Below are 454544 nucleotides of genomic sequence, written 5' to 3' on the forward strand. Positions count from 1 at the left end.
GATCAGCAGGTCCAGGCGGCCCAGGTCGCGGATGATGTCGTTGACGACCCACACGTCCACATGGGCCGGTCGGGCGTGCCGGGCGTCGCGCCCGCGCATCACCACGTAGTGCACTGCCGCCCGCACCCGGGCGCGGTCCACCGCGCTGGCGCGTACCGTCTCGCGGATCAGCTGGCGCAGGTGCGCCGCGATGCGCTCGAAGAGGGCGATCTCGTGGCTGGACTGGGGCTCTCCGGCCTGCAGCCGGGCCAGGTGACCGTCGAGCTGCCGCAGCAGCACGTCCGATTCGTGGCGGAAGCTCCGTCGCTCAACCATTGCGTCCTACCTCTCGCGACGTATTCGTTGCGCTACTTACCGTGAGCAAGACGGTACGTGATTCGGACTACTCCGGGCAACCCCGGCAAGCCCTCTGTCCCACTCGACAGGAGCTACCCGTTAGAACCTAGCCGTACACCTGAATCTTCCATCGTCCGTTCGGCCGATGTCGGCGGTTGTCGTACCTGGCGGGCAGGATGGTCGGTGATGAAGCAGCAGCCCGGCGGCCCGGTGGGCGCCGCACTCGATCCGAACTTCGGCCCCGCGACGCGGGCCTGGTTCGACGCGGCCTTCGCGGCGCCGACCGCTGCCCAGGCGGGCGCCTGGCGCTCGATCAGTGCCGGAGATCACACCCTGGTGGTGGCTCCGACCGGCTCCGGCAAGACCCTGGCCGCGTTCCTCTGGGCGCTCGACCGGCTGGCGCACGAGACGGTGCCCGAGGATCCGGCCAAGCGCTGCCGGGTGCTGTACATCAGCCCGCTGAAGGCCCTGGCCGTGGACGTGGAGCGCAACCTGCGCACGCCGCTGACCGGCATCAGGCACGCCGCCGACCGGCTGGGGCTGGCCGAGCCGGAGATCACGGTCGGCATGCGTACCGGCGACACGCCCGCCGAGGAGCGCCGCGCCTTCGCCCGGCGCCCGCCGGACATCCTGATCACCACGCCGGAGTCGCTGTTCCTGCTGCTCACCTCCGCCGCCCGGGAGTCGCTGCGCGGCATCGAGACAGTGATCATCGACGAGGTGCACGCGGTCACCGGGACGAAGCGGGGCGCGCATCTGGCCCTGTCGCTGGAGCGGCTGGACGCGCTGCTGCCCCGGCCCGCGCAGCGCATCGGGCTGTCGGCGACCGTGGAGCCGGTCGAGTCGGCGGCCCGGTTCCTGGGCGGGGCCGCGCCGGTGCACGTGGTGCAGCCGCGCACCGAGAAGACGATCGAGGTCACCGTCGAGGTGCCGGTCGAGGACATGACCGCGCTGGACGAGGGCGAGCCCGACGACGAGGGCCCGCGCCGGTCCTCGATCTGGCCCGCCGTCGAGGAGCGGGTGTTCGAGCTGATCCGGGCGCACCGCTCCACCATCGTCTTCACCAACTCGCGCCGCGGCGCGGAGCGCCTCTGCGCGCGGCTCAACGAGCTGGCGGCCGAGTCGGTGGTCCAGCCGGCCGCCCCGCCCGCGCAGATCATGGCCCAGTCCGGCACCGGGTACGGTGCCGCGCCGCTGCTCGCCCGCGCCCACCACGGATCGGTGTCCAAGGAGGAGCGCAAGCAGATCGAGGACGAGCTGAAGTCGGGCCGGCTGCCCGCGGTGGTCGCCACGTCCAGTCTGGAGCTGGGCATCGACATGGGCGCCGTCGACCTGGTGGTGCAGGTCGGCGCCCCGCCGAGCGTGGCGGCCGGGCTGCAGCGGGTGGGCCGGGCCGGGCACCAGGTCGGCGCGGTGTCGCGCGGCGTGGTGTTCCCGGTGCACCGCGGCGACCTGCTGTCCTGCGCCGTGGTGTCGCTGCGGATGGCGGCCGGGCGGCTGGAGCCGCTGGACTTCCCGCACAGCCCGCTGGACGTGCTGGCCCAGCACGTGGTGGCGATGACGGCGCTGGACGACTGGACCGTGGCCGACCTGGCCATGCTGGTGCGCCGGGCCGCGCCGTTCGCGGCGCTCCCCGAATCGGCGCTGCACGCGGTGCTGGACATGCTCGCCGGGCGCTACCCGTCGACGGCCTTCGCCGAGCTGCGCCCGCGCATCGTCTGGGACCGGGCCGCCGACCGGCTCACCGGCCGCCCCGGCAACCAGCGCCTGGCCGTCACCTCCGGCGGCACCATCCCCGACCGGGGCCTGTTCGGCGTGTTCCTGGCCGGCTCGGAGAAGGCCAGCCGGGTCGGCGAGCTGGACGAGGAGATGGTGTACGAGTCGCGCGTCGGCGACGTCTTCGCGCTGGGCACGAGTTCGTGGCGGATCGAGGACATCACGCCCGACCGGGTGCTGGTCTCCCCCGCCCCGGGCCAGCCCGCCCGGCTGCCGTTCTGGAAGGGCGACCAGGCCGGGCGCCCGGTGGCGCTGGGCCGCGCGCTCGGGGCGTACCTGCGCAAGCAGTCCGAGTCAGACGTCCTCGACCCGGCCGCGCGGCGCAACCTCGCGGCGTACCTGGACGAGCAGCGGCAGGCGACGCGGCACCTGCCGGACGACCGGACGGTGCTGGTCGAGCGGTTCCGCGACGAGCTCGGCGACTGGCGGATCGTGCTGCACTGCGTCCTCGGCGCCCCGGTCAACGCCCCGTGGGCCCTGGCGATCGGCCAGCGCCTGCGCGAGCGGTACGGCGTGGACGCGCAGGTGCACGCGGCCGACGACGGCATCGTGATCCGGCTGCCGGAGACGGCCGAGGAGCCGCCCGGCGCGGACGCCTTCGCCTTCGACCCGGACGAGATCGAGCCGATGGTCGCCGACGCGGTCGGCACGTCGGCGCTGTTCGCGTCGCGGTTCCGCGAGTGCGCCGCCCGGTCGCTGCTGCTGCCGCGCCGCGATCCGGGCCGCCGGCAGCCGCTGTGGCAGCAGCGGCAGCGGGCCGCGCAGCTGCTGGACGTGGCTCGGGAGTATCCGGACTTCCCGGTGACGCTGGAGGCGGCGCGCGAGTGCCTGCGCGACGTGTTCGACCTGCCCTCGCTGACGGGGCTGATGCGCGAGATCGCCGGGCGGAAGATCCGCATGGTCGAGGTGGCCACCCCGCAGCCGTCACCGTTCGCCCGCTCGCTGCTGTTCGGCTACGTCGGCGCCTTCCTGTACGGCGAGGACGCGCCACTGGCCGAGCGCCGCGCCGCCGCGCTGGCCCTGGACCCGACGCTGCTCAGCGAGCTGCTGGGCCGCGTCGAGCTGCGCGAGCTGCTGGACCCGGCCGTCATCGAGGCGACCGCCGCGCACCTGCGCTGGGCCGACCGGCGCGTGCGCGACGCCGAGGACACCGTCGAGATGCTGCGCCGCCTGGGCGACCTGAGCCTGGACGAGCTGGTCGAGCGCGGCGTGGATCCGGACTGGCTGACCGGGCTGGCCCGCGCGGTGCGGGTGCTGGCGGTCCGGGTGGCCGGGCAGGAGCGCTGGATCGTCGCCGAGGACGCCGGGCGCTACCGTGACGCGCTCGGGGTGGCGCTGCCGCCGGGGCTGCCCGCGGCGTACACCGCGCAGGTCGCCGATCCGCTGCCGGACCTGATCGGACGGTTCGCCCGCACCAGCGGGCCGTTCCGCGCCGACGACTGCGCGCGCCGGTTCGGGCTGGGCGTGGCGGTGGTCGAGCACACGCTGCGCCGCCTGTCCGCCTCCGGCCGCGTCGTGTCCGGGGAGTTCACCGCCGCCTCCGACGGCGGGTTCGTGGAGTGGTGCGACGCGGAGGTGCTGCGTACGCTGCGGCGCCGCAGCCTGGCCGCGCTACGCAAGGAGATCGAGCCGGTCCCGCCCGCGGTCCTGGGACGGTTCCTGCCGGTATGGCAGCAGATCGGTCGCCGGTCCACCGGCATCGACGCCGTCGCCGCCGCGATCGACCAGATCCAGGGTGTGCCCGTCCCCGCCTCGGCGCTGGAGCGCCTGGTGCTGCCGCAGCGGGTCAGCGACTACACCCCGGCCTACCTCGACGAGCTGTGCGCGACCGGCGAGGTGGTCTGGGCGGGCGCGGGTGCCATCGGCGGTGGCGACGGCTGGGTCACGCTGGCCTTCGCCGACGCGGCGCCGCTGCTGCTCCCGCCACCGCTGGACATCGCCCGCACCGAGCTGCACGAGTCGGTGCTGGCCGCGCTCGGCGAGGGCGCCCTGTTCTTCCGGCAGCTGGCCGACCGGGTCGACGGCGCCGACCCGGACGAGCTGCTCCCGGCCCTGTGGGACCTGGTCTGGGCGGGGCTGGTCGGCAACGACACCCTGGCCCCGGTGCGGGCCCTGGTCGGCGGCGGCCACGGCGCGCACCGGGCGAAACCGGCGCCCGCACGGGCCCGCTACCGGCGGCCGAGCCTCACCGGCGGCCGGTCGCCGGCCTCGACCCGCGCGACGTCGCCCACCGCCGCCGGACGCTGGCACGCGCTGCCCGCGCGCGAGACCGACGCCACCGCCTGCGCGGCCGCGCTGGCCGACGTGCTGCTGGAGCGGCACGGGGTGGTGACCCGGGGCGCGGTCGCCGCCGAGGGGCGTCCGGGCGGCTTCGCGGCGGTGTACCCGGTGCTGGCGGCGCTGGAGGAGCGCGGCGCGGCCCGGCGCGGGTACTTCGTGGAGGGGCTGGGGGCGGCGCAGTTCGCGCTGCCGGGGGCGGTGGACCGGCTGCGGTCGTACACGGAGGAGGAGAGCTCGCGGGCCCTGGTGCTGGCCTCGACCGACCCGGCCAACCCCTACGGCGCCGCGCTGCCCTGGCCCGCCGCGGGCGAGGGCCACCGGCCCGGCCGCAAGGCCGGGGCGCTGGTCGTCCTCGTCTCCGGCGAGCTCGTCCTGTACGTCGAACGCGGCGGCCGCACCCTGCTCACCTTCGGCGGCGACGACACCGCCCGCGGCCTGGCCGCCACCGCCCTGGCCGAGGCGGTCGGGGCGGGTGCGCTGGGCCCGCTCACGGTGGAGCGCGCCGACGGCGAGTCGATCACCGACAGCCCGCTCGGGGCGGCCCTGGAGGCGGCCGGATTCCGGATGACGCCCCGCGGCCTCCGCATGCGCGGCTGACTCCGGCAACCGACGACTCAGGGAACAATCCGGGGAACAACGGTCGGATTACGGCTGGCGGGCCGGGTGGCACGGTGGCATGCTGCGGTTCATGACCAGCGCAACACCCGCCCGCCGGGACACCTATGTGGACTTCCTCCGGGCGTTGAGCCTGATCGTGGTCGTGGTGTGGCACTGGGCCTTCACCATCCTCGACTGGCGCGCGGACGGCCCGCACGCCACCAGCCCGCTCGGCTTCACCCGGGGGCTGTGGCTGGCCACGTGGCTGTTCCAGGTCATGCCGCTGTTCTTCTTCATCGGCGGCTACGTGCACCTGCGCAGCTGGGAACGGGCCCAGGTCCGCGGCGTCACCATGGGCTCCTTCGTGTGGCGGCGGGTGCGGCAGCTCACCATCCCGGCCGGGATCGTGCTGCTGGTATGGATCGCGCTCGGCTCCCTCATCGGCACGTACTTCAACCTCACCGGCGTCGGCCGGGCGGTGAAACTCGTGGTCAGCCCGCTGTGGTTCCTGGCGGTGTACCTGATGCTGATCGCGCTGCTGCCGATCGGCCTGTGGCTGCACCGCAAGGCGGGCCTGCTCGCCCTGGTCTGGCTGGCCGGGGCGGCGATGGTCGTGGACGTGCTGCGCTTCGACCGGGGCTGGGAGGACATCGGCTGGCTCAACATGGTGCTGGTCTGGGGCCTGTGCCACCAGGCGGGATTCTTCTACCAGAACGTGGTCGACTCGCCCCGCCGCAACGACTGGGCCCTGCTGTGGCTGGGCCTGTTCGGCCTCACCGGCCTGGTCGGCTCCGGCCTGTACCCGGGCTCGATGGTCGGCGTGCCCGGTGAGCGCTTCTCGAACATGGCCCCGCCGACCTTCGTCATCGTGGCCCTGCTCATCTTCCAGATCGGAGTCGTCGAACTCCTGCGCCCCCGCATGCAGATCCTGCTGCGGCGCCCCCGCTGGAAGCGCGCCAACGAGCTGATCAACGAATTCTCGCTGCCGCTGTACCTGGTGCACACCACCGGGATGGCGCTGTTCCTGTTCCTGACCTGGCTGCTGTTCCAGTTCGACATGGACAAGCCGGCCGATGTGGACGCGGGCTGGTGGCTGACCCGGCCGCTGGCCATCATCGGCCCACTGATCTGCACCGTGCCGGTGCTGCTGCTCTTCCGCCGCCTGCAGCGCCGCCGCCCGAAGCCATCGACGCAGGTCACCGTGCCAGCGCAGGGCGGACCGGCCTCGATCGACACTCCGCAGGAGCTCGGCACGCCCGGAAAGCCGTGACAGCGCCGCTAAATTGATGCGTATGGCCGGATACGACTGGATCTCGTTCACCACCGACTACGGGCTGTCGGACGGGTTCGTGGCGTCCTGCCACGGCATGATCGCCCGCACCGCGCCGCAGCTGCGCGTCATCGACGTCAGCCACCAGATCCCACCGGGCGACATCACCCGGGGCGCGGCCGTGCTCGCCCAGACCGTGCCCTACCTGCCTCCGTCGGTGCACCTGGCCGTCGTCGACCCCGGCGTCGGCACGGTGCGCCGCGCCGTCGTGCTGCAGACCCCGAACGGGCTGCTCGTCGGCCCTGACAACGGGCTGCTCGTCTGGGCCGCGCAGGCCCTGGGCGGCATCGAGCGGGCGGTCGAACTGTCCAGCACCGACTGGTTCGCCCCCACCGTCTCGCGCACCTTCCACGGCCGCGACGTGTTCGCCCCCGCCACCGCGCGGCTCGCGCTCGGCGCGGACCTGGGCGAGGCCGGGCCCGACCTGGCCGCCGACAGCCTGGTGCGGCTGCCCGATCCGGTGGTCGCGCTGGGCGACGGCTGGCTGGAGGCGGAGGTGCTGACCGTGGACCGGTTCGGCAACGTGCAGCTCGCGGCGCCCGGCGAGGCGTTGGCGGCGCTGCCGGACCGGCTGACCGTGGGCGGCTGCCGCGCCGTCCGCGGCACCACCTTCGCCGACGTACCCTCCGGCGGCCTGGTCGTCTTCTCCGACTCCGCCCACCGCGTCGCCATCGCCGTCAACGGCGGCCGCGCAGCCGTGATGCTCGCGGTGAACCCAGGCGACATCGTCCGCATCTCCTGACGCCGCGCCGTCGTCAGGCGACAGTTTCGGGGAAACTGCGCGAATCTCGGCCCGGATTCCGGCACCTTCCCCGAAAGTGCTGCTCCGCCGGGTCGCGCGGCGACGCGTCGGGCGGGTGGCGATCGTTCAAGTTGCCGGGCAATCGGGGGAAAGAGGGCCCAAGATACGCCCGATTGCCCGGCAACTCCGGACCATGATCGTGAAAGGTCGGAGGGCGGGATCGGTCGGTGGGGGAAGGGGGCGCCCGGCCGCAGGTGGGCCGGGCGGTGGGCAGGGTCGGGCCAGTGAAGGTGCCCGGCCCAGGTCAGACGCCTACGACCTCGCGGCCGCGGGTGCTGCCGGGGTTGGTGGGTCGGGTGTTGCGGGTCGTCCGCAGCGTGGTCCGCAGCGGGTTTTCGCGGCGTACCGTGACCGAGACCTGGCCATCGGTGGCCACCTCGGTACGCGGTCGAGCCGAGATCGGCTCCAACGGCTTGTCCTGACCACCGCGCGGCAGCGGGGGCGTGAGCACGCCCTCGACCTGCTCGGCGACGGCCATGGTGTCACTGACCTCGCGCAGCACCTCGGACAGCCGAGCACCGAGCGCGTCGCAGATCGACGTCAGCAGCTCGCTGGACGCCTCCTTCTGACCACGCTCGATCTCCGAGAGGTAACCGAGGCTGACGTTGGCAGCCGTGGAGACCTCGCGCAGGGTTCGATGCTGTCCCTGCCGACGGGCACGGAGGGCATCACCGATCACTCGACGCAAAAGCACCATGTCGCACCCCCTGCTCTCGTTCCCCGTTACCAACAGCTGATATGCCGTCAGCCGCCGGTTGTCACCGACGGCTGAGATGAACCGTACTCTCTCCGTGCCAGATCGACACCCCGCCCCGCCGATGCGGGTGCCCGACTCTTCCAGCGCCTCCCGCCATAGTGGCACAGATCACCGGGGCCCGCGCCACCCTTTCCGAACCGCGGAATCAGGCCGTCGCCCGCCACAGGAGATCGAGTGCGGCATCGACGCTGGTCGCTCGCACGGCGGCCCGGTCGCCGCGCACGGACAACTCGACGACATCGGTCGACCCGCCCGGCCCGGCGAGGCCCACGAACACCGTTCCGGCCGGAATGCCGTCCTGCGGACCGGGTCCGGCGACCCCGGTGGTCGACAGACCCCAGTCGGCGCCGCAGCGCTCGCGCGCGCCCCGGGCCAGGGCCACCGCCACGTCGGCGTCCACCGGACCGCGCTCGGCCAGCAGGGACTCGTCGACCCCGGCCAGGGCGTGCTTGAGGTCGGTGGCGTAGACGACCAGCCCGCCGCGCAGCACCCGGCTCACGCCCGGCACCGTCACCAGCGTCGCGGTCAGCAGCCCGCCGGTGAGCGACTCCGCCGCCGCCACCGTCTCACCCCGCTCGGCCAGCCGCGCCACCAGCTCATCCACCCGGCCGGCACCGGTGGCGACGGTGTGCAGGCGACGGCGGTCGAGCTCCGTCATCGCCGCGTCGTCGTCGATGCCGTCGGTGCTCACGCGGCACCGCCGGCCGCCGGGAACCGGCCACCCGGTTCGGTGCCGGTCCAGGCCGCGACACGGTCGGACGGGGTGCGGCGACGGGTCACGCCGCGCGCTCGGTCCGCTTGGCGGCCCAGGTGTCGTGGGCGGTGCGCACGCTCGGCCAGAGCCGGTCCAGGCCGTCGTCGATCAGGCCGAACAGGTCGGCCAGGGCCTGGCGCCACTCGTCGCGGCTGAGCAGCTCCTGCTCCTCGCGGCCGTAGTCGTCGAACGTGGTCAGCACGCAGCCGCGCAGGATCTGCACCTCCCGGCCGGTACGCCGCATGGCGCAGAAGGTCTGCGTGAACGGCGACTTCGGGGAGGTCGACAGGTGCGTGTGCGCGCCGCCGAAGTCGTCGATCTCGGCCGGCGCGGCGATGATGTCGCAGGCCAGGAAGGACCCGGTCGGGTCGTGGTGCAACCGCCAGCCGGGCTCGTCGCGCGGCGAGTCGGCCAGCGCGTAACCGAACGGGCCCTGGCGGTGGGGGCCGTGGCGCAGCGGCAGCGGGTCGGAGAAGGCGTCGCCGAGGCCGGTGTCGGCGAACCAGACCCCGTCCGGGTGGGCCTCGTCGGGCAGGTCGTGCACCAGCAGGGCGAGGTGGTTGAGGTCGGCCGCGACCTGGGTGAGGTCGCTGACGACGTACCCCCGGTGCATGGTGACCGTGAAGCCCAGCTCGCGCAGCAGCACGGCGAAGGCGCCGTTGAGCTGGAAGCAGTAGCCGCCCCGGCGGCGCACCACCCGGTCGACCGACTCGGCCTGGTCGACCGTGCCCGGCCGACCGAGCATGATCTCCATGTTGGTGTACGGCACCCGGTGCACATGGGCGCGGTGCAGCTCCTGCAGGAACTGCGGCGACGGCGGTTTGCGGCTGACCCCGAGCAGCCGGAGGTAGGCGTCGATCACGAGTCGAGCTCGGGCTTGCGCCGCCGCAGCCGCATCGCGGCCAGGACGTAGTCGATGCCGGTGACCACGGTCACCACCAGGGCCGCACCCATCAGCCAGGGCCCGACCGCGGCCCACGGCTGCGGGAACGGCCACAGGTACCAGGTGATCGCGGCGATCTGCAGCACGGTCTTGAGCTTGCCGCCGCGGCTGGCCGCGATCACGCCGCCGCCGTACCGGATCACCAGGAAGCGCAGCAGCGTCACGCCCCACTCCCGGACCAGGATCACGATGGTGACCCACCAGGGCAGTGCGTCGTACACGCTGAGCAGGATCAGCGCCGAGCCGGTCAGGGCCTTGTCGGCGATCGGGTCGGCCACCTTGCCGAACGAGGTGACCAGCTCGAACCGGCGGGCGATCCAGCCGTCGACGTAGTCGGTCGCCGAGGCCACACCGAACGCGACCGCGGCGGCGATGCGCCACTTCGTGTCGGTCATGCCGGAAACGATCACCAACATCACGAAGACCGGGACCAGGATGATCCGAACCACGGTGAGGATGTTGGCGGCATTGAGCACCGGTGGCACCCGGCGTGAACGTTCCTGCACGACCGACACGTTAGCCAGCCACGGCCAGCAACGGCGAGCGATCGCGTGGCGCGGCGTCGAGCATCAGCGTCGGAACCGCGACCAGGTCGACGCCCTCGGTGCCGGTGACCCGCGCCCGGACCAGGTCGCCTGGGCGCAGCGCGGCCAGGTCGACGCCCTCGTCCCCGGCGACCAGCGTGGTCGAGCCGTCGACCTCGGGCGCCTGGTGCGCGCCCCGCCCCTCGACCGCGCCGCCGTCCACGGTGTCGACCAGCACGTCCACGAACGTGCCCAGACGCTCCTCGGCCCGCTGGCCGCACAGCTCCTCGACCAGGGTGAGCATCTTGTCGTACCGCCGCTTGATCGTCGCGGAGCCGATCTTGCCGTCGAGCCCGGCCGCCTCGGTGCCGTCCTCGTCCGAGTAGTCGAAGACGCCGATCGCGTCCAGCCTGGCCTCGCTGACGAACCGCACCAGCTCCTCGAAGTCGGCCCGGGACTCGCCCGGGAAGCCGACGATGAAGTTGCTGCGCGCGCCCGCCTCCGGCGCCAGGTCGCGGGCCGAGGCCAACAGCTCCAGGAACCGCTCGGTCGAACCGAACCGGCGCATGCGCCGTAGCACCGGCTCGGCCGAGTGCTGGAACGACAGGTCGAAGTACGGCGCCACGCCCGGCGTCGTCGCGATCGCCTCGACCAGGCCGGGCCGCGTCTCGGCGGGCTGCAGGTAGCTCACCCGCACCCGCACGATGCCCCCGATCGCGGCCAGCTGCGGCAACAGCTTCTCCAGCGCGCGCGGGTCGCCCAGGTCCTTGCCGTATGACGTCGAGTTCTCGCTGACCAGCACCAGCTCCCGCACACCCGTGCGGGCCAGCCACTCCGCCTCGGCGAGCAGCTCATCCGGCGTACGGCTCACGAACGAGCCCCGGAACGCCGGGATCGCGCAGAACGAGCAGCGCCGGTCGCAGCCGCTGGCCAGCTTCAGCGAGGCCACGGGGCTGGAGTCCAGCCGGTGCCGCAGCACCGGGCGCAGGTGCGCCGGAGTGTGCTCGTCGTTGGTGAACGCGGCGTGCCCCGGCACGATCACGCCCGTGTCGCGCCGCTTGGCGGGCGCCACCGGCAGCAGCTCGCGCCGGTCGCGCGGGGTGTGCGAGTCGACCTGCTCGCCGCGCAGGACCGCGTCGAGGGTGTCCGCGATGGTCGGGTAGTGGTCGAAGCCCAGCACGGCGGCGGCCTCGGGCAGGCTGCCGGCCAGGTCCTTGCCGTATCGCTCGGCCATGCAGCCGGCGGCCACGACCTTGGCGCCGGTGTCGGCGGCGGCCAGCAGCGTGTCGATCGAGTCCTGCTTGGCCTTCTCGACGAAGCCGCAGGTGTTGACGAGGACCACGTCGGCGCCCTCGCCGTCGGTGCTGACCTGCCAACCGTCGGCGGTCAGGCGCGCGGCCAGCTCCTCGGAGTCGACCTCGTTACGGGCGCAGCCCAGGGTCAGCAGAGCGACCCGGCGCGCGGGCTGTTCGGTGGGTGACGGGGAGGTTGCAGGCACCCTGCAAGGCTACCGGGCGCACCCGACACACCCGCCCCAACCTCCACCCCCGTGTATGTAACCCACAGCACTCCCCCGCCCCCGATGAAAGGAAGGGGCCCTTCTTATCGCCTTCCGTAGCAAAAGGGCCCCTTCTTAACGGCTGCGGCCTGCGCTAGCCTTGCGGCGGCGGTGCCCGGACCGGCGCCGTTCCGGACGAGAGCTCGCCGTACCCGGTGCGACAAGACGGCGCGCAGAACGCACGATCATGAACCATGACGTCCTGCAGATCGCCGGTGCGCTGACCGTCCTCGGCGGCTACGTGGCCGCCCAGCTGGGCCGCACCACCACCCGCTCGATCGGCTACCTCATCGCCAACACCGTCGGCGCGGGGCTGCTCGCCTGGCTGGCGTGGCTCGGCCGCGACTGGGGCTTCCTGCTCCTGGAGGGCACCTGGGCGGCGGTATCGGCCGTGTCCCTGGGCCTGGCGCTGCGCCGCACCCCCGCCCGCACCCGCACCCACGCTCATGCTCACGACGAACCCGCAACCCTCCAGCCTGACCGCTGACCGCTGACCGCTGACCGCTGACCGCTGGCGGCTGGCGGCGGCTGGCCAAGATCGCCGCCTGCGGTCACGATCTCGGCCATCCCGGTCGTTGATCGCCGTCGGCGGTCGAAACCTCGGCTAGAAAGCCATGATCTGACCGCAGGCAGTGATCAAGGACCGTGACGAGCCCGAAGATCACCGCCAGCGGTCAGAACACTGCCCCGCCGGCGAGCCTCAGTGCACTGGGGCCGCCGGGGCGGCGGTGGAGGCCGGGTCGGGACTCGGTGTGCGGTGGGCTTCAACCGTGATGACCGCGACGAGCAGGAGCGCGACGGCGCCCAGCTGCGCGACCGTGCTGGCCAGCCCGATCGGAACCGTGGCGAGCACCGCGAAGGCGCCGATGAGCCGGTACCGGCGGCTGCCGATGCACAGGAAGTAGCGGAACAGCACGTCGCCGAGCAGGAAGATCGCCACCCCACCCGCCAGCAGCAGCGCGTACGCCGGGTACAGGTGCCCCCCGGCGTACACCACCGCCTTCTTCACCCCGGCCGCGAACACGACCACGCCCAGCAGCAGCGGCACGTGCGCCCAGCCGAACGCGTGCAGCGCGGTGCGCCCGCGTCGGGCTGACGGCACCGAATCCAGGGCGTGCTCGGCCTTGACGTCGTCGCCGCCGAAGTACAGCCACCAGAGCAGGAACGACAGCACCAGGCCGAGCCCGGCGACGCCCAGCCGCGCCGGGGTGAGCTCCAGCCCGGCCGCCCCGGCCCCGATCGCGACGACGGACTCCCCCAGCGCGATGATCACGATCAGGCCGTGCCGCTCGACGAAGTGCGCCGAGGAGATGCTCCACTCCGACAGCGGATGCAGGTACGGCGAGACGGCCATGACCGCGATCGCGGCCACCCACAGCCCCACCCGCCACGGGCCGGTCACGATGCCGCCCGCGAGCACCAGGCCCGCGCTGAGCAGGTTCAGCGGGGCGAGTTGGCGCATCGCCGTGGGCGAGGCCCGCAGCAGCAGCCCGCTGTGGATGGCGTTGACTAGGAAGTAGCCGACGCCGAAGACCCAGCCGCTGCCCGAGTACGCCCCGGGGACGGCCAGCGCGATCATCAGGAAGCCGAACATGCCGAGCAGCAGCAGCCCGCGCCGGACCTGGTCGGTGGGGGCCACGGTGTTGGTGAGCCAGGCGTACCCGTCGTACATCCACCAGATCATGAGCAGCAGCACCACGACGCGCCCGGCGGTGGACCAGTCAGGGTGACCGGCCAGGACCGCGGTCAGCTGGGTGACGGTGAAGACGAAGACCAGGTCGAAGAAGAGTTCCAGAGTGGACACGCGGACGACCGGCTCGCGGTCGACTCCCGTGGAGAGGTCGGTCACCGCGCCATCCTAAGAGCTCACTCGTCCACGCCGAGGTCGGCCAGCACCTCCGCCAACTCGTCCGGCTTGATCAGCACCTCGCGGGCCTTGGAGCCCTCCGACGGTCCGACGATGCCGCGGGTCTCCATCAGATCCATCAGCCGCCCCGCCTTGGCGAAGCCGACCCGCAGCTTGCGCTGCAGCATGCTGGTCGAGCCGAGCTGCGACACCACCACCAGCTCGACCGCCTGGATCAGCAGCTGCAGGTCGTCGCCGATCTCCTCGTCGACCTTCTTCTTGCCCTCGGTCGGCACGGCCAGCACCTCGGGCTTGAACTCCGGCTGGCGCTGCTGCTTGCAGAACGCGACGATGTCGTTGATCTCGTTCTCGGCGACCCACGAGCCCTGGATGCGCTGGGGCTTGCTGGCCCCCATCGGCAGGAACAGCGCGTCGCCGCGGCCGATCAGCTTCTCCGCGCCGGGCTGGTCCAGGATGACCCGCGAGTCGGCCAGCGAGCTGGTCGCGAACGCCAGCCGCGACGGCACGTTCGCCTTGATCAGACCGGTGACCACGTCGACCGAGGGCCGCTGCGTGGCCAGCACCAGGTGGATGCCGGCGGCGCGGGCCAGCTGGGTGATCCGCACGATCGAGTCCTCGACGTCGCGGGGGGCGACCATCATCAGGTCGGCCAGCTCGTCGACCACGACCAGCAGATAGGGGTACGGCGTGAGCACGCGCTCCGAGCCCGGCGGCGGCTTGATCTGCCCCGCCCGCAGCTTGCGGTTGTAGTCGTCGATGTGGCGCACCCCGGCCGCGGCCAGGTCGTCGTAGCGCATGTCCATCTCGCGCACGACCCACTCGAGGGCGTCGGCCGCCTTCTTCGGGTTGGTGACGATCGGGGTGACCAGGTGCGGGATGCCCTCGTACGAGGTGAGCTCGACCCGCTTCGGGTCGACCAGCAGCAGCCGCACCTGGTCGGGCGTGGCCCGCACCAGGATCGACACCAGCAGCGAGTTGAGGCAGCTGCTCTTGCCGGCGCCGGTCGCGCCCGCGATGAGGATGTGCGGCATCTTCGCCAGGTTCGCCACCACGTAGCCGCCCTCGATGTCCTTGCCCAGGGCCACCACCATCGGATGCGTCTCGCTGGTCGCGATCCGCGAGCGCAGCACGTCGCCCAGGGCGACGTCCTCGCGGTCGGTGTTGGGGATCTCCACGCCGACCGCGCTCTTGCCCGGGATCGGGCTGAGGATGCGCACGTCAGGGCTTTTCACCGCGTACGCGATGTTGCGGGACAGGGCGGTGATCCGCTCCACCTTCACCCCGAGCCCGAGCTCCACCTCGTACCGGGTGACCGTCGGGCCGCGGGTGAAGCCGGTGACGGCGGCGTCGACGTCGAACTGGTCGAACACGTGCGCCAGCGCCGCGATGACCTCGTCGTTGGCCTTGGACCGGCTCTTGGCGGCCTCGCCGACCTTGAGCAGGTTCGGCGGCGGCAGCTGGTAGTCGCCGCCGAGGCTGGGCAGCAGCAGCTGCTCGGTCTTGGTCGGCGGCGGGGTGTGCTGCGGCGGCTCGGGGCGCTTGCGCGGCGGCTTGGGCAGCCGGTCGATCGCGACGGTCTCGTGCTCCAGCAGTTCGGGGTCGAAGTCGTCGTCACCCGGCTCCGGCGGTGGGCTGAACGCCGCCGGCGCGGTGAGGCGCTTGCGGCGCGGCGCCGGGATCTCCTGCTGCTCGTCCTCGTCCGGCGGCGGCGCGCCGGTGCCCAGCATCAGGTCGCGGGCTGCGGCCAGCCGCTCCGGGATCTTGTTCACCGGCGTGGCCGTGACCACGAGCAGCCCGAACCCGAGCAGGATCAGCAGCAGCGGGATGGCCACCCAGCCCGTCACGGCGCTGTCGAGGCCGCCGCCCACCAGCTTGCCGAGCAGGCCCCCGGCGTACTCCATCTGGATCGGGTCGACCGGGTGCTGCGCGATGTGCAGGATGCCGGTGCTGGACACCGCCAGCGCGGTCCAGCCGACGACGCCGCGGCCGCGCTGGGACGGGTCGGGCTCGGCGCGCATCGCCCGGATCGCCGACACCGCCAGCAGCAGCGGCAGCGCGGCGGCGGTCGCGCCGATGAAGAACCGGATCGTGGTGGCCAGCCAGGCGCCGAACGGTCCGGCACCCCCGCCCCAGATGGCGACCCCGAGCAGGATCGCGCCGCCCAGCATGAGCAGGCCCACGCCGTCGCGGCGGTGCTCGGGATCGAGGTCGCGCGCCTTGGCCGCCTGGCTGCCGACCCCGCGGGCCATCCAGCCGACGCCGTGCGCCGCGGCCATCCATACCGCGCCCAGGCCGCGGCCGAGCAGGGCGACCGGGTTCACGGTCAGCCGCGGCCGCCGCGCGCGCGACCGGGCCGCGGGGCGCCGCGCCGGGGTGCTGCGGCCCGGCTGTCGGGTACGCGCAGCCGTCGCCTTCGTCGGCGTGGCAGCTCGACGACGGCTTGAGGAGGAGGTACTACGGCCCGCCATGCCTCACACGGTAGTGGAGATCATCGACAACTCCTCGCTTTTGGAGTCGTGTCTCCGGGTCCAACTCGGACCCCACCCGCCCGTGCCGCACGGGCGCCCGGCCGGATGGGGCGGGCGCCCGGGTCGGGAGGCGGTCAGACCTCCAGGACGGTGGGGACGATCATCGGGCGGCGGCGGTAGGCCTCGTTGACCCAGCGGCCGACCACGCGCCGGACGATCTGCTGGAGCTGGTGTGAATCGGTGACGCCCTCCAGGGCGGCCTTGTCCAGCGCGTCGGTGACCAGCGGCAGGGCCGGGTCGAACGCGGCCGGGTCCTCGGAGAAGCCCTTGGCCGACAGCATCGGCCCGCCGACGACCTTGCCGGTGACCGAGTCGACGACCACGGTGACGGCGATGAAGCCGCCGTCACCGAGCACGCGGCGCTCGGTGAGCAGGCTCTCGCCGACGTCGCCGATGGCCAGGCCGTCGACGTAGACGTACCGGCTCTTCACGTGGCCGACGAGCTTGGCGTGGCCCTCGACCAGGTCGACGACGTCACCGTCCTCGCACAGCACCACCCGGTCGGCCTGCACGCCCGACTCGACGCCGAGGCGGGCGTGGGCGCGCAGGTGGCGCCACTCGCCGTGCACCGGCATCAGGTTGCTGGGCTTGACCACGTTCAGCAGGTACAGCAGCTCCCCCGCCGGGGCGTGCCCGCTGACGTGCACCTTCGCCACGTCCTTGTGGATCACGGTGGCGCCGGCGCGGGCGAGTTGGTTGATCACCCGGTACACGCTGGTCTCGTTGCCGGGCACCAGCGAACTGGCCAGCACCACGGTGTCGCCGGGGGCGATCGTGATGTGGCGGTGGTCGCCGGTGGCCATCCGGCCCAGGGCGCTCATCGGCTCGCCCTGCGACCCGGTCGACATCAGCACGATCTCGTCCGGCGGCAGGTTGGCCGCGTCCTCCAGGTTGACCACCTGGTGCGCCTTGACCCGCAGCAGGCCGAGGTCGCGGGCGATGCCCATGTTGCGGACCATGCTGCGGCCGATGAGGGCGACCTTGCGGCCGTTCTCCTCGGCGGCGTCGAGCACCTGCTGCACCCGGTGCACGTGCGAGGCGAACGAGGCCACGATGATGCGGCCCTTCGCCTTGTGGAAGATCGAGCCCAGCACCGGGCCGATCTCCTTCTCCGGGGTGACGAAGCCGGGGATCTCGGCGTTGGTCGAGTCCGACAGCAGCAGGTCGACGCCCTCGGCGCCCAGCCGCGCGAACCCGGCCAGGTCGGTGATGCGCCCGTCCAGCGGCAGCTGGTCCATCTTGAAGTCGCCGGTGTGCAGCACCAGCCCCGCCTCGGTGCGGATGGCCACGGCCAGCGCGTCCGGGATGGAGTGGTTCACCGCGAAGAACTCCAGCTCGAACGGGCCGAGCCGCTCGCGCTGGCCCTCGGCCACGGTCAGCGTGTACGGCGTGATGCGCCGCTCGGCCAGCTTCGCCTCGATCAGCGCCAGCGTGAACTGCGAGCCCACCAGCGGGATGTCGCTCTTGTGGGCGAGCAGGTACGGCACCGCGCCGATGTGGTCCTCGTGGCCGTGCGTGAGCACGATCGCCTGCACGTCCTCCAGGCGGTCCAGGATCGGGGCGAAGTCGGGCAGGATCAGGTCCACGCCCGGCTGGTCGGCGGTGTCGGGGAACAGGACCCCGCAGTCGACGACGAGCAGCTTGCCCCCGAACTCGAACACGGTCATGTTCCGGCCGATGGCGCCCAACCCGCCCAGCGGGATGATGCGCAGGCCGCCCTCAGGCAGCGGCGGCGGTGTGCCCAGATTGGCGCCACGCACCGCGTCGAAATTCGCTGCGGTCAATTATCTCTCCTTCGGGCTTGGCGACCTCGATATGCCGCCAATTCGTCGGCACGCGGGGCGTGCCGTCCTGCTGGCGGCTCGGCGCCGCCGGTACGTCTAGAACGCCGCGCCCGCCGCCGCGCAGTCGGTGCGCAGCTGGGCCAGCTCGGCCTCGACCGCGTCCACCAGGGGCGAGCGCACCGGTCCCGCCGGCAGCCCCTTGGCGTTCAGCGCGGCCTTGGTCAGGATCGTCCCCGCGGTCCGGAAGATGCCGGTGAACAGCGGCAGCAGCTGCCGGTGCAGGCGCAGCGCGGTGGCGGTGTCGCCCCGCTCGTACGCCTCGATCATCTCCTTGGTGGCGGGCCCGATCAGGTGGGTCGAGGTGCCGACCACGCCCACCGCGCCGACCGACAGCAGCGGCAGCGTGTTGGCGTCGTCGCCGGAGTAGAAGGCCAGCCCGGTGTCGCGCATGACCCAGGAGGCCGCGGTCAGGTCGCCCTTGGCGTCCTTCACCGCCACGATGCGCTCGTGCTGCGCCACCCGCCGGAACGTGTCCGTGGTGATCGCCGTGCCGGTGCGGTGCGGGATGTCGTACAGCATGATCGGCAGTTCGGTGGCGTCGGCCACCGCCAGGAAGTGCCGCTCGACGCCGGCCTGCGGCGGCCGGGAGTAGTACGGCGTGACGAGCAGCAGGCCGTGCGCGCCGGCCCGCTCCGCACCGCGGGCCAGCTCGATCGTGTGGTGCGTGTCGAAGGTGCCGACCCCGGCCAGGACCCGCACCCGGTCGCCGACGGCCTCGACCACGGCGCGCACGAGAGTCTCCTTCTCGGCGTCGGTGGTGGTCGGCGACTCACCGGCGGTGCCGTTGATGACCAACGCGTCGTTGCGCTGCTCGTCCACGAGGTACGCGGCAAGCTTGGCGGCTCCGTCGACGTCGAGGGAGCCGTCCTGGCGGAACGGGGTGACCATCGCGGTGATCAGGCGGCCGAAGGGCCGGTGAGCGTCGTACGTCATGCACACAACCTAGCGGAATACCGTACGCGGCATCCCTGGCCTCAGGACTCCCAGGTGAAGGCACTGGAGGCGATCTCCGTGCCGTCCGGCAGCGCGCCGATGGTGAAATCGCCGAACACGTTCGGCGCGAGCTGCTGCAGGTGGCGCAGCGTCGCCACGGCCAGCTCGCGGATCTCGACGTCGGCGTGCTCGGTGGCGCGCATGGCGATGAAGTGGCGCCAGGCGCGGTAGTTGCCGGTGACCACGATCCGGGTCTCGGTGGCGTTGGGCAGCACCGAGCGGGCCGCCTGCCGGGCCTGCTTGCGCCGCAGGGTCGCGTTGGGCACGTCGGCGAAGGTCGCCTCCAGCCCCTCCAGCAGCTCGTTGTACGCCCGCACGGCGGCCTCGCTGGCCTCGACGAACTTCTTGTGCAGCTCCGGGTTGGCCGCGATCACCTCGGGCTCGACCATGGCCGCGTCACGCTCGGGCACGTAGCGCTGCGAGAGCTGGGAGTACGAGAAGTGCCGGTGCCGGATCAGCTCGTGCGTGAATGAACGTGACACCCCGGTGAAGTAGAACGTCGCCGTGCCGTGCTCCAGCACCGACAGGTGCCCCACCTCGAGGATGTGCTTCAGGTAGCCCGCGTTGGTGGCGGTGACCGGGTTCGGCTTGGTCCAGGACTGGTAGCAGGCCCGGCCGGCGAACTCCGCCAGCGCCTGGCCGCCGTCGGCGTCGGTGTCCCACTCCACGTCGGCCGGGGCCTGGAAGTTCGTCCACGCGATCAACTGCACCGAAGGCTTCACCATCTCAGTCACAACGGCTGATCCTAGTGGATCGTCGGCTTCTGGCTGCTCGGGGGGCATGAGCGTCACTCGCGCGAGGATGACGCCACCTTTGACGTCACTGCCGTCGCTATGACGTCATAACTGACACTTGCGCGACGTCACTCATGACGTCATAGTGGTGTCATGGACCTGTCCCCGTACCTCGACTCGCTCCGGCGGGATCTGGCCGCGACCGCCGCGCCCGGCGGCGAGCAAGCCGCCCGCGTGGCCGACCTGCTCGCCACCGCCCTGGACGCCTCGGCCCGGCTGTGCCTGATCGAGGTGCTCGCCGACGCCACCGCGGAGATCACCACCAAGCTCGACGGCGCCACCGTCGAGGTCCGCCTGCGCGGCCGCGAGGCCGACCTGGTCGTCACCACGACCGCACCCCTGGCCGAGGCGCCCGAGCCCGCACCGGCCGCACCCATCGCCGACGGCGGCGACCTCACCCGGCTCACCCTGCGCCTGCCCGAGGGGCTCAAGGAGGGCGTCGAGCGGGCGGCGGCCGCCGAGGGCGTCTCCGTCAACGCCTGGCTCGTCCGGGCCACCGCCAACGCGCTGCGCGGGCCGGTGCCCGCACCCCCGACCACCCACCACGGGCGCCGGATCACCGGCTTCGCCCAGGCCTGACCGGCAAGGAGCCGACGATGAACCGCGAGTTCCCCTGCAACGGCACCATCCGCGCCGACCTGAAGATGGCCGCCGGCCGCCTCGAGGTCGTGGCCGCCGACCGCCAGACCGCCACCGTCAGCATCACCCCGCTCGACAGCAGCGAGGCCAGCGCCCAGGCCGTCGAGGAGTGCCGGGTGGAGATGGTCGACGGCCGGCGCCTGCTGGTCAACGCCCCCGAGCACGGCGGCTGGCGCCTGTTCCGCCGCGCGAAGCTGCTGGTCCGCGTCGAGATGCCGGCCGACAGCGCGCTGAGCGTCCACGTCGCCTCGGCCGACGCGACCATCACCGGCCGGTTCCACGACGTCGTGGTGAACACCGCCAGCGGCGACGTCGAGGTGGAGCGCGTCACCGGCGACACCAGCGTCAACACCGCCAGCGGCGACGTCCGGCTGGGCGAGGTCGGCGGCGCGCTGCGGGTCAAGAGCGCCTCCGGCGACGTCCGTGCCGGGCACGTCGGCGGCGAGATCACGGTGCACACGGCCAGCGGCGACGTCGAGATCGGCGGCGCGGCCCGGGACGCCAAGGTCAGCACCGCCTCCGGCGACGTCTCGTTCGGGATCACCCGGCAGGGCGAGATCCGCGTCAACACCGCGAGCGGCGACGTCGCGATCGGCGTCGCGGCCGGCACGGGGGTATGGCTCGACGTGAACACCGCCTCCGGGCGCACCGCCAGCGACCTGTCCATGCCCGGTACGCCCGGGGCGGCGGGCCACAGCCTCACCATCAAGACCCGTACCGCCAGCGGCGACGTCACCCTGCGCCGCGTCGACGCCTGACCCGCGACGCCGGGAGCGGCCGCCTCCTCCCGCCCCGGCGACCGCACCCCCCGGCCCCGGCTGGCCCAGCCGCCGACCACCCCGCTTTGAATCGACGCTGGCCTATCTAGAAGACGATTCCGTCGAGTTCGTCTTCTAGATAGGCCAGCGTCAATGCCAAGGCGGGCGGGAGCAGGGGCGCTCCGTCGCCGCGGGGCCAGGGCCGGTTACACGAAGAAGTACGTGAACGGGGGCCAGGGCAGGTTGCGCAGCACCATGAACAGCCCCCACGCCCCCAGGAACCACGCCACCAGCTTCGGCGTGATCTGCAGCTGCGGCAGCTTCCACCGGAACGTGGTGTTGCCCGCCCAGGCGACGTACATGTAGATCAAAAACGGCACCGCGAACGTGAACAGCAGGTGGTGCCGGGCCGCCGCGGGCAGGTCGCCGTGCATCAGGTACCAGGCCGCGCGCGTACCCCCGCACCCCGGGCAGTCGAACCCGGTGAGCAGCTTGACCAGGCACGTCGGCGTGGCCTCCGCACTGCTGTTGGCCGGGTCCATCAGCAGCGTGTAGCCGAGCGCCCCGCCGATGCACCCCAGCGCCGCCAGCGGCGCCGCCCAGCGGGGCGTGTGCGCGCGCAGCCACTCGACGAACCGGTTGGCCCGGTCGGCGGGCGGCGGGGCGAAGTGCCCGGCGTCAGGGTAGTGCCCGGCGTCAGGGTACGCGGGAGCCTCAGTCACACCACTGAACTTACACTGCCCCGCACACCCGCATCGGCCAGCGCCGAGGCCAGGTCCCCGCGCTCGGGCGCGGCCACCTCGGCCAGCCCCAGCCAGCCGGCCAGGCGGCGCAGCTCCACCGCGAGCGCCTCGGCGGTGGCGTGCGGGTCGGTGCCGGGCTCGGCCCAGGCGGCGGGCACCCGCAGCACCCCGGCGCGCCGGTCGGCCTTGAGGTCCACCCGCGCGGCGAACCGGTCGCCGTGCAGGAACGGCAGCACGTAGTACCCGTGCACCCGCTGCTCCTGCGGCACGTAGATCTCGATGCGGTAGCGCAGGTCGAACAGCCGCTCGGTGCGGCCGCGCTCCCAGATCAGCGGATCGAACGGGCTGACCAGCGTCGACACCGCCACCCGGCGCGGCATGGCGGCGTCGCGGTGCCGCCAGGCCCGATGCTTCCAGCCGCGCACCTCCACCGGCACGAGCACGCCCTCCTCGACCAGGTCGGCGATGGCGGCGCGGGTCCCGTCCAGCGGCAGCCGGAAGTAGTCGCGCAGCTCCGGCTCGGCGGCCACGCCCAGGCCGCGGGCGGCCAGCTCGACGAGCCGCCGGTACGCCTCAGCCGGCTCCGGCGTCGGCGTGTGCACCACGGCGGCGGGCAGGACCCGGTCGGTCAGGTCGTATAGCCGGGCGAACTGGCTGGTGCGGCCGGCGGAGGTGATGTCGCCGGAGTAGAACAGCCACTCCAGCGCCTTCTTCACGTCGGACCAGTTCCAGCCCCAGTGGTCCTTGGGCTTCGGCACGTCCTGCTCGATCTGCGCGGCCGTCACCGGACCGCGCTCGCCCACCTCTTTCAGCACCCAGGCGACCAGGTCGGGGCGCTGCACCGCGATGCTGCGCGGCCCGCCCCAGGCGCCCTCGGCGCGCGCCATCCGCCACCGCAGCAGCGGCTGAAGCTCGACCGGGAGCAGCGACGCCTCGTGGCCCCAGTACTCGAAGAGCCAGCGCGGGCGCCGGGCGCTGGCGGAGTCCAGCACCGCGGGGTCGTACGCGCCGAGTCTGCTGTACACCGGCAGGTAGTGCGCCCGTTGGAGCACGTTGACGGAGTCGATCTGCAGCAGGCCGGTGCGGCCGACCACCACCTTGCGCAGGTGTCGCGCGCCGATCTCGCCCTTGGGCGCCCGGTCGGTGAACCCCTGGGCCGCCAGCGCCATCCGGCGCGCCTGCGCGATCGTCATCGACTCCACGCCGCCCGACGCTACCCGCACCCCCCGACACCCGCCCCGCCCCGCCCCACCGCACCGCCCGCGCACCGCGCCGCGAGCGAAGGAAGGGACCCTTCTTATCGCATTGCGAGGTAGCGGGGCCCCTTCCTAACATCCGCAGCATGGGTGATGGCGAGATGATCACAGTCAGGGCGGAGACGGTCGCGGACTGCGCGGCGGTCGCGGCGCTGCACATCGAGTCGTGGCGGGCGGCGTACGCCGGGATCGTCCCTGACCAGGTGCTCGCCGCCCTCGACGTGGAGCAGCGCACCAGGGAGCGCGCCGAGCGCCTCGGCAACCCCGACAGCCCGTTCACGAACCTGATCGCGCTCGACGCCGGCGAGCCCGTCGGCTGGGTCTGCTTCGGGCCGTACCGGGAAGAGGGCCGGCGCCTGGACGGCAAGCTGGCGCACCAGGTCGGCGAGATCCTGGCACTGTACGTGCGGTCAGACCGCTGGGGCACCGGCGTCGCCGACCGGCTCGTCGAGGCGGCACTGGCCGGCCTGCCGCAGCCGGAGGTGCGGCTGTGGGCGCTCACCGAGAACGTCCGGGCGCTGCGGTTCTACGCCCGGCACGGGCTACACCCGGACGGCACGCACTCGACGTTTCGGCCGCGCGGCAGCGACGTCGACATCCCCGAGCTGCGCTGCGCCCTCGTCCGGGAAGTCCGGTAGTCCGGGCAGGTCCGGGGCGGGCCGAGCCGTGATCGGGGTCAGCAGGAGCAGGGCCAGGCAGATCCAGACGTACGCGTTGGCGCCGAAGAACACCGCCCAGCCGCCGACCCGGTCCTCCCACAGCCACACCACCCGGCTGGTCAGGATGGCGTACGACGCGGCCGCCAGCCCCAGCAGCGCCCAGCGCCGACGCCCCGGCGCGGCCGTTCCGTGCTGGACCAGCAGCACCAGCGCCGGGATCAGCCAGACCAGGTGGTGCACCCACGTCACCGGGCTGATCAGTACGCCCACGATGCCGGTGTACGCCAGCCCCGCCACCTCGTCGCCCTGCGCGGCCGCGCGGCGGCAGCGCACGGACCAGACCGCCAGGACACCCAGGACGAGCAGCGCCCACACGGCCTTCCCGCCGGGGAGGTCCCCGATGCGGGCGAGCATGCCCTGCAGGGACTGGTTGGAGATGAACGACAGCACGCCGACCCGGTCGGTGTCCCACAGCGCGCTGGTCCAGAACTCGCGCGACGCGTCGGGGGCGATCGCGGCCGCGGCCAGGGTCGCCCCGGCGGCGGTGCCCGCGGCCGTGAGCGCGGCCCGCCAGCGGCCGGTGATCAGCAGGTAGACGATGAAGATGCCCGGCGTCAGCTTGATCGCGGTGGCCAGGCCGATGCCGACGCCGGTCCAGCGGCTGCCGCGCGCGGCGAGCACCAGCAGGTCGACCGCGACCAGCCCCAGCAGCAGCATGTTCACCTGGCCGAACAGGAAGGTCTCGCGCATCGGCTCGTACACGGTGACCAGGCACAGGGCCAGGGCGACCACGAACCAGCGGTCCCAGCCGCGCGCCCGCGCCAGCGGAGTGAGCAGGCGGCGCAGCAGCCACCAGGTCACCAGCGCGGTCGCGGCGCAGCTGAGCACGATCGCCACCGGCCAGGCGAGCACCGCCATCGGCAGCATGGCCAGCGCCGCGAACGGCGGATAGGTGAACCCGTACGTGCTGCGCGGGCGGACGAAGTCGTAGATCTCGCCGCCGGACACCCAGTACCGGACGGCGCCGTAGTACACGTTGAGGTCGAAGAAGCCGTGCCGCTGCGCGAACAGCGCCACGAACACCAGTGCCGCGGCGGCCGCCGCCGCCACGATGGTGATCTGCCTGGCCCGACTCAAACCCCATACCTCCTGATCAGTACGCCCGACCGGTCGGTACGCTTTCGGCGTGGCAGTCGGGTTCGTCCGGCCGGCGCGTCTGAGCGACGCCGGCGAGATCGCGCGTATTCAGTTGACGACCTGGCAGGTCGCCTACAGACGCCTGCTCCCCCGGCACGTGCTCGAACAACTCGACGAGTCGTTCCTGCGCGAGCGGTGGGCTGAGGCCGTCTCCGCCCCGCCCAGCCCCCAGCACCGGGTGCTGGTCGCGGTCGAGCAGAACGCGGTCGATCAGGCGGTCCAAGAATACGTGGTGGGCTTCGCGGCGTCCGGCCCGTTCGACGAGGCGGCGCTGGCCCCGGGTGAGGATCACATCGGCGATGCCGTGGGCGCCGTCACAGACCTGCTGGTGGAGCCGCGCTGGGGCCGCCGTGGGCACGGCAGCCGGCTGCTGGCGGCCAGCGTCGACCTGTGGCGCGAGGACGGGTACGCCTCTGCGGTGTGCTGGGCGTTCGACCGCGACGCGGCCACCCGGAAGTTCCTCACCTCGGCCGGCTGGGCCCCCGACGGCGCCACCCGCGCCCTCGACGTGGACGACATGCTCGTCCCCCAACTCCGCCTTCATACCCTCCTGTAACCCCGCCAGCACCACCCGAACAGGCCCCGGTCCGCAGGTCACGAGCCACGGGTCACGAGCCACGGGTCATGGGCCGCGAGCCGCGGGTCATGGGCCGCGAGCCGCGGGTCATGGGCCGCGGGCCAGGGTCCCCGGGTCACCGACCGTGCGTTGCGGGCCGTGGGTCGCGGGCCGAAGGTGTCGGTGAGCGCTGACGGTCGGTGATCGCCGCGTGCGGTGGGAACCTGCGGCCGGAAGCGAGGTTTTCACCACAGACGACGATCACCGACCGAAACAGGCTGGAAGATCACGGTCAGCGGCCACAACACGGGCCGTCCCGGCCCCTCCCGCCCCGACCCTACATAGACGTTGGCCTATTACAAAGACTCCGCGTTGATCGAAGTCCTCGTAATAGGCCAACGTCGATGGAAGGCGGGGCGCGCCGGGGGCGGTGAAAGCCAGGCGCGGGCTCAGGTTGTCAGAGCAGGGCGTCCAGGCCCACGGTGAGGCCGGGGCGCTTGACGACCTCGCGGATGGCCAGCAGCACGCCGGGCATGAACGACACCCGGTCGAACGAGTCGTGCCGGATGGTCAGCGTCTCCCCGGTGGCGCCGAACACCACCTCCTGGTGCGCGACCAGCCCGGACGCGCGAACGCTGTGGATCTTCACGCCGGCGACCTCGGTCCCCCGCGCTCCGGCCATCTCGTCCGCGGTCGCGTCGGGCATCGGGCCCATCCCGGCCGCCGTGCGCGCCTGGCCGATGAGCCGGGCCGTGTGCAGGGCCGTCCCGCTGGGCGCGTCGAGCTTGCGCGGGTGGTGCTGCTCGATGATCTCCACGGACTCGAAGAACTTCGCGGCGCGGGCGGCGAACTCCATCATCAGCACCGCGCCGATGCCGAAGTTCGGCGCGATGACCACGCCCACCTCGGGCTTGTCGGCCAGCCAGCCGCGTACCTGCTCGATGCGCTCGTCGGTGAAGCCGCTGGTGCCGACCACGACGCTGATGCCCTGGTCGATGCACCACTGCAGGTTCTCCAGCACGGCGTCGGGGTTGGTGAAGTCGACGACGACCTGCGCCCCCGCGTCGGAGGCGTTGTTCAGCCAGTCGCCCTGGTCGATCATCGCGACGAGGTCGAGGTCCTCGGCTCCGTCGACGGCACGGCAGACCTCGACACCCATCCGGCCGCGTGCGCCCAGTACGCCGACCCGGATCGGCTCCACTGCATCAGTCACGCGCCCAACCTAGCCGATACGCCGAGCCGGGCTACGCAGGACGCCACATACCGGAACGAGCTGACGGGTCAGGACAGGTCGCCGTCGTCGAACGGGCCGACCACGGCCAGCGACATCGGCACGGTCAGCACCTGCGCCGCGATCGCGTCGGCGTCGTCGAGGGTGACCCCGTCGATGCGGGCCAGCAGCTCGTCGACGTCCATCAGGTCGCCGTACAGCAGCTCGCCCTTGCCCAGGCGGCTCATCCGCGAGCCGGTGTCCTCCAGCCCCAGCACCAGCGAGCCCTTGAGCATGCCCTTGCCGCGGCGCAGCTCCTCGGCGGTGATGCCGTTCGCGGCCACCTCGGCGAGCCCGGCCCGGACCAGGTCGAGCACCTCCTGCGCCTTGGCGGGCGCGCAGCCGGCGTAGACGGCGAACGAGCCGGTCTCGGCGTACTGCGAGGTGTAGGAGTAGACCGAGTAGGCCAGGCCGCGGACCTCGCGGATCTGCTGGAACAGGCGGCTGGACATGCCGCCGCCGAGCACGTTGTTCAGCACGCCCAGGGCGAAGCGCCGCTCGTCGTGGCGGTGCAGCGCGGGGCCGCCGAGCACCAGGTGCGCCTGCTCGGTGTCGTCGGCGCGCAGCAGGGTGGCGGGCGGCAGCGTGCGGACCGCGGCCAGGGCCGAGCGGGTCGGCTCGGGCGCGGCGTCGGGGGCGTCGCCGAGCGGCGTACCCGCGAAGGCCTTCTTGACCAGCGTGACCACGGTGCTGTGATCCAGGTTGCCCGCGGCCGCGACCACGATCACCGGCGGGGTGTACCGCTGCCGGTAGAAGTCGTGGATCTGCGCGCGGGTCATCGGGGTGATCGTCTCGGCGGTGCCGGAGATCAGCCGTCCGAGCGGGCCGTCGCCGTACAGCACCTCGGCGTGCAGGTCGTGCACCTCGTCGCCGGGCTCGTCGGCGTGCATCGCGATCTCTTCGAGGATCACGCCGCGCTCGGTCTCCACGTCGGCCTCGGCCAGCACCGAGTCGGCGACCGCGTCGCACATGACGTCGATGGCCAGCTCCAGGTCCGCGTCGAGGACCCGGGCGTAGAAGCAGGTGTACTCCTTGGCCGTGTACGCGTTGGTCTCGCCGCCGACCGCCTCGATCGCCGCGGAGATGTCCAGGGCCGAGCGCTTGCGCGTGCCCTTGAACAGCAGGTGCTCCAGGAAGTGCGAGGCGCCGCCGAGCCCCGGCTCCTCGTCGCGCGAGCCGACGCCGACCCAGATGCCGAAGCTGACGCTGCGCATCGCGGGCACGGCCTCGGTCAGGATGCGCATGCCGTTGGGCAGCACCGTACGCCGGACCGTGCCGCCGAGCGGGTCGCTGATGTCCACGCGGGTTTCCGCCTTGACCTGGTCGAAGGTACGGGCAACGGGCACAGCCCGCACAGACTCGGAGGTCTGCGCGGGCTGTGCGCTGTCTTGCGGTCGGGTCACCGACGCTCAGTCGCGACGGGTACGACGACGGCGCTCGCTGTCGTCACCGCCGCTGCGCGGACGGTCGCCGCCACGGTCGCCGCTGCGCGGCCGGTCGCCACCCTCGCGCGGCGGACGGTCGCCGCCCTCGCGGGGCGCCTTGTCGCTCACGATCGGGTTGCCGTCGGGGCCGATCTTGTCCAGGTAGATCTTGCCGCGGGCGTCCACGTCCGCGATGATCACCTCGACCTTGTCGCCGACGTTGAGGAAGTCCTCGACCTTGTCGACCCGCTTGCCGTCGCCCACCTTGGAGATGTGCAGCAGGCCGTCGCGGCCCGGCGTCAGCGAGACGAACGCGCCGAACGCCGCGGTCTTGACCACGGTGCCCAGGAAGCGGTCGCCGACCTTCGGCAGGGTCGGGTTGGCGATGGCGTTGATCCGCTCCACCGCGGCCTGGGCCGAGGGGCCGTCGGTCGCGCCGACGTAGATCGTGCCGTCGTCCTCGATGGAGATCTCGGCGCCGGTCTCGTCCTGGATCGCGTTGATGGTCTGGCCCTTGGGCCCGATCACCATGCCGATCTTGTCGACCGGGATCTTGACGGTGGTGACGCGCGGCGCGTAGTCGCTCATCTCCCCCGGCGAGGCGATGGCCGCCTCCATCACGGAGAGGATGGTGCCGCGCGCCTCGTGCGCCTGCTGCAGGGCGCCGGCCAGCACGTCCGACGGGATGCCGTCGAGCTTGGTGTCCAGCTGCAGCGCGGTCACGTACTCCGGCGTGCCGGCGACCTTGAAGTCCATGTCGCCGAACGCGTCCTCGGCCCCGAGGATGTCGGTCAGCGTCACGTACTTGGTCTTGCCGTCGACGTCGTCGGAGATGAGGCCCATGGCGATGCCCGCGACCGGCGCCTTCAGCGGCACGCCGGCGGCCAGCAGCGACATCGTGGACGCGCAGACCGAGCCCATCGAGGTCGAGCCGTTGGAGCCCAGCGCCTCCGACACCTGCCGGATCGCGTACGGGAACTCCTCGCGCGAGGGCAGCACGGGCACCAGGGCCCGCTCGGCCAGCGCGCCGTGGCCGATCTCGCGGCGCTTGGGCGAGCCCACCCGGCCGGTCTCACCGGTCGAGTACGGCGGGAAGTTGTAGTTGTGCATGTAGCGCTTGGTCTTCGCCGGCGACAGCGTGTCCAGCGCCTGCTCCATGCGCAGCATGTTCAGCGTGGTGACGCCCAGGATCTGGGTCTCGCCGCGCTCGAACAGCGCCGAGCCGTGCACCCGCGGCAGCACGCCGATCTCGGCGGTCAGCGGACGGATGTCGCGCAGGCCGCGGCCGTCGATCCGGACGCCGTCGCGCAGCACGCGCTGGCGCACCTCGGACTTGGTCAGCGAGCGGAACGCCGCCGACAGCTCCTTCTCGCGCCCCTCGAACTGGGGCGCGACCGAGGTCAGGACCTTCTCCTTGACCAGGTCGAGAGCTTCCTCGCGGTCGGCCTTGCCGACGATCTTCAGCGCCTCGGCCACCTCGGTGCCCGCCGCGGCCTTGACCGCCGCGTACACGTCGTCCTGGTAGTCCAGGAAGACCGGGAACTCGCCGACCGGCTTCGCGGCGACCGCCGCGAGCTCGCTCTGCGCCCGGCACAGCTCGCGGATCGCGGCCTTCGCCGCCTCCAGGCCGCCCGCCACGACCTCCTCGGTCGGGGCGGTCGCGCCGCCGGCGACCAGCTTGGCGGTGTGCTCGGTGGCCTCCGCCTCGACCATCATGACCGCGACGTCGCCGTCCTCCAGCGTCCGGCCGGCGACCACCATGTCGAAGGTGGCCCGCTCCAGCTCGGCGTGGGTCGGGAAGGCGACCCACTGGCCGTCGATGTGCGCCACCCGGGTCGCGCCGATCGGGCCGCTGAACGGCAGGCCGGCGAGCTTGGTGGACATGCTGGCCGCGTTGATGGCGACCACGTCGTACGGGTGGGCCGGGTCGAGCGACAGGATCGTCTCGACGACCTGGACCTCGTTGCGCAGGCCCTTCACGAACGACGGGCGCAGCGGCCGGTCGATCAGGCGGCAGGTGAGGATGGCGTCCTCGCTGGGACGGCCCTCGCGGCGGAAGAACGAGCCCGGGATGCGACCCGCGGCGTACATCCGCTCCTCGACGTCGACCGTCAGCGGGAAGAAGTCGAACTGGTCCTTCGGGGTCTTGCTCGCGGTGGTCGCGGAGAGGACCACCGTGTCGCCCAGCTGGGCGATGGCCGAACCAGCGGCCTGACGGGCCAGGCGGCCCGTGGAGAAAGTGATCTCACGCGTACCGAACGCGCCGTTGTCGATCACTGCCTTGCTGTGCTGCTCGCCGAGTGTGCTCTCGGTCATGAAGCTGTGTGCTCCTTCTGTCTGCGGCACGCCGCCGCCCACTACCCGGGTTGACAGCCGGTCTTCGATCGAAGCGCCCGGAATGTGACTCCGGACACCACTACCGAGGACCGACCCGGTTCACCCGACGAGCGGGTGACGTGCCTTCTTCTGGGTTAAGCATCGGGGGAGCGACTGGCGCCGCTCCCCCGGTTCGAGTCTATCGACGCAGGCCGAGGCGCTCGATGAGCGCACGGTAGCGGGCGATGTCCGACTTCGAGAGGTACGCCAGCAGCCGCTTGCGGCGGCCGACCAGCAGCAGCAGACCACGACGGCTGTGGTGGTCGTGCTTGTGCGTCTTCAGGTGCTCGGTCAGATCCTGGATCCGCTTGGTCAGCACGGCCACCTGGACCTCCGGCGAACCGGTGTCGCCCTCGGTGGTCGCGTAGTCCGCCATGATCTGGGTCTTGACAGCAGCGTCGAGCGCCATGTTCTCCCTAACTGTGGGTTTCCTAGCCACCCTGGCAGCCCGCGGCGTCGAGCAGGCAGACCTGGGCCCACGCCGGTGACCCGGCGTTGGTTCTACGTTACCAGTTGGTGGGAGGACACCCCGCCGGTATACGGAATGCGCGTTTCACGCCCCAAGATCCGTGCAGTTTCGGGGAAAGTGCAGGAATCTCGGGCTCCTTTCGTGCAGTTTCCCCGAAACTGCAGTGATCAAGGAAGGGCGAGGACGGCTCGGGTGCGGGTGACGTCGTCCTCGATGGCGGCGACCAGGGATTCGATGCCGTCGAACTTGAGGGTCGGGCGCAGGTGCGCGACGAAGTCCAGGGCCAGGCGCTCGCCGTACAGGTCGCCGGAGAAGTCGAGCACGTACGCCTCGACCCGCCGGTCCTGGCCGGAGAACGTCGGGTTGGTGCCGATGGAGACCGCGGCGGGCAGCCGCTCGTTGCCGCGCACCAGCCAGCACGCGTAAACCCCGTCGGCGGGCACCGCCGCGTACTTGGCCGTGAACAGGTTCGCCGTCGGGAAGCCGATCTCGCGGCCGCGCTGGTCCCCGCGTACGACGACGCCCTCCAGCCGGTGCGGCCGCCCCAGCACCGCCGCGGCGGCCGCGACGTCGCCCGCGTCCACGCAGGCCCGCACGTACGTCGACGAGAACACCGTGCCGTCGCCGGTCACCAGCGGCGCGGGCTCGACGCCGAACCCGAACGTAAGGCCCAGCTTGCTCAGCAGCTCCACGTCACCGGCGGCCTTGTGTCCGAACCGGAAGTTCTCGCCGACCACCACCAGCGCGGTGTGCAGGTGCTCGACCAGCATGTCGTGCACGAACCGGTCGGCGGGCAGCTTGGAGAACTCCAGCGTGAACGGCTGCACGCACAGCACGTCCACGCCCAGGCCCTCGATCAGCTCGGCCTTGCGCAGCGGCGGCGTCAGCACGGCCGGGTGCGAGCCGGGCCGCACCACCTCCGACGGGTGCGGGTCGAAGGTCACCACGACCGCGGGCAGGCCGAGGTCGCGGGCGCGCTTGACCGCGTGGCCGATGGTCTGCTGATGCCCCGAGTGCACGCCGTCGAAGACGCCGATGGTCACCACCGAGCGGCCCCAGCCGCCGGGCGCCGCGTCGAACCCACGCCACCGCTGCATCACTGCTCGCCTCCCACCAGGACGATCTCAGCCCGCGCCTTGCCGTTGCGCTCGGACATCACCGCGAGCGCGGCGCCGTCCGGACCCACCACACCGTACGGCCCGGTCTGGCCGGTCGCGGGCAGCGGTCCGCCGTGGGACACGGTCCTGGCGGCGTCGGCGTCGACGGTCCGCACCGGCATGGCGCGGGTCAGGGCCTGCGCCAGCGGCAGCGCCACCGGGTCGGCCAGCTCCGCGAGCTGCTCCAGGGTGTACGACTCGTCGAGGGTGAACCCGCCGACGGCGCTGCGCCGCAGCGCGGTCAGGTGCCCGCCGACGCCCAGCGCCGCCCCGAGGTCGCGCGCGATGGCCCGGATGTAGGTGCCCGACGAGCAGGCCACCTCCACCTCGACGTCGACCACGTCATCGAGCTTCGTGACGTTCAGCACGTCGATGCGCGAGATGGTCACCCGCCGGGCGGGCAGCTCGAACTGCTCGCCCTGCCGCACCCGGTGGTACGACCGCACCCCGTTGACCTTGATCGCGCTCACCGCCGACGGCACCTGGTCGACCTCGCCGGTCTGCGCGGCCAGCCCCGCCCGGATCTGCTCCTCGGTCACCTGCCCGGCGGGCGCCGAGGCCGTCACGTCGCCCTCGGCGTCGTCGGTGACCGTGCTCTGCCCGAGCCGGACCGTGCCCCGGTAGACCTTGTCCGTGCCGACCACGTACGTCAGCAGCCGGGTGGCCCGGCCCACGCCCAGCACCAGCACCCCGGTGGCCATCGGGTCCAGGGTGCCGCCGTGGCCGACCTTGCGGGTGCCCGCGATCCGGCGCACCTTGGCCACCACGTCGTGCGAGGTCATGCCCGGGGACTTGTCCACCACGATGAGGCCGTCGGTCACCGGCCGGGTGTTCTTCGCGCTGCTCACAGCCGACCAGCCTACGGCTGGGGAAGCGGGGTGACCGGGCTGGGCACGGCCCAGCGTCCGGTGCGCATCCGCAGCAGCAGCATGACCAGGCGGACCACCATGAACAGGGTCAGCCCCGCCCACACCCCGGTCAGCCCGAGGTCGAAGACGTACGCCGCCCAGGTCATCGGGAGGAAGCCGGCCAGGGCCGCGACGATGGTGAGGTTCCGCAGGTACGCGACGTCGCCCGCCCCGATCATCACCCCGTCGAGGGCGAACACGATCCCGCCCATCGGCAGCAGCAGGGCGAACCAGGGCCAGATGAGGGCGGACTGCGTCCATACCGCAGGATCGTCGGTGAACAGCGCGGGCAGCACCGCCACGCCCGCCCCGAGCACGACGGCGAACGCGGCCCCGCACCACCAGCCCAGCCAGGTGATCCGGCGGGCGGTCCGCTTCGCGCCCGCCGCGTCGCCCGCGCCGAGCTCGGCGCCGACCAGCGACTGGGCCGCGATCGCCACCGAGTCGAGCACCAGCGCGGTGAAGAACCACAGCTGCAGCGCCACCTGGTGGGCGGCCAGCGCGGCGGCGCCGAACCGGGCCGCCACGGCGGCCGCGGACAGGAAGCACGCCTGGAACGCCGCACCGCGCACGATCAGGTCGCGGCTGACCGACAGCTGGTGGCGCAGCAGCTCCGGCCGCGGTGCCAGCGGCACCCGCTCGGCGACCAGCGCGCGTACGAACAGCAGGCCGGAGACCGTCTGCGCGGTGACGTTCGCCGCGGCCGAGCCGACCAGGCCCCAGCCGAGGCCGTACACCAGCAGCGGGCACAGGGCGGCCGAGGCCAGGTTGGCGCCGAGCACGTAGTACAGCGGGCGGCGGGTGTCCTGCACGCCGCGCATCCAGCCGTTGCCGGCCAGCGCGAGCAGGATGAACGGGGCGCCGAGCACCGCCACCCGCAGCCACAGCTCCGCCTCTCGCGCCACCTCGGCCGCGTCCGGACCGCCACCGGCCAGCGCGCGGGCCAGCGGACCGGCCGCCAGCTGAGTGACCACGAGCAGCGCCAGGCCGGTCAGCACGGCCAGCCAGGAGGCCTGCACGCCCTCGGCCACCGCGCCGGGGCGGTCACCGGCGCCGAAGCGGCGGGCCGAGCGGCCCGTGGTGCCGTACGCGAGCACGTTGCCGAGCCAGACCGCCAGGCCGAGCAGGGTGCCCGCGAGGCCGAGCGCGGCCAGCGGCACCTTCCCGAGATGACCGACGACCGCCGTGTCCACCAGTACATACAGTGGCTCCGCCGCGAGCACCACGAGCGCCGGCAGCGCCAGCGAAGCGATCCTGCGGTACCCGCCCCCGGCCGTCGAGCCGTCGTCCACGGCCACCGCGCTGTCGTTCACGGCTTACCGCCTGCCGCTCTGCCGCTCATGCCGGGGAAGGGTACGCCGCCAGACGCCTGGCCAGCTCAGCCGAGGTGCCGATGGCGGTGCGGTCGTGCGGCACGGTCCGATAGTGCTCGATGAGGTACGCCAGGAACCCCGGCTCGACCTCCAGCGGGTCCACCCGCACCCGCAGCACCTCCTCCCGGCGACCGGGGCGGCTCAGGGCCAGGTGCAGCTCACGCGGCGCAGTGGGCGTCCACACCACCCCCGTCAACGACGGCCAGGCGATGTCCACCCGGCGCAGGCGGCGCACGCTCACCTTGTCGTGGTGCAGGGTGACCCGGCGCGGCCGGAGGACGATCAGGGCGGCCAGCACGGCCATCGCCACGCCGACCCCGTACTCGGCCGGGTCGTCGACCGTCCCCGCCAGGCACAGCAGCAGCACCGCCCCGGCGTAGAGCGTGGGCCGGTCGGCGGCGCTGAAGCCGGGCGGGCTGCCGTGCAGGCTCAGCCCCGCCGGCATCCGCACCTGCCGCACCCGGGCCGCCGTGATCAGGAAGGCGGTCAGGAGCAGCAGGGCGATCAGGGCGATGCCGGCGTCGGCGACCCATCCGGTCCGGGCGGGGGCCGAGCGCAGCCACAGGGCGGTGGCGACCAGGCCAGCCAGGCCGTACAGCCAGGCGAAGCGGCCGAGCGCCCGTTCCTGCAGGCGCAACCGCGAGATCAGGGTCGCGGCAGCGGGTTCGTCGATCGAGATCGGCACGCCGACAGCGTAGACGGCCGGGGTGCCGACGGTGGGGACGATCGCCTACTGGCGGGTGTCCATCGAGGTCTGCAGGGCGCGGCGGGCCTGCTCGCGGTCGTCCTCGGTGGGCTGCGGCTGGGGCTTCTTCGACGTGGGCATGAGAGCGGTCCTTTGCGAGATAACGGGTCAGCTTGGGTGATCGGCCAGGTGCGTGCCGGGTGCACGCCGTGGTCCGTCCTTTAGCCGCCGCCGTCCTCGGGATCGCCGAGCCGTGCCGGTGGTGACTGCCTCGCGTCGGGCCGGTTGTGGTGAACCGGAGGTGACGCTCAGACAAAACTATCGTTCAGTTCCACATCCTGCACGTACGTTCCCACATCACGGAATCGTGTTCTGGACTCTGCGCACTTCAGGAGTGGCTGAACGGGCAATCAGTCGGAAATGTCTGTTCCGCAATCCGTCACACCAGCGCACTGGGCGGCTGGCGGCTGACGGCTGACGGCTGACGGCTGACGGCTGACGGCTGACGGCTGACGGCTGACGGCTGACGGCTGACGGCTGACGGCTGACGGCTGACGGCTGACGGCTGACGGCTGACGGCTGACGGCTGACGGCTGGGTCAACGGTGATCGTCGCCTGCGGTCACCGTCTGGGTTCGCGAGCTTGGTGATCGCCATTTGCGGCCGGAATATCCATTACAGGGCTGGGTTCGGACACCAGGCCGCGATCATCGGCTGGAACAGCGCGAAGATCACCAGTTCCGGTCACAACACCGCGCGACTCGCTGTCCGAGGCCCCGGCTTTGAGCCGCCGAGGCCAGAGCTGGCCTCACATTCCGACCGGAGACGATGATCGATGACTCTGCCGGGGCCGATGATCGCTGTCTGCGGTCGGAGGCTCGGCTGGAGGACGACGTCCTGACCGCAAACGGTGAAGACGAGCCTGAAGCAAGCTCAAGGTCGCAACTTCCGGCCAGAACACCGCCCAACCGCACCTACGACTCCCCACCAAGTCAGCGATGTTCAGCAGCGCGGCCATCCAAGATCGCAGTCCCCGGTCACGGCCTCCGCTTCTCGCCGCCTTTCTGACACCGGACAGCGATCACCGAAGGCGGGAAGCGGTGCTGAGGCGGAAGGGGCCGAACGAGGGGGAGGGTGCCCGGGGCAGGTGCCGAGGGGAGGGCGCCGAGGGGAGAGCGCCCGCGCGAAGGCACGGGGGCACGGGGGCACGGGGGCACGGGGGCACGGGGGCACGGGGGCACGGGGGCACGGGGGCACGGGGGCACGGGGGCACGGGGGAAGGTCGGGTGTGGGAGGGGGTCAGCGGGCTAGGAAGTGCCAGCCGAGCCAGAACCAGAAGAGGAGGATGGCCAGTCGGCCGATCGGGAGGCCGCCGAGGTCGTACCGCATGACCAGGGCGACCACGTCACCCAGCGTCGGGATCCGGGAGCCGGGGCGGCGCGCCGCCCACTCCACCGCCGCCAGCGCCAGCCCGGACAGCAGGAACCCGGCGATGATCAGGGAGCGGCTGACGCTCATCGCCGCACCAGGGCCCAGAAGGCGCACAGCCAGCCGAAGTAGGCCAGCGCGCGGGCCGCGTACCCGTCGAGGACGGGATCGGCCAGCAGGGAGAGGGTCGGGTAGGCGGTGGTGGAGCCCATGCCGAAGGTGAACACCTCGACCACGACGAAGATGGCGATCGGGAGCAGCCACCAGGCCACCCCGGGCAGGAGGCGGGTCGGCGCGGCGCGTCGCGGCAGGCGGGAGGACATCCCGGCGATGACCATGCCGCCGCCCAGCGCGAGCACGTACAGGTTGGCGGCCAGGGAGAAGGACGGCAGGAGGCCGCCGATGAGGGACAGCGGGATGAAGACGGGCAGCATGACCTGTGCCCGCGCCCAGGGGCGCGTCGTCTGGTCGACGGCTGCCTCGGGCGGAGTGTCCATGCTCCCGATTGTGCCCCTATGCCCGGTGTGCGGGGGAGGCTTTTCGCCCGAGTTGTGAGCCTGTCAGTCCTGCTCGGCCAGGCACTCCCGGACCGCCGCAATGACGTCGGCGGCCGTGCCGTGCCCGGTGAACCCGGCCGCGAGCCGGTGCCCGCCGCCGCCGAGCGCGACGGCGATCAGGCTGACGTCGGCACCGCCCTTGCTGCGCATCGACACCGCCCATTCGGCGGGCGCGACCTGCTTGAGCAGCAGCGCCACGTCCGCCTCGGCGGTGCAGCGGACCGAGTCGATCAGCGCCTCCAGCACGTACGGCGGCTGGTCGTGCTTGGCCAGGTCGTCGAGGGTGGCCACGGCGATGACCAGGCCGCGTCCGCCGGCGGCGGCCGGGTCGAGCTCGGCGCGGCCGAGCACCTCTCCGAACAGGCGGATGGCCCCGAACGGGCGGGTGTCGAAGATGCGGCGGGAGACCTCGCCGACGCCGATGCCGGTGGCGACCAGGCGGGCCGCGAGTTCGTGCACCTCGGGCGTGGTCAGGTCGAACTTGAACGAGCCGGTGTCGGTGACCAGCGCGATGTACAGGCACTCGGCGATACCCCGGTCGAGCACCACGCCGAGGCGCCGGAGCAGCTCCGCCGCGACCACGGAGGTGGCCGCCGCGAACGGGTCGACCAGCGACACCTTGCCGAAGCCGGTGTTGGAGGCGTGGTGGTCGAGCACGACGCTCGCCGCGGCCGTCTCCAGCCGGTCGACGAGTGAGCCGAGGCGGCCCTCGCTGGCGGCGTCGAAGGTGACCAGCAGGTCGGGGGCCGGATCGGCCTCGGACTCGGGGACGAGCAGATCCATCGCGGGCATGTGCAGCGGCGCGGGCACGGTCAGCGGCCCGGGGAACGTGCACTGCAGGGACTCGACGCCGAGCTGCCGCAGCCCCTGGGCGAAGCCGAGCATGCTGCCCAGCGCGTCGCCGTCGGGGTTGACGTGGCAGACGAGCAGGACCCGGGCACCGGGCCGCAGCCCGGTGCGGACGGCCGCGACGGCGGCCGCCCAGTCCTGCTCCGAGGGCCGGCGCGACATCGCCGCGCCGGCCGGGTCCGTACCGGTCACCGCTGGGCCGCTGCGCGCAGCGCAGGCTCCTCCTCGTCGTCGGGCGACTCGTCGTCGGAGTCCTCCTCGTCGACCCGGTAGGGCTGCGCCTCGCCCGCGTACTCCGCGCCTGCGGCCAGCTGCTGCACCTGGGCGTCGCGCTGCTTCGCCTCGGCCAGCAGGTCGTCGATGTGCTTGACGTGCTCCTGGACGTCGTCGGAGACGAACGCCAGCGACGGCGAGTGGCGCAGGCCCAGGGCCCGCCCGACGACGCCGCGCAGCATGCCCTTGGCGCTCTCCAGCGCGGCGGCGGTGCCCGCCTGGGCTTCGGCGTCACCGAGCACGGTGTAGAAGACGGTCGCCTCCCGCAGATCGTTGGTGATCCGGGCGTCGGTGATCGTGATCATGCCGAGCCTGGGGTCCTTGATCTGGGTGCGTACCGCGGAAGCCACCAGCTCCCGCACTCGTTCGGCGTGCTTGCGCACCTTTGCCGGATCACCCATCACGTCACCTCCGCGACCGACGACCGCCACCCGGGAACTCCGCGTCGGCCCACTTGCCGCCCACGAGCCCCGAGCAGGGTCGAAACCAACACCATGACACTACCTGCCGTACCCGAACCCCCGCTCGGTCGCACATGGGCGACCTAGTCGTCGTCGCCGTACCAGCGCCGCTTGACCGAGATGACCTCGACCTCGGGGCGGTTGGCCACGAGGCGCTCGCAGCGGTCGAGGATCTCGGTGACGTGCGCGTGGTCGGCCGCTACGACAGCCACCCCGATCTCGGTGCGGCCATGCAGGTCGAGCGCGCCGACCTCGGCGACCGCGACCTCGAACTTCTTCAGCGCCGCGATGATCGGGCGCACGTACGAGCGCTTCTCCTTCAGCGACCGGGAGTCACCCGGCAGCAGCAGGTCGAAGACAGCGGTTCCGGTATGCACGAGGCGGAAGCGTACGCGAGATCACACCTTGCGGGCCACCAGAATGTCACGGTTGATGCCCTGGTCGACCCGGTGCTCGAAGCCCTCGTAGTCGACGGCCTCCAGCCCGTTCTCCTCCAGCAGGTCCAGCGCGTCCTCGCGCGGCGCGACGTGGGTGTTCCACGACATGCCCAGCGCGCCGCCGGGGCGCAGCAGCGCCACCCAGCCGGGCAGCGACTCCTCCAGCAGCTCCTGCGGGCTGCGCGCCAACCCCTTGCCGGTACGGCTGCCGTGCACCACCCCGTACGGCAGGTCGGCCACGATGACATCGGCGGAGTTGCCCTTGAGCAGGCCCTTGGTGGACGTGGTGTCGGCTTCCAGCAGCGCCACGTGCTGCGGCTGCTCGCGCACGTCGCCGATGCGCGCGTCGAAGCGCCGCCCGAGCCGCTTGCCCTCGCGGCGCAGCGGCGTGGTCTCGGCGGTGTGCTTGATCCGCTTGCGCTTGAGCCAGGTCTTCAGGAACGCCGAGTACGCCTCGACGTCCTTGCCGTCCAGTTCGATGCCGACGGCGTCCCAGCCGTACATCAGGGCCTGGTTGAGGGTGGTGCCCCGGCCGGCCACCGGGTCGAGCACGGTGAAGCGGCGGGTCAGCAGCTGGTCGGCCCAGCTGGTCGCCAGCACGGTCACGTTGAGCAGCAGCTTGGTGAAGTGCTCGTTGGTCTTGCCGGCGTACTTCTGGATGGTGATCAGGTCGTCGTCGAACCGGTCCAGGCCGGGCCGCCCGACCGGGCGGAACAGGTCGTCCCCGGTGACCTCGAACAGGGCGTAGCCGGAGGACAGGTTCGCCAGGATCCGCAGGTCGTCGTCGGACAGCGGCCCGCCCTCGGTCTCGAAGACCAGGTACGGCAGCCCGGCGAACTCGACCGTCTCGGCCGGCTCCAGCCGCCCGTCCAGTGCCCGCTGACCGAACACCGACAGCTCGGCGGCGACCAGGTCGGGTGCGGACTGCGTGTAGACGCGGTTCGACGACGGCGCCGTCAGCAGCGCGTACTTGGCCATGTGCCCTCCTTGAACCCAGTATCAGGGCAGCATGCCCCAGACATGGCCAGGCGGCCGGTGCTGACGCACCGGCCGCCTGGTTCGAACCTCAGGCGCGGGGCTTCTCCCGCATCTCGAAGGTCTCGATGATGTCGCCGACCTGCAGGTTGCCGTAGCCGCCCAGGGTCAGACCGCACTCGAAGCCCTCGCGGACCTCGGTCGCGTCGTCCTTGAACCGCTTGAGCGAGCTGATCGACGCGTGCTCCGCCACGACGGTGCCGTCGCGGACCACCCGGGCCTTGGCGTTGCGCCGCAGCAGACCCGACCGCACGAGACAGCCGGCGATGAGACCCACCTTGGACGAGCGGAAGACCTCGCGGACCTCCGCCGAACCCAGGGCGACCTCCTCGAACTCCGGCTTGAGCATGCCCTTGAGGGCCGCCTCGATCTCGTCGATGGCCTGGTAGATGACCGTGTAGTAACGGATCTCCACGCCGACGCGGTCGGCCAGTTCGCGGGCCTGGTCCATCGGGCGCACGTTGAAGCCGATGATGATCGCGGTCGAGTTCGCCGAGGCGGACGCCAGGTTGACGTCGTTCTCGGTGATCGCGCCGACGCCGCGGTGGATGATCCGAAGCTGGATCTCCTCCGGGATCGGCAGCTTGACCAGCGCGTCCTCGAGGGCTTCCACGGAGCCGGAGACATCGCCCTTGATGATGAGGTCGAGCGAGGTGCGCTCGCCCTCCTTGATCTTCTCGAGCAGGTTCTCCAGCGACACCCGGCCGCGCAGGCTCGCCTGCTCGGCCGCCCGCTTGCGGGCCTGCCGCTGCTCGGCGATCTGGCGCACGGTCCGGTCGTCGTCGGCGGCCAGGAAGGTGTCACCCGCACCCGGCACCGCGGTCAGACCGAGCACCATCACCGGACGGGCCGGGCCCGCGAAGGCGAGCGGGTGGCCGTTCTCGTCCAGCATCGCCCGGACGCGGCCGTAGGCGTTGCCCGCCACGATCGAGTCGCCGACGTTGAGCGTGCCCTTCTGCACCAGGACCGTCGCCACCGGACCGCGGCCCTTGTCGAGCCGGGCCTCGATGGCCAGACCCTGGGCGTGGCCGTCGATCGGAGCGGTGAGCTCCAGCGACGCGTCCGCGGTGAGCAGGACCGCCTCCAGGAGGCCGTCGATGTTGAGACGGCTCTTGGCGGAGATGTCGACGAACATGGTCTCGCCGCCGTACTCCTCGGCGACCAGGCCGTACTCGGTGAGCTGCTGACGCACCTTGCCGGGGTTGGCCTCGGGCTTGTCGATCTTGTTGACCGCGACCACGATCGGCACGTCGGCCGCCTTGGCGTGGTTGAGCGCCTCGATCGTCTGCGGCATGACGCCGTCATCGGCCGCGACGACCAGCACCACGATGTCGGTGGCCTGGGCACCACGGGCACGCATGGCGGTGAACGCCTCGTGACCCGGGGTGTCGATGAACGTGATCGCGCGGTCTTCACCCTCGTGCTCGACGTGCACCTGGTACGCGCCGATGTGCTGGGTGATACCGCCGGCCTCGCCCTCGACCACGTTCGCCGACCGGATCGCGTCCAGCAGCTTCGTCTTACCGTGGTCGACGTGACCCATGACGGTCACCACCGGCGGACGGCTGACCAGCCGCTCGTCGTCGACGTCGGCGTCGAGGTCGATGTTGAACCGGGCCAGCAGCTCGCGGTCCTCGTCCTCGGGGCTGACGATCTGCACCTCGAAGCCGAGGTGCTCGCCGAGCAGCATCAGGTCGTCGTCGGTGCACGACTGGGTCGCCGTCACCATGATGTTCAGGTTGAACATCTCCTGGACCAGCGAGCCCGGGTTGGCGTTGATCCGGTCCGCGAAGTCCGACAGCGAGGCACCGCGCGGCAGCCGGAGCGCCTGCCCCTGGCCACGCGGCGCGCCCGAGCTCATCGTGGGCGCGGACAGGTTGTCGAACTCTTGACGCCGCTGCTTCTTGGACTTGCGGCCGCGCGACTTGCCGCCGCCACGACCGAAGGCACCCGCGGCGCCGCCGCCACGACCGCGACCACCCGCGCCGCCGCCACCGGGACGGCCCGCGCCGCCCGCCGGCGGACCACCGGTGCCGCCACCGGGACCACCACGGAAGCCGCCGCCGGCGCCAGGAGCACCGCCGCCGGGCCGGAAGCCGGTGCCGGCACCGCCGCCACCAGGACCGCCGCGGAAGCCACCGCCACCGCCGCCGCCACCGGGGCCGCCGCGGAAGCCGCCGCCGCCACCACCGGGACGACCCGCGCCGCCACCGGGCCGACCCGCGCCGCCGCCGGGGCCACCCGGACGGGCCGGGCGCTGGCTGGGCATGGAGGCCGGGTTCGGCCGCGGGGGCATCGAGGCAGGGCTCGGCCGGGGCGGCATGGACGCCGGGTTCGGCCGGGGCATGCCGGCCGGGGACGGGCGCGACGGAGCCGCGCCGCCCGACGAGATGCCGAACGGGTTGTTGCCGCCGCTGCGCGGCGGACGGTTGCCACCGGGAGCGCCGGGACGGCCCTCACGGTTGCCGCCCTCGCCGCGCGGACCGGCCGGACGGTCACCGCGATCGCGGTCACGGTCACGACCGCCCTCGGGGCGCGGGCCGCCGGGGCCGGCGGGACGCCCGTCCCGACGGTCGCCACCGGGCGCGCCGGGACGCCCGGCCGGGGCTCCCGGACGGGCTGCGCCGGCCGCGGACGAGCCGGGTCGGGGCGGCATGAAGCTGGGCTTGGGGCCGTCGCCGCGAGGAGCGTCCTCGCGCTGGCTGCGAGCAGCCTGCTGGGCCGCGCGCGCGGCCTCCTGCTCGGCCTTGAGCGCCGAGGCACGCGCCTCGGCTGCCGCGACCTCGATGTCGTGGGCGCTGGCCGGCTTCGCGACCGGCGTCGGCGGCACCATCGACACGGGCGGCTTCGGCTTCATCACCGAAGGCGCCGCCGCGGGCTTCTTGGGGGGTGCCGGCCTGGCCGTCACCCGGGGTTCGTTCGCGGTCTCCGCTGTGGTCGCCGCCGGGGCCGGTGCCGGACGCGACGAGCTCGGGGAACCCCCGGAGCCGGCCGCGAAGGCGTTCTTCAGCCGTCGGGCGACGGGAGCTTCCACGGTGCTCGACGCGGTCTTGACGAACTCGCCCATCTCCTTGAGTTTGGCGAGAACGTCCTTACTCTCGACGCCGAGCTCCTTCGCAAGCTCGTGTACGCGGGCCTTGCCTGCCACTGCACTCCTCACTCCGAGGCCGCGCGGGCACTGACCCGCCACGACCTCACTTGTGCACTTGAAGCCTGGTCATTTCAGCGACTTCATCGTGTGCCCATGTCGATTTTCCTACCTTGCTCTGATCCTCAGACGCTGCACAGGAGCGCTGCGCCTACGGTGGTCCGCCAGTGATGGTGGCGGCGATCCTTCGGATCGGATCGTGATCCAGCAGGCCTCACGGCCCGTGGATCGCCTCGGTCAGCTCACCGGCGTCCAGGACGCCTGTGATCCGCAGCGCGCGCCCGAAGGCGCGGCGCCGCAGCGCCGACTCGAGACAGGCCGCAGTCGGGTGTATGTGAGCCCCACGGCCGGTCATCGCACGCCGCTGATCGGGCCGGAGACTGAACTGGTCAGCTTCCGACTCCACCGCGACGACACGTAGTAAATCGATAGCAGACGCGCGTTGCCGACACCCGACGCATGTGCGCACCGGAGGTGCCACAAGCGGAACGGATGAGGCCGCTGCCTGCGATGTCGCCAGAGATTCCGCCGACGGTGCGAGCCGCGCGCGTCGTACCACCGAGCAAGTCTACCCCTATGCGGAGATCGGGGTGCCGCCCGGCTCCGTCTCGTGATCAGCACCGCTGCGGGGCGGGCGCGCCGCGCCGCCGGGCGCGTCGGCCGCGTCCGACCGGATGTCGATCCGCCAACCGGTCAACCGGGCCGCCAGCCTGGCATTCTGCCCTTCCCGGCCGATCGCCAGGGACAGCTGGTAGTCGGGCACGGTGACCCGCGCCGCACGCGCGGCCAGATCCACCACCTCGACCTTGAGCGCCTTGGCGGGCGAGAGCGCGTTGCCGACGAACTCGGCCGGATCGTCCGACCAGTCGATGATGTCGATCTTCTCACCGTGCAGTTCACTCATGACGGCGCGCACACGCTGGCCCATCGGGCCGATGCAGGCGCCCTTCGGGTTGACGCCGGCCACGGTCGAGCGCACCGCGATCTTGGTGCGGTGACCTGCCTCACGCGCGATCGCGGCGATCTCCACGGTGCCGTCGGCGATCTCCGGCACCTCCAGCGCGAACAGCTTCTTCACCAGCGCCGGGTGCGAGCGCGACAGCGTCACCTGCGGGCCGCGGAAACTCTTCGCGACGTGTACGACCACGCACCGGATCCGCTGCCCGTGCGGGTACGTCTCCCCCGGCACCTGCTCCGACTGCGGCAGCACCGCCTCGACCTTGCCCAGGTCCACCGAGACGATGCCCTTCTCGGTCCGCGTCTCGTGCGCCTGGATGACCCCGGTGACCAGGTCGCCGTCGCGGTTGACGTACTCGCCGAAGTGCACCTCGTCGGTGGCCTCGCGCAGGCGCTGCAGGATGACCTGCTTGGCGGTCATCGCCGCGATGCGGCCGAAGTCGTGCGGGGTGTCGTCCCACTCGCGCACCATGTCGCCGCTCTCGGCGTCGTACTCCTGCGCGAACACGACGGCCGCGCCGGAGTGCCGGTTGATCTCGACGCGGGCGTGCGACTGCGCGCCCTCGGTGTGCCGGTATGCGGTGAGCAGCGCCGATTCGATCGCCTGGAGGATCGTCTCCTCCGAGATCTCCTTGTCACGTGCCAGCGCCCGCAGCGCCGCAAGATCGATGTTCACCGCTCTTCTCCTTCGTCATCCGGCCCGTCCTCGTCGTCGGCGTCGTCGTCGAGGTCGTCCGACTCGTCGTCGTCCTCGTCGTCACCGAACTCGGCGAGCTCCTCATCGGAGATCTCGTTCATCCGCTTGAATTCGACCTGGACCCGGCCGGGACCCAGCGCGTCGTACGCGACCTCGGTCACCTTGCCGTCCACGTCGAGCACGACCCCGCCCGCACCGGCCTCGGTGATCCGGCCCGTCAGCGTCTTGTCGCCCACCTTCACCTTGACCAGGCGTCCGGTGTTGCGCGCCCAGTGCCGGGGCAGCGTGAGCGGCCGGTCGACCCCGGGCGAGGAGACCTCCAACTGGTACTCGCCCCGGATCAGGTCGGCCCCGGCCTCCTCGGCCTCGTCCAGCGCCCGGGAAACCGCGCGCGACACCTCGGCGATCGCGTCCAGGCCCACCCCGCCGTCGCCGTCGACGACCACCTGCACCAGGTGCCGCCGACCGACCTGCTTGAGCGTCAGGTCATCCAGGTCGTAGCCGGTCGCGGCCACCACCGGTTCGATCACCTCGCGCAGCCGGGCCCGCCGTGCGGCCAGCTCGGTCGCGGGAGTGCGCGGCGGGGGCGCGGCGGCTGGCCGACCGGCCGGTCGGCCCGTCTGACGACCTGCGGCACGGCCACGCTGAGCCATCTGCGGGCACCCCTCTCGGTGATACGTCGACTGCGCAGAGCGTAACCCGCGAGGCTGTGCTGCCTCGGCATCGGCTCTGCGGCCTTAATCGGTGTCATCCTGTGCTGCCTCGGCATCGGCTCTGCGGCCTTAATCGGTGCCATCCTCCGCGTTCGCTCCGGATGACACCGAGCGGCCTGCAACCGCCGATGCCTGGAGAAGCGCCGAGCGGCGCCATTAGGCAAAGGATGCCGCCATCAGGGAGACTGGCGCGGTGCGGATACGGGCAGATGATCGTAGCGGGCGGGGCGGGCCGGGCACCAATCGGCGCGAGCTGCTCCGGCGGAGCGCGCTGGCGGGTGCGGTGGCGGGTGGAGTGCTCGTCACGGCTTCGGGCTGCGATCTGTTCGACGGCGGGCCGGACACCCCGCCCGCGCCGGACCAGCTGACCGGCCTGCTGGCGGGCACCTGGACGCTGATCGCCGCGTACGACTCCGCGCTGACGGCACTGCCCGAGCTGGGACCGCTGCTGGGGCCGCTGCGCGAGACGCACCGCCAGCACGCCGACGCGATCACCGCGATCATGGACCCGCGCCCGTCGGCGCAGGCGTTCGGCCCGAGCAGCCTCGCCCCGGCCGCCGGGGACCGCAAAGCCGTGCTCACCTCGCTGCGCACCGCCGAGCAGAACGGCAGCCGCCAGGCCGCCGAGGTCTGCCTGGCCACCACCCCGGCCCGCGCCACGCTCGTCGGCGAGATCGCGGTCGCCCGCGCCACCCACCTGGAGGTGCTGGTCCCATGAGTGCCGAACTCGGGCAGCGGCTCGGTGCCGCCCTGGCGGCGGAGTACGCCGCGATCTTCGCGTACGGCCGGCTGGGCGTGCTGCTGGACAAGGCCGGGCGGGACCTCGCCCGCGGCGTCCAGGAGGTGCACCGGGTGCGCCGGGACGCCCTGCTGGTGCACCTGGCCGCCCTGAAGGTCGACCCGCCCGAGGCCGAGGCGGGCTACGCGATGCCGTTCCCGGTGACCGACAAGCCGTCGGCGCTGAAGCTCGCCGCCTACGTCGAGGACGGGGTGGCGGCGACGTGGCGGGCCGCGCTGGCGGTCACCGAGGGCGAGCTGCGCAAGCAGGTGCTCGCGGGCTACACCGACGCGGCGGTACGCGCGGCGCACTGGCGCCGCCTGGCCGGCGTCACCCCTCTGACCGTCACCTTCCCCGGCCGCCCCGCCAAGCGCTGACCCCACCCCACCCCGCCCCGCCCCCGGCCCCTGGCCCCCGCCCGCCGGCCAGCGGCCAGCGGCGATCCGCCCAGCGGCCCAGCGGCCGGATGATCGCCACCGGTGGTCGCGACCTCGGTTACCGGGCTGGTGATCGCTGCGAGCGGTCAGCACGGCGGCCGTAGACGCCGGTTCCGACCATCGGCGGCGATCATCAGCACAACCGTCCCCAAGCTCGCCGCCTGCGGGCGCAACTCCGCGCAGCCGAGGGCCTCGATCTTCGCCACCCGGCCGCAAGCCGCCGACCAGAATCGATCAGCGGCGCGGCCTCGCCAGTTGCGTCGACTATACCGGGTATGCATACTCAGTAGTCATGTCAATCAGGCACGGCCTGCTCGCTCTGCTCGAACGCGGCCCCCGGTACGGATACCAGCTCAGGGCCGAGTTCGAGGACTCCACCGGCGCCACCTGGCCGCTGAACATCGGCCAGGTCTACACCACCCTCAACCGGCTCGAACGTGACGGCCTGGTGCATCCGCTGCCCGAAAACGACGGGGGGCAGCGGCCGTACGAGATCACCGACACCGGGCGCACGGAGCTCGCGCTCTGGTTCGCCACCCCCATCGCCCGCGCCGACCGCCCCCGCGACGAGCTGGCGATCAAGCTGGCCCTGGCGCTGACCACCCCCGGGGTGGACGTCGCGGCCGTCGTGCAGACCCAGCGCACCGCCACCATGCGCGCGCTGCAGGAGTACACCCGGCTCAAGCGCGCCGACGCCGACCTGCCCTGGCGGCTCGTGCTCGACGCGATGATCTTCCAGTCCGAGGCCGAGCTGCGCTGGCTGGACCACTGCGAGACCGCGCTGGTGCGGTTTCGCCCGGCCCCGCCCGCGCCGCTACCGGTCCGCGACGAAACCCCCTCGACGACACGGGAGACCCAGGGATGACCGCGATCCTGGAACTACGTGAGGTGCACCGCACCCACGGCAAGGGCGAGGCCGCCGTGCACGCGCTGCGCGGCGTCACCATCGACGTGCAGGCGGGCGAGCTCGTGGCCGTGATGGGCCCGTCCGGCTCCGGCAAGTCCACCCTGCTCAACCTGGCCGGCGGCCTCGACTCCCCCGACTCCGGCGAGGTGCTGGTGGAGGGCAGGCCGCTGTCCTCGCTCAGCCGCAAGGAGCTGGCCGGGCTGCGCCGCCACAGCGTCGGGTACGTCTTCCAGGCCCTGAACCTGGTGCCCAGCCTCACCGCCGCCGAGAACGTGGCCCTGCCGCTGGAGCTGGACGGCGTCTCGGCCCGCAAGGCCCGCCCGCTGGCCGAGGCCGCGCTGGCCGAGGTGGAGCTGTCCGGGTACGCCGACCGCTTCCCCGACGAGATGTCCGGCGGCCAGCAGCAGCGCGTCGCCATCGCCCGCGCCCTGGTCGGGCAGCGGCGGCTGGTGCTGGCCGACGAGCCGACCGGTGCGCTGGACTCGCAGACCGGCGAGGCGGTGCTGCGGCTGCTGCGCGCCCGCGTCGACGCCGGTGCCGCCGCGGTGCTGGTCACCCACGAGGCGCGGCACGCGGGCTGGGCCGACCGGGTGATCTTCCTGCGCGACGGCGTCATCGTGGACACCTCGGGCCCGCTGGCGCGGCCCGAGCAGCTGCTGGAGGCGACCGCGTGAAGTCGTGGATCCCCGCGCTGCGGGTCGCCCGGCGCGAGGCGAGGCGGTCCAAGGGCCGCTCACTGCTGGTCATCGCCCTGATCGGGCTGCCGGTGCTGCTGCTGTCGTTCTTCGTGGCGACGTACGACATGCACGAGCTGACCCCCGCGGAGCGGCTGGACCGCACCATCGGCCAGGCCGACGCGCGGATCGCCAAGTACGTCGACGGGCCGCTCGAACAGGACCCGGTGAGCGAGGGCTGGTCGGCCGTGGACGGCCGGCTGACCCGGGCGGCGACCGCCGAGGACCTGCTCGCGGCGCTGCCGCCGGGGTCGCGGCTGACCCGGGTGGGCGGCGGGCCGGTCGACATGCACGCGCCGTACGGCATCGGCACCACCAACGGGCACTCGATGGACCTGGCCGACCCCATGGTGCGCGGCATCGTGAACCTGGTCTCCGGCACCCTGCCGCAGCGCGACGACGAGGTCGCGATCAACGACGCGGTGGCCGACTGGCTGAAGGTCGGCATCGGCGACACCGTGCGCACCGTCTCCCCGGAGCGGACCTTCACCGTCACCGCGTTCGTGGAGTTCCCGGACTCGCTGCACGGCAACATCGTGTTCCGGCCCGGCCAGGTGTTCACCGACGGCCAGTGGCTCGCCGACTCCCCGTCCCCGCTGACCTGGCCGGACGTGCAGAACCTGAACAGGCACGGCATCGTGGCGCTGAGCCGGGCCGTGGTGCTCGACCCGCCCCCCGTGCAGTGGGCGTACGGCCGCGACGAGGGTCCGCAGGTCGAGGAGATCGCGCTGAGCGTCGTGGTCGTCGGGCTGATCGTGCTGGAGGTGGTGCTGCTGGCCGGTCCGGCGTTCGCGGTCGGTGCCCGCCGCCGCAGCCGCGACCTGGCGCTCGTCGCCGCCGCCGGCGGCACCCCGAAGCAGCTGCGCCGCATCGTGCTCGCCGACGGGGTCGTGCTCGGCGCGATCGCCGCCGTGGGCGGAGTGCTCGGCGGCATGCTGCTGGCGGCCCTGCTGCGGCCGGTGGTGGAGCAGTACCTCATCGGCGCCCGCGCCGGCGGGCTGCGCTTCTACCTGCCCGCGCAGGCGGCGATCATCGCGCTGTCGATCGGCACCGGCCTGCTCGCCGCGCTGGTGCCCGCCTTCACCGCCGCCCGGCAGGACGTGGTGGCGGTGCTGGCCGGACGGCGCGGAATCACCCGCTCCCGCAAGCGCTGGATCGTGTTCGGACTGGTCATGGCGGCCGCGGGGGCCGCCACCGCGATGCTGGGCGCCGCCGCCGGCCGGAGCTCGAGCGTGGTCCTCACCGGCGTGATCGTCGGAGAACTGGGGCTGGTGCTGCTGACCCCGGCCCTGGTCGGCCTCATCTCCCGACTGGGCCGCCTGCTGCCGCTGGCACCCCGGATCGCGCTGCGCGACACCGCCCGCAACCGCGGTTCGGCCGCCCCCGCCATCTCGGCGGTGATGGCGGCGGTCGCGGGTGCGGTCTCGATCGGGGCGTTCGTCGGCAGCGAGCAGCAGTACTCGATCGACAACTACCGACCGGTGCTGCCGGTGGGCAACTTCGGGGTCCGGTACGTCGGCGGGGAGACCGGTACGCCGCCCGACTGGGCCAAGGTGCACGACGCGGTCCAGCGCATCGTGCCGCAGGCGCGGCTGCAGCCGTACCAGGGAGTCACCTGCGCCTGGCAGACGGCGCCCCAGCCGGCCCAGCCGGCGGCCGGTCCGACGCCCGCGCCGGCCTCGCCGGCGCCGACCGGGACGCCGGTGCCCACACCCCCGGTGGACACGACCGACCCGGTGAACGAGGTCGACCGCTGCACCATCGACATGTTCATCCCGCCCGTGAACCAGTGCCCGTACTGGCAGTACCAGCCTGACGGCGCCGAACCCGACTGGGACGCGATCAGGGCGGACGCACGCTGCAACGACCAGGGCTACAACGTCCTCCAGTTCATGATCGTCGACGATGGCGACACGCTGGGGGCGCTGACCGACGCGGGCCCCGAGGCGATCTCGGCCGCCAAGCGGACCCTCGCGGCGGGCGGCGTCGTGGTCACCAACCCGCTGTACCTGGTCGACGGCAAGGTCGAGCTGACCCCGCTCAACGGCCGCATCGTCGGCGACATGGAGGACGAGCCGAAGGTCGGCGTACCCGGCACCTACCTCGCCGGGGTCGCCGGGTTCACGCTGATGGTGCCCCCGGCGCTCGCCGAGGAGCTCGGGTTCGGCCTCCGCCAGGACGGGATCGTCGGCGACGGCCACACCCCCGACGCCAACGAGTCCCAGGCGCTCGAGGGCGCCCTGCACGACCTGGCCGCCGCCGAGACCACGAACCTCTTCATCGAGACGGGCGCGCAGTACCGGCCGGAGCCGATCATCTGGATCCTCGGCGTCATCGCGGCGCTGATCGCGCTCGGGGCGGCCGGGGTCGCCACCGGCCTGGCCGGCGCGGAGAGCCGCGCCGACCTGGTCACCCTGGCCGCGGTCGGGGCCAGTCCGGGGGTACGCCGCAGGCTGTCGCTGAGCCAGTCCGGGGTCATCTCCGGCCTGGGGGCGCTGCTCGGGGTGCTCGCGGGACTGGGCACGGCGTACGCGCTGATCCTGGCCCTGAACACGACCAGCGCGTACGGCGGCAGCTTCCCCCTGCGCCTGGTGCTGCCGTGGAGCAGCCTGGCCATCGTGGCGGCCGTGCCGCTGATCGCGATGGCCGGCGCGGGCCTGCTGACCCGCTCCCGCCTGCCGGTCGAACGCCGCCTCTAGCCCTCACCCGCTCCGCGAGCGCTCCGCGAGCGCTCCGCGAGCGCTCCGCGAGGAAAGGAAGGGCCCCTTCTTATCGCTTTGCGATGTAGAAGGGGCCCTTCCCAACGTCGTCCGGTCAGCGGGGGGTGAGGGTGAAGACGCGTAGTTCGCGGTCGCCGGCGCGCTCGCCGTAGGTCCGGTAGGCCGGCCACACCGCCAGCAGCAGGCCGAACAGCCGCTCGCGTTCGGCGCCCCGGGCCAGCACGCCGCGCACGGGCACCTGGCGCCCGTCGAGGGTGATCGTCGCGTCGGGGTTGGCGAGCAGGTTGCCCGACCAGGCCGGGTGGCTGGTCTGGCCCCAGTTCGAGCCGATGACCACGTAGTTCCCGCCGTCGCGCACGTACACCAGCGGCTGGTTGCGGGCCTGGCCGGACTTGCGCCCGGTGGTGGTGAGCACCAGCGTCGGCATGATGCCGAGGGCGATCACCCGCCCCTTGGTGAGCTTGGCGACGGCGCGGTCGAGCGGCACGATCGCCTTGCCCATGCGGGCGAACCAGCGGCGATGTCCGAGGGTACGGGCGAGACGGCTCAGCACGCCGACAGTCTGCACTACGTGAAGAAGTCTCGTAACCCACCCGGCGGGTTAAGAAGGGACCCTTCTACCACGCAAAGCGATAAGAAGGGGCCCTTCCTTACCGGCGGGACCGCCGCTGGCGGGTCAGGTGGTGGAGACGCCGATGGCGGCGCCGATGAGGTACGTGGCGCCCGCGGCGGCGGCGCCGAGCAGGAGCTGGCGCAGGCCGGTGGCCCACCAGCGGCGGCGGGTGAACCGGGCGGTGAGCGCGCCCACGACGAACAGTCCGAGGCCGCCCACGGACAGCGCCAGCCACAGCGAGTCGCTGCCGAGCAGGTAGCTGAGCAGCGGGATCAGCGCCCCGATCGAGAAGCAGACGAACGACGAGATCGCCGCCGTCCACGGGCTCGGCTTGCTGTCGGGGTCGATGCCCAGCTCCTCGCGTACGTGCATGCGCAGCGCCTCGTCGGGCTGCTCGGACAGCTCGTGGGCGAGCTGCCGGGCCAGGTCGGGTGCGATGCCCCGGTCGATCCAGCGCTGGGCCAGCTCGTCGGCCTCGGCGAGCGGGTTGCGGCGCAGTTCGCGCCGCTCCTTGGCGATCTCGGCCTCGATCTGCTCGTTGGCGGTGCGCACGCTGGCGTACTCGCCCAGGCCCATCGAGATGGCGCCCGCGACCAGGCCCGCGACGCCGGTCAGCGCGATGGTGCCCGCGGCCACGCCGGCACCGCCCACTCCGGCGATCAGGCCGATGTTGGTGACCAGCCCGTCCATCGCGCCGAACACGGCGGCACGCAGCCAGCCGCCGGAGACGTCGGCGTGCTCGTGGTCGATCGGCGGGAGCTCCTGTGCCTGCGTGGCCGACGAGGGGTGGTCGGCGCTCATGGCAGGGTCAGGATGTCCGCGCCGTCCTCGGTGACGACCAGCGTGTGCTCGAACTGGGCGGTCCAGCGGCGGTCCTTGGTGACCACGGTCCAGCCGTCGCGCCAGGTCTCGTACGAGATGCCGCCGAGGGTGATCATCGGCTCGATGGTGAACGTCATCCCCGGCTCCATGATCGTGTCGGCGGCGGGGTTGTCGTAGTGCGGGATGAACAGTCCGCTGTGGAAGGACTGGCCGATGCCGTGCCCGCCGAAGTCGCGCACCACGCCGTAGCCGAAACGCTTGGCGTACGACTCGATCACCCGGCCGATGACGTTGATCGGGCGGCCCGGCGCGACCGCCTTGATGCCCCGCATCATCGCCTCGTGCGTCCGCTCGACCAGCAGCCGGGCCTGCTCGTCCACCTCGCCCACGCAGAACGTCGCGTCGGTGTCGCCGTGCACGCCGTCCTTGAACGCGGTCACGTCCACGTTGATGATGTCGCCGTCCTCGATCACCGTCGAGTCGGGGATGCCGTGGCAGATGACCTCGTTGAGGCTGGTGCAGCAGGACTTCGGGAAGCCCTTGTAGCCCAGCGTCGACGGGTAGGCGTCGTGGTCGCACAGGAACTCGTGCACCAGGCGGTCGATCTCGTCGGTGGTCACCCCGGGCTTGCAGTGCTCGCCCGCTAGCTGCGTCGCCTGGGCGGCGATCCGGCCCGCGACCCGCATCTTCTCGATCGACTCGGCGTCCTGGGTGAGTGGGCCGTCCCAGCGCTTGGGCTGCTTGCGGCCGACATACTCGGGACGCGGGATGTGGGCGGGGACGTCCCGCCACGGGGACTGCTTGCCTGGAGTGAGCGTCGCACGGCCGTTCATGCCATGAACTCTAGCGCCGCCACCCGCCCCCGCGCCCCGCGCCGGGGGTGGCGGCCCCGGATCCCCGCCCCAGCCATTGACACTGGCCTATCCAGAGGACGGTTTTCCGGAAATCGTCCTCTGGATAGGCCACCGTCAATGGCGGGCGGGTGGGGTGAGCAGCCCAGACGCAGGTCAGGCTCGGTCAGACGGTGGCGAAGAACTCGGTGCGGGCAGCGGTACGGGCCGAGTGGGTGCTCGCCGAGGCCGACACCAGCGCCAGGAACAGGTCCGGAGCGGCCATGTCCTCCGGGTGCCACTGCACGCCGACCGCGAACGGGTGATCCGGGTGCTCGACCGCCTCGATCAGGTTGTCGCTGACGCACCACGCCGTCGGCACCAGCCGACCCGGGTCCTTCACCGCCTGGTGGTGGAACGAGTTGACCACCGCCTCGGGGCCGAACAGCTCCCGGCAGCGCGAGCCCGTGGCGAAGCGCACCGCGTGGTGCGCGTACACCTTCGTCGGGCCGATCGGCCGGTGCCCGTCGTGGCCGACGGTCTCGGGCACGTGCTGGTGCAGCCGCCCCCCGGCCGCGACCGCCATCAGCTGCATGCCCCGGCAGATGCCGAGCAGCGGCAGCCCGGTCTTGAACGCGACCCGGACCAGCGGCAGCTCGCCGCAGTCGCGCAGTTCGTCGAGGTACACGCTGGGGTGCGGGGCCTCGTCGTAGCGCGCCGGGTCGACGTCGGCGCCGCCGCAGACGACCAGGCCGTCCAGGCCGTCGAGGACCTCGACACCGCCGTCGACCTGCGGCGGGATCAGCACGGGGCGCCCACCGGCGCGGCTCACCTGGTCCACATAGGCCCAGGGCACCACGGCGGCCTTGGTGTCGTGTACGGAAAAACGGGCATGCTCCACGAAAGTGGTGATGCCGATCAACGGTCTGGTCACATCGCTCACAACGGTGTCACGTAGGCGCCGGTAATGCCTCCGTCCACGATGAACTGCGAGGCGGTGACGAACGAGGAGTCGTCACTGGCGAGAAAGGCTACCGCCGCCGCGATCTCCTCGGGCTCGGCGAACCGGCCCATCGGTACATGGACAAGTCGGCGAGCCGCCCGCTCCGGATCCTTCGCGAACAGCTCCATCAGTAGCGGCGTCGCCACCGGTCCGGGGCACAGCGCGTTGACGCGCACCCCCTGCCGGGCGAACTGCACGCCCAGCTCCCGGCTCATCGACAGTACCCCGCCCTTGCTGGCGGTGTAAGCGATCTGACTGGTCGCGGCACCCATCAGGGCGACGAAGCTGGCCGTGTTGATGATCGAGCCCTTGCCCGCCGCGAGCATGTGCGGCAGCGCGTACTTGCAGCACAGGTAGACGCTGGTGGTGTTGACCCGGATCACCCGCTCCCAGGCGTCCAGCCCGGTGTCGAGGATCGAGTCGTCGTCGGGCGGGGAGATGCCCGCGTTGTTGAAGGCGATGTCCAGGCGGCCCCGCCGGGCGGCGACGCCGTCGAACAGCTCGCGCACCTGCGCCTCGTCGCTGACGTCGCACTGCACGAACTCGCCGCCGACCTCCTCGGCGATCTGCTTGCCCGCCTCCTCGGCGAGGTCGACGCAGACGACGTACGCCCCCTCGGCGGCGAACCGCCGCGCCGTGGCCGCGCCGATGCCGCTGGCCGCACCGCTGATGACCGCCACCCGGTCCTGAAGTCGCTGCACTGGTTCCCTCAACTCGTAGCGATGAACACGTTCTTGGTCTCGGTGAACGCCAGCGGGGCGTCCGGGCCCAGCTCGCGGCCCATCCCCGACTGCTTGACCCCGCCGAACGGGGTCCAGTAGCGCACCGAGGAGTGGGAGTTGACGCTGAGCACCCCGGCCTCGACCGCGCGGGCCAGCCGCAGCGCCCGGCTCACGTCCCGGGTCCAGATCGAGCCGGACAGCCCGTACGGCGTGTCGTTGGCCAGCCGGACCGCCTCAGCCTCGTCGTCGAACGGCAGCACCGACAGCACCGGTCCGAAGATCTCCTGCTGCCAGTGCGCCTCGTCGGGGGCGCCCGCCGCCAGCACCGTGGCCGGATGCCACCAGCCGGGGCCGGGCGGCGCCTCGCCGCGCATCAGCACGTTCGCGTCGCCGACCCCGGCGCGGACCCGCTCGCGGTGCTCGCTGGTGATCAGCGGACCCATGCCGGTGGCCGGGTCGCGCGGGTCGCCGCAGCGCCAGGCGGCCACGGCGGGCTCCAGCAGGGCCAGGAACTCGTCGTACACCGGGCGCTGGACGAGCAGGCGGGAGCGGGCGCAGCAGTCCTGTCCGGCGTTGTCGAAGACCGCCCCTGGCAGCGCGGCGGCGGCCGCCTCCAGGTCCGCGTCGGCGAACAGCAGGGTGCTGCTCTTGCCGCCCAGCTCCAGGGTCACCCGGGTCAGGTCGGCGGCGCAGGCGGCCATGATCTGGCGGCCGACCTCCAGCGAGCCGGTGAAGCAGATCTTGCGTACGCCCGGATGGGTCACCAGCGCGTGCCCGGTCACCTCGCCGTGCCCCGGCAGCACCTGCAGCACGCCCTCGGGCAGTCCGGCCTCCAGCGCCAGCTCGGCCAGGCGCAGCGCGGTCAGCGGGGTCGCCTCGGCCGGTTTGAGGATCACGGTGTTGCCCGCCGCGAGCGCGGGCGCGAAGCCCCAGGCCGCGATCGGCATCGGGAAGTTCCACGGCACGATCACGCCGACGACGCCCAGCGGCTCGTGGAACGTCACGTCCCAGCCGCCCGCGACCGGGATCTGCCGCCCGCACAGCCGCTCCGGCGCGCCCGCGTAGTACTCCAGCAGGTCGCGTACGTTGCCCGCCTCCCAGCGGGCGTTGCCCACGGTGTGCCCGGCGTTGTCGATCTCGAGCTGGGCCAGCTCCTCGACGTGGGCGTCGACCACGGCGGCGAAGCGGCGCAGCAGCCGGGCCCGGTCGCCCGGGGACACGTGCCGCCAGCTCTCGAACGCCTTCGCCGCGCGGCGCACGGCCGCGTCCACGCCCGCCGGGTCGACCGGCTCCACCGAGGTGATCGGCTCCTCGGTGACCGGATTGATGATCTTCACAGCCGCTCGAACCCCCGTACCAGTTCCCAGTCCGTCACGGCCGCGTCGAAGGCGGCCAGCTCGACCTTGGCGGCGTGGCCGTAGTGCTCGACCACCTCGTCGCCGAACGCGTCCCGGGCCACCGCCGAGGACTCCCAGCGCAGCAGCGCGTCGCGCAGCGTGGCGGGCATCCGCGGCGCGGCCGGGTCGGCGTAGGCGTTGCCCCGGAACTCCGGCTCCAGCTCCAGCTCGTGGTCGATGCCGTGCAGGGCGCCCGCGACCAGCGCGGCGATCGCCAGGTACGGGTTCACGTCGCCGCCGGGCGAGCGGTGCTCCACCCGCAGCGACTGGTCGTGCCCGACCAGGCGCAGCGCGCAGGTGCGGTTGTCGCGGCCCCAGCGCAGCGCCGTCGGCGCGAACGAACCGGCCTGGTACCGCTTGTACGAGTTGATGTTCGGCGCGTACAGCACGCTCAGCTCGGACGTGGTGGCCAGCAGCCCCGCCAGCACCCGCTCCCCCAGCCCGCTCAGCGCGTGCCCGTCGGCCATCACCGGCCGCCCGTCGGCGTCGCGCAGCGAGAAGTGGATGTGGCAGGAGTTGCCCTCGCGCTGGTTCGGCTTGGCCATGAACGTCAGCGACATGCCCTGCGCGGCGGCGATCTCCTTGGCCCCATGCTTGTAGATCGAGTGCTGGTCGGCGGTCTTCAGCGCCTCGGCGTACCGGAACGCGATCTCGTGCTGGCCCAGGTTGCACTCGCCCTTGGCGCTCTCCGGGGACAGCCCCGCCCCGGCCATCGCCAGCCGGATCCCGCGCAGCAGCGGCTCCACCTTCGTGGTCCCCAGCAGCGAGTAGTCCACGTTGTACCCGTTGGCCGGCGTCAGCCCCTGGTAGCGCTTCGCGGCCGCCTGCTCGTACGTGTCCGCGTAGACGACGAACTCCAGCTCCGTCCCCACGTACGCGGTGAGGCCGCGCTCGGCCAGGCGGTCCAGCTGGCGGCGCAGGATCTGCCGCGGCGACTGCACCACCGGGCTGCCGTCGTGCCAGAGCACGTCCGCGAGCACCAGCGCGGTGCCGGGCAGCCAGGGCAGCGGGCGCAGGGTGCCGAAGTCTGGGGCGAGCACGAAGTCGCCGTACCCCTGCGACCAGCCGGAGACGGCGTAGCCGTCGACCGGGGTCATCTCGACGTCGACGGCGAGCAGGTAGTTGCACGCCTCGCTGCCGTGCGCCACCACCTCGTCCAGGAAGTAGGACGCGTGCAGGCGCTTGCCCTGCAGGCGGCCCTGCATGTCGGTCAGGGCGAGCAGCACCGTGTCGATCTCGCCCGCCTCGACCAGCGCGCGCAGGCGCTCCACCGACCACATGTCCCAAGGTCTACCGGCACGCCCGACCGCCGTCAACCACTTGCATGATTCGTTCTCCGCGCCGTCACCGCCGACTCCCACTCGGTGCAAAATCGTGACCGAGCCCTTCCGTTATCCGGGCCGATCGATTACCACTGACCGAATGGGAGCGAGTGCACCAGCGGTGATCATCGGGGGCGGCGTGATCGGCTGCTCGCTGGCCTACCATCTCGGCCGGGCCGGTTGGCGCGACACGGTGCTGCTGGAGCAGCACGAACTGACCGAGGGCACGACCTGGCACACCGCCGGGTTCGTCACCTCGATGCGCGGCCCGGACGGCCCCGGCTGGCACGCCCGGCTGGCCGGCTACCTGCCCGCGCTGGCCGCGATGCTGCGCGCCGAGACGGGGCTCGACCCCGGCTGGCGCCCGGTCGGCGGGCTGCGCCTCGCGCTGTCCCATACCCACGTCGACGAACTGCGGCGGCTGGCCCGCCGCGCCGACGAGCTGGGCGTGCCGCTGGAGCTGCGCGGCGCCTCGGCCACCATGAACCTCGCCCCGCGCCTGGACCTCACCGACGTGCAGGCCGCCGCGTGGCTGCCGGGTGAGGGCTTCGTGCGCCCCAAGGACTTCGTGGGCGCGCTGGTCGCGGGCGCGCGGACGCACGGCGCCGACATCCGCACGGGGGTACGGGTCACCGGCATCGACGCCACCGGCGGGGCCGTCCGCGCCGTCCACACCAGCGACGGCGTGATCGAGACACCGGTCGTCGTCAACGCGGCCGGGGCCGCCGCCGGGGCCGTCGGCGCACTGGCCGGGGTCGGCGTGCCCGTCGTCCCGGTGCTGCACCAGTACGGCGTCACCGACGTACTGCAGCCCGCGCTCGACCCCGACACCACCCCCACCTGCCGCGTACCCGAGCAGCAGTTCTACCTGCGCGGCGCCAACGGCGCCGTGATCATCGGCGGTAGCCGCCCCGACCCGGTGGCCGCCTGGCCCGCCGGGGACGCCGAGCCGCTGGCCAAAGCCCGCGACCTGGCCGAACCGGACGACGCCGCGTTCGCGCGGCTGTGGCAGCTGGCCCGCGCCCGCATGCCGGAGCTGGCGCAGGCGAAACTCGCCAAGATCATGCACGGCGTGGAGGCGTACACCCCCGACGGCGCCCCGCTCGCGGGCCCGACCACCCTGCCCGGCCTCTGGATCGCCGCAGGCGGCGGCCTGCACGGCATGGCCCTGGCCGGCGGCCTCGGCCGCCACCTCGCCGAATGGATCACCACCGGCTCGTCCACCTGGGACCTGACCGCCCTGCTCCCCGACCGCTTCGGCCCCTCCGCCACCAACCGCGACTGGCTCACCACCCGAGCCCTCGCCACCCTCGCCCGCACCTGACCCCGCCCCGCACCACCAACCCGCGCCGCCGCCCCGCCACGTTGATCATGAACTTATGGACGTGTTCGACGGCGTGTCCCCACCCCGTCACCGTGATCACCCGCGCGGCGCGCGGCGGGCGCGGCGGTCAGTCGGCGGCGGGTTTGGGGGCGGCAGCGGGGCCGGTTGTCTCGACGGTGCTGGCGAGCTGGGACCAGATCATGCCGGTCTGGTGCGCGAGCGCGCCGACCACGGCGGGCACCACCGGCAGCAGCCAGTCGGCCAGCCAGCCGGTATGCGGCAGGTTGAGCACCACGATCGCCGCGACCGCCCCGCCCAGCCCGTGTACGCTCGCCCGCCACGCCGCCCGCCCGGTGTGCGCGACCGCCGCCCGCCGGGCCGCCTTGTCGTTGAGGTCGGGGAACCCGCCCAGGGCCTTGGCGTCGCGCCGGCCGAAGTTGAAACCGGCCACGGCCAGGCACACCGAGCAGCCGACGGTGACGGCGACCAGGCTGTCGCGGGTCAGCAGCATCATGAGGGCGCCCGCGGCGCCACCGCTGCCGATGGCGATGACGGCGCGGATCCACTCCTGCTTCTCTCCGGGGTACCAGTAGTACTTCGTGGTGGTTTCAGAGAGCTGTTTTACGATCCGCCCCATCGGGGAAGTCACCTCGCCGGCCGTCACATGTGGTCAGCACCAATCGTTACCTAAAGTAGTTACGAAAGTGCTCAAAGTCACGATAGCCGGATCGTGGCTGCGGCGTGGCGCGCGTGGAAGTTCCAGCGATGCGACGAACCCGTCGGTGCGGCGTCAGAACAGGACGGTGGCGAAGGCGCCGACCTGGCGGAACCCGAGGCGGTCGTAGACGCGCCGGGCCGGGGTGTTGAAGTCGTTGACGTACAGGCTGACCGACGGGGACACCCGGCGCAGCGCGTCGCGCACCACCGCGGCCATCCCGGCGGTGGCGTAGCCGTGGCCGCGGTACGCGGGCTCGACCCATACCCCCTGGATCTGGGCGGTGTGCCGGGTGACGACGGCGAGTTCGGCCTTGAACACCACCTGGCCGTCGACGATCCGGGCGTACGACCGTCCGGCGCGCACCAGCTCCGCGACCCGCCCCCGGTAGCCGCGCCCGCCGTCCTCGCCCAGCGGCGAAACCCCGACCTCCTCGGTGTACATCGCCACCGAGGCCGGGAAGACCAGGTCCACCTCGTCCGGCCGCACCTGGCGGACCAGCGGGTCGGGCTTGACCGACGACAGCGCGTCCAGCACCAGCAGCGGCTGGCACGCCCGCACCGTACGCTCCGGGCCCCAGCTCGGGCGCAGCTTGTCCCACAGGCTCAGCACCGCTTCGGCCTCGCCGACCAGCGACGCGCAGACCCGGGGCTGACCGCTGATCATCTCGGCGAACGCGTCCACCGCGGCGGCGTTGGCGCCGACCGGGGACACCTGCCCGCCGGACCAGAGCACCGCCTCGGGCTGCCGCCTGCCGCCGTACCCGTACAGCCGCCCGTCGGCGCGCCAGCCCAGGCCGCGCACCGCCACCCGCTCCGCCACCTGCGCCGCCGCGACCGGATGTGCGGCCAGGAGACGTTCCACTGCGGCACGGTCGGCCTCGGCCAACTGCCGCACCGGGAGGGTGAGCATGACCACAGCCTAGTGAGATCTTCGCGTCATGCCAGTGGTATCCCCGAGCCGGTTGCGTCTCGACACGTTGCCGATATATCGTTAACGTATCGACGACAGATCAGCGATAGGAGCATGACATGCTGCGACACCACCACGAGCGCCGGATGCGCCACCACGACCGCCATGGACACGGCCACGAGGACCACCACGGAGACCACGACCCGCGCCGGTTCGCCTTCGGGCCGATGCGCCCGCCGTTCGGCGGCTTCGGCCCCGGGTTCGGACCCGGCGGGCGCGGCGGCGGACACGGCCGGGGCGGCGGCCGGGGCAGGCGGGGCAACGTCCGCGCCGCGGTGCTCGGCCTGCTCAAGGAACGACCCATGCACGGGTACGAAATGATCTCCGAGCTGGAGGCCCGCACCGGCGGCGTATGGCGCCCCAGCCCCGGCTCGATCTACCCCACGCTCCAGCTGCTGGAGGACGAGGGGCTGATCGTCAGCGAGGAGAGCGGCGGCCGCAAGCGGTTCTCGCTCACCGAGGCCGGCCAGGCGGAGGCGGCCCGGACCACCGACAACGGCGGCCGGCCGCCGTGGCAGCAGTTCGACGCGGAGCACATCGCCGAGGCGCAGGAGTTCCGCCAGGCTGGCGTGGCGCTGATGGAGGCGCTGCGGCAGATCGGCATCAGCGGCACCGAGGCGCAGCGCCAGGCGGCCCTGGAGGTCCTGGTCGACGCCCGCCGCCGCCTGTACACCATCCTCGCCGAGTGACCCCGCAGGCGGCAGACCCGCCGCCCGCCCCGCCCGCCCAGAAATCGACGCTGGCCTATCTAGAGCACAACTTTCCGAGTTTCGTCCTCCAGATCGGCCAGTGTCGATGCCAAGTCGGCGCGCGCGAGGTGGCCGAGCCGGAAACGGCCCGAGGCCACCGGATCTCAGGGATCCGGTGGCCTCGGCCGTACGCGTTGAACGGGTCAGTGCACGGTGACCAGCGGGGCGGCCGGTTCGCCGTCGCCCAGCGGGTCGATGCCCAGCGCCTCGGCGATCTTCATCGCCTCCTCGACCAGGGTCTCCACGATCATCGACTCGGGCACGGTCTTGATGACCTGGCCCTTGACGAAGATCTGGCCCTTGCCGTTGCCGGACGCGACGCCGAGGTCGGCCTCGCGCGCCTCGCCCGGGCCGTTGACGACGCAGCCCATGACCGCCACCCGCAGCGGGGCCGGGAAGCCCTCCAGCGCCGCGGTGACCTGCTCGGCCAGCGTGTACACGTCGACCTGGGCGCGGCCGCAGGACGGGCAGGAGACGATCTCCAGGCCGCGCTCCTTGAGGCCGAGCGCCTCCAGGATCGCGGTGCCGACCTTGATCTCCTCGACCGGCGGGGCCGACAGCGACACCCGGATGGTGTCGCCGATGCCGTCGGCCAGCAGCGAGCCGAACGCCACCGACGACTTGATCGTGCCCTGGAACGCCGGGCCCGCCTCGGTCACGCCGAGGTGCAGCGGGTAGTCGCACTTCTGCGCCAGCAGCCGGTACGCCTTGACCATCACGACCGGGTCGTTGTGCTTCACGCTGATCTTGATGTCGCGGAACCCGTGCTCCTCGAACAGCGAGCACTCCCACAGCGCGGACTCGACCAGCGCCTCCGGCGTGGCCTTGCCGTACTTCTCCAGCAGGCGCTTGTCCAGCGAGCCGGCGTTGACGCCGATGCGGATCGGCACCCCGGCGGCCGAGGCGGCCGCCGCGATCTCCTTGACCTTGTCGTCGAACTGCCGGATGTTGCCCGGGTTCACCCGGACCGCCGCGCAGCCCGCGTCGATGGCCGCGAAGACGTACTTCGGCTGGAAGTGGATGTCGGCGATGACCGGGATCGGCGACTTGCGCGCGATCGCGGGCAGCGCCTCGACGTCGTCCTGGGACGGCACCGCGACCCGCACGATCTGGCAGCCGGACGCGGTCAGCTCCGCGATCTGCTGCAGCGTCGCGTTGACATCCGAGGTCAGCGTGGTCGTCATCGACTGCACGCTGATCGGGGCGCCGCCGCCGACCGGAACCGAGCCGACCATGATCTGCCGGCTCTGGCGCCGGGGCGTGATCGGTGCGGGGGGAGCTGCCGGCATGCCAAGGTTGATCGCTGTCACAGTTCTCTCACTTGATCGTGATGGGGTTGACGATGTCCGCGGTCACGGTCAGCAACGTGAACGCGCCGAAGACCAGGATGACGGTATAGGTCAGCGGCATGAGCTTGAAGTAGTCGACCCGGCCCGGGTCGGGCTTGCGCAACCGAGCGTAGACCCATGACCTGATTCTCTCGAACCAGGCGATCGCGATATGTCCCCCGTCAAGGGGAAGCAGCGGCAGCAGGTTGAACACGCCGACGAACAGGTTCAGCGTGATGAACAGCATCCAGAACATGTTCCAGAGGCCGTTCTCGACCGCCTCGCCGCCCAGGCGGCTCGCGCCGACGACGCTGATCGGGGTGTTCGGGTCGCGCTCCTCGCCCGCGATGGCCGAGAACAGGTTCGGGATCCGCTGCGGGAACTGCTTCATCGCCTCGAAGGTGCCCCTGGCCAGCACCCCGGCGTAGTCCGCCGAGGCGCCGAACGCCTCACCGGCCGAGTACTTGACCATGAACGGGATCTGCGGGTTCAGACCCACGCCGATCGCCGACACCTTCTTGGTGCTGCCGTCGGTCAGCTGCCGTTCGACGGCGGCCGGGGTGATCGTCACCTGCTGCTGGACGCCGTCACGCAGCACTGTCAGCGTCGTCGGCTTGCCCGCCTCGAGCGGCCGGATCTTGTCGATCGCCTCGCCCCACGTGCTCACCGCAGCGCCGTTGACCGCCGTGAGGCGGTCTCCGTTGCGCAGGCCTGCCGCGATCGCGGGGCTCTGCGGGTCACCGGCGGCGCAGTCGCGCAGGGGCAGCGTCGGCACGACACACGGCTGCACGTCGAGCACGGCCGGCTGGGCCGTGAACTCCTGGCCGCGCGGCAGCGCCGGGTTGGGCAGGCCGAAGGAGATCGCCACCAGGAACAGCGCGACCGCGGCGAGGATGAAGTGCACCGCGGAACCGGCCGACATCACGATCGTCCGCTTCCACACCGGGTACCGCCACATGGCGCGCTCGTCGTCGGCGTCCTCGTCCTGCGGGGTCATGCCCGTGATCTTCACGAAGCCGCCCAGGGGGATGCCCTTGACGCCGTACTCGGTCTCGCCTCGCTTGAAGGACCACAGCGTCGGCCCGAAGCCGACGAAGTAGCGGGTGACCTTCATGCCGAACGCTTTCGCGGTGCTCATGTGCCCGGCTTCGTGCAGGCTGACCGAGATCAGGATCGCCAGCGCGAACAGGATCAACCCGATGATGTACGCCATCAGGCACCTTTCTCCTTGATCAGTTCATGAGCCCGGGTGCGCGCCCAGTGCTCGGCGCCGAGCACATCATCGACCGTACCCGGTTCGTCGAAGTCCGGCGCACCGGAGAGGATCTCCGCCACGGTGTCCACGATCGCCAGGAACGGCAGCCGCCCCGCTGTGAAAGCCGCCACACACTCCTCGTTGGCCGCGTTGTAGATGGCCGGCCGGCACCGCCCGGCCCGGCCCGCCGCCTTGGCCAGTTCCACCGCCGGGAACGCCTCGGTGTCCAGCGGCCGCAGCTCCCAGTTGTGGGCCAGCGTCCAGTCGACCGGCGCGGCCGCGTACGGCACCCGGTCCGGCCAGCCGAGCCCCAGCGCGATCGGCAGCCGCATGTCCGGGGGGCTCGCCTGCGCCAGCGTCGACCCGTCGGTGAACTCGACGAGCGAGTGCAGCACCGACTGCGGGTGCACCATCACCTCGATGTCGTCGTACGAGATCCCGAACAGCTCGTGCGCCTCGATCACCTCGAGGCCCTTGTTCACCAGCGTCGCCGAGTTGATCGTCACCACCGGGCCCATGTCCCAGGTCGGGTGCTTGAGCGCCTCCTCGACCGTGACCCCGGTCAGCTCCTCGCGCCGCCGCCCCCGGAACGCGCCCCCGGACGCGGTCAGGATCAGCCGCCGCACCTCGGCACGCGAGCCGCCGCGCAGGCACTGCGCCAGCGCCGAGTGCTCGCTGTCCACCGGGATGATCTGCCCCGGCGCGGCCGCCGCCCGCACCAGCGGACCACCCGCGACCAGCGACTCCTTGTTCGCCAGGGCGAGCAGCCGACCCGCCTTCAGCGCGGCCAGCGTCGGCGCCAGACCGAGCGAGCCGACCACGCCGTTGAGCACCAGATCGGCGGGCCACTGGGCGAGTTCGGTCATCGCCTGCGGCCCGGCCAGAATCTTCGGCAGTTTGAAGTCCCCGGACGACCAGCCGCGCCGCTGCGCCTCGGCGTAGAACGCCAGCTGCAGGTCCTGCGCCGCGGTCGCCTTGGCCACGCCGACCGCCTCGACGCCCAGCTCCAGCGCCTGCGCGGCGAGCAGCTCCACGTTGCCGCCGCCGGCGCCCAGGGCGACCACGCGGAACCGGTCCGGGTTGCGGCGCACGATGTCGATCGCCTGCGTGCCGATCGACCCGGTCGAGCCGAGCAGCACAATCTCGCGGGGGTTCATCAGCCCATTCTCGCCGAACCGCGCACCGGCCGCCCTCCCGGGCTACTCGTCGAGCAGCACCGCCGGGTCGACCGGGTGGGGGGCTGCAGTTTCGGGGAAAGTGCGGGAATCTTGGGCCGGGTTCGTGCAGTTTCCCCGAAACTGCAGCCGATCATGGCGGCGCGCGGCGCCCGGGGGCGCGGCGGGGGTCAGGGGTGGGCGACGTAGTGCTCGGCGGGCATGGCGTACCAGCGGGAGGTGCGGCCGAGGCGGGTCATGCCGAGGCGGCGCATCACGGCCAGCGACGGGGCGTTGTCGGGCTTGGCGATCGCGTGCACCTCGGGTAGGGCGAGCTGCGCGAAGGCGTACTCGAGTAGGACCCTTGCCGCCTCGGTGGCGTAGCCGTGTCCCCACGAGTCGGGGTGGAGGTGCCAGGCGATCTCGACCTCTCCGGCGCCGGGGACGCCGTCGTCGGGCTCGGGCAGCGGTTTGAGCGCGACAGACCCGGCGACCAGCCCGGTGTCGCGCACCTGCACCGCCCAGAGGCCGTAGCCGGGCTGTGCCGCGTACCCCTCGATGCGCCGCAGGACCGCGGCCCGCGCCTGCTCGCGGGTGGTCAGCGGCACCGGCATGCCCAGCCAGCGGGTGACCTCGTCGCGCCGGTAGATGTCGAAGGTCCGGTCGACGTCGGCGGCCGTGTCCGCCCACTCCCGGATGACCAGCCGCCCGGTCTCGCGGATGACCCCGCCGCGACCGCTCACGTCCTCGTACCGCATCCGGGCAGTATCGCGGCGCCGCCGCATCCTGCCAATGCGCACCCGCCTCCTGCCGACAGCCAGGTGCCCCACGGGGTCGTCCCGCCAGCGCAGTTGTTCGAGGTGCCGCTGAGGATTTGCGTTCCACGGTGATACGTCCATGGGAGTCGATGGACTAAGGGCTGCGAGCACGCTAGAAGCCCCAGCCATCGACCAACCCGTGGTCCGATGAACGCGACGGTTCCGGTCGTCGACCGGTTGCCTATGCGACCTGCTGACGGTATGCCAGCTCGTACCGGTGGCCGCCCTTGATCAGGACGCTCGCCTCGATCGGCCGACGGCCCGCCGCGTAGACGGTCCGGGCCGTACGCAGCACCGGTACGTCGTCAGGCAGATCCAGCAGGACCATCTCCTCCGGTGTCGCCAGCCGCGCCGAGACCTGGTCGGTCCACTCCACCGGCGCGAACCCCAGCTCCGCGAGCAGACGCGGGATGCCGCCCTTGATGAGCTTCCGTTCCCGCAGCGCGGTGCCGTGCGCGAGATCCAGCGGGAAGTACAGCGACGCGAACTCCACCGGCACGTCGTCGAGGTCCAGCACCTGCTTGCGCAGCAGCACCGGCTCACCGGCGGACAACCCGAGCGCCGCCCCCACCGCCGTCGGTGGCGCCACCTCCGCCACCTCCAGCAGCCGCGACCGGCCGCGCCCCGACCGGCGTGCCGCCTCGCTCGGCCAGCGTGCGGCCTGGCCCGGCTCGGCGGGCGGCATGTACGCGGCTGGTTCGACGACCAGCGGCGACAAGTCCCGCACGTACACGCCGAGCCCTGTCCGGCCCACGATGAAGCCCTCGCCCTTGAGTACGGCCAGCGCTCGCTGGACCGTCTGGCCGGTCACCCCGAACCGCTCGATGAGCTGCTGCGTCGACTCCAACCGCGCGCCGGGCGCGAGGTCGCCCGACATGATCAGTGCGCGCAGCACCGCCGCGATCTGCTGATGCCGGGGACGGCCGTCGGCGTCACGCACTCTCGGCTCCCATCGCCATCCGATAGCGGAACACGCGGCCCTCCGGCCGCATGACCATGACTGCCACCTCGTACGGCCGCCCGCCCGCATCCCGGGTCGCCCGCACCAACTCCACCACCGCCGAACCAGCGCCGACGCCGAGCAGGTGTGCCTCGGCAGCCCCCGCGGGACGGACGGTGAGCTCCTCGACGAGCTCGGCCGGCGCACAACCCAGGCTGGCGAGCAGCGTCGGGGCACCACCACGGATCTTCAACGGCTCCGCGAGCGCCGTTCCGACGGCGAGTTCGCACGGGTAATACGAATCCGCGATCTCCACCGGCGCACCGTCCAGCAGGATGAGCCGCCGACGCAACACCGATCTCGCCCCGAGCAGCGGCTCCACCGCCGGTGGGCTGTCGACCTCGCCGACCCGCAACAACTGCTGCGATCCCGTCCTGCCGAGCTGCCGCGCCTCGGCCGTCCAGGCGTCGGGTGCCCCATCCGGCTGCGGGTGTACGTACGAGATCGAGTCGGCGGTCCACCCGCCCTCAGGTCGCATGCGCGCACTCTACCGCGCGGACCACCTTGATGACTTAAGTAGTAAGGCATTAAGGTCGGCAACGACTCTCATCACTGTTCGAAGTGGAGCATCACCATGACCGAACGAGTGCTTGCCGACGTGTCCGCACTGCCGTACGGCGAACTCGCCGTCGCGCTCTGCCACTCCCCCATGCCCGACAGCGGACTACGGGTGCACGACATCTCGGCGCAGCAGATCGCCCAGTGGGCGATGCAGGGCGTCGCCCGACTCGGCGGGGTGAAGCCGGTCGAGACCCTCGCCCAACGCTCACGGGAACTGGGCATTCGGCGTGCCCGCCGCCTGGCCGACGCCGATGAGCTGCGCGAGTATGCCGCCATGTGGCCGTCCAGCCGCCGCACGAACATGGCGTGCGGCCTGGCGTACCACCTGGTCCGCCTCCGCCTGGGGTGATGGGCGACCCAGCCGCTGGTGCAGTTTCGGGGAAAGTGCAGGAATCTTGGGGCGGATTCCTGCACTTTCCCCGAAACTGCACGCACGCCCCGCGCCCCGCGGCGCGGCGGTCAGGCCTCCTTGAGGCCGTAGCGGCGGTAGACGAGGTTCAGGCGGCCCGGGGCCCACCAGTTCCAGCGGCCCAGCAGGCGCATCGTCGCGGGCACCAGCACCGCCCGTACCAGGGCCGCGTCGATGGCTACGGCCACCACCATGCCCACCCCGAGCACCTTGATCGTGGTCGTACCCCCGGTGGCGAACCCGCCGAGCACCACCATCAGCAGCAGTGCCGCGGCCGTGATGATCCCGCCGGTACGCTGCAGCCCCGACGCCACCGCCTGCGTGTTGTCCCCGGTGGCGTCCCACTCCTCGCGCACCCGCGACAGCAGGAACACCTCGTAGTCGGTGGCCAGCCCGAACAGCACCGCGAGCATCAGCACCATGTTGCCGGGCTCCAGGAACCCGGTGACGGTGAAGCCGAGCCACTCGGACAGGTGACCGTCCTGGAAGATCCACACGACCACGCCGAACGACGCCCCGATCGAGATCGCGTTCATCACGATCGCCTTCAGCGGCAGCACCACCGATCCGAAGGCCAGGAACAGCAGCAGGAACGTGCTGAGCGCGACCATGCCGAGCATCCACGGCAGCCGCTGCCCGATGGTGTCGAGCTGGTCGAGGTCGGCCGCGGGCCGCCCGCCGACCATGACCGTGGCGCCGGCCGGGGCGGGCAGGTCGCGGATGGCCCGGACCACGTCGCGGGCGTGCGGCGAGGCGGCCTCACCGGGGTAGGCGACCGAGATCAGGGTGCTGTCGCCGCGCTGGGCGGTGATCCGGGCGTCGGTGACGTCGGGCAGCGTCTTGATCACTGCCGCGAGGCCGTCGGCGCCGGGGCCGGTGACCAGCACGCTGATCGGGGCGGCGCTGCCACCGGGGAACTCGTCGGCGAGCCGGGCGGTGACGGTGCGCGACTCGGTGCCCTCGGGCAGCACCCGCTCGTCGAACCCGCCGAACTGGGCGCGCAGGAACGGGGTGGCGGTGAGCAGCAGGATCGCGGCGACGCCGAGCGCGTACAGCACCGGGCGGCCCATGACGCTGCGGGCGATCCGGGCCCAGCCGCCCTCGGCCCGCGGCCGGGCGCGGAACAGTCGCGGCAGCGGTACGCGCAGGGCGTTGATCTTCGGGCCGAGCACCGCGAGCAGGGCGGGCAGCGCGGTGAGGGCGGCGAGCATCGCCACCAGCACGGCCGCCATGCCGCCCCAGGCCATGGACTTGAGGAAGGCCATCGGGAAGATCAGCAGGCTGGCCAGCGCGAGCGCGACGGTGAGTCCGGAGACCGCGACGGTACGCCCGGCGGTGGTCAGCGTCGCGGCCACGGCCTCGGCGGGGGTACGCCCCGCCGCCAGCTCCTCCCGGAAGCGGTTCACCACGAACAGGGCGTAGTCGATCGCCATGCCCAGCCCCAGCATCGTGATGATGTTGACGGCGAACACGGACACCTCGGTGACCTGCGCGATCAGCCGTACCGCGGTGAAGGCGCCGAGCACCGCGAGGATGCCGACGAACAGCGGCGTCGCGGCGGCGACCAGGCCCCGGAAGATGAAGACGAGCAGCACCAGCAGGATCGGCATGCTGATCAGCTCGGCCATCGTGATGTCCTCGCTGATCTGGTCGTTGGCGTCGTCGAGGAACGGGATCAGCCCGCCGACCTCGGTCTTGAGCCCGCCCCCGGCCCGCAGCGCCGTCTCGATCGCCGCCAGGTCGGCGAGCTTGTGGTTCTCGTCGCCGTCGCGCAGCTGGATCGCGACGTACGTGGCGTGCCGGTCGGCGGAGAAGAACACCGGCGGGGCGCCCTGGGCGTAGCCGGTGGCGACGCTGGTGACCTCGGTCCGGCCGGACAGGCCGGTGGCGACGGCGCCGACAGCCTGCTGGAACGCGGGGTCGTCGACGGCGAGGCGGTCGGAGCTGTACAGCGCGAGAACGTCGATGTTCTGCCGCCCGAGCGAGGCTGTGATCTGCGCCTGGGCCTTGCTGGACGGGCTGCCCGGGTCGTCGAAGCCGCCGCTGGTCAGGTCGTTGAACACGGCCCCGCCCCAGGTCCCGCCGATGACCACCACGGCCGCCGCCGCGATCAGCACCCACCAGCGCAGCCGTACGACGGCGCGCCCCCACCACGCGAACATCGGTTCCTCCATTAGTTCGCTATGCTGTTTACGCCACTCAGCTGAGTGAACGGTGTTTACTTTCGCGGACGATGTTCACGGCAGTCAAGGGAGCTTCATGTCGGACACCTCACACCGCCGCGAGCGCCTACGCGAACGCACCGTCACCGAGATCAAGGAGCTGGCGCGGGCCCAGCTGGTCGCGGCCGGTCCGGCGAGCATCTCGCTGCGGGCCATCGCCCGCGACATGGGCATGACCGCAGCCGCGCTCTACCGCTACTTCCCCGCCCTGGACGCCCTGGTCATCGACCTGTGCACCGACCTCTACGGCGAGCTGCGCCAGGCCTGCGAGGCCGCCCGCGACGCGCTCGGCCCCGGCGCCGACGCGGTCCCGCGCCTGGTCGCCATGGCCCGCGAGCTGCGCCGGTGGGCGCTGGACCACCGCGCCGAGGCGACCCTGATCTTCGGGCCGCCGCTGCCCGGCGTCGAGCAGTTCCACGAGCTGTGCGTCGACCTGGAGCACGCGGGCGCCCGGTTCGGCGTGATCTTCATCGAGCCGATGACGGAGCTGTGGCGCGACGGCCGCCTGCCGGCCCTGGGCCACGTCGACCTCGCCCACCTGGACCGGGCCCTGCCCAACCTGCCCGACCTCCCGGTCGAGGTGGCCGCGGTCTTCCTGACCTCCTGGACCCGCCTGTACGGCGTGCTCGCGGCCGAGCTGTTCGATCAGCTCAGCTGGACCGGAGTGGACACCGAGCCGCTATTCGAAGCGGAGATCGCGTTCTTCTCGGCGCAGGTCAAACCCCCGTCCGTGGCCCGTTAACTGATTGACGGCTCAGGAAGGTAGGCTCGCCCGCTATGACGAGCAACACACTCGCCCCGAACCTGCCCGACCGCGCCCGCGTGGTGGTCGTGGGCGGCGGGGTCATCGGCACCTCGGTCGCGTACCACCTGGCGCACATGGGCTGCAAGGACGTCGTGCTGCTCGAACGCGACCGGCTGACCTCCGGCACCACCTGGCACGCGGCCGGGCTCATGGTCACCTTCGGCTCGCTGTCGGAGACGTCGACCGAGATGCGCAAGTACACCCGCGACCTGTACAGCCGGCTGGAGGCCGAGACCGGCCTGGCCACCGGCCTCAAGCAGTGCGGTTTCGTGCAGGTCGCCACCGACCGCGACCGGCTGGAGGAGTACCGGCGCGTGTCCGCGTTCAACCGGCACTGCGGCGTGGACGTGCGGGAGATCTCGCCCGGCGAGGTGAAGGGCCTGTTCCCGCTCGCGAAGACCGACGACGTGCTGGCCGGGTTCTACGTGGCCGAGGACGGGCGGGCCAACCCGGTCGACGTCACCATGTCGCTGGCCAAGGGCGCCCGCCAGCAGGGCGTACGGATCATCGAGGGGGTCAGCGCCACCGGGTTCACCACCAAGGGGGGCGCCGTCACCGGCGTGCGCACGCCGTACGGGGACATCGAGGCCGAGTTCGTGGTCAACTGCGCGGGCATGTGGGCCCGGCAGCTCGGCGAGAAGGCCGGGGTCAGCATCCCGCTCCAGGCCGCCGAGCACTACTACCTGATCACCGAACCGATCGACGGCATGCACGGCGACCTGCCGGTGCTGGAGGACCCCTCGTCGTACGGCTACTTCCGCGAGGAGGGCGCCGGGCTGATGATCGGCCTGTTCGAGACGCTGTGCGCGCCCTGGAAGGTCGAGGGCGTGCCCGACTCGTTCTCCTTCGGCGAGCTGCCCCCGGACTGGGACCGGATGGCGCCGTACCTGGAGAAGGCGATGGCCCGCATCCCGATCTCGGCGGAGGTCGGCGTACGCAAGTTCTTCTGCGGCCCGGAGAGCTTCACCCCGGACCTCGCCCCCGTGTTCGGCGAGGCGCCCGAGCTGAAGAACTACTTCGTCGCCGCCGGGCTGAACTCGATCGGCATCCTCACCGGCGGCGGCATCGGCCGCGCGCTGGCGCACTGGATCCTCAACGGCCGCCCCGACATCGACGTGACCGGCATGAACATCGACCGGCTGCACGCGTACCAGAGCAATCCGGAGTACCGGGCCACCCGCACCGTCGAGTCGCTGGGCCTGGTCTACGAGCCGCACTACCCCGGCCGGGCCATGCAGACCGCGCGCGGGGCGAAGCTGTCGCCGATCCACGCCCGGCTGGCCGGCCAGCGCGCCTACTTCAAGGACGTCAGCGGCTGGGAGAGCCCCGACTGGTACGCCACCGCCGGCATGCAGCCGAGGATCGAGAAGCTGTCCTGGGGGCGGCAGAACTGGTTCGCGACCTGGGCCGAGGAGCACCGCGCCGCCCGCGAGAACGTGATCCTGATGGACATGTCGTTCATGGCGAAGTTCCTGGTGCAGGGGCGCGACGCCGGGGCGGCGCTGGAGCGGCTGTCGGCCAACCGGGTGGACGGGGAGCCCGGCACGATCACGTACACCCAGTGGCTGAACTCCGGCGGGCTGCTGGAGGCGGACCTCACCGTCACCAAGCTCGACGACGAGAAGTTCTGGGTGGTCGCCTCCGACACCGCGCACCGGCACGTCGAGACGCGGATGCGCCGGCACTTCGCCGAGACCGGGGCGCACGCGTTCGCGACCGACGTGACCGGGGCGTACGCCCAAATCAACATCCAGGGGCCCCGCTCGCGCGAGCTGCTCGCGGCCGTGACCACGGCGGACATGGGCAACGAGGCGTTCCCGTTCCGGCACGCCCGCGAGATCGACCTCGGCTTCGCCCGCGCCCTGTGCATCCGCATCACCTACCTGGGCGAGCTCGGCTACGAGCTCTACATCCCGGCCGAGCAGGCCGTGTACGTGTATGACCGGCTGACCGCCGCCGGTGCCCCGCTCGGGCTGCGGCACGCCGGGCTCAAGGCGCTGTCCAGCCTGCGGATGGAGAAGGGGTACCGCGACTACGGCCACGACATCGACAACACCGACTCGGTGCTGGAGGCGGGGCTGGGGTTCGCGGTCGCGCTGGACAAGCCGGGCGGGTTCATCGGGCGCGAGGCGGTGCTGGCGAGGAAGGCCGCGGGGCCGCTGACCCGGCGCCTGCTCCAGATCCTGGTCACCGACCCGGAGCCGCTGCTGTACCACGCCGAGGTGGTGCGTCGTGACGGCGTGGAGGTGGGTTACATCCGCGCGGCGTCGTACGGGCACACGCTCGGCGGGGCGGTCGGACTCGCGATGATCGAGGCGGGGCAGCCGCTGGACCAGGCGTGGATCGACTCGGGGACGTGGACGGTCGAGGTGGCCGACCGCCTGTGGCCCGCGACCGCCAGCCTCCGCCCCCTGTACGACCCGAAGAACGACCGCATCAAGCTCTGACCCGCCCCGGGGCAGCCCGCCGACCCTCGCCCCAGCATTGACGTTGGCCTATCCAGAGGACACTTTTCGGAGATTCGTGCTCTAGATAGGCCAGCGTCAATGGCAACACGGGCGTGACGAGCACCGCCGCAGGATGGTCAGAAGTTGGCGGTGTAGAGGAGGCGGTTCGGGGAGCCGCTGCCCGGGGAGCCGACCACACCCGTGGTCGCGTTGGCGATCAGCGCCTGCTGCACCTGGGCCGGCGTGGCGGTCGGGTTGCTCTGCAGGTACAGGGCTGCGGCGCCGGTGACGTGCGGGGTGGCCATCGACGTACCGCTGATCGTGTTGGTGGCCGTGTCGCCGCCGAACCACGACGACGTGATGTCCACGCCCGGCGCGAAGATGTCGACGCAGGTGCCCCGGTTGGCCCAGCTCGGCTTGGCGTCGTTGCCCTGCGTCGCCGACACCGTGATCGCCTCGGGCACCCGGGCGGGCGAGTAGTTGCACGCGTTGGCCGCGAAGATGCCCAGGATGCCGTTGCCCGCCGCGATGGCGTACGTGACCCCGTCGGCGATCGACGCCTTGACCGCGTTGTCCAGCACCGTGTCGGCGCTGCCGCCGAGGCTCATGTTCGCGACCGCGGGCTCGCCCGGGTCGTGGTCGGCGGTGACCCAGTCGATCCCGGCGACGACCTGCTCGGTGGTGCCGCTGCCCTCGGCGTCGAGCACCCGTACCCCGACCAGGGTCACCTCCTTGGCCACGACGTAGGTGGCGCCGCCGACGGTGCCCGCGACGTGGGTGCCGTGCCCGTTGGCGTCGTCGGCGCTGCCGCCGTCGACGGCGTCGAAGCCGGAGACGGCCCGGCCGCCGAACTCGCCGTGTGAGAACCGGATGCCGGTGTCGATGATGTACGCCCGTACCGACGAGGCCGTGGTGTTGTAGGCGTAGGAGTTGCTCAGCGGCAGGTTCCGCTGGTCGATGCGGTCGATGCCCCAGGTGGCGGGCGACTGGGTGGCCGAGATCCGGTGGATGAGGTTCGGCTGGACGTACGCCACGCTCGGCTCCGCGGCGATGCGCCGGGCGGCCCGCTCGCTGCCCTGGATCGAGAAGCCCCGCAGCCCGGCCGCGAAGCTGCGGCGCACCGCGGCGCCGTGGCGCTCGGCCAGCGCGGCGGCGTCCGCCTTACTGCCGTCCTTGAAGACGACGATGTAGCTGCCGGGTACGGCCTCGCCGCCGACGGCGAGCAGCGGCGCCTCCGGTGGCGCGGCGGCGGCCGCGGCGGGCACGGCCGTGACGCCGGTGACGGCGAGCGCGGCGGCCAGCACGAGCATCCTGGTACGACTCATCGGTTCCTCCCCTGCCGGACCGGTCGGCCGGGTGGCTGACGACCACCGCCCCGACCGGCTACTGGTGTGAGGAGGAACGTATACAACGCCCATAAATATAGGAAGACATGAGTGTTTCGATGCACCCGGATTCACCCGAAAAGGTAGAGCCGCCCCGCCTCGGCCCTCAGTGAATCCTCAAACCAGCCTTGACCTGCGCCGCCGCGCCGACGCCCAGCCCAGTTCGAATCCGGCGGCACACCCCCGCCAGGTCCCCGAACCCCACGTTCCGACCCAGAAACGCCGATCTCCTTTCGAAGATCGGCGTTCAGTGTCGTTTGCTGTGGTTCGAGACCACAATCCGACCCACAACAGCGATCATTCCCACACCACCCGCAGCCCGGACCGAAAGCCGCAGCGGCGGGCGGCGGATCAGGCGGCGGCCTGCTAGGCGGCGGACTGGCCGGCGGGCTCGGAGCGGATCTCGTGGCCCACGCTGGTGAGGCAGCGGCCGCTCTTGAGGTCCCACTTCCAGCCGTGCAGCTGGCAGGTGAGCTGGTCGCCCTCGACGATGCCGAAGCGGGTGAGGTCGGCCTTGAGGTGCGGGCACCGCCGCTGGAAGGACCAGTCACCGACGGTGATGTCCTCCGCGTCGGGCCGCTGCGACTCGTACCAGCCCTCGGCGTACTGCAGGCGCTCCTCGGACAGGCACTTGAAGAACGCGTACACGAACTCGTTGTACTGCCCGATCCGCGCGGCCGAGAACCGGCAGGACAGGAACAGCGAGTTGACCCAGTCGCCCTCGTCGATGTGCAGCAGGTGCTCCACCAGCCGCCGCTCGGTACGGAACCGGTAGCGCACCTTCTCCGGCGCCCCGTCGACCAGCTCCGGCCGCCGGACCACCTTGTTCGGGAAGTCGATCATGATGGACTCGACCACCTCGGGCACGTCCTGGCCCTGGACCGGCCCGGTCAGGTCGAACCGCACCGGCCCGCCCACGCCCTGCGCCAACCGCACCGACTCCTCCAGCAGCGGCTCGATGCGCGCCCGCATCCCGGCCAGCACGTCGATCTCCGGGTGCGACCAGGACGCCTTCTCCCGCTCGATCACCACGCGCTGCCGCTCCCGGTACGCCTTGAGGTGCTCCTCCTTGGCCGCGAAGAACTCGCCCAGGTCCGGCACCGGGTGCGACGTCTCACAGCCGCCCGCGGTGATCTCGGAGACCGACCCGGGCAGCAGCACCACGCCGTTGACCCCGCCGACCTTGGCGTACTCGGCGACGAAGTCCCACTGGTCGGGGAAGATGTTGCCCTCGTCGCCGTGGATGTCGTTGAACTGCCACAGCTCGTCGTCGAGGAAGCAGGGCGGGCCCGCGATCGGGAAGACGAAGTCGGCCTTCAGGTCGTCGATGTAGCGCCAGGTGCGGTCGTACTGCCGCTCGCGCTTCTGCTTGCCGAAGGCGGTCTTGGCGGCCTGGGGCAGCTCGTAGACCATCGGATACCAGATGGCGCCGGAGAACTGCAGCATGTGCGCGTGCACGTGGCCGAGCTCGGTGAAGCGGACCAGGTCGGTGGGGCGGGCGTCGTTCTGGTTCAGCACCCGCACGCCGTCGTGCTCCACCCACAGCGACGAGTCGCCGATCGGGCCGTCGGTCGGCGAGATCAGCGCCTGGATCATGACCTTCAGGCCGCCGTCAAGCTCGTGCACCTCATCCGAGACGGTCTTGAAGAACTTCGTGAAGCCGAGCGCGCGCAGCTCGTCCTCCAGCTGCGACGTCGGGTACTCCGGCAGCAGCACGGTCGCCTTCTTCGACACGAAGCGCTTGAGGTGCGCGGCGTCGAAGTGGTCGCGGTGCAGGTGGGAGACGTAGAGGTAGTCGACGTCGCCGAGGGTGTCCCAGTCCAGCCGGGAGTTGTCCGGGAACGGGAACCACGAGGCGAAGTACGCCGGGTTCACCCACGGGTCGCACAGGATGGAGCCCGCCGCCGTGTCGATGCGCATGCTGGCGTGGCCCGTACCGGTGATCCGCACTGCTCGTTCCCCTCTCACCCGCTGGTCGTGCAGCCTTAGACGCTACCCGAGCCGGATCCGCCCCGACGCGACCGCCCAGCACCCCGTCATGCCAGACTGTGCTTGTCGCCGCCGTGGCACGCGCACGGCGAGGACGCGGACCGAGAGACAAGGAAGCAGACCGTGGCCGCACAAGAGCCGGTAACCTCACCTGACCAGCACGCGAAGACCCCGGTCAAGGCCGCCCGGATCGCGGGCGTGGTCGTGATCGTGATGCTGCTGCTGATGCTCGCCGGTAACCACCGGGGCAACGTGGAGAACATCTGGCTGATCCTCGTCGCCGGCATCCTCGCCGCCATCATGATCATCGACGCGGTGCTGCGCCGCAACGGCCTGCGCGACGAGTGAGCTGACGCGAAGAACGGCCCCGGCCGCTGACCTGGTCAGCGAACCGGGGCCGTCGTGTCTTCCGGGTCAGCGGCGGCCGACGACGATCTCGCGCACCTCGCGCAGCGCCTGCTCGACCTCGGCCTCGTAGTAGCCGCCGGGCACCAGGGCCAGCCGCGACGGGTCCAGCTCGCCCTCGTTGACCGGGCCGCCGGAGCGGCCGGACAGCGAGCCGAGCAGCCCCTCGAACAGCCGGTCCACCTGCTGCGGGTCGTAGCCGCTGCCGAAGCGGCGCAGCTGGAACGTCCGCCGGAGCTGGTCCACCCGCTGCAGCTCACCGGTGTAGGCCGGGCCCGCCGGGGCGGGCGGAGGCGGAGGCGGAGGCGTGGTGAACCCGCCGCCGCCGTACGACGAGACCGCCGGCGCCGGGGGCACCGCCCCGAACGTGCCGGTCGCCTCGCTGTCGTAGCCGCCGCGCGGGGCGCTGAACGTGCCCGTGGCGTCGTTGTCGAACCCGCCGCGCGGCGCGCTGAACGTGCCGGTGGCGTCGTTGTCGTAGCCGCCGCGCGGGGCGCCGAAGGTGCCGGTCGACTCGCTGTCGAACCCGCCGCGCTGCGGCAGGCCGCCGCCGTAGACGGGCTGCTGCCCGGTCTGCGAGCTGAACCCGGCACTCGGCCCGTACGGGTCGACGCGCGGGGGCTCGTTGCGGGGCGGCTCCGGCATCCGGGGCGGCTGCGGCCGCTCCATCCGGATCTCGCTGGTCATGTCGGCCCGGCCGTGGCCGCCGTTGAAGCCGTCGAACGCGCCGTTCTGCGGGCCGGGGGGCGGCCCCGCGAACTGCGGCTGGGGCTGCGGCACCGGCTCGTCGAAGCGCTGGTCGTAGCGCGGCATCCCGCCACCCGCGCCCACGCCCGCCGGCGAGTTGGCGTTGGGCGTGCGGGTCGGCAGCGGCGGCGGCGCGTTCATCGGCGGCGGCGGGCCCTGCGGGGCCGCCACCGGCGGCGGGGTCGGGCTCATCGCCGCGCGCAGCTCGGCACCCCGGCCGGGGCCCGACGCGCGCTCCTCGATCTCGGCGAGCTGCCGCTCGACGCGGTCCAGGTGCAGGTCGACCTGCCACTCGTCGTAACCGCCGAAGCGGACCCGGAAGACGACGTCGCGCACCTCGTGCGAGCGCACGTCCGCACCGTTCGAGGCGCCGTTGAGCGTCGCCTCGACCCGGTCCAGGAAGACGTCGACCTCGTCGACCTTGTATCCGCGGCGCACCGCGCGACGGCGGAACCGCTGACCATGAGAGCTCATGCCGATTCCCCGCTTCGCGTGGAACCGGCATGAGGCACCGTCGACTCTGCGCTCATGATTCGCTCGCTACGCTCGCTCATGCCCGGGACCTCACTCATACCGTGCTCCGTGCTCATGCCTCAACCTCGCTCGCAGCCAACTGCCCACATGCGCCGTCGATCTCACGACCACGGGTGTCACGCACCGTAGTCGGCACTCCGGCGGCGCGCAACCGCCGGACGAACTCCCGCTCCACCGGCTTGGGACTGGCGTCCCACTTGCTACCCGGTGTCGGATTGAGCGGGATGAGATTGACGTGTGCCAGCCGCCCCGACAGCAGGCGACCCAGCAGGTCGGCCCGCCACGGCTGATCGTTCACATCCCTGATCATGGCGTACTCGATGCTCACCCGGCGGCCCGTGCGGTCGGCGTAGGCCCAGGCCGCGTCGAGCACCTCGGCCACCTTCCAGCGCTGGTTCACCGGCACCAGTTCATCGCGAAGGTCATCATCAGGCGCGTGCAGCGAGAGCGCAAGGGTAACGGAGAGATCCTCATCCGCCAGCTTGCGCATCGCGGGAACCAGGCCCACGGTCGACACCGTGACGTGGCGCTGGGACAGGCCCAGGCCCTCCGGCGCGGGGCTGGTGAGCCGGCGCACCGCCGCGATGACGCGGCTGTAGTTGGCCAGCGGCTCGCCCATGCCCATGAAGACGACGTTGCTCAGGCGGCGCGGCGTCCCGTGCATCACGCCCGAGGCGGCCACGCCCGCCAGGTAGACGACCTGGTCCACGATCTCGGCGGTGGACAGGTTGCGGGTCAGGCCCGCCTGCCCGGTGGCGCAGAACGGGCAGGCCATGCCGCACCCGGCCTGGCTGGAGATGCAGACGGTCACCCGGTCGCCATACCCCATCAGCACGCTCTCGACCAGCGAGCCGTCGTGCAGCCGCCACAGCGCCTTGCGGGTGTCGCCGTCGTCGCAGGTCAACTCGCGGACGGGAGTGAGCAGTCGGGGCATCAGGTCCCCGGCCAGGCGCTCGCGCGCGGCGGCCGGGATGTCGGTCATCTTCGCCGGATCACGCTCCAGCCGCCCGAAGTAGTGCGTCGACAGCTGGCCGGCGCGGAACGGCTGCTCGCCCAGCTCGGCGACGGCGGTCCGTCGTTCGGACAGGTCGAGGTCGGCCAGGTGGCGCGGCGGCATGGACGCACGGCGCGGGTTGGCGCCGTCACCATCGGTAACTGAGATCAAGGGCAGGCTCGTCATGACCGGTCCAGTGTCCCACGTCCGTACCCGCCCGACAGCCCCCGAGGGTGCCAACCGTGCTGCTGACGGCGTTCAGCAGGCGTTCCCTGTGGCCGACCTCACCTCTGTCGGGCTTCCGTCTGTTCCGGCTCAGGCCGTCGGGACGAGCACGGACAGCAACAGGTACGCCGTCGGCACCGCGAACACGATCGAGTCCAGCCGGTCCATGATCCCGCCGTGGCCCGGCAGGATGTTGCTCATGTCCTTGATGCCGAGGTCCCGCTTCAGCAGCGACTCGGCCAGGTCGCCCAGGACCGCCGCGATCGAGACGAGCACCCCGAACAGCGCACCCCACCAGGGCGCCAGGTCCAGCAGCGCCCACAGGATCGCGGCGCTGCCCGCCGCGGTGGCCACGATGGAGCCCGCGAAGCCCTCCCAGGACTTCTTCGGGCTGATCGTCGGCGCCATCGGGTGCTTGCCGAACAGCACGCCCGCCACGAACCCGCCGGTGTCGGAGAGCACCACCGCCGCCAGCGTGGCCAGGATGCGCCACTTGCCGTCGTCGGGGGTGGTCAGCGGGGCGGCGAAGGAGAGCAGGAACGGGACGTACACGATGATCAGCGCCGCGGCGCCGATGTCGCGCTGGTAGCCCGCCGGGCCGTCGCCCATCCGCCAGACCATCGTGGCCAGCACCGTGACCAGCAGGCCGATGCTGAGCGCCTCGACCCCGGAGAACCAGGCCAGGCAAATCATCGCGGTACCGCCCGCGAGCAGCGGGATCAGCGGCGGCTTCGCCCCGGACGTGGCCAGGGCCCGGGTCATCTCCCAGACGCCCAGACCCGCCGCGGCGACCAGGATCACCAGGAAGAGCGGCTTGGCGAAGAACAGCGGGGCCAGGATGACCACGAGCAGGCCGACGGCGACGGCGATGGAGACGGGCACGTTGCGCCCGGCCCGGCCGTAGTCGCGCTTGGCCTCCTCGGCCGGCGCGGGCGCCGCCACGGGCTCCTCCCGGCGGTACCGCCGGCCGGTGGACTCGTCACCGCGGCCGGTGTCGTACCCGCGATCGGTCTCGTAGCCGCGATCGGCGTGACCGTACTCCCGGTCCGCCGCCCGGTAGCCCTGATCCGGACGCGCGCGATCGCGGTCGTCGGATCCGTGGTCGCGATCCCGCGAGTCGTAGCCGCGGTCACCGGAGCGGTAGTCCCGGCCCTCGGCGTCGTAGCCGCGGTCCCGACCCTCGGCGCGGCCGTAGCCGCGATCGGAAGGGTCGCGGTCGGCGGGGCCGTAGCCGTCGGAGGACGCGGAATACGCGTCGGGCGCGGCATCGTAGGGGTGCCGCGCCCGGGTGGCGTCGGACCGGCGAGGGTCCGGGTCGTAGGAGTGGCTCATCAGACTTCGAGCAGCTCGGCTTCCTTGTGCTTGATGAGCTCGTCGATGTGCGCGACGTACTTGCCGGTCAGATCGTCGAGCTCCTTCTCCGCGCGGCGCCCGTCGTCCTCGCCGGCCTCACCGTCCTTGACGATGCGGTCGAGCTCCTCCTTGGCCTTGCGGCGCACGTTGCGCACCGCGACCTTGGCGTCCTCGCCCTTGGCCCGCGCGATCTTGGTCATGTCGCGGCGGCGCTCCTCGGTCATCGGCGGGACCATGATGCGCAGCTGGGTACCCTCGTTGCCCGGGTTGACACCCAGGTCGGAGTCGCGGATCGCCCGCTCCATGGCGCCGATCTGCGAGGTGTCGTACGGCTTGATGATCACCATGCGGGGCTCCGGCACGCCGATCGACGCCATCTGCGGCAGCGGCGTGGGCGTGCCGTAGTAGTCGATCACGATCTTGGAGAACATCGCCGCGTTGGCCCGGCCGGTCCGGATCGCCGCGAACTCCTCCTTCGCGTGCTCGACCGCCCGGTCCATCTTCTCCTCGGCCTCGAGGAGCGTGTCGTCGATCACGGGCTTCTCCGTCTCGTCTCGGTGCTCTGTCTTCGATCATCCGCCTGCCGGCGGCGTAACGTACATCCAGCGGCGCAACCCGCCGTTACCGGGCACGTCGCCGCGCGGCCATAGGGTACCGCCCGAGCCCTGAGGGCTCGCGGAAGGTCGGCCCCGGGGGCGGGGCCGCCGGACCCTAGTCCGCCGTGATCAGGGTACCGATCTTGTCGCCGGCGACCGCGCGCACGATCGTGTCGTCGCCCTCCGCACCGAAGACCAGCATCGGCAGGCCGTTGTCGTGGCACAGGCTGAACGCGGCGGCGTCGGCCACCCGCAGGTTCTGGCGCAGCACCTCGCCGAAGGTGACCGTGTCGAGCTTCACCGCGTCGGGGTTGGTGCGCGGGTCGGCGGTGTACACGCCGTCCACGCCGTTCTTGCTCAGCAGCACCACGTCGGACCGGATCTCCAGCGCGCGCTGCGCCGAAACCGTGTCGGTGGTGAAGTACGGCATGCCGGCGCCCGCGCCGAAGATGACCACGCGGCCCTTCTCCAGGTGCCGGATCGCCCGCAGCGGGATGTACTGCTCGGCCACCTGCGCCATGGTGATGGCGGTCTGGACCCGGGTCTCGATGCCTTCCTTCTCCAGGAAGTCCTGCAGCGCCAGGCAGTTCATGACCGTGCCCAGCATGCCCATGTAGTCGGCGCGGGCCCGGTCCATGCCGCGCCGCTGCAGTTCGGCGCCGCGGAAGAAGTTGCCGCCGCCGACGACCACGGCGACCTGGATGCCGCGGCGGACCACCACCGCGATCTGGCGGGCGATCCCGGCCACGACGTCAGGATCGACGCCGACCTCGCCTCCGCCGAAGACCTCGCCCGAAAGCTTCAGCACCACCCGGTTGAACTGGTGACCCGACATCAGCGCCCCTTCTGCTGCGGTCCGCCTGCCCTCTCCCGGCAGACGATATGGCACGGGGAGGTCGTGGCGGACACCAGCAACCTCCCCGTGTTCGTGCGTATCACCCCAGGCGGGCACGAGGCCCGCCGCGGCGAGATCAGGCCTGGCCGACCTCGAACCGCTCGAAGCGGGTGACCTCGATACCGGCCTCGGCCAGCACCTGCTTGACGGTCTTCTTCTGGTCGGTGACCGACGCCTGCTCGACCAGGACGAAGTCCTTGAAGAACGAGTTCACCCGGCCCTCGATGATCTTGGGCAGGGCGGCCGCCGGCTTGCCCTCCTCGATCGCGGTCTGCTCGGCGATGCGACGCTCCGACTCGACGACCTCCGCGGGCACCTGCTCGCGGGTGACGTACTTGGGCCGCATGGCCGCGATCTGCATCGCGACGGCGCGGGCGTCGTCGGCGGCAGCCTCGTCGTTCTTGCCGCTGAACTCCACCGCGACGCCCACCTGCGGGGGCAGGTCGGCGCTCTTGCGGTGCAGGTAGACGGCGATGTCGCCATCGAGCACGGCGAAGCGGCCGACGGCCAGCTTCTCACCGATCTTGGCGGACTGGTCCTGGATCAGGTCGGCCACCGTCTGGTTGTCGATCTTGGTCGCGAAGAGCGCGTCCAGGTCGGCCGGCTTGGTGGCGGCGATGTGCGCCACCAGCTGCTCGGCCAGCGCGATGAACGCGTCGTTCTTGGCCACGAAGTCGGTCTCGCAGTTGAGCTCGAGCAGCGCGTTGCCCGAGTGGGCGACCAGACCGTTGGCGGTGGAGCGGCCGGCACGCTTGCCGACATCCTTCGCGCCCTTGACGCGGAGGATCTCCACAGCCTTGTCGAAGTCGCCCTCGGCCTCCTCGAGCGCCTTCTTGCAGTCCATCATGCCGGAGCCGGTCAGCTCACGGAGCCGCTTGACGTCTGCGGCGGAGATAGTGGACATCAGTTCCCTCTTTGGTAGAAGACTTCGCAAGTCGTACCACACGGTGCGGGCTGTTCACCCGCACCGTGTGACAGCGGGTCACTCAGCGGCGGCGGGCGCAGCCTCGGCGGCGGGGGCGGCCTCGGCCGGCTTGTCACCGGTCAGCAGCTCCTGCTCCCACTCCGCCAGCGGCTCGTCGGCCGCGACGGTGCCGGGCTCCGGCTTGACGTCGCCGCCACGGGACGCCTTGCCCGAGCGGGCGATCAGGCCGTCGGCGACCGCGGTCGCGATGACCTTGGTCAGCAGCTCGGCCGAGCGGATCGCGTCGTCGTTGCCCGGGATCGGGAAGTCGACCTCGTCCGGGTCGCAGTTGGTGTCCAGGATCGCGATCACCGGGATGCCCAGCTTGCGGGCCTCGTCGACGGCGATGTGCTCCTTCTTGGTGTCCACGATCCAGACCGCGGACGGCAGCTTCTGCATGTCCCGCAGACCACCGAGGGTCTTGGTGAGCTTGGTCTTCTCCCGCGACAGCTGCAGGGTCTCCTTCTTGGTGTACCCCGCGGCGGTGCCGGTCAGGTCGATCGACTCCAGCTCCTTCATCCGCTGCAGCCGCTTGTAGACCGTCTGGAAGTTGGTGAGCATGCCGCCCAGCCAGCGGTGGTTCACGTACGGCATGCCCACGCGCGCGGCCTGCTCGGCCACAGCCTCCTGGGCCTGCTTCTTCGTGCCGACGAACAGCACGCTGCCGCCCTCGGCGACGGTGTTGCGGACGAAGCTGTACGCCTTCTCGATGTAGTCGAGGGTCTGGCGCAGGTCGATGATGTAGATGCCGTTGCGCTCGGTGAAGATGAAGCGCTTCATCTTCGGGTTCCAACGACGGGTCTGGTGCCCGAAGTGAACGCCGCTTTCGAGCAGCTGGCGCATGCTGACAACAGCCATGTGTCTGCCTGTCTCTCGGCACGGGCGAAGGCCCGTGCGCTCCCTGGTTGTGCCGACGGCCGGCGGCCGCCGCCTGGCGCCCGGTCGTCGGCCAGGATGGGACCCACCACGGGGACCAGGGAGGCCGACGCCCAACCTGTGACAGGTGGGAGGGCGCGCGAAGTCGACCACCTAGGTGGTCGCGTTCATCCAGTGTACGCGGTGCCCCGGGTCACTCTCCCCCGGGACACCGCCCTGGCTATGCCGCCGACGCGGCGGCCAGCATGAGGGCCGCGCCGACGACCAGGTAGACCAGCGGCGTGCGCAGCCAGACCCGGGGGCCCTGGAACTGCACCGCGGTCGCCGCACCGGTGGTCAGCGCGTACAGGCCGAGGCCCAGCAGCGGGAACGCCACCAGCGCCAGCAGCGGCGCGAGCGCCCGGCCCGGCTCGACGTGGCTCAGCCCGGTGAGCAGCGAGCGCAGCATCAGCAGCCCGCCCAGACCGGCGAAGACGCCGAACGCGACGGCCAGTGCGGGGCGCTTGCTGCGGTACACGCCGTCGGACTCGGCCACCGAACGCCGCACGGCGGCGGCGTCCACGGTCTCCGTGCGCTGGCGCAGCGGCTCCGGGTCGGGGTAGGTCTGCCCGCCCATGGGCGAACCCGGCATCGGGCCGCCCATCGGCGCACCCATCGGCGCGGCCGGCATGGGCCCGGGCGGCGGGGGCAGCGGCTCGCCCGAGCGCGCCCCGCGCGGGGCGAAGTCGGGGTCCACCGGCACCGGGAAGCGGTCCCCGCCCCGGTCCCACTCGCGCTCGCGGTCCCGGCCGCGCGGGCGCTCGGCACCCCGCTCCGGGGCCCGGTCGGCGCCGCGCTCGGTACCGCGTTCAGCGCCGCGCTCGCTCAGTTCGGCCAGCGAGGCGTAGCGCGCGTCGCCCGAGCGGGGCGCGGGCACGCGGGCCTCGCCCTCGAGGTCGAAGTCGTAGCCGTACTGGTCCGAGCCCCGCCGCTCGTCGCGGCTCCCGCGGTCGTCCCGGCCGCCACGCGGCTCTCGGTAGGAACTCCAGTCGGCGAAATCGTCACGTCCGTCCACGGGCGCAAACCGTAGAGGAGAACTCGCGCCGGCGCCAACGGCCGTGAAACATCAATCACACCGTCAGGCAGAGTTCCCGCCCACCCTGCCCTCTCCCCCGCCCCCGCCCCCGCCACGTTCGTTGGTGCAGTTTCGGGGAAAGTGCAGGAATCTTGGCCGCGATTCCTGCACTTTCCCCGAAACTGCACCCTCCACCGGCGCAGGGGCGCGCGCGGCGCGTTAGCAGATGGCGGGCTTGATCGGGTGGTCGTCCCCAAGCGGGGCGGTGTCCACAGGCGAGCCGCGGCACGGCGTGCGGTGGGGGCCGTCCCGGACGCAGGGTCTGCGGCATGACGAAGGTGAGGCAGGCACTCGGGGCCTGGGGCGAACGGCTGGCGGCCGCGCACCTGGTGGCGGCGGGCATGGTGGTGCTCGACCGCAACTGGCGCGGCGCGGGCGGCGAGATCGACATCATCGCCCGCGACGGGAACGCACTGGTGTTCTGCGAGGTCAAGACCAGACGCGGCACCGTGTACGGCACACCCGCCGAGGCCGTCGGCTGGGCGAAGGTCCGCAAACTGCGACACCTGGCCACCCAGTGGCTCGCCGTCAGCGGCATCCGCCCGTCGGAGGTGCGCTTCGACGTGGTCAGCGTGCGCGCCCAGCGCGACACCGAGCCCGTCGTCGACCACATCCGCGGCGCGTTCTGAGATGAGCTACGCACGGGTGCTCTGCGCCGGGCTCGACGGCGTCACCGGCGAGCTGGTGGAGGTCGAGGCGATGCTCGCCGACGGCCTGCCTGGCGTCACCGTCACCGGGCTGCCCGACTCGGCCCTGAACGAGGCCCGCGAACGGGTCCGCGCCGCGATCACCAACTCCGGCGAGACCTGGCCGATGCGCCGGATCATCATCAACCTGTACCCGGCCGACCTGCGGAAACGAGGCTCCGGCTTCGATTTGAGCATGGCCCTGGCTGTGCTCGGCGGCACCGGCACGCTGCCGCTGGCGGCCCTGGACGGCGTGCTCGTGCTGGGCGAACTGGGGCTGGACGGCGAGGTCCGGCCGGTGCGCGGGGTGCTGCCGATGGTCGCGGCCGCCGCCCGGGCCGGCGCGGTCGAGGCGGTGGTGCCCACGGCCAACGCCGCCGAGGCCGCGCTGGTCCCCGGCGTACGGGTGTACGCCGCCGACAGCCTCGCGGCCGTCACCGCCCACATCCGGGGCATCACCGCGCTGCCCGATCCACCGCCCGTGGCCGGCCCGCCCGCCGCCGCCGAACTCGACCTGGCCGATGTGGCCGGGCAGGACATGGGGCGGCTCGCGGTCGAGGTGGCCGCCGCGGGCGGGCACCACCTGGCGCTGTTCGGGGCGCCGGGCGCGGGCAAGACGATGCTGGCGCAGCGGCTGCCGTCGCTGCTGCCGCGGCTGGACGACGGGGCGGCGCTGGAGGTGACCGCGCTGCACTCGATCGCCGGGGTGCTCGCCCCGGGGGCACCGCTGGTGCGGCGGCCGCCGTACCAGGCGCCGCACCATACCGCCTCGGTGGCGGCCCTGGTCGGCGGCGGCAGCGGGGTGCCCCGGCCGGGCGCGCTGTCGCTGGCCCACCGGGGGGTGCTGTTCCTGGACGAGGCGCCGGAGTTCACCCGGCACGCGCTGGACTCGCTGCGCCAGCCCCTGGAGGACGGGATCATCACGCTCGGGCGCTCGCGCGGCGTGGTGGCGTACCCGGCCCGGGTGCAGCTGGTGCTGGCCGCGAACCCCTGCCCCTGCGCCCGGCCCGCCGGGGACGTCGCCTGCGGCTGCACCGCGCACACCAAGCGCCGCTACCGGGGCCGGGTCTCCGGGCCGCTGCTGGACCGCATCGACATCCAGCTCGAACTGCCGCCGCTGAAGGCGGCCCACCTGTTCACCGAGTCGGCGCCGCGCGAACCGTCGCGAACCGTCGCCGCGCGGGTGGCCGACGCCCGCGCGGCGGCGGTCGCGCGCTGGGCCGCCGAGCTGGAGGTGCGTACCAACGCCGAGGTGCCCGGCACGGTGCTGCGGCGGCGGCGCTGGAAGCTGCCCGAGCCGGTCACCTGGGAGCTGCGCAAGCGCCTGGACCAGGGCGTGCTGTCGGCGCGCGGCTTCGACCGCGTGCTCCGGGTCGCCTGGACCTTGGGCGATCTGGCCGGGCTGGACCGACCCGGCAAAGAGGAGATCAACATCGCGCTGGAACTACGCAGAGGGAGCTGGCAATGACGAGCGCAGACGACCGCCTGGGCAGCGACGAGCGGCAGGTCCGCGACGCGCGGCTGGTGCTGGGCGCACTGGTCGAACCCGGTGGCAGGCAGCTGTACGAGCTGGTCCGGGCGCACGGCCCGGTGGAGGCGCTGGCCCGGCTGGCCGGCGGGGCGGTCACCGGGCCGCTGGCCGAGGCGGCGGCGGTCCGGCTCAACGGGCGCGACCCGGCCGCGATCGCGGCGGCGCTGGCCGAACGCGGTGCCCGGCTGGGCGTGCGCATCGTGACGCCGGAGTCGGCGCAGTGGCCCGCGCAGCTCGACGATCTGCGGCACATCAGCGTCGAGGGGCGCGACACGATCGACCGCGACACCTACCCGCCGCAGTGCCTGTGGGTACGCGGCCCGCACGAGCTGCACGAGGTGGCGGCCCGCTCGGTGGCCCTGGTCGGCTCGCGCGCCAACACCGTGTACGGCGCGCACGTGGCCGCGGAGTTCGGCTACGGGCTGGCCGATCGGGGTTGGACGGTGATCTCCGGCGGCGCCTACGGCATCGACGCGGTGGCGCACCGGGCGGCGCTGGCCGCGGGCGGGCTCACCGTGTCGGTGCTGGCCTGCGGGGTGGACCGGCCGTACCCGACGAGCAACAGCGCGCTGTTCGAGCAGATCGCCGAGCAGGGGCTGCTGATCAGCGAGTGGCCGCCGGGCACCGCCCCGTTCAAGGTGCGGTTCCTGGTGCGCAACCGGGTCATCGCGGCGTTGGCGCGCGGGACGGTGCTGGTCGAGGCGGCCGCGCGCAGCGGAGCCCGGCAGACGCTGCGCCGGGCGCGCCAGCTCAATCGCGCCGCGATGGCCGTGCCCGGCCCGGTGACCTCGGAGAACTCGGTCGGCTGCCACGAGGAGCTGCGCCGCGACCCGCACGAGTCGGTGCGCGCGGTCGCCTCGGTCGAGCACGTGCTGGAGGAGGTGGGCGGGGTCGGCGAGCTGGCCCCGGTGCCGCGCGGCCGGGAGCAGTCGCTGGACGCGCTCGACCCGGTGGAGCGGCAGCTGGTGGACGCGGCACCGCGCCGGGGCGCCGCCGCGGCGAGCCAGCTCGCGTACGAGGCGGGCGTGCCGCTGCGCGAGGCGCTGGCGAAGCTGCCGTCGCTGGCGCTGCGCGGGCACCTGCGCGAGCAGGCGGGCGGCTTCGCCCGGGCGTGAGGCACGAGCCGATTCGTGCGGGCGTACGGCGGGGGCGGAGCCGTAGACTCCGGGTACATGATCGACGCTTCGACCCCTCCGGAGCCGCTGCCCGGAGCACGCGAGCTGTTCGCACTGGACCCGGCGTACGCCCACTTCAACCACGGTTCGTTCGGGGCGGTGCCGCTGGCGGTAGCCCGCGCCCGGCGGGCCGTCCAGGAGGAGCACGACGCCAACCCGACCCTCTTCATCAACAAGGTGCTGCTGGACCGCGTGGACCAGGCACGCGCGCCGCTGGCGGAGTTCTGCGGCGCCGACCCCGGTCGCAGCGCGCTGGTGCCCAACGCCACCGCGGGCGCCGCGCTGGCGCTGGCCGCGCTCGACCTGGGCCCCGACGACGAGATCGTGGCCACCGACCACGGGTACAACGCGGTGAGCCTGTCCCTGGCGGAGCAGCGGCGCCGCCGGGGCGTACGGATCGTCACGGCGCCGATCGAGCTCGGGGCGTCCGACGAGGAGGCGGTCGAGGCGGTGCTGTCCCGGGTCGGGCCGCGCACCCGGCTGGTGATCGTCGACCAGATCTCCTCGGCGACCGCGCAGCTGCACCCGGTCGCCGAGATCGCGGCGCGACTGCGCGAACGCGGGGTGCCGCTGCTGGTCGACGCCGCGCACGCGCCCGGCATGCTGGACCGCCCCGCCGCCTGCGACGCCGACTTCTGGGTCGGCAACATGCACAAGTGGGCGTTCGCGCCCGGCGGCACCGCGGTGCTGCAGGTCGCCGAGCAGTGGCGGGACCGGATGGTGCCGCTGGTGGTGTCGCACGGGCAGCCCGACGGATTCCCGGCCTGCATCGAGCAGCAGGGCACCCTCGACTACAGCACCTGGCTGGCCGCCCCCGTCGGCCTGGAGGTGTTCGACCGCTACGGCGCCGACACGATCCGCCGCCACAACGCCCGGCTCGCCGCGTACGGCCAGTACGTCGTCGGACGGGCGCTGGGGCTGGACCCGGCCGGGTTCGCCGACCCGGGTCCGGGCATCAGCATGCGGGTCCTGCCGGTGCCCGCGCACGTGGCCTCCGGGCACGCCGAAGGGTCCCGCCTGCGCGCCCGCATCAGCGACGAGCTGCACGCCGAGGTGAACGTGACGTCCTGGCGCGACCGCCTCTTCGTCCGCCTCAGCGCCCAGATCTACAACCACGCCGCCGAGTACGACCGCCTCGCCGAAACCCTCCCCGCCCTCCTCCGCTGACCCACCCCACCCGCCGCGCGGAGGCGCGGAGGCGCGGAGGCGCGGAGGCGCGGCTGCAGTTTCGGGGAAAGTGCACGAATCAAGGCGCCCTTTCCAGCACTTTCCCCGAAACTGCACCGCCCGCACCGCCGGCACCGCTCGCACCGCCCGCAGCGCCCGTGGCGCCGGGCCGACCCGGCGACCCGCCCAGCGACCCGGCGGCCCAGCGATCCGGTCCGTCAGCGGGTGGGCAGGAGGCGGACGCGGGCCACGCCGAGGACGGCGAGAGGGTCCAGGTAGGCGGCGCCCCGGCGCAGGCCCCAGTGGAGGCAGGCGGCGGCCGCGCAGCCGGGGTGGCCCGGTGAGAGCGTGCCGAGCACGGCTCCGGGGCCGACCGGCTCTCCTGCCCAGACCGAGGGCTGCACGGGCTCGTACGTCGTGATGAGGCCGTCGGGATGGGTCACGCTGACGACGCCCCGCCCGGCTAGCGTGCCCGCGTAGCGGACCACTCCGGCACCGGCGGCGCGGACCGGGTCTCCCGGCTGGGCGGCGAGGTCCACTCCTCGGTGGCCGGGCAGCCACGGCTGCGGCGGCGGGTCGAACCCGCGCACCGGCCGCGGTGTGCCGTCCACCGGCCAGCGCCAGGTGCCCAGGCGGGCCACGGCGGCACGCGCGGCCGCCGGCACCGCGGACCGGAAGGTGAGAGCCTGCGGCGCGACCTCGACCGCGACGTGCGCGACGGCGGGAAGCCATCCGCTCGGTGTGGCGACCGAGGCTGGCACGGCGGCCAGAGGCGACCCAGCCGAGGCGGCGACGGAGACGGTCGCGGCAGCCATAGGCGACCGGGCTGAGGCGGCGACGGAGACGGTGGCGGCGGTCCCAGGCGACCCGGCCGAGACGGATGCGGCGGCCGGAGGCGACCCGGCGGAGGCGGCGGCCCCGGCGGAGGCGGCGGGCGCGAGTGGCAGGAGGGTGAGCAGCAGGGCGGCGGTCCGGCCCCGGCGGAGCCGGACCGTTTCGTTCGATGTCATGCAGCCGAGGCTGCTGCCTCGGGGTGCCGGGGCGCGACGGGCCGGCCCGGCCTCCTGTGGACGGCGCCCGCCTTGGGGACAGCCGCCCGATCATGCCCGCGGTGTGCTAGCCCGCCTCAGAAACCGCCCTCGGCCGGGACCGAGATGTCGGGCTTCTCCAGCTCCTCGACGTTCACGTCCTTGAACGTCATCACCCGGACGTTCTTCACGAACCGCGCGGGACGGTACATGTCCCACACCCACGCGTCGTGCATCTCGACCTCGAAGTAGACCTCTCCGTCGGAGTTGCGCACGTGCAGGTCCACCTGGTTGGCCAGGTAGAACCGGCGCTCGGTCTCCACCACGTAGGAGAATTGGCGCACGATGTCGCGATACTCCCGGTAGAGCTGCAGCTCCATGTCGGTCTCGTACTTCTCGAGATCCTCTGCGCTCATCGTTCGCCCTCCTGCGGCCACATCCTGCCGAGAAACCGTACCCCGCCGCGGCACGGCACGCGCGTTAGCCACGGACGGCGGCCGTGGGACGTCAGCCGGGTCACACCGGCACGACCGGACCGCCCGCGGCGCGCCCCCGTGGGGTAACGCCCGAACCGTCACGATCCATCGCCCGTGCGACGTTCTGGTACGAGTGCCGGTGCACCGGGCTGGGCCCGAACCGCTCCAGCGCGGCCGTGTGCTCAGCCGTGCTGTACCCCTTGTGCACCGCGAAGCCGTACTGGGGGTACACCATATCGAGCTGCGTCATGATCCGGTCACGGGACACCTTGGCGAGCACGCTCGCCGCCGCCACGCACGCCGCGACCTGGTCGCCCTTCCACACCGCCAGCCCCGGCACGCCGACCCCGTCGACGGGGAAGCCGTCGGACAGCACGTACGACGGGCGCACGGTCAGCGCGGCCAGCGCCCGGCGCATCGCGGCGAGGTTGCACACGTGCAGGCCCCGGGCGTCGATCTCGGGCGCCTCGATCACGATCACCGCGTACGCCGAGGCCACCGCGACCACCCGGTCGAAGATCCGGTCCCGGGCTGCCGCGGTGAGCAGCTTCGAGTCGGTCAGCCCCTCGATCTCGCCCCGCCGGCCCGGCGGCAGGACCGCCGCGGCGGCTACCAGCGGCCCCGCGCAGGCGCCCCGGCCCGCCTCGTCGGCGCCCGCGACGACGGCGAAGCCGCGCCGCTGCAGCGCCCGCTCCAGGGCGTAGAGGCCGCTCTCGGAGCGGAGCACCGGCCGCGTGGGGGTCAGCACCCGGCCACTCCCTGCGCGGTCAGCACCGACGGCAGCTCGACGGGGTAGTACATCTCGTCGGTCTGGCTCAGTTCGGGCACGCTCCACCAGCGGTGGCCGTCAACCGCCGCCTGCTCCACCTCGTCGAACCCGCTGGTGTCCACGCTCCAACTGTCCACCCGTACCAGGAAGAAGTCTTGTTCCTGCTGGTAGGCGACGCCGGCGAAGGTGAAGTGCGCGGTCTGCGAGTGCACGACCGGGCCCAGCCCGTCGACGGGCACAGCCAGCCCCGTCTCCTCGAACAGCTCCCGGGCCGCCGCCTGGGCCGTGGTCTCGCCGACGTCGAGCCCGCCGCCGGGGGTGAACCAGTACGACTCGTGGGGCCGGTGCGGGTCGGTGCCGTGGAACAGCAGCACCCGCTCGCGCGCGTCGACCAGCAGCACCCGTCCGGCACGCCGGAGGCGGGGCTGCTGCTGCGGCTGGGTGGACATGGTCTGCAGCCTAGTTCGTCGGCGGCGCGGCGGCGTGCCGCGCCCACGCTCAGCCGCCGGGCGTCGGCGCCGGAACGTCCTTGAACGTGTCCGGAACGGTCAGCCAGGTGCCCCGGTCGAACGGCCAGAACAGCACGAACGCCCGCCCGATCACCGAGTCCATCGGGATGGTCGCCTGCATGATGTCCTGGTTGGAGTTGTTGTAGTTGGCCAGCGAGTCGCCGGACGCCTCGCGGTGGTCGCCCATGACCCAGAGGCGCCCCTCGGGCACCACGATGTCGAACTTCTGCGGCGCCATCTTGTTGCCGGGGTACACGTACGGCTCGTCCAGCGGGTGGCCGTTGACCTGGATGCGGCCCTGCGGGTCGCAGCAGACCACGCGGTCGCCCGGGGTGCCGATGACGCGCTTGATGTAGTCCTCGTGATCGGGCGTGCTGCGCCAGCTGTCCGGCGAGACGAAGACGATGATCTCGCCCTTCTCCGGGTCGCGGAAGTCGTAGACGAGTTTGTTGACCAGCACCCGGTCGTCGACGAGCAGCGTCTGTTCCATCGAACCGGACGGGATGAAGAAGGTCTGCACCACGAACTGGCGCACCAGGAACGCCACGATGATGGCAACGCCCAGCAAGATCGGCAGTTCGCGCCAGAACGAACCCTTGCTGCTTTTGGTCTGCTCGTCAATCACGCACGGAGCCTACGCGGCGAAACTGAAAACGACGATCACCGGTGGTGTGTCCCCGGTACGGCGCACCGGCCCCGAACGGTCACGGCGCGTGCCAGGCCTGGCACGCGCCGATAATCCGCCGTAAAGGTGACAGCGCGGCGTCACGCCCCCGGCTGACGCCGGTACCGCCGGCGCAGCAGGGAGAGGCCCAGCAGGAGCGGCGCCACGACGGCCAGTTCGGTGGTCGGCACCGGGTCCGCACCCGGCGCGCCCAGCGCGGTGGTCCCCGGGGCCGGCACCTTGTCGAAGACCTCCTGGTGGGCCACGGAGCCCCAGCGGTCGAACGGAAGCGCCACCACCATCGCCTTGCCGATGACGTTGTCGATCGGCACCTGTCCCTGGCAGCGGGAGTCCTGCGAGACCAGCCGGTGGTCACCCATCACGAACAGCATCCCGGGCTCCACCGTGATCTCGTCGAACTTGCGCGAGATGCACGACTTGGCCTCGCCGCCGGACTCCAGCGGGGAGTTGCGGATGACGTACGGCTCCTCGACCGGCACCCCGTTGATGTAGATCCAGCCCTCGACGCTGCAGCAGGAGACCCGGTCGCCGGGGACGCCGATGACGCGCTTGATGAAGTCCTTCTCGCCCGGCTGGCTGATGCCGACCAGGTCGCCGACGGTGCGGCCGAGTTTGGAGAAGAAGCCCGCGTCCGGGTCGGTACGGTTCTCCGGCGCCCAGTTGTCCGGGCCGCGGAAGACGATGACCTCGCCCCGCTCGGGGTCGCGGAAGTCGTAGACCACCTTGTTCACCAGCACCCGGTCGCCGACCAGCAGCGTGTCCTCCATCGATCCCGAGGGGATGTAGAAGGCCTGCATCAGGAAGGTGCGGATGAGCACGGCCAGGCAGAACGCGACCACGAGCAGCAGCGGGAGCTCCTGCCACAGGGGCATGCCCTTGCGCCGCCCGCGACGGCGGCGCTTCGGCCATTCCTCGCCCGTGAACTCGTCTTTAGCTGCCCTGCCGGTAGGAATGAGTGCCACCACTGCCGCCGCTCGGAAGTCGACCCGCCAATGTCAGGGCGTCAGCCTAAGAGACGAGAAGCTTTTTCGGGAGACCCGATCTGGTGGATGGGCGGTAACCCGCCAAAACGTAACAAGCCGGTGACATCCGTGGATGTCACCGGCTTGCCGAAGGCTTCCGACTCAGGCGGTCTTGGCCTCGCGCAGCTCCTTGATCTTCGCCTTCTTGCCGCGAAGGTCGCGCAGGTAGTAGAGCTTGGCGCGGCGCACGTCACCGCGGCTGACCAGCTCGATCCGGTCGATCGCGGGACCGTGGATCGGGTAGGTGCGCTCCACCCCGACGCCGAAGCTCAGCTTGCGGACCGTGAAGGTCTCGCGCAGGCCCGAGCCCTGGCGGCGGATCACGACGCCCTGGAAGACCTGGATACGCGAGCGGTTGCCCTCGACGACGCGGACGTGCACCTTGAGGGTGTCACCGGCGCGGAAGGAGGGAACGTCGGCTCGCAGAGAGGCGGCGTCAAGTACGTCCAGCGTGTTCATCGCTGCATCCTTGATTCTCAGCGCACCGGTGCCGGTGCGCGTGCGGGCGGTTCTGACCCGCGCGCGACCGCGCCACGGAGGCGGATCGGCTGGGGTCCTCGTCGTCGGCCACGGCGTGACCGGCAGACGGCAGAGTCACCACCCTGAGGCGGCAACCCCTCTACTCTGCCACACCGGCCGGGCGGGCGGGAAATCCGGCCCCGTCCAGTAGAGCGAGGTCACGTTTGTCCAGCGTGGCCGGGTCGAGCGCGGCCAGCAGGTCCGGCCGCCGGGTGGCGGTGCGCAGCAGCGCCTGGTCGCGCCGCCAGCGGGCGATCCGGCCGTGGTCACCCGAGCGCAGGATCTCCGGCACGTCGTGGCCGCGCCAGCTCGCCGGCTTGGTGTAGACCGGCGTCTCCAGCAGCCCGTGCGCGTGCGACTCGTCGGCCAGCGACTCGGCGTTGCCGAGCACGCCCGGGATCAGCCGGGTCATCGCCTCCAGCATCACCAGCACCGCGACCTCGCCGCCGAACAGCACGTAGTCGCCTAGGGACACCTCGCTGACCGGCATCCGGGTGGCGGCGTGGTCGAGCACCCGCTGGTCGATGCCCTCGTACCGGCCGCAGGCGAAGACCAGGTGCGGTTCGTGGGCCAGCTCGTAAGCGGTGGCCTGGGTGAACGGGGTGCCGGCCGGGGTCGGCACCACCAGGCGCGCCCGGGTGCCCTCCGGGACCAGCTCGTCCAGCGCCTGGCCCCACGGCTCGGGCCGCATGACCATGCCCGGGCCGCCGCCGTAAGGGGTGTCGTCCACGGTGCGGTGCACGTCGTGGGTCCACCGGCGCAGATCGTGCAGGCCGAGTTCGAGCGTGCCCTGGCCGCGCGCCTTGCCGATGAGCGACAGCTCCAGCGGCGCGAAGTACTCGGGAAAGATGGTGACGACGTCGACGCGCATACCGCCGCCCCTAGAGGTCGAAGAGGCCCGCGGGCGGGTCCACCACGATGCGGCCCCCGGCCAGGTCGACCTCGGGCACGATCGCGCTCACGAACGGGATCAGCCCGGTGCGGCCGTCGGCCATTCGGACCACCAGCAGGTCCGACGCCGGGGCGTGGTCGATGCGGGTCACCTTGCCCAGCGGCTCACCGCCGACGGTGACCACGGACAGCCCGACCAGCTGGTGGTCGAGGAACTCGTCCGGGTCCTCAGGCGCGGGCACATTGGCGGAGTCGACGTTGAGCAGGGCGCTCTTGGCCAGCTCCGCCGTATCGCGGTCCGGAATCTCCGGACAGACGATGATCAGGCGTCCCTGGTGGGTGCGCACCGACTCCACGGTGAGCGTGCCCGGCAGCCCCGCCACGGCGGGCTCGACGATCAACGTCGAGCCCACCGCGAAGCGCTGCGCGGGCTCGTCGGTGCGCGGCTGGACCAGGATCTCGCCCCGGATGCCGTGCGCGCGCACGACGTGTCCGACGATCAGAAGCATCTGCTACCGGTCGCCGTCAGAACGTGTCGACGATGTCGACGCGGATGCCCTTGCCGCCGACCGAGCCGACCACCTGGCGCAGGGCACGCGCCGTCCGGCCGCCCCGACCGATGACCGTGCCGAGGTCCTCGGGGTGCACCCGAACCTCGAGCCGCGGTCCGCGGCGGTTGTCGACCAGACGCACCCGGACGTCGTCCGGGTGGTCCACGATGCCCTTGACGAGGTGCTCCAGCGCGGGCCGGAGCGCCGAGTCAGCCCTGCTGGTCGTCGCCGGCCGCAACGGCCTGCTCCTCAGCCTTGGCCTCGGTGGCCTCGACCGGCTTGTCGGCGGCCTTGGCCGCCTTCTTCGCCGGAGCGGCCTTGGCGGGCTCGAGGCCCGCGGCGGCCTGCGCGGCGGCCTCGTAGGTCGCCTTGCGGTCGGCCTTCGGCTTCGCCACCAGCAGCGGCGGCGGGGCCGGCAGGCCCTTGAACTTCTGCCAGTCGCCGGTCTTGGACAGGATGGCGATCACGGACTCGCTCGGCTGGGCGCCGACCGACAGCCAGTGCTGCACGCGGTCAGACTTGACCTCGATCACCGAAGGGTCTTCCTTCGGCTGGTAGATGCCGATGTACTCGATCGCCTTGCCGTCGCGCTTGGTGCGCGAGTCGGCGACGACGATGCGGTACTGCGGGTTGCGGATCTTGCCCATCCGCAGAAGCCGGATACGAACGGCCACGGTTTTACTCCTGTGGGATTGAGGTGAGCGCCATCGCCCCGCGTGGGGTTGCCGGGCTCCGTTGCTCGAGACATCGAAGCGCCCCGGTAGTTAGAGGGCAGCCGGAAACGCAACGAATATCAGCTGACCATTGTGCCAGACCTCCCGGCCGCCACCGCGCCCGGGCAGGCCGCGCGGCGGCGTAAGCCGCACCACACGACGAGCCGGCGCCAGGTGGCAATTGTCACGATCTTCAGACATGCCGATGCACCGATGGGGTGGAGGTCGTCGCACTCGCCCCGGCGCGGTGACGGCGATTTGCCGCAGCGCCCCCACCTGCCGATATGTCGCCTGGCCGACACCCGCCCATGGCCAGGCGGCGGCGTCCACAGACGAATCGGTCGGCCGCATTCGCTCTACACCTGAACTACCAGCAACAACCCTCGTCCGATTGGCTGATTTTGCTGTGAATTAGCTGTACGTAGGGTGCCGGAGGTCACAACGGGGATCAACAACACGGAGGACCTGCAATGGCTGGCAAGATCATCGGCAACAAGTACGGCCTGCTCATTCTCGGCCTGCTCGCCCTGGGCTTCGGCATCTGGCAGCTCAACCAGACCGAGGTCACCTGCGACGGTCAGACCATGTCCGAGGGCGACATCTGCGTCCACACCAAGCGGGGCCGCACCACCGCCGAGAACACCTTCGCCGAGGAGCGCGAGAGCCAGCAGCTCACCGGCCAGATCGCCACCGGCGTCGGGGGCCTGATGGCCCTGGGCGGCGCCGGCTGGATCGTGGCGGGCATCGTGCGCGGCAAGCGCGAGGACGAGACCCCGGCGACCGACCCGGTCGCGGCGGCCTGAGCCCACGCTCACTGAGCTTCGACGGCCGGGGTGCCCGCGCGCCCCGGCCGTCACCATGTCCGCCTCAGCGCTCGCGCGGCCGGTCCCAGCCCGAGGGCACCGCGTCCGGCACCGTCCAGGCAGGGTCGGGCTCGAACTCGCACCAGGTGCCGTCGAACGGGAACGAGCCCGCCTCGATCAGCTTCACCACCCGCTCGCCCTCGGCCCGCACCGCCGCCTCGTCGGCCACCCAGTAGTCGCCCGGGTAGGCCAGCCGCTCGACGAACTCCTCCTCGTCCTTCCACCGCCAGGACAGGTCCGGCGCCACCACGATGTCGAGGTCCTGGTCGACGATGTCGACGCCGGCGACGTGGCCGTCGTCCCAGCGCACCCCGGTCTCCTCCAGGTTGACGTACCACCGGGCGAAGCGCCCCTGCTCGTCGCGGAACCACCAGACCGAGTGGTCCGCGCCCCGGGGCAGCCACTTGAGCAGGCTCGGGCCGCTCCAGACGACCTCCCACAGCTTCGTGTCGGCGACCAGCCACTCCGAGAACGGCATCGCGCGCAGACCCCGGTCGTCGACGGTCTTGCGGTCGAGCATGGGTGCGCCGCGGGGCACCCACAGCAGCAGGCCCCGCTCGTCGTCGGAGACCACGACGGCGGTCTTGAGCAGGCCGATCCGGTGGCCGTGGAAGTGCCGGTGCAGGATCACCCGGCCGGGTTCGAAACGCATGTGCCAACCTTACGAGACGGCTTGATTGATTAAGTCGCTGACATTAGAGTCGCTCTGTCACAGGCAAGAAGTGGCCTTTCCCGGCTCGCCGGTGTCCGCGCCGACGATCCCGGCGCGGGTGCCATGGCGGGAATGGCTGGTCCTCGTCCGGGCGACCGGGCCGGATGCGACGAGCTGACCAGACCTGAGTAACGACCCTGTTCACCCGACTCAGGAGGCCGGAGGGATGTCCATGCCCTTCAACCCGGGCCGCATGCCCAAGATCGACGAAGACCTTACCGCGCTGACGACCTACGTCGGCCAGATCGCCCAGACCCAGCTCAAGCACACCGCGATGCTGGAGCGGCACACGGTCTACCACCAGGAGCACCGCACCGAACTGGCTGCCGTGCGCACCGAGCTCGCCGATTTCAGGTACACGGTCGAGAATCGTTTCCTCACCCTGGAAGACGACGTCACCGGGCTCAAGACCGACGTGTCCACGCTCAAGACCGACGTGTCCACGCTCAAGACCGACGTGTCCACGCTCAAGACCGACGTGTCCACGCTCAAGACCGACGTGTCCACGCTCAAGACCGACGTGTCCACGCTCAAGACCGACATGATCGAGGTGAAGCAGACGCTGGCCGTGATCCTGTCGCGGCTGCCGGAGCAGCGGACCGCCTGAGCATGTGGTGAAGGGCGGTCACCGGAGGATTCCGGTGACCGCCCTTCACCGTGAGGTCAGTAGGACCGGGCCAGGATGGCGGTGAGGTCGGGCTCGTCCTGGGAGGCGGGCACCGAGCCGTCGGCGCGGAACAGGCAGCGTACGGTGATCGACTGCTCGTTCGCCTTGGCCTCGCCCTCGACGCCGACCTTCGACCACGGCACCCGCGCCCAGCCGGTCGCGCTCGCGGCCAGCGCGTCGTCGAGGGTGCTGACCTCGACGGTGTTGGCCTCGCGACGGGCCAGCGCCTCGTCGTACAGCGCCTTCTGGTCGGCCTCCAGCGCGGCGGTGACCGCGCCGACCGCCTCGCCCAGCGCCAGCGGGGTCTTCGACCCGTCGATGCGGCGCGCCAGCACGACCCGGCCCTCGGCGAGGTCGCGCGGGCCGACCTCGACCCGGACGGGGTACCCCTTGAGCTCGGCGTCGACCGCGCGGCGGCCGAAGGGGGTGTCCACGCGGTCGTCGAGCTTGACCCGTACCCCCGCCGCGACGAGGTCGTCGGCGAGCGCCTGCGCGGCGGCGGTGACCGAGCCGTCGGTCTCCTTGACCACGGTGACCAGGGCCTGGATCGGGGCGAGCGCGGGCGGGATGCGCAGGCCGTTGTCGTCGCCGTGGCACATGATCAGGCCGCCGAGCATGCGGGTCGAGGTGCCCCACGAGGTGGTCCACGCGTACTCGCGTGCGTTGGTGACGCCGGAGAAGGCGATGTCGAACGCCTTGGCGAAGTTCTGGCCGAGCTCGTGCGAGGTGCCCATCTGCAGCGCCTTGCCGTCACCCATCATCGCCTCCAGCGTGTACGTGCTGGTGGCGCCCGCGAAGCGCTCGCGGTTGGTCTTGCGGCCGAGCACCACCGGGATGGCGAGCAGCTCGCGCATGTGGCGCTCGTACACCTCGTGGTGGATCTTCAGGGTGTACGCCTTGGCGTCGGCCTCGGTGGCGTGAGCGGTGTGCCCCTCCTGCCACAGGAACTCCGAGGTGCGCAGGAACACCCGGGGGCGCATCTCCCAGCGGACCACGTTGGCCCACTGGTTGAGCAGCAGCGGCAGGTCGCGGTACGAGTCGACCCACTTGGCCATGAACTCGCCGATGACGGTCTCGCTGGTGGGGCGCACCACGACCGGCTCGGCCAGCTGCTTGCCGCCGCCGTGGGTGACCACGGCCAGCTCGGGCGAGAAGCCCTCGACGTGCTCGGCCTCGCGCTTGAGGTAGCTCTCCGGGATGAACAGCGGGAAGTACGCGTTCTGCGCCCCGGCCGCCTTGATCCGGGTGTCCATGTCGGCCTGCATCCGTTCCCAGATGGCATAGGCCGTCGGTCGGATCACCATGGTGCCGCGGACCGGCCCGTTGTCGGCCAGTTCGGCCTTGGAGATCAGATCCTGGTACCAGCGGGGGAAGTCTTCCGCCCGGGGAGTGAGCACGCGCGCCATAGCGGGCAATCCTACCGGCCGGGCTAAACGATCACCCGGCCGCGTAGCACGATCCGGCGCGGTGCGAGCAGTGCCCGCAGGTCCCGGCGCGGATCCTCGGCGTACACGACCAGGTCGGCCCAGCCGCCCTCGACCAGTCCGGGGAAGCCGAGCCAGTCCCGGGCCCGCCACGACCCCGCCGCCAGCACGTCGGACGCGCTCATGCCGGCCGCGTGCAGCCGCAGCATCTCCTGCGCGGCCAGCCCGTGCGAGATGCCGCCGCCGGCGTCGGAGCCGACGAAGACCGGCACCCCCGCCTCGTACGCGGCGCGCACGACGTCGGGGAAACGGTCCCGCAGCGCCAGCATGTGCTTGGCGTAGCCGGGGAACTTCGCCTCGGCCCGCGCCGCGATGTGCCCGAACGTCTCAATGTTGATCATCGTGGGCACCAGGGCGGTCCCCCGCCGCGCCATCTCGTCGACCAGGTCGGTCGACAGGCCGGTGCCGTGCTCCACGCAGTCGATCCCGGCCCGGACCAGCGTCGCCACGCTGGACTCCTCGAAGCAGTGCGCGGTGATCCGCGCCCCGGCCGCGTGCGCCGCCGCGACCGCCGCGGTGAGAGTGGCCTCGTCCCAGGCGGGCGCGAGGTCGCCCCGGTCGCGGTCGATCCAGTCGCCGACCAGCTTCACCCAGCCGGTGCCCGCGGCCGCCTGCCGGGTCACCTCGGCGACCACCTGGTCGGCGGGCACCTCGACCCCGATCTCGGGCAGGTAGCGGCGCGGCGGGGCGACGTGCCGCCCGGCGCGGGCCAGGCGCGGCACCTCCGGGTCGCCGTCCAGCACCGCGTACGGCATGGGCGAGCCCGCGTCCCGCAGCGCCAGCACTCCGGCGTCGCGGTCGATCAGGGCCAGCGCCTTGGCCTGGGGCACGCTGGCCACCGGGGTGCCACCGGGCGCGATGCCGATGTGGCAGTGCGCGTCGACCAGCCCCGGCAGCACGAACCCGCCTTCGCTGATCGTCTCCGCCCCGGCAACCGGGGTCAGCGACACCCGGTCACCGACCAGCCAGAGGTCCCGCACCTCGTCCTCGGGGAGCACCACTCCCCGTACGTGCAGCGCCGTCGCCATGATCTGCACTGTCCCACACGCCTCGCCGACCGCCGCTACCCTGTCCGCCATGTCGCCGCTACCGCTGTCCCCACCCAGGTTGTCGCTGTCCCGGCTGCGCTGGGCGGCCACGGGCCTGGCCGGGGCGGCCCTGCTGCTGCGTATCGGGCACGCGGTGTGGTGGGCGCCGCGTCTGCGCGGCCACTCGATGATCATTCAGGCGCTGCCGTCGGTCGGCATCGCCATGCTGGTGTTCGGGGTCGCGATGCTGCTGCTCTGGCCGTACCGCCGCCCGCCGCGCGGTTTCACCGCCACCGGCCTGGCCTTCGTCGGGCCCGCCTCGCCCGCCGCCGGCACGGCGGGGATTCTGGCGGCGTACCTCGCGGGCAACTTCAGCGACGGGCTGGCGGACGTCGACGGCGGACTCACCGCCGACCCCGGGATGTGGATCGCCGCCGGGCTGCTCATGACCCCCTTCCTCGCCGTCGGCGCCCTGCTGGTCTGGCGCGGGCCGAGAGTGGTCCTGGACCGCGAGGGGATCACCGTCCGCAGGCTGCGCAACCGGCGCATCCCGTGGGCGGCCCTGGCCCCGGGCGGGCCGGACCTGCCGCGCGGGTCGGAGCGTGAGCTGTGGCTGTCCGTCCTGACGGGCGCCGGCGGGCACCGGCTGGTGCCGGTCACGCTGAACCGGCTCCACGTGGACGGCGCGTTCCTGGCCCAGACGATCCGCCACTACGCCGAGCACCCGGAGCACCGGGCCGCCATCGGCACCGCCGCGGAGCTCGACCGGCTGACCGCCGCGTGCCCGGACTCGCCTACCGCGGACACCGCCGCCGGACTCCGCGACCTCGGTCTGCGGGGCTGAGCCTGCGATGCCTCGCCGCTGTCCCGGCGAGTGGGTTCCTCGCGCGGTCACACCTCATATGGTGTAGCCACAACCCGTGAGGTGTGACCGCTGAACTCATACTGTTTCGCGGTGCAGCCAGGGCAGCAGGTCGGGGGCGCCGTACGCGGCGGCCAGGTCGGCGGCGCGAGCCTGGTAGCGAGCCAGTTCGGCGGGGTCGAGCAGTTCCCGGCCGGCACCGGAGCCGCCCCGGCGGAAGAAGGCGGACCGGCTCTTGAGTACGCCCAGACTGTCCGGGACCAACCGGTCGGCGCCCGCCCGCATCCGTTCGAACGTGGCCGCCTCCACCAGGATCGGCCAGGTGTGCTCGGGCACCGCGATGCCCAGCCGGGCCGCGAGCGCCCGCATCTGCCCGTCCAGGTCGGCCAGCAGGTCGTCGTAGTGCACCAGCACGACGTTGGGCTGCTCGCGGCGGCGCCAGGCGTCGGCGAGATGCCAGATCACGCCGGGCAGCGAGTCCATCTCCTCGCGGGGATCGGCCTCGCGGGCGGCCCAGCGAAGCAGGGCCTCGTGCTCGGTGCGCTGCGGCCGGGGCGGCTCGGCCGGGTCGGGCGCGGGCTGGCCGGTGAGTTCGCGCAGGCGGGCCCGGTCGAGGTTGTTGCTCTGGTGGTGCAGCGACACGGCCATGTCCAGCGGATGCCGCGCGACCACCACGTAGACGCACTCGTCGTGCAGCGGGACCCCGTCCAGCGGGGTGTGCGTCTTGAGGAAGCGGCGGTGCGGCTGCGCGGCGAGCTGCGCGTACACCTCGTCGGCGGGGGTGACCAGCCAGTCCAGCCAGGGCGACAGCTCGTTCAGCGGCGCGGGCAGGTGGGGGGTCTGGAAGACCAGCAGGGCGCAGATCATCTGCATCCAGGTGGTGCCGCTCTTGGAGCGGGTACTGATCACGATGTCGCCGGCGCGGGGCGGGAAGGCGAGCCAGCGGGCACTGTCCTCGTCGGACGACCGGTAGCGGACGGGTTGATCAGGCATGACGCCGAGGGTAGACGATCATTCACGGTTCACTCGAACGAGAAGACCTTGCCTTGTTCGAACACCTGTTCGATAATGGATGCATGGCGGGGCGCCGGGGCAGCTGGGTGATGGCAGTCAGCTTCTGCCCCGACGCCTCACCGTTGGCGACGTGAGGCATCGCCGACGACCTGCATCGATCCAATGCAGACGAAGACCGCCGTCCCCCGGCGCGCACCGCGCGCACAAGCCCTCGGGGGACGGCGGTCTTCGTCACGTCCCTACTTGTCCTTGTCGCCCTTCATCAGCTTGCCGAAGTCGAGCTTCGGGGCCTTGAACGCGCCGCCGCTCTGACCGCCGAGCTGCTGCTCCAGTGCGGCCGGGTCCATGCCCGGGGGCAACTGCGGCATGCCCGCGGGCATCCCGCCGGGCAGGCCCGCGAAGCCGCCCCGGCCGCCGCCACCGCCGCCGCCCTTGGTGCCCTTGCGCTTGTTCTTCGGCGACTTGGTCGCCTTGCGGCGGGCACCGGGCAGGCCCATCATGCCGCCCATCTGCTTCATCATCTTCTGCGCCTGCTCGAAGCGGTTGAGCAGCTGGTTGACGTCCATCACGGTGACACCCGAACCGCGGGCGATGCGGGCCCGGCGCGAGCCGTTGATGATCTTCGGCGTGGTCCGCTCGGCCGGGGTCATCGAGCGGATGATCGCGGTGACCCGGTCGAAGTGACTGTCGTCGAGCTCCGCGAGCTGGTCCTTCATCTGCCCCATGCCGGGCATCATGCCGAGCAGGTTCGCGATCGGACCCATCCGCCGTACGGCGACGAGCTGGTCGAGGAAGTCCTCCAGGGTGAACTGCTCGCCACCGAGCAGCTTCGACGCCATCTTCTCCTTCTGATCGGCGTCGAAGGCCTGCTCGGCCTGCTCGATCAGGGTGAGCACGTCGCCCATGCCGAGGATGCGGCTGGCCATCCGGTCGGGGTGGAAGACGTCGAAGTCCTCCAGCTTCTCGCCGGTGGACGCGAACAGGATCGGCTGGCCGGTGACCTCGCGCACCGACAGCGCCGCGCCGCCGCGGGCGTCGCCGTCGAGCTTCGACAGGACCACACCGGTGATGCCCACGCCGTCGCGGAACGCCTCGGCGGTGGCCACCGCGTCCTGGCCGACCATGGCGTCGATGACGAAGATGACCTCGTCGGGGTTGACCGCGTCGCGGATCGCGGCGGCCTGGTTCATCATCTCGACGTCGATACCGAGGCGGCCGGCGGTGTCGACGATCACGATGTCGCGCATGGCGCGCTTGGCGTGCTCGATCGAGTCCTTGGCGACCTGGACCGGGTCGCCGACGCCGTTGCCCGGCTCCGGCGCGTACACCTCGACACCGGCGCGCTGGCCGAGCACCTGGAGCTGGTTGACCGCGTTGGGGCGCTGGAGGTCGCACGCGACCAGCAGCGGCTGGTTGCCCTGGGCCTTGAGCCAGCGGGCCAGCTTGCCCGCGAGCGTGGTCTTACCGGAACCCTGCAGACCGGCCAGCATGATCACGGTCGGCGGCTGCTTGGCGAACTGCAGGCGCCGCGCCTGCCCGCCGAGGATCGCGATCAGCTCCTCGTGGACGATCTTGATGATCTGCTGGGCGGGGTTCAGCGCCTGCGACACCTGCGCGCCGCGCGCCCGCTCCTTGAGCTTGAAGATGAAGGCCTTGACCACCGGCAGCGCGACGTCGGCCTCCAGCAGCGCCAGTCGGATCTCACGCGCGGTGGCGTCGATGTCGGCGTCGGTGAGCCGGCCCTTGCCCCGCAGCTTCGTGAAGATGCCGGAGAGCCGGTCGCTCAGGGTGTCAAACACAGCGCAACATCCCAAATCGTCGAGTTCTACTGGGTACAGGCAGAAGCAGCCTTGGTAAGGGTAGCCCGTGCCCACCCGCCCCACCGCGCCCGCGCGCCCTGTCCCGTCTCTTCCCCGCCCCGCAGCGCGTCATGCGTTCGTACGGTTTCGGGGAAAGTGCAGGAAAGACGGCCATGATTCGTGCAGTCTCCCCGAAACCGCACGAACCATCCGGCGCGGGTCAGGCGGCGGCCAGGACCGCCGCCTCGACCTCGGCGCGATCGAAGTCGCCTACCAGGTAGAAGGCGTCGACGACGTCGGCACCCAGGGTCGACACCCGGGCCGTGCGGACGTCGACGCCCAGCTCGGCCAGGGCCGACGTGACCCGGTAGAGCAGGCCGGGGGCGTCGGTCGCGCGCAGCTCCAGGACCTGCGCGTCGGTCGCCTCGGCCCAGATCACCCGGGGTGCCGCCGCCGAGCCGCGCCCGTTTCCGGCGGCGGCCAGTCGCCGGGGCGCGGGCAGCTGGTCCAGGCCCACGCGGCGCAGGTCGGCCGCGAGCAGCTCCCGGTCCGGCGCCGTGCCGTAGCGGGCGTTGACCGCGCATTCGAAGATCGCCCGGTCGCCGATGGTCGACGAGTTGACCGCGACGATCTCCAGGCGGTGGGTGGCCAGGCAGCCCGCGACGGCGGCGAGCAGGCCGCGCCGGTCCTGGGCGGCCAGCGCGACCCAGTCGTCGGCGACCTGGACCACCGGCATCGGCCCGGCGGCCAGCGCCGGGTCGGGGGCTGCGGGCGCGGGCGGCTCGGCACCGCCGAGGACCGCGCGTACCCGGTTGACCAGGTCGTCGATGAGTTTGGACTTCCAGGCCGACCAGGCCGCCGGGCCGGTGGCGGCGGCGTCGGAGCGGGCCAGCATGTGCAGCAGCTCCAGCGTGGTGACGTCGCCGACGGCCTTGACGACCTGCGCGATCGTCGCCGGATCATCGAGGTCGCGGCGGGTGGCCACGTCCGGCAGCAGCAGGTGGTGGCGGACCAGGTTCGAGATCGTGGTGACGTCGGCGGTGGGCAGGCCCATCGCCGTACCGATGTCCAGGACCAGGTCGGCGCCGATCTCGCTGTGGTCGCCGGGCAGGCCCTTGCCGACGTCGTGCAGCAGCGCGCCGAGCACCAGCAGGTCGGGCCGGGACACCTCGCGGGACCAGGTCGCGGCGTTGGCCGCGGCCTGCACCAGGTGCCGGTCGAGGGTGTACCGGTGCACCGGGTGGTGCTGCGGCGTGCCACGCAGCCGGGTCCACTGCGGCAGCCAGTGCGAGGTCAGCCCGAACCGGTCGCACGCCTCCCAGGCGGGCACCAGCCCGGTGCCCGCGCCGAGCAGCGTCAGGAACGCGGAACGCGCCGAGGACGGCCACGGGGTCGGCAGCGGCGGGCAGAACCGGGCCAGCCACTCCAGCGTGGCCCGCGCGATGGGCATGTGGTGCTGCGCGGCGGCGGCGGCCACCCGCAGCGACAGCGACGGGTCGGGGTGCGGCCCGACGGCCGCGCGGGCCAGCACGATCTCGCCGTTGACGGCGACCACGTCCCGGGCGACCGGCCGGCGGACCGAGGCCGCCTCGGCGGCGCGCGGGTCGACGCCCCGGCCGGTCGGCCCGTGCCAGCGCTGCACCGAGCGCCAGGCGTCGGTCAAGGACCAGGAGACGGTACGCGCGTCGAGCCCGATCCGGCGCAGCAGCGCGTCCCCGTCGGCCAGCCCGAGCAGCTCAGCCACCTGCAGCCGCTCCTGCGCCCGCAGCCGGTCGTTGCGCCGCCCGACGCTGACGTGCAGCGCGTCGCGTACGTCCAGCAGCCGCGTCGCGGCCGCGCGCACCTGCGGCGGCAGCGCGTCGGCGACCCCGGCCACGCCGATGCCGCGCAGCACCCCCACGTCGCGCAGCCCTCCGGCGGCCTCCTTGAGATCGCCCTCCAGCAGGTACGCCAGTTCGCCGTGGGCGGCGTGGCGCTCCTCGCACAGCTCCCGCAGCCGCAGCAGCTGGCGGCGGCCGGTGCGCCGCCACTGGTCGACCGCGGCGCGCGACAGCTGGGCGGTCAGCGCCGGATCACCGGCCACATGCCGGGCGTCGAGCAGGCCGAGCGCGACCTTGACGTCGTCGTGCGCGGCGTCCAGCGACTCGGCGACGGTACGGGTCGAGTGGTCCAGCCCCAGCCGGGCGTCCCAGATCGGGTACCACAGCGAGGCGGCCAGCTCGTCGATGCCCGGCACGCCGGTGTGCAGCAGGATCAGGTCGAGGTCGCCGTGCGGCGTGCACTCGCGGCGGCCCAGCCCGCCGACGGCCACCAGGGCCAGCCCGGTGGACCGCTCGGTGAAGGCGGGCGGCACCAGGCGGCGCAGCCAGTCGTCGAGCGCGTCGGCCCGGGCGGCCCGGGCGTCGGCACCGATGGCGGACGGATCGCGCTGCGCGAGCCGGGTATAGGCGGGCCCGGGGCCCACCGCCCCGTCCGTGCTGGAAGGTGCGGTGTTCCCCGGGCCCATGGTCCCTCTTTCAGGTTGTTCGTGCGGAGATCAGAGCGCGTCGAGGCCGCGCTCGCCGGTGCGCACCCGGACCACGTCGGAGACCTCGGTGACCCAGACCTTCCCGTCACCGATCTTGCCGGTGCGGGCGGCGGTGACGATGGAGTCGACGACCTTCTCCACGTCCAGCTCGTCCGTCACGACCTCGATCCGGATCTTCGGCAGGAACTCCACCGTGTACTCGGCACCCCGGTACACCTCGGTGTGGCCCTTCTGCCGGCCGTAACCCTGGACCTCGCTGACGGTCAGCCCGGCCACGCCCATGGCGTGCAGAGCGTCCTTCACCGCGTCCAGCTGGTACGGCTTGATGACGGCGGTAACCAGCTTCATGCTCAACCCCTCCATCCAGGGACCTTAACCGGACACCTTCTCGGTGACCGGAGCCGACTCCTCGACCTCGGCCACGGGGGCCTTCGGCGTGCTGATACCCGCGAGGGCGAAGGCGCCGGTGCCGCCGCCACCACTGGCCGGAGAGAAGTCGTAAGCGCTCTCGGCGTGCTCGCTGATGTCGATGCCCTCGATCTCGGCCTCCTTGGAGACCCGCAGCCCGGCGACCTTGCTCACCACGAAGGCGATGATGCCGGCGACCGCGAAGGAGTACACCGAGACGATGCCGCTGGCCAGCGCCTGCCGACCCAGCTGGGTCGCGCCGCCGCCGTAGAACAGGCCCTCGCTGGCGCCGAGGATCTTCGGGTCGGTGATCCAGGAGTTGACCGCCGCGTTGGCGAACAGGCCGATCGCCAGCGAGCCGATCCAGCCGCCGACGAAGTGCACGCCGACCACGTCGAGCGAGTCGTCGTAGCCGAGCTTGTACTTCAGGCTCACCGCCAGGGCGCAGACCGCACCCGCGACCAGGCCCAGCACGACCGCGGCCCAGGGCGAGATGAAACCGCAGGCGGGGGTGATCGCGACCAGACCGGCCACGGCACCGGACGAGGCACCGACCAGGGTCGGCTTGCCGTCGCGGATCCACTCGACCAGCAGCCAGCCCAGCAGGGCGGCGGCGGTGGCGACCTGGGTGTTGACGAACGCGATCGCGGCGGTGCTGTCGACGGTCAGCTCGGAGCCGGCGTTGAAGCCGAACCAGCCGAACCACAGCAGACCGGCGCCCAGGGCGACGAACGGCACGTTGTGCGGCTTGAAGGTGTCCCGGGGCCAGCCCACGCGCTTGCCGATGACCAGCGCCGCGGCCAGGGCCGCCGCACCGGCGTTGATGTGCACCGCGGTACCGCCGGCGAAGTCCAGCGCGTGGATCTTGGCGCCGATGAAGCCGCCGCCCCACACCCAGTGCGCGACCGGCACGTAGACCAGGGTGAACCAGCCGGCGGCGAACAGCAGCCAGCCGAAGAACTTGGTGCGGTCCGACAGCGAGCCGCTGATCAGGGCGACCGTGATGATGGCGAACATCATCTGGAAGACCATGAACACGTAGGTCGGGATGCCGGTGGACGAGCCGCCCGCGAACCAGAACTCGGCGTTCGTGGTGCCCGTGGTGCCCTTGGCGAACCCGAGGTACTGCGTGAAGCTGCCGATGAAGTCGTTGTTGCTCTCGTTGACGCCGAAGCTCAGCGAGAAGCCGTACAGCAGCCAGAGCACCGAGATGAGCCCGATGGACGAGAAGCTCATCATCATCATGTTCAGGACGCTCTTGGACCGGTTCAGGCCACCGTAGAAGAAGGCCAGGCCGGGCGTCATGAGCAGAACCAGCGCGGAGGAGACCAGCAACCAGGTGGTGTTGCCGGTGTCGACCGTGAGTACTTCCTCAGCGAGCAGCACGCTGCCCTCCTTTGGGTGAGATCCTCCCTCCCAGCCCCCGGAGGCGTCCCGTACGGCTCGCCGCCGCTGAAACCGGCGAGCCTCTCGGCCCGTCGCCTCCGCCCACCGGCTTCAGTGCCGTTGGTGCTGGTTGGGGGGCAGCATTGCCGTCCCCTGTTTCACGCAACGACGCTGGTCGGTTTCCAGCACGTCACGATCTGTTTCGTACGTGTGAAGAAATGTTCACACGTGAGAGGACGATTCACCTGGTGAATCAGCGCAGCGCGTGCTCCAGCGTGTAACGCTCGTAGTCAATCAGCCGAAGGTCGCGCAGCGGCCGCCGAAGGTGTCCCTTCTGCACGATCCGCACGAACGCGGGCTCGCCCGCGGTGGCCAGTCGGCGGATGCCCTCGACATGGTCCACGATCCGCTTGCGGATGGTGCGCACCAGGCGGTGCCGGTCGCGCGGGATCAGCCCGTACGCGTCGGCGAACAGGCGCAGGCGGCGCGGGCGGTCCGGCCGGTGCCAGCCCAGCGTGATCGAGTCGCGGTCGCTGAAGATCGGCACCCAGGTCCACGCGGCGTACGCCACGTCGTAGATGCGCGAGCCCGGCGAGGCCAGGTCGAAGTCGATCATCGCGAGGGTGCCGTCGGGGCGCCAGATCACGTTGTGCGGCGCCGCGTCGTGGTGGCAGATGATCTCCGCGTCGGGCGGCGGCGGCCCGAACGAGCGCCACACCCCGCCCGGCGGCGTACGGAAGCCCGCCTGGGCGTCGTGGAACATCCGCAGCATCGTCGCGACGGTGACCAGGGCCTCGTCGGTGACCCAGTGCGGGGCCAGCGGGTACTCGCCGCACTCGCCGGGCAGGTAGGACAGGACCTCGCGGTTGTGCTCGTCCATGCCCAGGGCGCGCGGGGAGCCGGTGAAGCCCGCGTACTCCAGGTGGCGCAGCAGGGCGTGCACGGTCGGCGTCCAGGGCCCGGCGTTGCGCCGGACCGTCTCGCCGACCCGCACCACCGTGCTGACGTTGCCGCCCCGCAGCGGGATCTCGGTCGGGTCCAGATAAGGAGCTGTCACGATCGCTGGTCAGCCGTTCGTCACTCGTCGCCCAGCAGCGCGGTAACGAACGCGGCGGGATCGAAGGGGGCAAGGTCGTCGGGGCCCTCGCCGAGACCGACGAGCTTGACGGGGATTCCCAGCGCCCGCTGCACCGCGATCACGATACCGCCCTTCGCCGTCCCGTCCAGTTTCGTGAGCACGACGCCGGTGACGTCGGCGACCTCGGTGAAGACCCGGGCCTGGCTCAACCCATTCTGACCCGCGGTCGCGTCGAGCACCAGCAACGTCTCCGATACCGGACCGTGCTTCTCCACCACGCGCTTGATCTTGCCGAGCTCGTCCATCAGGCCGACCTTGTTCTGCAGGCGGCCCGCCGTGTCGATGAGCACGGTGTCGACCCCGGCCTCGATGCCCTTCTTGACCGCGTCGAACGCGACCGCGGCCGGGTCGCCGCCCTCGGGACCGCGCACGACCTGGGCGCCGACCCGCCCGGCCCAGGTGGCCAGCTGGTCGGCGGCGGCCGCGCGGAACGTGTCGGCGGCGCCCAGCACCACGGTGTGGCCGTCGGCGACGAGCACCCGGGCGATCTTGCCGCAGCTGGTGGTCTTGCCCGCGCCGTTGACGCCGACGACGAGCACCACCGACGGCTTGCCGTCGACGATGCCGGTGTGCACCGACCGGTCCATCTTCGGATCCAGCGCCGCGGTCAGCTCCTCGGTCAGCAGCGCGCGCAGCTCCTTGGTGGTGCGCGTGCCGAGCACCTTGGTCCGCTCGCGCAGCTTGGCGACGATCTCGCCGGTGGCCGCCACGCCGACGTCGGCGCTGATCAGGCTCTCCTCGATCTCGTCCCAGGCCTCGTCGTCGAGGTGGTCGCGCGACAGCAGGCCCAGCAGGCCCTTGCCGAAGACGTTCTGCGAGCGGGCCAGGCGGGCGCGCAGCCGCACCAGGCGGCCCGCGGTCGGCTCGGGCTCCTCGATCTCCGGCTCGGCCGGGGCGGGCACCTCCACCGGCGGCGCGGCCTGCGTCGGCACCTCGGGCGCGGCGGGCTTCTCCGGCGCCGCCGGCTTCTCGGGCGCGGCGGGCCGCTCGATCACCTTCTGGTCGGCGGGCGCCTCGATCACGCTCGGCGGGATCTTCGGCCCCTGCTCCACCTGCGGCGGCTCGGTCGGCGCCGGGGGCGCGGGCGGCAGGGCGGTGCCCTTGCCGGGACGGCGCACCAGGTACAGCGCCAGGCCGCCGAGCAGCAGCACAGCGAGGACCACGAGTACGACGACGAGCACGTCTTGCGAAGGCATGTCCGGCATCCTCTCAAACACATCGTCACGGGGCGTACACCGGAGCCCGCCGCGCCGTCGCCGCTGGCCTCCGCAGCGCGGATCCCCGACGATATCGGCGTGGCAAACCTCCTTCTCGGCCCCCTGCTGCGCCGCGTCGACGGTGATCAGGCCGTCATCTGGGTGCAGACCGACCGGCCCGCCCAGGTCACGGTAACCGCCGGGGACGCGTCCGTGACCTCGGACACGTTCACCGCGTTCGACGTGCACCTGGGCGCGATCACGCTCGCGGGCCTGCCGGTCGGCGCCACGCCGTACCAGGTGGCGGTGGACGGGCGGCAGGTGTGGCCGCTGCCGGACCAGCAGCCGTCGGTGGTGACCGTCCGTGACCCGGCGGCCGGGGACGCCGAGATCGTCTTCGGCTCCTGCCGCGAGGCCACCGGGCGCACCCACGGCGAGCGGGGCCACGACCCCGACGCGCTGGAGGCGCTGGCCGCGCGGCTGCTGGGCCGGGCGCGGGCCGAGGGGGCCGGGGCCGGGCTGCCGGACCTGCTGGCGCTGATCGGCGACCAGATCTACGCCGACGAGCTGTCCGCGCCGACGGTGGCGTGGCTGGCCGGGCGGCCGCGCCAGCCGCAGGCGCCGCCCCGGCAGGTGGTCGGCTTCGCCGAGTACGTGCACCTCTACCACGAGTCGTGGGGCGACCCCGAGGTGCGCTGGCTGCTGTCGACCGTACCCACTGTGATGATCTTCGACGACCACGAGGTCATCGACGACTGGAACTCCTCGGCCGGGTGGCTGGAGCAGGCGCGGCGGCAGCCGTGGTGGCACGAGCGGATCACGGCCGGGCTCGCGTCGTACTGGCTGTTCCAGCACCTGGGCAACCTGTCCGCCGCGCAGCTGGACCGCGACCCGGTGTGGCGGCGGATCCGGGCGGGCGAGGACGCCACGGCAGTGCTGACGGAGTTCGCGCGGCGGGTGGCGACCCCGGCCGGGGTCGACCCGTACCCGTGGGGCTACACCGTCGACGTGGGGCGGACCCGGCTGATCATGATGGACTGCCGGGGCAACCGGGTGCTGGACCGGGCGCACCGGCGGATGTGGCCGCAGGCGCACTGGGACACCCTCGCCGCCGAAGCCGCCGCCGACTGCGACCACCTCGTGCTGGCCTGTTCACTGCCGTGGCTGCTCGCCCCCGCCATCCACCACGGCGAGGCCGTGATCGAGGTGCTGGCGGCGCGGCACGACGGCGCCGAGAAGCTCCGGCAGAAGTACGACCTGGAGCACTGGGCCGCCGTCGGCCACTCCTTCGACGAGCTGACCGCGCTGATCGCGGGCGTACGCGGACCGGCCACGGTCAGCGTGCTCGGCGGCGACGGGCACCACTCGTACGTCGCCCGCGCCGACATCCCCGGCGCCACCGCCGCCGTCCACCAGATCGTCTGCTCGCCACTGCACCAGAGCGTGCGCGGCATCATGCGCACGCTGCTGCGCCTGGGCTGGTGGCGGGCCCTGTCCGGCCCCGCCTGGCTGGTCGCCCGGCTGTTCGGGGTGCCCCGCCCGCGCGTGCGCTGGCGCTCCGACCAGCCCCCGTTCTTCGGCACCGCCGTGGCGACCCTGACCCACCACGGCCGCACCGCCGACGTCCTCATCGAGGGCGCCGAACCCGGCGGCACCCTGACCCCGTTCCTGCGGCGACGACTCGCACCCTGACCCGTCCCACGATCCGTTCGAGTGGATCTTGGCGGTCAGCTCGTCGGCACCTCGACCACCGTCGAGTGGTCGTCGGTGAGCAGCGTGACCTTGCCGTTGGCGTGCTCGACGGAGAGCAGCGTGCCGGGCGGCAGGATGTCGAGCACGTCCGGCGGGAGCTGGACCGTGCCGTCGCCCGCGATGACCGCGAACTCGCGCCCGTCGCGCCCCTCCGAGCCGACCCGGCCGTCGCGGATGGTCACCGCGCGGCCCAGCCGCTCGCCGACCTCCGGGTCGTGGGTGACCGCGACGATGGTCGTACCGCGTTCGGTGTTGATGGTCTCCAGCGCCGACAGCACCTCATCGCGCGCGCCCCGGTCGAGCTGGCTGGTCGGCTCGTCGACCAGCAGCAGGCCGGGCGAGGACGCCATGCCGACCGCGATCGCGGCCCGCTGCGCCGCACCGGGCTGCAGGTCCTCCACCTTGCGGTGGCCCTGGCCGGTCAGGCCGAGCAGGGCCAGGATGCGCTCCGGCGGCTCCAGATCGCCGGGGCGCACCTTCGCGGCCCGCCGCTGGGCCAGCCACACGTTGCTCAGCACCGTCGCGTACGGCAGCAGGTTGCGCCGCGCCCCCTGCAGCACCACGCCCAGGTCTGTACCGCGCAGCCGGGCCAGTTCCGCCTCGCTGATGCGCCCGATGTCGACCAGGCCGATCTGCACCCGGCCCGCGCTCGGCCGCATCAGCCCCGCGAGCAGCGAGATCAGCGTCGACTTGCCCGAGCCGGACGGCCCGACCAGCGCCACCCGCTCGCCGGGCGCGATGTCGAGGTCGACGCCCGCCAGCGCCACCACGTCCCCGCCGTCGGAGCGGTAGATGTGGACCACGCGGCGGCAGACCACGGCCAGGCCGGTCAGGCTCTGGTGCTTCGGTGCGTTCTGGGTCTTCTTCATGGTCACGCCACCTTCCTGTCCGCGCCCGCCGCCACCTTCGTGGCCACGACGCAGGTCGTCAACAGCACCAGCAGGGCCACCGCCACCGGTACGAGCACCGGCACCGCATCCGGCAGCGACGCGGTCGGTATGGTCGCCGCCCCGTCGCTGAAGACCGGCACCACCCGGCTCGCCAGCAGCCACGACCCGGCCGCCGCGAGCAGCCCGACCAGGCTGCCCGCCCCGACCAGGGCCCAGCGGCCGCCCAGCGACGCGCCGCGCACCACCCCAGCGGGCAGGCCCTGCCCGCGCAGCACGGCCAGCCCGTTGTCGGTGCGGCCGCGCTCCAGCACCGCCGTCACCAGCAGCCCGCCCGCGGCGAAGACGATGCCGGTGAACGCGGCGGCGGCCAGGAACCACAGCGCCAGCGCCGGGGCCTGCTGGCCGTAGAGGCGGCGCTGGTCGGCGACGGTGCGCTCACCGACGATCACCAGCCCGTTGGCGCCGAGCTTCTCGATCACCGAGGCGGGCGTGCCGGCGGCCAGCCACACCTCCGGGTCGGTCGCGTCGGAGTCCTGGCCGAGGCGCATGTCGACGTACTCCAGGTCGACCAGCACCCCGTGCACGCCGTAGCGCGGCACCTGGTTCAGCGTCCCGGTCCGGGTCACCGGCACCCGCACCGTCCCCGCGTACGCCGACAGCTCGTCGGGCAGGTCGCCCGAGGCGACCACGGGCAGCGGGGCGGGGGCGGAGTCGGCGTACACCCGGATGTCGGGCGTCAGCACCGAGTTCAGGGTCAGCCGCATGCCCTGGTCGGACAGTGCCATCTCGGGCACCGGCCGGGCCGCGGTCTCGGCGGGCAGGCGCCACTGGTGCCCGGCCAGCTGCGCGGCGGTGAGCAGCGGCTTGCCGTCGCCGTCGGCGATGCCGCCCACGGTCACGTCGAGCCGGTAGCGCCCCCGCGTGAACAGGTCCACCTGCACCTGCTTGAGCAGGCACGGCGCGTCCGCGCAGTACGGCGTCTCGATCCGGTAGGTGCCCGTGCCCGGCCGCAGCTTGTCCACCCGGGCCAGCGCGAGGCTGCCCTTGGTGCTGGTCAGGCGTAGGGTGACGGCCGCCTGGCCGCCCTCGGTGAGGTCGGCCAGGGTCACCGTCACCTGCAGCGCCTTGGCCTGCAGCAGCAGCGGCTGCACCGGCCGCGGCCGCAGCAGCTTCCCGGCGTCGGCACCGGACATCGCGCCGTACGACGCGGGCCACAGTGCCGCCGCGCCCAGCCGCGCGCTGTCCACCGCCAGCACCTTGGTGTCCTCGGCGATGTTGACCCGGGCGGCCGCCATCGCGTACCGGCCCTCCGGGTCGGCGGTGCGCACCGCGTGCAGCAGCGCGGGCACGGGCAGCGGCGTCACCGACAGCACCCGGGCCGCACCGCCCTCGACCAGCGCCCGGTCCTGCCAGGCCCGGTCGGCCACGTCGCGCGCGGTCACCGCGAAGCCGAGCAGGCCGAACACGACGGTCAGCAGCATCACGATCCAGTGCGTCCCTGACCCCCGGGCCAGGCTCAGCGCGGCCAGGCCGGTCCGTAGCCGCCCCTTGCGCAGCGCGCGGCGGCCGTACCGCTCGGCGGGCACGCCCACCGCGCGCGCCGCGATCAGGCCCAGGCCCAGCGACACGCACAGCGGGGCCAGCAGCCCGACCCCGCCGGAGCCCGCGCCACCGGCGGCGACCTGGTATCCGGCCACCAGCGCCAGCGCGCCCACGGCCACCTCGACCCCGCCGACCAGCCCGCCCCGGCGGCGCACCCGGGCCCGGCGCAGCAGCCCGAGCACCGGCGTGGTCAGCGCGCGCACCTGCGCCAGCAGGCCCGCCGCGAGCGCCCCGAACACCGCGACCGCCGCGTACGCCATCGACGTCCAGCCCGGCTCCACCGGCGGCGAGCCGGGCAGCACGAACCGGGCCAGCAGCGCGGTCACCGCGTAACCGAGCAGGTAGCCGGGGATCAGCGCGAGCAGCACCGGCGCCGCCGTCTCGGCGCTGGCCAGCAGCCAGCGGGTGCGGCCGGGCACGCCGCGCAGCGCGGTCAGCCCCAGCTCGCCCCGGCGCTGCTCGACCCCGCCCGCGACGGTGATGAACAGGACCAGCCAGCACAGCAGCACCAGCGGCACGACCGCGAGCAGCAGGCTCGCCGCGAGCTGCGCCTCCCCCGCGTCGACCCGGGCGATCAGGTCGGGCAGGTCGCTGTCGGTGCCGTAGCCGGCGGCCTCCAGCTGCGCGTTGGCGTCCTCGAGGTCGTCGCGCAGCGTGTCCAGGTCCCGGAACGCGTCGGCGGAGACCAGCAGGTCGACCGTGTGCACCGGGTCGGGTGCGGCCGCGCTGACGGTGCGCTCGCTGGTGAACACGGCCGTGCCGTCCAGGCCCAGCAGCGCCGGGCGGCCGACCCAGAACGGGTCGCTCACGGCCGGGCGGGCGTACAGGCCGACCACCGTCAGCGGCTGCGGCGCGACGCGGTCCCGGCCGCCCATCGAGGCCGGCGGGGTGAAGGTGAAGTCGCCGCCGGCGCTCGCCCCGATCCGGGCGGCGACGTCCTCGCGCAGCACCACCTCCCGCTCGCCCGCGACGCACCGGCCCTTGACGATCTTGAGGTGCTCGCACGCGCCCGCGCGCCAGACCAGGAACATCGGGGTGTCGCCGGTGGCGGCCACGCCGGTGCCCTCGATCATCGAGCCGCCGATGGTGGTGAACCCGGGCACGTACGGCAGTGTCGGGGTGTCGTCGGACTGCGGCCCGAAGCCGCGCGAGTCGCCCGCCGAGAGCCCCACCAGCGCCTGCTCGGAGATCCCGGCGGCGCGCACCTCGACCCCGCGCAGCGACACGGTGGCCGCCGCCTGGTAGATCGGGCCCGCCGCCGCGGCGGCCGCGGCCATCGCGGTCAGCACCAGCGTGATGGCGGCCAGTCCCCGGCGCGCCTTCATCATCGACCACAGCAGCGCCGTCATCGCCGCACCCCCGCCGCGTTCTCGTCGCCACGAACCGTGGCCCGGTTGAGGGACCGCCCGGCCAGCAGCGCCGCCAGCAGGAGCACCAGCGTCGCCGCGACCACCGCCGGGACGACGACCCGAAGATCCGGATCGGGTATGGGCAGCGCGTCGGCCGCCGAGGTGAGCACCGCCCGCGCGGGGGCGCTCAGCGTCCACGACGCCCACGCCGTCAGCGCGCCCACCGGCGCGGCGATGGCGATCATGGCGAGGTTGCCCAGCCGGGCCGCGCGGGCCGCCGCCGCGCCGGGCAGGCCCTGCACCCGCAGCGCCGCCAGTTCCGCCGCGCGGCCGCGCCGGTCGGTCGCGGCGAGCACCAGCATGGCCAGCCCCACCAGCAGCACGCTCAGCACGGCGGCGGCCAGGTGCAGCCGCAGCGCCAGCCCGGCGCCCTGCTCCTGGTACCGCGCCAGCCGCGCCGCCACGGTCTCGTCGCCGACCGGCACCAGCCCGGCCGCGCGCAGCCGGTCGACAGCGTCGGCCGGGGCCCGGTCGTTGAGCCAGACCTGCAGCGTGACCATGTTGTCGCGGGTGTCGGCGAGCCGGTCGGCCAGCTCCAGGTCGAACAGCACGCCGTCGGCGGCCGCCCCGGGCAGCACCGCCGACACCTGCCGTACGTCGGCCGGGCGCGACAGCGCCTGCAACGGCGTGATCTTCGACAGTTCCCGGGTGTGCGCCAGCCGCCGGGGACCGGCCGCCACCACCGGCAGCGGCACCGGCCCGTCGGCCACGGTCAGCCGGATGTCGCTGCTGATGTGGCGTGGATCGGCGGGCACGTAGTACAGCGAGATGTAGTCCTTCGCCCCCGGCTGCGGCGCCTGCTCGCCCTCGAGCGCCGCGGCGGCGCGGGACTGGGCCCCGTTGAACAGCGTCACCTCGGCCTCGGCGCCGAACTGCGGGCGCCAGCGCGACGCCGCGCTGATCGCGGCCGCCGACAGCAGCGGGCGGTCCGGTCCGAACTGGTCCAGGCCCGTCAGCTGCAGCTCGTGCGGCGAGCGCGGGAAGCTCAGCCAGGCCAGGCGGCAGCCGGGCGCCTGCGCGCACTGCGGCACCGCCATCCGGTACGACGCCGGGCCGACCTGCTTGGCCACGTCGACCGCGCCGGTCACCGGCTCGCCCTTCGGCCCGATCAGCACCGCGGTGACGTGCATCTCGCCCCCGAGGTCATGGATCACGTGCACGGAGAGCCCGAGTTCGCCACCGGTCACCGTGACCGGGTCCGCCGTCTTCGGTCGCAGCGCCGCCGCCACCTGCTCGGCGGTGAGCCCGGCCTGCTCCGGCCACGTCGCCACGGCCGCCAGCCGCGAGCTGTCCACGCCGAGCAGCAGGTCGCCGCCCTCAGGCTGGCGCGTCACCGCCATCGCCCACTCGCCCGCCGGGTCGGCGGTGCGTACGGCCGACAGCAGCGCGGGCCGGGAGGCGGCGTACACGGTGAGCACCCGGGCGGCGCCCAGCTCCAGTTCGGCCCGCTCGCGGGCGGCGGCGTCGGCCACGTCCCAGGCGCTGAAGGTCTGGCCGACCAGGGCCACCGCCACGACGGTGAGCGCCACCAGCCGGTCCGCGCCGGGGCGCCGCGCCACCTGCAGCGCCGCCAGCCCGGCGGCCAGGCGCCCCCGGTGCAGCCGCGCCGCGCCGTACGCGGTGGCGGCCGGGCGGATCAGCCGCGCCGTGAGCAACCCCGCGACCAGAGCCAGCAGCAGCGGCACCAGCAGGGCCAGCCCGCCGTCGTCCGTGGACGAGGCGTAGCTCTGCCCGACCGCCGCCAGCGCGATCACGATCACGGCGGGCTCCAGCAGCCCGAAGCGGCGTCCCCGCCGCGCGGGCACCTGGCGCAGCGCGTCCATCAGCGAACCGCCGTGCGCCCGCCGCTCGGCGACCGCCGCACTGGCCATGACCAGCAGCAGCGTGCCCGCCGCGGTCAGCAGGGCGGTGCGGTCCAGCGGCACCGGCGCCTGCCCGGCGAACGTCGCCCAGGTCAGCAGGCGCACCAGCAGCCAGCCCAGCACCACCCCGAACGGGGCGGCCAGCACCAGCACCAGGGCCGTCGGCCCGAGCGCCAGCACCGTCCGGTGCCGGCCCGGCGCGCCCCGCAGCAGCCCCAGCGCCAACTCGGTACGCCGCCCGGCCGCCGTGTAGGCCACCGCCATCAGCAGCACGAACCAGCAGACGACCAGCAGCTGCACCGCGCCCAGCGGCGCGGCCAGGCCCAGCACGTCGCGGGTGTCCTGGATGCGCTTGAGCAGCTGCGGCAGCCCGTTGGCGACCTTGATGCCGGGCATGCCCAGCTCCACCTTGAGCGAGGCGGCCACGTCGGCGGCGTTGTCGGCGGTCAGCGCGCCGTCGCCCGCGTACAGGTCGAGCATGGCGACCACGGTGTCGGCGCGCAGCGAGTCGACGGTCGACTCGTCGACGAAGATCGGGTTGGTGGCGCGCAGCGGCTGCGGCGTCAGCTCGGTCCGCCCGGCCCAGTACGGGTCGGCGTCGCGCAGCGCGGCGGCCGGGTCGTACACCCCGGCGACCCGCAGCGTCACCGGCTGCTCCGCCCGGTCGGGCCGGAACGTGAACTCGTCCCCGACGGTCACGCCGAGCGCCTTGGCGGTCGGGTCGCTGAGCACCGCGCCGCCGGCACCGGCCGGGCAGTCGCCCGACAGCAGCGGCAGGTGCGCGCAGACGCCGTCGCGCGCTGCGACCGGCGCCGACACCGCGGCCGGCGTGCCGAAGCCCGCGCTGCCGGACAGCAGCACCCCGGCGGCCTGGGTCAGCGTGTTCTCGCCGGTCAGCGCCAGCGCCTGCCCGCGCAGGTCGGTCAGCGAGGACTCGTGGCCGTCCACGGCGGACACCTCGGCGGTGAAGGTGATCGCGCGTTCGGCGGGGGTGGCGGTGCGCAGTTCGGCGGCGACGACGGCCCGGTCTGCGGCGGTGGCGTAGAGCGGTGCGGCGGTTCCGGCGGCGACCGACAGGACCGCGAGCACGGCCAGGGTCACGGCCTGGGCGCGCCGGCTGCGCAGCACGCCGAGCACCAAGCGGAGCATGAACAACCTCTTCGGATGATCAGATCGCCGGTGACGCGCGAGCGGAGCGCTCTCAGGGGCGGTCAAGGGGTGGAACCGATGGGTGTACGGGGCGGAGTCAGCCCCGGACCAGCTCGGCGGTGCCGTCGAGCAGATGCAGTTCGGCGTCGCACGCGGCGGCGGCCTCCAGGTCGTGGGTGGCCAGCACGACGGTGGCCCCCCGGTCCGCCTCGGCGCGCAGCAGGTCCAGCACGCGGCTGCGGTTGGCGGCGTCGAGCTCGCTGGTGACCTCGTCGGCCAGCAGCACCCGGCCGGACAGGGCCAGCCCGCGTGCGATCGCCGTACGCTGCTGCTGGCCGCCGGACAGCTCCTCGACGAGCTGCCCCGCCTGCGCGGACAGCCCGACCAGCTCCAGCGACTCGGCGGTGGCGCGGCGCGCGTGCTCCGGGGTGAACCCGTTGGCCACCAGCACGACCTGAACGTTCTCGCCCGCGGTGAGGATGGTGGCCAGCCCGTTATCCTGCGGGATCAGCACCACCTTGCGGGCGACGGCGTCGTCGCGGTCGCGCAGCGCGCTGCCGTCGACCTCGACGGTGCCGGCGACCGGCCGCAGCACCCCGGCCATGGCCCGCAGCAGGGTCGTCTTGCCCGCGCCCGACGGTCCGGTCACCGCCAGCATGCGGCCGGGCTGGGCCGTCACGGTCACCTCGCGCAGCACGGGCGCGCCCGCCGCGTACTCCACGGTCACACGGTCAACCACCAGAGCAGACGACATCGCCGCTCTCCTCTCGCCTTGCCGAACCCGGCGCCAACGGAAGTGATCTCCCGTTTCCGCAGTAGTCACGCGCAATCTAGCGAGCAGGTTGTCAGAACACGAAATCTGTTTCACCAGGCGGGCACGTTAAGAACAGCTCAACGCAAGCTGTGTGCACGTGTTGCGCGAATGTTGCACGCATATGCGGTAGAGCGCTCTCTCATGTCCGCGATCGCCCCGGTCGCGAAGATCGAACGTGCGGTTTCGGGGAATGTGCATGAATCTTGGCCCGGATTCCAGCACTTCCCCGAAACCGCGAGATCCCAAGGCGGCGCGCGTCAGAGGGCGAGGGCGGCGCGGAGGTACGGCAGGTCGGCGGGCCCGGACCAGCGCATCGCCGACAGCCCGGCGACGCGGGCGCCCCGGATGTGGCGGTCGGTGTCGTCGACCAGCAGGCAGCGGTCCGGCGGGGTCTGCACCGCCTGGCAGGCCGCGGCGAAGAACTCCTTCGTCGGCTTGTGGGTCCGCAGCTCCGCCGACGAGATCACCGCGTCGAACTCGGCCTCCAGCCCGAACCGGGCCAGGTCGTCCCGCAGGTCGTCGGTGGCGTTGCTGACCAGGGCGACCTTGCGCCCGGCCGCCCGCGCGGCGCGTACGAACTCCAGCACCTGCCCGTCGATGCGCCCCCGGTAGGCGTTCCACTCGGTCAGCGCCTCGGCCGAGGCGCCGGTGTCGGCGGCGATCTCGTCCAGCCACTGCTGCCGGGTCCAGTAGCCGGTGATGGCGGGCAGCAGTCGGCCCCAGGTCAGACCCGAGTCGAGCAGCGCCGTGGGCGCGATGCCGTGGCGCTGCTCGAAGCCGGGGTACGCGTCCGCGTCGTGCTGCCGCAGCACCCCGTCGAAGTCGATCAGCAGGGCCTCGGCCGGTCGACGCCTCACTCGCTCTCACCCTTCAACCGCTGGCTGATCACCTCGGTCACACCGTTGCGCATGGTCACGCCGTACAGGGCGTCGGCGACCTCCATGGTGCGCTTCTGGTGCGTGATGATGATCAGCTGGCTGCGCGAGCGCAGCTCCTGGAACAGCGTGATCAGGCGGCCGAGGTTGACGTCGTCCAGGGCCGCCTCCACCTCGTCCATGATGTAGAAGGGGCTGGGGCGGGCGCGGAAGATCGCGCAGAGCATCGCCACGGCGGTGAGCGAGCGCTCGCCACCGGACAGCAGCGACAGCCGCTTGATCTTCTTGCCCGGCGGCCGCGCCTCGACCTCGACGCCGGTGGTCAGCATGTTGTCCGGGTCGGTCAGCACCAGCCGGCCGTCGCCGCCCGGGAACAGGATCGGGAAGACGACCTCGAACTCGCGGGCGGTGTCGGCGAACGCGGTGGTGAACACCTCCAGGATGCGGTCGTCCACGTCCTTGACCACGGTCAGCAGGTCGCGGCGGGTCGCCTTGAGGTCCTCGAGCTGGTCGGAGAGGAACTTGTACCGCTCCTCCAGCGCCGCGAACTCCTCCAGCGCCAGCGGGTTGACCTTGCCGAGCAGGTTCAGGTCACGCTCGGCCCTGGCGGCGCGCTTCTCCTGGATGGCCCGGTCGTACGGCTCCGGCTCGGCCAGGTCGGCGGAGCCCAGCACGATCACCGGCACCGGCACGCTCGGACCGTACTCGCCGAGCAGGGTCTCCACGTCGAGCGAGAACTCCTCGGCGGCGCGGGTCTCCAGCTGCTCGATGCGCATGCGCTGCTCGGCGCGCGCGACCTCGTCGCGGTGCACCTCGGAGGTGAGCCGGTTCAGGTCGTCGCCGAGGCGCTTGGCCTGGCCGCGTACCTGAGCCAGCTCGGCCTCGCGGGCGGTGCGGGCGGTGGCGATCTCGTCGCGGCGGGCCGCGGCCTCCTCCAGCGCCGCCGACAGGCGGGTGAGCAGCTCGCGGGTGCCCGACTCGACCGCCTTGGCGATCGTGGCGCCCCGCTCCCGGGCGGCGCGGCGGGCGGCGGCGCGCTCACGGGCGGCGCGCTCGGCACCGGCCTGGCGCAGCAGCGAGTCGGCCCGGCCGGCGATCTGCGACACCCGCTCCTCGGCGGTGCGCACGGCCAGCCGTACCTCGACCTCGTTCTGCCGGGACTGCGGCACCATCGCGGCGAGCTGGTCGCGCTCGGTGGTGGACGGGTCCTCGTCGACCGGCAGCGACTCGGCGGCGGCCAGCCGCTCCTCCAGCTCGGCCAGCCGGGCCAGGTCCTCCTCGCGGGCGGCGGCGGCCTTGTCGCGCGAGGCGCCCAGGCGCTGCGCCTCGGCCTGCGCCGACCGGGCGGCCGCGCTGACCTCGGCGAGCTTGCGGGCGGCGGCGTTGCGCTCGCCCTCGGCGGCGCGCTTGGCCGCGGCGGCGGAGTCCATGGCCGCCTTGCGCTCCGACACGACCTCGCGCGCCTCAGCGATCTGCTCGCGCAGGACGGCGACGCTCTCCTCGGCCGCGTTCTTCTTGGCCCGCGCCTCGTCGACGGCCGCCTGCACCTCGATGTAGCTGGGCGCCTTGGCCGAGCCGCCCGCACCGGCGAAGGCGCCGACGACGTCGCCCTCGGCGGTCACCGCGCGCAGCGACGGCTGGGCGGCGACCAGGGCGGTGGCCGAGGGCAGATCCGGCACGAGTACGACGTCGCGCAGCGCGTGCGCGACGGCGGGGCGGATGGAGTCGGCGCAGCGCACCACGTCGATCGCCCAGCGGGCGCCCGGCGGCAGCGCCACGTCGGGGCGCGGCTGCGGGCGCGAGGCCGCGATGAGCAGCGCGGCCCGGCCCGCGTCCTGGATCTTGAGCAGGCGCATCGCCTCGGTGGCCTCGTCGACCCCGGCCACGGCCACGGCGTCGGCGAGCGTGCCCAACGCGGCGGCCAGTGCGGCCTCACAGCCCGGTTCGACGCTGAGCAGCGACGCGACGCTGCCCAGCAGGCCGGGCACCTCGGCGGCGCGGGCCAGCAGCGCACCGGCGCCGTCCTTGCGGTTGAGGCCGAGCGCGAGCGCCTCCTCGCGCGCCTTCCAGCCGGTGGCGTCCTTCTCCGCGGCCCGCTCGGCCTCGTTGAGGCGGCGCACGGCGGCGGTCGCGTCCTCGTGCGCGGCCACCGCGGCGGCGTGCCGGGTGTCCAGGTCGGCGTTGTCGCGGTCGGCGTCGGAGGTCAGCTCGGCGACCGCGTCCACCTGCTCCTGCGCCGCCTCGGCCCGCATCGCGGCATCGCCGTACGCGGTGGCCAGGCGCTCGATCTCCTCGGCGGCGGTGGCGGTACGCGCCCGGGACGCGTTGACCTGGCCGGTCAGCTTGGCCATGCCCTCACGGCGGTCGGCGATCGCCTTCATGGCCACGACCAGGGCCCGCTCGGCGGCGGCCAGCTGGCGCTCCAGCTCCTGGCGGCGCTCGACCGCCTCGGCCAAACGCACCTGGTCCTCGGCCAGCGCCTCGCGCAGGGTCTCCTCCTGCTCGCGGACCGCCTCGGCCTCGGCCTCCAGCTGCTCCGGGTCCCGGCCCGGCCGCTCGGCCTCGACCGGGGCGGACAGGTGGCGGTGCCGCTCGGAGGCGAGCTGGGCGGTGGAGCGGAAGCGCTCCTGCAGCGCGGACAGCTGGTACCAGACGTCCTGGGCCTGGGTCAGCCGCGGCGCGTCGACGGCGTGCGCCGCGTCCAGCTCGGTCAGCCGCTCCTGGACCTGCTCGTACTCCGCCTCGACCAGCTCCCGCCGGGTGCGCAGGGCCGCCTCGTCGGCGATCTCCTTGTCCAGCGTCGTACGCAGGGTGAACAGGTCGTCGGCGAGCAGCCGCAGGCGGGCGTCGCGCAGGTCGGCCTGGATCACCGCGGCGCGCCGGGCCACCTCGGCCTGCCGCCCGAGCGGCTTGAGCTGGCGGCGCAGCTCGTCGGTGAGGTCGGTGACGCGGTTCAGGTTGGCCTGCATCGCGTCGAGCTTCCGCAGCGCCTTCTCCTTGCGCTTGCGGTGCTTGAGGACGCCCGCGGCCTCCTCGATGAACGCGCGGCGGTCCTCGGGCTTGGCGTGCAGCACCGCGTCGAGCCGGCCCTGGCCGACGATGACGTGCATCTCCCGGCCGATGCCGGAGTCGCTCAGCAGCTCCTGGATGTCGAGCAGGCGGCAGGCGTCGCCGTTGATCTCGTACTCGCTCTCGCCGGAGCGGAACATCCGGCGGGTGATCGACACCTCGGTGTAGTCGATGGGCAGCGCGCCGTCGGTGTTGTCGATGGTCAGCGTGACCTCGGCGCGGCCCAGCGGCTGGCGGCCGGACGTGCCGGCGAAGATGACGTCTTCCATCTTGCCGCCGCGCAGCGCCTTGGCTCCCTGCTCGCCGAGCACCCAGGCGATCGCGTCGACCACGTTGGATTTGCCCGAGCCGTTGGGACCCACCACGCAGGTGATCCCCGGTTCGAGCTTCAACGTCGTCGCGGAGGCGAAGGATTTGAAGCCCTTCACCGTCAGGCTCTTGAGGTGCACGACACTCCGGAATCGATCATCTTGGCGCCCCGTGCGGGGCGTGGGTGGCACATGCTACCGGTCAAAGCGCAGGGTACCCGGTCGGCCGAGAGGCCCTTCCGACACGCCAGGTCGCCGGGTCCGCAGTCGTATGCCCGGACGCCACGCTACCGAACCATCGGAGGATGCCGAGTTTCGCCGTGATCCGCACCGGGAACGCAGTACACCGACGCGCGGGCGGCCGACCGGCCGCCGGATGGCGAAAAGGAAAGCGCGCCGCCACAAGAGGGTGGAGGCGCGCAAAAGGTCTGGTGCCGCGGCAGCTCGCTCGCCAGAGCAGCTGTCCGGTCCCGCTGACGCGGGGAAGGATCAGGTCAGAGCCGGTTCGGCAATGCGGAAGAACTCGTCGGCCTCAGCGGCAGCCGCCGCCAGTCGATCGTTCTCCGCCCGAAGTCGGGTTACCTCGAACTCCAGTGCCCGCACCGTGGCACGCAAGCGGGTGACCTCGTCCAGCATGCGCCGGTCGGGCGCTGCCGTGACGTGGCCATAGAGGGCCTTCGCCATATCGTCTCCTTGTGAAGCGCTGCCGGTTCGCCGGCCAAACGCGCGCCCAGTTATATTCGCGGCTCCCGGCCCGGCTATCCGGAATGTAACTCCAGATAAAGCTGACGAGCGCGGTAGGGCGCGACTGGCGACACCTCCATAGTCCGCCGATACCCCCGTGACGTCAAGTTGCCGTGCGCCACACCCCGCCACTGGTGTCGTAAGGCGGCAAAACCACCCGAACTGCTAGCGTCGATTCGTGGCAATCCGCGGTCGGCACCGTACGCCCCTGCAGCTCACGCCGGCCCTCGCGGCCCGAGCCGCGATCCTCGCCGTGGCCGCCAGCGCCGCACTGGTCGCCGCGGGCGCGACCACGGCGCTGCGACACGGCACCGTCCCGGTTGACCGGGGCGCCTCCAGCACCGCGGCCCCGTCCCGCGCCGCCGATCCGCCCGCGCCCGCGGCACTGCGGACCGCCGGGCCGCGCCGCAGCCCCAAGCCCCGCCGCACCGAGGCGGTGACCCCCGCGACCGACCTGATCACGTGGATGGAGGACCAGGTGACGGTGCTGGTCAACCGCGAGCGCGGCCGGGCCGGCTGCGACCGCCTGCGCACCGACGAGCGCATCCGCACCGCCGCCCGGCGCCACAGCGCCGACATGGCCGGGCACGACTTCTTCAGCCACACCGGCCGCGACGGCAGCGACTTCACCGACCGGCTCGCCGCCGCGGGCTACCCGCGCCGCGAGGCCGCGGGCGAGAACATCGCCTACGGCTACCCGAACCCCCAGTCCGTGGTCGCGGCCTGGATGGGCAGCTCCGGGCACCGGGCGAACATCCTCAACTGCGCCGCCAAGGCGATGGCCAACGGACTGGCCTACCGGGGGCGCGCCCCGTACTGGACCCAGGACTTCGGCTACCGCTGAACCCGGGCCCGCAAGCCGCGGGTCAGCCTGTCGAGGAGTTCGGTCGGCAAGCCGACATACCCCGGCGGGCAGTCGCGGGCGGCGCGCGCCGATCGTTGAACGGGGCGTGACCCCCCTGCTGCCGCTCCCCGCACACCCGCACCTGTACCCCGAGATGTGGGCGACGATCGAGGCCGCCGGCGTCGGCGCCACCGTCCTGCTCAACATCGACGCCGGGCCGGGCTCCGGCCTCGACCCGACCTGGACCGCCGCGACCACCCGGCTGGTACGCGCCGGAGCCAGCCTGCTCGGCTACGTCGACCTCGCCTACGGCGCCCGGCCGACCGAGCACGTCCGCGCCGAGCTCGGCCGCTGGGCCGGCTATCCGGTCCGGGGCATCTTCTTCGACCAGGCGCCGACCAGCCCGTACTCGATCGGGCCGGTGGCGGTGGCGGTGCGCGCCGCCCGGCGCATCGGCTTCGACACGCTGCTGGTCAACCCCGGCCGCCCCACCGACTCGCTCTACCGCGGCCTCGGCGCCGTGCTGTGCACCTTCGAGGGCGCCTGGGAGCAGTACCGCGTCGGCACCGAGGACGGCGTGCGCTCCGGCGACGCCCACCTGGTGCACTCGGTGCCGCTGGACCAGATCGAGGCCTGCCACGAGCTGATGCGCGCCCGCGGCGCCCGGTTCGGCCTGGCCACCAGCGAGGCGTCCGTGCACGGCGCGCCGGTGCTGCCGGTCGGGGTGTGAGGGTCCCGGCCACGGCGGCGGTCGTGCTGGCCTGCCTGGCCTGCGCGGCACCGCCCCGGGCCACCGACTGGTACGACCCGCCGCCGCCACCGCCGACCGACCCCGACCGGCTGCACTGGGTGTGGTCGCTGGACCGGCCGGACCCCGACCCCGACGCCGCCGACGTGTTCGTGCTCGACGGCTTCACCACCGACGCCGCCGCGGTGCAGGACCTGCACCGGCGGCGCCGGCACGTGGTCTGCTACCTGGAGCTGGGCGCGGTCGGCGGCCAGCCCGACGCGGGGCGCTTCCCGCACGGGCTGACCGCCGACCGGCTGATCCGCTGGGACGCCCCGGCGCGGGCCCTGCGCGACACGGTCGCGCCGATCCTGGCCGACCGGCTGCGCGTGTGCCGGGACAAGGGCTTCGACGCCGCCGCACTGGATCGGCTCGCCGGTGCGCCCGACGACGTGCTGGTGCGGGTGCTCGACGCGGCGCGCGAGCTGCGGCTGCCGGTCGGGCTGGTGGACCGCCCCGACGCGCGGGCCGACCTCAGGCTGCCGCCTTCGCGCGGGGGCGCGGCTGGCACTTCGGGCACGAGTACGAAGAGCGGTTCATGAACTGCTCGCGGCGGATCGCCGACCCGCACCGCCCGCAGGGCTCGCCCTCGCGGCCGTACGCGTTGAGCGAGCGGTCGAAGTAGCCGGACTCCCCGTTGACGTTGACGTAGAGCGCGTCGAACGTGGTGCCGCCGACCTTGATCGCCTCGCCGAGCACCTCCCGCACGTGCTGGAGCAGCCTCGTCGCGGCCTGGGCCGACAGCTCGTCGCAGGGCCGCTCGCCGTGCAGCTTCGCCCGCCACAGCGCCTCGTCGGCGTAGATGTTGCCGACCCCGGAGATGAGCGACTGGTCCAGCAGCGCCCGCTTCACGCCGGTGCGCCGCCGGCGCAGCGCACCGAGGAAGTCGGCCGGTCTGAACTCGGCGTCCATCGGGTCCCGGGCGATGTGCGCGATCTCGGCGGGCAGCTGCGCGCCGCCCGGGGAGACGGCCAGGCCGCCGAAGGTGCGCTGGTCGACGAAGCGCAGCTGCGGACCGCCGTCGGTGAAGTCGAACCGGATGTGCAGGTGCTTCTCCTCCGGCGCGGCAGCGGGCTGCACCAGCATCTGGCCCGACATGCCCAGGTGGCCGACGATCGCGTCGCCGCTGTCCAGCGGCAGCCACAGGTACTTGCCGCGGCGGCAGGCCGCGGTGACGGTCCGGCCGGTCAGCACGGCGACGAAGTCGGCGGCCCCGGCGGCGTGGCGGCGGATCGCGCGGGCGTGGCGGACCTCGACCGCGTCGATGGTCCGGCCGACCACCCACTGCGCCAGCCCGCTGCGCACGGTCTCGACCTCAGGCAACTCCGGCATGCTCCACCCTCTCCTCGGTCAACCCGTCAATTCTGCTACCGCCCCCCGACATGGGCGGCGGCGCGGGCGCCGGGCGGCGGTCACGCCTCCCGGGCCTCCGGGTGGTCCAGGTCGACGGCCCGGTTCGACAGCACCTGCCAGGCGTCCTCGGCCGCGCGCTGCTCCGCCTCCTTCTTGGTGCGGCCGGTCACGCCGCCGAAGCGCTCGGCGCTGACCACCGCCCAGGCGGTGAAGGTCTTGGCGTGGTCGGGACCCTGCTCCTCGATCACGTACTCGGGCACGCCCCAGCCGTGCTCGGAGGTCAGCTCCTGCAGGCTGGTCTTCCAGTCCAGCGAGGCGCCGCGCCGGGCCGACTCGGCCATCAGCGGGTCGAACAGGGTGCGGATGACCTCGCTGGCCCGGGGCATGCCGTGCTGCAGGTAGATCGCACCGAGCAGCGCCTCCAGCGTGTCGGCGAGGATCGACTCCTTGTCCCGCCCGCCGGTGGCCTCCTCGCCCTTGCCCAGCAGCAGGTGCGTGCCGATGCCCAGGGTGCGGGCCACCCCGGCCAGGGCGCGCGAGTTGACCACGCTGGCCCGCAGCTTGGCCAGCCGGCCCTCGGCCAGGTCGGGGTGGGCGTGGTACAGCGAGGCGGTGATCACCACGCCGAGCACCGAGTCCCCGAGGAACTCCAGGCGCTCGTTGGTGGGCAGCCCGCCGTGCTCGTAGGCGTACGACCGGTGGGTCAGCGCGCGTTCGAGCAGCTCGGGCTCGAACGGCACGCCGAACGCGGCGGACAGCTGGGCCGGATCCGGCGCCTCGGCCGGTTTCGGGTCATGCGATTTCGCTGCCATCAGCGACACCCTCTCGGCGGCCGCGGGACGGCGCAGACATGGCGACGTCGCCGACCGGCTGAACCGGTCGGCGACGCGACGAGTTGAACAACCCCGGCGGCACCGGGTCGACTCGGGATTAGACCTCGAGCACCTGGCGGCCGTTGTACGTGCCGCAGACGGTGCAGGCGCTGTGCGGCAGCTTGGCCGACTTGCACTGCGGGCAGGCAACGGTCGCGACCGCGCTGACCTTCCACTGCGCCCGGCGGTGACGGGTGTTGCTGCGCGACATCTTGCGCTTCGGGACTGCCACTGTATTACTCCTCAGTAGTAGTCGGCGGGTGCCGACCTTCTCTCGTTCGGCCGGCGGCCGACTGTCGTCTGACTCCGCTGGGCCGGTCAGGCTTGCGGATCTGCGGGCTGCTCCGGCTCCAGGCCGGTGAGCCCGCGCAACGCCGCCCAGCGTGCGTCGACCACCTCGTGCTTGTGGTCGTCGGGCAGCTCGTCCCAGCGGACCCCGCACTCGGGGCACAACCCTGGGCAGTCCTCCCGGCACAGCGGATTGACCGGCAGTGACAGCACCACCGCATCCCGCACGGCCGGTTCGAGGTCGACCAGGTCGTCGTGGATCCGACCGATCTCGTCCTCGTCGGTGGTCTCGTCCGTGGCGCTGTCCGGATACACGAACAGCTCCTGGACCCGGACGTCCACCTCGTCGTCGATCTCGACCAGGCAGCGGCCGCACTCGCCCACCAGTGGACCGGTCACGCTCCCGGAGACGAGCACACCCTCCGACACCGACTCCATCCGCAGGTCGAGGACGAGGTCGGCGCCCTCCGGCACCGAGATCATCTCTACGCCCAGGTCCGCCGGGGCCGGGACCACCCGCTTGAGGGTACGCATCGCACCCGCGCCGCGCGGCAGGTCCCGGATGTCCAGGACGAGAGGCGCTCGCGGATCGAGGTGCTGCTTCATCGAGTGATCAGGCATGACTTTTCACAAAGAGGTGAGAGTTCACCGGGACAGCGGACGGTCGGCCGAGTTGTCGCAGGCCGACGTAGAAGGTTACCTGAACCGGCCCGACGCCGTCGAACGGGCCGGTTCACCCGCGCGCCGAGGTCGGGCCGACCCGGTCAGAACGGAAGCGGACGATCGTCGTCGCCGGGGACGAACGAGCCGATCTCCCGCAGGGCGTGCATCTTGTCGCGGCCGCGCTCGATCGAGGCCAGCGCCCGGGTCAGGAACTGCTCGAAGTTGCCCAGCGCCGTGTCGACGTACTCGTCGACCTCGTCGCGCAGCCGCTGCGCCTCGGCGCGGGCCTCGGCGACGATGCGCGCGCCCTCGTGCTCGGCCGAGACTGTGATCTCGTTCACCGAGACCAGGCGGGCGTGTTCCTGCTCACCCTCGTGGATGATCCGGTCCGCCTCGCGCCGGCCGGCGTCGAGGATCTTGTCGCGCTCCTCCAGCAGAGCGGCAGACCGGCGCAGCTCGCCGGGCAGCTCTGCCCGCAGCTGGTCCAGCGTGCCGATCAGCTCACCGCGGTCGACCATGCAGTTGCGCGACATCGGCACCGATCGCGCGGCTTCCACCAGGGCGATGATGTCGTCGATACGGTCGAGTGGGTCCACCGACGGTCACTCCTCAAACACGGTTGTTGTCCACACCATGATGCGTCCCGGCGCTACCCCTTGCGCAGACCGGTCCCGCTGCGGCGAGTCGCCGCAGGTAGTGCCTTTGTCAGGCCGCGCGGGCCGGCCGCAGCCGCTCCGCGAGCCTACGCTCGACCAGCTCCGGCACGTACGGCGAAACGTCGCCGCCCCACTTGGCGACCTCCTTGACGAGACTGGAGGCGATGAATGAATACAGCGGGTTCGTCGGCATGAAGAGCGTCTCCACCCCGGCCAGACCCACGTTCATCTGCGCCATCTGCAGCTCGTAGTCGAAGTCGCTGACCGCCCGCAGCCCCTTGACCAGTACCTGCGCCTGCCGGTCGCGGCAGAAGTCGACCAGCAGACCCTGGAACGACTCGACCCGGACGTTGGCGTAGTCCTTGGTCACCTCGCGCAGGATCTCCAGGCGCTCCTCGACCGTGAACAGGCCCTGCTTCGACTGATTGATCAGCACCGCGACGATGACCTCGTCGAACAGCCGCGCCGATCGATCGATGATGTCCAGATGCCCCCGGGTGACCGGGTCGAAGGACCCGGGACAGACCGCACGCCTCACTAGCTGCTCACCCTTCCGGTTCACTCGCTCCGCGACTCTGCGCAACGGCGCGACCGTACCAAAGGGTCGACTCCCCGTAGCGGCGGCCGCGATCGCCAGTGACGCCTTCCACCCAGGACGGCTCGGGCGAGCGGGTGGCCCGCTCCACCACCAGCACCGCGTCGGGCGCGAGCCAGCCGTGCCCGACCAGCGCGGCCAGCGCCGCGGTCAGCTCCGGCTCGGTCAGCGGGTACGGCGGGTCGGCGAAGACGACGTCGTACGGACCGCCCTGGGGCCCCGCGGCGAGCACCGTGCCGACCCGGCCCGCCGCCACCGCCGCCCCGGCCGCGCCCAGCGTCGCGATGTTCTCCCTGATCACCCGGACCGCCTTGGCGTCGGACTCGACCAGCAGCGCGTGCGCGGCCCCGCGCGACAGCGCCTCCAGCCCGACCGCGCCGGAGCCGGCGAACAGGTCGAGCACGCGGGCGCCGTCGAGGTCGGTCATGGACTCCAGCGCCGAGAACAGCGCCTCGCGGACCCGGTCGGAGGTGGGCCGGGTGTCGCGGCCGTCCGGGGTGCGCAGCCGCCGCCCGCCGTACCTGCCCGCCACGATCCTCGTCACGCCCTCACGCTACGGGATCGACGCACGCTTACCCCCCGCGCGTGAGCGATCACCAGGCAGCGAGCGTCACCGGTATGCGATAACGATTCGGCAACGGTTCATTCACCTGCCACCCGTAGCGTTTCCGTGCGACCGCGCGCCTTCACTAGGGTCAGTCGGTCTCAGACTTTCACTTTCGTCACATCCATCCCCCTGGAGCACGTGTGAATCGTCAGTTCACCCGACGCCTGCTCGCCTACGCGGGCAGCGCGCTGCTCGGCCTCGCGGGCGCGTTCGTACTGGCCAGCCCCGCCCAGGCCCACCACACGGTGATCACGGCCAAGGCCAAGTGCACCCCCAACGAGTGGGTCATCTCCTGGACCGTCGAGAACTGGGACACCGACATGTCGGCGACCCTCGATGTCACGGCCACTCCGGACACCCCGATCACCAACATCGTCGACGGGGCGACCCTGCCGGGCAAAACCAAGAACAACAAGGGCGGCAAGCTGTACGGCGACCAGACCGTCCCGCTGGGCACCGCCTCGGCCGACCTGAGCATCAAGGGCACCTGGACCAACGGCCGCTCGGCCACCAACACCGGGCACATCGACCTCGACCGCACCAACTGCGGCAGGTACAAGGCCGACGTGACCGGCTCGGCCCGCTGCGACGCCGACACCGGCACCTGGCAGGTCACCTGGGCCGTCGTGAACAAGCACTACACCGACGCCGCCGTGGCGAAGATCGTGAACAACCCGGCCGACCTCAAGTTCACCGGCACGCTCACCGACGGCACCTGGACCCCGCTGGCCGACAAGACCCAGGTCGTGGGTCTGACCGACGGCCAGAGCGTCCCCGGTGGCGCGACGGTCAACGCCACCCAGAGCGTGCCCGGCACCGCCACGGGCGCGCGCCTGAAGGTCAAGCTGAACTGGAACGGCAGCCCGGGCGACGCCACCCCGCAGCCCGGCGCGGCCGAGGACACCGACTCCAGCGAGCTCGCGTTCGAGGGCGCCTGTGTCAAGAACACCCCGAAGCCGTCGGTGACCTTCGCGGCCGACTGCACCGGCGTCGTCACCGTCACCCTGATCAACGCCCAGGGCGCGACCAAGGCCGCGACCTTCGAGGTCACCGGCACCGACGGCTGGACCAGCGGTCCCATCGTGGTGCAGGCCGGCGAGAACGCGCTGCCGGTGACGGTGCCCGCCAAGAACGCCAAGAAGATCTCGGTCACCGAGGGCGGCGTGCTGCTGCCCGGCGGCGAGTACACCCCCGAGGTGCAGGAGTGCGAGGAGCCGTCGCCGTCCCCGTCGACGTCGCCGCGCCCCGAGCTGCCCACCACCGGCGCGAACACCATGCTGGCCGTGTTCTCGGGCCTGGCCCTGATCGCGGTCGGTGCCCTGGTCTTCCTGCTCGCCCGTCGCCGGCGGCTGAACCTGACCGACGTGTGATCGTGAGCTGATCCACCGCACGAAGAAGGGCGGGCCCCCGCGGGGGTCCGCCCTTTCGCTTCGGCTCAGCCCTTCTGCAGGTACTCCGCGCGGTCGGCGTCGACCAGGCGCGCCACCTGCGCCGCCAGCAGCGGGTGCGCCGTCAGCTCCGGGTCCTCGGCCAGCAGCCGGTCGGCCTCGGCGCGCGCTTCTCCGATCAGGTCCCGATCGCGCAGCAGCGACAGCAGCCGCAGGTGCGAGCGCCGCCCCGACTGCGCCGCCCCGAGCACGTCGCCCTCGCGCCGCTGCTCCAGGTCCAGCTCGGCCAGGCGGAAGCCGTCCAGCGTCGAGGCGACCGCGTCCAGGCGCTCGCGCGCCGGCGTGCCCTCCAGCGCCTCGGTGACCAGCAGGCACAGGCCCGCCGCCGAGCCCCGGCCCACCCGGCCGCGCAGCTGATGCAGCTGCGACACCCCGAACCGGTCGGCGTCGAGGATCACCATCGCGGTCGCGTTCGGGACGTCCACGCCCACCTCGATCACGGTCGTGGCGACCAGCACGTCGAGCTGCCCGGCCGCGTACGTCCGCATCACCGCGTCCTTCTCCTCGGCGGGCAGGCGGCCGTGCAGCACCCCGATGCGCAGGCCGCGCAGCGGCCCCTCGGCCAGCAGCGGGGCCACGTCCAGCACCGCCACCGGCGGGCGCTTCTCGTCCTCCTCGGCGCCCTCGACCGGCTCGACCTCGTCCTCGGTGCCGTTGTCACCGATGCGCGGGCACACGACGTACGCCTGGTGGCCCTGCTGGACCTCCTCGACCACGCGGCGCCAGGCCCGGTCCAGGAACGCGGGCTTCTCGGCCACCGGCACGACGTGCGAGGCGATCGGCGAGCGGCCGCCCGGCAGCTGCGACAGGCTGGACACCTCCAGGTCGCCGTACACGGTCATGGCGACCGTGCGCGGGATCGGCGTCGCGGTCATGACCAGCACGTGCGGCGGCTGCTCGGCCTTGGCCCGCAGCGCGTCGCGCTGCTCGACGCCGAACCGGTGCTGCTCGTCGACGACGACCAGGCCCAGGTCGGCGAAGTCGACGCCCTCGTACAGCAGCGCGTGGGTGCCGACGACCAGCCCGGCCGAACCGTCGGCGAGCTTGGCCAGCGCCTTTCGCCGCGCCGCGGCCCCCTGCGAGCCGGTGACCAGCACCACCTGGGTGCCGTCCGGGTCGCCGTCGAGCTCGTCGGCGCGGCCCTTCGGCCCGAGCAGCCTGCTGATGCCCCGCTGGTGCTGCGCGGCGAGCACCTCCGTCGGCGCGAGCAGCGCCGCCTGCCCGCCCGCGTCCACGACCTGCAGCATCGCCCGCAGTGCGACCAGCGTCTTGCCCGCGCCGACCTCGCCCTGCAGCAGCCGGTGCATCGGGTGCGGCCGGGCCAGGTCCTGCGCGATCTCCTCGCCGACGGCCAGCTGACCGTCGGTGAGCGTGAACGGCAGCGACCCGTCGAACCCGGCCAGCAGCCCGCCCTCGCGGCGCGGCCGCGGCTTCGCGGGCCACGCCGCCGCCTCCTGCTTGCGCCGCACCAGCGTCAGCTGTACGGCGAACGCCTCGTCCCAGGCCAGCCGCCGCCGCGCTAGGTACAGCAGCTCCTTGGCGCTCGGGCGGTGGATCTCGCGCAGCGCGGTGGCCAGGTCCAGCAGCTTGCGCCCGGCGCGCAGCTCCGACGGCAGCGGATCGGCGGGCAGGTCCACCGTGTCGAGCACCACCCGCACGCAGCGGGCCAGCACCCAGGTCGGCACCGCCGCGGCGGCCGGATACACCGGGATCAGCGCCCCGGCGAACTCCTCCACCTCGGCGGCCACCTCGCCGTCGGCCGCGCCCGCGTCGAGCAGCACGTACTCGGGGCCGTTCAGCTGGCGGCGGCCGCGGAAGTCGCCGACCTTGCCCGCGAACAGGCCCCAGACGCCCGCGCGCAGCTCCCGCTCGCGCCACGCCTGCTGGAAGAACGTCAGGATGAGCTGGCCGCCGGAACCGTCGCCGACGACGACCTCGAGCATGCTGCCGCGCCGCTGGCGCATCGGGCGGGTGGTGGTGCGCAGCACCTGCGCCAGCACGGTCACCTGCTCGCCGATCTCCAGCGAGCGCATGTCGGTGTGCTCGCCGCGCTCGTCGTACCGGCGGGGGAAGTGGAACAGCAGGTCACCGGCGGTGTACAGGTCGAGGTGGGTAGCCAGGGCCTTGGCGGTCTTCTCCCCGACCAGCTTCTTCAGCGGGGTCTCGACGTCGGCGTCGCCCACGGTCACTCCACCCCCACCAGCAGCGGATAGTGCGGCTGGCCCCCGTCGTACACGTGGATCTCCACGAACGGCCAGCGGGCCGCGACGTGCGCGTTCAGCGCGGGCACCAGCTCCTGCGGCGCCTGCGCCCCGACGATCAGCGTGACCAGCTCGCCGCCGCTGGCCAGCATCCGGTCCAGCAGCTGCACGCAGACGGTGCGCAGGTCGTCGCCGATCAGGTTGACCTCGCCCTCGATCAGCGCGATCACGTCACCGGGGCGGCAGCGCCCGGCCACGGTCAGCGCCTCGCGGCTGGCCCAGGTCACCTCGGCCGACCGGCACGCACCGGCCGCCTCGGCCATCGCGATCACGTCGTCCTCGAACCGGCGCGAGGAGTCGCGCACCGCCAGCGCGGCCAGCGCCTGCACCGGCGAGCGCGTCGGGATGATCCGGACCTTGACCCCCTCGCCGAACGCCTCGTCGGCGGCGGCCTGCGCCACCGCGCGCAGATTGCCGTCGGTCGGCACCACCGCGACCCGGCCCGCACCCGTGGCCAGGATCGCGTCGAGCACCTCCGCCGTCGACGGGTTCGCTGGGACCGCGACCGCGCCCTCGGCCGTCAGCAGCTCCTCGATGCCCTCGCCCGCCGCGGTGACGACCACCGCGCGGGCCGTCGGGTCGGGCCGCCGCGGCGCGTGCTCGGCGGTCGGGCTGGTCAGGTGGGTGATCTGGATCTGGTACGGCCGCCCGGCCGCCAGCCCCGCCTCCACCGCCGCCCCGGCGTCGTCGACGTGCACGTGCACCCGCCAGGTCACCGGGCCGCCCACGACCACCAGCGAATCCCCGAGCCGGTCCAGCGCCCCGCGCAGCGTGGCGATCTCGCCCGCCCCGGTGTCGATCAGGAACTGCACCTCGTACGCCGGACCGCGGTACGCCGGGCGCACGTGCGCGTGGTCGTGCCCGCTGTGTTCCTCATCATCGGTGACGACGGCCACGGCACCCGGCGCCTGACTCTCGTCATGCTCGCCGGTCAGCGCCTCCAGCAGCGCCTCCAGCAGCAGCACCAGCCCGTGCCCGCCCGCGTCGACCACCCCGGCCGTCGCCAGCACCGGCAACTGCTCCGGCGTACGCGCCAGCGCCCGCCGCGCCTCCAGCACCGCCTCGCGCACCGCCGCCACGCAGTCCTCGGTCCGGCAGCCCGCGGCCGCCTTCGCCGCGTCCCGCGCCACGGTGAGGATGGTGCCCTCCACCGGCCGCGCCACCGCCGCGTACGCCGACGTGGCCGCCGCGTCCAGCGCCGGCACCAGCCCGTCGGCGTCCACGCTGTCGGCCAGGCCGGACAGCCACTGCGCGGTGATGACCCCGGAGTTGCCGCGCGCGCCCAGCAGCGCGCCGCGCGCCATCGCGCGCAGCACCGAGCCCGCCGACGGGTCGTCGGACAGCACGTCGACCTGCGCGTGGTGCGCGGCGGTCAGCGTCAGCAGCAGGTTGGTGCCGGTGTCGCCGTCGGGCACGGGATAGACGTTGAGCTGGTTGAGCGCGTGTTCCTGCCGGCCGACGACGGCCACGGCGAGCGAACTCCAGCGCCGCACCGCGGCGGTGTCGAGGACCTCCAGCACGGGGCCAGCCTAACGGTGACGCACCCTGTTCTCACGCTCGGCGCCGCGGACGGTAGAGTGATGTACAGCCCGATCGTGCGCCCTCACCTCGAGGACCGGCATCGCGGGCTCGTTCCCCGATTGGGCATCCGCGGAGCCGGTCAGCTACCCTGGTCAGGTTCCCGGCACAGTGACGCTACGGTCGGGTCAGTGATCTAGACGAACTCAGGAGATTCCCGTGGCTAGCGTGTGCGACGTCTGTGGCAAGGGGCCGGGTTTCGGCCACAACGTTTCCCACTCGCACCGGCGGACCAACCGTCGCTGGAACCCGAACATCCAGTCGGTGCGCACCCCCGCCGGTGGCGGCAACACCCGTAAGGTGCAGGTCTGCACCTCGTGCCTGAAGGCCGGCAAGGTCACCCGCGCCTGACGCGAGACTTCCAAGGCCGCCGCGCTCCGGCGCGGCGGCCTTTTGCCGTACCCCCGAACACGCCAAGCCACCCTCCCGCCGCACCGACCCCCGCCCTTACATAAACGCTGGCCTATCTAGAGGACGAATTTCGGAAAGTCGTCCTCTAGATAGGCCAGCGTCGATGCTAGGCGGGCGGTGACCCGGGGGTCGTCGCCGACCGGCAGGTCGGCGGTGCCGGTTGCCCCGACGGGCCGGACCGGTCAGAGGTCGCGGCCGAAGCTGCGGCAGCCGGGCTCGTCGCGGTAGTGGCCGAAGTTCTCGATCAACTCCCAGCCGACCGCGTGGTACATCGCGATCGCCTCCGGCTGGGCGGTGCCGGTCTCCAGCACCGCGCGCTTGCGCCCGTGCGCCTTCGCGTCAGCCTCCAGCGCCGCCATGATCCGTCGACCGAGACCCCTGCCGCGCGCCGCAGGCGCGGTGTAGACCCGCTTGATCTCCGCGACATCCTCGGTCTCGCTCCAGCTGCGCCATCCGCCGCAGGCCACGGGCGCCCCGTCGAGGTACGCGACGAAGAAGCCGCCGTCCGGCGGGTCGAACTCGACAGCCTCGATCGGGGTGGCGTCGCCGCCGCCGTACCGCTCGGTGAGGTCAGCCATCAGTTCGGCGATCAGCTTGCGCGCGACCGGCGCACCGTAGCGCGTCGGCCGGATCTCGATCTCGGTCACGCGCCAGAGAATACGGACTTCCACGCATTGGCACCACTTGTCCATTACGTAACCAGCCCACTACTCGCCGGTACCTTACCGCGCACCCGTCGATCATGAAGTTATGGCCGCGACACACCGTCGAACCCGCCCATAAGTTCATGATCAACGGGAAGGGGGCGGTGGGGTGGGTCAGGCGCGGAAGTGGTCCCAGCCTTTGGGGCCGTACCAGGGGCGGGAGTCGACGGTGACGGTGGTGCCGTGGACGACGTCGCCGATGGGGTGCCAGCCGTCGGGCAGCGGGGTGCCGGGCGGGAAGGTGGCGACCAGGGCGTGGTCGTCGCCGCCCGCGAGCAGCCACTGGTACGGGTCGACGCCCAGCGCCAGCGCCGCGTCGCGCATCTGCTCCGGCACCGCGAACGTGTGCCGGTGCAGGTTGACGCCGACCTTGCTGGCCTGCGCGATGTGCCCCAGATCGGCGATCAGCCCGTCCGACACGTCGATCATCGAGGTGGCCCCGGCCCGTCCTGCCGCCGGGCCCGCCGCGTACGGCACGATGGGTCGCCGATACGCCTCCACCAGCACCTTCGGCGTACGGAAGCCGCGCGACAGCACCGTGTAACCGGCTGCGGCGTACCCGACCCGGCCCGCCAGCGCCACCACGTCGCCCTCGCGCGCCCCCGACCGCAGCACCGGCGACAGCCCGTGCAGGTCCCCCAGCGCCGTCACCGCGATGGTCAGCGTCGGGCTGGCGGTCATGTCCCCGCCGACGACGCTCGCGCCGACCAGCGCCGCCTCGGCGGCCAGGCCGTCGGCCAGCTGCTCGGCCCAGGCGACGTCCAGATCGGGCGGTGCGCACAGGCCCACCAGCAGCGCGGTCGCGGTGGCGCCCATCGCCGCGATGTCGGCCAGGTTGGCCGCCGCCGCCCGGCGGCCGATGTCCTCGGCATCGGCCCAGTCGCGCCGGAAGTGGCGCCCCTCGACCAGCACGTCGGTCGAGGCCACGACGCGCCCGTCCGAGGCGATCACGAGCGCGGCGTCGTCGCCCGGACCGAGCAGGGTGGCCGGGCCCGTGCCGAGCCGGGCCACCACCCGCTCGATCAGCCCGAACTCACCCGTACGCGCGACGCTCATAGCACCTCTTTTCGCTTGTGGCGCGCCTCCTGCCGCTGCCCGCAGCCCACCCGTGAGGTAGTTTCACAGCGGTACGTACAAAGGAGTCGTCCGTGGTTCACGCTTATATCCTGATCCAGACGTCGGTCGGCAAGTCGGTCGACGTCTCTGCTGCCATCGGCGACATCCAGGGTGTCACCCGGGTCGACGCGGTCACCGGGCCCTACGACGTGGTCGCCATGGTGCAGGCGCACACCGTCGACGAACTCGGCAAACTCGTCCTGTCACAGATCCAGTTGATCCCGAACATCACCCGTACGCTGACATGCCCGATCATCCACATATGAGTAACGACCAGGCGGCCCGTCCGGCCGACCGCTCCGCCAAGCTCATCGCCGCCGCGATCGCGCTGCCCGTCGCCGCCCTCGCCGGCTGGGGATTCTTCCAGGTCATGCGCCCCGCTGAGGCGCCCGCCGCGGCCCCCAAGCCCAGCACCAGCGCCGCCGCCAGCCCCCAGGTCATGCCGACCGCACCGGTGCAGATGGCCGCTCCCGCCCTCGGCGAGCGCCAGGCCACCGTGTGCCGCGCCCTGCTGTCGCAGCTGCCCGAGCAGGTCCGCGGCCTGCCCCGGCGCGAGGTCTCCGGCGGGTTCGAGCAGAACGCCGCCTGGGGCGACCCCGCCCTCACCCTGACCTGCGGCGTGACGAGCCCCACCTTCCCGCCCACCGACGACGTGTACAAGCTGAACGGCGTCTGCTGGCACGTGTCCACCGGCACCTGGACCACGGTCGACCGCGAGGTCCCCGTCTCCGTCACCGTCCCGGCCGGCCTGGACGGCCCCGGCGAGTGGGTCAGCGAGTTCTCCAAGACCTTCATCGAGACCGTCCCCTCCGCCGAAACCATGCCCACGGGTTGCCGTTGAGCAACCCCCGGGGGTTCGCGTGCCCGCGGCGGTGTCTGGACTGAGGAGCGTGACCGGGCCAAAGGCCCGGCAGCGACGAGGGAAGACACCGCCTGCGAGCGGGCACGCCGCGCCCGCGAAGGCGGGCGCCAGCAACTCAGCCTGCGAGCGGGCACGCCGCGCCCGCGAAGGCGGGCGCCAGCAACTCAGTGCAGGCCGGTGCCGCGGTGGAGGGCGGTGCGGATGAGGCGGGAGACGAGTTTCGGGTACTCCAGGCCGCTGGCGGCCCACATACGCGGGAACATGCTGGTCGAGGTGAAACCGGGCATGGTGTTGATCTCGTTGAGGTAGACCTCGCCGTCGTCGGTCACGAAGAAGTCGACCCGGCCCAGCCCGGCGCAGTCCAGCGCGGTGAAGGTGCGCACGGCCAGGTCCCGCACCCGGGCGGTCAGCTCCGGGGACAGGTTCGCGGGCAGGTCGTACTCGCAGTCGTCGCCGAGGTACTTGGCCTCGAAGTCGTAGAACTCGTGGCCGCCCGCGACCACCCGGATCTCGGCGAGCACCGACGCCTCGGGCTGGCCCCCGGCCTCGCCCTCCAGCACGCCGCACTCCACCTCACGGCCCACGATCCCGGCCTCGACCAGCACCTTCGGGTCGATCGCGCGCGCCTTGGCCAGCGCCGCGTCGAAGTCGTCCCAGTCGCTGACCTTGCTGATGCCGAACGACGAGCCGGCCCGCGACGGCTTCACGAACACCGGCAGGCCGAGGCGGTCGCGGTCGGCCTGGGTGAGCTCCTGGCCGTTGCGCAGCACCACGTACGGCCCGACCGGGATGCCCTCGGCGGCCGCCAGCTTCTTGGTGAACTCCTTGTCCATGGCGGCCGCGGAGGCGAACACGTTCGCCCCGACGTACGGGATGCCCGCCATCTCCAGCAGCCCCTGGATCGTCCCGTCCTCGCCGTACGCCCCGTGCAGGGCGGGGAAGACGACGTCGACCTCGGCCAGCGCCGCGGCCGCACCCTCGGCGGGCTCCAGCACCACCAGGTCGTGGCTGGTCGGGTCGGCGGGCAGGACCACCGCCTGCCCCGAGGCTGCGGTGATCTCCGGCATGGCGCCGCCCTCGATCGCCAGCGGGGACTCGCCCGAGGCGAGCACCCAGCGCCCCTCGCGGGTGATGCCGACCGGCACCGCCTCGTACTCGTCGGGGTCGAGCGCGCCCAGGATGCTGCCGGCGCTCACGCAGGAGACGCCGTGCTCGGTGCTGCGCCCGCCGAAGACGACGGCGACGCGGATCTTGCGCTGGCTGCTTTCACTCACGCGGCTGACCCTACCGTGCCCTGTGATGAACCGGTGAAGAGCACGTCGTACGGAACCCGAGGTGGCGATAGGGTCTCGCACCGTGACCCCGCACGCGCGCCTGCGGCGCATCCGTATCTGGCTCGTCCTGTTCATCATCTGCCTCATCCTCAGCGGCGTGACGGCTTTTCCACTGCTCACCGAGGTCCGCTGGGTCGACGGGCTGCTGCGCGAGGCCTGGTCGCCCGCGCCCCAGGCGCTGGTCGACTTCATCGGCGAGGTCCGGCGCGGGCTGGAGGCCGCGAACCAGGACTACCCCTTCCTCGCGTACGGCACGGACTGGCTGGCCTTCGCGCACCTGGTCATCGCGGCCGCCTACTGGGGGCCGCTGCGCGACCCGGTCCGCAACCTCTGGGTGATCCACTGGGGCATGTTCTGCTGCGTGGCGGTGATCCCGCTGGCGCTGATCGCGGCACCGACCAGGGGGCTGCCGTGGTGGTGGATCCCGATCGACTGCTCGTTCGGGGTGGTGGGCATCATCCCGCTGCTGGTCGTACGCCGCCATACCCTGGCCCTGGCCGCCACCGTCACCGACCCCGCCCCGGCACCCGTACCCGCCCCGGCCGCAGCCCCGACCGCCGGGTAGCCCGCTTCGGCCCGGCAAGATCGCCATCCCGGGTCGGAACAGGGGGTTCAGCAGCCTGTTCTGACCGCAGGCAGCGATCATCGAGCCCGATCGAGCGAAAGATCGCCGTCCCCGGCCAGAACCTCCACTCCCCCGGCCTCCGCTGACCGGAGAGTGACCGCCAGCAGCGATCTTCGCCCCGTCTTTCATAAACGCTGGCCTATCTAGAGCAGTTTTTTGAGATCATCTTCCTCTGGATAGGCCAACGTCTATGACAGGGCGTGGGGTGGCTCGCCCCGCCACGGGTCAGGCGGTGATCATGGGTCAGGCGGTGGTGGACAGGGCGGTGCTCAGGTCCGTCAGCAGGTCTTCGGTGTCCTCGACACCGCAGGACAGCCGTACGAAGCCCGGCGCCACGCTGTCCCCCCACTGGTGCCGCCGGTCCGCGCTCGTGTGCAGCCCGCCGAAGCTCGTCGCCGCGGCCACCAGCTTCGACGCCCGCAGGAACGCCGCCACCTGCTCCGCCGACCCCAGCTCGAACGACACCAACCCGGGCACGATCTTCATCTGCCGCGCGGCCAGCGCCGAGTCCCCGGCCCAGCGCACCCCCGACACCGCCGGGTGCGTACGCAGGAACTCCGCCACCGCGGCCCCGTTGGCCGACTGCTGCCGCAGCCGCAGCGCCATCGTGCCCATGGACCGCCGGGCCAGCCAGCAGTCGAACGCCGACGGGATCGCGCCGGTGAGCGCCCGCCACTGCCGCATGCCGTCGAGCAGTTCGGGCGAGCGGGTGGCGACGTACCCGAGCAGCAGGTCGGAGTGGCCGGACAGGGCCTTGGTGCCGGACGCGACGACCACGTCGGCGCCGAGGTCCAGGGGGCGCTGCGACAGCGGAGTGGCGGTGGTGTTGTCGACGGCGACCAGGGCGCCCGCGGCGTGCGCGGCCTCGGCCACGGCGGCGATGTCGACCAGGTCGAGGCCGGGGTTGGCCGGGGTCTCCAGTAGCACCAGCCGTACGCCCTCGAAGGACGGGTACGGGCCGGCGGTGGGCACCTCGACGGTCTTGATGCCGAGGCCGGCGAGCGTACCGGCGGCCAGCGCGCGGACCTGGTAGTAGCCGTCGGCGGGGATCATGAGGGTGTCGCCGGTGCGCAGCACGGTCAGCAGCAGCGCGGTGATGGCCGCCTGGCCGCTGCCGAAGGCGAGGCAGTCGCCGCCCTCCAGCCCGCCGATGGCCGCCTCCAGCAGTCGCCGGGTCGGGTTGTCGCCGCGCCCGTAGCCGTCGAGGTCGGGGCGGTAGCCCTCGGGCGGCAGGTGGTAGGGGGCGGCCAGCACGGGTCCGGGGAGCAGCGGTGCTCCGGGGACGGGCTCGGGCATGCCGACGTGGACCGACAGGGTGCTGTCGCCGTACTGCGTTGTCATGAACGAACCGTAACCGGCCCGCCTGGTGGGATCACTCGGGCTTGGTCGACCGTGACATGAGCGTGCTGAGCGCGACGCGAGGGTTGACGCCCTCGTGGCAGACCCGCTCGACCTGCTCGGTGATCGGCATCTCGACCCCGTGCGAGTGGGCCAGGTCCCGGATCGCCAGGCAGCTCTTGACGCCCTCGGCGGTGTACCGGGTGGCGGCCTGCGCCTGCTCCAGGGTCTTGCCCCGGCCCAGGTGCTCGCCGAAGGTGCGGTTGCGCGACAGCGGCGAGCTGCACGTGCCGATGAGGTCCCCCATCCCGGCCAGGCCGGAGAAGGTGAGCGGGTCGGCGCCCAGCGCCACGCCGAGCCGGGCGGTCTCGGCCAGGCCGCGGGTGACCAGCATCGCCTTGGTGTTGTCGCCCAGGCCCATCGCGTGCGCGATGCCGAACGCGAGCGCGATCGCGTTCTTGACGGCGCCGCCGAGCTCGCACCCGATGACGTCGTCGTTGGTGTACGGCCGGAAGTACGGCGTGGTGGTGGCCCGCTGCACGGTGGTGGCCCGGTCGATGTCGGTGCACGCCACGACGGTGGCGGCGGGCTGCTCCAGCGCGATCTCTGGGGCCAGGTTGGGGCCGCTGACGACCGCGACGCGGTCCGGGGACACCCCGGCGGCCTCGGTGATGACCTGGCTCATCCGCTGGGTGGTGCCCAGCTCGATGCCCTTCATCAGCGACACCAGGGTCGCGTCGGGGTGCACGGTGGCGGCCCAGTCGGCGAGGTTGGGGCGCAGCGTCTGCGACGGCACGGCGAGCACCACGATCTCGGCGCCGTCGATCGCCTCGTACGCCGAGGCGGTCGGGGTGATCCGCGCGCCGACGTACATGTCCTCCAGGTACTCCGGGTTGCGCCCGGTGCGGCGGATCGCGTCGACGATCTCGGGGCGGCGCGCCCACAGCATCACGTCGTTGCCGGCATCGCCGAGGATCTTGGCGAACGCGGTTCCCCAGGAACCGGCGCCGAGCACTGCGACCTTCATCGGCCTGCTCCTTCAGCGGGGCGAGCGGCGGGTGTCCAGATCGGCGGCGGGGACGGGTCGTGCCGGATCTCGGCGAGCATGTCGCGCAGGCGCAGCATCACCGCGTCGGTCATCTCGTTGAGCACCGCCGCGGTCGGCTCGGCGCCCTCCCAGCGGGACAGGTCGACGGGCTCGCCCGCCCAGACCGACACCGGGATCTTCGGGATGAGCCGGACCTTCTTGGTACGCGGGTCGAAGATGCGCTCCGGACCCCAGGTGACCACCGGGATCACCGGCGCGCCGGTGAGCAGCGCCAACCGGGCGGTGCCGGTCTTGCCGCGCATCGGCCACAGGTCGGGCTCCTTGGTGGTGGTGCCCTCGGGGTAGATCACCACGCAGCCGCCCTGCTCGACCGCCTCGACGGCGGCGTCGAGGGCCTTGACCGCGTCGGCGGTGCCGCGGTGCACCGGGATCTGCTTGCACCAGTGCAGGATCTTTCCGGCGAGCGGGATGCGGAAGACGCTCTCCTTGCCCAGGAACTGCGGCCAGCGGCCGGAGTCGTACACGTAGTGGGCGGTGGTGAACGGGTCGGCGTGCGACACGTGGTTGACGGCCAGGATCACGCCGCCCTCGGCCGGGATGTGCTCGAAACCGCGCCAGTCCCGCCGGGTCAGCAGGATCATCGGCGGCTTCACCAGCGACACCGCGAACCGCTGCCAGAAGCCCAGCCTGCGCCGCGCCAACGTAGCCTCCTTCAACACGCCCGCCGCCCCGGCGGACGCCACCGCCGTCGTGGCGCACCAGGGTACGTCACGACCACGTGAGCGCATCATGTCACGTCCCGGCATACCCGGAACCCGCCCGCCGGTACCGCGACCGGTGCGCCGGGGCGCCAGAATGGCATGGTGCCCGCCCTGCCCGTGACCGTCCTGGTTCCGCTGAAGCCGCTGGCCGAGGCGAAGACCCGGCTGCGCGGCGCCGAGGCCGACCACGAGGGCCTCGTCCTGGACCTGGCCCGCCGTACGGTCCGCGCCGCCCGCGCCGCCGCCGGGGTGGCCCGGGTGTACGTGGTCACCCGCGACCGCACCGCCGCCCGCGAGCTGCGCGGCTGCGGCGCCGAGATCGTCGGCGACACCGGGCGCGACCTGAACCAGGCCCTGAGCCGGGCCGCCGCCCTGCTGGCCGGGGCCGGGCGGCTGGCGGCGCTGCCGGCCGACCTGCCCGCGCTGCGCCCCGACGAGTTGGCGCAGGCGCTGGCGCAGGCGGGGCCGGACCGGGCGTTCGTGCCCGACGCGGCCGGGGTCGGCACGGTGCTGCTGGTCAGCGCGGTCGGCGGCCGCCTGGATCCGAGGTTCGGGCTGGGCTCGGCGGCCGCGCACGAGCTGTCGGGGGCGCGGCGGCTGACCGGGGCGTGGCCGACGCTGCGCCGCGACGTGGACACGGCCGAGGACCTGGCGGCGGTTCGGGCCTGGGGCCTGCCGTACGCGCGCCCGGCGGCGTAGGTTGGCATCCATGCAGGGCACTGTCGCGACCTTCGACCCAGATACCCGTTCCGGCACGCTGCTGCTCGACGACGGGACGCCGGTGGCGTTCGACCGGGCCGCGTTCGACGCGTCCGGCCTGCGGCTGCTGCGGCTGGGTCAGCGGGTCCGGCTGGAGTGGGACGGCGAGCGGCTGCACCGGGTCGCCATACCCACGATGCCGTGACCGACGCCACGGGTTAGGCGGCCCGCGCGACGGCCGTACGCTGCCATGAGTTCACCCCTCGTTCATGTCGGTCGGGACAGAATTACAGAGTGAGCCAGACTCCGCCCCGCCGCCCGCGAAAGACCTCGGCGTCCGATTCCGTGCCCGCCCAGACCGGGCCGACCATCGCCGAGACGACGACGCCGGACCTGATCGCGCAGGCACAGGCGCCTGCGGATCCGGCCGCGGTCGCACTGCCCGAGGACCGGTACTTCAACCGCGAGGTCTCCTGGCTCGACTTCAACGCCCGGGTGCTGGCCCTGGCCGAGGACGCCCGGCAGCCGCTGCTGGAGCGCCTCAAGTTCATGGCGATCTTCGCGAGCAATCTGGACGAGTTCTACATGGTCCGGATCGCGGGGCTGCGCCGCCGCCTGGAGACCGGCCTGCCGACCCGCGGCGCCGACCAGGTGCCGACCCGGCTGCAGCTGGAGATGGTCGCCGAGCGCAGCTCCGAGCTGGTCGGCGAGCACGCGACCGAGTTCGCCAAGGTGCTGCGCCCGGCGCTGGCCAAGGCGGGCGTGAGCATCGTCGGCTGGTCTGATCTGGACCGGGGCGAGCGCGAGCAGCTGCGCTCGTACTTCCGCGAGCACATCTTCCCGGTGCTGACGCCGCTGGCGTTCGACCCGGCGCACCCGTTCCCGTACATCTCGGGGCTGTCGCTGAACGTGGCGGCGGTGGTGCGCGACCCGGACACGAACGAGCAGCTGTTCGCCCGGGTCAAGGTGCCCAACAACGTGCCCCGGTTCGTGCAGGTCGACAGCGGTGCCGGCCGGGTGCTGACGGCCGAGGGCAAGACGGCGTACCGGTTCCTGCCGGTGGAGGAGCTGATCGCGGGCGAGCTGGGGCAGCTGTTCTCCGGCATGGAGGTGGTGGAGCAGCACCTGTTCCGGGTGACCCGCAACGCCGACGTCGAGATCGACGAGGACCGCGACGAGGACCTGCTGCAGGCGATGGAGCGGGAGCTGGCGCGGCGGCGGTTCGGGCCGCCGGTGCGGCTGGAGGTGTCGGCGGAGATCTCCGACCACCTGCTGGCCACGCTGGTCACCGAGCTGGAGGTGGACTCACGGGACGTGCTGCGGGTGCCGGGCCTGCTGGACCTGTCGGGGCTGTGGCAGCTCTACGACGTGGACCGGCCCGACCTCAAGGAGGCGCCGTTCGTCCCGGCCACGCACCCGCGGCTGCGCGACGGCGAGTCGACCCGCAGCGTCTTCAACATCCTGCGCGACGGCGACATCCTGCTGCACCACCCGTACCACTCGTTCTCCACCAGCGTGCAGCGCTTCATCGAGCAGGCGGCGGTCGACCCGCACGTGCTGGCCATCAAGCAGACGCTGTACCGCACCTCCGGCGACTCCCCCGTCGTGGACGCGCTGATCACCGCCGCCGAGGCGGGCAAGCAGGTGGTGGTGCTGGTCGAGGTGAAGGCGCGCTTCGACGAGCGGGCCAACATCGGCTGGGCCCGGATGCTGGAGCGGGCGGGCTGCCACGTGGTCTACGGCCTGGTGGGCCTGAAGACGCACTGCAAGACGGCGCTGGTGGTGCGCGAGGAGGCCGGCCAGCTGCGCCGCTACTGCCACATCGGCACCGGCAACTACCACCCCAAGACCGCCCGCATGTACGAGGACTTCGGCCTGCTCACCGCCGATCCGGAGGTCGGCGCCGACCTGACCGACCTGTTCAACACCCTCACCGGGTACAGCCGCCAGACGTCGTACCGGCGGCTGATGGTGGCGCCCAACGGGGTCCGGTCGGGCATCATCGAGCGCATCGAGCGCGAGGCGGAGCTGGCCCGGCAGGGCAAGCCCGCGCTGGTCCAGATCAAGGTGAACTCGCTCGTCGACGAGCAGGTCATCGACGCGCTCTACCGGGCGTCGCAGGCCGGGGTGCGGGTGGACCTGTTCATCCGGGGCATGGTCGCGCTCAAGCCGGGGGTGCCGGGCCTGTCGGACAACATCCGGGTGCGCTCGGTGCTGGGCCGGTTCCTGGAGCACTCGCGGCTGTTCCGGTTCGGCGCGGGCGACCCGCGTACCGGCCGGGGCCGCGCGGAGTTCTGGATCGGCTCGGCCGACATCATGCACCGCAACCTGGACCGCCGGGTGGAGGCGCTGATCCAGGTCACCGACAGCGCGGCCCGCAACGAGCTGGCCGACCTGATGGACGCCGCGATGTCCGACGGCACGGAGACGTTCGAGCTGGCGCCCGACGGCGCCTGGACCCGCCACATCTCCACTTCGGAACACCCCCGCGTAGACCTCCAGCTGGCCCTCCTCAACCGCGTCCTCAAGCGCTGAAGCGCCGGGTCGACTTGCCGGGCAATCGGGCGTAACCGGCCCCAAGATTCGCCCGACTGCCCGGCAACTTCGGCGGCGCGGGGGCACCGGGCTCACGGGCTAGGCTTGGCGCATGGCCGGTGAGGCCGCAGCGGGGCTGGTCACGGCGGCCGTGCGCAGGTCCGTGGCGCAGATCCTGACCCACGAGCCGCTGGTACGGCTGGACGCGCCGCTGCCCGGCGGGGACTCCCCGGTGCACCGGATGCGGGTCGGCTGCCGTCGGCTGCGCTCGGATCTGCGTACCTTCGCACCGCTGCTGGACCAGCGCTGGTCCAGCCCGCTGCGCGCCGAACTGCGCTGGCTGGCCGGGCTGCTCGGCGGTGCCCGCGACGCCGAGGTGCAGCGGGCCCGGCTCTGGTCGACCGCGGCCGCCGATCCGGCGCACCCGCTGGACCCGGCCGACGTGGCGGCCCTGGACAGGCTGCTGGCGGCCCGGCGGGCGGCCGCCTACGACGAGGTGCTGGCCGGGCTGGACACCGCCCGGTACGCGGCGCTGGCCGAGCGGCTGGCCGCCGCGAGCGCGCACGTCCCGCTGTCCGACGCCGCGTTCGTGCCGGTCAGCCCGGCGAAGTCGGTCCGGCGCCCGCTGCGCCACCTGCGCCGCGGCCGCCACGGTGCCCCCGCCGCCCGGGACCTGACCGCCTCCTCGCCCGATGTGGACTGGCACGGCGTACGCATCAGCGCCAAGCGCGCCCGCTACGCCGCGGAGGCCGCCGGACTCCGCCGCCGCGCCAGGGTGCTCGCCGAGCTGCAGGACCTGCTCGGCGAGCACCAGGACGCCGTCGTCGCCGCGGCACTGTGGCAGCGGCTGGGGCGCGAGCATGGCGCGCTGGCGGTGGCGTGCGGGCGCCTCGCGGAGCGCGAGTTCGCCGCCGCCCGCGCCGTCCGCACCCGCTACCTGCGTAAGGAAGGGACCCTTCTTATCGCTTTCCGTAGGTGAAGGGACCCTTCCTAACCGCCGGAGGCGGGCGTGGCCGCAGCCGTCAGAAGCGGCCGACGGCGACGAAGACGGCCAGCGCGGCCAGCACGATGTTGAACACGATGGCCGGGTACTCCTTGCGGCGCAGGTGCGCCAGGGCGGCGCCGACCATCACGGCGGCCAGGGCGACGGCGGCGATGGGGGTCAGCACCGGCGCGATCCCGGTGGCCCACGGCGCGATCAGGCCGATGCCGCCGAGTATCTCGCTGACGCCGATGAGCTTGACCATGCCGGCCGAGTAGTCGTCGACCCAGTTGAGGTTCTTGGCGCGCAGCGCCTCCTTGGGCTGGGTGGCCTTCAGCAGGCCGGCGGCCAGGAAGGCCAGGCCGAGCAGGATCTGCACGATCCAAAGGGCGATGTTCACAGGGGCTCTCCTAAACGGTGGATCTCCTCCACTTACTGCTCCGGGACGGTAGCACCAACCGGAGGCCGGCCTCCAGTCCTGTACCCTGGTGATCATGGAGAGCAATCCGCTGCGCGCCGACGCCGCCCGCAACCGCGAGCGCATCGTCACCGCCGCCTGCGAGCTGTTCGCCGAGCGGGGGCTGGACGTGCCGCTGGAGGAGGTCGCGGGGCGGGCCGGGGTCGGCATCGCCACGCTGTACCGCCGCTTCCCCACCCGCGACGAGCTGACGGCCGCCGCGGCGAGCACGAAGATCGAGCAGTACGAGCAGGCGCTGCGCGAGGCCCGGACCGCCCCCGACGCCTGGACCGGCTTCAGCGCGTACGTCACCGCGGTCTGCGCCATGCAGGCGGCCGACGGCGGACTGGCCGATGTGCTCACCATGAGCTTCCCCGGTGCGCGGGAGTTCGAGCAGCGCCGGATCGCGCTGCACCGCGGCTTCACCGAACTCGTGGCGGCCGCCAAGGCCGAGGGCACCCTGCGCGAGGACTACGTGGCCGAGGATCTGCCGCTGCTGCTGATGGCCAACGCCGGGGTGCTGCGCGGCACCGCCGGGGCCGCCCCGAAGGCGTGGCAGCGACTGGTGGCCTACCTGCTGCAGGCGTTCCGGGCCGGGGACCGGGTCGATCCCCTGCCCGCGCCGCCGACCCCGCGCCAGACGTACCGCGCCATGCTGCGCATCTCCGGCTGCCAGGGCAGATCCCAGCCGCCGCGGTAGCGGCACGGAAAGGCGAGCGCCCACCCGGGGGTCCGGGCGGGCGCTCGCCTGTGGTCGTACGCGTCGGGTCAGCTCTTCTTGGCGGCCTTCTTGGCCGGCGCCTTCTTCGCGGTCGCCTTGGCGGTCACGGTCTTCTTCGCCGCCGCCGTGGTCTTCGCCGCCGCCGCCGTCTTGGCCGGGGCCTTCTTGGCCGTGGTCGCCTTCGCGGCGGCGGTCGCCTTGGTCGCCGTGCTCTTGGTCGCCGCCTTCTTGGCCGGAGCGGTCTTCGCGGCGGCGGTGGCCTTGCTGGCCGGGCGGGTCGCGGCGGCGGTGGTCTTCTTCGCCGCGGCCTTGGCCGCCGTCTTCTTGGCCGGAGCGGCGACCTTGCCGACCGCCACGGTGTCCTTGAAGCCCGCGCCGGGACGGAATGCCGGGACCGACGTCTTCTTCACCTTGACGGCCTCGCCGGTACGCGGGTTGCGCGCCATCCGCGCGGCACGGGCCCGCTTCTCGAAGACACCGAAGCCGGTCAGCGAGACCTTGTCGCCCTTGGTGACCGCGTTCTGGATCTCGGTGAGCGTGGCCTCCAGCACGGCCGCGGCGGTCCGCTTGTCGGTGACGTTCGGGTGAGCGGCGATCGCGTCGATCAGCTCTGTCTTGTTCACGGATTCCTCCCGTATAGGTACTACTGGACTTATAACAGTCATTCTGTGCGCACAGTAGGCCCAACGTCAGCAATATGCCAACAGGAGGGTGAAAAACCACCTATGTGTCGCAACGCAGAAATGCCCCCGACCGTGTAACCGGTCGGGGGCATTTCCCGTTGCTGTCACTCTTCATCACCCGGGTACGACCCGGAAAACGCCCTGATTAAGGGCCTATGGCCTCAGCCGACCAGCACTCCGAAAGAGGGACGCCGGGTCTCGAACTCGGCGATCGCATCCTCGTGCCGCAGCGTGAGTCCGATGTCGTCCAAGCCTTCCAGCAGGCGCCAGCGGCTGAAGTCGTCCAGCGCGAACGCCCACGAGTGGCCGCCCGCCCGGACCTCCCGCGCCTCCAGATCCACCTCGATCTGGACCGCCGGGTCGGCCTCGACCAGGGCCCACAGCGCCTCCACCGCCTCCTGCGGCAGCTCCACCGTCAGCAGGCCCTGCTTGAGGGAGTTGCCGCGGAAGATGTCGCCGTAGCGCGGGGAGATGACGACCCGGAAGCCGTAGTCGTTCAGGGCCCAGACCGCGTGCTCGCGCGACGACCCGGTGCCGAACTCCGGCCCGGCCACCAGGATCGAGGCCCCGGTGTAGACCGGGTTGTTGAGCACGAACGACGGGTCCTCGCGCCAGGCGCTGAACAGGCCGTCCTCGAAGCCGGTCCGGGTGACCCGCTTCAGGTACACCGCCGGGATGATCTGGTCGGTGTCCACGTTGGACCGCCGCAGCGGCACCGCGGTGCCGGTGTGCACGGTGAACTTCTCCATGGTCAGCCTCTCGGATCAGGCCGCGGCGGGCGCGAGGTCGGCGGGCGCGGACAGGTGGCCGGTCACGGCGGTCGCCGCGGCCACGGCCGGGGACACCAGGTGGGTACGGCCGCCCTTGCCCTGCCGCCCCTCGAAGTTGCGGTTCGAGGTGGACGCCGACCGCTGCCCCGGGGACAGGGTGTCGGGGTTCATGCCCAGGCACATCGAGCACCCGGCGAAGCGCCACTCCGCTCCCGCGGCGGTGAACACCTCGTGCAGGCCCTCCTGCTCGGCCTGCTCGCGCACGGCCGCCGAACCGGGCACCACCAGCATCCGTACGCCGTCGGCGACGTGGCGGCCGCGCAGCACCTCGGCGGCGGTGCGCAGGTCCTCCAGGCGGCCGTTGGTGCACGAGCCCACGAACACGACGTCGACGTTCACGTCGCGCAGGGCCTGGCCCGGCTGCAGGTCCATGTACTCCAGGGCCCGGCGGGCCGCGGCGCGCTCGGACTCGCTGCCGAACGACTCCGGGTCCGGCACGCTGCTGTCCAGCGAGGCGCCCTGGCCGGGGTTGGTGCCCCAGGTCACGAACGGCGTCAGCGACGAGGCGTCGAGGAAGACCTCCTTGTCGAAGACCGCGTCCGGGTCGGTCGCCAGCGTGCGCCAGTAGGCCACCGCGTCGTCCCAGGCCTGGCCCTTCGGCGCGAAGGTGCGCCCCTCCAGCCAGGCGAACGTGGTCTCGTCCGGCGCGATCAGGCCGGCCTTGGCGCCCCACTCGATGGACATGTTGGAGACGGTCATCCGCCCCTCCATGCTCAGCTTCTCGATGGCCGGGCCGCGGTACTCCACCACGTAGCCGCGGCCGCCGCCGGTGCCCTCCTGGGTGATCAGGGCCAGGATCAGGTCCTTGGCCGAGACGCCCTCGGGCAGCTCGCCGGTGACGGTGACCGCCATCTGCTTGGGCGTGGACTGCGGCAGCGTCTGGGTGGCCAGCACGTGCTCCACCTCGGAGGTGCCGATGCCGAACGCCAGCGCGCCGAAGGCGCCGTGGGTCGAGGTGTGCGAGTCGCCGCAGACGATGGTCATGCCCGGCTGGGTCAGGCCCTGCTGCGGTCCCATCACGTGGACGACGCCCTGCTGCGGGTCGCCGAGCGGGTGCAGTTTCACGCCGAATTCGGCGCAGTTACGGCGCAGGGTCTCGATCTGCGTACGCGACACCGGGTCGCTGATGGTCAGCAGATTGTCGGTCGGCGTGTTGTGGTCCTCGGTCGCGATCGTCAAATCGGGCCGGCGCACCGCACGTCCGGCCAGCCTGAGGCCGTCGAAGGCCTGCGGGCTGGTCACCTCATGCAGCAGATGAAGATCGATATAGAGGAGGTCCGGCTCGCCACTGGCTTGGCGTACCACGTGTGCGTCCCAGACCTTCTGGGCAAGGGTCCTGCTCACTGGGTGTCTCCCACCATCTGGACATCCCGCATCTTGGGAGGTATGTTTCGGTCTGTGGGACACAGTATGTCTGGCGTGGGCGTCCTTGACAAGGCGGTAGTGATCCTCGCTGCCTGTGTCGACGGCGCGAGCCTCGCGGAACTCGTCGATCGCACCAAGCTGCCGAGAGCAACGGCGCACCGGCTGGCGCAAGCGCTGGAGATTCATCGGATGCTGGTACGGGACACGCAGGGCCGCTGGCGCCCGGGTCCCCGATTGGGCGAGCTCGCCAACGCCGCCCCCGACGTCCTGCTGACAGCGGCAGAGCCGCTGCTGTCCGCATTGCGGGACGCCACTGGCGAGAGCGCGCAGCTGTACCTGCGCCGGGCCGACGAGCGCATCTGCGTCGGCGCGGCGGAGCGGGCCAGCGGGCTGCGCGACACCGTGCCGGTCGGCGCGATACTGCCGATGACGGCAGGCTCGGCCGCGCAGATCCTGCTCGCGTGGGAACCCCCGGAGGCGGTCATGCCCCTGCTGCCTCGCTGCAAGTTCACCGGCCGCACGCTGGCCGAGGTACGGCGGCGCGGCTGGGCCCAGTCGGTGGCCGAGCGGGAGGCGGGCGTGGCCTCGGTCAGCGCCCCCGTCCGCGACCGCACCGGCCGGGTCATCGCGGCGATCAGCGTGTCGGGCCCGATAGAGCGCCTGGGCCGCCGCCCCGGCGACCGCCACGCGATGGCGGTAGTACGCGCCGGCCAGCGCCTGTCCGGCCTCTGACGACCTAGACCCCCGGCGCCTTTTCGTGCAGTTTCGGGGAGAGTGCAGCAATCCGGCCCAGGATTCCCGCACTCTCCCCGAAACTGCCGAGTGGGCGGCGGCCCTGTGACGCGCGGCGCAGGGTTCGGGGCAGCGCGGGTTGCTCGTCGTACCTACGATGAGCAGCCTTGACTCCCCTCGAAAGGGAACGACTCCCATGTCTGACCCAGCGGCGCCGACGGACCCCACGTCCGCCGGCGCTCCCGCTGAGCCGGTGGACACCGGCTCCCCCGCCCCGGCCCCGGCCGAGCCCGGCGCGGTGATCACCCTCGACGCGACCGGCGCCGAGACCCCGGCCCCGACCCGCCCCCGCCGTACGCCGGTGCTCATCGCGGCCGTGGCCGCCGTGGTGCTGCTGCTCGGCGTCGGGGCGTACGCCGTCTACCGGTTCGCGTTCGGCGACGGGCGGCGCGTCGAGGAGGCCATGCCCGGCACCGCCGCGCTGTTCGCCTCGATCGACCTCGACACCGGGCTGGAGCAGCAGATCCGCCTGCTCCAGCTGGCCCGGGACCTGCCCGGGTCCACCAAGGGCGACGCCGACGCCGACCAGCGCGACGAACTGCTGACCCAGGTGCTCAAGGGCATGGGACTGCCGGGCGTCGACCTCGAACGCGACCTGCTCAGCTGGGCCGGCCGCCGCGCGGGCCTGAGCCTTTGGCAGGACGGCGGCAAGACGTACGCCCTCATCGCGGTGGCCAGCACCGACAGCGACGCCGCCACGGCCGGACTGGGCCGGATGCGCGAAGCCGCCCGCAAGGACGACGGCGACCTCGGCTTCGTCGTCCGCGACGGCATCGCCCTCATCGCGCTCGGCTCCGACGGCACGCAGGCGGCCGCCGAGAAGGCGTTCGCCGAATCCCAGCGGGCACCGCTGTCGGCCGCGGGCGACTTCTCATCCGACCGTGCCTGGCTCGAAGGCGACCAGCTCGTCGTGGTCTGGGCCGACATGGGCCGGGTCAGCAAGCTGATGAGCGAGTTGATGATGGGCGCGCTCAGCGCCGACCCGGAACTGCGGTCCGGCCTGCCCGACACCCCGCAGCAGCAGGGCCGGATGATCCTCGGCGTACGGGCCACCGACAGCGGCCTGGAGGCGCGCTACCGCCAGACCGGTGCCGCGAAGGCCGCCCCGGCCCGCACCGACGCCCTGGCCCGCCTCGGCGCACTACCCGACAACTCGCTGCTCGGGGCCGTGGTGCAGCTGCCCGCCGACACCATCGACGGCTCGTCCGCCCTGCCCCTCGGCATGTCCGGCCTGTCCGGTCTCAGCACGTTCCTCTTCGGCCTGCCCGGCCTGACCGGCGGGATGGGGCTCGACCCCGACGAACCGCACCCCGTCTCCGTCGTGCCGAGCACCGAACCGGGCGTCGAGGTACCTGAGCTCACCGCAGCCGAGCTCAAGGAGCTCGACAAGCTGATGGCCAAGGACTTCGACAAGCTCACCGACGCCGAGCGCAAGCGGGTCGCCGAACTGCTCGGCATGCCCGCCGGCGCGATGGGCGAGCCGGGCGGCCTCGGCAGCCTGGGCGGCCCCGGCTCCTTCGGGCCCGACCTCGACCAGTTGGCCGGGCTCAACGGGGCCCAGATCACCGTCAGCCTCAACAAGACCGAGCCCAAGGCCGAGCTGCGCGTCGACGTGGCGGCGACCACCCCGGCCGCCGCCGACGGCCTGGTCAACCTGCTGGAGTCGCTCGGCGCGTGGTTCAACGCCACCGCCGACGGCAGCTCGGTGACCGCCATCACCCCCGGGTACGTGGCGTCGGCCAGCCCGCTGTCGGCACAGCCGGCGTTCCAGTCCGCCACCGCCGGATTGCCCGCCAACGCCGACACCGCCCTCTACCTGGACCTGGCCGCGCTCGGCGCCTCAGCGGACCTGCCGCTGCGCACCGTCGTCCTGGCCCAGTCCACCGAGAACGGCGCCCAGACCGGCACCCTCCGCCTGCTGTTCCGCTGACACCCCACCCGCCCGGGGCGGTGGGCCGATCCCTCGGGACGGCCCGCCGCCCCGGCGGGTTTTCCGTGCAGTTTCGGGGAAAGTGCAGCATTCGACGCCAAGATTCCTGCACTTTCCCCGAAACTGCACGCCCCTCGCACAGGTCCCAGGGGGCGTATGGGTGAACGAAAGCGGCTCACCGGCGAATGCCGGTGAGCCGCTTTCGTTGTTGTAGCCCCGAAGGGATTCGAACCCTCGCTACCGCCTTGAGAGGGCGGCGTCCTAGGCCGCTAGACGACGGGGCCAGGACTTTCCGTTTTCATTTTTCGACCGCCTCTGCTGATTTCTCAGCTCGGCGGCCTGCCGAAACTCTAACAGTTCCAGCTCCCCCGCGCTAATCGGGCTCTCGCTCGATCAGGCTTGGAAGCTGGGGTACCAGGACTCGAACCTAGACTAACTGAACCAGAATCAGTTGGGCTGCCAATTACCCCATACCCCATCGGCACCGTTACCGCTGCCGGGAGTGAACTTTACCTGACACCCCCGGCACCGCCAAATCGATACCCGCCCGCGCGTCGCGGACGCTGGTCACACCACCGGTTTGACCGGGTTGCGCAGCTCGCCGAGCCCGGCGATCCGCACCTTCACCACGTCCTCGGCCGTGATCGGCGAGACCCCGGCCGGGGTGCCGGTCAGGATGACGTCGCCGGGCAGCAGCGTCATCACGTGGGAGATGTACGAGATCAGCGTCGGCACGTCGAACACCATGTCGGAGGTCCGCCCCAGCTGCCGTACCTCGCCGTTGACCTCGCACCGGACCTCGAGGTCGCTGACGTCGGCCCCGGTGGTGATCCACGGCCCGAGCGGGCAGAACGAGTCGAAGCCCTTGGCGCGGGTCCACTGGTCGTCGGAGCGCTGCAGGTCGCGGGCGGTCACGTCGTCGGCTACGGCGTACCCGAAGATGGCCTTCTCGGCCCCGGCCCGGTCGACGCGGCGGGCGCCCGTGGCACCGATCACCACGGCGAGTTCTGCCTCGTGCTCGACCTGCCGGGACTGCTCGGGCAGCCGGATCACGTCGTACGGCCCGATCACCGAAGTGGACGGCTTGAGGAACAGCAGCGGCTCCTTGGGCACCTCGACGCCGTGCTCGGCGGCGTGGTCGGCGTAGTTGCGCCCGACCCCGATCACCTTGCTGGGCAGGATCGGCGACAGCAGCCGGACGTCGTCGACGGCGTACCGCTGGTCGGTGAGGTCCAGCTCACCGAAGGGGTGGCCGTTGATGACGCGTACGGTGAGGCCCTTCGATCCCGCGTCCGGGTCGCCCTCCACGACCCCGAACGACATGCCTCCCGGATGAACAAAGCGTGCGATCCGCACCACAGCCCCCAGCTGTCGACACAACGTTTTCTCGTGCCCAACCTAACGCGGGCGCTCAGGGCACGAAGCGGAGGTGGTGACGGCGGCGCAGCCGCACCGCCGAGCTGGCTAACCTTGGCCGGTGACCACCGCGACCGCCACCCGACTGAGCGAGCCGGTCTGGCGTGCCCGCCGCGCGGCCCACGAGCAGCGCGTCGACGGCTGGATCGAGCACCACCTGCACCGCCGCCGCAGCGGCGTGAAGCACCCGGTGCACGACTTCCTGTTCACGTACTACTCGCACCGGCCCGCCCAGCTGCGCACCTGGCACCCGGGCGCGGGCGTGCTGCTGGACGGCGGCGAACCAGCCCGCGACTACGTGCCGGCTGACGGCGGCACGATCCTCGACCCGGGCCTGCCGGCCAAGCGGACCGACTCGGTGCGCTGGATCCGCGACCTGCTGGCTGCCACCGCGTCCCGGCCGCCGCAGTTCGGCTGCTTCGGGATGCACGAGTGGGCCATGGTCTACCGGCAGACGCAGGCCGAGGTGCGGCACAACTCCTGGCCGCTGCGGCTGTCACCGTCCGCGACGGCCGAGGTCGTGCAGGACCGGGGGGTACGCTGCACGCACTTCGACGCGTTCCGCTTCTTCACCGCCCCGGCCCGGCCGCTGAACGTGCACCAGCCGACGCGCGAGTCCCAGCAGGCGCTGGAGCAGCCGGGCTGCTTGCATGGAAACATGGATCTGTATAAGTGGTCGTACAAGCTGTCGCCGCTGGTCCCCAGCGAGCTGGTGGGCGACTGCTTCGCGCTGTCCCGCGAGATCCGGGAACTGGACATGCGCGCGAGCCCGTACGACCTGGCCGACCTGGGCTTCCCGCCGGTGCTGATCGAGACGCCCGAGGGCCGCGCCCAGTACGCCGCCGAGCAGCGCGCCTTCGCCGACCGCGCCGCCCCGCTCCGCGCCGCCCTGATCACCGCCTGCGACGCGCTGCTCGCGAACACCGCCAGCGTCCCCGATCGGGGCTCACCCCGCCCCCCTTAGCATCGACGCTGGCCTATCCAGAGGACGGATCTCGAAGAATCGTCTTCTGGATAGGCCAGCGTCAATAAAAGGCGGGGCGGGCGGGTGGGAGACGGTGTGCGAGTGGCCGGTCAGAGGGCGCCGAGGTAGCGGCGGCGCTCGAAGGGGGTCACCTCGCGGCGGTACTCCTCCCACTCCGCGCGCTTGTTGCGCAGGAAGAAGTCGAACACGTGCTCACCGAGCACATCCGCCACCAACTCCGACCCGGCCATCACGTCGATCGCCTCGGACAGGTTCTCCGGCAGGGCCGAGTAGCCCATCGCGCGCCGCTCCGCGTTCGACAGCGACCACACGTCGTCCTCGGCGCCCGGAGGCAGCTCGTACCCCTCCTCGATGCCGCGCAGACCGGCCCCGAGCAGCACCGCGAACGCCAGGTACGGGTTGCAGGCGGAGTCCATCGAGCGCACCTCGACCCGGGCCGAGTTCGGCTTGCCGTACGCGGGGACGCGGACCAGGGCGGAGCGGTTCAGATGGCCCCAGCAGACGTACGCGGGCGCCTCGGAGATGCGGTCCGGGATCATCTGCGGGAACAGCCGCTTGTACGAGTTCACCCACTGGTTGGTGACCGCGGTGAACTCCCGCGCGTGGGTGAGGATGCCGGCGATGAACGCCTTGGCCGTCTTCGACAGCTTGTGCGGGTCGGCCGGGTCGTGGAACGCGTTGCGCTCGCCCTCGAACAGCGACAGGTGGGTGTGCATGCCGCTGCCGGGCTGGTCGGTGAACGGCTTGGGCATGAACGTCGCCTGCACCCCGTGCGACAGCGCGACCTCGCGCATCACGTGGCGGAACGTCATGATGTTGTCGGCCGTGGTCAGCGCGTCGGCGTAGCGCAGGTCGATCTCCTGCTGGCCGGGCGCGACCTCGTGGTGGCTGAACTCCACCGAGATGCCGATGCGCTCCAGGGCCAGCACCGCCTGGCGGCGGAAGTCGCGCGCGATGGCGTGCGTGGTGTGGTCGAAGTAGCCGCCGGAGTCGACCGGCGTCGGCAGCCCGCCGTCGGCCGGGGCGTCGGCGAGCAGGAAGAACTCGACCTCGGGGTGGGTGTAGAAGGTGAAGCCCTTGTCGGCGGCCTTGGACAGGGCGCGGCGCAGCACGTGGCGCGGGTCGGCCCAGCTCGGGGTGCCGTCGGGCATGAGGATGTCGCAGAACATGCGGGCGCTCTCGCCGGAGCCGCCGCCCTCGAACGGGAAGACCTGGAACGTCGTCGGGTCGGGCATGGCGATCATGTCCGACTCGTACACCCGGGCGAAGCCTTCGATGGCGGAGCCGTCGAAGCCGATGCCCTCCTCGAACGCCGCCTCGAGTTCGGCGGGCGCCACGCTGACCGACTTCAGGGTGCCGAGCACGTCGGTGAACCAGAGGCGCACGAACCGGATGTCGCGCTCCTCAAGCGTACGCAGCACGAACTCCTGCTGACGATCCACGGCGGGCCTCTCTCGACTCTGATCTCCGGCCAGTCTGGCGCGGCCTCATTACGCGCACGTTACGCCATCCTCAAGCAGTACGCCCCGTGACGGTGATCCCGCAACCGGAACCCTTCTTACCCGTTTTAACGGTCAGTACGAAGGAGCGCCCATGACCCGCCTGGACACCCTGTTTCCGGTGCGCCACCGCACCATCGCCGGCGGCATCGCCCTCGGCGGCCTGCTCATCGCCGCGCTGATCATCGCCGGGGTGATGGGTGCCCAGCACACCCCCCGAACCCACGCGGCGCCACCGCGGGAGACCGACACCATCACCGCCTCGCAGCCCGAGCTGCAGGCGGCGCTGCTGGCCCCGGCCGACCTGTCCCCCAGCTACGCGCCCGCGCCCGCGACCAGGGCGCCGGACGTGCCGCGCGCCGAGCGCTGCGCCAGCCTGCTCGGCGCCCCGGACGAGCTGATCCGGCACACCGCCGCCACGCTCGCCCCGCACCCCAAGGCCGTGGTCCGTCCCAGCGCCCAGGCCGTGTCCCGCCAGTACGGGCCGACGCTGATCACCCAGGTGCTCACCACGTTCAGCGGGAACGGGGCGGCGAACACGCTGGACGAGCTGCGCCGGGTCGGGCAGCGCTGCCGCGCCTTCGACGCGGTGCTCGAGGACGGCACGGCGGTCCGGGTCCGGGTCGACGACGTACCCCGCGACCACCTGCCCGCCGACCTGCTGAAACTGGAGGGCGACGCGTTCGCGCTGCGGTTCACCCTCACCGGGACGCGCAAGACGATGACCGGCTACCTTGCCCTGGGCCGGGTGGGCCGGGTGCTGTCGGTGCTGCGCGAGATGGAGTCGACCCAGCAGCACGGGGCCGTGGCCGACCTGGCCCACTTCACCGAGGTGCTGGGCCAGGCCGCACGGAAGCTGCTGCCGATCACGCTGGGCAGACTCGGCGCCAGCCCGGCCCCGCAGAGCTGAGCCCGCGCCCGGCCGGGTGACTCGCGCGGCGGATGTGGCCGGGCACACGGGTGCCGGGACGGGCCCCGGCTGGGGCGATGCGCGAAGATGAGGGCATGACCGCCACGCTGCGTCTCGCTCTCGCCCAGGTCAACCCCACGGTCGGCGATATCGCCGGCAACGCCGCGCTGGTGCGCGAGTGGTCCGCCCGCGCCGCCGAGGCCGGTGCCCACCTGGTCGCGTTCCCCGAGATGATGCTGACCGGCTACCCGGTCGAGGACCTGGTGTTCCGCCAGTCGTTCGTGGACGCCTCCCGGGAGGCGCTGGACCGCCTGGCCGCCGACCTGGCCGCCGACGGCCTCGGCGAGCTGGCCGTGGTCGTGGGCTACCTCGACGCCGACGGCCCGGCCCGCCTCGGTGCCGACAGCACGTCGGCCACCGGCCCGCGCGACTCGCTGGCGCTGCTGCACCGGGGTACGGTCGCGGCCCGCTACGACAAGCACCACCTGCCCAATTACGGCGTCTTCGACGAGGACCGCTACTTCGTGCCCGGCGACACCCTCACCGTGGTGCGGCTGGAGTGGGCCGACGGCAGCCAGGCCGACGTCGCGCTGACCATCTGCGAGGACATCTGGCAGGCGGGCGGGCCGTTCGCGGTCGCCGCCGCCGCCCGGGTCGGGCTGGTCGTCAACATCAACGGCTCGCCGTACGAGCTGAACAAGGACGACGTGCGGCTGCCGCTGGTGGCGCGGCGGGCCGCGGAGGCCAACGCGCCGGTGGCGTACGTCAACATGATCGGCGGGCAGGACGAGCTGGTCTTCGACGGCGACTCCATGATCGTGGCCGCGGACGGGACGCTGCTGGCCCGCGGGGCGCAGTTCGACCCGGCACTGCTCGTACACGACCTGCAGCTGCCCGAGGCGGACCCGGACGCGCCCACCGGCGACCTGGGCGCGATGAAGGCCGCGCGGCACCTGGTGCGCACGAACTGGGGCGCCCCGGTCGGCCCGCCCGCCGACGCCGGCATCGCCGACCGCCTCGCCGACGAGGCCGAGGTGTGGCAGGCCCTCGTCCTCGGCCTGCGCGACTACGTACGCAAGAACGGCGCCAAGTCGATCCTGCTCGGCCTGTCCGGCGGCATCGACTCCTCGGTGGTGGCCGCGATCGCGGTCGACGCCCTCGGCGCCGAGCACGTCGTCGGCGTCTCCATGCCCAGCGGCCACTCCTCGCAGCACTCGCGCGACGACGCCGCCGAGATGGCGCAGCTGACCGGCCTGGACTACCGGGTCGAGCCGATCCAGCACATGGTCGACTCGTTCCTGTCCAACCTGAACCTGTCCGGCCTGGCCGTGGAGAACCTGCAGGCCCGGGTGCGCGCGGTCATCCTGATGGCGCTGTCCAACCAGGAGGGCCACCTGGTCCTCACCACCGGCAACAAGAGCGAGCTGGCCGTCGGCTACTCCACCCTGTACGGCGACTCGGTCGGCGCCTTCAACCCGCTCAAGGACGTGCCGAAGACGCTGGTCTGGAAGCTGGCCCGGTGGCGCAACACCGTCTCCCCCGTGATCCCGGTCAGCTCGATCGAGAAGCCGCCCAGCGCCGAGCTGCGGCCCGGCCAGCTAGACACCGACTCGCTGCCGCCGTACGAGCAGCTCGACGCGATCGTGGCGGGGTACGTCGACGGCGACCAGGGGCGTGACGAGCTGCTGGCCGCTGGGCACGACCAGGCGCTGGTGGACCGGATCCTGCGGCTGATCGACGGGGCGGAGTACAAGCGGCGGCAGTCGGCGCCTGGCACCAAGATCTCGTTCAAGTCGTTCGGGCGCGATCGGCGCCTGCCCATCACCAACCGCTGGCGCGAGTCGCGCTGAGCGCGGTAAGGAAGGGACCCTTCTTATCGCTTTACATAGAGGAAGGGCCCCTTCTTCACTCCTGCCGCAGTGAAATTCTGCACTGAACCCTGACATCGGCCGTTCAACAGGTGGAAACATCCTCCTCAGAGACCCGGGGACCGCGAGCGCGGCCTCGAGGTGAGAGGAGACAGTGATGTCCGACAGCGTGGCGTCCCTCTACGGGGCGAAGGCCGGCAGCCGGGTACGCGCCCGGCACCTGCTGCTGGCCAAGGAGCGCGGCGAGAAGTGGGCCATGCTCACCTCGTACGACCAGTACACCGCGCAGATCTTCGACGAGGCCGGTATTCCGGTGCTGCTCGTCGGCGACTCCGCGGCCAACAACGTCTACGGCTACCCGACGACTGTGCAGGTCACTGTGGAGGAGATGATCCCGCTGGCCCGCGCCGTGGTCGGGGCGACCCGGCGGGCGCTGGTCGTGGCGGACCTGCCGTTCGGCTCGTACGAGGAGGGCCCGGCGCAGGCGCTGCGCACCGCCGTCCGGTTCATGAAGGAGACCGGCTGCCACGCGATCAAGCTGGAGGGCTTCCGGCCCGAGCAGATCGCGGCGATCACCGGGGCGGGGATTCCCGTCATGGCGCACCTGGGGTTCACCCCGCAGTCGGAGCACCAGCTCGGCGGGTACCGGGTGCAGGGGCGCGGCGACGACGCGGCCGCGGCGCTGGTGGCGCAGGCGCGGGCGGTCGCCGAGGCGGGGGCGTTCTCGGTGGTGCTGGAGATGGTGCCGGGGGAGGTCGCGAAGCGGGTGACGGCGGAGGTGCCGATCCCGACCGTGGGCATCGGGGCAGGGGCGGACACCGACGCACAGGTGCTGGTGTGGCAGGACATGGCCGGGATGCGACCGGCGTCGGCCGGTCCGACGCCGCGGTTCGTGAAGAAGTACGCCGATCTGCACAGCGTGCTGAGCGAGGCGGCGGCGGCGTTCGCGGCCGACGTACGCGACGGCGCCTTCCCGACAGCCGAGCACACGTTCTGACCCGTCCAGCCCCGGCGGGTGCCGCCCGGGCCTTTAATTGACGCTGGCCTATCCAGAGGACAGTTTCACGGAATCCGTCTTCTAGATAGGCCAACGTCGATGCTAGGTGCGCGGGTGGGCGGCGCCGGGCAGGGTGAGCGGTCAGAGGTCGGTTACGCGGACGCCGGCGTGGACCTTGTAGCGCTTGTTGATGGCGATCAGGTTCGCGGTGAACGCCTCGATCTGGCCCGCGTTGCGCAGCCGGCCCGCGTGCACCCCGCGCATCCCCGCGATCCGCCCCGCCAACGCCTGCACCACCGCGACGGCCTCGCGGTCGTCCCCGAGCACCAGCACGTCCAGCTCCACCGACTGCACCGACGGATCCGCCAGCAGCTCCGCGCTGACATGGTGGAACGCCGCCGTCACCCGCGAGTTCGGCAGCAGCTTCTCCGCCTGCTGCGCGGCGCTGCCCTCCGCGACCGCCAGCGCGTACGGCCCCTGCTTGTCGAAGCCGAGCGGGTTCACGCAGTCCACGATGATCTTGTCGGCGAGCAGCGGCGCCAGCTCGGTCAGCAGCTCGGCGTGCCCCGCGTACGGCACCGCCACGATCACCACGTCCGACCAGCCCGCGATCTCCGCGTTCGATCCGCCCTCGACCCGTCCGGCCGACGCCAGCTCACCCGCGGCCGCCGCGGCGCGCTCGGCGCTGCGCGAGCCGATGAGCACGTGCTGCCCGGCCAGCGCCAGCCGGTACGCCAGGCCGCGGCCCTGATCGCCGGTGCCGCCGAGGATGCCGACGGTCAGCGCGGTCACGTCGGGAAGGGAAGCCAGATCCAGTGCCATGCGCCCGATCCTCGCACCTCGGACACCGTTCGCGCCCTGTGACATGACTCCCAACGATCGTTAAGGCCCCGCGCCGCCCCCTCCCGCCCCGTCCCGTGTCGGGTCCGTGGCGCAGTTTCGGGGAAAGTGCTGGAATCTTGGCCCCTATTCGTGCACTTTCCCCGAAACTGCACCACCCCGCCGGGCGCGCGAGCGCGGTGGGCGGGGCGCGCGGCGGCGGGGGGCTGGTCAGGTGAGGGCGCGGATGAGGAGGAGGGCGGAGAGGGTGATGCCGAAGGCGACGACGACGCGGCGCAGGGTGCGCGCGGGCAGGCGGCGACCGAGGCGGGCGCCGGCGTACCCGCCGAGCAGGGTCGTCGGGATGAGGATCGCGACGGCCGGCCAGTAGGCGGGGCCGAAGAGGGCGTACACGGTGGTGGTGACCGCGCCGACCGCGAGCTGGAGCACGTTCTTCACCGCCACCAGGCGGTTCAAGGTCTCGGCGAGCATCAGTCCGAGCACCGCCAGCAGGATCACGCCGAGGACCGAACCGAAGTAGCCGCCGTACACGCCGACGGCGAACAGGAGCAGCGCTCGCAGCCATACCGGATGATCACCGCCCAGGCGGACCGACAGCCGCCCCTGGAAGGCCAGGAGCAGCGAGGCCGCGAGGACCAGAAACGGCATGATCACCGCGTACGCGGTGGGCGGGGTACGCAGCAGCAGCACGCAACCGGTCAACGCCCCCGCGGCCGTCAGCGGCACCAGCGAGCGCAGCCGCGCCGACCGTCCCCGCAGGTCCGGCCACGTCCCGACCACGCTCGCCGAGTACCCGCCGATCACCGACATCACCGTCGTCACGCTCGCGCCGACCGGCGGCACGCCCGCCGCCAGCAGCGCGGGCAGCACCAGCAGCGAGCCGCCCCCGGCGACCGCGTTCACGGCCCCGGCGAGCACCCCGGCCGCGGCGAGCGCGGGCAGCAGCACGTCCATCGATGCTGACCGTAACGGGTACGGCACGGTGATCATGCCGGTTGTGCCACGTATCATGGGTAGCGCGACGGACGAGTCGACCGGGCGGTCGCGTCACCGCTGCGGCCTCGGCCCCGGCGGTGCCGAGGAACGTCCGGACTCCACAGGGCAGGGTGGTTGCTAACGGCAACCCGGGGCGACCCGCGGGAAAGTGCCACAGAAAGCAGACCGCCCGCACTCCTCGGAGGAGCGGGTAAGGGTGAAACGGTGAGGTAAGAGCTCACCAGCACCCCGGGTGACCGGGGTGGCTCGGTAAACCCCACCCGGAGCAAGACCAAGACTGGCCGCCGTGAGCCCTCGGGCGGGCGGTGGTCGCGCGGACGTTCGAGGGCTGCCCGCCCGATGTCCGCGGGTAGGTTGCTAGAGCCTGTCGGCGACGGCAGGCGTAGATGGATGGCCGCCACCGGCGCGCGAGCACCGGTACAAAATCCGGCGTACAGGTCGACTCGTCCGTCGCCCTCATGGTCACGCCACCCGCCGCACCCTCTGAACTGCTGCTTCGCTCGGCCTTGTCGGGCAACGTTGGTGGTTGCTGGTCGCCGCTAGACGGCCTGGAGACGGCCTGGCGCTGAGGCTCCCGGGACGCGTCCGATGGGCCGCCGACCCGGTGATGGCGGCGACCCCTGGCGGCTACTTCGCGTCAAGCGCTGCCACCTTGGCGTACTCGGTCAGCTCCCAGTACTCGCGCGCCTCGCTGGGGATGCGGGCGACGAACTCGGCTCGCTCGTCGGTGGGCCACTCAGCGACCTCGTCGGCCGTGGCGGTCAGGAAGGTCAGACGCAGTCCGGTCCTGGACCTACGGTTCGCAGTAGCAACGACTTCGGCCCACTCGTGGCATTAGCCACAACGCGGATGGCACTCCATCGTTCTACATGACGTCGGACACCGACGGCATGGTGGCGTAATTGGGGTCCATATGAAACGAAGAATCGGAATGGCCATCCTGGCGGGAGCGGCTGTAAGCACGGTGGTTACGGGCGCGACACCCGCCGCTGCCCAGGACAGCCTCTTGTCGCTGTCCGACCTTCTGGATCTTTCAAATCTGATCACCGTCAGCCCTTCCGTATTGACGTCCTGCTATCAACTTGGCCAGGGCAAGGACGACTATCTTTCGGGAACCCAAACGATCACCTGCAACCAGAGTGCGACGTCCTCCTCGCCCACACCGCCATCGCCACCGACCGGTGGTGGCATAACCGGGTACGAAGTAGTGCAGGGCAATCTGGTGACACTAGCCCCCAATGGGGCAGGGTTTTCGACGGCCAACTGTCCGGCAGGAAAGAAAGCAGTCGGGGGAGGCTTTAGCGCTTCTCAAGATATTGACGTCGTGAACAGCAATCCGCTACCCGATGGCAGTGCCTGGCAGGTATTCTTCACCAACCGCACGAACACGGACAAAGATGGGTTTGCTTTTGCGGTGTGTATCAATGCCGCGAGCTAACCAGCACCGCCCCAATAGGTGACGCATGCCCTAGTGTCGGAGGTTGCGGTGGGTATGCGGTACCCGCTTACTGATCTCAACGATCGCCTGGACGCGATCGACAGCCGCCTTGAGCAGATGGGCCAAGCTGCCGAGTGCGATCGGCGATCTGGCTGTGGGGCAGGGTGAACTGCGGTTAGACCTTCGAGAGATGCGCCAGGAGCAGACCAGGCAAGGCGCGCTCCTGGCCGCCATCGCACGGAAGCTCGGCGTCGAGGACCAGGGCAACGCGCAGCGCTGAGTCCACGCAGCATGAAGGCGCCGACTGTACGAAGTCGGCGCCTTCCGTGTGTCCGCTGTCAGCCAGCGCTGAAAGCGTCCAGCGCGATGCGGGGCGATACGACGGGGACCGTCACCCGCGGCGGCAGGATCGGGTTGAGCGGAGATCCTCCTAGACGCCTAGGCTCATTCGCGCGACTGCCACGAGTCTCCAGAGCGCAAGACCCAGGGCTCCACCAGCCACAGCCGCGAATACGACATGACCCATCATCATTCGAAGACCGAGCCGCCGCACCAGATACCCCAGCGCCAGCGCCGAGAGCGTGATCGTCAATATCGCGGACAGCAGAAGTCGCGCACTGAACTCGTCAGGGATCGGCCAGGGCGTCAGGAAGAGCAGTGTGTACCAACCCTGCCCGGAGAGTAGGCCTGCTGTCCCACCCGCCAGGACGGCGCTCTCCCGGTTGCCGCCTGTCGTCATTCGCCAGGCCACCACGCCGAGAACAGGACCGACGCCTAGCGATGCGACCACCCAGAATGTTGCCGAGAGGCCGACGGAGTACAGGCCCAGCCTGTCGGCCGCTTCGCCGCTGTCGAGAAAGCCGCCGCGCCACCGCTGGCTCACTTCGATGATCAGCAGGTAGTACACCGCCGTAGCACCGAGGAGCAGCGCCGTGCTCGCGACCGCGGCGCGTGCAGACGACCGCTGCCCAAGGCCGACGAGTAGTGCCGCGAAACACCAGGACAGGCCGGTGCTGAAGACCGCGATCATTGCGGTGCCCCACCTGCCCGGTGCGGCATCGCCCAGGAAGGCCGCAGTGCCCAGCGCTGTGGCGGACAGCAGAATCGTTACTCCGGTGCGTCGGACCGAAGTCTTAGCGACGCCCGGACCACGTAGCCCGCCTATCCTCATACCCACCTCTTACCGGTTCCGTCCACTGGCGCCGCTAATCGCTTTCGCTCGGGCAGTTCAAGTCGATGACTACCCTCAACTGCTTGAGGTCGCCGGACTCGGCGAGCGCCAGCACCTTGTCGCGTGCGCTCTGATCCTCCGGCAACAGTCCGTAGCGGTAGAACGCCGACCCCCTGAGCCGGAGAACCTCCTTCAGCGCGGTGTCCCGCTCTTGAAGCGTCTCGGCCGCGAAGTACGTCCTAGCCCATGAGCAGTGCCAATACCACGAAGCGTCGACTCTACCGGTGTTGACACCGTAGTTGATCTTTTTTCCATCCGCCGCTCTAGGTTCGTACACGGGAGTCTCGGGCCACCGCCAGCCCGGTGCGAGTTCCAGGCTTTCGGCCTCGTCCACGTACTCTGCCGCAGCCTGGTCTGCGGAGATCCATTCTGATTCACCAGGTGGCGGACTGCTGCCGCAACCTGCCGCCGTCACCAGAACGAGAAGGAAGGCGACATGCGAGTTGCGGCGACGATTGGCCCTTGCCGGACGGTTGGCTGTCATGTGGTCTTACCGCCTCCGAGCTCACGAAAGCCCCACGGATCAGCCGCGATCCGCAGGGCTTCCGCAGTCGCGACTAGTAGTTCTGCGTACCGGCGAAGTGATGGTTGCAGCCCGGGTTAGTGCAGGTGGTCGTACGCGCGAACGAGTTTCTGAACTGGAAGCCGTTGGAGAGGTACCAGTGCGTGTACCACGTGTTCAGCGAGTACATGGAGAACTCGCTGCCGCCTACGACACTGCCGTTATTTGCGATATAACGCCATTTGATTCCATCGACGGGTCGCGAACTGCCATCGAGAAGGGGCAGCTCACTGAATTTGATCTTCGCGTTCCCGTCACCCGACTTAGTCCGGTAAGTTGTTGATATGTACCACTCGGACGACCAGCTCCACGTGTCGCCCGAAACGGCATGGTCCGAGGCCGCATGTGCGACACCAGGCAGAGCGATGACCATGATCATCGCGATCGCGGATGTGACGGCAGGCACCAACCGCCGCATCACCCCGCGCGCTGCGGTTCTCTCCACTTTGTGCACCCTTCTGAAGGTGGCCGAGCCGGCCCGAGCGGGACGGCGGGCATGGATCAGAGCGACGCGCAGATGCATCCATATACTCAGGACTTCTGGCGCATCCCCCGACGATCGCAAGAACCCGGGAGGAACGGCCCCTCGTTCGGTGCCGACAACACGGCAAGCCAGGGCACAGTAAGGCCACACAGCGACGATCGTCCCACCGTAACCCTCCACAGGTCCGCGATCATGCAGCCAGAACCCTACGGTTGACGCACATACATGTCAATGGAGGGATGCGATCGCCCTCTCAGGACCCCGCAGCCCAGACACCTGCGAGACCCGTGTTCGAACGGCTCCATCCGAACCACTTCGTCCGAGTCGGGAGTTCGCGCTCGATGGGGTCCGAAGTAGCCGTCCTCCGCATCGAGGCAGCGCTCCGGGATCCCCAGCGGTTGTTGCCGGTCGCGGGGCAGCGCACCGAAAGGGTCATGTCGACCGTTCAGTGGGAACCACTTCGCCCCCGGCAGGTCGCTGCACTGGGAGATGCACCTGCGGTTCGCCAAGACCAACGTCAGCGCCTCGAGTGGAATGAGCCTGCTCGTCTCCGATCGCAGCGAAGACACCAACATGACCAACAGCTTCTTCGGCTTCGACGTCCGTCCGCGTGGCGTCGGCGCCGCCCCGTCCACCGGGCCGGACTCCGCGACCGCCCCCGCACCCACCTCGCTCGCGGGCTCGCCTTCCGCGTCGGTCCGGTCGTCAGCAACTCCGGCATCGCCGACCCCGGCACAGTCGGAGTCGGCGCAGCCGGAAGCCACCCCGGGCGAGCCGGTCAACGCGGCCGTGTCGGAGTCGGGTTCCGGCTCGGCCGTACTTGTCCTGCTCGCAATCCTGCTGGTGCTGACCCTGGGCGCCTCGCTCGGTCTGTGGCGGCGTGCGCGGCGGACGCGCACGTAGGCTGCCCCGTCTGCCGAGTGAGCAGACGAGCCACCGTCCGTCGCCGCGTCGCAAAGAGCGGCGCCTGTCGCGCTGCTCACCTCGCTCCGCACCAGCTACGACGCCGCCGTGCTCCTGTGGAACACTGTGGCCTCTTCGCAGCTCAGCAAGGCAGGACGATGATCACCCGCACCTCGCGCACCCTCGGCTACGCCGTCCTCGCCGCACTCGCGGCTCTGCAGGCCGCCGGGTGCGGCGACTCGTCAGAATCCGCACCCGGTACCGCCCCGGCAGCCAGCTCGCAGCAGCCCGCCGCAGTGGTCCAGCCCGCCGTCGACACCGCGGTACGCCAGGTCGTCACGGCCTACCTCAATGCGGTCCAGGACGGTGATTTCGCGGAAGGGCACCTGCTGGTCTGCGCGGATGTGCGCGAGCAGTACGACGCGGTCGCCCAGACCGACGCCGGAACCTTCGGCCCGCGCTTCAAAGTGACCTCCTACACGATCACCGAGACCCGGTCCGAGGGGTCGGCAGTCGAGGTCCGCGCGGCCCAGAAGGTCACCGTCGCAGGCCGGTCGGAGCCGATGGAGCTGACCGTGGTCTACACGATGGCCCAGGCGGCCGACGGCTGGTGCATCGCCCGGGAACTGCCCGCTCTCTGACCAGCGCGGCCCCACTGGCAGGGGCACGCCTCATGATTCGCCGCCTCCCCCACCATGCTGGCCACGGCCGGTCCAGGGCGAGGCCGGATGGGCAGGCAGATACCCGCCCCGTCCGATTCACGGCCTGCTACAGCCGAACGCAGGCGGACGAGGTGGCCACCGCCAGGCGGCCAGCCCGAGCACGAAGTCCCTGGCTGCGCCACAGTAAGAAGCTGGAGCTAGCCTTCACCGAAGTGGTCGGCCAGCTTCGTGAGCCTGGTGACGTACGCCGGCCAGTCGTAGCCGTCAGGGATGTTGGAGTTCTCCCGGCCCAGGCCGACCGCCGCGTCGTGCTGCTCGCGCAGGATGTCCGCGTGACCGGCGTGTCGAGCGAGGTCGCAGGTCACGTGGATGATGACCCGGTGCAGTGTCACGGCCTGGTTCTCCGGCCGCCACCACGGCACCAGCCCCGGCGCGCCGAGCGGCAGCCGCTCGATCGTCTCATCCGCGAACGCTGCGACCCGGCGGTACAGGTCGATCAACCCGTCCTTCGTCTCGTCCTCGCGCGCGTACCAGTCCGCCTGCGGGTCCTGTTCGAACGCCTCCGTCGGGACCAGTTCCCCGGGCGTCGGGAACTCGCGCCCGAATGTGGGTCCGAAGTAGCCGGCTTCCACGTTGAGGCAGTGCTTCAGGATCCCCAACAGGTTGGTGCCGGTCTCGGTGCGGGGCAGTCTCGCTTCGCGTTCGCTGAGCCCGTCGAGCTTCCAGATCAGGCCTTCGCGAGCCTCCCGGAGGTAGTTGTGCAGCGCGGCCTTCGCATCGTCCAAGTCAGCCATGCCGCCTAGTCTTCCTCACGGGCCCAGCCAGCATGTGCCCAGCCGACGCGTGGTCAGATGACGGGCTGCGGCGTACCGCGGATACCGCTTCGAGCTGATGCTGACCGCCGACCATCGGATGCGGCACCCACCGGCGGCATCCGACCCGTGGGTGCCGCGAGGTTGGTACGCGTGGCGCGACGTACGTCGGAGTTACCGGTCCGCTGATCCGTCGAAGTGCGCCGGATCGTACGGCCGCTCGCCCACCCGGCAGTGGTAGCAGTGCTCGACGACACCGTCGCCGGCGTACCAGTCGTGATCGCCGCAGTCCCGGCGCCCCTTGTCGGCGAAACCGAGATTGATCAGGAACCACGGCAGTCTGGTGCGTATCCGCGTCCGGAGCCGGTACCGCCCGCGCTGCTCAGCCACGGCCGCAGCATATGGCCATCAGCTTCGCCACCGCTGCCCCGCGACGGGACATGCCCCTGCGCGGCTTCACACCTCATAGGGTGTACGTACAACCTGTGAGGTGTGAGCCGCCGCAGCACATCCATACCCGCGGCGCACGAATCGGCTGGCCGCGAGCACGGCCAGGGTGCGCCGTGGTTCGGTTACAGGCCGTAGAGCCTGCGGGCGTTCGCGGAGCCGAGCTGGTCGGCGATCCGGAGCGCGTCGGTGGCGGGCAGGGCGCCGTCCGCGACGAAGCCGCCCAGGACCTGGCCGAGGCTGTGGCGGAACTGGGCGGCACCGATCAGGTACAGCTCGGGCAGGCCGAACGCGTCCGAGGAGTACAGCAGCTTGCCGAACGGGGCCAGTTCCAGGAACTCGGCGAGCACGGCCGTGAAACGGGCGCCCAGGTGCGCGACGGTGAGGCCGACGTCGGCGTAGACGTGCGGGTACACCTGGGCCAGCCACCCGGCCTGGCGGTGGTACGGGTAGCAGTGCAGCAGGACCAGCCGGGCCCCGGTGCGCAGCGTCGCCTCGCAGAACGGCTGCAGCAGCGCGGGGTCGGTGCGGGCCAGCAGCGCGTCGCGGTCGCCGAAGCCGGTGTGCAGCTGGATCGGCAGGCCCGTGTCGACCGCGCACCACAGCAGGTGGCGCAGCAGCACCGGATCGGTGAGGCGGCCGCCGTCGCGCAGCCAGCGCGCCGCCGCGACCCGCACCTCCTGCGGCTGCGGGCGGGTCGGGTCGAGGCCGAGCCCGTGCCGGTACGCGGCGATCGACTTGGTGGCGACCGCGCCGGGCAGGGCGGCGCGCAGCGCGTCGGCGAACGCGTCGGCGAACGCGTCCGGCCCGCTGACGGGCGCGACCGACTCGGCCAGCTGCTCCAGCCGTACCACCGCATGGGTCGGTGCCGCGGCCAGCGCGCCCACCGCGGGCGCGGGCAGCAGGCCGCTCACGGCCGGGCCGGTGTCGACGAGCAGCGCGGACAGGCATGCGGCGCGCAGCAGCCGCCCGGCGGCCTCCTCGGGGCCCAGCCGCCGCCGCTGCCACAGGTAGTCCTCGACGCCCGCCCCGGCGTCCAGGCCGAGCAGTGGCGCGCACCAGCGGCGCAGCGCCAGGCCGACCTGGCTGTCCAGGTACGGGGCGCCGACCGGTGCCGGTTCGTCGGCCTCGGTGCACCACAGCTCGAACGCGGCGTCGTCCAGCGGCGTGGTGGTGATGCCGTGGCAGTGCCCGTCGACCAGGTCGAGCCCGCTGAGGTCGAGCATGTTCAGTACCGCCACCGGACGGCCTCCACCAGCTCGGCCTCGGGCAGCCTGCCCAGCGTGTCCGCCTCGGCCCGGTGCACCGCGTCGAACGCGTCCAGCAGCGGCGCCCCGAGCACGGCGCACAGCTCGCGGTCGGCGTGCAGGGCGGCGAGCGCGGCGGCGGGCGTGTCGGGCAGTCGCGGCGGCGGCGAGGCCAGCGTGTACGGGTCCACCCGCACCTCCTCCGGCAGCCGCAGCCCCGCGTCGACCGCGTCGGCGACCAGCGCGCACACCGCCCCGACCACCAGGTACGGGTTCGCCGCCGCGTCCACGCACTTGACCTCGGCGTTGGCCGCGCCGCTGCCGTTGCCGACGACGCCGGTGACGAAGCGCAGCCCCGCCTCCCGGTTCTCCCGCCCCCAGCACCGGTACGCCCCCGCCCAGCGCTGCGGCGCCTGGCGCAGCGCGCTCGCGGGGCTGGGCACGCCGAGCCCGGCCAGGGCGGGCAGCCGCGACAGCACCCCGGCCAGGGCGGATTCGCCACGGGCGGTCATGCCGTACGGGCCGTCGCCGTCGGCGAGCAGGTTGGCGCCGTCGGCCCATACCGAGAAGTGCAGGTGCATGCCGTTGCCGACCTGCCGGGCGACGGCGACGGGCGCGAACGAGGCGCGCAGCCCGTGCCGCAGCGCGGTGGCGCGGACGGTCTCGCGGGCGAGCACGACCCGGTCGGCGGCGTGCACGGGCTCGGCGTGGCCGACGGACAGTTCCAGCTGGCCGGTGCCGTACTCGGGGTGGAACTGCTCGACGGCGACGTCCTGCGCGGCCAGCGCGGCGAGCAGGTCGCGGCCGAAGTCGGACAGCTCGACCAGCCGGGTCATGCCGTAGGCGGGGCCGTCGGAGGCCGGGCCGCCGTCCGGGCGGGCCAGGTAGAACTCCAGCTCGAAGGCCATCCGCAGGGTGACTCCGGCGGCCGCGGCGCGGGCGGTCATGCGGCGGGCGAACAGGCGCTGGTCCGCCGGGTACGGCTGCCCGTCCTGGGTCCACCGGTCGACCGGCGCCCAGGCCCAGCCGGGCTGGGCGGCGAGCACGGTGAGCCGGTCCAGGTCGGGGTGCAGCCGCAGGTCGCCGACGGGGCCGCCGATGAGCCGCCCGGCGGTGATGGTGTCGTCGACGCAGAACACGTCGTGCACGGTGGACATGCCGACGCCCCACGCGGCCGCGCCGGGCAGCCGCGCCGTGGGCACGGCCTTCACCCTGGTCACGCCCGCGTTGTCGACCCAGGTCAGGGCGGTGCCGTGCACGCCTGACGCGGCGAGCTTGGCGGCGGCGTCGCGACCGGCGGCGGCCAGGGCGGTCCGGTCCAGCGCCGGGGTGGTCACCGGCCGGTTCCGGCGGGTACGGCCGGTGCGGTCTCCCGGGCCGCCTGGGCGGGTGCGGCCGCCGAGCCGGGACGCTGGTGCTGCTGCAGGTGGTGGGCGATCGCGTACACGAACAGGGTCGCGCCGGTCATCTCCAGCAGCTCCTCGAAGGAGGCCGACAGCACGTAGCGCATGCTGGCCCAGCCGGGGGTGAAGCCGATGTTCTCGCGGCCGGAGAACGCCCCGACGACCTCCATGCCCGCCGCGCCGCTGAGGAACAGCGCCGCCCCGACGAGCACGAACAGGCGCACCCGTCCCGGCAGCGCGAGCAGGAACCGCGTGTACGACACGGCCAGCACCAGCACGAACGGCGCGGCGAGGACCAGCCAGGACAGGTACGACGCCTGGCCCAGGTGCACCACGGCGACGGTGGCGCCGATCTCGTGGATCTGGGCGTACTCGTCGATCGACAGCAGCGCGAAGACGAAGCTGAGGATGCGCCAGTGCCGGGCGAAGCGGGCCCCGGACGCCTTGGCGCGGCTCGCCACCTGCCACAGCAGCAGCGCGGCCAGCAGCAGCACCCCGGAGGAGTACCACGTCGGCAGGTTGTCCTCCTTGTCGACGTAGAAGAACTTGACCAGGCGCCCGAAGTACGGGAACGGCGCGTACACGCCGAGCCCGTGGTAGACCAGGCAGAAGCCGAGGCTGAGCGCGTGCAGGGCGGCGATGCAGCACAGCAGGGTGCGCAGCAGGCGACCGGCGGAAATGTCGAGCTTCACCAGGTCTACAACGATGGGTCCGGCCGATCTGACACGAGCCCCGGCCGGGTGGCCGCGACGTCGCCGAGTTTCCCGGCGGCGGCAGCTGTGCCATAGTCACCGCTGTGTCCGATCCGATCGCGCGGTTGGCCGCGCTCGCCGCCGCCGTGGTGGCGCTGGCGGCCCTCGTCGTGGCCGTGCTGGCGTACCGGCGGGGCGGGGCGCGCCCCAGCGCCCGGCTGTACCACATGAACAACTTCGGGCCCGGTGACGCCAAGGAGTTCCTGATCGCCACCACGGTCACCAACGGCGCGCTCGGCGCGGTGCAGGTGGTGACCGTCGAGCTGGAGGTGCAGGGCGTGCGCGGGCGGCACATGCTGGGCGGGCAGGGCCGGCGCGGGCCGGAGCTGCCGTTCCGGCTGGAGGGCCAGCAGAGCGCCACCTGGACCGTCCCGGCCGCCGACGTGGCCGAGCTGCTCCGGGTGTACGACAAGAACCCCGCCCGCATCCGCGCCGTGCTCGCCCTGGGCACCGGCCGTACGGTCAAGGGCGGCTGGTTCCGGTTCGACCTGGACAAGTGGGCCGCCGGAGTGATCCCCGCCCCGCGTACCGGCGGATCGAAGCAGGCGGCGGCGCCCGCCAAGGCGAAGGGCTGAGCCGTGACCGGTGTGGACATGTACTGGCACCGCGTGCCCGCGACCGCGCTGAAGGCGTCGCCGCGCGAGCTGTGGGAGTCGGTGCCGACCTTCGGTGACGACGGCTACCCGCTGGCGGTCGCCGAGGGCGTGGTGCTGGCCGTGGCCGAGGACTACCTGCTGCTGGAGGTGCTGTTCGCGGGCAGCACCGGGATGGCCGCCGACCCGGCCGGGCTGGTGGTGTCCGGAGGCGACTGGCGGGTGATCGGCGACTCCGACGACGAGGTCGGCGTGCTGACCCCGCAGCAGGTCGAGGCGGTCTCGGCGTACCTGTCCGACGCGGATCCGCTGGAGTGGATCGGGCGGCGGTCGACGGAGCTGGCGGCGGTGCTGCGCGGCTACTCGCCGAACCCGTGGTCCGAGCAGCGCGCGAGCCACCTGGCCCAGGACGCGGTCGAGCTGGTCGACTTCTACCACCGCGCCGCCGAGGCGGGCGAGGCGGTCGTGAAGATCCTGGTCGCCTAGCGCGGGTACGACCCCTGCCAGGCCAGCCGCTCGTCCGCCCCGGTGGCGAGCCGCTCCAGCACCGTGTCCACCAGCAGGAACGCCTCCCAGTGGTCGGTCCCGGCGGCGGTGACCCGGTCGGCGAGCAGCTGCTCCAGCTCGGCGACCCGCTTGCCCTTCCACACCTTGTCCGCGACGGTGACCAGCAGGTCCTCGGTGCCGCTGCCCCGGTCCCACTGCGCGTGGCCGGCGGCGAAGCGGGCCAGCTCCGGGTCGATGCCGTGCGCCCGCAGCAGCCGGGCCCCGGCCTGCTCGTGCTCGTGCCCAGGGCCCGCCAGTTCGCCGGGGTGGAGCGTCTTGCCGATGTCGTGGGTGGCGGCGCCGAACAGGACGGCGTCGCGGTCGTACGCCAGCGCGGGGCAGCGCTCCGCCAGTTCGGCGGTCAGTCGCCAGGCGACGTCGTGCACCAGGCGCAGGTGGGCGGCCAGGCGCGGCGGCGCGGACAGGGTGCGCAGCAGGTCGGCGGCGGTGTCGGGCAGGGGCCGCAGCGGCGGGTCGGTCAGGGCACGCTCAAGGGCCGAGGGCATCGGTTCAGTATAGGTCGACTGTTCAGCTGATGCTGAAGTCAGCTTCGGCTGTAGAATCGAGGGCATGCTCGGTGCCGTTACTGACGTGGAAGTGCTGGCCAGGTTCGGCCAGGCGCTGTCCGACCCCACCCGCATCCGGCTGCTGCTGGCCCTGCGGGAGGGCCCGGCCTACCCGACGGAGCTGGCCGACCGACTCGGCGTGACCCGCACCAACCTCTCCAACCACCTGGCCTGCCTGCGCGGCTGCGGCCTGGTAGTGGCCAGCCCGCAGGGCCGCCGCAGCCGGTACGAGCTGAGCGACGCCCGCCTGGCCCACGCCCTGGACGACCTGCTCGGCCTGGTCCTCGCCATCGACCCGGCGGTCTGCGCCAGCGAGGTGGGCTGACATGGGACACGACCACGCCGAGCACGCCCACGGGCACGGCGGCCACGCGCACGGCGTGTCGGCCGACGCCGACCGGCGCTGGCTGAGCATCGCGCTCGCCCTGATCCTCGGGTTCATGGCCGTCGAGGTCGTCGTCGGCCTGCTCGCCGACTCGCTCGCCCTGCTGTCCGACGCCGCGCACATGCTCACCGACGCCGCCGCGATCGTGCTGGCCCTGGTGGCGATGCGCCTGGCCGCCCGCCCGCCCCGCGGCGGCTACACGTACGGGCTCAAGCGCGCCGAGATCCTGTCCGCCCAGGCCAACGGCATCACCCTGCTGCTGCTGGCCGCCTGGCTGGCGTACGAGGCGATCGGGCGGCTCATCGACCCGCCGGCCGTGCGCGGCGGGGCGGTGCTGGTCACCGCCATCGCGGGCATCGGCGTGAACCTGGTCGCCGCCTGGTGCCTGTCCCGGGCCAACCGGGCCAGCCTCAACATCGAGGGCGCGTTCCAGCACATCCTGAACGACCTGTTCGCCTTCATCGCCACCGCGGTCGCGGGCCTCGTCGTGCTCACCACCGGCTTCAACCGGGCCGACGGCATAGCCTCGCTGGCCGTCGTCGTGCTGATGGTCAAGGCGGGCCTGGAGCTGCTCGCCGCCTCCGGCCGCATCCTGCTCGAAGCCGCCCCGGCCGGGCTCAGCCCCGACGCGCTCGGCGCGGAACTGGCCGGCGTCGACGGCGTGGTCGAGGTGCACGACCTGCACGTCTGGCAGGTGACCTCGGGCTACCCGGCCCTGTCGGCGCACATCCTGGTCCGGCCGCACGGCGACTGCCACGCCGTGCGCCGCGAGGTGGAGGGGCTGCTGCGCGGGCGGCACCACATCGCGCACACCACGCTGCAGGTCGACCACGCCGACGACCACGACACCCCGGCCGCGATCGCGGCCGCCCACTGCGCCGACCCGCACGGCGCCGTCTACCGCCCGCCGAACGCATAATCAGCGGCATGCCGCACAGTGACCCGCACGTCGTGCACGACAAGCCGGGCCGCATCGCGATGATGCCCCGCCCGGCCCGCAACGTGAGGCTCGACGACGACCTGGCCCGGCTGCGCTCGGTCCACGGGGTCGACGTCCTGGTCTGCGCGCTGCCCGACGACGAGCTGGAGCTGCTGGGCATACCCGACGAGGGGGACGCGGTCCGCCGGGCCGGAATCCGGTTCGAGCACTTCCCCATCGGCGACCACGACGTCCCGGAGTTCTGGTCCTACCACGCCCTCACCGCCCGCCTGGCCGCCGACGTCACCGCCGGGGCGTACGTGGTGGCGCACTGCTGGGCCGGGATCGGGCGGTCGGCGCTCATCGCGGGCGGCATCCTCATTCAGCTGGGCATGCCCGCGCAGCAGGCGGTAGACCAGCTGGTGGAGGGGCGGGGGCTGCCCTGCCCGGAGACGCCGGCGCAGCACCGGATCCTCCTGCGGCTGGCCGAAACGCTCGCCGCCGCCCGCTGACCCCCGAAAGGAAGGGACCCTTCTTATCGCTTTCCGTAGCAGAAGGGCCCCTTCTTAACCTGCGGGTGGCCGTGGCCGGTCGGCGCCGCGGAAAGCCGATGCGGCAGGCGATGGCGCGATAGGTGCACTGTGGAGTGCTTGCGCGACTGCGGATCGCTTTCGCTATTTTATGGATTTCGCTCACACATGGGCTTTTTGCGGCGCACAGTGATGTCTGGAGCAGCAGTGCGCGGGATTCGCACCGGTGAACCACGTTCGCCGGGCAGGCCGGACACCGCTGTTCGCGGTTCCACCGGAGGCATGTCCGGTAGGACACACCCGTGAGGAGGAGCGATGGCCGTAGCCAAGGCCGCAGCGAAGAAGGCCCCTGCTAAGAAGGCCGCTGCCACGAAGGCGGCCGCCAAGAAGGCGCCGAGTCGGCCGGTTGCGGCGAAGAAGACCGCGACCGCCAAGAAGACGTCTCCGGCGAAGAAGACCGCCACCGCGAAGAAGACCAGCGCGGCCAAGAAGACCACCGCGGCGAAGGCCACCGCGGCGAAGAAGACCTCGGCGGCGGCGAAGAAGACCACCGCGAAGAAGTTGACTGCGGCCGTGAAGAAGACCGCACCGGCGAAGAAGGCGACGGCGAAGAAGGCCATGGCTACCAGGAGCACGACGGCTCGCAAGACCACGGCGGCTCGCAAGACCACGGCGAAGAAGACCACCGCCGCCAAGAAGACGACGCCGATGAAGAAGGCCGCCGTCGCGAAGAAGACGTCGCCGGCCAAGAAGACCACCGCGGCCAGGAAGACGACCACGGCGAAGAAGACGTCCCCGGCCAAGAAGACCACGGCCCGCAAGACGACCGCCGCGAGGAAGACCACCGCCGTCAGGAAGACCACTGCCGCGAAGAAGACCACGGCGGCGGCCAAGAAGACCACGGCGGCCCGCAAGACGACCTCGGCGGCGCGCAAGGCCGCCCCGGCCAGGGGAATCACCTCGGCGGTCAGGAAGACGGCGGCGAAGAAGGCCACCACCGCGAAGAAGACGACCGCGGCCGCGCGCAAGACCACGCCTATGAAGAAGGCGGCCACCGCCCGCAAGACCACTCCGGCCAGGAAGACCGCCACCGCGGCGAAGAAGACCGCGCCCGCTCGCAAGACGGCGGTACGCAAGACGACCGTGCGCAAGACCGCGATGAAGTCCGCGGCCGCCAAGGCGACGACCCGCCGCGCGCCTGCCCGCAAGAGCATGCGCTGACCGGGTGACCAGCCGGACGGTGCCGCCGGAGGTCGGCTGCTGATAAGAATGACCAATGGCACACCGCCGCCTGACCACCCAGGCCATCGACTTCACTCCCCTGCGCCGTGAGCTGGACCTGCCCGACGGGTTCCCGCCCGCGGCGCAGGCGCAGGCCGAGCAGGCCGCGCGGGAGGTGAGGCTGCCCGACACCGACCTCACCGACATCCCGTTCGTGACCGTCGACCCGGCCTCGTCGCGCGACCTGGACCAGGCCCTGTGCCTGCTGCGGCGCGACGGCGGCGGCTACCGGGTGCACTACGCCATCGCCGACGTCGCGGCGTACGTCACGCCGGGCAGCGCCCTGGAGGCCGAGACCTGGCAGCGCGGGCAGACGGTGTACCTGCCCGACGGCAAGGTGCCGCTGCACCCCGCGGTGCTCAGCGAGGGTGCGGTGAGCCTGCTGCCCGAGGTGGAGCGGGCCGCGGTGGTGTGGACCGTCGACGTCAGCGCCGACGGCGACACCGAAGCCGTGACGCTGCGGCGGGCCCGGGTCCGCAGCCGGGCCAAGCTCGCCTACGAGGGCGTGCAGTCCGATGCCGACAGCGGCAAGCTGGCCGAACCGATCGCGCTGCTACCGGAGCTGGGCAAACTGCTGATCGCGCGGGCGCTCGAACGCGGCGCCATCAACCTGCCCATGCCGGAGCAGGAGATCGAGCCCGACGGCAAGGGCTGGCGGCTCAGCCTGCGCGCACCGCTGCCCAGCGAGGAGTGGAACGCGCAGATCTCGCTGCTCACCGGCCGGGCCGCCGCCGAGATCATGCTCAAGGGCCGGATCGGCCTGCTGCGCACCATGCCCGCGCCCGACCCGCACGCCGTGGCGCGGCTGCGCCTGGCCGGGCAGGGCCTGGGCATCGACTGGCCCGACGGGATGACGGTGGGCCAGGTCATCGCCCGGCTCGACTGCGCCGACCCGAAGGCCGCCGCGTTCGTCGACGAGGCCGCCGAGCTGCTGCGCGGCGCCGGATACACCCCGTTCGCCGGCGAGGTGCCGGCCGAGCCCGCCCACGCCGCGGTGGCTTCGACGTACGCGCACGTCACCGCCCCGCTGCGGCGACTCGCCGACCGGTACGCCACCGAGGTGTGCCTGGCCCTGCATGAGGGCCGGGACGTGCCCGCCTGGGCCGCCGAGGCGCTGCCGCAGCTGCCCGGCATCATGACCGGCACCGGCACGGTGGCCTCGGCCGCCGAGCGCGGCGCGATCGACCTGGTCGAGGCCGTCGTGCTCGCCGACCGGATCGGCGAGACGTTCCCGGCCGCCGTGCTGGACACCAACCACGGCAAGCCCGGCGGCACGGTGGCCCTGGACGAGCCCGCCGTCCGCGCCCGCTGCGACGGCGACCTGACCGCCGGGGACCGCGTCACCGTGCGGCTGACCACCGCCGACCCGGCCAAGCGCCTGGTCCGCTTCGCGCTGGCCTAGCCGCCTCCATCGCCTCGCGCCCGCTTCGCCCTCGCCCGGCCACCGCTGCGCGCCGCTACGCGAGGTTAAGAAGGGGCCCTTCTACATCGGATAGCGATAAGAAGGGTCCCTTCCTTACCTGCGGAGCGCGGCGGCGCGGGCGGGCAGGTGGGGGTTGTTCACAGGTCGTCGAGGTGGGCGGTGTCGTTGACGACGCGCACCGACACGCCGCCGTCAGGCCAGGTGTCCACGATGGACACCCCCGCCGGGTCGAGCAGCAGCCGGTGCAGGAACGCGTCCGAGGCGGCCAGGGCGTCGCGCAGGATCAGCTTGATCGGTGAGACGTGCGAGACCACGGCCAGCGTGCCGCCCTCGTACTGCGTCTGCAGCCGGCCGACGACGCCCCGGACCCGCTTGGCCACCTTCTGGAACGACTCGCCGCCGGGCGGGGCGACCGATGTGGACGCCAGCCAGGCCGACAGCTCGGCGGCGTACTGCTCGCGCACCTCGCCGAAGGTCAGGCCCTCCCACGCCCCGAAGTCGCACTCGATCAGCTCGGGCTCGAGTTCGACCGGCACCCCGCCCGCCGCCTTGGCGATGGCGCGGGCCGTCGCCTTGCAGCGCTTCAGCGGCGAGCAGACGACCCGGTCCGGCTTCAGCCCGGCGACGCGGCGCGCGGTCGCGGCCGCCTGCTGCTCGCCGCGCTCGGACAGCGGCACGTCGCCCCGGCCGGAGTAGCGCTTCTGCGCGGTCAGCGGGGTCTCGCCGTGGCGGACCAGGATCAGCCTGGTCGCGGGGGCGGTGCGCGGCGCCCAGTCCTGCTTCGGCTCGGTCACCGCGACGGCCGTGGCGACCGCCGCGTCGTGCTCGATGACGGCGCCGCCGGCCGCTGCGGCGTCCATGGCCGCGTTCGCCAGGGCGTCGGCGGCACGGTTGCGCTCGCGCGGGATCCAGCCGTAGGTGACCTGGTCGAACCTGCGTACCAGCGTCGCCGCCTGGGCCGCCAGCGGCCGCAGGCCCTGGTGCTTGATCTGCCAGCGGCCCGACATCTGCTCGACCACCAGCTTGGAGTCCATCCGCACCTCGACCAGGGTCGCGCCGAGTTCGGCGGCGGCCTCCAGCCCGGCGATGAGCCCCCGGTACTCGGCGACGTTGTTGGTGGCGACGCCGATCGCGGCGGCCCGCTCGGCCAGCACCTGGCCGCTGGCCGCGTCCCGGACCACCGCGCCGTATCCGGCCGGGCCGGGGTTGCCGCGGGCGCCCCCGTCCGCCTCCACCACGACCCGCATGGTCACAGGCCCGATTCGTGGGTGCGCACCATGATCCGGCGGCACTCCTCGCAGCGGACGACCTCGTCGGGCGCGGCCGTCTTGACCCGGTTGCGGTCGGCGCCGAACAGCTCCAGGCGGCAGCCGCCGCAGCGGCCGTGCTGCACCAGGGCGGCACCGAGCCCGCCGGACTGCTCCCGGATCTTGTCGTACAGCTGGACCAGCTCAGCCGGGAGGTCGGCGGCGAGCGGACCGCGGGCGGTCTGCTTCCACTGCGCCTCCTTGTCGATCTCGGCGACGGTCTTGTCCCGGCGCTGCTCGGTGGCGATGCGGGTGTCGCGGGCGACGCCGATGCGCTCGTCCACCCCGTCGAGCACCGACTGCGCCGACTCGCGCTTCTCCATCAGCTCCAGCTCGGCGTCCTCGAGCTCGGACTGGCGCCGGGTCAGCGAGGCGATCTCGTGCTCAAGCGCGCTCAGCTCACGGGCGGGCAGCCGGCCGTCGTCGAGGCGCTGCTGGTCCTTGGCCCGGCGCTGGCGGACGGTGTCGACCTCGCGCTCCAGCTTGGTGATGTCGCGGTCCAGGTCGTCGACGTCGACCTCGGCGCGGACCCGCTCGTCCTCCAGCCGGCTGACGACCTTGGTAAGCGCGTCCAGCTCGGCGAGCTCGGGCAGCGTCCGGCGGCGGTGCGCCAGCTGCTGCAGCGTGGTGTCGATCGCCTGCAGGTCGAGCAGCCGCTGCTGGTCCTTCGGGTCGGCCTTCATAGGGCACTCCTTCTCTTGATCAGCGCTCTGCCGGGCAAGCACCGTGCTCACGTGGCAGGGTCAAGTGTCGCGCAGGCGTGGAACCGGAACGGATCGGTGTTCGCGTCGGAGACGATGATCTCAAGTCCGGTCCGGCTGCGCAGCCAGGCGGCCAGTGGTGTCAGCCAGGGCGCCTCGGTGGCGTAGTGACCGGCGTCCACCAGCGCGGGACCACCCTCGGCCAGGTGCTCGGAGACGCGGTGGTGCTTGAGGTCGGCGGTGAGGTAGACGTCGACGCCCGCGGCGACCGCGTCGGGGATGAAGCTGTCGCCCGAACCGCCGCAGACGGCGACGGTCCGCACGATCCGCGCGGGGTCGCCGCTGACCCGGACGCCCCAGCTCGCCACGGGCAGCGCGGTTGCGGCGAGGTGGGCGAACTCGCCCAGCGTCATCGGGTTGATCCGGCCGATCCGCCCGGCGCCCCGGCCGTCCTCGGTCGGGCGCAGCGGGCGCAGGTCGGTCAGGCCGAGCCGGGTCGCGAGCGCGTCGCTGACCCCGGGGTTGGCCACGTCGGCGTTGGTGTGCGCGACGAACAGGCCGACCCTGTTCTCGATCAGGTCGTGCAGGATGCGGCCCTGGTAGTCGACGGCGGCCACCGAGGAGACGCCCGACAGCAGCAGCGGGTGGTGCGCGATGATCATGTCGGCGCCCAGGTCCAGGGCCTGCGCGACGGTCTCGGGCAGCACGTCGACCACGGTCAGCACTCGGGTGACGGGGTGCTCGGGCCGGCCGGCCACGAGGCCCACCCGGTCCCACGGCTCGGCCCAGCCGGGCGGGAACTCTTCATCGAGCAATCGCACGAACGAGGCGACAGTCCAGCTCACCCGGACAGCCTAGGGGGTCACCCGCCCGCCCGGCGCGGCGGTCGCGGACAGCGCCTCGTCGACGGCGCGCAGGGCCAGCTCCCACGGGAACTCGTGGCGCATCGCGTCGCCGTTGCCCGGCTCCGGCAGGGCCAGCACCTCGTCGCCGTAGAGCACGCGCACGCCCCAGCTCCGCAGGCGGGACAGGTTCTCCTGGAACATCGGGTGCCGGGCCATCGCCCCGTTGGTGTAGGGGAAGGCGACGATGGGCAGGCCCTTGCCGTACCCCTCGATGAGCAGGCCGAGCGGGAGCGTGTCGGCGATGCCCGCGGCCCACTTGTTCACGGTGTTGACCGTCGCCGGGGCCACCACCAGCGCGTCCGCCGGCGGCAGCACGTCGGGGTCGCCGGGGTTCTTGAAACCGGTGCGCACCGGGTGGCCCGTCTGGGCGGCCAGCGCCGGGATGTCGAGGAACTTGCGCCCGTCAGGGGTGGCCACCACGCACACGTCGTAGCCGCGCCGCTGGGCCAGGTCCACGAGCCGGCCGACGTCGCGGGCCACCGGCGAGCCGCAGACCAGCACGTACAGCACCGGCCGCGGCCGGTCGTCGGCCGACGCCGCCTCGCTCATCTAGACCCCCACCCCCATCTGCTCGGCCAGCTCCGCCAGCGCCGCCGTCGGGGTGCCCCGGGTCCGGCGCAGCACGTCGCTGAGCACCTCGTGCGCGATCGGACGGCAGCGTATCTCGGCCGGGGCGAGCAGGTCGCCCTCCAGCAGCATCTCGCCCGCCTTCTCCACGTCGCCGATCTGGGTGTAGCCGCGGGCCATGTCCAGGTAGTGGTGGGCGCGGCGCTCGGGCAGCATCGCGTTGAACGCCGCCGGGTCCAGCGCGGAGTGGATGGCCACCGCCATGCCGCCCTCGCCCAGCTCGACCGCGGCCGCGGCCCGGTGCACCTGCACGTTGGTGGGGCCGAAGCTGGTCCAGTAGTGGTTGCGGTCGCCGCCCAGCGCCGTCGCCGCGTCCTGGGCGCCGGTGAGCAGGTCGCGCATGGTGGCGCTGTCGCCGATGCAGGAGGCGGCCATGGCGCCCTGCAGCAGCAGGAAGCCGTACACGGACAGGCGGTCGTCGGCGGTGCCGTCGCCGCTCGGGCACAGCCGGTTGGCGATGTTGACGTTGACCTCCAGCGCGGACCGGTGGCGGCCCAGCGCCCGCAGCGCGTTGGCGACCCGGGTGGTGGCCACCCCGGCCAGCAGCTGGTCGCCCGCCCGCTGGGACACCGCGATGGACCGGTCGGCGGCCAGCCAGGCCAGGTCGAGTTCGCCGAGCTTGCGCAGCACCGACGAGGCGATCTGGTACACCTGCCCGAGCAGGTGCGCGGCGTCGCGGGTGTCGTCGGTGCCCGCGTACGCCGTGTCGGCGGCCTGGGCGTCGCGCAGCAGCTTCGGCAGCGCGCGGGCCAGCACGCCGTAGCGGCCGTGCTCCCAGGTCTGCCACGCGTGCTGGGTGGCCTTGCGCATCTCGGCGATGGGCGGCGGCTCCGGCGGGGCGTAGAAGAACGCGCTGATCTGGTCGTAGCGCTCCAGGGCGGACCGGATCTCGGCGACCTCGATCTGGTCGATGCAGTTCAGGCTGTCGGGGCGCCGCTCCGGGTCCTTACCGAGCAGCAGCGCCACGTCCAGCTGGAGCACGTCGGCTATCTCGTACACGACGGAGAACTTGTCGAGCCGGCGCACGCCGCGCTCGACCTTGTCCACCCAGCTCTTCGACTTGCCCAGCCGGTCGGCGAAGACCTGCTGGGACATCTTGCGGCGGTTGCGCCAGTACGACACCCGCCGGCCTATGGGCAGCTCGTCCATGTCACAACCCTCCCCTCATCGGGTCTGGGAAACGAGTCGCACAGGCTGTGCGCCCTCATCCGGTCCGTCACTCGTATCTTCTGTTGCAAGTTGCAGTTAGAAAATGCATCGAGACGTTTGCTTGCTGGACTGTTGTCGATGTAACGAGTGCATGCGACCACAGATACGGTTAAGAGCGATGTCGATCTCTTTCCCGTCACGGCCGTACCCGGAAGAGGAGGTCGGACACCATGCGGTGGCGACACGGACCGTTCGCCCGGAACCTGCTCCGACACCGGATGCGACGCGCGGCACTGCGCTTCGCCGCCCACGGCTGGGCGGTCACCCCCGGCGGGTACTTCAACGGCCGGCGCATGGCCTGCGACCGGGCCACCTGCCTGGCCACCAGCTGCCACCCGGTGCTCACCGACTGGGAGACGCAGTCCAGCACGTTCACCGCGCAGCTCGACGAGTGGTGGGCCCAGCACCCGCACGCGGTGCTGCTGCCCACCGGGCACACCTTCGACGTGCTGGAGGTCCCGGCACTGCTGGGCACCGCCGCCGTCTGCGGCCCACCGCTGGGCAACGCCCGCCGCGTACGCGGACCCGTCGCGGTCACCGCCACCGGCCGGTGGATGTTCCTCATGCGGCCCGGCGCGGCGCTCGCACCCGAACTCGACCACCGGGTCGACGTGCTGCGCCACAGCCACGGCTCGTGGATACCCGCCCCGCCGACCGTGCTGCCGGAGGGGCCCGTGCGCTGGCAGGTGTCACCCGCACAGGTGAACTGGCACCTACCCGACGCCGAGGAACTGCAGCAGGCGCTCGTCCGCTCGTTGGTCAGTCTGGACGCGTCGTTCCTGGATCTGCCCCTCACCGCGCGGCGGCGGCTCGCCCCGCCCCCGCGCATCGGTCGCCCGCCGACCATGCAGGCCGCGCTGCGACGCGCCGGCTGAACGTCCACACCGGAGCCATCCCTCGCCACCACCCCGTGACAGGCAGCACCGATCGACCGCCCAGCAGCGCGGTCGACGGTCGGGGTATCGAGGAGGTCCGACATGGCAACTGACAACGTAGAACGGGCCCTGGCACACGTCGAGTCCCAATTCGGGGTCATACGATCGTCATCGGCCCGATGGGCGGGCACACGGCCGTACGGCGCCCGCCCCGGCGGGTCCCGCCCGAGCGGCACCCGCCCAGCCAGCACCCACCGCCCGGTGCGGTAGCGCGCGCCTCGCACTGCGCTCCGCGCCGCGGGGGAAGGAAGGGACCCTTCTTATCGCTTTGCGTAGCAGAAGGGCCCCTTCTTAACTCCGCATCTCCGGCGGCGGGCGCGTCAGGGCAGGACGCGTACGTCGACTTCGACGCCGGCACGGCGTGCCGCAGCCTCGGTGACGATCCGCCGAACCTCGTCCGGCCTACGCTCCACGAACGAGGGCACGAAGTGCAGCACCTGCACACCGACCCGGCCGAGGATGTTGTGGCGTTCCAGCGTCCGTGCCCAATCCTGCTGGTTGAAGTGGAACTCGCGCGAATCCACCTCGATCGCGAGTGCCGCCTCCGGCAGGTAGCCGTCCGGCGTCGGCAACGGCGTACCGTCGAGCCGAGCCAGGCGCGGGTTCCACAGCAGGCGACCGGCCAACGCCGGAACCGCCTCCAGCACCTCGCGGGTCAGCGCCTCGGGCGCCGACCGGGCCCCGCCGACAATCTCCGCCAGCACTCGTCGGACCAGCGCCGTGCGGCTGCGCGCCGCCCGCCGCACCTGCGCGTCGAGCGCGCCGGGCGACACCTCGAACCGCTGCACAGCCTCTGCCATGACCGCCCGGACCGTACGAAGTTCGCGCAGGTCGCGGCAGGCGTCCACGACCGCGCGGGCTGGTGAGCACACCCGGTAGAGCTCCGTATGGCGAGCGGACTCGTCGAGTTCCAACGCCCGCCGCACCGCCACGAAGCCGTGCGAGCGCCGGCGTTCCTCGTGCCGCACGAGCACGTGCACCTGCTCCGAGGAGGGGACCGCGCGGAAGCCGTACCAACTCAGCGCGCTCGTCCCCGTGAGCTGAGCGTTCGGTCCGGCGTAGAGCGCGGCCGCGATGCGGCGCTGCTCCTCGGTCAGGACCCCGCTGGTCACGCAGTAGATGCCGTTGAGCACGCGCTGCCAGGCGCCACTACGGATGCGGCGGTAGACGTACATGTCGCTGTGCCCGGCCGCGAGCACCTGCTCCCTGGTCAGCAACTGCCGTTGGCGTACCGCGACGGCGTCGAGCGTCGCGTCGAGTGCTCGTGTCATGCCCGGCACGATCGCCGCGCGCCCCAGGCTCCGCCAGCCGCCGCCGACCCCGTCGGTGGACAGCCGGTGGCTTGGGGACGACGCCCGCCCCCGGTTCTTGATCTGGTATGGCCACAGCCGAGTCCCCCGCCCACCGCCCCAAGCGCCGGACGTGAAGAAGGGTCCCTTCTATATCGGAAAGCGATAAGAAGGGACCCTTCCTTACCTCAGGATCAGATGGTGGTGGTCCAGCCGTGGGGGTCGGGGCGGCGGCCGTACTGGATGTCGACGAGGTGGGCGCGGAGGGCCGTGGCGACCTGGCCGGCGGTGCCGTCGCCCATCTGGAAGTCGCCCTCGGTGCCGCGGACGGTGCCGATGGGGGTCAGGACGGCGGCGGTGCCGCAGGCGAACGCCTCGACGATGTCGCCGGCGCGGGCACCGTCGCGCCACTCGTCGATCGAGACCGGGCGCTCCTCGACCGCGTAGCCCTGCTCCTTGGCCAGGGTGATGACCGAGTCGCGGGTGATGCCGGGCAGGATCGCGCCGTTCAGCGGCGGTGTGATCATGGTGCCGTCCCGGCGCACCAGGAACACGTTCATGCCGCCGAGCTCGTCGATGTACTTGCGCTCCGCCGCGTCGAGGTAGACCACCTGGTCGCAGCCGTGCTCGGCCGCCTCGGCCTGGGCGGCCAGACCGGCGGCGTAGTTGCCGCCGCACTTGGCCGCGCCGGTGCCGCCGGGCGCGGCCCGGGTGTAGTCGTTGGACACCCAGATCGTGACCGGCTTGACCCCGCCGGCGAAGTACGGCCCGACCGGCGAGGCGATGAGCACGTACAGGTACTCGCGGGCCGGGCGCACGCCGAGGAACACCTCGCTGGCGTACTGGAACGGGCGCAGGTAGAGGCTGCCCTCGGTGCTGGTCGGCACCCAGGCGCGGTCGATGTCGACCAGCTGCCTGATCGAGCCGAGGAACAGCTCGGGCGGCAGCGGCGCCATCGCCATCCGGTTCGCCGACTCGACGAACCGGGCCGCGTTGGCCTCGGGGCGGAACAGGCCGACCTTCCCGTCGGCCCGCTGGTACGCCTTCAGCCCCTCGAATATCTCCTGGGCATAGTGCAGCACGGCGGTCGCCGGGTCCATCGGGATCGGGGCGCGTGCCTCGACCCGGGCGTCGTACCAGCCTTTGCCCTCGGCGTACCGAATGGTGACCATGTGGTCGGTGAAGATCCGGCCGAAACCGGGGTTGGCCAGGAGCGCCTCGCGCTCAGTGGCCGATACCGGTTGCGAACTCGGACGGATCTCGAAGTCGATCGTGCCACCGCCGCTCATGCGCGCTGCCCTCCATCGTCAGGGGTCCGGGGAAAACTTACCTCTAACGTTCGTTAAACCCCAGCCCGTACGGTGTCCCAGGCAGAAAGCACGTCGCCCGGCCACCTCACGGACCGGGCGAACGTGTCATTCTCGCGGCCGTGCGGTCATGCTACGAGTACGGATACTCGGTCGCCGACCTCGGCCGTGCGGATCGCCTGTCCGGGCGTACGGCCGGACAGTTCGGTCGAAACCGCCTCTTCGATCTTGCGGGCCTCGTCCGCGTAGCCCAGGTGGTCCAGGCACAGCGCCACCGACAGGATCGCCGCCACGGGGTCGGCCTTGCCCTGGCCCGCGATGTCCGGCGCCGAGCCGTGCACCGGCTCGAACATGGACGGGAAGGCGCGGGTCGGGTTGATGCAGCCGCTCGCGGCCAGGCCGATGCCGCCGGTCACGGCCGCCGCGATGTCGGTGAGGATGTCGCCGAACAGGTTGTCGGTGACGACCACGTCGTAGCGCTGCGGGTTCGTGACCATGAACATGGCGGCCGCGTCGACGTGCTGGTACTCGGTGGCGATGTCCGGGAACTCGGTCGCCACCTGCGCGAACGTGCGCGCCCACAGGCCGCCCGCGTGGGTCAGCACGTTGGTCTTGTGCACCATGGTGACCTTGCGGCGGGGGCGCTTGCCCGCGCGCTCGAACGCGTCGCGGATGACCCGCTCCACGCCGTGGCGGGTGTTCAGGCTCTCCTCGGTGGCGATCTCGTGCGGGGTGCCGCGGTGCATGCCGCCGCCCGCGCCCGCGTACAGGCCCTCGGTGCCCTCGCGGACCACCACGAAGTCGATCTCGCCGGGCTTGACCCCGGCCAGCGGGCCGCTGGTGTTGGGCCACAGGCGCGACGGGCGCAGGTTCACGTACTGGTCGAAGTCGAAGCGCAGCTTCAGCAGCAGGCCCCGCTCCAGCACGCCCGGCGGCACGCTCGGGTCGCCGACGGCGCCGAGCAGGATCGCGTCATGCTGGGCCAGCTCGTCGCGCACCGAGTCGGGGAACACCTCACCCGTGCGGTGGTAGCGCGCCGCGCCGAGGTCGTAGGCGGTGGTCTCCACGCCCGGGAGCACCGCGTCGAGCACCTTCAGGCCCTCGGCGACCACCTCGGTGCCGATCCCGTCTCCGGCCACGACCGCAATGCGCATTCCCGCTCGCCTCTCACCCTGGCCGGCACCCTTGCAGACCTCTGCCGACTGTTCTACCGAACGTTAAGCCAGTTTCCCACTTCACGGTACACCCGTACCAACATCCGGACACCCCACCCGCCCACCAGCCCCGCCGCCTGCACCCCGACCTCCACGTTGATCACGGCGCCAAGGTGGAGACACGCCATCGAACCCGCCTGTAAGTTCATGATCAACGGGGTTCCGGCGGTGGCGGCGGGTCAGCCGGCGGGGCGGTGGTCGCCGACGAGGCGGCCGCTGCGGATGAGGTGGCGCTTGGAGGCGCCGGGGATGTTGCGGGCGGGTTCGGCGTCGGGCTGGCTGCTGCGTACGAACAGGGTGACCGTGACGGCGGGCGTGAAGCCGTTGCGGGACATCAGGGTGGCGGAGGCGCTGTTGGAGCTCTCGACGTCGGTCACGACGCGGCTGGCGCCGCCCTCGAACAGGGCCTCGCAGCAGGCGTCCACGAGACGTCCGGCGATGCCCCGGCCCTGGTACGCCGGGTCCACCGCGATCCACTCCAGGTAGCCCCAGTCGTCGCGCAGCTCGAACGTCTGCGAGCCGAGCACGAAACCGACCACGGTCTCGCCGTCCAGGGCCACCCAGCAGGCGCTGTCGCCGCTGTCCAGGTGCTCGGCGACGGCGGTCAGGGACCACGAGGTGTACGGCTTCACCGAAGTGTCGAACACCCGGTAGCCCAGGTCCAGCACCTGCCGCAGGTGCTCCAGCCCGACGGGGGCGATGACGATCTCCGCCGGAGACGATTCACTCATCCCAGCAGACTGCCACGGATCAGCGCGGCGGCAGCGGATTCGGCAGGACGAGCCGGACTCCTCCGGAGGGCCCGGAGATGCCCGGGAGCCGTCCCACGGACGTACCCGCCGAGCGCCGCCCACGGCGGCCCTCCGCCACACGCCGCCGAGCGCGGTCCGCAGCGGGCCTCCGCCACACGCCAACCGAGCACCATCCGCAGCAGGCCTCCGCCACACGCCAACCGAGCGCCGTCCGCAGCAGGCCTCCGCCACACGCCAACCGAGCGCCGTCCGGGGCGGGCCTCCGCCACACGCCCGTTGACCGCCGCCCGCGGCCAGAAGCTCAGCCACAGGCGCGATGATCGCTGATCGTGGGCAGATAATCGGTCACTGGCCGACATATCGACCGCACTCTGCGATCATGGTCCGAAACAGGCTTGAAGATCGCGACCTGCGGTCACAAAACCGCATAGGCTGCCGGCCAGACCGAGGTTCCGACCAGAGCCAGCGCTCTTCAGCGGGTCCGCCGTCCAAGATCGCCGTTTCGGGTGGCGTATCCGCCAACGACCCTCATTCCGGCCCAGCCGACAACCGTGGCGGCGAGAGCGGCAAGCCTCCGCCGCCACGTTACGGGCGGCCGGGGGTCGGGTCAGAAGACCCAGCCGGTCAGTTCGGCGCGCTGGACGGGTTCGGCGCCGTCGGCGTCGGTGTCGGCCCAGGTCTCGCGGTGGTACGCGCGGGCGGCGGCCAGGGCCGCGTCGACCGGTTCGGCCAACCAGAACTCGTCGATCATGAGGTTGCGGTCGCCGCCGCGCAGGGTCCACAGGGCGTAGCGGCGGCGCAGGCCGCGGTACGCGCTGCGGGCCACGATCGCCTCCGGGTCGGCGACCTCGACCAGCAGCCCGGTCTCCGGCCGGTCGTCCAGGCGCAGGCCGATGCTGACGATCTCGGTCCACGGCACGGTGACCCGCATCGCGCGCAGCCAGATGCCGCCCGCGTCGACCCGCGCCAGCACCCGGCCGCTGCCGGGCTGGTAGCGCCGGTACACCAGAAGCAGGATCACGGCCGGGACGAGCAGGATCAGCCCGAACAGCAGCGCCCAGGCGAGCAGGTCCCGCCAGCCGACGCGGTCGCCGGGCAGCACCGTGTCGAGGTGGGCCTGCTCGACCCGCAGCCGCCAGATCAGCGTGCCGACGTACACCAGGGGCAGGAAGAAGCCGATCATGGCACGGGGCGAGCGCCACGGCAGGGCGCGCAGCTCCGCCGGGACCGGCTCACCGGCGGCGGCCAGTTCCAACCGCTGCGGTACGAGGTCGCGGCGCAGCCGGAAGTCCGCGCCGTTGGACACGAGGAACGCGGCGAACGCGGCCAGCACCACCACCAGGCCGCCGGCGACCGCCGCCCCGAAGGTCCAGGTCGGCTGCCCGGCCACCAGCATCGCGAACACGAGGACCGCCGCGAGCAGCAGCAGCAGGCAGATGTCGACGCCGCGGCGCGAGTCGGCCAGCCGCCGCTGCAGCGCTACCTGCGCGGGCGAGGGGCGCGCCGGTTCGGCGCGGATCGGGGCGCCCCGCCCCGATCCGGATCCCGTCGCGGCGTCGCCGTCCAGGTCCGCGCGCACCGTGGTGTCGCGGCCAGGCTCAGCCGCGGAATCGGCACGGTCCGGGTCGTCCGAGCCCACGTCGATCTGGGAGTGCATTTCGTCATCATGTCGCATTCGCGGCCCGCGCGAGGCGGCATCGCGACAAGCGACCGACCAGCGCGACGCGGCATCGCGACAAGCGACCAGCCCACCGCGCGAGGCGGCATCGCGACAAGCGACCGGCCACGTGAAGCGGCATCGCGACAAGCGACCGGCCCGCGCGAAGCGGCATCGCGACAAGCGACCGGCCCGCGCGAAGCGCGGGAAACAAGCGACCGGCCCGGTCGGGACTGCGGCAAACAGTCCTGACCGGGCCGGTCGTTGATTGCTGTGATGCGTCGCGTCCGTACGGACCGGATCACCCGAAGATCCGTCCATCCGTGCCCGCGCCGCGCGCGTCCGTAGTGGACCCCGCAAGGCTACCGAGCAGATGCAACGCTATGCAAGCGGTCGCTTACTCCTCGGTGAGGTCCACGGCGCTGACCGAGGCCGCGCCGATGTTCTCCGCCGCTCGCTGCAGCAGGTCAGCGGGGACCGGCGAGTCGACGGTCAGCGTCATCAGCGCCTCGCCGCCGGCCTCGCGCCGGGCCACCTGCATCGCCGCGATGTTCACGCCGACGGCGCCCAGCACGGTGCCGACCGCGCCGACCACGCCGGGGCGGTCCGCGTAGCGGAAGAACAGCAGGTTGCCGTCGGCGTCCAGCTCCAGGTCGAAGCCGTCCAGCTCGGTGAGCTTGATCTGCTCGCGCAGGCCGTGGGTGACGACCGCGCCCGCGACGCTGACGGTACGGCCGTCGGTGAGCGCGCCGCGTACCGTGACCAGGTTCTTGTGCTCGTTGACCTCGGGGTTGGTGGCCAGGTTGATCTCCACGCCCCGGTCGGCCGCGATCAGCGGCGCGTTGACGTAGGTCACCTGCTCCTCGACGACCGAGCTGAACAGGCCCTTGCTGGCGGCCAGCTTCAGCACCGACACGTCGTGCTGCTCGACGATCTCGCCGCGCACCTCGACGGTGATGCTGGCGGCCACGCCGCCCGCGATCGCGGTGAAGACCTTGCCTAGCTTCTCCGCCAGCGGCAGCAGCGGCCGGACCTCCTCGGCCACGACGCCACCGGCCTGCACGTTGACGGCGTCCGGCACGAACTCGCCCTGCAGCGCCAGCTTCACGCTCTTGGCCACGGCCAGACCGGCCTTGTCCTGCGCCTCGTGAGTCGAGGCGCCCAGGTGCGGGGTGGCCACCACGTTGTCGAACGCGAACAGCGGCGAGGTGGTGCACGGCTCCTTGAGGTACACGTCGATGCCGGCGCCGGCGACGCGGCCCTCGGCCAGCGCCTCGGCCAGCGCCTCCTCGTCGATCAGGCCACCGCGCGCGGCGTTGATGATGCGCACCTCGGGCTTGACGAGCTGAAGCTCCTTGGCGCCGATCAGGCCCACGGTCTCCGGGGTCTTCGGCAGGTGGATCGAGATGAAGTCGCTCTCACGCAGCAGCTCCTCCAGCCCCACCAGGCGTACGCCGAGCTGGGCGGCGCGGGCGGGCTGCACGTACGGGTCGTACGCGATGAGGCGGGTGCCGAAGGCGGCGATGCGCTGGGCGAACAGCACGCCGATGCGGCCGAGGCCGACCACGCCGACGGTCTTGCCCTGCAGCTCGACGCCGGTGTACTTCGAGCGCTTCCACTCGCCGTTCTTCAGGGCCGACGAGGCCGACGCGGTGTTGCGGGCCACGGCCAGCAGCAGCGCCAGGGCCTGCTCGGCGGCGGAGACGATGTTCGAGGTCGGCGCGTTCACGACCATGACACCGCGCGCGGTGGCGGCGGGCACCTCGACGTTGTCCAGGCCGACACCGGCCCGGGCGACGACCTTCAGCTTCGGCGCGGCGGCGATCGCCTCTGCGTCGATCTTGGTGGCGCTCCGCACGATCACGGCGTCGGCTTCGGCCAGCGCGGCAAGCAGTGCCGCCCGGTCCGTGCCGTCGACGTGGCGGACGTCGAAGTCGTACGCCAGCACGTCGAGCGCGGCGGGAGCGAGTTCTTCGGCAATGAGAACGACGGGAGTCACAGCTTGCCTCACGACTGAGAGTTGGATGACTGATGCCCGGAACCGCCGCATTGCGTTCGGGGCCTACCCCGGCGATGTTACGGGCTTGACACGGGTTCGCACGCCGAAGGCCGCCCGTGACCGTCCTCACGTTTGTCCTGCTCAGTCCGGATCACGCCCGGACGCGAAAGTAGCCGGGCCGCGCCGAGGGATCGCCTCGGGCGCGGCCCGGTATGGCCCGACCGCCGTTGTCCGCGGTCCGGCTGCTCTATGGGGAGGAAGTATCAGGCGGTCTCGGTGAGCGGCCGGTCGACCCAGCTCATCATGGCCCGCAGCTTGGCACCGGTCTCCTCGATCGGGTGCACCGCGCCCTGCTCCTGGAGCTTGGTGAAGTTGTGGCGGCCGTTGTCGTCCTCGGCGACCCACTCGCGGGCGAACTCGCCGTTCTGGATCTCGCCCAGGATGCGCTTCATCTCCTCCTTGACCCGGCTGTCGATGACGCGCGGGCCGCGGGTGACGTCGCCGTACTCGGCGGTGTCGGAGACGCTGTAGCGCATGCGGGCGATGCCGCCCTCGTACATGAGGTCGACGATCAGCTTCAGCTCGTGCAGGCACTCGAAGTAGGCCACCTCGGGGGCGTAGCCCGCCTCGGTCAGCACCTCGAACCCGGCCTGGACCAGCGCGGAGGCGCCACCGCAGAGCACGGCCTGCTCACCGAACAGGTCGGTCTCGGTCTCCTCCTTGAACGAGGTCTTGATGACGCCGGCCCGCGAGCCGCCGATCGCCTTGGCGTACGACAGCGCCAGCGCCTGCGCGCCGCCGGTGGCGTCCTGCTCGACGGCGATGAGGCAGGGCACGCCCTTGCCGTCGACGTACTGGCGGCGGACCAGGTGGCCGGGGCCCTTCGGGGCCACCATCGCCACGTCCACGTCCGACGGCGGGGTGATCAGGCCGTAGCGGATGTTGAAGCCGTGGCCGAAGAAGAGCGCCTTGCCGGCGGTCAGGTTCGGGGCGATCGACTCGGCGTAGATGAACCGCTGCGCGGTGTCCGGCGCGAGGATCATGATCACGTCGGCCTCGGCGGCCGCCTCGGCGGGAGTCACCACGCGCAGGCCCTGCTCCTCGGCCTTGGCGCGGCTCTTGGAGCCCTCCTTCAGGCCGACGCGCACGTCGACGCCCGAGTCCCGCAGCGACAGCGCGTGGGCGTGGCCCTGGCTGCCGTACCCGATGACGGCGACCTTGCGTCCCTGGATGATCGACAGGTCCGCGTCGTCGTCGTAGAAGATCTCAACCATTCTCGTTCCCTCTCAAGCTATCGCCGCGCGACAGGCATCTTCGCCCGCCCGACGGCGCTGCGGTGACACGACCCGGGCCGCGTCTCACCAGGTGATCGTTCTGGGTGGTCAGGCGGCCAAACGAAGCGACGGGTTCGCGGTGATGCTGCGCGAGCCGCGGCCGATGGCGACCAGGCCGGACTGCACCATCTCCTTGATGCCGTACGGCTCCAGGTCGCGCAGCAGCGCGTCCAGCTTCTCGGCGGTGCCGGTGGCCTCGATGGTCAGCGCGTCGGGCGCGACGTCGACGACCTTCGCGCGGAACAGCTCCACCGTCTCCAGCACCTGCGAGCGCACCGGCCGGTCCGCACGCACCTTGACCAGCAGCAGTTCGCGCTGCACCGCGGTGCTGGGTTCCAGCTCCACGATCTTCAGCACGTTGACCAGCTTGTTGAGCTGCTTGGTGACCTGCTCCAGCGGCTGCTCGTCGGCGTTGACCACGACGGTGATGCGGGAGACCTCGGGGTGCTCGGTCTCCCCCACCGCCAGCGAGTCGATGTTGAACCCGCGCCGCGAGAACAGCCCCGCGACCCGGGCCAGCACACCCGGTTTGTTCTCGACCAGCACAGAAAGCGTGTGCTTACTCATCAGATGTCGTCCTCGTCGAAGGTGGGGCGGACGCCGCGGGCGAACATGATCTCGTCGTTGCTGGTGCCGGCGGCCACCATCGGCCACACCATGGCGTCCTTGCCGACCACGAAGTCGATCACGACCGGAGCGTCGTTGATCGCCATCGCCGCCTCGATCGTCTTGTCGACGTCCTCGGCGGACTCGCAGCGCATGCCGATGCAGCCCAGCGCCTCGGCCAGCTTCACGAAGTCGGGGATGCGGTGCTTGTGCGTGCCCAGGTCGGTGTTGGAGTAGCGCTCGTTGTAGAACAGCGTCTGCCACTGGCGCACCATGCCCAGGTTGCCGTTGTTGATCACGGCGACCTTGATCGGGATGCCCTCCAGCGCGCAGGTGGCCAGCTCCTGGTTGGTCATCTGGAAGCAGCCGTCGCCGTCGATCGCCCACACCACCGCGTCCGGCTTGCCGGTCTTGGCGCCCATGGCGGCGGGGACGGCGTAGCCCATGGTGCCCAGGCCGCCGGAGTTGAGCCAGGTCGCCGGCTTCTCGTACGAGATGAACTGGCTGGCCCACATCTGGTGCTGGCCCACGCCGGCGCAGTAGATCGCGTCCGGCCCGGCGATCTCGCCCAGCCGCTTGATCACGTACTGCGGGGCCAGGGTGCCGTCCTCCGGCTCCTCCCAGCCCAGCGGGTAGCGGGTGCGCAGGTCGTTGAGCTGCTTCCACCAGTCCGCGCGGGGCGGGTGGGTCTCGCCCTTCAGCGCCGTGATCAGCTCTTCGATCACGTGCTTCACGTCACCCACGATGGGCACGTCCGCGTGGCGGTTCTTGCCGATCTCGGCCGGGTCGATGTCGGCGTGGATGACCTGCGCGTCGGGGGCGAAGCTGTCCAGCTTGCCGGTGACCCGGTCGTCGAAGCGGGCGCCCAGGGTGATCAGCAGGTCGCTGCGCTGCAGCGCGTACACCGCTGAGACGGTGCCGTGCATGCCGGGCATGCCCATGTGCTGCGGGTGCGAGTCGGGGAACGCCCCGCGCGCCATCAGCGTGGTGATCACCGGGATGCCGGTCAGCTCGGCCAGCTCCTTGAGCACCTCGGTGGCGTGGGCCTTGAGCACGCCGCCGCCGACGTACAGCACCGGGCGCTTGGCCGCGGTGATCAGCCGGGCCGCCTCGCGGATCTGCTTGCCGTGCGGGTGCAGCGTGGGCCGGTAGCCGGGCAGGTCCAGCGTCGGCGGCCAGCTGAACGTGGTCGCCGCCTGCAGCACGTCCTTGGGGATGTCCACCAGCACCGGGCCGGGGCGGCCGGTCGCGGCCAGGTGGAACGCCTCGGCCAGCACCCGGGGCAGGTCCTCGCCGGACTGCACCAGGAAGTTGTGCTTGGTGATCGGCAGGGTGATGCCCTGGATGTCGGCCTCCTGGAAGGCGTCGGTGCCGATCGCGGGCCGGGCCACCTGGCCGGTGATCGCCACCAGCGGCACCGAGTCCATGTACGCGTCGGCGATCGGCGTCACCAGGTTCGTCGCGCCGGGGCCGGAGGTGGCCATGCACACGCCGACCTTGCCGGTGGCCTGGGCGTACCCGGTGGCCGCGTGGCCGCCGCCCTGCTCGTGCCGGACCAGGATGTGGCGCACCTTCGAGTCGAACAGCGGGTCGTACGCGGGCAGGATCGCGCCGCCGGGAATGCCGAACACCACCTCTACCCCGAGCGCCTCCAGTGACTTGACGAGGCTCTGTGCGCCGGTGCACGGAACAGGTGCGATCTGGGCGCCGGGCGCCGCGGGCGGCGCCGACCGCTGCGCCGCGGCCCGCTGGGCCAGGGACTCAGGGCTTGGTCTAGTCATTTCCGATCACCTTTGACTCTGAAGGTCACGTCGTTGAAGCCCGGCCAACAAAAAAGCCCTCGTGCAGGAAACGCACGGGGGCCAGCGCACTCTCATCAGGTGAGAGTGCGCTCAGGTAAGTACTCGGGCAGACGGCCGAGAGGTCGACATGGGCCCAGCTTGACGCATCTCAGCCGCTGAGTCAACTGCTCCCGGATGTTGGGACGGCAGTGTCGTGACGTTCGGTTCCGTTGCCGACCAGCCCGTGGATACCCATCGTCTTGCCGCCGTTTCCGGCCGGTTTCGGCAGCCCGGTGGCGCGCGGCTGACCGCTCTGCCCGGCCTGCCCGCGGGTGGAGGAGGCGACCAGCATCGCCTCCAGGTGCTCGGCGGGCACCCCCATGCCGAACAGCTGGCCCTGCCCGTACGGGCAGCCGGTCGCCTCGACGAGTTTGCGGTGCTGCGGCTCGCTCATGCCCTCGGCGATGACCTGCAGGCCCAGCCGCTGCCCCAGGCGCACCACCACGTCCACCAGCGGCGCGCCCGGCCCCTGGTCGGTCGGGGCGTCGATGACCAGGCTCCGGTCGATCTTGAGGATGTCCACCGGCATGCTGCGCAGCTGCCCGAGTGACGAATATCCCGCCCCGAAGTCGTCCAGCGCGATCCGCACGCCCAGCGCCCGCAGCGCCGACAGGGTCCGGCGGAACTCGTCGATGTCGGTGGCGACCGCGTGCTCGGTGACCTCCAGCACCAGCCGCGACGGGGCTACCCCGTGCGTGCGCAGCACCTCCTTGACCGCGGTGGCGTACCGGGTGGAGTGCAGCTCGCGGGGCGAGATGTTGACCGAGACCCAGACGTCGTAGCCGTCGGCGACCCAGCGCGACAGCTGGCGGCAGGCGGTGTTGAGCACCCAGGCGCCGACCGCCTCGATCTGGCCGGTCTCCTCCGCGATCGGGATGAAGTCCAGCGGGCTGACCTGGCCGAGCTCCGGGTGGTTCCAGCGGATCAGCGCCTCGGCGCCGACCATGCCGTACTTCGGCAGGGCCACCACGGGCTGGTAGACCAGGGTGAACTCGTTGCGGTCGACGGCGGTGCGCAGCGCGTGCTCGATCGCGGTGCGGCGGCGCAGCTGGCGGTCGTACACCTCGTCGTAGAGCTCGACCCGGTTCTTGCCGCGCTGCTTGGCCGAGCGCAGTGCCAGGTCGGCGTTGCGCAGCAGCGTCGGCACGGTGTCCGCCTCGGCGCACCCGGCCAGGCCGATGCTGGCCGAGAGGAAGATGTCGGCCGCGCCGTGCTGGTACGGCCGGGCCAGCACCGTGAGCAGCCGCTGCGCGACCTTGGCCGCCTCCGCCTGCTTGGCCCACATCAGCACCGCGAACTCGTCGCCGCCCAGCCGCGCCGCCAGGTCGCCCGGGCGCAGGTTGAGCCGCAGCCGCTGGCCGACCTCGATCAGCACCGCGTCGCCGACGTCGTGGCCGCGCATGTCGTTGACGTTCTTGAACCCGTCCAGATCCAGCGTGAGCAGCACGCACGGCGGCCCGTTCACCGCGTCGAGGTACAGCGTGCGCAGCAGGCCGCGGCGGTTGGCCAGCCCGGTCAGCGGGTCGGTGTGGGCCAGCTCGCGGAAGTGCGACTCGCTGTCGGCCAGCCGCTGGTTGGCCCGGCGCACGTCGAGGATGGCCAGGTACTGCCGCCCGGCCATGAAGAAGCCGTTGGAGATGCCGACCAGCGCGGTCACCATCTCGATGCCCTGGCTCTGGCTGTAGCCGTGCACCGCCACGAACGAGATCGCCAGCACCGGGACGAGGCCGGTGGCCAGGCCCGAGCTGGGCGAGCCCGCCTCGGTGTCGTGCGTGCGCGCCTGCGGGGCCGGGCCGACGAACCACAGCGCCGCGCCCGCCGGGATCGCCAGGCCGCCGAGCAGCACCACCGGGCCCCAGCCCGCGCACGCGCCCAGCGCGACGGCGGTCATACCCACCGAGGCCAGTGCGGCGCCCGCGCTGTGCCGCAGCAGCGGCCCGCGGCGCAGCTGCGCCCGCACCACCAGCACCACGCTCAACCCCACCACCACGCAGGTCAGCACGGTCGCCATCAGCACCGGCATGCACGTCCGGGGCACCGCGGCGCTCATCCCGTGCCCGTTCGCGTGGGTGCTCAGCAGCACCGTCCACAGGACGATGAACAGGGCCGAGGCGCCCATCAGCGATTCGAGCATCAGCCGCAGCCGCGCCCCGTCGCCGATCACCTGGTCGATGATCTCCAGCAGCGCCGCGAGCAGCAGCAGCGCCGCCACCGAGGCGGGCAGGCCGAGCAGGCCGCCGAGCATGATGCGGCTGCCGATCCGGTCGTCCCAGCCGTCGTCCCAGCGCATGGTGTGCACCCAGGCGATCGGGGCCGCCACCGCATACAGAACCAGCGCGCCGGCGCACAGCCGGTTCGCGCGGACGACCAGGCCCTGCTGGTCGGCCAGCCGATTGGTCGCCATCGCCCAGACTGCGGGCACAGCGGTCACCACGCTCGCCAGAACGGCTATCGCGAGCCCCGGGGGGAGGTCCACGGATCCACTCTGCCCGAGCATTGCGCACAAAGCGAGACACGGTGTGCGACATTCCCCCGGGCGACCGTCCCGAGAGTTGGACACGTGAGTGCTGAGCTGGGCGCGCTCCCGTCCGAGTGACACACTTGCGACATGCCCGAGTTGCGTTCCCGTACCTCCACCCACGGTCGCACGATGGCCGGCGCCCGAGCCCTGTGGCGCGCCACCGGCATGACCGACGACGATTTCGGCAAGCCGATCGTCGCGATCGCGAACAGCTTCACCCAGTTCGTGCCGGGGCACGTACACCTCAAGGACCTCGGCGGCCTGGTCGCCGACGCGGTGTTCGAGGCCGGTGGCGTCGGGCGCGAGTTCAACACCATCGCCGTGGACGACGGCATCGCCATGGGCCACGGCGGCATGCTCTACTCGCTGCCCAGCCGCGAGCTGATCGCCGACGCGGTCGAGTACATGGTGAACGCGCACTGCGCCGACGCGCTGGTCTGCATCTCGAACTGCGACAAGATCACCCCCGGCATGCTGCTGGCCGCGCTGCGCCTCAACATCCCGACCGTGTTCGTCTCCGGCGGCCCGATGGAGGCCGGCAAGACCGTCGCGGTGGAGGGCGTGGTGCACACCAAGCTCGACCTGATCGACGCCATGGTCGCCGCCTCCGACGACAAGGTCAGCGACGAGCAGCTCGGCCGGATCGAGCGCTCCGCCTGCCCGACCTGCGGCTCCTGCTCCGGCATGTTCACCGCCAACTCGATGAACTGCCTCACCGAGGCGATCGGCCTGGCCCTGCCCGGCAACGGCTCGACCCTGGCCACGCACGCCGCCCGCAAGGCGCTGTTCGAGCGGGCCGGTTCGCTGATCGTCGACCTGTGCAAGCGGTACTACGACGGCGACGACGCCTCGGTGCTGCCGCGCGCCATCGCCTCGCGCGAGGCGTTCGAGAACGCGGTCGCGCTCGACGTGGCCATGGGCGGCTCGACCAACACCGTGCTGCACCTGCTGGCCGCCGCGCGCGAGGCCGAGCTGGACTTCGGCGTGGCCGAGATCGACGCGATCTCGCGCCGGGTGCCGTGCCTGGCCAAGGTCGCGCCCAACAGCCAGCAGTACCACATGGAGGACGTGCACCGCGCCGGCGGCATCCCCGCCCTGATGGGCGAGCTGCACCGGGGCGGGAAGCTGCACACCAACGTCCACTCGGTGCACTCACCGGACCTGGACAGCTGGCTGACCGACTGGGACATCCGCAGCGGCAGCACGCTGCCCGAGGCGGAGAAGCTGTTCCACGCCGCGCCGGGCGGGGTGCGCACCACGCAGCCGTTCAGCACCGAGAACGTGTGGTCCACGCTGGACACCGACGCCGCGGGCGGCTGCATCCGGTCGGTCGAGCACGCGTACACCGTCGACGGCGGGCTGGCGATCCTGCACGGGAACCTCGCCCCGGACGGCGCGGTGGTCAAGACCGCGGGCGTCGGCGAGGAGAGCCTGCGCTTCCGCGGCCCCGCCAAGGTGTACGAGTCGCAGGACGACGCCGTCACCGCGATCCTCGCCAACGAGATCGTCGCCGGCGACGTCGTGGTGATCCGCTACGAGGGACCGCGCGGCGGCCCCGGCATGCAGGAGATGCTCTACCCGACCTCGTTCCTCAAGGGCCGGGGCCTGGGCAAGGCCTGCGCGCTGATCACCGACGGCCGGTTCTCCGGCGGCACCAGCGGCCTGTCCATCGGCCACATCTCGCCGGAGGCGGCGGGCGGCGGCCTGATCGCGCTGGTCGAGAACGGCGACATCATCGCGATCGACATCCCGGCCCGCACGCTGGAGCTGGACGTCCCCGAGGACGTGCTGGCCGAACGCCGCCTCCACCAGGACAAGCGCGAGAAGCCGTACACCCCGGTGAACCGCGACCGCCCGGTCTCCGCCGCCCTGCGCGCGTACGCCTCCATGGCCACCAGCGCCTCCGACGGCGCCTACCGCCGCGTCCCGTGACGTGCGCCCCGGCTCCGCCGGGGCGCACGTTCGTCGATCATGAACTTATGGGCAGGTTCGACGGCGTGTCATGGGCACAACTTCATGATCGACGAACAGAGGCGCCGCCACCGGTGAACCGGGGCGGCGCCTCTGTCGTGGGCGGGCGGGTCAGGAGGGGTCGTTCTCCGGGCGCCACTTGATGGAGCAGCCGCTGCTGGGGTGGTGCGGCTCGGGGACCGCGGAGCCGGCCAGGACGTAGTCGATGGCGGCGGCCAGGTCGGCGCCGGTCACCGGGGTGTCGTTGCGGGGGCGGGAGTCGTCGAACTGGCCGCGGTAGGCGAGCTTGCGCTCGGCGTCGTACAGGAACAGGTCGGGTGTGCAGGCGGCGCGGTAGGCCAGGGCCACCTGCTGATCGGCGTCGTACAGGTACGGGAACGCGAACCCGGCCCGGTGCGCCTGCTCGGCCAGCCGCTCCGGCGCGTCATCGGGGTAGTTCTCCACCTCGTTGGCGCTGATCCCGACGACGGCCAGCCCCTTCGTCGCGTATGACGCGGCGAGCTCGCCGAACACCTTCTCCACGTGCTTGACGTACGGGCAGTGATTGGACAGGAACGCCACCAGCAGCGCGGGCGAGTCCGCGAAGTCCTTGAGCGCCACCGGATCCCCGGTGATCGCCGAGGGCAGCGAGAAGTCCGGCGCGGGCGTCCCGAGGTCCACCATGAACGAGTTGACAGCCATGCCGACCATTCTCTCCCGCCCCGCCGCTCTCATCACGAAACGATCAGGAAGCTGTGCCCACGACACGCCGTCGAACCTGCCCATAAGTTCATGATCAACCCGACAGAGGGGGCGGCGGGAGGGCCAGGGGGCGGGGATAGGGTGGGGTGTGAGCTGGGGAGAGGGAGTGGGCATGCACGAGCCGGGGTTGCGGCATCTGGCGGCGGCGGATCCGACGCTGGCGGCGCTGGTCGAGGGTGAGGCGCAGCGGCAGCACGACAAGCTGCGGATGATCGCCTCGGAGAACTACGTGTCGACCGCGGTGCTGGAGGCCTGCGGGACGGTGCTGAACAACAAGTACTCTGAGGGGTACCCGGGCAAGCGCTACTACGAGGGCCAGCAGTTCTGCGACCAGATCGAGACGCTGGCGATCGAGCGGGCCAGGGCGCTGTTCGGCACCGAGCACGCCAACGTGCAGACGTACTCCGGCTCGCCCGCGAACCTGGCCGTCTACCTGGCGTTCATGGACCCGGGCGACAAGTTCCTGTCGCTGGAGCTGTCCCAGGGCGGCCACCTCACGCACGGCTCGCCGGTGTCGGCGACGGGCAAGTGGTTCCGCCCGGTGCACTACACGGTCGGCCGCGAGTCCGGCCGCATCGACCTGGACCAGGTGCGCGACATCGCCCGCAACGAGCGGCCGAAAATGATCTTCTGCGGGGGTACGGCGATTCCCCGCACCATCGACTTCCCGGCGTTCGCGGCCATCGCGCAGGAGGTCGGGGCGATCCTGGTCGCCGACATCGCGCACATCGCGGGCCTGATCGCGGGCGGCGCCCACCCGTCGCCGGTCGGCTACGCCGACGTGATCACCACGACCACGCACAAGACCCTGCGCGGCCCGCGCGGCGCCATGATCATGGCGAAGGCGGAGCACGCCGCCGCCATCGACAAGGCCGTCTTCCCCGGCCTGCAGGGCGGCCCGCACAACCACACCACGGCGGGCATCGCGGTGGCGCTGCACGAGGCGGCGCAGCCGACCTTCAAGGCGTACGCGCACCAGGTCATAGTCAACGCGAAGGCGCTGGCCGCCGCCCTGACCGGGCACGGCTTCGACCTGGTCTCCGGCGGCACCGACAACCACCTGCTGCTGATCGACCTCACCGGCAAGGGCGTCGAGGGCAAGCCCGCCGCCAAGGCGCTGGACGCCGCCGGGATCGAGCTCAACTTCAACACCGTGCCGTACGACCCGCGCAAGCCGTGGAGCCCGTCCGGCATCCGCCTGGGCACCGCCGCGCTCACCACCCGGGGCCTGACCGAGCAGCACATGCCGCAGGTGGCGGCGTGGATGGCGGAGGCGGTCGGCGCGGTCGCCGACACCGCGACCCTGGACCGGATCGCGGGCGAGGTGCGCGACCTGCTCAAGGGCTTCCCGATGCCCGGCTACACCGGCTGAGCAGGCCGCCAGCGTCACGCCGACGGCGCGGAACCGTGGGACCGTCCGGCCCGCGGTCCCGCGCCGTCGCCCGTCGGTCATAGGCTGGCCGTCACACACCACCCCGGGAGCCACATGAAGCGCGTCACCATCGCCGACATCGCCAGGGCCGCGGGCGTGTCCAAGGGCGCGGTCTCGTACGCGCTCAACGGCCGCCCCGGGGTCTCGGAGGAGACCCGCCGCCGCATCCTGGCCGTCGCCGAGCAGTTCGGCTGGCACCCGAGCAGCGCCGCGCGGGCCCTGTCGGACGGCCGCACCGGCGTGCTCGGCATGATCATCGACCGACCCGCCCGCACCCTGGGCATCGAGTCGTTCTTCATGCAGCTCATCTCGGGCATCGAGGCCACCCTGTCCGAGCACGACGTCAGCCTGCTGCTTCAGGTCACCGAGGATCCCGAGCGCGAGATCGCCACGTACCGCCGCTGGTGGGCGCAGCGCCGCGTGGACGGGGTGATCCTGGTCGACCTGCGCCGCGACGACCCGCGCGTGCCGGTGCTGGAGGAGCTCGACCTGCCCTGCGTGGTCATCGGCGGCCCCAACGGCCTCGGCAGCCTCCCCGGCGTATGGGCCGACGACGTCGCCGTCACCACCTCCGTGGTCGAGTACCTGGCCGCGCTGGGCCACCAGCGGATCGCCCGCGTCGCCGGGCTGGCCGACCTGTGGCACACCGCGCTGCGCGGGCAGGCCGTCTCCGCCGCCGCCGACCGGGTCGGCCTCACCGACGTGACCACGGTCTACACCGACTACACCGGCGAGGAGGGCGCCCGCGCGACGCGCACCCTCCTGTCGCGGCGCCCGTCGCCGACCGCGATCATCTACGACAACGACACCATGGCGGTGGCCGGCCTGAGCGTGGCGCACGAGATGGGCATCGGCATCCCGAGCCAGCTGTCCATCGTGGCCTGGGACGACTCGCCGCTGTGCCAGCTGGTGCACCCGCAGCTGTCGGCGGTCAGCCGCGACATCGCCGCGTACGGCGCGCACGCCGCGGCGCAGCTGCTGAAGATCATCGACGGTATGGAGCTGCGCAGCTTCCAGGACACCACGCCCCAGCTCGTGCCGCGCGGAAGCACGGCACCCCCGGCGGCGTGAGCTTTATGCTCGCCCCATGACGCTGACGGCCGCCCTGGCCCGGGACCTGCTCGCGGCGCTGCCCGGGCGGGTCGGTCCGCCGCTGGGCGAGGGCGAGCTGGCGTATGCCGAGCGCTCGTACGGCATCAGGTTCAACCCCGACCACCGCACCCTGCTCACCGCCGGTCTGCCCCTCGGCGAGCGCTGGCCCGACTGGCGCGACGGCGACCCGGACCGGCTGCGCGACGCGCTCGACGCCCCGGTCGACGGGGTGCTGTTCGACGTGCAGGAGAACGGCTTCTGGCTCGACTCGTGGGGCGACCGCCCGCGACGCCTCACCCTGGCCCTGTCCGTGGCGCGGCGCAGGCTGGCCGATGCCCCGCGCCTGATCCCCGTGTACGGCCACCGCTACGCCCCCGGCCTGCCCGAATCCGGCCTGCCGGTGTTCTCGGTGGTCCAGACCGACGTCATCGTCTACGGCGCCGACCTCGCCGACTACCTCCGCCGCGAGTTCGACCTGCCCACCGACGCCCCCGCCCCGTCCGACGCCTCCGGCTCCCCCGTGCGCCCGCCCAGCCCCGTCCCCTTCTGGTCCGACCTCCTCTGACCTCCACCCGAGCTCGCCAACTGCCCGGATTCGCCAGCCAGGTACCGCGACCACGCCGCCTGACCGCCGACGGTGATCTCGCCGCGAAGATCAGCGTTCGAGGTCAGAGGACCGCGCACTAGCTGCGCATCTGACCGCAGACGGCGATCTTCACCTGGTGATCGCCAGCTGCGGCCGAAACCGGCGGCGGTGTCCGGCGGCTGCGGCGGCGGCATCGGGCTGGACGGCCTGGCGCTGCGCGGGCCGGGCGCCCAGGGACCGACCGCAGGCGCCGATCTTCAGGTGAAGATCAGCGTCTGGGGTCGGAGGGTCGGCTGCGAGCTGCCGTTCAGACCGCGAACGGCGATCTTCGCGGGAAGATCGCCGTTTTGGGCCGGGTGGCCGGCGGAACCGCCGGATCGGCGCGGGCAGGCGGCCGCGCTGGCGGACGCGGGCAGGCGGCCGCGCTGGCGGACGCGAGCAGGCGGCCGCGCTGGCGGACGCGAGCAGCCGGCCGCGCTGGGTCAGAGGAGGGCGTAGACGGTGGTGGCGTGGGCTACCAGGGTGCCTTTGGCGGTCATGGTGATGTCGGCGAAGGCCATGGTGCGGCCGAGCTTGGTCAGCCGGGCGGTGACCAGGACGTCGCTGCCGAGCACCGGCCGCTGGAACGTCGTGGACAGCTGCACCGTGGTCATCGGCACGAAGCCGCCCCGGGCCGCGCTGACCGCGATCACCGTGGCCGTGTCCGCAGCGGCCATCAGTGCCTGCCCGCTGAGCGCGCCGCCCTCCCGGGCCAGCCGGTCCGACCAGGGCAGCCGCAGCGTGGCCCAGTCCGGGCCGGTCTCGGCCACCGACAGGCCCAGCTCCAGCACCCAGGGCGCGAAGTTCTCGGCGAGCACGCGGTCGCCGTCGAACACCTCGGCCGCCGCCGCCGGCGCGCTGCCGCCCGCGACACTGGGCAGCACCTGGACCTCCGCGCCGGACGGGACCGGCGTCTCCTGGCCGTCGAGCATGCGGCAGTCCTCTCCGTCGACGTACACGTTCACATAGCGGCGCAGCTCGCCGCGTTCGTCGCGCAGGCGCCTGCCCAGCCTGGGCCAGCGCCGCGACACCTCGTCGAGCACCGCGCGCAGCGTACCGCCGGAGTCGACCTCCAGCCGCGACGCGCCGCCGGACTCGGTCCGCAGCGGGCCCGGCACCAGGACCGTCACCATCAGAGCCGCACCGCCCGTACGCACAGCACGTCGGGCAGGTGCGCGGCGGCCAGCGCCCAGCTGTCGCCCTCGTCGGCGCTGGCGTACACCTCGCCGGTGCGGGTGCCGAAGTAGACCCCGGCCGGGTCGCCGTCGTCGACGCACATCGCGTCGCGCAGCACCGACGGGTAGAACGGGGCCGCGGGCAGGCCGTACGCCTGGGGCGCCCAGGTCGAGCCCGCGTCGGTGCTGCGGAACACCCGGCACTTGAAGTCGACCGGGAACCGCTGCGCGTCGGCGGTGAGCGGGAAGTTCCACACCGTCCCGCCCCGGCGCGGATGCGCCACGATCGGGAAGCCGAAGTCGCTGGGCAGCGAGTCGGCGATCGACGTCCAGCTGCGACCGTCGTCGTCGGACCGGTAGACGCCGTGGTGGTTCTGCAGGTACAGCCGCTCCGGGTCCCCGGCGTCGCGGGCGACCTTGTGCACGCACTGGCCGAACTCGGGGAACCGGTCGGGCTCGGGCAGGAACACCGCCTGGATGCCGGTGTTGGACGCCTGCCAGCTCTCGCCGCCGTCCTCGGTGCGGTAGACGCCGCCGGTGGAGATCGCGACCAGCACCCGGCGCGGGTCGGTCGGGTGCGGCAGGATCGTGTGGAACGCCTGCCCGCCGAACCCCTCGCCCCAGCGCGGCCGGTGCGGGTGCTCCCACAGGCCGCGGACCAGGTCGTACGTCGTGCCGCCGTTGGTGGAGCGGAACACGGCCCCCGGCTCGGTGCCCGCCCAGACGAGGTCCGGCTCGGCGGCGGGCCCCGGGGCGATCGCCCAGACCCGGCGCAGCGCCGTGTCGGTGTCGGCGGGGAAGGCCAGCGGGGCGTGGTCGGGCTCGCGCCAGCAGCCGCCCAGGTCGTCGCTGACGGCGACGCTGGGCCCGAAGTGCGAGCTGTCGACTCCCGCGAGCAGCCGGGGCGTGGACCGCCGGGTGTCGACGCCCACGGCGTACACCGAGGTCATCGGGAACTGGGGCACGGACACGTCCCAGGCGTCACCGACCCGGTCTCGCCGGGCCAGGAACAGCCCCTTCGCGGTGCCTATCAGCAGCAGTACGGTCATCGTCGACCTCGCTCCACCTGTGCCTTGCCGAATGCGGGCCAGTATGCCCGTGACGTCCGACACAACACACTACGTGGAACAATCGGCCCGTGACCCGCTTCCGCCTGCCCGCGCCCATCACCGTCGCCGCCGCCGTCACCGCGATCGGAGCGCTGCCGATCGCCGCCCTCGGCGGCCTGTACCTGCTGGTGCTGCTGGTGCCGCTGGTGATCGCGGTGTGGGCGTGGCGCGCCGGAACCGACGCCGACGCCGACGGCCTGCACGTACGCGCGCTGCTGGCGACCCGCGACATCGCCTGGGCGCAGGTCGACGAGCTCCGGGTGGACGGCCCGCGCCGCGTGGTCGCGGCGCTGCTGGACGGCACGGTGATCCCCCTGACCGCCGTCCGCCCCACCGACCTCCCCCGACTCGCGGCCACCGCCAACCACGCCTGACGCCGCCATCGCCACGCGGGCGCCGCGGGCGCCGCGATGCGGGTGCAGTTTCGGGGAAACTGCAGGAATCTTGGGCCGCATTCGCGCACTTTCCCTGAAACTGCACCCGCGCCGCGCCGCGCCGCGCCGCGCCGCGGGGGCGAAGGCGGGGCGGGCGCGCGGTCAGTAGCCGTCGTGGACCTGGTTGGTGAGGGGGGTGCCGGCGGCATGGCGGCGGAGCTGGTCGCCGACGAGGCGGTACGCCTTGGGCAGCAGGCCGCGCACCGTTCCGGCCACATGCGGGGTGAGCAGCAGGTTCGGCGCGTCCCACAGCGGGTGGTCCGGCGGTAGCGGCTCGGGGTCGGTGACGTCGACCGCCGCCCACAGCCGTCCCGTGTTCAGCTCCTTCACCAGCGCGCCCGTGTCGACCACCGGCCCGCGCGCGGCGTTCACCAGCAGCGACCCGTCCGGCATCGCGGCCAGGAACGCCGCGTCGACCATCCCGCGCGTCTGCGGGGTCAGCGGCACGAGCAGCACCACGACGTCGGCGTACGGCAGCAGCTCGGGCAGCTCGTCCACCCCGTGCACGCCCGGCCGGGCGGTGCGCGCCGCGTACGTCAGCTCCACCTCGAACGGGGCCAGCCGCGCCGCCGTGGCCGCCCCGATCGACCCGGCGCCCACGATCAGCACCCGCTTGCCCTCGACCACGTCCGTCGGCGTGACCTCGGCGTACGACCAGCGGTGGTCCGCCTGCGCCCGCGCGTAGTGGTCGAAGCGCCGCAGCGAGGACAGGATCGCCGCGACCACCCACTCGGCGGTGTGCCCGTCGTGTACTCCGCGCGCGTCGCACAGCAGCACCCCGTCGGCCAGCCGTCCCGCCCAGGCGTCCGCGCCCGCCGAGAGCAGCTGCACCACCTTCAGGTTCGGCATGGAGGCGGCCAGCCCGACCGCGTCGCCGGTGCTCAGGAACGGCGGCACCCAGAACTCGACCCGGGCCGGGTCGCCGGGCGGCGGTGCGTCCGCGCGGGCCAGTACCTCCACCACGGCACCGGCGGGCAGCGGCCCCATCAGGTCGCGACCGGCCTCGTGCGGGATCCAGATCTCCACGCCGCCACGCTAACCCACCCGCCCCGCCCTGCCGCGCGGGAACCCGGCGGGCGTTAAGAAGGGCCCCTTCTTCTACGTGAAGCGATAAGAAGGGGCCCTTCCTTACACCGGGTCAGGACCAGTCGGCGCCGATGCGGGGGGCGGGTGTGGGGTCGGTGTTGGGGATGGCGGGCAGGGGGCCGGTGCCGGTGGCGACCACGTCGCCTGCGGCGTCGAGGGCGCGCAGGCGCAGGGTCGCGCCGCGGGTGTAGACGAGGCCGCCGACGCCGCCGGTCAGGGCGGATGTGCTGACGACGCCGCCTTCGTCGTCGACCACCTGCAGCTTGACCGCGTCGGGTGGAGCGAGCACCAGTAGTCGGCCGGATCCGGTGCTGCTGCCCGGGCGCGGGGTGGTCGAGGGCTCGGTGCCCGGATACTGCCAGTGCTCGACCGCGGTGATCTCGTCCTCGCGCTGCTGCATGGCCTTGGTGACGGTGAAGGTGTAGTCGTTCTCCTCCTGCACCGAGATCCGCCACCCGGCGCGGGTCTGCACCTTGGTCACCGCGAAGACGGGCTCGTCGGCGGGTCCGCCGGGGGTACGGCCGACGTACAGCAGCCGCGCCGGTGCGACCGCATCGGTCAGGTCGGCCCGCCGTACCGCGTCCAGACCCCGCGAGCCGGTCTCGCCGCGGGCACCGACGATCGCGGCGTCCATTTCGGCCTGGGTGTACTGCCGGCCCATCTCGGTCGTGCCGTGGAGCTCCGCCGGGCCCTGGTAGCGCACCTGCCCGTCGCAGGTGACCCGGTACCACAGGCCGGTCCGCTCGGTGGCGGCCCAGTCGCCGGTGGGCTCGTCGCGCCACCGCAGGACCGGATCCGCCGAGTCGGCCGAGGCCACCTGGCATCCGGCCGGCGCCAGGCTGAGGTTGAAGTACGGCGCGTCCAGCCGGTTGAAGTCGTGCTCCGACACGGTGAAGTACGGCGACAGCACCCGGATGGCGGTCCAGCCGCCGTCCAGCTCGAACTCGTGCGGATCAGGGCGCTCCTCGACCCTGGCCGTGAACCGGGTGCTGCGCACCATGGCCACCTGCTGATGGTCGTCGTAGCGGACCGCGATCACCACCCGGTGGAAGCCGAAGTCCCCGGCGAACAGCACCTTGACCTGCCCGTCGAAGTCGAACCGCTCCTGGCGCAGCTGCTCGGTCAGCTGCGCCAGGTATGCCTGGTCGACCGCGAGCGAACCGCGCACCGGCGACTCGATCAGTCGCCGTACCCAGGGCGTGATCTCCTTGGTGCCGGTGTGCAGCGCGGTCGCGTCGCCGTCCGAGGGTGCCGGAGAGGGTGCCGCGCCGGGCTGCGCCAGTGGGCTCAGCAACGCCGCGACCAGGGCCGCGACCAGGGCGGAGCCGAGGCCCGCCAGCCGGTACCGGCGGGCGCGGCGGCGCCGCATCAGCCGGCCGTACGGGTCGTCGGCGGGCACCACCGGCGCCGCCAGCCACGCGAACGACTCCCTGAGCCGCTGCTCGGTCATGCGGTCACCTCGACCATCCGCGCCGCCGCGCCCCCGTCGTGCCCCAATACCGTCCGCAGCCGGTCCAGCCCTCGGCTGGCCTGCGACTTCACCGAACCGACCGAGCAGCCGAGCAGCCGCGCGGTCTCCACTTCGGACTGGTCCTCCCAGTAGCGCAGCACCAGCACCGCGCGCATCCGCACCGGCAGCGTCGCCAGCGCCCGCAGCAGCTCGTCCCGCTCGGCGTGCACACCCGCGCCGTCGGGGCGCCCGCGCTCCGGCAGGCTGCCGGTGAGCAGTTCCCGTGAGCCGATCCGCCGCCACACGCTGATGCGCTGGTTCACCAGGGCCCGGCGCAGGTACGGCATCGGCTCGTCCAGCCGGTTCCACCGCTGGTACGCCTTGAGCAGCACCGACTGCACCAGGTCCTCGGCCGCGTGCAGCGACCCCGTCAGCAGGTACGCGGTCCGCAGCAGCTCGCCGTAGCGCGACCTGACGAACTCGCGGAACTCGTCCTCGGCCATACGGCTCCTCCTTCCGTCAACCCTCTGCACGCGGTCCGCGCGGCGCAGGTTGAGAGGAACGGAGCATTAGTTGAGCACGTGTCGCCGCAGTAGGCTCGATCTCATGTCTTGGCACCGCACCCCGCTCGCGCTCGGCGTCGCCGCCGCGCTCGCCCTGGTGGCGGGCTGCACGGACCGCGCCCCGGACATCGTGGCCTCGCAGGCGCCGACGCTGCCGGCGCCCTCGGCGTCCGCCCCGGCGGCGGGCCCGCAGGTGTCCGCCGTGGACACCGTCGCGACCGGCCTGCGGGTGCCGTGGGGGGTGGCGTTCCTGCCCGACGGGTCGGCGCTGGTCACCGAGCGCGACTCGCGCCGGGTGCTGCGGGTCGAGCCGGGCGGCGGCAAGCCCCCCGCCGAGGTGGGCCGGATCACCGAGGCGGACCCGACCGGCGAGGGCGGCCTGCTCGGCATCGCCGTGTCGCCGCGGTACGCGCAGGACCAGACGGTGTTCCTGTACTACACGACCCGGGAGGACAACCGGGTCGTGCGCTGGAAGCTCGGCGGGCGGCCGGAGCCGATCGTCACCGGCATCCCGATCTCGGGCATCCACAACGGCGGCCGGCTGGCGTTCGGGCCGGACGGCTACCTGTACGCGACCACCGGCGACGCCTCCGAGCGCGGCAACTCGCAGAACCTGGACAGCCTCGGCGGCAAGATCCTGCGGATGACGCCGGACGGCGAGGCCGCGCCGGGCAACCCGTTCGGGACGCTGATCTGGTCGTACGGCCACCGCAACGTGCAGGGCATCGCCTGGGACTCCGGCGGCCACCTGTGGGCCACCGAGTTCGGCCAGAACACGTGGGACGAGGTCAACCGGATCGAGCCGGGGAAGAACTACGGCTGGCCGACCGTCGAGGGCGCCGCCGGGGACAAGCGCTTCACCGACCCGGTCGTGGCCTGGCACACCGATGAGGCGTCCTGCTCCGGCGCGGGCATCGTCCGGGACGCGCTGGTCGCGGCGTGCCTGAAGGGTGAGCGGCTGTGGCTGCTGCCCGTCGGCCCGGACGGCAGGCTGCACGGCAAGCCGGTCGCCGCGATGGTCGGCGAGGCCGGTCGGCTGCGCGACGCCCACCCGGCCCCGGACGGCTCGCTGTGGGTGCTCACCAGCAACCACGACGGGCGGGGCGACCCCGAGCCGCACGACGATCGGATTCTGCGCATAACCCTCGGCGGGGTGTGAGCGGCGGGCATGATGGTCCGATGAGCGCGCGACCGTGGCCGGGGCGAGCATGGCTGCGCCGCATCCCGGTCCGCCGCATCGGTGCCTGCCTGGGCCTGCTCGCCGTGGCCCTGTCCGGGCTGGCACTGGGCCTGTTCCTGTTCGCGGCGACCAGTGTGGACGTCGGCCCGTTCCGGTCCACCCTCACCGTCAGCCCGTCGCTGAACGGCGACACCGAGGTCGACCTGCCGCCGCTGGGCTCGCTGTGGCTGGACAGCCACGACGGCCCGGCGCATCTCAACGTACGGCTCGACTCGCTGGACCGGGCCCGTACCGAAGCCCTGATCACGGACCCGGCCGGGATCACCGTGGCCAGCCGGACCGCCGTGGACGACGTCCGCGCGGGCGTCACCCGGCTGCTGCTGCGAGCCACGGCGGTGGCGGTGCTGGGCGCGATGCTGCTCACGGCGCTGATCTACCGGCGCATGCGCCAGGTCGCCTGGGCGGGCGGGCTGGCCCTGGCCGTGATGGCGGGCAGCTTCGGCGCCGCGTTCGGCACCTTCAACCCGGCCGCCCTCAAGGAGCCCCGGTACGAGGGCCTGCTGGCCAACGCCCCGTCGGTGGTCGGCGACGCCCAGCGCATCGCCGACCGCTACGACGAGTACGCCGCGCAGCTGCAGAAGCTGGTCGAGAACGTCGGCAAGCTCTACGCCACGGTGCAGAACCTGCCGGTGTACGCCCCCGACGACGGCACGCTGCGCGTGCTGCACGTCTCCGACCTGCACCTGAACCCGGCGGCCTGGTCGGTGATCCGCACCGTGGTGGACAACTTCCACATCGACGTGGTGGTCGACACCGGCGACATCACCGACTGGGGCAGCGAGCCGGAGCGGGCGTTCGTGGCCTCGATCTCGTTGCTGAAGGTGCCGTACGTGTTCGTACGCGGCAATCACGACTCGGCCGTGACGCAGGCCGCCGTCGCCCGCCAGCCGAACGCGATCGTGCTCGACGACAAGGTCGTCACCGTCGCGGGGCTGCGCATCGCGGGCATCGGCGACCCGCGCTTCACCCCCGACAAGGAGCAGGAGCCTACCGGGTCCGGGGTCTCCAAGCAGACGCTGGAGCGCATCATCGAGGTCGGCGACACGCTCGCGAACACCATCGGCGAGCAGCCGGACCAGCGGGTCGACCTCGCGATGGTGCACGACCCGATGTCGGCGGGGCCGCTGGCCGGGTACGCGCCCGTGGTGCTGGCCGGGCACCGGCACGTACGCGAGGTGACCCGGCTCGGTGACGGCGAGACGCTGCTGATGGTCGAGGGTTCGACCGGCGGCGCCGGGCTGCGCGGCCTCGAGGGCGACAAGCCGACCCCGCTGGCCCTGTCGGTCCTCTACTACGACAAGGACCACAAGCTCATGGCGTACGACGACATCACGGTCGGCGGGGCCGGCCTGGCCGAGGTGGCCCTCTCCCGCCACGTCATCGACGACGCCACCGCCGCCCCCTCAGCCGCCGGCGTCACCCCCACCCCCCGCTGACCCATCCGCTTTAAATTGACGCTGGCCTATCCAGAAGACGGATCTCGTGAAACCGTCTTCTGGATAGGCCAGCGTCGATAAAAGGCGGGGCGGGAGACCGGGTCAGCCGGCCAGGCGGGCAAGGACGAGTTCGCGGACCGTCTTGGCGTCGGCGGCGCCCTTGGTGGTCTTCATGACGGCGCCGATGAGCACGCCCGCCGCGGCCTGGTTGCCGCCGCGGATCTTCTCGGCCACGTCCGGGTGGGCCGCGATGGCCTCGTCGATCGCCGCGGTCAGCGCGCCGGTGTCGGAGACGACCTCCAGCCCGCGCGCCGCCATGATCGCCTCCGGGTCGCCCTCGCCCGCGAGCACGCCCTCCAGCACCTGCCGGGCCAGCTTGTCGGTGAGCTTGCCGCCGTCGACCAGCGTCTGCAGCTGCGCGACCTGCGCCGGGGTGGCGCCGACCGACTCCAACTCGACACCCTCGGCGTTGGCACGGCGCGACAGCTCGCCCAGCCACCACTTGCGGGCGGCCTCGGGGCTGGCCCCGGCGGCGACGGTCTGCTCGATCAGCTCGACCGCACCGGCGTTGAGGATGGACTGCATGTCCAGCTCGGACAGGTTCCACTCGGTGCGCAGCCGGGCGCGGTGCACCCGGGGCAGCTCCGGCAGGGCCGCCTTGAGCCGCTCCACCCACTGCGGGTCCGGCGCGAGCGGGGCCAGGTCGGGCTCCGGGAAGTACCGGTAGTCGGTCGCGGTCTCCTTGGACCGGCCGGACGTGGTGTCGCCGGTGTCCTCGTGGAAGTGCCGCGTCTCCTGGGTGATGGTGCCGCCCGCGTCGAGCACCGACGCCTGGCGCAGCATCTCCGACCGCACCGCGCGCTCGACGCTGCGCAGCGAGTTGACGTTCTTGGTCTCGGTGCGGGTGCCCCACTCCTCGCCCGGCCTGTTCAGCGAGGTGTTCACGTCGCAGCGCATCGAGCCCTGCTCCATGCGCACGTCGGAGACGCCGAGGGTGCGGATGACGTCGCGCAGCTCGGCGACGTACGCCTTGGCGACCTCGGGGGCCATCGCGCCGATGCCGGGCACCGGCTTGGTGACGATCTCGACCAGCGGGATGCCAGCCCGGTTGTAGTCGACCAGCGACTCGGTGGCGCCGTGGATGCGGCCGGTGGCGCCGCCGACGTGCAGCGTCTTGCCGGTGTCCTCCTCCAGGTGCACCCGCTCGATGCCGATGCGCACGGTCTCGCCGTTGACCTCGACGTCGAGGTAGCCGTCGGTGCACAGGGGCTCGTCGTACTGGCTGATCTGGAAGTTCTTCGGCATGTCCGGGTAGAAGTAGTTCTTCCGCGCGAACCGGCACCAGGTGGCGATGCTGCAGTTCAGCGCGAGCCCGATCCGGATGGTCGCCTCGATCGCGGCCTTGTTGGCGACCGGCAGGCTGCCGGGCAGGCCGAGGCAGACCGGGCACACCTGGGTGTTCGGTTCGGCGCCGAAGACGGTCGGGCAGCCGCAGAACATCTTGGTGGCGGTGCCCAGCTCGACGTGGGTCTCCAGGCCGATGACCGGCTCGTAACGCGAGATGACCTCGTCGTAGGTGGGCAGCACGCTGGTGCTCATCGTCGGCTCCAGGCTCTCGGGGCGAACGTATCGCCGGACATAACAGGCACCAGCCTAGTAGTCCGCGAGTCGGCCCCCGCACCGGGTTGTCGCCTCCCGGAGCACCCGCCCCGACCACCCGTGCGTGACGTGGATCACAAGATGAGCTGATCTATCGAGGGGGCATTCATTCATTCGACGTATGTGCGCCGACGGGCGGCCGCGCATCCTGTGCTCACCCCCGTGAACACGGCGGGCGACCGGCCGGTCACCCCTACCCGGCCTGCCGATCCGGCCCACCGCGTTCTCCCCCTCATCGATGCACAGGGAGGTGCACTGATGGGTTCGGCAACACCGTCCCGTCTGACCGCGGAGCTGCTCGGCACCGCGGTTCTGGTGTTCTTCGGCGTAGGCGCCCTGGTCACCGGCGGTTCACTGCTCGCGGCGGCGATCGGGCTGATGCTCGCCGCGGCCGCCGCCGCCTGGATCTTCGGCGGCCACTTCAACCCCTGGCTGACGCTGGCCTCGGCCGTACGCGGCAGCACCGACTGGCTCGGCGCGGTCGCCATGATCGTGGCGCAGCTCGTCGGCGGCGTCGTCGGCGCCCTGCTCATGTGGCTGGCGTACGGCGACAGCGGCGTGCAGGCGGGCCTGGGCGCCAACCGGCTGGCCGAGGCGGCGAGCTCCGGCAAGGGCCTGGTCGCCGCGATCGCGGCCGAGGCGCTGGCCGTGTTCGTGCTGGCCTGCGCGATGTTCGCCCTCGGCGACAGCGAGCGGGCCGGGTTCGGCCTCGGCGCCGTCTACGCGGTCGGCACGCTGGCCATCGCCGCGGTGACCACCGCGTCGCTCAACCTGGCCCGCACCATCGGCCCCGAGCTGACGCTCACCCTCGCGGGCGGCAAGGCCGACTGGTCAGGCCTGTGGGTCTACGCCGCCTCGGGCGCGATCGGCGCGGTCCTGGCCGGCCTGCTCTACCCCCGCCTGCGGCCCGGCGCCAGGTAGCGGGCGACAGGAAGGCGCCCCCCACACTGCCCCAGCGGCGTGGAGGGCGCCTCGATCATTCTGCCCTCAGAGGGCGGGCGGCGTGAAGGTCCCCACCACCGACTCCACCGCGGCGGCGATCCGGTACATCCGGTCGTCGGCCATCGTCGGGGCCATGACCTGCAGTCCGACCGGCAGGCCCTCGGACAGGCCGATCGGCACGGAGATCGCCGGTCCCCCGTACAGGTTCGTCGGAATGGTGTAGAGATCCGCCAGGTACATCTGGTACGGGTCGGACGTACGCGCGCCCAGCTCGAACGCCGTGAACGGGGTGGTCGCCGACACGAGCACGTCCACCTGCTCGAAGGCCGAGGTGAAGTCGCGCGAGATCAGCGTGCGCACCTTCTGCGCCTGCCCGTAGTAGGCGTCGTAGTAGCCGCTGGACAGCGCGTACGTGCCGATGATGATGCGGCGCTTGACCTCGTCGCCGAAGCCCGCCTCCCGGGTCAGCGACATGACCTCCTCCAGCGACCGGTTGCCGTCGTCGCCGACGCGCAGGCCGAAGCGCACGCTGTCGAAGCGGGCCAGGTTCGAGGAGCACTCACTCGGCGCGATCAGGTAGTACGCGGGCAGCGCGTACTGGAAGTGGGGGCAGGAGACCTCGACGACCTCGGCGCCCAGCTTGGTCAGGGTCTCCACCGCGTCGCGGAAGGCGGCGGTGACGCCCGGCTCGACGCCGTCGGTGCCGAACTCCTTGACCACGCCGACCCGCACCCCGGTCAGGTCGCCGGAGGCGCCCAGCCGCGCGGCGGCCACCACGTCCGGCGCGGGCTGCGCGATGGAGGTGGAGTCGCGCGGGTCGTGCCCGGCGATGACCTCGTGCAGCAGTGCCGCGTCCAGCACGGTGCGCGCGCACGGGCCGGGGGTGTCCAGCGAGGACGAGAACGCGACCAGGCCGTAGCGCGAGGTGCCGCCGTAGGTCGGCTTCGCGCCGACGGTGCCGGTGACCGCGCCGGGCTGGCGGATCGAGCCGCCGGTGTCGGTGCCGATGGCCAGCGGGGCCTCGTACGCCGCGAGCGCGGCGGCGGAGCCGCCGCCGGAGCCGCCGGGGATGCGGGACAGGTCCCACGGGTTGTAGGTCGGGCCGTAGGCCGAGTACTCCGTCGACGAGCCCATGGCGAACTCGTCCATGTTCGTCTTGCCCAGCATGACCAGGCCCGCCTCGCGGATCCGGGTCATGATCGTCGCGTCGTACGGCGGGCGCCAGCCTTCGAGGATCTTCGAGGCGCAGGTGGTCGGCACGCCCTTGGTCGCGATGACATCCTTGATCGCGATCGGGACGCCGGCCAGCGGACCCAGCTTCTCCCCCGCCGCCCGGCGGCTGTCGATCTCACGCGCGGCGGACAGGGCGCCCTCGGTGTCGACGTGCAGGAACGCGTGCACGCGCCCGTCGACCTCGCCGATGCGGTCCAGGTGGACGCGGGTGACCTCCTCGGCGGAGACCTCCTTCGCGGCCAGCTTCTCGCCCAGCGCCACCGCGGACAGCTTGATCAGGTCACTCATCGGGGTCACTCCTCATCCGCGAGGATCTGCGGGACACGGAACCGGTCCTCGGCTGAGTCCGGCGCGCCGGACAGGGCCTCGTCCCGGGTCAGGCCGGGCACGATCACGTCCTCGCGCAGCACGTTCACCAGCGGCACCGAGTGCGAGGTGGGCGGAATGTCATCCGCGGCGACCTCGCCGACCCGCGCCACCGACTGCAGGATCACGTCCAGCTGGCCCGCGAAGCGGTCCAGCTCCTGATCGGTGACGGCGAGCCGCGACAGGCGCGCGAGGTGCGCGACCTCCTCGCGGGAGATGGCGGCCATGACTGCCCCCTACAAGTGGCGTGGACTCGGGTCAGGGCGCGCGACGGCACAGCCCGCACGCCCGTAGCGAGTCTATTTGTCGGGCTCGCACGCCCCGCACGCGCCCTGCGCTACACCTGGGACCAGGTGCGGGTGGCCGAGGGTGCGGGCAGGCGGGTGGGCGCGGGCATGGCGGTGCGGGCCAGCCAGTCGGCCAGCTCGTCGGGGGGCAGCGGGCGGGCGAAGAACCAGCCCTGGCCGACCTCGCAGCCCGCGGCGTGCAGCAGCCGCCAGGCCCGGTCGTCCTCGACCCCCTCGGCCACCACGCGCAGCCCGAGCGCCCCGGCCAGCTCGATGATCGACCGTACGATCACCAGGTCGTCGCCGTCGTCGGCCATCGCCAGCACGAACGACCGGTCGATCTTCACCTCCGACAGCGGCAGCCGCCGCAGGTGCTGCAGCGACGAGTAGCCGGTGCCGAAGTCGTCCAGCGCGATGCCCACCCCGAGCAGCTGCAGCCGGGTCAGCGTGGCCAGCACCCGGTGCGGGTCGGCCATCAGCGCGCTCTCGGTGATCTCCAACTGCAACTGCTCCGGCTGTACGTCGTACCGGCTGAGCAGCTCTTCGATCTGGTCCACGATGGCGCTGGTGTGCAGGTCGCGCACGCTGACGTTGACCGCCATCCGCAGCTGGAGCCCGGCCGCCGACCACTTGGCGAGCTGGATCACCGCCTCCTCGACCACCCAGCGGGTGAGCAGCCGCATCACCGAGCTCGGCTCGGCCACCCGGATCAGCTCGTCCGGGCTGACCGGGCCGCGCGTCGGGTGCTGCCAGCGCAGCAGCGCCTCCACGCCGATCACGTCCCCGGTCGCGATCTCCACCTGCGGCTGGTAGAACAGCCGCAGGCCGCCCCGGTCGGGTTTGCCGAGCATGGTGCGCAGGTCGCCGAGCAGGGCGAGCCGCTGCGGGGTGTTGTGGTCGGTGTCGGGGCTGTACACGGCGGTGCCGTCGCCGCCGTTCTTGGCCGCGTACATGGCGACCTCGGCGTGGCGCATCAGGATGGCGAAGTTGGTGCCGTGCTCGGGGTAGAGCGCGATGCCGATCGAGCCGCCGACGTCGAGCGGCAGGCCGTCGAGCACCACCGGCGCCGACAGCGCAGCCTCGACCCGTTCGGCCAGCTCGCGGGCTTCGTCGGCACCGGTGAGCCGCTTGGCGACCAGGGCGAACTCGTCCCCGCCCAGCCGGGCCACCAGGTCGCCCTCGCGGGCGGCCTCGGCGAGCCGGTCGCCGACCGCGATGAGCAGCCGGTCGCCGACCTCGTGCCCGAGCGCGTCGTTGACGTGCTTGAACCGGTCGACGTCCAGCAGCAGCAGGCCGAACCGGCTGCGCGGGTCGCCCTGCACCGAGCGCTGGGCGTGCCCGGCCACCGCCGCGGCGACCTCGGCCATCAGCGCCTTGCGGTTGGCCAGGCCGGTCAGGGTGTCCAGGTTGGCCAGGTGCCGCTGCTCGGCCGTGATGATCGACAGGCGGCGCACCGCGAGCAGCGGGAGGATCAGCGCGAGCACGAGTTCCGGCTGGTGCCGGGCCAGGAAGGCGATGACCGGGCCGAGCATGAGCAGCGCGCCGGTGCTCAGCGCCTCGTTGCCCAGCGGCCCCATGATGATCGGCAGCAGCGCGCCGCCGTCGCGCAGCCACAGCGCCACCGCCGTGGTCAGGTACTTGGAGACGAACCAGGCGACGGCGGCGCCGACGGCGGCGGACAGGCCGACGTCGCCGACGACCCCGCCCAGCAGGTGCAGCACGCCGAACGCGATGCCGAAGGCCAGGGCGTACTGCCCGAGGTTGAACACGGCGCGCCACAGCGCGTGGCGCAGCCGCAGCGAGGCGACCGCGACGGCGAGGCTCTGCACCAGCACCGCCGCGGCCAGCCCGTAGTCGATCATGATGGCGAAGGTGAAGCAGATCGACGGGTAGATCGCCGAGGTGTTCCACCGGCCCGGCAGCGTCACCGGCAGGGCGTCACCGGCCAGCGCCAGCGCCGCCATCAGCCAGAAGCCGAACGTCGCGTGCCGCACCACGTCGGGCACGGCGGCCAGGTCCCGCAGGGCCAGGGCCCCGGCGGCGCCGGTCACCGCCAGCACGTACAGGCCGAAGGTCCGCCGCCGCTCCGCCGGGATGCGGTTGCGGTGCGTCTGCTGCGCAAGGGGCGTGGCCGCCATGGACACCCTCCCGACGGGATCTGCGCCGAACCGCCGCACCGTCGGGCGCGCCGGGTCACTTCACTCTAAGCCCGAAAACGCCCTGAACCACGCTCCGCGTTCGCGTGTGACGAAGATGCGATTGTTTGACCCATTCGGCGCTTACCCTGCGTCGATTCCCTGCGACATTGCGTAAATGTGAACTGGTTCGCGACCTACTGGAGCACCACCCGGATGGCGGTGTTGCGGTAGCCCGCCCGCGCGAACGCGGCCGCCATCGGCCGGTTGCCCAGGTCCGTGTCGGCGCCGACCTGGTCCGCGCCGTGCTCGACCAGCAGCGCCGTCGTCTCGGCCAGCAGATCGTCCACGTACCCCCGGCCCCGCTGCTCGGGCACCACGGCGATGTAGCCGACCACCGCCCGCGAGTGGTTGCGGGCCGGCACGATCAGGCCCACCCGCGCACCCTCGGGCGTACGCGCCACCCGCCACCACTCCCGCGGCGACGGGAACTCGGCCAGGTCCGCCATCATCACCCGGGCCGCCTCCGCCGAGCCGTGCCGGGCCACATCCCGGTTGGTGTACCCGTCCAGGGTGCCGTCGATCGCCGCCAGGCAGATCTCGGTCGCCTCGACGTCGTCGACCGGCTCGAACACCAGCCGGCCCGAGCGCGCCGGCGCCGGATCGCCGTCCACGGCCCAGGTGTAGTTGAACCGCTCGATGAACGGCTCATACCCGGCCAGCGCCGCCGCCTCCAGCCGGTCGTGGGCCGCCCGCGCCGTCACCGCGTCCTCACGCCAGCCCGGCGGCAGGAACAGGTGGTACTCCGGGCGGCCGCCCTCGGGAGTGGTCAGCTCGGCCAGGGCCGCGCGCAGCAGCCGGGCCGCGATCTCGATCCGGTCCGGCTCCTGGCCGGGCTCCAGCCAGTCGAGGCTGTACGGGTGCGCCCCCTCGGGCACGCCCCAGAAGGCGCACCGGGCCACCACCGCGCCGTCGCGCAGCGCCACCCAGGTCCACTCGGGACGGTACTGGCCCTCTTCGGCCAGCTCCGCGTACGACCGGCGGGACTCCACCCCGACGCCGGGCACCGGCTCGTGCGGATAGGAAAGGAAAAGGTCCGTCTCGCCGGCGCGCAGCGCACGGATCTCCAGGTCGCTCATGTGTTTCTCCCCGTGGTCAGAGGTTCCGGACAGCCCCGGGCGCAGGGCGGCCCACTGGTCCAGGTGCACGGCGCCGGGCGCCAGCGCCGCGGCGAGCCCGGCCGGCGACGCAGCCGGTGCCCAGGATGTCGACGTACCAGTCGATCGGGGGTGAAAGGGTCATCGCGGATGACCCTAGATCATCCGTCTAGGCGTTTTCGCGGGAGGCCTCCGCATAGGCGCGAGCCGCCTCCGCACCCTGCGTGAGCAGCACCTCGAAGCCCGCCTCGTCCAGGGTCGGCACGCCCAGCGCCAGCGCCTTGTCCAGCTTGGAGCCCGCGTCCTCGCCCACCACCACGAAGCTGGTCTTCTTCGACACCGACCCGGCGACCTTCGCCCCGATCGCCACCAGCGCGTCCGAGGCCGTGTCGCGGCTGTAGTTCTGCAGCGTCCCGGTGACCACGACGCTCATGCCGTCCAGCGGCTTGGGCCCGGTGTCGGCGACCGGCTCCTGCTCCATCCGCACCCCGGCGGCAGCCCACTTGTCGACGACCTCGCGGTGCCAGTCCACCGCGAACCACTCGCGCACCGCCTCGGCGATGGTCCCGCCGACGTCCTCGACCACCGACATCTGTTCCAGCGACGCCCCCGCGATCGCCGGGACGGAGTTGAAGTGGTTGGCCAGCGCCCGCGCGGCGGTCGGGCCGACGTGCCGGATGGACAGCGAGGTCAGCACCCGGAACAGGTCCTTGGCCCGGGCCTCGGCGAGGTTGTTGAGCAGCTTGCCCGCGTTGCTGGACAGCTCGCCGTTCTTCTTGAGGAAGAACGGGGACCCGGCCAGCTTCTTCTCGTCCAGGCTGAACAGCTCGCCCTCGTCGGCGAGGATCTCGTCGAAGACCAGCGCCCGGGCGACCTTCTCGCCCATGCCCTCGATGTCGAAGCCGTCCCGGCTGCCGACGTACTTGATCCGCTCGACCAGCTGCGCCTTGCAGGAGCGGGTGTTCGGGCAGCGCAGGTCGACGTCGGCCTCCTTGCTCGGGGCCAGCTTGGTGCCGCAGGACGGGCAGGCCTCGGGCATGGTCCACACGGTCTGGGTGCCGTCGCGCAGCGCCTCGACCGGGCCCAGCACCTCGGGGATCACGTCACCCGCGCGCCGGATCACCACCGTGTCGCCGATGAGCACGCCCTTGCGCACGACCTCCTGCTGGTTGTGCAGGGTGGCGCTGGCGACGGTGACGCCGCCGACGTAGACCGGCTCGAGCACCGCGTACGGCGTGACGCGGCCGGTGCGGCCCACGTTCACCTCGATCGCCAGGAGCTTGGTGTTCACCTCCTCCGGCGGGTACTTGTACGCGATGGCCCAGCGCGGCGCGCGGCTGGTCGCACCCAGCTTCTCCTGCACCGCGGTGTCGTCGATCTTGACGACCACGCCGTCGATGTCATGCTCCAGGTCATGCCGGTGCTCGGCGTAGAACGCGATGAACTCGCGCACCTCGTCCAGCGAGTCGACCACCTTCCAGCGCTCGCTGGTCGGCAGGCCCCACGCCTTGAGCTGCTCGTAGGCGTCCGACTGGTGGCCGGGCTCGAAGCCGGTGCGCGCGCCGATGCCGTGCACGATCAGCTTGAGCGCCCGGCGGCCGGTGACCGCCGCGTCCTTCTGCCGCAGCGAGCCGGAGGCCGCGTTGCGCGGGTTGACGTACGTCCGGTCACCGGCTTCGAGCTGCGCCTCGTTGAGCGCCTTGAACGCCTCGGCCGGAAAGTAGATCTCGCCCCGGACCTCCACCAGGTCCGGCGGGTTGTCCCCGGCGAGCTGGTGCGGGATGCCCTTGATCCGGCGCACGTTGGGCGTGACGTCCTCGCCGGTGCGCCCGTCGCCCCGGGTGGCGCCGCGGGTCAGCCGCCCCTTCTCGTACGTGAGGTTGACCGCCAGACCGTCGATCTTCAGCTCGCACAGGTAGCGGACGGGCACCCCGGCGTCGCGCTCGGCCCGGGTCGCCCAGGCCGCGAGCTGCTCGTCGTTGAACGCGTTGTCGAGGCTGAGCATCCGCTCGGCGTGGTCGACGCTGGGGAAGCCCAGCCACTGACCGGCCCCGACCCGCTGCGTCGGCGAGTCCTGCGACACCAGCTCCGGCAGCTCCGCCTCGAGCGCCTCCAGCTCGTGCATGAGCTTGTCGTAGGCCGCGTCCGACAGCGTCGGCGCGTCGTCGACGTAGTAGCGGTGCTGCGCGTCGTTGATCTGCGCCACGAGCTCGGCGTAGCGCGTCTTCACCTGGTCGGTCACCTCACTGGTCACCCGAGCACGGTAACCGCCCACCCCGACAGGATCACCGGTAGGCCCGCCCACCGGCCCGGATGCCCCGGTCCTCAGTCCCAGGCGGTGCCGAGCAGGTCGAGCTGGTCGGCGTACTCGATGCGCTCGGCCCAGGCCGCGGGCCAGATCGACATGCCCCCGGCCGCGCCCAGGAACGCCCCGGCCAGGCATGCGATCGAGTCCGAGTCGCCATTGGTGGCCGCGGCCCGGCCCAGCGCCGCCACCGGGTCGTCGGGGTGCCGCAGCGCCGCCAGCAGCGCGGTGGCCAGGGCCTCCTCGGCCACCCAGCCCTCGCCGGTGAGCGCGGACACGTCGCCGCCGTCGTCGCGGCGCCCCGCGTGCCGGATCAGCGTGTCCAGCGCCGCCGCGCACTCGTCCCAGCCGCGCGCCGCGAAGTCCTCCGGGGTGGTCGCCCCGGGCCGCTCCCACAGGTCGCCCAGCCAGTCCCACCGGTACTCGGTGCGCTGGTCGGCGCAGTGGTCGCGCAGCGCCTCCGGCACGTCGGCCAGCGGCGTGCCGTCGCGCAGCAGGCGCACGGCCAGCGCGGTCAGCTCGGCGGCGGCCAGGCCGGTCGGATGGCCGTGCGTCAGCCCGGCCTGCAGCTGGGCGACCCCGCCGAGCGTGTCCAGGTCGTACGACGCGATCAGGCCGACCGGGGTCACCCGCATGTTCGCCCCGCAGCCCTTGGATCCGGCCACGGTCGCCCGCTGCCACGGACCGCCCTCGGACAGGTTCGCGCAGGCGGTGAGGCAGGTCATGCCGGGCGCGCGGTTGTTGTCCGGGCTCTCGGCCCAGGTCAGGAAGCGCGCGCGCAGCAGCGGCTCCAGTTCCTCGGGGCTGGGCTCGGCCGCGTCGTGCAGCGCCCAGGCCACCGCCAGGGCCATCTGCGTGTCGTCGGTGACCAGGGCCGGGTCGGGCAGCCGGGTCGGGCCGCCGGGGCCGTGGTCCCGCACGATCTGGGGGTACGTGCGGAACTCGGTGGGCTTGCCCAGCGCGTCCCCGTACGCCAATCCGAACAATGACCCGCTCGCCGCTCGCACCTGTCCCACGCGGGCATCCTTCCACTGATCCGCCACCGCGCCCAGCCCACCGGACCGCCCCGCTCCGGTGCGCGAGCGAGGCGGTCGTCCAGACCCCGGTCAGCCCCGGCCGGCGTACAGGTCGCGCAGGTCGCCGGCGAGTCCGGCCTTGACCTGGCGGCTGAGGTCGTCGCCCAGCACCTCCGGCTCGCCCGCCTCGACGGCGTCGAGCACCTGTGCGGCCAGCCTGTCCGGGGAGGTCTTCGGGCCGTCGACGTGGGCGGCCATCTCGGTGTCGAGATAGCCGACATGCACCCCGACCACGTGCGTTCCCTGCCCGGCCAGCTCGACGCGCTGCGCGTTGGTGGCGGCCCACGCGGCGGCCTTGGCGGCGGAGTAGCCGCCGGTCGACGGCAGCGACAACCAGGACAGCACGGACAGCACGTTGACCACCGCACCGCCGCCGTTGGCGGCGAGGACGGGGGCGAAGGCGCGGGTCACCCGTACCGGACCGAAGAAGTTGGTCTCCAGTTCGCGCCGCAGGTCGTTCTCATCGCCGAGCACGCTGGCGCCGGTGGCGATGCCCGCGTTGTTCACGACCAGGTCCGCGTCGGCGGCGGCGCGGGCGGCCGCGGCGACCGACGCGGGCTCGGTGATGTCCAGCTCCAGCGGGGTCACCCGCGGGTCGGTGATGGTGCTGACGTCGCGGGCGGTGGCGTACACCTTCGCCGCGCCGCGCGCGAGCAGCTCCTCGACGAACGCCTTGCCGAGCCCGCGGTTGGCTCCGGTCACCAGTGCCGTCGCGCCTTCGATCCTCATGTCTGCCTCCTGGGTGCGTCCCTTACGCCCGGGGCAACGGTATACATAACGTATAGCTTCCCCGCTGAGATACGAGTCATATAGCGGCTACCACACGACGGGTAGGGTCGACCCATGGCGAAGCGTCTCTACGGGCAGCTCTGCCCGGTCGCGCGCTCGCTCGACCTGCTCGGCGAGCGGTGGACTCTCCTCATCGTGCGCGAACTGCTGCTCGGCCCGAAGCGATTCAAGGAACTGCTCGCCGTGCTGCCCGCGATGGGCACCAACCGGCTCGCGGAGCGCCTGCAGGCGCTGGAGCAGGCCGCAGTGGTCGTCCGGCGGCCGCTGCCGGGCGCGGCCGAGCTGCGGGCGTACGAGCTGACGCCCGTCGGCGAAGGCCTGCGCCCGATCCTGATCCAGCTCGCCGCCTGGGGCAGCAGCCTGCCGGCGGACGCCGACCTCGACCCCGGCTCGGCCCGCGCCGACCTCATCGCGCTCTACCGCGCCGAAACCCGCCCCGCCGGGCCGGTCGGCGCACCCGCCACCGCCCAGTTCCACGTCGGCGACCAGCTCTTCCACCTCCGCGCCGAAGGCACCAGCCTGCGCGTACGCTCCGGACCCGCGCCCACCGCCGACATCCGGGTGGAGACCGATCTGGACACCTTCCAGCAGCTGGTCACCGCCGAGCTGACCCCGGCCGAGGCGGCCGAACGCGGCTCAGCACACCTGCACGGAGATCCCGAGACGCTGACCCGCCTGCTCACCCTGCTGCGCGGAGCCCCTTGACGTGACCACCGCGCCGCCGCCGCCAGCGGCGCGCTCGCGTGGCCGCAGTTTCGGGGAAAGTGCAGGAAATCGGGCCAGGATTCGTGCACTTTCCCGGAAACTGCACGCACGAATGGCGCCCCGACGCGTCGGGTCACTGCTCGGTCAGGCGGCGGGACGCTTCGTGGCAGGCCTTGAGGAGGGACTGGGCGTAGGCGGGGGTGGCCCCGGCCAGGCCGCAGGTCGGGGTGACCACGACCCGGGAGGCGAGCTGCTCCTCGGCGAACCCCAGGTCACGCCACAGCCGCCGCAGCCGGTCGGCCAGCGCGGCGGCGTCGGGACGGCGCCCGCCCGCCGGGGCGGTGGTGCGGGCGACGCCCGCGAACAGGCCCAGTCCGGCGTCGATCGCCTCGCCCAGCGAGTCCAGCTTCGAGCGGTCCGTGCCGAGCAGGTCCAGGTCGAGGGCGAGGGCGGCGGCACCCGCCTCGCGCAGCAGGTCCAGCGGCGCCTCCGGGGCGCAGCAGTGCACGATCACCGGCGCGCCGACCGTCGAGATCACCGACGCGAGCGTCTCCCGGATCACCGAACGCGGCACCGACCGGTACGTGTGCAGCGTGCTCGCGGTCCGCACCCGACCCGCCATCGCGGCGGGCAGCGACGGCTCGTCGAGCTGGAGCAGCACCGTGGCCCCGGGCACGCGGCGCCGGACGTCGGCGACGTGCGACTTCAGCCCTTCGGCCAGCGACTCCGCCAGGTCGCGAGCCGCGCCGTGGTCGGACAGCATCGCCTCGCCGAGCGGCAGCTCGATGTTCGACGCCAGCGTCCACGGCCCGACCGCCTGGATCTTCAACGCCCCGGTGTACCCGTCCGCCTGCTCGGTGAGCTGGTCGAGGTCGCGGTCCAGGAAGTCGTACGCCCGGCGCAGCTCCCGGCCGGCGCTCGCCGCGACCCGCCACCGGCCGGTGTAGAGCTCGATCGGCAGGCCCACCAGGAACGCGGCGCCGCGCCCGATCATGTCGGCTCCGGGACCCCGCCCGGGCAGCTCCGGCAGGTACGGCAGCTCCGGCAGCTCACCGAGGGTGAACTTCACCGCCTCGGCGATGTCGGTGCCGGGCAGCGAACCGATCCCCGTGGCCGATCCCGCGGGCCACAACGGCTTGCCGGCCTCGGTCATCACGCCGCGCCGGTGATGGTCGCGCTGCCGAGCACGATGTCCCCGCCCGCGTCCGGCCGGTACGCCACCACGGCCTGACCGGCCGCGATGCCGCGCTCGGGGCGCCGCAGCCGCACGCTCATCGCGCCGCCGTCGACCTCCACCACCGCCGGAGCGGGGCGCCCGTGCGCCCGCAGCTGCACCTCGCACTCGATCGGCCCGACCGGTACCTGCCCGGCGGTCCAGACCGTACGCGCGCCGTCCACCTGCGACACCTCCAGCGCCTCAGCCGGCCCGACGGTGACGGTGTTGGTGACCGGGGTGATCGACAGCACGTAGCGTGGCTTGCCGTCGGCGGCGGGACGGCCCAGGGCCAGCCCCTTGCGCTGCCCGACCGTGTACGCGTAAGCCCCGTCGTGGCGCCCCAGCACCTCGCCGCTGCCCGCGTCCACGATGTCGCCCGGCTCGCTGCCCAGGTGCTTGCGCAGGAAGCCCTGGGTGTCGCCGTCGGCGATGAAGCAGATGTCGTGCGAGTCCGGCTTGTCCGCCACGGCCAGCCCGCGCGCGTGCGCCTCGGCCCGGACCTGCTCCTTGGTCGAGTCGCCCAACGGGAAGATCGAGTGGTCGAGCTGCTCCCGGTTGAGCACCGCCAGCACGTACGACTGGTCCTTGGCCAGGTCGACGCTGCGGCGCAGCAGCCCGTCGCCGCCCAGCCGGGCGTGGTGCCCGGTGACCACCGCGTCGAACCCCAGGGCCAGCGCCCGGTCCAGCACCGCCGCAAACTTGATCTTCTCGTTGCAGCGCAGGCACGGATTGGGCGTACGGCCCGCCGCGTACTCCGCGACGAAGTCCTCGACCACGTCCTCGTGGAACCGCTCGGCCATGTCCCACACGTAGAACGGAATGCCGATCACGTCGGCCGCACGGCGCGCGTCGCGGGAATCCTCCAGCGTGCAGCAGCCGCGCGCGCCCGTCCGGTGCGTCGCGGCGTTCTTCGACAGCGCCAGGTGCACCCCGGTCACGTCATAGCCGGCCGCCACCGCCCGGGCAGCCGCCACCGCCGAATCCACCCCACCCGACATAGCCGCCAACACCCGCACGCCGCACAGCCTACCCGCCCACCCGAACCCCTTTTCGGTTGATCATGAACTTATGGACGTGCTCGGCGGCGTGTCCCCACCCTGCCACCGTGATCGACTCTCTCCTGGCAGCGGCACCCCTCGGGTGATCGTGCAGTTTCAGGGAAAGTGCAGGAATCATGGCGCGCTTTCGTGCACTTTCCCTGAAACTGCACGACCCCTCGCCGCCAGGCGCACGGACCCGTAATCGATCACGGCGCTAGGGGCATGACACGCCGTCGAGCACGTCCATAAAGTTCATGATCAACGCGGCGCGGCGCATGCGGGCCCGGGTCGGGGTGGGCGGGCCGGGCGGGGGTGGGTCAGCGGGAGGGGGCGGCTCGGCGGGCGCGGTCGACGGCGGCGGGGAGGGCGGCGATGAGCTGGTCGATGTCGGCGCCGGTGCTGGTGTGGCCGAGGGTGAAGCGCAGCGAGGAGCGGGCCGCCAGAGGGTCGGCGCCCATGGCCAGCAGCACGTGGGACGGCTGGGCCACGCCGGCCGAGCAGGCCGAGCCGGTGGAGACCGCGATGTCCTGGGCGTCGAGCAGCAGCAGCAGGGCGTCGCCCTCGCAGCCGGGGAAGCCGAAGTGGGCGTTGCCGGGCAGCCGGGCCGGGGCGTCGGGGTCGCCGGGGCGCGGGCCGTTGAGCACCGCGTCGGGCACGACCGCCAGCACCCGCTCCACCAGCTCGTCGCGCAGCGCCGAGAGCCGGTGCGCCTCCTGCTCCTGGCCTTTGACGGCGTGCTCGACCGCGACCGCGAACGACACGATCGCGGGCACGTCGAGGGTGCCGGAGCGTACGTCGCGCTCCTGCCCGCCGCCGTGCATCAGCGGCGTGCACGGCACGTCGCGGCCGAGCAGCAGCGCGCCGACGCCCTGCGGCCCGCCGAGCTTGTGGCCGGTGACGGTGAGCGAGGCGGCGCCGCTGGCGGCGAAGTCGACGGGTACGTGCCCGACGGCCTGGATCGCGTCGGTGTGCAGCGGCACCCCGCGCGCGGCGGCGAGTGCGGCCAGCTCCGCGACGGGCTGCACGGTGCCGACCTCGTTGTTGGCCCACATCACGGTGACCAGTGCGACCGCGTCGTCCAGCGCCGCGGCGGCAGCCTCGGGCCGGACCCGGCCCGTGGCGTCGACCGGAAGCCAGACGACCTCGGCGCCCTCGTGGTCGGCCAGCCACTGCACGGTGTCGAGCACGGCGTGGTGCTCGACGGCGCCGGCCAGCACGCGGTTGCGGCCGCCGTCGCGGCGGGCCCAGTACATCCCCTTGACGGCGAGGTTGTCGCTCTCGGTGCCGCCACTGGTGAAGATCACTTCGGACGGCCGGGCGCCCAGCATGGCGGCGATGCGCTCGCGCGACTCCTCCACCCGGCGGCGGGCATGGCGACCAGGGCCGTGCAACGACGACGCGTTGCCGACCTCGCGTGCCGTGGCTACATAGGCGTCGAGCGCCTCGGGCAGCATCGGCGTCGTGGCTGCATGATCAAGGTAGGCCATCTCGCCGCCAAGCCTAGCCGTACCGGGCGGCGGGCGTACTCCTGGAGTGTGCTCCGTCGCGGGGTGGGACGAGCGCGGGCCCGGTCGCCGAGGTGCGGCGGCCGGGCCCGGAGCGGGGTCACGTTCAGCGACGCTTGCGGATCTCCTCCGACGCCTGCGGCACGACCTGGTTCAGGTCGCCCACGACGCCGAAGTCGGCCAGCTCGAAGATGGGCGCCTCGGTGTCCTTGTTGACCGCGACGATGGTCTTCGAGGTCTGCATGCCGGCCCGGTGCTGGATGGCGCCGGAGATGCCGACCGCGACGTAGAGCTGCGGCGACACCGTCTTGCCGGTCTGCCCGACCTGGAACGCGTGCGGGTAGAAGCCGGAGTCGGTGGCGGCGCGGGAGGCGCCGACGGCCGCGCCGAGCAGGTCGGCCAGCTCCTCAATGATCTTGAAGTTCTCCGCCGAGGCGACACCGCGCCCGCCGGAGACCACGATCGACGCCTCGGTAAGCTCGGGGCGCGCGCCCTTGGCCTCGGCGACGCGCTTGACCACGCTGGCCAGCTTGTCCGCATCGGACAGCGTGACCTCGACCGCCTCGACGGCCGGGGTCGCGGCCGCCGGGGTCGGCGTCAGCGAGTTCGGGCGTACGGTGACCAGCGGCAGCCCGCGCGTCACCTTGGACTTCACGATGGTCGACCCGGCGAACACCACCTGGGTCGCGGTGCCGTCGGCGGTCAGCTCCACCACGTCGGTGAGCAGGCCGTTGTCGAGCTTGACCGCGAGCCGGCCGGCGATCTCCTTGCCCTCCTGGGTGGAGCCGATCAGCACGGCGGCCGGGGTGGCCCGCTGCACCAGCTGCGCCAGCGCGGTGGCCTTCGGGGCCACCAGGTGCCCGTCGATCTCCTCGCTCTCCGCGGCGTAGATCTTCGTCGCGCCGTACTCGCCGAGCTTGTCGGCCAGCGCGGCGGCCGTGCCGGGGGCGCCCAGCACCACCGCGGCGGGCTCGCCCAGCGAGCGCGCCAGGGTCAGCATCTCCAGCGTGACCTTCTTGACCGCCCCAGCGGCGGACTCGACGACTACCAGTACCTCAGCCATGTCGGGCACGCCTCTCAGACGAACTTCTCGGACGACAGGTAATCGACCAGCGCGACGCCGCCCTCACCGCTGTCGGTGACCTTGACACCGGCGCTGCGGGCCGGGCGCTTGCTGTGCGACAGCACGGTGGTGGCCGAGCCGCCCCAGCCCACCTGGTCGGCGGAGACGCCGAGGTCGGCCAGCGACTTGGTGTCGACCGGCTTCTTCTTGGCCGCCATGATCCCCTTGAACGAGGGGTAGCGCGGCTCGTTGATGGTGTCCCACACGCTGACCACGGCGGGGGTGGCGGCGGTGACCACCTCGTACCCCTCCTCGGTCTGGCGCTCGACGGTCAGCTGCGCGCCCTCGACGGTCAGCTTGCGCGCGCCGGTCAGCGCGGCGAAGCCCAGCCGCTCGGCGAGCATGTGCGCCATGACCTGGCCGCGCGCGTCGGTCGCCTCCGCGCCGCAGATGACCAGGTCGGGCGAGAGGGTGCCGATCGCGGCGGCCAGCACCCGGCTGGTGCCGAGGTAGTCGGTGCCCGGCAGGGCGTCGTCGAGCACGTGTACGGCACCGTCGGGGCCCATGGACAGCGCCTTGCGGATGGACTCGGTGGCCCGGTCCGGACCCATGGTCAGCACGGTCACCTCGCCGCCGTGCGCCTCCTGCAGCCGCAGCGCCTCCTCGATGGCGTACTCGTCCATCTCGTTGATGACGTTGTTGGCCGAGGCGCGGTCGACGCTGTTGTCGTCCGCGCGCAGGTTGCGCTCGGCGCCGGAGTCCGGCACCTGCTTCACAAGTACGACGATCTTCATCGCGCTCTGACGACCCTCCTGAGTTGAACGGACGTTCATGCCCTCGCCGCAGCCTGTCTGCTCCAGAGCCGACGGTCAAGCTCGACCGGCTGTGACATTTTTGCGGGCCAGACAAGGTTACCAGTGAGTAAGTTAGTGATTTCCACCCCGTGGACCCAGCAAACGCTCACCTATAGTGACCGACTTCACCCTGCCATACCGACAATCCCGTACAGTCGGGGTGAGCAGGAGGTGTCAGACATGGCCCTACAGACCACACCTCTATCGGGCAACGTACCCGCCGACGCGTGCGACGCCACCCCGACCGCCGCCGCAGAGCACCACCGCCGACCAGCTCCCGACGACCATCTCTGCACGTGCGGCCACCTGCGCGACGACTGCGTCCGCGACACGATCCGCGCCCTCTGGGACCTGCCCGCGCGTGCGCGGTGAGTTGCGGTTTCGGGGAAAGTGCACGAATCCAGTCCAGGATTCCGGCACTTTCCCCGAAACTGCACCCTGCCTACCGGGGTGACCAGACGTAGGGGGTGGTGGTGGTTACGGAGAGCAGGCCCAGGCGGTTCAGGATGGGACGGCTGTCGGAGGACGCGTCCACCTGGAGGTAGGTGTAGCCGCGGGCGATCGCGCACTGGGCGCGGTACGCCACCAGCGCCTTGTAGATGCCGCGGCCGCGCCACTGCGCCAGCGTCGAACCGCCCCACAGGCCCGCGAACTCCGTGCCGGGCACGTACCGGATCCAGCCCGCGCTGACGACCTCGCCGTCCGCCTCGGCCACCAGCACGGTCAGCGAGTCCGGGTCGGCGGCGAGCTCCTTCTCCAGGCCGTCGGCCAGCCACTGCCGGTCCTCGTTCCAGACCGCCTCCTCCATCGCCGCGATGCGGTCGATGTCGGCGCGGGAGGTCACCTCGCGCAGGGTCACGCCCTCGGGCAGGACCGGCGTCCGGGCCAGCGGCTCGGCCGGGCCGATCACCACGGTCTCCGGCTCCTCCGGCTCGAACCCGGCCGCGATGAGCCGTTCGGGCAGGTCGGCGGGCAGGTCGTGGCCGTGCAGCTTCCATTCGAACCGCTCGCCGCGGGCGGCGAAGTAGTCGCGCTGGCGGGCGATGAGCGCGTCGAGCTCGGCGCTGCCGAGGCCGGACACGTCGCGGTAGGTCACGAAGCCGCCGTGGTCGAAGCCGACCATGCGGAGCAGCGGACCGTCGTGCTCGACGGTCACTCCGGCGGGCAGGATGGGGGGCACGTGGGCGCGCAGCTGCGCGTCGTACGCCACGAGCAGGGCGTCTGGGTCAAGTTGTGGAGTCATCGCCCGCGATACTAGGAAGGTGCTGGCTAGGGTACGCAACTGGTTTGATCCGCGCGAAGTACGCGAAGTGGGTACCACACCCGATTATCGCTTCTCCCTCGCCAACGAGCGGACCTTCCTGGCCTGGATCCGTACCGGGCTGGCCCTGATCGGCGGCGGCCTGGCCGTGGCCCAGTTCCTGCCCCCGCTGGCCGTGCCGCACATGACGAAGGTGCTCGGCGTCGCGATGATCGTCATCGGCGCGGGCTGCGCCCTGCGCGCGATCGACCACTGGATCCGCTGCGAGGTGGCGATGCGCACCGGCCGGCCGCTGCCGCCCTCGCGCTTCCCGGCGGTCCTGGCCGTCCTGGTGGCGCTGGGTTCGCTGGCGCTGCTGGCCGAGGTGCTGATCGACGTCGTCTTCAAGCGCGGATGAGCGGCCTCGGGCGGTCTGGCCCGCGCCCCCGGCAGCACGTGGATGACGAGCGACACCGGGGCGCCGGCCGACCCGGGAACGCCGCGTGAGCGCCGCACCGGGCGACCCCGGCGCCCAGGCCGAACGCACGCGGCTGGCGTGGCGGCGAACGGTTCTTGCGGCAACGGTGTGCGCGCTCCTGCTGGTACGGCTGAGCGCGCTGCGAGGGCTGGACGTCGCGGGCGCGGTGGGCCTGTCACTGACCGCGCTGGTCTGGCTGGCGATGCTCTGGGTGGCGCAGCGGCGCATCCGGGCGATGGAGGTGGCGGACCCGGGCGGGGTCGGCCGGGCGCTCACCGCGGTCGCGCTGTCGTGTGTCGGATTGGGTCTGCTCGGGGTACTGCTCATCCTCGCGTGAGGCTCTAATCTCTACGCCGTGACGCGTATTTGGCTCTTCATCTTCCTCGCCGAGATCGCGCTGACGGTGGCGGCGCTGATCAGCTGCCTGTCCGCCGAGGAGGGCCAGATCAGGGCCCTGTCGCGCGGCATCTGGATCGTCATCATCCTGCTGTTCTCGCCCATCGGCGCGATCGCCTGGTTCGTCGCCGGGCGCGAGCAGCGGCCCCGGCCGGGCGTGTGGCGGCCCGGTGCGGGCTTCCCCGAGGCGGAGCGGCCGCGCCAGGTGGCGCCCGACGACGACCCGGAGTTCCTGCGCCGCCTGGCCAAGGAGCAGAAGCAGACCGCCGACGCCGACCGCGAGCTGCTCAGCAAGTGGGAGATGGACCTGCGCCGCCGCGAGGACGAACTCCGCAAGCGCGAGAACCCCGAGGGTTGACCCCCGGAGGGGTGACGGGAGCCGTCAGGCTCCCAGCACCCGGTCCAGGTAGTCGTTGGCGAAGACCCGCTGGGGGTCGAGCTTGTCGCGGACGGCCCGGAAGTCGGCGAAGCGGGGGTACGAGGCAGCCAGGCTCTCCGCGTGCTGGGTGTGCATCTTGCCCCAGTGCGGCCGCCCGCCGTGCGCCCGGAAGATCTGCTCGGCGTAGGTGAAGTACAGGCCGGGGTCCTCTTTGTAGTACCGGTGGATCGCCACGTAGCCGGTGTCGCGGCCGTGCGCGGTGGACAGCCACAGGTCGTCCGGCGCCGCCGCGCGCACCTCGACCGGGAACGAGATCTTCCAGTTGTTCTGGTTGATCAGCCGGTCCAGCGCCCGCAGCACGTCGGGCACCTCCTCGCGGGGCAGCGCGTACTCCATCTCGCGGAAGCGCACGTCGCGCTTGGTGGTGAAGACCGAGGTGGAGACGTCGGTGAACTCGCGGTTGTTGGTGAGCTTCTGCGCCAGCCGGTTGATCGGCGGGATCAGCCCCGGCACGGCCTTGCCCAGGCCGCAGACGGCCGAGAACAGGCTGTTGGACATGAAGTCGTCGTCGAGCCAGCGCTTGAACGAGCCCAGCGGCGCGCTCGGGGCGTCCATCGGCAGCCGGGTGTTGGTCTTGGTCAGCGCCGTGGTGGTGTGCGGGAACCAGTAGAACTCGAAGTGGTCGGGGCCGGTGGCCCGCTCCTCCCACGCGTTCAGCACCGCCGCCAGCGGCTCCGGCTTCTCCACCGCGTGCAGCTTGAACGCGGGCACGCACTGCACAGTCACGTCGACCAGCACGCCGAGCGCGCCCAGGCCCAGCCGGGCGGCGTCGAGCAGGTCGGCGTTGTCCTCCTCGTCGACGACGAGCAGGCTGCCGTCGGCGGTGGCCAGGGTGACGCCGGTGATCTGGGTGGCCAGGCCGCCGAAGGCGGCGCCGGTGCCGTGGGTGCCGGTCGAGGTGGCGCCCGCGATCGTCTGGGCGTCGATGTCACCCATGTTCTGCAGCGCCAGGCCGTACGGGGCGAGCAGCTCGGGCAGGCGGTAGAGGTGCGTGCCGGCGGCCAGGGTGACGCGGTTGCGTGCCTGGTCGACGCGGACCACACCCTGCAGGTTGCGCAGGTCGAGCTGTACGCCCGGCGCGATCGCGATGCCGGTGAAGCTGTGCCCGGCGCCGATCGGCTTGACCCGCAGCCCGTCGGCGCGCGCGGCGGCGATCTCCCGCACGACCTCGTCCGGGCTGCCCGGATACGCCACCCGCGCCGGGGTCACGCTCTCGATCCGGCTCCAGTTGCGCCAGACCCTGCCGCTCACAGTGCCGCCTGGGTTCGCACCTGCGGGGCTCGCAAGCTCACTCCTCGTGCTCACAGAAACGCCTTCCCCTCACCACGGTACGTGGCCACCGAACCGGCGACCCGCTCCCCGTCCACCACGTACAGCTCGTTGACGTGCTCGCTCAGCTCGCCCGCCTTGGTGTGGCGCAGCCACACCCGGTCCCCCAACTCCAGTCGCCGGGCTGCCTCGCCGGTGACCGGGGTCTGCACCTCGCCCGCCATCTCGCGGGCGACCATGCGCAGCCCGGCGGGCCACACCGGCTGCGGCAGCCGGTCGGGCGCGGGCGGGCCGGAGGCGATCCAGCCGCCGCCGAGCAGGGTCACCCGGTCGGGCGCGGGGCGCCGTACGACCGGGAGCGCGAACGCGGCGGCGGGCGCGGGCGAGAAGTGGGCGTAGTTGTCGAACAGGTGCGGGCCGAACAGGCCGGATCCGGCCGCGACCTCGGTGACCGAGGCGTCGGCGCCGCTGGACTCCAGGCTGCCGGTGCCGCCCGCGTTGACGAACTCCAAGTCGGCCAGCTCCCGCACCGCGGCGACCGCCTCGCCGCGGCGGCGGTGCAGTTCGGCCGTGGACGAGCGCTGGATCGCGCGGACCAGGGCGCCGCGCAGGGGCTGCCCGACGGGCTTGTTGCCCAGGCCCGCGATCTGCGCCTCGTACCCCATCATGCCCACGAGCTGGAAGCCGGGCCGCTTGACGACCTGCTCGGCCAGCTCGCGCGCGTCGGCGGCGCGGTGCACCGGGGAGCGCCAGACGCCGATGTGGCCCAGCAGCGGGCTCTTCCACGAGGCGTCGAGTTCGAGGCAGACCCGGATCGGGGCGCGGCGGTCCGGCGCGACCACGGAGTCGATCAGGTCCAGGTGCGCGACGGAGTCGACCATGACGGTGACCCGGCGCGCGAGCCGCTCGTCGGCGGCCAGCGCGGCGTACGCGGCCCGGTCGGCGCTGGGGTAGCCGACCACGACGTCGTCGATGGTCTCGGCCAGCCACAACCCCTCGGCCAGCGTGTACGCGAGCACGCCGTGGTAACCGGGCAGCGCCAGCACCGCGTCGAGCACGGCCCGTACCCGTACCGACTTGGAGGCGACCCGGATCGGCACCCCGGCGGCCCGGCGGGCCAGGTCGTGGGCGTTGTGCGACAGCGCGGCCAGGTTCAGCGCGCCGAAGACCGGGTCGAGGTGCGCGGTGGCCGCGTCCATTCCCGCCCAGTACGCGTCCCGGTCCTGCCAGGGCTGCCGGTCCGTGGGCGGGTGCAGGGTCAACGCGGTCAACGCACACTCCTCACCGGCAGCACGGCGAGCGCGCCGAGCACCGAGACGACTCCGGACACGAGGTACAGCACCCCGAATCCACCGAGATAGGCAACGACGGCCGCACCCAGCAGCGGCGCGACGGCCTGCGGGACGGCGGTGGCGATGTTCATGATGCCGAGGTCCTTGCCGCGCGCGGCCGGGTCGGGCAGCACCTGGGTGGCCAGCGCCTGATCCACCGACAGGAAGCAGCCGTAGCCCAGGCCGAGCAGGCCCGCGCCGACGGTGGCCACGGTCAGGTTCGGGAACAGCGCCAGCAGCAGCGCGGCGATGCCCTGCAGCGCCGAGGAGATCAGCACGAACAGCTTGCGCCGCCCGATGCGGTCCGACAGCCGCCCCAGGAACAGCGAGGCGAGCACCACGAACAGCATGTAGATCAGGGTCAGCACCAGCAGCGAGTCCTCGGCGTTCGCCACCTTGACGTGGTACTGGAGGAAGTACAGCAGCAGCGTGGTGCCCAGGGCGTTGCCGATGTTGACCAGGATCCGGCTGAGCAGGGTCCAGCCGAAGTCGGGGAATCGCTTCGGGCTGATCCAGAAGCCGCTGAGCAGCTCGCCGAAGGTCAGCTTCGGGCGCTGCTCGCGGGTGAGCACCGCGTCCTCGGTGAACAGGAACGGGATCACCAGCACGACCAGGAACGCGGCCATCGTCGCGTACCCGGTGAACTGGCCCAGGAAGACGGTGGTGACTGCGACGATGCCGGCGATGGTGCCGACGGCCTGCGGCGCCGAGATCCACCCGGAGACGAAGCCGCGCTGGCCCACCGGCACCTGGTCCGAGATGGTCGCCGTCAGCGCGGCGGTGAGCACGCAGAATCCGACGATAGCGGCGGTCCACCAGGCTCCGATGGCGACGATGCCGTCCTGGCGGCCCAGCATGATGAGCGAGCCGGCGAACAGCAGCGCGCCCGCGGCGATCCACGGGCGGCGGCGGCCGAAGCGGGACACGGTGCGGTCGGACAGGGCGCCGGTCAGCGGGTACGCCAGCAGCGCGAAGAAGCCCGCGATGCCCGACACGACACCGAAAGCCACCACGTTGTCGACCCAGTCGGCGGCCTTGAGCTGTGCCTCGACCTGCACCGGCAGCAGCAGTTGCACCGGGGTCAGCTGGGCCATCCAGATGCCCAGCCAGGCCAGCGCGAACAGGGTGATCCACCGGCCGGTCACCGGCACGGTCGGCTCGGCGAACGGGGCGGGGCGCGCGCCCTCGGGCGCGGTGTTCTCGCTGCTCGCGCTCGCGAGGATGGCCGGTTCGGTCATGGGGGGTCCCTCGGCTGGGGCGGACGTCACGGCGGGGTGCGAGCGGAGCTTAGAGAACTTTTCATGTTTTGGCCAGAGAGCCGCGCCGTGTCGCCTGGACACCCCGACCGGGTGACCGGCGCAAGCCCGACCCCTGGCGCGAATGTGAAACCTTCTCTAGGCTCCGCCGCCATGAAGGCACTCACCCGACTGCTGAGCGTTACTATATTGACGGCCATCGCCGCCCTCGGCGCCCAGTCCGCGGCGTCGGCCCACGAGGAACGACCCACGCGGCCACTCGCCGGTACGGGCACCGTCCCGACCTACCGGACCTCGGGCCCGACCCTGCTGGTGTGCAAGACCGACCCGGCCGACTTCGCCACCCGCATCGCGGGCTTCCCCGTCGAGCTCAAGGCCGCCAACGAGGCCCTGTGGCAGCAGTGCCAGACCGACGGCTACCGGCACCTGCAGGCGGCCGTCGACGCCGCCCAGCTGCCCGGCACCATCATCAAGATGCTGCCCGGCCTGTACCTGGAGGAGCCGAGCCTGGCCCCCGCCACCGGCGAGTGCAAGGCCGTCGAGGACAACGCCACCCGCGGCAAGGTGTACGGCTACCCCGTGCTCACCTGGGACCAGCAGCTGGCCTGCCCGCACCTGGGCAACCTGGTGGCCATCCTGGGCAAGCGGAACCTGCAGATCGAGGGCACCGGCGCGAACCCGCTCGACGTGCTCGTCGACGCGCAGTACCAGAAGCTCAACGCGATCCGGGCCGACAACGCCGACGGGATCTACTTCCGCAACCTGTCCGCCCAGCGCAGCCAGTTCAACGCGTTCTACGTGATGGAGACCGACGGCTTCGTCCTCGACCACACGCTCGGCCGCTGGAACGACGAGTACGCCTTCCTCACCTTCGCCGTCGACCACGGGCTCTACACCGACTGCGAGGGCTACGGCAACGGCGACTCGGCGATCTACCCCGGCGCCGCCTCGAACATCAACAAGGACCGGGGCCACGACGTGCCCCGCTACGCCGTCGAGATCCAGCGCTGCTACGGCCACCACAACACGCTCGGCTACTCCGGCACCGCCGGCGACTCGGTCTGGGTGCACGACAGCGTCTTCACCGAGAACACCGCGGGCATCGCCACCGACAGCGCCTTCCCCGACCACCCCGGCATGCCGCAGAACCACTCGAAGTTCGAGCGCAACGTCATCGCGCACAACAATGTGGACTACTACGGCCACATCGTCGACGGCACCTGCAAGAAACCCTTCGAGCAGCGGGGGTACGAGCAGGGCGTGGTGTGCCCGGCGGTCGGCCTGCCGGTCGGCACCGGCGTGGTCAACCCCGGCGGCAACTACAACATCTGGCGCGAGAACTGGATCTACGACAACCACTACTCCGGGTTCGTCACCAGCTTCGTGCCGGGCTTCGTGCGCAACGACACCAGCTTCGCCGCCCAGTTCGACACCTCGCACCACAACCGCTACCTGGACAACCGGATGGGCGTCAGCGAGAAGGGCGAGTCGCAGCCCAACGGGCTGAACTTCTGGTGGGACGGGCAGGGTGTCGGCAGCTGCTGGACGCAGATGTCCGACACCAACATCCGTACCCTGCCCGCCTGCGGCGACGACGACCTGCCCGCCATCGGCGCGCACCGCTACCTCGGCGAGCCCGGCAACACCCTCAAGATGTACGCCTGCGCCGCGTACGACCAGGGCAGGCAGCACCTGCCGGTCGACTGCGACTGGTTCGGCGCGTACGCGGCCGCGGGCCTGGGCCGGATCGAGGTCAAGTGGGCGCTCGGCGGCGCGCTCGTGCTCGGCCTGCTCGCGATCGGCCTGTACTACCGCCGCCTGCGCGCCTCCCGCCGCGCCCTGCTCGGGCTGCTGCTCGCCGTGGCGGGGCTGACTGTCGGCGTCTTCGGCACCATCGACACCGGCAGCGTCCTGCACCCCATCGGCCTCGCCCTGTACGGCGCGGGCTTCGCGCTGCTGGGCCTGGCCCTGCGCGCCACGGGCACCCGCAGACTGGGCACCACCACGCTGATCGTGGCGGCGCTCGCCCTGCTGGGCGCGATCGACCACGGCCTGATCATGATCCCGTACCTGCCGGTCTCCCCCGCCCTCCTCCGCGTCCTCACCGAGTTCGCCTGGATCCCGTGGGCCCTCGGCGCGGTCGTCATCGGCCGCCGCGCGACCGTCACCAGCCCCACCCCCGAACCGACCCCGACCACCACCTGACCAAGCCCCGTGCCCGCCCCCGCGGCTGTGAGCAGCGGAAGGCACGGCCTGAAATCGACGCTGGCCTATCTAGAGGACGATTCGACGAAATCGGTCTTCTAGATAGGCCAGCGTCAATGCTAAGTGCACCGGGTCGACCACCTCGCCCACACCCAACCGCCCCGACCCGCACCCGCACCCGCACCCGCGCTGACACGCCGTGCGGCGGTGCAGTTTCGGGGAAAGTGCTGGAATCCTGGCCCGGAATCGTGCACTTTCCCCGAAACTGCGCGAAAGGCAGCGCGCCCGGGTCGGGCGCCGCCGCGCGGGGCGTCAGGCGAGGTTCGCCGAGCGGGGGTAGGCGTCGTCGGGGTCGGTGATGACGTTGACCAGGTACGGCACCCCGGCGGCGAAGGCGCGGGTGAACGCCGCGCCGAGCTGGTCGGCGTCCCGCACGGTCTCGCCCGCCCCGCCCATCGCCCGCACCACCTCGTCGTAGCGCAGCGCGGGCTGCAGGTCGGCCGCGACGTCGTAGCCGTACATGGCGCGCATCGGGTGCTTCTCCAGCCCCCAGATGCCGTTGTTGCCGACGACCATGACGACGGGCAGGTTCTGCCGCACCAGCGACTCGACGTCCATCAGCGAGAACCCGGCGGCCCCGTCGCCCATCAGCACACAGATCTGCCGGTCCGGGTAGGTGACGCGGGCGCCCATGGCGTAGCCCATGCCGGTGCCGAGGCAGCCGTACGGGCCGGGGTCGAGCCAGCTGCCGGGTACGGACGGCTCCAGGTAGCGGCCCGCGTACGAGACGAAGTCGCCGCCGTCGCCGATGGTCACCGCGTCGGCGTCGAGCACCTTGCGCAGCTCGCCGTAGACCCGGCTGGGCTTGATCAGCTCGCCGCCCGCCTGCATCTCCAGTTCGTGCTTGGCGGCGGCGGACTGCTCGGCCTGGCGCAGCACGGCGACCCAGTCGGCGTGGTCGGTGCGGTCGCCGGTCCAGTCGGCCAGTCCGGTGAGGATGGCGCGCAGGTCGCCGGCGGGCGACACCGCCACCTGCACGTGCGCGGCCCGCTGGCTCGGCGCGTCGACGATGTGGATGACCTCGGCGGCGCCGAAGTCGCCGAAGCCGAGGCGGAAGTCGAGCGGGGTGCCGATGACGACGACCACGTCGGCGCCGTCGAGGGCCTTGCGGCGGGACTTGGCGAAGGCCAGCGGGTGGCTGGGCGGCAGTGCGCCGCGGCCCATGCCGTTGGCGAAGACCGGCACGGTGAGGGCTTCGGCGGCGGCCCGCAGCGCCTCGACCGCGTCGCCGCCGTACACGTCGGAGCCGGCGATGATGACCGGCCGCTGCGCCGCCGCGATCCGCCGGGCGGCCGCCTCGACCAGGTCGGGGTCGGGGTCGAGCACCGCGACCTGCGGTGCGGCCACCTTGGCGTCGCCGGTGCTGAAGACGACCTCCAGCGGCAGGTCCAGGAAGGACGGGCCGCGGTGCGGGGTGAGCGCGTGCTCCAGGGCGGCGGTGACGGCCCCGGCGATGTCGTCGGTGGCGCCGACGGTGGCCGCGTGCTTGGTCACCGACCGCACGATCGGCAGGTGGTCGATCTCCTGCAGCGAGCCGGACCCCCAGCGGAACTGCGGGGCCCGGCCGCCGAGCACCAGCACCGGCGCGGCGTTGAAGAACGCGCTGGTCAGGCCGGAGACGCCGTTGGTCACGCCGGGGCCGGCGGTGAGCACCGCGACCCCGGGGCGCCGCCGCAGCTTCGCCACGGCCTCGGCGGCGAACACCGCGGTCTGCTCGTGGCGTACGTCGTAGAGCGGGAAGCCGCTGGTGTGCGCGGCGTCGTAGAGCGGGAACACGTGGCCGCCGGAGAGGGTGAACAGCTCACCCACTCCCGCCGCGCGCAGCGCGGCCAGCGCGAGCTGCCCGCCGTGCCCCGAGACCTCGATGCCCGCACCGTCCATCGCAGCCGTCATCACGGCCTCCCTTCGATTGCCGGGAGCCTAACCGGCGCACCGGGAAAGATGAAGAGTTCTCACTTGCCGATGAACTTGGGCGGGCGCCGCTCCACGAACGCGGTCATGCCCTCGCGCCGGTCCTCGGTGGCGAACAGGGCCGCGAACAGCTGCGACTCCCACGCCAGCCCGGCGGCCAGGTCGCGGTCGAGCCCGCCGTCGATGGCGGCCTTGGCGGCGCGCAGCGCCTGGGCGGGGCCGTTCACGTAACCCGCGACCAGCGCCTTGGCCTGGTCGTACACCATCTCGGCGGCGCAGACCCGGTCGGCCAGGCCGATCGCCAGCGCCTCGGCGGCGTCGACCATCCGGCCGGAGAAGATGATGTCCTTGGCCTTGGCCGGGCCGACCAGCCGGGCCAGTCGCTGGGTGCCGCCCGCACCGGGGATGATGCCCAGCTTGATCTCGGGCTGGCCGAGCTTGGCGTCCTCGGCCACCACCCGCCAGTCGCAGGCCAGCGCCAGCTCGCAGCCGCCGCCGAGGGCGTAGCCGGTGATCGCCGCGACCACGGGCTTGGGAATCCGGGCCACCGCGTCGAACGCGCTGCTCAGCGCACCGGCTCGGGCCGACATGTCTACATAGGACATGTCGGCCATCTCCTTGATGTCGGCGCCCGCGGCGAAGACCTTCGGTCCGCCGTAGACCACGACCGCGGCGATCCGGCCGTCCTCGGTGGCCGCCTGCGCGGCGGCGCGCAGCTCCTCCTGCACCTGCACGTTGAGCGCGTTCATCGGCGGGCGTTCCAGCCGGATGGTGCCGATGCCGCCGTCGATCTCCAGGTTGACGAACTCGCCCACCGCGCTGCCTCCTCGTCGAGTGCCGTATGCCGCTTCGAGCCTAACGGTCGCTAAGGCGTCACCGAAGCACCACCGGCGGGCGAGGTCAGGCGCGGGCCACGATCTCGCGCCCCAGCGGCCACAGCGCCGCCGGTACGAGCTTGAAGTTGGCGATGCCGAACGGGATCCCGATGAGCGTGATGCACAGCGCCACCCCGGCGGTGATGTGCATCAGCGCCAGCCACCAGCCCGCCACGACCAGCCACACGATGTTGGCCAGGGTCGAGGCCAGCCCGGCGCTGGGCCGCTCCACGATGTCGTACCCGAACGGCCAGAACGAGTACCGGGCCAGCCGGAACGAGGCCACCCCGAACGGGATGGTGACGATGAAGACGAAGCAGAGGATGCCCGCCAGCCCGTACGCCAGGCCCAGCAGGAAACCGCTGCCGAAGATGAACCAGAGGATGTTCAGGAGCGTCCGCATACCCTTGATGCTGACGCCTCAGGGCAAGGTCGGCGCGAGTTCGTCCCATCCCGCGGGCAGCTGCCGCGGCAGCCAGTGCGGATCGGGCCGCCAGTCGGCCCAGGAGTCGCTCCACCAGCGCTCACCGGCGTCGAGCAGGCGGGCGACCCGGTCACCCTCGGCCTGGATCGCCTCCATCCGCCCCGGGTAGCGCACCGGCCCGGTCGCGGCGAACTCAGCGACGTCCTTCCACTCCCAGCGCGGCGCGCCCGGCGCCCAGTGCAGGTCGAGCTCGTGGTCGAGGGTGTCGAAGCCGATCGCCGTACGCCGGGGGGCGTCCTGGAGGTTGAAGTACCACCCGTTCCAGGTGCGCTGCGGGCCCTTCCAGAACACGAAGACGGCGTGCTCGATGCCCGGGAAGTGCACCGCCAGCATGCCGTGGCCGTGCCACTCCCGCCGCCCCGCCACCTGGTACGGATGCCGCCCGGCCGGGAACACCCCGTGGCGCGGGTACCCGAACCGGGTCCCGCCCGGCAGGTACGTCACCAGCAGGTCGTCGTCGTCCTGCACGCAGATTCCGGCGTACCCGAACCAGACCTCGCCGTGCATGATCTCCCGGCGCACGATCGTGTCGCCGGGCGCGAACCGCCGCATCAGGCCGCGCGCGCGGCGAACCGGCCGCCGGACGAGGTGACCGTCAGCGGCAGCCCGAACGTCTCCGACAGGTGCTCCGACGTGATCACGTCCGGCACCGGGCCCGCCGCGACGATGCCGCCCTCGCGCAGCAGCAGCGCGTGGGTGAAGCTCGGCGGAATCTCCTCGACGTGGTGGGTGACCAGCACGATCGCGGGCGCGTCCGGGTCGGCCGCCAGCTCCGACAGCCGGGCCACCAGGTCCTCACGGCCGCCCAGGTCCAGCCCGGCCGCAGGCTCGTCCAGCAGCAGCAGCTCCGGATCGGTCATCAGGGCGCGGGCGATCTGGGTGCGCTTGCGCTCGCCCTCGGACAGGGTGCCGTACTCCCGCTCGGCGAAGCCGGCCATGCCCCACTCGCCGAGCAGCTGCTCGGCGCGGGCCAGGTCCGTCGGGTCGTACGCCTCGCGGAACCGGCCGACCACCGCCCACGACGCGGTCACCACCACGTCGCGGACCAGCTCGCCGCCGGGGATGCGCTCGGCCAGCCCGGCCGTGGACAGGCCGATGCGGGTGCGCAGCTCGTTCATGTCGACCCGGCCGATGCGCTCGCCCAGCACGTACACGGCGCCCTTGGTGGGGTGCGAGCGCCCGGCGGCCAGGTGCAGCAGCGTGGTCTTGCCGGCGCCGTTGGGGCCGAGCACGACCCAGCGCTCGTCCAGCTCGACCCGCCACGAGATCTCCCGCAGCAGGTGCTTGCCCTGGCGGACGACGTCGACCTGGTCCGCGGCGATCACCAGATCGGGGTCGTCGGCGGCGACTTCGGGTGCGGCGGCAAAGGCGCGGTGCTGTCCTGACACAGCCGTTATCCAATCACGCCCGGCACTGCGCGCGTGCGACCCTGCCAGCCAGATCACACTCGGCGCTGTCGTGGTCCCGTACCGTCACGTGCCCCCACGGATCGACGCGCAGCACGTACCGTGTGCCGATCCCCTCACTACTAGGAGGCGCGTTGACCGCCGTCATCGAGATCAGCGGCCTGCGCAAGACGTTCAGCAGCGTGCGGCGCGGTCGGCAGACCGCCCTCGACGGGTTCGACATGGAGGTGCGCGCCGGCCAGATCCACGGCTTTCTCGGGCCGAACGGCTCCGGCAAGACCACCACCCTGCGAACGCTGCTGGGCCTGATGCGGGCCGACTCCGGCACCATGCGCATCCTCGGCGCGCCGAGCGAGCAGTACGCCACCGTGGCGCACCGGGTGGGCGCGATCGTGGAGAGCCCGGCGTTCTTCCCCGGCTTCAGCGGCCGCAAGACGCTGCAGATCCTGGCCACGGCGGGCGGCGTGCCCGCCGCCCGGGTCGACGAGGTGCTCACCACCGTCGGCCTGCGCGACCGCGCCGAGGACCTGGTCAAAGGCTATTCCCTGGGTATGCGGCAGCGCCTGGCCGTCGCCTCGGCCCTGCTGAAGCAGCCCGAGCTGCTGATCCTGGACGAACCCGCCAACGGCCTCGACCCGTCGGGCATCCACGCGATGCGCACCCTGATGAGCGACCTGGCCGCCAGCGGCGTCACGGTGCTGGTCTCCAGCCACCTGCTGGCCGAGATCGAGCAGGTCTGCGACTCGGTCACCATCATCTCGCGCGGCCGCCGGATCACCCACGGTCCGGTGGCGCAGGTGCTGGCCGGGCATGCCACGGGCGAGTTCCGCCTCCAGGTCGCCGACTCCTCGGCGGCGGTGCGGCTGCTGCGCGACGCGGGCCGCACGGCCCGGGTCGACGGCGGCTTCGTGGTGGTGGGCGGGGTCGACGACCCGGCCTGGATCACGCAGAAGCTGGGCGAGGCCGGGCTGTGGCTGTCCGAGCTCGTCGCGATCGCCCCGGACCTGGAGAGCGTCTTCCTCGACCTCACCGAGACCCGGCCCCGGCCGGGCGAGCCGCCGCAGGTGGAGGACGTGGACACGACCGACGAACCCGCCGCCGAACCGGCTCCGCCGCCGGTCGCCGACTCCCCCGTCATCGACCTCGATTCGAAGGAGCCCGCGTGAACCTCGCGAAGGCCGAGCTGAACCGGCTGCTCTCGCGCCGGTTCGCCAAGCTGATGATGGTGGTGCTGTTCGCGGTCTTCGGGCTGACCGTGGCCGTCATGATGATCGAGAGCAGCCGCCCCTCCGACGAGGCGTGGGCCGAGGCGCGCCAGACGGCCACGGAGGTGCGCACCCAGAACGTACGCGACCACCAGCAGTGCGTGGAGGCGCAGCTGCCGGACAGCGAAGCGTCGCCGGAGCTGCAGGACAAGTTCCGCGACGTCGACTGCGGCGTGTTCGACGCGTCCCGGGTGAAGGACGAGCAGTTCCTGTCGGGCGTGTTCGTGTTCAGCGACGAGATCCCGGGCCTGGTGTACATGCTCGCGGCGTACCTCGCGTTCTTCGGGTTCCTCATCTCCGCCTCGTTCATCGGCGCCGAGATGAGCAGCGGAGGGCTGATCAACCTGCTGCTCTGGCGGCCCCAGCGCGGCACGGTGTACGTCACCAAGCTGGGTGTGCTGCTCGGCGCGCTGGCCGTGTTCAACGTCGGCTTCTCGGCGCTCTACATCGGCGTGTTCTGGATCCTCGCCGCGACCACCGGCTGGGCGGGCAACCTCGGCGGGGAGTTCTGGCCTGAGCTGATCGACCTGACCCTGCGCGGGCTGCTGCTGGCGCTGATCACTTCGGCCTGCGCGTACGCCATCGCCACCATCGGGCGGCACACCGCCGCGGCGCTGGGCGTCTTCGTCGGCTACCTGATCGGCTGGGAGCTGGGCGCCCGGCTCGTCTTCGAGCTGATCAACCTGGACCTCAACGAGCCGCTGTTCCTGACCAGCTACGTGGTCGCCTGGGTGAACGACGGCTTCCGCTACTGGGACGGCTTCGACGGCGACCTGGTCATCAGCGGCGGCACCGGCGCCGCCGTCCTGCTCGGCCTGGCCGCCCTGCTCGTGGCCGGAGGCTACTTCAGCTTCCACCGCCGCGACCTGACCTGACGGGTCCGCGGATACGTAGCGAGGCTGCAGTTTCGGGGAAACTGCAGCCTCGCTCGCGTTGATTCCGGCACTTTCCCCGAAACTGCACCCACGCGCGGGGCGCGGGGCGCGGCCGGTCAGTCGACGGTCGAGCCGAAGACCTCGTCGCGGACGGTGTCCAGGGCGGTCAGCAGGGCGCCGCGCAGGACCGGCTCGTCGGAGACGCCCGTGACGACGACTCGCGGCGCGACCGGGCTGATCGCCGCCACCTCGTGCTGCACCCGCTCGGCCAGCGGGGTGCCGCCCGCGGCGCCGACCTCGCCGGTGAGCACCACCAGCGGCGGGTCGAGCACCAGGCAGGAGGCGGCGACGCCGAGGGCGAGCCGCCGGGCCAGCTCGTCGAGGACCGGGCCGCCCTTGGTGCCGGCCGCGATGGCGGCCTTGACCGCGTCGGCGGCGCTGGGGGCACGGAACCCGTGCTCGCGGGCGACGGCGCGGACCGCGTCCGCGCCGGCGACCATCTGGAACGCGCCCTTGCCGACGCGGCGGCTGACGTCGCGCGGGATCTCGGCGCCGGGCACGGGCAGGTAGCCGATCTCACCGGCGGCGCCGGAGAAGCCGCGGTGCAGGCGACCGCCGAGCATGACCGCCAGACCGATGCCGGAGCCGACCCAGACCAGCAGGAAGTCGCCGACCTCGCGCGCGGCGCCCAGGTGCGACTCGGCCACGGCGGCCAGGTTCACGTCGTTCTCGAACAGGATGGTGGTGTGCAGGTCGTCGCGCAGCGCGGCGGCCAGGCCCCGCTGCCAGCGCGGCAGGTTGAACGCGAAGACGATGTCGCCGCTGTTCGGGTCGACCAGGCCGGGCGTGCCCAGCACTATCCGGCGTACGGCGCTCAGCGGGGCGCCGGCCTGGGCCGCGGCGGTGACCACGGCGTCGTGGACCAGCCGCACCGGGTCGTCGACCCCGCCGCCGCTGTTCTCGGTCTGCATGGAGACCTCGACCCGGCCCACCACCGCGCCGGTGATGTCGGCGCAGGCGGCGATGACCTGCTCGGCCCCCACCTCCACGCCCACCACGTACGCGCTGCCGGGGCTGACGCTGTAGAGCTGCGCGTTGGGTCCGCGGCCGCCCGCCTGCTCACCGACGCGCCGGACCAGGCCGCGCTCCTCCAGGCGTTCGACCAGCTGGGAGGCGGTCACCTTGGACAGGCCGGTCAGCTCGCCGAGCTGCGAACGGGTGAGTGGACCACGCGCCAGCAGCAGCTCCAGCGCGGCTCGGTCGTTGAGCGCGCGGAGAAGTCGGGGGGTGCCTGGTTGTGAAACTGCGGCCATGGTCGATCATCCTAGGTGCTCGGCCGGGTGCGGGCGCGCATACGCCGACACTAGCTTTTAGTTAAGTTTCTTATTAGATTAGGTACCCTTAACCGTGTACGGCCGTAGCCTACGGCTTCGACACGCAAACCCACTATGGATGGCAAGACCCGACACACTGGCCAAAAGGCCAACATCGTGTTCGGGCGACGGAGCGGAGGATCACCGTGACCATCGACCCCGGGCTGCGCCGCCTGGCCCTGCGTACGCTGCTGGCCGCATTCCCCGGCCACACCGCTCCCGAATGGGCCCCTGACCTGCTCACCCAGGGCCTGGCCGGCTACACGCTGTTCGGCTACAACATCGCCGACGCCGACCAGCTCGCCACCCTCACCGCCCAGCTGCGCGCCGCGCGGCCGGACGCGCTGCTCGCCATCGACGAGGAGGGCGGCGACGTCACCCGGCTGGCGCACCGCACCGGCAGCCCGTACCCGGGCAACGCCGCCCTGGGTGCGATCGGCGACCTCGACCTGACCCGGCGGGTGTACCACGCCATCGGCACGGAGCTGACCGCCGCGGGCATCAACCTCAACCTGGCGCCCACGGTGGACGTCAACACCGCCACCGACAACCCGATCATCGGCACCCGCTCGTTCGGCGCCGACCCGGTGCTCGTCGCGGCGCACGCGGCCGCCGCGGTGGTCGGGCTGCAGCAGGCCGGCGTGGCCGCCTGCGCCAAGCACTTCCCCGGCCACGGCGCCACCGTGACCGACTCGCACCACGACCTGCCCACGGTCGACGTGACCGAGCAGCTGCTGCGCGACCGCGAGCTGCCCCCGTTCGCGGCCATCGTGGCGGCGGGCGCCAAGGCCGTGATGACAGCGCACATCCGGGTGCCGGTGCTCACCGGCGACGACCCGGCCACGTTCAGCCGGGCGGTGCTCACCGACCTGCTGCGGGGCGAGTTCGGCTTCGACGGCGTGATCGTCACCGACGCGCTGGAGATGCAGGGCGCGCAGCGGATCGCGGGCGGCATCGGGCCGGCCGCCATCCGCGCGCTGGACGCCGGAGCGGACCTGCTCTGCCTCGGCGCCGACATCGACCTGGACATCGTGGAGCAGGTCGCCGCCGACATCGTCGCCGCGATCCAGGACGGCCGGCTCGACCTGGCCCGGGTCGAGCAGGCCGCCGCGCGCAACGACGCGCTCGCCGCGTGGACCGCGGGCAGCATCGAGGTCGAGGCCAGCCCGCGGCTGGGCTACGACGCCGCGCGCCGGGCGGTCAGCATCGAGGGCAGCCTGGCCGGGTTCGAGCACCCGTTCGTGGTGCAGCTGCGGGCCGGGCACACCATCGCCGAGGGCGCGGTGCCGTGGGGCCTGACCATGCACCTGGCCGACACCCCGCAGCTGGCCGTGGCCGCCGACGAGACCAGCGTGGACGCGCTGCTCAGCGCGGCGGCCGGGCGGCCGATCGTGCTGGTCGGGCGGCACACCCACCGCAACCCGGCGGCCCGCTCGCTGGCCGAGCAGCTCGCCGCGGTGCACCCGCTGGCAGTGGTGGAGATGGGCTGGCCCGCGGGCTGGCGGCCGCACGGGGCGCAGGCCTTCATCACCACGTACGGCGCGAGCCACGCCAACGGCCGCGCGGCCGCCGAGGTGCTCGGACTGGCCGGGTAGCGGCTCGCAGCGCTGGCTGGCGCTGGCGGGCTGCGGCTGGCGCTGGCGGCCACTTGATCGCCGTCAGCGGTCAGTTTCTCGCCCACCCCGTCGTTGATCAGCGTCGGCGGTCACAACCTCCGCTGTAGGCGCAGGTTGTGACCGCTGGCAGCGATCAACGATCGGAACAGGCCCGAAGATCGCCACCACCGGTCAAAACACTGCACGACGAAAAGCCGGAAACCCAGCTTCCGCCCACAGACGGCGATCACTGGCGAGACCAGACACCGAAGATCGCCGCCAGCGGTCAGAACACTGCGCCGCCCGGCGCCGCGTCGGTCAGTAGCGGCGTCGGTCACTTTCGATTGACCGTACCGGTCGCCGCTGCGAGCATTTCCATGCTCGCGCATCTAATGCGCAGGCATGGATTTCTTTCGACAGGAGTATCCGGTGAGCGACCAACGCAGCTTCCTCTTCCTGCTGGGCAGCGCCCGGCGCGACGGCAACACCGAGGCGCTCGCCCGCGCCGCTGCCGCGCACCTGCCCGCCGGAACCGCGCAGGAGTGGCTGCACCTGGCCGACCTGCCACTGGCCCCGTTCACCGACCGGCGCCACACCGGCGAGTCCTTCCCGCAGCCCGAGGGGAACGAGCAGCGCCTGCTGTCGGCGACCCTGGCCGCCACCGACGTGGTCATCGCCTCCCCGCTGTACTGGTACAGCGTCTCGGCGCCCACGAAGCTGTACCTGGACTACTGGTCGGCGTGGCTGCGCGTGCCCGGGGCGGACTTCCGCGCCCGGATGGGCGGCAAGACGATGTGGGCGGTCAGCGCGCTGAGCTCGTCCGACGCGACCACTGCCGACGCGCTGGTGGGCACGCTGCGCCTGAGCGCGCGATACCTCGGCATGAACTGGGGCGGCACCCTGCTGGGCAACGGCTCCCGCCCCGGCGACGTCGACAGCGACCCCGAAGCCCAAACCGCCGCCAAGACCTTCTTCCACTGACCCGAGCCCCACGTCGCACCCGACTTGAAATAGACGCTGGCCTATCCAGAAGACAGAAATCGAAAATCCGTCCTCTGGATAGGCCAGCGTCAATGCCAGGCGGGGCGCGGCGACCCGCGACCCGCGACCCGCGAGCTGCGACCCGCGAGCTGCGACCCGCGAGCTGCGACCCGTGACCTGCGACCCGTGACCTGCGACCCGCGACCCGCGAGCTGCGACCCGTGACCCGCGAGCTGCGCCCGCGAGCCGCGAGCGCGGCGGGTCAGGCGGCCGCGGTGCGGACCAGGGTGCGGATCTGGCGGAGGAGGACCGACAGCGGGGCCAGGTCCACCTTCACCTCGTCCAGCTCCGCGATCGACTTGCGCGCCTGCGCGGTCGCCGTCGCGTTGGCCTGCTCCCAGTGCTGCACCCGGTCCTGCGGCGCCGTGTCGGCGGGCGTGGCCGCCAGCACCTCCTTGGTCAGCGCGGCGAGCGCGGCGTACAGGTCGTAGCGCAGCGCCATGCGGGCCAGGGTCTGCCACCGGTCGTCGCGCGGCAGCTGCGAGATCTTCGTCAGCAGGTCGTCGACGCGGAAGCGCTCGGACAGGGCGAAGTACACCCCGGCGACCTCCTCCAGCTCGCGGCCGGTGTCGGCGGCGACCTCGACGACGTCGAGCAGCCCGAAGCTGTACAGCGTGCGCGCGCCCCACTCGGCCAGCTCCGCCGGTGCCCCGAGCTCGATCAGCTCGGCCTCGTGGGCCTGCATCGCCTCGTGCTCGGCCCCGAGGAACAGGCTGGACAGGCGGGGCATGAGCGCGGTGACGCCGGGCTTGAACCGGGCGATCTCGGCGGGCACGTCCAGCGGCGAGCGCCGGTTCTGGATCAGCCAGCGGACGGCGCGGTCCATCAGGCGGCGCGCCTTGAGGTACACCTCGGTCTGCGCGGCGGTGGGGATGAGGTTGTCGGTGGCCTCGACGGCCGCCCACAGCTTCGGCAGCTCGAAGACCTCCCAGACGACCTCGAACGCGCGCAGCACCTCGGCGACCGAGGCGCCGGTCTCCTCGACGGCCCGGTGCACGAACGTGGTGCCGCCCCGGTTGACCGTCTCGTTGACCAGGACCGTGGTGACGATCTCGCGGCGCAGCCGGTGCTCGGCCATCTCCTTGGTCATGTGCCGCAGCGGGACCGGGAAGTACTCGGCGAGGGTCTCGGCGGTCCACGGGTCGTCGGGCAGGTCGGAGGAGACGATCTCCTCCTCCAGCGAGATCTTGACGTACGCCATGAGCACGGCGAACTCGGGCGTGGACAGGCCCTCGCCGTTCTCGCCGCGGACCACCAGCTCGTCGTCGGTGGGCAGGCCCTCCAGCGCGCGGTCGATCTTCCCGGCGCGCTCCAGGGCCGTCAGCACCCGGCGGTGGACCGGCAGCAGCGACAGGGTCTGCGAGCGGGCGTTGCCCAGCGCGCGGGCCTGGCCGTAGTTGTCCCGCAGCACCAGCGCGCCGACTTCGTCGGTCATGCTGGCCAGCAGCTCGTTGCGGGCTTCCAGGCTCAGCGACGTGTCCGCGCCGAGCAGGATCTTGATGTTGACCTCGTGGTCGGAGCAGTCCACGCCGGCCGAGTTGTCGATGAAGTCGGTGAAGATGTGGCCCCCGGCGCCCTGGGCGCCCTTGCGGGCGTACTCGATGCGGCCGGCCTGGGTGAGGCCCAGGTTGCCGCCCTCGCCGACCACCTTGCACCGCAGGTGGGCGCCGTTGACCCGGATGGCGTCGTTGGCCTTGTCGCCGACGTCGGCGTGCGACTCGGTGGTGGCCTTGACGTACGTGCCGATGCCGCCGTTCCACAGCAGGTCGACCGGCGCGAGCAGGATCGCCTTCATCAGCTCCGGCGGGCTCATCGCGGTCACCGTCTCGGCCAGGCCGAGTGCCGCGCGCACCTGCGCCGAGACCGGGATGGACTTGGCGGTACGCGGGAACACCCCGCCGCCCTCGGAGATCAGCTCCGCGTTGTAGTCCGCCCACGAGCTGCGCGGCAGGTCGAACATGCGCCGCCGCTCGGCGTAGGAGGACGCCGCGTCCGGGGTCGGGTCCAGGAAGATGTGCCGGTGGTCGAACGCGGCCACCAGCCGGATGTGCTCCGACAGCAGCATGCCGTTGCCGAACACGTCACCGGACATGTCGCCCACGCCGACGACGGTGAAGTCCTCGGCCTGAGTGTTGTGCCCCATGTCCCGGAAGTGCCGCTTGACGGACTCCCAGGCGCCCCGGGCGGTGATGCCCATCTTCTTGTGGTCGTACCCGGCGGAACCGCCGGAGGCGAACGCGTCGCCCAGCCAGAACCCGTACGACGCCGAGATATCGTTGGCGATGTCGGAGAACGTCGCCGTCCCCTTGTCCGCCGCGACCACCAGGTACGGGTCGTCGTGGTCGTGGCGCACCACGTCGACCGGCGGCACGACCTTGCCCGCGTCGAGGTTGTCGGTGATGTCCAGCAGCGCCGAGATGAACCGGCGGTAGCAGGCCACACCCTCGGCCTGGAACGCGTCACGGTCGGCGGGAGAGGGCGCCTGCTTGAGCACGAAGCCGCCCTTGGCGCCCACCGGCACGATCACCGCGTTCTTGACCATCTGCGCCTTGACCAGGCCCAGGATCTCGGTGCGGAAGTCGTCGCGCCGGTCGGACCAGCGCAGCCCGCCCCGCGCCACCGAGCCGAAGCGCAGGTGCACGCCCTCGAAGCGGGGCGAGTACACGAATATCTCGAACTTGGGGCGGGGTGCGGGCAGGTCCGGGATCGCCTGCGGGTCCAGCTTGAACGAGACGTACGACTTGGGCCGCCCGTCCGCGCCGCGCTGGAAGAACGAGGTGCGCAGCGTCGCCTGGATCAGCGTCAGGTAGCTGCGCAGGATCCGGTCCTGGTCGAGGCTGGCGACGTGCTCCAGCTGCCGCCCGATCGCCGACACCAGCTCCTTGGCCTGGCTGGACCGCTCGGTGTCGGCCAGCTGCAGCCGCGGGTCGAACCGGGTCTCGAACAGCGCCACCAGCATCGCCGCGATCTGCGGGTACGCCGTGAACGTCGCCTCCAGCGACTCCTGCGCGTAGACGGTGCCCGCCTGGCGCAGGTACTTGGCGTAGGCGCGCAGCACCACCACCTGCCGCCAGGTCAGCCCGGCGCGCAGCACCAGCTCGTTGAAGCCGTCGACCTCCGCCTCGTGCCGCCACGCGGCCGCGAACGCGTTCTCCACGTGCGCGCGAACCTCGGCCAGGTCGCGGGCCCCGGCGGGCAGCTGCAGGCCGAAGTCGTAGACGTACATGTTGGCGTCGCCGCGGCGCACCTCGTACGGCCGCTCGTCGGTGACCTGCACGCCGAGGGAGTGCAGCACCGGCAGCACCGCCGACAGCAGCATCGGCTCGCCGTGCCGGTACACCTTGAACCGCACGTCGTTGCCGGGGCCGGTCCGCTCGACGGTGCTGCCCGTGCCGGCCGTGTACTTGCGCCGGAACAGGTGCATCTCCAGCTGGCCGGGCTCCTCCAGCAGCTCCAGCTTGGCCAGGTCCTGCACCGCCTCGTAGGCCAGGTGCCCGTCCTTGTACGTCTCCGGCAGCGCGTCGACGTACCGCGCCGCCAGCGCCTTGGCCTGCTCGTCGCCGACCTTGCGCTCCAGCACCAACCGGAAGTCGTCGTCCCAGTTGCGGGTCGCGTCGCCCAGCATCTCCGCCAGCGCGTCGGCGTCGATCTCACCGGGCGGGTTGGCCGGGTCGGTGCGCACGATGAAGTGCACCCGGGCCAGGTTCGACTCGCTGACGCGGGTGGTGTAGTCGACGCCGACGCCGTTCAGCTCGCGCAGCAGGATCTCCTGCATCGCCAGCCGGTGCACGGTGGTGAACCGGTCGCGGGGCAGGAAGATCAGGCAGGAGATGAACCGGCCGTACCCGTCGCGGCGCAGGAACAGCCGCAGCTGGCGGCGGCCCGCCATGCGCAGCACGCCGGTCACCGCGTGGTACAGGTCGTCGGTGGAGATCTGGAACAGCTCGTCGCGCGGGTACGTCTCCATGATCTCCAGCAGGTCCTTGCCAGAGTGGCTCTTGGCCGACAGCCCGGACCGCTCCAGCACGCTGTCGACCTTGCGCCGGATCACCGGCAGCTGCCGCACGCTGGTGCGGTAGGCCGCCGAGGAGAACAGGCCGAGGAAGCGGCGCTCGCCGGTGACGTTGCCCTCGGCGTCGAACGTCTTGAAGCCCAGGTAGTCCAGGTACGCCGAGCGGTGCACGGTCGAGCGCGAGTTGGCCTTGGTGATCACCAGCAGGCGCTTCTCCAGCGCCTTGTGCTGCGCCTCGGGCGTCATCGACTCCAGCGTGCGGGCGGTGGAGCCGTCGCCGCGCAGGATGCCCAGGCCGGTGTCGGGCACGGCGCGCATCAGGTCGGTGTCGGAGCCGGGCACCTTGATCAGCTCGTACTCGCGGTAGCCGAGGAAGGTGAAGTGGTGGTCGGCCAGCCAGCGCAGCAGCTCGACCGAGTCGGTGATGTCGCGGTCGGGCACGGGCAGCTCGGCGGTGGCGATGTCGTCGGCCAGCGCGAGCGCCTTGGCGCGCATCCGGGGCCAGTCCTCCACCGCCCGCCGGACGTCGCCCAGCACCCGCTCCAGGTCGGCCCGCAGGTGCTCCAGCTCGGCCTCGTCGCGGATGGCGCCGACCTCGATGCGCATCCAGCTCTCGACCAGGTCCCCGTCGATCGCGTCGTCGGGCTCGACCTCGGCGCAGACCTCCGCCAGCACGCCCTCGGCGTCGCGGCGCACCACCATCACCGGGTGCACCAGCAGCTGCACGTCCTTGCGCGCGCTGAGCGCCGCGGTGACCGAGTCGACCAGGAACGGCATGTCGTCGGTGACGATCTCGACGACGGTGTGCCGGGGGCTCGGCGACAGCGACAGGCGCAGCTTCAGCTCCCCGGGCCGCCGCTGGGCGGCCAGCTCGCGGTGCGCGCGCGCCGCCTCGACCAGCCGGGCCGGGGTCAGGTCGGCCAGCTCCTCGTCCGGGGCGAAGCGCCAGTACCGCTGGACCAGCTGCGCCTCGGCGAGCCGCTCGTCGGTCAGACTCCCCGCATCCGCGCCGCCGCCCGGTCCGCCGGCCGCCGCCAGCGCGACCGCGGCCGCGATCAGCCGCTCGCTGTTCGGCAGGGGCTCGTCGAGATCGGTGTCGTCGAGATCGTCGGGCTGCGCCTGCGGCGCCCCCTCGATCCGGACGGTATCGCCGCTCGCTCCCGCCGCCACTTCCGGTACGGTGCCGCCGTCGACTCGGCCGCCAGACTCCATGGAAAGCCACTCCCCTTCGCCCACCGCGCTGTGGGTCGTTGGTGGGACGGGCCGTGTTGAGGGGCCGTCCCGTCGTCCCCCCAGCCTAATCAGCCTTGACGCCGAGCATCTCGCACGGGTGCCGCCGACACGTGAACGAGGGCAGTCCAGTCTTGGACACCACGGCGGCTCCTACCGCCGGTACGACTGCGGCACAATGCCGTCATGGCTTCTCGACGCCCCCGGCTCATCCTCTCGCTTCTGTCACTTACGCTGCTTTTTCCCGCTCTCGCCGCCTGCTCCGAGGAGGCGGGTCCGGCACCGGTGCTCGACGCCTTCCTGGCCGGCTGGCCGAAGGGCACCTTCGAGAATGTGAACTTCGTCAAGGCCAGCGGCGAGCGGCTGGACCCGGCGGCCGTCGGCACCGAACTGCGGTCGCTGGAGGGCACCCTCGCGCAGACCCCGCCCGCGGTGGCCAAGAAGTCCGACCCGGTGGTCAGCGCCGAGCTCGCCACCACCGAGGTGGTCGTCAAGCAGCCGCTGCCCAACGGCACCACCTGGGAGTACACCACCACCGTGCGCATGTCGAAGGCCAAGGACGCCTGGCGGGTGATCTGGGAGCCCGCGGTGGTGCACCCGAAGCTCACCTTCGGCGACGCGCTGGCCGTGCGGCGCATCGCGCCGGTCCGCGCCGGGGTGCTCGACGGGGCGGGCGAGGCGATCGTCAAGCCGCGCCCGGTCGTCGTGGTCGGGGTCGAGCCGCAGCGGGTCAAGGACCTGGACCAGCTGGTCAAGGACCTCGACGAGGTCCTCAAGGGCGGGAAGGTCGACGCGAGCACGGCCGACCTGGCCGCCCGGGTCAAGGCCGCCAAGCCGGACGCGCTGGTCGAGGTGGTGACGCTGCGGCGGGAGGTGTACGACCCGATCCGCGACAGGCTGCGGGCGCTGGAGGGCATGCGGTTCCGTGAGGAGCAGTGGCTGCTGGCGCCGACCCGCACCTTCGCCCGCGCCCTGCTGGGCACGGTCGGCCCGGTGACCAAGGAGATCATGGATGCCAAGCCCGGCGTGTACGCGGTGGGCGACCAGGCCGGCCTGGGCGGCATGCAGAAGCAGTACGAGGACCTGCTGCGCGGTACCGCCGGGATGAAGGTCGTGGTGACCCGCAAGGCGGCCGACGGCACCACCCAGGACGAGGCGCTCTACACGCTCGAGGCCAAGAACGGCACGCCGCTCAAGACCACGCTCGACCCGGCCGCGCAGGTGGCCGCCGAGAAGGCGCTGTCGACGGTCAAGCAGCGCAGCGCCATGGTGGCGATCCGGATCAGCGACGGCAGGATCATCGCGGCGGCCAACAGCGGCGACGAGAACCTGGCCTTCAACGCCCAGGTGCCGCCCGGCTCCACCTTCAAGACCGTCACCGCGTACGCGCTGCTGGAGGCGGGCAAGGTCACCCCGACCACGATCGTGGCCTGCCCGAAGTTCATCACCGTGGACGGCCGCCAGTTCAAGAACTCGCACTTCCTGGAGCTGGGCAACGTCCAGTTCCACGTCGACTACGCCAAGTCCTGCAACACCGCGTTCGCCTCGCTGGCCCCGCAGCTCGGCCCGGACGGGCTGGCCACCGCCGCCGGCACCCTCGGCCTCGGCCAGGCCTGGGACCTCGGCACGCCCGCGTTCTCCGGCAAGGTGTCGGCCAACGGGTCGGCCACCGAGCAGGCGGCGGCCGCGTTCGGCCAGGGCCAGACCATCGTCAGCCCGGTCGCCATGGCCGGGGTCGCCGCGGCCGTCGCGCGCGGCCAGTGGAAGCAGCCGATCCTGCTGACCGAGCCCGCCCCCGTCAAGCCCGCCGCCGACGGGCCGCAGCTCAAGGACACCACGCTGGCCGCGCTGCGGTCGATGATGCGCGAGGTCGTCACCGACGGCACCGCGACGCTGCTCAAGGACGTCCCCGGCGGCCCGGTCCAGGGCAAGACCGGCACCGCCGAGTACGACGACAACCCCGACCACAGCCACGCCTGGTTCATCGGCTGGCAGGGCGACATCGCCTTCGCCGTGTTCGTGGAGGCGGGCTACCGCCCCTCCGACACCGCCGTCCCGGTCACCGAGGCGTTCCTGCGCGGCCTCCGCTGAGGTAGCGCGACGCGGCCCCGGTCGGTGACCACCGACCGGGGCCGCGCCCTTTCCGCCACCCAGCCACGCGGCTGCGCGGACGGCAGGGCGGTGCCGGACCTCGTCCGCGGTGTCCTCAGCTCAGTCGCGGTTGCGCGGACGGCAGGTCCCGCAGCTTGTCCCGAGCCGGGGACGGATCGACCGGCCCGGCCGGGAACAACCCCAGCCCGTCGGTGGCCACCAGTTCGAGCAGCTGGTCGGCCGTCAGCGGCGGGGAGCCGAGGTAGTTCCCGGCCTGCTCGTAGGCGTACGCGCTGACGAGGGTGCCGTCCGGCAGGAACGCCTGGGCGCGGCTCTGGCCGCCCTGGGCCACCGACAGCAGCACCGTCCCGTCCGCCGTCCGCTCGTACGTGCAGGTCGGGCCGGCCATGTCGCATTCGCCGTTCAGCTCCGGCGCCTCATGCGGCGCCCGCCCTATCTGGATGTTCAAGAAACCGGATCCGGCCGGGCCGTCCAGCGCGAACCACGCGTCGTACACCCCGCGGTCGGGCAGGTAGACGAGGACATCCACCCGGTACGCCGCGCCCCCGGGCCGCGGCACCAGCGCCCCGAGGGCGGCCTCCAGGACCCCGCCCAGCCGGGCGATGGTCTGTGCGCAGTCCCCCGGCAGCGGTCCGGTGTACCCCGTATCCGTCGAAACGGTGGGCACCGGGATGGGGCAGTCGACGGTGCCGGGGCTGCCGACCGCCGCGACGGGGGGACCGCCACCGCCGCTCAGCAGCGGCGGCAGGGCGAGCACACCTGCGGCTAGGACGGCCGCTCCGGTGGCCGCGCCCGCCCAGCGCATCCGGCGGGAGCGGCGCTGCTCCCCGGCGATGAAGGTGTCGAGATCGATCCGGCTCGGCGGCGGTACGTCGACCGCGGCGCGCATCCGGTGGGGCAGATCGTCCATGTTCAGGCCTCCTCGGCGACCAGTCCGGTGCCCTGCAGGCGCGCGCGCAGCGCCTCCAGGGCCCGGAACGTCTGGCTCTTGACGGTGCCGGTCGAGCAGCCGAGCTCGGCGGCGGTCTCCTCGACCGACAGGTCGCAGAAGAAGCGCAGCACGAGCACGGCCCGACGCCGGGCCGGCAGTTCGGCGAGCAGGGCGGTGACGTCCAGGTGCTGGTCGACCCCGTCGGGGCCGGGCCCGGTCGCGACCCGCTCCGGCAGGAACTCGACCGGGCGCTCCCGGCGCCAGGGGCGGCGGCGCTCGTTGAGCATCGCCCGCAGCATCGACGTACGCACGTAGGCGTCGGGATGCTCCATCCGCGACACCCGGTCCCAGTGCCGGTACAGCCCGGTCAGCGCGGCCGACACCATGTCGTCGGCCGCGTGCCAGTCGCCGCACAGCAGGTAGGCGGTGCGCCGCCAGGCGTCCAGCCGGCCCGCGGCGAACTCGCGGAACCCGTCGGCGTCCTTGGCCATCCCGTCCTCCTCGTCCTCACCCCTCGAACACGGGGCGGACGGACCGGGGTTGCCCGGATCGGGGCGAGAATCAGTTCGCGGGCGCGGCGGCGGCGCCGCGGCGCAGCCAGAGCAGGCCGAGCACGGGCAGGACCAGCGGCAGGTAGCCGTAGCCCTCGCCGAAGCCCGACCACACGGTCTGGTCCGGGAAGTCCTGCGGGGCCAGCACGCTCAGCGTGCCGACGGCGAGCACTCCGAGCAGCTCCACGCTGCAGCAGGCCAGGGCCAGCCGCCGCCCGTGCGTGCCGCCGCGCACCAGCCCGACGGTCGCCACGATGTAGATCACCGCGGCGACGGCGCTGAGCAGGTACGACACCGGCGCCTCGGTGAACTTGGTCGCGATCTGGACGCTCGCCCGGGAGGTGGCGGCGACGGCGAACAGCCCGTAGACGAAGACGAGCACCCGGCCGAGGCCCCGGTTCAGACCGTCAGGCACCCCACACCTGCCCCATCCGCAGCACCAGCACCGGCATGATCAGGGCACCCACGCCGATGATCAGGCTGCCGAAGCGGGTCGGCTCCATCTTGCCGACGATCCACGCGCCCGCGGGCAGCAGGGCCAGCGTCAGGCCGTACCCGACGAAGGTGGTGACCTCGCGCGGCCCGGTCCCGCCGAACCAGGTCACCACGGCCGCGCCCAGCAGCAGCACGGCCACGGCGTTGACCACGACGGTGCCGGCGAACTGCACCCGGTCCGGCGCGCGGTCGCGCGCCGAGGCGACCAGCGCGATCACGGCGAGCAGCAGGGACGCGACGGTCGTCACCGTGGCCAGGACATCCGACATGGCAGACACACTAACCCCCGCCCGACCCCGCCCCACGCCACGGTCACCCCGATGCGACCGACGCGACTCGCCGACCCCACCCCGCCACCGCCACCGCCACCGCCACCGCCGCGCGCCGCGCGGCGCGCCCCAGGATCAGGGTGCAGTTTCGGGGAAAGTGCAGGAATCTTGCCAGCGATTCGTGCACTTTCCCCGAAACTGCATGATCAACCGGACGCGGCACGGACGCGGCGCGGCGCGGCGTGGGCGGGGCTCGGGCGGGCGGCGCGGGTCAGGCGACCGCGCGGCGGTCGGTGGGGGTGCGCTGGGTGGGGACGCGGGGCTGGCCCGCCAGGCGGGGCTGACTGGAGACGCGCCCGGCGCGCTTGGGCGGCAGCAGCGGGGCCAGGCCGGACACCAGCGCCTGGACCAGCTCGGCGGCGTACCGGCCGTCGGGGTCGTGGTCGGGGTCGAACACGGTCAGCTCCATGCCGAGGCAGTCCGGGGTGCTGACCAGCCCGTTGAGCAGCAGTTCCAGCTCGGTCAGGGCGATGCCGCCCGGTTCGGGCGCGTCCACGGCGGGCATCACCGCCGGGTCGAGCACGTCCACGTCGAGGTGCACCCAGTAGCCGGCGCAGTCGGCCAGCCGCTCGCGGGCCCACTGCGCGGTCCGCTTGGCGCCCTCGGCGCGCAGCGCGGTGGCCGGGCGCACCGCGAACCCGGCCGCCTGCAGGTCGAGGCGGTACTCGTCGTGCTCGCGGATGCCGAGGACGACGACGTCGGTGTCGCGGTAGTAGGGGCGCCGACCCTCGATCCCGGCCAGCTCGGTCTGCCCCCGGCCGGTGACCAGGGCCAGGTCCTCCCCGGCCGCCGCCCCGACGTACGGGGCGTTGCCCGGGTGCCGGAAGTCGGAGTGCCCGTCCACGAAGACGAGCCCGATCCGGCCGTCGACCTCCTCGCCGAGGCGGCGCATGGCCAGCGCCGAGCCGAGCGTGATCGAGCAGTCTCCGCCCAGCACCAGCGGGAACTCGCCCGCGTCGACGATGGCCCCGATCCGCTCGGCCAGCCGCACCGTGTACGAGTGCAGCTGCGGCGTGTGGGCCACCCCGTCGCCGGGGCGCCAGTCGCCCGGGTCGTAGCGGGGCGGGGTGAGGCAGCCCGCGTCCCGGGCGTCGAGGCGGGCCAGCAGCTGCCGGTCGCGCAGCGCCCCCGGCGCCTTCGCGCAGCCGGGGACGGACGTCTCGGTGGGCGGGCGCAGGCCCAGGTTGGACGGTGCGTCGAGGACCGCGATCCGGCGCATACGCCTCTCCCCTGGACCTACGCTCGACGGCTAGAACAACGCGCTGGCCAGCGAGCGCCGCGCGGCCGCCACCGCGGGGTCGTCCGGCCCGGCGACGGCGAACAGCGACACGAGGTGCTGGCGCACCGTCTCCCGATCGTCACCGTAGACCCGGCGCACCAGATTCACCAGCCGCTGGTAGGCCTGCTCCGCCTCGCCGCCCAGCACCTGCACGTCGGCCGCGCGCAGCTGCGCGGGCAGGTCGTCCGGGTCGGCGTCGGCCGCGGCGACCGCGGCCTGCGGGTCCACTCCCACGACCCGCTTGGCCAGCACGACCTGGGCCAGCCCGGCCTCGGCGGCGGCGTCACGGGGCGCGTCGGAAAGGATCTTGCGGTACGCGCGCTCGGCCTCGTCCAGGTCGCCCATCATCAGCGCGTCGTCGGCCTCGGCCAGGCGCGGGTCCTCCGGCACGGCCACCTCGACGCCGCCCGCGCGCAGCACCGCGTCGAGCCACTGGCGCAGCTGCGCGGGCGGGACCGGGCCGGCGAAGGCGTCGACGGGCTGGCCGCCGACCACGGCGTACACGGTGGGGACGCTCTGCACCCGGAACATGGCGGCCAGGCGCGGGTTGGCCTGCACGTCGACGCGGGCGAGCACCCACATGCCGCCGTCGGCGGCGTTGAACTGCTCCAGCGCGTCGGCCAACTGCTGCACCTCGGGGTAGCCCGGGGCCAGGAACGCCACCACGACCGGGGTGGCCATCGACCGCTCCAGCACCTCGGTCTGCACGTTCGCCTCGGTCACGTCCACCGCGTTGCCGCCGCCCGCGGGCGCGCCGGGGAAGGTGCCGCCGGAGGGCGCGGACTCGCCGCTGTCGGCCGAGGTCGGCGCGGGTGTGGCGGGCGCCGCGGGCCGGTTGGCCAGGCTGCTCAGGTCCACCGCGCCGCGCGTGAAGATCGACTGTCCGGGTCGGAGATCGCTCATGGTTACCCAGTCTCCCACGCCCGTAACTATTGCCTCGCGAAGGTCCACGGTCGCCGGGAACGGCGCATAGGGTACGCGCGTGTATGTGGCATGCAGATGCCGTCCGCGGTGGCCTTGAACGCCGCCGCCCCGCGTGCCGACGCGGCGGCGGAGTTCGAGGACTTCTACGCCGCCCAGCGGGAACGGGTGTTCCGCGCGCTGGCCGTCACGTTACGAGATCCGACGCTGGCCGCCGAGGCCACCGACGAGGCCATGGCCCGGGGGTACGCGCGCTGGTCGCAGCTGCGCGGCCACGCCAACCCCGGCGGCTGGCTCTACCGGGTCGGGCTGAACTGGGCCACCTCCTGGTGGCGCAAGGTACGCCGGGAGCGCCCGCTGCCGGAGACCGAACCCGCCGTCGACGGCGGCGACCCGACCGCGCTCGCGCTGCTGGACACGCTGCCGCTGGCGCAGCGGTCGGTGGTGGTGTGCCGGGTGCTGCTGCAGCTGTCGACCGCCGAGACCGCGACCGCCCTCGGCCTGTCCGAGGGCACCGTCAAGAGCCGACTCTCGCGCGCGCTGACCCAGCTGCGCGCGGCCCTGCACGAGGAGGGCACCCGATGAACGACGACTTCGCCGGCGACATCCCGGCCGAGATCAGCGCGCTGCTGCAGGCGGCCGCCCCGAGCGCGGGCCGGATCCCGGCCGCCGGGGTCGCGGCCGTACGGCGGCGGGGGGCGCAGTGGCGTCGCCGCCGGGCCGCCACCACCACGGCGGTACTGGCCGGGCTGGTCGCCGTGGTCGCCGCCGGGCCGGCCTGGACCACCCGCGCCAAGGGCCCCGACCCGGCCGTGTCGCCCCGCCCGACCGTCAGCGCCGGCCCGTCCGCCTCGCCCGTGCCGCGGGAGCTGACCGGCCCCTCGGCGCAGCGGCTGATCAACGGCTGGCTGGGCGCGTACGAGTCGGCGTCGAACGTCGACTACCAGGGGCCGTACACGGTGCAGAACTTCCGTGCGGTGACGCTGCCGGACGCGATCGTGGTCTTCCCCGACTTCGCCGAGCTGGCCGACGACGGCCGGGGCGTGCCGCTGCGCTACCGCGGCACGCTGCTCACCTCGGTGGACGAGATCATGCCCACCCCCTCGGGCGGGCTGGCGTTGTTCGGCTCACGCGACCTCGACCCCGGCCACCGGCGCCCGGACGGCTCGTGTGTGTCGCGGCTGGAGTTCCGGCTGGAGCTGTACGACGCCTCCGGTGAGCGCCTGCTGTCGCGCAACGTCCGCGAGCAGTGCCATGACGTCAGCCTGGTCGGCGTGGACGAGCGCTACGCCTACCTCGACCGCGACGACGCCGTGATGGCGCACGACCTTGCCAGCGGCGCCGAGCACAAGGTCGTCGACCTGCGCCGGGTGCCGCACCCGCAGACGGTGGTGGACGGCATCCCGGCACCGGTGCTGCAGTCGGGCAGGCTGGTCCAGTCCACGTTCCACCCGGTGTCCGGCGCCCGCTCCGGCCCGCCCATCACCGTGTACGACCTCGCCACGCGCCGCTCGTACGAGCTGGACCTGCCGGCGGCCGAGGTGTTCATCACCGACGTGCGCCTGTCGCCCGACGGCAGCCGGGCGGCCGTGGTGTGGCGGGGCATGCAGTGGCCCTACAACCTGGAGGTCACCGTGCTGGACGTGGCCACCGCGGCACCGCTGGCCCACCAGGTGTTCCGCGCGCTCGACCAGCCCCGGCCGACAGGTGCCTCGGTCGACTACCCCACCACGTACGTCGGCACGGCCTGGCACGACGCGTCGGCGCTGCGGGTCGCGTGGTATCCGACGCCGCTGTCCGGCAAGCACCTGCTGTCGGAGGTGGTCCGCACCGATGTGATCACGGTGCCGTGACAGAGTGCGGCGCCCGCCCTGAGCCTGGGAGCGGGCGCCGTTCTCGCGCCGGTCAGAACCGGGCGGGCTCGCGGTAGACGCCCCACTCGGCGCGCAGCGCGTCGCAGATCTCGCCCAGGGTCGCCTCGACCCGGCAGGCGTCCAGCATCGCCGGGACCATGTTGCCGTCGGTGCGCGCCACCTCGATCATCTTCTTGATCGCGGCGTCGACCGCGCCCTGGTCCCGGCCCTCCTTGCGCCCCTTGAGCAGCTTCACCTGCTCGCGCTCGACCTCGTGCGAGACGCGCAGGATCTCCAGCTCCTTGGCGACCGTGCCGGTGTGGCAGTTGACGCCGACGATCCGCTTGAGGCCGTCCTCCAGCGCCCGCTGGTAGGTGTACGCCGAGTCGGCGATGGCCGAGGTGAACCAGCCGTCCTCGATCCCGCGCAGGATGCCCGAGGTGATGGTGCCGTCCGAGCCCCGCTCGCGGATGCGCTCGAAGATCGCCTCGGCCTCGGCCTCGATCCGGTCGGTCAGCGCCTCGACGTACCAGGAGCCGCCGAGGGGGTCGGCGACGTTGACGACGCCGGTCTCCTCCATCAGCACCTGCTGGGTGCGCAGCGCGATCTCGGCCGACTCGTCGGTGGGCAGGGCGAGGGTCTCGTCCAGGGCGTTGGTGTGCAGCGAGTTGGTGCCGCCGAGCACCGCCGCCAGCGCCTCGACCGCGGTACGCACCACGTTGTTGACCGGCTGCTGCGCGGTCAGCGACACCCCGGCGGTCTGCGTGTGGAAGCGCAGCCACTGGGCCTTGTCGCTGGTGGCGCCGTACACGTCGCGCATCCAGCGGGCCCAGATGCGGCGCGCGGCGCGGAACTTCGCGATCTCCTCGAAGAAGTCGACGTGCGAGTCGAAGAAGAAGGACAGGCCCGGGGCGAACGTGTTGACGTCCAGCCCGCGCGACAGCCCCAGCTCGACGTAGCCGAAGCCGTCGGCCAGCGTGTACGCCAGCTCCTGCGCGGCCGTCGCGCCCGCCTCGCGGATGTGGTAGCCCGACACCGACAGCGGCTTGTACTTCGGGATGTTGTGCGCGCAGTACTCCATCAGGTCGCCGATGAGGCGCAGGTGCGGCTCGGGGTCGAACAGCCACTCCTTCTGCGCGATGTACTCCTTGAAGATGTCGGTCTGCAGGGTGCCGTCGAGCTTGCCCAGGTCGGCGCCCTGGCGCTCCGCGGCGACCAGGTACATGCAGAACACCGGCACGGCCGGGCCGGAGATCGTCATCGAGGTGGTGACGTCCTGCAGGTTGATGCCGTCGAACAGCACGTCCATGTCGGCGGCGGAGTCGATCGCGACGCCGCAGTGGCCGACCTCGCCCAGCGAGCGGGCGTCGTCGGAGTCGCGGCCCATCAGGGTCGGCATGTCGAAGGCGACCGACAGGCCGCCGCCGCCCGCGCCGAGGATCAGCTTGTACCGCTCGTTGGTCTGCTGGGCGTTGCCGAAGCCGGCGAACTGGCGGATGGTCCAGGCGCGGCCCCGGTAGCCGGTCGGGTGCAGACCCCGGGTGAACGGGAACTCGCCGGGCCAGCCGATGCGCTCGAAGCCGGGGTACGCGACGCCCTCCGGCGGACCGTACAGCGGGTCGACCTGCATGCCGCTGAGGGTGGTGAAGTCGGCCTGGCGCTTGTGCGCGCGGTCGTAGCGCTGCTGCCAGCGCTCGCGACCTGCCTGGATCTCGTCGGCGTCCACGTACGGCCTCCCTGGTCTGATACCTGGATCACAGGTTTTCGACCACAGCGTAACCGGAGATCCTGAACGATCGCTAAGCCCAACCCCTACCGGCCAGTACGACCCGACGCCCGCCCCTCCCACCCCCGCCCTTCAATCGACGCTGGCCTATCCAGAGCACGATTTCGCGACTTCCGTCTACTAGATAGGCCAGCGTCAACGCTAGGGGGCGCGCGGAGCCCGCCCGAAGCACCCCAACCGGGCAATGTGACCTCTTTCACAAGTATGAATCTTTGGTTACCATGCAGTACACGAAATTGCTTCATGTAAGTGCGTCGCATCGTCCCCCTTTGCCCGAAGGGAACCCGCCCCCATGCCCCGACGCGCCCCATCCCCGTACCCCCGTCTCCGGCGCGGCCTGGCTGCCGCCTCGACCCTGGTCGTCACCGCGGCCCTGGCCTCCTTCATCCCCACCGCCCCGGCCGCCGCCGCGGTGCTCGCCCCCAACGACTACTGCCTGGAGCAGTGCGGCGACATCCTGCCGCCCGGCCAGAACGGCAACGCCACCCTCGTCGACATCCTCGGCCACCAGGCGTTCGGCACCCGCCCCGCGCACTCCGCCGACCAGCTCGACAAGTACGCCAACCTGATCTACAACTACGCCGGCCTCACCGACGAGCAGATCCCGGCGTACTTCAACAACGCGTCGTTCGGCGTCCCCGCCGGGCAGGTCGAGCGCAGCTACTCACCCCGCTCCGACGTCACGATCGTGCGGGACAAGGCCACCGGCACTCCGCACGTCACCGGCACCACCCGCGCCGGGACCATGTTCGGCGCCGGGTTCGCCGGGGCCGAGGACCGGCTGTTCACCATGGACCTGATGCGCCACGTCGGCCGGGGCACGCTCACCCCGTTCGCGGGCGGCGCCCAGGGCAACCGCGACCTGGAGCAGAGCGTCTGGCGCAACTCGCCCTACACCGAGGCGGATCTGCAGGCCCAGGTCGAGGCGCTGCGCAACCTCGGTACGCGCGGCCAGCAGCTGTACGACGACGTCAGCAACTACATCGCGGGCGTCAACGCGTACATCGCCCAGTGCATGGCCGACCGCGACTGCCCCGGGGAGTACGTGCTGACCGGGCACCTCGACGCGGTCACCAACGCGGGCGGCCCGGTGCAGTTCACCATGACCGACCTGATCGCGATCGCGGGCGTCGTCGGCGGCCTGTTCGGCGGCGGCGGCGGCAACGAGGTGCAGTCCGCGCTGGTACGCGTGGCCGCCCGCGCCCGCTACGGCACCGCCGAGGGCGACGCGGTCTGGAACGCGTTCCGCTCCCGCAACGACCCCGAGTCGGCGCTGACCGTCCACAACGGCCAGAGCTTCCCGTACGCGAACGCCGACGACGACGCCCCCGGCGTGGTGCTGCCCGACGCGGGCTCGGTCAGCGTGGAGCCGGTCGTCACCAACAAGACCGGCTCGGCCACCAGCTCGATCACCGACGACTCGGACCTGGCGGCCGCCCTGGGCAGCCTCACCATCGGCCCGGCCGGCCGGGGCATGTCCAACGCGGCGGTGATCTCGGCGGCCAACTCGGCCACCGGGCACCCGATCGCCGTCTTCGGCCCGCAGACCGGCTACTTCTCGCCGCAGCTGCTGATGGTGCAGGAGCTGCAGGGTCCGGGCATCAGCGCCCGGGGCGCCGCCTTCGCCGGCATCAACCTGTACGTGCTGCTCGGGCGCGGGCAGGACTACGCGTGGAGCGCCACCTCGTCGGCGCACGACATCACTGACACGTACGCGTTGCCGCTGTGCACCACCGACGGCACCGCACCCACGCTGACCAGCAACAAGTACCTCTACCGCGGTGCCTGCACGGCGATGGAGGAGCTGTCGCACACCAACAGCTGGACGCCGAGCACGGCCGACGGGACCGCCGCCGGGTCATACAAGATCATCTCGTACCGTACGAAGCTCGGCCTGGTCGCCTGGCGTGGGAAGGTCGGCGGGGCGCCGCACGCGTTCACCCGGCTGCGCGCCACCTACCGGCACGAGGCCGACTCGGCCATCGGCTTCCAGATGTTCAACGACCCCGCGGCGATGGGCACCCCGGCCGCCTTCACCGCCGCCGCGTCCACCGTCGGGTACGCCTTCAACTGGTTCTACGTCAACGCCACCGACACCGCCTACTTCGACTCCGGCCTCAACCCCGTCCGCGCGGCGGGCGCCAACCCGAACCTGCCGGTGAAGGCCGAGGCGGCGTACGAGTGGCAGGGCTACGACCCGGCCACCAACACCGCCGCCTACCTGCCCGCCTCGACCCACCCGCAGGCGGTCAACCAGGACTACTTCGTCAGTCAGCGCCGCCGACGGCGACTTCAGCTTCGGCTCGGTGCACCGCGGCGACCTGCTCGACGCCCCGATCAAGGCGGCCGTGGCGAGCGGCCAGAAGTTCGACCGGGCGGACCTGGTCCGCGTGGTCGAGAACGCCGGGACCACCGACCTGCGCGGCTGGAAGGTGCTCGGCAAGCTCATCCGCGTACTGGAGAGCCAGCCGGTCGCCGACCCGACCCTGGCCGGCGTCGTCGCCAAGCTCAAGGCCTGGCAGCAGGCCGGGGCACCGCGCAAGGAGACCGCCGCCGGCTCGAAGGTGTACGCCCACGCCGACGCGATCCGGATCTTCGACGCCTGGTGGCCGCTGCTGGTCCGGGGCGAGTTCAAGTCCGGTCTCGGCGACGGCCTCTACCAGGCGCTGGTGGACACCATCCAGATCAACGAGTCGCCCTCGGGCGGCCAGTCCGGTGACACCTCCAGCTTCCCGGCCTCGGCCAACGAGTCCCAGGCGCACAAGGGCTCCTCCTTCCAGCACGGCTGGTGGGGGTACGTCGACAAGGACATCCGCGCCGTCCTCGGCGACCCGGTCGCGGGCGGGCTCGGGCGGACGTACTGCGGCGGCGGCGTGCTCAGCGCCTGCCGGGACATGCTCCTGTCGACCCTCGGCAGTGCCAACGGCCAGGCCCCGGCCGCGGTCTACCCCGGCGACGACCACTGCGCCGCGGGCGACCAGTGGTGCGCCGACGCGATCCTGCAGTCCCCGCTCGGCGGCATCACCTCCCCGCTGAGCGCCTGGCAGAACCGCCCGACGTACCAGCAGGTGGTGTCCTTCCCGGCCTCGCGGGGTCAGGACATCAGCAACCTGGCCCAGGGCCGCCCGGTGTCGGTGAGCAGCACGCAGCTGTTCTACCCCGCGGGCAACGCCGTGGACGGCAGCCCGACCAGCCGCTGGGCCAGCTCCTCCAGCGACAACCAGAGCATCACCGTCGACCTGGGCAGCGCCAAGTCGGTGAGCCGGGTCCTGCTCCGCTGGGAGGCGGCATACGGCCTGCAGTACCGCATCGACGTCTCCGCCAACAACAGCACCTGGACCACGGTCTGGTCCACCACCAGCGGCAACGGGGGCACCGACAACGACGTCTTCGCCCCCGTCTCGGCCCGCTACATCCGCATGCAGGGCGTCAAACGCGCCACCACCTACGGCTACTCCCTCTACGAACTCGAAATCTACGGCCGCTGACCCTTCGTTGACCGCTGGTGGCGATCTTCCTTTCAAGATTGCCACCAGCGGTCATTCAGTGGCGTTTGAGCCCAGCTTTTGACCGCAGACCGCGATCACGCCGTAAGAACCGGCGGCGCGGCGGGTGGCGGGTCAGCGGGCTTCGGCGGTGGCGTGGCCGTCGACCAGGTGGAGCTCGTCGTCGCAGGCGGCGGCGGCCTGGGGGTCGTGGGTGGCGAAGACGACCGCCGCGCCCCGGTCCGCCTCGGCGCGCAGCAGGTTCAGCACCAGCTGCCGGTTGGCGGCGTCGAGTTCGCTGGTCACCTCGTCGGCCAGCAGCACGGTGCCACGCAGGGCCAGGCCGCGCGCGATCGCCGTACGCTGCTGCTGCCCGCCGGAAAGCTCTTCCACCAGCTGCTCGGCCTGCCCGGAGAGCCCGACCCGGTCCAGCGCCTCGGCCGTGGCCCGCCGCGCGTCGGCCGCCCGCATCCCGGCGGAGATCAGTGCGACCTGGATGTTCTCCTCGGCGGTGAGCGTCGGTGCGAGCCCGTTGTGCTGCGGCATCAGCACGACCCCGGCCGCCACGGCCTGGTCGCGGTCGCCCAGCGGCCCGCCGTCGAGCGTCACCCGGCCCTCGGCGGGCTGGAGCAGCCCGGCCAGCGCCCACAGCAGCGTCGTCTTGCCCGCGCCCGAGGCGCCGGTGACGGCGAGGATGCGGCCGGGCGTCGCGGCGGCGCTGACCTCGCGCAGCACCGCGAACTCCCGGTCGCGGCCGTAGGTGACGGTGATCCGGTCGGCGAGCAGGGTCCGGCTCATCAGGCCACCTCGCGGGCGTAGTGGGTGGGCTGCGCGTGGCGCGGGTGGTCGTCGGGGTGGTCGTACTCCGGGCGCGCGGCGGCGGTGGCGGCAGCCAGCAGCACGGTGCCGTCGGGGCGCGGGTGCACGCGCACGCGGGTGCCGGGCGGGAGCAGGGCGAGCACGTCCGGCGGCAGGTGCACGGCGCCGTCGCGGCCGACGACCGCGAACTCCTCGCCCTGGCTGCCCTCGCCGCCGACACGGCCGTCGCGGATGGTGACCTGGCGGGTCATCCCGGCGGCCACGGCCGGGTCGTGGGTGACCACGACGACGGTGGTGCCGCTGCGGCGTACGCCCTCCAGCGCGGCGATGACCTCGTCGCGGGCGCGGGAGTCGAGCTGGCTGGTGGGCTCGTCGGCGAGCAGGATGCCCGGCTTGTGCGCCAGCGCGACGGCCAGCGCCAGCCGCTGCCGCTCACCGGGGGCCAACTCGGACGGGCGCTGGCGCAGCCGACCGCGTACGCCGAGCAGGCCGACCAGGGCCAGCACGTCGCGCGGGGCGGGCAGGTCGACGGCGCCGTGGCTGCGGGCGGCCCGCTGGGCGAAGCGGACGTTCTGCTCGGCGGTCAGGTACGGCAGCAGGTTGCGCTCGGCCCCCTGCAGCACCACGCCGACCTCGGTGGCCCGCATCTTCGCCAGCTCCGCCTCGCTGGCCTTGGCCAGGTCGGTGTCGCCGACCCCGGCCCGCCCGGCGGCGGGCCGGATCAGGCCCGCGAGCAGGGACAGCAGGGTGGACTTGCCGGAGCCGGACGGGCCCAGCAGCGCCACGGACTCGCCGGGCGCGATGTCCAGGTCGACACCGCCGAGGGCGACTACGTCGTACCCCTCCAGCCGGTAGATGTAGACCAGGCCGCGACAGCTGACGGTGCCGTTCACCGGCCGCCTCCTCGGATGAGCTCGGGGGTTGCCCGCTTGACCAGGCGGCCGCCGCGCAGCACCGCGACGACCAGCACCACTACGCCACCGGCCAGCGCCAGCGGGAGCGCGTCGAGGGCCAGGTGCGGCACCAGCGTGCCGAGCACGTCCTGCGCGAGGCCGGGCGTGCCGGTGGTGCCGACGGTGACCAGGGGTATGCCGGGCAGCATCAGCGCCGCGGCGGCCACGCCGACCGCGGCCCCGACCACCAGCGGCAGGCCGAGCATGGCCAGCCGCTCGCGGCGCAGGCCCTTGCGCAGGGTCGCCGGGCGTACGCCGGTGACGCGCAGCGCGGCCAGTTCGGTGCGCCGCTCGCGGTTGCCCAGGCGGGTGCTCAGGGCGAGCACGCCCAGCGCCAGCAGCGCCGCCGCGATGCCCGCGAGCAGGTACAGCCGCAGGCCGAGCGCCGGGGCGCGGCGGCCGAGCCGGGCCAGCTCGTCGGGGACGGTCTCGGTGCGCAGCACCCGTACGCCCGAGCCGGCCAGCTTGGCGGCCAGATCGGCCGGGGCGTCCTGGGCCGCCCACACCTCGTAGCGCAGGTCGGTGGCGTCGGCCAGGCCCTGCGTGACGGAGGCGGCGCGGACCGCGAGGTCCAGGTCGAACAGCAGGCCGTGGTCACCGGCGCGGGGCAGCACGGCCGCCTGCTCCAGCACGGTGAAGGACTGCGGCGCCTCGGCGAAGCCGGGCAGGTCGAACTCGGTCGGGTCGTCGCTGCTCGGGGCGGCCCCGGCCAGCACCGCGGGCAGTGCGGCGGGCGTGTCCAGGTACGAGATGAGCACGTCGCCCTGGTCGGCGGAGTCGACGGTGAGCTTCAGCTGCTCCCCGGCGGTGACGCGCACCTTGGCGTTGGGGGTGCGGTCGACCAGGAAGTGCCAGGCGGCGGCGTCGGTCATGCGTACCGGGACGTCCTTGCCGCCGGAGCGGACCACGTGCACGGTCAGCGCGGCCTGGACCGGCCCGGTCGCACCGGCGGCCCGGCCGACGGCCAGGCCGACCAGCCGGCAGCCGCCGTCGGCGCAGCCCGCGGCGTTCGCGGTGTAGTCGTGCACGCCCTGCTGAAGGCTGCCCAGCCAGACCACCGCCGGGGGCTCACCCGGCGCGGACAGCACCACGCCGACGCGGACCCCGCTCTCGGGGGAGGCTTCGTCCTCGGTGCCGGGCTCGGTGTTGCTGCCGGTCCCGGTGCCGGTCCCGGTGGTCGGCGGCTCGGGCAGCACCGCGCCCAGCCGCAGGCTGACCGAACCGCCGACGGCTGCGGGCGCACCGGCCCGGCCGTGCAGGGCGGCGGCCAGTGCGGACAGCGCGGCCTCATCGTGGTCGCGCCAGATCGCCACGGCGGGCAGCCGGTCCGACTGCACGCCGATCAGCTCGACGCGCTGGTTGTTGTAGAGCTCGTCGGCGCGCACCACGGCCATCGAGCGGCCACTCGGGTCGGCCTGCGCCAGCGCGTCGACCAGCGCCTGCGGGTGGTCGGCGGCGACGGCGTACACGGTCGGGGCGCCGACGGCGTCGTCGGCCCGCTCGGCGCGGGCGTCGGCGGCGACGTCCCAGGCGGTGGCGGAGAAGGCGAGCAGGGCCACGGCCGCGGTCAGCACCGCGACGGTACGGCCCGCGCCCGGTCGCCGCGACAGCTGCGCCGAGGCGAGCAGCACCGGCACCGCGCCGCGTCGGCGGGCCAGGCTGAGCCGCATCTTCGACCACAGCGCGAGCACCCGCCCGGCGAGCAGCCCGGCGACCACGGCCAGCGCGGCCGGGGCCAGCAGCGCCAGCGGCGCGGAGCGGTCCTGGAGGGCGGCCGCCAGCGAGGCGACGGCCAGCGCCACCACGACGCCTTCGAGCACACCCGCGCGCCAGCCGCGCCGCTCGGGGACCCGGCGCAGCAGGCCGAGCACCGGACGGCGCAGCGTGGCCCGGGCCGCCAGCCAGGCGGCGGCGCAGGCCAGCAGCAGGCCGACCGCGGCGGCGGCGAGGACCGGCCAGCGCGGTTCGACGTGGACCCCGTCGGCGAGCACGGTACGGGCGGCCAGCTCGACCGCGCCCAGTCCGGCGGCCAGGCCGAGCGGCGCCCCGAGCACGATCAGCAGCAGCGTCTCGCCCAGGCCGAACCGGACGGTGCCGCCGCTGCCGTAGCCGCGCAGCCGGGCCAGCGCCAGCTCCGGGCCGCGCTCCTCGGTCAGCGCCGCGACCAGCAGCAGCAGGACCACGAAGGCGAGCAGCAGCAGCGGGACCGCGATGATCGGGACCGTACGGGCCAGCGCGTCCTGGTCCTTGGCGGCGTCGTCGACGATGGCCAGCAGCGCGGTCTGCACCTGCAGCTCACCGGCGTTGAGGGCGAGCCCGAGCGAGCCGAGTTCGGTGCGCAGCGCGGTCACGTCGTCCAGCCGCACCTGCCCGGCGCGCAGCGGGTACGTCAGCGACAGCGCCACCGGGACCGCGTCGGACAGCCGTACGTCGTCCTCGGCGCCGGTGAACACGGCGTCCAGCCGGGGCGCCCCGTCCCCGCCGGACTGCGCGTACGCGAAGTAGCCGTTGTTGCCCCAGTACGGGTCGTCCGGCGCCAGCGGCGTGTACAGCCCGACGACCTCGAACTGCCGGGACACGTTCGCCTGCGGGGACTTCACCGTGATCTTGTCGCCGACCTCGACCCCGGCGTCGGCGGCCGACCGGGCGCTGACCACGGCCTGCTCGGCGTCGATCGCGCACTCGCCTTCGACCTTCAGGTGCGCGCAGGCGCCCTGGCGCCAGGCCAGGCGGGCGGCGAAGCGGTGGCCGCCGGTGGTCAGCGAGGTGTCGGTGCTGACCGCGCCGACCGGCTTGTCCAGCACCGAGGACAGGCGCGGGGCGCGGGCCAGCGCGGCGCCGATCACCGTCTGGGCGTCGCCGACCGGCTCGTGCGCGGCGGGCGCGGTCTCGGCGCTGCCGTCAGCGACGACGGTGACCGCGGCGGCGGTGGCCGGGGCGGCGCTGAGCGCGTCGGTGAGCACCGACTGCTGGGCCGCCCGCCCGTACGCGGGGGCGAGCACCGCCGCGGCGGTGGCGAACGCGGACAGCGTCAGCACCACCAGCGAGCGCCCGGAGCGGTGCCGGATGCCCCGCAGCATGACGGTCCAACCGGTCACCGACGCCTCCTTCAAAGCCTGATGTGCCCCGACACCTTAGCGATAGGTCAGCACGTCATGAAAGGCGCTTCACCTTCTGATTCGCACCTTCGACGCGTGGCCCCACCTCGACTACCGTCAGCGAGCACGCCGATGTCACCGACCCGCGATCGGCCGCCGACCGCATCGGTAAAGGAGCGTGACATCGCGCAGCGATGCAGCGACGCGCCGATGCGGTCGGCTTCAAAGGCCGATCGCCGCGCCCGCGAAGGCGGGCGCCGGCAGCGGAGCCGATCGCCGCGCCCGCGGAGGCGGGCGCCAGCAGCTCAGACCAATTCGTCGAGGAGCTTCTCGGCGGCGGCGTAGGGGTCGAGGGAGCCGGCCACGACGTGGTCGGCGAGGTCGGCGAGGCTGGTGCCGGGCAGTTCGGCGAAGCGGGCGCGGAGCTTGCCGAGGGCCAGGGCCTCGATCTCAGCGGCGGCGCGGGCTCTGCGGCGTACCGTCAACTGGTCTGTCTCGACCAGCCAGGCCCGGTGCTCCTCGACCGCCGCGACGATGTCGCCGATGCCCTCGGCCTTGGCCGCGACCGCCTTGACCACCTTCGGCCGCCAGCTGCCCGGCGTCCGGTCGGGGCCGCCCAGCGCGATCATGCCCTGGATGTCGCGGTACGTCGCGTCGGCGCCGTCGCGGTCGGCCTTGTTGATGACGAAGACGTCGGCGATCTCCAGGATGCCCGCCTTGACCGCCTGGATCGCGTCGCCCATGCCCGGCGCGAGCAGCACCAGCGTGGTGTCGGCCAGGCTGGCGATCTCCACCTCGGCCTGGCCGACGCCGACGGTCTCGACCAGCACCACGTCGCAGCCGACCCCGGCCAGCACCCGCACCGCCGCCGGGGTGGCGGCGGCCAGCCCGCCGAGGTGCCCCCGGCTGGACATGGACCGGATGTAGACGCCCGGGTCGGTGGCGTGGTCCTGCATGCGCACCCGGTCCCCGAGGATCGCGCCCCCGGTGTACGGGCTGGACGGGTCCACCGCCAGCACGCCGACCCGCTTGCCGGCCGCGCGCAGCGACCGGACCAGCTCGTTCGTGGTGGTCGACTTGCCCACGCCGGGCGAGCCCGTGAGCCCGACGACCATCGCCGCCCCGGCCGTCGGGGCCAGCGCGGCCGCGATCTCGGGCAGGTGCGGCGAGCCGGACTCGACGAGGGTGATCAGACGCGCGACGGCCCGGGCCTCCCCGGCCCGGGCGCGTTCGAGCAGCTCAGGGATCGAGCTGAGATTCACGCAGCCACCTTGAGGATGAGCGCGTCGCCCTGCCCGCCGCCGCCGCACAGCGCGGCCGCGCCGACGCCGCCGCCGCGGCGCTTCAGCTCCAGCGCCAGGGTCAGCGCGAGCCGGGCGCCGGACATGCCGATCGGGTGGCCCAGCGCGATGGCGCCGCCGTTGACGTTGACGATGTCGGACGCGATGCCCAGCTCGCGCATGGACTGGATGCCGACGGCCGCGAACGCCTCGTTGATCTCGACCAGGTCCAGGTCGGCCGCGGTCAGGCCCTCCTTGGCCAGCGCGTGCTTGATCGCGTTGGCGGGCTGGGCGTGCAGCGAGTTGTCCGGACCGGCCACGTTGCCGTGCGCACCGATCTCGGCCAGCCAGACCAGGCCCAGCTCCTGCGCCTTGGCCTTGCTCATGACCACGACCGCGGCGGCGCCGTCGGAGATGGGCGAGGCGGACCCGGCGGTGATGGTGCCGTCCTTGGCGAAGGCCGGGCGCAGCTTGGCCAGCGTCTCCGGGGTGGTGTCGGGGCGTACGCCCTCGTCCTCGCTGATCACGACCGGGTCGCCCTTGCGCGCCGGGATGGTGACCGGGGCGATCTCCTCGGCGAAGTGGCCGTTCTTCTGCGCGGCGGCGGCGCGCTGGTGCGAGGCCGCGGCGAACGCGTCCTGCTCCTCGCGGCTGATCTCGTAGCGCTTGTTGTGGTGCTCGGTCGACTCGCCCATGGCGATCTGGTCGTACGCGTCGGTGAGGCCGTCCAGGGCCATGTGGTCCTTGATCACGACGTCGCCGTACTTGTAGCCGTTGCGCTGGCCGACGAGCAGGTGCGGGGCGTTGGTCATCGACTCCATGCCGCCCGCGACCACGATGTCGAACTCGCCCGCGCGGATCAGCTGGTCGGCCAGGGCGATCGCGTCGAGGCCGGACAGGCAGACCTTGTTGACGGTCAGCGCGGGAACGCTCATCGGGATGCCGGCGCCGACGGCGGCCTGCCGGGCGGTGATCTGGCCGCCGCCGGCCTGCAGCACCTGGCCCATGATCACGTACTGGACCTGCTCGGGGGCGACCCCGGCGCGCTCCAGCGCGGCCTTGATCGCGACAGCGCCGAGCTGCGTCGCGGAGAGGTCCTTGAGATTGCCCAGCAGGCGGCCCATCGGCGTACGCGCGCCGCTGACGATCACTGAAGTCATGTGAACAGCCCTCCGAGTGGCCTGGATTACGTTCCGCCTTAACGATGGTTCGGTCAGACTAACCGCATGACCGAACCAGCATCCCTGTCGACCTCGTCACAGAGTGTCAAGTCGCTCTCCGTCGGGCTGCAGCGCATCGATCACGTCGGCATCGCCGTGCCCGACCTGGACGCCGCCATCGCCTTCTACGAAGGTACGTTCGGAATGGTCTGCACGCACACCGAGACCAACGAGGAGCAGGGCGTACGCGAGGCGATGATGCAGGTCGCCCCCGGGGTCGAGGGCGGCGCGATCCAGCTGCTGGCCCCGCTGCGCCCCGACTCCCCCATCGGCAAGTTCCTGGCCCGCAGCGGGCCCGGCATGCAGCAGCTGGCGTTCACGGTGGTCGACGTCGAGGCCACCTCGGCCGCACTGCGCGAGCACGGGGTGCGGCTGCTGTATCCGCAGGCCAAGCGCGGGACGGCGGGGTCGCGGGTCAACTTCGTACACCCCAAGGACGCCGGCGGCGTGCTGGTCGAGCTGGTCCAGCCGGCAGTGGACCACTGAACGACTGAATCATCGTTAAGCCAGGCGTGGAGTTTTTCACAGACCGGTTCCGGCTCAAGCTACCGACGAGTAACGTCCCGGCCACCTGAGCCGCCATGTGTGTCGACCACATGGCGGTCCCAGCAGGACCGCGCCCACGATGGGTCGCCGGTGGGGAGTCGCGACGGTGCGCCGTCCAGGCGAACCGTCGGACGAGCCACTGGCGAAGCACTCAGATCCCGGAACCAGGCGCCTCGCACGCTCAGCTCCACCGGGCACCTGCGTTCCCTCACCACGGAGGTGGCGCCGTGCAAGAAATCCTCGACGTGATCATGGAGGCCGAGGACTCCCCCGACCCCGCCGAGCACCTGCGCAAGCTGGCCGCGGTGCCGGTACCGGCCGCATACCAGGGCATGGTGGTGCGCGCTGACGAGGTCGCGATGTTCGACGGCCTGGCCACCCGGGACAAGGACCCGCGCAAGGCGCTGCACCTGCAGGAGGTGCCCACTCCGGAGCTCGGCCCCGGCGAGGCGCTGATCGCGGTGATGGCGAGCGCGGTCAACTACAACACCGTGTGGACGTCCATCTTCGAGCCGATGCCGACCTTCGGGTTCCTGAAGAAGTACGGCCGCCTGTCGCCGCTGACCGCGCGCCACGACCTGCCGTACCACGTGGTGGGTTCAGACGCTGCGGGCGTGGTGCTGCGCACCGGCGCGGGCGTGACCAAGTGGAGGCCCGGCGACCAGATCGTGGCGCACTGCCTCAACGTGGAGCTCGAGGACGCGACGGGGCACGACGACACCATGCTGGACCCGCAGCAGCGCATCTGGGGCTTCGAGACCAACTTCGGCGGCCTGGCCCAGCTCGCGATCGTCAAGGCCAACCAGCTGATGCCCAAGCCCGCCCACCTCACCTGGGAGGAGGCGGCCAGCCCGGGGCTGGTCAACTCCACCGCGTACCGGCAGCTCGTGTCGCACCACGGGGCCAACATGAAGCAGGGCGACGTGGTGCTGATCTGGGGCGCCAGCGGCGGGCTCGGGTCGTACGCGACACAGATGGCCCTCAACGGCGGCGCCATCCCGGTCTGCGTGGTGTCCTCGCCGGACAAGGCCGAGCTGTGCCGCCGGATGGGCGCCGACCTGGTCATCGACCGCGTCGCCGAGGACTACCGGTTCTGGTCCGACGAGCACACCCAGGATCCGGCCGAGTGGAAGCGGTTCGGGGCGCGCATCCGCGAACTGACCGGCGGCGACGACCCGGACATCGTGTTCGAGCACCCGGGCCGCGAGACCTTCGGCGCCAGCGTGTACGTGGCCAAGAAGGGCGGCACCATCGTCACCTGCGCCTCGACCAGCGGCTACGAGCACCAGTACGACAACCGCTACCTGTGGATGTCGCTCAAGCGGATCATCGGCAGCCACTTCGCGAACTACCGCGAGGCGTGGGAGGCCAACCGCCTGATCGACCTCGGCCGCATCCATCCGACGCTGTCGAAGTCGTTCCCGCTGGAGCAGACCGGCCAGGCCGCGTACGAGGTGCACCGCAACGCCCATCAGGGCAAGGTCGGCGTGCTGTGCCTGGCGCCGGAGGAGGGCCTGGGCGTACGCGACCAGGAGAAGCGGGCCCGCCACCTGTCCGCCATCAACCGCTTCCGCGGGGTCTGACCACGGCGCGTGGGACGGGTGCCGCACCGCGGACCCGTCCCACGGTCCTCACTTGCGCCAGGGCGCCGCGGGCTCGCACGGATCGGTCCGCTCGGGACGGTGGTCGATGCCGTGCGCGCCGTCGATCTCCTTGAGACCCAGCTGGCCGAGCGTCGTCCTGAACGAGTTGGGCCAGCCCAGCCGCAGGAACCGCGACAGCGCCTCGTTGACCTTCGCGCAGAGCTTGGGAGAGTTGTTGGGCAGGCCGATGCCGTACTGCTCGACGCCGACGGACAGGAACTTCGGCACCTCCTTGCGCTTGTCCGGCGGCAGCGACCCCACGTACGCCTGGATGATCGCCAGGTCGGTGGAGACGGCGAGGTCCGGCTCGGAACCCGAGAAGAAGCGCTGGAAGCAGGCGCGCAGCGTGGGTTCCACGACGACGTCGTAACCGAGCTTGCGCAGCCGCAACTCGGCCGTCGACCCGGACGGCACGCAGACGCGGTGGATGTCGTGCACCGACTGAGCGGTCCTGTCGTGCGTGGCGAACCCCTCCACGTCGTTGAAGTACGGGCCCGCGAAATCGATCAGCTCCTTGCGCGCCTCGGTCATGGAGAAGTTCGAGATCACCAGCTGAACCGGATTGTCGCCGGTCAGCGCCTGAATCCGGTCGTCGTTGTCCTCCAGCGGCACCCATTGGATGCTGGTCATCTTCGGGAAGTAGTCGAGCAGGGCCTGTGCGACGGAGACGTTGAACCCGTGCCGACCGAGCCCGTTGCCCTCGTGCCAGCCGGGGTACCCGGGCTCGACATAGCCGATCCGCACGTCACCGGAGAGGAAGTCGTAGGGGTCGGGCTCGCGCACGAAGTAGTAGACGACCCCGCTCACGGCCAGGATCAGCACCGAGAGGTAGACGGTGATCCGGCGCCGGTTGCGCGGGATCCGGGCCTTGCGGGTGCCGCCCAGGCTGCTGACCCCCTTCGCCGTGAGGATCGCGAAGATCACCCCGGCGACCTCGACGGGCAGCGCGAGGATGGCGGCGACGTTGGCGCCCCAGTTCTGGTTGAACAGCAGGAAGGCGACGCCGCCCACCAGAGTCAGCCCGATGGGGAGGATCCAGTACAACTCGTCGCGCAGGCTCAGGCCGCTCCCTGGCGGCGGGGGCTCCGGCGGGGTCGAAGACATCGACGTGGACACATGTCGACCTTAGAAGCACCCGTCCACCGCGGGTATCGCCGCCGGACCCGCCGCGGTGACCGAACGGTCACAGTTGTGGCTCGTCCCACACCCCGCCCACCAGGCATTTCCAGGCAAAGTGGGCAATTGGTTTCCCTTGCGGATCTTCCCGGTTGAAACGACTGACCGTTCGGAGGGCGAAAGTGCCCCCACGCTCTTGCGGAGCACCTGGGGTCATCTGCGAGTATGTCCCAATGCCCCAGCAGCCGTCCAACGTCGCGTTCTTCGATGGCGCGAACACTCAGCATGACTTCACTGTCGTCCTGCGCGGTTACGACCGTACGCAGGTAGATGACTTCGTCGGTCGCCTCAACGCGCAGCTCGCCCAGTCGGAGCAGGCCCGCAACGAGGCCGAGCAGCGCATGAACGACGCCCAGCGTCGGCTGCGCCAGGCCGAGCAGCGACTGAGCTCGGTCGAGCAGAAGCTCACCGACACCAGCAAGCAGCTCGAGGAGAACAGCCGCCCGACCCTCTCCGGGCTCGGCACGCGCGTCGAGCAGATCCTGCGCCTGGCCGAGGAGCAGGCCAACGACCACCGCGGCGAGTCCAAGCGGGAGTCCGAGGGCATCCTGTCCGCCGCCCGCCTCGAGGCCCGCGAGATCACCGACAAGGCGCGGGCCGAGGCCGCCGCCATGAAGGCGACCGCCGAGCGCGAGGCCGGCAACCTGCGTACCGCCGCCGAGCGCGAGGCCGCCGAGGTCCGGGTGCAGGCCCGCCGCGAGGCCGACACGCTGCGCGCCGACGCCGACCGCGAGACCAAGCAGCTGCGCACCGCCACCTCGCACGAGGTCGCCGAGCTCAAGGCCACCGTGGAGCGCGAGGTCGCCACCCTGCGCGCCACCGCCGAGCGCGAGATCACCCAGCTGCGCGCCAAGGCCGCCCGCGAGGCGGAGGAGAAGCGCGCCGAGGCGTCGAAGATGCTGGCCGACGCGCGCGACAAGCGCGACAAGGACCTGCAGGCCCTCCAGCTGGAGCTGGCCGAGCGCCGCGAGAAGTCCGAGCGCGAGGAGACCCAGCGTCACTCCGCCGCCGTCGCCGCCACGCAGAAGCTGGTCGGCGAGGCCGAGGAGCGCGCCCGCGCCGCCGAGGACCGCGCCAAGGAGATCGAGCAGCGGGCCGAGGCCCGCCGGGTCGAGTCCGAGCGCACCGCCGCCGAGACCACCGAGAAGGCCCGGGCCGGGGCCGAGAAGGCGGTCAACGAGGCCAAGGCCGAGGCGCACCGCCTCGTGACCGAGGCCCGCAACGAGGCCGAGCTGACCACCAACGCGGCTCGCCGCGAGGTCGAGGACCTCACCCGCCAGAAGAACGCGGTCACCGCGCAGCTGGGTCAGATGCTGTCCGGCCTGGCCGGCATCGTCCCCGGCGTCGGTGCCGCGGCGCCCGCCCCCGCGGCCGCCGCTCCCGCCGAGGAGAAGCCGAAGGCTGCGGACGGCGAATAGCCGATCACGCTTCGCATTAGGTCGCGCCGTGCCCTTTTCCGGAGGGGTGCGGCGTGACCTTTTATGTGAAGATGGACCGCATGTCGCATGGCGGAGACCTGTTCGCTCTCGGTGAGGGCGTCTCATCCGAACCCAGCTTCGACGTCGCTCTGCGGGGCTATGACAAGAAGCAGGTTGACCGTTACGTCAATCAGGTCGAGTCCGACCTGTCGACCCTGGCCGCGGAGCGAGATCAGGCCTTCTCCCAGGTGCAGGCCCTCGCGGGCCAGGTGCAGCAGCTCCAGCTCGAACTGTCCGACGCCGCCCGCCGCTCGGTGCCCGCGCGGATCTCGTTCCGCCACCTCGGCGCCAAGGTCGAGCAGATCCTCGCCCTCGCCGAGGACCAGGCCGACGACCTGCGCAACAACGCCCTGCAGGAGATCTCCGACCAGCGGTCCGAGGCCGAGCGGCTGCTCGCCGACGCCCGCGACCGCGCCGCCACCGCGACCCGCGACTTCGACCTGGCACTGGCCTCCCGCCGCGCCGAGGAGCGCAAGGACGAGGAGCGCCGCCGCGTGGAGCTGAGCGACGAGACGCAGCGGCTGCGCACCGAGGCCCGCGAACTGCTCGCGCACGCCCAGCTGGAGGCCCAGCAGCTACGTACGGTCGCCGCGCAGGAGGCCGCCTCCCGGCGCCTGCAGACCGACAAGGACCTGACCGCCGTCAAGAACGCCGCCGAGGCCGAGGTGGCCAACCTGCGCGCCGCGGCCGAGCAGACGGCCGCCGACATCCGCGCCGCCGCCGAGCAGGCCGCCGCGGGCATCCGCGCCGCCGCGGACCAGCGCGTCGGCCAGGCCGAGCAGGAGGTGGCGCGGGCCCGCGAGGTGGCGGCGCAGCAGCAGGCGGCCGCCGAGCGGGCGCAGCAGGAGCTGGCCGCCACGCGCAACCAGATCGCGGCCGACCAGGCTGCCGCGGCGCAGGCGCAGCAGCGCCTGTCCGAGCTGCAAGGTCAGCTCGCCGCCGAGCTGGAGCGCCTGGCGACCGCGCAGCGCGAGGCGGAACTGGCCGAGCGCCGCCGCGCCGAGGCGCTGCGCCCGGTCGAGCCCAAGGCCGACGAGCCCGAGGCCGACGAGCCTGCCGCCGACCGGCCCGCCGCCGACACCGCCGCCGAGCCGGCCGCAGCGGCCGGGCCGGTCGACGAGCCCACGGTCATGCTCGGCAACGACGAGCAGACGGTCGCCCTGTCCACCGACCAGACCCGACCCGCCCGCTGAGCTCCGCCCCCGGCGGCGGTCAGGCGCCGCCGGGTCCGGGCACCGGGCGGTCGGCGAACGCGGCCACGGTGCGGTCGGCGTACGCGCTGGCGTCGCCGTACTCCATCGGGCCGGACCAGGTGGTCGGGAGCGGGACGGGCACGCCCGGCGCGACCCGCGCCACGATCGCGTCCAGCACCGTCTCGGCGTCGCCGACCCACAGGTGCTTGGCGCCCGGCACGCCCACGACCTCCGCCTGCGGGATCGCGGCGAACCGCTGCGCGGCCTCCGCCGGACGCAGGTAGTCGTCGAACTCGGGCACCAGCGCGGTCACCGGGCGCCCCGAGCCGGCCCAGACGGCCAGGTCGCCGGGCTGGGAGAAGCGCAGCGGCGGCGACAGCAGGATGGCGCCGTCCACGGCCGGGTCGCAGCCGTACTTCAGGGCCAGGTCGGTGCCGAAGGACCAGCCGACCAGCCAGCGGTGCGGCAGCTCGTGGAACTCGGCGTACTCGATCGCGGCGGCGACGTCGAAGCGCTCGCCGACGGCGTGGTCGAACGCGCCCTCGCTGGTGCCCCGCACGCTGGAGGTGCCGCGGGTGTTGAAGCGCAGCACCGCGATCCCGGCCAGCGCCGGCAGCCGCCAGGCGGCCTTGCGGTAGACGTGGCTGTCCATCATGCCGCCGTGGGTGGGCAGCGGGTGCAGGCAGATCAGGGTCGCCACCGGATCGCGGTCGGCGGGGACGGCGAGCTCGCCGACCAGGCGCAGGCCGTCGGCGGTATGCAGTTCGATCTCCTCCCGGCGCGCGGGCAGGATCGAGTTGGCGCGGATGGCGGTCACGCGTCCAGTCTGCCCGCCCCCGGCCCCGCTAATCACGACCCCACCGGGTCACGGTGATCACACCGCGCATCGGCCGCGCGCGACGCTGGGGGATTCGTGCAGTTTCGGGGAAAGTGCAGGAGTCCAGGCCAAGATTCGTGCACTTTCCCCGAAACTGCACCATCGCGGCGCGCGGCGCGGGGCGGCGCGCGCGCTCAGCCGTAGCGGGGGGCGTTGCGGGTGCGTTGGATGTTGGGTCTGCGCTGGTGGCGGCCGCGCCAGCAGGTGGTGTGCCAGTGGCGGCGGTCGCCCGCGTCGCCCCAGCCGTCCGAGGGCCAGGCCACCACGTGCGCCACCCCGCGCGGAATCTCCTGGTCGCAGCCGGGGCAGCGGTATGCCTTGTCCGAGGTGTCCCCCGACAGGTGCCGCACGGTCCACTCGCCGTCCGGATCGTCCCGGACGTACTCGATCCCGCGCCGGGACATGCCTTCGTCCAGATCGCGCTTGGCGCGGTCCTTCGGATTGTTGCGACGCGGGCTCATGTCGACCAAGCGTACTGGTGCCCCCGAACGTCACCGCCCGCCCATGACCGCCCGAAGCCGATCAAGATCGCTCAAGTTGCTGGGCGATCGGGCACTCGACGTCCCAAGATACGCCCGATTGCCCGGCAACTTGGCCCAAGATCAGCGGTGGGTGTGGTCGCGGAAGCCGCGGCCGGTCTTGCGGCCGAGGTAGCCGGCGGTGACCAGGTGCTCCAGCAGCGGCGCCGGGGAGAAGCCGGGCTCGCGCAGCTCCAGGTACAGCTCGCGCTGGATGGCCAGGGAGACGTCGAGGCCGACCACGTCCAGCAGCTCGAACGGGCCCATCGGGTAGCCGCAGCCGAGCTTCATCGCCGCGTCGATGTCGTCGGCCGAGGAGTAGCTGGCCTCCAGCATCTTCACCGCGTCGTTGAGGTACGGGAACAGCAGCGCGTTGACGATGAACCCGGCCCGGTCCGCGCAGCCGACCGCCGTCTTGCCGAGCCCGGCGACCACGGCATGGGCGGTGGCGAGCGTGGCGGGGCTGGTCCGGATGGTCTCGACGACCTCGACCAGCGGCATCACCTGCGCCGGGTTGAAGAAGTGCAGGCCGACCACGTCGGCGGGGCGCTGGGTGGCCATCGCGCACTCGACGACGGGCAGGCTGGAGGTGGTGGTGGCCAGCACCGTACCCGGCTTGCAGATCTCGTCCAGGCTCGCGAACAGCGCCTTCTTGACGCTCAGCTCCTCGACCACGGCCTCGACGACCAGGTCGGCGTCGGACAGGTGGTCGAGGTTGGTGGACCAGGTGATGCGGCCGATGGCGGCGTCGCGCTCGGCCTCGGTCAGCTTGCCCCGGACCACGCCCTTGTTGAGCGAGGTCTTGACGCTCTCACAGACCTTGGCGGACTTCTCCGCGCCCCGGGTCACGCTCAGCACCTCGTACCCGGCCTTGGCGAAGACCTCGATGATGCCGGTGGCCATGGTGCCGGAGCCGACCACGCCGACGGTGCCGACGCGGCGCGCGGCCGAGGCCTGCTCGGCATCCGACGGGGTGAGCGCGTCGGCGACGACGACCGGCGAGCCGCTCTTCTCGTACGTGTAGAAGCCGCGCCCGCTCTTGCGGCCCAGCAGGCCCGCGGTGACCATCTGCTTGAGCAGCGGCGCGGGGGCGTGGCGCCGGTCCCGGCCGCCCCGGCGGTACATGGTGTCGAGGATCTCGTACGCCGTGTCCAGGCCGATCAGGTCCATCAGCGCCAGCGGGCCCATGGGCAGGCCGCAGCCCTGCTTCATGGCCGCGTCGATGTCCTCGCGGGTGGCGTAGTGGTTCTCGAACATGGTGACGGCGTGGTTGAGGTACCCGAACAGCAGCGCGTTGGCGATGAACCCGGCCCGGTCGCTGATGGTGACGTCGACCTTGCCCAGGCGGGCGCACAGCGCCTCGACATCGGCGACGACCTCGGGCGCGGTGACGACGGTACGGATGATCTCGACCAGCTTCATCACCGGCGCGGGGTTGAAGAAGTGCACGCCGATGACCTGGTTGGGCCGGTGCGTGGCGACCGAGATCTCGGTGACGCTCAGCGAGCTGGTGTTGGTGGCCAGGATCGCGTGCGGCGGGCAGACCCGGTCCAGCTCGGCGAAGATTGCCTGCTTGAGGTCCAGGTGCTCGGGCACCGCCTCGATCACGAAGTCGACGCTGTGCAGGGCGGGCAGGCCGACCTGGAAGTCGACCCGGGCGTGCAGCGCGTCGCGGTCCTCCGGCGACAGCTTGCCCTTGGCCACCGCCCGGTCGGTGGAGCCGGTGAGGTTCTGGCGGCCGCGCTCCAGCGCGTTCTCGCTGATCTCGACGGCTACCACGTTCAGGCCGTTGCGGGCGAACACCTCGACGATGCCCGCACCCATGGTGCCCAGACCGACCACGCCGACCGTATTGATCTCGCGAGCCACAGTGCTCACCCAGTCCTCCCGAACGACCGCTAAGGTTACTGCGGAGTCTGCCACGGCCGTCCGTCCGCCACATCGTGTCCCGGGCGTGAACAAAGCCACTGGGCGTCGATAAATGCGATTGCCGCGCCGCAGGCGTCCCGCGACCATTCTGGGCATGTCAATCCTCAAGGTCGTCGCCGAGCGGCTGGTGATCCATCCGCACCCCAACGCCGACGCACTCGAACTCGCCGAGGTCGGACGCCTGCGCGCCGTCGTGGCCAAGGACGCCTTCCGCACCGGCGACCACGCCGTCTACCTGCCCGAAGGCTCGGTGCTGCCCGAGCCGCTCATCGCCGAGCTGGGCCTCACCGGACGCCTGGCCGGAGCGAACAAGGACCGCATCACCGCGGTACGGCTGCGCGGCGAGCTCTCCCAGGGCATCGTCTGCCGCCCGAAGGCCCTGGCCGACCTCGACCTGGCCGCGGCCGCGGCCGCCGGCACCGACTTCGCCGAGGTGCTCGGCGTGACCAAGTGGGTGCCGCCTATCCCCGTGCACCTGGCCGGGGACATGCACCCGGCCGAGGACCTGCTGCCGTGGCTCGACGTCGAGAACATCCGCCGCTACCCGGCCATGTTCACGCCGGGCGAGCCGGTCGTCGCCACCGAGAAGATCCACGGCTCGGCCTGCCTGATGACGCTGGTGGCCGCCACGGGCACGGTGTTCGCGTCGTCGAAGGGCTTCGGCAAGCAGCGGCTGGCGATCAAGGAGGCCGACGGCAACCTCTACTGGCGCGCCATCCGGGCCTACGACCTGCCCCGGCTCGCCGCGGCCGTCGCCGCCGACCTCGGCGCCGCGCGGGTCGGCGTCTTCGGCGAGGTGTACGGCAGGGGCGTGCAGGACCTGGGCTACGGCGTGCAGGCGAGCACCCGCCCCGGCTACGCCGTCTTCGACGTCGCGGTCGACGTCGACGGCGAGATCCGCTGGCTGACCCCCGACGAGGTCGCCGCGTTCACCGCCGCCCACGACGTACCGGCGGTGCCGGTGCTCTACCGCGGCCCCTACGACGAGGCGAAACTCGCCGAACTCGCCGAGGGCGTCGAGACGGTCTCGGGCACCGGTGCCAACATTCGGGAAGGCTTGGTGGTCAGACCGGCGACCGAGCGCTACAGTCCGGTCACGGCCGGTCGCACCATCGGCAAGCTCGTCTCGACGGCATACCTGACCCGCAAGGGTGGTACGGAGTACGAGTAGGCCCATCCGACTTGCCGGGCAGTCGGGGCTACGAAACCCCTTCAAACCCCCGACTGCCCGGCAACATCGGCCGACGACGCGGACCGACTCGCTCTGCACCCCGCCGCAGACATGTGCCAGGCAGGAGAAGGAATGCAAGCGACGTACGGAATGTTTGATCCACTGACCGATCTGGACGGCATGTGGACCGTGGATCTCGCGGCTCGGCATCTCCCGATCGCAGGCGTTCCGCTGGCTAAATACGAGTGCTGGGATGGACGGCTGTTCCTCACCCCGCACGGGGGCGTGGCGCGATCCCATGGTTCCGCCGCTCTCGGATCGGCGATGATGGACTCTGCCAGGTCGAGGGGCTTATACCTGTGTGGGTCGCTGACACTGGTACTCGGTCAGCCCGACCGGTGGATCCAGCCGGACATCACTGTGCTCGACGGGCCGGTGCGGGGCACGTGGGTGCCGTCTGAGCACGCCGTGCTGGTCGCTGAGTTCGTCTCGCCCGAGAGCCGTCGCCGAGACCGGATCGACAAGCCCGCCAAGTGCGCCGCCGCCGGAATCCCGTGGTACCTGACCGTGGACCTCGACGAGGACCGCGAGCGCGCCTCGGTTGAGTTGTTCGAACTCAAGGACGGCGCATACCGGTCCGTGCGGATCGCGCACGCCGGGCAGACCTTCGAGATCAATTCGCCGTTCGATGCTCGGTTCGATCCGGCTGAACTGCTCATGCGCTGAGCGGCATAGGCTGGCGGGATGCGTTATGTCGTCATCACCGGGGTGTCCCGGGGGCTGGGCGAGGCCCTGCTGAACCAGCTGCTGGCCGAGCCGGATACGACCGTGCTGGCGCTGGGCCGGACGTTCACCGACAACCAGCGCATGCTCGCCGGGCCGAAGCTGATCCTGCGCCACTGCGAGCTGGCCGAGCCGTCCACCCTGCCGACCGCCCCCGAGCTGGGTGAGTTGATCACCGACGCGGACGAGATCGTCCTGATCCACAACGCGGCCGTGGTGGGCCCGATCGGCGCGGTCGGCACCCTGCCCGCCGACGAGCTGCTGGCCGCCGTCACGGTGAACCTGACCGCCCCCGTACTGCTGACGAACACGCTGCTGGCGGCCCTGCCGCCGCGGGCCCGCCAAGTGCGGATCATGTTCGTCTCCTCCGGCGCGGCCCACCGGGTCATCGACGGCTGGTCGGCGTACTCGGCGACCAAGCGCGGCGGCGAGGAGTTCTTCGCCCACGTGGCGGCGCAGCACGCGGACGACCCGAGGGTGAGCGTCGTCAGCGTGAACCCGGGCGTGATGGCCACCGGCATGCAGGAGGCGATCCGGGGCGCCGACTTCGCCGGCCGGCAGCGGTTCCAGGACCTGTATGACAACGATGAGCTGCCCGACCCCGCCGCCGTCGCCGCCCACCTGATCGCCGAGCACTTAAAAGCCTGAGGATGTTTCGGATTACTCACCGGTAGTTCTAGACTGCGCGCGTGACCACGACTTCCCAGCCGCAGCCCGGTGCCAGTGTCGTCAGCGCGGGCGAGCTGATCTCCACCAACCCGGCCACCGGCGAGGAGGTGGCGCGCCTGCCCGTCTCCAGCGCCGCCGACGTCAAGGCGGCCGTCGCGCGGGCCCGCGCGGCGAGCGACTGGTGGGCGCAGCTGAGCTGGCGCGAGCGCCGCCGCCGCCTGCTGCGCTGGCGCAGCCTGCTGGTGCAGCGGATGCAGTCGCTGGCCGAGCTGATGCACCGCGAGGGCGGCAAGCCCGTCGACGAGGCGCTGCTGGAGATCGTCAGCGCCGTGGACCACGCCGCCTGGGCCGCCAAGCAGGCCCGCAAGGTGCTGGGCCGCCGCCGGGTGCCGGGCTCGCTGATGCAGCTGGAGTACGCCGGTTACCTGGAGTACCAGCCGTACGGCGTGATCGGGGTAATCGGCCCGTGGAACTTCCCGATCTTCACCCCGTTCGGCTCGATCGCGTACGCGCTCGCGGCGGGCAACGCGGTGGTCTTCAAGCCCAGTGAGTACACCCCGGCCATCGGCCAGTTCTACGTCGACGCCTTCAACGAGGTCGTGCCGGAGCACCCGGTGCTGCAGATCGTGCACGGCGGCGGCGAGGTCGGCGCGGCGCTGTGCCGCTCGGGCGTGGACAAGCTCGCCTTCACCGGCTCCGGCCCGACCGGCGCGAAGGTGATGGCCGCGTGCGCCGAGTCGCTGACCCCGGTGCTGATCGAGTGCGGCGGCAAGGACGCCATGATCGTGGCCGACGACGCGGACGTGGCCAAGGCGGCCGAGACCGCCGCCTGGGGCGCCAACTTCAACGCGGGCCAGGCCTGCGTCGGCATAGAGCGGGCGTACGTGCACGCCAAGGTCTACGACGACTTCGTCGCCAAGCTCGTCGCCGAGACCGAGCGGATCGACACCGACACCCAGGTCGGCCCGATCACCATGCCGGGCCAGCGCGACATCATCGCCCGCCACATCGACTCCGCGCTCGCCGACGGCGGCCGCGCCCTGCTGGGCGGCCCCGACTCGGTGCGCGGCGCGTACGTGCGGCCCACGATCCTGGTCGACGTGCCGCACGACTCGGCGGCGGTACGGGAGGAGACGTTCGGCCCGACCATCGTGGTGACCAAGGTGGCCAGCAACGACGAGGCGGTGACCCTGGCCAACGACTCCGCGTACGGGCTGGGCTCGTCGGTCTTCTCGAAAGGCCAGGGCATGGCCATCGCGGCCCGGCTGCGCACCGGCATGACGGCGGTGAACTCGGCGTTCGCGTTCGCGGTGCTGCCGGAGCTGCCGTTCGGCGGGGTGGGCCAGTCCGGCTTCGGCCGCATCCACGGCCACGACGGGCTCAAGGAGTTCGCCCGCGCCAAGTCCATCGCCAAGCGCCGCATGCCGAGCACCCCGGCCCTGCTCACCTTCCGCCGTACCCCGGCCGGAATGAAGCTGGCCATGGCCGCCGTGAAGTTCCTCCACGGCCGCTCCCGCTGACCCGCCCCGCCCCGCCTTGCCGCCGCCGCCGCGCCCGACCGGGCCGCGGCGGCTGCAGTTTCGGGGAAAGTGCAGGAATCTTGGCCCGGTTTCGTGCAGTTTCCCCGAAACTGCACGAACGCTTCGCGCGGCGGCGCGCTGCGGCGGCGCGCTAGAAGAGGGTCAGTTCGTCGCGTTCGATGCCGCGGAGGCGGTCGTAGTTGACCACGACGCAGCGGATGCCGCGGTCGGTGGCCAGGACGCGGGCCTGCGGCTTGATCTCCTGCGCGGCGAAGACGCCCGCGACCGGCGCCAGCAGCGGGTCGCGGTTGAGCAGCTCCAGGTACCGGGTCAGCTGCTCCACGCCGTCGATCTCGCCGCGCCGCTTCACCTCGACCGCGACGTGCGCGCCGGAGGCGTCCCGGCACAGCAGGTCGACCGGCCCGATCGCGGTCATGTACTCGCGCCGGACCAGCGAGTACCCCTCGCCGAAGGTGTGCGGGTTGGCCGCCAGCAGCTCCTGCAGGTGCGCCTCGACGCCGTCCTTCTGCAGGCCGGGGTCGACGCCCAGCTCGTGCGAGGTGTCCTCGAAGACCTCCTCCAGGGTGATCCGCAGCTCCTCGCCCGCCTTGTTCACCACCCGCCACACGCCCGGGGCCTCTTCGAGCCTGCAGGGCGGGCTCATCCAGTTCAGCGGCTTGTAGGCCCGGTCGTCGGCGTGGATGGACACCGAACCGTCGGCCTTGACGATGAGCAGGCGCTTGGCAGACGGGAGGTGGGCTGACAGCCGGCCGACGTAGTCGACGGTGCAGCGGGCGATGACTAGGCGCACCGAACCAGCCTAGGCGATGGCCGGTCCTGCGCTCGAAAGGCGGTGGTGGCTGGAAGGTGCCATGCTTGGACCGTGCTCGAACTGTTGACCGGTACCGGCCTGGCGACCGCGGCGGGGCTCAATGCGTACATCCCGCTGATGGTCGTCGGCCTGCTGGCCCGATACACCAATCTGATCACGCTGCCGGGGCCCTGGCAGTGGCTGGGCAACGGCTGGGTGCTGTTGATCCTGGCCGTGCTGCTGGCGATCGAGTTCGTGGCGGACAAGATCCCCGCGGTGGACAGCGTCAACGACGTGGTGCAGACCTTCGTCAGACCGACGGCGGGGGGTATGGCCTTCGCCGCCGGCTCCGGCTCCGAGACGGTGACGGTGTCGAACCCGGCCGACCTGTTCACGCAGAAGATGTGGATCCCGATCGTCATCGGGGTGCTGATCTCGCTGACCGTGCACGGCACGAAGGCGGCCGCGCGACCCGCGCTGAACCTGGCCACGGTGGGGGTGGCCGCACCGGTGGTGTCGACCATCGAGGACACCGCGAGCATCGGCCTGTCCCTGGTCGCCATCATCATCCCGTTCCTGGTCATCCTGGGCGTGGGGCTGCTGATCCTGCTGGCGGTGGTGGCCGCGCGCAAACGCCGGGAACGCCGGGAGCGGCGAGCGGCGGCCCGGGTGCTGTCGCGAAAGTAACAGCCGTTCCCAGGCGTGGCGAAAAGCAAACAAACACCGTAAAACGGCATACTCTCGGAGGTTCATTCCATCTGATCCCCCGTGGAGGTGCCGTGGCCAGCGTCGCCGAGGTCAAAGCCGCCATCGATGCCGCCATGCTGCATGTGCAGGAAGGCCAGGACGCGGTGCGCTCGGCCAACGACCGGCTCGGTGAGGCGCAGCTCAGCCTCGCCACCGCGGTCGAGGGCTCCGGCCACGAAGCCGTCACCGCCGCCCAGGCGGCACTGGCCCAGGCCGCCACCGAACTCGAGGAATGCCTGACCGCGACGCTGCGCGCGGTCGAGCAGGCCGAGTCCTACGTCGCGACGCTGTGAGGCGCAGGGCATGAGTCTCGTCGAAGATCTGGCCGACCAGCTCCGCCTCGCCCGCGAGGAGCTGCCGCTGCCGCAGGTGGCCGGGGCGACCGAGCGGCTGCGTACCGCGTCCGGGCTGCTCGCCTGGGTGCTGCACCACAGCGCGGCGCCCGTCGCGGTGCCCGACCTCAGCCGCGCTGTCGAGCGCCTGGAGCACGCCGCCGCCGCGCTGCGCGTGGCCCAGGACTCCCTCGACGAGTACGCGCTGGTCCTGGGCATGCCCATCGACGCCCAGCGGCGTACCGACGACGGCTGGACCGCCGCCGTGCCGGTGCAGGCCGGCCGGGGCGAAGCCGCGCGGGCGGCCGCCGACTGCGGCCTGTCCGACTGGTGGGGCGAGCGCATCGCCGCCGTGACCGGCGAGTCCTTCGCCGTCGACACGCTGGCCGGGGACCGCGCCGACGCCGCCCAGTCCACCGCCGAGCTGCTGCGCCGCTGCGCCCGCGCGGCGCACGACGGCGACCGCCGCCGCCTGCACCGCCACCTGGCCGCCGCCGGGCCCGCCGTCGGGCTGGGCCTGGCCGCGATCGCACCGCCGCTGATCCGCCACCTCGCCGCAGAGCTGGTCGGTTACCCGCCCCGGCTGGAGGACCTGGCCCGGGTGCGCCGCGCCGCGCTGCCGCTGGGCACCGAGCTGCTGCCGCAGCTGCCCGCCGAGGCGGCCGAGGAGATCGTGGCCCGGATCTGCCACGCGCGTACGCACCGGCCCGCCGACCGTACGCCGACGCACCCGGTCGACGCGGCGACCGCCGCCGCGCTGCTGGTCGCCGCGATGCTACGGGCCACCGGCCGCGACGCCGACGCGCTCAACGAGATCATCGAGGCCGAGCGGGCCGCCGCCGGGGCCGCCCAGCAGCGGGCCACCGAGCGGGCCGAGGCGCACCGGGCCGCGCTGCGCATCACCGACAGCGGCCGCCGACGCTCGGCCGTCGACGAGTTGGGGCGGCCCACGCAGCCCCCCAAGCGCCGCACCGGTGGCTGAGCCGCCGCTGCCCGCCGATCCCGCGCCCCGCCCCGCCGACTCCCGGCAGGGCGGCCGCGGGATCGTCGCGGCCGTACGCCGGGAACTCGCGGCCGCCCGCCACGCCGCGCGCGCCGCGCAGGCAGCCACGGTCACCGCCCGCATCGCCGCCACCGAGCAGCTCGAAGCCGTCCGCCGGTCGGCGCCCCGGCGGCGTCAGGAGCTGCAGGACGCCCGGGACCGCGCCCGCACCGAGGCGCAGACCCGCTGGCAGCGCGAGACCGGCAAGCTCACCGGCACGCTGCGCGAGCTGGCCGAGGCCGCCGCGCCGGGCGCCGCCGGCAGCCTCTGGTCGGCCTGGCGCCCCGGGGCCAAACCGGATCAGCAGAGCGGCTTCGCCCCGGGGCTGCTGCGCATCGGCGTGCTCGGCCACGAGCCGGGGCCGGACGCGCCGCCCGCGCTGGTGCCGCTGCTGGACGCGGCGCACCTGAGCCTGTCCGGCGACGCCGCCGCCACCGTCGACGGGCTGATCGGCGCGCTGCTGCTGCGCGCCCTGGCCAGCGTCCCCGCCGGGTCCCTGCGGGTCACCGTGTACGACCCGGGCCAGCTCGGCGGCGCCCTGGCCGGACTGGCCCCGCTCGCGGCGGGCGGGATGATCACTTACCTGGGGCCGGGCGGCCTCGCCCCGCTGCTCGACGACCTCGCCGAGCAGATCCGCCGCATCAACGAGAACGTGCTCGGCGGGGTCTACCTGAGCGTGGCCGAGCTGGCCGCCGAGACCGGCCGCCGCCCCGAGCCGTGGCGGGTGGCGGTGCTGCTGGCCGACCCGAACGGGGCCGAGCTGAGCCGGTCCGAGCGGGCGCAGCTGGACCGGGTGGCCCGGACCGGCGTCGCGGCGGGCGTACACCTGATCACCCGGGGGTTCGAGCCGGCCGCCGACACCGGCGTCGAATCGATCACGATCGGCGCCGGTACCGCCCGGACCAGCCTGACCGGCGAGATCCCGGTGCAGCTCGACCCGCCGCCCAACGCGACCCTGCTCACCGGCGTCTGCCGGGCGCTGGCCGAGCAGGCCACGGCCGGGCCGCCGCCGGTGCCGTTCGCCGCGCTGCTGCCCGAGCAGCCGTGGCAGCAGTCCTCGGCCGAGGCGCTGCGCGCCCCGATCGGCGAGGGCACCGACGGCCGCCTGGTCGAACTGGTGCTCGGCGACGACCCGCCGCACGCGCTGATCGGCGGCCCGTCCGGGTCCGGCAAGACCAACCTGCTCTACTGCTGGCTGGCCGCGCTGACCACCCGCTACTCCCCCGACGAGCTGGCGCTGTACCTGCTCGACTTCAAGGAGGGCGTGTCGTTCGCCCGGTTCGCCCCGGGCACCCGCGACCCCAGCTGGCTGCCGCACGTACGCCTGGTCGGCGTCAACGTCAACGCCGACCGCGAGTTCGGCCTGGCCCTGCTGCGGCACCTGGCCGACGAGCTCAAGCGGCGCGCCGCCGCCGCCAAGGCGCACGACGCCACCAAGCTGGCCGAGCTGCGCGCCGAGGACCCGACCGGCAGCTGGCCGCGCATCGTCGCCGTCATCGACGAGTTCCAGGTGCTGCTCGGGGCCCGCGACGCGGTCACCACCGAGGCGGTGAACCTGCTGGAGGACCTGGCCCGGCGCGGCCGCTCGCAGGGCATCCACCTGGTACTGGCCAGCCAGGACGTCTCCGGCATCGAGGCGCTGTGGGGCCGCTCCGGGCTGGTCTCGCAGTTCACGCTGCGTATCGCGCTGCCGAAGGCGCGCCGGATCCTGTCCGACGTGAACCTGGCCGCCGAGCTGATCCCCCGCTGCCACGCGGTGGTCAACGCCGACTCGGGCGTGCCGTCGGCCAACACCGTGGTCCGGCTGCCCGACGCGGGCGACCGGGGCACCTGGCTCAGCCTGCAGGAGCAGCTGTGGCTGGCCCGTACCCCCGGCAGCGAGCCGCCCCGGCTGTTCGACGGCGACGCCCGCCCGCTGTTCCCGCTGCTGCCGCCCACCCCCGACCCGGAGCTGCTGGCCCGGCTGGGCGCGGTGGCGCTGCTCGGCGAGACCATCGACGTCACCGGGCGGCCCGCCACGCTGCGGCTCAACCGGGCGCCAGGGCGCAACCTGGCCGTGCTCGGCACCCGCGTCGAGGAGGCCTGCGCGGTCCTGCTCGCCGCCGGGCACGCGCTGGCCGGGCAGCACGCCCCGGGCACGGCCCGGTTCAGCCTGCTGTGCCTGGACGACGACGCCACCACCGCCGCGAAGTCGCTGCACGCGCTGGTCGCGGCCCGCCACCGCTGCGACTGGTACGCCGACGACGACGTGCTCGCCCTGCTGCGCGCGGCGGCCGCCGACACCGACGAGACCCCGCACTACGTGTTCGGCTTCGCCCTGGACGCGGTGCACGACCGGTTGGCCGCCAAACCGGGGCCCGGCCTGCCCAGCGGGCACGAATTGCTGCGCACTGTGCTGTCGCGGGGGCCGGAGCGGCGTACCCACCTGCTGGGCTGGTGGCGCACCGTGGCGCGGCTGCGAGACGACCTCGGCGGCGTCGGCGCCCGCTTCGACACCATCGGCGCCTGGGTCGCCCTCGACGTGCACGGCCCCGAACTGTCCCCGCTGTACCCGCAGGCGGGCGGTCCGGCGTGGGCCCCGCGCACCGGCCGGGCGCTGCACTTCGACCGGGCCGTGCACCAGCGGCCGCAGCTCGTCATCCCGTACGAGGTGGCGCCGTGACCTCCACCCCCGCGGCCCGCTACCGCGCCCTCATCGCCGACCTGGTCGCCGCCTCGCGCCGGCACGAGACGGCGCTGGCCGCCGCCAACCAGTCGCACGCCGACGGGGTCGCCACGGTCGAGCACGACCTGGCCGCCGCCGAGGACGCCGTGGTCGCCGCCGGGGCCCGCGCCGCGCACGCGCAGAAGGTGATGGCCCAGACGGACCTGGCCGCCGGTGCCCTGTGGGACGAGCTCAAGGAGGTACGCGGCCGCCGCGGCCGCCGCCTCGGCCCGACCCCCGCACCGGTCCCCGCCCCCGGCACGCACGAGGGCGCGGTCCTCGACCCGATCGCGCTGCTGGAGGCGGCCGCCGCCCGCATCGACCGGGCCCGCCGGGGCGGCGAACCGCTCCCGCCGCTGGTCCTGCCGCTGCTGTTCGCGGTGGGCGCCCTCTGCTCAGCCGCCGTGACCCTACTCGGCCTCACCCTGCAGACCCTCGGCCCGCTCGGCTTCGTGACCGCCTGGCTCCTGATCCTGGCCGCCCCCCTGGCCGGCCTCATCCCCGCCCGCGACCTCGCCGACCGCTACTGGGGCACCCGCCTCGACCCCGGCGCCACCGCCCTCATCGCCCTGTCCGGCATGCTCACCACCGCCCTCCTAACCCTCACCCACCTCCCCTGACCCCGACAGCACCCCGTCGATCATGAACCTATGGCACGGCTCGACGGCGTGTCGCGTGCACAGGTTCCTGATCGACTTGCGCGCCGCGCGGCCGCCCGCCTTTGGTAGACGCCGGAGAGTCACCCCGCCGAGATGATCAGGAAGTCGTGCACAAGACACACCGTCGAGCCGTGCCATAAGTTCATGATCAACGCGGCAGGGTGGGGGTGGGGAGGTGGGCGGCGCGGACTACGGTGACCAGTTCGTCCATGATGTCGGTGAGGGCGAAGTGCTTGGGGGTGAAGACCCGGGCTACGCCTGACTCCAGGAGGGTGACCGCGTCCTCGTCGGGGATGATGCCGCCGACGACGACGGGAAGGTCGGGCAGGCCCGCTTCGCGCAGGCCGCGCAGGACGGCGGGGACCGCGTTGAGGTGGGAGCCGGAAAGGACCGACAGGCCCACCAGGTCGACGTCCTCCTGGACCGCCGCAGCGACGATCTGCGCCGGAGTCAGCCGGATGCCCTGGTAGACGACCTCGAACCCGGCGTCGCGGGCGCGTACCGCGATCTGCTCGGCGCCGTTGGAGTGCCCGTCCAGGCCGGGCTTGCCGACGAGCAGCCGCAGCCGTTCGCGCCCCAGCTCCCGGGCCGTGGCACGCACCCGCTCGCGCACCCGGGCCAGGTCCGCGTCCGCCCCGCCGGAGACCCCGGCCAGGCCGGTGGGCGCCCGGTACTCGCCGAACACCTCGCGCAGCACGCCCGCCCACTCGCCCGTGGTGACCCCGGCCCGCACGCAGGCCAGCGTGGCGTCCATCAGGTTGGCTCCACCGGCGGCGTCGGCGCGCAGCCGGTCCAGGGCCGCGGCGGCGGCCGGGGCGTCGCGCTGCTCGCGCCACTGCCGCACCGAGGCGACGACCGCCTGCTCGACGGCCGGGTCGACCTGCTCGACGGCCTGCGCCCCGGCGGCGGTCAGCGGCGACGGCTCGGTCTCGGTGTACCGGTTGACGCCGACGACCACGTCCTGCCCCGACTCCACCCGGCGGCGCCGGTCGACCAGCGAGGAGACCAGCGCGCTCTTGAGGTAGCCGGACTCCACCGCCGCCACCGGCCCGCCGAGGTCGAGGATCTGCTCCAGCTCGCGGCGCGCGCCGGTGACGATCTCGTCGACGAGCGCTTCGACCACGTGCGACCCGGCGAACAGGTCGGGGTACTCCAGCAGGTCGGACTCGTACGCGAGGACCTGCTGCAGGCGCAGGGACCACTGCTGGTCCCAGGGGCGGGGCAGGCCCAGCGCCTCGTTCCAGGCGGGCAGCTGCACCGCGCGGGCGCGCGCGTCCCGGGAGAGGGTGACGCCCAGCATCTCCAGCACGATGCGGGCCACGTTGTTCTCGGGCTGCGACTCGGTGAGCCCGAGCGAGTTGACCTGTACGCCGTACCGCAGCCGCCGCTGCTTCGGGTCGGTGACGCCGTACCGGTCGCGGGTGATCTCGTCCCAGAGCCGGGTGAACGCGCGCATCTTCGCCATCTCCTCGACGAAGCGCACGCCGGAGTTGACGAAGAACGAGATCCGCTGCACCACGTCGCCGAGCCGCTCGGCCGGCACCTGTCCGCCGTCGCGGACCCGGTCGAGCAGCCCGACCGCGGTGGCCAGCGCGAAGCCGACCTCCTGCACGGGCGTGGCCCCGGCCTCCTGCAGGTGGTACGAGCAGATGTTGACGGGGTTCCAGGCGGGCGCGTGCACGACCGTCCACGCGACGACGTCGGTGGTCAGCCGCAGCGACGGGCCGGGCGGGAAGATGTACGTCCCGCGCGACAGGTACTCCTTGATGATGTCGTTCTGGGTGGTGCCCGCCAGCCGGGACGGGTCGGCGCCCTGCTCCCGCGCGACGGTGACGTACAGCGCGAGCAGCCACATCGCGGTGGCGTTGATGGTCATGCTGGTGTTCGCCGCGCCCAGGTCGATGCCGTCGAACAGGGCGCGGGCGTCGCCGAGGTGCGCCACCGGCACGCCGACCCGGCCGACCTCGCCGGCGGCGAGCTCGTGGTCGGCGTCGTACCCGGTCTGCGTGGGCAGGTCGAAGGCGACCGACAGCCCGGTCTGGCCCTTGGCCAGATTCCGCCGGAACAGGGCGTTCGTCGCCGCGGCGCTGGAGTGCCCGGCGTACGTGCGCATGACCCAGGGACGGTCCCGATCGGCGAGGCGAGGTTCCATACGCCGATGCTAAGTGAACGTTCAGTAACTTGATCCGGTGAACAATCTCACTGGTAGGCGAGTCGTCCATATCTCCCCGTACCGCAGCGGGATCGAGGGTCCGGACCCGTGGGCGTATCGTGCGCGTGTGACTGACGAGGAGCTGGCGATCAGCGTTTCCGGTCTGCGCAAGTCCTATCGGGACAACCAGGCCGTCGCGGGAGTGGATCTCGCGGTACGGCGCGGCGAGGTGTTCGCGCTGCTGGGCCCGAACGGCGCGGGCAAGACCACCACCGTGGAGATCCTGGAGGGCTTCCGCCAGCGCGACGGCGGCGACGTCTCGGTGCTCGGCGTCGACCCGGCGAAGGCCGGTGCCGACTGGCGCAAGCGCATCGGCATCGTGCTGCAGGGCACCGGCGAGTTCGACGAGCTGAAGGTCGGCGAGGTGGTGCGCCACTTCGCCCGCTTCTACCCGAACGCGAGCGACCCGGCCGAGGTGATCGAGCGGGTGGGCCTGAGCGACAAGGCGAACTCCCGTACCCACACGCTCTCCGGCGGGCAGAAGCGCCGCCTGGACGTGGCCCTGGGCATCGTCAACCGGCCGGAGCTGCTGTTTCTCGACGAGCCGACCACCGGCTTCGACCCGGCGGCCCGCCGCGAGTTCTGGGACCTGATCCGCCAGCTGTCCCACCAGGGCACCACGATCCTGCTCACCACGCACTACCTGGACGAGGCCGAGGCGCTGGCCGACCGGGTCGGCGTGATCAACCGGGGCGCCATGGTCGCCGTCTCCACCCCGGCCGAGCTCGGCGGGCGGCACCAGGCCACGGCCCGCGTCGGCTGGCGCGAGGACGGCCAGGCGCGCTTCGAGCAGACCGACCACCCCACCGACGCGGTACGGCGGCTGTCGGAGCGCTTCGGCGGCGAGGTGCCGGAGCTGACCGTCACCCGGCCGACGCTGGAGGACATCTACCTGGAGATGCTGGGCGAGAAGGAGGAGCAGCAGTGAGCGACAGCGGTCTGAGCCTGGCCCTGGCCCAGGGCGGCATCGAGTTCAAGCAGTTCGTGCGGACCCGCGAGTCGCTGGTGTTCACGCTGCTGTTCCCGGTGATGCTGATGCTGATCTTCGGATCGATCTTCAGCGACGTGATCATCACGCCGCCCGGGGTGTCGCCCGCCGTGACGCTGTCGCAGTACTTCGTCACCGGCATGATCGCCTCCGGCATCATGTCCACCGGCTTCCAGAACCTGGCCATCACCATCCCGATCGAGCGGGACCGGGGCGTGCTCAAGCGCTACCGCTCCACGCCGATGCCGAAGTGGATCTACTTCGCGGGCAAGATCCTGAACGTGGCGGTGCTGGCGCTGCTGTCGATCGTGCTGCTGCTCGCGGTGGCCGTCGCGTTCTACGACATCACGCTGCCCGATACCGGCCAGAAGTGGTTCACCTTCGCCTGGGTGAGCGTGCTCGGCCTCACGGCCTGCACCCTGTGCGGCATCGCGTTCTCCGGCGTGGCCAAGTCGGGCCGCTCCGGCCCGGCCGTGGTCACCCCGATCGCGCTGATCCTGCAGTTCACCTCCGGCGTCTTCTTCGAGTACTCCGACCTGCCGCCGTGGATGCAGCAGTTCGCCGCGCTCTTCCCGCTCAAGTGGATGTGCCAGGGCCTGCGCTCGGTCTTCCTGCCCGCCGACTTCGCCGCCCAGGAGGTCGGCGGCTCGTACGAACTCGGCAAGGTCGCCCTGGTCCTCGGCGCCTGGTGCGTCGGCGGCCTGGTGCTGTGCCTGCTCGGCTTCCGCTGGACCACCCGCCGGGACGGCTGATGGACCGCCGCCGGGTGCTGCTGCTGGGCGGCGCCGCCCTCGGCGTCGGCGTCGCCGGAGTCGGCGTGTGGCGCGCCTTCGCCGACGGCACCGACGACGACGGCTTCGAGCTGATCCCGGACGTGCCGCTGGGCGACGAGCGGCTGGAGCAGCGCGACTCCGCCGCCCGGGGCAAGCCGGTCGACTTCTACACCGCGGTGCCCGAGGGCCACGGCGACGGGAAGGGACTGCCGGTCGTACTCGTGCTGCACGGGGCGTCGGCGACCGCCGCCGACTTCCCGCGCTTCGGCTTCGGCCGGTTCCTCACCGACGCGGTGCGCCGGGGCGTGCCGCCGTTCGTGCTGGCCGGGGCGACCGGCGGGCGGCTGCGCTGGGAGCCTTCCGGCGCCGACGACCCGCGCCGGATGGCCGCCGAGGAGCTGCCCGCCTGGTGCGCCGAGCGCGGCTTCGACACCAGCCGGATCGCCCTGTGGGGCTGGTCCATGGGCGGGTACGGGGTGCTGCGCCTGGCCGAGCGGGCCCCGGCGGCGTACCGGGCGGTGGCCGCGTTCTCCCCGGCCGTGGCCAGGGGCGACGCCGTCTTCGCCGACGCCGCGAAACTGGCCGGGCTGCCCGTCTCCCTGTGGTGCGGCCGCCAGGACGGCTTCTACGCGGCGGTACGGGAGCTGGAGGGCCGGATTCCGGGCGCGAAGGCCGCGTACGCCGAGGGCGCCCACACCCGCCGCTACTGGAACACGATCACCCCGGCCGCCTTCGACTTCCTCGGCCATACCCTCTCCCCCGCCGGAAACAGCCGACCGCAGGAGTCGCCTTCGGCCCGTTGAGCCGACCCGGAACGGGTCGCCGCATGATCCACTGCAATGCGGCACCCGTTCCGCTCCATTCCGGAGGAAACAGTCCCGTGAAGAAGACTCTCGCCCTGGCCGCCCTGTGCGCCGCCCTGCTCGGCACCGCCGCCTGCGGCGGTGATCCGGCCCCCAGCGCGGCTCCGTCCACGGCCGGGTCCCCGAGCGCCGCGGCCTCCCCCACGTCCGCGGCCAAGGGCGACACCGAGGCCGCGTGCGACGCGGCGAAGAAGGCCGACGACGCGCTCTTCGCGGTCCTCGCCCCGATCGGCCCGCACAACGTCAACGAGAAGTCGACCAAGGGCAACGTGGCCGCCGCGGTCAAGGCGATGCGGGCGGGCTACACGGACCAGATCGCCGCGGCGCAGGCAGCCTCGGCGCTGACCACCGACAGCGAGCTCAAGGCGGCCCTGGCCGCCCTGGTCGAGTCGCGCAACGCGATGGTCGCCGCGCTGGACCAGGCCGGCGGGGACGTGACGAAGATGCGCGCCGCGCAGAACTTCCAGGCGGGCATCGACGCCGAGTCCGACATCTGGGGCATCTGCACCCTCGGCTGACCCCAACCCGCCCCGCCAGCCCCGCCACCCCGGCACCCCGCCGCCCCGGCACCCCGGCACTTCCATTGACACTGGCCTATCCAGAAGGCGGTTTCGCGAAATCCGTGCGCTGGATAGGCCAGTGTCAATGGAAGGCGGGGCGGGGTGCGCCCGCGCGGATGTTCAGCGGGGCTGGTCAGTACTGGTAGAAGCCGCGCCCCGTCTTGCGGCCCAGCTCGCCGGCCGTCACCATCCGCTGCATGATCTCCGGCGGGAAGAACTTCGGGTCGGCCGTGTCGGTGTAGATGTTGCGGGCCGCGTGCGCCAGGATGTCGATCCCGGTCAGGTCCGCGGTGGCCAGCGGCCCCATCGCGTGCCCGAAGCCCAGCTTGCAGGCGACGTCCAGATCCTCCGGGCTCACCACGCCCGACTCGACCAGCTTGACCGCCTCCACCACCAGGGCGGTGATCAGCCGGGTGGTCACGAAGCCCGCCACGTCCCGGTTGACCACGATGCAGGTCTTCCCGATGCCCTCGGCGAAGGCCCGCACGGTCGCCAGCGCCTCGTCGCTGGTACGCAGCCCGCGCACCAGCTCGCACAGCCGCATCATCGGCACCGGGCTGAAGAAGTGGGTGCCCACGACCTGCTCGGGCCGCTGGGTGACGGCCGCGATCTGGGTGATCGGGATGGCCGAGGTGTTGGTGCCGAGCACCGCGTCCGGCTTGCAGATGCGGTCCAGCGCCCGGAACACCTCCTGCTTGATCTCCAGCTTCTCGAAGACCGCCTCGATCACGATGTCGGCCTCCGCCGCCGCCTCCAGGTCGGTGGTGGTGGTGATGCGGGCGAGCGTGTCCTGGGCGTCCTGCTCGGTGATGGTGCCCTTGGCCGCGAACCGGCTCAGCGACTTGCCGATGCCGTCGAGGCCGCGCGCGGTCGCCGCGTCGTCGAGGTCGCGCAGGGTGACCTGCCACCCCGCCTGTGCCGCCACCTGCGCGATACCGGAGCCCATGAGCCCGGCACCGATCACCGCGAGCTTCCCTGCCATTGTCCAAGCCTCCCGAGTGCGTCGTCCCGTCGAGCCTAAACGATCGCTCAGGAAGCCTCCGACGGGCGTCTTGTCGAATGCGTGCGCACTAAACCCGAATATGCCTACACGAACGCGGTACAGGTGCACACTTGGGGCATGCCTGAGAGCGCTTATCTCGCCGGGCCTATGGTGGCGATCCTGACGATCGCCGTGCTGGCCGTGATCCTCTACCGCGGCTTCCAGCACGACGCGCAGACTCCCGCACCGGTGGCGCCGACCGCCCCGAAGACCGACGACTACGGGCTGCTCGCGTGCGCCGCCGTGGCCCGTACCCTCGCCGACGCGACGCTGCTGCGCGAGCACCTGCACAGCGCCGGCATCCGCGCCACCCTGGCCACCGCGCCGGACGGCCGCATCCAGGTGCTCGTCTTCACCGACGAGGTCATGCGCGCCCGCCGCCTCGTCGGATAGCGGGCGCGCCCACCTCTCAGAAGCCGTACTCCGGGTCCGCCGGGGCCTCGGCCCGTTCGACCTCGACGCCCAGCCTGCGCAGATCGTTGGCGAAGTCGGGGTAGCCGCGGTCGATGTGGTGCACCGCCCGGACCGTCGTCACGCCGTCGCCGCACAGGCCCGCGATGACCAGCCCCGCCCCGGCCCGGATGTCGCTGGCGCTCACCTCGGCGCAGGACAGCGTCTCCCGGCCCCGGACCATCGCGTGGTGGCCCTCGATCCGGATGTCGGCGCCCAGCCGCTTGAGCTCCTCGGCGAACATGAACCGGCCGTCGAAGATGTTCTCGGTGATCAGCGACACGCCGTCGGCGACCGCGGCCATGCCGATGGCCATCGGCAGCAGGTCGGTGGCGAAGCCCGGGAACGGCAGCGTACGGACGTCGACGGCGGTGGGCCGGTCGGTCATCCGCACCCGGAACCAGTCCGGCCCGTAGTCGACCGCGCCGCCCGCCTGCTGGATCTTGTCCAGCGCGATCTCCAGCCAGCGCGGGTCGACCCCGCGCACGGTCACGTCGCCGCGCGTCATGGCCGAGCCGAAGGCCCAGGTCCCGGCCACGATCCGGTCGCCGATGGTGGCGTGCCGGACCGGCCGCAGCTGGTCCACGCCCTGCACCACCAGCTCGGAGGTGCCCGCGCCCTGGATGTTCGCGCCCATGCCGATCAGCATCTGGCAGATGTCGACGATCTCCGGCTCGCGCGCCACGTTGTCTATCACCGTGGTGCCCCGGGCCAGCACCGCCGCCATGAGCAGGTTCTCGGTGGCGCCCACGCTGGGGAAGTCGAGGCTGATCCGGGCGCCGTGCAGGCCGGACGGGGCCTCGGCGACCACGAACCCGTGCTCGCCGCTGATGTCGGCGCCCATCTTGGCCAGGCCGGAGACGTGCATGTCGAGGCCGCGCGAGCCGATCGCGTCGCCGCCGGGGTGCGCGACCCGCACCCGGCCGCAGCGGGCCAGCAGCGGCCCGAGCACGCAGATCGAGGCGCGCAGGCGGCGCACCAGCTCGTAGTCCGCCTCGGGGTGCAGCCGCGCGGGCACGCTGATGCGCACCTGGTCGTCCTCGAACCCCACCTCGGCGCCGAGCCGCCGCAGCACCTCGCCCATCAGGGCGATGTCGGTGATGCGCGGCACGTTGGTGATGACGCTCTCGCCCTCGGCGAGCAGCGCCGCCGCCATCAGCTTGAGCGCGGAGTTCTTCGCGCCGACCACGCCGACCTCGCCGGCCAGCCGTACGCCGCCCTTGACCCGGATCACGTCCACGTCGGCCATCGTAGAAGCCGGATCACCGATTCGCGCGCTGGTCGGTATCGCTCCTCTGGACTCACCGCCACCCACCACCATTAGGCTCGCTGTCATGGCTGTTCACCTCACCCGCATCTACACGAAGACCGGCGACGCCGGCACCACCGCGCTCGGCAGCGGTGAGCGCGTGGCAAAAACCGACCCGCGCATCGCCGCGTACGCCGATGTGGACGAGTGCAACGCCGCGCTGGGTGTCGCACTTGCCCTTGGCAACTTAGCTGATGATGTCTGCGAGGTGTTGGTACGGGTCCAGAACGACCTGTTCGACGTGGGTGCCGACCTGTGCAACCCCATCACCCCCGACCCCAAGTACCCGCCACTTCGCATCACCGAGGACTACGTCACCCGCCTGGAAGGCTGGTGCGATGAGTTCAACGCTCGGTTGTCCAAGCTGGATTCGTTCATCCTGCCGGGGGGTACGCCGGGAGCGGCACTGCTGCACGTCGCCCGCACCATTGCCCGCCGGGCCGAACGCAGCTCGTTCGCCCTGCTGGCGGCGGATGCGCCCCGCACCAGCCCGCTGAGCGCACAGTACCTCAATCGGCTGTCTGATCTGCTGTTTATCCTCAGCCGCGTGGCGAACGCGAACGGCACCGCCGACGTCAAGTGGGTGCCCGGGGCCAACCGGTGATCCACCACGTCGAGGTCTGGGTCCCAGACCTGGCCGAGACCGAGCGCTCCTGGGGCTGGCTGCTGACCGAGCTCGGCTGGGCCGAGTTCCAGCGCTTCCCCGGGGGCGTCTCCTGGCGCCACGGCACCGCCTACCTGGTCTTCGAGCAGTCCCCCGCGCTGACCGGCGACCGCCACGACCGCCGCGCGCCGGGCCTGAACCACCTCGCCCTGCACGCCGGGCCCCGCCCCGACCTCGACCGCCTGGTCGACCAGGCGTCGGCCCACGGCTGGACCCTCATGTTCCCCGACCGCCACCCGCACGCGGGCGGCCCCGACACCTACGCCGCCTACCTGCACGACACCCAGGGCTACGAGGTGGAACTGGTCGCGGGTTAGGCGCGGTTCCGGGGAAAGTGCAGCCGAGGCCCCCAAGATTCCTGCGCTTTCCCCGAAACTGCACGGCACAGCGCTCTACCGTGAGGCCATGGCCGATGCGATCGTCGCCGAGGGGCTCGCCAAACGGTACGGCCAGGTCCAGGCGCTGGCCGGGCTCAGCCTCAGCGTGCCGCAGGGCACGGTGCTCGGGGTGCTCGGCCCGACCGGAGCCGGCAAGACGACCACGGTACGCATCCTCGCCACGCTGCTGCGGCCCGATCGGGGCCGCGGTTTCGTCAACGGCATCGACGTGGTCGCCGAGCCCGAGCACGCGCGCCGGCAGCTGGGCGTGAGCGCCCAGCAGACCGCCGTGGACGGCTTCCTCACCGGGTTCGAGCAGCTGGAGCTGCTGGGGCGGCTGCACCGGCTGGGCCGCCGCCGGGCCCGCTCGCGGGCCGAGGAGCTGCTGGAGCGGCTGCACCTGGCCGAGGCCGGGTCGCGGGCCGTACGCACGTACCCGCTGGCCATGCGGCGCCGCCTGGACCTGGCGGCGGCGCTGGTCGCCGCGCCGCCGGTGCTGCTGCTGGACGAGCCCACCCGCGGCCTGGACCCGCGCGGACGGCTGGGCATGTGGGACGTGCTCACCGAGCGCGTCCGCGCGGGCTGCACGCTGCTGCTGTGCACCGCGCAGCTGGACGAGGCCGACCAGCTCGCCGACGAGATCGTCGTGATCGACCGGGGCCGGGTCATCGCCGGGGGCACCCCGGAGGAGCTGAAGCGCCGCATCGGCGGCGAGCGCATCCAGGTGGTGCTCGGCAACCGCGCCGAGACGCAGGTGGTGGAGGACATCCTGAACCGGGTCTGCGGCGGCCAGGCCGCCGTGCTGCCCGACCAGCACCTGGTCCAGGCCCCGGTGACCGGCGGCGCGCAGGCGCTGGTCGAGCTGGTGCGGCGGCTGGACGCGGCCGGGATCGAACCCGTCGACATCGGCATCCACCGGGCCAGCCTGGACGACATGTTCCTCAAGCTCACCGGCCAGGCGGCGACGCCCACGGTGGCCGAGGAGGAGGCCCGGACGTGAGCGAGCTGGGCGCGATGCTGGCCGGCAGCGCGGTGCTGGCGCGCCGCAACCTGCGGCGGGCCTGGCGGCTGCCCGGGCTGCTGCTGCTCGCCGCCGGGCAGCCGGTGGCCGTCGCCCTCTTCCTCGGGTACGTCATCGGCCCGGTGCTCGCCGTCACCGGCTACCGGGACTTCCTGCTGCCGGGCGTGTCCACCCAGGCGGTGGCGTTCGCGGGCGGCCTGGTGGCGGTGGGGCTGGCCGCCGACCGGCGCCGCGGGGCGCTGGACCGGCTCCGCGCCCTGCCGATCTCACGCTGGTCGGTGCTGTTCGGGCACGTCGGCGCGAACCTGGGGGCGCAGCTGGCGGCGCTGGCGACCGCGGTCGCGACCGGCCTGGTGACGGGCTGGCGGATCGACGCCGGCCCCGGCCGCGCCCTGGCCGGGTTCGCGCTGCTGCTGGCGTTCGGGCAGGCGGTCGCGTGGGTGTCGGTGGTGCTGGGCCTGGCCGCGCGCACCGCACAGGGGGCCCGCCGGCTCGGTTTGGTCTGGACGTACCCGTTCGTGCTGGTCTCGTGCGCGTTCCTGCCCACGGGCGAGCTGCCGGGCTGGCTGCGGCCGATCGCGGAGTGGAACCCGGTCTCGGTGGTGGCGACCGCGCTGCGGGAGCTGTGGCACGGCGGCGCGTTCCCGGCGCGCGAGCTGGCCCTGGCGCTGGTCTGGATCGTCGGGCTACTGGTCGCGGCGGTTCCGACCGCCTACCGGCTGCTGGCGCGCGGGCCGCGTCCCGGTGCGGGGGCATGATCCGCGATCGTGGACGCCTGGTGCGGCTCTGGCGGCACCCAGCGGCCACGATCCGCGATCATGTCGAGTAGGGCGCGGCGGCTTCCAGCCAGGAGAGGAAGCCGGTCACGGTGTGCAGCGGCATCGCGATCTCGACCGTCGTGCGGGAGTCTGCGCACTGCAGCACCACCCAGTCGGCGGGCACCAGCACCGCCTCGTCCTGGGTCGGGGGGCGGCGGCTGACCACGGCCAGATCCCGCCGGGAGAGCTTGCGGCGCGGGCGCGGGGACAGGCTGAACATCCGGTACCAGCGCAGGTCGTCCCCGCGGAACTGGGCGAAGCCCGGCGCCCAGCCGCGCCCGCCCGGACGCTGGCGCAGGCGCAGGTACAGCTCGACCGTGCCGTGTCGGCGCGCGAAGATCTCGCGGCGCACGAACAGGAAGGCCAGCAGCGCGAGCGCGACGACGAGGATGATGGCGACTGCCTCTAGCAACCTCATCGTCGGCGTTCCGGGCGGCGCGGCGGTCGGCTCAGTGGCGAGCGGCCGCGGCGACCGGCAGGGCGGTCTCGGCGAGCACCGTCACCGACTCGGCGGTCACGGACAGGAAGCCGCCGTCGACCTCGTAGGCCAGCTCCTCGCCGCCCTCGAGCTTGATCCGCACGGTGCCCGGCGTGAGCTGGCCCAGCATCGGCGCGTGGCTCGGCAGCACGCCCAGCTCGCCCTCGGTGGTGCGGGCGATGACCATCTCGGCCAGCCCGGACCAGACCTTCTCCTCGACGGCAACGAGCTCGACCTGGAGCAGCTTGGCCACGATGACTCCTCAGTGCCTAGGGTGGTCAACCTGGCGCACCAGGTCGCGAGATGGATGTACCGGCGAGTCTAGCCAAAGGTGATCGGCCCCCGGCAGCAGGACCGGCTCAGTGTGACGTCATCGTTGGAGCATCTCGGGGTGCATGAACAGGAACTGCTCGACGGTCCCGTCCGCGACCGAGGTGAGGAACGTGCGCGACGGGTAGTCCAGCTGCTCACCCAGGTACTGGTACTTCTTCTTGGGCTTGTCCTCCTTCTTGTCCTTGTCGGCCTTGTCGTCGGACTTGGCGTCGTCGCCCTTGGGCTCCTCGTCCCCGTCGTCGGCCTTGTCGCCGTCGTCGGACTTGGCGTCCTTGTCCTCGACCCACCGGCCCACGCCGCCGCCCAGCAGCTTGACCATGACGATGTTCTCCGGCCGGATCTCCCGAAGCGCGAAGGCCCAGTCCAGCATCGAGTAGCCGCGGCCGCTGAAGGTGACCGAGTCGCCCGCCGCCCGCAGCACCTTGTCCAGCTTGATCGGGTCGGACAGCACGTCGCCGCTCACGCCCTTGTTGACCATCGCCCGGATCACCTGCTGCTGGTGCCGCTGCCGCCCGTAGTCCCCGTCGGCGATGTAGCGCTGCCGGGCGAAGTCCAGCGCCTGCCAGCCGTTGAGGTGCTGCCGGCCGGGTTCGTACGTCATCTGCGGGCCGACGTAGCCGTTGGGGCTCCGGCCGGGCTTCCGCTTCTCGCCGTCGGGCTGCATGTGGATCGAGACGACCTGCTCGTCGACGTCGACGTCGATGCCGTCGAGGGCGTCGATGATGTGCCGGAACCCGCTGAAGTTGACGATCGCCCCCGCGTCGAAGCGCGGGATGCCGGTGTACCCGCTGACCGCTGCCGCCAGCAGCTCGAAGCCCTGGGCGTAGTTGGCCCGGCGGTCGCCCGGCACCTGGGCGCCGAAGAACATGGCGTGCGCGAGCTTCTCCGACGCGCTGCCGCCGTAGTTCGACTTCGGGAACGCCGGAATGGGCACCAGCAGGTCGCGCGGCAGCGAGAACAGGTAGCCCCGGTCCAGCCCGGCCGGGATGTGCATGACCAGCACCGAGTCCGCGCGCGGAATCCAGTACGGGTCGCTGTGCCGCGGGTCGATGCCCGCCAGCAGGATGTTCAGCGGGCCCTTCAGGTCCTCGATCGGCTTGGGCTCGACGGTGACCCGCGCCTTCGCCGGGTCCTTGTCGCCGAACAGGTCCTCGTGGTGCACCGCGCCCTCGTAGCGGGCCACCAGCCGGTCCACGGTCACCAGCGAGGCCCCGCTCAACAGCATCAGCACCGTGCCCGCCAGCACGCTCCAGCGGGCCCACCGCGCCGCCTTGCGCAACTGCCTCGTCGCCGTCTTCGTCGCCACGCAGTGCACAACGAGGTCGAACCCGCCCCAGGTATGCCGAAGGCCCCGCTCCCACGAGGGAACGGGGCCTTCGGGCCGGCTTCGCCGACCGTTACTTGGTCAGCTCGCGGTAGTTGCGCTCGAGGTCGTCGAGGCCGCCGCACATGAAGAAGGCCTGCTCCGGGACGTGGTCGTAGTCGCCCTGGGAGATCTTCTTGAACGCCTCGACGGTCTCCTTCACCGGCACGGTCGAACCCTCGACACCGGTGAACTGCTTGGCCGCGTAGGTGTTCTGCGACAGGAAGCGCTCGATCCGCCGGGCGCGGGCCACGGTGACCTTGTCCTCCTCGGAGAGCTCGTCCATACCGAGGATGGCGATGATGTCCTGCAGGTCGTTGTACTTCTGCAGGATCCGCTTCACCTCGGAGGCCACGGCGTAGTGCTCGGCACCGACGTACTCCGGGGCCAGGATTCGCGAGGACGAGGCCAGCGGGTCCACGGCGGGGTAGATGCCCTTGTCGGACACCTTGCGCTCGAGGTTGGTGGTCGCGTCCAGGTGGGCGAAGGTGGTCGCCGGCGCCGGGTCGGTGTAGTCGTCCGCGGGCACGTAGATGGCCTGCAGCGAGGTGATGGCCTGGCCGCGCACCGAGGTGATGCGCTCCTGGAGCTCACCCATCTCGTCGGCGAGGGTCGGCTGGTAACCCACGGCGCTGGGCATACGCCCGAGCAGCGTGGACACCTCGGAACCGGCCTGCGTGAAGCGGAAGATGTTGTCGATGAAGAGCAGCACCTCCTGCTTCTGCACGTCGCGGAAGTACTCGGCCATGGTCAGCGCGGACAGCGCGACCCGCAGACGGGTGCCCGGGGGCTCGTCCATCTGGCCGAAGACCAGCGCGGTGTCGCCGAGCACGTTCGCCTCGGCCATCTCGTGGATGAGGTCGTTGCCCTCACGGGTGCGCTCACCCACGCCGGCGAAGACGGAGGTACCGCCGAAGTTACGGGCAACGCGGATGATCATCTCCTGGATGAGCACCGTCTTGCCCACGCCGGCACCGCCGAACAGACCGATCTTGCCGCCCTTGACGTACGGGGCCAGCAGGTCGATCACCTTGACGCCGGTCTCCAGCATCTCGGTCTTCGGCTCGAGCTCCGAGAACGCCGGAGGCTTGCGGTGGATCGGCCAGCGCTCGGTGACCTCGAGCTGCTGCCCCTTCTCCAGGTTGAGGCAGTCACCGAGGACGTTGAACACCTTGCCCTTGGTCTCGTTGCCCACCGGGACGCTGATCGGCGAGCCGGTGTCGCTCACCTGGGCGCCCCGGACCATGCCGTCGGTCGGCTGCATCGAGATGGCACGTACGACGTTGTCGCCGAGGTGGTTGGACACCTCGAGGGTCAGCGTCCGGGTGCCCTCGCTCAGGGTCACGTCGACCTTGAGCGCGTTGAACAGCTCGGGCATCGCGTCACGCGGGAACTCGACGTCGACGACCGGGCCGATGACCCGGACGACTCGACCGACGCCCGCCTTAATGTCAGTAGTCATCATTCACTCCCCGCCGCCGCCAGCGCGTTCACGCCGCCGACGATCTCACTGATTTCCTGGGTGATCGCGGCCTGGCGGGCGGAGTTCATCTCCCGCGTCAGCGACTTGATCATGGTGTCCGCGTTGTCGGTCGCACTCTTCATCGCCTGGCGGCGCGAGGCCGACTCGCTCGCGGCCGAGTCCAGCAACGCCGCGTAGATCCGCGTGTTGATGTACTTCGGCAGCAGCGCGTCGAGCAGCTCCTCCGCGTTCGGCTCGAACTCGTACGCCGGCAGCAGCTCGTCCTTGCTGCCTTCGCGCTCCTCGACCTGCATGGGCGCGAAGATCTTCGTGGACGCGGTCTGCGTCATGAGCGACTTGAACTCGGTGTAGACGATGTGCAGCTCGTCCACGCCCAGCACGCCGTCGGCCCCGGCACCGTCGACGCTGTCGTCGGCCCCGTGCACGAACGCCTGGATCAGCGTCTCGCCGACCCGGCGCGCGTCCTCGAAGCGCGGCTGCTCGGAGAACCCGCTCCAGCTCCCGGCGAGCTCGCGCCCGCGGAAGTTGTAGTAGGTCGCGCCCTTGCGGCCGACGACGTACAGCGCCACCTGCTTGCCCTGCGCCTTGAGACGGGCGATGAGCTGCTCGGTGAGCCGGATCGCGTTGGCGTTGTAGCCGCCGCACAGACCCCGGTCACTGGTGATGAGCAGCACGCCGGCCCGGTGCTCCGGGTCGCGCGGCACCAGCAGCGGGTGCTGGGCGTTGGTGTTGGAGGCCAGCGCGGTCAGCACGTCGGTGATGGCGTTCGCGTACGGCAGCGAGGCCGCGACGCGCTCCTGGGCCTTGGCGATGCGGCTGGTCGCGACCAGCTCCATCGCTTTGGTGATCTTCTTCGTCGAGCGGGTCGCCTTGATCCGCCGACGAAGGACCCGAACCCCACCAGCCATGACTACTTCTTCTCAGCCACGATGCGGGTGACGGTCTCGGTGCGCTCGTCGCCCTCGAGAGCCTCGGCCTCAGCCTCGTTGATCACCAGTTTGTCCTCGGACGGCAGGAAGCCCTCCTTGAACTTGGCGATCAGCCCGTCAAGCTTGGCGGCGACGTCGTCGCTCCAGGTGTTGCCCGCGATCGTCTTCAGCAGGTCCGAGTGGGAGCTGCGCAGGTGCTGCAGGAACTCCGACTCGAAGCGGCGCACCTGGCCGACCGGGATGTCGTCCAGCTTGCCCTCGGTGCCGGCCCAGATCGAGACGACCTGCTCCTCGATCGGGTACGGCGTGTAGTTCTGCTGCTTGAGCAGCTCGACCAGGCGGCCACCGCGCTCCAGCTGGGCGCGCGAGGCCTTGTCCAGGTCCGAGGCGAAAGCGGCGAACGCCTCCAGCTCACGGAACTGGGCCAGGTCGAGGCGCAGGCGGCCGGAGACCTTCTTCATCGGCTTGCCCTGCGCCGAACCACCGACCCGGGAGACCGACGTACCGACGTTGATGGCCGGACGCACACCCGAGTTGAACAGGCCTTCCTCGAGGAAGATCTGGCCGTCGGTGATCGAGATGACGTTGGTCGGGATGAACGCCGAGATGTCGCCGGCCTTCGTCTCGATGATCGGCAGACCGGTCATCGAGCCCGCGCCCAGCTCGTCCGACAGCTTCGCGCAGCGCTCCAGCAGGCGGGAGTGCAGGTAGAAGACGTCACCCGGGTACGCCTCACGGCCCGGCGGGCGGCGCAGCAGCAGCGACACGGCGCGGTACGCCTCGGCCTGCTTGCTCAGGTCGTCGAACACGATCAGGACGTGCTTGCCCGCGTACATCCAGTGCTGGCCGATGGCCGAACCGGTGTACGGCGCCAGGTACTTGAAGCCGGCCGGGTCCGACGCCGGCGAGTTGACGATGGTGGTGTACTCCATCGCACCCGCGGCCTCGAGGGTGCCCTTGACCGCCGCGACGGTGGAGGCCTTCTGGCCGATCGCGACGTAGATGCAGCGGACCTGCTTCTTCGGGTCGCCCGACTTCCAGTTGTCCCGCTGGTTGATGATCGCGTCCAGCGCCACCGACGTCTTGCCGGTCTTGCGGTCACCGATGATCAGCTGCCGCTGGCCGCGGCCGATCGGGGTCATCGCGTCGATGGCCTTGATGCCGGTCTCGAGCGGCTCGTGCACGCTCTTGCGGACCATCACGTTCGGAGCCTGCAGCTCCAGCTCGCGGAAGCCCTCGTCGGCGATCTCGCCCAGGCCGTCGATCGGCGCACCCAGCGGGTTCACCACGCGACCCAGGAACTTGTCGCCCACCGGCACGGAGAGAACGCGGCCGGTGCGCTTGACCGGCTGGCCCTCCTCGATGCCCTCGAAGGCACCCAGGACGACGACACCGATCTCGCGGACGTCGAGGTTCAGCGCGACACCCAGGGTGCCGTCGGCGAACTCCAGCAGCTCGTTGGCCATGGCGGAGGGGAGACCCTCAACCTTGGCGATGCCGTCACCAGCCTCGGTGACGACGCCGACCTCCTCGCGGGAGATCTCGGGCGCGTACGAGGAGACGAAACGCTCAAGCGCTCCACGGATCTCCTCGGACGAGATGGTCAGCTCGGCCATCCTCAGCTTCCTATCGGTGTCGTGACTGCTAAGTCAGTGAAATGCGTTCTCAGGGCTCGGCCGCGTCACTTGCCGACGAGCGCGTTGCGGACCGCGGCCAGGCGCTTGGCGACCGTGCCGTCGTACAGGTCGCTACCGACCTTCACGCTCAGCCCGCCCAGCACCGTGGGGTCCACGGTCACCTTGACCGAGACCTGACGGCCGTAGATCCCCGACAGCGAGGTCGCCAGCCGGCTCTCTTCGGCGTCGGTCAGCGGGTGCGCCACCGTGACGTAGGCGATCTGCGCCTCACGCCGCTCGGCGGCCATCTCGACCAGGCGGCTCAGCGCGTTGCCGAACGACCGGCCGCCGAACCCGCCCACGGCCAGCTCGGCCAGGCGCACGGTCACCGGCTTGGCCTTGTCGGCCAGCAGGCCCCGCACCAGCTCCACCCGGCGGGAGACCGGGGTGGAGAAGTCGCCGATCGCGGCGGTCAGCGCCGGGTCACCCGAGGCGATCTGCCCGAACCGGAACAGCTCGTCCTCGACCTCGGCCAGGTCGCCGGACTGGTCGGCCGATGCCAGCAGCGCGTCCGCGCCCAGGCGCTCGGCACCTTCCAGCAGCTCCGACGCGGCCGACCAGCGGCCGGACGCCAGCACCGCCAGCAGGTCCAGGCTACCCTGGCCGACCTTGCCCGCCAGCAGGCTGCGCACCAGCTCAGCGCGCTGGTCGCCGGGCCGGGCCGGGTCCGACAGCGCGCGCCGCAGGCGCGGCTCGCGGCCGAGCAGGTCGGCGAAGGCGAGCAACTCGTCGGCCGTGGCCGCGGTGGCCGCGGCACCCGCAGCCCGGGCGCTCTCCTCGAGCGCGGTCCGGGCCGCGGTGTACGACTCTCGGCTTGCCGCCTGCATCAACGTGCTCCGGCGGTCTCGAGCTCAGCCATGGCCCGCTCGACGGTGCCCCGACGGCGCGCCTCGTCCTCCAGCGACTCGCCGACGATCTTGCCGGCGAGGCTGACGGCCAGCGCGCCCATCTCGGTGCGCAGCTCACGCACGATGCTCGCGCGCTCGCCGGCCAGCTGGTCGCGACCGGCCGCGATGATGCGGTCGGACTCCTCCTTGGCCTTGGCCAGCACGTCGGCACGGATGCCCTCGGCGTCGGCGCGGGCCTCGTCGCGGATGCGAGCGGCCTCGGTACGCGCCTCGGCCAGCTGCGCCTTGTACTGCGACAGCAGCGCGGCGGCCTCGGCCTGAGCCTTCTCCGCCTTGACCAGACCGCCCTCGATGGCCTCGACGCGCTGCTGGAACATGCTCTCCATACGCGGGAACACGTACTTGGTGAGCACGAACAGCAGCACACCGAAGGCGATGAGGCCGACGATCACCTCAGCGATCGGCACACCGAGCACGTTGTAGCCGTGCCCCTCTGCAGCGATGTTCATAAGTCACTCCCCTTCGGCGGTGACCAGCCGCGCGCGACCGGCCACCGAACGTCTCGGCGCTACGAACTCGGACTAGGCGGGAGTGTTGTCCAGCGCGAACGCGAGCACCAGGCCCAGCAGCGCCAGCGCCTCGACCACGGCGAAGCCCATGAACATGTAGGCGCGGGTCAGACCGGCGCTCTCGGGCTGACGGGCGGTCGCCTGGATGTAGGCCGCGAAGACCAGACCCACGCCGATGCCGGGGCCCAGGGCCGCGATGCCGTAACCAATGACGTTCAGGTTGCCGGTCATGTCGGTTTTCCTCCTGCTTTGGACGCGTGCGAGTCACGCGCACGTTTGTATTTTGGGTAGGTACGAACGATCTTCAGTTGTGGATCGAAAGCAAAGGTGAGGGTCGCGCCGGGCGCGAGATCAGTGCTCTTCGGAGATCGAGCTCTGGAAGTACGTCGCCGTCAGCAGCGTGAAGACGTACGCCTGCAGGCTCAGGATGAAGAACTCGAACAGCGTCATCACGATCGCGAACACCCAGCTGCCGATCGCGGCGGGCTTGAGCAGCAGAGCGCCGTTGGTCCACAGCGCGACGCCGCCCAGCGTGAACACCAGCAGGATCATGTGGCCGGCGAACATGTTGGCGAACAGACGGACCGAGAGCGTGATGGGGCGCAGGATCAGGTTCGAGATGAACTCGATCGGGATCAGGATCGGCTGCACCCACCACGGGACGCCCGGCTGGATGCAGGCGTGCTTGAGGTAGCCGAACAGGCCGTGCTTGCGGATGCCCAGGGCGATGTAGATCAGCCACGACATGACGGCGAGCACGACGGGGAAGGCCAGGTGCGAGTTCGGGGAGATCTGCGCGAGCGGCACGATGCTCCACAGGTTCGTCACGAAGACGAACACGAACAGCGTGGCGAGGTACGGCGCGAAGCGGATGCCGTCCTTGACGCCGATGATCTCACCGGCGATGTTGTTGCGCACGATGCCGTAGACCGACTCGGCCAGCCACTGCTTCTTGGTCGGCACCAGCGTGGGGTTGCGGTACGTCGCCAGGAAGAACACGATCACGACCGCGACGGCGATCCAGATCAGCAGCGTCAGCTTGGTGAACGCAGGACCCCAGAAGGTGCCTTCGAGGGACGGGATCAGGCTCTTGAAGTCGAAGGTCTCCACGCTGGGGGGAAAATCCTCAGCAAGGAAACCCGGCTGCGTAATCAACCTGTCATCCTCCGTCGATCGGGTACGGTCACCCGTCCAGTCTCTTCACGGTCAAGAAGACTCCGGCGGCCGTGCCGCCGATCAATCCGATCAACAGCCCGACGTGGGGGAGTCCCAGCCACTTATCGATGAGCCACCCGACCCCTCCCCAGACGAGCATGCCGCCGAGGAGATACCCGATGGCCGCCCAACCCGCATCGGCGCCCGCAGGTAGGGGGCGCTTCGGGGGATGTTCATCGGCCATGACGCGGCGAACAATATCAGCCACTTGACGTAGGGAGACAAGCGCCCCCCGGCCCACCATGGCCAAGCTCACCTTGCCCTTCGTGACCAGTACTTACGTACTGATTACGAGGTTCATCAATGTCTAGTTCGCGTTCTGTACATATTTCAGATGATTACTGTATCTTTCGCACCGCTTGTCACACCCGACATCGGCCCGCCGATTGTCACATTTCCGCCCACCCGGCGCCAGGGTCAACCGGCGGCGGGCGGGCGGCGGCGGGCGATGTCCCAGCTTGCGCACAACGTGGCGAAGCACACAGTGAGAACTCGTGTGCCCACAGTCAAAGATGCACATTGCTTTACTTCCAGGTACCCGGTGAAATAGAGGAAACCCCTCGAACCTCCCGGCGGTGCTGAAGATGCGCAAGGCGATCGCCCCCATGCTGTTGGTGCTGGTCACGGTGCTAGGTGCCGGGTGCGAGCCGCGCGGCAACGACGACGCCTCGGCGACCAAGCCGGTGCACTGCACCGTCGTGGCCGACGGCCCCAAGAAGAATGAGGAGACCGGCAAGGTCTCCGGCCAGGTCCGCTACCGCTGCGCGACGCCGGGAGCCGAACGGCTGACCCTCAAGATCCGCATCGAGAAGCGCCAGGGCGACAGCGACAAGTGGAGCACGGTCGCCACCAAGACTTACACGCTCAAGGGTAAGCAGACCTACGCGCCCGAGCTGAAGTATGAGGCCAGGGACGTGACGATGAGCTGCCGCGAGGGCAGCTACCGCACGGTCGTGGACTGGAGCCGCACCTCGCGCAAGGACACCGAGGGCGACAACCTGATCAGCGGCGCGGTCAAGGACCCGTGCAAGCCGAAGATCTTCGACTGACCACCTCCCACCGCAGGCCGGTGCGGTCCGCTCCGAACGCGGACCGCACCGGCCTGCGGCCGGGCCCGGAATGTCACCGGGGATAGAGCCGGCGACGGAAACGCAGCGCCACCAGCGCGACCGAGAGCGTCGCGCCCACCACCAGCACGATCCGTGCCACCACGAATCCGGTAGACGGCGCTACCTCGGCGAACGTCAGGTTCTTCAGCGATGCGCCCCAGATCAGGGCCCGGTTCGCCGCGAGTGATGTCGCCGAGGCGGACAGCGGAAGCCACGGGAGCTGATTGATCGCGTCCAGGGACACGAGGATCGTCACCACCGCGGTCCGCGCCGCCGCGCCGCCCGCCACGCGCGCCACGGCATAGGCGGCGGCCAGCACGATGTACCCGCCCGACAGGGGTCCCACCACCGTGATCGTCAGCAGCGGCAGGGACCACCCGGGGGTGTCCGACAGCCGGAACGCCGCGAAGACCCCCAGGCAGACGACGAAGCCCGCGTACACCAGGAATCCCGCGCCGAAGTTGCGGTAGGTGTCCTTGACGACCGCGGGTCGATCCGCACCCGACAGCAGCCAATTGCTCCGCAGATCGTCGTCGTGCCAGAGCCGGGAGAGCACCGCGACCAGGCCCACCAGGACGATCGGCGTCATCACGGCGTAGAGGCGGGCGACCCCCCAGGGCCCGAACCCGTCGCCGATCTCGGTTCCCCCGGCGGTGAAGCCGAGCTGGACGATTCCCGCCACGAGCAGGGCCGGGACGAGCAGGCGAGGGCGGACCGCGCGGCGCAGGTGGTATCTCACCGGTCGAGCCCCGACGTGAGCACCAGGTACGCGTCGGTGAGGGTCGGCTCCACCCGGGTCGCCTCGTCGGGCGGGCACTTGGTGGCGAATCTCGCCCGGTAGCGGTCCGGCCCGAGCCGAGCCAGTCCGGTGACCTGAGCGACGTCGGCGATGTGCGCCATGATCTTCTCGTCGCCCTCGCACACGTAGACGTCCGGCGCGGTCGCCGACAGCGCGTGCACCGGGCCGTCGAAGGCGATCCCGGCGTCGTGCAGCACCACCACGCGCGAGGCGGTGGCCTCCACGTCGGCGATGAAGTGGGTCGCGTACATCACCGTCCGCCGCGCGGCACGTTCGGCGAGCAGCTCCGCGAAGCGCAGCCGCTCCCACGGGTCCAGCGCCTGTGTCGGCTCGTCCAGCAGGACCAGCGGGCTGTCGGCGGCGAACGCGTACACCAGTGCGACACGCTGCCGCTCGCCACCGCTCATGGAACCCAGCGGCCGCCGCACCGCCCACCCGAGCCCGAAGAACTCGAAGAGCTCGGCCGCATCGTCCGCGGGCAGCCCGCGCAGGCCGAGCAGGTGCTTGACGAAGGCCAGCGCCGACACCTGCGGGTCGAGGCGCAGGTCCTGCGGCAGCCACGTCCCGTTCCGCCGCAGACGGCTCCGGTCCGCGCCGAGCACCGTGCCGTCGAGGCTGACGCTGCCAGCCGCCTGCCGCGTCATGCCCGCGAGCAGGCTGAGCAGTGTCGACTTGCCCGCGCCGTTGCGCCCGAGCAACGCGACCACGTCGCAGTCCGCGCCCAGGCTGAGGTCGATGCCCTGCAGCACGTCGATCTCACCGTACGACAGCGTGACGTCGCTGAGCTCAATCACGACCTGACTCCCCCCTTGCGATCCAGCGCAGACCAGACACGTCCGCAGGCAGCAGGCGCGCCCCGAGCAGCACCGCCGCCGCCAGGCCCAGCCATACGACGGCGCCTGTGGTGACGACGGGCATGCGCTGCGGGTCGCCGCGCATCCAGTGGAACAGGGTGCCGTCGATGGCCAGCGCCGGCACCGCGAGGCACGGCAGCACCGTCACCACCACGGTGGCCAGCAGCGCGACCCCTGCGGCCACGCTCGGGCCCATCCCGAACCGCGTGACCACGACATTGACGACGGCCAGGGCCACCGCCGCACCCACCGCGGTCGGCACCAGCAGCATCGACACGGGCTCACCTGACCATGTGGCCTGCCCGAACACCTGGCAGGCCACGACAAGCGCGGCGAGGATGACGTTGGGCGACTGCGTGCGCCACCACGCGGTACGCGGGTCGACGAGCCCGCCGGCCACCACCCGAGGATCCACCCCCATGCCGGCCGTCCCGAATGCCATGGTGATCGCCACGCCTACGGGTACAACCCACGAGCACACCCAGTGCGCACCCAGCGCGACACCCGCCACTCCCACGGGTGGACGGCCGTACAGCCCGGTCGTCCAGGCCCCCACGAGCGGGAGCAGACCCAGCAGGAGCGCGAGAGCGCTTGCCCGGAAGGTCCCGGGCAGGCGCTCTCGCTCATCGTGTGATGTGCTCACGTGATGTAGCAGGTGTTGTACTTCCAGGGACTGCCGTTGACCCACGCGGCGGCGTCAACGTTGTAGTTGCTACCGCCGGTGACCGGCGAGTAGGTGTCCGAGGTGCTGACCAGCGACCAACCCACTGCCGAGTTGAACGTGTCGTCCTTCCAGTCCGTGTCGTGGTAGTACAGGATCGCCGACACGTTGGCCTCGCCGGTGCCGCTGCCGGAGGAACTGAAGGTTCCCGTGGCCCCGAACTCGACGGTGCTGGACAACCAGGCGCGGAAGCAGTTCGCCTTGACAGTGCTCGCCGAGCCGGCATGCGCCATGGCCATCGGAGCCACGGCCAACGCCGAGCCGAGCGCGAGCGCCGCGACTACGCGACGCATCGGTCTCATGAACTGGTTCACCTGCTCTCCCTTCTAGAGGTGGGCTTGTGAAAACCATCCTGCGAACCGCGGCTTCGGGATTCCTTGCGGTCGCCTTGCGGTATTCCTGCGGACGTCCACTCCGGACGGGGCAGCGGGAAGCAGATCGATCTACTACTCTCCAGCGGCATGTACTTTCGCATCTTGGGGACGGTGCAGGGCGAGGCGGCCGGTCGCCAAATCACGTTCGGATGGCGCCAGGAACGGCAGGCGCTGGGCATTCTGCTGATCGAGGCGGGCCATGCCGTGCCGACAGGTCGACTCATGCAGCTGATGTGGGGGGAGACTATTCCCAGGAACGGCCGGGGTGCATTGCAATCCGTTCTCTCCCGCCTTAGAAAGAGCCTTTCCGCTTTCGATCACGAAGGGAGCGCCCTCGCCCTGAACCGGCGCGGTGACGGATACGAACTGGCGGTCCCCCGAGAGCAGGTCGACCTGCACGCGTTCCGCGCCCTGATGGCCGAAGCCCACGGCGCGACCGACCCGGAAACCGGCATAAGCCTCATACGTGCAGGGCTGGGCCTGTGGCGCGGACCCGCACTGGCGGACGCCACCGACGACAACCTGGACACCGTCGTGACATCCCTGGAAGAGGAGCGGATCTCCGCCCAGGAGCACCTGATCGAACTCTTGCTGCGGATGGGCCGCAACCACGAGGTGATCCCGGAGCTGATCCGGCTGATCGCGGACAGACCCGAACGGGAACGCCTCCACGGCCAGCTGCTGCTCGCGCTGCACCGCAGCGGACGCCGCCTGGAAGCGCTGGAGGCCTACCAGCGCCTGCGCCGCACGCTCGCCGACGACTTCGGGCTCACGCCCAGCGGCGACCTGCAGCAGCTGCACTGGCAGATCCTGGACTCCGACCGGTCCGACGGCCTGACCACGGAGAGCAGGCAGGCGCAGCCGCGCCGACCCGAGTACGGCTCAGTTCTGGCTTGACGGATCCACGTACGGGATCCGGGCGTGCCAGACCCACCAGGCATGGCCGACCGTCCACGCGATCGCGGCCACGCCGATCCCGATCGCCATCGGCTTGAGCCCGGCCCAGCCCGTCTGGACCACCACCGCCATGGCCAGGAACAGCACGGTGAACTTGATCGCGTACGTGGCCAGCCCCAGCGAGAGCACCAGCTTGGGGTTGACCGCATCCGCCCAGGCCAGGATGAAGCTCGTGAACAGGTAGCTGAGGCCGACCAGGGCCACGCCCGCGAGCACGCCGAGCGCCGCCGTACCCCCGACGGTCAGCCAGGCGACCGGGGTCGCCGCCGCCGCCACGACAGCGGTGACCCCGAGCAGGAACGGCAGGAACCGCAGCCGCTTAGCCAACATCACGCCACCTCAAAGTCGATCATGAACCTGTGCCCGGGACACGCCGTCCAACCTTGCCACAAGTTCATGATCAACGAGTAGAGAGGCTGGTCACGGGAGGGGGAGGAGAGTGGCGGTCAACGGGGTCAGGACGTCCTGGATCTCGTCGCCGACGCGGGTGAAGACCTGGTCGCCGCGGCCCCAGGGGTCGTCCAGGTCGTCCTTGGGCTGGGCGGGTTCGCCGTTGCGGGCCGCCGCGACCGCCGCGACCAGGGCCACGCCGCGGTTGTAGACCGCGTCGGGGGTCGGGTCGGCGGGGGGCAGCTCCGACACGTCGACGCCGGGCAGCAGGCGGCCGAACTCGCCGAGCACGAAGGTGCGGTCGGCGGCGTCGGGGCGCAGCGCGGTGACGTAGTCGTACTGGTCGGCGGTGGCCGTCAGGATCAGATCGGCGGCCTCGATGTGCTCGGCGCGCAGCTTGCGCGCGCTGAAGCCGTCGGGCGAGGCGCCCCGGGCGCGCACCTGGCGGGCCGCGGACGGGTTCATCTCCTCGTCCTCGTGCCAGCCGCCGGTGCCGGCCGAGTGCGACAGCACCAGGTCCGTCCCGTCCGCGGAGCCGCCCAGCGCCGCCGCCCGCTCAGCCACCGCGCGGGTCAGCAGACGCTCGGCCATCGGCGAGCGGCAGATGTTGCCCATGCACACGTGCAGCACGGTGAACGGAGCCATCACGCCTCCCCGGGCCCGGCGATGTCGGGGGCGACCTCGCGCAGCTGGTCGATGTCGATGGCGCCCGCGCGCAGGATCCGCGGGCGGTCACCGGTCACGTCGACGATGGTCGAGGGCACCGGCTTCGGGCACTCCCCCGCCTCCAGGTACACACTGACCTTGTAGCTGAGCTGCTCGCGGGCCTCCTCGGCGGTGACCGCGGCGGGGCTGCCGGTGAGGTTGGCCGACGAGACGGCCATCGGGCCGGTCTTGCGCAGCACCTCCAGCGCCACCGGGTGCAGCGGCATGCGCACGGCGACGGTGCCGCCGGTGTCGCCCAGATCCCACTGCAGGCTGGGCGCCTGCTCGACCACGATGGTCAGCGCGCCCGGCCAGAACGCCTCGACCAGGTCGCGGGCGACGCCCGGCAGGCGCAGCACCAGCCCGTCGAGGGTGTGCCGGGAACCCACCAGCACCGGCGGGGGCATGTGCCTGCCCCGCCCCTTGGCGCTGAGCAGGTTGGTCACCGCCCAGGGCTTGAAGGCGTCGGCGCCGATGCCGTACACCGTGTCGGTCGGCAGAACCACAAGGTCGCCACTGGATACGGCGTCGATCGCGGCCTGGATGCCCCGATCACGTTCGACGACGTTCCGACAGTCGTAGAGCCTCACGGTGAGCCAGTCTGTCACGAGGTTTTCATGAGGTGCGAACCGCACCGTTCGGCAGCTGTCACGCGTCGCTGATCAGGCGGTGCCCGCGCGCGCCGCCGTGGTGAACCGGGGCCGCCCGGCGAGGTCGGCATGCGTGGTGACCTCGGTGAACTCGGCCGCGAGCAGTTCTCGCATCGCGTCGGTGTGGGTGTCGTCGTGCTCGATGCCGAGCAGCCCGCCCGGCCGCAGCACGGCCGCGGCACGGCTGACGATCACCGGGATGAGGTCGAGGCCGTCGGGTCCGGCGAATACCGCGTCCTGCGGGTCGTGCCCGACCTCCGGGGGTACGGCCACCGCCTCCGGCACGTACGGCGGGTTGCACAGCACCAGGTCGACCGGGTGCGGCAGCGCCACCTCGCGCACGTCGCCCTCGACCACCACCACGCCGGTGCCCTCGACGTTGCGCCGCAGCCACGGCAGCGCGTGCTCGCCCCGCTCGACGGCGTAGACGCGGGCGTCGGGGCGGGCGTCGGCGACGGTCACCGCCAGCGCGCCGGTGCCGCTGCACAGGTCCAGCACGGTCGGCACGCGCACCTCGCGCAGCGCCTCGACCCCCCACCGGGCCAGCAGCTCCGTCTCCGGGCGCGGGATGAACACCCCCGGCCCGACCAGCAGGTCCCGGCCCAGGAACGGCGCGGTGCCGGTCAGGTGCTGCAGCGGCACGCGCCGCGCCCGCAGCTCCACCAGCCGGTCCAGCACCTCGGCCTGCTCGTCGCTGATCTCGCCGATGAGCAGCAGCGCCCCGCGCGGCACCCCCAGCACGTACGCCGCCAGCAGCTCGGCGTCGACGCGCGCGGAGTCCACGCCCGCCTCCGCCAGCCGGGTCGCCGCCCGGCGCAGCCGCATCGACAGGGTGACCGCTCCACTCATCCGATCACCGTATCCGCAGACGGGAAACCGGTTGCCGCCGACGGGGGCTTTTCGCCAGGGTGGCCGCATGGCGTTGGTGGAGGCCCAAGGGCTGACGAAGGTCTTCCGTCGGCCGCAGAAGGATCCGGGCCTGCGCGGCTCGCTGAAACACCTGGTGCGGCCCAGATTCCGGGACTTCACCGCCGTGGCCGGGATCGACCTGGCCATCGAGGCGGGCGAGTCGGTGGCGTACGTCGGACCCAACGGGGCCGGCAAGTCGACCACGATCAAGCTGCTCACCGGCATCCTGGTGCCCACGGCGGGGACGGTCCGGGTGGCGGGCGCGACCCCGCACGTGGACCGCATGGCCAACGCGCGCAACATCGGCGTGCTGTTCGGCCAGCGCACCCAACTGTGGTGGGACCTGCCGGTCCGCGAGTCGCTGGCCCTGCTGCGCGACATGTACGACCTCACCCCCGCCGCCTACCGCGAGCGGATCGACCGGCTCGACGCCGTGCTCGACCTGGGCGAGCTGCTGCCCGTGGTGGCCCGCAAGCTGTCGCTGGGCCAGCGCATGCGCGCCGACCTGGCCGCCGCGCTGCTGCACACCCCGCGCATCGTCTACCTCGACGAGCCGACCATCGGGCTGGACATCTCGGTGAAGGACAGGGTGCGGCAGTTCCTGAAGGAGCTGCGCGCCGACGGCACCACGCTGATGCTGACCACGCACGACCTGGGCGACATCGAGGACGTGTGCGAGCGGATCGTGATCATCGACGAGGGCCGGATCATCTTCGACGGGCCGCTGGCGCAGATGAAGGACCGGTTCGCCCGGACCCGGCGGATGCGGCTGCAGCTGGCCGAGCCGACGCCGGTGGAGCGGCTGGCGGCGCGGCTGCCCGACGCCGAGGTGCTGCCCGGCGACGGGCCGCAGGAGGTGACGGTGGTGTTCGACCGGTTCACCCATACCGCGGGGCAGGTGATCGCGGCGGTGCTGGGCGTGGTCGAGGTCGGCGAGCTGCACCTGGACGAGCCCGCGATCGAGGACGTGGTGCGCAAGGTGTACGCCGGGGAGCTGCTGCGATGAGGCCGTACCTGTCGCTGTGGCGGATGTCGACGCGCCGCATCATGACGTACCGGATGAATTCCCTGCTCTCCTGGCTCGGCGGCGGCCTGTTCCTGGCCTCGTCGCTGGCGGTGTGGCACGCGCTGCTGGCCGACGGCGAGATCGGCGGCTACGACTGGCCCCACATGAAGACCTACCTGCTGGTGGGCTGGGCGTCGGCGGCGATCGGCTCGGCGTACGGCGACTGGTGGATGGCCGAGCGGATCCAGACCGGGCAGGTGGCGATCGACCTGACCAAGCCGATCGACTACCAGTGGGCGCGGTTCAGCGAGCACATGGGCGGGCTGGCGCTGGAGTTCGGGGCGATCGCGGTCGCGGGCACCGGCATGGTCGTGCTGACCGGCGGCATCCCCGTGCCGACGGCCGAGCAGGCGCTGCTGTTCGCGGCCAGCTTCGCGATGGTGCCGCCGCTGAAGTTCACCATCGCCTACTTCACCACGATGACCTGCTTCTGGACGCAGAACTTCATGGGCGTCTCGTGGGCCAAGGACGCGCTGGTGACCCTGTTCAGCGGGGCGCTGATCCCGCTGGCGCTGCTGCCCGGGTGGCTGGGCGGGCTCGCCTCGGCGCTGCCGTTCGCCAGCCTCACCGCCACCCCGGCCGCGCTGCTGCTGGGCCAGGCCGACGGGCTGGCGGCGCTGCGGCTGCTCGCGGTGCAGGCCGCCTGGGTGCTGGCGCTGTGGTGGGCGGCCCGGCTGGTGTGGCGGCGCGCGCTGCGCGCCCTGACCGTGCACGGAGGCTGAGCATGCTGCGTACGCTGCGGATCTACCGGCGCATGCTGGGCGCCAACCTGCGGGCGGTGCTGGAGTACGAGGCCGACTTCTGGATCCTGGTCGTCGCCGGAGCCATGTTCCAGGGCCTGAACCTGCTGTTCCTCAAGTCGGTCTTCGCCCACGTGCCGACCCTCAACGGCTGGACGTTCCCCGAGGCGCTGCTGCTGGCGGGCATGTTCGGGGTGGTGATCGGCACCGGTCCGCTGTTCTTCGAGGGCACCTGGCGGCTGGCCGGGAAGATCAACCACGGCGAGCTCGACTACGCGCTGGTCCGGCCCGCGCCGGTGCCGGTGCAGGTGATCAGTGCGGGGATCGGGCTGCACGGCATCGGCGACATGGTCGCCGGGGGCGCGATGATCGCCTGGGCGCTGTCCCGGCTCGACCTCGCCTGGTCGCCGGTACGGGTGGTGCTGGCGCTGGTGCTGCTGGCCAGCGCGGTCACGGTCAACCTGTCGCTGGTGGTGCTGGGCAACTGCGCGTCGTTCTGGATCGCCGGACCGCATCCGTTCTTCGCGGTGACGCTGATGAACATCAACAACCTGGTGCGGTATCCGATCGGCATCTTCGGCCTGGCGGTGCGGGCGGTGCTGACGCTGGTCGTGCCGTGGGCGTTCATGACGTACTTCCCCGTGGCGTGGCTGCTCGGCAAGCCGTCCCCGTGGATCGGGCTGCTGACGCCGCTGGCCGCCCTGTACCTGGCGCTGCTGGCCCGCACGGTCTTCCGCGCCGGCCTGCGCCGCTACGACAGCGCCGGCCACTGACCCCGGTCCCGGCCACTGACCCGGTTCCGGTCCCGGTCCCCGGTCCCCGGTCCGGCTTGAAATCGACAGTGGCCTATCCAGAGGACGAATCTTGGAAATTCGTCCTCTGGATAGGCCAGCGTCAATGCCAAGGGGGCGGGGTGCCGCCTCCCGGCTCGGTCACTGGCGGGACAGCTCCGTCTCGCCCGCGAGGCGGGCGGTGCGGTCGGCGGTGGTCAGCGCGTCGAGGACGGCGTCGATCTCCCCGCCGAGCGCGATGTCGAGGTTGTACGCCGTGTAGCCGATCCGGTGGTCGGTGATCCGGTTCTGCGGGAAGTTGTACGTCCGGATCCGCTCCGACCGGTCCACCGTGCGGATCTGCGCCTTGCGCGCGTCGGCGGCCGCGGCCAGCGCCTGCTCCTCGGCGTGCTGGGCGAGCTTGGCGCGCAGCATGCGCATCGCCTTGTCCTTGTTCTGCAGCTGCGAGCGCTCGTTCTGGCAGGTCACCACGGTGCCGGTCGGGATGTGCGTGATGCGCACCGCCGAGTCGGTGGTGTTGACCGACTGGCCGCCCGCGCCCTGCGACCGGTACACGTCGATGCGCAGGTCGCCGAGGTCGATCTCGACCTCGGCCTCCTCCGCCTCCGGCATGACCAGCACGCCCGCGGCCGAGGTGTGGATGCGGCCCTGCGACTCGGTGGCGGGCACCCGCTGCACCCGGTGCACGCCGCCCTCCCATTTCAGCCGCGACCAGACGCCGTTGCCGCCCTCGGGCACGCCGCGGGTCTTGATGGCGACCGAGACGTCCTTGACGCCGCCCAGGTCGGACTCCTGCGAGTCGAGCACCTCGGTCAGCCAGCCGTGCTTCTCGGCGTAGCGCAGGTACATGCGCAGCAGGTCCCCGGCGAACAGGGCCGACTCCTCGCCGCCCTCACCGGACTTGATCTCCAGGATCACGTCCTTGCCGTCGTTGGGGTCGCGCGGGGCGAGCAGCTCGGCGAGCTTCTCCTCCAGCTCGGGCAGCCGCTGCTCCAGCGCGACGGCCTCGGCGGCGAAGTCGGGGTCGACCGCGGCCAGCTCGCGCGCGGCCTCCAGGTCGGCGCGGGCGGAGGCCAGCTCGCCCGCGGTCTTGTGGATGGGGGTCAGCTCGGCGAAGCGGCGCCCCACCTTGCGCGCCGCGGCCTGGTCGGCGTGGATCGACGGGTCCGCCAGCCTCGCCTCCAGGTCCGAGTACTCGGCCAGCAGGGCGTCGAGCCGTTCGTTGCTCATGTCCGAATCCTCCCTAGAAACGATACTTGCTGGCAACACGACGACGCCCGCCCCGTGAGACACGGAGCGGGCGCCGGAAAGACAGCTACTTGGCGTCCTTCTTCTGGACCTTGGCGTACTTGGCCTGGAACTTGGCGACCCGGCCGGCGGTGTCCATGACGCGCTGCTTGCCCGTGTAGAACGGGTGGCAGGCGCTGCAGGTCTCAGCGTGGATGGCGCCACCCTTGGCGGTGCTGCGGGTGGTGAAGGTGTTGCCGCACGAGCAGGTGACAGTCGTCTCCTGGTACTGCGGGTGGATACCGGACTTCATAGCCTCGGTCCTTTCAAGTCGTGGGCGCTGGGTCGCCGTCAGCACGTGCCGCGCGCAAGCGGTCCGCTCGGGCGTGAACCAGTCCCGGTCTGGCCGACTGACCAGTATGCCACCTATCTCGGATGCGCCCTGCGGCGGTCTCTCGGTAGCGTCACCGGCCATGTCCCCCCTCGCAACAACGACACTGGACGCTCTGTTCCCGGCCGCCGCGCTCGAGCGCGCCCTGACCGAGGGGCTGGTCCGCAGGCAGCGGCACCCGCACCTGCCGTTGACGATCTTCAACTACACCGAGAAGTGCGTGTACGCGAACACGTGGGACGAAGTGACCCTCTCCTGCCGCGGCCTGATCACCGACGACACCGGTGCCGTGGTGGCGCGCCCGCTGGCCAAGTTCTTCAACCACGGCCAGCCGGGCGCGCCCGAGATCGCCCTGGACGAGCCGGTCCTGGTCACGGACAAGGTCGACGGTTCGCTGGGTGTGATCTACCCGACCCCGGACGGCCCGGCGGTGGCCACTCGGGGCTCGTTCAGCTCCGACCAGGCGCGGCACGCGACCGAGCTGCTGCGCCGACGGTACCCGCACTGGGCGCCGCCGACCGGCCGGACCGTGCTCGTGGAGATCATCTACCCGGCGAACCGGATCGTGGTCGACTACGGCGGCCTGAACGACCTGATGCTGCTCGGCGCGGTCGACATCACCACCGGCCGCTCGTACGGCCCCGAGGGCGTGCCCGACTGGCCCGGCCCGGTCGTCGAGGTCTTCGGGTACGCCACGTTCGCCGAGGCGCTGGCGGCACCGTCCCGCCCCGGGCGGGAGGGGCTGGTGGTGCACGCGACCGGCCCCGACACCCGCGTGAAGATCAAGTACGAGGACTACCTGCACCTGCACCGGATCATCTACGGGCTGCACGCCCGGGGCATCTGGGAGGCGCTGGGCGCGGGCGCGACGGTCGAGCAGATCGCCGAGCCGCTGCCCGACGAGTTCCACGGCTGGGTCACCTCGGTCGCCGACCGGCTGCGCACCGAGACGGCGACCCGGTCGGCCGCCATCGAGCAGGCGTACGCGGACATCCTGGCGGGCCTGCCCGACGGCTGGACCCGCAAGGACTTCGCGCTCGTCGCCGGGCGCCACGAGCTGCGGGCCTACCTGTTCGCGCGGCTCGACAGCCGGGACTACCGGCCCGCCCTGTGGCAGGCGGTGCGGCCGGAGGCGAACGAGACACCGCACGGCCGTACCTTCGACGACGAGTAGCCCGAGACCGGAGAGCGACATGCCCACCCTGACCACCACGCCGACCCTCACCATCACGAGGGGCCTGCCCGGCTCCGGCAAGACGACCTGGGCGAAGACTCAGCCGAACGTCGTCCGGGTCAACCGCGACGACCTGCGGCGCATGCTGCACGGCGGCAACCTCGGCGAGGGGTGGGCCGAGGTCCAGGTGACCGTCGCCCAGCGCGCCCAGGTCGAGGCGCTGCTGCGCGCCGGGGTCGACGTGGTCTGCGACGACACCAACCTGCGCGCCAAGGTGGTGCGCGAGCTGGCCGAGCTCGCCGCCGCCTGCGGAGCGCGTACGGTGCTGCGCGACTTCACCGACGTGCCGCTGCAGACCTGCCTGGAGCGCGACGCGGCCCGGCCGGAGGCCGAGCGGGTCGGCCCCGAGGTGATCATGCGCATGCACGAGCGCTACCTGACCGGCAAGCGGGAGCAGCTCACGCTGCCCGAGCCCGCCGTGCACCGCACGTACACGCCGCCCGTCGGGATGCCCCGGGCGATCCTGGTGGACCTGGACGGCACGGTGGCGCTGATGGGGGCGCGCAGCCCGTACGACCACACCCGGGTCCACCTGGACCTGCCCAACCAGCCGGTGATCGACGCGGTCCGTGCCCTGCACGCGGCGGGCCACACGGTGGTCTACTGCTCCGGCCGGGTCGACGCCTGCCGCGAGGCGACCGCCGCCTGGCTGGACGAGCACGTCGGCGTCCCGTACGCCGCGCTGCACATGCGCCGGACCGGTGACCAGCGCAAGGACTCCGTGGTCAAGCAGGAGATCTTCGAGCGGGAGCTGCGCGACAATTGGCACGTCGTGGCGGTGCTGGACGACCGGAACCAGGTCGTGCGGATGTGGCGCGAACTGGGCCTGACCGTGTTCCAGGTCGCCGACGGCGCTTTCTGACCCGCAGGGTAAGGAAGGGCACCCTCCCGGCGTCTTACGCGGCGGCGGTTGCCCTACTTAGCATGGGTTGACAGACGTCAGTACAAGGGGATGCCTACGGTGACCAAGCTGTCGCAGAAGCTCACCCGGACCGGGGCGGTCGCGCTGCCCGCCGCGGTGACCGTCACGCCGGACGAGTACGACACGCTGCCCCCCGACAGCCGCATCGAGCTCCTGGACGGAGTCCTGCGCCCCATGACGCCCCCGACGGCGCGGCACCAGATCGTCATGATGAAGCTGGTCACCGCGCTGCTGCGCCGCTGCCCGCCCGCGCTGGCCGCGCTGCACGAGCAGGAGGTGCGGCTCGCCGACGACCTGCGCCGCAACCCCGACGTGCTGGTGGTGCGGGCCGCGGCGGTCAACCTGGACTGGTTCAGCTTCCCGCCGCGCGAGGTCGTTCTGGCCGTGGAGATCGTCAGCCCGGGTACGCAGACCGCCGACCGCAAGCACAAGCCGGCCGAGTACGCCGACGCCGGCATCCCCTACTACTGGCGCGTCGAGCCCACCCCGGTCTTCGCGGTGCACACGTTCCACCTGGCCGAGACCGACGCCTACGAGTCGACCGGGGTCTTCGGCGCGGGCGAGTTCATCACCGTGCCGGGCCTGGAGTGGGCGGCCATCCCCATCGCCGAGCTGGTCCCGTAGCCGTACACGCGAAGAGGGCCGACCCCCTGCGGGGTCGGCCCTCTTTCAGCGCTGACGTCACTCGCCGGGAGTGGTCTTCGCGATCTGCATCAGGAACTCGATGTTGGTGCGGGTCTGCTTGAGCTTGTCGAGCAGCAGGTCCAGCGCCGCCTGCGAGTCCAGCGAGTGCAGGACCTTGCGCAGCTTGTGCACGATCACCAGCTCCTCCGGCGCCAGCAGGATCTCCTCCTTGCGGGTGCCGGACGGGTCGATGTCGATCGCCGGGAAGATGCGCTTGTCGGCGATCTTGCGGTCGAGCTTGAGCTCGGCGTTACCCGTGCCCTTGAACTCCTCGAAGATGACCGTGTCCATCATCGAACCGGTCTCGACCAGCGCCGTGGCGAGAATGGTCAGCGAGCCGCCGTTCTCGATGTTGCGGGCCGCGCCGAGGAAGCGCTTGGGCGGGTAGAGCGCGGTCGAGTCGATACCGCCGGACAGGATGCGGCCGGAGGCCGGCGCGGCCAGGTTGTAGGCCCGGCCCAGACGCGTGATCGAGTCCAGCAGCACCACCACGTCGTGACCCAGCTCGACCAGGCGCTTGGCCCGCTCGATCGCCAGCTCGGCGACGGTGGTGTGGTCCATCGGCGGCCGGTCGAAGGTCGAGGCGATGACCTCGCCCTTCACCGAGCGCTGCATGTCGGTGACCTCTTCGGGACGCTCGTCCACCAGCACCACCATCAGGTGGCACTCGGGGTTGTTCGTCGTGATCGCGTTGGCCAGCGACTGCAGGACCATGGTCTTACCGGCCTTGGGCGGCGACACGATGAGCGCGCGCTGCCCCTTGCCGATCGGCATCACCAGGTCGATGACGCGCGTGGTCAGGATCTGCGGCTCGGTCTCCAGGCGCAGGCGCTCCTGCGGGTACAGCGGAGTGAGCTTGTAGAACTCGGGGCGGCGGCGGGCCTCCTCGGGCTCCATGCCGTTGACCGTGTCCAGCCGGACCAGCGGGTTGTACTTGTCGCGGCGCTGCTCGCCGTCGCGGGCCGACCGCACGGCGCCGGTGATCGCGTCACCGCGGCGCAGACCGTACTTCTTGACCTGCGACATCGACACGTAGACGTCGTTGGGGCCGGCCAGGTAGCCGGTGGTGCGCACGAACGCGTAGTTGTCGAGCACGTCGACGATGCCGGCGACCGGCACCAGCACGTCGTCCTCGCTGACCTGCGGCTCGGCACCCCCGCCAGCGGCACCGACGGTCTCGCGGTCGCGGCCGCGGCGGCGGTCGCGGAACCGGCTGCGCCGGCCGCGGCGGTCCCCGCCGTCGTCGTCGCCGTCGAAGTCCCGCTCGCGCTGCTCGCGCGGCGCGCGGTCGGCGTTGCGCTCACCGCGGTCGGCGTTGCGCTCGGCGCGCTCGCCCCGCTCGGAGTCGCGCGAGCCGCGCTCGCCCCGCTCGCCCCGCTCGGGGCGGTCGCCCCGGTCGGCACGCTCGCCCCGGTCGGCACGCTCACCGCGCTCGGCGCGGTCACCACGCTCGCCCCGCTCGCCGTTGCGCTCCCGGCGCGACTCGCGTCGGCCTTCGCCCCGCTCGCGGCCCTCGGGTGCGCCGGCGGACGCCTCAGCCTCACCACGCGGCTCCGGCGCCCCGCGGCGGCCCCGACGCTCGCCACGCGGCTCGGCACCCTCCGCGCTCGCGGGCTCGGCAGCGGACTCGCGGACCTCGGCCCGCACCTCCTCGCGCGCCGGCGCGGCGGCCGCGGCCACGTCAGCGCGGGGGCGCGGAGCGCCGCCGCCCTGGCTGGCCGTGATCGCGGCGATCAGCTCGCCCTTACGCATGCGTGCGGTGCCCGTGATGCCCAACCCCGCCGCGAGAGTCTGCAGCTCAGGCAGCAGCTTCGCGGAGAGACCGCTGCCGGCGGTACGGCGGCGCCGGCCGGTGGAGGCGTCGTCAGCGACGTGGGAGACATCCGACGTCATGTCGGTGGTGTCGCTCAATGGATTCCTTCCCTCGATTGGCCGGGGCAGCCCGGGTCTTCTTTCGACAGTGGCGGCCGGGCGGCCTCGGATACCCGCGGGTGCTCTCGTCCGAGCCCAACGGGGGTTTTTGCGCAGTCTCGACGGTGTTCCCGAGCCCGTCCAAAGGCGACGGTGGGACACCAGGAGCGTGCGATCAGGCTGCGGCAGGCGTAGACAGGGGGTGGACGGCCGTGTTGTCAGGCAAACGTGTCCGTCTGAACCGAGCTCCGGCTGCGCCGCCCCGCACAAGATCGGGCGCTTCGCGGCTGTGCTGCCCTAGAGCGTAATCAACGACTTAGACCAGCGGCAACACCGGGCTACTCGGCGTGTCTGAACTGCTGCAAAACGAAGGTGATACGCCCCGGTTTCTAACTCCGGATCCTACCTTCGCGTACGACCGCCCCGCCAGCGTTCACCGAAAGACTGTGGGCCAGCCAACTACCAGCCGGTACGAAACCGGACGGCAGGGCCGAGAGCACCAGCACGCTGGGCCCCGCACCGCTGACCACGGCGGCGGCCCCCGCCGCCCGCAGCTGCGCGACCAGCTCGGCCGTCTCCGGCATCCCCGGCGCGCGGTAGCCCTGGTGCAGCCGGTCCTCGGTAGCCTCGAACAGCAGGCCGGGCTCGGTGGTCAGCGCGTGCACCAGCAGCGCCGAGCGCCCCGCGTTGAACGCCGCGTCCGCGTGCGGCACCTGCGACGGCAGCGCCGCGCGCGCCTGCGCGGTGAAGCCCCGGACCGCGGGCACGAAGACGGTCGGGTGCACCCCGGCCGCCACCGGCAGCGAGACCGCCCGGGCGCCGGCCGCGCCGCCCCAGGCGACGGTGAAGCCGCCCAGCAGGCAGGGTGCGATGTTGTCGGGGTGGCCCTCGATCCGACCGGCCAGCCGCACCTCGTCGGCCCGGCTGAGGCGGCCGCCCGCCAGCGCGTTGGCCAGGGTCACCCCGGCGACGATCGCGGCGCTGGACGAACCCATGCCGCGGGCCTGCGGGATCCGGTTGAGGCAGTGCAGGCCCAGGCCGGACGGCTGGGCGCCCAGCTCGGCGAAAGTCTCCCGCATGGCGCGTACGACCAGGTGCGTGTCGTCGTCCGGCAGCTCCCCCGCACCCTCGCCCTCGACCGTCACCCGGGTCTTGCCGTCCTCGGTCACCCAGGCGGTGACCTCGTCGCACAGGTCCAGCGCCAGCCCGAGCGCGTCGAACCCGGGCCCCAGATTCGCGCTGGTCGCCGGGGCGAGCACGGTGCGGGCGCCCGCTTCGAAGGTGATCGTCACGTCGTCATTATGCGACTGCGCGGGGTGCGGGCAGCCGGTACGGTGTGCCGGTTGTCCACCCCTCGGGAGATCATATGAACTTCGACGACCCCACCGAACTCGCCTGGGCCATCCCCACCCTGCTCATCCCCGTGGCGCTGCTGGCGGGCCTGGTGCTGGCGCTGGTGCTGCGCAAACGACTCGGGGCCGCGGCCACCACCCTGCTGGTCCTCGGCTGCCTGCTGGGCGTCGTGCAGCTCGGTTTCACCGTCTGGTGGTCGGGCTGGGGCTACCGCATGATGGTGGAGTCGTTCTATGAGAGCGGCGACTTCGAGAACCGGATCACGCTGCTGCGCATCGTCAGCGCCCTCGTCGGCGCCAGCCAGCTGATCTGGATATCGCTGCTGCTGGCGGGCGGGATCGTGGGCCGCAAGCGGCCGCAGCCCGCGCAGGTCGACCCGGCACTGCTCGTGTCGAGGCCCGGTGAGTCGGAGTGGACGGTGCCGTCGGTCTGACGGCACTCCAGCGTGGACGGTCAGTCCTCGGACTCGTCGTCCTCGACCGGCGCGGTGGGGCGCTCGACCGGCCGCCCCACCGCCTTCAGCGCGTTGCGCAGCGCGTACTCGATCTGCGCGTTGACGCTGCGCAGGTCGTCGGCGGCCCAGCGGGCGATCGCGTCGTACACCGCCGGATCGAGCCGCAGCAGCAGCTTCTTGCGCTCAGCCACACATCGTCCTCAGTAGAGGGTGCCCGTGTTGACGACCGGCTGCGCGGCGCGGTCGCCGCACAGCACCACCAGCAGGTTGGACACCATCTGCGCCTTGCGCTCCTCGTCCAGCTCGATCACGCCCTGCTCGCGCAGCGACTCCAGGGCACCGGAGACCATGCCCACGGCTCCTTCCACGATGGTCGCACGCGCGGCCACGATCGCCTGCGCCTGCTGGCGCGCGAGCATCGCCTGCGCGATCTCCGCAGCATAGGCGAGATGGGTGATCCGCGACTCGACCACCTCGACGCCGGCCAGCGCCACCCGCTCGCGCAGCTCGGCGGTCAGCTCGTCGCTGACGGCGGCGCTGTCGCGCAGGCTGGTGCGGTCGGTGCCGTGCGCCTCGTACGGGTAGCTGGTGGCCAGGTGCCGCACCGCCGTCTCGGCCTGCACCTCGACGAAGTTCACGAAGTCGTCGACGGCGAACTTCGCCGCGTACGTGTCCACCACGCGCCACACCACCACGGCGGCGATCTCGACCGGGTTGCCGTCGGCGTCGGACACCTTGAGCCGGTTGGACTCGAAGTTGCGCACCCGCTTGGAGATCTTCGTCTTCTCCGTCAGCGGCCAGGTCCAGTGGAACCCGGGCGAGTCGATCGTCCCCGCGTACGACCCGAAGAACTGGATCAGCCGGGCGTCGTTCGGGCTGATCACGATGAACCCGGTGCAGATCAGGGTGATCAGCAGCGCGGCGGCCGCGACGGTGATCCCGATGACCGTGCCTCCTCCCGGCGTGTCGGCCCGCGCCGCGATGACCGCGATCGTCGCCGCCAGCACCGCCAGCGCCACGAGCACCAGCAGGAACCCGGAGACCCGGAACGCCCGCTTCTGCATGACACCCTCCCCATATCGAAGTGATATCACCACGCTATCAGGGGAGGACAAGGGTGCGTCGTGGGCGGGGTGGGTGGTGGCGGCGGTGGCAGCAGTTTCGGGGAAAGTGCTGGAATCTTGGGCCGGATTCCTGCAGTTTCCCCGAGACTGCACTCGCCACGCCCCGCTCCACGGGCGCGGCGCGGGCGCGGTGGGCGCGGTGGCGGGTCAGTCCGCAGTGGCCAGGGCGGGCGTGCTGCCGTGGCGGGGCAGGCGGCGGGTGACCAGGCGCCAGCCGACGGCGTACAGGAGGGTCGTGGTGGCGCAGCACGCGATCAGCAGCCGCACGTCGACCGAGTCCACGAAGAAGCCGACAGTCAGCTGCGACACGGTCACCGCCAGCATGGCGATCATCTGGTCGCTGGCGCCGACCCGGCCGCGCAGCTCGTCGGGCACCTCCTGGGCCAGCGCGTAGTTCGACATGACCCAGTTGCCGCCACCGGCCGCGTGCGCCACGAAGATCCCGGCGAGCACCAGCGGGAACCAGGTCGCCACCGAGACGCCGAGGTAGACGATGCCGTAGGTCGACATGGAGATGGCCAGCGCCGGGAACAGCCAGTGCGGGCGGGCCAGCGCCGCCCGGAACACGAACGGGCCGACGAGGCTGCCCAGGCCGCGTACCGCGAACATCAGGCCGAGGCCGCGCGGGCCGACCCCGAACGCCGTGGCCATCAGCGGGAACGTCGCCAGCAGGCCGTTGCCGACACCCACCGCCGACTTGACCGTCACCAGGGCCAGCAGCCGCGGCTCGCGGCGCAGGAAGCGGTTGGCCTCGGCGATCGCGGCGAACGCGGGCCGCGGCTCGACCAAGCCCTGCTCCTGCGTCGGGCGGCGGATGCCCGAGGTGAGCAGGGCCGCGCCGACCAGGCCGAAGGCGACCAGCCCGAAGCAGGCGTACGGGCTCAGCCAGGCGCTGACCACGCCGCCCAGCGACGAGGCGACCACGGTGACCGTGCCCCAGGCCGAGCCGTGCACGGCCATCGCGGGCGACAGGTCGCTGCGGTCGACGAGGTTCGGCATGGCCGCGTTGGCGGCCGGGGTGTAGAACGCCTTCGCGCCGGACAGCGCCGCGACCGACACGAGCGCGATCGGGCCGGCCCACGGGCCGTGCACCAGCAGCAGGCCGACCACGGCGACGAGGGCGGACAGGTTGGAGGTGATCAGGATGCGCTTGCGGTCGAACCGGTCCGCGATCGTCCCGGCGTACGGCAGCAGCAGCGCGACCGTGCCGGTCTCCGCCGCCAGGGCCAGACCGCCCCACAGCCCCTGCCCGGTCTTCTCGTTGAGCAGCAGCAACAGGGGGACCATGACGAACCAGTCCGCACCGAACACGATCAGTTCGGCCAGGAACAGGCGGCGGAAGTCACGGTTGGAGGTAAGGACCCGAAACACAGAGGCACCGTACACCTGGGATGGTCGGAGGCCTCGCCCGCCACCCCCTGCTCCCGCCGGATACGCGAGCCGCCGCCGACCCGTGGCGGGTGGGCGGCGGCGTGCGCGGCGCGGATCAGGCGAGGTTGAGCTCGCGGGCCGCGGCCAGCGGGTCGTTGCCGATCGTGGTCGGGGCCGGGGCGGTCGAGATGGCCCACTCCGGGTCCTTGAGCCCGTGGCCGGTCACCGTGCAGACGATGCGCGAGCCCGCCGGGAGCCTGCCCGCGGCGGCGCTCTGCAGCAGCCCCGCGACGCTGGCCGCCGAGCCGAGCTCCACGAACACGCCGACCTCGCGGGCGAGCAGCCGGTACGCCGAGAGGATCTCGCGGTCGGTGACCGCCTCGATCAGGCCGCCGGACTGGTCGCGGGCGTCGAGGGCCTTGGTCCAGGAGGCCGGGTTGCCGATGCGGATCGCGGTCGCAATCGTGGACGGGTTGGCCACCACGGCGCCGTCGACGATCGGGGCGGAGCCGGCGGCCTGGAAGCCGAACATCTTCGGGGTGCGGGTGGCGTTGCCGGCGGCGACGTCCTCCTGATACCCCATCCAGTACGCGCTGATGTTGCCCGCGTTGCCGACCGGCAGGCAGTGGATGTCCGGGGCGTCGCCCAGCGCCTCCACGATCTCGAACGCGGCGGTCTTCTGGCCGTGCAGCCGGTCGATGTTGACCGAGTTGACCAGCGCCACCGGGTAGTCCTGGGCCAGCTTGGCGGCCATGCTCAGGCAGTCGTCGAAGTTGCCGCTGACCTGCAGCAGCTTCGCGCCGTGCACCAGCGCCTGGGCCAGCTTGCCCAGCGCGATCTTGCCCTGCGGCACGAGCACGGCGCAGGTGATCCCGGCGCGGGCGGCGTACGCCGCGGCGCTGGCCGAGGTGTTGCCGGTGGAGGCGCAGATGATCGCCTTCGCGCCCTCCTCGACGGCCTTGGACACGGCCACGGTCATGCCGCGGTCCTTGAACGAGCCGGTCGGGTTGGCGCCCTCGACCTTCAGGTAGACGTCACAGCCGGTGCGGTCCGACAGCACCGGCGCCGGGACCAGGGGCGTGTTGCCCTCGTGCAGCGTGATCACCGGCGTCTTCTCCGACACCGGCAACCGGTCGCGATACTGCTCGATCAATCCACGCCACATGCTGGCCCCCTTACCGATTGTCATCGGCTACCTTGCCCGTTCAACGCCCCAGCCACCACCAGGGTTCCACCCAGCGGGACATCCGTCCCACCGGCGGTACGGGCGGATGCCGTCGTCATGGTACGAGCCCCCGCCGGCAACCTCATCCTCGCACCGCCCACCTCCTGGGCCGTACTCACAACCCAGGAGGTGTGGCCGCGCGAGCCCATCCTGCGGCCGCGGCCGGGGCGGACCCGGTCGATCAGGAAGCCGTGCCGCCGACACGCCGTCAAGCCGTGCCATAGGTTCATGATCGACCCGTGGCGTGCGGTCGGCGGCGCGGGGGCGGGGGGTTAGAACTCGACGCGGAGGAGGCTGGCTACTGCGCGGACGAAGTCGAGGGTGCGGAGTTCGGCGACGGTGGCGGCCAGGGCGGCGTCGGGGGCGGAGTGGGTGACGATGACCAGGATGGCCTCGTCGCCGCGGCCGGACTGGTTGACCGTGGCGATGGAGACGTCGTGCTTGGCGAAGACCCCGGCCACCGCGGCGAGGACACCGGCGCGGTCGGCGACGTCCAGCGACACGTGGTAGCGGGTGCGCACCTCGCCCATCGGGCGCACCGGCAGGTCGGCGTAGGCGGACTCGCTCGGGCTGCGTACGCCCGCGAGCCGGTTGCGGCCCACGGCGACCAGGTCGCCCAGCACCGCGCTGGCGGTCGGCGCGCCGCCCGCGCCCCGGCCGTAGAACATGAGCTGCCCGGCGGCGTCGGCCTCGACGAAGACGGCGTTGAACGACTCGTTGACCCCGGCCAGCGGGTGGGTGCGGGGGATCATCGCCGGGTGCACGCGCACGCTGACGCCGCCGTCGGCGGTGCGGGTGGCGATGCACAGCAGCTTGATGACGCAGCCCATCGCCTTGGCGCTGGCCACGTCGGCGGCGCTGACCTCGGTGATGCCCTCGCGGTAGACGTCGGCGGCCGTGACGCGGGTGTGGAAGGCGAGGCTGGCCAGGATCGCGGCCTTGGCGGCGGCGTCGAAGCCCTCGACGTCGGCGGTGGGGTCGGCCTCGGCGTACCCGAGGGCGGTGGCCTCTTCGAGGGCCTCGTTGAACCCGGCGCCGGTGCTGTCCATCGCGGAGAGGATGAAGTTGGTGGTGCCGTTCACGATGCCGGTGACCTGCATGATGCGGTCGCCGTGCAGGGACTCGCGCAGCGGGCGCAGCAGCGGGATGGCCCCGGCGACGGCGGCCTCGTAGTAGAGGTCGGCGCCGCCCTCGGCCGCGGCGTCGTGCAGGCTGCCGCCGTCCTCGGCCAGCAGCGCCTTGTTGCCGGTGATGACGCTCTTGCCCGCGCGCAGCGCCTCGACCAGCCAGGTGCGCGCGGGCTCGATGCCGCCGACGACCTCGATCACCACGTCGACGTCGTCGCGCTTGACCAGCCCGAGGGCGTCCGTGGTGAACAGGGACGGGTCGACCGGCAGGTTGCCGCGGTCGCGCCCGGCCCTGCGCACGGCGATGCCGACCAGCTCGATCGGCGCGCCGATGCGCGCCGTGAGGTCGTCGGCCTGCTCCTGCAGAAGCCTGACGACCTCCGAGCCGACCGCGCCGCACCCCAGCAACGCCACCTTGAGCGAGTCAGCCACTTGTCTCTCCGATGCGATCCGGCGGGGGCGAACGCCCCCTACCCCACGTCCAACGCCAGGAGATCGTCCTCGGTCTCCCGGCGCACGATCACCCGTGCCTGCCCGTCCCGTACGGCCACCACCGGCGGCCGCGGCACCTGGTTGTAATTGCTCGCCATGCTCCGGCAGTACGCACCGGTACCCGGCACGGCGATAAGATCTCCTGGTTTCACGTCGGCAGGCAGGAATTCATCCTTCACCACCACGTCCCCGGCTTCACAATGTTTTCCCACCACGCGGGCGAGAATCGGCTCCGCCTGTGACGTGCGTGACGCCAGCGTCGCGGAGTACGACGCGTCGTACAGCGCGGTGCGGATGTTGTCGCTCATGCCGCCGTCGACGCTGACGTAGGTGCGCAGGCCGTCGAGCTGCTTGACGGTGCCCACCTCGTACAGCGTGAAGGTGGACGGGCCGACGATGGCGCGGCCGGGCTCGATGGACAGGTGCGGCTGGGCGATGCCCAGGCCCCGGCACTCGCCCTCGACGATCTTGAACATGCGCTCGGCCAGGTCGGCCGCGGGCTGCGGGTCGTCCTGGCTGGTGTACGCGATGCCGAAGCCGCCGCCGAGGTCCAGCTCGGGCAGCTCGACACCCAGCTCCTCGATGATCCGGTGCTGCAGCTGCAGCACCCGGCGCGCGCTGACCTCGAACCCGGAGGTGTCGAAGATCTGCGAGCCGATGTGCGAGTGCAGCCCGCGCAGTTCGAGGCTGCCGTCGGCCAGGATGCGCCGGGCCGCCTCGAACGCCTTGCCGCCGGCCAGCGAGAAGCCGAACTTCTGGTCCTCGTGCGCGGTGGCGATAAACTCGTGCGTGTGCGCCTCGACGCCGACCGTGACCCGGATCATCACCTTGGGCCGTACGCCCAGCTCGCGCGCCAGCGCGCCCAGCCGGTCGATCTCGTCGAAGGAGTCGACCACGATCCGGCCCACCCCGGCGCGCAGCGCCCGGGTCAGCTCGGCGACCGACTTGTTGTTGCCGTGCAGCCCGATGCGCGCCGGGTCCATGCCGCCCGACAGCGCCATGGCCAGCTCGCCGCCGCTGCACACGTCCAGGCTCAGGCCCTCCTCGACCAGGATGCGCACGATCGCCCGGCACAGGAACGCCTTGCCCGCGTAGTACACCTCCGCGCCGTCGAAGCCCTGCTTGAACGCGCGGCAGCGGGCCCGGAAGTCCTCCTCGTCGAGCAGGTACGCCGGGGTGCCGTACTGCTCGGCCAGGTCGGCCACGCTCAGGCCGCCGACCTGGAGCACCCCGTCGCCGTCCTTGCGCGCGGTGCGCGGCCACAGCGGCTCCAGCAGCGCGTTCACGTCGACGGGGGTACGCAGCCAGGTGGGGCCGGTCTGCCCGATCTCTCCGTGCAGGGCACCGGCCTCGTGAGCTCTCATGGTCTTGCCGTCACATCCGTTCGGGGGCGGTCACGCCGAGCAGCCCGAGGCCGTTGGCGATGACGGTGCGGGTGGCGTCGTTGAGCCAGAGCCGGGCCACGTTGACAGGCTCGATGGGCGCGTCCCCCATCGGGGTGACGCGGCAGTCGTCGTAGAAGCGGTGGTACGCCCGCGCCACGTTCTTCTCGAGGTAGTGCGCGATGTGGTGCGGTTCGCGCCGCTCGGCGGCGTGGGCGACCACGCCCGGGAAGTCGCCGAGCGCCTTGATCAGCTCCAGCTCCTTCGGGTGCGCCAGCAGCGCCGCGTCGAACTCGGCCGAGTCGCGGGTCAGCCCCAGCTCCGCCGACTGCCGGGCCACCCCGGCGGTACGCGCGGCGACGTACTGCACGTAGTAGATCGGGTTCTCGTTCGACGCCCGGGTCCACAGGTCCACGTCGATGTCGATGGGCGAGTCGATGCTGTAGCGGCCCAGCGCGTACCGCGAGGCGTCCACGCCGATCGCCTCGACCAGGTCCTCCATCGTCACCACGGTGCCGGCGCGCTTGCTCATCCGCACCGGGGCGCCGTCCTTGACCAGGTTCACCAGCTGGCCGATCAGGATCTCCAGGTTGCGGTCCGGGTCGTCGCCGAAGCAGGCCGACATGGCCCGCATCCGGCCCACGTAGCCGTGGTGGTCGGCGCCCAGCATCATCACGACCAGGTCCGCGCCGCGCTCGCGCTTGTCCAGGTAGTAGGCGCAGTCGGCGGCGAAGTAGGTCCAGTCGCCGTCGCTCTTGCGCAGCACCCGGTCCTTGTCGTCGCCGAAGTCGGTGGTGCGCAGCCAGGTCGCGCCCTCGGACTCGTACACGTGGCCCTGCTCGCGCAGCCGGGCCAGCGCCAGGTCCAGCTCGCCCTTGTCGTGCAGGTCCTTCTCGTTGAAGTACACGTCGAAAGTCGTGCCGAACTCGGCCAGCGACGACTTGATCTGCGCGAACATCAGCTCGACGCCCTCGACCCGGAACGTCTCCACGTCGTCGGCGGCCGGGTTCTTCGCCCGCACCGCCGCCGCGATCTCGGCGATGTACGCGCCGCCGTACCCGTCCTCGGGGGTGGCCTCGCCCCGGGCCGCGGCCAGCAGCGACCGGGCGAACCGGTCGATCTGCGCCCCGGCGTCGTTGAAGTAATACTCCGTGGTGACCTGGGCGCCGGCCGCCTTCAGCAGCCGGGCCAGCGCGTCGCCGACCGCGGCCCAGCGCACCCCGCCGAGGTGGATCGGGCCGGTCGGGTTCGCCGACACGAACTCCAGGTTCAGCTTCTGCCCGGCCAGCGCGGTGCCCCGCCCGTACTCACCCCCCTGGGTGACCACCAGCCGGGCCAGCTCACCGGCGGCCGCGGCGTCGACCCGGATGTTCAGGAAGCCCGGCCCGGCGATCTCCACCGAAGCGATGCCTGTGACTTTGCTGAGTTCCTCGGCGAGGGCCCCCGCCAGCTCGCGGGGGTTCGCGCCGACCTTCTTGGCGACCTGAAGTGCCAGGTTGGTGGCGTAGTCTCCGTGCTCCGGATTGCGCGGGCGCTCCACCGTCGCCACCGTCGGCAGCGCCGACAGATCGAGCTCACGGGCCGTGAAAACGGCCCTGGCGGCGGCGAGAACAGCGTCGGCAAGATTCGCGGGAGTCACCCGGCCATGCTAACCGGGTAGACTTCGGCCCTCTGCGTCCCACCACATGGCGGGCGCGCCCACCCCTCGATGTGACGGACACCACGATGAGCATCAGCACGCAGGGCGGCGAGCAGCACCGCCCCAACGTTGTGAAGGTCGGCGGCAAGCCCGGCGCCAAGCCCGGCGAGAAGACCCCGGCCGGTGCGAAGACCCCGCCCAAGGGCCCGAAGGGCAAGCCGATCACGCCCATCAAGGTCAACCAGGGCCGCAACTGGGGCCCGATCGCCATGTTCACCGCCGTCGGCGTGCTCGCCGCGGGCATCATCGGCTACGGCGCCTGGCAGGCCTTCAAGCCCCCGTTCGACTGGGAGGGCGCCGCCAAGGCGATCCCGGGCATCGTCGACTACCGCGAGACCAACGCGGCCGACCTGACCCGCACCCACGCGTACGGCACGCAGACCTACAAGCAGAGCCCGCCCGTCGGCGGCAACCACAACGAGGTCTGGCAGCAGTGCATGGGCAACGTCTACGACGCGCCCATCCCGAACGAGCACGCCGTGCACGCGCTGGAGCACGGGGCCGTGTGGGTCGCGTACCGCAGTGACCTGCCCGCCGACCAGGTGGCCAAGCTCGCCGCCAAGGTCACGGGCAAGGAGTACATGCTCATGAGCCCGATCGAGAAGCTCGACAAGCCGATCTCGCTCCAGGCGTGGGGCTTCCAGCTGAAGCTCGACAGCGCCGACGACAAGCGCATCGACGACTTCATCACCGACCTGCGCATCAACGCCACGCAGGAGCCCGGCGCGGTCTGCTCCAACGGCAACACCGCCACCGGTGTCACGCCGCTGACACAGGAGCAGGTGCAGCAGATGATGCAGGGCGCGAACGGCTGATGACCGAGGAGACGACCAGCCCGAGCCGCTGGCGGCAGGTCGGCATCGCCGGGCTGGTCGCCCTCCTGCTCGGCGTCGCCATCGGCTTCGTCGGCACCCACCTGGTGCAGCGCTCCGGCCTGCCCGCCGACGACTCGGCTGCGGCCGGGTTCGCCCGCGACATGTCCTCCCATCACGCCCAGGCCGTGGCCATGGGCATGATCGCGGCGGACCGGGCGGCCTCGCCGGCGGTGCGCTCGCTCGGCGGCGACATCGCGATGACCCAGCAGGCGCAGATCGGCATGATGCGCCAGTGGCTGCGGGACTGGAAGCTCAACGTCAACTCGCCCGCCAAGCCGATGGCCTGGATGCCCGACGGCGACAGCGCCGTCCAGGGCAACCTGATGCCCGGCATGGCCACGCCGGAGGAGATGACGGCGCTGGAGAAGGCGACCGGGCCCGAGGTCGACCGGCTGTTCCTCCAGATGATGATCAAGCATCATCTGGGCGGGATTCACATGGTCGACGCGGTGCTCTCGGAGACCGACCAGGGCGATGTCACGTGGCTGGCCGGGACGATGAAGAGCGGGCAGCAGGGCGAGATCGCCGCCATGCAGTCACTGCAGAAGACGCTCGGCTTCAGCTGAGCGGATCTTTCGAGAAGCCCCGCCGGGCCTGGTTCGGTGGGGCTTCTTCAGCGGTATGGCCGGAGTCGGGCTTCCGGATACGGGCGGGCGACGCCCGCTGCCGCCCGGGTGGCGCTCGGCGTGCTGGGCGTCGCACGCTTGACGCGATGGTCGTGCGGCTGGCGGCTGGCGGAGATCGCCGTCTGCGGTCACTAACTCGGCTGTCCCCTTCTTGATCGCCGTCTGCGGTCACAACCCGGGCCGATAGCCGACGCGTCGACCGCCAATGCCGATCAAGGAGCTGAACCCGGTCGAAGATCGCCACTGGCGGTCGAACTCCTGCACAGGATCTCGACCGAACCCAACTTCCGACCGGAGACGGCGATCACCGACAACGGCAGGTGCCGAAGATCGCCGCGAACGGTCAGAACACTGCACAACCCCCAGAGCTCTTGGCCGCCTCCGCGCAGCTGCCCGGGAAGGTGCACGTACCTGCGGCCGCGAACCGGCCTTGGGCGGGGTGCGGGCGCTAAGGAGGGTGGGTTGGCGTGACCGCGACACGGGCCGGATACCGATTCGGCACCGGCCGGTCGGCCCTGCTACTCTTTGTCGGTCGCTGAGCCCCCGTAGCTCAGGGGATAGAGCACCGCCCTCCGGAGGCGGGGGCGCAGGTTCGAATCCTGCCGGGGGCACTTCTAACCTATGATTTCACCCCTAATCCGTGCTGCTAGCAGGCTGTTTATCGGCCCGGGCGCACGTTCCCCAGCGAAATGGTCGGGGTTCCCGGCGAAGAGGAAAAGCGCTCGCTCGGGTTCAGCGAGCCGCCGTCCTCGATGCGCTCATGTAGGCCGCAGCTGATCACGGGCGGTTCTGCCAGGCGAAGTGGGACGTTATCCGGGTCTTCGAATCCACGAAATCGACAGCTTCGCCACAGGGCGGGCCGGCATCGGCGAGCGTGACGATGCCTGACCCTGCGATACGGGTCGCGGGCCAGGCATCGTCGATCCGTCAGCTTCCGCAGATGCCATAGGCGGTGAGACTCCAGTCGCCGGCGTACCCGCCGATGATCTCATCGGCCCAGGCTGCGACCTGGTCATTGCCGATGGTGTTGATGCCGCTGAGCAGCACGTTGCCGTTGCCGGCGTTCACCGCCACACCAGTGCCGTAGAGCGCTTTGCCGGCCGGGCAGCTGGCGGACGCCGTCTTGTGCGAGTCGCTGTCGCTCAGCGTCGAAAACGCGACCCGCTGCAGCCCTGCCGGGGTGTCGGCGCAGACCGCGTAGGCGGTGACGTTCCAGTCGTCGTCGTTCGATCCGGTGATCTCCACCCCGCGTACCGTGACGGTCTTCAGGTCAGCGGAGGGGATGACATCCTCCAGGACGACGTTGGAATCTCCCTTGTTGGTCCGGCCGCCCGCCCCGATGACGCTCCGGCCGGTGCCGCAGGTCGGCGTGGTGACGTACTCCTGCTGAACGCCGCCCAGCTGGGAAACGATCTCCCAGCCGGTCGGTTTCGGGACGCAGATGGCGACCGCCGTGTGCAGCCAGGACGGCTCGGAGTCGTCGATCCGGTGGGTTCTCACCCAGTACTTGTTTTCGAAGGTGGGTTGCAGCCGGTCCAGCGCCACGTGACCGAGGGGTGCGCCCGGGGCGGTGAGGTATCCGCCGCCGCCGGCCACTGCGGTGCCGGCGGGACATGTGGCGGGCATTTCCAGGCGGTCTCCGAAGCTCGGGTTGGAGGTCAATTTGACGATCACCTGCCCGGCCGGATCCGCCGCGGCGGGTGAGGCCGCGGTGAGCAAAACGAACGATGCGGACACGACGACCGCCGTGGCGGCTGCGATACGAGTCCGTAGGCGCAGGGTCATGTTTTTCTCCGTCCTGTTTGGGCCTTCCAGGATTCGGTGGCGACGAGCCGAGAGGCGAGAAACCTGAACGCCGGTGAACGGCGCGATTGAACGTCGTTGAACACGCCCGCTGAGGGCTGCGGCGCCGAAGATCCAGCCACCTACCGCGCATACTCAAGTAGCCGAATGTGTCCAGAACAGGCTTCGCTGGAATTGGCCCGCCTGCTGCGCGAGCTGCGCCGACGCGAGGCACGGCGCGGTTCGAGCCGTCGAGGTGCCAGCCCAACTGCGCCGCCGAGATCCCGGCGGATGTCGTCGCCATGCTCGGCCTGTACCGGTCGGCTCCGCACCCGTCGCCGGCCGCACCCGGGCGACGCTCTCACGCTGTCGCGTCGGGTGCTGGGAGCGGACCGGGTCGCCGCCGAGCCGATCGCCGCGACATCGGCTCACCGAGCTGTGCGACGAGATGCCGCTGGCCTTGCGGATTGCTGAAGCAAAGCTTGCCGGCCCGCCCGCGTGGCCGGATCGCCGCCTTCAACGTGGCGGTCTCCGGACTTCAAGCGCAGTCGGTGGGCTGCGGAGAGCACACTCTCAGGCCGTGCGGCGCCGTGGCGCGATACTCGCGGCCCTCGGTTTCGTAGACCAGGTCATACGACGGCATGGTCCAGCGGCCCTGCTTCACGACCTCCACCATGAACATCACCTGATACCAGGTGTTGGCTCGCAGCGTGGCCCCGTCGACCGGCGTGAAGGTGTCGCCCGCCTGGTTGGGCGGAGGGAATCCGGTCGCGAGGCCTGAGGTCTCCTGCACGTCGGTCAGGTCCACCACGTAGATCGCCTTCACGACGAGCCCATCGGGCGGATCAGCGATGACGTCGACGAGCCGGATCGGGCTGTCCGTCGGGTTGCGGATCTTCGAGCTGCCGAACGACAGGACACTGCCGACGTCCCAGCTCCCGTATGACGTCGTGCGGTCCTGCCCCGTCATGAGCGGACCGTCGGTGGCGAGCATCTGGCAGCCCGCGATCCACAGGATGACGGCGGCCAGGGCCGCCGCCATCGTCGATCTCAGCCTAGTAGGTGTAGATGACACTGGCGTAGGCCGGATACGCGTTTCCGCCACAGATGTAAATCCAGTTCCGCTTTGCCTCCCACGTCATGTCGACGCGGCTGGAATAGCCGCTCGTCACACCGAGATTGACGAAGGGGAAGCTGACGCCGATGCCGAACTTGGCAGCTCGTGCCGAGTTCTTCGTGAACCCTTGGCCGATCTGATATCTCTCCCGGTAGTTTATCTGCGGCGAATCGTTGCAGTCGTACTGCGACACGTCGTGGTTAGTCTGGATTCCGCTGCCCTCCCACCTGCTGGCCTTGACGAAGGAGTCACCGGCGTAGTCGCAGAATCCGACTCCCGCGTCTGCCAGATAACCGTGGTCGTAACGGAAGTTCGTCGAGATGTACTTGCCGTAGTTCGTGCTGACGTTCCCGAATATCGAGCTGCCGTAGGACGTGCCTATGTGCGCAGTGCCGCCGATCGACCAGCTGCTGCCGCTGTAATTGACGCCGATCTCCACATCACTGTCGGCGGTGCCGCCGTAGTCCCAGCGCGAGTCGGCGTCTGCGGTGTTGTGGAACTCCAGCACGTTCGTGTACTTGTAGTCGTAGTACTGATGCACGTACAGGCAGCTGGACAGTGATGCGGCGACGGTGTTCGCGTCGTGCTTCCGTTCGAGCAGCCTTGGGTTCGTGCCGTACTTCTCCTGCCCGGTCGACACGTCCTTGGCGAAGACGGTCCGGTGCACATCCTTCGGCGACATGCCCGGCCGCTCGTCCCCGTGGTCGACCCACCTGCGCCCGTCCCAGCGCCGGGAGACGCCTTCGAGGAGGTAGTGCGCGCCGTGCGACGTGGCGGCCAGGAAATTGACCCAGCCGTCGTTGCGAGCCGCGTCGTCCAGCATCGCCGTGCTCGGTGCGGCCCCGATCGCGTATCGCCCGTCCCGGTCGGCCAGCGCCGCGCCCACCGCGGTCAGCGATCGCGGCTCGCCGGGTTTGACGCCCCTGGGATCGCCCTCGTCGTAGGCATCGGACGGCCACCACATCAGCTCGACGTAGGCACCCCCGAGCTTCTTCACGCTCGAAAGCGTCGAGGGATCCATGTTCCTGCTGATGGTCTGGTAGCTGGCGGTGGCGCTGACCACCTGACCGGTGATGACGACGTCGTCCACCCCGGCGGCGCCGCTCGCCGCGGGAATGCCGACGAGCAGTCCGGCGGCCATCGTCAGGCCGGTCAGGCTGCTGAGACCGTATCGTCGCTGCGGCGCTAGCATGTTCCTTGTTCTCACCTGTTCTCCTCTGACGGGGCATTAGTGGGAACACGCTGCCCGCGGTTGCACCCGCGGGCCGCCCCCATTCAGCGACCGTAACCGACCGGCGCTCGCGCTCCATACCGTTTGATCAGCGCAGAAATCACAACGTTTCCAGATCGCTACCCTGAGTGAAGAGTGTCCACAAACATCGACTTTGACAAATACTCCAGTCGTGCATCGATCGCCGCGCCCAAATCAGAAGCAGGTCACTGTATGTAAGTATAACGATTTTATAACGTAATGTGACTGGTAAACCACAGGTCCTGACCATGGCCGCCGCAGGAGGAGCCTGCCCAGGCAGGCCGCCGCGACAGCAGGCCAACGCATCGCCCGCCATACAGTCGACTAAGTCTATCCGATCAATGATGTGATTCGAAATTTCGCCGCACGCCGACCCCGCGCCCCTGGGTCCCGTCTCGCGGATCATGTCCGTCGGGTACGGCGTGTAGCCAGTCCAAGGCCCGCGGTACGCGGCGCAGTCGAAGTTCGATGGTGCCCAGAAAAGACCAGTTCAATAGATAGATGCTGATTTACTGTCGGGCTCGGGCGATGGCGACCGACTCATCGCACGACGGTGCCACCGCCCGAAACCTCTGCCGAAATCCGTCGTTGAGTCGATATCAGCCGATCTTGGAATCGGGTTGAAGGCCACCGAGGAAATGCGCGCATGGTTATTGATTGCGCAGGCGCTGGAGAAGCCGAATCCCGTTTCTGCCGTCGGTGACATGCCACTTCACCGGAAGAGGGGATCACGACATTGTCTCGTCAAGACACGACTGCGCTGAAACAGAACATCTCTTACAACGGCTCCGCACCGACCTACGCCGAGGCCCGGCGCATCAGTGCGCTGACGGCCACGACCGTCACGCTGAAGGTCGTGCCACTCGATCCGCCGCAGGACGTGCCGTCTGGGCTGGAGGGCTGTCGGCCGGTGCTGCAGTACGGCGGCTCGGACGGCAAGTCGGGCCGGCCCGGGCAGATCCTGTGGGTAAGGGACGCGGATATCGTCGATGACATGCCGGCCGCCGCGGAGGACACCGCAGGGCGACAGGTACACGAGTACCGGCTTCGCCCGGAAGCGACGATCGTCGTCGAGTCGCTTGTCCGCGTCAAGGCCTCCGCACTCGGCAACAACAATCTCGTTCTCGTCCCGATCAGCTCCCCGGACGGCGGAGTCTTCCGTGAGGCCGCGGTCTCCGGGGTCTATCTCGGCCAGACCTGCTCTGGCGGTGTCACCTACGACCGGTACAAGTGTGTTGACGAGACCGGCTTCGAGTACGAGGTCCAGGTCGCTGTGGGCAGCTGCTGACCGAGCGGACTCCCTGCATAGCCGACTGCCCGCACCCTTTCCGCCGCGAGAAGCCGCCGACCTGGCCCACCCAGGCCGGCGGCTTCTCGCGATTCCTGGGGCCGACGCCATGAGGTGCACAGGCCGACCTGATCCATGCCTCAGACTTCAGTCTCGCGTCATCGATGTCGTCCGGGCGATGGCGTTCGCGACCAGCGCCGCGACGCGAGATGCCCCCAGACGGCCGCCTTCCGCGGAAATCGCAGGCCCTTGGCGAGCACGATCGGCGCCAGCACCGCGAACCCCGGCGCCAGACGTACGAAGACCAGCTGAACCGGGCTGAAGCCGCGCCGCCCGACCTTGATCCAAAGAAAACCGGATCCCTAGATCAACGCCAGGGTCAACAGCCGGACTGCACTGGCGCGAGGCAGCAGTAGATCCTCGCTTCGGCGATGGCGGTCCGCAAGCGCGCCTCACACCCGGCAGCAGCCGATGCGGAGGAATGGCCTTGCCCGGTGCGGTCCCGATCACTAGCGTCCACTGGTCGTCGACACCGGGGGTACACATGACCGACCTTCCCACCAGACCCGTCGTGCTCGCGTCGAGGCTGATCCTCGCCCTGGCCGCGGTCGCCCTCACCGACCTCGCCGTCTCAGCGTTCAGCGCGGCCTGGATCGCCGACGAGGGCCCACGCTTCCTCGCCTCCCCGCTCGCGCGCGAGTTCTACGAGCCGGAGCTGCTGGTCGAGAACGTCACCCGTAACCTGCACTGGCACGCCGTGACCGGCGCGGTCCTAGCGGCGGTCTTCGGTGCACTGGGCATCCTCGTACGCCGCGAGCAGACGACCTTCCGCAACCTCATCTGGGCGGGCGGCTTCGCGGCCGTCTACTGGCTGTCCTGCGGCGTCGGCGTGAGCACCGACTACGCGAGCCCCAAGGACAGTCTCGCCCCGCAGTGGTCGACCACCGACCTCGGCCTCATACCCCCGTGGTACACCGACCTGCGCAGCGTGCTGACCTCCGCCGAGCTGGCCCTGCTGCTCCTCGGCTGCCTGCAGCTGCTGCGGCACGGCGCCTGGGAGTACTACCGGAGGCAGACGTCCGAGGTCAGCCTGGGCGAGCTGTACCGCCGGCGGCAGGAGCGGCTGAAACGGGAGCAGGCCTGACCCGCACGCCGCGGTCGAACCGGATCCGGCGGCTCACTCCCCTGCCGCCGCGCTCTGGCCTTGGGAACGCTCGTACTGCTCGGCGGTCGCCTGGCGTTGGGCCAGTACTGCCTGGTATTCGGACTGGCGGGGGTCCTCGGCCGCGGCGCGCGCCACGGCGAGTACGGCGGCCCGCTCCGGAGCACCTGTCCGCCGCCAGATCTCGTGCTCCCGCAGGATCCATCCGAAGATCCCGGCCGCACACGTGATCAGGAACAGCGCGAACGAGAGGACGCTCAGCCACTGCAGGGCCGGTGCCAGCGCCTGCGAGTCGCGGTCGAGGTTCCCCGTCGCGACCAGCGCGAGAATGCCGGTGACCAGCGAACCGGCGGCGAGTCCGTACAGCCGGACCGTCTGGGTGGGGTGAGGCGCCATCACAAGCACCGGAGCCTGCCACACCCGGTCCAGCTTCGCAGGGGCACCACCTGGAAAACCTGGCCTTCTCGCGTACGGCGACGAGCTGATACCTTCTGTTCACTCTGGTGCGTTAGGGGTCGGCATGTCGGGGGTCAGTCCGTTGCGAAGCGTCCTTCCGAAGCTGCGCCGACTGGTCCGCCAGGCGTTCCGCGCGGTCAAGTACCTCTGCTACCGGCTCTTCCTGCTGCTGCCGATCGACCCGTACCTGGCCGTCTACACGGCGTACTGGGGTCGGGGCTACCGGTGCAACCCGGCCGCGATCTACGAGAAGGCCCGGGACGTGGCGCCGCGTGTGCGCGGGGTCTGGGTCGTCACGAAGGAGGCGGCCGCGACGATGCCGCCCGACGTGTCGTACGTCGTGGAGGAGACGCTCCAGTACTTCTGGATCATGGCCCGGGGCGCCTTCTTCATCGGGAACGTCAACTTCGCCGACTACGTGGTCAAGCGGCGCGGCAGCGTGCACGTGCAGACCCACCACGGCACCCCGCTCAAGCTCATGGGCGTGGACAGTTTCGTGCACGCCGGCCGCAAGGGCGAGGGCGGCGACGAGCTGCTGCGCCGGGTGAGCCGCTGGGACTTCAGCATCGCCGCCAACCGGCACTCGACCGAGGCGTGGAGCACGGCCTACCCGGGGACCTTCGAGTCGCTCGAAGTGGGGTATCCGCGCAATGACATCCTGGTCAACGCCGCGCCCGAGCACGGCGAGCGGGTCCGCGCCGCGCTCGGCGTCGCGCCCGGCCAGCGGGTGCTCCTCTACACCCCGACCCACCGGGGCAGCACCGCCAACCGCTTCGCGGGCCACCTCGACGTCGCCGCCCTGGCCGAGGCGCTGGGCCCGGAGACCACGATCCTGCTGCGTACGCACTACTTCTACGAGCCTGCGGCCCAGCGGTCGGGCACCGGCTCCGCCCAGGTCGTCGACGTCACCGCGTACCCGGTGGTGGAGGACCTGTACCTGGCCGCCGACGTCCTGATCACCGACTACTCCTCGACGATGTTCGACTACGCGATCCTGGACCGGCCCATCGTCGTGTTCGCCTCGGACTGGGAGCAGTACCGCACCAAGCGGGGCGTGTACTTCGACGTCTTCGACCAGTCCCCCGGCGTCGTGGTGACCACCCAGGCCGAGCTGGTCGAGCGCTTCCTGGCCGGTACGGTCGACGACGAGGCGGCCCGGCGGGCCCGCACCTCGTTCCGCAACCGGTTCTGCGCGCTGGAGGACGGCCGCGCCAGCGAGCGGGTCGTGCGCCGGGTGCTGCTGGGCGAGCGGACCGCCCCCGCCGCGCAGCCCGTCCCGGCGGCCGTCGCACCGCTCGCCGCCCGGCGCTGACCGGCGTCAGGTCCGCGGCGCGGCCGTGGCCATCAGCCGGTATGCCAACAGGGACAGCACGCCGGGAAGCACCCCGACCAGGCCGACTATGCCCGCGGCCAGCAGCGCGGGGGCGGCCCGGCGACCGCGCAGGAACCTGATCGTGCCCACCAGTGCGAGCACCCCCGAGATGAGCATGGCGGCGGCGAGCACGAAGCCGAGCGGCTCGGTGGTGGAGTCCACTAGCGTCTCCACACCGTCGACCACGTTCAGGACCTCGGTGCCGGTGGGGAAGCGCCCGATCGAGTAGAACGCGGTGAAGCTGGCGAGGAAGCCCAGGGTGATGGTCACCTTGCGGCGATCGAAGGTCATACCCGTCGATGATGGCAGGGTGTGACAACCGTCTGGAATCCGCCGGGGCCCGCCCTCCGGTCGGAAGGCGGGCCCCGGCGGATTCCAGGTGGATCAGCAGCGGACGTAGCTGCCGTGGTCGTTCATGTGGTCGTCGAAGACCCAGCCGTACGTCTCCGTGCCGGCGATGCGCACGTGCGTCCAGGTGTTGCCGGACTCGTTGGTGACGAAGCAGTGGTAGTACAGCAGCACGCTGGCACCGACGGTCCGCACCGTGCCGCACGACTCGTGCGGGCCGCTGCGGATGGGCGAGGAGTCGAGCGTGTAGCCGGACTGATCGTCCTTGTTGGACCAGGAGTGGCTGCCGCAGTTGGCCGAGGCCGGTGCCGCCACCGAGGCGACCACACCAGCTGCCACCAGCGGAATCGTCGCCACGGCGGAGAGAAGTCGACGCTTCATGGAACCTCCCGAGTTCGAGGACCGTCTCTGTCGCGATCGATGCTGCCGGTCGGCCGTGTGCGTAACATGTAGATATTCTTTGGTACTGCTGTATTGCCTGGTGATAAGCGACTGCATGGGGGCTTGGTGAGGTTTCGCGTCCTCGGGCCGGTGGAGGTCAACGACGGTGGGGCATGGCTGTCGGCGGGACCGGCCAAGGCGCGGGCGCTGCTGGCGGCGCTGCTGGTCGACGCGGGCCGGATCGTCCCGGTCGAGCAGCTCTCCGACCGCCTGTGGGGATCGGCGCCGCCCAGGACCGCCGCGAACCAGATCCACGGGTACGTGGCGAGGCTGCGTCGCTGCCTGGCCGACCCCGACGGCAGCGTCCTGATCACCCGGCCGCCCGGTTACCTGCTGGCGCTCGGCCCGGCGGAGCTGGACGCCGACGTTTTCGCGGCCGCCGCCGCGGCGGGCGTGGCGGCGCTGCGCTCCGGCGACCCGTCCCAGGCCTCGGTGCTGCTGGCGCAGGCCCTGTCCCAGTGGCGCGGCGACGCGTACGCCGACGTGCCGCCGATGGCGGCGGTCGCGGCCGAGGCGGGGCGGCTGGCGGAGGAGCGGCTGGCCGCGCTGGAGGCCCGGATCGAGGCGGACCTCATGTGCCACCGCCACGCCGCGCTCATCGGCGAGCTGCAGCAGCTGGTCGAGGAGCACCCGTTCCGGGAACGGCTGTGGCACCACCAGATGCTGGCCCTGTACCGGTGCGGGCGGCAGGCCGACGCGCTCGGCACGTACCAGCGGCTGTGGGCCCTGCTCGACAAGGAGCTCGGGGTGCTGCCCAGCGGGCCGCTGCGCGAGCTGCACCAGCGGATGCTCGCCACCGACCCGGCGCTGGAGGCCTCGGCGCCGCCCCAGGCCGGGCCGGGCACCGCCGCCGTGCCGGGCACCGCTCCGCCGACGATCGTCCCGCGCCAGCTTCCCGTCGGCTGCGCCGCCTTCGTCGGCCGCGACGCGCAGCTGGCGGAGCTGGACGCGCTGGCCGGTCGCGGCGGCGTGCTGGCCGTCATCAGCGGCACCGCCGGGGTGGGCAAGACGACGCTGACGATGCACTGGGCCCACCGCAACGCCGACCGCTTCCCCGACGGCCAGCTGTACGTGAACCTGCGCGGCCACGACCCGGCCCGCCCGGCGACGAGCCCGACCAGCGCCCTATACGGCTTCCTGCAGGCCCTCCTGCCCGCCGGTGCGCGCATCCCGGTCGAGGAGGAGGCGCAGGCCGCCCTCTACCGCAGCCTCACCGCCGGGCGCCGCCTGCTGGTGGTGCTCGACAACGCCCGCGACGCCGGCCAGGTGCGCCCGCTGCTGCCCGCTTCGCCCGGCTGCGTGGTGCTGGTGACCAGCCGCGACCGGATGAACAGCCTGGTGGCGCGGGAGGCGGCGTACGCGCTGAACCTCGACGTGTTCCCCGGCGACGAGGCGCACCGGCTGCTCGTCCACCGGCTCGGGCGGCAGCGGGTGGCGGCCGAGCCGAGCGCCGTGGACAGCCTGGTGCAGCGGTGCGCGGGACTGCCGCTGGCGCTGGCGGTGGTGGTGGCGCACGCGGCCGCCTACCCGTCGTTCTCGCTGGCGGAGCTGGCCGCCGAGCTGGACGGCGACGCCCGCCTGAGCGCGCTGGACGGCGGCGATCCGGCCACCGACGTACGCGCCGCGTTCGCCTGCTCGGTGCGCACGCTGAGCCCGGCCGCCGGGGAGCTGTTCCGGCGGCTGTCGCTGCATCCGGGGCCGGACATCTCGCTGGCCGCGGCGGCCGCCGTCGCCGACCTGCCGCCCGCGGCGGCCCGCGCCCTGCTCGACGAGCTGACCCGGGCGCACCTGCTGGAGCAGCACGCCCCGGGCCGCTTCCTCTACCACGACCTGCTGCGGGACTACGCCGGCGAGCTGGTGCGCGAGCACGACCCGGCGCCGCTGCGGGGTGCGGCGGCGACCCGGTTCCTGGACCACTACCTGGACACGGCGCTGCTCGGGGTGCGGCTGCTCGCGCCGCGGCGGCGACCGCCGGCCCCACGCGACCCCGGTCGGCCGGAGGAGCTGGCCGACGCGGCGCAGGCGCACGCCTGGTTCGCCGCGGAGTACGAGGTGCTGTGCGCGACCCTGCCCGCCGCCGCGGCGTCCGGGCAGGACGGCCATGTCTGGCAGCTCGCCTGGGCCCTCGCGACCTTCCAGGACCGGCAGGGGTACTGGCACGACTGGGTCACGGCGCAGCGGCTGGCGGTCGACGCCGCCGAACGCTCCGGCGCCACGGGCGACCGCGCGCACGCCCGCCGGGGCCTGGGCCGGGCGCTGGCCTGCGCGGGCCGCCACCACGAGGCGATCGAGGCGCTGGAGCACGCGATCGTGCTGCTGGACGGCGACCCGGCCGGGAAGGGCCAGGCCCATCTGGACATCGCGCTGGCGCTGGAGTCGCTGAACCGCTGCGACGAGGCGCTCGGCTGGGCGCTGCGCAGCATCCCGCTGTTCGAGCAGACCGACGACGTCGCCCTGCTCGGCAACGCCCTCAACTGCGCGGGCTGGTACCACGCCCAGGCGGGTGACTACGAGAGCTGCGTGGCCTGCTGCCTGCGCGCGCTGACCCTGCTGCACGGCTCCGACGACCGGCGCGGGCGGGCGGCGACGCTGGACAGCCTCGGCTACGCGTACCTGCGGCTGGAGCGCTTCGAGCTGGCCGCCGAGCGGCTGCGGGAGGCGGTGGAGCTGTTCGGCCAGATCGACGACCGGCACGGCACCGCCGACGCCCTGGACCATCTGGGCGAGTGCCTGGCCGCGACCGGCGAGCAGTCCCGGGCGGCGGACGCGTGGCAGCGGGCGCTGGCCATCCTGGAGGAGCTCGGCCACGAGGACGCGGAGCTGGTCCGCGGCAGGCTGTCCGGCCTGCCGCGGTGACGGTCAGGGGTTGCGCGGGTGGACCTCGCCGGTCGGGTCCGGGTCGATGAAGATGCCGCCCTGGGCGCCGATGAAGTGGTAGCTGACCTGCCGCAGCGGCCACAGGACCCAGTTGCGCTCCGCGGTGGCGATCGGGTGCCCGTCGGCGTGGGCGGCGCTGCCCAGCAGCACCCAGGGGCCGTTCGTCGAGAAGATCGTGGTCGCGTCGCCGCTGGTATCGGCGAGGTCGAGGCCCCGGGGCAGTGCCGCGCGTACGGCGTCGGCGGTCTCGTCGTCGCCGTAGAGGACCGCCCGGAACACGACCACCGCGTCGCTGTCGTCGGTGGTGAACGACGCCCGCACGGTCAGGAAGCAGTTCTCGCTGTTGAGCAGCGCGTCGTCGGGCAGTACGCCGTCGCAGCCGCGCTGGTCGGCCGCGGAGGTCCGGGTGAGCGTGTCGCCGTTCATGGTCAGCACGTCGGGGAATATCTCGGCGGCGTGGACGTAGGTCGGGTAGGTGTTCGCGACGGCCACCGGCAGTGCCGCGGCCATCAGCACCGCGGCCGCGACCCCGGCGAAAAGGTTGAACCGCCGGTTGACCAGTGGAACCTTCGCCGACACCGCCGCGAACGCCAGCAGCACCAGGATGGTGGCGCCGATGCCGCCCAGGGCCCACATGAAGCCGCTGCCGAACTGGTCGGAGCCGGGGCCGGAGATCATGTCGGACATGCTGCGGCGGCGTCCCGGCAGGAACAGCATCGGCAGCGCGCTGGCGACGGCGGCGAGCGCGCCCAGGGCCCGGCGCTCGATCCGCCCGGCCGTCTTCCAGATCAGGGTGACGGTGACCAGCAGCGCCATGGGCAGCGCGATGATCAGCCAGCCCGCCGTGGTCATCCCGACCATGGAGCAGGCGGTCGCCTCGCAGGCGAAGCCGAGCAGCGCCGCGCGGGCAGCGCCCCCGAAGAAGCCGTAGGCGGCGATCACGCCGAGGATGCCCACGATGGCGAGCAGCCCGCCGACCCACCCGGACCGGTTGCCCGGCTTGGCCCTGTCACGGGGCTCCCGCTCGCCGACGTACTCGATCGGGCTGTCCTTCTTCGCCATGATCCGCACCCTACCCAACCCCCGCACCCCTGTCGCGAGGCAGCAGTTTCCGGGAAAGTGTGCGAATAGTGCCCAAGATTCGCGCAGTTTCCCCGAAACTGCACGCCGCCCGCGCCGGCGCGGCCCGGCGCGCGGTCGACAAAAGAAAGGGGGCGGGGTGTAATGGCGGGCGCTGTGGCGGGACCTACTGGCATCACCGCTCTACCAGGAGGCTGTCATGCGGTCGGACACATCGCTGGCCCGGGGCGCGATCGCGGGCGACCGGGACGCCTTCGACCGGCTCTACCGGCAGTACCGGCCGGGGCTGCTCGGCTTCGTCGTCCGCCAGGTCGGCGACGTGCACCTGGCCGAGGACGTGGTGCAGGAGACGTTCCTGGTCGCCTGGCGCGACCTGGACAAGCTGCGCGACCCGGCCGCGTTGAAGACGTGGCTGTTCTCCATCGCGTACCGGCGGGCGATGTCGGCGGCGGGGCGGGTGTCGCCGGGGCCGCTGCCGGAGGAGCTGCTCGCCGACGACGACCGGGGCCGGCGGCCGGAGGCCGCGGCCGAGCAGCGCGAGGCGTACGAGCTGGTCTGGAACGCCGCGCACGCGCTGGAGCCGCGCCAGCGCGCGGTGCTGGAGCTGACGCTGCGCTGGGACCTGTCCAGCCGCGAGGTCGGCGAGGTGCTGGGCGTCGGCCCGACGCACGCGGCGGTGCTGGTGCACCGCTCGCGCAAGGCGCTGGGCAGCGCGGTGCGCACCATGCTGGTGGCGCGGCAGCACGGGCGCTGCGCGGGGCTGGACGCGATCGCGCCGGGTCACCGGCGGTTGAACGCCCGCGAGCGCGGCCGGGTGGACCGGCACATCAACCAGTGCGAGCACTGCCGCCGCCTGCGCACCAAGGTCAGCGCGTACGCGGTGCTGGGGCTGCTGTTCACCGCGGGCATGGCCCGGTCCGGGGGTGGCGCCGGGCGCCGGTGGGCGCTGCGGCTGGCCGGCGTGGTCACGGCCGTGTCGGTGCTGGCCACCGGGGTGTACGCGCTGATGCCGCCGGGCGGCGGCGAGCTGGACGGCGTGGGGGCGCGGCCGCGGGGCGGCGTGGCGGCGTCGCCCGACCCGTCGGCGACGGCCCCGACCGGCGCGTCTCCGTCGAGCTCGGCGGTGCCCTCGGGCTCGCCCTCGGCCGGGCCGTCGGTGTCCGCGTCGGCCTCGGCGTCGCCCAGACCGACGGCGCGGGCGCCGCAGACGCTGGAGGAGCAGATCCTCGTCCTGGTCAACGCCGAGCGCAAGAAGGTCGGCTGCGGCCCGGTGCACGCCGACGCGCGGCTGGCCAAGGCGGCGCGGCTGCACAGCGAGGACATGGCGAAGCGGGACTACTTCTCGCACGACACCCCGGAAGGGGTATCGCCGTGGGACCGGGCCAAGGCGCAGGGGTACACCACGCCGTCGGCGGAGAACATCGCGGCGGGCAACGCGACCGCCAAGGCGACGATGCAGCAGTGGATGAACTCCAAGGGGCACCGCGCCAACATCCTGAACTGCTCGTCGAAGGCGATGGGCGTGGGCCGGGGCACCGGCGGGACATACCGCTACTACTGGACGCAGATGTTCGGCTACCGCTGATCTGGCATATCGAAAACCTTGTATAGCGATGCCGACCGTCTCTACCGTATCCGAGAGAGCGCTCTTTCCCTGATCCGTCCCTTCAGGAGAGAGTCATGCGAAGATTTCGGACCGCCCTGGTGGCGGGGCTGCTGGCGGCCGTGGCGGTGCTCGGCGCGCCGGGTGCGGCGTGGGCCGCGACGATCTGCAACAGGTACTGCGACGCCCGTGACCCCGGCCTGTCGCCGGGCGACCGGCAACCGGTGAGCGCGAGCGTCTGGGGTCGCTCCGTCGTGCTCCACTTCGACGACGCCGACGCCATGGGCTGGGCGAGCATCGCCAACGGCAACCCCGGCGACCAGGTGTGGCTGGACCGTTCCATGAACGGCGGCCGCACCACGGCGGACAGCAGGCTCGGCGACACCGCGATCCCGACCGGCCAGCGCTCCTGGCGGACGCTGATGTACAACGTGGACGACTGGGCCAACCAGGGCGTCGGCGCCCTGCGGGCCTGCGGCAAGGCGGGCGACCGCCCCGAGGTGGCGTGCACGCCCTGGGCGCGTACCACCTGGAACGCGGGCAACCGGGCCACCGCCGCCGCGACGGCGCTGATGATGTCCTACAACCGGGGCACCGGCCTGTTCGACACCACGGGCTGGTGGAACAGCGCCAACGCGCTCACCGCCGTCATCGACGGCATCCGGGTGACCGGCATGCCCAGCTACCGGTACGCCATCGCGAACACCTACGACAAGAACCTCGGGAAGAACCGGGGCAACTTCACCAACGACTACCTCGACGACACCGGGTGGTGGGGGCTGGCCTGGGTCGCCGCGTACGACGCGACCGGCGACAGCCGCTACCTCAACACCGCCCGCTTCGACGCCGACTTCATGAACTCCTACTGGGACGGCACCTGCGGGGGCGGCATCTGGTGGAGCACCGCGCGCACTTACAAGGCCGCCATCGCCAACAGCCTGTTCCTGCAGCTCAACGCCGCGCTGCACAACCGCGTCCCGGGCGACACGGTGTACCTCCAGCGGGCCCGCAGCACCTGGACCTGGATCCAGAACACCGGCCTGGTCAACTCGTCCGGGCTGGTCAACGACGGGATCAGCCTGTCGACCTGCCGCAACAACGGGTCGACGGCGTGGTCGTACAACCAGGGGGTCCTGATCGCGGGGCTGACCGAGCTGAACCGGGCCACCGGGGACGCCGCCCTGCTCACCGCCGCCCGCCGCACCGCCGACGCGGCGACCACGTCCTCGTCACTCAACGTCAACGGCATCCTGCGCGAACCGTGCGAACCCAACTGCGGCGCCGACGGCCCGACCTTCAAGGGCGTCTTCGCGCGGGGCCTGGTCAAGCTGGACCTCGCCCTGCCGGGCCGCCCCTACCTGCCCTACCTGCGCCGCAACGCCGACACCGCGTACGCCGCCGACCGCAACCCGCTCGACGCGTACGGCCTGCGCTGGGCCGGCCCGCTCGACAGCACCGACGCCGCCCGCCAGCAGTCCGCCACCGACCTCCTCAACGCCGCCTGGTGACGGCGTAAGGAAGGGGCCCTTCCCATCGCTTTCCGTAGTGGAAGGGCCCCTTCCCAACCGGTCGGGTCAGGCACGGCGGCAGTGCAGGGACAGCCAGGAGCGGTGGGTCTGGCCGCGCCGGGTCCAGAGCACCTCGAAGTCGACCGACTCCAGCCAGCCGAGCAGCTCCCGCTCGCTGTAGTAGCTGAACCAGCGCGGCGCGCGGCTGTCGTCGTAGTGCGACGGCTCGAAGCCCTCGCCCTCGCCCTCGGCCACCGTCAGCCACATCTGCCCATCCGAGTTCAGCACCCGGGCGAACTCCGCGATCGCGCGCGGGGCCGCCTCGCGCGGCAGGTGCAGCAGCGACGCGATGGCCCAGATCCCGTCCACCGCGCCGTCGGCGAACGGCAGCTCCAGCATGTCGGCCTGGACCAGCCCCGGCACGCCGCCGGAGGCGCGCAGCTGCCCTTCGGACAGGTCCAGCCCGACCACGCGCAGGCCCAGCTCGCGCAGCGCGCGGACGTGGTGCGCGGGGCCGCAGCCGATGTCGGCGACCAGCGCCCCGGGGCGCAGCGCGGCGGCGAAGCGCTCCCGGTCGGGCGCCATGCCGTCGACGCCGCCCAGCTGCTGGGCGTACGCGGAGGCGATGTGGTCGTAGGTGGCGCGGGTGACGGCCTGGGGGTCGGGCATGGCCCTACGGTAGCCGCCGATCAGGCGCGCGGGTGCCGGGCGACGAAGTCGGCGATGTACTCGCTGAGCACGACCTTCGGCTCCCAGCCGAGGCCGCGGGCCTTGGCGTTGTCGGCGCGGCCCTTGGTGCGCTCGCCGGGCAGGGCCGGGATCAGCTCGACCTCGGTGCCGAACAGGTTCGCGACCTCGAGGATCGGCCACTCGCGGCCGGTGCCCAGCAGGTAGCCGTCGCCCTTGCCGCCCTCGGCGGCGGCGAGCACGCCGGCGACGATGTCGGAGATGTGGGTGAAGTCACGGGTCTGGGTGCCGGGCGAGACCACGGTCAGCGGCTTGCCCTCCAGGTACTGGCGCTCGAAGATGCCGATCACGGTGGCGTAGGTGCCGTGGGTGATCTGGCCGGGGCCGTACGCGTTGTAGAAGTACGTGATGACGTAGTCGAGGCCGTACCAGTCGCCGTAGTTCTTGATCAGCTCGACGTTCTTGGCCTTGGTCCACGCGTACGGGTTGAGGTGCTCGTCCTTGCCCTCGTTGCCGAACTTCGAGCTGGACGCGGAGTAGACCAGGCGCGCGCCGTGCTCGGCGCAGAACATGATCACTTCCTTGGTGCCGCGGCTGTTGTACTCCCAGGTGCGGTCGAACTCGGCGAACGACTGCACGATCCGGGCGTACTCACCGAGGTGGAAGACCTGCCGGGGCGAGGCGAAGCCGTGCTCGGCCCAGATCTTGGCGACGTCGATCGTGTTGCCCTCGATGTACGTCACCCGGGCGTCGGCGACCTCGTTGGCCTTGGCGCCGGTGAAGTAGTTGTCGATCGAGACGATGTGGGCGTCCGGGCGGGTGGCCAGCAGTTCGCGGATGAGGTGGCTGCCCACGAAGCCGGCACCGCCGGTCACCAGAAGGATCTCGTTCGACATGGTTCTCAGGCTCCCGCACCGCTCGGCTGCATCAGCTGTCCGCGCCGGCCGCACCGTCAGCCGATCATGAACCGATCTCGCGAGGTGCCTGCCAGGCGCCTTGCAGCATACAGGCTGTCCGGCGCGGCCCGTCCGGTCACCGAATCACCGTCGGCGGGCGGGCACCGAGGAAGAAGATGCCCGGGAAACCCCGGGTCTCGAACCCGTCGCTGGGGTTGCGGCGCAGCGTCGAGTGCTCGATGCGCAGCGTGCCGGTACGGTCGTTGCTGACGAAGAAGATCGCGCCGCCGCCCTCGCGGGCGTGGTTGTCCTCGATGACCGTCCCCGCCACCCGGATGGTGAACAGGTTCCCGTCGGCGTAGATCGCGCCGCCGCTGCCGCCGCCCGGGGTGCCCGAGCGGGCCGGATTGGCGCCGCGGCCGATCGCCGAGTTGTGGCTGAAGACGCTGTTCAGCACGGTCCACGAGACGCCGATGCTGCTCAGCGCGCCGCCGTTGGCGCAGCTGCCGCCCAGGCCCTTGGCCCCGCCGAAGGTGCTGTTCACGACGTACACGGGCTGGTTGTGGAACTGGCTGAGCACCCGCACCGCGGCGCCGCCGAGGTCCGGGCCGGTGCCGTCGCAGCGGTTGCGGACGAACCGCGAGTTAACGATCTTGAACCGTCCGCCGCGTACGAAGATGGCGCCACCGCCGCCGCCCTCGGCCGTCTCGCCGGTGGAGTCGCCGTCGGCGAAGGTCAGGTTCTGCACCGTGAGCTGCGGGTGGTCCTGGTCCTGGCAGTGCGAGGTGGTCCAGCCCTGCGCCTGGTCGCAGGTGTTCATGTACAGGATCCGCCGTTTGCCGCCGCCGCTCAGGGTGACCAGGCCGCCGCCGTCGAGCACGATGCGCGGACCGTGGCCGTTGCGGATCTTCGCGGTGGCGGTCATCGTGATCGTCACCGGCGCCGGGCCGCAGTCGAACGTGATCACGCCCCCGGCCGCGACCGCCTTCACCACGGCCTGCGAGGTGCAGCTGGCCGGGGTCCCGGTGCCGACGACCCGGTTCGGACGCGAGGTGTCGACCGCCCGCGCCTCGGCCGGCACCGGCGCCCCGCCCTTCGGGTTGCCCGGCGCGAACGGGGGCCGGGACGGGGAAGGGCTCACCGCGGCGGCGGACGGCGCGGCGCTCGGGACGGCGGCGCCCGGCGCGGGCACCCAGCCCGGGGCGGCTTCGGGCGCGGAATCGCATCCGGCCAGGGCGGACGCCGTGGCGAGGACGAGCAGCAGACGCGGCAGAGGGCGAGGCGGCACGCGACGATGCTAGAGCGGTACCGCGTGCGGCACGACTCGGGCGGTGGGACGGTCAGGAGGTGCGCGCGGGCGTCGGCGTGGCCAGGGCGCCGCAGATGGCGATCATCTGGTCGGACAGCTCGTCGATGCGAGAGACGTCCAGCTCCTGCAGGTCCTTGAGCGTGTCGAGCTGCTTGCCCTGGGTCTCGAACTCGTCGGCGAGCTCGCCCAGCGTCTTGCGTACGTCGGCGGCGTCGGCGCCGGCCGCGTCCTTGCGCAGGTCCTCGGCGAGCGCGACCAGCGCGTCACCGGCCTTGCGCACGGACTTCTCCGCACCGCTGAGGTCACCGGAGTCGGCGGCCTGGGTGACGTCGGACAGCTCCGCGGCGAAGTCGGTCAGGCCGTCCTCCACCGTCTTGGCCGTCTTCACGCAGACTGCCGGGGTGGGCTCAGCGCTGCCCGGGACGGCGGCGGCCGGGGCGGCGGCCAGGGTCGCGGCCGCCAGGGCGGTGGTGGCGAGGATGGCGGCTCTACTGCAGAGGCGTCGCATGACGTCCTCCTCACGGGGCCAGGGCGCCGGCTGGGAGAGCCAGCCCCAAGACGTCCATTCTGCGCGCCGCCCGGCTGAACACCACGAACTACCGCAAATCCCGCTCACCCGGCCGCCACCTCCGGTAACCTCCGCCCGCCGCGCATTGGACGGCGGTTGGGAAGGGGCCCCTCTACTACGGAAAGCGATAAGAAGGGGCCCTTCCTTACCTCGGGAACTGGGGGGTGAGGGCGTCCGGGGCGACCAGCGGGACGTTGAGCAGCTCCCGGACCGCCCGCTCACGTGCGGTAAGCGCAGCCCGCTGCGCGTCGGTGAGCGGGATCCACGGCGCCGGGGCGGCGGGCAGGGCCGGGGGCAGCAGCCGTCCGCCCAGGTAGGTCGCCTCGTTGCGCAGCCGCAGCGGGGCGGTGCGCCGCTGGTCGTGTACGTCGGCCAGCTCGAACGCGCCCTGCTCGACGGTGAAGACGGCGACGTCGGCGGGCGCGCCGGGGCGCAGGGTGCCGGTGCCCGGCGGCAGCGCGAGGGCGCGCGCCGGGGCGATCGTGGTCGCCTCGACCACCTGCTCCAGGCTCATCCCGACGGCGAGCAGCTTGGCCATCGTGGTCGGCAGGTCGAACACCGGTCCATGCTGCGAGCGCCCGTGCAGGTCGGTGGAGATGGTGTGCGGCGGCATCCCGGCCGCGAGCTGCGCCTCCACTACGTCGAAGGCGAACCCGCCGGCCCCGTGCCCGACGTCGAACAGCACGCCCCGGTCGTACGCGGCGCGCAGGGCGGGGTCCAGGGCGGCGGCGTCGTTGGCGAAACCGCTGGCGCAGTGGGTGACGATGTCGCCGGGGCGCAGCAGCGGCAGCAGCTCGCCGACGGTGGGCGGGGGCACGCCGATGTGCACCATCACCGGTACGCCGCAGGCCCTGCCGACGGCCAGCGCGCGGCGCAGCGGTTCGAGTCCGCTCGGGCCGACGGCGTTGTGGTCGATGCGCGCCTTGATGCCGACGACCAGGTCGCGGTTGGCCTCGACCGTGCGGACGGCCAGGTCGGGGTCGCAGTTGTCGAGGTCGCGGGCCTCGCCGGTGGCGGCGGCCAGGCCCGGCCCGGCGATGTTGAGCAGGACCGGCACGCGTACCCGGTGGGCGGCGACGGCGGTGCGCAGCGCGTCGAGCGTGTAGGCGCCCGCCGAACCGGCGTCGACCCAGGTGGTGACCCCGGAGCACCAGGCGGTCGGGGCGGGGTCGATGCCCCAGTACGTGGCGCCGCCGAAGACGTGCGTGTGCAGGTCGACCAGGCCCGGGGTGACCAGGCGGCCGGCCGCGTCGACGACCTCGCGGGCCGCCTCGCGGGGCAGGCCGGGGCCGACCTCGGCGATCAGCCCGGCGCGGATGCCGACGTCGAGGACACCGGCGTGGCCGCCGCCGGGGTCGAGCACGCGTCCGCCGGCCAGCAACAGGTCGTACCGCATGGGGCGAGGTTAGCGGTCAGGGGCGAAGATCTGCGTCCAGTCGGCGCGCATGCTGACCACCGTCCAGCCCTCGCGCCGGGCCACGTCGGTGATCGGCTCGTCCTCGGCGAAGGAGACGGCTTTCGAGGTGTACGCGTACTCGCGCTCGGCGTCGTCGTGGTCGAGCAGCAGCGCCAGGCTGGGCGGGCCCGCCGCGGCGGCGTACTCCAGCATCTGCCGGTCGCCGCCGGAGTTGCCCGCGGCGAACACCGGCCGCCGCCCGAGCTGGGTCTGGATGTGCTCGACCTTGGCCGGACCCTCGTTGACCTCGCCGTACGCCTCGGCGGTGCGCTCCAGCGCGGGGTGCCCGTCGTGCTCGGCGTAGTGGTACTCCACCAGCGTGCCGACCACGTCGTCGGGCGCGACGCCGTAGAGCTGCGCGCTGACCGCCCGAACGAACTCGGTGCCGCCGCCGGTGACCACGAACACGGAGAACTCGTGCGCCCGCAGCGCGCCGAGCAGCTCCCGCATCGGCTGGTAGACCAGCTTCGGGTAGCGCACGCCCCGCGGGTGCGTCGCCGTGGCCATGAACCGGTGCACCCGGTCGGTGAACTCCTCCGGGGTCAGGCCCGCGCACAGTTCGAGCAGCGCCATCGCCACCCGCTGCAGGCCCAGTTCACCCAGCGCCGTCTTGTCGTCGTTCAGCAGCGCCCGGTATTCGGGACGGTCCGCCCTGGCCGGGTCGGCGGCCACGGCGTCGTGCAGCTGGGCGACGAGGAAGTCGTACTGGACGTAGCCCGGTTTCTCGCACCAGAGCGTGCCGTCGTTGTCGAGCACGGCGACGCGCTGGGCTACGGGCAGGTCCCGCGACGCGGCGAGGAATGCCTCGATCGCGTCGCGGGTCGGCCCGGGCCGCCACGACGGCAGCAGATCGATCATCAGTGGCTCCCGATGCCTTCCAGCATCTTCTTCATGACCTGGTCGACGGTGAAGCTCGCCGCCTCCTGCCGCGGCGGGAACTCGCGGAACGAGGCGAGGAACTCGGCCACGATCTTCTGCGACGCCGCCACCATGTACGCCCGGTCCAGCAGCCAGGTGTAGTAGCTGTTGGAGGTGATGTCGGCCCGTTCGAACGGGTCGGTACGCAGGTTGAATATCTTCGGCACCCGCAGCGCGACGAACGGCTCGGCCCAGATCCGCAGCGTGCCCTGGGCTCGCTGCTCCATGAAGACCAGCTTCCAGTTGTCGAACCGCACGGCGGTCAGGTCGCCGTCGTCGGAGAAGTAGAAGAAGCCGTCGCGGGGCGACTCCTCCTCTTCCCCGGTCAGGTACGGCAGCGCGTTGTAACCGTCCAGGTGGACCTTGAACGGCTTGCCCGCGAACTCCGTGCCCGCCTTCAGCCGCTCGACCACGTCCGGGTCACCTGCGGCGGCCAGCAGGGTCGGGAACATGTCCAGGTGGGCGACGATGTCGTTGGCCACCCAGCCGGGGCGGATGCGGCCGGGCCAGCGCAGGATCGACGGCACCCGGTAGGCGCCCTCCCAGTTGGAGTTCTTCTCGTTGCGGAACGGCGTCATGCCGCCGTCCGGCCAGGTGTTCATGTGCGGACCGTTGTCGGTGCTGTACATGACGATCGTGTCGTCGGTGAGGCCCAGCCGGTCCAGCACCGCCAGCAGCTCGCCGACCAGCCGGTCGTGGTCGACCATGACGTCGTGGTAGTCCGACTGCCACCGGCCCGCCTGCCCCTTGATCTCCCGGCGCGGATGGGTCTTGAAGTGCATGTGCGTGGTGTTGAACCACATGAAGAACGGCGTGTCGGCGGCCGCCTGCCGCTCGATGAAGTCGGTGGCGTGGGCCAGCACCTCGTCGTCGATGGTCTCCATCCGCTTGCGGGTGAGCGGGCCGGTGTCCTCGATCCGCTGGGTGCCGTCCGGGTTCGCCCAGCAGTGCAGCACGCCGCGCGGGCCGAAGTTGCGCCGGAAGTTCGGGAAGTCGTTCGGGTTCGGGTAGTCGTCCTGCTCCGGCTCCTCCTCGGCGTTGAGGTGGTACAGGTTGCCGAAGAACTCGTCGAAGCCGTGCAGGGTCGGCAGGAACTCGTCCTTGTCGCCGAAGTGGTTCTTGCCGAACTGGCCGGTGGCGTACCCGAGCGGCTTGAGCGCCTCCGCGATGGTCGGGTCCTCCTTGCGGATGCCCAGGTCCGCACCTGGTACGCCGACCTTGGACAGGCCGGTGCGGAACACGGACTGGCCGGTGATGAACGCGGCCCGGCCCGCGGTGCAGCTCTGCTCGCCGTAGTAGTCGGTGAAGCGGACGCCCTCGTCGGCGAGGCGGTCGATGTTGGGCGTGCGGTAGCCCATCAGCCCGTCGCTGTAGCAGCTCAGGTTGGTGATGCCGATGTCGTCGCCCCAGATGACCAGGATGTTCGGCTGGCTCGCGGACGTGCCCCGGTCGCCGGCCGCCTCGCGTGGCGCGGTCTTGGCCGCTTTGACCGCCTTGGCCGCGCCCTTCTTCGCCGGGGCGCTCGGGGCGGGGCCTGACGCGGCCCTCTTCCGGGGCGCCGGGGCGGAGCCCGCCGCGGCGGCCGCCTTCTTGGCCGCGACCTTCCTGGTCGCGGCCCGCTCCGCGGCCACGGGTGGCTCGAACACCACCGCCGTGGCGGGGGCCTTCTTCGTCGCGGACGCCTTCTTCACGGCCGTGGCGTTCTTCGCCGCCGGGGCCTTCTGGGCCGCCGACGTCTTCCTGGCGGTCGCCTTCGCGGCGGGCGCCCGGCCAGCCGCGGCCCCAGCCGCCTGCTTGCGCGCCATGATCACCTCCGGTTGGGGACGCTGCACTTTCGCCGAAACTGCATGAATGACCGGGCCGATTGCCGCACTTTCCCCGAAAGTGCAGCAGGAGCAAGGCACTCGTTCGCCCAGTATTGCGGGATGAAAATCACTTGATCTCATGTTTCGGGCAAATTGGGCAGAGCCGCAGCCGGAGTGGCGGTGGGCGCGTTGACGCTGCGTGGGGGCACTGGAGGCGGCGGCGTGGGGTGCGTTCGGAGCGTCGTCGCTACTCATCGGAGCGTGGCTGGCGCTGCACTGGCGGGCGCCGCGCGGCACGGTCGGCATGGTCATGGGCTTCGGCGCCGGGGCACTGCTCGCCGCCATCGCGTACGAGCTGATCCCGAGCGGCTTCGGCGCCGACGCCTGGCTGTTCGCCGCCTTCGGCCTGGGCGCGGTCGTCTTCTACCGGCTCGACCGGGCCGTCACCAGGCGCGTCAGCCCCGGCGCGGGCTCGGCCCAGCGGTCGATCGCGCTCGGCGCGCTGCTGGACGGCATTCCGGAGTCGATGGTGCTGGGCATGAGCGTGGCGCAGGGCGGCACGGTCGGGGTGGCGTTCCTGGCCGCCGTGTTCCTGTCCAACCTGCCCGAGTCGCTGGGCGCGACCAGCACCATGGGCGCGACCGGGGGCGGCCCGCACCGGCCGTACCGGATCTGGTGGCTCATCGTCGGGCTGTCCGCCCTGGCCGCCGCCGTCGGGTACACGGTGGTCACGCTGCTGCCGAGTGCGGACGGGACCTACGCCGAGGCGTTCGCGGCCGGGGCGGTGCTGACCATGCTCGCCGATTCGATGATCCCGGAGGCGTACGCGCAGGGCGGCAAGGCGACGGGGCTGCTCACGGTGCTCGGCTTCGCGGTGGCCGGTGCGCTGTCCGCGATGGCGTAGCGCTGTCGCGGTGAGTGGCGCCGTCGCGATGGCCTAGCGGCGGTCGATGATCGCACTAATTCAGGAAAAGACGTCTAACTACGCATACCGTGCATAGTCTGTGGTTCGAACGACTCTGCGCAGGGAGGTCCGGATGAGCACCACCACGGGCAACACCGGCATCGACGGGCCCCGGCCCGGCGAGACGCTCTACGGGCAGGAGCTGGCCCAGCTCACCAAGGTGCCCTGGTGGCTGTTCCTGATCACCGGCGTGTGCTGGATCATCATCAGCTGGTGGGTGCTGGCGTTCAACACCCGCAGCATCAACACCATCGCCACGCTGACCGGCATCGTCATCCTGGTCGCCGCCGTCGCCGAGCTGTTCCAGGCGTTCTACGCGCCCGGCTGGCGCTGGCTGCACGCCGTGCTGGGCATCCTGTTCCTGTTCACCGGCTTCATCTGCTGGATCAACCCGGGCAAGACCGTGTTCTGGCTGGCCGCCTTCATCGGCTGGTACCTGCTGTTCAAGGGCGCCGCCGACATCGTGCTGGCGTTCATGACCAAACGCGAGCACGACGGCTGGTGGCTCGGCCTGATCATCGGCATCATCGAGATGATCCTGGGCTTCTGGGCGGCGGGCCGCTTCGCCCGGTCGTTCGGCCTGCTCATCGTGCTGGTCGGCGTCATCGCGCTGACCCGCGCCATCACCGACTTCATCATGGCCTTCCGCATCCGGGAGCTGAACCACCGGGCCCGGGAGCTGACCGGAACGGCGCCCAGGTGACCCGCACGGCCGCCGACAAGCCCGTCAACGGCGTCGCCCCCGGCGACGCCGCTGCCCTGCCCGAGCCCGACGACCCGACGCTGACCATCCCGGCCGTCCCGGCCGACCAGCAGGCCGGCTACCGCGAACCGCCCCGGCCGGGCATGGCGTGGATCCCCGGCGGCACCTTCCGGATGGGCTCCGACCGGCACTACCCGGAGGAGGCGCCCGCGCATCCGGTGACGGTCGCGGGGTTCTGGATGGACCGGTGCACGGTGACCAACGCCGAGTTCGCCCGGTTCGTACGCGAGACGGGGCACGTCACGCTCGCCGAGACCGCCCCGGACGCCGCCGACTACCCCGGCGCCGACCCGGCGCTGCTGGTGCCCGCCTCGGTGGTGTTCGTCAAGCCGTCACGCCGCGTCGACCTGCGCGACATCGGCAACTGGTGGCACTTCGTACCGGGCGCGGACTGGCGCCACCCGTACGGCCCCACCTCCTCGATCGACGGGCTCGACGACCACCCCGTGGTGCATGTGGCCTGGGCCGACGTCGCCGCGTACGCCCGCTGGGCCGGGGGCGACCTGCCGACCGAGGCCGAGTGGGAGTTCGCCGCGTGCGGCGGGCGCGCCGAGCCTCCCGAGTACGCCTGGGGCGACGAGCTGACCCCGGGCGGCGTGCACCTGGCCAACGTGTGGCAGGGCGAGTTCCCGGTGCTCAACCTGTGCGCCGACGGGTACGAGCACACCGCGCCCGTCGGCTCGTTCCCGCCGAACCTGTACGGGCTGTCCGACATGATCGGCAACGTGTGGGAGTGGACCTCGGACTGGTTCGGGCCGTACCAGCAGGCTGCCCAGGCGTGCTGCGCCCCGGCCGACCCGCGCGGCGCCCGCGAGCAGGACAGCTACGACCCGGCCCTGCCCGGGGTGCGCATCCCGCGGCGGGTGCTCAAGGGCGGCTCGTTCCTGTGCGCGCCGAACTACTGCCGCCGCTACCGTCCCGCCGCCCGGATGCCGCAGGCCGTCGACACCTCCACCTGCCATCTGGGCTTCCGGCTGGTGGTGCGCCCCGGCTGAGCGCGCACCCCGGGACCACGCAGGTGGCGCGGGTTGGGGAGGATGGTCGCCATGTCCGCCCCCACCCCCGTCGTCACCAGCTCCGGCGTACCCGCCGACACCGAAGCGCCGAACCGGCGGCGGCAGTGGCGGGCACGCGCCTGGGCGGTGCTGCCGCCGGTGGTGTCGTACCTGGTCGGGCACCTGCTCTACACGGTCGCCGGGTGGCTGGTGGGCGAGCCGTACCTGCCGGTGGACGGGCGGGTGCGCGCCGACTCCGGGCTGTACGCCCTGATCGCCTCGCGCGGCTACGACCTGTTCCCCTGCCGCGACGACCCGGGCCTGGCCCCGCTGTTCTCGCCCGACGCCTGGTGCGGCTCGGCGGGCTGGTTCCCGCTCTACCCCGGCCTGATCAAGGTGATCACCACGATCACGAGCTTCGGCGAGTACGAGGCGGGCCTGCTGATCACCGAAGTGTGCCTGCTTGCCACCGCGGCGCTGCTGTGGCTGCTGCTGCGGCGCGCCGCCGTGGCGCGCGGGACGGCGCTGGCGGTGCTGGCCCTGGCCACGGTGCTGCCCAGCGGGGTCTACCTGCACGCGGTGTTCCCGATGTCGCTGGCCGCCGCGCTGCTGCTGTGCTGCGTCGTCGCGCTGCACGCGCGGCGGTGGGCGGTGGCGGGCCTGCTCGGGGCGGTGGTCGCGGCGGCGTACCCGGTGGGGATCCTGGTCGCGGCGCTCGGCCTCGGCCCGGTCGCGGTGCTGCGGCACCGGCGCGAGCTGACCTGGCCGCAGGCGGTGCGCGCGGCGCTGCTGGCGTGCGGGCTGCCGCTGCTCGGCCTGGCCGCGGTGTTCGCGGTGTACCAGCTGGCGGTCGGGCACTGGGACGCGTACCTGATGATCCAGCGGCACTACGGCAACGGGTTCCACAACCCGCTGACCTCGCTGTGGCAGCTGGCCACGCAGCCCGCGGTGATCCCGGTGCCGGAGCCGCGGCAGGAGCTGCTGTGGGTGCTGTACGTGTTCACCGACGCGGAGCTGTACTGGTCACTGGGCCTGGTCCTGCTGTGCGCGGCGGCCGCCGCCCTCGCGGCACGGCGCGGCACCCTCACCCCCGTCGACGTCGGCCTGGCCCTGTACGCCCTGGCCATGTTCGTCGGGCCGCTGGTCGCCGGGCCGGGCGTGTCCCAGTACCGCTCGCACACCCTCCTGCTGCCCGCCGTCCTCCTCCTGCGCCACCTCTCCCCCCGCCTCATCCTCTGGCCCTACACCGCCACCGCCCTGGCCATCGCCCTCCCCATGGGCACCCTCTTCTCCACCTGGCTCCTCTTCTAACCCCCCGCCCCCGGCCCACCCCCACCTCGTTGAGGTGGGCGGGGGGTGGAGGTGGTAACGGGGCGGGGGTAACGTGCGGGGCTTCCGGGTGGCTAGGAGGTTGGTGCGGATGGTGCCGGAGGGTGTGGATCTGGCGGTACGGACGCTGGGTGACTGCCGGGTGGACTCGCCACTGGCGTCGCTGCTGGACGGCGCGCCGTCCACCGAGCACTACGTCAACGAGGACGACCGGGTGCTGTTCGACGACACCGTGGGCATGCTGACCGGCCGCGACCTGCCGATCGACGCGCTGCCGGGCTTCGAGCCGGGCGGCCCGCGCCGCAGGATCTTCTTCCAGCCGTCCAAGACCCGGGTCGGCATCGTGACCTGCGGCGGCCTGTGCCCCGGGCTCAACGACGTCATCCGGGGCCTGGTGCTCCAGCTGACCTCGCACTACGGCGTCACCAAGATCTACGGCTTCCGCAACGGCTACCAGGGCTTCATCGCCAAGTACGGCCACCCGCCGATCGACCTCACCGCCGAGTCCGTCAGCGGCATCAACGAGTACGGCGGCACCATCCTCGGCACGTCGCGCGGCAGCCAGGACTCGTACGAGATCGTCGACTGCCTGGAGCAGATGAGCATCAACGTGCTGTTCGTGATCGGCGGCGACGGCTCGATGCGCGGGGCGCTGCGCATCGCCGACGTGGTCAAGGAGCGCGGGCTGAAGATCGCCGTCATCGGGGTGCCGAAGACGATCGACAACGACATCCCGTACATCGACCAGAGTTTCGGCTTCCAGACCGCGTTCTCGAAGGCGACCGAGTCGATCCGCAGCGCGCACGTCGAGGCCCGGGCGGTGCCCGACGGCGTCGGCCTGGTGCAGGTGATGGGCCGCCACTCGGGCTTCATCGCCTGCTACGCCGCGCTGGCCAACAACGACGCCGACTACGTGCTGGTCCCGGAGGTGCCGTTCACCCTCGACGGGGACGACGGGTTCCTGGCCCACCTGCGGCGGCGGGTGCGTACGCGCGGCCACGCGGTGGTGGTCGCGGCCGAGGGCGCCGGCCAGGAGTACCTGAACTCCGAGCCGGCGCAGGTGGACAAGTCCGGCAACTCGAAGCTGCGCGACATCGGCGTGTACCTGCGCAAGCGCATCGCCGACGACTTCGCCCAGCACGGCATGGAGGCCAACCTCAAGTACATCGACCCCAGCTACGCCATCCGCAGCGTGCCCGCCAACCCGTACGACAGCGTCTACTGCATCCGGCTGGCCCACGCCGCCGTGCACGCGGCGATGGCCGGGCGCACCGCGATGGTGGTGGGGCGGTGGCGCGGCCGCTTCGTACACGTGCCGATCGAACTGGCCATCAGCAAGCGCAACCAGGTCGACCCGGCCGGCGACCTCTGGATGTCCGTCCTGGAGGCCACCGGCCAACCCCGCACCTTCGGCCCCACCCCGGCTCCCCAACCCAGTTGATCAGGAAGCCGTGCCTCCGACACACCGTCGAACCGTGCCATAAGTTCATGATCGACGGGTCAGTGGAGGGGGGCCTCGGGGTGGTGGCGGGTGAGGATTAGGTCGAGGACCAGGGCGGTCCAGCCGCATTGGTGGGCGGCGCCCAGGCCAAGGCCGGTGTCGCCGTGGAAGTACTCGTAGAAGAGCAGGTGGTCGGTCCAGTCTGGGTGGTCGGGGAGTTGGGGGTGGCGGGGGGCGTAGGGGCGGTCGCCGTTGGCGTCGGGTAGGAACAGGGAGATCAGGCGGTCGGACAGGTCGTCGGCGATCTGGTCGAGGGTGAGCTTCTGGCCGGAGCGGGTGGGGAACTCCACCTGCAGGTCGTCGTGGAAGAAGCGCGCGTAGTGGCGTACGCCCTCGATGAGCAGGTAGTTCACCGGGAACCAGACCGGGCCGCGCCAGTTGGAGTTGCCGCCGAACAGGCCGTTGGTCGACTCGGCGGGCTCGTACCCGACGGTGAAGTCGTTGCCGCCCAGCCGCACCGTGTACGGGTTGGCCAGGTGGTGCCGCGACAGCGAGCGCAGCCCGTACGGCGAGAGGAACTCCTCCTCGTCGAGCATCCGGGACAGGATCCGCCGCAGCTGCTCCGGCCCGACCACGGCCAGCAGCCGCTGCTGCTGCCCCCCGCCGGAGATCCGCCGTGAGCCGACGACCTCGCTGAACTCGGGCCGGTTGGTGAGGAACCAGCGCAGCCGGGCGGCGATCTCGGGCAGCCGCACCAGCGTCACCGAGCTGAGCGTGGTGGTCGCGCACAGCGGCAGCAGCCCGACCAGCGAGCGCACCTTCAGCGGCACCTCCCGCCCGTCGGTGCGGCGCAGCACGTCGTAGAAGAACCCGTCCTCGTCGTCCCACAGCCCCTGGTGCGAGGCGGCGTTGGCGATGTAGGCGAAGTGCTCCAGGAACTTGGTCGCGATGTCGGTCCAGACCCGGTCGTGGGTGGCCAGGACCAGGGAGATCTCCAGCAGGTTGAGGGCGTACATCGCCATCCAGGCGGTGCCGTCGGACTGCTCCAGCACCCCGGGCACGGGCAGCGACGCGGACCGGTCGAACGGGCCGACGTTGTCCAGGCCCAGGAAGCCGCCCTCGAACAGGTTGTTGCCGCCGGTGTCTTTGCGGTTGACCCACCAGGTGAAGTTCAGCAGCAGCTTGTGCATGATCCGGGCGAGGAAGGCGAAGTCGCGCGCCCCGTCGATCTCGAACACGCGCAGCGCGGCCCAGGCGTGCACGGGCGGGTTCACGTCCCCGAACGCCCACTCGTACGCCGGGATCTGCCCGTTGGGGTGCAGGTACCAGTCGCGCAGCAGCAGGAGCAGCTGCTCCTTGGCGAAGTGCGGGTCGACCCGGGCCAGCGCGACGCAGTGGAAGGCCAGGTCCCAGGCGGCGTACCAGGGGTACTCCCACGGGTCGGGCATCGAGATGACGTCGAAGCTGGTCATGTGGCGCCAGGCGTGGTTGCGGCCGTACCGGTGCCCGTCGGGCGGCGGCACCGAGCCCGGGTCGCCTTCGAGCCAGCGGGCCACGTCGTAGTGGTAGAACTGCTTGCCCCACATCAGCCCGGCCACCGCCTTGCGCACGACGTCGGCCTCGGCCGCCGGGGTGCCCGCGGGCACCAGCTGCGCGAAGTAGTCGTCGGCCTCGGTGCGGCGGGCCTGCATGACCTCGTCGAAGTCGCCGGGCAGCGCCGGGGCGGGACGGGCCCGGCTGCCGGGCGCCGCGACCTGGGTCAGCCGCAGCCGGATCCGCGCGGTCTCGCCCGACGGCACGGTCAGCACGTAGTGCAGCGCGGCCTTGGTGCCGACCCCGGCCGGGTTGACCGTGTCGGTGCCGTGCACGACGTGGTCGGCGATGCCGTCCTTCGGGTATTCCGGCGTCTCCTCGTACCCCCACAGGCGCCGCGCGTTGGTCTCGTTGTCGCAGGCCAGTGGGGTCGGGTCGCCCTCGCCCTGCAGGACGAGCTGGCCCAGGATGCGGTGCCGGGCGTGCAGGGCGGCGCCGCCGCCCGCGACCTGCTCGACGATGATCTCGGGCTTGTCGTCGCGGCCGGGCAGGCCCCACGACCAGGTGTTGCGGAACCACAGCGTGGGCAGCACGTGGATGCTGGCGGGTTCCGGCGCCCGGTTGGTGAGGCTGACCAGCACGCACAGGTCGGTCGGCTCGGCCTTGGCGTAGTCGGCGGTGACGACCCAGTAGCGGCTGTCGTCGAAGACGCCGGTGTCGGCCAGCTCGTACTCCGGCTCGGCCCGCTCCAGCTGCCGGTTGACCGCGACCAGCTCCGAGTACGGGAACTCGCGCTGCGGGTAGTGGTAGCGCCACGACATCCACGAGTGCGTCGGCGTGGAGTCGGTGTACCACCAGTACTCCTTGGCGTCCTCGCCGTGGTTGCCCTCGTTGCCGGTCAGCCCGAACAGCCGCTCCTTGACGATCGGGTCGACGCCGTTCCACAGGCCGAGTCCGAAGCAGAAGGTCTGCCGCTCGTCGCAGACCCCGGCCAGCCCGTCCTCGTTCCACCGGTACGCCCGCGAGCGCGCGTGGTCGTGCGGGAAGTACTCCCAGGCCGTGCCGTGTTCGCTGTAGTCCTCGCGCACGGTGCCCCAGGCCCGTTCGGAGAGGTACGGTCCCCAGGCCCGCCAGGGGTGCGCCCCGGCGTCGGCGTCAGCCAGTCTCCGGCGCTCTGCGTCGTTCACCCGGCGATTCTCCCCTGCCCGTGTTACACCTTTGTGCAACTTACGTCGGATGTCGCGCGATCACTGTTCGGACACCGCCGCTCTTTGACAGAGTTGGCGTATGCGATTCGGCACCCAGATCTGCGGTGATCTCTCCGTCGGCGGCCAGCGCGAATGGCTGGTGGCCGACGGTCGCGGCGGCTACGCCATGGGTACGGTCAGCGGCCTGCGCACCCGCCGCTACCACGGCCTGCTGGTGGTGGCCGGGGAAACCCCGGCGACCCGCCATGTCGGACTGGCCGCGCTGGACCCGGTCCTGCGCCTGCCCGGCGGGGAGGCGGTGCGGCTGGGCTGCCACGAGTGGGCCGACGGCACGGTCGCCCCGCACGGCCACACCCTGCTGGAGGAGTTCGCGCTGGTCGACGGCCTGCCCCGGTGGCGCTGGCGGATCGGTGCCACGGTGCTGGAGCGCGAGCTGGCGCCGCGGCACGGCACGGCCTGCGTCGCCGTGGTGCACCGGCTGCTGTCCGGCGGCCCGGTCGAGCTGGACCTGGAGGCGCTGTGCACCTGGCGCGACCAGCACGGCGAGCGCCGCGCCGGGCACCTGGACGTGCGCGAGGCCGCGGGCGGGGCGGTGGTCGAGGGGGCGTACCGGCTGCGCGGGCCGGGCTGGCGCCCCGACGGGACCTGGCTGCTGGGCGTGCACCACCGGATGGAGGCCGCCCGGGGGTACGTGCCGAACGAGGATCTGCTGCTCGCGGGCCGCTTCGGCGGCACCCTGGCCGAGCCCGGCGACACGGTCGAGGTGCTGGCGTGGGCCGGGGACCTGTCTGTCGAGCCGCCGCCCGCGCGGGAGATCGTGGACGCGGAGCACCGGCGGCGGCGCGAGGTGGCGGCCGCGGTCGGTTCGGCCGATCCGGACGCCGCGACGCTGGCCCTGGCGGCGGACGCGTTCGTGGTGCGCACCGCGCACGGGCCCGACGTGGTGGCCGGCTACCCGTGGTTCGGTGCTTGGTCGCGCGACACGATGACGTCGTATGAGGGGTTGTTCCTGGTCACCGGGCGGCACGAGGAGGGGCGCGAGCTGCTGCGGGCGTACGCGGCGACGCTGAGCGAGGGCATGCTGGCCAACACCGCCGACGGCGGCACGGTCGGCTACAACACCGCCGACGCCACGCTGTGGTTCCTGCACGCGATCGACCGGCACGTGCAGGCGACCGGCGACGACGACCTGGCCGCCGAGCTGGTCCCGGCGCTGGACGGGGTCCTCGCGGCGCATCTGCGCGGCACCCGCTACGGCATCAAGGTGGACGAGAGCGACGGGCTGCTGGTGCAGGGCACCGACGGTGAGGCGCTGACCTGGATGGACGCCCGGGTCGGCGGCATGGGGGTGACCCAGCGCGCGGGCAAGGCCGTGGACATCAACGCGCTGTGGTGCAACGGGTTGGCGGCGCTGGCCGGGCTGCGCGACCGGGCCGGGTTGAGCAGCGACGACGTGCGGCGGCGGCGGGCGGTGACGGTGGCGGCGTTCCGGCGCCGGTTCCCGGCGCCGCAGGGGTGGCTGTTCGACGTGCTCGATCCGGACGACGCCGCGCTGCGGCCGAACCAGCTGCTGGCCTGGTCGCTGCCGTACGCCCCGATGGAGCCGGACCCGGGCGCGCTGCGCCGCATCGGCGACGCCCTGCTGACCCCGCTGGGCCTGCGCAGCCTGGACCCCGACGACCCCGCGTATCGGGCGCACCACAGCGGCTCGCTGGTGGACCGCGATCACGCGTACCACCAGGGCACGGTCTGGCCGTGGCTGATGGGTCCGTACGCGGGGGCGCTGCGCAACGCGTCGCTGCCGCTGGCCGGGCTGCTCACCGGGTTGCGGGCGCACCTGGGCGACTACGGCCTGGGCTCGATCAGCGAGACGGCGGACGGGGCGGCGCCGCACGCCGCTACCGGCTGCCCGTGGCAGGCCTGGAGCGTAGCGGAAAATCTGCGCATTCTACTCATATCTACTAAGTGGTAGCAGAGCGTAACAGACACGAAACAAAAGGTCCCCAGCTGGCAATACCGATGCGCCAAACTGTGCATCAACCCCATCGGCATACCGACACCTGAGGCAGGTGTCCCGTTCCGTATGCCCGGGTTGTCACTGCGAGGGGGCCCGCATGAGCATGACCATGCCCGTCGCATCGGACCCGCTGGCGGCACCGAAGCCGCTCCGGATCATGATGCTTTCTTGGGAGTACCCGCCGGTCGTCGTCGGCGGACTCGGCCGGCACGTGCACGCGCTGGCCACCTCGCTGGTGACCGCCGGTCACCAGGTGACCGTGGTGACCCGGCACGCGCCGGGCGCGCCCCTGGAGGAGTACGCCGAGGGCGTGCGCATCGTGCGCGCACCCGAGGACCCGCCGCTGTTCCCGCTGGCCACGCCGACGCTGCTGGCCTGGACGATGGCGTTCAACCACACGCTGACCCGGGCCGCGCTGCGGGCCGCCGAGACCGACCACTACGACGTGGTGCACGGGCATGACTGGCTGGTCACGCACACCGCGGTGACGCTGGCCGAGCACCTGGGCCGCCCGCTGGTCGCCACGGTGCACGCCACCGAGGCGGGCCGCCACCAGGGCTGGCTGCCCGACGACCTGAACAAGAGCATCCACTCGGTGGAGTGGTGGCTGGGCCACCGCGCCTGCCGGGTGCTGGTCTGCTCGGAGTACATGCGCTGGGAGGTCAGCCGCCTGCTCGAACTGCCGATGAGCAAGGTCGACGTGATCCCCAACGGCGTCAACGGCAAGGTCTGGAAGGCGCCCGCGCAGAAGGTCCGGGAGGCCCGCTCGCGCTTCGCCGGGGACGGCCCGCTGATCGGCTTCGCCGGGCGGCTGGTGTACGAGAAGGGCGTGCAGCACCTGGTCGACGCGGTGCCGCAGCTCGCCGACGAGCACCCCGGCCTCAAGGTGATCATCGCCGGGGACGGACCCTACCGCCAGGAGCTGCAGGAGGCCACGCAGCGGCTCAAGCTCAACAAGACGGTCGACTTCATCGGCTTCCAGTCCGAGCGGGAACTGCCCGCGCTGCTGGCCGCCACCGACGCGACCGTGGTGCCCTCGCTCTACGAGCCGTTCGGCATGGTGGCCCTGGAGGCGGCCGCCGCCGGGGCGCCGCTGGCGGTGGCCGCGACCGGAGGCCTGGCCGAGATCGTTGAACCCGGCGTGACCGGAATGACCTTCCCCCACAGCGACCCCGAGGCGCTGGCCGGCGCGGTCGGCACGCTGCTGGCCGAGCCCAAGCGCGCCAAGCAGATCGCCCGGCGGGCGCTGACCATGGTGTCGGAGAAGTACGGCTGGCAGTCCATCGCCGCCCGCACAGTCGCCTCGTACCGGGCGGCGATCCACGAGGAGCCGCTGTTCCAGGCCGAGCGGCTGGCCGAGCAGACCGGCGGTGAGCGGCAGCTCATCGTCGTACCGGACGGGAACCTGCTGCGATGACCGAGCTGATCGGCGACCTGGACCTGTACCTGATCGGCGAGGGCCGCCACGAGAAGCTGTGGCAGGTGCTCGGCGCGCACCCGCTGCCCGAGAACGCGGGCTGGCGGTTCGCGGTGTGGGCGCCCAACGCCAAGGCCGTGCAGGTCATCGGCGACTTCTCCGGCTGGTGGCCCGACGACGGCATCGACCTGAGTCCGCAGGGCGGCAGCGGGGTGTGGGCCGGGACCGTGCCGCACGCCCAGGCCGGCCAGTGCTACAAGTTCCGCGTGCACGGCGCCGACGACCGGTGGACCTACCGTGCCGACCCGCTCGCGTTCGCCACGCAGTGCCCCCCGGAGAACGCCTCGGTCCTGTACTCCTCGGACTACTCCTGGAACGACGAGGCCTGGATGGCCAAGCGGGCGAAGGTCCGCGACCACCACGCCCGCCCGATGAGCGTGTACGAGGTGCACCTGGGCTCGTGGCGGCCGGGGCTGTCGTACAAGGAGCTGGCCGACCAGCTGGTGGACTACGTCGCCGACCTGGGCTTCACCCACGTGGAGTTCCTGCCGGTGATGGAGCACCCGTTCGGCGGCTCCTGGGGCTACCAGATCACGGGCTTCTTCTCCCCCACCGCCCGGTTCGGCACGCCCGACGAGTTCCGGCACCTGGTCGACCGGCTGCACCAGGCCGGGATCTCGGTGCTGCTGGACTGGGTGCCCGCGCACTTCCCCCGCGACGAGTGGGCCCTGGCCCGCTTCGACGGCACCCCGCTCTACGAGCACGAGGACTGGCGGCGCGGCGAGCACCCGGACTGGGGCACGCTGGTGTTCAACTACGGCCGCCGCGAGGTGCGCAACTTCCTCATCGCCAACGCCCGCTACTGGTGCCAGGAGTTCCACGTCGACGGCCTGCGCGTGGACGCGGTCGCCTCGATGCTGTACCTGGACTACTCGCGCAAGGACGGCCAGTGGGCGCCGAACGTCGACGGCGGCAACACGTACCTGGAGGCGGTCGACTTCATCCGGGAGCTGAACACCGCCGTCTACGCCGACAACCCGGGCGTGCTGACCATCGCCGAGGAGTCCACCGCCTGGCCGGGCGTGTCGCGGCCGGTCGAGTTCGGGGGCCTGGGGTTCGGCATGAAGTGGAACATGGGCTGGATGCACGACACGCTGGAGTACGTCCAGCGCGACCCGGCGCACCGCAGCTACCACCACGGCGACCTGACCTGGCCCAGCATGTACGCCTTCGACGAGCAGTGGGTGCTGCCGCTCAGCCACGACGAGGTGGTGCACGGCAAGCGCTCGCTGATGGGCAAGCTGCCCGGCGACCGCTGGCAGCGGCTGGCCGGGCTGCGCGGGCTGCTCGGCTACATGTACGCCTTCCCCGGTAAGAAGCTGCTGTTCATGGGCGCGGAGCTGGCCCAGGAGAGCGAGTGGAGCGAGCAGTTCGGCCTGGACTGGGCGCACGCCGACTACCACGGCGACATCCGCTCGCTGGTCCGCGACCTGAACACGCTGTACGCCGACAGCGCGGCGCTGTGGGCCCGCGACACCGAGCCGGACGGCTTCAGCTGGATCGACCCGCACGACTCGGGCACGAACACGCTGTCCTTCGTACGGCACGGCAAGACGTCGAAGAAGCTGCTCGCCTGCGTGGTGAACTTCTCCGGCATCCCGCTGCTGGAGCACCGGATCAAGCTGCCCCGGCCGGGCTCCTGGCGGGAGGTGGTCAACACCGACGCCGAGATCTACGGCGGGTCGGGCGTCGGCAACCTCGGCCGCATCCGCACCGACAGCGAGGGCGAGGCCACCATCGGTGTCGGGCCGTACGCGGCGGTCTGGTTCAGCCCGGTCTGACACGCCGGAGCGCGACACGCTAGCCGCGATGACCGGCGCCGGGTATCGGCGCCGGTCATCGCATTTCTTGCGTCCAGAACGTGAAAAACTCCAGATCGGATGGTGCAAGCTAACGCCCGGGTAAGTAATATCAGCCGCGGCTGCGCCCTATCGGAGGTCGAATCAGGGGCACGGTCGTCCACCGGCGCGCTTGAGAGGTCGCATGCCCCAACGCTCCACGCCCCCCACCACGATAAAGATCCTGATCGCGGGCGGGTTCGGCGCCGGAAAGACCACCCTGGTGGGCACGGTGAGCGAAGTGCTGCCGCTGCACACCGAGGAGGTGCTGACCACCGCCGGAGCCGACGACGACGACCTCTCCGGGGTGGAGGGCAAACGCACCACCACCGTCACCATGGACTTCGGCCGGATCACCATCGGCGACAACATCGTGCTCTACCTGTTCGGCACGCCGGGCCAGGACCGGTTCAAGTTCCTCTGGGACGAGCTGGCCGTGGGCGCGCTCGGCGGCGTGGTGCTGGCCGACACGCGCCGACTGGCCGACAGCTTCCCGTCGATCGACTACTTCGAGAAGCGGGGCACGCCGTTCATCGTGGCGGTGAACTGCTTCCACGGCGCGCAGCCGTTCTCGGTGGCGGCCGTGCGCACCGCGCTGACGCTCGACGCCGACGTGCCCGTGGTCATGTGCGACGTGCGTGACCGCCGCTCGGGCCGCGAGGTGCTGGTCGCGCTGATCGAGCACGTGCGCTCGCTGATCCTCGGCCCCGACTACACGCCCGTCGGGGCGCCCTGACCCGGCGTCAGCCGCGCGCCGGGATCAGCCTTGCCAGACCGCCGATCAGCAGCTCCAGCCCGAACTCGAACCGCTGGTCGCCGTCCCCGGACAGCATCTCGTCGACGTGCGCGGCGAAGAACGGCAGCCGCGCCGCCGGCAGGGTCCGGAAGTAGTCGCCGAGCTGCCCGAAGTACTGCTGGATGAACTCCTCCTCGGTGGCGCCCATGGCCCGCTGCCGGGCGCGGTACAGCGCACCCTCGTACGCGTCGGCGCTCAGGTACATCGCGATCCGGTCGACCGCCCAGGCCGCCTGCTGCGGCGGCAGCCCCGCCGTGATCAGGATGCCCAGCATCGCGTCCGCGATCCGCAGCGCGTTGGGGCCGGTGGGCACGTTGGCCAGCGCGACCTGCGCGATGTCGCCGTGCGCGCCGACCACCCGGTATGACTCCCGCGCGATCTCGCGCAGCTGCTCCTGCCAGCGGTCCGGGTCCGGCGCCTCGGGCAGCCGGATGCCGCCGATGATCCGGTCGTAGGCCAGCTCCAGCAACTCGTCCTTGTTCGCGACGTGCGCGTACAGGGAGGCGGCGCCGGTGCCCAGCTCCTCGGCGACCCGGCGCATGCTCACCGCCTCCAGGCCCTCGCGGTCGAGCACGGCCAGCGCCGCCTCGACGATCGCCTCCTGGCTCAGCTGCCGTCTACCGGCTGAGCGTGACCGTCGCCACGGCGGAGCCGGGATCTCGGGGGCGGGCATGGCGGCAATCGTACTTGACGCGAACGCCGTTCGGTAGGTAGAACAGTGTTCGTCAAACGAACAGTGTTCGAGTTTAAACCCTCCCCTGGAGTCCGCACATGTCCGCCGTCGTCGAGACCGCGACCCCGCCCGATACCGAGCCCCCGGCGTACCGCTGGCGCTGGGCCGCCCTCTTCACCATCCTCGCCGCCGAGGTGATGGACCTGCTCGACGCGCTGGTCACCACCATCGCCGGGCCGTCCATCCGCGCCGACGTCGGCGGCTCCGAGAGCCTGATCCAGTGGCTCGGCGCCTCGTACACGCTGGCCATGGCGGTCGGCCTGATCACCGGCGGCCGCCTGGGCGACCTGTTCGGCCGCAAGCGCATGTTCATGATCGGTGCCGCCGGGTTCACGGCCGCCTCCGTGCTGTGCGCCGTGTCCACCTCCCCCGAGGTGCTCGTCGCCGCCCGAGTGCTGCAGGGCCTGTTCGGCGCGGTGCTGCTGCCGCAGGGCCTCGGCATCATCAAGGAGGTCTTCCCGCCCAAGGAGATGGGCGCCGCGTTCGGCGCGTTCGGCCCGGTCATGGGCCTGTCCGCGGTGGCCGGGCCGATCCTGGCCGGGTGGCTGGTCGACGCCGACTTCTGGGGCACCGGCTGGCGCATGATCTTCCTGATCAACCTGCCGCTGGGCCTGCTCGCCCTGCTCGGCGCCGCCAAGTTCCTGCCCGAGTCCCGCTCGGCGCACGCCTCCAGGCTCGACCTGACCGGCGTCGGCCTGGTCACCGGCGGTGCCCTGCTGCTGCTCTACCCGCTGGTGCAGGGCCGCGAGCTGGGCTGGCCCGCGTGGACGTTCGCCATGATGGCCGCCTGCCTGCCCGTCTTCGCCCTCTTCGTACGCCAGCAGGCCAGGCGCAGCCGCGGCGGCGGCGACCCGCTCGTCGAGCCGTCGCTGTTCCGCAAGCGCGCCTTCACCGGCGGGCTCGTCGCCGGGCTGGCCTTCTTCTCCGGCATGATCGGCTTCGGCCTCGCCTTCAGCCTGTACGTCCAGCTCGGCCTGGGCTTCAGCCCGCTCAAGGCCGGTCTGGCCTCGGTGCCGCAGTCGCTGGGCATCATGGTCGGCTTCGTCCTGGCCAGCGCCGCCGGGCTGACCCGGAAGCTGGGGCGCCGCCTGCTGCACGTCGGACTGACCGTGATGGCGGCCGCCACCATCGGCTTCGTGATCACGCTGGAGCTGGCGGGCACCGACGTCACCCCGTGGCGGCTCGCCCCCGCGCTCGGCGCCTTCGGCATCGGCATGGGCCTGGTCATGGCCCCGTTCTTCGACATCATCCTGGCCGGGGTGCAGCCGCACGAGACCGGATCGGCCTCGGGCACCCTCACCGCGGTGCAGCAGCTCGGTGGCGCGGTCGGCATCGCCCTGCTCGGCACGCTGTTCTTCAACACTGTCAGGTTCGGGCAGTCCGGACCGGACCAGGCCTCCTTCGCCGACGCGATGCGCCTGGTGCTCTGGGTCGAGGTCGCGCTGCTCGCGGTCACCTTCGCGGCCGCGTTCCTGCTGCCGCGCCAGGCCCGGGAAGAGGAGCACGCGCACTGACGCACCGGCCCGGGGTGGCCACCGGACTGCGCGGAATGGCGTTCATCGCCTACTCTGCGCCGGTGACCACCCCCGCCGCCATCTCCATTGATCGATCGACGCCGAGCGACGGCGGCGCCGTGCTGGTCGCCGGGCTGGTCGCCGTCGTGACGCACTGGCGCGCGCTGGCCGCCGTGATCGTGCCGACGCTGCTGCCCGCCCTGCTGCTGGCGGACGTGCTCGCCATCGTGCAGGCGGGACCCTCGGCCACCATCGTGGACGGCGTGCTGCGGCCGCTCGCCACGAACGAGGGTTCGGTGGTCGGCGGCCTGGTCGTCGCCTTCGGCTGGCTGCTCGGCCTCAACGCCGCCATGGTCGTGCTGACCGGGCGGCTGCGCGGCGTCACGGTGCCGCCCCGGCAGGCGCTGCGCCGGGCACTGCGGACCCTGCCGGAGTCGGCCGTGGCCGTGCTGCTCCTGCTGCTCCTGGTCGGCGCGGTGGCGGTGGGCGCCGCATTCGCCGCAGCGGGCGCCGATGAGCTGCAGCTGCCGCTGCTCGTAGTGCTCATCGCGGGCGGGCTGGTCCTGGTGGGCACCCGGCTGCCGCTGCTGCCCGCGCTCGTCCTGCGCGACAACGAGCTGCCACTGCTGCGGCACGTGCACCGGCTGGTCGACGGGCGGCTGCCCAGCACCGGGATCGCGCTTTCGGTGGTGATCGCCCTGCCCTGGCTGGCCGACCTGCTCACCGACGGCCGGTCGCAGCCCGTCGCCCCGCCCTACCCGGCGTACCTCGGCTGGGTCGGGCAGGTGCTGGCGGTCGTCGGGCTGCTGCTGATCACGGCAGCGCAGGCGGCGCTGCTGACGGTGGCGTACCTGCGGCAGCGCGCCCCGGGGCAGGCCGGCTCGGTCGAGGCCGATCCGGCCCGGATCGACGCCGTTCTGGCCGCGCTCGGCGCCACCGGCACCGCCCCGGCGCCTCGGCGGGCCGCCGGCTGGACGCTGGCGGCGCTGGTGCCGCTGCCGATGCTGCTCGGGCTCGGGGTCGCGGCGGTGAACCCGTACGGCAGCCCGCGCGCCGTGTCCCAGCAGGTCTCCTGGAGCGGCGCGATCCTGGCCACGGCCTGGCCCGCCGGACGCCACCCGATCGTGGTCACCGACTGGGGCGTGCACTGGTGCCGCGACGACGCCTGCGCCAGCAGCGACCAGCACACCTCAGCGGTGACCTGGCACGGCGCCGAGGGCACCGCCAGCGCGATCGGCGCGGACGGCACCGTGGTGGCGGCGGGGCTGCGGGGCCGGGACGTGCCCGATCTCGTCCGGACCGACGGCAACGACGCGGTCCAGCTCGAACGCTGCGACGGGCCCGAGCGCTGCGACGACGGCATCACCCGATGGCACACCGGGGGTGAGGAGGCCCAGCCCGTGCTGGCCGTCGCGCCCGGCCCGGACGGCTCGGTCGTGGTCGCCACCGCTCGGCCGCTGCCGGTCAAGGAGGGCGACCCGGAGCGGGTGGAGCTGGCGGTCACCCGCTGCAATACCGTGCACTGCAACCGGCGCTCGCTGGCCGTGCTCGGCACCGTCGAGGCCGCACTGACCAGTCCCGACCGCCACGGCGACAGCCTGCGTACGGTGGTAGCCCAGCTCACGCTGACCCTCGACGCCGACGACCACCCGACGCTGCTGCTGCGCGACGCGGCCGGGGGCCGGGCCTGGCTGGCCACCTGCCCCGCGGCCGACTGCCGGGGCGCCCGCGTCGAGCAGATCGGCGCGCCCGCCGACGCCACCCTGCCCGCCGCCCTGCTCGACCGGGGTGGACCCCGCCTCGTCGAGGGCGCCGAACTCGGTGGCGACCAGGGCCGCTGGCCGGTGGCCGTACGCGGTGACACCGCCTGCGGGCTGACCACCGCCCCCGGGCCGGAGCCGGTGGTGTCCGTGCGCATCGGCGCACCGACGCCGACGCCCCGGCGGCTGGCGCTGTGGTGCATGCCGGCGGACGGCGCGACCTGGCCGCCGCGCCGGGTCACGCTGGCCCCGCTGACGGGCGAGCCGTACTACCTGGCGCTGGTCGCCGCGCCGGACGGGCGGCTGCTGGCGCTGTGGGACGACGACGGCTACCGGCACGCGCTGCTGGTCACCCTCTGACCTGCTGGTCACCCTCTGACCTGCTGGTCACCCTCTGACCTGCCGGTCACGCTCTGACCGAAATGCCGCAACCGGCGATGCGGGCGTCCAGGCTGGACTAATTTCGGGGCATGGGGGCCGGGCACAGTCACGAGCCGAGTGAGACCCTGCCGCCCGCGCCGCCCCGGCTGCGGCGCATCGTCACCCTCGTCATCGTCCCGATGGTGGTGGCGACGGTGGTGGGGCTGCTCGTGCTGTGGCCGCGCGGCAGCGCCCCGCCCGCCGAGGAGCCGCTGCCCCGGCTGCGCGGCGAGATCGTCAGCGCCACCCCGGCCTGCCCGCGCGAGATCCCGGCGCAGCCCGGCGGCGACTGCGGCACCGCGGTCGTACGGGTACACGGCGAGCAGGTCGAGGCGACCGTGCCGTCCGGCCCGACCGCGCCCGTCGTCGCCCCCGGCGACAAGGTGATCGTGGTGCAGAGCCCCGACGCGCAGGGCAACGTCCGGTACGCCGTCGTCGACCACGACCGCTGGACCCCGTTACTGCTGCTGGTGGCCCTGTTCATCGCCGCCGTGATCGCGTTCGCGCGCTGGCGCGGCGCGGCCAGCCTGGTCGGCCTGGCCGTCAGCTTCGCCGTGCTGCTCGGCTTCATCCTGCCCGCGATCCAGCAGGGCGGGGCGCCACTGCCCGTGGCCATCGTCGGCGCGGCGGCGATCATGTTCGCCGTCATCTACCTCACCCACGGCGTCAGCGTGGGCACCTCGATGGCGGTGCTCGGCACGCTGGCCGCGCTGATCCTGACCGGACTGCTCGGCCTGCTGGTGACGCGCGGGCTGCACCTGACCGGCGCGGGCACCGACGAAGCGGCGATCCTCACCAACGTGCTGGCCGGAGTGGACCTGCGCGGCCTGCTGCTCGCCGGGATAATCATCGGCACGCTCGGCGTGCTCGACGACGTCACCATCACCCAGACCGCGCTGGTCGGCGAGCTGTCGCTGGCCGACCCGACACTGTCGGCGCGCCAGCTCTACCGGGCCGCGATCCGGGTCGGGCGCTCGCACGTGGCCTCGGTGGTCAACACCATCATCCTGGCGTACGCGGGCGCGTCGCTGCCGCTCATGCTCCTGATCGTCAGCGCCGGGGCGAAGGCCGGCGACGTGCTGCCCACGCAGATCATCACCGCCGAGATCGTGCGCGGCGTCGTCGGCACGCTCGGGCTCATCGCCGCCGTGCCGATCACCACCGCGCTGGCCGCCTGGGCGGTCGCCGAGGCGCACCGGCATCCGGCGACGACTTCTCCGATTTCCCCCGAAACGGGGCATGACCACGGATAGCGTGAGAGAACATCACTTTCCACGGGAGGGTGTTCCAATGACGACGGCCGTACGGCCCGCCAGCCCACCGGTCTCCGGCTGGCTGTCCTTCGCGGGCCTGCTGATCCTGCTGCTAGGCGTGTTCAACGTGGTCGAGGGGGTCTTCGCGCTCTTCAACGACAAGTACGTCGGCTACGCGGCGGGCGAGTTCTACCTGTTCGACCGGACCGGCTGGGGCTGGGTGCACATCATCCTCGGCGTCATCCAGATCGTCGTCGGCTCGGGCATCATGGCCGGCAAGACCTGGGCGCGCGGCGTCGGCGTCGGCCTGGCCGCCCTGACCGCCCTGATCCAGATGCTCTACCTGCCGGTGTTCCCGTGGTGGTCCCTGATCAACATCGCCCTGTGCGTGCTGGTCATCTACGCCCTGATCGTCCCGCCCCGCGGCGCGATCGGCAGCTGAGCTCGCCCCGCGCCGGCGGCGCCTGGCTGCAGTTTCGGGGAAAGTGCACGAATCCGGGGCTGGATGGGTGCGCTTTCCCCGAAACTGCATGATCTTCTAGCGGGTGGGCAGGTCGAGCCAGGACTGGCCGGAGAAGAGGACGGACCCGAGGGTGCCGTTCTCGTCCAGGTAGAAGCCGTCGTGGCCGTCGACGACCAGAGCCAGGCGGTGGCCCGCGGGCACGTCCCAGCTGGTCGCGGGGAACTTGATGTCGAGGGTACGGGCGGCGCCGGCGGTGCCGTTCAGCCACGAACCCGGGGCGTGGGTGATCAGGCGCCCCGTACCCGCCCAGTCCACGTCGTACAGGTACGCCACCAGGGTGCCGCTGCGCTCGGTCGGGGTGAACCGGGCGTGCACCGTGGCCGCGCCCCGGATCCGGATCGTGCCGCCCGCCTCGTCGGCCTGCCACACCCCGGCGGCGTTGCGGTCCACGGCCGGGATCCAGGCCGTCGGCGGGATGCCGGTCAGCGCCTGCAGCCCGTTGGACAGCAGCACCACCCCACCGGCGGCCACCGTGTCCACGGTGAACCAGGTACGCCGCGACCAGCCCGTCGACGGGGCGCCGCCCAGCCGGCCGGTGCCGGTCAGCCAGCTCACCTCGCCCAGGCCGTACCGGACGGTGGTGGTGTTGACCGCCGCCCAGCTCGGGTAGGACTCGACCGGGCCGCCCGTGAGCGAACGCAGCACCACCGGCGGCTCGGTGTCGATCCCGTTCGCCGCGCCCTGCAGGTAGCGGTCCATCCAGCGGCGTACCGAGGTCCACACGTGGTTGTCCAGCCCCGCCAGGCCGGTCAGCTCCGGGATGGCGTGGTCGCCCGGGGCGAACTCCAGCCGCTTCGGGCCGGTCAGGCCGGTGAAGAAGTCGGTGAGCTGGTTCGGCGGGAAGATCGAGTCGCCGTACCCGTTGGCCATCAGGATCGCGGGGTGGCTGGCGTTGATCGCGGCCAGGTACGTGCCCGCCGACCGGGCGCGGGCGAAGGACTTCACCCCGTCGATGTTGCGGTTGGCGTAGAAGTCGCCGATCACCGTGTCGAACTCGTCGCTGGTGTCGGCCAGCAGCGCCGCCGCGCCGACCAGCAGCGCCGAGGACTGCAGGCGGCGGGTGTCCCCGCCGTAGAGCGAGGCGACCAGGTCGCTCCAGCCGCTGAGCGCGGCCACCGCCCGGATCCGGCTGTCGTGGCCGGACGCGATCAGGCTGATGCCCGCGCCGTACGACACCCCGGCCATGCCCAGGCGGGAGGCGTCGGCAGTGGTGTTGGCGACGGTCCAGTCGAGCACCCGGGACACGTCGGCGATGTCCTTGGGCCCGGCGGTGTCGACCTCGCCGCCCGAGGCCCACCACCCGCGCGGGGTGTACGACACGACCGTGTAGCCGCCCTGGGCGAGGGCGCCGGCCTGGGCCAGGTACTCCAGATCGTTGAGTCCCCAGCTGGACGGGAACACGATGGCGGGGTGCCGGCCGGGGCTGGTCGGCTCGATGACGTTGGCCTTGAGCACCACCCCGTCCGAGGCGGTGATGTCGACGAAGCGGAACCCGGTGGTCGTGCCGGCGTGGGCGGGAGCGGCCCAGCCGAACAGGGCTAGCACGACCACCGTGAAGAGGGGTAGGGATCTCCTCACAGCGACCTCGCGGGGGTGTCGGCCTTGCTGCGGACAAGTTACCGAGAGGTAACCATGCTGTGCGCTAGATCACAATACCCACTGGTAACAATGGCCCACCCCGGTCACAACACCGCTGGTCACGCCGTCGCCCCGCCCCGCTTTTCAGTGACGCTGGCCTATCCAGAGGACTTTCCAACGACAGTGGCCTATCTAGAAGACGGTTTCCCGGAATTCGTCTTCCAGATAGGCCACTGTCAATGTCAAGCCCAGCCCCGCCATGCCCGCCACGGGTCCGACCCGGGCGGGGCAGGGCGGGATGGGGTCAGCCGCGGGGGCCGCCGGCCACGTAGATGACCTGGCCGGTGACGAAACCGGCGCCCTCGCTGGCCAGGTACGAGATCGCGTGCGCGACGTCCTCCGGGCGCCCCACCCGGCGTACCGGCGTCTCGGCCGCCCGGGCCGCCTGGAACGCCTCGAAGTCCACGCCCACCCGGGCCGCGGTGGCCGCCGTCATCTCGGTCACGATGAACCCGGGCGCGACCGCGTTGGCGGTGATGCCGAACGGGCCCAGCTCGATGGCGAGCGTCTTGGTGAAGCCCTGCAGCCCGGCCTTGGCGGCGGCGTAGTTGGCCTGGCCCCGGTTGCCCAGCGCGGACGTGCTCGACAGCGACACGATCCGGCCGTACTTCTGCTCCACCATGTACTTCTGCACAGCCCGGCTGCACAGGAACGCCCCGCGCAGGTGCACCGACATGACGGTGTCCCAGTCGTCGTCGCTCATCTTGAACAGCAGATTGTCACGCAGTACGCCCGCGTTGTTGACCAGCACGGACGGGCTGCCCAGGTGCTCTGCCACGTGGGCGACGGCGGCCTCGACCGCGGCGGCGTCGGACACGTCGGCACCGACGGCGATCGCCCGGCCCTTGGTGGCGGCGATGGCGGCGACGGTGTCGGCGCAGTTGGCCGCGTCGAGGTCGACGGCGGCGACGGCGAACCCGTCGGCGGCCAGTCGCTGAGCGGTGGCGGCGCCGATACCCCGCGCGGCCCCGGTGACGATCGCAACTCTCTGCCTGTCAGTCATGCCCGCACTTTAACGACCATTAACCCCCTCCCACCCCGCCCCACCCCCTCCCCCACGTTGATCATGAACTTATAGCCGTGTTCGACGGCGTGTCCCCACCCCACGACCGTGATCACCTCCAGCGGCGGGACCACATGCCGCCCACAAACGGTGATCTCGTGCACGGAGATCACCGCGCGGGGTCGAAATATGGCGCCGAAGCCAAACGTCTGCCCGCAGACGCCGATCTTGACCCGAGCGCACGCCGCTTAGCGCACACCGCTTAGCGCACCGCCGGAGCGCACCGCCGGAGCGCGTGCCTCGGATCTAGATGAGTTGTCGCCGCCTCCACAACCACAGCTCATCTGGATCCGCTCGTGGGACAGTCGCTCGGACGGGGACTGGGCGGGGTGGTGAGGCGGGCGTAACGTGGGCGCGGGAAGGGGTTTTCGGCCCGGCGCAACGAATCGTTGGTCGGGACACTGAAATGCGCAATAAACCAAGGTCATGCGCATGGCCGAATGGTGGTTACCACGCGTGTCCGGCCCCTAGCGTTGAAGCATGCAGAAGCGCTTTCTGATGTGCCGGCCCACCCACTTCGCCGTCACCTACAAGATCAACCCGTGGATGGACCCCGCCGCCCCGTACGACACCACCCTGGCCATCAGCCAGTGGGAGAGCCTCAAGGCCACGTACGAGAACCTCGGCCACCAGATCGAGCTGATCGAGCCGGTCCCCGGCCTGCCCGACATGGTCTTCGCCGCCAACGGCGGCACCGTGATCGACGGCCGGATGTTCACCGCCCAGTTCCGCCACGCCGAGCGCGCCGACGAGGGCCCGGCCTACCGCGACTGGTTCGACCGCGCCGGCTACGAGGTGCACGACGCCAAGCACGTCAACGAGGGCGAGGGCGACATCCTGCTCGCCGGGGAGTACGTCCTGGCCGGTACCGGCTTCCGTACCGCGCACGCCTCGCACGCCGAGGTGCAGGAGATCTTCGGCCGCCCGGTGATCACCCTGCAGCTGGTGGACCCGCGCTTCTACCACCTGGACACGGCGCTGTGCGTGCTGTCGACCGGCACCGACGGCAAGCCCGCGAACATCGCGTATCTGCCGGAGGCGTTCTCTCCGGGCAGCCAGGCGGTGTTGCGCCAGCTCTACCCGCACGCCGTGATCGCTAATATCGAGGATGCCGAGGTGCTGGGCCTCAACGCGGTGAGCGACGGGCACAACGTCGTGCTGCCCGTGCAGGCTCCGCACCTGGCGGAGGAGTTGCGCAAGGCCGGTTACGAGCCGATCGGGGTGGACGTCTCCGAGCTGCGCCTGGCCGGCGGTGGACCCAAGTGTTGCACCCTGGAGCTGCGGTCATGAACTCGATCGTCGATAGCCGTACCCCGTCGGCAGTGGCCGACGCCGAGCGCTGGACGGCGCACAACTACCACCCGCTGCCGGTGGTGATCTCGGAGGCCGAGGGGGCCTGGGTCACCGACATCGACGGCAAGCGGTTCCTGGACTTCCTGTCCGGATACTCCGCGCTGAACTTCGGGCACCGGCACCCGAAGCTGATCGCCGCCGCGCACGCGCAGCTGGACCGGCTCACGCTGACCAGCCGCGCGTTCATCCACGACCAGTTCGCCGAGTTCTGTCACCGGCTGGCCGACCTCACCGGGCAGGACCTGGTGCTGCCGATGAACACCGGCGCCGAGGCGGTGGAGACCGCGATCAAGGTGGCCCGCAAGTGGGGGTACCAGGTCAAGGGCGTGCCGGACGGGCAGGCGAAGATCATCGTGGCGGCGGACAACTTCCACGGCCGTACCACCACGATCATCAGTTTCTCGACCGACGAGGACGCGCGGGCGGACTTCGGGCCGTACACGCCGGGGTTCCAGATCGTGCCCTACGGCGACCTGAGCGCGCTGGCGGAGGCGGTCGACGACTTCACCGTCGCGGTGCTGCTGGAGCCGATCCAGGGCGAGGCCGGGGTGCTGGTGCCGCCGGACGGCTACCTGCGCGGGGTACGCGAGCTGTGCGACCGCCGCAACGTGCTGTTCCTGGCCGACGAGATCCAGAGCGGCCTGGGCCGCACCGGCATGACGTTCGCCGTCGACCACGAGGGCGTCCGCCCGGACATGCACATCATGGGCAAGGCGCTGGGCGGCGGCATCGTGCCCGTCTCGGCCGTGGCGGCCAGCCGCGAGGTGCTGGGCGTGCTCAAGCCGGGCGAGCACGGCTCGACCTTCGGCGGCAACCCGCTGAGCTGCGCGGTCGCCATCGAGGTGATCAAGCTGCTGGAGACCGGCGAGTTCCAGCGCCGCTCGGCCGAGCTGGGCGGGCTGCTGCACGAGCAGCTGCGGGCGCTGATCGGCCGGGGCGTGACGGCGGTGCGCGGGCGCGGCCTGTGGGCCGGGGTCGACATCGACCCGTCGATCATGAGCGGGCGCGAGGCTTCGGAGCGGCTCATGGCGCGCGGCATGCTGGCCAAGGACACCCACGGCGTGACGGTACGGCTCGCGCCGCCGCTGGTCATCGAAGAGGACGAGGTCCGCTGGGCGGTACGCCAGCTCGCCGAGGTCATCGGCGCGGCCTGACCCGCCGACCCGCCATCCTGATCGCTGCCCGTGGTCACGACCGCCGCTCCGGCGCTCCGGCTCGCCCGGAGAGTGACCACAGGCAGCGATCTTCGCTGTTCCGCCCCGGCCGTGATCGCGACCTGCGGCCAAAAGCTCGGATTCAGCCTCCGGTAGCACCCGGAACTGACCGCAGGTAGCGATCTTCGCCCGCTAGTCCCGCCATGATCGCGGTCTGCGGTCAGAAGGCCGACCCACAGCCGCCATTCTGACCGCCAATAGCGATCACCGCCCGCCCCGCGACCACAAGAGCCCGCGCGGCACTGGAGGCCCGCGGACCACAAGAGCCCGCGGAGCGCTGGAACCCGCGCGGCGTCAGAGGGCTGGGAGCGTCAGAGGGCTGCGGGGCGTCAGACGGCTGCGGGGCGCCGGAGGCGGGCGGAGCGTTAGAAGCCGGGGTTGTTGGGGCGGAAGGCCATGGTCGGCGCCTCGCCGAGCACCGACGCCGAGTCGACGGGCCGGCTGCTGGCCAGGGCGCCGAGCCGCCCGATCTCCACCCCGGGGAACAGCTCCACGATGTCCGACACGCCGAGCTGCCGCGATGCCCCCCGGCTGAGCTGGAGCTCCCCGTCGGCAGCCCCGCCGAGCCGCACCAGTGTCCCGTTCATGCTCAGATCGGTGATCGAGATCCCGGCCTGGGTCAGCGCGACCGACACGTGCGCCCGGCTGACCTTCGCCCGCGCGTCCTCGTTCAGCCACGGCCCGAGCTGCACCCCGGTCTGCCCCTGGCCGCCGTCGGGCGCCCGGCCGACCACGACCGGTCCGGCCGCGGTGACCACGAAGCGGGTACGGATCACACCGTCGATGCGCACCGCGAGCACCTGCTGCGGCGGGCGCGGTCCGGCGTCGCCCAGCGGCGCGTCGTGCCGGGCGCAGACCGGCTGGCCGTTGCGCAGCCGCGGCACGGGCTGGCCGCTGCCGCGGCGGGCCGGGCCGAAGCTGCCGCACTCGGGGTCGGGGCAGTGCCACCAGCGGGCGGTCAGCTGGCGGCCGACCGGCGACGGGCCGGGCGGCACGGGTCCGCGCGGCTGCAGCACCGCGCCGCCCGCGCCGGGCAGCGGCGACCACACGGCGGGCAGCGCCCGGGAGATGATCGGCAGGCCGGTGAGCTCGGAGATCTCCATGACGCGCGGGGCGGCGCCGACCGCGACCTCGACGGTGCCGTCGTCGGCCCAGCGGCGCATGACCATGCGCTCGTTGGAGGTCAGGTCCTGGTTCGACAGCAGCGACTTGTCGACCACGCAGTACGCCGAGACGTGCTCCTCGCCGACCTGGCGGGCCAGGGCGTCGACCACCATCCCCAGCCGCACCAGGTTGGCGGGGCGCCCGCCGTCCAGGTCGGCGCAGTAGATCAACTCAGCCACGTCGAGGACTCCGGCGGCCAGGGCCGGGTCGGTGCCCAGCCGCCGCTCGATCGCATCCAGTACGTGGCTGACCTCGAACCTCATGACCACAGACCCTAGGTTCGCGGCGCGACCTGCCGCAACCCGCAAACGGATCGTCAGGCACCACTCGTCGCTGTCGGATTTGCGGCTGCGGCCGAGGTCGCGGCGCTGGTAGCGGTTCCAGGCACCGTCGGCGTGGCAGGAGTCACTGCCTTGGCGGCATCGAGCACTCGCGCTTTCTCGGTCGCGAACTCGGCGTCGGTCAGCTTGCCGCGGTCGTGCAGGTCGGCGAGCATGCTCAGCTGCTGGGCGGTGTCGGTCGGCGCGTACTTCTGCACGAACTCGCGGCTGGCCTGGTCCATCGCCTGCCGCTCCTGCGGGGTGGCGCCCGGCCTGCGGAAGATCAGGTAGATCAGGGTGCCGAAGAACGGCGCCAGGATCACCACGACGATCCACAGGGCCTTGAGCCAGCCGCTGAGGTCGTCGCGGCGGAAGATGTCCACCACGGCGAACGCCCAGATCAGCAGGAGCGGGATGAAGATCAGCAACAGCCAGAAGACATCCCAGAAGTCCATGTTGCCCCCTTTTTGTGGATACCTCCTCACATTCTGGCAAGCAGGGGGCGGTTCAGCGTCGAGTTCGGCGAATCAGCGCATGCGGCCCAGGGCGGCACGCAGGCGGGCCATGTCGCGGCGCCGCCGCTCGTAAGTGATCGCGAGCGCCAGCAGCACCGCCCCGCCGACCGCGATCGGCACCCAGCTCGGCGCCAGCCGGACCACCAGCACCAACTCGTGCGCGGCCAGGATCAGCAGCACGCCGCCGCCGAGCACCACCGGCGCCTGCCAGCGGCGCAGCGACCCGAAGACCACCACGGCCAGCGCGCCCGCGCCCAGCAGCAGCCGCCGGGTGACCGACTCGCCGGTCAGCGCCCCGGCCAGGCTCGGCAGCAGCGCCGCCACCAGCGCCGGTCCGGCGAACAGCCAGCTCGACAGGTCCGGGCGGGTCCGGGCCGCGTACAGGCCGACGGCGAGTGCCAGCAGCGCCACCGGCAGCGTGTACGCCTCCAGCGTGCCCACGCCCGCCGCGTCCAGCAGCAGGCACCAGGCGACCGCCTCGCCCACCGCCGCCAGGGCCGCGCGCGGCACCCGCTGGGCGGCCGGTGCCGCCAGCACGGTCAGCCCGACGGCCACGCCCCACAGCGCCAGCACCGCCGCGCTCGGGCGCACCGCACCCTGGCACAGCGTCAGCGCCACCAGCGCCGCCGAGTGCGCCGCCGCCTCGACCGCGACCCGCTGGCCGCGCACCCGGGGCAGGTACGCCAGGGCGAGCAGGACCGCCGCCACGGCGAGCACCAGGTAGCCGGTCACCTCGGTGGACAGGTCGGCGGCACGGCCCACGGCGTACGCGAGCAGCACCTTCGCGGTCGCACCGGCCAGCCACGCCACGGTGCGGATCGGGGCGGTGCGGCCGCCGAAGGCGGCCACCCCGAGCGCGACGGTCAGCACCGCCAGCGCCGCGATGGTGGACCACTGCCGGGGCAGCGCCCCGGCCAGCCCGAGCAGCGCGAACAGCACGCCGTACGCGGTCGCGGTGGCGGTCAGCGGGCCGAGGCGGCGCAGCGAGACCGCGACCAGCGCCGCGACGCCGAGCAGCAGCTGCAGCGCCGCGATGGCCGGCCACGGGGCGGGCCAGGCGGCCAGCGCCGCGAACACCGCGACCATGCCGACCAGGCCGCCGAGGATCAGGCCGTACCGGCGGCCGGCGCGGTCGAACCAGGCGGCCGCCGCCGGGGCGTACAGGGCCAGGGCGAGCACCGAACTCCAGGTCACCGGCTCCAGCAGGGCGGGGCTGAGCCCGGCGCCGGTCGGGGTGCCGGTCCAGATCGCGTCGAACCAGCCCAGCGGGGCCACGAATATCGCGTGCAGGGCCGTACGGCACTGCGCCAGGCCGAGCAGGAACACCGCCGCCGGGACCCAGCGCACCCACGACTGCCGCGCCAGCAGCCAGATCGCGGACAGCGCCAGCGCGCAGAGCGCGGTGTAGACCTCGGCGGGCTCGGCGTCGGGCAGCCCGAACGGCAGCGCCCACAGCGCCCCGACCAGCCCGCCCACCACGGCGTACGTACGCAGCGACCGCAGCAGGTACACCCACAGCGGGCTGAGCAGCGCGGCGACCAGCATCGCCCGGTGTCCGACCAGGTCACTCGCCCCGGCGGCGACCACGGTGGCGTGCACCGCGGGCGGGACCAGGGCGATCGCGATCGCCGCGCCCACCCCGCCGACCACCGCCGACGCCTGCGGCAGCAACCGCAGCGCCGCCGCGGACAGCGCGCCGAGCAGGACCATGCCGACCAGCGCCACCGCCGAGAGCAGCGGCGAGCCGCCGCCCGCCAGCAGCGCGTGCGCCCCCAGCAGCAACGCGACCACGCCCCAGGCGAACGCGCCCGGCCCGGTCGGCCGCCACGGAACAGCGGCGGCGGGCGGCAGCGGGCCGCTGGGCACGGTGCCGCCGCCGAGCAGCGCGGCCCCGGCGGGCGTACTGAACCCGGTCAGCATGATCCGCTCGCCGGTGCCGACCTCGTGCTCGCGGGCAGACGGCGCAGTCCACTGCGTGGCCGCGCCCGCCCCTGCGGCCTCGGCGGCCTGGGCGGACCGGACGTCCCCGGTGACCTGAGTGACCTGAGTGGCCTGGGCGTCCCCGACGGCCTGGGTGGCCGACGCGTCGGGCGGCCCGGTCTCCTCAGCGACCGGCTGCACGGTGTCGGCAGGCGCCGGTGCGGCTGGAGGCGTCGAGGCGGATCCCGTGCTGCCGGTCCGGGTGATCGGCGCCGATGCGAGCAGGCCCGCGCCGGCGACCTGCGGACGGGCCAGCAGTGCCAGCAGGACGGCGGCCGAAGCCGCGACCAGGTCGGCGGTGACAGCGGTCCACGGGGTCAGCGCGGGGTGGCCCGGCAGAGCCAGCGCCAGCAGCGGCAGCGCGGGGACCAGCAGCCAGCGGCGCAGGACGCCGCCGGGCTCGGCCTGCCCGGCGAGCAGCCAGCCCGCCGCCGTGACCAGCAGCAGCGACAGCGGCAGCTGCCACTCGTAGCCGGACCGGTACGCCGCCGGATGCGCGTCCCACCACGGCAGCGCGTCGCTCAACGTGGACAGGCCGATCAGCAGGGACCAGCCGGCCGCGCACACCGCGGGCGCGCCCAGCACCAGCGCCGCGCCGGCGCGCGCCCCGGTGGCCGCGGCCGGTTCCCGCCTGGTCAGCAGGTCCTCCACCGCCAGCGCCAGCACCGCGACCACGTCGGCGGCCGCCGTCAGCACCAGCAGCCACTGCTGCGGCCACTGCACCAGCGCGGGCCGGGCCAGCGCTCCGGCCAGCGCGGCGGTGACCACGCCCGCCGCCACGGCTCGCCGGTAGGGCAGGCCGGAGGCGACCGGTGCCGCACCTGGCCGTGCCACCGCGGGCCCGGCGGCGACGGATCCGGCAGTCGACTCGGAAGCGCGCGCGGCCGGTGCCGCGGGCCCGGCGGCGACGGATCCGGCGGCCGGCTCGGGAATCCGCACCGCCGGAGCCGCGGGCGTGGCGGCGACCGGGTCGGGCAGCCAGAGCCAGGCCGCCAGGATGGCGACTACGACCAGCAGCACCGCCGAACCGCGCAGCGCCGCGCCGAGGTCCTCGGCCAGCAGCCAGCCGCCCAGGGCCAGCAGCAGCGCGACAGCCAGGGCCAGTCCGGCGGCCAGCGCGGCCAGCACCCGCCACGTCGCGGCCGCGCCGGACCCGTCCCGCCAGGTGCGCCGCAGCAGCAGGTCACCGACGGCCACGGCCGCGAAGACCAGCGTCCAGCCGTCCCCGCCGAGGTCGGTGGGCAGGAACAGCAGCGGCAGCGCGGGCTGCGCGGTGAGCAGGGCGCCGAAGCGGGTCGCGGCCGTGCCGACGATCCGGGTGTACGCGAACCCGACCGCGCTCGTCACCGCCGCCACCGTGCCGGCGTACGCGGCGCCCTCCCAGTGGTCGGCGACGCCGCCGAGGTTGACGTACCAGATGGCGTAGCCGTCGAGCAGGACCAGGAGCAGGCCGAGGGCGGCGAAGGTCTCGGCGGTTGCGGTGAGGCCGCGGCGGCGCACCAGCGGCGGCACCGCCAGCACGGCCAGGGTCACCGTGCCCAGGATGACCGCGCGCCCGACCACGTCGAACGCGGCCCAGGCCACGGCGGTGAAGACGATCGCGGCGATGCCGAGCAGCAGCCCGCCGAGCACGAACAGCAGGTTCTGCACCGTCTTGGTGCTGGCCTCGGGCCGTCCGCCCGGCCCGCCCGGCGCGACCGGCTGGACCGGCCACGACGGACCGCCGGTCGCGGCGGCACCGCCGGAGACCGCGGCGGGGGCGGCGACCTGGGTGCGCTGGGTCAGCACGGCGAGCCGCTCGCCGCGCTGGCGGGCGACGGCGGTGCGGACGGCCGTGGCGTGCAGCTCCCGCTGCCGGCGGGCGAGGGTCAGCTCGCCGGCCAGGCTCTCGTACGCCGTCCGCGCCTGCTCGACCTGGGGCACCAGGACGGCGATGCGCTGGTCGTACGCGATGACCTCGGCGGCGTCGCGGTCCGGCGCGCGCCCGCAGCCAGGGCACGGTCCTGCCAGCGTGGCGGAGGCTCCGCACATGGGACACGGATACGCGGACGGCTCGCTCATGGGGGCCAGCATGCCGTAGCGGCGCCAGTCCCGGATCACCCGCTCGGGTCGGGTACCCGACGGGCGAGCGTCAGCAGCAGGGTGACTGCCGCGCCGACGGCGAACACCCAGATCGCGGTACCCGGCGACGGCCGCGCCAGCAGCCACCACCCCAGCAGGAGCCCCACCAGGACCGCGATCGGGGCGAAGAACCGGCGCACGAACCGGCCCACCGACCGGACGGCGGGCTCGTCGCCCATGGGCTCGGCGATCCGGTCCAGCCCCCGGTTGACCAGGGCACGCAGGCGTCGCGCCACCGGCGACGGACCGGCCAGCACCGTCCACACCGCGCCGAGCAGCAGCACCAGCAGCATGGTGCCCAGGGCGTAGAGCAGGCTGCGGATGACGGTGTCGTACACGTCGAGGGTCACCGAGCGGTCGAAGCCGCGCGCCACCGCCTGCTGCGCGACCCGGTCCCGGGCGACCTGGTTGGCCGCCAGCGCGACGCCCACCACCAGCGCGCTGAGCAGCAGCCCCATGAGCAGTCCGCGCCGGTGGTTCGGCGCCGCCCACACGGCGAGGCCCAGCAGCAGCAGCGCCGCGATCGGGATCCAGACCGCGCCCAGCTGCAGCAGCTTGACGTAGTGCTGGATGGTCGGCAGCTGCTCGATCTGCGCCACCGGGTACGGGATGGACATGTCCGGGATGTGCGCGGCCAGGGTGAAGCCCCGGTCGACCAGGTTCTGCCGGGCCAGGGCCAGCACCGGTCCCAGGTCGAGCACCACGGTGGCGTCCTCGGCGCGTACGTAGCGGCCGTCCTGGCCGGTGAGGATGTTGGCCAGCCCCGTGTGCCCGATCCGGTTGATCTGTATCCACACCGTCGCGAACTGCGGTGAGTGGACCACGTCGGTCACGATCCGGTGCACCTGGCCGGTCAGCCAGTTGGTGATCGCGGGCGTGGCCAGGTCGATGATCGACTGTGCCCGGGGCAGCCCGACCGCGTTGGCGAGGTCGCCGGCCAGCTGCTGGATGGGCAGCCGGGCCATCACCTCGTGCGTCACCCGCTCCACCACCGCGGCCTGCACCTGCGGATCCTCGGCCAGCGGCGCGACGGTCTGCACGTACCGGTCTGTGTCCAGCAGTTGCGCCCGCGCGAACCGGGCCAGCACGGACCCGGTCACCAGCGTCGCGGCCAGCAGCGCGAGCACGAACGCGAGCACCCAGCGCAGCCCCCGCACCGCCTGCCCACCCCGCCCGCGCCGCACCACGGTCGGCGGTACGGTCGGCGGCGCTGACCCTGGCGCGGATGAGCCGGGCAGCGGTTCGGTGACGGCGTCATGCGCCGCGGTGCCGTGCGGTGCCGCTGGGTCGACCGGTACGACCCGGGGCTCCTCGGGCTCGCCGGGTTCGGGCTGGGTCAGGACGCGGGGAGCCATCACATGCCCAGCAGCCGGGACTTGGCGGCGGCGAACTCCGCCTCGGTCAGCGCGCCCGCCGCATGCAGCTCGGCCAGCTGCCTGAGCTGCTCCGACGCGACCCCGCCCGCCGCAGCCGCACCCCCTGCGGCCGCACCGCCTGCGGCCGGGTCACCGCCGACGGCCGGCGCCCCCGGCGCGGGCGGGGCGGACGCGGGCGCCGCGAACCCCGGCGTGATCGTCGCGGCCTGCTCACCCGTCCCCAGCGGCGCCGCATGCCGCCCGGTGGCCTGCTCACTCGTGCCCTGCTCGCCCGTGGCCTGCTCGCCCGTGGCCCGCTCGCCTGTGGCCCGCTCGCCCGTGGCCTGCTCGCGGGTGGCCCGCTGCCCGGGCTGATGGGCCGCCGCCTGCTGGGCCGCCGTGTCGAGCAGTCCCGGCCGCCGCCGGGTCACCGCCGGTCGTCGCAGCATGTCAGCCTCCTCCGCTCGCCGCCTCGATCGCGTCGACGACCGGGCCGGGGATCCGTTCGGTGAACACGACCGCGCCGCCCGCCTCGGCGATCGTGGTACGCATGCTGCGCAGCCACAGGTGCTCGAAGAGCAGCACCAGCGCGGTCGCGCCCGGGGTGATCGACTCGCCGAGGTCGCGCACGTCCTGTTCGGAGATCAGCCCGTCGAGGGCCTGGATGTCGGGGTCGAGCGCCTCGAAGTCGGGGTCGCCCTCGTACTCGCCCAGCTCGTGTGCGGTGACCGCGCCGTCGGTCGACCGAGTCACCACCACCATGTCGATCACGCGGACGATCTCCTGGTCGACCAGGCGGTGCAGCTCCGGCGCGAGCGCCCGGCCGGGCACCCGGTCCGGGAACTCGACGACGACGAACTCCAGCGGGCCCCGCTTCATCGCCGCCTCCTCCGTCAGCCGCCGTCGCTTCCCGAGGCTACTAGTACGAATCGGGAGAAAATCTCAAATAGCGGAAGTCACGGAGAGATCGCGGGATATGTTCGCAACATGGTCGACCCATACGGTGACGCGGCGCTGGAGTCCGCCGCACTGCGAGACTTCAAGCGGATGGCGCTGGTGGGCGGCCTGCTCTCCATCGCCATGGGACTGGTGCTCCTCTTCTTCCCCGAGAGCACCCTGGCGGTCATCGCCGCCCTCATCGGCGTACTGCTGATCGTCGTCGGCATCTTCCGGATCGCCGAAGCCTTCACCAGCAAGGGCGCCCGCGGCTGGCACCGCATCCTGATCGGCGTCATGGGCCTGCTGTTCATCGTGGTCGGCATCCTGTGCCTGAACCATTTGCCCGGCACCGTCAAGCTGCTGGCGCTGCTGCTCGGCCTGGCCTGGATCGTCAGCGGCATCGCCGAGATCGCGGCCGGCATCGGCCGCCGCCACGGGGGCTGGGTCCGGGTGGGCACGATCCTGATGGGCGTGCTCGGCGTGCTCGCGGGTTTGGTCGTGCTGTTCTGGCCCGAGATCACCCTGACCGTGATCGTCTGGATCACCGGCCTGTGGCTGGTGGCGCTCGGCGTCGTCCAGCTCATCCTGGCCTTCACCGCAGGCCGCGCCGCCAGGAACACCGGCGCCCCCGACATCCCCGGCATCGCCTGACCCCCCACCACACCCGCGCCGCGCTGTGCGGCGGGGTGCGGTTTCGGGGAAAGTGCAGGAATCTTGGGCCGGATTCGCGCGATTTCCCCGAAACTGCACGAACGCCCAGGCCGCGGTGGGGCGGGTGGGGTCAGCGGCCGGTGGCGGCGAGGTAGTCACGGGAGGCGGCGTACGCTTCGCCGACCCGGCGGCCGATCGCGGCGGCGTCGCGGTACGCCCAGGGGCTCTCGTCGGCTCCGGCGCCGCCCGGCAGCACGTGCACCCGGACCCGGTCCGGGACGGCGGCCAGCTCGCGGGCGAACCGGACCCGGCGCGCGATCTCCATGGAGACGCCGGTCGCCTCCCACGGCCGCTGCGGCGGCTCCAGCGGCCGCTCCAGGCGGCCCACCTGCAGCATGAACACCTCGTCGGCGCCGAGCCGGATCGCCTCGGTGATCGGGTACGACACCAGTCCGCCGTCCAGGAAGTGCTCCCCGTCGATCTCGACCGGCGGCAGCACGCCCGGCAGCGCGGCGGCGGCCAGCACGGCGGGCACGACCCGGCCCCGGTCGAACCAGTGCGCGTCGGCGCGTTCGATGTTGGCCGCGCACAGGTGCAGCGGCACGGGCAGGTCGGCGAAGGTGGTCTCGGCGCGGATGGTGCGCTCCAGCAGCCGCTGCAGCGGCGCGGGCGAGTGCAGGTGGGTGCGGGTGGCCAGGCGGCGGATCTGGCGCGGCACCGAGTCGCCGTACACCTCGCTGATCTCCGGGGTGGCCCACAGCCGCACCAGGCGGTCGATCACCTCAGGCGCGGGGTCGGCCGCGACCATGGCCGCGTTTATCGCTCCGATGGACAGGCCGACGACCAGGTCCGGCCGGATGCCGGCGCGGAACAGCGCGCGCAGCATGCCGACCTCGACGGCGCCGAGCACCCCGCCGCCACCCAGCACGAACGCGACTGTCCCCACGTCCGCCATCATGCATGATCCTGGCGTCCTCCGAGCCGTCGGCGCAGCTCAGAGGACGCCAGGATCACAGTGCGCGGGTCAGTGCGCTCCGGTCACAGCTTCAGCCACAGCGCGGGCACGTTCGGCGGCTCCCAGCCGACGATCGAGGTGTGCGGCTGGCGGCACTGGTACGTCGAGCCGCCGTAGGTGACCTTGGCTCCGGTCGCGTACGCCACGTTCGGCGCCCACGCCGGGGTGGTCCCGGGCGAGGTCGACGCGCTCGGCGACGGCGAGGCACTGGGCGAGGCGGACGGGCTCGGCGAGGCCGACCGGCTCGGGGACGGGCTGGGGCTCGGCGACACCGACGGCGAGGCCGACGGGGAGGCCGACGGCGACGGGCTGCCGCCGGTGCACGGGCCGAGGTCCACCCAGACCGAGGCGACACCGGGGGTCTCGCCCGAGGTCCACCACTGCGCCCGCCAGGCGTGCCCGTTGTAGGACACCCGGTTGCCGCCGGTGTAGACCTTGCCGCTCTCCCACGCCGGGTCGGTGCAGGTGCCGGGCGGGGTGCTCGGCGAGGCCGAGGCCGACGGGCCGACCGAGGTGGACGGCGACGCGCTGGGCGCCACCCCGCCCCGGGCGTAGTTCACGGCCAGGCTGTACGACTGCCCGCCAAAGGTGAGCGTGTAGTTGGAGGGGCTGCTGATCGGGAGCACGTAGTTCAGCGTGATCTCGACGTTGGCGCCCGGCGCGATCGACTGGTAGCTCGGGATCGTCACCTTGGCGTGGTGGAAGTCGCCCTTGAGGCCGCCGATGTTGTTGCCGGTGTGGCCCGGCGTGACGGTCATGGCCCAGCCGGACTGCTGGCTCATCGTGCCCGGCGCCGAGGTGCCGTAGTCGAAGTCCAGCACCGCGCCACCGGGGATGGTGGTGGTGGAGTTGTTGGTCAGGCGCAGCTTCGGGTTGATCGGGTAGTTCGAGTCGCCCAGGGCGAAGCCGTTGAGCGAGACGTCCACGTTCAGCGTCTGCGCGGGCAGCGCCGTGTTCGACTTGCTCGCGCCGTACGGCGAGGCGGTGGCGAACTTCGAGGCGATCAGGTTGGTGAGCGTGTTGCCCATCTGGTACTCACCGGCGGTGGAGTTGAAGGCGTAGTCGCCGGCCAGCTCCCAGATCATGATGCCGCCGATGCCCTTGTTCACCACGTAGTCGGCCTTGGCGCCGATGGACTGCTCGTCCTCGGTGGACAGGAACACCTTCTTGGTCGCGTTCCACAGCCACGGCGCGGCCAGCGTCGCGGAGTAGTTGCGCACGTAGGTGCCGGTCAGGTTGTCGTTCGGGTCGGTGGCCGGGGTCAGGCCGTACGCGGCACGGTAGGAGCCGGCGATGCCGTTCTCCAGGTTCTTGGCGTGCCACATCGGGTTGGAGCCGGCCGGCTCCTCGTTGCCCGAGGTGTCCAGGTCGTGCCACAGGTTGTCGATGCCGATGGCGCCGTTGCCGCAGGGGCTCTGGGTGCCGACGGGGCAGTTCGTGCTCTTGGGCGCGGTGCCCCAGAGGCCGTTGTTGCCGCCGGTGACGCCCTGGAAGCCGCGGGTGTAGTACGGCACCCCGACGTTGATCCGCCCGCTCTGCACCGCACCGCGGTAGTAGTGGTAGGCCCAGTCGGTGTTGAGGTAGCCGATGTTGGAGTAGGCGCTGTAGACGCCGCCCGCGGTCAGCTCGTTGTCGGCGCCGTCGTCGAACAGCGACGCGTTCGGGCCGACGTACTGGTTCCAGGCGCCGTGCAGGTCGTACGACATGATGTTGATGTAGTCGAGGTACTGGGTGGCCTGGTAGGCCTCCATGCCCCGCAGCAGCCAGCCCGACGCGGGCGCGGCCACGGTCACCATGTAGTACTTGCTGTCCGCGGCGGCGGCGGTGTCCAGCTTGGTGCGCAGCGTCTTCATCAGCGTCTGGAACGACGCGTTCAGCCCGGCGCGGCGCGCGTTGGCCTGGACGAAGTCCATCGGGTTGCCCGCGTCCTTGTTGGACGTGGCGTACTCGTAGTCGATGTCCACGCCGTCGAAGCCGTACTGGCGCAGGAACGCCACGACCGAGTCGGCGAAGGCGTTGATGCCGGCCGTGTTGATCGAGCCGTCGGCGTTGGTGGTCATCCGGTAGAAGCCGCCGGAGTCGACGTGGGTGCCCGCGTCGTCGAAGTAGCCGCCGGTCTCGGCCCAGCCGCCGACGCTGATCAGCGTCTTGACGTCCGGGTACTGCTTCTTGAACTTGTTGAGCAGGTTGAAGTGGCCGGTGTACGAGTACGCCGGGTCCATCTCCGCCCCGGCCACGCCCGGCCAGGTCATGTTCGTGGAGGGGTTGTTCGCGGCGGTCGGGGTGCCGACGGAGATCTTGTTAGCCCCGTCGACGTGCGCGAACGCGTAGTTGATGTGCGTGACCTTCGTCCACGGGATCTGGCTCGCCAGGTACGCGGGGGCGCCGTTCTTGCCCGTACGCCAGTTGGTGAAGTAGCCGATGATCCGGCGCGGGTGGCCCGCGCCCATGGCCTCGCGGCCGGTGGAGTCGTAGACGTCGCAGTAGGGGACGGTGACGCCGGGCGTCCGGTAGAGACCGTCGGGGCGGCAGGTCTCCTGGTCGACGGCCGAGTTGGCGGTGCCGGCGAACGCGACCGCGAACGCGGTGGCGGCCAGGCCGGTCGCCGCGGCGACGAGCAGGTTGAGGAGCGGCTTGCGTTGCATTATCACCCTCCTGGGGCGAAGCAGAACCACGGAGCGGAGTGGGCGGTGCGACAGAGCAGAGTGGAGCCGAGCGGTCGACTCTGTTAGTAAAGTTTGCTAAAAATTAGCCCCGTGACCCGGGTCACGCAAGAGGCCCGCGCCGATGTTTAACCGAGCGTTAAGGTACGGCGAACCGAGCGCACGTTCCGCGTGGCCGGACCCTGCGGGAGGGTGCAGTTTCGGGGAAGCTGCACGAAAGCCCGCCAAGATTCCAGCACTTTCCCCGAAACTGCACCGCCCAGCGGCCCCGGCCACCCGGGGCGCGGGGCGCGGGGCGCGGGTCAGGCGAGGGGTAGGCGGACCGCGAAGGTCGCGCCGCCGCCCGGGGTCGGGGTGTACGTGATGGTGCCGCCATGCCCCGTGACCAGGGAAGCCACGATGGACAGCCCGAGTCCGGAGCCCGCCGCCGGGGACCGGTCGTGGTCGCGGGCCCGCGCCGGATCGACCCGGTAGAAGCGTTCGAAGACCCGTTCGGCGTGCTCAGGGGCCAGGCCGGGCCCCCGGTCGACCACGTCCAGCACCGCGCGGTCGCCTTCGACACCGACCCGGATCGTGACCGGGGTGCCGGGCGGGGTGTGGATCAGCGCGTTGCCGAGCAGGTTGGTCAGCACCTGGCGCAGCCGGTCCTCGTCGCCGAGCACCACCGGCGCCTCGCCGTCGAGCAGTTCCAGGCGCATCGGGCAGGCCGGTTCGCGCAGCTGGGCCGATTCGATCGCGTCGGCGGCGATGGGCACCAGGTCGACCGGTTCGCTGCGCAGCGGGCGCTGCTCGTCCAGCCGGGCCAGCAGCAGCAGGTCCTCGACGAGCAGGCCCATCCGGGTGGCCTCGGTTTCGATCCGGGCCAGCAGCGCCGACACCTCGGCCGGGTCGGTGACGACGCCGTGCCGGTGCAGTTCGGCCAGGCCGCGGATGCCCGCGAGCGGGGTGCGCAGCTCGTGTGAGGCGTCGCCGACGAACCGGCGCAGCCGCGCCTCGGACGCGGTGCGCTCGCCGAACGAGCTCTCGATCTCGGCGAGCATCGTGTTCAGGGTGCGCGACAGGCGCCCGATCTCGGTGCGCGGCGCCGCCTGCACCGGCACGCGCCGGCCGAGGTCGCCCCCGGCGATGATCTCCTCGGCGGTCTGCTCTACCTCGGTCAGCGGCCGCAGACCCATCCGGATCACGTAGACGCCGAGCACGGTGGCCAGGCCGAGCACGACCAGGGTCACCACGATCTCGATGCCGCCGAGGCGGCCCATGGTCCGGGCGACGCCGGTCAGGTCGTACGCGATGACGACGCTGCCCTGGCCGTCGGTACGCTCGGTGACCAGCACCTGGTAGCCGGGGTGGTGGTTCTCGGCGATGTTGCGGGCGAAGAACGGCTTGTCCGCGTGTGCCGCGACTCCGGCGCGGTCGAGCACCGGCAGCTCGGGGGCACCGCGCTGGCCGGGCCCCTTCAGCCCCTTGACCTCGCCGCCGTCGTTGTCACGAAACGACAGGACGTACGCGTCGAACAGGGCTTTGCCCTTGGAGTTGGACAGCCGGGCGAACTCCTCGTCGCTGACCTCGGCGGGCTCGGTCTGCGACATGGCCTGGCCGGTGAGGTAGAGCTGCTCGTTCACCCGGTCGATGAGGTACATGCGCAGCAGCGCGACGCTGGTGAAGTCGGCGACGACGAAGCCCGCGGCGACCAGCGCCAGCACCCCGGCCAGCAGCCGCGACCGCAGCGACCAGCGCTTGGGGCGCTTCAGGGCGGCGACCAGCTTCACGAGCGGGGCAGTCGCAGCGAGTAGCCGAAGCCGCGCAGGGTGTGGATCAGCGGCGGGTCGACGGTGTCGACCTTGCGGCGCAGCAGCGAGATGTACGACTCCACGATCCGCGCGTCGCCGCCGAAGTCGTAGCGCCACACGTGGTCGAGGATCTGCGCCTTGCTGACCACCCGGTCGGCGTTGGCGAGCAGGTAGTGCAGCAGCTTGAACTCGGTCGGGCTGAGCCGGACCAGCTTGCCCGCCCGCCGTACGTCGTGCGTCTCCTCGTCCAGCTCCAGGTCGGCGAAGCGCAGGGTGGAGTCGTCGCTGGGCAGGGCCGCCCCGGCGTAGGTGCGGCGCAGCACGGCGCGGATGCGGGCGACGACCTCCTCCAGGCTGAACGGCTTGGTCACGTAGTCGTCGCCGCCGACGGTCAACCCGGTGATCTTGTCCTGGACGCCGTCGCGGGCGGTCAGGAACAGCACGGGCACGTGGGCGCCGGAGGCGCGCAGCCGCCGTACCACCTCGAAGCCGTCGCAGTCGGGCAGCATCACGTCGAGGACGAGCAGCTCGGGTTTGAACTCGGCGGCCACCGCGAGCGCCTGGGCGCCGGTGGCGGCGGTGCGCACGTCGAAGCCGACGAACCGCAGGCTGGCCGAGAGCAGCGACACGATCGTCGGCTCGTCGTCGACCACGAGCAGCCTGCGCTGCTCCCCCTGCTCCGGCTTCATGCCGCGCTCCCGTCCTCGGTTGTCGCGCCAGTGTGCCCGACCTGTCCCCGCGGTTGCCTGCACGCGACCCGAATAAATGCTGAAAGTCACCGCCCGATCTGCGCAAGACGTCCCGAGTTGCCAGGTGGTTGGGCGTATCTTGGGCGCTTGTTACCCACAGTCGCCGGGCGACTTGACCTGGATCTTGAACGGGCGGGCGGGGCGTGACGGAGAGCACTCGGGGCTTTCGGTTGGCTTTCAGCTTCGGTTCAGGGTTCGTGCGAGTAGACCTGGTTGACTGCGGCTGAACTCGGACGACCCTCCCTGGGCCGCCCGCCCCCGCTCACCGCTGCACCCTCCCCCTGGAGTCGAAGAGATGTCGTTCCTGACCAGGCTGAGCCTCGCCAGTCGCGGTCTCGTAGCCCTGATCACCGTGGCGATCCTCGGTGTCGGCGCGTACGTGCTACCGCAGCTGCGCCAGCAGATGTTCCCGGACATCCAGTTCCCGAACGTCTCGGTGCTCGCCGCGTACCCCGGCGCCACCCCGGAGATCGTCGAAAGCCAGGTCACCATCCCGATCGAGCAGGCGGTCGCGGGCGTCGACGGGGCCACCGGCATCACCTCGGTGTCGCGCAACGGCTCGGCGACCGTCGCCATCACCTTCGACTTCGGCGTCGACGTGGACAAGGTCGAGGGCGACATCCAGCAGGCGCTCAGCCGCATCGACAGCCGCCTGCCGGCCAACGTCGACCCGACCGTCTTCGCGGGCTCGACCGACGACTTCCCGGTGGTCCAGCTCGCCGCCAGCGGCGCGGGCGGCGACGACCAGGAGCTGGCGCGACGGCTGCGGGCCGTGGTGCTGCCGGCCCTGAACAACCTCGAGGGCGTACGCGAGGCGACGCTGTCCGGCGCCCGCGACCCGCAGGTCACCATCGACCTCGACCCGGCCAAGCTGGCCGCGCGCGGCCTCTCGGCCCAGGCCGTCATCACCGCGCTCACCGCCAACGGCGTCAGCATGCCCGGCGGCGTGATCGCCGACGGCGGCCTCACCTACTCCGTGGCCGTCGGCGGCCGCTTCACCACGCTGGCCCAGCTCGGCGACCTCTACCTGACCCCGGCCGCGGGCGCCGCGCGTCCGGCCGCACCGGCCCCGGGCACCGCGCCCAAGCCGCTGACGCAGCTCAAGGACGTCGCCACGCTGGCCTCGGCGCCGGCCGCGGCCACCCAGCTGACCCGCACCAACGGCAAGCCCAGCCTGGGCGTCGGCGTCACCGCCAAGCCCGGCGCGAACGCCGTCGAGATCTCGCACGCGGTCAACGACAAGCTGCCCGAGCTCGCCGCGCAGCTCGGCACCGGCGGCGCGCTGCAGGTCGTGTTCGACCAGGCGCCCGAGGTCGAGCGCTCGGTCAGCAGCCTCACTACCGAGGGCGCGCTGGGCCTGGCCTTCGCCGTACTGGTGATCCTGGTCTTCCTGCTGTCGGTCCGCTCGACCCTGGTCACCGCGGTCTCGATCCCGGTCAGCGTGGTCATCGCGCTGATCGCGCTGTGGACCGGCGACTACTCGCTCAACCTGTTCACCCTGGGCGGTCTGACGATCGCCATCGGCCGCGTCGTCGACGACTCGATCGTGGTCCTGGAGAACATCAAGCGCCACCTGGAGTACGGCGAGCCGAAGAAGGAGGCCATCCTCACCGCGGTGAAGGAGGTCTCCGGCGCGGTCACCGCCTCGACCCTGACCACGGTCGCGGTGTTCCTGCCCGTGGCGCTGGTCGGCGGGTTCGTGGGGCAGCTGTTCGGCCCGTTCGGCCTGACCGTCACCGCGGCGCTGCTCGCCTCGCTGCTGGTGTCGCTGACCATCGTGCCGGTGCTGGCGTACTGGTTCCTCAAGTCGCCGCAGGGCACCGCCGAGGAGCTGGCCGAGATCCGGGAGAAGGCCGAGGCCAAGGAGCTGCGCAGCCCGCTGCAGCGGGTGTACGTCCCGGTGCTGCGCTGGTCGCTGGGCCACCGCGCGATCACCCTGGTCGTCGCGGCGGTCATCTTCTTCGGCACGGTCGGACTGGCCAGCCGCATCGAGACCAGCTTCATCGGCAGCTCGGGCAACTCGTTCTCGATCACCCAGCAGCTGCCCACCGGCACCGACCTGGCCACCACCGACGCGGCGGCCAAGCGAGTCGAGGAGGTCCTCAGCAGCACCGAGGGCGTGAAGTCGTACCAGGTGACCGTCGGCGGCGGCGGCAACATGTTCGGCGGCGGCGCCCCCGACACCACCAAGGCCCGGTTCCAGGTCACCTCGGAGGCCGAGGTCGACCAGGCCAAGCTCACCGAGACCCTGCGCGACAGGATCGACGCGCTGGACGACACGGCCGTCGGCGAGGTCGTGGTCGGCGCGGTGCAGGGCGGCCTCGGCTCGTCCAACGTCGAGGTGTCGGTCAACGCGGCCGACGACGCCACGCTGCGCCAGGCGGCCCAGCAGGTCAAGGACGCGCTGACGCAGGTCGACGGGCTCACCGACGTCGAGAGCGACCTGTCGGCCAGCACCCCGCAGGTGCAGGTCGCCCTCGACCGGCCGGCCGCCGCGCGGGTCGGGCTCACCGACGCCGCCGTCGGCCAGCTCGTCAACCAGGCCTTCCGCGGTACGACGGTGACCCGCGCGGTCATCAACGGCATCGAGCAGCCGGTGATCCTGCGTACCGGCGCCGCCCCGGTCGACCTGGCCGCGCTGCGCGCGCTGCCGATCGCCGGCGGGCTGCGCCTGGACGACGTCGCCGACGTGACCACGGTCGCCGGCCCGAGCCAGATCAACCGCGTGGAGCAGGTCCGCACCGCGAAGGTGACCGGCGCCCCCACCGCCGAGGCGCTGGGCACGCTCAGCAAGAACCTGGACGAGAAGCTCAAGTCGCTCGACCTGCCGGAGGGCGCCACCTACAAGATCGGTGGCGTGCTGGAGAGCCAGCAGTCGGCCATGGGCGACCTGTTCCTGGCCATGGGTGTCGCGGTCGCACTGGTCTTCATCGTGATGATCGGTACCTTCCGGGGCCTGGCCCAGCCGATGGTCCTGCTGGTGTCGATCCCGTTCGCGGCGACCGGTGCGCTGCTCGCGCTGCTGGCGACCGGCCAGCCGCTGGGCCTGGCCGCCATGATCGGCATGCTGATGCTGGTCGGCATCGTGGTCACCAACGCGATCGTGCTGCTCGACCTGATCAACCAGTACCGCGAGCAGGGCATGTCGATCCGCGACTCGATCATCGAGGGCGGCCGGCGCCGCCTGCGGCCGATCCTGATGACCGCCGCGGCGACCATCTTCGCGCTGCTGCCGATGTCGCTGGGGCTCACCGAGTCGTCGGCGTTCATCTCGCAGCCGCTCGCGGTCGTGGTCATCGGCGGCCTGGTCAGCTCGACGCTGCTCACCCTGGTGCTGGTGCCGGTCGGCTACTCGCTGATCGAGGGCTTCAAGCAGCGGATGCGCAACCGCCGGAGCAAGGGCGCGCGGCCGGTCGCCGTCGACGTCGAGCAGCCCGCGGCGCCGGTCGCCGGGCCGCGCCACGCCGCCAACGACGCGGAGCCCGCGCTGAACTGACCCGCCCTCCGCAGTACTCTGCCCGCCCCGGGGCCGCCTCCCCGGGGCGGGCAGTTCCGTATCAGCTCAGGACTTGGCGGCCAGGCCCAGCGGGCCGCTGATCCGGGCGCCCACGGTGTCCAGCACCCCGGTCGGGAACCTCCCGGCGCCGTCCAGCACCCAGACCTCGTCGATCCCGGCCGACGACAGCGCCAGCCAGTCCGCCAGCGCCGGGGGCAGCGCCGCAGGGTCGATCGCCAGCACCGGCCGGGCCTGCGACTGGCCCGCCGCGACGGCGAACCCGACCGGGTCGGCGCTGGAGACGAGGATCGGCCGGGCCGCGAAACCGGCGTACCGGTCGAGCAGCAGCACGGCCGTGGCGGCGTCGTCGGCGCCGCGCAGCTCGGTCGCCTTCAGCTTCTTCGGCCGGGCCGGCCACGCGGCCAGGGCGTCGGCCGCCGTGCCCGCCGCCACCACCTTCGCGTCGGGGCCCAGCTGCGCCAGGAACGCCGCGGTCGGCACGGGCATCTTGCCCCCGTCGGTGAGCAGCACCCTCGCGCCGTAGTACTCCCCGGCGTACGCCGCCCCCAGCGAGGTCGGGTCGGTCACCGAGACCAGCACGACCTCCGAGGCCCCCTGGGGCTCGCCCGCCAGCGCCGGGGACGCGGCGAGGGCGAACCGGTCCGCGCCGGGCACCCGGTCCACCGTGAAGCCGAGCGCCTTGAGCCGGTTCAGCACCTTGTCGGAGAGCACCGACCTGTCCCCGACGACGTGCGCGGACGGGCTGCCGCCGACCTTCGGGTCGATCGCGCCGAAGATCCGCTTGATCTCGGCCTCGACCTTGGCGTCCAGCTCCGCACCGCCGGTCAGCAGGAAGCCGGAGCGCCCTCCGGTGGCCATCCGGGCCGCCGTCAGGGCCAGCTCGGGCCGGTCGGCGGGCGCGATCACCAGATCCATCACGTCCGCGCACTCGCACAGCACGAAAGGCCTGGTCTTGGTCGGCCAGGCGAGCTGCGACGCGGCCAGCGCGGTGCCGACCGGATCGGCGCCGGACAGGCGCGTCACCCGGTCGGTCGCCCGGCCCAGAAACGTGGGCACGCCGGTGATCGGCGACAGCTCCGTCGCGGGGTTCTCCTTCGCGCCCTTGGGCACCTGGGCCGCGACCGACTCCACCCCGGACGGGGTCTGGTACGCGACGTTCCTGCCGTCCGGCGTCCAGGTCAGGTGCGAGGGCTTGGCCGCGCCGAAGGTGATCTGCGCGGGCTTGGCCTTGTCCTTGACCTCGATGACGGAGACCTCGCCGTTGGCGGCGACGAAGGCCACGTGCAGGCCGTCCGGCGAGATCGCCGGCTCGGTGCCGTCGGCCAGCTTCATGCCGAACGGCTCGCGCTGGTAGAGGTCCACCACCCAGACCTCGCCGCCCTTGGCGCCCCGGTGCTGGTAGGCGAGGTCGATCGCGTGGTCGCCGCCTGGGCTGGCGGTCAGCGCCGAGTTGCCGGTCTCCGCGGCGTCCGGGGAGAGGCTGGTCGGCTGCTCGCGCTGCTGGTCGTACTGCAGGCCGCCGTTGCCGAAGACGCTGACGAGGCGGTCCTTGCCACCCGACGTCTCGGTGAAGGCGATCTCGACGCCGCCCTCCTTCCATGCGGGACGGCTGCGTTTCACGCCCGCCCTGGCCGTGGTCAGCTTCTTCAGGCCGGTGCCGTCCGGCCGCGCCGTGGCGACGTCGCCGTCGCCGTCCACGAACGCCACCCGGCTGCCGTCAGGCGACCAGGCCGCCTCGGTCACCGCGGTCGGGAACTCGACCGGCCTGCCGTCGATGCGCACCGTCTCGCTGCCGTCCGAGACCAGCAGCGACCCCTCCTTGACCGCCGGCGCGGCCGGTGCCGCGCTCGGGTCCGGCGCGGCCCCGGGCGAGTCCTTCGGCCCGCACCCCGCCACCACCGCCAATGACGCCGCGATCACCGCGGCCCGAACCGCCCGGTCTCGCATCACCAAGGCACGCATGAGCTTCCTCCCCCTGTCGATCTGCCGGGCCGAAGCATAGGGGAGGGCGCAAGGGCCGCGGGCGACCGAAGTGGACGGGTCAGGTCACGGCGTCCTGGCGGGAGAGCAACTCGGTGCACCTGCGTTCGGCCGCCGCCTCGTCATCGTCCAGATAGCCCGGTCCCGGGCCGGGCGGGGGCGGCTCGGCGGCGATCGCGGCGACGAGTCGGTCCAGCTGCTCCGTACCGGCGGTGTGGGCGAGGAGCTCGGCGGGTTCGGTGAAGCGGAACAGCACCGTGCCCTGCTGGATCCGGAACCGGTACGCGGCGAAGCCGGCGACCGCCCCGCCGCCGCCGCGGTCGCCCCGGTGCGCGGCCAGCGTCGGCGTCACCGCGTCCTGCCCCCGGCGCGCGGTCGGATGGGCGAGGTACGGGCAGGCCACGGCCGCGTACAGCATGCAGGCGCGGTGCCCCGGCGCCTCGGCGGTGGCGGCCGCGTTGGCGTACGCGCCCGGCCCGGCCAGCCCCGCGGCGATCGCGTCGGCCTCGGGTCCGGCGACGACCCGCCACACCGGACCGGCCGCCATGGTCAGCCCGCAGATGGAGCAGCGTCGTTCCACGGCGCAGATGTAGGTGCGGGCGATGCCCGTGGCCGCGAACCGGGGCTGGTCACCCTGCCACGGCGTGATCGCGGGCACCGGATAGCCCCGCTGGTCCCGGGGGCGGGCCGCCACGGCAGGAGGCAGGGGGATCTCAGACACGCGCACCGCCGGTTTCTACGGCGCGGGCGCGACCCCCGTCAAGTAGCCGGGCGGCCGGCCCCGTCCCCCGCAGGCGAACGGCGGGCGAGCTGGACCAACCCCGATGGTCCTTGCTCGCCCGCCGTCCTTGTGGGGAGGAGGCACAGGTCTTGTGCTGCTGTTAGGACGCTTCGCCCAGCGTCACCGTTGCCGTCTTCGCCTCACCGTTTCGGGTGAACTCGACGGTCACCTGCTGGCCGACGGTGCCCGATTGGACAGCCGACACGAGGTCGTCCGAGTCGTTGATGATGCGCCCGGCGAACTTGGTGATGACGTCGCCCTTCTGCAGCCCGGCCTTGGCCGCCGGGCTGTTCTCGCTCACCGAGCCGACGGACGCGCCGCCGGTGTCGGCCGCGGTCACGGAGACGCCCAGGTACGGGTGGCTCACCGGCTTGCCGTTCATGATCTGCTCGGCCACGGACTTGGCCTTGTTGCTGGGGATCGCGAAGCCGACGCCGATGTTGCCGTCGCCGCTGCCGTTGGTGGCGATGGCGGTGTTGATGCCGACGATCTCGCCCTTGGTGTTGACCAGGGCGCCACCGGAGTTGCCCGGGTTGATCGGCGCGTCGGTCTGCAGCAGGCCGGACAGCGAGGTGCCCCGGTTTTCGCCGACGGAGATGGTGCGGTCGCGGGCGCTGATGATGCCGGCGGTGACCGAGCCCTGCAGGCCGAGCGGGCTGCCGATGGCCAGCACGGTGTCGCCGACGGCGACCTGGTCGCTGTTGCCGAACGTGGCGAACTTCAGCCCCTTGGCCTCGGCCTTGACCACGCCCAGGTCGGTACGCGGGTCGGTGCCGACGATGGTGGCCTTGACCTTCTTGCCGTCGGCCAGGGTCACCGTGACCTCGCGTCCGGCCGCACCGGCCACCACGTGGTTGTTGGTGACGATGTAGCCGTCCTCGGTGAGCACGATGCCGGAGCCCTCGCCGGAGCCGGTGGAGATGTTGACCACGCTGGGCGAGAGGGCGGCGGCCACGGCCGACAGCGAGCCGCGGTCGATGACCGGTGCGGCGGCGGTGGAGCCGGTGGACACGGTGATCTTGCCGTCGTCGGCGTACCGGGTGGCGATCACCGCGCCGGCGATGCCGGAGCCGACGGCGAGCACGACCGCGGCGACCGAGCCGATCGCGATCTTGGCGATGGTGCCGCCGAGCCCGCTGCCCTTCTGCTGCTGCTGGCTGCCGGGCGGGGTCCAGGTGGCGCCGGTCGGCGTGCCGTACGCGTGCTGGGCCGTCGGGTAGCCCCCGGTCGGGTAGCCGCCCGCCTGCGGGTAGCCGCCGCTGTGGGGGTACCCGCCCGCCTGCGGGTAGGTCTGGTAGCCGCCGGCCGGGTAGCCGGGGTACTGCGGTTGGCCGGCCGCGTGCTGGGGCACGTGGCCCGGCACCGGGGGGACGGCGGGCTGCTGGGCCGTGGGCAGGTCTGCGGCCGGGCCCGACGCGGGCTGTCCCGCCTCGGGCCCGGCCGGTGCGGCCGACACCGGGGAGGAGGGGGTGTCGGACGGAGGCGACCACACCGCCGGCGCGGGATCGTGGGCGGCCTGCGGGGCCGCGCCCTGAGCCGGGTCCGGATGCGCTGCTTGGTTGCCCTCGGCCGGAGGCTGCGCACCGTACGGGGGCTTGTCGATCTCGCTCATGGTCCTAGTCTTCCCTGTGTCGCTGCGTTCGTTCTGGGATCGGTCTGGAACTTTTCTGTGAGTCGTCAGGTCTGCGCGCGGTCAGCGCCGGAATTCGCGGCCAGCGGGCCGGGCTCGTGCTCATCGAGCTCGTCGACGAGGTCCACCAGCGGCAGGCGTACCCGGAACACCGCGCCCTTGCCCGGTTCGCTGTCGACCTCGACCGTGCCGTGGTGCGCCGCCACCAGCGCGGCCACGATGGCCAGCCCGAGGCCGGTGCTCACGTGCCCGTCGCCGCGCCTGGTACGCGCCGCGTCGGCCCGGTAGAACCGCTCGAAGACCCGCTCCCGCTGGTCTTCGCTGAGGCCGGGGCCCTCGTCGGCCACCTCGATCACAGCCTGCTCGCCGTCGCGGCCCAGCCGCAACTCGACCGGCGTGCCGGGTGGCGTGTGCGCCAGGGCGTTGCTGGTGAGGTTGCCGAGCACCTGGCGCAGCCGGGCGTCGTCGCCGAGCACCAGCAGCTCGCCCGAGTCCGGGGTGACGACCAGGCCGATCGGGCGGTGGGGGTCCATCGCGCGGGCGCCCTGCACCGCCTCGACCGCGAGCACGCGCAGCTCCACCGGCGTGGGGCGCAGCGGGCGCTCCTGGTCCATCCGGGCCAGCAGCAGCAGGTCCTCGACGAGCAGGCCCATCCGCTGGGCCTCGTCCTCGATCCGCTTGACCAGCGCCGCCGTCTCCTCCGGCGCGCGCGCCGCGCCCTGCCGGTACAGCTCGGCGAAGCCGCGGATGGTGGTCAGCGGGGTGCGCAGCTCGTGCGAGGCGTCGGCGACGAACCGGCGCATCTTCTCCTCCGAGCGGCGGGCCCGGTTCTCCGACACCTGCGCGGCCACGGCCGCGTCGCGGGCGGCGGACTCGGCCGCGCGGGCCGAGGTCTCCGAGGCGGCGCGGGCGGTGAACGCGGTCTCGATCTGGGCCAGCATCGAGTTGAGCGATCTGGCCAGCGAGCCCACCTCGGTACGCGCGACGGGCTCGCCCTGCTCCGGATCGGGTACGCGCCGGGTGAGGTCGCCGCCCGCGATCGCACCGGCGGTCTTCTCGATCGCGCTGAGCGGGCGCAGGCTGCGGCGGACCAGCTCGGTGCCGATCATCGCGGCGAGGATGAGCACGGCCGCCCCGCCGTAGATGTTGATCCACAGCAGCTTCTGCAGCGCGTCGTCGATCGCCCTGGTCTGCTCCCCCACCACGAAGACGTGGTTGCCGGGCAGCGACTCGACCCGCAGCCGCCAGGTGGGCGCGCCGTCGACCGCCTTGACCGTCATGAACTGGCCGACCTTGTCGCGCAGGTCACTGGGCTTGGCGGGCAGCTGCGGCTCGTCCAGCTCCGACATGAACTGGGTGCGGATGACCGTCCACGGCTTGTCGCTGGGCTCGACCACCAGATCCCGGGGCATGGCGACCAGGAACTCGCTGGGCAGCAGCACGACATGGTTCCGCACGCCGCTGTCGTTGGTCACCGACTGCTGGACCTGGCCGGCCGCGGCCACGAGGTCGTCGTCCATCTTGCCGGTCAGGTAGCGGCGCATCGCCACGTGGCTGGCCACGCCGATGAGCACGATGGCCAGCACCAGCAGCAGCATGGTCTGCGCCACCAGCCGCACCCGCAGCGGCTGGTGGGTGCGCCACCGCGCGATCAGCGCGAACGGCTTCACGACGTCGGCTTGCGCAGCACGTATCCCACTCCGCGCAGCGTCTGGATCAGGCGCGGCGAGACGTTGTCGATCTTGCGGCGCAGGTACGAGATGTACGACTCGACGATGTTGTCGTCGCCCCGGAAGTCGTAGTTCCACACGTGGTCGAGGATCTGCGCCTTGGACAGCACCCGGTTCGGGTTCAGCATCAGGTAGCGCAGCAGCTTGAACTCGGTCGGCGACAGCTGCACCAGGTTGCCGGCGCGGCGCACCTCGTGCGTCTCCTCGTCCAGCTCCAGGTCGGCGAAGACGAGCTTGGGCGACTCGGTGTCCTCACCGTTGGTGCGGCGCAGCACCGCGCGGATGCGCGCGGTCAGCTCCTCCAGGCTGAACGGCTTGGTGACGTAGTCGTCGCCGCCCAGGGTCAGCCCGCGGATCTTGTCGTCGGTGGCGTCGCGGGCGGTCAGGAACACCACGGGCACCCGGCCGCGGTCGGCGCGCAGCTGCTTGATCACCTCGAACCCGTCGAGGTCGGGCAGCATCACGTCGAGCACGACCAGGTCTGGTCGGTTCTTGGCGGCCGCGTCGAGGGCGGTCGCGCCGTCGCCGACCGCCTTGACGTCGAACCCCGCGAACCTCAGGCTCGCGGACAGCAGCTCCAGGATGTTGGGGTCGTCCTCGACCACCAGCAGGTTCGCCTCCGGCATTACCCCATCCTGCGCCCGAACCCTCTCCCTCCGCTGTGCAATCCCTGAACGCTTCCTGAGAACCGCGTCACGGTCCGCTCGAACCCAGGCATCGGCGGTTGCAGGCCGCTCGGCGTCATGCGGAGCGAACGCGGAGCGTGACGCCGATTAAGGCCGCAGAGCCGATGCCGCAGCAGTAGAGCGGCGGGAGAAGAACGCGGGCTGGGGCGGGGCGGTCGTGACGGTCACCCGCAGCGACCGGGCCGCCAGCACCCGGCGCAGCGACTCGACCAGGGTGTCCTCGCCGATGAACGAGGCGGCCGGGTGGTCGTAGTGCAGCGTGAACGGCTGCACCGGCGCGCCGGCGTCCAGGGCGGCCTGAAAGAAGGCGCTGCGCCAGCGGACCTGGTGCGAGCCGCAGGTGGTCGTACCCTCCGGGAAGACCTGGACCGTGTCGCCTGCCCGCAGCGCGGCGGCGGCCTCGGCCACGGTCAGCGGCAGCCGCCGGGGCCGGGCCCGGTCCACGAAGATCGTCCGCTGGCGGCGGGCGATCCGGCCGATCACCGGCCAGGCGGCCACCTCGGCCTTGGCCACCATGCGCAGCCCCCGTACCCGCCCGCTCAGCGCCACCGCCACCACGATGTCGAGCCAGGAGACGTGGTTGCCCACCAGCAGCGCGCCCGGCGCGATCGGCGGCCCCTCGACCCGCAGCCGCACGCCCAGCGCGCGCAGCAGCGCGCGGGCCAGCAGGTCGGCCCGCCACGGCAGCACCACCCCGACCAGCAGCACGACCGTCGCGGCCGACGTCCGCGCCGCCCGGCGGAGCAGGCCGGCGCGGGACTGCGGCACGCCGCGGCACTGCGGCCCGCAGGCCGCGGCGGGCCGCCACAGATCGTCGAGGACCTGCGGGGGTACGGTCCGAGCCCGGCCCGGAAAGCGGGGACCGGCCGGGCTCGCCAGTGAAACCGACACGGCGGCCTACGCCAGGAAGTGCTTCATGTAGCGCGGGTCGACCCGGTCCACGCCCAGCAGGACGTAGAAGTCGGCCACGCCGAACGCCGGGTCGTAGGCGGGCTCGCCCGCCACCCAGGCGCCCAGTCGCAGGTAGCCGCGCAGCAGCGACGGGGCCGCCGCGGCGGTCGCCGGCTTCTCGACGGCCTGCGGGGTCCACGGCAGCAGCGGGCGCACCCGCAGCTGCGGCGGGGACAGGTGCTTGCGCGAGACGTAGTCCCACACCTGCGAGGCCTGTACGCCGCCGTCGGCCAGCGGCACCGACGCGCAGCCGGACAGCCAGCGGAAGCCCATCCGGTCGAGGTACTTGGCGATGCCCGCCCACATCAGGTTGATCACGGCACCGGTGCGGTGGTCGGGGTGCACGCACGAGCGGCCCGCCTCGACCAGCTGGTCGCGCAGGACCAGCAGCGAGGTCAGGTCGAACTCGCTGTCGCCGTAGCGGCGGCCCAGCCAGATCGCCCGCTGCGGCGGCAGCAGCCGGTACGTCCCGACGACCTCGCCGGTGCGGTCCTCGCGCACCACCAGGTGGTCGCAGTAGGCGTCGAACTCGTCGACGTCGAGCCCGCTCGGGTCGAGCTGGGCACCCATCTCCTCGGCGAACACGCGGTAGCGCAGCCGCTGGGCCGCCTCCACCGTCGCCGCGTCTCCCGCGATCAGCGCGGAGTAGCCCGTAGGGGCCGCGGTCAACAACATCTGCGTCATGTTCACTGTGTAGAAGTGCTGGATAAAGCCTGTACCCGCGATGGGTGACCGGCACGTGAAGAGTGAAAGGCTTAACGGCATGACCGAGCACATCGTGATCGACGCCGATCGCACCGGGCCGCCTGCCACCGGCAACGGCGGCTGGACCAGCGGACTCGTGGCCGGGGCGGTGGACGCCGGGGCCGGGACGGTCGAGGTGACGCTGCGGCAGCCGCCGCCGGTGGGCGTGCCGCTGGCCGTGGTGGACCAGGGCGACGGCGGCTGGGCAGTATGGGACGGCGGGCTGCTGGTGGCGACGGCGACGACCCGTACCGCCGAGATCGAGCCGGTGCCCCCGGTGAGCCGCACCGAGGCGCTCGCCGCGAGCGGCCGCTACCCCGGCCACCTCAGCCACCCCTTCCCCACCTGCTACGTGTGCAGCCCGCAGCGGCCGGACGGGCTGCGGATCTTCCCGGGCCCGCTGCCGGACGGCCGCACCGCGGCGACGTTCACGGTGCCGCCGCAGGTGTCCCTGCCGGTGCTGTGGGCGGCGCTGGATTGCCCCGGCGGCTGGACGGTCCTGTCCGGCGAGCACCCGTTCGTGCTGGGCCGGATCGCGGCCATCGTCGACGCCATGCCCGAACCCGACGACGAGTGCGTCGTGGTGGGCCGCCTGGTACGCCGCGAGGGGCGCAAGGCGCTGGTGCGGACCTCGCTGTACGGCCCGGACGGCGGCCTGCTCGCCCGTGCCGAGGCGACCTGGATCGCGGTGGCGTAGCACACATCCACCGACTTCCACCCAGGAATCCACCTGTCGGGACTGTGTCATGCGACACGGAGGCCTGCCGCCCGTGCCCGGACGTACGGGGGCGCGTAGCCTGGGACGCGGTTTTCTGAGTACTCGTTAAAGACATGCGGAAGAGGCGAAAGTACCCGTGTCGACCCAGCAGAGCTCGGGCGCCGGCCCGAGCGGCCGCTCAGTGCAGGACAACCCGCTCGCGAGCTTCGGCCCGAACGAGTGGATCGTGGAGGAGATGTACCAGCGGTACCTCGCCGATCCCACCAGCGTCGATCCCGCCTGGCACGACTTCTTCGCCGACTACAAGCCGGCCGACGGTGCCGCCCCCGCCAGCGCGAAGCCCAAGGCCGCGCCCGCGCAGGCCGCCGCGCCCGCCCAGTCCGCGCCGGCCGCCGCGCAGCCCGCCGCCCCGGCCCCCGCCCAGCCCGCGCCGGTGCAGGCCAAGCCGGCCGAGAAGGCCGCCGCCCCGAAGGCCGCCGCCCCGGCCGAGCCCGCCGGGAACACGGTGGTGCCGCTGCGCGGCATCGCCGCCAAGATCGTCGAGAACATGGGCGCCTCGCTGGAGGTGCCGACCGCGACCAGCGTGCGCGCCGTCCCGGCCAAGCTGCTGTCGGACAACCGCATCGTGGTCAACAACCACCTGCAGCGCGGTCGCGGCGGGAAGGTCAGCTTCACCCACCTCATCGGGTACGCCCTGGTCCGGGCGCTGGCCATCCACCCGGAGATGAACAACCACTTCGGCGAGAGCAACGGCAAGCCCGCGATGATCGTGCCCGCGCACGTGAACCTGGGCATCGCCATCGACCTGGCCAAGCCCGACGGCTCCCGCACGCTCGTGGTGCCCTCCATCAAGGGCTGCGAGACGATGGACTTCCGCCAGTTCTGGCAGGCGTACGAGGACATCGTCCGGCGCGCCCGCAAGAACGAGCTGACCATGGACGACCACGGCGGGGCCACCATCTCGCTGACCAACCCGGGCGGCATCGGCACCGTCCACTCGATCCCGCGCCTGATGCAGGGGCAGAGCGCCATCATCGGCGTCGGCGCGATGGAGTACCCGGCGCCGTTCTCCGGCATGAGCGACGCCCAGCTGGCCGACATGGCCGTCAGCAAGATCATCTCGCTTACCAGCACCTACGACCACCGGGTCATCCAGGGCGCCCAGTCCGGCGAGTTCCTGAAGGTCATGCACGAGCTGCTGCTCGGCGAGCACGGCTTCTACGACGAGATCTTCACCGCGCTGCGCATCCCGTACGAGCCGGTCCGCTGGATCCGGGACATCGCGCACACCTCCGAGGGCCAGATCGACAAGGCCGCGCGGGTCATCGAGCTGATCCACTCCTACCGGGTCCGGGGCCACCTGATGGCCGACACCGACCCGCTGGAGTTCCACATCCGCAAGCACCCGGACCTCGACGTCCGCGAGCACGGGCTGACCCTGTGGGACCTGGACCGGTCGTTCCCGGTCGGCGGCTTCGCCGGCAAGGACACCATGAAGCTGCGCGACATCCTGGGCGTGCTGCGCGACTCCTACTGCCGCCGCGTCGGCGTGGAGTACATGCACATCACCGACCCGGAGGAGCGCACCTGGATCCAGCGGCGGGTGGAGCAGAAGTACACCAAGCCCACCCCCGAGGAGCAGAAGCACGTGCTGGGCCGGCTCAACGCCGCCGAGGCGTTCGAGACGTTCCTGCAGACCAAGTACGTCGGCCAGAAGCGGTTCTCGCTGGAGGGCGGCGAGTCGCTGATCCCGCTGCTGGACGAGGTGCTGCAGGCCTCCTCCGAGGGCGGCCTGGACGAGGTCGTCATCGGCATGGCCCACCGCGGCCGCCTGAACGTGCTCGCCAACATCGTCGGCAAGCCGTACGAGAAGATCTTCGGCGAGTTCGAGGGCCACCTGGACCCGAAGACCGCGCAGGGCTCCGGCGACGTCAAGTACCACCTGGGCATGACCGGCAAGTTCACCAGCCCCGACGGCGCCTTCACGACCACCGTGTCGCTGGCGGCCAACCCGTCGCACCTGGAGGCGGTCGACCCGGTGCTGGAGGGCATCGTCCGGGCCAAGCAGGACCGGCTCGACCTGGGCCTGCACGGCTACACCGTGCTGCCGCTGCTGGTCCACGGCGACGCGGCATTCGCCGGCCAGGGCGTGGTGGCCGAGACGCTGAACCTGTCGCAGCTGCGCGGCTACCGCACCGGCGGCACCGTGCACGTGGTCGTCAACAACCAGGTCGGCTTCACCACCGCCCCGGAGTACAGCCGCTCCTCGCTGTACAGCACCGACGTCGCGCGCATGATCCAGGCGCCGATCTTCCACGTCAACGGCGACGACCCCGAGTCGGTCGTCCGCGTCGCCCGCCTGGCCTTCGACTACCGCCAGGAGTTCAACAAGGACGTGGTGATCGACCTGGTGTGCTACCGCCGCCGCGGTCACAACGAGGGCGACGACCCGTCGATGACCAACCCGCTGATGTACCAGATCATCGACACCAAGCGCTCGGTGCGCAAGCTCTACACCGAGGAGCTGATCGGCCGCGGCGACATCACCGTCGACCAGGCCGAGGAGGCGCTGCGCGACTACCAGACGCAGCTGGAGACGGTCTTCAAGGCCACCCGCGACGCCGTCGCCGGGGTGTCCAGCCGGCTGACCCGCGCCCGCGAGGTGCTGCCCGAGCCGACCGTGGCCACCGCGGTCCCGGCCGACCTGGTCCGGCGCATCGGCGAGGCGCACACCTCGCTGCCCGAGGGCTTCACCCCGCACAAGCGCATCCAGCAGCTGCTGGAGAAGCGCGCCAAGATGGCGGTCGAGGGCGAGATCGACTGGGGCTTCGGCGAGATCCTGGCCTTCGGCACCCTGCTGTCGCAGGGCGTGACCGTGCGCCTGTCCGGCCAGGACAGCCGCCGCGGCACCTTCGTGCAGCGCCACGCCGCGATCGTGGACGCGCTCACCGGCGGCGACTTCCTGCCGGTGACCAGCGTCGCCAGCCCCGAGGCCCGCTTCCACGTGCAGGACTCGCTGCTGAGCGAGTACGCCGCGATGGGCTTCGAGTACGGCTACTCGGTCGAGAACCCCAACGCCCTGGTGCTGTGGGAGGCGCAGTTCGGCGACTTCGTCAACGGCGCCCAGTCGGTGATCGACGAGTTCATCAGCTCCGGCGAGGTCAAGTGGGGCCAGCAGTCCAGCGTGGTCGTGCTGCTGCCGCACGGGCACGAGGGCCAGGGCCCGGACCACACCTCCGGCCGCCCCGAGCGCTGGCTGCAGCTGGCCGCCGAGGACAACATGCGCGTCGCGATCCCGTCGACGCCGGCCAGCCACTTCCACCTGCTGCGCCGCCAGGCCCTGTCGCCCAAGCGCAAGCCGCTGGTCGTGTTCACGCCCAAGTCGCTGCTGCGCCACCGCCTCGCGGTGTCGTCGGTGGCCGACTTCACCACCGGCACCTTCTCCCCGGTGCTGGGCGAGACGGCGCAGCTGGACGCGGCGCGGGTCAAGCGGGTGCTGTTCTGCTCGGGCAAGGTCTACTACGACCTGGTCCAGGCGCGGCAGGAGCGGGGCATCACCGACACCGCGATCATCCGGCTGGAGCAGCTGTACCCGCTGCCGGTCGAGGAGGTCAAGGCGGAGCTGGCCAAGTACCCGGCGGCCGAGGACTTCTGCTGGGTGCAGGAGGAGCCGGCCAACCAGGGCGCCTGGTCGTTCGTGGCGCTGAACCTGCTGGAGCACCTGGACGGGGTGCGCATGCGCCGCATCTCCCGCCCGTCGGCGGCCGCCCCGGCCGTGGGCTCCACCAAGCTGCACGACGTCGAGCAGGCCGCCCTGCTCGAAGCGGCCCTGCCGCGCCCGGCCTGACCGGCCGACCCTTTAGGCGATGATCGCCGTTTCGGGTCACGAGAAGCGGTTCAACCGCATCCTGTGACCCGAAGCGGCGATCTTTTCTTACCGGAGGCACAGATGTACTTCACCGATCGCGGGATCGAGGAGCTGGTCGAGCGGCGCGGCGACGAGCAGGTCACGCTGGAGTGGCTGGCCGAGCGGCTGCGCGACTTCATCGACCTCAACCCGGAGTTCGAGATCCCGGTCGAGCGCTTCGCCACCTGGCTGGCGCGCCTGGACGAGGACGACGAGTAGCGCGTTCCACAGGGCGGGTACGCCGCTCACCGGCGCCGGGCAGGCCGTACGGTATGGGTTGTGGCTCGTGGCGTATACGTGACCGGCGTGGGCGCCGGCGGTGGCAAGTCGGCGGTGGCGCTGGGTCTGGCGGAGGTGCTCAGCCGCCGGGTGCGCCGGTTGGGCGTGTTCCGCCCGCTCACCCGGGAGGGCGACTCGGCCGACCCGGTGGTGGCGCTGCTGCGCAGCCGCTACAGCACCGCGGGCGCGGCCGGGCCGAGCTACCAGCACGCCTCGGCGCTGCTGGGCGCGCACCGGATGGACGACCTCGTCGGCGAGATCCTGGAGCACTACCACCAGCTCGAGCGCGCCTGCGACGCGGTGATCGTGGTGGGCACGGACTTCGGCCGTACCCTCGGCGAAGGCCCGGACGAGCCCGCGCTGCCCGATGAGCTCGGCCTGAACCTGCGCATCGCCGGTGAGCTGGGTGCCTCGGTGCTGCCGGTGGTCAACGGCCACGGCCACGACGCGGTCGAGCTGACCGACGCGGTCCGGGCCGCCTACTACGCCTGCAACGACCTGCCGGTGCTGGCCGTGGTCGCCAACCGGGTGCCCGAGCAGGTGCTGCCGCTGCCGCCGGTCGGCCTGCCCGTCCCGGTGTACGCGATCCCGCAGCTGCCCGCCATCGCCGCCCCGACCATGGCCGAGGTGGCCGCCGCGCTGCACGCGACACCGGTGCACGGGGCGACCCCGGGCGCGCTGGCCCGCGATGTGGTCAGCGCCGTGGTGGGCGCCGCCTCGGTGCCCACCTTCCTGGACCACCTGCGCGACAACTGCCTGGTGGTGACCCCGGGCGACCGCCCCGACCTGATCGTGGCGACGTTCGCGGCGCACCTGGGCGGCCAGGCGGCCGTCGCCGGGCTGCTGCTGACGCTGGGCATCGAGCCCGACCCGCGAGTGGTCCAGCTGGTCAGCCGGTTCCGCGTCGAGCTGCCGATCTTCACGGTCACCTCGGACAGCTACGACACCGTGGCCGCGCTGACCGGTCTGGAGGGCCGCCTGCGCGCCGACAACCAGCGCAAGGTCGACGCGGCGCTGGGCCTGTTCGAGTCGCACGTGGACACCGCCGAGCTGGCCGGGCGGCTGGACCTGTCCCGGCCCGACCGCGTCACCCCGCTCATGTTCGAGTACGAGCTGATCGAGCGCGCCCGCGCCGACCGCCGTCACGTGGTGCTGCCCGAGGGCGTCGAGGAGCGGATCCTGCGTGCCGCCGAGGCGCTGACCCGGCGCGGCGTCTGCGACCTGACCCTGCTCGGCCCGGTCGACCAGATCGAGCAGCGGGCCCGCGAGCTCGGCCTCGATCTCGGCGACGCCCGCCTGGTCAACCCCGCCGACTCCCGCTGGCGCAACGAGTTCGCGCTGGAGTACGCGCGCATGCGCGCCCACAAGGGCATGACCCGCGACATCGCGTACGACCTGATGACGAACGTGAACTACTTCGGCACCATGATGGTCCACACGGGACGGGCCGACGCGATGGTCTCCGGCGCGGTGCACCCGACCGCCGACACCATCCGCCCCGCCTTCGAGATCATCAAGACGCAGCCGGGCGTCTCGGTCGCCTCGAGCGTGTTCTTCATGTGCCTGGCCGACCACGTGCTGGTCTACGGCGACTGCGCGATCAACCCCGACCCGACCCCGGAGCAGCTCGCCGACATCGCGGTGTCGTCGGCCGAGACGGCCGCCCGGTTCGGCGTCGAGCCCCGGGTGGCGATGCTGTCCTACTCGACCGGCGGCTCCGGCACCGGCGCCGAGGTCGACAAGGTGGCGCTGGCGACCAAGCTGGTCCGCGAGCGGCGCCCCGACCTGCCGGTGGAGGGCCCGATCCAGTACGACGCGGCCGTCGACCCCAGCGTCGCCGCGACCAAGCTGCCCGGCAGCGAGGTGGCCGGGCGGGCCACGGTGCTGATCTTCCCGGACCTGAACACGGGCAACAACACGTACAAGGCGGTGCAGCGCTCGGCCGGGGCGGTCGCGGTCGGCCCGGTGATGCAGGGCCTGCGCAAGCCGGTCAACGACCTGTCCCGGGGCGCCACCGTGCGCGACATCATCTCGACGGTGGCCATCACCGCGATCCAGTCCCAGGTGGCGTCGTGAAGATCCTGGTGCTCAACCTCGGCTCCGCCTCGATCAAGTGGGGCCTGTTCGCCGACGGCGCCTCCGTCGACGGCGGCCTGATCGACCGCGTCACCAACCACGCGCAGGCGCTGCGCGAGCTGATGTTCGAGATCGACCCCAGCGGCCTGGACGCGGTCGGCCACCGCGTCGTGCACGGCGGGCTGCGCTTCACCACGCCGACGCTGCTGGACGACCACGTGGTGGAGGCGGTGACCAAGCTGGTGCCGCTGGCCCCGCTGCACAACCCGCTCAACCTGCTCGGCATCCAGCTGATGCGCCAGCAGCTGCCCGACGTGCCGCAGGTGGCGGTGTTCGACACCGCGTTCCACCGCATCATCGGCCCGGCGCAGTCGACCTACGCCATCGACATCGAGGTGGCGCAGGAGAACGGCATCGCCCGGTACGGCTTCCACGGCACCTCGCACGCGTACGTGTCCCGGCGTACCGCGGCGCTGCTCGGCCGCGACCTCGCCGACGTCAACACGATCACGCTGCACCTGGGCAACGGTGCGAGCGCGTGCGCGGTGCGCGGCGGCCTGAGCAGCGCCACCAGCATGGGCCTGTCGCCACTTGAGGGCCTGGTGATGGGCACCCGCAGCGGCAACATCGACCCGGCGGTCGTGTTCCACCTGCACCGGCACGCCGGGATGGGCTTCGACGCGATCGAGGACCTGCTCAACAAGCGCAGCGGGCTGAAGGGCCTGTGCGGCGACGGCGACATGCGCGAGGTGCTGCGCCGCCGCGCCGAGGGCGACGAGCGGGCCGCCCTGGCCTTCGACGTGTACTGCGCCCGGGTGACCGGCTACGTCGGGGCGTACTACGCGCTGCTGGGCCGGGTGGACGCGGTCACCTTCACCGCCGGGGTCGGCGAGAACGCGGCGCCGGTGCGCGCCGAGGTGCTGGCCGGGCTGCAGCGGCTGGGCATCGCGGTGGACCCGGCCCGCAACGAGGCGTCCGGCCGCGGCGAGCGCCTGATCTCGCCGGACGGGTCCGAGGTCGCCGTCTGCGTCGTGCCCACCGACGAGGAGTGCGAGATCGCCACCCAGACCGCGGACCTGCTCACGCGCACGGGTTAAGGCGGCGGGCCGTGAATCAATCGGCCCGCCGCCGTGTATCCGGTAACGCCTCGCCGCATCAGTCGGGGATCTTCAGCACCCAGCCGATGTCGATCTGGTTCGGATTCGCGATGTTGTTCGCCTTGGCGATCTTCATGTACTGCCGCCCGTCGCCGTAGTAGTTCGCGGCGATGTCCCAGAGCGTGTCACCGGCCTTGACCCGGTAGGTGCGCTCCTGCTGCGCCTGCGGCTTGGCCTTGGTCGCCGCGGCCGGTTTCCCGGGCGGCGGAGCGGGTTTCGGAGCTGCCGCCGGTGTCGCGGGCGCCGGCGGGGCCTGGGGCGCCGCCGCGGTCGGCGGTGGCGGTGCCGCTGCCGGCGGTGCGGGCGCGGCGGCCGGGGGCGGCGGCGCCTGCGCGGCGGGTGGCGGCGGGGCCTCCTCCTTCTTCTTCTTGCCCCACTTGAACGGGTTCATGAAGCCTGCGGCCTCGTGTTCGAGCTTCTCCAGCCCGCCGTCCTTCTCCTGCTCCTGCGACATTCGAAGTACCCCCGTACTCAGGCTCGTCGAGCCGTACGAGCCTCACATTAACCCCGGCTCGCACCGATATGTCGACCTTCTCCGGATACGTGGCGCCCAGCGGGGCGGGGTGGTAGGGCGGCAGTGGGGGCTGTTTCCGGGGAAACCGCACGAATATCGACCAAGATTCGTGCAGTTTCCCCGAAACTGCACGAATGAGCGCCCAGAAAGGTGCGTGAGCAGGCAACCGGGGTTGCGGTCCAATGGGGACACAGCTACATTGACGTAGTGACTACATCGACATTGTCGACGGGATGGTCCCGTTGTAAGTCCCTGCTCCGGAACACGATCAGAAGGAGGGATCATGGCACTGACCGAGAGCGCGTCGTACCTGTTCAGGATCGAGCTGCTGCCTACAGCCCGGCGACTCGACCTGACATTCCCGAACGGCCCGGTCCGGCCGGGCCGGCTGGGGTTGGGAACACACCCGACAGCCGGTTCCGAGCCGAGCTCCGCGGCGGACGCCCGGATGGTGATCCGAGGCCGGAAGGGGCCGCGCCCCTGAACGGGCGCTCGCCCTACCCCAGGGTCAGCCCGTGCGCGCACTGCGACCGGCCGGTGCTGCGCGACAACAACGACGACTGGATCCACGCCAACCTGGCGTACGTGTGCCGGGACCGGTGGGGCGGCGTGACCAACACCACCGCCGCCCCGGCGCGGCCGAATCAGCGGCTGTGATCGAGCACGATCTTCCCGAAGGCGTGCCCCGCCGCCAGCTCCTCGAACGCGGTGCGCGCCTGCGAGAAGCCGTACACCCCGGCGACCACCGGGCTGATCTTCTTAGCCGCCAGCAGCTCCAGTAGCGCCGCCAGCTCCTCCCTGGTGCCCATGGTCGACCCGACGATCTCCTGCTGCAGGAAGAACACCCGGCGCAGGTCGACCGTGGCCAGGTGACCCGACGTCGAGCCCGACACCACGATCCGGCCGCCCGGCTTGGTGTTCTTGATCGAGTGGTCGAACGTCGCGGCGCCGACCGTCTCGATCACCACTTCCACCCGCTCGGGCAGGCGGTCACCCGTGGCCAGCGCGGACGCGCCCAGCGCCTGCGCCTGCTCCCGCTTGGCCGCGTCGCGGCTGGTGGCGTACACCCGCGCGCCCAGTGCCCGGCCCAGCACGATCGCCGCGGTGGCCACCCCGCCGCCCGCGCCCTGCACCAGCACGCTGTCGCCCTCGCGCACCCGCCCCCGCGTCGTCAGCATCCGGTACGCCGTGAGCCACGCCGTCGGCACGCACGCCGCGTCGGTCCAGCTCATCCCCTCGGGCTTGGGCACCAGGTTGCGCCGCGGCACGGCCACCAGGTCGGCCAGCGTGCCCGGGTGCAGTTCGGACAGCAGGGTACGGCGCGGATCCAGGGTCTCGTCGCCACCGCCCGCCGCCGGGTCCCCGATCACGGCGTGCACGACCACCTCGTTGCCGTCAGCGTCCACCCCCGCCGCGTCGTTGCCCAGGATCATCGGCAGCTTGTCCGCCGACAGCCCGACCCCCTTGAGCGACCAGAGGTCGTGGTGGTTCAGCGCGCTCGCGCGCACCCGCACCGTCGTCCACCCCTCCGGCACCTCGGGCTCCGGCCGCTCCCCGACGACCAGCCCCGCCAACGGATCATCCTCATTGATCGATTCCGCATAAACCGCACGCATACCCGCGACGCTAACAGCCCTCCCGGCGCACCCCGCGCCCACGCCGCACGCCACCGCGCGCGTCCCCACCGCGCGTGGGCATCGCGCGGAGGCGCCGCGCGGAGTGCAGTTTCGGGGAAACTGCGCGAATCCGATCCAAGATTCCAGCACTTTCCCCGAAACTGCAGCCTGACCCCACCGCCCGCGCGGCCCGCGCGGGTGGGTCAGCGGGTGACGGCGTCGCGGTGGGCGGCGTCGGCGACGGCCGCGGCGACCGCCGGGGCGACGCGCGGGTCCAGTGCGCTGGGCACGATCGCCTCGGGGCTGAGGTCGGCCGCGACCACGTCGGCGATCGCGTTGGCGGCGGCGAGCTTCATGCCCTCGGTGATCCGGGTGGCGCGGGCCTGCAGCGCGCCCCGGAAGATGCCCGGGAACGCGAGCACGTTGTTGATCTGGTTCGGAAAGTCGCTGCGCCCGGTGGCGACGATCGCGGCGTACCGCGCGGCGACCTCCGGGTGGACCTCGGGCGTGGGGTTGGCCAGCGCGAAGATCATGGCGCCGGGCGCCATGCCGGCGACCGCCTCCTCCGGGATCTGCCCGCCCGACACGCCGATCAGCACGTCCGCACCGGACAGCGCGGCGGCGATGTCGCCGCGCACCCCGGCCGCGTTCGTACGCTGCGCCAGCTCCGCCTTGGCCGACCCGGCGACCAGGTCGGACCGCCCCTGGTGGATCGCGCCGCGCGAGTCGCACACGACCAGCGCGGCCGGGTCGACCCCGCCCGCCATCAGCATCTTCGCCACGGCCACCCCGGCCGCGCCGGCCCCGGAGATGACCACCCGCAGGTCGCCGAGCTTGCGCTCGGTCAGCGTCGCGGCGTTGCGCAGGGCGGCGAACACGACCACGGCGGTGCCGTGCTGGTCGTCGTGGAAGACCGGGATGTCCAGGGCCTCCACCAGCCGCTGCTCGATGTCGAAGCAGCGCGGCGCGGAGATGTCCTCCAGGTTGATCCCGCCGAAGCCGGGCGCGAGCGCCTTCACGATCGCCACGATCTCGTCGGGGTCCTGCGTGTCCAGGCAGACCGGCACCGCGTCGACCCCGCCGAACTGCTTGAACAGGACGGCCTTGCCCTCCATGACGGGGAGCGCGGCCTTAGGGCCGATGTTGCCCAGTCCGAGCACGGCCGAGCCGTCGGTGACGACCGCGACGGTGTGCCCCACCCAGGTGTAGTCGTAGGCCAGGGCCGGGTTCTGCGCGATCGCCTCGCAGACGAGCGCGACACCCGGGGTGTACGCCAGGGACAGGTCTTCTCGAGTGGCCAGGGGCACGGTGCTGGCGACGACCATCTTGCCGCCTCGGTGCCGTTCGAACGCCGGATGCTCCACGGTGGACTCCCATAGTCTCAACACACGGGCCGGTCGAGATCAACGACGGGTCAGCGTTGACGCGGCGCGGCGGAGTTCACGGGGTTCTCCCGAGGTCAGGAGTTTATTCCTGGTCTTATGCATGATCAACGACCGGGGTGTCCGGTTGGCGGATTTTTCACACTCCCTTGCCTCGCAGCAGCCGGGGCCGGGGCCAGTAGCGGCACAGCACCCGGCCGACGGCGTCGGCCACGCCGTACGCCCGGGAGTCGTCGGTGACCAGGTCGTTGTCGCCGCGCAGCCACCAGCCGCCGTCGCGCGCGGCCTCCACCCGCTTGACTACCAGCAGGTCAGGACGGGTACGGAACCGGGCGACCACCACATCGCCGGGCCGGATGGCGCGCCCGCCGCGGCGTACCAGCAGCATGTCGTCGTGGCGCAGGGTGGGCGCCATGGACGGTCCGCGCACGATTACGGGATACAGCGGCCAACGCAATGTGTTCTCCTCGCCGGTATAGGGTCGACCTGGGGATCATTGTCCCGTTCAGACCTACCGCAACTCATGGAGGACCTGATGCAGTTCTTCAAGCCGCGCACCGTGGTGAGCGCGCACTGCGACCTGCCCTGCGGCGTGTACGACCCGGCGCAGGCGCGGATCGAGGCCGAGTCGATCAAGGCCATCTGCGAGAAGTACCAGGCCAACACCGACCCCGAGTTCCGCACCCGGGCGCTGGTGATCAAGGAGCAGCGCGCTGAGCTGGTCAAGCACCACCTGTGGGTGCTGTGGACCGACTACTTCAAGGCGCCGCACTTCGAGAAGTACCCGCAGCTGCACCAGCTGTTCAACGAGGCCACCAAGCTGGCCGGCGCGGGCGGCGCGAAGGGCCAGGCCGACCCGGCCGTCGCCGAGCAGCTGCTCGGCAAGATCGAGGAGATCTCCAAGATCTTCTGGGAGACCAAGCAGGCCTGATCGGTCTCTTCTCCCGGTGTGCGGCCAGCGTCGGCGGCACACCGGGAGACCGCGTACGGGCTGCGCGTGCGGATTCCGGCTCACGCGGAACGCGCGCGGGTGCCCGGCCATGAGCTAGGCTCCGCGCCGGGGGGTTGGCGAGGTGAGTCAGATTCTGCACAGCACGGCGGAGCCGGTCACGGACAACGTCGTCGCGGTCACCGTGCCCGCCGACGGCGGCTGGCTCGGCATTCTGCGTACGGCGACCGCGGGGCTCGCCGCGCGCCTGCGCTTCGCGGGCGACAAGATCGAAGATCTGCGCATCGCCGTCGACGAGGCCTGCGCCATGCTGCTGGTCATCGCCCCACCCGGGGCCGACCTGCACTGCCGCTTCGAGATCGGCGAGACCGAACTGGGCGTGGTCGTCTCCGCCCCCGCCGACGCCCGCCGCAGACTCCCCGAGCCCTCCGCCTTCGCCTGGAAGGTCCTCAACGGCCTCACCTCACGCGTCGAGGCGGAACAGACCCCCGACCGCGCCACCATCCGCCTGGTAACCGAACTCCCCCACCCCTGACCCCCACCCCTTCCCGTCGATCATGAACTTATGGCCCTGTTCGACGGCGTGTCGCTGCCACAACTTCATGATCGACTTTCGGGGTTGACGGGTGGGTGGCGGGGTTCGTCCGGTAGTTCGCCGGCGAGGTGGCCGCAGATCGCGATCTTCCGACGATGATCACTGTTCGCGGTCGGAACACAGGGTTCAGCCACCCCTTTTGACCGCAACCGACGATCTTCCAAAGAAGATCACGCCCAGCGGAACAGAAGTCGGGGTCGGGGCGGATCGACCGGCGGATGCCGGAGGCGGGCGGCGGGGCCGGGTTACCAGCCGAGGGTTCGGGTGGTGGCGGGTGCCAGGACACAGGCGATGACGCCGGCGGCGGTTGCGGCCACGAGCCAGCCCAGCGTCGACTGGCCACCAGTGATCATGAAGTACGACGGGGCGAGCAGCAGCAGCTCCAGGGCGAGCACCGGCCCCCGGGCCCGCGGGCTGCGCCGCAGCAGCAGCCAGGCGCCGCCGCCGAGCCACGCCGCGATGGCCACCGCGAACACCGTCACGCCCGCCGCGATCCGCATGTCGGCCGCCTCGGCGGTCAGGTCGGCGTAGAGGAGCACGCCCGCCACCACGGTGACCGCCAGCGCCTGCAGCGCGAGCAGGGCGACCGCGCCGAGCAGGGACGCGGGCAACCGGGTCGTGGTGGTACCGGAGTCGGACATGGCTCCCCCTTCGCTTCCCCGAGACCCTAGCGCGCCGCCGTCACCCACCCCGCACTCCCGCCCACCTCGCACTCCCGCCCCCACCGCACTCCCGCCCACCTCGCACTCCCGCGCACGCCGCTCCCCGCGTGGGGACATCCCGACCGCAACGCGCCCCACCAGGGCCGCCCCCCACAACACCCCGACCCCGACGCCGCAGTTTCGGCGAAATTGCGGCGATGCGGCGTCGAATTCGTGCAGTTTTCCCGAAACCGCACGACGCCGCTCGACGCGACCCGGGGCGGGGGGACGCGGTGTGTCACGTCTTGAGGACCGGGGGTAAGGGCTGGTGGGGCGGCCCGGTACATTGCCGGGCATGCGAGGTCTGCTCGTCGTGAACCCGAAGGCCACCACCACCAGCGCGCGCACGCGGGACGTGCTCGCCGATGCGCTGCGCAGCCGGATGGACCTGACCATGGGCTACACCCGCCGCCGGGGGCACGGGTTCGACCTGGCCCGCGACGCGGCGACACAGGACATGGACGTGGTGGTCGCCCTGGGCGGCGACGGCACGGTCAACGAGGTCGTGAACGGCCTGATGGCCGCGGAGCGCGGCGACCGGACCCCGGCCCTGGCCGTGGTCCCCGGCGGCTCCACGAACGTGTTCGTACGGGCGCTGGGCCTGCCGCGCGCCCCCGTGGACGCGACGGCCGTCATCCTGTCGGCGCTGCGCGCCGGCCGGTCCCGCCGGGTGGGCCTGGGCCGGGCCGACGACCGCTACTTCACCTTCTGCGCCGGGCTGGGGCTGGACGCCGCCGTCGTGCGCCGGGTGGAGCAGGCACGCCGCAAGGGCCGCCGCTCGACTCCGGCGCTCTATCTGCGCTCGACGCTGGGCCAGTACTTCTTCGATTCGGGCCGCCGCAAGCCTGGGCTGACCCTGACGGAGCCGGGCGAGGACGCCGAGAACGGGCTGGCGAACGTGATCGTGCAGAACACCGCGCCGTGGACGTACCTGGGTGAGCGGCCGATCCACGCGAGCGCCCGCGCTTCGTTCGACACGGGACTGGACGTGCTGGCGCTCAGGGCCCTCCACCTGCCCAGTACCCTTCATACGGTCACCCAGATGCTGTCCCGTCAGCCGGACGATCCCGCCGATCGATCAGACATGGACGGCGACAAGGTGATGATCCGCCACGACTTGGCGGAATTCGAGGTCCATTGCGACACCCCGCAGGCATTCCAACTGGACGGCGACTATCTCGGTGAGCGCGAAAAGGTGAAATTCACCTCGGTACCGGGTGCCCTGCGCGTAATCTGCTAAGAGTCGCCCCGACAGGGGATTCGACGCGCATCTGTGTCGATGGGCACATGTGACACGACCTGGAAACACTGGCGACGTCTAACCGCCGGTACTACATTGATCACTGACTGTCGCTAATCAAGGTCGGGGATCACGCCCGGTGATCCGGACAAATCGGTCGTGAGCTTGCTCACCCGTCTGTCCTAATTTCGAGCACCCCCCTTGACATCGCGGGAGTTCGTGAAAGCATTCACAAGCGTACGGAGCGCTGAACCTGTTGCTCGCATACGCGCCGCCGGTTTCGGTAGCGGTCAGTGATGACTCGGATCGCATCCAAATCGCCTCACGCGCGTTCGCATACAGAGAAGCACCGCAACGTACGACCAAGCCTCAGCAAGCCTTAGCAAGTCCCACTGCCATCACCACAAGGAGTGTTTCCGCCATGGACTGGCGCCACCATTCAGTCTGCCGTGACGAAGACCCGGAGCTGTTCTTCCCGATCGGGACGTCCGGCCCCGCACTGCTTCAGGTCGAGCAGGCAAAGGCGGTGTGCCGTCGTTGCTCCGTCGCCGACGAGTGCCTCAAGTGGGCTCTCGAGACGGGCCAGGACGCCGGCGTCTGGGGCGGGATGAGCGAAGAGGAACGGCGTGCAGTCAAGCGCCGCGGCGGCCTCCGGGTCCGCGCGCACTCCCTCTGAGCACCAACCCGCAACACCCGCACCGCACCACCACCAAAACGTAGAAAGCCCCGATGAGCGCTGTTGCTCCGGGGCTTTTACGTTGCCCAGGCCAACTCACGCACGGTATCGGGAGAGTGGCACTGAGCGCAAATCGTCGAAAACGGCGCTCAGACGGCCGTGAGCGCGAGCTGCGGCTCCACGGCACTGGCAGCAGCCAGCACAAGGCTTACGAGCTCTCTGGCCGCGCCCAGCGGTGCCGCCGCCCCCACCGCGCCAGCCTGTAGCGCATCGGACATCACCGTGTCGTACAGCCGACCCGGCGCGAGGAAGTAGGCCGCCGCGGCCACCCGCCGCGCCCCGGCCGCGCGCAGCGCCGCGACCGCCTCGGCGCCGCCCGGCCCGCCCGCGCTGGCGTACGCCACCTCGCACGGCACCCCGAGCCGCCGGCCCAGCTCCGCCGCGACACCGGTCACCGTGGCCCGCCCGGAGGCGACACTCGTCCCGGCCGCGGCCAGCACCACGGCGTCGTACTCCGGGCACGCCTCGCGCAGCCGCCGGACCAGCCCCGCCAGCAGCGGCTCGGACACCGCGCCCAGCGTGTCCGCGATCACGCAGTCGAAGCCCGCCACCTGCGCGGGCAGGTCCACCCGGCCGTGGTACGCCCGGGTCAGCAGCACCGGCACCACAACCGGGGCCGCAGCGCCCGAGTCCCGCAGCGCGGCCAGCACCCGGGCGGGCGACGGCTCGGCCAGCTCCAGGAACGCCGAGCGCACGTCCAGCCCGGGGCGGGCCGCGGCGACCCCGCGCGCCAGCGCCCGGGTGGACGCCTGGGCGCGCGGGTCGCGCGAGCCGTGCGCCACCAGCACCAGCGGGGGGCGCTCCCCCGCCGGGGCCAGTGGGTGGATCAGCAGCTCATGCGGCATGCAGGCCGCATTCGGTCTTGTCGAACATGGCCCAGCGCCCGGCGCGCGCGTCCTCGCCCGGCTCCACCCGGCGGGTGCACGGCCAGCAGCCGACCGAGCCGTAGCCCTGGTTGAGCAGCTGGTTGACGGGCACCTCGTGGGCGGCGATGTAGTCGTCGACGTCGGCCTGGGTCCAGTTGGCCAGCGGATTGACCTTGACCTTGCCGCGGGCGTGCTCGAAGTGCACCACCGGGGTGTTCGCCCGGGAGGGTGACTCGTCGCGGCGCAGTCCGGCACCCCAGGCGTCGTACTCGGCCAGGGCCTGCTCCAGGGGGCGGACCTTGCGCAGGTAGCAGCAGGAGTCGGGGTCGCGCGAGTACAGCCGGGGGCCGTACTGCTCGTCCTGCTCCGCCAGGGTCAGCTCGGGGCGCACCGTGCGCACCGTCACCGGGATGCTGCGCGATGCGATGTCGCGCACCCGCAGCGTCTCGGCGAAGTGCAGCCCGGTGTCCAGGAAGACCACCTCGACGCCCGGCACGACCCGGCCCGCGACGTGCGCGAGCACCGCGTCGGCGAACGAGCTGGTGATGGCGAAGCGGGAGCCGAAGGTGGCGGCGGCCCAGCCGATGATCTCCTCGGCCGGGGCGCCCTCCAGCTCCTTGCCCGCGCGGGTGGCTAGTTCGATCAGTTCCTCGGTGGTGCGACGGGCCTCGATGGTCACGGCGTCTCCCTCCCCAGCAGGCCCAGCATCTTCAGTGCGAAAACCCGTCGGCAGGCCCGGCACTCCCACTGCCCGTGCCTGCTCGGCGCGGGCTCCTCGTCGGTCTCCGGCCCCGCGTGCGGCCGCAGGAACTGCTCCTCGCCGCAGAACGGGCAGTAGTACGGCACCGCGCGTTGAGCACCCTCGCTCATCGAAGTTCTTCCTCGTCCACGCGCAGCACCCATTCGGCGAACGGCTCGGTCGCGTCCTTGCGGCCGTCGAGGTACCGGCGCACCAGGCGCTCGGCGTACTGGGGCAGCTCGTCGGCGGTGGTCTTGAGGCCGCGCAGCTTGCGGCCGAAGTTCGGGTTCTGGCCCTGCGCCATGCTCAGCGCGCCGCCCAGGTGCACCTGGAAGCCCTCGACCATCTCGCCGTCCGGGCCGGGGACCAGCTGGCCCTTGAGCCCGATGTCGCCGACCTGGGTACGCGCGCACGCGTTCGGGCAGCCGTTGACGTTGATCGAGACCGAGCCGTCGATGCGGCCGAACACCTTCTCCAGGTGCGCCACGGTCTTCGCGGCGGTCGCCTTGGTCTCGACGATGGCCAGCTTGCAGAACTCGATGCCGGTGCAGGCCATGGTGTCGCGCCGGAAGCTCGACGGCCGGGCCTGCAGCCCGATCGCGTCCAGCGCCGCGATCAGCGACTCGACCCTGTCCTCGGCGACGTCGAGCACGAGCAGCTTCTGGTACGGCGTCAGCCGCACCCGCCCCGAGCCGTGCGCCTCGGCGATGTCGGCGACCTGGTTCAGCACCGTGCCGCTGACCCGACCGGCCACCGCGGCCACGCCGACGTAGAACTTCCCGTCCCGCTGCCGGTGCACGCCGATGTGGTCGATGGCGTGCTCGGGCAGGACCGGCGCCGGGCCGTCGACGAGTTTGCGGCCGAGGAACTCGTCCTCCAGGATCTGGCGGAACTTGTCCACACCCCAGTCGGCGATCAGGAACTTGATCCGGGCGCGGGCGCGCAGGCGCCGGTAGCCGTAGTCGCGGAACAGGCGCGCCACCGCGGCGTACACCTCGGCGACCTCGTGCAGGGGCACCCAGGCGCCCAGGCGCTGGGCGAGCATCGGGTTGGTGGACAGGCCGCCGCCGACCCACAGGTCGAAGCCGGGGCCGTGCTCGGGGTGCACGGCGCCGAGGAACGAGATGTCGTTCGCCTCGTACGGCACGTCGGCCAGCCAGGAGACCACGGACTTGAACTTGCGGGGCAGATTGGACAGCGTCGGGTCGCCGATGTACTTCTCGACGATCTCCTGGATCGCCGGGGTCCCGTCGAGCACCTCGTCGGCGCTGATGCCCGCCACCGGGCTGCCCATCACCACGCGCGGGGTGTCGCCGCACGCCTCAGTGCTGGACAGGCCGACCGCCTCGATCTCCCGCCAGATCGCGGGCACGTCCTCGATCCGCACCCAGTGCAGCTGGACGTTCTGGCGGTCGGTGATGTCGGCGGTGTCGCGGCCGTACTTGATCGACACGTTCGCGACCGCGCGCAGCTGGGCCAGGTCGAGCTGGCCGCCGTCGATGCGCACGCGGAGCATGAAGTACTCGTCGTCCAGCTCGTGCGGCTCCAGGACCGCGGTGCGGCCGCCGTCGATCCCGGGCTTGCGCTGGGTGTAGAGCCCCCACCAGCGAAGCCGGCCGCGCAGGTCGGCGGGGTCGATCGAGGCGAACCCGCGGTGGGCGTAGATGTTCTCGACGCGGGCGCGCACGTTGAGCCCGTTGTCGTCCTTCTTCGTGCGCTCGTTGGGGTTGAGGGGTTCCCGGTGGCCCAACGCCCACTGGCCCTCACCACGCGGTTTGCGCGCGGCCCGGCCCGGGGTGGCTGCCGGCGACTGCGGTGCTGCTGATGCTGCCATCGCAGCGTCCTCCTGTGATCCTATAGAGCGAGAGCGCGCCTGCGCGCCGTCCCGCGGATCACGCGGATTCAAGCATGTGAATGCTTCGGCGCGGAGGTCGCGCCCGGTTTCGAGAAAGAGAAAACGGACCGGGCGCCTCAGCCGGCCGGACAGATCGCGCTGCGCACACGGCCGAAGTCGATGTGGCGGCGGGCGGTGAGCCCGAGCCCCATCAGGCGGCGGTGGGCAGCGGGATTCATGCGACAACTCTCTCACGGCCGCTGACCCCGTGCCAATCGTCAGCCGTGCAACGTCCCACATGTTGACGCTTACGTGACGCAGATCGCTCCCGCGGGGCGGACACCGCCCACCCCGGCGGCGCCCGCCGTTAAGCGGCTGTGAACACCTCCGGCGCGAGGTCAGCGCTCCCGCTTGGCCAGCGGGACGAACAGCACCGCCTCGGTGCCGCCGCCTTCCCGATTGCGCAGCTCGATGCTCCCCCGCAGCTCACCGGTGGTGAGCGTACGGATGATCTGCAGTCCGAGCCGCTTGTTCGCGGTCGGGTCGAAGTCCTCCGGCAGCCCGCGCCCGTTGTCGGCGACCACCACGTGCAGCTCCTTCTTGGCCCGCTCGACCCGCACCACCACCTCGGCGCCGGTCGGCACGCTGCCCTCGACCGCCTCGAACCCGTGCTCGACCGCGTTGAGCAGCAGCTCGTTCAGGACCATCACCAGCGGGGTGGCGATCTCGGCGGGCAGCACGCCGAAGGTGCCGTCCCGCCGGGTGCGTACCGGCGACTCCGGCGAGGCGACCTCGGCCGCCGCGTTGGCGACCCGGTCGACGATCCCGTCGAACTCGACCGCCTCGTCGGCCGACATCGCCAGCGTCTCGTGCACCAGCGCGATCGACGCCACCCGGCGTACCGACTCCTCCAGCGCGGCCCGCGCCTCGGGCAGGGTGACCCGCCGGGCCTGCAGCCGCAGCAGCGCCGCGACCGTCTGCAGGTTGTTCTTGACCCGGTGGTGGATCTCGCGGATCGTCGCGTCCTTGGTGATCAGCGCCCGGTCCCGCCGCTTGACCTCGGTGATGTCGCGCACCAGCACCAGCGCGCCGATCGGCACGCCCGCGGGCATCAGCGGCAGCGCCCGGCTGAGCACGGTGGCGGTCCGCGCCTCGATCTCCTTGCGCGGCGGCGCGTCCCCGCGCAGCGCGCCCAGGATGCGGTTGCTCGCCTCCGAGCCCTCCAGCGGGTCCTCGGCCAGCCGGTTGAACAGGGCGGCCAGGTCCTCGCCGACCAGGTGGGCGGAGAAGCCCAGGCGCCGGATCGCCGACTGCGCGTTGGGCGAGGCGTAGGTGACCTTGCCGCTGCCGTCCAGCCGGATCAGGCCGTCGCCCACGCGCGGGGCCGAGGTGGTCTCGCCCGCGTGCCGGGTCGCCGGGAAGGTGCCGTCGGCGATCATCTGGGCCAGGTCGTCGGCGGTGGTCAGGTAGTTCAGTTCGAGCTGGCTCGGGGTGCGGGCGGTGGACAGGTTGGTGTCGCGGCCGACCACGGCCATCACGTCGCCCGCCTCGCCGTCGGCGCTGCGGCGGCGCACCGGGATCGCCTCGTGGCGGGCGGGGGTGTCGCCGTACCAGACGGGGTCGCCCTCGCGCCAGATCCGGCCCTGCTCGCGCGCCACCGCCAGATGGGCCACCTCGGCCCCGTGCGAGATCCGCCCGACCTGGTCGTCCTGGTACGCCGTGGGTGCCGTGGTGGGGCGCACCTGCGCGACGCACAGGTACGCCAGCGACCCGGCCGGGTGGTTCTCCACCGGCACCCACAGCAGCAGGTCCGCGAAGGACAGGTCGGAGATCAGCTGCCAGTCCCCGGCGAGCCGGTGCAGATGATCGATATCGGCCGGCCCCAGGGAGGTGTGCTCCTCCACCAGCTCACGCAGTGTCGACACGAGTGAAGCCTCTCATGCCCGCACCCTGCGATGACGGTCAGCCGGAAACGGCTCACAGCGTGGTCGTGACCTTCTTCAGCCCGCGCGGGGCGTCCGGGTCGTTGCCGCGGGCCAGGGCCAGCGCCATGACCATCTGCTGCACCGGCAGGATCTCCAGCAGCGGGGCGTAGCGCTCGTCCACGGCGGGCACCGGCAGCTGCGCGTGCGCGCCGGCCACCGGGTCCGGGCCGATCGCGACCACGTCGGCGCTGCGCTCGTCGAGCCGGGCCAGCACGTCGCGCATGGCCTGCCCGCCGGGGCCGTTGCCCACGAAGGCGAGCACCGGCACGTCGGGCTGGGTCATCGCGAGCGGGCCGTGCAGCAGGTCCGCGCCGGAGAAGGCCAGCGCGGGCAGGTACGACGTCTCCATCAGCTTGAGCGCCGACTCGCGCGCCGACGGGTAGGCGTAGCCCCGGCCCGTGGTGACCATGCGGGCGGCGAACCGGTAGCGCGCGGCCAGCTCGGTGGCGGTGGTGTCGGCCAGGGTGCGCTCGGCCAGCTCCGGCAGCGCGGCCAGGGCGGCCTGCTCGTCGGCGGGCAGCGCGCCGCCGTTGCGTACCCCCTCGATGAGCTGGAGCAGCGCGAACAGCTCGGCGGTGTAGGTCTTGGTGGCCGCGACGGCGCGCTCGTGCCCGGCGGCGACGTCGACCGACAGCTCGGCGGTCTGCGCGAGCACCGAGTCGGGCGCGTTGGTGACGGCGAGCGTGAGCGCGCCGGACTCGCGGGCCACCCGGACCACCTCGGTCAGGTCGGGCGAGCCGCCGCTCTGCGAGACCCCGATGACCAGGGCGTGCGACAGGTCGGGGCGGGCGCCGAAAACGGTGATCGCGCTCGGCGAGGCGAGCCCGGCGGGCAGGCCCAGCCGGATCTCGGTCAGGTAAGACCCGTACAGGGCCGCGTGGTCGGAGGTGCCCCGGGCGACGAACACCACGTGCTTGGGCTGCCGCTGCGCGATCACCTTGGCGACCTGCGCGATGGCCCCGGCGCTGGCCGGCTCCAGCAGCCCGGCCATGACCTGCGGCTGCTCCGCGATGTCGGTCGCCATCCCGTTTCCGCGCTGCACCATCTCCACCACACCCATCATCGGCGCGCGGCGCGGCGGGATCCGCCACCCTGCGCGCAAGTCGCTCGGTTCGTGCGCAGTCTTGCACGATTGAACGCGGTACGGCAACACTACGCGCACTAATGAGCAGGCTCACACATCGGCGCGTATTGCTCTAGCCTGTCTGCCATCGAGGGGAGGATCGCGTGTCCGACGGCGTCGACGACCCGCGTCAGGAGGCGCTGGGCGAGCTCGCCCTCGCCGCCCTGGCCTGGGAGGAGCAGGACTACGAGCACGCCGCGAACCACGTGTGCGCGGCGCTGGCGCACGAGCCGACCCTGCCGGAGGCGCACGAGCTCCTCGCCCGGCTGGCCGCCCGCGACGACGACGGCGGGATGGCCCTGTTCCGGCCCGGCCGGCGCGCCTTCATCGGGCAGGTCGTGGCGTACGCGCACGTGCTGGCCCGCCGCGGCGACGTCGTCGACGCCCTGTCCCTGCTGGCCCAGGCCACCGCGCACGACCCGTCCCGGGCCTGGGCCGACGTCGCCTGGGTGCACGCGGTCGACCCGGGCGCGCTCAACCCGGAGCACCTGGTCGGCCTGCTGCTGACCGTGCTCGGGGCGCTGCCCGACCCGGCGCCCGCGCCGGTGGCCGCGGCCAACCGGGCCTACCTGTCGCTGGCCGAGCGGGCCCTGGCCGCGTTCCCGCGCGCGGCGCTGCTGCACGGGGCCGCCTCCGGGGTCGCCCGGCGGATGGGCGCGGTGCCCCTGGCGCTGCGCTGGTCCGCCCGGGGCGCCCAGCTGGAGTCCGGCAAGCTCACCGAGATGTGGCGGGCCAACGCGCTGCGCGCCGACGGCCAGCTCGACGCGGCCGTGGCGGCGATGCGGACCGCGCAGCGGCACGATCCGGACGACCTCGCCGTCACCTCGGACCTGGCGATCTGGCTGACCGAGGCGGGTCAGGCCGGGGAGGGCCTGCGCCTGATCGAGGCGGCGATCCGCCGCGACCCGTCCTACGACTGCGCCGTGCACACCGCGCACCGGCTGCGCTTCCTCGCCGACGGCGACCCCGAGCACCTGGTCGCGCTCGCCGACTTCACCCGGACCCAGCCGTCGGTCAGCCACGAGCACCTGGACCTCGACGAGTGCTGCGAGGCGCTGCCGTGGCTGGGCTTCGTACCCCCGCCGGACGGTGCCCCGGCGCCGGACGGGCGGGCACCGGCGCTGCCGGTCCGCGGCCGACGCGACCTCGACGCGCTGCTGGACCTGGGCTGGGGCCCGCCACCGTCGCGGTACGACCTGGCGATCCGCCTGTCCGGGCTGGGCGCCGACGACCTGCTCGCCGCGCTGCACGCCGCCGAGGGCGGCGACGCCGCGGCCCGGCGGCGCCAGCTGTGGTGCTGCCTGGGCCTGCTGCACCACCGCACCGGCGAGCCGTGGCCGGTCTCGACCCGGCGTCGGCTGCTGGTCGAACTGGCCTTCGGCGCGGCCGACCGGGCCGCCGAGGCGGCGCTGTACGCCATGGTCACCGCCGCGTGGGTGGACCCCGACTGCCGGGCCGACGTGGCCGAGCTGGTCGCCGCCCGGTTCGACGCCTCGCCTGACGGGGGCGGCACGACGGTGGCCCAGCTCGCCTTCGTGACCCCCGGGGTCGATCCGGCGGTGCGGGCGCGCATCTGGACGGTCTGCGAGCGAGCGTGGCCGCGCTCGTACCAACCTGCGGCTTCGCGGGCACCGGCCCTGCCGATGCCGCGCCGGTCCTGGCTGGACCGCCTGCTCCGCCGCCCCTGACCCGGCGCGCCCCCACCCGGGCAGGCGACACCCCCGGCGACAGGCGGGTCGCCGGGGGTGTCAGGTCTTGCTGCAGTTTCGGGGAAACTGCTGGAATTCGAGCCCGGATTGCTGCAGTTTCCCCGAAACTGCAGCGATCCGTAGCCCCGCCGCGGCAGCGGCGCGCGGGTCAGTCGATGGCGACCAGCGGACGCGCCTCGGCCTCGGCGCCCTCACCGGCGGGCTCGTCGTGCCCGCGCAGCGGCACCTCCTTGATGAACCAGGCCGCGACCGGCACCAGGATCGCGAAGCCCAGCGCCCACCAGAACAGGCCCGAGGTCGCGAATGCGATGGCGTGCACCACCAGGTCCTTGGCCGCCGCCGGCAGCTTGTCCAGCTCGGTGGGCTGCAGCTCGCCGACGCTGAAGTTCATGCCACCGCCCGCACCGGCCGGCATGTGGTCGGTCATGTAGTCCTTGAGGCGGTTGACGAAGACCGCGCCGAACAGCGACACACCGAACGAGCCGCCGATGGAGCGCACGAACGTCGCGGTGGAGCTGGAGACGCCCAGGTCCTTGCGGTCCACGCTGTTCTGCGCGATCAGCATGGTGGTCTGCATCAGGAAGCCCATGCCGACGCCCAGCAGGACCATGTAGGCCGACGACTCGGTGCGGCTGGTGTCGGCGTCCAGGCGGGTGAGCAGGTACATCGCGAGCGCGAGCGTCACACCGCCGACGATCGGGAAGGCGCGGTACCTACCGGTCCTGGTGATGGTCCGGCCCGCGAAGACCGAGGTCACCATCATGCCGAGCATCATCGGCAGCAGCAGCAGGCCGCTGTTGGTCGCCGAGGCGCCCTGGACGGTCTGCATGTACAGCGGCAGGAACGAGATCGCGCCGAACATCGCGAAGCCGACCATGAAGCCAATGATCGAGACCAGGCTGAAGTTGCGGTTGCGGAAGATGCCCAGCGGCAGGATCGGCTCGGCGACCCGGGTCTGCGTCCACAGGAAGATCGCCAGCAGGACCACGCCGACGACCGCGAGGCCGATGATCTGCTTGGAGCCCCACGCGTACTTGTCGCCGCCCCAGGTGGTGATCAGCACGAGCGCGGTCACGCCCACGCTGAGCAGCGCGGCGCCGATCCAGTCGATGCGGTGCTCGGTGCGGTACTTGGGCAGGTGCAGGGTGGAGGCCAGCACGAGCAGAGCGACGCCGCCGATGGGCAGGTTGATGTAGAAGGCCCAGCGCCAGTCGGCGTGGTCGGTGATGAAGCCGCCGATCAGCGGGCCGCCGATCATGGCGATACCCATGATCGCGGCCATCATGCCCTGGTACTTGCCGCGCTCGCGCGGGGGCACCAGGTCGCCGATGATCGCCATCGCGCCGACCATCAGACCGCCGCCGCCGAGGCCCTGCAGCGCCCGGAAGGCGATCAGCTGGGTCATGCCCGAGCCGGGGTCGATCTCGCCCGCCGCACCGGACAGCGCCGAGCCGACCAGGAAGATCACGATCGAGACCATGAAGATGGTCTTGCGGCCGTACAGGTCGCCGAGCTTGCCCCAGATCGGGGTGGAGATGGTGGTGCCCAGCACGTACGCCGTGACCACCCAGGACAGCTTGTCCAGGCCGCCCAGCTCGCCGACGATCCGCGGCATCGCGGTTCCGACGATCATGTTGTCGAGCATCGCCAGCAGGATGGCGAGCATCAGACCGGGCAGCACGACCTTGAGGTTCGGCTTGGGGAGGTTCGGGGATGACGCCCGATCGAGCACTTCGGTCACGGGTTAGGCTCCGCTCAGATCACCGGCTTGCTTACTTGCCGCCCGGCTAGATTATTTACTAGCCGTACGGTAAGTTACTTACTTGCCGCCCGTCAAGCCAGTAACGCGGGAGGATGAGAAGTGTGGTCCACCCGACTCCGGAGCCAGCGATGAACCTTGCAGAGCACCGCGCCGACAGCCGGCCCGACACCCGTGCCCGGATCCAGGCCGTGGCGCTCGAGCTGTTCACCGAGCACGGCTACGATGCCACGTCGCTGCGGGAGATCGCCGAACGGCTGGGTGTGACGAAGGCCGCCCTCTACTACCACTTCAAGAGCAAAGAAGAGATCGTCGACAGCTTCAGCGCCGACCACTTCGACAAGATAAAAGAACTGGTCGAGTGGGGGCAGCAGCAGGAGCGCACGCCGCAGTTCCGCCGCGAGTTCCTGCTGCGCTACAGCGAGCAGCTGTACCGGGGCCAGCACCACCAGATCATGAAGTTCTTCCACCAGAACCAGCCCGCCATCAAGCACACGCAGAACGGCGCGCGGATGAAGGAGGTCTTCATCCAGGTCATCAACCTGCTGGCGGACCCGGTCGCGTCGACCCCGACCGAGCGCCTGCGCGCGGGTCTGGCCGTGATGTCCCTGCACGCCAGCTGGCTGCTGCTGGAGAACGAGCAGATCACCGACGACCAGCGCCGCGAGGCCTCGGTCGAGGTGGCGCTGGAGCTGATCGACCGGCCGGCCTAGGCCGGCCGCAGCGGCAGGCGCAGGCCGAGCAGGACCACCCCGGGCAGCGGCGACCAGTCGCGCTCGGGGCACCGCTCGAAGCCCAGCCGCTGGTAGAGGCGCTGGGCGGCCAGCGCGAAGTCGCGTACGCAGATGACCACCGCCGCGCAGCCCGCCGCGGCGGCCCGGTCCAGGCAGGCGCGGACCAGGGCCTCGCCCACGCCGCGCCCCTGCGCCGAGGGCGCCACCGCCAGCATCCGGAACTCCGCCTCGCCAGGCCGGGACAGGTCGGCCAGCGGGGTGCCCG

At 72.1% G+C, this 454544-nt stretch carries 408 protein-coding genes, 3 tRNA genes, 1 other RNA gene and 1 riboswitch (2 of these 413 only partly in view); of the genes, 149 read left to right on the top strand and 263 right to left on the bottom strand.

Annotation, left to right across the window (positions count from 1 at the left end):
* Nucleotides 1-315, bottom strand: the 5' portion of a protein-coding gene (locus tag QEZ54_RS00255) for a hypothetical protein (protein ID WP_281302382.1). Its footprint begins 21 nt before the window's first position; only the first 315 of its 336 coding nucleotides appear in the window; the start codon lies at nt 313-315; its stop codon lies off the left edge, out of view.
* A gap of 207 nt (nt 316-522) precedes the next feature.
* Between QEZ54_RS00255 and QEZ54_RS00260 the strand changes: the two genes are divergently transcribed.
* The 3 genes from QEZ54_RS00260 (at nt 523) to QEZ54_RS00270 (ending at nt 7061) form a co-directional block, all read left to right on the top strand.
* Entirely contained in the window at nt 523-4989 is a 4467-nt protein-coding gene (locus tag QEZ54_RS00260) for an ATP-dependent helicase (protein ID WP_281302383.1), read from the top strand.
* A 91-nt stretch (nt 4990-5080) separates the two neighbouring features.
* Nucleotides 5081-6259, top strand: a complete 1179-nt coding sequence (locus tag QEZ54_RS00265; protein WP_281302384.1) for an acyltransferase — start codon at nt 5081-5083, stop codon at nt 6257-6259.
* A 22-nt stretch (nt 6260-6281) separates the two neighbouring features.
* The gene (locus QEZ54_RS00270) at nt 6282-7061 is read left to right on the top strand and encodes an SAM-dependent chlorinase/fluorinase (protein WP_281302385.1); all 780 of its coding nucleotides are present in this window, start codon (nt 6282-6284) and stop codon (nt 7059-7061) included.
* Between the two features lie 304 nt (nt 7062-7365).
* Here the strand turns inward: QEZ54_RS00270 and QEZ54_RS00275 are convergent, their stop codons facing one another.
* The 5 genes from QEZ54_RS00275 to rimO all read right to left on the bottom strand — a co-directional run bounded on the left by QEZ54_RS00275 (nt 7366) and on the right by rimO (nt 11597).
* Nucleotides 7366-7818 (bottom strand): helix-turn-helix transcriptional regulator, encoded by a 453-nt coding sequence (locus QEZ54_RS00275; protein WP_281302386.1) that lies wholly within the window; start codon nt 7816-7818, stop codon nt 7366-7368.
* 205 nt (nt 7819-8023) lie between these two features.
* Nucleotides 8024-8569 (bottom strand): CinA family protein, encoded by a 546-nt coding sequence (locus QEZ54_RS00280; protein WP_281302387.1) that lies wholly within the window; start codon nt 8567-8569, stop codon nt 8024-8026.
* An 85-nt stretch (nt 8570-8654) separates the two neighbouring features.
* Nucleotides 8655-9494, bottom strand: a complete 840-nt coding sequence (locus tag QEZ54_RS00285) for an arylamine N-acetyltransferase (protein ID WP_281302388.1) — start codon at nt 9492-9494, stop codon at nt 8655-8657.
* A complete protein-coding gene (gene pgsA, locus QEZ54_RS00290; protein ID WP_281302389.1) occupies nt 9491-10081 on the bottom strand; it encodes a CDP-diacylglycerol--glycerol-3-phosphate 3-phosphatidyltransferase in 591 nt (196 codons plus the stop codon). The genes QEZ54_RS00285 and pgsA overlap by 4 nt, the downstream gene beginning before the upstream one ends.
* Nucleotides 10082-10091: 10 nt before the next feature.
* Complete coding sequence (gene rimO / locus QEZ54_RS00295) at nt 10092-11597, bottom strand: 30S ribosomal protein S12 methylthiotransferase RimO (protein ID WP_281302390.1); 1506 nt, start codon at nt 11595-11597, stop codon at nt 10092-10094.
* Nucleotides 11598-11773: 176 nt separating this feature from the next.
* A riboswitch (guanidine-III (ykkC-III) riboswitch) is annotated at nt 11774-11832 on the top strand.
* 12 nt (nt 11833-11844) lie between these two features.
* On the opposite strand from rimO, the gene QEZ54_RS00300 reads away from it, so the two are divergent.
* Nucleotides 11845-12144, top strand: coding sequence for a hypothetical protein (locus QEZ54_RS00300; protein ID WP_281302391.1), 300 nt, complete (start codon nt 11845-11847; stop codon nt 12142-12144).
* Nucleotides 12145-12357: 213 nt separating this feature from the next.
* Here QEZ54_RS00300 and QEZ54_RS00305 read toward each other — a convergent pair whose 3' ends face one another.
* The 5 genes from QEZ54_RS00305 to thyX all read right to left on the bottom strand — a co-directional run bounded on the left by QEZ54_RS00305 (nt 12358) and on the right by thyX (nt 19614).
* Nucleotides 12358-13506 carry a low temperature requirement protein A gene (locus QEZ54_RS00305; protein ID WP_281302392.1) on the bottom strand — a complete coding sequence of 383 codons (1149 nt, stop codon included), beginning with the start codon at nt 13504-13506 and terminating at the stop codon, nt 12358-12360.
* Between the two features lie 17 nt (nt 13507-13523).
* The gene (locus tag QEZ54_RS00310) at nt 13524-15992 is read right to left on the bottom strand and encodes a DNA translocase FtsK (protein ID WP_281302393.1); all 2469 of its coding nucleotides are present in this window, start codon (nt 15990-15992) and stop codon (nt 13524-13526) included.
* Nucleotides 15993-16126: 134 nt separating this feature from the next.
* A complete protein-coding gene (locus QEZ54_RS00315) occupies nt 16127-17812 on the bottom strand; it encodes a ribonuclease J (RefSeq protein ID WP_281302997.1) in 1686 nt (561 codons plus the stop codon).
* Nucleotides 17813-17932: 120 nt separating this feature from the next.
* Entirely contained in the window at nt 17933-18829 is an 897-nt protein-coding gene (gene dapA, locus QEZ54_RS00320; protein ID WP_281302394.1) for a 4-hydroxy-tetrahydrodipicolinate synthase, read from the bottom strand.
* A gap of 41 nt (nt 18830-18870) precedes the next feature.
* Nucleotides 18871-19614, bottom strand: a complete 744-nt coding sequence (thyX, locus tag QEZ54_RS00325) for an FAD-dependent thymidylate synthase (protein WP_281302998.1) — start codon at nt 19612-19614, stop codon at nt 18871-18873.
* A gap of 162 nt (nt 19615-19776) precedes the next feature.
* Here thyX and QEZ54_RS00330 point away from each other — a divergent pair, with 162 nt between their 5' ends.
* Both QEZ54_RS00330 and QEZ54_RS00335 read left to right on the top strand, forming a co-directional pair.
* Nucleotides 19777-20262 carry a toxin-antitoxin system HicB family antitoxin gene (locus QEZ54_RS00330; RefSeq protein ID WP_281302395.1) on the top strand — a complete coding sequence of 162 codons (486 nt, stop codon included), beginning with the start codon at nt 19777-19779 and terminating at the stop codon, nt 20260-20262.
* 17 nt (nt 20263-20279) lie between these two features.
* On the top strand, nt 20280-21080 hold the full coding sequence (locus QEZ54_RS00335; RefSeq protein ID WP_281302396.1) for a DUF4097 family beta strand repeat-containing protein: 801 nt from the start codon (nt 20280-20282) through the stop codon (nt 21078-21080).
* 206 nt (nt 21081-21286) lie between these two features.
* Here QEZ54_RS00335 and QEZ54_RS00340 read toward each other — a convergent pair whose 3' ends face one another.
* Complete coding sequence (locus QEZ54_RS00340) at nt 21287-21802, bottom strand: DUF2752 domain-containing protein (RefSeq protein ID WP_281302397.1); 516 nt, start codon at nt 21800-21802, stop codon at nt 21287-21289.
* Nucleotides 21799-23016, bottom strand: coding sequence for a crosslink repair DNA glycosylase YcaQ family protein (locus tag QEZ54_RS00345; protein ID WP_281302999.1), 1218 nt, complete (start codon nt 23014-23016; stop codon nt 21799-21801). The genes QEZ54_RS00340 and QEZ54_RS00345 overlap by 4 nt, the downstream gene beginning before the upstream one ends.
* Before the next feature lie 149 nt (nt 23017-23165).
* Between QEZ54_RS00345 and QEZ54_RS00350 the strand changes: the two genes are divergently transcribed.
* Complete coding sequence (locus QEZ54_RS00350; RefSeq protein WP_281302398.1) at nt 23166-23717, top strand: GNAT family N-acetyltransferase; 552 nt, start codon at nt 23166-23168, stop codon at nt 23715-23717.
* Here the strand turns inward: QEZ54_RS00350 and QEZ54_RS00355 are convergent.
* Nucleotides 23622-24875: a glycosyltransferase 87 family protein gene (locus tag QEZ54_RS00355; protein ID WP_281302399.1), complete on the bottom strand. Its 1254-nt coding sequence runs from the start codon at nt 24873-24875 to the stop codon at nt 23622-23624. The two genes, QEZ54_RS00350 and QEZ54_RS00355, sit on opposite strands and share 96 nt — an antisense overlap.
* A 49-nt stretch (nt 24876-24924) precedes the next feature.
* On the opposite strand from QEZ54_RS00355, the gene QEZ54_RS00360 reads away from it, so the two are divergent.
* Nucleotides 24925-25491: a GNAT family N-acetyltransferase gene (locus QEZ54_RS00360; protein WP_281302400.1), complete on the top strand. Its 567-nt coding sequence runs from the start codon at nt 24925-24927 to the stop codon at nt 25489-25491.
* A 457-nt stretch (nt 25492-25948) separates the two neighbouring features.
* Here the strand turns inward: QEZ54_RS00360 and dapB are convergent, their stop codons facing one another.
* The 18 genes from dapB to rimP all read right to left on the bottom strand — a co-directional run bounded on the left by dapB (nt 25949) and on the right by rimP (nt 45647).
* Nucleotides 25949-26704, bottom strand: a complete 756-nt coding sequence (gene dapB, locus QEZ54_RS00365) for a 4-hydroxy-tetrahydrodipicolinate reductase (protein ID WP_281302401.1) — start codon at nt 26702-26704, stop codon at nt 25949-25951.
* Between the two features lie 68 nt (nt 26705-26772).
* Nucleotides 26773-28005: a pitrilysin family protein gene (locus QEZ54_RS00370; RefSeq protein ID WP_281303000.1), complete on the bottom strand. Its 1233-nt coding sequence runs from the start codon at nt 28003-28005 to the stop codon at nt 26773-26775.
* 165 nt (nt 28006-28170) lie between these two features.
* Nucleotides 28171-30501 (bottom strand): polyribonucleotide nucleotidyltransferase, encoded by a 2331-nt coding sequence (locus QEZ54_RS00375; RefSeq protein WP_281302402.1) that lies wholly within the window; start codon nt 30499-30501, stop codon nt 28171-28173.
* A 199-nt stretch (nt 30502-30700) separates the two neighbouring features.
* The gene (gene rpsO, locus QEZ54_RS00380; protein WP_212833009.1) at nt 30701-30970 is read right to left on the bottom strand and encodes a 30S ribosomal protein S15; all 270 of its coding nucleotides are present in this window, start codon (nt 30968-30970) and stop codon (nt 30701-30703) included.
* 227 nt (nt 30971-31197) lie between these two features.
* A complete protein-coding gene (locus QEZ54_RS00385) occupies nt 31198-32127 on the bottom strand; it encodes a bifunctional riboflavin kinase/FAD synthetase (RefSeq protein WP_281302403.1) in 930 nt (309 codons plus the stop codon).
* Complete coding sequence (truB, locus tag QEZ54_RS00390; protein WP_281302404.1) at nt 32127-33035, bottom strand: tRNA pseudouridine(55) synthase TruB; 909 nt, start codon at nt 33033-33035, stop codon at nt 32127-32129. Before truB ends, QEZ54_RS00385 begins: the two co-directional genes overlap by 1 nt.
* 11 nt (nt 33036-33046) lie before the next feature.
* Nucleotides 33047-34393 carry an MATE family efflux transporter gene (locus tag QEZ54_RS00395; protein ID WP_281303001.1) on the bottom strand — a complete coding sequence of 449 codons (1347 nt, stop codon included), beginning with the start codon at nt 34391-34393 and terminating at the stop codon, nt 33047-33049.
* Between the two features lie 40 nt (nt 34394-34433).
* The gene (locus QEZ54_RS00400; RefSeq protein WP_281302405.1) at nt 34434-35153 is read right to left on the bottom strand and encodes a hypothetical protein; all 720 of its coding nucleotides are present in this window, start codon (nt 35151-35153) and stop codon (nt 34434-34436) included.
* Nucleotides 35154-36451: 1298 nt separating this feature from the next.
* Nucleotides 36452-36670, bottom strand: a complete 219-nt coding sequence (locus tag QEZ54_RS00405; protein WP_281302406.1) for a DUF6186 family protein — start codon at nt 36668-36670, stop codon at nt 36452-36454.
* Nucleotides 36667-37077: a hypothetical protein gene (locus QEZ54_RS00410; protein ID WP_281302407.1), complete on the bottom strand. Its 411-nt coding sequence runs from the start codon at nt 37075-37077 to the stop codon at nt 36667-36669. The genes QEZ54_RS00405 and QEZ54_RS00410 overlap by 4 nt, the downstream gene beginning before the upstream one ends.
* Nucleotides 37078-37140: 63 nt before the next feature.
* A complete protein-coding gene (locus QEZ54_RS00415; protein WP_281303002.1) occupies nt 37141-38148 on the bottom strand; it encodes a bifunctional oligoribonuclease/PAP phosphatase NrnA in 1008 nt (335 codons plus the stop codon).
* A 26-nt stretch (nt 38149-38174) separates the two neighbouring features.
* Nucleotides 38175-38660 (bottom strand): 30S ribosome-binding factor RbfA, encoded by a 486-nt coding sequence (rbfA, locus tag QEZ54_RS00420; protein WP_281302408.1) that lies wholly within the window; start codon nt 38658-38660, stop codon nt 38175-38177.
* Between the two features lie 143 nt (nt 38661-38803).
* Nucleotides 38804-39097, bottom strand: a complete 294-nt coding sequence (locus QEZ54_RS00425) for a DUF503 domain-containing protein (RefSeq protein ID WP_281302409.1) — start codon at nt 39095-39097, stop codon at nt 38804-38806.
* A 21-nt stretch (nt 39098-39118) separates the two neighbouring features.
* Entirely contained in the window at nt 39119-40135 is a 1017-nt protein-coding gene (locus QEZ54_RS00430; RefSeq protein WP_281302410.1) for an SAM-dependent methyltransferase, read from the bottom strand.
* Nucleotides 40136-40223: 88 nt separating this feature from the next.
* Nucleotides 40224-43340 carry a translation initiation factor IF-2 gene (gene infB / locus QEZ54_RS00435; RefSeq protein ID WP_281302411.1) on the bottom strand — a complete coding sequence of 1039 codons (3117 nt, stop codon included), beginning with the start codon at nt 43338-43340 and terminating at the stop codon, nt 40224-40226.
* A 214-nt stretch (nt 43341-43554) separates the two neighbouring features.
* Nucleotides 43555-43899 carry a YlxR family protein gene (locus QEZ54_RS36350; protein WP_348650495.1) on the bottom strand — a complete coding sequence of 115 codons (345 nt, stop codon included), beginning with the start codon at nt 43897-43899 and terminating at the stop codon, nt 43555-43557.
* A 15-nt stretch (nt 43900-43914) separates the two neighbouring features.
* On the bottom strand, nt 43915-44973 hold the full coding sequence (gene nusA / locus QEZ54_RS00445) for a transcription termination factor NusA (RefSeq protein ID WP_281302413.1): 1059 nt from the start codon (nt 44971-44973) through the stop codon (nt 43915-43917).
* Nucleotides 44970-45647, bottom strand: coding sequence for a ribosome maturation factor RimP (rimP, locus tag QEZ54_RS00450; protein WP_281302414.1), 678 nt, complete (start codon nt 45645-45647; stop codon nt 44970-44972). The genes nusA and rimP overlap by 4 nt, the downstream gene beginning before the upstream one ends.
* A 355-nt stretch (nt 45648-46002) precedes the next feature.
* Between rimP and QEZ54_RS00455 the strand changes: the two genes are divergently transcribed.
* The 5 genes from QEZ54_RS00455 to QEZ54_RS00475 all read left to right on the top strand — a co-directional run bounded on the left by QEZ54_RS00455 (nt 46003) and on the right by QEZ54_RS00475 (nt 51262).
* Nucleotides 46003-46425 carry a hypothetical protein gene (locus QEZ54_RS00455; RefSeq protein ID WP_281302415.1) on the top strand — a complete coding sequence of 141 codons (423 nt, stop codon included), beginning with the start codon at nt 46003-46005 and terminating at the stop codon, nt 46423-46425.
* Complete coding sequence (locus QEZ54_RS00460) at nt 46422-46862, top strand: ferritin-like domain-containing protein (RefSeq protein WP_281302416.1); 441 nt, start codon at nt 46422-46424, stop codon at nt 46860-46862. The genes QEZ54_RS00455 and QEZ54_RS00460 overlap by 4 nt, the downstream gene beginning before the upstream one ends.
* Before the next feature lie 352 nt (nt 46863-47214).
* Entirely contained in the window at nt 47215-47787 is a 573-nt protein-coding gene (locus tag QEZ54_RS00465) for a PadR family transcriptional regulator (protein ID WP_281302417.1), read from the top strand.
* The gene (locus QEZ54_RS00470; protein ID WP_281302418.1) at nt 47784-48503 is read left to right on the top strand and encodes an ABC transporter ATP-binding protein; all 720 of its coding nucleotides are present in this window, start codon (nt 47784-47786) and stop codon (nt 48501-48503) included. The genes QEZ54_RS00465 and QEZ54_RS00470 overlap by 4 nt, the downstream gene beginning before the upstream one ends.
* Nucleotides 48500-51262, top strand: a complete 2763-nt coding sequence (locus QEZ54_RS00475) for an ABC transporter permease (RefSeq protein WP_281302419.1) — start codon at nt 48500-48502, stop codon at nt 51260-51262. The genes QEZ54_RS00470 and QEZ54_RS00475 overlap by 4 nt, the downstream gene beginning before the upstream one ends.
* Nucleotides 51263-51377: 115 nt before the next feature.
* Here QEZ54_RS00475 and QEZ54_RS00480 read toward each other — a convergent pair whose 3' ends face one another.
* The 7 genes from QEZ54_RS00480 to QEZ54_RS00510 all read right to left on the bottom strand — a co-directional run bounded on the left by QEZ54_RS00480 (nt 51378) and on the right by QEZ54_RS00510 (nt 57950).
* The gene (locus tag QEZ54_RS00480) at nt 51378-51851 is read right to left on the bottom strand and encodes a nitroreductase/quinone reductase family protein (protein WP_281302420.1); all 474 of its coding nucleotides are present in this window, start codon (nt 51849-51851) and stop codon (nt 51378-51380) included.
* A gap of 108 nt (nt 51852-51959) precedes the next feature.
* Complete coding sequence (locus QEZ54_RS00485) at nt 51960-52697, bottom strand: VIT1/CCC1 transporter family protein (protein ID WP_281302421.1); 738 nt, start codon at nt 52695-52697, stop codon at nt 51960-51962.
* Entirely contained in the window at nt 52694-53551 is an 858-nt protein-coding gene (gene map / locus QEZ54_RS00490) for a type I methionyl aminopeptidase (protein WP_281302422.1), read from the bottom strand. The genes QEZ54_RS00485 and map overlap by 4 nt, the downstream gene beginning before the upstream one ends.
* Before the next feature lie 184 nt (nt 53552-53735).
* Nucleotides 53736-54482: a gamma-glutamyl-gamma-aminobutyrate hydrolase family protein gene (locus QEZ54_RS00495; RefSeq protein WP_281302423.1), complete on the bottom strand. Its 747-nt coding sequence runs from the start codon at nt 54480-54482 to the stop codon at nt 53736-53738.
* 5 nt (nt 54483-54487) lie between these two features.
* Nucleotides 54488-55252: a 3-oxoacyl-ACP reductase gene (locus QEZ54_RS00500; protein ID WP_281302424.1), complete on the bottom strand. Its 765-nt coding sequence runs from the start codon at nt 55250-55252 to the stop codon at nt 54488-54490.
* 8 nt (nt 55253-55260) lie between these two features.
* Nucleotides 55261-56601 (bottom strand): aldehyde dehydrogenase family protein, encoded by a 1341-nt coding sequence (locus QEZ54_RS00505; RefSeq protein ID WP_281303003.1) that lies wholly within the window; start codon nt 56599-56601, stop codon nt 55261-55263.
* Between the two features lie 5 nt (nt 56602-56606).
* A complete protein-coding gene (locus QEZ54_RS00510) occupies nt 56607-57950 on the bottom strand; it encodes a glutamine synthetase family protein (RefSeq protein WP_281302425.1) in 1344 nt (447 codons plus the stop codon).
* 142 nt (nt 57951-58092) lie between these two features.
* Between QEZ54_RS00510 and QEZ54_RS00515 the strand changes: the two genes are divergently transcribed.
* Nucleotides 58093-59316: an FAD-dependent oxidoreductase gene (locus QEZ54_RS00515; protein ID WP_281302426.1), complete on the top strand. Its 1224-nt coding sequence runs from the start codon at nt 58093-58095 to the stop codon at nt 59314-59316.
* A 127-nt stretch (nt 59317-59443) separates the two neighbouring features.
* On the opposite strand, the gene QEZ54_RS00520 is transcribed toward QEZ54_RS00515, so the two are convergent.
* Nucleotides 59444-59953: a hypothetical protein gene (locus QEZ54_RS00520; protein WP_281302427.1), complete on the bottom strand. Its 510-nt coding sequence runs from the start codon at nt 59951-59953 to the stop codon at nt 59444-59446.
* A 153-nt stretch (nt 59954-60106) separates the two neighbouring features.
* A complete protein-coding gene (locus tag QEZ54_RS00525; RefSeq protein ID WP_281302428.1) occupies nt 60107-60943 on the bottom strand; it encodes a DUF4081 domain-containing GNAT family N-acetyltransferase in 837 nt (278 codons plus the stop codon).
* 227 nt (nt 60944-61170) lie between these two features.
* Here QEZ54_RS00525 and QEZ54_RS00530 point away from each other — a divergent pair, with 227 nt between their 5' ends.
* Complete coding sequence (locus tag QEZ54_RS00530) at nt 61171-61692, top strand: helix-turn-helix transcriptional regulator (protein WP_281303004.1); 522 nt, start codon at nt 61171-61173, stop codon at nt 61690-61692.
* 203 nt (nt 61693-61895) lie between these two features.
* Here the strand turns inward: QEZ54_RS00530 and ispG are convergent, their stop codons facing one another.
* The 6 genes from ispG to QEZ54_RS00560 all read right to left on the bottom strand — a co-directional run bounded on the left by ispG (nt 61896) and on the right by QEZ54_RS00560 (nt 67785).
* Nucleotides 61896-63062 (bottom strand): flavodoxin-dependent (E)-4-hydroxy-3-methylbut-2-enyl-diphosphate synthase, encoded by a 1167-nt coding sequence (gene ispG, locus QEZ54_RS00535; protein ID WP_281302429.1) that lies wholly within the window; start codon nt 63060-63062, stop codon nt 61896-61898.
* Between the two features lie 7 nt (nt 63063-63069).
* Nucleotides 63070-64293 carry a site-2 protease family protein gene (locus QEZ54_RS00540; protein ID WP_281302430.1) on the bottom strand — a complete coding sequence of 408 codons (1224 nt, stop codon included), beginning with the start codon at nt 64291-64293 and terminating at the stop codon, nt 63070-63072.
* A complete protein-coding gene (gene dxr, locus QEZ54_RS00545) occupies nt 64293-65474 on the bottom strand; it encodes a 1-deoxy-D-xylulose-5-phosphate reductoisomerase (RefSeq protein WP_281303005.1) in 1182 nt (393 codons plus the stop codon). Before dxr ends, QEZ54_RS00540 begins: the two co-directional genes overlap by 1 nt.
* Nucleotides 65475-65680: 206 nt before the next feature.
* Nucleotides 65681-66247, bottom strand: coding sequence for a GNAT family N-acetyltransferase (locus QEZ54_RS00550; RefSeq protein ID WP_281302431.1), 567 nt, complete (start codon nt 66245-66247; stop codon nt 65681-65683).
* A gap of 241 nt (nt 66248-66488) precedes the next feature.
* Nucleotides 66489-67247, bottom strand: coding sequence for a GntR family transcriptional regulator (locus tag QEZ54_RS00555; protein WP_281302432.1), 759 nt, complete (start codon nt 67245-67247; stop codon nt 66489-66491).
* Nucleotides 67240-67785: a UTRA domain-containing protein gene (locus QEZ54_RS00560; RefSeq protein ID WP_281302433.1), complete on the bottom strand. Its 546-nt coding sequence runs from the start codon at nt 67783-67785 to the stop codon at nt 67240-67242. The genes QEZ54_RS00555 and QEZ54_RS00560 overlap by 8 nt, the downstream gene beginning before the upstream one ends.
* 96 nt (nt 67786-67881) lie before the next feature.
* On the opposite strand from QEZ54_RS00560, the gene QEZ54_RS00565 reads away from it, so the two are divergent.
* On the top strand, nt 67882-68217 hold the full coding sequence (locus QEZ54_RS00565; protein ID WP_281302434.1) for a hypothetical protein: 336 nt from the start codon (nt 67882-67884) through the stop codon (nt 68215-68217).
* 110 nt (nt 68218-68327) lie between these two features.
* Here the strand turns inward: QEZ54_RS00565 and QEZ54_RS00570 are convergent, their stop codons facing one another.
* A complete protein-coding gene (locus tag QEZ54_RS00570; RefSeq protein WP_281302435.1) occupies nt 68328-70439 on the bottom strand; it encodes an MMPL family transporter in 2112 nt (703 codons plus the stop codon).
* 97 nt (nt 70440-70536) lie between these two features.
* Here QEZ54_RS00570 and QEZ54_RS00575 point away from each other — a divergent pair, with 97 nt between their 5' ends.
* Together QEZ54_RS00575 and QEZ54_RS00580 are read left to right on the top strand one after the other, a co-directional pair.
* Complete coding sequence (locus QEZ54_RS00575; protein ID WP_281302436.1) at nt 70537-71241, top strand: TetR/AcrR family transcriptional regulator; 705 nt, start codon at nt 70537-70539, stop codon at nt 71239-71241.
* 35 nt (nt 71242-71276) lie between these two features.
* A complete protein-coding gene (locus tag QEZ54_RS00580; protein ID WP_281302437.1) occupies nt 71277-73751 on the top strand; it encodes an FAD-dependent oxidoreductase in 2475 nt (824 codons plus the stop codon).
* A gap of 137 nt (nt 73752-73888) precedes the next feature.
* Here the strand turns inward: QEZ54_RS00580 and QEZ54_RS00585 are convergent, their stop codons facing one another.
* Both QEZ54_RS00585 and QEZ54_RS00590 read right to left on the bottom strand, forming a co-directional pair.
* Entirely contained in the window at nt 73889-75076 is a 1188-nt protein-coding gene (locus tag QEZ54_RS00585; RefSeq protein ID WP_281302438.1) for a S8 family peptidase, read from the bottom strand.
* 426 nt (nt 75077-75502) lie between these two features.
* A complete protein-coding gene (locus QEZ54_RS00590; RefSeq protein WP_281302439.1) occupies nt 75503-77086 on the bottom strand; it encodes a Rieske 2Fe-2S domain-containing protein in 1584 nt (527 codons plus the stop codon).
* Nucleotides 77087-77248: 162 nt separating this feature from the next.
* Here QEZ54_RS00590 and QEZ54_RS00595 point away from each other — a divergent pair, with 162 nt between their 5' ends.
* On the top strand, nt 77249-77473 hold the full coding sequence (locus tag QEZ54_RS00595) for a DUF2631 domain-containing protein (protein WP_281302440.1): 225 nt from the start codon (nt 77249-77251) through the stop codon (nt 77471-77473).
* A 66-nt stretch (nt 77474-77539) separates the two neighbouring features.
* On the opposite strand, the gene QEZ54_RS00600 is transcribed toward QEZ54_RS00595, so the two are convergent.
* From QEZ54_RS00600 to QEZ54_RS00635, 8 genes are all read right to left on the bottom strand, one after another.
* Nucleotides 77540-78751, bottom strand: coding sequence for a DivIVA domain-containing protein (locus QEZ54_RS00600; protein WP_281302441.1), 1212 nt, complete (start codon nt 78749-78751; stop codon nt 77540-77542).
* 112 nt (nt 78752-78863) lie between these two features.
* Complete coding sequence (gene rlmN, locus QEZ54_RS00605; protein WP_281302442.1) at nt 78864-79991, bottom strand: 23S rRNA (adenine(2503)-C(2))-methyltransferase RlmN; 1128 nt, start codon at nt 79989-79991, stop codon at nt 78864-78866.
* Between the two features lie 129 nt (nt 79992-80120).
* Nucleotides 80121-81362, bottom strand: a complete 1242-nt coding sequence (locus QEZ54_RS00610) for a phosphatidate cytidylyltransferase (protein WP_281302443.1) — start codon at nt 81360-81362, stop codon at nt 80121-80123.
* A complete protein-coding gene (gene frr, locus QEZ54_RS00615; protein ID WP_217393740.1) occupies nt 81362-81919 on the bottom strand; it encodes a ribosome recycling factor in 558 nt (185 codons plus the stop codon). Before frr ends, QEZ54_RS00610 begins: the two co-directional genes overlap by 1 nt.
* A gap of 175 nt (nt 81920-82094) precedes the next feature.
* Nucleotides 82095-82814, bottom strand: a complete 720-nt coding sequence (gene pyrH, locus QEZ54_RS00620; RefSeq protein ID WP_281302444.1) for a UMP kinase — start codon at nt 82812-82814, stop codon at nt 82095-82097.
* Nucleotides 82815-82950: 136 nt separating this feature from the next.
* Nucleotides 82951-83778 (bottom strand): translation elongation factor Ts, encoded by an 828-nt coding sequence (gene tsf, locus QEZ54_RS00625; RefSeq protein WP_281302445.1) that lies wholly within the window; start codon nt 83776-83778, stop codon nt 82951-82953.
* A 78-nt stretch (nt 83779-83856) separates the two neighbouring features.
* Complete coding sequence (gene rpsB / locus QEZ54_RS00630; protein ID WP_281302446.1) at nt 83857-84696, bottom strand: 30S ribosomal protein S2; 840 nt, start codon at nt 84694-84696, stop codon at nt 83857-83859.
* Nucleotides 84697-84934: 238 nt separating this feature from the next.
* Nucleotides 84935-85768: a hypothetical protein gene (locus QEZ54_RS00635; protein WP_281302447.1), complete on the bottom strand. Its 834-nt coding sequence runs from the start codon at nt 85766-85768 to the stop codon at nt 84935-84937.
* Nucleotides 85769-86097: 329 nt separating this feature from the next.
* Here QEZ54_RS00635 and QEZ54_RS00640 point away from each other — a divergent pair, with 329 nt between their 5' ends.
* From QEZ54_RS00640 to QEZ54_RS00655, 4 genes are read left to right on the top strand one after another with little or no spacing between them, the layout of a single operon-like run.
* Nucleotides 86098-86457, top strand: a complete 360-nt coding sequence (locus tag QEZ54_RS00640) for a YraN family protein (protein ID WP_281302448.1) — start codon at nt 86098-86100, stop codon at nt 86455-86457.
* A 1-nt stretch (nt 86458) separates the two neighbouring features.
* Nucleotides 86459-87982: a YifB family Mg chelatase-like AAA ATPase gene (locus QEZ54_RS00645; RefSeq protein ID WP_281302449.1), complete on the top strand. Its 1524-nt coding sequence runs from the start codon at nt 86459-86461 to the stop codon at nt 87980-87982.
* Nucleotides 87979-89160, top strand: coding sequence for a DNA-processing protein DprA (gene dprA, locus QEZ54_RS00650; RefSeq protein WP_281302450.1), 1182 nt, complete (start codon nt 87979-87981; stop codon nt 89158-89160). The genes QEZ54_RS00645 and dprA overlap by 4 nt, the downstream gene beginning before the upstream one ends.
* A gap of 57 nt (nt 89161-89217) precedes the next feature.
* Nucleotides 89218-90387, top strand: coding sequence for an aminotransferase class V-fold PLP-dependent enzyme (locus tag QEZ54_RS00655; protein ID WP_281302451.1), 1170 nt, complete (start codon nt 89218-89220; stop codon nt 90385-90387).
* Nucleotides 90388-90605: 218 nt separating this feature from the next.
* Here QEZ54_RS00655 and QEZ54_RS00660 read toward each other — a convergent pair whose 3' ends face one another.
* The 11 genes from QEZ54_RS00660 to rpsP form a co-directional block, all read right to left on the bottom strand.
* Complete coding sequence (locus QEZ54_RS00660; RefSeq protein ID WP_281303006.1) at nt 90606-91202, bottom strand: M23 family metallopeptidase; 597 nt, start codon at nt 91200-91202, stop codon at nt 90606-90608.
* A 311-nt stretch (nt 91203-91513) separates the two neighbouring features.
* On the bottom strand, nt 91514-91831 hold the full coding sequence (locus QEZ54_RS00665) for a DUF2469 domain-containing protein (RefSeq protein ID WP_217393757.1): 318 nt from the start codon (nt 91829-91831) through the stop codon (nt 91514-91516).
* A 100-nt stretch (nt 91832-91931) separates the two neighbouring features.
* Nucleotides 91932-92639: a ribonuclease HII gene (locus tag QEZ54_RS00670; protein ID WP_348650496.1), complete on the bottom strand. Its 708-nt coding sequence runs from the start codon at nt 92637-92639 to the stop codon at nt 91932-91934.
* Nucleotides 92633-93109: an NUDIX domain-containing protein gene (locus QEZ54_RS00675; protein WP_281302452.1), complete on the bottom strand. Its 477-nt coding sequence runs from the start codon at nt 93107-93109 to the stop codon at nt 92633-92635. The genes QEZ54_RS00670 and QEZ54_RS00675 overlap by 7 nt, the downstream gene beginning before the upstream one ends.
* Nucleotides 93110-93158: 49 nt before the next feature.
* Nucleotides 93159-93794, bottom strand: coding sequence for a signal peptidase I (gene lepB, locus QEZ54_RS00680; protein ID WP_281302453.1), 636 nt, complete (start codon nt 93792-93794; stop codon nt 93159-93161).
* A 140-nt stretch (nt 93795-93934) separates the two neighbouring features.
* Entirely contained in the window at nt 93935-94726 is a 792-nt protein-coding gene (gene lepB, locus QEZ54_RS00685; RefSeq protein WP_281302454.1) for a signal peptidase I, read from the bottom strand.
* A 252-nt stretch (nt 94727-94978) separates the two neighbouring features.
* Nucleotides 94979-95335 (bottom strand): 50S ribosomal protein L19, encoded by a 357-nt coding sequence (gene rplS, locus QEZ54_RS00690; protein WP_281302455.1) that lies wholly within the window; start codon nt 95333-95335, stop codon nt 94979-94981.
* Nucleotides 95336-95495: 160 nt separating this feature from the next.
* Nucleotides 95496-96266 carry a tRNA (guanosine(37)-N1)-methyltransferase TrmD gene (gene trmD, locus QEZ54_RS00695; RefSeq protein ID WP_281302456.1) on the bottom strand — a complete coding sequence of 257 codons (771 nt, stop codon included), beginning with the start codon at nt 96264-96266 and terminating at the stop codon, nt 95496-95498.
* A gap of 10 nt (nt 96267-96276) precedes the next feature.
* Nucleotides 96277-96795, bottom strand: a complete 519-nt coding sequence (gene rimM / locus QEZ54_RS00700) for a ribosome maturation factor RimM (protein ID WP_281302457.1) — start codon at nt 96793-96795, stop codon at nt 96277-96279.
* Between the two features lie 16 nt (nt 96796-96811).
* Entirely contained in the window at nt 96812-97075 is a 264-nt protein-coding gene (locus tag QEZ54_RS00705) for an RNA-binding protein (protein ID WP_281302458.1), read from the bottom strand.
* Nucleotides 97047-97511 carry a 30S ribosomal protein S16 gene (gene rpsP, locus QEZ54_RS00710; protein ID WP_281302459.1) on the bottom strand — a complete coding sequence of 155 codons (465 nt, stop codon included), beginning with the start codon at nt 97509-97511 and terminating at the stop codon, nt 97047-97049. Before rpsP ends, QEZ54_RS00705 begins: the two co-directional genes overlap by 29 nt.
* Before the next feature lie 509 nt (nt 97512-98020).
* Here rpsP and QEZ54_RS00715 point away from each other — a divergent pair.
* Nucleotides 98021-98353 (top strand): hypothetical protein, encoded by a 333-nt coding sequence (locus tag QEZ54_RS00715; RefSeq protein ID WP_281302460.1) that lies wholly within the window; start codon nt 98021-98023, stop codon nt 98351-98353.
* A 64-nt stretch (nt 98354-98417) separates the two neighbouring features.
* Here the strand turns inward: QEZ54_RS00715 and QEZ54_RS00720 are convergent, their stop codons facing one another.
* Nucleotides 98418-99065: a DUF402 domain-containing protein gene (locus QEZ54_RS00720; RefSeq protein ID WP_281302461.1), complete on the bottom strand. Its 648-nt coding sequence runs from the start codon at nt 99063-99065 to the stop codon at nt 98418-98420.
* A 226-nt stretch (nt 99066-99291) separates the two neighbouring features.
* Between QEZ54_RS00720 and QEZ54_RS00725 the strand changes: the two genes are divergently transcribed.
* Complete coding sequence (locus QEZ54_RS00725; RefSeq protein WP_281302462.1) at nt 99292-99732, top strand: hypothetical protein; 441 nt, start codon at nt 99292-99294, stop codon at nt 99730-99732.
* Between the two features lie 56 nt (nt 99733-99788).
* Here QEZ54_RS00725 and proS read toward each other — a convergent pair whose 3' ends face one another.
* A complete protein-coding gene (gene proS, locus QEZ54_RS00730) occupies nt 99789-101198 on the bottom strand; it encodes a proline--tRNA ligase (protein ID WP_281302463.1) in 1410 nt (469 codons plus the stop codon).
* 23 nt (nt 101199-101221) lie between these two features.
* Nucleotides 101222-102304: an amidohydrolase family protein gene (locus QEZ54_RS00735; protein WP_281302464.1), complete on the bottom strand. Its 1083-nt coding sequence runs from the start codon at nt 102302-102304 to the stop codon at nt 101222-101224.
* 49 nt (nt 102305-102353) lie between these two features.
* Between QEZ54_RS00735 and QEZ54_RS00740 the strand changes: the two genes are divergently transcribed.
* On the top strand, nt 102354-103148 hold the full coding sequence (locus QEZ54_RS00740; protein WP_281302465.1) for a hypothetical protein: 795 nt from the start codon (nt 102354-102356) through the stop codon (nt 103146-103148).
* Nucleotides 103149-103244: 96 nt separating this feature from the next.
* Here the strand turns inward: QEZ54_RS00740 and QEZ54_RS00745 are convergent, their stop codons facing one another.
* The 7 genes from QEZ54_RS00745 to ftsY form a co-directional block, all read right to left on the bottom strand.
* Nucleotides 103245-104159 carry a sulfotransferase domain-containing protein gene (locus tag QEZ54_RS00745; RefSeq protein WP_281302466.1) on the bottom strand — a complete coding sequence of 305 codons (915 nt, stop codon included), beginning with the start codon at nt 104157-104159 and terminating at the stop codon, nt 103245-103247.
* 260 nt (nt 104160-104419) lie between these two features.
* Complete coding sequence (gene ffh / locus QEZ54_RS00750) at nt 104420-105979, bottom strand: signal recognition particle protein (protein ID WP_281302467.1); 1560 nt, start codon at nt 105977-105979, stop codon at nt 104420-104422.
* Nucleotides 105980-106199: 220 nt separating this feature from the next.
* Entirely contained in the window at nt 106200-108485 is a 2286-nt protein-coding gene (locus QEZ54_RS00755) for a [protein-PII] uridylyltransferase (protein ID WP_281302468.1), read from the bottom strand.
* 30 nt (nt 108486-108515) lie between these two features.
* On the bottom strand, nt 108516-108854 hold the full coding sequence (locus QEZ54_RS00760) for a P-II family nitrogen regulator (protein WP_281302469.1): 339 nt from the start codon (nt 108852-108854) through the stop codon (nt 108516-108518).
* A gap of 24 nt (nt 108855-108878) precedes the next feature.
* Nucleotides 108879-110300 (bottom strand): ammonium transporter, encoded by a 1422-nt coding sequence (locus tag QEZ54_RS00765; RefSeq protein WP_281302470.1) that lies wholly within the window; start codon nt 110298-110300, stop codon nt 108879-108881.
* Nucleotides 110301-110553: 253 nt separating this feature from the next.
* Complete coding sequence (locus tag QEZ54_RS00770) at nt 110554-111342, bottom strand: aminoglycoside phosphotransferase family protein (RefSeq protein ID WP_281303007.1); 789 nt, start codon at nt 111340-111342, stop codon at nt 110554-110556.
* Nucleotides 111343-111377: 35 nt separating this feature from the next.
* Nucleotides 111378-112634: a signal recognition particle-docking protein FtsY gene (ftsY, locus tag QEZ54_RS00775; RefSeq protein WP_281302471.1), complete on the bottom strand. Its 1257-nt coding sequence runs from the start codon at nt 112632-112634 to the stop codon at nt 111378-111380.
* Nucleotides 112635-112733: 99 nt separating this feature from the next.
* Between ftsY and QEZ54_RS00780 the strand changes: the two genes are divergently transcribed.
* Nucleotides 112734-114326: an alkaline phosphatase D family protein gene (locus QEZ54_RS00780; protein WP_348650497.1), complete on the top strand. Its 1593-nt coding sequence runs from the start codon at nt 112734-112736 to the stop codon at nt 114324-114326.
* A gap of 35 nt (nt 114327-114361) precedes the next feature.
* Here the strand turns inward: QEZ54_RS00780 and QEZ54_RS00785 are convergent, their stop codons facing one another.
* The 7 genes from QEZ54_RS00785 to QEZ54_RS00815 form a co-directional block, all read right to left on the bottom strand.
* Nucleotides 114362-115255, bottom strand: coding sequence for an ATP-binding cassette domain-containing protein (locus QEZ54_RS00785; protein ID WP_281302472.1), 894 nt, complete (start codon nt 115253-115255; stop codon nt 114362-114364).
* A 2-nt stretch (nt 115256-115257) separates the two neighbouring features.
* Nucleotides 115258-118227 (bottom strand): FtsX-like permease family protein, encoded by a 2970-nt coding sequence (locus QEZ54_RS00790; RefSeq protein WP_281302473.1) that lies wholly within the window; start codon nt 118225-118227, stop codon nt 115258-115260.
* Nucleotides 118224-121298 carry a hypothetical protein gene (locus tag QEZ54_RS00795; protein ID WP_281302474.1) on the bottom strand — a complete coding sequence of 1025 codons (3075 nt, stop codon included), beginning with the start codon at nt 121296-121298 and terminating at the stop codon, nt 118224-118226. The genes QEZ54_RS00790 and QEZ54_RS00795 overlap by 4 nt, the downstream gene beginning before the upstream one ends.
* A gap of 97 nt (nt 121299-121395) precedes the next feature.
* Nucleotides 121396-122052, bottom strand: coding sequence for an ATP-binding cassette domain-containing protein (locus tag QEZ54_RS00800; RefSeq protein WP_281302475.1), 657 nt, complete (start codon nt 122050-122052; stop codon nt 121396-121398).
* 317 nt (nt 122053-122369) lie between these two features.
* Complete coding sequence (locus QEZ54_RS00805; protein WP_281302476.1) at nt 122370-122969, bottom strand: HAD-IA family hydrolase; 600 nt, start codon at nt 122967-122969, stop codon at nt 122370-122372.
* Complete coding sequence (gene smc, locus QEZ54_RS00810; protein ID WP_281302477.1) at nt 122966-126505, bottom strand: chromosome segregation protein SMC; 3540 nt, start codon at nt 126503-126505, stop codon at nt 122966-122968. Before smc ends, QEZ54_RS00805 begins: the two co-directional genes overlap by 4 nt.
* Before the next feature lie 348 nt (nt 126506-126853).
* Nucleotides 126854-127048 (bottom strand): hypothetical protein, encoded by a 195-nt coding sequence (locus tag QEZ54_RS00815; RefSeq protein WP_155372087.1) that lies wholly within the window; start codon nt 127046-127048, stop codon nt 126854-126856.
* Nucleotides 127049-127286: 238 nt separating this feature from the next.
* Between QEZ54_RS00815 and QEZ54_RS00820 the strand changes: the two genes are divergently transcribed.
* The 3 genes from QEZ54_RS00820 (at nt 127287) to QEZ54_RS00830 (ending at nt 129281) form a co-directional block, all read left to right on the top strand.
* The gene (locus QEZ54_RS00820; RefSeq protein ID WP_281302478.1) at nt 127287-127952 is read left to right on the top strand and encodes a CAP domain-containing protein; all 666 of its coding nucleotides are present in this window, start codon (nt 127287-127289) and stop codon (nt 127950-127952) included.
* Between the two features lie 106 nt (nt 127953-128058).
* Complete coding sequence (locus QEZ54_RS00825) at nt 128059-128682, top strand: spherulation-specific family 4 protein (RefSeq protein ID WP_281302479.1); 624 nt, start codon at nt 128059-128061, stop codon at nt 128680-128682.
* Nucleotides 128679-129281: an endo alpha-1,4 polygalactosaminidase gene (locus tag QEZ54_RS00830; protein WP_281302480.1), complete on the top strand. Its 603-nt coding sequence runs from the start codon at nt 128679-128681 to the stop codon at nt 129279-129281. Before QEZ54_RS00825 ends, QEZ54_RS00830 begins: the two co-directional genes overlap by 4 nt.
* Here the strand turns inward: QEZ54_RS00830 and mutM are convergent.
* The 7 genes from mutM to rsmD all read right to left on the bottom strand — a co-directional run bounded on the left by mutM (nt 129214) and on the right by rsmD (nt 133710).
* Nucleotides 129214-130071 carry a bifunctional DNA-formamidopyrimidine glycosylase/DNA-(apurinic or apyrimidinic site) lyase gene (mutM, locus tag QEZ54_RS00835; protein WP_281302481.1) on the bottom strand — a complete coding sequence of 286 codons (858 nt, stop codon included), beginning with the start codon at nt 130069-130071 and terminating at the stop codon, nt 129214-129216. The genes QEZ54_RS00830 and mutM overlap by 68 nt on opposite strands.
* A gap of 80 nt (nt 130072-130151) precedes the next feature.
* A complete protein-coding gene (gene rnc / locus QEZ54_RS00840) occupies nt 130152-130904 on the bottom strand; it encodes a ribonuclease III (protein WP_281302482.1) in 753 nt (250 codons plus the stop codon).
* Nucleotides 130905-131022: 118 nt separating this feature from the next.
* Complete coding sequence (gene rpmF / locus QEZ54_RS00845; RefSeq protein WP_281302483.1) at nt 131023-131196, bottom strand: 50S ribosomal protein L32; 174 nt, start codon at nt 131194-131196, stop codon at nt 131023-131025.
* 86 nt (nt 131197-131282) lie between these two features.
* The gene (locus QEZ54_RS00850) at nt 131283-131873 is read right to left on the bottom strand and encodes a DUF177 domain-containing protein (protein WP_281302484.1); all 591 of its coding nucleotides are present in this window, start codon (nt 131871-131873) and stop codon (nt 131283-131285) included.
* A gap of 143 nt (nt 131874-132016) precedes the next feature.
* Nucleotides 132017-132511, bottom strand: a complete 495-nt coding sequence (locus tag QEZ54_RS00855) for a hypothetical protein (RefSeq protein WP_281302485.1) — start codon at nt 132509-132511, stop codon at nt 132017-132019.
* Between the two features lie 109 nt (nt 132512-132620).
* Nucleotides 132621-133109, bottom strand: coding sequence for a pantetheine-phosphate adenylyltransferase (coaD, locus tag QEZ54_RS00860; RefSeq protein ID WP_281302486.1), 489 nt, complete (start codon nt 133107-133109; stop codon nt 132621-132623).
* 7 nt (nt 133110-133116) lie between these two features.
* Nucleotides 133117-133710 carry a 16S rRNA (guanine(966)-N(2))-methyltransferase RsmD gene (gene rsmD / locus QEZ54_RS00865; RefSeq protein WP_281302487.1) on the bottom strand — a complete coding sequence of 198 codons (594 nt, stop codon included), beginning with the start codon at nt 133708-133710 and terminating at the stop codon, nt 133117-133119.
* A gap of 203 nt (nt 133711-133913) precedes the next feature.
* Between rsmD and QEZ54_RS00870 the strand changes: the two genes are divergently transcribed.
* Nucleotides 133914-135143, top strand: a complete 1230-nt coding sequence (locus QEZ54_RS00870) for an LPXTG cell wall anchor domain-containing protein (protein WP_281302488.1) — start codon at nt 133914-133916, stop codon at nt 135141-135143.
* Nucleotides 135144-135208: 65 nt separating this feature from the next.
* Here the strand turns inward: QEZ54_RS00870 and recG are convergent, their stop codons facing one another.
* Complete coding sequence (gene recG, locus QEZ54_RS00875; RefSeq protein ID WP_281302489.1) at nt 135209-137404, bottom strand: ATP-dependent DNA helicase RecG; 2196 nt, start codon at nt 137402-137404, stop codon at nt 135209-135211.
* Between the two features lie 2 nt (nt 137405-137406).
* On the bottom strand, nt 137407-139002 hold the full coding sequence (locus QEZ54_RS00880) for a DAK2 domain-containing protein (protein ID WP_281302490.1): 1596 nt from the start codon (nt 139000-139002) through the stop codon (nt 137407-137409).
* A 217-nt stretch (nt 139003-139219) separates the two neighbouring features.
* On the opposite strand from QEZ54_RS00880, the gene rpmB reads away from it, so the two are divergent.
* Nucleotides 139220-139411, top strand: coding sequence for a 50S ribosomal protein L28 (gene rpmB, locus QEZ54_RS00885; RefSeq protein ID WP_212833164.1), 192 nt, complete (start codon nt 139220-139222; stop codon nt 139409-139411).
* Between the two features lie 242 nt (nt 139412-139653).
* Here the strand turns inward: rpmB and QEZ54_RS00890 are convergent, their stop codons facing one another.
* Nucleotides 139654-140118 (bottom strand): GNAT family N-acetyltransferase, encoded by a 465-nt coding sequence (locus QEZ54_RS00890; RefSeq protein WP_281302491.1) that lies wholly within the window; start codon nt 140116-140118, stop codon nt 139654-139656.
* A 171-nt stretch (nt 140119-140289) separates the two neighbouring features.
* Entirely contained in the window at nt 140290-141231 is a 942-nt protein-coding gene (locus QEZ54_RS00895) for a thiamine-phosphate kinase (protein ID WP_281302492.1), read from the bottom strand.
* Nucleotides 141232-141323: 92 nt separating this feature from the next.
* Between QEZ54_RS00895 and QEZ54_RS00900 the strand changes: the two genes are divergently transcribed.
* On the top strand, nt 141324-141557 hold the full coding sequence (locus tag QEZ54_RS00900; RefSeq protein ID WP_281302493.1) for an Lrp/AsnC ligand binding domain-containing protein: 234 nt from the start codon (nt 141324-141326) through the stop codon (nt 141555-141557).
* Nucleotides 141554-142132, top strand: a complete 579-nt coding sequence (locus QEZ54_RS00905; protein ID WP_281302494.1) for a DUF3515 domain-containing protein — start codon at nt 141554-141556, stop codon at nt 142130-142132. Before QEZ54_RS00900 ends, QEZ54_RS00905 begins: the two co-directional genes overlap by 4 nt.
* A 185-nt stretch (nt 142133-142317) precedes the next feature.
* Here the strand turns inward: QEZ54_RS00905 and QEZ54_RS00910 are convergent, their stop codons facing one another.
* Complete coding sequence (locus QEZ54_RS00910) at nt 142318-143427, bottom strand: D-alanine--D-alanine ligase family protein (protein ID WP_281302495.1); 1110 nt, start codon at nt 143425-143427, stop codon at nt 142318-142320.
* 82 nt (nt 143428-143509) lie between these two features.
* On the opposite strand from QEZ54_RS00910, the gene QEZ54_RS00915 reads away from it, so the two are divergent.
* A complete protein-coding gene (locus tag QEZ54_RS00915) occupies nt 143510-144052 on the top strand; it encodes a hypothetical protein (protein WP_281302496.1) in 543 nt (180 codons plus the stop codon).
* Nucleotides 144053-144355: 303 nt separating this feature from the next.
* Here the strand turns inward: QEZ54_RS00915 and QEZ54_RS00920 are convergent, their stop codons facing one another.
* Genes QEZ54_RS00920 through QEZ54_RS00930 form a run of 3 tightly spaced genes read right to left on the bottom strand, consistent with a single transcriptional unit; the run spans nt 144356 to nt 147199 of the window.
* Nucleotides 144356-145453 carry a cystathionine gamma-lyase gene (locus QEZ54_RS00920; protein WP_281302497.1) on the bottom strand — a complete coding sequence of 366 codons (1098 nt, stop codon included), beginning with the start codon at nt 145451-145453 and terminating at the stop codon, nt 144356-144358.
* A 31-nt stretch (nt 145454-145484) separates the two neighbouring features.
* Nucleotides 145485-146477 (bottom strand): NAD(P)H-dependent glycerol-3-phosphate dehydrogenase, encoded by a 993-nt coding sequence (locus tag QEZ54_RS00925; RefSeq protein WP_281302498.1) that lies wholly within the window; start codon nt 146475-146477, stop codon nt 145485-145487.
* Entirely contained in the window at nt 146474-147199 is a 726-nt protein-coding gene (locus QEZ54_RS00930) for a lysophospholipid acyltransferase family protein (RefSeq protein ID WP_281302499.1), read from the bottom strand. The genes QEZ54_RS00925 and QEZ54_RS00930 overlap by 4 nt, the downstream gene beginning before the upstream one ends.
* A 162-nt stretch (nt 147200-147361) precedes the next feature.
* Between QEZ54_RS00930 and cofC the strand changes: the two genes are divergently transcribed.
* The 4 genes from cofC to QEZ54_RS00950 all read left to right on the top strand — a co-directional run bounded on the left by cofC (nt 147362) and on the right by QEZ54_RS00950 (nt 151472).
* Nucleotides 147362-147958 carry a 2-phospho-L-lactate guanylyltransferase gene (gene cofC, locus QEZ54_RS00935; RefSeq protein ID WP_281302500.1) on the top strand — a complete coding sequence of 199 codons (597 nt, stop codon included), beginning with the start codon at nt 147362-147364 and terminating at the stop codon, nt 147956-147958.
* 10 nt (nt 147959-147968) lie between these two features.
* Nucleotides 147969-148163 carry a cold-shock protein gene (locus tag QEZ54_RS00940; protein ID WP_281302501.1) on the top strand — a complete coding sequence of 65 codons (195 nt, stop codon included), beginning with the start codon at nt 147969-147971 and terminating at the stop codon, nt 148161-148163.
* A 164-nt stretch (nt 148164-148327) separates the two neighbouring features.
* Nucleotides 148328-150493 (top strand): RNA degradosome polyphosphate kinase, encoded by a 2166-nt coding sequence (locus QEZ54_RS00945; RefSeq protein ID WP_281303009.1) that lies wholly within the window; start codon nt 148328-148330, stop codon nt 150491-150493.
* A gap of 112 nt (nt 150494-150605) precedes the next feature.
* Entirely contained in the window at nt 150606-151472 is an 867-nt protein-coding gene (locus tag QEZ54_RS00950) for a CHAD domain-containing protein (protein ID WP_281302502.1), read from the top strand.
* A gap of 43 nt (nt 151473-151515) precedes the next feature.
* Here the strand turns inward: QEZ54_RS00950 and QEZ54_RS00955 are convergent, their stop codons facing one another.
* Nucleotides 151516-151875 carry a DoxX family protein gene (locus tag QEZ54_RS00955; protein ID WP_281302503.1) on the bottom strand — a complete coding sequence of 120 codons (360 nt, stop codon included), beginning with the start codon at nt 151873-151875 and terminating at the stop codon, nt 151516-151518.
* Between the two features lie 94 nt (nt 151876-151969).
* Here QEZ54_RS00955 and QEZ54_RS00960 point away from each other — a divergent pair, with 94 nt between their 5' ends.
* Nucleotides 151970-152632, top strand: coding sequence for a TetR/AcrR family transcriptional regulator (locus QEZ54_RS00960; RefSeq protein WP_281302504.1), 663 nt, complete (start codon nt 151970-151972; stop codon nt 152630-152632).
* A gap of 68 nt (nt 152633-152700) precedes the next feature.
* On the opposite strand, the gene QEZ54_RS00965 is transcribed toward QEZ54_RS00960, so the two are convergent.
* The 3 genes from QEZ54_RS00965 to leuC form a co-directional block, all read right to left on the bottom strand.
* Nucleotides 152701-153318 carry an HU family DNA-binding protein gene (locus QEZ54_RS00965; RefSeq protein WP_281302505.1) on the bottom strand — a complete coding sequence of 206 codons (618 nt, stop codon included), beginning with the start codon at nt 153316-153318 and terminating at the stop codon, nt 152701-152703.
* A 179-nt stretch (nt 153319-153497) separates the two neighbouring features.
* Entirely contained in the window at nt 153498-154085 is a 588-nt protein-coding gene (gene leuD, locus QEZ54_RS00970; protein WP_281302506.1) for a 3-isopropylmalate dehydratase small subunit, read from the bottom strand.
* Between the two features lie 15 nt (nt 154086-154100).
* On the bottom strand, nt 154101-155510 hold the full coding sequence (gene leuC / locus QEZ54_RS00975) for a 3-isopropylmalate dehydratase large subunit (RefSeq protein ID WP_281302507.1): 1410 nt from the start codon (nt 155508-155510) through the stop codon (nt 154101-154103).
* Nucleotides 155511-155576: 66 nt separating this feature from the next.
* Here leuC and QEZ54_RS00980 point away from each other — a divergent pair, with 66 nt between their 5' ends.
* Nucleotides 155577-156263 (top strand): IclR family transcriptional regulator, encoded by a 687-nt coding sequence (locus QEZ54_RS00980; protein WP_217394642.1) that lies wholly within the window; start codon nt 155577-155579, stop codon nt 156261-156263.
* A gap of 196 nt (nt 156264-156459) precedes the next feature.
* Nucleotides 156460-158253: a hypothetical protein gene (locus tag QEZ54_RS00985; protein WP_281302508.1), complete on the top strand. Its 1794-nt coding sequence runs from the start codon at nt 156460-156462 to the stop codon at nt 158251-158253.
* A 211-nt stretch (nt 158254-158464) separates the two neighbouring features.
* Here QEZ54_RS00985 and QEZ54_RS00990 read toward each other — a convergent pair.
* The 3 genes from QEZ54_RS00990 to QEZ54_RS01000 all read right to left on the bottom strand — a co-directional run bounded on the left by QEZ54_RS00990 (nt 158465) and on the right by QEZ54_RS01000 (nt 159609).
* Nucleotides 158465-158537 (bottom strand) — tRNA-Glu (locus QEZ54_RS00990).
* Between the two features lie 122 nt (nt 158538-158659).
* Nucleotides 158660-158731, bottom strand: a tRNA-Gln gene (locus tag QEZ54_RS00995).
* Nucleotides 158732-158820: 89 nt separating this feature from the next.
* Entirely contained in the window at nt 158821-159609 is a 789-nt protein-coding gene (locus tag QEZ54_RS01000; RefSeq protein WP_281303010.1) for a fumarylacetoacetate hydrolase family protein, read from the bottom strand.
* Nucleotides 159610-159730: 121 nt separating this feature from the next.
* On the opposite strand from QEZ54_RS01000, the gene QEZ54_RS01005 reads away from it, so the two are divergent.
* Nucleotides 159731-160633: a 3-methyladenine DNA glycosylase gene (locus QEZ54_RS01005; RefSeq protein WP_281302509.1), complete on the top strand. Its 903-nt coding sequence runs from the start codon at nt 159731-159733 to the stop codon at nt 160631-160633.
* A 110-nt stretch (nt 160634-160743) separates the two neighbouring features.
* Here QEZ54_RS01005 and QEZ54_RS01010 read toward each other — a convergent pair whose 3' ends face one another.
* The gene (locus QEZ54_RS01010; RefSeq protein WP_281302510.1) at nt 160744-162096 is read right to left on the bottom strand and encodes a glutamine synthetase family protein; all 1353 of its coding nucleotides are present in this window, start codon (nt 162094-162096) and stop codon (nt 160744-160746) included.
* Between the two features lie 151 nt (nt 162097-162247).
* On the opposite strand from QEZ54_RS01010, the gene QEZ54_RS01015 reads away from it, so the two are divergent.
* From QEZ54_RS01015 to panB, 3 genes are all read left to right on the top strand, one after another.
* Nucleotides 162248-163063 carry a hypothetical protein gene (locus tag QEZ54_RS01015; RefSeq protein WP_281302511.1) on the top strand — a complete coding sequence of 272 codons (816 nt, stop codon included), beginning with the start codon at nt 162248-162250 and terminating at the stop codon, nt 163061-163063.
* A gap of 95 nt (nt 163064-163158) precedes the next feature.
* Nucleotides 163159-164913, top strand: coding sequence for an NAD+ synthase (locus tag QEZ54_RS01020; protein ID WP_281302512.1), 1755 nt, complete (start codon nt 163159-163161; stop codon nt 164911-164913).
* Between the two features lie 175 nt (nt 164914-165088).
* Nucleotides 165089-165928: a 3-methyl-2-oxobutanoate hydroxymethyltransferase gene (panB, locus tag QEZ54_RS01025; protein WP_281302513.1), complete on the top strand. Its 840-nt coding sequence runs from the start codon at nt 165089-165091 to the stop codon at nt 165926-165928.
* 141 nt (nt 165929-166069) lie between these two features.
* On the opposite strand, the gene npdG is transcribed toward panB, so the two are convergent.
* On the bottom strand, nt 166070-166750 hold the full coding sequence (npdG, locus tag QEZ54_RS01030) for an NADPH-dependent F420 reductase (RefSeq protein ID WP_281302514.1): 681 nt from the start codon (nt 166748-166750) through the stop codon (nt 166070-166072).
* A gap of 228 nt (nt 166751-166978) precedes the next feature.
* On the bottom strand, nt 166979-167722 hold the full coding sequence (locus tag QEZ54_RS01035) for a sulfite exporter TauE/SafE family protein (RefSeq protein WP_281302515.1): 744 nt from the start codon (nt 167720-167722) through the stop codon (nt 166979-166981).
* Nucleotides 167723-167794: 72 nt separating this feature from the next.
* Between QEZ54_RS01035 and rnpB the strand changes: the two genes are divergently transcribed.
* An RNA gene (gene rnpB / locus QEZ54_RS01040) (RNase P RNA component class A) lies at nt 167795-168214 on the top strand.
* A 481-nt stretch (nt 168215-168695) separates the two neighbouring features.
* Nucleotides 168696-169202 (top strand): hypothetical protein, encoded by a 507-nt coding sequence (locus tag QEZ54_RS01045; protein WP_281302516.1) that lies wholly within the window; start codon nt 168696-168698, stop codon nt 169200-169202.
* A 430-nt stretch (nt 169203-169632) separates the two neighbouring features.
* Here the strand turns inward: QEZ54_RS01045 and QEZ54_RS01050 are convergent, their stop codons facing one another.
* From QEZ54_RS01050 to QEZ54_RS01060, 3 genes are all read right to left on the bottom strand, one after another.
* Complete coding sequence (locus tag QEZ54_RS01050; protein ID WP_281302517.1) at nt 169633-170232, bottom strand: hypothetical protein; 600 nt, start codon at nt 170230-170232, stop codon at nt 169633-169635.
* 175 nt (nt 170233-170407) lie between these two features.
* On the bottom strand, nt 170408-170767 hold the full coding sequence (locus QEZ54_RS01055) for a hypothetical protein (protein ID WP_281302518.1): 360 nt from the start codon (nt 170765-170767) through the stop codon (nt 170408-170410).
* 223 nt (nt 170768-170990) lie between these two features.
* Nucleotides 170991-171518, bottom strand: coding sequence for a hypothetical protein (locus QEZ54_RS01060; RefSeq protein ID WP_281302519.1), 528 nt, complete (start codon nt 171516-171518; stop codon nt 170991-170993).
* 450 nt (nt 171519-171968) lie between these two features.
* On the opposite strand from QEZ54_RS01060, the gene QEZ54_RS01065 reads away from it, so the two are divergent.
* Together QEZ54_RS01065 and QEZ54_RS01070 are read left to right on the top strand one after the other, a co-directional pair.
* Nucleotides 171969-172382 (top strand): hypothetical protein, encoded by a 414-nt coding sequence (locus tag QEZ54_RS01065; RefSeq protein WP_281302520.1) that lies wholly within the window; start codon nt 171969-171971, stop codon nt 172380-172382.
* A gap of 158 nt (nt 172383-172540) precedes the next feature.
* Nucleotides 172541-173023 (top strand): hypothetical protein, encoded by a 483-nt coding sequence (locus tag QEZ54_RS01070; protein WP_281302521.1) that lies wholly within the window; start codon nt 172541-172543, stop codon nt 173021-173023.
* Between the two features lie 218 nt (nt 173024-173241).
* Here QEZ54_RS01070 and QEZ54_RS01075 read toward each other — a convergent pair whose 3' ends face one another.
* The 5 genes from QEZ54_RS01075 to QEZ54_RS01095 all read right to left on the bottom strand — a co-directional run bounded on the left by QEZ54_RS01075 (nt 173242) and on the right by QEZ54_RS01095 (nt 177645).
* A complete protein-coding gene (locus tag QEZ54_RS01075; RefSeq protein ID WP_281302522.1) occupies nt 173242-173838 on the bottom strand; it encodes a DinB family protein in 597 nt (198 codons plus the stop codon).
* Between the two features lie 192 nt (nt 173839-174030).
* Nucleotides 174031-174246, bottom strand: coding sequence for a hypothetical protein (locus tag QEZ54_RS01080; protein ID WP_281302523.1), 216 nt, complete (start codon nt 174244-174246; stop codon nt 174031-174033).
* A gap of 182 nt (nt 174247-174428) precedes the next feature.
* Nucleotides 174429-175544: an amidohydrolase family protein gene (locus QEZ54_RS01085; RefSeq protein ID WP_281302524.1), complete on the bottom strand. Its 1116-nt coding sequence runs from the start codon at nt 175542-175544 to the stop codon at nt 174429-174431.
* Nucleotides 175532-176887, bottom strand: coding sequence for a glutamine synthetase family protein (locus QEZ54_RS01090; RefSeq protein WP_281302525.1), 1356 nt, complete (start codon nt 176885-176887; stop codon nt 175532-175534). The genes QEZ54_RS01085 and QEZ54_RS01090 overlap by 13 nt, the downstream gene beginning before the upstream one ends.
* Nucleotides 176884-177645 (bottom strand): hypothetical protein, encoded by a 762-nt coding sequence (locus QEZ54_RS01095; RefSeq protein WP_281302526.1) that lies wholly within the window; start codon nt 177643-177645, stop codon nt 176884-176886. Before QEZ54_RS01095 ends, QEZ54_RS01090 begins: the two co-directional genes overlap by 4 nt.
* A 104-nt stretch (nt 177646-177749) precedes the next feature.
* Here QEZ54_RS01095 and QEZ54_RS01100 point away from each other — a divergent pair, with 104 nt between their 5' ends.
* The gene (locus QEZ54_RS01100; protein WP_281302527.1) at nt 177750-178280 is read left to right on the top strand and encodes a hypothetical protein; all 531 of its coding nucleotides are present in this window, start codon (nt 177750-177752) and stop codon (nt 178278-178280) included.
* A 3-nt stretch (nt 178281-178283) separates the two neighbouring features.
* Entirely contained in the window at nt 178284-178784 is a 501-nt protein-coding gene (locus tag QEZ54_RS01105; protein ID WP_281302528.1) for a DUF1877 family protein, read from the top strand.
* Here QEZ54_RS01105 and QEZ54_RS01110 read toward each other — a convergent pair.
* A complete protein-coding gene (locus tag QEZ54_RS01110; RefSeq protein WP_281302529.1) occupies nt 178781-179350 on the bottom strand; it encodes an HD domain-containing protein in 570 nt (189 codons plus the stop codon). The two genes, QEZ54_RS01105 and QEZ54_RS01110, sit on opposite strands and share 4 nt — an antisense overlap.
* Nucleotides 179351-179414: 64 nt before the next feature.
* Between QEZ54_RS01110 and QEZ54_RS01115 the strand changes: the two genes are divergently transcribed.
* The 3 genes from QEZ54_RS01115 to QEZ54_RS01125 are packed head-to-tail and all read left to right on the top strand — an operon-like array spanning nt 179415 to nt 181226.
* Nucleotides 179415-179735 (top strand): metalloregulator ArsR/SmtB family transcription factor, encoded by a 321-nt coding sequence (locus tag QEZ54_RS01115; protein WP_281302530.1) that lies wholly within the window; start codon nt 179415-179417, stop codon nt 179733-179735.
* A 1-nt stretch (nt 179736) separates the two neighbouring features.
* On the top strand, nt 179737-180714 hold the full coding sequence (locus tag QEZ54_RS01120; RefSeq protein WP_281302531.1) for a cation diffusion facilitator family transporter: 978 nt from the start codon (nt 179737-179739) through the stop codon (nt 180712-180714).
* 8 nt (nt 180715-180722) lie between these two features.
* Nucleotides 180723-181226, top strand: a complete 504-nt coding sequence (locus QEZ54_RS01125) for a tyrosine protein phosphatase (RefSeq protein WP_281302532.1) — start codon at nt 180723-180725, stop codon at nt 181224-181226.
* Between the two features lie 167 nt (nt 181227-181393).
* Here QEZ54_RS01125 and QEZ54_RS01130 read toward each other — a convergent pair whose 3' ends face one another.
* Nucleotides 181394-182299 carry a hypothetical protein gene (locus tag QEZ54_RS01130; protein ID WP_281302533.1) on the bottom strand — a complete coding sequence of 302 codons (906 nt, stop codon included), beginning with the start codon at nt 182297-182299 and terminating at the stop codon, nt 181394-181396.
* On the opposite strand from QEZ54_RS01130, the gene QEZ54_RS01135 reads away from it, so the two are divergent.
* The gene (locus QEZ54_RS01135) at nt 182283-182465 is read left to right on the top strand and encodes a hypothetical protein (RefSeq protein WP_281302534.1); all 183 of its coding nucleotides are present in this window, start codon (nt 182283-182285) and stop codon (nt 182463-182465) included. The genes QEZ54_RS01130 and QEZ54_RS01135 overlap by 17 nt on opposite strands.
* Nucleotides 182466-182520: 55 nt before the next feature.
* Nucleotides 182521-183927, top strand: a complete 1407-nt coding sequence (locus tag QEZ54_RS01140) for an RNB domain-containing ribonuclease (protein ID WP_281302535.1) — start codon at nt 182521-182523, stop codon at nt 183925-183927.
* A gap of 158 nt (nt 183928-184085) precedes the next feature.
* On the opposite strand, the gene QEZ54_RS01145 is transcribed toward QEZ54_RS01140, so the two are convergent.
* Genes QEZ54_RS01145 through QEZ54_RS01165 form a run of 5 tightly spaced genes read right to left on the bottom strand, consistent with a single transcriptional unit; the run spans nt 184086 to nt 188637 of the window.
* A complete protein-coding gene (locus QEZ54_RS01145; RefSeq protein ID WP_281303011.1) occupies nt 184086-185195 on the bottom strand; it encodes a bifunctional RNase H/acid phosphatase in 1110 nt (369 codons plus the stop codon).
* 2 nt (nt 185196-185197) lie between these two features.
* Nucleotides 185198-185938: a C4-type zinc ribbon domain-containing protein gene (locus QEZ54_RS01150; RefSeq protein ID WP_281302536.1), complete on the bottom strand. Its 741-nt coding sequence runs from the start codon at nt 185936-185938 to the stop codon at nt 185198-185200.
* Between the two features lie 47 nt (nt 185939-185985).
* A complete protein-coding gene (locus tag QEZ54_RS01155; RefSeq protein ID WP_281302537.1) occupies nt 185986-186801 on the bottom strand; it encodes a Nif3-like dinuclear metal center hexameric protein in 816 nt (271 codons plus the stop codon).
* A 9-nt stretch (nt 186802-186810) separates the two neighbouring features.
* Entirely contained in the window at nt 186811-187410 is a 600-nt protein-coding gene (locus QEZ54_RS01160) for a flavoprotein (protein ID WP_281302538.1), read from the bottom strand.
* Nucleotides 187411-188637, bottom strand: coding sequence for a helix-turn-helix domain-containing protein (locus QEZ54_RS01165; protein ID WP_281302539.1), 1227 nt, complete (start codon nt 188635-188637; stop codon nt 187411-187413).
* A gap of 278 nt (nt 188638-188915) precedes the next feature.
* On the opposite strand from QEZ54_RS01165, the gene QEZ54_RS01170 reads away from it, so the two are divergent.
* Nucleotides 188916-189572: a bifunctional DNA primase/polymerase gene (locus QEZ54_RS01170; protein WP_281302540.1), complete on the top strand. Its 657-nt coding sequence runs from the start codon at nt 188916-188918 to the stop codon at nt 189570-189572.
* 380 nt (nt 189573-189952) lie between these two features.
* Here the strand turns inward: QEZ54_RS01170 and QEZ54_RS01175 are convergent, their stop codons facing one another.
* From QEZ54_RS01175 to QEZ54_RS01220, 10 genes are all read right to left on the bottom strand, one after another.
* Complete coding sequence (locus tag QEZ54_RS01175; protein WP_281302541.1) at nt 189953-190903, bottom strand: type IV toxin-antitoxin system AbiEi family antitoxin domain-containing protein; 951 nt, start codon at nt 190901-190903, stop codon at nt 189953-189955.
* 212 nt (nt 190904-191115) lie between these two features.
* Nucleotides 191116-192210 carry a branched-chain amino acid aminotransferase gene (locus tag QEZ54_RS01180; protein ID WP_281302542.1) on the bottom strand — a complete coding sequence of 365 codons (1095 nt, stop codon included), beginning with the start codon at nt 192208-192210 and terminating at the stop codon, nt 191116-191118.
* A 146-nt stretch (nt 192211-192356) separates the two neighbouring features.
* Entirely contained in the window at nt 192357-193382 is a 1026-nt protein-coding gene (locus QEZ54_RS01185; protein WP_281302543.1) for a 3-isopropylmalate dehydrogenase, read from the bottom strand.
* Between the two features lie 239 nt (nt 193383-193621).
* Nucleotides 193622-194173, bottom strand: coding sequence for a GNAT family N-acetyltransferase (locus QEZ54_RS01190; RefSeq protein WP_281302544.1), 552 nt, complete (start codon nt 194171-194173; stop codon nt 193622-193624).
* A 628-nt stretch (nt 194174-194801) separates the two neighbouring features.
* On the bottom strand, nt 194802-195851 hold the full coding sequence (locus QEZ54_RS01195; RefSeq protein WP_281302545.1) for a hypothetical protein: 1050 nt from the start codon (nt 195849-195851) through the stop codon (nt 194802-194804).
* Nucleotides 195852-196248: 397 nt separating this feature from the next.
* On the bottom strand, nt 196249-197850 hold the full coding sequence (gene serA, locus QEZ54_RS01200) for a phosphoglycerate dehydrogenase (RefSeq protein ID WP_281302546.1): 1602 nt from the start codon (nt 197848-197850) through the stop codon (nt 196249-196251).
* Nucleotides 197851-198113: 263 nt separating this feature from the next.
* Nucleotides 198114-199124 (bottom strand): ketol-acid reductoisomerase, encoded by a 1011-nt coding sequence (gene ilvC, locus QEZ54_RS01205; RefSeq protein ID WP_281302547.1) that lies wholly within the window; start codon nt 199122-199124, stop codon nt 198114-198116.
* A 108-nt stretch (nt 199125-199232) separates the two neighbouring features.
* Complete coding sequence (ilvN, locus tag QEZ54_RS01210) at nt 199233-199751, bottom strand: acetolactate synthase small subunit (RefSeq protein WP_281302548.1); 519 nt, start codon at nt 199749-199751, stop codon at nt 199233-199235.
* Complete coding sequence (locus QEZ54_RS01215; RefSeq protein ID WP_281302549.1) at nt 199751-201571, bottom strand: acetolactate synthase large subunit; 1821 nt, start codon at nt 201569-201571, stop codon at nt 199751-199753. Before QEZ54_RS01215 ends, ilvN begins: the two co-directional genes overlap by 1 nt.
* Before the next feature lie 181 nt (nt 201572-201752).
* The gene (locus tag QEZ54_RS01220; RefSeq protein WP_281302550.1) at nt 201753-204035 is read right to left on the bottom strand and encodes a bifunctional diguanylate cyclase/phosphodiesterase; all 2283 of its coding nucleotides are present in this window, start codon (nt 204033-204035) and stop codon (nt 201753-201755) included.
* A 204-nt stretch (nt 204036-204239) separates the two neighbouring features.
* Between QEZ54_RS01220 and ilvD the strand changes: the two genes are divergently transcribed.
* Nucleotides 204240-206084 carry a dihydroxy-acid dehydratase gene (ilvD, locus tag QEZ54_RS01225; RefSeq protein WP_281302551.1) on the top strand — a complete coding sequence of 615 codons (1845 nt, stop codon included), beginning with the start codon at nt 204240-204242 and terminating at the stop codon, nt 206082-206084.
* 150 nt (nt 206085-206234) lie between these two features.
* Here ilvD and QEZ54_RS01230 read toward each other — a convergent pair whose 3' ends face one another.
* A complete protein-coding gene (locus QEZ54_RS01230) occupies nt 206235-206804 on the bottom strand; it encodes a thioredoxin family protein (protein WP_281302552.1) in 570 nt (189 codons plus the stop codon).
* Nucleotides 206805-206976: 172 nt separating this feature from the next.
* Here QEZ54_RS01230 and glyA point away from each other — a divergent pair, with 172 nt between their 5' ends.
* The 3 genes from glyA to QEZ54_RS01245 all read left to right on the top strand — a co-directional run bounded on the left by glyA (nt 206977) and on the right by QEZ54_RS01245 (nt 209953).
* Nucleotides 206977-208236, top strand: a complete 1260-nt coding sequence (gene glyA / locus QEZ54_RS01235; protein ID WP_281302553.1) for a serine hydroxymethyltransferase — start codon at nt 206977-206979, stop codon at nt 208234-208236.
* 114 nt (nt 208237-208350) lie between these two features.
* Complete coding sequence (locus QEZ54_RS01240; RefSeq protein ID WP_281302554.1) at nt 208351-209367, top strand: LacI family DNA-binding transcriptional regulator; 1017 nt, start codon at nt 208351-208353, stop codon at nt 209365-209367.
* 16 nt (nt 209368-209383) lie between these two features.
* Entirely contained in the window at nt 209384-209953 is a 570-nt protein-coding gene (locus tag QEZ54_RS01245) for a hypothetical protein (RefSeq protein ID WP_281302555.1), read from the top strand.
* A 503-nt stretch (nt 209954-210456) separates the two neighbouring features.
* Here the strand turns inward: QEZ54_RS01245 and QEZ54_RS01250 are convergent.
* Nucleotides 210457-211146, bottom strand: coding sequence for a MoaD/ThiS family protein (locus tag QEZ54_RS01250; protein WP_281302556.1), 690 nt, complete (start codon nt 211144-211146; stop codon nt 210457-210459).
* Nucleotides 211146-212237: an exo-alpha-sialidase gene (locus QEZ54_RS01255; protein ID WP_281302557.1), complete on the bottom strand. Its 1092-nt coding sequence runs from the start codon at nt 212235-212237 to the stop codon at nt 211146-211148. The genes QEZ54_RS01250 and QEZ54_RS01255 overlap by 1 nt, the downstream gene beginning before the upstream one ends.
* An 89-nt stretch (nt 212238-212326) precedes the next feature.
* Here QEZ54_RS01255 and QEZ54_RS01260 point away from each other — a divergent pair, with 89 nt between their 5' ends.
* A complete protein-coding gene (locus QEZ54_RS01260) occupies nt 212327-212671 on the top strand; it encodes a PH domain-containing protein (RefSeq protein WP_281302558.1) in 345 nt (114 codons plus the stop codon).
* 162 nt (nt 212672-212833) lie between these two features.
* Here the strand turns inward: QEZ54_RS01260 and QEZ54_RS01265 are convergent, their stop codons facing one another.
* The 3 genes from QEZ54_RS01265 to QEZ54_RS01275 form a co-directional block, all read right to left on the bottom strand.
* Nucleotides 212834-213757: a 2-hydroxyacid dehydrogenase gene (locus tag QEZ54_RS01265; RefSeq protein WP_281302559.1), complete on the bottom strand. Its 924-nt coding sequence runs from the start codon at nt 213755-213757 to the stop codon at nt 212834-212836.
* 112 nt (nt 213758-213869) lie between these two features.
* A complete protein-coding gene (locus QEZ54_RS01270; protein ID WP_281302560.1) occupies nt 213870-215267 on the bottom strand; it encodes a hypothetical protein in 1398 nt (465 codons plus the stop codon).
* A complete protein-coding gene (locus tag QEZ54_RS01275; RefSeq protein ID WP_281302561.1) occupies nt 215264-215770 on the bottom strand; it encodes a SigE family RNA polymerase sigma factor in 507 nt (168 codons plus the stop codon). The genes QEZ54_RS01270 and QEZ54_RS01275 overlap by 4 nt, the downstream gene beginning before the upstream one ends.
* A 103-nt stretch (nt 215771-215873) precedes the next feature.
* On the opposite strand from QEZ54_RS01275, the gene QEZ54_RS01280 reads away from it, so the two are divergent.
* Both QEZ54_RS01280 and QEZ54_RS01285 read left to right on the top strand, forming a co-directional pair.
* Nucleotides 215874-216989, top strand: coding sequence for a PQQ-dependent sugar dehydrogenase (locus tag QEZ54_RS01280; protein WP_281302562.1), 1116 nt, complete (start codon nt 215874-215876; stop codon nt 216987-216989).
* Nucleotides 216990-217009: 20 nt separating this feature from the next.
* The gene (locus QEZ54_RS01285; RefSeq protein WP_281302563.1) at nt 217010-218506 is read left to right on the top strand and encodes a metallophosphoesterase; all 1497 of its coding nucleotides are present in this window, start codon (nt 217010-217012) and stop codon (nt 218504-218506) included.
* Nucleotides 218507-218608: 102 nt separating this feature from the next.
* On the opposite strand, the gene gatB is transcribed toward QEZ54_RS01285, so the two are convergent.
* Nucleotides 218609-220105 (bottom strand): Asp-tRNA(Asn)/Glu-tRNA(Gln) amidotransferase subunit GatB, encoded by a 1497-nt coding sequence (gatB, locus tag QEZ54_RS01290; protein ID WP_281302564.1) that lies wholly within the window; start codon nt 220103-220105, stop codon nt 218609-218611.
* A 318-nt stretch (nt 220106-220423) separates the two neighbouring features.
* Here gatB and QEZ54_RS01295 point away from each other — a divergent pair, with 318 nt between their 5' ends.
* Nucleotides 220424-221086, top strand: a complete 663-nt coding sequence (locus tag QEZ54_RS01295; RefSeq protein ID WP_281302565.1) for an aquaporin — start codon at nt 220424-220426, stop codon at nt 221084-221086.
* A 66-nt stretch (nt 221087-221152) separates the two neighbouring features.
* Here the strand turns inward: QEZ54_RS01295 and gatA are convergent, their stop codons facing one another.
* From gatA to QEZ54_RS01330, 7 genes are all read right to left on the bottom strand, one after another.
* Complete coding sequence (gene gatA, locus QEZ54_RS01300; RefSeq protein ID WP_281302566.1) at nt 221153-222628, bottom strand: Asp-tRNA(Asn)/Glu-tRNA(Gln) amidotransferase subunit GatA; 1476 nt, start codon at nt 222626-222628, stop codon at nt 221153-221155.
* Nucleotides 222629-222633: 5 nt separating this feature from the next.
* The gene (gene gatC / locus QEZ54_RS01305) at nt 222634-222933 is read right to left on the bottom strand and encodes an Asp-tRNA(Asn)/Glu-tRNA(Gln) amidotransferase subunit GatC (protein WP_281302567.1); all 300 of its coding nucleotides are present in this window, start codon (nt 222931-222933) and stop codon (nt 222634-222636) included.
* Nucleotides 222934-223043: 110 nt separating this feature from the next.
* Nucleotides 223044-224957 carry an EAL domain-containing protein gene (locus tag QEZ54_RS01310; protein ID WP_281303012.1) on the bottom strand — a complete coding sequence of 638 codons (1914 nt, stop codon included), beginning with the start codon at nt 224955-224957 and terminating at the stop codon, nt 223044-223046.
* Nucleotides 224958-225325: 368 nt separating this feature from the next.
* The gene (locus QEZ54_RS01315; RefSeq protein WP_281302568.1) at nt 225326-226267 is read right to left on the bottom strand and encodes a GNAT family N-acetyltransferase; all 942 of its coding nucleotides are present in this window, start codon (nt 226265-226267) and stop codon (nt 225326-225328) included.
* A 187-nt stretch (nt 226268-226454) separates the two neighbouring features.
* Nucleotides 226455-228539, bottom strand: coding sequence for an NAD-dependent DNA ligase LigA (gene ligA, locus QEZ54_RS01320; protein ID WP_281302569.1), 2085 nt, complete (start codon nt 228537-228539; stop codon nt 226455-226457).
* Nucleotides 228540-228610: 71 nt separating this feature from the next.
* The gene (locus tag QEZ54_RS01325) at nt 228611-229606 is read right to left on the bottom strand and encodes an ADP-ribosylglycohydrolase family protein (protein ID WP_281302570.1); all 996 of its coding nucleotides are present in this window, start codon (nt 229604-229606) and stop codon (nt 228611-228613) included.
* Nucleotides 229607-229696: 90 nt separating this feature from the next.
* A complete protein-coding gene (locus QEZ54_RS01330) occupies nt 229697-230395 on the bottom strand; it encodes an SDR family oxidoreductase (RefSeq protein WP_281302571.1) in 699 nt (232 codons plus the stop codon).
* Between the two features lie 114 nt (nt 230396-230509).
* On the opposite strand from QEZ54_RS01330, the gene QEZ54_RS01335 reads away from it, so the two are divergent.
* Nucleotides 230510-231160, top strand: coding sequence for a helix-turn-helix domain-containing protein (locus QEZ54_RS01335; RefSeq protein ID WP_281302572.1), 651 nt, complete (start codon nt 230510-230512; stop codon nt 231158-231160).
* A gap of 133 nt (nt 231161-231293) precedes the next feature.
* Here QEZ54_RS01335 and QEZ54_RS01340 read toward each other — a convergent pair whose 3' ends face one another.
* The 5 genes from QEZ54_RS01340 to QEZ54_RS01360 all read right to left on the bottom strand — a co-directional run bounded on the left by QEZ54_RS01340 (nt 231294) and on the right by QEZ54_RS01360 (nt 236778).
* Nucleotides 231294-232313 carry a methionine synthase gene (locus QEZ54_RS01340; protein WP_281303013.1) on the bottom strand — a complete coding sequence of 340 codons (1020 nt, stop codon included), beginning with the start codon at nt 232311-232313 and terminating at the stop codon, nt 231294-231296.
* The gene (mnmA, locus tag QEZ54_RS01345) at nt 232313-233392 is read right to left on the bottom strand and encodes a tRNA 2-thiouridine(34) synthase MnmA (protein WP_281302573.1); all 1080 of its coding nucleotides are present in this window, start codon (nt 233390-233392) and stop codon (nt 232313-232315) included. Before mnmA ends, QEZ54_RS01340 begins: the two co-directional genes overlap by 1 nt.
* Nucleotides 233393-233733: 341 nt before the next feature.
* Entirely contained in the window at nt 233734-234903 is a 1170-nt protein-coding gene (locus tag QEZ54_RS01350) for a cysteine desulfurase family protein (protein ID WP_281302574.1), read from the bottom strand.
* 124 nt (nt 234904-235027) lie between these two features.
* Entirely contained in the window at nt 235028-235984 is a 957-nt protein-coding gene (locus QEZ54_RS01355) for an electron transfer flavoprotein subunit alpha/FixB family protein (RefSeq protein WP_281302575.1), read from the bottom strand.
* A gap of 14 nt (nt 235985-235998) precedes the next feature.
* Nucleotides 235999-236778: an electron transfer flavoprotein subunit beta/FixA family protein gene (locus QEZ54_RS01360; protein WP_281302576.1), complete on the bottom strand. Its 780-nt coding sequence runs from the start codon at nt 236776-236778 to the stop codon at nt 235999-236001.
* Between the two features lie 240 nt (nt 236779-237018).
* Between QEZ54_RS01360 and QEZ54_RS01365 the strand changes: the two genes are divergently transcribed.
* Nucleotides 237019-237210, top strand: a complete 192-nt coding sequence (locus QEZ54_RS01365; RefSeq protein WP_281302577.1) for a hypothetical protein — start codon at nt 237019-237021, stop codon at nt 237208-237210.
* Nucleotides 237211-237280: 70 nt separating this feature from the next.
* Here QEZ54_RS01365 and QEZ54_RS01370 read toward each other — a convergent pair whose 3' ends face one another.
* Nucleotides 237281-238081: a GNAT family N-acetyltransferase gene (locus tag QEZ54_RS01370; protein WP_281302578.1), complete on the bottom strand. Its 801-nt coding sequence runs from the start codon at nt 238079-238081 to the stop codon at nt 237281-237283.
* A gap of 19 nt (nt 238082-238100) precedes the next feature.
* Between QEZ54_RS01370 and QEZ54_RS01375 the strand changes: the two genes are divergently transcribed.
* The 3 genes from QEZ54_RS01375 to QEZ54_RS01385 all read left to right on the top strand — a co-directional run bounded on the left by QEZ54_RS01375 (nt 238101) and on the right by QEZ54_RS01385 (nt 239310).
* Nucleotides 238101-238496, top strand: coding sequence for a DUF202 domain-containing protein (locus QEZ54_RS01375; RefSeq protein WP_281302579.1), 396 nt, complete (start codon nt 238101-238103; stop codon nt 238494-238496).
* An 85-nt stretch (nt 238497-238581) separates the two neighbouring features.
* Complete coding sequence (locus QEZ54_RS01380; protein ID WP_281302580.1) at nt 238582-238893, top strand: DUF202 domain-containing protein; 312 nt, start codon at nt 238582-238584, stop codon at nt 238891-238893.
* A gap of 18 nt (nt 238894-238911) precedes the next feature.
* Complete coding sequence (locus tag QEZ54_RS01385; RefSeq protein WP_281302581.1) at nt 238912-239310, top strand: PLD nuclease N-terminal domain-containing protein; 399 nt, start codon at nt 238912-238914, stop codon at nt 239308-239310.
* A gap of 24 nt (nt 239311-239334) precedes the next feature.
* On the opposite strand, the gene QEZ54_RS01390 is transcribed toward QEZ54_RS01385, so the two are convergent.
* From QEZ54_RS01390 to QEZ54_RS01400, 3 genes are all read right to left on the bottom strand, one after another.
* Nucleotides 239335-240642 carry a D-arabinono-1,4-lactone oxidase gene (locus QEZ54_RS01390; RefSeq protein WP_281302582.1) on the bottom strand — a complete coding sequence of 436 codons (1308 nt, stop codon included), beginning with the start codon at nt 240640-240642 and terminating at the stop codon, nt 239335-239337.
* Between the two features lie 50 nt (nt 240643-240692).
* Nucleotides 240693-241859, bottom strand: coding sequence for an alanine racemase (locus QEZ54_RS01395; RefSeq protein ID WP_281303014.1), 1167 nt, complete (start codon nt 241857-241859; stop codon nt 240693-240695).
* A 68-nt stretch (nt 241860-241927) separates the two neighbouring features.
* On the bottom strand, nt 241928-243229 hold the full coding sequence (locus QEZ54_RS01400) for an MFS transporter (protein WP_281302583.1): 1302 nt from the start codon (nt 243227-243229) through the stop codon (nt 241928-241930).
* 171 nt (nt 243230-243400) lie between these two features.
* Here QEZ54_RS01400 and QEZ54_RS01405 point away from each other — a divergent pair, with 171 nt between their 5' ends.
* Nucleotides 243401-245452 (top strand): right-handed parallel beta-helix repeat-containing protein, encoded by a 2052-nt coding sequence (locus tag QEZ54_RS01405; protein ID WP_281302584.1) that lies wholly within the window; start codon nt 243401-243403, stop codon nt 245450-245452.
* 312 nt (nt 245453-245764) lie between these two features.
* On the opposite strand, the gene QEZ54_RS01410 is transcribed toward QEZ54_RS01405, so the two are convergent.
* From QEZ54_RS01410 to QEZ54_RS01430, 5 genes are all read right to left on the bottom strand, one after another.
* Nucleotides 245765-247405 (bottom strand): acetolactate synthase, encoded by a 1641-nt coding sequence (locus tag QEZ54_RS01410; RefSeq protein WP_281302585.1) that lies wholly within the window; start codon nt 247403-247405, stop codon nt 245765-245767.
* A gap of 59 nt (nt 247406-247464) precedes the next feature.
* Nucleotides 247465-248238 carry an enoyl-CoA hydratase-related protein gene (locus QEZ54_RS01415; protein ID WP_281302586.1) on the bottom strand — a complete coding sequence of 258 codons (774 nt, stop codon included), beginning with the start codon at nt 248236-248238 and terminating at the stop codon, nt 247465-247467.
* Between the two features lie 85 nt (nt 248239-248323).
* Complete coding sequence (locus QEZ54_RS01420; RefSeq protein WP_281302587.1) at nt 248324-248701, bottom strand: YccF domain-containing protein; 378 nt, start codon at nt 248699-248701, stop codon at nt 248324-248326.
* A gap of 18 nt (nt 248702-248719) precedes the next feature.
* Nucleotides 248720-249334, bottom strand: a complete 615-nt coding sequence (locus QEZ54_RS01425; RefSeq protein WP_281302588.1) for a DUF402 domain-containing protein — start codon at nt 249332-249334, stop codon at nt 248720-248722.
* Nucleotides 249334-250170, bottom strand: coding sequence for an ABC transporter ATP-binding protein (locus QEZ54_RS01430; protein ID WP_281302589.1), 837 nt, complete (start codon nt 250168-250170; stop codon nt 249334-249336). The genes QEZ54_RS01425 and QEZ54_RS01430 overlap by 1 nt, the downstream gene beginning before the upstream one ends.
* Nucleotides 250171-250322: 152 nt before the next feature.
* Between QEZ54_RS01430 and QEZ54_RS01435 the strand changes: the two genes are divergently transcribed.
* Both QEZ54_RS01435 and QEZ54_RS01440 read left to right on the top strand, forming a co-directional pair.
* Nucleotides 250323-251354, top strand: coding sequence for an ATP-binding cassette domain-containing protein (locus QEZ54_RS01435; protein ID WP_281302590.1), 1032 nt, complete (start codon nt 250323-250325; stop codon nt 251352-251354).
* Entirely contained in the window at nt 251351-252328 is a 978-nt protein-coding gene (locus tag QEZ54_RS01440; RefSeq protein ID WP_281302591.1) for an ABC transporter permease subunit, read from the top strand. Before QEZ54_RS01435 ends, QEZ54_RS01440 begins: the two co-directional genes overlap by 4 nt.
* 116 nt (nt 252329-252444) lie before the next feature.
* Here QEZ54_RS01440 and QEZ54_RS01445 read toward each other — a convergent pair whose 3' ends face one another.
* A complete protein-coding gene (locus QEZ54_RS01445) occupies nt 252445-253641 on the bottom strand; it encodes an ROK family transcriptional regulator (protein WP_281302592.1) in 1197 nt (398 codons plus the stop codon).
* A gap of 206 nt (nt 253642-253847) precedes the next feature.
* Here QEZ54_RS01445 and QEZ54_RS01450 point away from each other — a divergent pair, with 206 nt between their 5' ends.
* Together QEZ54_RS01450 and QEZ54_RS01455 are read left to right on the top strand one after the other, a co-directional pair.
* Nucleotides 253848-255296, top strand: coding sequence for a glycoside hydrolase family 3 N-terminal domain-containing protein (locus tag QEZ54_RS01450; RefSeq protein WP_281302593.1), 1449 nt, complete (start codon nt 253848-253850; stop codon nt 255294-255296).
* A 429-nt stretch (nt 255297-255725) separates the two neighbouring features.
* On the top strand, nt 255726-256277 hold the full coding sequence (locus QEZ54_RS01455; RefSeq protein WP_281302594.1) for an NAD(P)H-dependent oxidoreductase: 552 nt from the start codon (nt 255726-255728) through the stop codon (nt 256275-256277).
* Between the two features lie 262 nt (nt 256278-256539).
* Here QEZ54_RS01455 and QEZ54_RS01460 read toward each other — a convergent pair whose 3' ends face one another.
* Nucleotides 256540-261519, bottom strand: a complete 4980-nt coding sequence (locus QEZ54_RS01460; RefSeq protein WP_281302595.1) for an NAD-glutamate dehydrogenase — start codon at nt 261517-261519, stop codon at nt 256540-256542.
* Between the two features lie 246 nt (nt 261520-261765).
* Between QEZ54_RS01460 and QEZ54_RS01465 the strand changes: the two genes are divergently transcribed.
* The gene (locus QEZ54_RS01465; protein ID WP_281302596.1) at nt 261766-263670 is read left to right on the top strand and encodes a penicillin-binding transpeptidase domain-containing protein; all 1905 of its coding nucleotides are present in this window, start codon (nt 261766-261768) and stop codon (nt 263668-263670) included.
* A gap of 115 nt (nt 263671-263785) precedes the next feature.
* On the opposite strand, the gene QEZ54_RS01470 is transcribed toward QEZ54_RS01465, so the two are convergent.
* The 6 genes from QEZ54_RS01470 to QEZ54_RS01495 form a co-directional block, all read right to left on the bottom strand.
* Nucleotides 263786-264601, bottom strand: coding sequence for a hypothetical protein (locus QEZ54_RS01470; RefSeq protein ID WP_281302597.1), 816 nt, complete (start codon nt 264599-264601; stop codon nt 263786-263788).
* Between the two features lie 2 nt (nt 264602-264603).
* Complete coding sequence (locus QEZ54_RS01475; protein ID WP_281302598.1) at nt 264604-265113, bottom strand: SigE family RNA polymerase sigma factor; 510 nt, start codon at nt 265111-265113, stop codon at nt 264604-264606.
* 70 nt (nt 265114-265183) lie between these two features.
* Nucleotides 265184-265588 carry a hypothetical protein gene (locus QEZ54_RS01480; protein ID WP_281302599.1) on the bottom strand — a complete coding sequence of 135 codons (405 nt, stop codon included), beginning with the start codon at nt 265586-265588 and terminating at the stop codon, nt 265184-265186.
* Complete coding sequence (locus tag QEZ54_RS01485; RefSeq protein ID WP_281302600.1) at nt 265581-265937, bottom strand: hypothetical protein; 357 nt, start codon at nt 265935-265937, stop codon at nt 265581-265583. Before QEZ54_RS01485 ends, QEZ54_RS01480 begins: the two co-directional genes overlap by 8 nt.
* Nucleotides 265938-266208: 271 nt before the next feature.
* Nucleotides 266209-267216: an arginase family protein gene (locus tag QEZ54_RS01490; protein WP_281302601.1), complete on the bottom strand. Its 1008-nt coding sequence runs from the start codon at nt 267214-267216 to the stop codon at nt 266209-266211.
* 30 nt (nt 267217-267246) lie between these two features.
* Nucleotides 267247-268179, bottom strand: coding sequence for a tetratricopeptide repeat protein (locus QEZ54_RS01495; protein ID WP_281302602.1), 933 nt, complete (start codon nt 268177-268179; stop codon nt 267247-267249).
* 90 nt (nt 268180-268269) lie between these two features.
* Here QEZ54_RS01495 and QEZ54_RS01500 point away from each other — a divergent pair, with 90 nt between their 5' ends.
* Both QEZ54_RS01500 and QEZ54_RS01505 read left to right on the top strand, forming a co-directional pair.
* Complete coding sequence (locus QEZ54_RS01500) at nt 268270-268782, top strand: sigma factor-like helix-turn-helix DNA-binding protein (protein ID WP_281302603.1); 513 nt, start codon at nt 268270-268272, stop codon at nt 268780-268782.
* Nucleotides 268779-270050, top strand: a complete 1272-nt coding sequence (locus QEZ54_RS01505; protein ID WP_281302604.1) for a hypothetical protein — start codon at nt 268779-268781, stop codon at nt 270048-270050. The genes QEZ54_RS01500 and QEZ54_RS01505 overlap by 4 nt, the downstream gene beginning before the upstream one ends.
* 52 nt (nt 270051-270102) lie before the next feature.
* Here QEZ54_RS01505 and QEZ54_RS01510 read toward each other — a convergent pair whose 3' ends face one another.
* Nucleotides 270103-271776 (bottom strand): methylmalonyl-CoA mutase family protein, encoded by a 1674-nt coding sequence (locus QEZ54_RS01510; protein ID WP_281302605.1) that lies wholly within the window; start codon nt 271774-271776, stop codon nt 270103-270105.
* A gap of 352 nt (nt 271777-272128) precedes the next feature.
* On the opposite strand from QEZ54_RS01510, the gene QEZ54_RS01515 reads away from it, so the two are divergent.
* Together QEZ54_RS01515 and QEZ54_RS36355 are read left to right on the top strand one after the other, a co-directional pair.
* A complete protein-coding gene (locus QEZ54_RS01515; RefSeq protein ID WP_348650498.1) occupies nt 272129-274555 on the top strand; it encodes a penicillin acylase family protein in 2427 nt (808 codons plus the stop codon).
* 175 nt (nt 274556-274730) lie between these two features.
* The gene (locus QEZ54_RS36355) at nt 274731-275324 is read left to right on the top strand and encodes a discoidin domain-containing protein (protein ID WP_348650506.1); all 594 of its coding nucleotides are present in this window, start codon (nt 274731-274733) and stop codon (nt 275322-275324) included.
* Between the two features lie 132 nt (nt 275325-275456).
* Here QEZ54_RS36355 and QEZ54_RS01520 read toward each other — a convergent pair whose 3' ends face one another.
* From QEZ54_RS01520 to QEZ54_RS01540, 5 genes are all read right to left on the bottom strand, one after another.
* Complete coding sequence (locus QEZ54_RS01520) at nt 275457-276119, bottom strand: ATP-binding cassette domain-containing protein (protein ID WP_281302606.1); 663 nt, start codon at nt 276117-276119, stop codon at nt 275457-275459.
* Nucleotides 276119-277033: an ABC transporter ATP-binding protein gene (locus QEZ54_RS01525; protein WP_281302607.1), complete on the bottom strand. Its 915-nt coding sequence runs from the start codon at nt 277031-277033 to the stop codon at nt 276119-276121. Before QEZ54_RS01525 ends, QEZ54_RS01520 begins: the two co-directional genes overlap by 1 nt.
* A complete protein-coding gene (locus tag QEZ54_RS01530) occupies nt 277030-280191 on the bottom strand; it encodes an FtsX-like permease family protein (RefSeq protein ID WP_281302608.1) in 3162 nt (1053 codons plus the stop codon). Before QEZ54_RS01530 ends, QEZ54_RS01525 begins: the two co-directional genes overlap by 4 nt.
* A gap of 305 nt (nt 280192-280496) precedes the next feature.
* Nucleotides 280497-281453 (bottom strand): methylmalonyl Co-A mutase-associated GTPase MeaB, encoded by a 957-nt coding sequence (meaB, locus tag QEZ54_RS01535; protein ID WP_281302609.1) that lies wholly within the window; start codon nt 281451-281453, stop codon nt 280497-280499.
* Nucleotides 281450-282631, bottom strand: coding sequence for an acetyl-CoA C-acetyltransferase (locus tag QEZ54_RS01540; protein WP_281302610.1), 1182 nt, complete (start codon nt 282629-282631; stop codon nt 281450-281452). Before QEZ54_RS01540 ends, meaB begins: the two co-directional genes overlap by 4 nt.
* A 66-nt stretch (nt 282632-282697) precedes the next feature.
* Here QEZ54_RS01540 and mce point away from each other — a divergent pair, with 66 nt between their 5' ends.
* Both mce and ccrA read left to right on the top strand, forming a co-directional pair.
* Entirely contained in the window at nt 282698-283177 is a 480-nt protein-coding gene (mce, locus tag QEZ54_RS01545; protein WP_281302611.1) for a methylmalonyl-CoA epimerase, read from the top strand.
* A 287-nt stretch (nt 283178-283464) separates the two neighbouring features.
* The gene (gene ccrA / locus QEZ54_RS01550; RefSeq protein ID WP_281302612.1) at nt 283465-284820 is read left to right on the top strand and encodes a crotonyl-CoA carboxylase/reductase; all 1356 of its coding nucleotides are present in this window, start codon (nt 283465-283467) and stop codon (nt 284818-284820) included.
* A 48-nt stretch (nt 284821-284868) separates the two neighbouring features.
* Here ccrA and QEZ54_RS01555 read toward each other — a convergent pair whose 3' ends face one another.
* A complete protein-coding gene (locus tag QEZ54_RS01555) occupies nt 284869-285996 on the bottom strand; it encodes a transporter substrate-binding domain-containing protein (protein ID WP_281302613.1) in 1128 nt (375 codons plus the stop codon).
* A gap of 233 nt (nt 285997-286229) precedes the next feature.
* On the opposite strand from QEZ54_RS01555, the gene QEZ54_RS01560 reads away from it, so the two are divergent.
* Nucleotides 286230-287474, top strand: coding sequence for a DivIVA domain-containing protein (locus tag QEZ54_RS01560; protein WP_281302614.1), 1245 nt, complete (start codon nt 286230-286232; stop codon nt 287472-287474).
* Nucleotides 287475-287554: 80 nt separating this feature from the next.
* Nucleotides 287555-288727 carry a DivIVA domain-containing protein gene (locus QEZ54_RS01565; protein ID WP_281302615.1) on the top strand — a complete coding sequence of 391 codons (1173 nt, stop codon included), beginning with the start codon at nt 287555-287557 and terminating at the stop codon, nt 288725-288727.
* 19 nt (nt 288728-288746) lie between these two features.
* Here QEZ54_RS01565 and QEZ54_RS01570 read toward each other — a convergent pair whose 3' ends face one another.
* The 3 genes from QEZ54_RS01570 to QEZ54_RS01580 form a co-directional block, all read right to left on the bottom strand.
* The gene (locus QEZ54_RS01570) at nt 288747-289544 is read right to left on the bottom strand and encodes an alpha/beta hydrolase (protein ID WP_281302616.1); all 798 of its coding nucleotides are present in this window, start codon (nt 289542-289544) and stop codon (nt 288747-288749) included.
* A 194-nt stretch (nt 289545-289738) separates the two neighbouring features.
* The gene (locus tag QEZ54_RS01575) at nt 289739-290008 is read right to left on the bottom strand and encodes a hypothetical protein (protein ID WP_281303015.1); all 270 of its coding nucleotides are present in this window, start codon (nt 290006-290008) and stop codon (nt 289739-289741) included.
* Between the two features lie 198 nt (nt 290009-290206).
* Nucleotides 290207-291991 (bottom strand): 3-hydroxyacyl-CoA dehydrogenase, encoded by a 1785-nt coding sequence (locus QEZ54_RS01580; protein WP_281303016.1) that lies wholly within the window; start codon nt 291989-291991, stop codon nt 290207-290209.
* 154 nt (nt 291992-292145) lie between these two features.
* On the opposite strand from QEZ54_RS01580, the gene QEZ54_RS01585 reads away from it, so the two are divergent.
* The 4 genes from QEZ54_RS01585 (at nt 292146) to QEZ54_RS01600 (ending at nt 296194) form a co-directional block, all read left to right on the top strand.
* Nucleotides 292146-293222 carry an RNA ligase (ATP) gene (locus QEZ54_RS01585; RefSeq protein ID WP_281302617.1) on the top strand — a complete coding sequence of 359 codons (1077 nt, stop codon included), beginning with the start codon at nt 292146-292148 and terminating at the stop codon, nt 293220-293222.
* Between the two features lie 132 nt (nt 293223-293354).
* Complete coding sequence (locus tag QEZ54_RS01590) at nt 293355-293948, top strand: Uma2 family endonuclease (RefSeq protein ID WP_281302618.1); 594 nt, start codon at nt 293355-293357, stop codon at nt 293946-293948.
* Nucleotides 293949-293966: 18 nt separating this feature from the next.
* The gene (locus QEZ54_RS01595) at nt 293967-294653 is read left to right on the top strand and encodes an SDR family NAD(P)-dependent oxidoreductase (RefSeq protein WP_281302619.1); all 687 of its coding nucleotides are present in this window, start codon (nt 293967-293969) and stop codon (nt 294651-294653) included.
* Nucleotides 294654-294694: 41 nt separating this feature from the next.
* Nucleotides 294695-296194: an aldehyde dehydrogenase family protein gene (locus QEZ54_RS01600; protein WP_281302620.1), complete on the top strand. Its 1500-nt coding sequence runs from the start codon at nt 294695-294697 to the stop codon at nt 296192-296194.
* A 151-nt stretch (nt 296195-296345) separates the two neighbouring features.
* Here QEZ54_RS01600 and nucS read toward each other — a convergent pair whose 3' ends face one another.
* On the bottom strand, nt 296346-297005 hold the full coding sequence (nucS, locus tag QEZ54_RS01605; RefSeq protein ID WP_281302621.1) for an endonuclease NucS: 660 nt from the start codon (nt 297003-297005) through the stop codon (nt 296346-296348).
* Between the two features lie 72 nt (nt 297006-297077).
* On the opposite strand from nucS, the gene QEZ54_RS01610 reads away from it, so the two are divergent.
* The 5 genes from QEZ54_RS01610 (at nt 297078) to QEZ54_RS01630 (ending at nt 302450) form a co-directional block, all read left to right on the top strand.
* Nucleotides 297078-297692, top strand: coding sequence for a DUF4126 domain-containing protein (locus QEZ54_RS01610; RefSeq protein WP_281302622.1), 615 nt, complete (start codon nt 297078-297080; stop codon nt 297690-297692).
* Nucleotides 297693-297784: 92 nt separating this feature from the next.
* Nucleotides 297785-298045 (top strand): hypothetical protein, encoded by a 261-nt coding sequence (locus QEZ54_RS01615; protein WP_217394109.1) that lies wholly within the window; start codon nt 297785-297787, stop codon nt 298043-298045.
* A 10-nt stretch (nt 298046-298055) separates the two neighbouring features.
* Complete coding sequence (locus QEZ54_RS01620; protein WP_281302623.1) at nt 298056-299066, top strand: hypothetical protein; 1011 nt, start codon at nt 298056-298058, stop codon at nt 299064-299066.
* A complete protein-coding gene (locus QEZ54_RS01625) occupies nt 299059-301788 on the top strand; it encodes an FtsK/SpoIIIE domain-containing protein (protein WP_281302624.1) in 2730 nt (909 codons plus the stop codon). Before QEZ54_RS01620 ends, QEZ54_RS01625 begins: the two co-directional genes overlap by 8 nt.
* Nucleotides 301785-302450 carry a hypothetical protein gene (locus QEZ54_RS01630; RefSeq protein WP_281302625.1) on the top strand — a complete coding sequence of 222 codons (666 nt, stop codon included), beginning with the start codon at nt 301785-301787 and terminating at the stop codon, nt 302448-302450. The genes QEZ54_RS01625 and QEZ54_RS01630 overlap by 4 nt, the downstream gene beginning before the upstream one ends.
* Nucleotides 302451-302637: 187 nt before the next feature.
* Here QEZ54_RS01630 and QEZ54_RS01635 read toward each other — a convergent pair whose 3' ends face one another.
* A complete protein-coding gene (locus QEZ54_RS01635) occupies nt 302638-304641 on the bottom strand; it encodes a protein meaA (RefSeq protein WP_281302626.1) in 2004 nt (667 codons plus the stop codon).
* A gap of 127 nt (nt 304642-304768) precedes the next feature.
* On the opposite strand from QEZ54_RS01635, the gene QEZ54_RS01640 reads away from it, so the two are divergent.
* The 4 genes from QEZ54_RS01640 (at nt 304769) to QEZ54_RS01655 (ending at nt 307843) form a co-directional block, all read left to right on the top strand.
* The gene (locus tag QEZ54_RS01640; protein ID WP_281302627.1) at nt 304769-305629 is read left to right on the top strand and encodes an ABC transporter ATP-binding protein; all 861 of its coding nucleotides are present in this window, start codon (nt 304769-304771) and stop codon (nt 305627-305629) included.
* Nucleotides 305626-306441 (top strand): ABC transporter permease, encoded by an 816-nt coding sequence (locus QEZ54_RS01645; protein WP_281302628.1) that lies wholly within the window; start codon nt 305626-305628, stop codon nt 306439-306441. The genes QEZ54_RS01640 and QEZ54_RS01645 overlap by 4 nt, the downstream gene beginning before the upstream one ends.
* Nucleotides 306399-307265 carry an alpha/beta hydrolase-fold protein gene (locus tag QEZ54_RS01650; RefSeq protein ID WP_348650499.1) on the top strand — a complete coding sequence of 289 codons (867 nt, stop codon included), beginning with the start codon at nt 306399-306401 and terminating at the stop codon, nt 307263-307265. Before QEZ54_RS01645 ends, QEZ54_RS01650 begins: the two co-directional genes overlap by 43 nt.
* 77 nt (nt 307266-307342) lie before the next feature.
* A complete protein-coding gene (locus tag QEZ54_RS01655; RefSeq protein ID WP_281302629.1) occupies nt 307343-307843 on the top strand; it encodes a hypothetical protein in 501 nt (166 codons plus the stop codon).
* A gap of 175 nt (nt 307844-308018) precedes the next feature.
* Here QEZ54_RS01655 and QEZ54_RS01660 read toward each other — a convergent pair whose 3' ends face one another.
* Complete coding sequence (locus QEZ54_RS01660; protein WP_281302630.1) at nt 308019-308867, bottom strand: 3-hydroxyacyl-CoA dehydrogenase family protein; 849 nt, start codon at nt 308865-308867, stop codon at nt 308019-308021.
* Nucleotides 308868-309005: 138 nt separating this feature from the next.
* Here QEZ54_RS01660 and QEZ54_RS01665 point away from each other — a divergent pair, with 138 nt between their 5' ends.
* Nucleotides 309006-309320 (top strand): hypothetical protein, encoded by a 315-nt coding sequence (locus QEZ54_RS01665; protein WP_281302631.1) that lies wholly within the window; start codon nt 309006-309008, stop codon nt 309318-309320.
* A 16-nt stretch (nt 309321-309336) separates the two neighbouring features.
* On the opposite strand, the gene murA is transcribed toward QEZ54_RS01665, so the two are convergent.
* Nucleotides 309337-310626, bottom strand: coding sequence for a UDP-N-acetylglucosamine 1-carboxyvinyltransferase (gene murA, locus QEZ54_RS01670; RefSeq protein ID WP_281302632.1), 1290 nt, complete (start codon nt 310624-310626; stop codon nt 309337-309339).
* 85 nt (nt 310627-310711) lie between these two features.
* Between murA and QEZ54_RS01675 the strand changes: the two genes are divergently transcribed.
* The 4 genes from QEZ54_RS01675 to QEZ54_RS01690 all read left to right on the top strand — a co-directional run bounded on the left by QEZ54_RS01675 (nt 310712) and on the right by QEZ54_RS01690 (nt 313506).
* Nucleotides 310712-311290 carry a cob(I)yrinic acid a,c-diamide adenosyltransferase gene (locus QEZ54_RS01675; protein WP_281302633.1) on the top strand — a complete coding sequence of 193 codons (579 nt, stop codon included), beginning with the start codon at nt 310712-310714 and terminating at the stop codon, nt 311288-311290.
* The gene (locus QEZ54_RS01680) at nt 311287-311667 is read left to right on the top strand and encodes a VOC family protein (RefSeq protein ID WP_281302634.1); all 381 of its coding nucleotides are present in this window, start codon (nt 311287-311289) and stop codon (nt 311665-311667) included. Before QEZ54_RS01675 ends, QEZ54_RS01680 begins: the two co-directional genes overlap by 4 nt.
* A gap of 88 nt (nt 311668-311755) precedes the next feature.
* Nucleotides 311756-312727, top strand: a complete 972-nt coding sequence (locus tag QEZ54_RS01685) for an ATP-binding cassette domain-containing protein (RefSeq protein ID WP_281302635.1) — start codon at nt 311756-311758, stop codon at nt 312725-312727.
* Entirely contained in the window at nt 312724-313506 is a 783-nt protein-coding gene (locus QEZ54_RS01690) for an ABC transporter permease (RefSeq protein WP_281302636.1), read from the top strand. Before QEZ54_RS01685 ends, QEZ54_RS01690 begins: the two co-directional genes overlap by 4 nt.
* Nucleotides 313507-313564: 58 nt before the next feature.
* Here QEZ54_RS01690 and QEZ54_RS01695 read toward each other — a convergent pair whose 3' ends face one another.
* From QEZ54_RS01695 to atpB, 10 genes are all read right to left on the bottom strand, one after another.
* Complete coding sequence (locus QEZ54_RS01695) at nt 313565-313984, bottom strand: DUF2550 domain-containing protein (protein WP_281302637.1); 420 nt, start codon at nt 313982-313984, stop codon at nt 313565-313567.
* A 31-nt stretch (nt 313985-314015) separates the two neighbouring features.
* Nucleotides 314016-314297 (bottom strand): F0F1 ATP synthase subunit epsilon, encoded by a 282-nt coding sequence (locus QEZ54_RS01700; RefSeq protein WP_281302638.1) that lies wholly within the window; start codon nt 314295-314297, stop codon nt 314016-314018.
* 117 nt (nt 314298-314414) lie between these two features.
* A complete protein-coding gene (locus QEZ54_RS01705; protein ID WP_281302639.1) occupies nt 314415-315683 on the bottom strand; it encodes an LCP family protein in 1269 nt (422 codons plus the stop codon).
* Between the two features lie 91 nt (nt 315684-315774).
* The gene (atpD, locus tag QEZ54_RS01710; protein WP_281302640.1) at nt 315775-317205 is read right to left on the bottom strand and encodes a F0F1 ATP synthase subunit beta; all 1431 of its coding nucleotides are present in this window, start codon (nt 317203-317205) and stop codon (nt 315775-315777) included.
* Entirely contained in the window at nt 317202-318131 is a 930-nt protein-coding gene (locus tag QEZ54_RS01715) for a F0F1 ATP synthase subunit gamma (RefSeq protein WP_281302641.1), read from the bottom strand. The genes atpD and QEZ54_RS01715 overlap by 4 nt, the downstream gene beginning before the upstream one ends.
* Nucleotides 318132-318133: 2 nt before the next feature.
* On the bottom strand, nt 318134-319768 hold the full coding sequence (atpA, locus tag QEZ54_RS01720) for a F0F1 ATP synthase subunit alpha (RefSeq protein ID WP_281302642.1): 1635 nt from the start codon (nt 319766-319768) through the stop codon (nt 318134-318136).
* A 65-nt stretch (nt 319769-319833) separates the two neighbouring features.
* Complete coding sequence (locus tag QEZ54_RS01725) at nt 319834-320655, bottom strand: F0F1 ATP synthase subunit delta (RefSeq protein WP_281302643.1); 822 nt, start codon at nt 320653-320655, stop codon at nt 319834-319836.
* Nucleotides 320655-321185, bottom strand: a complete 531-nt coding sequence (locus tag QEZ54_RS01730; protein ID WP_281302644.1) for a F0F1 ATP synthase subunit B — start codon at nt 321183-321185, stop codon at nt 320655-320657. Before QEZ54_RS01730 ends, QEZ54_RS01725 begins: the two co-directional genes overlap by 1 nt.
* A 72-nt stretch (nt 321186-321257) precedes the next feature.
* On the bottom strand, nt 321258-321476 hold the full coding sequence (gene atpE, locus QEZ54_RS01735; RefSeq protein ID WP_281302645.1) for an ATP synthase F0 subunit C: 219 nt from the start codon (nt 321474-321476) through the stop codon (nt 321258-321260).
* Between the two features lie 120 nt (nt 321477-321596).
* The gene (atpB, locus tag QEZ54_RS01740) at nt 321597-322355 is read right to left on the bottom strand and encodes a F0F1 ATP synthase subunit A (RefSeq protein WP_281302646.1); all 759 of its coding nucleotides are present in this window, start codon (nt 322353-322355) and stop codon (nt 321597-321599) included.
* Between the two features lie 680 nt (nt 322356-323035).
* Here atpB and QEZ54_RS01745 point away from each other — a divergent pair.
* On the top strand, nt 323036-323509 hold the full coding sequence (locus QEZ54_RS01745) for a hypothetical protein (protein ID WP_281302647.1): 474 nt from the start codon (nt 323036-323038) through the stop codon (nt 323507-323509).
* A gap of 73 nt (nt 323510-323582) precedes the next feature.
* On the opposite strand, the gene QEZ54_RS01750 is transcribed toward QEZ54_RS01745, so the two are convergent.
* The 4 genes from QEZ54_RS01750 to QEZ54_RS01765 all read right to left on the bottom strand — a co-directional run bounded on the left by QEZ54_RS01750 (nt 323583) and on the right by QEZ54_RS01765 (nt 326245).
* Entirely contained in the window at nt 323583-324161 is a 579-nt protein-coding gene (locus QEZ54_RS01750) for a hypothetical protein (protein ID WP_281302648.1), read from the bottom strand.
* Between the two features lie 143 nt (nt 324162-324304).
* Entirely contained in the window at nt 324305-325162 is an 858-nt protein-coding gene (locus tag QEZ54_RS01755; protein WP_281302649.1) for an ABC transporter ATP-binding protein, read from the bottom strand.
* Entirely contained in the window at nt 325155-325664 is a 510-nt protein-coding gene (locus QEZ54_RS01760; protein WP_281302650.1) for a hypothetical protein, read from the bottom strand. The genes QEZ54_RS01755 and QEZ54_RS01760 overlap by 8 nt, the downstream gene beginning before the upstream one ends.
* Nucleotides 325665-325861: 197 nt before the next feature.
* Nucleotides 325862-326245 carry a hypothetical protein gene (locus tag QEZ54_RS01765; protein WP_281302651.1) on the bottom strand — a complete coding sequence of 128 codons (384 nt, stop codon included), beginning with the start codon at nt 326243-326245 and terminating at the stop codon, nt 325862-325864.
* Between the two features lie 159 nt (nt 326246-326404).
* On the opposite strand from QEZ54_RS01765, the gene QEZ54_RS01770 reads away from it, so the two are divergent.
* Entirely contained in the window at nt 326405-327214 is an 810-nt protein-coding gene (locus QEZ54_RS01770) for an AfsR/SARP family transcriptional regulator (protein ID WP_281302652.1), read from the top strand.
* Here QEZ54_RS01770 and QEZ54_RS01775 read toward each other — a convergent pair.
* The 4 genes from QEZ54_RS01775 to prmC form a co-directional block, all read right to left on the bottom strand.
* Nucleotides 327200-327604, bottom strand: a complete 405-nt coding sequence (locus QEZ54_RS01775) for a hypothetical protein (protein ID WP_281302653.1) — start codon at nt 327602-327604, stop codon at nt 327200-327202. The genes QEZ54_RS01770 and QEZ54_RS01775 overlap by 15 nt on opposite strands.
* Nucleotides 327605-327694: 90 nt before the next feature.
* Nucleotides 327695-328309: a phosphotyrosine protein phosphatase gene (locus QEZ54_RS01780; protein WP_281302654.1), complete on the bottom strand. Its 615-nt coding sequence runs from the start codon at nt 328307-328309 to the stop codon at nt 327695-327697.
* Nucleotides 328309-328977, bottom strand: coding sequence for an L-threonylcarbamoyladenylate synthase (locus QEZ54_RS01785; RefSeq protein WP_281302655.1), 669 nt, complete (start codon nt 328975-328977; stop codon nt 328309-328311). The genes QEZ54_RS01780 and QEZ54_RS01785 overlap by 1 nt, the downstream gene beginning before the upstream one ends.
* Nucleotides 328978-329031: 54 nt before the next feature.
* Nucleotides 329032-329868, bottom strand: coding sequence for a peptide chain release factor N(5)-glutamine methyltransferase (prmC, locus tag QEZ54_RS01790; RefSeq protein ID WP_281302656.1), 837 nt, complete (start codon nt 329866-329868; stop codon nt 329032-329034).
* A gap of 67 nt (nt 329869-329935) precedes the next feature.
* Between prmC and QEZ54_RS01795 the strand changes: the two genes are divergently transcribed.
* The 3 genes from QEZ54_RS01795 to QEZ54_RS01805 are packed head-to-tail and all read left to right on the top strand — an operon-like array spanning nt 329936 to nt 332507.
* Nucleotides 329936-330934 (top strand): ATP-binding cassette domain-containing protein, encoded by a 999-nt coding sequence (locus QEZ54_RS01795; RefSeq protein ID WP_281302657.1) that lies wholly within the window; start codon nt 329936-329938, stop codon nt 330932-330934.
* Nucleotides 330931-331716 (top strand): ABC-2 family transporter protein, encoded by a 786-nt coding sequence (locus QEZ54_RS01800; protein WP_281302658.1) that lies wholly within the window; start codon nt 330931-330933, stop codon nt 331714-331716. The genes QEZ54_RS01795 and QEZ54_RS01800 overlap by 4 nt, the downstream gene beginning before the upstream one ends.
* 2 nt (nt 331717-331718) lie before the next feature.
* Nucleotides 331719-332507, top strand: coding sequence for an ABC-2 family transporter protein (locus QEZ54_RS01805; RefSeq protein WP_281302659.1), 789 nt, complete (start codon nt 331719-331721; stop codon nt 332505-332507).
* 159 nt (nt 332508-332666) lie between these two features.
* Here QEZ54_RS01805 and prfA read toward each other — a convergent pair whose 3' ends face one another.
* A complete protein-coding gene (gene prfA / locus QEZ54_RS01810; RefSeq protein WP_281302660.1) occupies nt 332667-333755 on the bottom strand; it encodes a peptide chain release factor 1 in 1089 nt (362 codons plus the stop codon).
* Nucleotides 333756-333840: 85 nt separating this feature from the next.
* On the bottom strand, nt 333841-334065 hold the full coding sequence (gene rpmE, locus QEZ54_RS01815) for a 50S ribosomal protein L31 (protein WP_281302661.1): 225 nt from the start codon (nt 334063-334065) through the stop codon (nt 333841-333843).
* Nucleotides 334066-334225: 160 nt separating this feature from the next.
* On the opposite strand from rpmE, the gene QEZ54_RS01820 reads away from it, so the two are divergent.
* The 3 genes from QEZ54_RS01820 to QEZ54_RS01830 all read left to right on the top strand — a co-directional run bounded on the left by QEZ54_RS01820 (nt 334226) and on the right by QEZ54_RS01830 (nt 336923).
* A complete protein-coding gene (locus QEZ54_RS01820) occupies nt 334226-335317 on the top strand; it encodes an RNA ligase (RefSeq protein ID WP_281302662.1) in 1092 nt (363 codons plus the stop codon).
* Nucleotides 335318-335336: 19 nt separating this feature from the next.
* Nucleotides 335337-336239, top strand: coding sequence for an AAA family ATPase (locus tag QEZ54_RS01825; protein WP_281302663.1), 903 nt, complete (start codon nt 335337-335339; stop codon nt 336237-336239).
* Nucleotides 336240-336338: 99 nt separating this feature from the next.
* Nucleotides 336339-336923, top strand: coding sequence for a Uma2 family endonuclease (locus QEZ54_RS01830; protein ID WP_281302664.1), 585 nt, complete (start codon nt 336339-336341; stop codon nt 336921-336923).
* A gap of 57 nt (nt 336924-336980) precedes the next feature.
* Here the strand turns inward: QEZ54_RS01830 and rho are convergent, their stop codons facing one another.
* Both rho and thrB read right to left on the bottom strand, forming a co-directional pair.
* Nucleotides 336981-338894: a transcription termination factor Rho gene (gene rho, locus QEZ54_RS01835; RefSeq protein WP_281302665.1), complete on the bottom strand. Its 1914-nt coding sequence runs from the start codon at nt 338892-338894 to the stop codon at nt 336981-336983.
* Nucleotides 338895-339283: 389 nt separating this feature from the next.
* Nucleotides 339284-340186 carry a homoserine kinase gene (gene thrB, locus QEZ54_RS01840; protein WP_281302666.1) on the bottom strand — a complete coding sequence of 301 codons (903 nt, stop codon included), beginning with the start codon at nt 340184-340186 and terminating at the stop codon, nt 339284-339286.
* Between the two features lie 74 nt (nt 340187-340260).
* Here thrB and QEZ54_RS01845 point away from each other — a divergent pair, with 74 nt between their 5' ends.
* The gene (locus QEZ54_RS01845) at nt 340261-340680 is read left to right on the top strand and encodes a hypothetical protein (RefSeq protein WP_281302667.1); all 420 of its coding nucleotides are present in this window, start codon (nt 340261-340263) and stop codon (nt 340678-340680) included.
* Between the two features lie 20 nt (nt 340681-340700).
* On the opposite strand, the gene QEZ54_RS01850 is transcribed toward QEZ54_RS01845, so the two are convergent.
* The 7 genes from QEZ54_RS01850 to argS all read right to left on the bottom strand — a co-directional run bounded on the left by QEZ54_RS01850 (nt 340701) and on the right by argS (nt 349061).
* The gene (locus QEZ54_RS01850; protein ID WP_281302668.1) at nt 340701-340892 is read right to left on the bottom strand and encodes a hypothetical protein; all 192 of its coding nucleotides are present in this window, start codon (nt 340890-340892) and stop codon (nt 340701-340703) included.
* A 9-nt stretch (nt 340893-340901) separates the two neighbouring features.
* A complete protein-coding gene (locus QEZ54_RS01855; RefSeq protein ID WP_281302669.1) occupies nt 340902-341765 on the bottom strand; it encodes an SPFH domain-containing protein in 864 nt (287 codons plus the stop codon).
* A gap of 207 nt (nt 341766-341972) precedes the next feature.
* A complete protein-coding gene (locus QEZ54_RS01860; protein WP_348650501.1) occupies nt 341973-343196 on the bottom strand; it encodes an MFS transporter in 1224 nt (407 codons plus the stop codon).
* Nucleotides 343197-343311: 115 nt separating this feature from the next.
* Nucleotides 343312-344361 (bottom strand): threonine synthase, encoded by a 1050-nt coding sequence (gene thrC / locus QEZ54_RS01865; RefSeq protein ID WP_281302671.1) that lies wholly within the window; start codon nt 344359-344361, stop codon nt 343312-343314.
* Between the two features lie 332 nt (nt 344362-344693).
* Nucleotides 344694-345980, bottom strand: a complete 1287-nt coding sequence (locus tag QEZ54_RS01870) for a homoserine dehydrogenase (protein ID WP_281302672.1) — start codon at nt 345978-345980, stop codon at nt 344694-344696.
* A 38-nt stretch (nt 345981-346018) separates the two neighbouring features.
* Complete coding sequence (gene lysA, locus QEZ54_RS01875; RefSeq protein ID WP_281302673.1) at nt 346019-347404, bottom strand: diaminopimelate decarboxylase; 1386 nt, start codon at nt 347402-347404, stop codon at nt 346019-346021.
* A gap of 10 nt (nt 347405-347414) precedes the next feature.
* On the bottom strand, nt 347415-349061 hold the full coding sequence (argS, locus tag QEZ54_RS01880; RefSeq protein WP_281302674.1) for an arginine--tRNA ligase: 1647 nt from the start codon (nt 349059-349061) through the stop codon (nt 347415-347417).
* Between the two features lie 86 nt (nt 349062-349147).
* Here argS and QEZ54_RS01885 point away from each other — a divergent pair, with 86 nt between their 5' ends.
* The 3 genes from QEZ54_RS01885 (at nt 349148) to QEZ54_RS01895 (ending at nt 351233) form a co-directional block, all read left to right on the top strand.
* Nucleotides 349148-349936, top strand: a complete 789-nt coding sequence (locus tag QEZ54_RS01885; protein WP_281302675.1) for a DUF3105 domain-containing protein — start codon at nt 349148-349150, stop codon at nt 349934-349936.
* On the top strand, nt 349936-350562 hold the full coding sequence (locus QEZ54_RS01890; protein ID WP_281302676.1) for a DUF305 domain-containing protein: 627 nt from the start codon (nt 349936-349938) through the stop codon (nt 350560-350562). The genes QEZ54_RS01885 and QEZ54_RS01890 overlap by 1 nt, the downstream gene beginning before the upstream one ends.
* A gap of 599 nt (nt 350563-351161) precedes the next feature.
* A tRNA-Arg gene (locus tag QEZ54_RS01895) sits at nt 351162-351233 on the top strand.
* 316 nt (nt 351234-351549) lie between these two features.
* On the opposite strand, the gene QEZ54_RS01900 is transcribed toward QEZ54_RS01895, so the two are convergent.
* The 3 genes from QEZ54_RS01900 to QEZ54_RS01910 form a co-directional block, all read right to left on the bottom strand.
* Nucleotides 351550-352407: a hypothetical protein gene (locus QEZ54_RS01900; protein WP_281302677.1), complete on the bottom strand. Its 858-nt coding sequence runs from the start codon at nt 352405-352407 to the stop codon at nt 351550-351552.
* A gap of 535 nt (nt 352408-352942) precedes the next feature.
* Entirely contained in the window at nt 352943-353446 is a 504-nt protein-coding gene (locus QEZ54_RS01905; RefSeq protein ID WP_281302678.1) for a hypothetical protein, read from the bottom strand.
* A gap of 13 nt (nt 353447-353459) precedes the next feature.
* Complete coding sequence (locus QEZ54_RS01910; protein WP_281302679.1) at nt 353460-354713, bottom strand: hypothetical protein; 1254 nt, start codon at nt 354711-354713, stop codon at nt 353460-353462.
* 796 nt (nt 354714-355509) lie between these two features.
* Here QEZ54_RS01910 and QEZ54_RS01915 point away from each other — a divergent pair.
* Complete coding sequence (locus QEZ54_RS01915; RefSeq protein ID WP_281302680.1) at nt 355510-356061, top strand: hypothetical protein; 552 nt, start codon at nt 355510-355512, stop codon at nt 356059-356061.
* Between the two features lie 544 nt (nt 356062-356605).
* The gene (locus QEZ54_RS01920; protein ID WP_281302681.1) at nt 356606-357205 is read left to right on the top strand and encodes a hypothetical protein; all 600 of its coding nucleotides are present in this window, start codon (nt 356606-356608) and stop codon (nt 357203-357205) included.
* Between the two features lie 33 nt (nt 357206-357238).
* Here the strand turns inward: QEZ54_RS01920 and QEZ54_RS01925 are convergent, their stop codons facing one another.
* Complete coding sequence (locus QEZ54_RS01925; protein WP_281302682.1) at nt 357239-357619, bottom strand: hypothetical protein; 381 nt, start codon at nt 357617-357619, stop codon at nt 357239-357241.
* A 142-nt stretch (nt 357620-357761) separates the two neighbouring features.
* On the opposite strand from QEZ54_RS01925, the gene QEZ54_RS01930 reads away from it, so the two are divergent.
* On the top strand, nt 357762-358991 hold the full coding sequence (locus QEZ54_RS01930) for a CDP-glycerol glycerophosphotransferase family protein (protein ID WP_281302683.1): 1230 nt from the start codon (nt 357762-357764) through the stop codon (nt 358989-358991).
* Between the two features lie 6 nt (nt 358992-358997).
* Here QEZ54_RS01930 and QEZ54_RS01935 read toward each other — a convergent pair whose 3' ends face one another.
* A complete protein-coding gene (locus QEZ54_RS01935; RefSeq protein WP_281302684.1) occupies nt 358998-359342 on the bottom strand; it encodes a hypothetical protein in 345 nt (114 codons plus the stop codon).
* Nucleotides 359343-359435: 93 nt separating this feature from the next.
* On the bottom strand, nt 359436-359780 hold the full coding sequence (locus QEZ54_RS01940) for a hypothetical protein (RefSeq protein WP_281302685.1): 345 nt from the start codon (nt 359778-359780) through the stop codon (nt 359436-359438).
* 126 nt (nt 359781-359906) lie between these two features.
* Between QEZ54_RS01940 and QEZ54_RS01945 the strand changes: the two genes are divergently transcribed.
* Nucleotides 359907-362696, top strand: a complete 2790-nt coding sequence (locus QEZ54_RS01945) for an AfsR/SARP family transcriptional regulator (RefSeq protein ID WP_281302686.1) — start codon at nt 359907-359909, stop codon at nt 362694-362696.
* Between the two features lie 3 nt (nt 362697-362699).
* Here QEZ54_RS01945 and QEZ54_RS01950 read toward each other — a convergent pair whose 3' ends face one another.
* Nucleotides 362700-363779: a hypothetical protein gene (locus QEZ54_RS01950; protein WP_281302687.1), complete on the bottom strand. Its 1080-nt coding sequence runs from the start codon at nt 363777-363779 to the stop codon at nt 362700-362702.
* 217 nt (nt 363780-363996) lie between these two features.
* Here QEZ54_RS01950 and QEZ54_RS01955 point away from each other — a divergent pair, with 217 nt between their 5' ends.
* A complete protein-coding gene (locus tag QEZ54_RS01955) occupies nt 363997-365382 on the top strand; it encodes a sigma-70 family RNA polymerase sigma factor (RefSeq protein WP_281302688.1) in 1386 nt (461 codons plus the stop codon).
* A 95-nt stretch (nt 365383-365477) separates the two neighbouring features.
* Complete coding sequence (locus QEZ54_RS01960; RefSeq protein ID WP_281302689.1) at nt 365478-366908, top strand: glycoside hydrolase family 76 protein; 1431 nt, start codon at nt 365478-365480, stop codon at nt 366906-366908.
* 66 nt (nt 366909-366974) lie between these two features.
* Here the strand turns inward: QEZ54_RS01960 and QEZ54_RS01965 are convergent, their stop codons facing one another.
* The 7 genes from QEZ54_RS01965 to QEZ54_RS01995 form a co-directional block, all read right to left on the bottom strand.
* Nucleotides 366975-367577, bottom strand: a complete 603-nt coding sequence (locus QEZ54_RS01965) for a class I SAM-dependent methyltransferase (RefSeq protein ID WP_281302690.1) — start codon at nt 367575-367577, stop codon at nt 366975-366977.
* Between the two features lie 20 nt (nt 367578-367597).
* On the bottom strand, nt 367598-368491 hold the full coding sequence (locus QEZ54_RS01970) for an NAD-dependent epimerase/dehydratase family protein (RefSeq protein ID WP_281302691.1): 894 nt from the start codon (nt 368489-368491) through the stop codon (nt 367598-367600).
* Between the two features lie 136 nt (nt 368492-368627).
* Nucleotides 368628-369779 carry a hypothetical protein gene (locus QEZ54_RS01975; RefSeq protein ID WP_281302692.1) on the bottom strand — a complete coding sequence of 384 codons (1152 nt, stop codon included), beginning with the start codon at nt 369777-369779 and terminating at the stop codon, nt 368628-368630.
* A 52-nt stretch (nt 369780-369831) separates the two neighbouring features.
* A complete protein-coding gene (locus QEZ54_RS01980) occupies nt 369832-370308 on the bottom strand; it encodes a hypothetical protein (protein WP_281302693.1) in 477 nt (158 codons plus the stop codon).
* 205 nt (nt 370309-370513) lie between these two features.
* Complete coding sequence (locus QEZ54_RS01985; protein WP_281302694.1) at nt 370514-371764, bottom strand: amidohydrolase/deacetylase family metallohydrolase; 1251 nt, start codon at nt 371762-371764, stop codon at nt 370514-370516.
* A gap of 9 nt (nt 371765-371773) precedes the next feature.
* Nucleotides 371774-372682, bottom strand: coding sequence for an HAD family hydrolase (locus tag QEZ54_RS01990; RefSeq protein WP_281302695.1), 909 nt, complete (start codon nt 372680-372682; stop codon nt 371774-371776).
* Nucleotides 372682-374547, bottom strand: coding sequence for an arylsulfatase (locus tag QEZ54_RS01995; RefSeq protein ID WP_281302696.1), 1866 nt, complete (start codon nt 374545-374547; stop codon nt 372682-372684). Before QEZ54_RS01995 ends, QEZ54_RS01990 begins: the two co-directional genes overlap by 1 nt.
* Before the next feature lie 199 nt (nt 374548-374746).
* On the opposite strand from QEZ54_RS01995, the gene QEZ54_RS02000 reads away from it, so the two are divergent.
* From QEZ54_RS02000 to QEZ54_RS02020, 5 genes are all read left to right on the top strand, one after another.
* Nucleotides 374747-375451, top strand: a complete 705-nt coding sequence (locus QEZ54_RS02000) for a hypothetical protein (RefSeq protein ID WP_281302697.1) — start codon at nt 374747-374749, stop codon at nt 375449-375451.
* A 133-nt stretch (nt 375452-375584) separates the two neighbouring features.
* On the top strand, nt 375585-376214 hold the full coding sequence (locus QEZ54_RS02005; RefSeq protein WP_281302698.1) for a DUF308 domain-containing protein: 630 nt from the start codon (nt 375585-375587) through the stop codon (nt 376212-376214).
* A 143-nt stretch (nt 376215-376357) separates the two neighbouring features.
* Nucleotides 376358-377269 carry a formylglycine-generating enzyme family protein gene (locus QEZ54_RS02010; RefSeq protein WP_281303018.1) on the top strand — a complete coding sequence of 304 codons (912 nt, stop codon included), beginning with the start codon at nt 376358-376360 and terminating at the stop codon, nt 377267-377269.
* 51 nt (nt 377270-377320) lie between these two features.
* A complete protein-coding gene (locus QEZ54_RS02015; RefSeq protein ID WP_281302699.1) occupies nt 377321-378580 on the top strand; it encodes a hypothetical protein in 1260 nt (419 codons plus the stop codon).
* A gap of 109 nt (nt 378581-378689) precedes the next feature.
* Nucleotides 378690-380039 carry an ATP-dependent 6-phosphofructokinase gene (locus QEZ54_RS02020; protein WP_281302700.1) on the top strand — a complete coding sequence of 450 codons (1350 nt, stop codon included), beginning with the start codon at nt 378690-378692 and terminating at the stop codon, nt 380037-380039.
* A 59-nt stretch (nt 380040-380098) separates the two neighbouring features.
* On the opposite strand, the gene QEZ54_RS02025 is transcribed toward QEZ54_RS02020, so the two are convergent.
* Nucleotides 380099-382759 (bottom strand): glucosidase, encoded by a 2661-nt coding sequence (locus tag QEZ54_RS02025; protein WP_281302701.1) that lies wholly within the window; start codon nt 382757-382759, stop codon nt 380099-380101.
* A 100-nt stretch (nt 382760-382859) separates the two neighbouring features.
* Here QEZ54_RS02025 and QEZ54_RS02030 point away from each other — a divergent pair, with 100 nt between their 5' ends.
* From QEZ54_RS02030 to QEZ54_RS02045, 4 genes are all read left to right on the top strand, one after another.
* Nucleotides 382860-384752 carry an amylo-alpha-1,6-glucosidase gene (locus tag QEZ54_RS02030; RefSeq protein WP_281302702.1) on the top strand — a complete coding sequence of 631 codons (1893 nt, stop codon included), beginning with the start codon at nt 382860-382862 and terminating at the stop codon, nt 384750-384752.
* A gap of 142 nt (nt 384753-384894) precedes the next feature.
* Entirely contained in the window at nt 384895-386214 is a 1320-nt protein-coding gene (locus tag QEZ54_RS02035) for a glycosyltransferase family 4 protein (protein WP_281302703.1), read from the top strand.
* Nucleotides 386211-388055: a 1,4-alpha-glucan branching protein GlgB gene (gene glgB / locus QEZ54_RS02040; protein ID WP_281302704.1), complete on the top strand. Its 1845-nt coding sequence runs from the start codon at nt 386211-386213 to the stop codon at nt 388053-388055. The genes QEZ54_RS02035 and glgB overlap by 4 nt, the downstream gene beginning before the upstream one ends.
* A 202-nt stretch (nt 388056-388257) precedes the next feature.
* Complete coding sequence (locus QEZ54_RS02045) at nt 388258-388848, top strand: ATP/GTP-binding protein (RefSeq protein ID WP_281302705.1); 591 nt, start codon at nt 388258-388260, stop codon at nt 388846-388848.
* A 7-nt stretch (nt 388849-388855) separates the two neighbouring features.
* Here QEZ54_RS02045 and QEZ54_RS02050 read toward each other — a convergent pair whose 3' ends face one another.
* Nucleotides 388856-389581 carry a TetR/AcrR family transcriptional regulator gene (locus QEZ54_RS02050; RefSeq protein WP_281302706.1) on the bottom strand — a complete coding sequence of 242 codons (726 nt, stop codon included), beginning with the start codon at nt 389579-389581 and terminating at the stop codon, nt 388856-388858.
* Nucleotides 389582-389679: 98 nt separating this feature from the next.
* Between QEZ54_RS02050 and QEZ54_RS02055 the strand changes: the two genes are divergently transcribed.
* The 4 genes from QEZ54_RS02055 to QEZ54_RS02070 all read left to right on the top strand — a co-directional run bounded on the left by QEZ54_RS02055 (nt 389680) and on the right by QEZ54_RS02070 (nt 395030).
* The gene (locus QEZ54_RS02055; RefSeq protein WP_281302707.1) at nt 389680-391155 is read left to right on the top strand and encodes an MFS transporter; all 1476 of its coding nucleotides are present in this window, start codon (nt 389680-389682) and stop codon (nt 391153-391155) included.
* Nucleotides 391156-391217: 62 nt separating this feature from the next.
* The gene (locus QEZ54_RS02060) at nt 391218-393275 is read left to right on the top strand and encodes a hypothetical protein (protein WP_281302708.1); all 2058 of its coding nucleotides are present in this window, start codon (nt 391218-391220) and stop codon (nt 393273-393275) included.
* Between the two features lie 110 nt (nt 393276-393385).
* Nucleotides 393386-394588: a YibE/F family protein gene (locus tag QEZ54_RS02065; protein WP_281302709.1), complete on the top strand. Its 1203-nt coding sequence runs from the start codon at nt 393386-393388 to the stop codon at nt 394586-394588.
* A gap of 37 nt (nt 394589-394625) precedes the next feature.
* The gene (locus tag QEZ54_RS02070) at nt 394626-395030 is read left to right on the top strand and encodes a hypothetical protein (protein ID WP_281302710.1); all 405 of its coding nucleotides are present in this window, start codon (nt 394626-394628) and stop codon (nt 395028-395030) included.
* Between the two features lie 96 nt (nt 395031-395126).
* Here QEZ54_RS02070 and QEZ54_RS02075 read toward each other — a convergent pair whose 3' ends face one another.
* Both QEZ54_RS02075 and fabG read right to left on the bottom strand, forming a co-directional pair.
* Complete coding sequence (locus tag QEZ54_RS02075) at nt 395127-396662, bottom strand: CocE/NonD family hydrolase (protein WP_281302711.1); 1536 nt, start codon at nt 396660-396662, stop codon at nt 395127-395129.
* 331 nt (nt 396663-396993) lie between these two features.
* Nucleotides 396994-397752, bottom strand: a complete 759-nt coding sequence (fabG, locus tag QEZ54_RS02080) for a 3-oxoacyl-ACP reductase FabG (protein WP_281302712.1) — start codon at nt 397750-397752, stop codon at nt 396994-396996.
* A 540-nt stretch (nt 397753-398292) separates the two neighbouring features.
* Here fabG and ddaH point away from each other — a divergent pair.
* Nucleotides 398293-399102, top strand: a complete 810-nt coding sequence (gene ddaH / locus QEZ54_RS02085; RefSeq protein ID WP_281302713.1) for a dimethylargininase — start codon at nt 398293-398295, stop codon at nt 399100-399102.
* On the top strand, nt 399099-400319 hold the full coding sequence (gene rocD / locus QEZ54_RS02090) for an ornithine--oxo-acid transaminase (protein WP_281302714.1): 1221 nt from the start codon (nt 399099-399101) through the stop codon (nt 400317-400319). Before ddaH ends, rocD begins: the two co-directional genes overlap by 4 nt.
* Before the next feature lie 425 nt (nt 400320-400744).
* Here the strand turns inward: rocD and QEZ54_RS02095 are convergent, their stop codons facing one another.
* The 6 genes from QEZ54_RS02095 to QEZ54_RS02120 form a co-directional block, all read right to left on the bottom strand.
* Nucleotides 400745-401806 (bottom strand): FHA domain-containing protein, encoded by a 1062-nt coding sequence (locus QEZ54_RS02095; protein WP_281302715.1) that lies wholly within the window; start codon nt 401804-401806, stop codon nt 400745-400747.
* Nucleotides 401807-401859: 53 nt separating this feature from the next.
* The gene (locus tag QEZ54_RS02100) at nt 401860-402318 is read right to left on the bottom strand and encodes an SHOCT domain-containing protein (RefSeq protein ID WP_281302716.1); all 459 of its coding nucleotides are present in this window, start codon (nt 402316-402318) and stop codon (nt 401860-401862) included.
* A 72-nt stretch (nt 402319-402390) separates the two neighbouring features.
* On the bottom strand, nt 402391-406419 hold the full coding sequence (locus QEZ54_RS02105; protein ID WP_281302717.1) for a hypothetical protein: 4029 nt from the start codon (nt 406417-406419) through the stop codon (nt 402391-402393).
* A 35-nt stretch (nt 406420-406454) separates the two neighbouring features.
* On the bottom strand, nt 406455-407834 hold the full coding sequence (locus tag QEZ54_RS02110) for a hypothetical protein (protein ID WP_281302718.1): 1380 nt from the start codon (nt 407832-407834) through the stop codon (nt 406455-406457).
* Nucleotides 407834-408283: an SHOCT domain-containing protein gene (locus QEZ54_RS02115; protein WP_281302719.1), complete on the bottom strand. Its 450-nt coding sequence runs from the start codon at nt 408281-408283 to the stop codon at nt 407834-407836. The genes QEZ54_RS02110 and QEZ54_RS02115 overlap by 1 nt, the downstream gene beginning before the upstream one ends.
* Before the next feature lies 1 nt (nt 408284).
* Nucleotides 408285-408713 carry a DUF6325 family protein gene (locus QEZ54_RS02120; RefSeq protein ID WP_281302720.1) on the bottom strand — a complete coding sequence of 143 codons (429 nt, stop codon included), beginning with the start codon at nt 408711-408713 and terminating at the stop codon, nt 408285-408287.
* Nucleotides 408714-408821: 108 nt separating this feature from the next.
* Here QEZ54_RS02120 and QEZ54_RS02125 point away from each other — a divergent pair, with 108 nt between their 5' ends.
* The gene (locus QEZ54_RS02125; RefSeq protein ID WP_281302721.1) at nt 408822-409424 is read left to right on the top strand and encodes a DUF308 domain-containing protein; all 603 of its coding nucleotides are present in this window, start codon (nt 408822-408824) and stop codon (nt 409422-409424) included.
* Between the two features lie 130 nt (nt 409425-409554).
* Here QEZ54_RS02125 and QEZ54_RS02130 read toward each other — a convergent pair whose 3' ends face one another.
* From QEZ54_RS02130 to QEZ54_RS02145, 4 genes are all read right to left on the bottom strand, one after another.
* The gene (locus tag QEZ54_RS02130) at nt 409555-410379 is read right to left on the bottom strand and encodes a patatin-like phospholipase family protein (RefSeq protein ID WP_281303019.1); all 825 of its coding nucleotides are present in this window, start codon (nt 410377-410379) and stop codon (nt 409555-409557) included.
* 83 nt (nt 410380-410462) lie between these two features.
* A complete protein-coding gene (locus QEZ54_RS02135) occupies nt 410463-413084 on the bottom strand; it encodes a glycosyl hydrolase family 18 protein (protein ID WP_281302722.1) in 2622 nt (873 codons plus the stop codon).
* Nucleotides 413085-413404: 320 nt separating this feature from the next.
* On the bottom strand, nt 413405-414871 hold the full coding sequence (locus QEZ54_RS02140) for a HAMP domain-containing sensor histidine kinase (RefSeq protein WP_281302723.1): 1467 nt from the start codon (nt 414869-414871) through the stop codon (nt 413405-413407).
* Entirely contained in the window at nt 414868-415581 is a 714-nt protein-coding gene (locus QEZ54_RS02145; RefSeq protein WP_281302724.1) for a response regulator transcription factor, read from the bottom strand. Before QEZ54_RS02145 ends, QEZ54_RS02140 begins: the two co-directional genes overlap by 4 nt.
* Before the next feature lie 355 nt (nt 415582-415936).
* Between QEZ54_RS02145 and QEZ54_RS02150 the strand changes: the two genes are divergently transcribed.
* Nucleotides 415937-419137, top strand: coding sequence for an efflux RND transporter permease subunit (locus QEZ54_RS02150; RefSeq protein WP_281302725.1), 3201 nt, complete (start codon nt 415937-415939; stop codon nt 419135-419137).
* 66 nt (nt 419138-419203) lie between these two features.
* On the opposite strand, the gene QEZ54_RS02155 is transcribed toward QEZ54_RS02150, so the two are convergent.
* From QEZ54_RS02155 to QEZ54_RS02185, 7 genes are all read right to left on the bottom strand, one after another.
* Nucleotides 419204-421120: a hypothetical protein gene (locus QEZ54_RS02155; RefSeq protein WP_281302726.1), complete on the bottom strand. Its 1917-nt coding sequence runs from the start codon at nt 421118-421120 to the stop codon at nt 419204-419206.
* Between the two features lie 79 nt (nt 421121-421199).
* Nucleotides 421200-421859, bottom strand: a complete 660-nt coding sequence (locus tag QEZ54_RS02160; RefSeq protein WP_281302727.1) for a hypothetical protein — start codon at nt 421857-421859, stop codon at nt 421200-421202.
* A gap of 160 nt (nt 421860-422019) precedes the next feature.
* Nucleotides 422020-423531 (bottom strand): trypsin-like peptidase domain-containing protein, encoded by a 1512-nt coding sequence (locus tag QEZ54_RS02165; RefSeq protein WP_281302728.1) that lies wholly within the window; start codon nt 423529-423531, stop codon nt 422020-422022.
* Nucleotides 423532-423596: 65 nt separating this feature from the next.
* Nucleotides 423597-425147: a HAMP domain-containing sensor histidine kinase gene (locus tag QEZ54_RS02170; protein ID WP_281303020.1), complete on the bottom strand. Its 1551-nt coding sequence runs from the start codon at nt 425145-425147 to the stop codon at nt 423597-423599.
* A gap of 68 nt (nt 425148-425215) precedes the next feature.
* On the bottom strand, nt 425216-425905 hold the full coding sequence (locus QEZ54_RS02175) for a response regulator transcription factor (RefSeq protein ID WP_281302729.1): 690 nt from the start codon (nt 425903-425905) through the stop codon (nt 425216-425218).
* 147 nt (nt 425906-426052) lie between these two features.
* Nucleotides 426053-426856, bottom strand: a complete 804-nt coding sequence (locus QEZ54_RS02180) for a lysophospholipid acyltransferase family protein (protein ID WP_281302730.1) — start codon at nt 426854-426856, stop codon at nt 426053-426055.
* A 6-nt stretch (nt 426857-426862) separates the two neighbouring features.
* Nucleotides 426863-427600 (bottom strand): GNAT family N-acyltransferase, encoded by a 738-nt coding sequence (locus QEZ54_RS02185; RefSeq protein WP_281302731.1) that lies wholly within the window; start codon nt 427598-427600, stop codon nt 426863-426865.
* 79 nt (nt 427601-427679) lie between these two features.
* Between QEZ54_RS02185 and QEZ54_RS02190 the strand changes: the two genes are divergently transcribed.
* From QEZ54_RS02190 to QEZ54_RS02210, 5 genes are all read left to right on the top strand, one after another.
* On the top strand, nt 427680-428357 hold the full coding sequence (locus QEZ54_RS02190; RefSeq protein WP_281302732.1) for a hypothetical protein: 678 nt from the start codon (nt 427680-427682) through the stop codon (nt 428355-428357).
* A gap of 202 nt (nt 428358-428559) precedes the next feature.
* On the top strand, nt 428560-432225 hold the full coding sequence (locus QEZ54_RS02195; RefSeq protein ID WP_281303021.1) for a multifunctional oxoglutarate decarboxylase/oxoglutarate dehydrogenase thiamine pyrophosphate-binding subunit/dihydrolipoyllysine-residue succinyltransferase subunit: 3666 nt from the start codon (nt 428560-428562) through the stop codon (nt 432223-432225).
* 102 nt (nt 432226-432327) lie between these two features.
* Entirely contained in the window at nt 432328-432504 is a 177-nt protein-coding gene (locus tag QEZ54_RS02200) for a DUF6104 family protein (protein WP_281302733.1), read from the top strand.
* A 60-nt stretch (nt 432505-432564) separates the two neighbouring features.
* Entirely contained in the window at nt 432565-434640 is a 2076-nt protein-coding gene (gene pta, locus QEZ54_RS02205) for a phosphate acetyltransferase (protein ID WP_281302734.1), read from the top strand.
* Nucleotides 434637-435737 carry an acetate kinase gene (locus tag QEZ54_RS02210; RefSeq protein ID WP_281302735.1) on the top strand — a complete coding sequence of 367 codons (1101 nt, stop codon included), beginning with the start codon at nt 434637-434639 and terminating at the stop codon, nt 435735-435737. Before pta ends, QEZ54_RS02210 begins: the two co-directional genes overlap by 4 nt.
* 58 nt (nt 435738-435795) lie before the next feature.
* On the opposite strand, the gene QEZ54_RS02215 is transcribed toward QEZ54_RS02210, so the two are convergent.
* From QEZ54_RS02215 to QEZ54_RS02230, 4 genes are all read right to left on the bottom strand, one after another.
* Complete coding sequence (locus QEZ54_RS02215; protein WP_281302736.1) at nt 435796-436251, bottom strand: LysM domain-containing protein; 456 nt, start codon at nt 436249-436251, stop codon at nt 435796-435798.
* Between the two features lie 704 nt (nt 436252-436955).
* Nucleotides 436956-437927, bottom strand: coding sequence for a zinc-binding dehydrogenase (locus QEZ54_RS02220; protein WP_281302737.1), 972 nt, complete (start codon nt 437925-437927; stop codon nt 436956-436958).
* Between the two features lie 203 nt (nt 437928-438130).
* On the bottom strand, nt 438131-439252 hold the full coding sequence (locus tag QEZ54_RS02225) for an NADP-dependent malic enzyme (protein ID WP_281303022.1): 1122 nt from the start codon (nt 439250-439252) through the stop codon (nt 438131-438133).
* Nucleotides 439253-439448: 196 nt separating this feature from the next.
* Nucleotides 439449-439766 carry a S24 family peptidase gene (locus tag QEZ54_RS02230; RefSeq protein WP_281302738.1) on the bottom strand — a complete coding sequence of 106 codons (318 nt, stop codon included), beginning with the start codon at nt 439764-439766 and terminating at the stop codon, nt 439449-439451.
* 78 nt (nt 439767-439844) lie between these two features.
* Here QEZ54_RS02230 and sodN point away from each other — a divergent pair, with 78 nt between their 5' ends.
* Entirely contained in the window at nt 439845-440240 is a 396-nt protein-coding gene (gene sodN / locus QEZ54_RS02235) for a superoxide dismutase, Ni (RefSeq protein ID WP_212833569.1), read from the top strand.
* A 151-nt stretch (nt 440241-440391) separates the two neighbouring features.
* Nucleotides 440392-440793 (top strand): anti-sigma regulatory factor, encoded by a 402-nt coding sequence (locus tag QEZ54_RS02240; RefSeq protein ID WP_281303023.1) that lies wholly within the window; start codon nt 440392-440394, stop codon nt 440791-440793.
* 305 nt (nt 440794-441098) lie between these two features.
* On the opposite strand, the gene QEZ54_RS02245 is transcribed toward QEZ54_RS02240, so the two are convergent.
* Nucleotides 441099-441494, bottom strand: coding sequence for a hypothetical protein (locus QEZ54_RS02245; protein ID WP_281302739.1), 396 nt, complete (start codon nt 441492-441494; stop codon nt 441099-441101).
* Nucleotides 441495-441849: 355 nt separating this feature from the next.
* Between QEZ54_RS02245 and QEZ54_RS02250 the strand changes: the two genes are divergently transcribed.
* Both QEZ54_RS02250 and QEZ54_RS02255 read left to right on the top strand, forming a co-directional pair.
* Nucleotides 441850-442794 carry a diacylglycerol kinase family protein gene (locus QEZ54_RS02250; RefSeq protein WP_281302740.1) on the top strand — a complete coding sequence of 315 codons (945 nt, stop codon included), beginning with the start codon at nt 441850-441852 and terminating at the stop codon, nt 442792-442794.
* Between the two features lie 421 nt (nt 442795-443215).
* Nucleotides 443216-443470, top strand: a complete 255-nt coding sequence (locus QEZ54_RS02255; protein WP_217394322.1) for a WhiB family transcriptional regulator — start codon at nt 443216-443218, stop codon at nt 443468-443470.
* Between the two features lie 149 nt (nt 443471-443619).
* On the opposite strand, the gene QEZ54_RS02260 is transcribed toward QEZ54_RS02255, so the two are convergent.
* From QEZ54_RS02260 to QEZ54_RS02285, 6 genes are all read right to left on the bottom strand, one after another.
* A complete protein-coding gene (locus tag QEZ54_RS02260; protein WP_281302741.1) occupies nt 443620-444375 on the bottom strand; it encodes a CbiX/SirB N-terminal domain-containing protein in 756 nt (251 codons plus the stop codon).
* Nucleotides 444365-445075 carry a phosphoadenylyl-sulfate reductase gene (locus tag QEZ54_RS02265; protein ID WP_281302742.1) on the bottom strand — a complete coding sequence of 237 codons (711 nt, stop codon included), beginning with the start codon at nt 445073-445075 and terminating at the stop codon, nt 444365-444367. Before QEZ54_RS02265 ends, QEZ54_RS02260 begins: the two co-directional genes overlap by 11 nt.
* Nucleotides 445072-445266 carry a hypothetical protein gene (locus QEZ54_RS02270; RefSeq protein WP_281302743.1) on the bottom strand — a complete coding sequence of 65 codons (195 nt, stop codon included), beginning with the start codon at nt 445264-445266 and terminating at the stop codon, nt 445072-445074. Before QEZ54_RS02270 ends, QEZ54_RS02265 begins: the two co-directional genes overlap by 4 nt.
* Entirely contained in the window at nt 445263-446969 is a 1707-nt protein-coding gene (locus QEZ54_RS02275; RefSeq protein ID WP_281302744.1) for a nitrite/sulfite reductase, read from the bottom strand. Before QEZ54_RS02275 ends, QEZ54_RS02270 begins: the two co-directional genes overlap by 4 nt.
* Before the next feature lie 398 nt (nt 446970-447367).
* Nucleotides 447368-448894 carry a histidine kinase N-terminal domain-containing protein gene (locus QEZ54_RS02280; protein WP_281302745.1) on the bottom strand — a complete coding sequence of 509 codons (1527 nt, stop codon included), beginning with the start codon at nt 448892-448894 and terminating at the stop codon, nt 447368-447370.
* A 52-nt stretch (nt 448895-448946) separates the two neighbouring features.
* A complete protein-coding gene (locus QEZ54_RS02285; RefSeq protein ID WP_281303024.1) occupies nt 448947-449978 on the bottom strand; it encodes an SIS domain-containing protein in 1032 nt (343 codons plus the stop codon).
* 203 nt (nt 449979-450181) lie between these two features.
* On the opposite strand from QEZ54_RS02285, the gene QEZ54_RS02290 reads away from it, so the two are divergent.
* Nucleotides 450182-451765: a hypothetical protein gene (locus QEZ54_RS02290; RefSeq protein ID WP_281302746.1), complete on the top strand. Its 1584-nt coding sequence runs from the start codon at nt 450182-450184 to the stop codon at nt 451763-451765.
* Between the two features lie 169 nt (nt 451766-451934).
* Here QEZ54_RS02290 and QEZ54_RS02295 read toward each other — a convergent pair whose 3' ends face one another.
* Nucleotides 451935-453452 carry an MDR family MFS transporter gene (locus tag QEZ54_RS02295; RefSeq protein ID WP_281303025.1) on the bottom strand — a complete coding sequence of 506 codons (1518 nt, stop codon included), beginning with the start codon at nt 453450-453452 and terminating at the stop codon, nt 451935-451937.
* Between the two features lie 224 nt (nt 453453-453676).
* Here QEZ54_RS02295 and QEZ54_RS02300 point away from each other — a divergent pair, with 224 nt between their 5' ends.
* Nucleotides 453677-454258: a TetR/AcrR family transcriptional regulator gene (locus QEZ54_RS02300; RefSeq protein ID WP_281302747.1), complete on the top strand. Its 582-nt coding sequence runs from the start codon at nt 453677-453679 to the stop codon at nt 454256-454258.
* Here QEZ54_RS02300 and QEZ54_RS02305 read toward each other — a convergent pair.
* Nucleotides 454255-454544, bottom strand: the 3' portion of a protein-coding gene (locus QEZ54_RS02305) for an N-acetyltransferase (protein WP_281303026.1). 208 nt of this gene lie beyond the right edge of the window; only the last 290 of its 498 coding nucleotides appear in the window; the start codon falls outside the window, past its right edge; the stop codon is at nt 454255-454257. The two genes, QEZ54_RS02300 and QEZ54_RS02305, sit on opposite strands and share 4 nt — an antisense overlap.

Origin of the sequence: Catellatospora sp. KI3, assembly GCF_029948125.1 — a bacterium.
Lineage (GTDB): Bacteria > Actinomycetota > Actinomycetes > Mycobacteriales > Micromonosporaceae > Catellatospora.

What these genes read in the sequence shown, in the direction of transcription:
- QEZ54_RS00260 (WP_281302383.1), top strand. Translation starts at nt 523, where the DNA reads ATGAAGCAGCAGCCCGGCGGCCCGGTGGGCGCCGCACTCGATCCGAAC.
- QEZ54_RS00265 (WP_281302384.1), top strand. Translation starts at nt 5,081, where the DNA reads ATGACCAGCGCAACACCCGCCCGCCGGGACACCTATGTGGACTTCCTC.
- QEZ54_RS00270 (WP_281302385.1), top strand. Translation starts at nt 6,282, where the DNA reads ATGGCCGGATACGACTGGATCTCGTTCACCACCGACTACGGGCTGTCG.
- QEZ54_RS00275 (WP_281302386.1), bottom strand. Translation starts at nt 7,818, where the DNA reads ATGGTGCTTTTGCGTCGAGTGATCGGTGATGCCCTCCGTGCCCGTCGG.
- QEZ54_RS00300 (WP_281302391.1), top strand. Translation starts at nt 11,845, where the DNA reads ATGAACCATGACGTCCTGCAGATCGCCGGTGCGCTGACCGTCCTCGGC.
- QEZ54_RS00310 (WP_281302393.1), bottom strand. Translation starts at nt 15,992, where the DNA reads ATGGCGGGCCGTAGTACCTCCTCCTCAAGCCGTCGTCGAGCTGCCACG.
- dapA (WP_281302394.1), bottom strand. Translation starts at nt 18,829, where the DNA reads ATGACGTACGACGCTCACCGGCCCTTCGGCCGCCTGATCACCGCGATG.
- thyX (WP_281302998.1), bottom strand. Translation starts at nt 19,614, where the DNA reads ATGGTGAAGCCTTCGGTGCAGTTGATCGCGTGGACGAACTTCCAGGCC.
- QEZ54_RS00330 (WP_281302395.1), top strand. Translation starts at nt 19,777, where the DNA reads ATGGACCTGTCCCCGTACCTCGACTCGCTCCGGCGGGATCTGGCCGCG.
- QEZ54_RS00335 (WP_281302396.1), top strand. Translation starts at nt 20,280, where the DNA reads ATGAACCGCGAGTTCCCCTGCAACGGCACCATCCGCGCCGACCTGAAG.
- QEZ54_RS00345 (WP_281302999.1), bottom strand. Translation starts at nt 23,016, where the DNA reads ATGACGATCGCGCAGGCGCGCCGGATGGCGCTGGCGGCCCAGGGGTTC.
- QEZ54_RS00350 (WP_281302398.1), top strand. Translation starts at nt 23,166, where the DNA reads ATGGGTGATGGCGAGATGATCACAGTCAGGGCGGAGACGGTCGCGGAC.
- QEZ54_RS00370 (WP_281303000.1), bottom strand. Translation starts at nt 28,005, where the DNA reads ATGCGCATCCTGACCGAGGCCGTGCCCGCGATGCGCAGCGTCAGCTTC.
- QEZ54_RS00375 (WP_281302402.1), bottom strand. Translation starts at nt 30,501, where the DNA reads ATGACCGAGAGCACACTCGGCGAGCAGCACAGCAAGGCAGTGATCGAC.
- rpsO (WP_212833009.1), bottom strand. Translation starts at nt 30,970, where the DNA reads ATGGCGCTCGACGCTGCTGTCAAGACCCAGATCATGGCGGACTACGCG.
- QEZ54_RS00385 (WP_281302403.1), bottom strand. Translation starts at nt 32,127, where the DNA reads ATGCAGCGGTGGCGTGGGTTCGACGCGGCGCCCGGCGGCTGGGGCCGC.
- QEZ54_RS00405 (WP_281302406.1), bottom strand. Translation starts at nt 36,670, where the DNA reads ATGAGCGTCAGCCGCTCCCTGATCATCGCCGGGTTCCTGCTGTCCGGG.
- QEZ54_RS00410 (WP_281302407.1), bottom strand. Translation starts at nt 37,077, where the DNA reads ATGGACACTCCGCCCGAGGCAGCCGTCGACCAGACGACGCGCCCCTGG.
- QEZ54_RS00415 (WP_281303002.1), bottom strand. Translation starts at nt 38,148, where the DNA reads ATGTCGCGCCGGCCCTCGGAGCAGGACTGGGCGGCCGCCGTCGCGGCC.
- rbfA (WP_281302408.1), bottom strand. Translation starts at nt 38,660, where the DNA reads ATGGGTGATCCGGCAAAGGTGCGCAAGCACGCCGAACGAGTGCGGGAG.
- QEZ54_RS00430 (WP_281302410.1), bottom strand. Translation starts at nt 40,135, where the DNA reads ATGGCCAAGTACGCGCTGCTGACGGCGCCGTCGTCGAACCGCGTCTAC.
- rimP (WP_281302414.1), bottom strand. Translation starts at nt 45,647, where the DNA reads ATGGCTCAGCGTGGCCGTGCCGCAGGTCGTCAGACGGGCCGACCGGCC.
- QEZ54_RS00460 (WP_281302416.1), top strand. Translation starts at nt 46,422, where the DNA reads ATGAGTGCCGAACTCGGGCAGCGGCTCGGTGCCGCCCTGGCGGCGGAG.
- QEZ54_RS00465 (WP_281302417.1), top strand. Translation starts at nt 47,215, where the DNA reads ATGTCAATCAGGCACGGCCTGCTCGCTCTGCTCGAACGCGGCCCCCGG.
- QEZ54_RS00470 (WP_281302418.1), top strand. Translation starts at nt 47,784, where the DNA reads ATGACCGCGATCCTGGAACTACGTGAGGTGCACCGCACCCACGGCAAG.
- QEZ54_RS00485 (WP_281302421.1), bottom strand. Translation starts at nt 52,697, where the DNA reads ATGAGCGCCGACCACCCCTCGTCGGCCACGCAGGCACAGGAGCTCCCG.
- map (WP_281302422.1), bottom strand. Translation starts at nt 53,551, where the DNA reads ATGAACGGCCGTGCGACGCTCACTCCAGGCAAGCAGTCCCCGTGGCGG.
- QEZ54_RS00510 (WP_281302425.1), bottom strand. Translation starts at nt 57,950, where the DNA reads ATGTGGTCGGTGGAGCGCCTGCGCGCGCTGGTCGAGGCGGGCGAGATC.
- QEZ54_RS00515 (WP_281302426.1), top strand. Translation starts at nt 58,093, where the DNA reads ATGGGAGCGAGTGCACCAGCGGTGATCATCGGGGGCGGCGTGATCGGC.
- QEZ54_RS00520 (WP_281302427.1), bottom strand. Translation starts at nt 59,953, where the DNA reads ATGGGGCGGATCGTAAAACAGCTCTCTGAAACCACCACGAAGTACTAC.
- QEZ54_RS00525 (WP_281302428.1), bottom strand. Translation starts at nt 60,943, where the DNA reads ATGCTCACCCTCCCGGTGCGGCAGTTGGCCGAGGCCGACCGTGCCGCA.
- QEZ54_RS00530 (WP_281303004.1), top strand. Translation starts at nt 61,171, where the DNA reads ATGCGCCCGCCGTTCGGCGGCTTCGGCCCCGGGTTCGGACCCGGCGGG.
- QEZ54_RS00540 (WP_281302430.1), bottom strand. Translation starts at nt 64,293, where the DNA reads ATGGCGTACATCATCGGGTTGATCCTGTTCGCGCTGGCGATCCTGATC.
- QEZ54_RS00550 (WP_281302431.1), bottom strand. Translation starts at nt 66,247, where the DNA reads ATGCGGTACGAGGACGTGAGCGGTCGCGGCGGGGTCATCCGCGAGACC.
- QEZ54_RS00560 (WP_281302433.1), bottom strand. Translation starts at nt 67,785, where the DNA reads ATGCGACCTGAGGGCGGGTGGACCGCCGACTCGATCTCGTACGTACAC.
- QEZ54_RS00565 (WP_281302434.1), top strand. Translation starts at nt 67,882, where the DNA reads ATGACCGAACGAGTGCTTGCCGACGTGTCCGCACTGCCGTACGGCGAA.
- QEZ54_RS00570 (WP_281302435.1), bottom strand. Translation starts at nt 70,439, where the DNA reads ATGTTCGCGTGGTGGGGGCGCGCCGTCGTACGGCTGCGCTGGTGGGTG.
- QEZ54_RS00575 (WP_281302436.1), top strand. Translation starts at nt 70,537, where the DNA reads ATGTCGGACACCTCACACCGCCGCGAGCGCCTACGCGAACGCACCGTC.
- QEZ54_RS00580 (WP_281302437.1), top strand. Translation starts at nt 71,277, where the DNA reads ATGACGAGCAACACACTCGCCCCGAACCTGCCCGACCGCGCCCGCGTG.
- QEZ54_RS00585 (WP_281302438.1), bottom strand. Translation starts at nt 75,076, where the DNA reads ATGAGTCGTACCAGGATGCTCGTGCTGGCCGCCGCGCTCGCCGTCACC.
- QEZ54_RS00600 (WP_281302441.1), bottom strand. Translation starts at nt 78,751, where the DNA reads ATGAGCTCTCATGGTCAGCGGTTCCGCCGTCGCGCGGTGCGCCGCGGA.
- rlmN (WP_281302442.1), bottom strand. Translation starts at nt 79,991, where the DNA reads ATGACGAGCCTGCCCTTGATCTCAGTTACCGATGGTGACGGCGCCAAC.
- QEZ54_RS00610 (WP_281302443.1), bottom strand. Translation starts at nt 81,362, where the DNA reads ATGAGCCACTCCTACGACCCGGACCCTCGCCGGTCCGACGCCACCCGG.
- pyrH (WP_281302444.1), bottom strand. Translation starts at nt 82,814, where the DNA reads ATGTCGGGTCACCAGTTCAACCGGGTGGTGCTGAAGCTTTCGGGCGAG.
- tsf (WP_281302445.1), bottom strand. Translation starts at nt 83,778, where the DNA reads ATGTCCACTATCTCCGCCGCAGACGTCAAGCGGCTCCGTGAGCTGACC.
- rpsB (WP_281302446.1), bottom strand. Translation starts at nt 84,696, where the DNA reads ATGGCTGTTGTCAGCATGCGCCAGCTGCTCGAAAGCGGCGTTCACTTC.
- QEZ54_RS00640 (WP_281302448.1), top strand. Translation starts at nt 86,098, where the DNA reads ATGACGAAGGTGAGGCAGGCACTCGGGGCCTGGGGCGAACGGCTGGCG.
- QEZ54_RS00645 (WP_281302449.1), top strand. Translation starts at nt 86,459, where the DNA reads ATGAGCTACGCACGGGTGCTCTGCGCCGGGCTCGACGGCGTCACCGGC.
- dprA (WP_281302450.1), top strand. Translation starts at nt 87,979, where the DNA reads ATGACGAGCGCAGACGACCGCCTGGGCAGCGACGAGCGGCAGGTCCGC.
- QEZ54_RS00655 (WP_281302451.1), top strand. Translation starts at nt 89,218, where the DNA reads ATGATCGACGCTTCGACCCCTCCGGAGCCGCTGCCCGGAGCACGCGAG.
- QEZ54_RS00660 (WP_281303006.1), bottom strand. Translation starts at nt 91,202, where the DNA reads ATGGCTGCCGCGACCGTCTCCGTCGCCGCCTCGGCTGGGTCGCCTCTG.
- QEZ54_RS00665 (WP_217393757.1), bottom strand. Translation starts at nt 91,831, where the DNA reads ATGAGCGCAGAGGATCTCGAGAAGTACGAGACCGACATGGAGCTGCAG.
- QEZ54_RS00675 (WP_281302452.1), bottom strand. Translation starts at nt 93,109, where the DNA reads ATGTCCACCCAGCCGCAGCAGCAGCCCCGCCTCCGGCGTGCCGGACGG.
- lepB (WP_281302454.1), bottom strand. Translation starts at nt 94,726, where the DNA reads ATGCCCCTGTGGCAGGAGCTCCCGCTGCTGCTCGTGGTCGCGTTCTGC.
- rplS (WP_281302455.1), bottom strand. Translation starts at nt 95,335, where the DNA reads ATGAACACGCTGGACGTACTTGACGCCGCCTCTCTGCGAGCCGACGTT.
- trmD (WP_281302456.1), bottom strand. Translation starts at nt 96,266, where the DNA reads ATGCGCGTCGACGTCGTCACCATCTTTCCCGAGTACTTCGCGCCGCTG.
- rimM (WP_281302457.1), bottom strand. Translation starts at nt 96,795, where the DNA reads ATGCTTCTGATCGTCGGACACGTCGTGCGCGCGCACGGCATCCGGGGC.
- QEZ54_RS00715 (WP_281302460.1), top strand. Translation starts at nt 98,021, where the DNA reads ATGGCTGGCAAGATCATCGGCAACAAGTACGGCCTGCTCATTCTCGGC.
- QEZ54_RS00720 (WP_281302461.1), bottom strand. Translation starts at nt 99,065, where the DNA reads ATGCGTTTCGAACCCGGCCGGGTGATCCTGCACCGGCACTTCCACGGC.
- QEZ54_RS00725 (WP_281302462.1), top strand. Translation starts at nt 99,292, where the DNA reads ATGTCCATGCCCTTCAACCCGGGCCGCATGCCCAAGATCGACGAAGAC.
- proS (WP_281302463.1), bottom strand. Translation starts at nt 101,198, where the DNA reads ATGGCGCGCGTGCTCACTCCCCGGGCGGAAGACTTCCCCCGCTGGTAC.
- QEZ54_RS00735 (WP_281302464.1), bottom strand. Translation starts at nt 102,304, where the DNA reads ATGGCGACGGCGCTGCACGTACGGGGAGTGGTGCTCCCCGAGGACGAG.
- QEZ54_RS00740 (WP_281302465.1), top strand. Translation starts at nt 102,354, where the DNA reads ATGTCGCCGCTACCGCTGTCCCCACCCAGGTTGTCGCTGTCCCGGCTG.
- QEZ54_RS00745 (WP_281302466.1), bottom strand. Translation starts at nt 104,159, where the DNA reads ATGCCTGATCAACCCGTCCGCTACCGGTCGTCCGACGAGGACAGTGCC.
- QEZ54_RS00755 (WP_281302468.1), bottom strand. Translation starts at nt 108,485, where the DNA reads ATGGGCCCGGGGAACACCGCACCTTCCAGCACGGACGGGGCGGTGGGC.
- QEZ54_RS00760 (WP_281302469.1), bottom strand. Translation starts at nt 108,854, where the DNA reads ATGAAGCTGGTTACCGCCGTCATCAAGCCGTACCAGCTGGACGCGGTG.
- ftsY (WP_281302471.1), bottom strand. Translation starts at nt 112,634, where the DNA reads ATGCCTTCGCAAGACGTGCTCGTCGTCGTACTCGTGGTCCTCGCTGTG.
- QEZ54_RS00785 (WP_281302472.1), bottom strand. Translation starts at nt 115,255, where the DNA reads ATGAAGAAGACCCAGAACGCACCGAAGCACCAGAGCCTGACCGGCCTG.
- QEZ54_RS00790 (WP_281302473.1), bottom strand. Translation starts at nt 118,227, where the DNA reads ATGACGGCGCTGCTGTGGTCGATGATGAAGGCGCGCCGGGGACTGGCC.
- QEZ54_RS00795 (WP_281302474.1), bottom strand. Translation starts at nt 121,298, where the DNA reads ATGCTCCGCTTGGTGCTCGGCGTGCTGCGCAGCCGGCGCGCCCAGGCC.
- QEZ54_RS00800 (WP_281302475.1), bottom strand. Translation starts at nt 122,052, where the DNA reads ATGTCGTCTGCTCTGGTGGTTGACCGTGTGACCGTGGAGTACGCGGCG.
- QEZ54_RS00815 (WP_155372087.1), bottom strand. Translation starts at nt 127,048, where the DNA reads ATGGCGAAGGCCCTCTATGGCCACGTCACGGCAGCGCCCGACCGGCGC.
- mutM (WP_281302481.1), bottom strand. Translation starts at nt 130,071, where the DNA reads ATGCCGGAGTTGCCTGAGGTCGAGACCGTGCGCAGCGGGCTGGCGCAG.
- rnc (WP_281302482.1), bottom strand. Translation starts at nt 130,904, where the DNA reads ATGGCAGCGAAATCGCATGACCCGAAACCGGCCGAGGCGCCGGATCCG.
- QEZ54_RS00850 (WP_281302484.1), bottom strand. Translation starts at nt 131,873, where the DNA reads ATGCCTGATCACTCGATGAAGCAGCACCTCGATCCGCGAGCGCCTCTC.
- QEZ54_RS00895 (WP_281302492.1), bottom strand. Translation starts at nt 141,231, where the DNA reads ATGAGCGTCGCGCGTACGGGTGAGTTCGGGCTGATCGAGCGGGTGGTG.
- QEZ54_RS00905 (WP_281302494.1), top strand. Translation starts at nt 141,554, where the DNA reads ATGAGTAACGACCAGGCGGCCCGTCCGGCCGACCGCTCCGCCAAGCTC.
- QEZ54_RS00920 (WP_281302497.1), bottom strand. Translation starts at nt 145,453, where the DNA reads ATGACAACGCAGTACGGCGACAGCACCCTGTCGGTCCACGTCGGCATG.
- QEZ54_RS00925 (WP_281302498.1), bottom strand. Translation starts at nt 146,477, where the DNA reads ATGAAGGTCGCAGTGCTCGGCGCCGGTTCCTGGGGAACCGCGTTCGCC.
- QEZ54_RS00940 (WP_281302501.1), top strand. Translation starts at nt 147,969, where the DNA reads ATGCAGGGCACTGTCGCGACCTTCGACCCAGATACCCGTTCCGGCACG.
- QEZ54_RS00950 (WP_281302502.1), top strand. Translation starts at nt 150,606, where the DNA reads ATGGCCGGTGAGGCCGCAGCGGGGCTGGTCACGGCGGCCGTGCGCAGG.
- QEZ54_RS00960 (WP_281302504.1), top strand. Translation starts at nt 151,970, where the DNA reads ATGGAGAGCAATCCGCTGCGCGCCGACGCCGCCCGCAACCGCGAGCGC.
- QEZ54_RS00965 (WP_281302505.1), bottom strand. Translation starts at nt 153,318, where the DNA reads ATGACTGTTATAAGTCCAGTAGTACCTATACGGGAGGAATCCGTGAAC.
- leuD (WP_281302506.1), bottom strand. Translation starts at nt 154,085, where the DNA reads ATGGAGAAGTTCACCGTGCACACCGGCACCGCGGTGCCGCTGCGGCGG.
- QEZ54_RS00980 (WP_217394642.1), top strand. Translation starts at nt 155,577, where the DNA reads ATGTCTGGCGTGGGCGTCCTTGACAAGGCGGTAGTGATCCTCGCTGCC.
- QEZ54_RS00985 (WP_281302508.1), top strand. Translation starts at nt 156,460, where the DNA reads ATGTCTGACCCAGCGGCGCCGACGGACCCCACGTCCGCCGGCGCTCCC.
- QEZ54_RS01015 (WP_281302511.1), top strand. Translation starts at nt 162,248, where the DNA reads ATGACCCGCCTGGACACCCTGTTTCCGGTGCGCCACCGCACCATCGCC.
- QEZ54_RS01020 (WP_281302512.1), top strand. Translation starts at nt 163,159, where the DNA reads ATGACCGCCACGCTGCGTCTCGCTCTCGCCCAGGTCAACCCCACGGTC.
- panB (WP_281302513.1), top strand. Translation starts at nt 165,089, where the DNA reads ATGTCCGACAGCGTGGCGTCCCTCTACGGGGCGAAGGCCGGCAGCCGG.
- npdG (WP_281302514.1), bottom strand. Translation starts at nt 166,750, where the DNA reads ATGGCACTGGATCTGGCTTCCCTTCCCGACGTGACCGCGCTGACCGTC.
- QEZ54_RS01035 (WP_281302515.1), bottom strand. Translation starts at nt 167,722, where the DNA reads ATGGACGTGCTGCTGCCCGCGCTCGCCGCGGCCGGGGTGCTCGCCGGG.
- QEZ54_RS01045 (WP_281302516.1), top strand. Translation starts at nt 168,696, where the DNA reads ATGGCCATCCTGGCGGGAGCGGCTGTAAGCACGGTGGTTACGGGCGCG.
- QEZ54_RS01050 (WP_281302517.1), bottom strand. Translation starts at nt 170,232, where the DNA reads ATGATCGCGGTCTTCAGCACCGGCCTGTCCTGGTGTTTCGCGGCACTA.
- QEZ54_RS01060 (WP_281302519.1), bottom strand. Translation starts at nt 171,518, where the DNA reads ATGCATCTGCGCGTCGCTCTGATCCATGCCCGCCGTCCCGCTCGGGCC.
- QEZ54_RS01065 (WP_281302520.1), top strand. Translation starts at nt 171,969, where the DNA reads ATGCACCTGCGGTTCGCCAAGACCAACGTCAGCGCCTCGAGTGGAATG.
- QEZ54_RS01070 (WP_281302521.1), top strand. Translation starts at nt 172,541, where the DNA reads ATGATCACCCGCACCTCGCGCACCCTCGGCTACGCCGTCCTCGCCGCA.
- QEZ54_RS01075 (WP_281302522.1), bottom strand. Translation starts at nt 173,838, where the DNA reads ATGGCTGACTTGGACGATGCGAAGGCCGCGCTGCACAACTACCTCCGG.
- QEZ54_RS01110 (WP_281302529.1), bottom strand. Translation starts at nt 179,350, where the DNA reads ATGCCCTCGGCCCTTGAGCGTGCCCTGACCGACCCGCCGCTGCGGCCC.
- QEZ54_RS01115 (WP_281302530.1), top strand. Translation starts at nt 179,415, where the DNA reads ATGCTCGGTGCCGTTACTGACGTGGAAGTGCTGGCCAGGTTCGGCCAG.
- QEZ54_RS01120 (WP_281302531.1), top strand. Translation starts at nt 179,737, where the DNA reads ATGGGACACGACCACGCCGAGCACGCCCACGGGCACGGCGGCCACGCG.
- QEZ54_RS01125 (WP_281302532.1), top strand. Translation starts at nt 180,723, where the DNA reads ATGCCGCACAGTGACCCGCACGTCGTGCACGACAAGCCGGGCCGCATC.
- QEZ54_RS01135 (WP_281302534.1), top strand. Translation starts at nt 182,283, where the DNA reads ATGAAGAAGGCGGCCACCGCCCGCAAGACCACTCCGGCCAGGAAGACC.
- QEZ54_RS01140 (WP_281302535.1), top strand. Translation starts at nt 182,521, where the DNA reads ATGGCACACCGCCGCCTGACCACCCAGGCCATCGACTTCACTCCCCTG.
- QEZ54_RS01145 (WP_281303011.1), bottom strand. Translation starts at nt 185,195, where the DNA reads ATGCGGGTCGTGGTGGAGGCGGACGGGGGCGCCCGCGGCAACCCCGGC.
- QEZ54_RS01150 (WP_281302536.1), bottom strand. Translation starts at nt 185,938, where the DNA reads ATGAAGGCCGACCCGAAGGACCAGCAGCGGCTGCTCGACCTGCAGGCG.
- QEZ54_RS01160 (WP_281302538.1), bottom strand. Translation starts at nt 187,410, where the DNA reads ATGAGCGAGGCGGCGTCGGCCGACGACCGGCCGCGGCCGGTGCTGTAC.
- QEZ54_RS01165 (WP_281302539.1), bottom strand. Translation starts at nt 188,637, where the DNA reads ATGGACGAGCTGCCCATAGGCCGGCGGGTGTCGTACTGGCGCAACCGC.
- QEZ54_RS01170 (WP_281302540.1), top strand. Translation starts at nt 188,916, where the DNA reads ATGCGACGCGCGGCACTGCGCTTCGCCGCCCACGGCTGGGCGGTCACC.
- QEZ54_RS01175 (WP_281302541.1), bottom strand. Translation starts at nt 190,903, where the DNA reads ATGACACGAGCACTCGACGCGACGCTCGACGCCGTCGCGGTACGCCAA.
- QEZ54_RS01180 (WP_281302542.1), bottom strand. Translation starts at nt 192,210, where the DNA reads ATGAGCGGCGGTGGCACGATCGACTTCGAGATCCGTCCGAGTTCGCAA.
- QEZ54_RS01185 (WP_281302543.1), bottom strand. Translation starts at nt 193,382, where the DNA reads ATGCGCATTGCGGTCGTGGCCGGAGACGGGATCGGCACCGAGGTGGTC.
- QEZ54_RS01190 (WP_281302544.1), bottom strand. Translation starts at nt 194,173, where the DNA reads ATGAGTGAATCGTCTCCGGCGGAGATCGTCATCGCCCCCGTCGGGCTG.
- QEZ54_RS01195 (WP_281302545.1), bottom strand. Translation starts at nt 195,851, where the DNA reads ATGCACTCCCAGATCGACGTGGGCTCGGACGACCCGGACCGTGCCGAT.
- ilvC (WP_281302547.1), bottom strand. Translation starts at nt 199,124, where the DNA reads ATGGTTGAGATCTTCTACGACGACGACGCGGACCTGTCGATCATCCAG.
- ilvN (WP_281302548.1), bottom strand. Translation starts at nt 199,751, where the DNA reads ATGAGTAAGCACACGCTTTCTGTGCTGGTCGAGAACAAACCGGGTGTG.
- QEZ54_RS01215 (WP_281302549.1), bottom strand. Translation starts at nt 201,571, where the DNA reads ATGACTAGACCAAGCCCTGAGTCCCTGGCCCAGCGGGCCGCGGCGCAG.
- QEZ54_RS01220 (WP_281302550.1), bottom strand. Translation starts at nt 204,035, where the DNA reads ATGGCGACCAATCGGCTGGCCGACCAGCAGGGCCTGGTCGTCCGCGCG.
- ilvD (WP_281302551.1), top strand. Translation starts at nt 204,240, where the DNA reads ATGCCCGAGTTGCGTTCCCGTACCTCCACCCACGGTCGCACGATGGCC.
- QEZ54_RS01230 (WP_281302552.1), bottom strand. Translation starts at nt 206,804, where the DNA reads ATGGCTGTCAACTCGTTCATGGTGGACCTCGGGACGCCCGCGCCGGAC.
- glyA (WP_281302553.1), top strand. Translation starts at nt 206,977, where the DNA reads ATGCACGAGCCGGGGTTGCGGCATCTGGCGGCGGCGGATCCGACGCTG.
- QEZ54_RS01240 (WP_281302554.1), top strand. Translation starts at nt 208,351, where the DNA reads ATGAAGCGCGTCACCATCGCCGACATCGCCAGGGCCGCGGGCGTGTCC.
- QEZ54_RS01245 (WP_281302555.1), top strand. Translation starts at nt 209,384, where the DNA reads ATGACGCTGACGGCCGCCCTGGCCCGGGACCTGCTCGCGGCGCTGCCC.
- QEZ54_RS01250 (WP_281302556.1), bottom strand. Translation starts at nt 211,146, where the DNA reads ATGGTGACGGTCCTGGTGCCGGGCCCGCTGCGGACCGAGTCCGGCGGC.
- QEZ54_RS01255 (WP_281302557.1), bottom strand. Translation starts at nt 212,237, where the DNA reads ATGACCGTACTGCTGCTGATAGGCACCGCGAAGGGGCTGTTCCTGGCC.
- QEZ54_RS01270 (WP_281302560.1), bottom strand. Translation starts at nt 215,267, where the DNA reads ATGACCGAGCAGCGGCTCAGGGAGTCGTTCGCGTGGCTGGCGGCGCCG.
- QEZ54_RS01275 (WP_281302561.1), bottom strand. Translation starts at nt 215,770, where the DNA reads ATGGCCGAGGACGAGTTCCGCGAGTTCGTCAGGTCGCGCTACGGCGAG.
- QEZ54_RS01280 (WP_281302562.1), top strand. Translation starts at nt 215,874, where the DNA reads ATGTCTTGGCACCGCACCCCGCTCGCGCTCGGCGTCGCCGCCGCGCTC.
- QEZ54_RS01285 (WP_281302563.1), top strand. Translation starts at nt 217,010, where the DNA reads ATGAGCGCGCGACCGTGGCCGGGGCGAGCATGGCTGCGCCGCATCCCG.
- gatB (WP_281302564.1), bottom strand. Translation starts at nt 220,105, where the DNA reads ATGAGCACCAGCGTGCTGCCCACCTACGACGAGGTCATCTCGCGTTAC.
- QEZ54_RS01295 (WP_281302565.1), top strand. Translation starts at nt 220,424, where the DNA reads ATGGGTTCGGCAACACCGTCCCGTCTGACCGCGGAGCTGCTCGGCACC.
- gatA (WP_281302566.1), bottom strand. Translation starts at nt 222,628, where the DNA reads ATGAGTGACCTGATCAAGCTGTCCGCGGTGGCGCTGGGCGAGAAGCTG.
- gatC (WP_281302567.1), bottom strand. Translation starts at nt 222,933, where the DNA reads ATGGCCGCCATCTCCCGCGAGGAGGTCGCGCACCTCGCGCGCCTGTCG.
- QEZ54_RS01310 (WP_281303012.1), bottom strand. Translation starts at nt 224,957, where the DNA reads ATGGCGGCGCTGGCGCTGGCCGGTGACGCCCTGCCGGTGACGCTGCCG.
- QEZ54_RS01315 (WP_281302568.1), bottom strand. Translation starts at nt 226,267, where the DNA reads ATGAGCGACCTGGAGATCCGTGCGCTGCGCGCCGGCGAGACGGACCTT.
- QEZ54_RS01330 (WP_281302571.1), bottom strand. Translation starts at nt 230,395, where the DNA reads ATGAGGATCGAAGGCGCGACGGCACTGGTGACCGGAGCCAACCGCGGG.
- QEZ54_RS01335 (WP_281302572.1), top strand. Translation starts at nt 230,510, where the DNA reads ATGGCGAAGCGTCTCTACGGGCAGCTCTGCCCGGTCGCGCGCTCGCTC.
- QEZ54_RS01340 (WP_281303013.1), bottom strand. Translation starts at nt 232,313, where the DNA reads ATGACCGAGGCCGGCAAGCCGTTGTGGCCCGCGGGATCGGCCACGGGG.
- QEZ54_RS01350 (WP_281302574.1), bottom strand. Translation starts at nt 234,903, where the DNA reads ATGGCCTACCTTGATCATGCAGCCACGACGCCGATGCTGCCCGAGGCG.
- QEZ54_RS01355 (WP_281302575.1), bottom strand. Translation starts at nt 235,984, where the DNA reads ATGGCTGAGGTACTGGTAGTCGTCGAGTCCGCCGCTGGGGCGGTCAAG.
- QEZ54_RS01360 (WP_281302576.1), bottom strand. Translation starts at nt 236,778, where the DNA reads ATGAAGATCGTCGTACTTGTGAAGCAGGTGCCGGACTCCGGCGCCGAG.
- QEZ54_RS01365 (WP_281302577.1), top strand. Translation starts at nt 237,019, where the DNA reads ATGGCCCTACAGACCACACCTCTATCGGGCAACGTACCCGCCGACGCG.
- QEZ54_RS01370 (WP_281302578.1), bottom strand. Translation starts at nt 238,081, where the DNA reads ATGACTCCACAACTTGACCCAGACGCCCTGCTCGTGGCGTACGACGCG.
- QEZ54_RS01395 (WP_281303014.1), bottom strand. Translation starts at nt 241,859, where the DNA reads ATGGACGCGGCCACCGCGCACCTCGACCCGGTCTTCGGCGCGCTGAAC.
- QEZ54_RS01400 (WP_281302583.1), bottom strand. Translation starts at nt 243,229, where the DNA reads ATGACCGAACCGGCCATCCTCGCGAGCGCGAGCAGCGAGAACACCGCG.
- QEZ54_RS01405 (WP_281302584.1), top strand. Translation starts at nt 243,401, where the DNA reads ATGAAGGCACTCACCCGACTGCTGAGCGTTACTATATTGACGGCCATC.
- QEZ54_RS01410 (WP_281302585.1), bottom strand. Translation starts at nt 247,405, where the DNA reads ATGACGGCTGCGATGGACGGTGCGGGCATCGAGGTCTCGGGGCACGGC.
- QEZ54_RS01420 (WP_281302587.1), bottom strand. Translation starts at nt 248,701, where the DNA reads ATGCGGACGCTCCTGAACATCCTCTGGTTCATCTTCGGCAGCGGTTTC.
- QEZ54_RS01425 (WP_281302588.1), bottom strand. Translation starts at nt 249,334, where the DNA reads ATGCGGCGGTTCGCGCCCGGCGACACGATCGTGCGCCGGGAGATCATG.
- QEZ54_RS01445 (WP_281302592.1), bottom strand. Translation starts at nt 253,641, where the DNA reads ATGGCCGCAGTTTCACAACCAGGCACCCCCCGACTTCTCCGCGCGCTC.
- QEZ54_RS01465 (WP_281302596.1), top strand. Translation starts at nt 261,766, where the DNA reads ATGGCTTCTCGACGCCCCCGGCTCATCCTCTCGCTTCTGTCACTTACG.
- QEZ54_RS01470 (WP_281302597.1), bottom strand. Translation starts at nt 264,601, where the DNA reads ATGGACGATCTGCCCCACCGGATGCGCGCCGCGGTCGACGTACCGCCG.
- QEZ54_RS01475 (WP_281302598.1), bottom strand. Translation starts at nt 265,113, where the DNA reads ATGGCCAAGGACGCCGACGGGTTCCGCGAGTTCGCCGCGGGCCGGCTG.
- QEZ54_RS01485 (WP_281302600.1), bottom strand. Translation starts at nt 265,937, where the DNA reads ATGTCGGATGTCCTGGCCACGGTGACGACCGTCGCGTCCCTGCTGCTC.
- QEZ54_RS01490 (WP_281302601.1), bottom strand. Translation starts at nt 267,216, where the DNA reads ATGCGCCGGATCGCGGTCCTCGACGCACCGTCCAACCTGGGCCTGCGC.
- QEZ54_RS01495 (WP_281302602.1), bottom strand. Translation starts at nt 268,179, where the DNA reads ATGAGCGATCTCCGACCCGGACAGTCGATCTTCACGCGCGGCGCGGTG.
- QEZ54_RS01500 (WP_281302603.1), top strand. Translation starts at nt 268,270, where the DNA reads ATGCAGATGCCGTCCGCGGTGGCCTTGAACGCCGCCGCCCCGCGTGCC.
- QEZ54_RS01505 (WP_281302604.1), top strand. Translation starts at nt 268,779, where the DNA reads ATGAACGACGACTTCGCCGGCGACATCCCGGCCGAGATCAGCGCGCTG.
- QEZ54_RS01515 (WP_348650498.1), top strand. Translation starts at nt 272,129, where the DNA reads ATGCCCCGACGCGCCCCATCCCCGTACCCCCGTCTCCGGCGCGGCCTG.
- QEZ54_RS36355 (WP_348650506.1), top strand. Translation starts at nt 274,731, where the DNA reads ATGCTCCTGTCGACCCTCGGCAGTGCCAACGGCCAGGCCCCGGCCGCG.
- QEZ54_RS01520 (WP_281302606.1), bottom strand. Translation starts at nt 276,119, where the DNA reads ATGAGCCGGACCCTGCTCGCCGACCGGATCACCGTCACCTACGGCCGC.
- QEZ54_RS01540 (WP_281302610.1), bottom strand. Translation starts at nt 282,631, where the DNA reads ATGACTTCAGTGATCGTCAGCGGCGCGCGTACGCCGATGGGCCGCCTG.
- mce (WP_281302611.1), top strand. Translation starts at nt 282,698, where the DNA reads ATGACCGAACCAGCATCCCTGTCGACCTCGTCACAGAGTGTCAAGTCG.
- QEZ54_RS01560 (WP_281302614.1), top strand. Translation starts at nt 286,230, where the DNA reads ATGCCCCAGCAGCCGTCCAACGTCGCGTTCTTCGATGGCGCGAACACT.
- QEZ54_RS01565 (WP_281302615.1), top strand. Translation starts at nt 287,555, where the DNA reads ATGTCGCATGGCGGAGACCTGTTCGCTCTCGGTGAGGGCGTCTCATCC.
- QEZ54_RS01575 (WP_281303015.1), bottom strand. Translation starts at nt 290,008, where the DNA reads ATGTCCCGGCGCGGGATCGAGTACGTCCGGGACGATCCGGACGGCGAG.
- QEZ54_RS01585 (WP_281302617.1), top strand. Translation starts at nt 292,146, where the DNA reads ATGTCAATCCTCAAGGTCGTCGCCGAGCGGCTGGTGATCCATCCGCAC.
- QEZ54_RS01590 (WP_281302618.1), top strand. Translation starts at nt 293,355, where the DNA reads ATGCAAGCGACGTACGGAATGTTTGATCCACTGACCGATCTGGACGGC.
- QEZ54_RS01595 (WP_281302619.1), top strand. Translation starts at nt 293,967, where the DNA reads ATGCGTTATGTCGTCATCACCGGGGTGTCCCGGGGGCTGGGCGAGGCC.
- QEZ54_RS01620 (WP_281302623.1), top strand. Translation starts at nt 298,056, where the DNA reads ATGAGTCTCGTCGAAGATCTGGCCGACCAGCTCCGCCTCGCCCGCGAG.
- QEZ54_RS01635 (WP_281302626.1), bottom strand. Translation starts at nt 304,641, where the DNA reads ATGGAACCTCGCCTCGCCGATCGGGACCGTCCCTGGGTCATGCGCACG.
- QEZ54_RS01660 (WP_281302630.1), bottom strand. Translation starts at nt 308,867, where the DNA reads ATGGCAGGGAAGCTCGCGGTGATCGGTGCCGGGCTCATGGGCTCCGGT.
- QEZ54_RS01665 (WP_281302631.1), top strand. Translation starts at nt 309,006, where the DNA reads ATGCCTGAGAGCGCTTATCTCGCCGGGCCTATGGTGGCGATCCTGACG.
- murA (WP_281302632.1), bottom strand. Translation starts at nt 310,626, where the DNA reads ATGGCCGACGTGGACGTGATCCGGGTCAAGGGCGGCGTACGGCTGGCC.
- QEZ54_RS01675 (WP_281302633.1), top strand. Translation starts at nt 310,712, where the DNA reads ATGGCTGTTCACCTCACCCGCATCTACACGAAGACCGGCGACGCCGGC.
- QEZ54_RS01685 (WP_281302635.1), top strand. Translation starts at nt 311,756, where the DNA reads ATGGCCGATGCGATCGTCGCCGAGGGGCTCGCCAAACGGTACGGCCAG.
- QEZ54_RS01695 (WP_281302637.1), bottom strand. Translation starts at nt 313,984, where the DNA reads ATGAGGTTGCTAGAGGCAGTCGCCATCATCCTCGTCGTCGCGCTCGCG.
- atpD (WP_281302640.1), bottom strand. Translation starts at nt 317,205, where the DNA reads ATGATGACTACTGACATTAAGGCGGGCGTCGGTCGAGTCGTCCGGGTC.
- QEZ54_RS01715 (WP_281302641.1), bottom strand. Translation starts at nt 318,131, where the DNA reads ATGGCTGGTGGGGTTCGGGTCCTTCGTCGGCGGATCAAGGCGACCCGC.
- atpA (WP_281302642.1), bottom strand. Translation starts at nt 319,768, where the DNA reads ATGGCCGAGCTGACCATCTCGTCCGAGGAGATCCGTGGAGCGCTTGAG.
- QEZ54_RS01725 (WP_281302643.1), bottom strand. Translation starts at nt 320,655, where the DNA reads ATGCAGGCGGCAAGCCGAGAGTCGTACACCGCGGCCCGGACCGCGCTC.
- QEZ54_RS01730 (WP_281302644.1), bottom strand. Translation starts at nt 321,185, where the DNA reads ATGAACATCGCTGCAGAGGGGCACGGCTACAACGTGCTCGGTGTGCCG.
- atpE (WP_281302645.1), bottom strand. Translation starts at nt 321,476, where the DNA reads ATGACCGGCAACCTGAACGTCATTGGTTACGGCATCGCGGCCCTGGGC.
- QEZ54_RS01760 (WP_281302650.1), bottom strand. Translation starts at nt 325,664, where the DNA reads ATGGCATTCGGGACGGCCGGCATGGGGGTGGATCCTCGGGTGGTGGCC.
- QEZ54_RS01765 (WP_281302651.1), bottom strand. Translation starts at nt 326,245, where the DNA reads ATGAGACCGATGCGTCGCGTAGTCGCGGCGCTCGCGCTCGGCTCGGCG.
- QEZ54_RS01770 (WP_281302652.1), top strand. Translation starts at nt 326,405, where the DNA reads ATGTACTTTCGCATCTTGGGGACGGTGCAGGGCGAGGCGGCCGGTCGC.
- QEZ54_RS01775 (WP_281302653.1), bottom strand. Translation starts at nt 327,604, where the DNA reads ATGTTGGCTAAGCGGCTGCGGTTCCTGCCGTTCCTGCTCGGGGTCACC.
- QEZ54_RS01780 (WP_281302654.1), bottom strand. Translation starts at nt 328,309, where the DNA reads ATGGCTCCGTTCACCGTGCTGCACGTGTGCATGGGCAACATCTGCCGC.
- prmC (WP_281302656.1), bottom strand. Translation starts at nt 329,868, where the DNA reads ATGAGTGGAGCGGTCACCCTGTCGATGCGGCTGCGCCGGGCGGCGACC.
- QEZ54_RS01795 (WP_281302657.1), top strand. Translation starts at nt 329,936, where the DNA reads ATGGCGTTGGTGGAGGCCCAAGGGCTGACGAAGGTCTTCCGTCGGCCG.
- QEZ54_RS01800 (WP_281302658.1), top strand. Translation starts at nt 330,931, where the DNA reads ATGAGGCCGTACCTGTCGCTGTGGCGGATGTCGACGCGCCGCATCATG.
- QEZ54_RS01805 (WP_281302659.1), top strand. Translation starts at nt 331,719, where the DNA reads ATGCTGCGTACGCTGCGGATCTACCGGCGCATGCTGGGCGCCAACCTG.
- prfA (WP_281302660.1), bottom strand. Translation starts at nt 333,755, where the DNA reads ATGAGCAACGAACGGCTCGACGCCCTGCTGGCCGAGTACTCGGACCTG.
- rpmE (WP_281302661.1), bottom strand. Translation starts at nt 334,065, where the DNA reads ATGAAGTCCGGTATCCACCCGCAGTACCAGGAGACGACTGTCACCTGC.
- QEZ54_RS01820 (WP_281302662.1), top strand. Translation starts at nt 334,226, where the DNA reads ATGTCCCCCCTCGCAACAACGACACTGGACGCTCTGTTCCCGGCCGCC.
- QEZ54_RS01825 (WP_281302663.1), top strand. Translation starts at nt 335,337, where the DNA reads ATGCCCACCCTGACCACCACGCCGACCCTCACCATCACGAGGGGCCTG.
- QEZ54_RS01845 (WP_281302667.1), top strand. Translation starts at nt 340,261, where the DNA reads ATGAACTTCGACGACCCCACCGAACTCGCCTGGGCCATCCCCACCCTG.
- QEZ54_RS01855 (WP_281302669.1), bottom strand. Translation starts at nt 341,765, where the DNA reads ATGCAGAAGCGGGCGTTCCGGGTCTCCGGGTTCCTGCTGGTGCTCGTG.
- thrC (WP_281302671.1), bottom strand. Translation starts at nt 344,361, where the DNA reads ATGTGGCGTGGATTGATCGAGCAGTATCGCGACCGGTTGCCGGTGTCG.
- lysA (WP_281302673.1), bottom strand. Translation starts at nt 347,404, where the DNA reads ATGAGAGCTCACGAGGCCGGTGCCCTGCACGGAGAGATCGGGCAGACC.
- QEZ54_RS01885 (WP_281302675.1), top strand. Translation starts at nt 349,148, where the DNA reads ATGAGCATCAGCACGCAGGGCGGCGAGCAGCACCGCCCCAACGTTGTG.
- QEZ54_RS01890 (WP_281302676.1), top strand. Translation starts at nt 349,936, where the DNA reads ATGACCGAGGAGACGACCAGCCCGAGCCGCTGGCGGCAGGTCGGCATC.
- QEZ54_RS01900 (WP_281302677.1), bottom strand. Translation starts at nt 352,407, where the DNA reads ATGACCCTGCGCCTACGGACTCGTATCGCAGCCGCCACGGCGGTCGTC.
- QEZ54_RS01905 (WP_281302678.1), bottom strand. Translation starts at nt 353,446, where the DNA reads ATGGCGGCGGCCCTGGCCGCCGTCATCCTGTGGATCGCGGGCTGCCAG.
- QEZ54_RS01910 (WP_281302679.1), bottom strand. Translation starts at nt 354,713, where the DNA reads ATGCTAGCGCCGCAGCGACGATACGGTCTCAGCAGCCTGACCGGCCTG.
- QEZ54_RS01920 (WP_281302681.1), top strand. Translation starts at nt 356,606, where the DNA reads ATGACCGACCTTCCCACCAGACCCGTCGTGCTCGCGTCGAGGCTGATC.
- QEZ54_RS01925 (WP_281302682.1), bottom strand. Translation starts at nt 357,619, where the DNA reads ATGGCGCCTCACCCCACCCAGACGGTCCGGCTGTACGGACTCGCCGCC.
- QEZ54_RS01935 (WP_281302684.1), bottom strand. Translation starts at nt 359,342, where the DNA reads ATGACCTTCGATCGCCGCAAGGTGACCATCACCCTGGGCTTCCTCGCC.
- QEZ54_RS01940 (WP_281302685.1), bottom strand. Translation starts at nt 359,780, where the DNA reads ATGAAGCGTCGACTTCTCTCCGCCGTGGCGACGATTCCGCTGGTGGCA.
- QEZ54_RS01950 (WP_281302687.1), bottom strand. Translation starts at nt 363,779, where the DNA reads ATGGCGAAGAAGGACAGCCCGATCGAGTACGTCGGCGAGCGGGAGCCC.
- QEZ54_RS01955 (WP_281302688.1), top strand. Translation starts at nt 363,997, where the DNA reads ATGCGGTCGGACACATCGCTGGCCCGGGGCGCGATCGCGGGCGACCGG.
- QEZ54_RS01960 (WP_281302689.1), top strand. Translation starts at nt 365,478, where the DNA reads ATGCGAAGATTTCGGACCGCCCTGGTGGCGGGGCTGCTGGCGGCCGTG.
- QEZ54_RS01965 (WP_281302690.1), bottom strand. Translation starts at nt 367,577, where the DNA reads ATGCCCGACCCCCAGGCCGTCACCCGCGCCACCTACGACCACATCGCC.
- QEZ54_RS01970 (WP_281302691.1), bottom strand. Translation starts at nt 368,491, where the DNA reads ATGTCGAACGAGATCCTTCTGGTGACCGGCGGTGCCGGCTTCGTGGGC.
- QEZ54_RS01980 (WP_281302693.1), bottom strand. Translation starts at nt 370,308, where the DNA reads ATGCGACGCCTCTGCAGTAGAGCCGCCATCCTCGCCACCACCGCCCTG.
- QEZ54_RS01985 (WP_281302694.1), bottom strand. Translation starts at nt 371,764, where the DNA reads ATGCGGTACGACCTGTTGCTGGCCGGCGGACGCGTGCTCGACCCCGGC.
- QEZ54_RS01990 (WP_281302695.1), bottom strand. Translation starts at nt 372,682, where the DNA reads ATGATCGATCTGCTGCCGTCGTGGCGGCCCGGGCCGACCCGCGACGCG.
- QEZ54_RS01995 (WP_281302696.1), bottom strand. Translation starts at nt 374,547, where the DNA reads ATGGCGCGCAAGCAGGCGGCTGGGGCCGCGGCTGGCCGGGCGCCCGCC.
- QEZ54_RS02005 (WP_281302698.1), top strand. Translation starts at nt 375,585, where the DNA reads ATGAGCACCACCACGGGCAACACCGGCATCGACGGGCCCCGGCCCGGC.
- QEZ54_RS02010 (WP_281303018.1), top strand. Translation starts at nt 376,358, where the DNA reads ATGGCGTGGATCCCCGGCGGCACCTTCCGGATGGGCTCCGACCGGCAC.
- QEZ54_RS02015 (WP_281302699.1), top strand. Translation starts at nt 377,321, where the DNA reads ATGTCCGCCCCCACCCCCGTCGTCACCAGCTCCGGCGTACCCGCCGAC.
- QEZ54_RS02020 (WP_281302700.1), top strand. Translation starts at nt 378,690, where the DNA reads ATGGTGCCGGAGGGTGTGGATCTGGCGGTACGGACGCTGGGTGACTGC.
- QEZ54_RS02030 (WP_281302702.1), top strand. Translation starts at nt 382,860, where the DNA reads ATGCGATTCGGCACCCAGATCTGCGGTGATCTCTCCGTCGGCGGCCAG.
- QEZ54_RS02035 (WP_281302703.1), top strand. Translation starts at nt 384,895, where the DNA reads ATGAGCATGACCATGCCCGTCGCATCGGACCCGCTGGCGGCACCGAAG.
- glgB (WP_281302704.1), top strand. Translation starts at nt 386,211, where the DNA reads ATGACCGAGCTGATCGGCGACCTGGACCTGTACCTGATCGGCGAGGGC.
- QEZ54_RS02045 (WP_281302705.1), top strand. Translation starts at nt 388,258, where the DNA reads ATGCCCCAACGCTCCACGCCCCCCACCACGATAAAGATCCTGATCGCG.
- QEZ54_RS02050 (WP_281302706.1), bottom strand. Translation starts at nt 389,581, where the DNA reads ATGCCCGCCCCCGAGATCCCGGCTCCGCCGTGGCGACGGTCACGCTCA.
- QEZ54_RS02055 (WP_281302707.1), top strand. Translation starts at nt 389,680, where the DNA reads ATGTCCGCCGTCGTCGAGACCGCGACCCCGCCCGATACCGAGCCCCCG.
- QEZ54_RS02065 (WP_281302709.1), top strand. Translation starts at nt 393,386, where the DNA reads ATGGGGGCCGGGCACAGTCACGAGCCGAGTGAGACCCTGCCGCCCGCG.
- QEZ54_RS02070 (WP_281302710.1), top strand. Translation starts at nt 394,626, where the DNA reads ATGACGACGGCCGTACGGCCCGCCAGCCCACCGGTCTCCGGCTGGCTG.
- fabG (WP_281302712.1), bottom strand. Translation starts at nt 397,752, where the DNA reads ATGACTGACAGGCAGAGAGTTGCGATCGTCACCGGGGCCGCGCGGGGT.
- ddaH (WP_281302713.1), top strand. Translation starts at nt 398,293, where the DNA reads ATGCAGAAGCGCTTTCTGATGTGCCGGCCCACCCACTTCGCCGTCACC.
- rocD (WP_281302714.1), top strand. Translation starts at nt 399,099, where the DNA reads ATGAACTCGATCGTCGATAGCCGTACCCCGTCGGCAGTGGCCGACGCC.
- QEZ54_RS02095 (WP_281302715.1), bottom strand. Translation starts at nt 401,806, where the DNA reads ATGAGGTTCGAGGTCAGCCACGTACTGGATGCGATCGAGCGGCGGCTG.
- QEZ54_RS02100 (WP_281302716.1), bottom strand. Translation starts at nt 402,318, where the DNA reads ATGGACTTCTGGGATGTCTTCTGGCTGTTGCTGATCTTCATCCCGCTC.
- QEZ54_RS02105 (WP_281302717.1), bottom strand. Translation starts at nt 406,419, where the DNA reads ATGAGCGAGCCGTCCGCGTATCCGTGTCCCATGTGCGGAGCCTCCGCC.
- QEZ54_RS02110 (WP_281302718.1), bottom strand. Translation starts at nt 407,834, where the DNA reads ATGGCTCCCCGCGTCCTGACCCAGCCCGAACCCGGCGAGCCCGAGGAG.
- QEZ54_RS02115 (WP_281302719.1), bottom strand. Translation starts at nt 408,283, where the DNA reads ATGCTGCGACGACCGGCGGTGACCCGGCGGCGGCCGGGACTGCTCGAC.
- QEZ54_RS02120 (WP_281302720.1), bottom strand. Translation starts at nt 408,713, where the DNA reads ATGAAGCGGGGCCCGCTGGAGTTCGTCGTCGTCGAGTTCCCGGACCGG.
- QEZ54_RS02125 (WP_281302721.1), top strand. Translation starts at nt 408,822, where the DNA reads ATGGTCGACCCATACGGTGACGCGGCGCTGGAGTCCGCCGCACTGCGA.
- QEZ54_RS02130 (WP_281303019.1), bottom strand. Translation starts at nt 410,379, where the DNA reads ATGGCGGACGTGGGGACAGTCGCGTTCGTGCTGGGTGGCGGCGGGGTG.
- QEZ54_RS02135 (WP_281302722.1), bottom strand. Translation starts at nt 413,084, where the DNA reads ATGCAACGCAAGCCGCTCCTCAACCTGCTCGTCGCCGCGGCGACCGGC.
- QEZ54_RS02145 (WP_281302724.1), bottom strand. Translation starts at nt 415,581, where the DNA reads ATGAAGCCGGAGCAGGGGGAGCAGCGCAGGCTGCTCGTGGTCGACGAC.
- QEZ54_RS02150 (WP_281302725.1), top strand. Translation starts at nt 415,937, where the DNA reads ATGTCGTTCCTGACCAGGCTGAGCCTCGCCAGTCGCGGTCTCGTAGCC.
- QEZ54_RS02155 (WP_281302726.1), bottom strand. Translation starts at nt 421,120, where the DNA reads ATGCGTGCCTTGGTGATGCGAGACCGGGCGGTTCGGGCCGCGGTGATC.
- QEZ54_RS02165 (WP_281302728.1), bottom strand. Translation starts at nt 423,531, where the DNA reads ATGAGCGAGATCGACAAGCCCCCGTACGGTGCGCAGCCTCCGGCCGAG.
- QEZ54_RS02170 (WP_281303020.1), bottom strand. Translation starts at nt 425,147, where the DNA reads ATGCTGCTGCTGGTGCTGGCCATCGTGCTCATCGGCGTGGCCAGCCAC.
- QEZ54_RS02175 (WP_281302729.1), bottom strand. Translation starts at nt 425,905, where the DNA reads ATGCCGGAGGCGAACCTGCTGGTGGTCGAGGACGACCCCAACATCCTG.
- QEZ54_RS02185 (WP_281302731.1), bottom strand. Translation starts at nt 427,600, where the DNA reads ATGACGCAGATGTTGTTGACCGCGGCCCCTACGGGCTACTCCGCGCTG.
- QEZ54_RS02190 (WP_281302732.1), top strand. Translation starts at nt 427,680, where the DNA reads ATGACCGAGCACATCGTGATCGACGCCGATCGCACCGGGCCGCCTGCC.
- QEZ54_RS02200 (WP_281302733.1), top strand. Translation starts at nt 432,328, where the DNA reads ATGTACTTCACCGATCGCGGGATCGAGGAGCTGGTCGAGCGGCGCGGC.
- QEZ54_RS02215 (WP_281302736.1), bottom strand. Translation starts at nt 436,251, where the DNA reads ATGTCGCAGGAGCAGGAGAAGGACGGCGGGCTGGAGAAGCTCGAACAC.
- QEZ54_RS02220 (WP_281302737.1), bottom strand. Translation starts at nt 437,927, where the DNA reads ATGCGTGCGGTTTATGCGGAATCGATCAATGAGGATGATCCGTTGGCG.
- QEZ54_RS02225 (WP_281303022.1), bottom strand. Translation starts at nt 439,252, where the DNA reads ATGGTCGTCGCCAGCACCGTGCCCCTGGCCACTCGAGAAGACCTGTCC.
- sodN (WP_212833569.1), top strand. Translation starts at nt 439,845, where the DNA reads ATGCAGTTCTTCAAGCCGCGCACCGTGGTGAGCGCGCACTGCGACCTG.
- QEZ54_RS02245 (WP_281302739.1), bottom strand. Translation starts at nt 441,494, where the DNA reads ATGTCCGACTCCGGTACCACCACGACCCGGTTGCCCGCGTCCCTGCTC.
- QEZ54_RS02250 (WP_281302740.1), top strand. Translation starts at nt 441,850, where the DNA reads ATGCGAGGTCTGCTCGTCGTGAACCCGAAGGCCACCACCACCAGCGCG.
- QEZ54_RS02255 (WP_217394322.1), top strand. Translation starts at nt 443,216, where the DNA reads ATGGACTGGCGCCACCATTCAGTCTGCCGTGACGAAGACCCGGAGCTG.
- QEZ54_RS02260 (WP_281302741.1), bottom strand. Translation starts at nt 444,375, where the DNA reads ATGCCGCATGAGCTGCTGATCCACCCACTGGCCCCGGCGGGGGAGCGC.
- QEZ54_RS02270 (WP_281302743.1), bottom strand. Translation starts at nt 445,266, where the DNA reads ATGAGCGAGGGTGCTCAACGCGCGGTGCCGTACTACTGCCCGTTCTGC.
- QEZ54_RS02275 (WP_281302744.1), bottom strand. Translation starts at nt 446,969, where the DNA reads ATGGCAGCATCAGCAGCACCGCAGTCGCCGGCAGCCACCCCGGGCCGG.
- QEZ54_RS02285 (WP_281303024.1), bottom strand. Translation starts at nt 449,978, where the DNA reads ATGGCGACCGACATCGCGGAGCAGCCGCAGGTCATGGCCGGGCTGCTG.
- QEZ54_RS02295 (WP_281303025.1), bottom strand. Translation starts at nt 453,452, where the DNA reads ATGCTCGCCATCCTGCTGGCGATGCTCGACAACATGATCGTCGGAACC.
- QEZ54_RS02300 (WP_281302747.1), top strand. Translation starts at nt 453,677, where the DNA reads ATGAACCTTGCAGAGCACCGCGCCGACAGCCGGCCCGACACCCGTGCC.